This window comes from Desulfosporosinus fructosivorans (assembly GCF_004766045.1).
In the GTDB taxonomy this organism is placed as follows: Bacteria; Bacillota; Desulfitobacteriia; order Desulfitobacteriales; family Desulfitobacteriaceae; genus Desulfosporosinus; species Desulfosporosinus fructosivorans.
The window spans coordinates 461,372-861,625 of record NZ_SPQQ01000001.1 but is presented as its reverse complement, the minus strand read 5'-3'; the positions used below and the strand labels follow the sequence as shown (position 1 = coordinate 861,625).

Genomic DNA, 400,254 nt, shown 5'->3' with positions numbered 1-400,254 from the left:
AGAGCGCGCTATGCATAATATTCTTCGAGGTGACAACACCCCAGGCTGCTGCAATCGCCAAGATTGCAAAAATGAAGAAAACTACTGTGCTCACACTTACCCCACCTTTCCTTTTTGCTCAGCTCGTTTAAGCATATCCCATTTCATGTCTTCGGGTTCAAAGATTGCATTTTCGTAATCCTGAGTCACTGTCAGAGCCTTGGTCGGACATGCTTCCACGCACAAACCACAGAATAAGCAACGTCCAACGTCCATTTGGTAGCTAGTGAGCTTCTTTTTGTTGTTTTCATCTTTTTCACTGGTTAATTTTATGACCGTATTAGGACAGGCCATCGCACACATGTTGCAAGAAATACACTTGTCCCGTTGAAGTCCCATAGAACTACGCACCCGAGTCGGAAGATTCGGCTTCTCCTCTGGGTAAAACTCGGTGATATTAGGACCGACCATGCGTTTGAACGTGATGCCTAGACCCTGTAGTAGACCTTTACCAAACACTGTGTCACCCCCCTATCACGAGTCGGTAAATGTATATTCCCAGACCCGTTAACAAAATGTTTAAAATTGAAAGTGGTAATAACACTTTCCACGCCAAGTGCATTAAATGATCAATACGAATTCTTGGAAAGGTCCAACGAACCCACATCATAAAGAAGATGAGAATTCCGATTTTCATAAATAACCAAACATAACCAGGTAAGAACCCTGGCCCTTGCCAACCACCTAAAAACACGGTTGCCCCAAGTGCGGCCATAGCCGTCATGTTTCCGTATTCACCAAGGAAAAACAATCCCCAGCGGAGTCCCGTATACTCAGTAAACGGTCCAGCAACAACTTCCTGATCCGCTTCAACCAGGTCAAACGGCGCGCGGTTGAGCTCCGCCAAACCAGCAATCATGAAGATCCCAAACGCCAGAGGTTGAAGAACAATAAAGGGAATGTTCGGTTGTGACTCAACAATGACACCTAAATTAAAGGACTGAGTGATCATGACCACTCCAAGCAAAGAAAAGAGCAAAGGAATTTCGTAACTGACCATTTGGGCAACAGCCCGCATTGCTCCAAGTAACGAGTACTTATTATTTGAGCCCCATCCAGCCATAAGAAAAGCCAGTGTTGAAATAGAGGAGATAGCTACAAAGTAAAAAATACCTAAATCGAGATCAATGGGTGCCATGCCATTTCCATACGGTATGACCGCTAACGTCATCATTGGTAGAGAGAAGATAATCATTGGTGCAATTTTAAAGATAAATTTATCAGCACCGGCTGGAGTAACATCTTCTTTCCCCATAAGTTTTAAGGCATCTGCTATTGTCTGAAACCATCCGCGCGGACCAAGACGATTGGGGCCTGTCCTCTGTGAAGTCCAACCTGCAATTTTACGTTCAAGCAAAATCAAGATCAAAGCAGCCAGGACAACAATGATAACCACGATAATAAAATTAATGATATCCATGGTTAAATTAGCCCAAACCGAGTGGGGATCCGCAAAAAGACTACGGATGGCATACGCAATAATCAAAAACAGATTATCTAAAGTCTGCAACAGATTATTAATAGTCTCCATCTTATTCTCCCCTCATTGGAATTTACTATTTGTCGACTTCACCCAATACCGCATCTAAGGTCGCAAAGATTGCGACAACGTCTTGGATTTTCCAACCTAAAGCTACAATTGGAAGCATTTGTAGGTTGATAAATGTCGCTGGTCGGATACGCACTCTTGCTGGTTTGGTGGTTCCATCGCTGACAATATAAAATCCGAGTTCCCCTTTGGGATTCTCCACACGATGATAAACTTCACCAACCGGAGGTTTAATAACCTTCGGTACTTTGGCCATAATCGGACCTTCTGGGATATCACGCACCGCTTGCTTAATGATTTTGATACTTTCCACAATTTCATCCATGCGAATTAGAGTACGGTCATAGCTGTCGCACCCCGTTCGAACTGGAACGTTGAAATCAAATCGATCGTAAATACTGTACGGTTCTGCTTTACGCACGTCGTAGTCAACGCCAGAGGCCCGTAATACCGGACCGGTAATCGAGAGGTTTTCAGCAAGTTCCTTCGATAAGATACCGACATTTTTCAAACGGCCCTGAGCAATCTCATTTCCGAAAAAGATGCCGTAGTATTCTTCAAGCATTTCAGGAGTATCATCGAGGAACGATTTTAGAGCAGGCCAAAATTCTTCCGGTGGCTCTGCACTCATTCCTCCTATTCTCATAATGTTTACTGTCAAGCGGCTTCCTGCGGTCATCTCATACATATCACAGATCCGTTCCCGATCTCGGAACGCATAAGACCAAGCAGACCACCCCGCCATATCGAGAGCTGTGCTGGCGATCATAACCTGGTGGCTAGCAATCCGAGCAAGTTCACCAAAGATAACCCGGAGATATTCTGCCCGTTCAGGGATTTCTACCCCCATTAGCTTTTCTACAGTTTGGACGTAGGCCCAGTTGTTGTGCGGCGATGCAAGGTAATCCAGGCGATCCGTATAAGGGATAAACTGGGTATAGGTTCGGCTTTCCGCCAATTTTTCCATTCCCCGATGGAGATAACCTATTTTTGGTATGATTTTGGTGACAGTTTCGCCCTCTAGATGAACCACCATGCGGAATAAACCGTGCATACTCGGGTGCTGGGGGCCCATGTTTAAAATAAGTTCTTCTGTTTCATTAATATTCATGGTTTTTCCCCCTATTCCCCTTCTATCCGTGTACGCACAATGTTGCGAACCTCAATGGGCTCGGTCACATAGTCCTTGCGCAACGGGTAACCTTCAAAATCATCCCACATATAAATTCGTTTAAGATTGGGATGTCCTGTGAATATAATTCCGTACATATCATAAGCCTCACGCTCTAAGTAGTTTGCACCCTGCCAAATACGAGTCACAGAGTCAACCACCGGGTTTTCCCGACTCACCGCTGCTTTAACACGCAAGGTCTGAGGCCCGCGCAAGCTTGACAATTGATAAACTACCTCAAAATGATCCACTAAATCCATTCCGCATAGATCGTGCAGAAAATCACATGGCGAATTGGAGAACGCTTTGGCTGCTGTCAAAGTTTCGATAATATAAGGAGCATTGACCTTTAAAATAAGCACCCCAAAACTCTCTTCAACTTCACCATTAACCCGGGTAGCAAGTTCTTCAACTTGTCGTTTAAATTGTTCTTTATTTTCCATGTTTCATTAACCTCACCTTAGCGGGATTTGAAACTTTGTATTGAAGTTGCAAAAGCCCATATAACAAAGATTCTGGTCGTGGGGGACAACCAGGGATATAAACATCCACAGGGACAATCTTATCAACGCCTGCCATCATGGAATAAGAATCAACAAAGGGTCCTCCAGCGTTCGCACAACTCCCCATAGCGATCACCCATTTAGGTTCAGGCATTTGGTCATAGACACGACGTAACAACGGAGCCATCTTCCGAGTGCAGGTTCCCGCCACAATCATAACATCCGCTTGACGTGGAGAAGCACGAAAAACCTCCCAGCCAAATCGAGAAATGTCATAACGAGGTCCGCCAGTAGCCATCATCTCAATTGCACAGCAGGCTAAACCCAGCGTTACTGGCCAGAAGGAATGTCCTCGAGCCCAATTTAGAAGGCTATCTAAGTTCGTAACCAAAAAATTTTTGTCCATCAACGTTTCGTCATCGCGAAGTCGTTTTTCCAAGGTTACATCCACTCTAAAGCACCCTCCTTCCAAGCATACCAGAAACCAACTAAGAGAATGACAATGAAGATGAACATTTCCACAAAGGCAAATGTCCCTAGTTTTTGGAACGTTAAGGCCCAAGGATACAATAAGACTGTTTCAACACTAAAAACTGCAAAGACTAAGGCATACATGAAATAATTGCTCTTAAATCCGAGCCATGTCCGACCAATTGTCTCGTTCCCACACTCATACGTAGTTAATTTTTCTTTGTGTGGTTTGTTGGGTGCCAATAACTTTGGCATTATCATCATAATGATAGATACAGCTATAGCACCAACGAGAAAAACACCTACACCAGCAAAATTGTTGTCAGACATCCTCCTAACCTCCCTTCATATAGAATATTAGATACACTATGAGCCAAACTTATTGTGCCACATCAAGAAGGAGTGGTCAATAAATATTGTATTGTATAATGCGACGTCCTCTACTTATTATTTTAAATAGCAGACGACCCTCGTTTCACCGGAGCAAAACTTCTACGATGAAGAGGGCATGGTCCTAGTCGCCGCAAAACTTGCATATGTTCACTCGTACCATACCCTTTATTTCTGGAAAACATGTATTCTGGATAAAGGGTGTCGAGTTCGACCATCAAGCGGTCACGTGTCACCTTTGCCAAGATCGAGGCTGCCGCGATTGAGGCACTTATCAGATCTCCACCTATAAGGGGAAGCTGTGGCAACTTAACTGTAGGGAGGGTTAGTGCGTCAATCATCAAATAATGAGGACGAACTTTCAAGCCTTCAACCGCTCGCTTCATGGCTAATTTAGTAGCTTGCAAAATATTCAAAGAGTCGATTTCTGCCGGTTCAGCACTTCCAAGCGCATAATCAATCGCTTGTGCTTGAATCTGAGTGTATAGTTTTTCGCGTTTACTCTCAGTCAGCATTTTAGAATCATTGAGACCTGGCAAAACAAATCGTACTGGCAGAATACACGCTGCAGCAAAAACTGGGCCTGCTAGAGGTCCCCGTCCAGCTTCATCAATGCCTGCAAGTAGCAGAAATCCTTGTTGCCATAATTTTTTTTCTTCTACAAGCATTAGCTGAATACGGGCTTCTTCCACAGCTTGTGCTTGCTGGAACTTGAGTAAACGAACGGCAAGTTGCCTAACCCCTTGACGCGGATCCTTCTGACATGCGCAGATCATTCGAGGGGAAGGGTCTTTAAATAGTGCTTCTTCAACTTCCCGCACATTCATCTGGGATAACGGTTCCACACTTTTTTCCTCTTCTCTACCTAATATTCCTTTTCGCCAAGAAAACTCTATTTCCTTTATTTAGTGCGGAATATGCACTATTTAAAAACTGTATCACCAAGAAATTTATTCGGGAATATAATCCATTGTCACTGGTCCGAGTTGTCCCATTCTAAGTTCCCGCAGGAAGATTTGAGCGGCTTTTAACGTATCTACACGTCCACCGTGAATCAAACACCCACGTTTTCGACCGAGACTCTCTAAGGTAACCTCTACTACATCTTGAACCTGATAACGAAGTAAGGCCTTTGGCGAATACAATTTGAGCCAATCAATAATCCATCCAGATAATTCTTCAATGTCAAAAACGTCATCTTTTATAGCTCCGAGAGCAGCCAGCTTCCGCCCGACTTCTGGAACTTCAAACTTAGGCCACAACATCCCTGGGGTATCTAGAAGTTCAACTCGTTCATGAATCCGAACCCATTGATTTCCGCGGGTCACACCAGGTTTGTTACCGACCTTTGCTTGGGCTCCACCCGTCAATTGATTTATTAAGGATGACTTACCAATGTTGGGAATCCCCACAATCATGACTTTAATCGCCTGAGGGCGGATGCCCTTTGTAGCCTGTCTTGCTTGTTTAGCCATAACCATACGTTCCAATTCTGGTACAATTTGTTTGACCCCAAGCCCGGTAGTTGCGCTAACCGCATAAACAGGGCTTGAAGTTTTTAGGTAAGTAAGCCATTTTGCCGTCCAAATTGGATCTGCTAAATCCATTTTATTCAGTAGTAATAAGCGAGGTTTATTTCCAAGCAATTTATTGAGCATTGGATTACGACTACTGACTGGTATTCGAGCATCGGCAAGTTCTAAAACAACATCTACCCATTCAAGTTGCTCAATTAAAAGGCGTCTTGCTTTCGCCATGTGCCCCGGAAACCATTGAATACTCATGAATATAATCCCTCTTCATCCTTCTTAACAGAACCTTATTCTTTTAATTCAGCACTCAGATTGTAAAAAACCTAAACCGCTGAAAAGGGTAGTATACCAACAAAGCCTTTCCCAAGAGATATTCTCTAGGGAGAAGACCCCATTCTCGAGAGTCTTCACTCTCACGACGGTTATCCCCTAAGACAAACACCTTCCCTGCTGGTACCACTTCTGGACCATAAGGAGGATAATCGCCAGGCTTAACGTAGGGTTCCTCAATAACGTCTCCATTTACAAAAACTTTATTGTCGCGAAGTTCCACCGTTTCACCCTCGGCCGCAATCACTCGTTTAACGAAAGTTCGCTTTAAGTCCTTCGGAAACGCAAACACAACAACGTCCCCTCTAGTGGGATCCCACCCGCGATACGCAAGACGATTAACGACTATGCGATCTCCCGAAGCAAGCCCAGGTTCCATGGAAGGTTGGCGAATCAGATAGGGTTGCAATACTCCCCAACGAAGAAATCCACCGATCAGTATAACCACACCGATAATTCCCAAAATCCATTTTCGTTTTGATTTCTGACGTTCCATCGTCTCGCTCCCCTCTTGCACTACTCTTTTAGTATGAACAAGAATCTCTGGAGCATACGCCACAAAAACAATTTATTGGCTCAATATTATTATTTTCCATCTCATATCAGGCAACAACGTGCCAATAGTATATAGAAAACTGGCTAGCGCCAAGCACGGTCATGAATGGCCGAGAGTCCCTGTAGCCATTGATTGGCAAGGAAGGGACACATTATGCGCTAGCGGTAGCCATAGTTGCACTTATAACGCTGTAGCCTTGACTCAACAGGACGTTTGAGGTTATTAGAGCCGTCAAGGACAGCAAGCCGTGATAACGAGAAGGTACACAACGAGAAATTATATCCCAATAAGTTATAACTTCTCGTTGTGTAAAAAAAAAGAGCCAGATTGCTCCAGCCCATTTTCAACCTTATACGATACGACGATCTCGAATCCGTGCTGCTTTACCTGAAAGTGCACGTAAGTAGTAAAGCTTAGCCCTACGAACGACACCTCGACGCGCCACCTCAATCTTATCCAAACGAGGTGAGTGCAAAGGAAAAGTACGTTCTGCTCCGACGCCTGCGACGACACGACGAACAGTAAAAGTCTCTCTGATGCCGCCACCTTTCATTGCGATGACAAGCCCTTCAAAAACCTGAATACGTTCACGAGTTCCCTCAACGATACGCACATGTACACGTACTGTATCCCCTGGACGGAAGTCAGGAAGATCCTTTTTCATTTGTTCTTCTTCAATCATGCGAATATAATCCATTATAAATTCCCTCCTTCCTTGTCTAGATGTTCATACACTGATTCTCAGCGAGCGGACCACCTATTATCAGACCAACTTATTTTATCACAACTCATTTATCTATGCAATAGATTTCAAGCTAATCTCGTACTAGTTAGATACTATCAACAACGTTTATATACTTTCTAGAAGCATAGGGTGCAACTCAGGCTACCATTAGACGCCTGATGGCTTGATGTTTCCAGTTTTTTCTATATCTTCAGTGTCCGCGTAAGCGATCCAAAATAATAGCAACAGCCGAACGCACGGATAGATGATTATAATCCGTGGGGCCATAGATTGGTTCTAGGATTCGATCCATCTGTTCGACATCTTCTTTAAGTAGTCCCCAACCCGTACCAAACAGTAATAGAATCGGCGCTTCCTTAGTTTCTATGTCCTCACGAAGCTGTGCATAGGTGACTGTATTAGCATATTTCCGAGCATCCGTCGCCACTTTAACAGGTGCTACCCCATGTTCTGCTTCAATTTCTGTATATACCTCATTCAAATTATTCGCGATTTTTACCCGTGCAAACGCTTCTTGGCGATCAGGATTATAATTTGCTCCATACCCTTCTTGCCAAAAACCCATAATACGTTTAGCCAACTGGCGTTGTGCTTCAGCGGGATGAACCACATAATAGCGTTTAATGCCATAAGTTGTTGCGCAACGCGCAATATCATGAAGATCCAAGTTTGTGATTGAAGTTGCTACCGTTTCCATATTCTTATTGTACACAGGAGCATGGATTAAAGCTAAGTATATGTCTGCCATGGAGTTCCTCCCAACGCACTACTAAAACCCAGATGTCTGAGTCAATTATCAATATTCACGTATCTATTTTCAAAGCTTCCATTTCTCTCAATGGGAGTCCTCGCTTAGCTTGCTCGCGGGATTATGAGAGGACTTCCGTCGCCGTTTAGGCCGCGGGCAGAGATGTTTCCCCAAATCTTGCCAGGCTGCAATCTCCTCGTGTTCAAGGATGAGTTCCTCTAATATTGAATAATCCTCAGGTCCAAAAGTAACGGCATTAATTAAATCCGGACGACGCAAAAAAGTGCGTCTTAGCGATTCTTTTCTTCTCCACCGCTTAATAAACGCGTGATGGCCAGATAACAAAATTTCAGGAACCTGCCGCCCCTCGAAATCAGCCGGACGCGTATACTGAGGATATTCCAAGAGTGAGATGCTGTGTGAATCCTCTTCGGCAGAGGCATCTTCTCCAAGCACGCCAGGAACAAGGCGCGCAACTGCATCAATCATGACCATTGCGGCAAGCTCTCCGCCTGTCAACACATAGTCTCCGATGGACATCTCTTCGTCCGCCAACTCACGGATTCGCTCATCAAACCCCTCGTAATGCCCACATATGAAAACCAGTTCCCCTTCTTCTGCCCACTCCTTAGCCTTCTCTTGACGAAAGACTTCACCTTGTGGAGACATTAGAATAACCTTTCGTCTCCCACAAGGCTTAGGCAAATCTCGTATTGCTGCAAAAATAGGTTCAGGCTTTAAGAGCATGCCTGCCCCCCCACCATAGGGAACATCATCCACATTTTTATGTTTGCTAATTGCATAATCTCTGAAGTTCACAAACTGTATTTTAACCAATTTCGCTTCTTGTGCGCGTTTGAGGATGCTTTCTTGTAAAGGCGCAAACATTTCTGGAAATAACGTCAAAACGGTAAATTTTATCATCCGATATTTAACCCTCCAACAGCCCCGGAGGAAGTGTGACATCCATTCGTCGACCCTCAACATCCACATGCAAGACAACACTCTTTAGTGCTGGGACACATATTTCACCTTTGGGTCCCTTGACCAAATAGACGTCATTTGCTCCAGTTTCCAAGACTGAAGACAAAGTGCCTAACAAGACATCCCCGTCATACACTTGCATTCCTTCAAGCTCAAAGTAATACCAGCCCTCTTTCAAAGGAGGGACTTCTGAGCGGTCGATCAGAACCTCCCAGCCACGATACTTTTCTGCTTGGTCTATACCTTCAATTCCTTCCACAATGAGAAAGACTAAATCCATCTGTACTCGGGCTGAAATAATTTTGAAGGGTCTTTCGTGCATTCCACACCTCAAGATTATTTCCTTAAGTTTGAGAAATCGCGCAGGGTCAGTCGTTAACGGGTAAATCTTCAGCTCTCCGCTAAAACCATGCGGACGCAACACTTCTCCGATCAGCACTTCATCCATTGTTTTCCCTCCCTAACGCAGATAGTTTTAAACGTTGAGAAGGGCACTAGGCCCTCCTCAACGTTATTGATCAATGTCCATATGAACCCGGCGACCATCTTTGACAGCTGCCGCTTTAACCAGCGTACGAATAGCGTTTGCGATCTTTCCCTGTTTCCCAATAACCTTACCCATATCTTCAGGTGCAACAGTCAGTTGCAGATGAACGCTCTTATCTGTCTCAGACTGGGTAACGTTGACTTGGTTAGTATGATCGACAAGTGCTTTCGCGAGGATTTCGACAAGTTCCTTCACAGGAACCCCCCCTCTCACTTACACTTAGTTCTTGGACTCGTGGAATTTGGCTATGATACCAGCCTGACTCAGCAAAGACTTAGCAGTATTCGAAGGCTGTGCTCCTGTTGAGAGCCATTTTAAAGCCTTTTCCTCATCGATGTTCAAAATTGCAGGGCTTTTTGCCGGATCATAATAACCTATTTGTTCAATGAACCGTCCATCACGAGGAGCTCTAGCGTCTGCAATAACCATACGATAGATAGGATTCTTTTTCGCACCGATGCGGCATAAACGAATTTTAGTAGCCATTTTTTCACCTCCTTAAAATACTGTTGCACATTTAGCCATAGATTAGTTAAACTAAACTTAAAACTTCGTTTAAAGCAAGTTTATTATATAAACAACGCTATAGTATAGCGTGTGTCCATCAAAGCGTCGGAAAGCGCATTCCTGCCTTTTTCCCTTTTTTCCCTTTTTTGCCCATTCCGAGCATTCCCATGCCACCCGGGTTGGCAAATTGCTTCATCATTTTTTGCATTTGTTCAAACTGTTTTAGGAGACGGCCTACGTCTTGTACCGATGTTCCGCTTCCTTTAGCAATTCTCTTTTTTCGAGAATCTTTAATAACAATCGGTTTGCGGCGCTCTTCCATCGTCATTGAACGAATGATGGCCTCAAGATGAGCCGTGTCCTTTTCGTCGATTTGAACATCTTTTAATTGCTTACCCATACCACCTGGAAGCATTTCCAAAATTGAGGAAATCGGGCCCATTTTCTTCATCTGCTGCATCTGATCCAGGAAATCATCGAGAGTGAATTCCTGCTTACGAAGCTTCTGTTCCATTTCTTTCGCTTTTTTCTCATCGAAAGATTCTTGAGCTTTCTCGATCAGAGTCAGCACATCGCCCATCCCCAAAATTCGAGAAGCCATACGGTCTGGATGGAAAGGTTCTAGCGCATCCATTTTTTCGCCCGTCCCGGCAAACTTAATGGTACACCCGGTCACTGCTTTAATAGAAAGAGCAGCCCCGCCGCGCGTATCTCCATCCAGCTTTGTGAGAATGACACCATCAAGACCCAAGTCTTTATGAAACGATTCCGCAACATTAACAGCGTCCTGACCCGTCATTGCGTCGACTACTAATAAAATCTCATGTGGTTTCACAGACGCTTTAATATCCCGTAGTTCAGACATCAACTCTTCATTGATATGCAAACGTCCAGCCGTATCTATAATTACCACATCTTGCCCATTCGAATTAGCGTGCTTGATGCTCGCCCTAGCTATATCTACAGGAGCGTCTTGGCCCATAGAAAAAACAGGCACTTCCAGTTGATCACCCAAGACCTGCAACTGCTTGATAGCAGCAGGACGATAAATATCGCACGCAACTAACAGCGGATGCTTACCTTGTTTTTTTAGCATATTGGCTAATTTTGCGGCATGGGTTGTTTTCCCTGCACCTTGAAGGCCTATTAGTAAGATCACTGTGGGTGGTTTTGGTGCAATCAAGATTTTACCTGTTGCGCCACCCATAAGTTCAATCATTTCTTCATGCACAATCTTAATGACAAATTGTGCGGGTGAAAGGGATTCTAAAACTTCCTGTCCAATCGAACGTTCCTTAACCTTGGCTACAAAGTCTTTGACCACTTTAAAGTTAACATCTGCCTCCAATAAAGCAACGCGAACCTCTCGCATAGCCTCATTGACATCCGCTTCCTTTAATCGGCCCTTTCCTTTGAGCCGTTTAAATGTTTCTTGGAGTTTTTCGCTTAGTCCTTGAAACATGCCTGTCCCCGCTTTCGATTTGATCCACTCTTAAGACTCTAACTTCCGGCTTCTGGCCCTTAACTCTGATTTCACTCATCTGACATATTAACATAAACTTCATCAATTATGGCGCGTATTCGTTGATGGCGCTTCCATGCTGACGAGCTGGTAAAATCCTGCTCCACTAATTCCTGTGACAACTCTTTTATTTCCATTAATTTCTCACGTTCCGCCCAGAACCTCTGAACAAGCCCTAATTTCTCCTCGTACTCTGCAAGGATCCGCTCTGTGCGTTTGAGTAGATCATGAATAGCCTGACGGCTGATATGTTCTAACTCAGCGATTTCAGCTAAAGAAAGATCCTGTTGGTAATGAAGGTCCCATACGTTACGTTGCTTTTCAGTAAGAAGTGGGCCATAGAAATCTGCTAAGAGAGCCATTTTGGCGAGTTTTTCCATCCCAACCCCCTTGTAAAGCAATTTTACTTTACAACGAATTTTAGACGATATTGAACGGTTTGTCAAGACAGAATTTTAATAGGGATACATAAACTCCCCCTACAAAATCCAGTTCCTCTTTGTAGCGCAATTCACGAATGCCCCTTAGGATTTACGAGCTTACGGTATTGGCGTGATTACCCGTTCAACTCCCCATTAATCCGTTTCGCGCGGGTTTCCGCTTCTTGGCAAACCTTGCCCACATCCATTGTCAAAAGCTTGCGTTCTTCCATGAGTAGTTTGCCATCTACCATCACCGTGCGCACATCCCCTGCATGAGCAACATAGACCAGATGTGCTGGAATGGAGAAGCGAGGATAGAAATGCGGTTGATCCATGTCTATGGAGATAATATCTGCTTTAAAGCCTGGTGCGAGCATCCCCACATCTTCAAGACCGAGCGTTTGAGCCCCACCAAGCGTCGCCATTTCTAAGACTTCATACGCTGGGAGTGCAGTTGAATTTACCTTTAGCTTTTGTTGGAGTGCCGCAGAGCGCATCTCTCCAAAAAGATCAAGATTGTTATTACTTGATGCGCTGTCAGTTCCTAGTCCTAGGATAACGCCTTTAGCGCGCAACTCCGTTATTGGAGCAGTGCCACTACTTAGCTTCATGTTACTTTCCGCATTATGGGCAACACAAACGCGCTTACTAGCGAGGATGTCCATATCTTCCGGTGTCAGATGAACACAGTGCGCTGCCACGACATGCCCTCCGAAAAGCCCTAGCTCATCGAGCCACTGCACAGGGGTTTTTCCGTATTGCTCCTGAATAATCTTAATTTCATCTTCAGTTTCTGCCACATGAATATGAATCCCCACGCCCAGTCGATCAGCCTCAACTTTCACGCTGCGCAGATACTCCGCAGAGCAAGTGTAGGGAGCGTGTGGACCAAACATGATACTGATTCGTCCTGCCCCAGCTCCGTGATAACGCTGAACCAATTCAATATTTTCTTCTAAAGCCCGCTTGCCGTTTGGACCGTTTCCTATAAGTCCTCGGGAAAGGACAGCACGAGTCCCGGCCATGAGCACAGCTTCTGCAACTTGATCCATTGAAGCATACATATCAAGCATGGTCGTCGTTCCAGAACGGATCATTTCACAAAGCGCCAAGGCCGTCCCCCAATAAATGTCCTCTTCTGTTAATTTTTCTTCGAAGGGCCACACCTTCTCCTTGAGCCAAGGCATAAGGGGCAGGTCATCTGCATAGCTCCTAAGTAACGTCATAGCGGCATGGGTATGAGTGTTAATTAAACCCGGCATAACCACGTCATTAGGCAATTCCAGAATACGGTCGGGTATAAATCCTGTCGGAACTGAGCCATATGCCCCTACCGAAACAATCCGATCGTTCTCTATCGCAATTTCCCCTTGGGGATAAAATGAATCTGGACCTGTCATTGGTAATACCATGGCACGTATTAGAACTTTTGACATACTTTTCATTCTCCTCACCACCCGTCGACAAGGGATCTCTTCAACTTACGAAGATCTCTTTCTCAGAAGATTACGATCGTACCATCAATTTAAGGAGGTTGACTGAATATGGTGGGGCTACAATCCCTTTTTCCGTGATAATCCCAGTGATATATTTCGCTGGGGTGACATCAAAAGCTGGATTATAAACATTAACCTCCGAAGGCGCAACTTGTAGCCCAAAGCACTCACGCATTTCTTTGTCAGGGCGTACTTCAATTGGAATTTCTTGGCCAGTGGCTACCTTCAAATCAATAGTTGAGGTCGGAGCTGCTACATAAAAAGGAATGCCATGCGCATGCGCCAAGACCGCTACGGAGTAAGTCCCGATTTTATTCGCTGTATCTCCGTTGGCCGCGATCCGGTCCGCTCCAACAATCACTAGGTCCACTTTGCCTTGTTGCATTAGGTAACCGGCCATATTGTCTGCAATTAGGGTCACTGGAATCTTATCTTTCATGAGTTCCAAGGCTGTAAGGCGTGCACCTTGTAACAAGGGTCGTGTTTCATCCGCATAAACATGAATATTTTTACCTGCTTCATGGGCCTTTCGAATTACGCCTAGAGCAGTACCGTACTCTACAGTGGCTAAAGCCCCCGCGTTACAATGGGTTAGAATATTGGCCTTCTCAGGGACAATCTCGTTTCCATGTTGCCCAATAAGGCGATTCATTTTGCAATCATCCTCGGCAATGCGATTCGCTTCCTCAATGAGAATCCGCCTTACCTCATCTAAATCTTCGACTTCCCAACATTCACGCAAGCGATCTTCCATGCGTCGCAGTGCCCAAAATAAGTTGACCGCAGTGGGTCGAGTTGCCTCGAGTCTATCCTGTACCTCTTCCATGAAACTGGGAAGCCCTTCTCGATCACCCTGGTATTCTATCGCTCCTAACGCATATCCATAAGCAACTGCTGCTCCAATGGCAGGCGCTCCACGTACTTCCATGTGTTCGATCGCCTCTGCCACTTCCTTATAGGACAAAGCATTCCGATATACAGTTTCAACTGGAAGCTTGCTCTGGTCTAATATTCGCAAGGAATTTCCTAGCCATTCAATCGATTTCATCGTCCCACTGCCTTTCTAAAACTTACCAACTTCTTCATTCGCTGAGGCACATAGACAATTCTGACCAGTAGCCCATAACTCGAAGGTCTCTTGAATGAGCTGTGCGACCTTTACCCCTGGTATCTTCATACTCTCCGTTACTTCTGCGTGGGTTAAAGGATGCGTTGCAATCCCAGCCGCTTCGTTCGTTACCATCCCAATAGAAGCGTAACACATCCCAAGCTCCCGAGCCAGAACAACTTCTGGAACACTCGTCATTCCGACAAGGTCAGCACCAAGGCGTTGAAACATCCGAATCTCTGCAGGGGTTTCAAACCGTGGACCTTCTGTACAGACATAACAAGCCCCATTCTTAACTGCAAAACCAAGATGCTCTGAAGCGTCCATAATAACCTGCCGCACAGCGGAACAGTAGGGTTCTGTCATATCCACATGGAGTACGCCCTGTTTACCACCTTCGTAGAACGTCTGCGGTCGGCTTTTAGTAAAATCAAGGAACTGATCTAGAAGCACCAACTCACCTAAGCGAAAACTCGGAGACAAAGAACCAACAGCTGCTGTGGCAATAATTTTTTGCACTCCTAGTTTTCGTAGCGCCCAAATATTAGCCCTGTAATTCACGAGGTGAGGAGGTGTGGCGTGATCACGTCCATGGCGACTCATAAAAACAAGTTCACGATTCGCAAGATTACCAACAACGGGTTCAACCGTTCCATAAGGTGTTTCCACCGTAATAACGCGCTGTTCTGTCAGTGTAAAATGCTCAACACCTGTTCCCCCAATTAGTGCATAAGGTATCAGATTTCTCCCTCCTCGTCAGACCGATTAAAAAGCGCTGCTGCGAAATCCTGAGGCACAAACGGACGCAAATCTTCGATTCCTTCTCCTATCCCAATCCATTTCACAGGAATCTGAGTTTCTCCTCGGATCCCTAATACCACGCCCCCTTTAGCCGTCCCATCTAATTTCGTTAGGACAATTCCAGTTACTCCTGCTACTTCTTGAAAAAGCTTGGCTTGTTGTAGCGCATTCTGTCCCGTAGTAGCATCCAACACGAGTAACACTTCATGAGGGGCCCCCGGAATTTCACGCTCAATCACACGCTTGACCTTACGTAATTCTTCCATTAAGTTTACTTTATTGTGGAGGCGACCAGCGGTATCCACAATAACAACGTCTATATTACGAGACTTTGCCGCTTGTACCGCATCATAGGCAACAGCGGCAGGATCTGAACCTTCCCGATGCTTAATAACTTCTATCCCAGATCTTTCTCCCCAAACCTCAAGTTGATCAATAGCAGCCGCCCGAAAAGTATCCCCTGCTGCCATGATAACCCTCTTCCCATCCTTTTTCAACCGGTTCGCAAGCTTACCAATCGTTGTTGTTTTGCCAACCCCATTTACTCCAACCACGAGAATAACGCTAGGACCTTGCTCTGCGAAATTAAGCGTTTCCTCTTCCCCCAATAACTCCGCGATCAATTCTTGGAGGACCTCATTAAGCTCACTGGGCTGTGAGATTTTCCGTTTCTTAACTTCTTTACGCAACCGTTCTACCAATTCAAGCGAGGAGTGAACACCGACATCTGAACCAATCAAGGCCTCTTCCAATTCATCATATAACTCTTCATCAATTTTCTTACGACCAGTAAAAACCTCTTCAATCTTTCCCACAAAATTTTCGCGGGTTTTAGTAAGACCTTCTTTAAGCTTAGCGAAAAATCCTGCCACTATTTTAACATCCTCTCAAAAATCGTGGTTCGAAGTTCGGATTCCTAGTTAACATACAAGACTAGAATATCATAATGCATCAGGCATTGCACACAGTCCACATGAAATGTGCATTTTTTTCCCATATCGCCTCCGAATACAAGTTCAAGAACCGTCCCGAACTTGTATTCACAAGCGAGATAGAAATCCCGTGAAAGCGACCCCCAAAGACCCCAAAGCTAAGACGGCGCACATGAAATGTGCCGTCTCCCATAAGTCCTCCCCAAATGCAAGCTCAAGAACCGTCCCCGAACTTCCACACCCTCTCCGTCCTCGTCCCTTCGGTCCCCCGGTCTAAGCCTGGGACGCAGTGTGACACAGCGAGAGGTCTTTACGTAAGCAGTCTAGCAAACTCCGTGAAAGCGACCCCAGATACGGGGAAGCGAACAGGGATGTTCGGCCCTCATTGCGCCAAGGACGGCGCATTTGGCGAAACACTCACTCGTGTTTCGCCCCGCTCCCGCTTTAGGAGCTTGAACGGCTAGTTTGCTCTGCGTCGTAAGTACTGAGCGCTGTGTCACACAAGTCCCCTACAAGGGCCTTATGCCGAATACAACGTATCCTCTCTCTTATCAAGTTGGACAGAAAGCAACTTAGAAACACCGCTCTCCTCCATGGTAATTCCATACAAAACATCAGCTGATTCCATGGTTCCTTTGCGATGGGAGATAACGACAAACTGGGTTGAGTCCGAGAGTCGGTGGATATATTGGGCAAATCTCTGAACGTTAGCATCATCCAAAGATGCTTCAATCTCATCTAAAATACAGAACGGACTTGGTTTAACCCGAAGTAGGGCAAACAAAATGGCTATTGCTGTTAAAGCTCGTTCTCCACCGGACAAGAGAGAAAGGAGCTGTGGTTTTTTACCAGGGGGCTGAGCAATAATCTCGACACCTGTTTCTAACAAGTGCTCTGGATCTACTAAGTGAAGCTCAGCATTTCCGCCACAAAATAGCTCTTTAAAGACTTCTTGAAATGCTCCATTCACCGCATGGAAGCTTTCAATAAACCGTTCACTCATGGTCTTGTCCAGTTCGGAAATCACTTGGCGCAAGGTCTGATCTGCTTCGACTAAATCGTCCTGCTGTGCCAACATAAAAACCTTCCGGGCCAGCATTTTGGGGTATTCTTCGATCGCGGCTTGGTTGATAGGGCCTAAATCGTCAATCTTTTGTTTAAGGGCTTGCACCCTTCGCCATAAAACTGACCTTTCCTCCTCGGTCTGATAAGGTATTGCCTCCTCCCAAGTTAGAGAAAATTCCTCAACTAAACGAGTTTCTCCTGCTTGGCACTCCGTCTCGTAACGGACAACGCGAAGTTCATTGGCATGGAGGCGTTGTTCCAGCGCATGCTCTAGCTGGCGCTTAGAAAGTATCTCCTGTTCCAGTTTAAGTAACCCTGCCGCTAAACCCTCTCGCTCTTGTCTCCGTTGCATTAGTGAGTATTGTTGTGCCTCTTGGGCAAGTGAATGTTTCTCCAATTGCTGGTTCAACGCTCCTTGCTCCGCTTCAACCGTTTGACAGTTTTCTTGAAAACCAACCTGTTTCAGTTTTTTGAGTTGAAGACTGGATTCATTTTCACGAATGATGGATCGTTCGTGTCCAAGTTGCTCTGTGCATTGATTTAATTCTTGCTCCCACTTGGCTAAGCGAATTTTTTCCTGGGTCAGTTGCTCCCCATGTGATTCTATCTCACCAGTTGCGACTTTAGCTTCCTGCTCCCGCCGATTGTACTCTTCACGCAGATTAACCGACGTTCTTTCAGCTATATCCAAACGTTCGGTTAGACTTGTCAAACGAAGGCAAAGTGCGTCTTTTTGGGCCATATTGTCCTGGTTCCGCAGATTTAACCCCATTAAGTCGCTCTCTAACCGACCCAACTGGTTCAGCACATTTTCGTGTACTGTCTTAAGCATGACCTGATGTTCTTTATCTTCACGTTGCTTAAGACTTAAATTATCCATATTTTCCTGAATAGCCCTCAGTCGAAGATCATTCTCGGAGTATTCCTGTTCTTTATCAGACAAGTCTTTTTCTAACCGCACCAAAGCGACATGCAAGGAATCAATTTCACGGGAGCGAGCAAGCAAATTTCCACCTTTGCGCTGAACGCTCCCGCCACTCAGAGAACCTCCTGGATGAACTTGGTCCCCCTCTAACGTCACAATGCGCAGCCTATACCCAGATGCTTTGGCGATCCGAGTCGCGGCATTCATATCCGAGACCACGACGATGCGACCGAGCAGAAACTCCATTGCCGGTTTGTATACTAAGTCGTATGTAACAAGATCTACCGCAACCCCGATATACCCTGGATCTCTCTCTACTACCTGGCTCACGGACATCCGGTTCCCTTGAATTATATCAAGTGGCAGGAAGGTTACTCGTCCAAATTGATGAACCTTTAAATATGAAATAGCTGCTTTGGCACCTTTTTCATTCTCTGCCACAACATTTTGCAACCCAGCACCAAGGGCGGTCTCCAAAGCCAGTTCATATTTTTCCTGCACCGTGATCAGTTCAGCTACCGTCCCGCAGAGGCCAATACAATCTTTGATCCCTTTTTTCTTGGCTAGCATCACCTCGCGTACCCCACGCTGATACCCCTCTAAGGAATTTTCTAAAGACCGCAAAGCGTGCATCCTTGCTCTAGATTGTTCTGTAAGAGTTTTATGCTTCTGAAGTCCCGCATTATTTTCTTGTTGAAGTCCTTTTAACTGATCCCGCTCTGTCCGTAGACTTAACATTTCTTCTTCTCTAGCTATGGCTTGCCTTTCAATCTGACGCAATTCTTTTTCCTGCGCTTCAGAAGTCTCACTCAAGGTTTGACGCTCCGCTACTTTGATCCCTTGCTCCTGCACTATTTGAAGAACTTGTTGTTCTAGCGATGCCAGAGTATGCTGAGCCCCAGTCAATTCATTAGCACAATTGGCCTGCTCTGACAGGGCTTGAAAAAGGTCAGCTTTAATTCGTTCAATTACTTCTGCCAGGTTTCTTTCTCGGACAACATTGAGCTTCTCTTCTTGTTCTAAGACCTTGCGTTGTGATTCTTCAACCGTATGCTTTAAAACCGCTTGCTTTGCCGCAAGGGTACTAATCCGTTGGTTCAAATTCCTTATTTTTTCCTCATCTACCTGGATTTCATCGGTCAACCAAGCAATTTGCTCCTCAAGATACTTGGAACGCTCAGCGCGAATGCTCATCTCATGTTTTAAAGCATCTAGTGCCTGCTCCGCCTGAAAACCTTCTCCTTGCATCCGTTGTAGGTCATCCTCTATTTCTTTTAACAGGACCTTATCTTCTATATTTTTACTCTCTTCAAGCCTCAATAATGCTTGAGCTTCTACTAAGCTGGATTGCAGTGTTTCTGAATCCTTAGAAGCTAAAGACAATTTTTGCTTCCCTTCAGAGATGTCTAGAACGGTCAATTGGATTTCTAGACGTCTTTGTTCAGTAGAGAGCGCAAGGCTTTGTTCGGCCACTTGGGCTTGGGCAGCCAGAGGAGTCAGTTGCGCCTCAATTTCTCGCACGATATCATCAAGCCGCTGGAGATTTGATATTGTTGCATCAAGACGCTTTAAGGCTTCGCGCTTTCTGTAACGAAACTTGGTAATTCCAGCCGCTTCTTCGATCAGCGATCGACGTTCTTCCGATTTTAGGTTTAAGATTTCCTCAATCCGCCCCTGCCCAATGATCGAGAATCCTTCTTTTCCGGCTCCTGTATCCATAAATAGTTCCTGAATATCTCTGAGTCGGCAGGATGCATTGTTAATCAAATATTGCCCATCACCATCGCGATAAACCCGTCGAGTTATCGTGATTTCTCGAAAATCTAATGGGAAAATTCCAGTTGTGTTATCAAAGATTAGAGAAACCTCTGCCATGCCGACAGGGCGTCGTTGTGTGCTCCCAGAAAAAATCACATCTTCCATTTTAACCCCACGGAGGCTCTTAGCGCTTTGTTCTCCCAGCACCCAACGCACTGCATCGGCGACATTACTTTTACCGCTCCCATTTGGACCGACAATTACGCTTAGTCCATGGCCTAATTCTAATTTGACACGATCAGCGAACGACTTAAATCCCTGAATATGAATTCCCTTTAAGAAAACCGGGAAATCCTCAGGTTTAGCCATCGTTCTCCCTCCCCCAATGTTCTAGAACCTGCTTTGCGGCATGTTGCTCTGCTTCTTTTTTGGTACGTCCCATACCTTTGCCCATTAACTCCCCTTGAAGAAAGACACCCGCCGTAAAGCATTTATTGTGATCAGGTCCTTCTTCTACTAATATCTGATAGTTTACTTCTTTTTCTTCTCGTTGCGCCTTTTCCTGCAACACAGTTTTGTAGTCTCCATAATTCCCTTCGGCGACTTCGTCGATAGACGGTTTGAGCAACTCCAAAATGATCCTGCGTGCCTCTTGTAATCCATATTGCAAGTAAATTGCTCCAATAACGGCTTCCCAAGCATCTGCCAAGATGGAGGGACGTTCCCGACCACCAGATACCTGCTCCCCTTTACCGAGTAATAGCTCTTGCCCCAACTCAATTTCATGCGCTTTGTGAGCAAGTATGGTTTCATTCACAACCGCGGCTCGCATTTTCGTGAGTTCCCCTTCTGGCCGATCTGGATAACTCAGATACAGATATTCCGCAACAACAAAGTCCAAAATCGCATCGCCCAAAAACTCTAGACGTTGGTTATTTTCTTTGCCGAACTGTGGATTTTCAAAAACATACGAAGGATGGGTCAAGGCCGTGCTAAACAAGCGATTAGGCGGGGTCTCCAAGCCCAATCGCTTTGCCAATTTAAGTCCAGGCTCTTGCTTCTGAGAAGTTAAGGCATATTTCTTTCGCCCGTTCCTTCCCTCTGTCTTCAAGTAATTCGTACTCACCTTAGGGCTCTTTTCGACCATTAGTTTAGATCTCCTTACCTTTAGTCAAATTTTTTCAATATGATGGTAGCATTATGCCCTCCAAAACCTAAGGAATTGGACAGAGCCACATTCACGACTTTTTTGCGTGCTAGATTAGGGACATAATCGAGATCGCATTCTGGGTCCGGCTCACCATAATTTGTCGTCGGCGGGATCATTCCTCGCTCAATGCTAAGCGCACAAATAATCGCTTCAATGGCTCCCGCAGCTCCCATTAAATGCCCGGTCATTGATTTAGTAGAACTAATCGCCAGCTTCGACGCATGATCTTCAAACACAGTTTTTATGGCAGCTGTTTCCGCGGCATCGTTAGGACCTGTGCTAGTTCCATGCGCATTGATATAGCTAACATCCTCGCCACTTACCCCTGCATCCTTTAAAGCTAAGCGCATTGCACGGACTGCACCAGCACCGCCAGGTGCCGGGCTCGTAATATGATAGGCATCCGATGTGCTACCATAGCCCGCCAGTTCGGCATAAATGTGGGCACCACGAGCCTTTGCGTGTTCAGCGGATTCTAAAACCAAAACCCCTGCCCCTTCGCCCATGACAAAGCCACTTCGTCGTTTATCAAAAGGTCGGCTGGCTTGCTCTGGATTTTCCTTCTCAGTGGACATCGTCTTAGCTGCGCAAAAGCCAGCAAAAGCCAAACTTGTTATCGGCGCCTCAGTCCCTCCGCAAAGCACGACATCTGCTTCTCCACGTTGAATAATCCGTAACGCTTCCCCAATAGCGTTGGTGGCCGAAGCACAGGCAGTAACAATCGTCATACTAGATCCCAGCAATCCAAACTCAATGGATATATGTCCAGCTGCCATGTTACTAATCAGCATTGGGACAAAAAATGGAGTAATCCGACCGCTCCCCTTTTTCATGAGCACTTCTTTTTGTTCTTCAAACGTTATAACGCCACCAATTCCACATCCCATAACAGTACCGGCACGTTCCATGTCTACTTTCTCGAAATCCAACCCAGAGTCTTGCACCGCCAACTTCGCTGCTGCGATGGCAAATTGAGCAAAGCGGTCCATGTGGCGACTTTCTTTTTTGCTAATCCATTCCGTTGGTTCGAAGTTTTTGACCTCTGCTGCAACCTTAGTCGGCAAATCTGATGTATCAAAACGGGTTAACAGTCCAACTCCAGACTTCCCCGCGATCAAATTATCCCAAAATTCATCAAGATGGTTTCCTACGGGAGAGATAACACCCATTCCCGTAATCACTGCTCGGTGTTTCAACACTCTTCCTCCTTTAAGCTGAGTATACCGTTTTTTATATCCTTAAAAATTTCATGCACAGACAATATCTCTTTAATCTTATGAACATTTGCCCCTGAAAATATAAGACCCTCTCCGACATCGCCCTGTTGGGCCTTAATTAAGCGACTCATTATACAAAAGTTTCTCTCACACCGTTTGAGACAATGGTTACATTCCGTTGGTCTGACGTCGACCTTGTCCTCAAGCGCCTGGGTAAAGGGATTCCTAATTCCCCGCCCAGGTAACCCAACTGGACTATGAACCATAACGATGTCCTCTTCAGTAGCCTTTAACATTTCCATTTTCCAAGCGAGAGCCGCACCGCTCTCTTCGCTTAGTGCAAACCGAGTTCCCATTTGTACCCCATCTGCGCCAAGTTTCAGTGTCCTAGCAACGTCTTCTCCATTAACGAAACCTCCCGCACCTATGACCGGGATACTGACTGCTTCTATTACTTCTGGTAGGATCTCGTGTATAGAACGATCTGTCCCAAGATGACCACCAGCCTCTAACCCTTCCACAACCACAGCGGCTGCTCCAAGCTTCTCAGATAATCTAGCAAGTTTAGCTGATGAAACAATAGGTACAACCGGAACGTTCTTTTCTTTTCCCCAGGTGAACATATCCCTTGAAAAGCCAGCTCCTGAAATTAGAAGGTCAATTTTCTCATCAAACGCAGCGTGAACCAACTGAGCGAATTCATTGACAGCAAACATAATATTTACCCCGATTATGCCTTTGGTTAGTCGACGCGCTTCGCGAATTTCCGAGATCAGTTCCTCCACAGACAAACCACTGCCTGCAATTATTCCAATGCCTCCCTCTTCCGCAACAGCTGCGGCGAGAGGGGCCATGGATATCCTAACAGCCATCCCTCCTTGAATAACAGGAATTTTGGCCACTAAATTAGCAATACGAAGTTCGGGTATTTTCACAGTTGTTCCTCCTGTCAGAGTTCTACCTATTATCGTCAGGTATGAGTTACAATCCTCTAGATATCTATCTGAACTCTCTCCAACTATACTCAGGGGAGAGAGACCATCTCTTGAAAGAAAGTCCCGCAACTGAGTACGGGACTTTTTTAGGTTATTTGTTTCCCTGAATGTAGCTAACGGCATCTCCGACTGTCCGAATTTTTTCGGCTTCCTCATCTGGAATATCCAAATCGAATGCCTCTTCTAGAGCCATAATTAGTTCTACAATATCCAAAGAATCTGCATCTAGCTCTTCAAAGGAGGTCTCCTGGGTAACATTAACTTCGTCTACCCCAAGTTGTTCGACGACGATGGCTTTCACTTTTTCGAAAACTTCCATGCTGCTTCTTCACCTCCTTTCAAAGATGACTAAAAACTATATTTCCATACCCCCGTCAACACTCAATGTCTGTCCTGTTATATAAGCTGCCTCCGGGGACACAAGGAATCGAACCACTTTCGCAACGTCCTCGGGCTCTCCTAGCCGACCGAGTGGGATTGCACGCAAAACTTCCGAGTGCATTGCTTCTCCTAATGTTTCCGTCATATCTGTCGAAATATAACCTGGAGCAACAACATTAACCCGAATTCCCCGCGATGCAAACTCCTTAGCAATGGATTTAGAAAAACCGATAATACCAGCTTTTGCTGCCGCATAATTAGCTTGTCCAGCATTACCCGAAAGACCTACGACGGACGAAATATTGACTATAACACCTGATCGTTGTTTAAGCATTCCTTTGCTGACCGCTTTAGTACAGAGGAAAACACCTTTGAGATTAGTAGCTAAGACCGCATCCCAATCGACCTCTTTCATACGGAGCAACAAAGAATCCCTTGTAATTCCAGCATTGTTGACCAAAATATCAATCTTACCAAAATGATCTAATGCAGTTTTTATTAAACGATCAACATCAGCAGTTTGGCTGACATCCCCTTGAACGGCTATACATTCTCCGCCAGCATCACGAATCAATTGGAGTGTTTCCTCAGCCTTATCGACACGTCCAGCATAATTGACAACAACTTTCGCACCCACTTCTGCTAACTCCAGAGCAATGGCACGTCCAATCCCCCGTCCACTTCCAGTGACTATGGCCACGCAATCATTCAGCATCATTTTAACGACTCTCCTTCAAATATGCAAGTGACTTTTTCAAGGACGCCATATCCTCTACGCGGAGAAGATTGACATCAGGGGCAATTTTCTTTACTAAACCTGTCAGAACTTTACCAGGACCGCACTCGACAAAGGTATCGACTCCTAAATCTAAAAGATGACGAACAGATTGCTCCCAGCGAACAGCACCACTAACTTGCTCGACCAACGTGCTCACCGTACGTGTTGGAGAGTTGACTTCCGTCGCATCGATATTCGCAATAACTGAGCAACGTGGAGTTTTCCAGGGCACACTCTCCAAAACCAGCCTTAGTTTTTCCCCCGCTGCTTCCATTAAACAAGAGTGAAATGGCCCACTCACTACGAGCGGAATCGCACGCTTTGCCCCCAACTCCTTCGCGACCTCGCTCGCATAGGCTACTGCCAAAACGTCTCCGGAAATAACCACTTGTCCCGGACAGTTGTAATTTGCGGGTGCGACCACGCCCTGCCCCCTTGCTCGAAGGCAGGCTGCTTCCACCAGCTCACTACTGAGCCCCAGGATGGCAGCCATCCCCCCGCCACTCGGAACGGCCGCTTGCATTAGTTCTCCGCGTTTTCTAACCACACGCAGTGCTTCCACCAAGTCCAGACTCCCCGCTGCTACATGCGCCGAATACTCGCCGAGGCTGTGCCCCGCAACATAATCCGGTTCAATTCCAGCCTCGGCTAGAAGCTGGAATGCCGCAACACTTACCAGTAAGATCGCCGGTTGAGTGTTAGCCGTCTGTTGAAGTTCTTCTTCTGGCCCCTCTGACAACAATGTTATAAATTCTCTACCTAAAATATCGCAGGCCGACTGCTGCACTCTTTCCCCGCTCGGCGTTAGAAATAATTCTTTTCCCATACCGACATACTGTGATCCTTGTCCGGGGAAAATAAAGGCTAGTTTACCCAAGTTCTAGCTCCTCCTCTCCCCGAATCGGGCCGAAAGCCGCATAAATTCTCGTTCTGCTGATTCCATAATATCCTGAACAATATTGGCGACAGGTTCAATTCTGTTAACCGCTCCAGCAATTTGGCCGGCCATAATGGAGCCGTTCTGAACATCTCCATCCACCATGGCTAAACGTAACCGACCGACACCCAGTTCAGAGATCTCATCAGGCGACATGCCTTCCCGCTCATATTGATCAACCTCACGGGTAAAGTGATTATCCAAGCAACGAACCGGATGACCCGTTGAACGTCCGGTAATAACCGTAGAACGGTCCTTAGCTTTAATAATTTTATCTTTGATAAGCGGAGAAATAGTACATTCCTCTGCACACATAAAACGAGTCCCCATTTGCACCCCTTCAGCTCCTAATGCTAAAGCAGCAATTAAGCCTCGGCCATCTGCAATACCGCCTGCTGCAATGACCGGAATCTTCACAGCATCAACCACCTGAGGAACTAGAGGAAACGTTCCAATTTCTCCGATATGTCCCCCGGACTCCATCCCTTCAGCAATGAGTGCATCAACTCCTGCCTTCTCTAAACGTTTAGCCAGCGCGACGGAGGCAACAACCGGGATTATCTTTGTTCCGATTTCTTTCAGCATTGGCACATACTTTCCAGGATTCCCTGCGCCAGTTGTAATTACTGGGACACGCTCTTCCAAAATCACCTGCATGACTTCGTCCACAAACGGAGACATAAGCATTACATTAACTCCATACGGTTTTTTCGTAATGGCTTTCACTTTTCGAATTTCCGCGCGCAACCAGTCCGCAGGTGCCTGTCCAGAACCAATAATACCCAATCCACCACTTTCTGAAACAGCAGCGGCTAACTCTCCAGTTGCAACCCACGCCATGCCACCTTGAAAAATCGGATATTCAATCCCAATTAGGTCACAAATTCTTGTTTTAATCATTCTTTTAACCCTACTTTCCTCCATCTCAATACACAAGCCCCCCAAGTTAAGCCTGTACCAAATCCAACCATAACAACGGTATCCCCCTCGACAAGGCGTCCTTCTTTAGAGGATTCATCTAACGCCACCGGAATAGAAGCGGCGGACATATTACCATATTTATCTAAATTAATGACCACTTTATTCGGGGAAATCCCCAGCCGCTTAACTGCTGCATCTATAATTCGAATATTGGCTTGATGAGGGATCAGCAAATCCACATCCTCATGCGTTAAACCAGCCTTCTCAAGGACTTTCCCCACAACGTCGCCCATAATTCGAACTCCGAATTTGTAGACCTCGCTGCCCGCCATTTGAAGAGTATGCAGCTTTTTCTGAACGGTCTCTAAACTTGTCGGATGCATAGACCCCCCAGCTGGTTGACTGAGTAATTTGCCACCAGAACCGTCAGAACCTAATTCGAAACCTAAAAAACCATATCCCTCTTCAACTGGCTGCAAAACCGCTGCCCCTGCACCATCACCAAAGAGGATACACGTCGCACGATCTTCCCAGTTAAGGATTTTGCTCATTGTCTCGCCTCCGATGACAAGCACAGTTTTGTACATTCCAGTGGCAACGAACTGGCTACCTGTCACCACTCCATAGATAAAGCCAGTACATCCTGCTTCTAAATCAAAAGCTGCCGCTTTCTTGGCCCCTAACCGATCTGCTACAAGACAGGCTGTAGCCGGAAATGCATAGTCAGGTGTAATCGTCGCTACAATGATGAGATCAACGTCCTCAGGTGCTAACTTTGCATCCTCCAAAGCCCGCAATCCCGCTATATAACACAATTCTGAAACTGGCATATCCTCAGCAGCAAAATGGCGTTTCCGTATACCTGTGCGTGAGGTAATCCATTCGTCGTTAGTATCCATCATTTTTTCCAAATCCACGTTGGTTACAATATTTTCAGGAACATATGACCCCGTCCCTACAATTCCAACACTAAACATAGTCATGTCCTCTTTTCTCTTTAGTGAGACTGCCACTTCTCCAAGTGAGAATGATACCCTCAATGTTTAACTTTAGTTGAACGCATCTCACGATTTAGGAATACCTTCTCGGATCTGTTCAATCAAACGCACATCAATACATTCTTGGGCCACTCGAATGGCATTAAAGATTGCCTTTGTTTTCGAGCTCCCATGGCAAATTATACTAATTCCATTAACGCCCAGCAAAGGAGCTCCGCCATACTCAGCATAGTCCATCATCCGAGCGATCTCTTTTAAACCTGGTTTCACCGCTAGAGCACCCAACTTGCGAATTAAATTCGAAGTAATTTTCTCCTTAATCAACTGAAACAGTACTCCAGCTAATCCTTCAGCCGTTTTAAGCAAAACATTACCGACAAACCCTTCACAAACGACCACGTCAGCACGCCCATAAGGTACATCCCGGCCCTCAACATTCCCAATGAAATTAAGGGGAGCAACTTTAAGCAAAGAATACGCTTTCTGAGTCAGTTCGTTTCCTTTCCCTTCTTCACTTCCTATGTTCAGCAAGCCAACGCGCGGATTTGGAATTTTTAAAATTTTTTCCGCGTAAATGCTACCCATCAGTGCATACTGACAAAGTTGTTCAGGTGACGCATCCAAGTTAGCTCCTACATCGAGAATAAGTTTTCCTCCCTCCGCAGTTGGCAGGACTGTCCCAATGGCCGGTCGTTCGATTCCCTTGATACGTCCTAAACCTAATAGTGCAGCAGCCATCTGTGCTCCAGTGCTACCTGCACTCACAACAGCATCAGCCTCGCCAAGTTTAACCAATCGGCTCGCAACCACGATTGAGGCATCCTTCTTCTTGCGAACAGCATTTGCTGGATGTTCATCCATCCCTATCACTTCAGACGCTTCTACGAGGGATATATTAGCGGGTTTGGCGCCTACGAAAAATGGTAGGATCCGCTCTTGTTGGCCCACTAGGATAAGCTGCACATTAGGCCATTTTTCAGCGGCCATCAGCGTTCCTTTTATTATCTCCTCCGGGGCATAATCTCCACCCATGGCATCCACTGCAATTCTCACTATTCCACCTCCATTTCCCGTACATCCGAACCATTTAATGCAAAGAGTACCCAATCTCCTTGAAGCACTTCCTCTGTACCAACATGTACAGATACTTGGACCCAATATTTGTTCTGCTTTCGTTTTAGAACCTTTCCGACAGCCACGACGACCTCACCTAACTGAACTGGCCGTAAGAACTTTAACTTGACGCTGCCAGTCAAAGCCATAGGTGCATCAACTAAGGCAATGGCCAGGGAATTAGCTTGGGCAAATAAATAATGCCCACGTGCAACTCGAGCCTTGGTCAAAACCATACTCTCATCAATCACTAGCTCTGAACAAGCTCTCTCACCAATAACAAGTTCTAGCAAGTCCCCGATCAGTTCCTGGTAATCTAACGACTGTAACGTTGAGTACGCTTCCTGGGCAACTGCCCGGGTTCGTTTACGTAGTTCAGGAATTCCTAGTTCTCCACGATCTAAACGAATGGTCGAGACACTTACTTTATACTTTTCCGCAAGTTCATCATCTGTAAAGAACGGATGTTTAGAGAGCTCTTCCCCTAATATTTTGCGGCGTTCCTCTTTACTCCTACGGCCCATCTATATCACCATTTCTTATCCTAATTACAGTTTCTTGATTAACATTGTAAATACTAAATCATGTTTCGAAGTCCTAAATTCAGGTGTCAAACCATGAAATGTATAACTAACAATCGAATTTCAAAATTATGACCTGGTCACAATTATAAACTATGTCGGTACACTTTTCAAGAAATAACCCTGTCGATTGCTGATGGAATATTAGAGCATTCCTGTATTATATTCTCTTAGGACACAAGACGCGTTGCACTGTATCCTAAAAAAAACAAAGAACTCTTTTGAAAAGAGTTCTTTGTTTTTGCGTACTAAACCTTATTCCCCGACAGCAATAACTACCTTAGAATTATAATACCCACAGCTAGGGCAGATATAATGAGGCATTTTTGGTTTATGGCATTGGGGGCATTCGATGTGGTTTGGTGCAGTTAGTTTCCACATAGCCCGACGTTTACGTACTCTGGATTTTGATTGGCGATGTTGCGGAACACCCATAAATTACACCCCCTTTAAGTTCTCAAAAATTAATTAGTCATTGGATTGCCACTTACCTAGTGCTGCAAAGCGAGGGTTAAGGTTATCCTCTCCACAATGACACGGAGTCAGATTGCGATTCGCACCACAGGTTGGGCATAGCCCCTGACACTCTGCTGAACAAATGAACTTCATAGGTAAAGCTAACACAATTTGTTCAAAGATGCGCTCTTTGATATCGACCTCATCTTTGTCCAATAGGAGTGCTGATTCTAACAGATCTTCGGTTGCCTGCGCCCGAAAAACCCATTCGTCTTGGAAGGAGAGACTCAATGGATATACGTACGTTTCCAGACAGCGCCCACAAGTCGCTTTAAGTTCCGTTTGAATGTTTCCATAAACCAGCATCGCTTTGTTGGTGTTGTTCACCTGAAGTTGAACATGTACAGGTGCGTGAAACGAGAGGGCTTCAGTTCCCAAATCAAAGGAAGAAAAATCCTCCATTAGCTCAAAATGGACACTTTCACCTTCGCTGTATCGAACCTCGGCTACATTCACTTTCATATTAACCACCCCAATACACATTCATTATTATAGTTGGCACATTTTTCTTTGTCAAGGGAAACTCTTTACTAGGCCAAGAACAATCGTAGAGACAATACACTGAGCCCTAACTATTTAGTTAATTCAAGTGTTTCTAAAGCAATCATCAGTTCTTCATTTGTCGGGATTACAAGAACCCGACAGCGAGAGTTTGTTTTGGCAACGTCCACTTCTTCGCCCCGGACCTTGTTTTTCTCCAAATCAAGGTCTATGCCGAAGAATTCCATATTCTTGCAAATAGATGCTCGTGTATTTGGGGCATTTTCGCCAACCCCTGCCGTAAATATAAGGGCATCCACCCCACCCATTGCAGCGGCATAAGCGCCAATGTATTGCTTGACGTCATAATCAAAAATATCTAACGCCAGCTGGGCACGATTATTTCCTTGTTTAGCTGCCACTTCGATGTCCCTGAAATCACTGCTGATCCCTGAAACCCCTAAAGCGCCACATTTATTATTCAGAAAGTCATTCATCTGATCAACAGTAAAGTTCTCTCGACACATAATGTAAGTAACGATTGCCGGATCTAAGGCGCCTGAGCGTGTCCCCATCATAAGTCCATCTAGAGGAGTAAAGCCCATTGACGTATCTACGGATCTCCCTCCTCGGATAGCCGCAATCGAGGCACCATTACCTAGGTGACAACTAATGATTTTCAACTCTTCAATTGGTTTTTTGAGAAGGATTGCAGCACGTTGACTGACATACTTATGGGATGTCCCGTGGAAGCCATATTTTCTTATCCCGTATTTCTCATAAAACTCATAAGGTAATCCGTAGATATAACTAGAAGGACTAATCGTTTGATGGAAAGCCGTATCAAAAACAGCCACTTGAGGAGTTTCAGGCATCATTTTCTGACATGCTTTAATTCCAGCGATATTGGGAGGATTGTGAAGCGGAGCAAGCTCGATACAGTCTTTGAGAGCTTTCATGACCGTTGGATTGATTATTACAGATTTTGCGAATGTCTCGCCCCCGTGGACCACACGATGACCTACAGCATAGATCTCCTTTAGATCTTTAAGGGCCCCATACTCGGGATCTACCAATTGCTTGAGTACAAGCTCGATTGCTTTAGTATGGTTCTTAATCTCTGTCTTAATAACCTCTTTTTTCCGCGCTAAGGCACTATGCGTAAGAACTGAACCCTCAAGCCCAATACGCTCTACCAATCCTTTAGCAATCGGATTCCTAGTGTCCATATCAATGACTTGATATTTAAGTGAAGAGCTTCCACAGTTAAGAACAAGAATTTTCATTTATTTAGCCCCTTTATATTTTTACCCCAATTCACAGAATTCTAAGTATTAATAACCATAGTGTTCCCGAAAACATCTATTTCTCGCTTTTTATTGCTTCCATTTTTGCCCAGTACAGATGCTTTATTATGTCGCCTTAAGTGTAGCACAAAATTCCACGTTTTTTCAACCCTTACGTCGTTAATCTCTTTATTTCAGAAGATTTCGCCAATGCTATGCACCGTCCAAGACGAATTGCCTCTTCAGCACGGTCGAACTGAAAACTGCCAATGTGTCCGATATCTGGTTGAATCAGCAACTCAACATCTTGGCGCTGCGCACGTAACAAATCATCTTCGAGAATTTCAATGGACTGGAGCAAAATATCCATGGCACTAGAAGGATTAGTCATTAGCCCTTTTTTAACATCAACGGCTAGTATTTTCTCCGCCCCCATATTCCGTGCAACCTTTACTGGTAAACGGGTTTTAACCGCACCGTCAACGAGCAGACGACCTTGATAACGATAAGGCTTGATAAACCCAGGAATAGAAATGCTTGCCCGAACAGCCTGTGCCACACTTCCCTCATTAAAAATTACAAGTTCTCCTGTTTCAATATCTGTCGCTATAACAGCTAAGGGAATCAATAAATCTGCAAACGACATATCCTTAGTCAGTAAACGAATCAATTCAAGAATTTTATCCCCTTTTATCAAACCTTCTCTGGAAACAGTAGGGTCAATCAACTTTTTGGCAAATCCAGGATAAGTAAAAAGCCGTTCAATACGATACAGATCCGATCCAGCGCACCATAACGCTCCAAATATCGCTCCTGCACTACATCCCACCACCAAGTCAATCTCTATCTTTTGTTCATTGAGTACTTGTAATATTCCCAGATGGGCAAAGCCCCGAGCCCCTCCGGAACCTAAAACAAGACCTCTCTTGAGGCTCATTATATTTTCCTCCCTACTACAACTTCTAGGTCCAAGCATTCTTCCATATAAATTATGAAGGAAGGTGTAGGAAGGTGATAAGTAATGTCCACCGTTGCTCGAGTCTTTGCCTTAGGTCTCCTAGCCCTAGGCATGTTTATCTATCCCCAAGAAGTTATTAGCTCTGCAGGTGAAGGGTTGGTTTTATGGTGGCGGTTTGTCCTCCCTGCTTTGCTCCCCTTTTTTATTCTTTCCGAACTCCTCATGTCGGCTGGATTTGTCCATTTCCTCGGAGTTCTTCTGGAATCCTTCATGCGTCCTGTTTTTCGCCTGCCTGGCAAGGCGGCCTTTGTAGTGGCTATGGGTTACACGTCCGGCTTTCCTATGGGCGCAGTACTAACCGCCCGGCTTCGTAAAGCTGGAGAGATTACACGCGTAGAAGGAGAACGTCTCTTGGCATTCACTAATAACCCCAGTCCCGGCTTTATGCTAGGTGCCGTTGCCTCTGGCATGTTAGGTAAACCCGCACTCGGAATAATCCTTTCAAGTTCTATTTATCTCGCCAATTTGTTGGTCGGTTTCCTCTTCCGTTATTACCGTGTTACCACTGGTCCGCGACAATCGAGCCGTTTACCTTCGTTCAGACGAGCTTGGCAAGAGATGAAAGAAGCTCAATTCAAAGACAACCGTGCCTTCGGACAAATCCTTAGTGAAGCCATCAAGCAAAGTATAACCACTGTACTGATGGTCGCAGGATTTATGGCCTTTTTTTCAGTGATCCTCCGCCTCTTAAATGTCTGGCATGTCATCACATTTCTAGCGACCCTAAGCCATGTGTTTATCGAGGCAATCCCAATTCCTATTCTGCAAGCTTTTTTCAATGGTCTTTTTGAGATGACGTTAGGCTGTCAAGGGACAATTCAAGCTGTTACTGAGCTTAATCATCAAGTTGCACTCCTAGCACTTCTTATGGGTTGGAGCGGCCTTTCAGTATTTGCCCAAGTTGCTGGATTTATTAGCGAAACTGATTTGCGTTTCTTTCCATTCGTAGTTGCTCGAACACTTCAAGGAATCATTGCACTAGGACTAAGCCAAGTCTTTCTCACTTTTGTGGAGATACCCACTTCTACTATCGCTATTCAATTTCCTAGTACATCCGTTGTTTTCTGGAATACTTGGCAAGCAAGTTCTGTAATGTTTATGGGTATCATGACTCTTCTATTCATTCTCGTCTTGGTACGACAACCCAGATAATCTAGGAACGTGTTTAGGGCGGTCCTCTTAACACACTTTAAAGTATGTTAAAAGGACCGCCCCCACAACTCGTTCAAAAAGAAGTTACTCGTCCTTCTCTTTTTCAGGCTTACCTGTTTTATCACGGTCTTCTTTGGCTAACCCCTTTAGTTCCTCTCGATTATTCCGAAGGGACTGAAGCGTTTCGTACAAACTCTTCTCAACATGTTGGAGCATTTCATCAGCATATTGAACGGCACCACTTTTTACATCATGGGCAAATGTTTGCGCCTGCCTAACGATGTCTACTCCGTAGATCTGCGCCTGCTTAACCACTTCATTTTCAATAGCCATCTTATCAACGTATGTTTTTCCTTGTTCCATTAGTTTCTGCGCTTCCACTTGTGCTTCATCTAAGATTCGTTGCCGTTCCTTTAAGACCCATTTAGCATTAGTTATCTCCTCAGGCATGGCTGCACGTACGCGATCCAGTAATTCGAAGATCACAGTATCATCAACTAAAACTTTCCCAGTCATCGGGATCTTAGTCCCATGATCAATAATTTCTTCCACTTCATTGAGCAAACTCATGATATCGTTTTCCACTTGTATCCTCCCTCTCGTCATACATCCATCCTCTGTAAGTACCATACCTTAGTATCACCATATTTCCCTGTTTTGCGAATTTCGAACGGATAGATATCACCATCTAGTTCCTCGTCCTTAGCTGTCTCAGCAATGATTACACCGTCTGCTGCTAAACAAGGGTGTTCCTTTAAAGTCGATATAACCTTTAAAACAAGTCCCTCCCGATAAGGGGGATCTAGGAAAATAAGGTCGAAAACCTCATCAGGGTATCTATCTATGTACTTAAAAGCATCCAACAGCAAAAGTTTGGCTTTATGGCCAACTCCCATTTGTTCAATATTTTTCCGTATTACCTGATGTGCGTCACGACTCTTTTCGACCAGCACCGCATCACGTGAGCCTCGAGAAAGTGCTTCGATCGCCAAGTTTCCGGTTCCAGCAAAAAGGTCTAAGACACGCGCATCCAAGACTTTATTCCCTAAACTATTAAAAATTGCGCCCTTAACTTTATCCGAGGTCGGGCGTGTCTGCATTCCTTCTACCGTCTTAAGTAGACGGCCACGCATCTCACCAGCAATAATCCGCATAAACCCTCCAGATTACATTATAGCAGAGCTTAATATTCTTTACAGCACAATTGTTGAATAATTGACATCTAATCTCATAAGTATACCACAGCCGTTAAAGATTAAATAATCCCTAGATTTTCCTGTATATCATTATCTTTTTAAGCTAATACTAATTTTGCAAGCGATGAACATAACATGAATCATCGAGTGCCCTTCCCCCATCCAACTCTTCCTTTCGTTTTTCCTCTCTGATCACTGGAGCTCTTTAGCCCCAGTGACTTTTTTAAATGCATTTAAAGGAGTCAAGAAGATGAAAAAATCAGAACTATATCGCCACCTCAATGTACAACTCGATTTAGCAGTTGAGGCCCACCAGCTCTTACGAGGAGAAAGTGGTGTAGAAATCCCTGGCGTCTTAATGGATGAACAAGAATTTGAACATGCTAAAGTCACTACTATTACCGTCCAGACCGACGAAGGAGCCGAAGCGATCAGTAAACCTAAAGGACACTACATTACCATAGATGCTCCAGAAATCCGAACAAATAATTATATCATCCATGAAGACATTACTCATGTACTAGCAGACAAATTAATTGAACTAATGAATCTTAAAGAAGATGCCAGCATTTTAATAATCGGATTAGGTAACTGGAATGCTACACCCGATGCTCTGGGTCCTCAAGTCATTAATAAGACTATGGTTACCCGTCATCTATTTCAACTCACTCCAGACGAATTAAAAGGTCATATGCGCAAAGTGAGCGCCCTTGCCCCAGGCGTTTTAGGGATTACAGGAATTGAAACCGCTGAAATTATCCGTGGCATCGTTGAACACGTCAAGCCAGATTTGGTGATTGCCATCGATGCCCTTGCAGCCGGCTCACTGGAACGTGTTGGGACAAGTATTCAGCTGGCTGATACTGGCATTCATCCTGGTTCAGGCGTTGGAAATCCACGGGCTGGCATTAATGAAGAAACAGTGGGCTGTAAAGTAATTGCCATTGGACTCCCTACAGTCGTTAATGCATTTGTGATTGCCCATGACGCAGTTGAAGGAGTTTTTGAGCAATTCGTAAGCACACCATCCGTATATAAGCTTTATAAGGGTATTAAACCTGAAACATTCAGCAAAATTATTGATAATGTGCTTTCCCCATTCCAAGGAAACCTGATGGTTACCCCAAAAGAAATTGATGAGCTTATAAAAATAACTGCTAAAATTATTGCAGGTGCTTTGGCGATCAGTTTGCACCCTGGAATTGATCGTGCAGACTACGAGCGTTATTTACAATAGAGATGAATTGGCTTGGCCTTAGCACAGCTTAGACAACTTAGCTTGGATAGGACGCGGTAGAACCTTGAAGACTGCACAGGAAGTGTAGTCTTCAATAGAAATAGGTCAGGTTGGTTTTAACCAACCTGACCCATTTCTACTTTAAATTATTTTTGTGGCGTATTGGGAAAACTTTTGTGCTTTCGATTAGCAATCCCAATCTCTTGAGCAACCTCATACTTAAATTTTTCTAATTCTGGTGTGAGTTGGATCATTGGTTTCGATGTCTTAGCCAAAGCTTCCACCTCCTCAGATATTATTTGTAAAGGCAGCAGACCTACTTCGCTGCTGCCGAGCAAAAAAATTCTTTGCTTCAATCTGGTTATATTATTTGATTGTTTTGAGACAAGCATACCCGGCAAATCTTGCCAAGGATTCAAATCTCATTCCATGAGAATATCTAACATCTTCTGGGTATTGTTGATAAATGCTCGCATTATCTGATAATGTTCAGTTTCTTCATATTTTACTACTTCAAAGCCCTCTTGAATTTGATATATACGTGCGTGGGGGTAAGCCATTATGATTGGAGAATGGGTTGCTATGATAAACTGCGACCCTTGTTGAACCAACTCATGGATTCTCGTAATCATTGACATTTGCCGTGAGGGCGATAGAGCTGCTTCAGGTTCATCTAGAATATATATGCCATTACCTCGAAATTTGTTTTGAAAAACTGCAAAGAATGACTCTCCATGTGATTGTCCATGGAGAGACCGCCCTCCATAAAAGTTGATTAAAGGTGGTCCAAAGGAAGGTTCTGCGTCCAATTGATCGATATTCGTCGCCAAATTATAAAAGCTTTCCGCTCGCAGAAAAAAACCATCTTCTGGTCTTTTCAATCCTTTGACAAGTCTAATATATTTATTCAAGTCCGAATGAGTAGCTCTCGATGAAAAATTGAAATTCTTAGTTCCTCCTTCGGCATTAAAGCCATAGGAAACCGCTATTGATTCCAATATAGTTGACTTCCCAGAACCATTTTCTCCGACAATAAATGTTACCTTCGGATGAAATGATAGTGTTTCTAAATTCCTAATTGCCGCTAAATTGAAAGGATATTCGGTAAACGATGGAACTTCCGCTCGATTTAATTCAATAGATCTTATGTACTGTTGCAATCGTCTTGATTCCATCTCTAATGACCTCCATCTGTGAATGAGCGACCCTCCCACGACAATCGCATGGCCGAGGTGGTGTGACGCGGAACTAATGCACTCCAATTTCCTCTAAAGGAAACGTCCTCCGCACTTCCTGAAAAAGCAGCTCATACTTTTCCGGGTCTTGCAGTGCTTTCTGTGCCATCTGGTAGGCCTTCTCGACAAGATGACCATCCTGTGAGAGATCAGCCAGCCGTAACTCAGCTAAACCATGCTGTCGTGTCCCTAATAATTCCCCCGTTCCACGCAAGCGCATATCTTCTTCAGCAATCTTAAACCCATCCTCTGTTTGACAGAGAATGTCTAAACGACGACTATCTTTGTTTCCTGACAACAAAAAGCAGTATGACTGTTCTTTCCCTCGTCCTACCCTTCCCCTAAGCTGATGCAATTGCGCGAGACCGAACCGTTCAGCAGATTCAATCACCATTACCGTAGCATTCGGGACATTGACCCCGACTTCGACGACGGTCGTAGCAACCAAGATATCAATCTCACCGGCGTGAAACGCCGTCATAATCGTTTCTTTTTCTATTCCCTTCATTCTACCGTGCAAAAGGGCGACGCGACGGTTGGGAAACCTATCTTGTAGGTCTGTGGCACGTTGCGTCGCCGAAATAAGGTCGAGCGTCTCTGATTCCTCTACTAACGGACAAACAACATAAATTTGCCTCCCAGAGTTAATCTGCTCATCTAAAAATTTTTCCATTTTAGGGCGGGCACGTTCCGCCAATTTGCGAGTTATTATTGCCTTTCGCCCAACCGGCATCTCATCGAGCACAGAGAGTTGCAAATCGCCGTATAGCGTCAAGGCCAACGTCCGCGGAATTGGCGTAGCTGTAAGGACTAATACGTGAGGACTTTCCCCTTTACTTTGAAGAAGCGAACGCTGCCGTACTCCAAAGCGATGCTGTTCATCAGTAACAGCAAGACCTAACGCTTTAAATATGACCGTTTCTTGAATTAGAGCATGAGTTCCTACCACGACTTGTGCCTCACCATTCGCAATCTTTGCTAATGTTTCCTCCCGTACACTTTTACTCTGACTACCCAGTAAACAGACAACAGAAATCCCTATTGAGGTGAATATTTTCTCAAGCGATTGGTAATGTTGGACCGCTAATATTTCTGTCGGAGCCATCATAGCACCTTGATACCCTGACCCTACCGCGCGCAGTAGCGCCGCCATAGCAACCGCTGTTTTTCCAGAACCAACATCTCCTTGGACCAATCGAGCCATTCCTTGTGGCCTAGCTAAATCTTGAAATATCTCTTGGATCACTCTTTGTTGAGCCTTCGTCAGTTTAAAGGGCAAGGCCTCATAAAAACTTTGGATCTTCTCTTCTCCCCCCAATAATGGAGGACTGTCAAGTCGTTCCATGCCCTTGTGTAGTCCGGCGACCGCTAATTGTAAAAAGAGAATTTCTTCCCAGACTAGGCGCTCCCTTGCATGGGCCAAACTTGTATAATTCTCCGGAAAGTGTATTTCTCGATAAGCAAGGGATCTCTCCATCCATTCCAACTGGTCTTCATGGGGCAGTATCTCTCGAAAACCTGTGTCAACTTGCTCCAAGACACCTTGAATTATGTTACGTATTACTTTAGAGGATAAACGTGCCGTTTCTGAATAAACCGGTAAAATCGTTTGAGACCCCAGATCAGGGCCATTCACTGGAACACTTACATTAACTTTTTCGATATCTGTCGCCATTACTTCTGGTACCTGCTGTTTCCAACGAACTTTTCCCGTTACCACAACTTCTGTTCCTGCAGGGAATTGTTTGAGAATATGAATTTGGTTAAACCATGTCGCTTGGAACAAACGCCCTTGTTGCTCAATACTTAATTTAACCACTTTCATCTTGCCACTTGTTATATTTCCCGCTACCACTTTCCCCGCAATTGTTGCCATTTCGCCCTCTTGCAACTCCGCAATTAGTTGCTTGCGGCGATCTTCATACCGTCGAGGAAAATATTGCAACAAATTTAGGATATTATGTATGCCAAGCCTTTCAAGCTGCTTAGCCCTTTCTGGTCCCACTCCTTTTAAGTATTGTAAAGGCTTTGATTGCAAAGAAACCAAGTTAGATCCCTTCATAGCTCTTTCGAGAGGGATTTCTTGACTCTTTATTAAGCCCACAGAATGAGCTTTGTCGTTATTCTTTTCTACTTCTTGTTTTTCTAGTGGTTTTTGATCTTCCTGTTTATCCGATATATGTTTCCCCGGTACATCTCTTATCTCCTCTAAATCTTGTTTCCCCTGAAGTTTTAAATCTACATTCGATGGCTCACTCTGCACCAAGCGCCCTTGAGCCTCCAAGGAAATTTCTTGCATAAACCGGCGGAGTTCCGAAAAAGCCTCTCTTCGTCTGAGTGGACTCCAGCTCGGGTATTGCATAGCCAAGCTTCTCAGCAAATCCATGTCATATCCCGGAAATATCTGCTCAAGTCGAGGCAATATCCCCCGCATAAAAACGTTAAATCCTCCTAATACTCCAGTGTTCGTGAATCCCTGTTTCTCCTCAGCCAAAAGTGCCCGCTGCAAATTATTTAAGACGAGTTGGACCTGAGTACTTTTCATAGAAAATCAGCCTGAATTCGTCGTCCCGTCGGCGTCATCGCAAGCCCGCCTTGCGCCGTTTCTTTCAAAGCACAGGGCATTTGTTTACCTATCTCGCCCATAGCATCAATAACCTCATCAATAGGAATCGCGCTCTTCACACCCGAAAGTGCCATTTCAGCCGCAGCCATAGCGATCATTGCCCCCGTTGCATTTCGTTTGACGCAGGGGACCTCCACAAACCCACCCACAGGGTCGCAAACTAAACCCAGCATTGATTTCATGGCAATTGCCGCAGCGTCCGCAGTCTGCCGAGGGGTGCCTCCGGCTAATTCTACTGCAGCAGCTGCCGCCATAGCTGCTGCAGACCCTATTTCAGCCTGACACCCACCCTCTGCACCAGAAACGTTCGCTCGTTCTGCAATAATCATCCCTAACCCAGCTGCAGTGAAAAGGGCGAGTAAAAGTTCCTGCTCTGAGACTTGAAGGGTTTCCTCAACCGTTAGTAGGACCGCAGGAATTACTCCGCAGGAACCCGCGGTCGGCGCTGCAACGATTTTCCCCATACAAGCATTAACTTCGGCCACAGCAAGGGCTTTGGCAATCACACCGCTTAGTTGTTTTCCAACCAAGCTCTCTCCTGTTTTCCGCCTGCCCTCTACTTTGACTGCATCTCCCCCTACTAAACCAGATATAGAACGACCTTCACTACTCAGACCTACTGCAACAGATTCTCTCATTACCTTTAAATTTTTACGCATGCGTTGAAAAAGTGCTTGCTCCGATTGTTGCAAATCTTCCATCTCATTTTGATATACGACTTCGCTAATTTTTAGCCCTCTGTTTTCAGCCTCAATAACCAAATCTTCGTAAGCACGCATGATAGTTTCACTCCTATTCTAACGGTTCAATTGCCAATACCTGATAAATTTTCGGTAGTCTCCGCATTAAAACCAGAACAGCATCGTCGACCAACTCATCGGTTTCCAATACCATTAAGGCTTGAGCTCCCCTTTTTTCTCGGGAAACTAGCATCCGGGCAATGTTGGTCTGGGCAGTTGCCAAGAGAAGTGCCACCTGTGCCACAAGCCCCGGGAGATCCTGGTGTAGAATAACTAATGTGGGATAATCGCCCCTAATTTCCACCTTAAAATCATTAATCTCTCGAATGACAATAGTTCCTCCACCAATGGACGACCCGACAACTTGAGCATGGCATCCAGTCTTTCCAAGCAGTTCAAACTTAACCGTGTTCGGATGAACATCTCCGAGGTCTGCAATTTTAAAGCCAAAGTTCAGACCGAGATCTTTTGCTATGTTAATTGCCTCTGGAATCCGTTCATCATCTGGGGCCATCCCCAAAAGACCCGCGATCAACGCCAAGTTTGTTCCATGTCCCTTCCCTGTTTTTGCAAATGATCCATGGAGACTAAGCGTCCCTTCTACAGGTTCTTCACCCAATATCTTTCTGGCCATCGCCCCCAGCCGCACTGCACCTGCAGTGTGCGAACTCGACGGTCCAACCATAATCGGTCCAAGAAGATCAAATACATTACTCCTACCCACATCGCATCCTCCTCCGAGTATCCCTAGCCGTGATGGCGAGAAGGGACCTTCCAGATATATAACTGTAAGTTATACTTCTGACTAGTAAAAAAAATCCTCCGGAAAAATTCCGGAGGGTAACCTATTCCACACCAAAAATATAATAGTAGAGCGGTTGCCTACCGGGATGAACCTCTACTTCGACATTCGGATTTTCTTCCTTAAGCCAATTTCCGAGACGTTCAACCTCATCTTGTTTTGTTTCTTCTCCATAGAATATGGTAACCAAATCATGTGTTTTCCAATCCATTTTTTCCAACGTTGCCTGTGCTACCTCCAATAATGATTGGCCAGAACTGACAATCGCATCTTCTACTAGTCCTAAAATATCTCCAGACGAGATATTTATAGTCCCAAACTGTGAATCGCGAACCGCATAAGTCACTTCTCCTGAAACGACATTACCTAGCGCACGTTCCATATTCTTAACATTAGCCTCTGCTTCCCCTTCTGCATTAAAACTCAATAGAGCGGAAATTCCTTGGGAAATTGATTTACTAGAAATTACAGAAACTCCACGATCTTGTATGATATCGCCTACTTGACGTGCTGCCATAATGATATTCCCATTATTAGGCAGAATGAAAACATGGCGTGCCGAAATCTTGCGCACGGCCTCCGCCAAGTCTTCCGTGCTCGGATTCATGGTTTGACCGCCATACACCACTTCATCGACACCCAAACTTTTATAGACATCAGCTATTCCTTGCCCCATCACTACGGCAACCAAGCCGAACTCTTTCATTGGTTGAGTCTCGCTGAAAGTGCTGGTTTCCTCAAACACTGCCTCTGTTAATTCAGTTGGCTCAGTTTTCATCGCGTGGGCCATGTTCTCGTTTTGTTCGAGCATATTGTGAATTTGAACTTGGTGAAGTGAACCCCACTGTATAGCATATTCTAAGATTTTCCCTGGGTTTTTTACGTGCACATGAATCTTTATAACTTCAGGTGTTCCGACAACCAGTAAACTGTCCCCACGATCCTTCAGATCCTGACGTATTCGTTCAACACGCAAATCGGTCCCTTTAATCAGAAATTCAGTGCAATAGGGATAATCAAGATCTTCAATCCGCATAAATTCCCGCTGTATGTCATGAGTATCTTGACTGCTTGGCGCAGTCTTTTGTCCGACTTCGTAGCGACTATCTGGAGTAACCGTTTCACCCTTTAGGACAGCGATCCAGCCACCTAAAATAATGAGGAACCCTTGTCCTCCAGCATCCACTACCCCCGCTTGTTTTAGCACTGGCAACATATCTGGTGTTTTTGCTAAGCATTCCATACCCTTATTGTGAGCATCCTGAAGGGTCTCGAGAAGTGACCCTCCCCCCTTAGCCTTAGTGAGAGCGGCCTTCGCTGTTTCCTTAGAAACCGTCAAAATCGTGCCCTCGACAGGCTTCATAACCGCTTTATATGCCGTATCCACTCCGGCTTGCAAAGCTTGAGCCACTTGCAGAGGATTTGCCGTTAGCAACCCTTCGAACCCTTTGGCAATCCCTCGTAGAAGTTGAGAGAGAATGACCCCAGAATTTCCGCGGGCGCCCATCAAGGATCCCATCGAAGCCGCTGCTGCCACATCGCTGATAGCCTGACTAGTTACTTTTTCCGAGTCCCTTGCTGCCGATTGGATCGTTAAAAACATGTTCGTGCCTGTATCCCCATCTGGCACAGGGAAAACGTTCAAGGCATCCACATCGTGTTTCTTAAGTTCTAAAGCCTTAGCTCCTGCAACCATCATTTGTTTCCAAAGTTGTCCGTCTGCTCCACTTTTTGTCTTAGTCGTTGCTCCCAAAACCGTATCCCCCTACTCTTTTGCACTACTCCAAAATGCGAACACCTTGAACGTTCACATTCACTTGGGACACGTTTAATCCCGTGAGCTTCTCGGTAGTATAACGGACTCGTTCCATAACACTAGCCGCAACCTCAGAAATCTTAACACCATACCCGACAACGATATAGAGATCGATAACCACTTCATTGTCTTTAATAGAAACTACCACGCCACGAGCCAAGTTTTCGCGTCCTAGTAAATCCACAAACCCATCTGTGATTTTGCGTGAGGCCATGCCCACTAAGCCGTAGCACTCAACAGCGGTAGCACCTGCTATCGTGGATATCACTTCTTCAGAAATATCAATCTTACCTAAAGTGTTAATAATCTCTTTTCCCATAAACAGGACCCTCCCTTTTCGGTATCGTCCACGTTGCTCTTATTCTACCAAGTAAATCAAAAATGTTCAAAGAAAAATTTTCATTGAGAAATTTTTCCGCGACACCTTGCCAACCCGCAAGAGTTTTGATAATATATATAAGTGTCATTTCGGTTGCAAAGGAGGTTTTAGAGCATGGCTAATGTTTGTGCAGTTTGCGCCAAAGGAGTAACCACTGGATTTCAAGTCAGCCACTCTCATATACGGACAAAGCGAACTTGGAAACCAAACTTGCAAAGCGTTCGTGCGATTGTGAACGGTACTCCCACCCGACTTAAAGTTTGCACCAGATGCTTACGTTCAGGAAAAGTTCAGCGCGCTAGCTAATGAATCAAAAGCCCGATATTATATCGGGCTTTTTTCATTTCCCGGTAACTTCCAGCCTCAAAATGAGAAACCCAACAAGGCGCTGTTGAGAACGAAGGCGCTGTGGTGCGGTATCAATTTCACACCACTTCCATTAACACCTTCCCGAGATCTGTTGAAGTTCTTCTAGCGTAAATTGATAATGTTCGTTGCAAAAATGGCAGACCATCTCGGCTTTTTGATCCGTGATTAGGTCTGCTATTCCTTCTTTACCAATTGAGACCAAGGTATCACTCAAGCGGTCTTTTGTACATGTACAAGAAAATTCTACCTCACGACGCTCCAAGACATGAAAGGCAAGTTGTCCCATCAACCGCTCCAACATTTCGTCCATAGATTGGCTCTGAGCTACCAGTTCGCTTATTCCCGTGTCTAATTGCCCCAGTTGGCTTTCAATGGCTTGAATATCCTCTTCTGTCGCTCCAGGCAGCGGTTGAATTAATAGCCCCCCTGCTCCAGCCACATGATAATCTTTTTCTACCAGCACACCCAGCAGCATAGCCGACGAAATCTGTTCCGACGTCAACAAATAATGCACAAGATCTTCTGCAATTTCTCCGCTAACCATAGGAACCATGCCAGTATAAACCTCACCATTTTGCAAACTTCGGCTAACAGCCAACTCGCCACGTCCGACCGCCGCCCCCACGTCAAGTTTGCCAGAATCCTTTAACGGCAAATCCACCAATGGCTCCTGAACATAACCCCGCACCTCACCTTGCGCATTTCCCACAGCAACAACCCCCTTCAAAGGGCCGTCTCCCAATAATCGCAAAGTAATACTCTCGTCTCCTTTAAGAGAACTAGCCAAAATAAGAGTCCCCGTCATCAACCTACCCAAAGCCGCCGTAGCAACCGGCGACATCCCATGTCTCCTACGAGCCTCTTCAACCGTATCCGTCGTCCTAACCGCGACCCACCGAGCCCTACCCTCAAGCATCGTACCAATTAATAATTCATCATGTTGCATTTATCGTCTTCCTTTTCTGATCATTTAATACCAAAGCGTTACCAAAAGCGCCATCAGCGCTGTTGAGAGCGCAGCAATTCAACCGTTCCTATCCACGTCGTTCTAAGTTCGTTCCTTGGTCGTTCCTTGGTCGTTCCTTGGTCGTTCCTTGGTCGTTTCGTCCCTTTTCGTCCCAAGCCCGGAGGGCGTGATGTTGCGGAGCGAACCCATTCAGCAGAGTCGCGTCAATCGCGCTTACATTACGAAGCTGTAGCGTGGCAAGGTTCACATGCAGAAAAGCCCAGAGGTTTTGCCTAAGCTCGCTTCGTAATTAAGCGTGATAGCGACGGCGCTGTGGGTGAGCGCAGCAACATCACGACCTCCCCACATGCAGAAAAGCCCAGAGGTTTTGCCTAAGCTCGCTTCGTAATTAAGCGCGATAGCGACGGCGCTGTGGGTGAGTGCAGCAACATCACGACCTCCCGGCTACAAAGCCCTATTTGGGCAAAACCACGAGCACCCACCCTGAGTGCACCTCAACCACAACCTCTACACCAAGAAACACATTGCTGATACCACGCGGAGAATCCTGTAATAACACTCCCCGTGTGAGAGGGTAATGCAGCCCTTCTGTTGTAACCACAGCCTTTTCAGACAAAGAGATCAAGGAAAGTTCTTGTCCAGGCAACTGCCGAATACATTCGCGACCTAGCAGAATCCAGATCTCATGTTCGGGATCGACCAAGTGAATCCGGTACCCTCTTCTGGCATAGGCGAGCATCAAAGCCATATTACCCATTAGATGATCGATTCGCCCTCCAGTCGCCCCATATAGCCAAATATCCCGTTCACTAACAAGACGGGCCTGCTCCTCAGCATTAATTAATGCCAATTCGAGATCCGTCTCATCCTTTTCGCAGGGAAATCGTTCAATAACGCATTCCGCATTTTCACATTGTGTTAAGACCTCTGGCTTAATCGAATCTAAATCCCCGATTAAAAGATTAGGTATCCGTCCCGAAAGGGCGGCATGGTTAGCCCCCCCATCCGCGCATATTAAATAATCCACTTCTTTTAGGACTTGACTTCCCCATTCGGAATCCCAAGTACCATTAGCTAAGACCGCAATTTTCATTACTCACTTATCCCAGAGTGTGCTGCTTGACGAAGTTTTTCCACAGCTTGTTTGGGATCAGGTTGTGCGAAAATAGCAGCCCCTGCCACCAAAATATTAGCCCCCGCTTTTACCGCTACAGGTGCCGTTTCCAGATTAATTCCTCCATCGACTTCGATCAGACAAGAGGACCCAGTTTGTTTAAGATGGCGATGGAGAACTTGGATTTTCGGAATAACGTTCGCTATGAATTTTTGCCCCCCAAATCCAGGGTTGACCGTCATTAATAGCACCATATCTAAGTCTTGCAAAATATACTTAATACCATCTAATGGTGTCGCAGGGTTGAGTGAGACTCCAGCCGTCATCCCATGTTCTTTGATCTGTTGAATCACTCGGTGTAGGTGGCTTGCGGCCTCTAAGTGAACAGTGATGTGATCGGCACCAGCCGCAGCGAAGTCTGAAATAAAAAGTTCCGGGGCTTCCACCATTAGGTGAACATCAAAGCGCATACTAGAATGGGCCCTCAGTGATTTTACAAGAGCCGGTCCAAAGGTAAGATTCGGTACAAAGTGCCCGTCCATCACATCAATGTGTAAGACTTCCGCGCCAGCATCCTCAACCAAACGCACCTGTTCTCCTAGTCGAGAGAAATCGGCGGATAAAATGGAAGGAGCAAGTTGAATCATATTAATATCTCCTCTCTGCTGCAATTACTTCTTGCAAGAATATTAAGTAGTGTTCATATCGAGAAGAAGCGATTTCTCCGTTTTCGAGGGCTTCTTTTATAGCACAATTTGGTTCTTTATCATGGATGCAGCTACTAAACCGACATTGGCTGCGACGCTGGGCAAATTCTGGAAAGCACTCTGCTAACTCTAATCGGTTCATATCCGGTAAAAAGAGAGCAGAAAATCCAGGTGTATCGGCAACAAGTCCACCAGCACAAACCATTAATTCGACGTGACGTGTGGTGTGCCGTCCACGTTTAGACTTCAGGCTTAATTCCCCTGTCTTTAATTTCTTGCCGGTCGATAATGCATTAAAGAGACTTGATTTTCCAGCGCCAGAAGGTCCGGCAAGTACACTGATTTTATTCTTTAAGCCGGCACCGACCGCCTCTATCCCCTGGCCCGTTTCATTGGAAACTTCAAACACAGTGTATCCGATTTTGCGGTATACATCCATAATTGTAAGTTCCTCAGAGCCAGTCTTTAAATCCTCTTCATATTTATCTAATTTGGTAAAAACTAGGATGGGATCAATCTCCGCGTCCGTCACCTGGACCAACAAGCGATCCATAAGATTTAGATCCGGCTTAGGGGATGTCATCGCAAAGACCAAAATCGCCTGGTCCACGTTGGCAATTGTCGGACGAATCAAAGCATTTCGCCGTGGCTCAACAGCCTCAATCGTCGCCTTATTCTCCTCGTCTGGTAGAATTTTCACCCGATCTCCCGGCAAAAAGTCTTGATCTTTTACACGAAAGCGACCGCGCAGAGAACATTCCCATACTCGGTCCTCCGCATAGACATAATAAAATCCGCCGTACCCTTTGAGTAAAACTCCTTCGATCATAAATACTCCTTATTTATCATTTTATCCAATCGTGAGGCTCGCTCGCTCTTCTACTAAATTAACGGTTACTGTGGAATTTTTTTACCGTTTTATTGATACAGATCCGATGATCTGGGCTAGAGCCGCCACAGGATCAATTCCTTGGGCAAGTGGTCCAGGTCCAATCGAGACAACCATCGTAACCTCAGATCCCTGCACAATGGATTCTCCAGGCTTAGGAGTCGTACTTATCACCACATCTTTGGCATAAGCAGTAGTGGTCTGGGATTCTATTAGCACAATCAGGTCATTCTTTTCAAGTAGAGCTTTGGCTTCTACGGAGGTCATGCCAAGCACATAGGGCATATTAATCGTTTCCTTTAGCGCACCATCGCTGATCGTCAATTTAAATGGCGCGGTTTTCGCCCAAGTAGCACCTGGCATAACACTCTGGGCGAGCACAAAACCTTTAGGTACAGTCGCATCAGGTTGAGCTTCAAAGGTTATTTCCCCAGTAAACCCCTCATTCTCAATTTGGATTATGGCATTTGCTTTAGACGTCTTTACGGTCGTTACATCTGGAAATATCGCCGTTTCCGGGCCTTTGCTGACTGTGACTTTAATGGCCCTGCCAAGTTTAACGGATGTCCCAGCTTTCGGTTCCTGATCAATGATGAGATCTTTAGCAATCGTATCACTGAACCCTTCTATGACGTTCGGGTCAAGAGTTAGTCCTTCCGCTTTCAGAAATTGCTCCGCCACAGGGCTTGCTTTCCCGACAACATCAGGGACCTTTGTTTCTCCTGTTGTAAGGTTTTTGGCTATCAACCATATGGCTAACAAGAGGAAGAGAAGTACGAGCCCCCCCACAATCCACTTCCGGCGTTTTTTATTATCTTTCTTTTCTGTCTTGGCTGGGGAGGTTTTCCCCCCGACCGGCGAATCATTTGGCTGGATAGGTGCTAAAATCTTGCCCATTCCCTTGTGAGTCTGGGTTGCTTCTGAGTCATCAGTAAGAGGGATCGCCACGCTCGAAATCGGCCGGCCAGCCTGAATATGGTTCAGATCAGTTAAAAGATCCTTGGCCGATAAATACCTTTGTTCGGGCGACTTTGCGATTGCTCGCATGATAACAGCTTCGAATTCCTTTTCGATCCGAGGATTTATCTTACTTGGCAATACAGCCTGCTCCTGGAGATGTTTTAGGGCAATGGTAATCGGGGTTTCACCATCATACGGAACTTTACCTGTGATCAACTCATAAAGAACGATCCCTAAGGAGTATATGTCTGATTGCTCGTTACTCTGCAACCCTTTAGCCTGTTCTGGCGACAAGTAATGAACCGAACCAATGATATCTCCAGTATGGGTCACGGTTGCCGAAGATACGGCCCGTGCAATCCCGAAGTCCGTGACCTTAACCTGTCCGTCCTCCGTCACCAGGATGTTGTGCGGTTTAATATCCCTATGAATAATATGGTGCTCATGAGCATTTTGTATGGCCTCAGTAATTTGCCGCCCCAGGTTAATCGATTGATCTGTAGACAGTGGAGCGTACTCTCGAATAATTTCTTTGAGATTACGACCCTCCACGTATTCCATGACAATATACTCAGTATCCTCTTCTTTACCCACATCATAAACTGATACTATATTGGGATGGGACAAACTCGCTGCAGATTGCGCTTCCCTCCGAAAACGACGAATAAAGTCTTCATCTGTGACAAACTGCTCCCGAAGTACCTTTATCGTTACAACACGGTTCAGTAGTATATCCTTGGCCTTGTAGACAATCGCCATACCGCCGGCACCTATTCGCTCCAAGACCTCATATCGTCCCCCAAAGATTTTACTCACAATTTGTCACCTACTTTCTGGCTCAATGCTTCTTGCATGATTTGTCTTGCAATTGGAGCAGCCGCCCCTCCACCCGTTCCACCATTTTCCACCATAACCGCTACTGCGATCCGTGGAGCCTCCGCTGGCGCAAAAGCAATATACCAACCATGCGTCGGGACATCTCCTCCAGGTTCTGCTGAACCAGTCTTACCCGCAACCTGAACATTAGGCAAGGCCCCCGGTGCAGCTGTTCCATCGGTCACTGCAGTCACCATCGCGCTCGTAATTTTATCGGCTTCTTCTTTAGAAAGTGCAGTTAACCAAGGCTGGGGTTTAGGTTCAAATATAACAGTTTGAGTAGGGTCTAAGACACGTTCAACTAGATGCGGGGTCATAATAACCCCATGGTTTGCGATACCGGCTGCTATTAACGCCATATGAAAGGGTGTTACTAGTACTTCCCCTTGACCAAACGTACTGGCAGCGAGAAGGTTTGTCGTCAACTTCGCAGGAAGTTTGTCTGCTTTCGTAATAGAACTCATTCGAACATCAAGTTCAAAAGGAATTTTTTGTCCAAAACCGAAGCCTTTGACCGCGGAAAGGAAATTCTTATCTCCCGCCTGTACTCCAAATGTTGCGAAGTACGCGTTACTGGAGTTGGCTAATGCCATATTATAGTTAACCCAGCCAAATGCCTTGCCGTTTTGCTCGTTAATTGTTTGCCCATTAATAATCGCCGAGCCCGTACTTTCGTACAGATCAGTGGTATTAATCCCACTTCGGAATAAGGCTGCAGACGTAACCACCTTCATGACTGATCCAGGTGGGAAGAGGGAAAAAGCACGGTTTTCAAACGGTCTTTCCTGTACCCGACTATTAATGTTAGCCCAATTCTCTTCGAGGCTTGTGGGATCAAAACTGGGCTGACTTACCATTGCCAAGACTTTTCCAGTCTGAGGATCGATAGCCACAGCTGCCCCCATTTTCCCTTTGAGCGCGTTATAGGCAATGGTCTGCAGCCGTGAATCCAACGTAAGTACCACGTCATTTCCTTGGCGGGGAAGGGCGAAGAGCTGTTGAACGGTTTGGGTAGGCGTTGCATTCCTGACTCCCAGCAACCAATCTGCCGTGCTTCCTTCGAGACCGGAGGAACCATATTTTACTGACGAATAACCGAGTAGTGGCTCATACATTTCCCCTTTGGGATATACCCGAACCTTTTTACCGTTGGAAGTCTGGTTTTGTGCTAGTATTTCGCCATTACGATCGAAAATTCCTCCCCGGTTCACGCGATTTTCCATAAGTATCAGGCGACGATTCGCGGGATTTTCCAGCAACGTATCCGCCTGAACAACCTGCCAATAGACCAAGCCCAGACTTAGCATAAAGAAACTAAAGGCCATACCAAGCGCTACACGACGTACTCCTCTCATCATGTTGCATACTCCCTTCCCTTATTCTTTGTGCTGTGGGAAGCTACTGCGGTGGCGTTTGAGATATTCAGTAAAAGTCCTAGCAAAATAAAGTGAACAATGAGGGAACTACCCCCATAACTTACCCAGGGAAGTGGTATACCTGTCAAGGGCAGTAGTTTAGTGACCCCCGCGAGAATAATCAACGTTTCTGTTCCGAGGAGAATTCCGATCCCAGCAGCTAGGATTTGTCCAAACCGATCCTTGGCCCTTAAGCTAACCGCAAAAGCCCTCATAACAACAATGAGAAACATGACTAGTACAGCCATGGCCCCGGCAAAACCAAGTTCTTCCGCAATGACGGAAAAGACGAAATCACTAATGGCTACTGGTACGGTCGTAGCTCCTATGCCGTTTCCTAACCCAGTTCCTAGAATCTTACCACCACTAATAGCAAACAAAGATTGGGCAATTTGGTACCCCCCACCTGAGGGATCTAGCCAAGGATTCATCCACACTGCCACTCTGACACGCACATGTCTAAAGAGCATATAGCCTACGGTTCCTGTGAGCAGAAGAATCGGAAAGGATATTCCTAAATAAAGGGCCCGCTCGGTCACAACATAAAGCATAAGCACAAAGAGCATATAGAACACCAAAGCTGTCCCTAAGCTTTTTTGAGCAGCCAAAATTCCAAGGATAAAAGCTACCATGATCATAAACGGACCTAAAGTCCGCCAGTCAGGTAAAGAGAATCTCCCCCACTGCACAGTACCTACCCGCAACAACTCCTCATTTTCTTCCAAATACGTTGCCATGAATAAAAGCAAAGCTAGTTTGACAAATTCCTCTGGTTGAATCCCAACTCCCAAGAATTTGAATGAGCTTGTTGCACCGCCTTCCTCGGCACCAAACAGTAACGTCGCCAACAACAAGGCAACTGCTAAAAGTCCCCAGAGATATCTAAACCTTCCTAACTTTCGATAATCGTGCATTGCCCATAAAACTATGTAGAAGAGCACCTGCCCAATGTTCGCCCACCAGAATTGGTGCAGGGCAACATTTGGATTAATTCGCACTACAAACACAAGCCCTAAAGCCATTATTGCCTGGACCACTGGTAAGATATAGGGATCCCCTTGATAATTGAAAATTTGTTCCATCAAGCATCCCAGAATAACTATGGCCGAGAAAATCAGCGTTTGTGTAAAGAGTTGAGTACTCAGGCTCTCCCACTTAAGAAGGCTAAGTCCTAGCCACATCATTCCTAAAATGACAATGCGCGTGGTTAAACGATGAATCATCGGCCTTACTCCAATATACAGCACAAGGCTGTGAAATTATCGGGTGCACCTCGTTCTAAGGTAAGCTTTCGTAAGTTCTCAAACCGTCCCTCCCATGAGCTCGGTTCTTGAAATTCTTCTGCAAGTTCTTGATCACTGATTAGATTAGAAAAACCGTCAGTGCATAAAAGAAAGACATCCCCGGTCTGAATGTTTATACTACGGCAATCCACCTTAATCTCTTGGTCTGCACCTATCGCACGCATTAGTACATGCCGTTGAGGGTGTTTTTCCGCTTCTTCAGGTGTGATCTGTCCTAAACGCACAAGTTCCCCAACTAACGAATGGTCTACCGTCAAGGAGGTCAGCGCCTCATCTCTCCACAAATAAGCCCGACTGTCCCCGACATGGGCTATAACAGCAGTGTTACTGCGCACCAGCAAAACTGTCATAGTCGTTCCCATCCCGGCATTTTCCGGTTTATTCGTTGATGCATCATTGACGACTCTATTGGCATGCATAAAGGCTTCAGTCAACCCATTTTCCAAAGCCTGCCCCTCAAACTCAAGCAATTGTGGAACCAATTTTTCTAATTCTTGTAATGCTGTTGAAGAAGCTACTTCTCCCGCGCGATGTCCCCCCATCCCATCGGCCACTGCATAGAAACCTTGCTGGGATAACACCAGAAAAGAATCCTCATTATTTTTACGAATACATCCTTTTTCACTAAAGCTTAGAACTCTCATTTTGCCACCTCGAGTATTGGAAGGTAATACTTCCAATTTTCACATAGTCCCCAGGAACCATTTGCACTGGAGAATGAATTTGTTCTCCATTGACCCAGGTTCCATTTGTACTTCCTAGGTCTTCCACAATAGTCAATCCTTTTTTCAACCTAAAAACAGCATGGTCAATGGAAGCAAAATGATCTGGTAAAACAATATCATTATGCTTACCACGCCCTAAACGTAGCCCTTTTCCATCCACCCGGAAAACACTCCCTTTTGAAAGCGCTTCTGCCCCAGTCAGTACCTCTAACCGTCCATATTCACTATTTGGGCGCTGAAAAATCCCCTTAATTTGGAGATCTGCCATAAGCGCCGTAAAAATACGGAATATGAATAGATAGATAAGAGCTACAAAAGCTAACCGTCCAATGACTACTATAAATTGCATACAACCCTCCTAGTCGAAAATTGGAAGCAAGAAGCCAGAAGTCCGAAACTTAAACTCACAAGCTTTCCAGTTTAAATTCACCCCAGAGGCGCTCTTTGTATCACCAGTACACTTTGTCCAATTTGAATCCGGTCTCCAGGAGCAACAGTATGCTGCGTAATTCTTTGTCCATTAACAAATGAACCATTAGTACTTCCTAAATCGTCCAACCACCAACCGTTCTCCCCTGTCGAAAGCTTCAGATGCCGCCGCGAAACCTCAGGATCATGGAGTACCAACTCACATTGTCCATGGCGACCTATGAAAACCTCCTCATCCTTCAGCAAAAACTTCTGACCAATATCTGGTCCTTCTTTAATTTCGATAAAGTACTCTGGATTCCTTCCTTCAAGACCCTGATCTGATAATTTTGGCTTAACACTTTCTTTAAAGATGGTTGTACTCTCCCGCCAATCAGGTTCATCCACGGTCTCCGCTTCTTCCTCATCACCCCAGTGTACGTCAATAGAGTCATCAAAATCAACTTCAACAACCATTTCTCGGGGATTAACCGTCTCATCCGAATGCAATTCAATGGCCGGTTTGCTTAAAAACGTATATCCATTCCGAGTCGCTTCCGCAAATAAATACTTCGAAAGTTCTATAAGAAACACATCCCCAAAACTAGCCAAAGGCCCCCAATCACTAGAATGGAGATAAACCCGATAAATATTCGGTACATAAACCTGCGAAATGCTGACCTGCTTATTTTTAAGCATCGCCTTCACAAGTTCTTTAGCAATTTCCACAGGTTGAAGGCGGGCAGCGCCTTTTTTGAAAGCTCCGGTAAAGAGAAATTCGGCCATTCCTTCAAATCGGGCCAATAGGCTCATTATTACTCACCCCTCCCACTGTCGGCGAAGTTGACCGCACGCTGCGTCAATATCCGCTCCCCGTTCTTCACGTGATGAAACAGAAATTCCAGCATCTTCTAACACCTGGGCAAACCTTCTTATGAGCTCTGGCTTGGGTCGCTCCATTCCAGTTCCCGCCACAGGATTCACTGGGATTAAATTTACATATCCAAACTGTCCTTTAAGTAACTTGGCAAGGGCCTCAGCTTCCTCACGTTTCGCATTCTCAGCCGTCAAAGCTACCTCGAACGTAATGCGACGATGCGTGATTTGTGTGTACTCTTGGCAGGCCTCCATAAGCTGGGTAAGTGGATAGCGGCGGTTCATCGGGATCAACTTATTCCTCACTTCGTCCTGAGATGCATGAAGAGAGACCGCAAGACCCACTTGGGGGTTATCTTTAGCCAGTTGAATAATCTGAGGCACGACCCCACAGGTTGAAATAGTCATCCGCCTCATGCCAATATTTAGCCCCTGTGCTTGGTTCAAAAGTTGAATTGCCTGCAGCACCTGATCATAATTCAGAAGGGGTTCCCCCATACCCATAAAGACAATGTTGGTCACCTGGAAATCTGGATCTTCCTGACGGACAAGATGAGTGATATCCAACACTTGACCGACAATTTCTCCGACACTGAGGTTTCTCCGAAACCCTTCTAAACCTGTAGCACAAAAGGCGCACCCCACCGCACATCCGACTTGAGTAGAGACACAAACTGTATGACGGTCCCTCGAGCTAGTCCGCGCATAATCCATTAACACACACTCAATCGTTTCACTGTCTTCAAGGCGGAATAGATACTTGCGAGTGCCGTCCTTGGAACGTTGTTCTCGAACCTTTTCTAACGGATAAAGACTTAAGCGAGAACGCAAAGTTTGCCGATCACGCTCTCCAATATTTTTCATTTCCTCCCAAGTACGCACCGCCTTTTGTTGTACCCATTGAAATAATTGGATTGCACGAAACCTTTTTAACCCAATTTCCTTACAAATTTTGATTAATTCATCCTCTGAACACCCACGAAGCTCAATATTTACCATAATACTTATTATTCACCCAATTCATTCCAGTTAAACTTCCTTATGAAGAAAACTTGCTTAGCGTCCAAGCCTTCAGGCGCCGGCAGTCTCCTAGTTGCACTTATGCACTGTCCACGGAGGGACAAATATCCCTGTAAATGTCCCTGTAAGCATGACTCAAATAGAACGTTTGATGTTAGTAGCACCGCCATGAACGACTTGTACGCCGTGATTGCGAGAAAAGATCCTTCAGAAAGTATACAACTGCAAGTTATACTTTACTGACTGGTACGACGAAATTTTGCTAAGAAAAATCCGTCCATGTTATGGCGATGTGGTAAAAGTTGAAGCATGCCTTTACTCGCTTGTTGAATATCTCTCGGATCCTCAAGGTCAAAGGGCAAGTCTTCCACCAAGTTAACCGGTTCGAACTCTGGATGAGTTGAGCGAAATGTCTTTACCAATTCAAAATTCTCTTCGGGTTCGATTGTACAGGTCGAGTAAATTAAATCTCCCCCCACTTCAACGCAAGACGCAGCCCGTTCCAAGATGGCAAGCTGAAGTAAAGGCAAACCTTTAAGGTCTTTCTCCTCTTTCTGCCAACGCAGATCCGCTCTCCGTCGAAGAACGCCCAATCCAGAACAAGGAGCATCAACCAATACACGCTGCTGAGAGCCGAGTTTTACTCCAGGCAAATCCCGAGCATCTCCCAATTGAGGGTGGATAATCGTAATCCCTAGTCTTTGGGCTGACTGATTAATTAGTTCGAGTTTTTGCTCATGAATGTCAAATGCCTGGATTTCTCCCTCATCCTGCATCATCTGAGCCAGATGCGTCGTTTTCCCGCCAGGAGCACTGCAAGCATCCAGGACACGTTGTCCTGGTTTAGGCGCTACTATATGGGCAACAAGTTGTGAGCTTTCATCTTGAACTGTAAACAGTCCTTCTTGAAAACTCCCCAACCGATCGATAGCTCCAAAATGTTGAATCCTCATGCTTTCCGGAATCCGGGTTCCTGGTTCAACTGTAACGCCTTCCTGAGTTAGACGATCCATTAATTCTTCGCGTGAGATCTTTAAGGTATTCGTACGAATCCACGTGTGAGCGGGCTCGTCATTGGCTCGGCACAAAGCCCCCGTTTCCTCCACGCCCCATCGTTTAAGCCAGCGTTGAATCATCCATTCGGGGTGAGAATAGCGCACAGAAAGATAGCGCACGGTTTCACGTTTCACATCCGGCCAAGGAAAATCCCACGCCTTATCCATAACCTTGCGCAAGACGCCGTTTACTAGTCCCGTAAATTTGGGGTATGCTTTTGCCAATTCCACACTTTCATTGACCGCAACTGCGGAAGGTACTTTATCAACATAAAGCAATTGAAAAGCGCCGATACGCAATATAGCCCGCACTTCGTGGGGAAGCGAAGACATTGGTTTACTTAAGTGCAACCGTAATGCGTAATCGAGAGTTAACCGGTGTTTGAGCGTACCATTCACCAACAACGTCACAAATTGACGATCTCTAGAATCCGTTAATCTGATAATATTTTTCTGGAGCAAAAGATTCGCGTAAGCTCCTTGTGTCTCAACGCGCGTCAGCATATGAACCGCCATTCCTCGGGCTGTCTCTTTAATCATTGCTTCTACCTCGAGAAATCAAGATAAAGCGTGCTAATGTAAGTACCGCAGCTAACGCCGCTGCCACATAGGTTAAAGCTGCTGCGTTTAGCACAGAGCGTGCCCCTCTTATTTCTTCACTTCCCAGCATATTACCCTCCTGTAAAAGCACTAATGCTCTGTTACTTGCGTTGTATTCCACAGGAAGCGTAATAATTTGAAAGAGTACAGCAAACGAAAAGGCTAAAATACCGAACTCAAGAAGCCACCCATAACTCGGAATGAACAACCCCAGCATGATCAAGATCGGGCCAGCCCCGCTACCGAGGTTCGCAACTGGGACAAAGGACGACCTCAGTGTCATTGGAACATACCCTGAAGCGTGTTGAAGTGCATGCCCCGTTTCATGGGCAGCTACTGCCAAAGAAGAAAGCGAGCTTCCCTGATAGACGTCTTGACTAAGGCTAATGATCCGGGTATGCGGATCGTAATGATCGGAAAGCCTTCCTCCAATCTGTTCGACCCGAACATCGTATAGCCCGTTTCTATTCAAGAGCGCTCGTGCAGCCTGTGCTCCCGAAAGCCCTGACTGTGAACGGATTTTAGAATAACGTTTATAAGACGAGGAGATTTTGAACTGTGCATACATAGAAAGTAATATAGCTGGAATTAAAAGAACCATTGTGTTGTCCCAAAAAATCATAATATGACCTCCGTTTCCGTTTCAGCAAATAAATAAGACTCAAACTCAAAGCAGTGAGGTTTAAGTCGAACTCGAGGCGAACGTATACTCGCCGTTCCGGTTTTGCCTCCAAATGACAATCCTTGTAGGGCATTTCATGAATTGCCTACTTATTGCCTCGAGCATCGCGCCTTACCCTAACTTTTCTCCTACCTGACCATGTCTGCCATTGAAGAAATCCCTGGCAGGCATGGCACGTTTCCCCGCTGGTTGGACTTCCAGAATCCGAAGGACTCCATCCCCTGTCTGAACTACTAAACTATCCTCAAGCACCTGTAGAATCTGACCTGGATCAGGTGCCAGCTTCTTCGAAAACAGTTCCGTCTCTAAGTCCTTGTCTGATAGTACGTAAGGAGTGCTCCGCCAGATTTTAAGGTTTTCTCCCCGAAAGGTCGCAAACGCTCCTGGCCAAGGGTTTAACCCCCGAATTTGATCATGCAATTCAGCCGCCTTACCTGACCAATCTATATGTTCATGTTCACGTTTCAGAAGGGGAGCATAATTTGATGTTCCAGTTTGTGGCGTTGCCTTTAAGCTCCCCATTTCCAACTCCTTTAACGTGACTATGAGGAGTTCTCCACCTACCGAAGCTAACTCATCATGGATCTCTCCCGTAGTTGCTTCCTTAGAAATTAGCACTTCACGTTTCAGCAACATGTCACCTGTATCCAAACCTTCATCCATCAACATGGTGGTCACTCCAGTGCGGGTTTCCCCCCTCATAACAGCCCAATGAATAGGCGCTGCCCCACGGTATGAAGGAAGCAAAGAAGCATGTACATTGATACACCCTTTTGAAGGCAACTGCAAAATTTCCCGTGATAAAATTTGTCCGTAAGCAACAACAATTATGCACTCCGGGGCTAAGGACCTGAGCTGTTCGATTCCTTCTGGTGTTTTTATCCTTTCAGGTTGAAAAACAGCTAAGCCAAGTTCCTCTGCAGCTATTTTAACGGGACTTGGTTTTAACTTTTTCCCTCTACCAGCCGGTCTATCCGGTTGAGTAAAGACCCCAACCACATCATAACCACCCTCAACCAAAGCCCGTAAAGAAGGCACAGCAAAATCCGGCGTACCCATAAAAACTAAACGCATACTTAACCCCCCTCTCTGCTCGCAATTCAGTCTTACTATCGTTCTATCGTTCTATCGTTCTATCCGTTCTATCCGTTCTATCCGTTCTATCCGTTCTATCCGTTCTATCCGTTCTATCCGTTCTATCCGTTCTCCGTTCTTCGTAACCCGTAACCCCAGCCCGAGGAGCGCTTTTCTGCTAAGCGGATGCGTAAGTGGAGCCGCGGTCCAGACAAGCGCCGACAGTTCGCGCCCCGTAGCGCGCCAATGGTTCACATGCATTCTGTCCAGAGGTTTTGGCGCGCTCGCGAACTGTCTAGCTTGTCAGCGGCGCAACTCGCAGACGCGTGCAGAACAGCGCTCCTCCCCAGAGGTTTTGGCGTGCTTGCGAACCGTCTAGCTTGTCAGCGGCGTAACTCGCAGACGTGTGCAGAACAGCGCTCCTCCCAGCGATCCGACCTGCACCCCAACTTAACTTCGATATGTTTTCTTGGCCACATCGACAAATAGTATCCCCTCTAGGTGATCAATTTCATGTTGCAATGCACGAGCCAACAATTTATCTGCTTGAATGTCCAACAGTTCCCCTTGGCGATTTAACCCCTGAACACGTACTTTAGCGGCCCGCAGCACATCCCCTGTAACATTTGGAATGCTAAGGCACCCTTCTTCAGCACTGTTCTCTCCCTCTTTTTCCACAATAACCGGATTGATGAGCTCTACCAGCACATCGCTCACCTTTACGATGACAACTCGCTTGGAGACCCCAATTTGAGGAGCAGCTAACCCCACACCATCGGCGACATCCAATGTATCTATCATGTTATCTAAGAGTTTTATAATGGTCGAATTAACCTCTTTTACCTCTTTTGCCTTTTCACGTAATACCTCTGCACCGATTTCTACAATCTTATATACAGCCATTGCCTTTTACTCCCTTCAAATTAAACTCGAAGCCCGATACTCGAACATGAAGTCCTTGTCTCTGTTTCGAATATCGCGTATCGTGCTTGAATATTATTGTATCCTATGACTAGCCCCTACGTCGAGGACACATACAGCTCAAGATTTCCAAAATTTCTTACTTAAAAACGATCTTTAGCTCGAAAGTGGATCAACTTCGATGTTCAAGACAACTCCACTACTAGCTGGACCCTTACTAAAATGTTGGACCCCCTGATGTAAAAACGCCCTGAGTATATCAAGACGCCTCCCTTTGACAGATATTTGCCAGCGCCATTGATTCTTAAGTTTGGTTAATACAGCTGGTGCCGGCCCCAGAATATCTATTTCATTATTTCCATATTTTAGGTCCTTCATTCCTTGAATTAGACAAGCCCCCAATTCGTTGGCTCCTTTTATGACTCGGTCCTCTTTCTCATGAAGCAACAAGACACGAACAATATGGGTATACGGTGGATATTTTCGTTCTTTTCGATAGCGTATTTCTTCCCAGAAAAAACCCAGGAAATCATGCTGAGCAGCCCGCATAATTGCACCATCTGATGGAGAATAGGTCTGAATTACAACCTCACCCGGTTTTGTGCTCCGCCCCGCTCGACCTGCGACCTGAGTTAATAGTTGAAACGTTCGTTCTCTAGCCCTAAAATCCGGCATATTGAGTGTCTGATCTGCAGCAATGACTCCAACCAATGTGACATTTGGAAAATCAAGTCCTTTGGCCATCATCTGAGTTCCTACCAAGATAGACGCTTCTTGACGACGAAAGCTTTCCAAGATGGTGCGATGAGCGTCTCCCGAGCGGGTGGTATCAAAGTCCAATCGTAATATGGACGCCTCTGGAAGTAAGCCCTGCAATTCTTCTTCTACTCGCTGTGTGCCCTGACCAAAAAATCGAATATATCGGCTAGCACATTTCGGACAAGTAAGAGGAGGAAGTTCTTTGTGGTTACAATAATGACAGCGCATAGCCTGTCCTTGGCTATGATATGTCAGGGTTATATCGCAATTAGGGCAGCTGACCACATAACCACATTCTCGACAAGCAACAAATGTAGAATACCCTCTGCGATTCAAAAAAAGCATAGATTGCTCGCCTCGCTCTATCCTTTCCCTCAGCTTTTGTTGCAACAGAAGAGAAAACATACTGCGGTTCCCTTGTATAAGTTCTTCTCGCATATCCACAATCTCAACTGGGGGCAGGGTGCTTTCTCCTATCCGCTTAGTCATCGTGAGCAGCCTAATTTTACCCGATTGTGCTGCAGCATAGGCCTCCAAGGATGGCGTCGCACTCCCCAGCAAGACAACGCCCTTTAACTGTTCCATACGTTTGCGAGCGACATCTCTCGCATGGTATTTAGGGTTCTCATCTTGTTTATACGCGCCATCATGTTCCTCATCTAATATGATGAGGCGCAAATTCAATAGAGGTGCAAATACTGCGGAACGGGCCCCAATGACGATCCGCTTATGACCTGCCAGAATATCCTCCCAGGCTTTCATTTTTTCCCTCGGTCGTAAGCCAGAGTGCAAAACAATTACCTGGTCACCAAATTGTGTTTCAAAATACTGGGCGACTTGAGATGTCAGGGAAATTTCTGGTACGAGAAGAATTGCATCTCCGCCTTGATCCAGTACATGCGCTATCAACTCACGATAAACATCCGTTTTTCCGCTCCCCGTCACACCATGCAACAAAATAGTTTGGGACGAACCTTCCTCTAGCGCAACCGACACGCTATTCACCACAATCGTTTGCTCCCCGGTTAATTCGTAGGTTCTACCAGTTAAAATCTTAGGCTTTAAAGGTCTACCGCCTAGGGATTCTTTCTTCACAGACCCTTCCCCTAGCGATACAAATCTTGTTTCCTTTTTCGCCCACCCTTGTTGGATAAGCTTCTCGATCGTCGTCCCCGAAATATCCGCTCGTTTGATAAAAGTATTAAGCGAAATCCCCTTACTTCGTGCTCGGTTAAGTACACTAATCGCCCGGAAGGCATCCGGATCAAGCCACTGTAAGGTCTGAACATCCGAGTCTTTAAGGGATGCCAGAGGAATAACCCACTCTTCCACTTTTCCCTTGAAAAGTGGCCAAACCGTATGTAAGCTTTGAGCAATTGAACAGATGGTCGTTTGCGCTAACCAATGGGCGAGCTCAATCAGATCGGGAGGAACAAGGCTATCCTTGCCCACCCTCTCTAATACCGGTTTGATATTCACAGACGCCAGTTCCTCTGGTAAATCATTCGTCAAGTTCACAACAAGCCCCTGAACCTTGCGGCTCTGAAGGGTAACAAGAACCCGCATCCCTATCTTCAAGTCAAGATTTTCTGGAATAAGATAATGATAACTTTGATCAAGGCGCCGATTTGCTACATCAATCAGTACTTCAGCATAACGAAACATACGACGCCTCCTTACAGCGAAAATTTCCTAATTAAAGTAAATAAAGTGATTATATAGGTCACTCATCAGTATATCAAAACCATGCTCGCATTATATTTTATCACATTACTTCTATCATAAATAATCAAAGTCGAAATTGTTGCGAGCAAGAGGCCTTTTAGCCTTTCTTATATAACCCCTTGTCAAAATAGAATGAATTATGATATGATCTACAAAGTTAAATCCTTGAACCTTTAAATTAGTCCCGTGAGACTAAGAAGGGAATGGCGACCATGATTTCAACATGGACACCTCTTTCTTGCTTGCGGGCAGGGAAGAGGTTTTTTGTATAAAAGAGGAGGAATACCATGTCAACTGAAGTTCAAATTCACGAAAGACTTCCCTTAACCCAAGCGATCCCTCTCGGTTTGCAGCACGTCTTTGCCATGTTTGGCGCAACAGTTCTTGTTCCTTTTTTAACGGGGCTCAGCCCATCAGTCGCACTACTTTCTTCAGGGATTGGCACGATAATATTCCTTTTACTAACTAAAAGTCGTGTTCCTGCTTATCTCGGTTCATCGTTTGCCTACATCGCTGCCTTAACCACCTTTGTTCAGACAAATAATAATCATTCTGGAGCTATGGGTGGAGTTTTAGCTGTCGGTGTCGTGTATATCATACTCTATCTTCTCATGGCTGTCTTTGGGACCAACTGGATTCACAAAATAGTGCCGCCCATCGTTGCCGGTCCAGTCGTTGCTATCATAGGTTTAAGCTTAACCCCAGTGGCAATTAGTATGGCCTCAGGAAACTGGCCGATTGCCGCTTTTACATTAGCCGTTGCAGCTTTACTATCGGTGTATGCTAAAGGCTTTCTCAAGATCATCCCCATTCTAATAGCTATCATTGCCGGGTATATCGTCGCAACTGTCATGGGCATTGTCGATCTAAAGGCATTTTATGCCTCCTTCGATCAGCTGTTTGTCTTTCCAGTCGTACTAGGAAGCGGTTTTCAACTTCCTAGCCTCGATAAAGTAGCGATTTTAGTAATGGCTCCACTTGCCTTGGTTACCATCATCGAAGATTTAGGACATATGATTGTCTTAGGAAATATTACCCATTCCGATCCAATTAAAAACCCAGGCTTTCATAGAGTCCTCCTCGGCAATGGTCTGGCCACAGCCGTAGCCAGTTTCCTAGGAGGACCTCCTGTTACTACCTACGGTGAGAACATAGGGGTACTTGCCGTAACAAAAGTATATAGCACCTTCAACATATGGGTTGCTGCAATTCTTGCAATTATCTTTAGTATGATTAACCCTTTACAAGCCGCGATCATGTCCATTCCCACTGCGGTTATGGGTGGGGTCACCATCCTCCTCTTCGGGATGATTGGTACGACAGGTTTACGCACTCTGATCGAAGCTAAAGTAGATTTCTCAGATACCAAAAACCTCATCATTGCTTCCGTCATTTTCGCCCTAGGTATTGGTTTGCCTGAACACGGAGTAGCCTGGGCAACCATCGTCGGGATTACCTTGAACCTTGTACTCAAAGGACAACCTGAGCCCGTCAATAATTTAAGTGTAGGGAAACAAAATAATAATAAGTAAAAGAAAACTAATACCGTCTTTTTGCACTTCGAAGATGGAATTATGAAGTCTAATTTGCAAAAGAGCCTTTCGTCACTAAACGAAAGGCTCTTTTGCATTCCAATTAATAATTGTCCGGGCATTCTGCCACTTGCAACAAGGGTCTATAGCCCTAGTTTTGAACGACGAACGCATGACCGTGAACGTATGTCGAGAACCCGCCCCTACTTTAAGGGCAAATTAATCTCTTTCATCGCCTTCTCCATAATAGCTTTGTCCTGAACTCTAAGGACAACCTGGGCCTGTTGATTCTCTTTCTCTACAAAAGCATACATATACTCCACGACAACATCCTTTTTGACGAGTTGGTTGAGTACTTCTGCTAGTCCTCCAGCGCGATCTGGAACCTTAAGTACCCATACAGGAGTTAAGGAGACTACAACTTTTCGTTCACGTAATTTCTCTGTAGTTACTTCAGGTTCATCCACAATTATTCGTAATACCCCATAATCCTTGGTATCCGCCAATGATAGGGCCCGCAAATTCACATTAAGTTCGGCGAGAAGACTTATCACCTCAGCCAATCGTCCTTTTGCATTTTCCAGAAAGATTGATAATTGTAACATTTTAATACCCTCCCCTAGCGGCGTTTATCAATGACCCGAACGGCCTTGCCTTCACTTCGTGGTATACTTTTTGGTTCTACCAGACGAATACGAACGGAGATGCCTAGAATATCTTCAATACTTTTCTTGAGACGTTCTTGACGTCCTTCCAATTCTCGTACTTCATCAAAGAAACTAGTTTCATTGACTTCCACTTGAACTTCTAGTTGATCCAAGCTACCCTCACGGTAAACGACTAGCAGATAATGTGGTTCAAAACCACCCAAAGACAGAATCGCCTCTTCAACTTGACTCGGAAAGACATTAACCCCTCGAATGATTAACATATCATCTACCCTAGCCGAGACGCGTTCCATGGTCCAGCCGACATGTCCGCAGGAACACGTACCATATTGTAAGGAGGTCAGGTCTTTAGTTCGGTAGCGCAAAACTGGGAAGCCCTCTTTGTCCAAACTAGTGATCACTAACTCTCCTCGTTCGCCAACAGGTAAAGGATTTCCTTCTGCGTCCAAAATTTCCGGATAAAAATGATCGTCAATATGTAATCCCTGTTGAGCCAGACACTCTAAGGCAACCCCCGGTCCCATAGTTTCGCTAAGCCCATAAATATCAAACGCTTTAATACCAAGACGAGCTTCGATTTGTTCCCTCATGCCATCTGACCAAGGTTCTGCACCGAAAATCCCAAACTTTAACTTTAGTTCGTCTCGTGATATTCCTGATTCTTCAAGACTTTCTGCTAGGTATAAGGCATAGGAGGGCGTACACGCCAACACAGTCGTACCAAAATCTCGCATCAGCATCAATTGTCGCGCAGTATTTCCTCCAGATATGGGAACGACTATGGCACCAAGCTCTTCACAGCCATAGTGTAGCCCCATCCCCCCTGTAAACAAACCATATCCGTAAGCGATTTGAACAACGTCCTTCTTGGTTACACCTAATCGCTCAAGCTCCTTGGCTACGATCTTTGCCCAGAGCTCAATATCGTTACTTGTATAGCCTACGACAGTTGGCTTACCCGTTGTTCCTGAGGATGCATGAAGACGAACAATGTTTTCCATAGGTTCGGCAAAAAGCCCAAACGGATAATTCTTACGTAAATCCTCTTTTGTCGTTAAGGGAATCCGCTGGAAGTCTTGAAGAGATTGAACATCTTCAGCTTGGCTTATTCCTACTGCTCCGAAACGTTCTCGATAGTAGGGAATTGGCAAGACACGCTCTACCGTTTCGCGAAGACCCTTCAACCATTCTTGTTCTGTACGATAAGTTCCTACTGGTACTTTATCTGTTATGCCCATTACCTATCCCCTACTTTTACAAAAAATTTGTCTAGAGATTAATAACTATTCCTATAACACATTACATCAATGCCGTAATTATATGATCTAATATACTACAGTTTTGTATATCATACCACTACTTTGTCTACTTTGGCAGGACACTTTTGAGGGAACATCCGCTCAAAGGGCGAACAAAACTTAATATTGTTGCAAGATGGAGACGAAATCTCTAAAAAGACTATTCAACTAGGAGTAGAAATAACCTTCAAATATCAAATGAACTCGTTTAACTGAGATGAAATTTACGAACAGAAAGGGGCTTGTAACAAACTGAGAAACGAGTTTTGTTACAAGCCCCTTTTTAACGCTCTAATTACTATATTTACAGTCCTGCAAGTTTACGCAAGCCCTCTGCTTTATCAGTTTTTTCCCAGGGCAGATTAAGGTCGGTTCTTCCGAAATGCCCATAAGTCGCTGTTTGCCGGTAAATCGGTCGACGAAGGTCCAAAGCCTTAATGATGCCTGCTGGACGAAGATCAAACGATTGCAAGATAAATTCAGTGATCTTATCATCGGCAATCTTTCCCGTTCCGAAAGTCTCAATTGAAACGGATACCGGGCGGGCTACCCCAATGGCATAAGCTATTTGAATCTCGCAACGGTCTGCTAACCCCGCAGCAACAACATTTTTAGCAACATAACGTGCCGCATAAGCACCTGAACGGTCAACTTTTGTGGGGTCCTTGCCTGAGAATGCACCGCCGCCATGGCGAGCCATCCCGCCATATGTGTCTACTATAATTTTGCGTCCCGTAAGACCGCAATCTCCCTGGGGGCCACCGATGACAAAACGGCCCGTTGGATTAATGAAATACTTAGTATCTTCATCTAAAAGTTCTCTGGGAATGGTTGGATACACTACATACTGAAGTAAATCACGTCGGATTTGGTCCTGAGTAACATCTGGATGATGCTGTGTAGAGATAACCACTGTATCCACTCGAATTGGTTTATTATCCTCATATTCCACGGTAACCTGAGTTTTACCATCTGGACGCAGGTAGCTTAAAAAATCCGATTTACGCATTTCACTGAGTTTACGTGCCAAGCGGTGTGCTAAATCAATGGGAGTCGGCATGTAGCTTTCGCTTTCATTCGTTGCATAGCCGAACATCATACCTTGGTCACCGGCCCCGATCGCTTCAATGTCACTATCGGTCATTTCGCCAGTTTTTGATTCTAACGCCCGATTCACACCCAACGCGATATCTGCAGATTGTTCTCCAATCGAGGTTAAAACTGCGCACGTATCGGCGTCAAAGCCATATTTGGCCCGTGTATACCCAACTGAACGGACGGTCTCCCGCACAACATGAGGAATATCCACATAGCACGTGGTCGTGATCTCACCGCTGACTAGGACCAAGCCAGTCGTTACGGTCGTTTCACAGGCCACTCGAGCATTCGGATCTAACTCATAAATTGCATCCAAAATTGCGTCTGAGATTTGATCACAGATCTTATCCGGATGCCCTTCGGTCACAGACTCAGATGTAAATAACTTTTTACCCATTTAGTTCACTCCTTTGTTTGAATACCGAGGAGCTTAGCAATCTCACGAACGAGATGCCGTGCGACCTCAAGTTTGCTCATCTGAGGGAGATCTATTCTTCTTCCGTCAGGGAAGAGAAAACTAACAATGTTGGTTGGGCAGCCAAAACCAGCACCTGGTTTGGTAACATCATTGGCTACTAGTAGATTTACGTTCTTCTTCTGCATTTTATGCTGGGCGTTTTCCATGAGGTTCTCCGTCTCAGCTGCAAACCCAATAAGAACCTGGGACGTTTTCATTCGCCCAAGCTCAGCTAATATATCTGGATTCGGGACCAACTCAAGTGTACGACTTGTCCCGGTTTTTTTAATCTTTTGTTCTGCCTCAACCGCAGGGCGATAGTCCGCAACCGCTGCCGCCTTAATGACAACATCTATTTCTGGAAATAACCCCAAGACTACATCGTACATCTCGAGGGCGGTCTGCACTGATATCTTGGTCACTCCATGCGGAGTTGGTAAATCCGTTGGGGCACTGACTAGAATGGTTTCTGCACCAGCTTCCTGCAGCGCTTGTGCAATAGCATACCCCATCCGACCAGAACTCCTGTTACCGAGATAACGAACTGGATCAAGCGGTTCTTGGGTTCCCCCTGCAGTCACTAGGGCTTTTTTTCCTTGTAGCCAATTCAAGCCAGCAAAAGACCGAGCCACAGATTCAACGATCTCCACTGGTTCGCTCATACGACCGTCCCCCTTGGTTCCACACGCTTGAAAGCCTGTGTCAGGGCCGATGACGTGGATCCCGCGATCCTTGAGGAGTGCTAAATTGGCTTGTGTCGCAGGATGATGATACATCGCATGATTCATGGCCGGTGCCACAAAAATCGGTGCACGAGTCGCTAAAAGAACCGTCGAAAGAAAATCATCCGCTAACCCCATCGCCATTTTTGCCAATATATTGGCCGTAGCAGGAGCCAAAATGACAGCATCAACGTGCTCCGCCAAGGCGATATGCTCTACATTCCAAAGTTTAGGCTCTTCAAAGAGATCTACATACACTGGGTTCGACGAAAGACTCTGCAGGGTAAGTGGCGTAATAAATTCGGTTGCAGACTTTGTCATAGCGACATGTACTTCTGCATGCAGCTTACGTAGCTGCCTAACAACTTCAGCTGCTTTATAAGCTGCAATTCCACCAGTAACTCCAACGAGGATTTTTCGTTCTGTTAACATTACTCAATTTCTTCCGGGGTACATTCATAGGTGAATTTGGAATGAGAAATCTCCTCAAGAGAAATACTGACTGGTTTCACACCCTTAGCTAAATCCTCGTGCTTTGCTTCTTCCATGATTGTTCGAGCCCGCTTGGCTACAACTACGACCAATGTGTACTTACTATCCACTTTACGCATTAGCAAATCAAGTGAAGGTTGTTTCATTAATAAACTCCCCCTTAAAAACAAACGGTTTTCGTTTAACCCGACATCTTTCGGCTACTAAGATACTCTTTAGTTTATCGACAGCCACTGGAACTTCATCATTAACAACTACGTAATCATACTCACTCACATATTCCAGTTCTTGAACAGCCTTAGCTAAGCGTTTCTGAATGACTTCCTCAGTCTCAGTTCCTCGTTTGTGAATACGTTCGGAGAGCACATCCAAGGAAGGAGGTACAATAAAGGTAAAAACCCCTTGAGGGAATCGCTTTTTGATTTGTAACGCCCCTTGAATTTCAATCTCAAGGATAACGTCAAGTCCTGCCTGTATCGCTTGCTCAACAGCAAATCGTGGTGTTCCATAATAATTATCACAAAACTCCGCCCACTCTAACAATTCGTCACTGGCGAGCATGGCCTCAAATTCTTGCCGCGGACGAAAATGATAATGGACTCCATCCACTTCACCTGGACGTGGACACCTCGTCGTTGATGAGACGGAATATCTCAGGTTGGGCATTTGGCGTAAAAGTTCTTGACAAATCGTCCCTTTACCTGCACCAGAAGGACCAGATAAAACAATTAACAGTCCATGATTTATTTCCACACTACACCCCTAGTCTGCCGGATCTTCTACGTGGTTATTGGACTCTTTTGTTGAAAGTCGATTAGCCACTGTTTCAGGTTGGACTGCAGATAGAATCACATGATGGCTATCACAGATAATCACGGCGCGTGTCCGTCGGCCATAAGTCGCATCGATGAGCATACCCGCATCCCGCGCTTCTTGAATGATACGTTTAATCGGAGCTGATTCAGGGCTCACGATCGATATAATTCGGTTGGCAGATACGATATTGCCAAAGCCGATGTTAATGAGCTTAATGTCCAAGATGAATCCTCCATTACTCTAGATTCTGGATTTGCTCGCGCACTTTTTCCAATTCGCTTTTCACACTAACTACCTGTTGCCCAATTGTTAAATCATTAGCTTTTGAACCGATGGTATTAATTTCTCGGTTCATCTCCTGAACCAAAAAATCAAGTCTGCGTCCCACCGAGTCGTTGCTCCTCAACGCATCACGCCCTTGAGCTAAATGGCTGTCAAAGCGAACTAACTCTTCCGCAATCGATGCGCGATCCGCAAAATAAGCCACTTCGTTCACCAGTCGAGTCTCATCCAATTCCACCTCGCCCATAAGCGTCTGAATGCGTTCCTGCAAACGTTCTTGATAATCTGTCACAACAGAGGGCGCGCGCTCAGCGATCAGTGCAAGATACTTCGTAATGAGATCAAGTCTAAGTAGTAGATCGGTTGTTAGTTTTTCTCCTTCAATACTGCGCATCTGCCCAAAACTATCGGTAGCCCTACTAAGGGCCTCAGCGCACGCTCCCCATAAAGTATCAAGAGCAAGCTCAGGATCCTCAACCGAAAGAACGTCCGGAAAAGCGACTAAATGGTAAATATCCGTTTCATACGCTGTATTTAGGGTTAGAGCGAGATCCTTCAATGTCTTATCATACGACAGTGCTAAATCTTTGTCAACCTTCACCAATCTCGTCATTCCTTCAGTTTCCACCACATTAACATGTACTTCAATCCGACCACGTTGGAATCTCCCTTGTAATGATTTACGTATTTGTTCCTCAAAACCAATTAAATGACGAGGGGCTCTTACTATAATCTCTAGGAACCTATGGTTAACAGATTTCAGCTCAATAGAAAACTGATAACCACCTACGCTTGCTTCACCCCGCCCAAATCCAGTCATGCTATTTGCCATATGCCACCTAGCGAATCAATCAGCCAGGCTATTCACCTCCTATTTGATAAATCACACTATCTTTTATACGCAGTTAAGAAACTTCTTCCTAATATATTATACCAAATTAGAAATATTAGCTAAAACCTAGTTAGGTATATTCCTATTGAAATGCTTATCAACCGTTTGCGACGGCGGCGGAAGGAAGAAATCTGTTCCAGACACAGGGACGGTTCTTCCTTCTCTCAGACATGGGGACGGTTCTCCTGTCTAACATAAAATTAGACAACAGAACCGTCCCCGTGTCTGGAACCGAACCGCCCACGTCTGAAAACACCCGAGCGCACACCGTCCCTGGGTCGAACACACAGAGCCTTTAATTCTCTAGCCATTCGCCCTTAAACACATACATGGCTGGGCCAGTCATATAGACGTGATTATCTAATCCCCATTCAATAAATAAATCTCCACCTGGTAAATGAATAGTCACTGTGCGTTCTGTTTTTTCATTGAGCACAGCAGCGACCGCAGAGGCACAAGCACCTGTTCCACAGGCTAGAGTTGGTCCAGCGCCCCGTTCCCAAACCTTCATGGTCATCTCTTGAACAGAATTAATTTCTATAAACTCGACATTAGTCTTCCGTGGAAATAACGAATGTTTTTCAATCGCCGGACCAAGACGCTCAAAATCCAGTGTGGCAAGATCTTTCACAAAGATAATGCAGTGCGGATTCCCCATAGACACGGCAGTATATTGGAACGTTTCCCCGAGCACTTCAAGGGTCTTACCCACCACAGGCTCCCCTTGTCCCAAAACTGGAATGAGGTCTGCCCGCAAAATGGGTTCTCCCATATCTACCCGCACCCCTTGAACCTGGGCCTCTTTAATAGTTAGTTGAATTGTCATAACACCAGCGAGAGTCTCCACACGCATTGGGTTCTGCGTTACAATTCCTTGATCATAAACATATCTCGCGAAACATCGGATGCCATTACCACACATTTCAGGTTCAGATCCGTCTGAATTAATGATACGCATCCGGGCATCCGCGACTTGCGAAGGCAGAATTACGATTATTCCGTCCCCACCTATACCAAATTGTCGATGGCAAAGCTTCTTGGCTAACTCTGGGTAATCCTCGTCAGCCGCAATAGAAAAATGGTCCAGGAAAACAAAGTCATTCCCTAGACCATGCATTTTAATGAATTTCATTGTGCTTCCCCCCCTCGTATCTCCATCATACGCATTACTTTCTAAAAGAATACTACGCTAAATGAAGTGGGTCAACCATTTTTAACCAAGTATACACGAGGAAGGACAGAGATATACATTATACGTCACAAAACTGATCAACTAAGCCTTTCAGCTCGCTCATATTTTGAGACAATTCTTTTCTTAAAAAATCGAATCATTTTTGAGTTATATATCAGTTGTTTTGAGGCGCAAAAGAAAGTTGTTAGTTTTTTATTAGGGAATTCTTAAATGGCAGGGTTCAGCTAGTCGATGTCGAACTTTCTTAATTGGTTGCACTCTAAAGGAGATGAATATAATTGGACTCTCTCAGTAAGAAACCCATTGACGTTAACACTCAACAAAATGATCGGCAACAGAAGGCCCTCATTACTGGTAGACTAGCTCACCTTATTCATGACGGCTTTACCGATATGCTCTATGTATTCTTTCCTATCTGGCAAGGAGTATTTGGTTTGAGCTTTGCTGAAGTGGGATTTCTTAAAACGCTTTTCTCTGGTACTATGGCTCTTTTTCAAATACCAGCTGGAATGCTCGCGAATCGGGTAGGAGAATTTAAGCTACTATTGATTGGAACGGTCATGACAAGTTTTGCAGTCATATTCTATGGATTGGGGACAACCCCCATACTCCTTGGTTGCCTATTGGTGATTGGGGGCTTTGGGTCAAGCGTTCAACACCCATTATCATCTTCACTTATCTCCAGTGCCTACCAAGAAAATAGAAAACGGAGGATAGCGCTCAGTACCTACAATGTTAGTGGTGACTTTGGCAAACTGCTTCTTCCTAGCGCAGCGGCATTCCTAATTACGCAATTTGATTGGCAGACTGCTTGCCACATACTTGGCATTTTCGGAGTAATTATTACCATTTTTCTCTATTTTACTTCGAAAACTCATTATCTTGGAAAGCTTAGTACCACAGGAGAGGATACCGAAGTTTCGCCAAAGGGCGGCCAGTTTATAGGTTGGAATGGAAATCAGCTCTTTTGGGTGCTTTCGACAATTGGCGTGTTTGATAGTGCAACCCGGATGGGGTTTCTGATGTTTTTCCCTTTTCTCCTACAAGGCAAAGGCGCTGATATAACCTTAGTGGGCTTAGCTCTCACTCTGGTTTTTGCGGGGGGCGCTACAGGTAAATTTGTTTGCGGCGTTCTTGCTACTCGTCTGGGAGCCTTGCGAACTATCATCACAACGGAGTCCCTGACAGCATTATGCATCTACGGTATAATTATTCTTCCTCTCTATGGTGCGCTAGTACTTGCTCCCCTTCTAGGATTGGCTCTAAATGGTACATCATCGGTACTATACGGCAGTGTTCCAGAATTAGTTTCAGTTAACCACCAAAAACAGGCTTTTGCCATATTCTACACTGCAACAATCGGCGCGGGTTCAATATCTCCATTTCTATATGGAATAATTAGTGATGCGATTGGTTTAAAGGCCACAGTCATGATCATAGCAGTCGTCGTTTTGCTTACGATTCCCTTAACCCTGCCGCTTAGAAAAAAGCTAGCCGATTAGCTAGCTGTGAACATTTCACCAGCGTGATAATATCAATACACCTTTCCCTTGGCTATGACTGTTTTACCTTGCCAGCTGTTCTTCATAAGTCGCCCAAATCCTATTAGTACAGAAGGTCCACCCGCTATGCACAGGATGAGTATCCATTGCCAACTAACTAAGGGCACAGTCTTAAAGATAGTCTGTAACGGAGGAAGATATATGACGCTGAGTTGCATAATCGTGGAAATCAGCACCGCGCCTACTAGGTAAGGATTCGTGAATAGACCCACTTCGAAGATCCCTCGTTCTTCAGACCGGCAATCGAAGACATGAAACAACTGCGAAAACACCAGAGTCGTAAAAGCCATTGTGCGCGCTCCTAACATGTTCACCCCCATAAAGAGGCCAGCTACGAACACAAAAAGTGTTCCAAGTCCGATCATCGTCCCCCGAATCCCAATTTTGCTGGCCAACCCTCGCGCGAAAATACTCTCTCCCGGAGCCCTAGGCGAACGATTCATGATGCCCGGTTCCGCTCCGTCTACCCCTAAAGCCATCGCCGGCAGGCCGTCTGTGACAAGATTAACCCAGAGGATTTGAATAGGGAGCAACGGAAGTGGTAGACCCACTAGTGTCGCCAAAAACATAGTTAGAACTTCTCCTAAATTACAGGAAAGCAAGTAACGAATAAACTTCCGGATGTTGTCGTAAATTCCACGTCCTTCTTCCACGGCGGCCACGATCGTTGCAAAATTATCATCGCCCAAAACCATAGCAGAAGCTTCTTTCGTTACATCCGTTCCAGTTAAGCCCATAGCCACGCCAATATCAGCTTCCTTGACAGCAGGAGCATCGTTCACTCCGTCCCCTGTCATAGCAACCACTTGCCCATGTTTTTTAAAGGCCCGCACAATTCTTAGTTTATCTTTTGGTGTCACGCGAGCATAAACGGAAATATCCATAACCCGCTCATCTAAATCCCTTTCAGACATCGTCTCAAGTTCTTCACCTGTAACAACTCCGCTCTTTGATCCACGAAACATTCCCAACTCATGAGCAACGGCTTCGGCGGTTAAGCGATGATCCCCCGTAATCATGACAGGTTTGATACCGGCCTGCCGACAAATTTTTATCGCTTTGATAGCACTGGGTCGCGGAGGATCAATCATCCCTAACAATCCGACAAACGTCAACCCTTCTTCGACATGCTCATCCAATGGTTCTGATTCTGACAACGGTTTCTCAGCAACTGCCAGGATACGGAGAGCATGCCGCGCCATTTCATCATTAGCTCGCAGGATGTGTCGCCGACGTTCATCTGACAGCTCCACGATCCCTTTCGCTGTCAACTCCTGTCGACAAAGCTTCAGCACCATATCCGGTGCCCCTTTGACATAGGCCATACGCCCTTGCTTAGTCTTATAGACTACACTCATTCGCTTCCGGTCCGAATCAAAGGGTAACTCTCCGATACGCTCTTGTTTGCGTTCCAGAACCTCTCGCCATATCCCTGCTTTAGCGGCAGCCACCAGAATAGCCCCTTCAGTTGGGTCCCCCTCAACGCCCCAAGGGGCATCATTCCCCTTAGATCTAAAGAGACCTGCAACTTGAACCCCTTTCTTAGTCAACTTGGAATTGTTGCAAAGTGCTGCAATCTTCAACGCTGCATTAAGAGGATCCCGTTCTTTCTCCGGTTCAGCGCCATGAAACTCCCCTTTGGGATCATACCCTTGCCCGGAAACGCTGATTCTTCGTCCATCTGAGTATATTTGGCGCACTGTCATTTCATTCTGAGTCAGTGTCCCCGTCTTGTCAGAACAGATCACCGTCGCGCACCCCAAGGTTTCAACGGCAGGAAGTTTTCTTATGATGGCCTTCCTTTTAACCATTCGTTGTACCCCCACCGCCAAGGCCACAGTGACAATCGCTGGTAAGCCTTCCGGAATTGCCGCCACTGCCAACGACACACCGGTGAAGAACATCTTATAGAAGCCCTCTCCTCTTAAAACTCCCGTGACCACCACCGCAGTGCAGACGATAAAGCTGATCAGAACCAACCATTTACCAAGTTCAGCTAAACGCTTTTGCAAAGGTGTTTCTTCATCTTCCACACTTTGGATCATCCCGGCAATGACACCCATTTCCGTTTCCATCCCGGTCGCTACAACAACGCCAGCTCCCCTACCATTGACTACGGAGGTTCCCATATACCCCATGTTCCTTCGATCTGCCATGGGCGTGAGTTCTTCTTGTAGTGGCAAGATACTTTTATTAACGGGATGAGATTCTCCAGTGAGGGCAGACTCTTCCACTTGCATATTAACTGCCTGAATCCACCTTACATCAGCCGGAATACGATCCCCTGCTTCCAGAAGCACAATATCCCCAGGCACAACCTCGGCAGCTGGAATTCTTTGCTCTAAGCCCTCTCTTAAGACCCGCGCTTCTGGCGCTGTGAGGGAGCGGAGAGATTCCATGGAACGCTCCGCACGATACTCCTGGACAAAACCAAGAATCGCGTTAATAATCAAAATAGCCAGAATCGTGACTGCATCCGCTATCTCGCCCAGAAGCCCCGATACAACTGTGGCTGCCAGTAAGACCAATACCATAAAATCTTTAAATTGTCCTAGGAACAGAAAAACAGGGTGAACTCCCTTTTTAACGACTAGGACATTTTTCCCGACCTCTAATAACCGACGATGAACCTCTTTAACGCTCAACCCTTTCCCCGGATGTACATCCAAGACCTTGGCCACATCAAGCCAAGGCAATACATGCCATGCCTGTTGCCGCATGCTTTTTTCCCCCTTTTCGTGCATCGCGCATAAGCGCAATTGGCTTTGTCCCTTTAGTAGTACATGCTTATTCCTAAAGGCGTTGAAAAATGCCTCGTCCGACCAAGTGTGTTATACTAAAAAGATACTTAAACAACGAAAGGAGTTCCTCCATGGCCTTAGACGGTGTTACCCTCGCCTATCTAGTTAACGAGCTAGCTCCACAACTTATTGGAGCACGTATCGATAAAATCTTTCAGCCTGAAAAGGATGAAATTCATTTCTTATTAAGGCAACAGGGATCTAGGCGCCTGCTGCTCAGTACCAGTGCAACCTCCCCCCGCTTCCACTTCACCCAAGAAAACAAAAAAAACCCGTCCTCCCCGCCAATGTTTTGTATGATTCTACGCAAACATCTTGAGGGTGGAAAACTTATCAGCCTGCATCAAAGTGAGCTTGAACGAGTCATAACCTTTGACATTCAGAATTACAACGAACGTGGTGATTTGGTCACCCTGCATCTACACTTGGAAATCATGGGAAAACACAGCAATCTCATCCTTGTTGAGCCAACCACTGGCGTGATTCTGGACGGTCTTAAACGATACTCTCACGCCCTCAGTCGCTACCGGGAAGTATTACCTGGGCGGATTTATCTCGCACCGCCCTCACAAGGAAAACGACCTCCCATGGAGGACGAAGAACTTTGGCGAAAGGCACTTTATGAGGAAGACCTTGATCAACCCATAACGAACGTCCTTCTCGCTCGCTTTGCAGGTATTAGCCCAGAATTGGCTCGAGAAATCGTCATTCAAGCCGGATTAGTGCTGGATATTAGCCTCCATCAATGTGGGGATATTGATTTTTCACGACTTTTTCAGGCATATCGTAGATTAAGCAACCCTGAGGGCGTTCTCGACATTCACCCCTGTCTATATTACAAAACAGAACTCCACTCCCGTCCAGTCGCATTCACCTTTACCCCCTTTCAACAATACCAAGAATTGAGAATGGAAAATGTGCCATCGTTGAATGACGCGATCACGGGCTTTTATCAGTCAAAATCCAGCAATAATACCCTTGAGTCAAAACGCGGTTCACTACGCAAAATCGTTCAAGAACAGCATGCCCATTTCAGCAAGAAGCTTAAAATATATAAGGAAGCCGAAATAAGTGCTCAATCCGGTCTTGCGTATCAAAAATGGGGAGAACTTCTGACTGCAAACCTCCATAATATTTCGCTAGGATTGACTGAAGTGACTGTGGAAGATTATTATGACCCCTCCCTCTCTTCCTTAACGATTCCTCTCAATCCTCACATAAGCGCTATTGACAACGCCCAGCGCTATTACAAACGCTACAACAAAGCGAAGGCCACACTGCGCCAAACAAAACCTCTCAAAGAAGCTGCATTCGAGGAAGTTAAATACCTAGAATCACTACAGGTTAGTTTGGACCAAGCGTCCACCCTAACAGAGCTTGATGAAATCCACGTCGAGCTAGTCGACCAAGGGTATGTTGCTGGAAAACACGTAAAAAAGCAGTTTTCTAAACCAAAAAAGGGTTACCTTAATACAAAGTCAAAAGCAAAAGTGAAAGCTCCGAAGGAGGTTCCTCACCCAAGAGTCTATCGATCAAGCCAAGGCCGAGTCATCTATGTCGGAAAAAACAATGCTCAAAATGATTGGTTGACTATGCGCAAAGGAAAACCGACGGATCTTTGGCTCCACGTCAAAATCATTCCAGGTTCTCACGTTCTAATCCCTCTCGAAGATGGGGAAGAATTCCCAGATGACACCACCTTAGAGGAAGCAGCTGCTCTCGCGATCTATTACAGCCAAGCGCGCGGTTCCTCTCAAGTTCCCGTAGATTATACACATGTCAAACAGATTAAAAAACCTAATTCCGCTAAGCCCGGAATGGTGATATACGACCAAAATTGGACATTATATCTTACGCCTAAGACGGAGACTCTAGAGCGGTTGCTGGCAAGCGAAGAACTTCCAGAGTAAAGAAAACTAAGGCTAGCGCCAAGCCTTCAGGCGCCGACGATCGCCTTAGTTGCACTTATGCTAGGTCAGAAAGTATGTAACTGAAAGTTATACTTTCTAACTAGTATAAATAAAACGAGCAGAAACGCGAAAGCGATTTTTGCTCGTTTTATTTACTACACTCGGATTTACCGTTACTATCGAAATAGAGCGGATAAGTTTGGAGTGGCATTCTAATTCTACGTAATTATGCACCCTCGATGTAGTGGGGGATAAACGAAAACCGCACACCCATAACAACAAAAAAGAATCCTGCTTTCTAGAAATGGAATAGAAAGCAGGATTCTTTATACCGATATTGAAAGCAAAGTTAAAAGGTTGAACCTTAAGTCAATCCCACGTTCGTGGTTATCATCGCGGCATAGAAGATGTATCTTCCAATAAATTGACCGCAAATTAAGGTAGCAACCGCTACGTAAATCATACCTGATACAGATTTTGTCTCAGTTGTTATGGCTTCCTGGGTTACCGGCCACATAAGGAACCCGGCTCCACCTAGAATAAGCAACCATTTAAGACCGATGACAACACTCATTCCTTTGAGTATTTCAGCGCTGGCTTGGGCGGCCATACCATTTAGACCCAAGCCCATAGCGTAAGGAACTGCCACGGATGCTTGGATGATTACTACAACCAAAACAATAGCCCCAAAGATTCTTTTATTGACATTTTGTAACTCTAACAGGCTAGTAGCTAAAAAGATTAAAGTCCCTACAGCAATAGTCGTAGCATAAAAATCCACGAAAGTGTTAACTCCATGCCAGACAGGAACAGCAGTAGCTGTATAGAGTTTGGCCATAGAGAAAACAGTGATCAAACCAACCACGCTTCCAGTCCATCTTAAAACAGTGTTAAGACTTTGATTATCTGATTTGAAATATTGGAGTAGAGCATTCAACACAGCAATTCCCATAAAAATTCCGCTGAACAGCACTTCTCTGCTTAACCAGGAGCTTCCAAGATTAGAGAGAGAGTTCAAAGCAGAAAGAGGCTGGCCTAAGTGAGCTAAAGAAGCTAAAACACTGATGACACTTAAGGCAGCAGAGGTTAGCGCAGCCCTTTTAAATTGTTTGTCTTTGGAAAGCTGTTTTCCAAGAGTGATGCATAACATTATCCCGATAGCAGCCTGCATGCAAAATGAAAAAATGATTAAAGCAGTTTCGTTCATTTTCTAGACCTCCTTTTTCCTAAAATCTTTAAGAAGGGCACCAGCTTTAGGTTTGATAACCAATGAAGGGTTGGTGACAGAGGAATGAGGCAGAATAGGTAAATCACTGGTAGTGTTGCTGCCATATTTAACTTTTAATTCTTCAATATCTCCCCATTCTATTGCGCGCATGGGACAGGCATCCACGCAAACTGGGGTTTCATTTTTATCTCTTAAATCCTTACACCCATCGCATTTACCTACTTTGCCTAAATCTTGTATGAACTGAGGAACCCCGTAAGGACAAGCCCAAGTACAATAACGACAGCCGATACACTTATCCTTATCATGTTGCACCGTACCATCTGCATCAACATGCATAGCGCCAGTAGGACATCCTTCTACGCATTTAGGGTTAGCACAATGATTACAGGTACTGGAATAGTGGTACACACCGGGAGTCGGATAAACACCGATTTCAAATGTTCTTGTTTGCCTAAATATTGTACCTACTTTTAAATCGTTTTTATCTTTACAGGCTATCTGGCAAGTTCGGCAACCAATACACGAAGTCATATCAAAATAGAATCCTTTGCGACCCACTATTGCTCACTCTCCCCTCTAGAAAATAATTCTTTGTGATTTATTGACATCTGGCGTTAATGGCGCATCGGAATATTTTTCAATATTAACCACGCAGCTATTCCATCCTGAAACCCCTTGACCCGACGTTAACGGGCCATTAAGAATGTTATCCGCACCACCAGTATCAATCCCTGTTTTTTCATCCATATCAACCCAAGAACCATGAAGTAAACCAACAATACCGGGCATAAAACGTTCGGTAACCAGAGCTGTACGCAGAGTCTTGCCATGCTTACTCGTCAATAAGACGGTATTGCCATCGACTATACCTTTTTCTTGAGCATCTTTTGCACTAATGAACACTGGATTTGGCCACGTTTCTCTGAGCCACTGTACATTATCAAAAACAGAATGAGAACGACGCAAATAATGAGGATTAATCACTTGATAAGGATAATCGCCCTTCACTTTCCCTTTCCAATCTTTAAAGGTTTCTTCATAACCTTCCACGGGCGGAATATGTGTAGGGACAGCTTTGATCTTACTATAACCCATATTATTTATTGTGTTTGCTAGTACTTGGGAATATATCTCCATCTTGCCACTAGCCGAGTTTTTGCGTGGCTTCGCCACGGGGTCATCTCTAAAATCTTTGAAAGCAATAAAGCCGTAGTTATCCCCGACTTTTCTTTCAATTTGGTAAATACCTTTTTCTTGAAATTCTTTCAAACCAATTCGACCTTGTTGCGGTTTACCTTTTACCTTCCACTCTGCAATATCTGCTGCTGTAATTGTAACCAAAGGCTCTTTTGTGACCCCATCTTCGTTGGTTGTGGTCGCACCCGCAATTTGATTGAAAAATTGTTGTGTATAGTCAATAGGAAAAGCCTTTGTTGGATCTACACCAAGACGTTTTGCCAATTCTTTTGCAATCCATTGATCATCCTGACATTCATACATTGGCTTCGTAATTTGAGAATACATGATTAAGATTTCTCGATTGCCCGTTAAGAGCCCTCCTGGTTTTTCCCACTCTGTAGTCACAGGAAGCACAAAATCAGCGTATTTGGAGTTAGTAGTCAAAAATTGAGAATGACTAACCACTAAATCGACCTTACGATGCGCTTCAATTCCTTTGGTCATCCCAGCCCTAGTTTGTAGTTTTGAACTCAATTCGTGATAAATCAAACCAATATCGATCTTTCTCGTTTCACTTTTAAGATATTTTTGCTGTCCCGTGAAATTGTATTGACCATCAACAATGGCTTTCCACATTTCCGTATCATTGAAGCTATCATCGACCGGATTCTTCACCGCTGGTAAACCATTAGAACCAGGTGCCACCAACATTGCTCCACCATTACCAGCGCGGCTATGACAACTAATTCCACACATATGACCAGATTTCCCCATATGGCCAGTCATTGCCCCGATTGTCATAAATAGTTGTGGCAGATTATCCGTATTATGCGTTCTAGCGGATGCCCAGCCAGTTAATATAGCCACTTTCTTATTTTTATTCAACGCCCTGGCCAGATAACGGATACGATTCGGCTCAACCCCTGTACTTTCAGAAGCCCATTCCGCGGTCTTAGGAATGCCATCATAGGTTCCCAGAACATAGTCTTTGAAGTTTTCTTTAGAATCGCTTCCCTCTGGCATGCTTTCCGCGTCGAAGCCAATCGTATTCTTCTTTAAAAACTCCCAGTCGATCAAAGGATTTGTCGTTGGATTATCTTCCTGCAATAAAGTATGAGCAATGCCTAGTAATAAAGCCGTGTCTGTAACAGGACGACAAGGAATCCACTCCGCATCCAATAGGGCATAAGTATCATTATAGTAGGGGTCAACCGCAATAAATTCTGCCCCAGCATTTTTCACCTGCATAAAATTATACGCAGGATTTCCTGCAGAACTCCAAGCCGGGTTCATACCGAACATAATAACTGTATCACAGTTACGCATATCCAATCTGTCATTGATCCCTGAATTAGACTCTGGACTGTAGCCTATTACATCTGGAGTATAGGTCCAATTTCCACGAGATGTTGTACCCCAATGGGAAACACAACCACCATATAGAGATAAAACTTTAGATACGTTAGCGGAATCCGCAAATAATGCTCGATTTCCCTTTTCTTCTTTGATACGTTTAATTTCACCACTAATTGCATCTAACGCTTCATCCCAAGAAATCCTTACCCATTCATCGTTTCCGCGAAGCTCTTTCTTCCCGCCACCCGGCGCCCAATTTTTCCTTCTCATTGGATACTTCAAACGGTCAGCGCCAAAAACCTGTTGCCGTTGAGAGCGTCCACGGATACATGCCCTTTGTTGTGGATAATTAGGGCTATCGGGGTGTGTGTCGTCGCCTTTCTGACGAAGGACAACACCGTCCACTACTAAAGCCTTGTTGAGGCAGCGACCACCACAGTTATGCCAGCAGGCAGCGGTAATCCACCGCTCTTCCATCGTGGCAATATTATCGGCACTCGTTCTCATTAAAGTGTTCCCACAACCCGCCAAAGGTAAAATGGCAGCAGCGGCCGTACTTGCTTTAATAAAGTTTCTTCTGCTCAGGTTCAAATTACTAATTTTGTCAATGAAATTAGTCATATGGGTCATTAACCTCCTTTAAACATATTTGAAGTAAAAAGATTACCTACAGGGGTCTGTCTCCCCCCTTTTCAGCCATTGGATTGAATTAGTTGAAGTTCCTACCCTTGTGTATCAAATACAAAGATAAATATTTTGTCTTGTTTTGTTTGTTATTCTATCTTTGTATTAGCGATTGTCACATGGGTTGAATTGAACCATAGCCATAGCCTTTTACCATAACTGCAAGAGACTATAGGTCATCATTCATCTAATTATCTCGGGTTAGAGCAAGGAAATAAGTTCATCGAGAGCGGCAGCATCTATTTTCAAAACCTGCTCAGTTAATGACGCCATCTGCGGATATAGGTGATGCGTTTTTGAAAGTTGTATTTGTTCGGCAAAATCGCCAATCCAAACCAGCAAATGTTCCTCTAAAAACGCCTTCTGGTCGGACAACAGCCTCTTTACTTCTTCAATGTTCTCTTCCTCGAAGGCTTCTTGCGTGAGCTTCGCCAAATGTGTCAAGAAGTCCAACTCCAAAGCAATATGGTCATCCGCTTCATGAGGATAATTCGCTGGCAAGAACTGATATTCTAGATAAGTACGTCGCACCCTTAAAGTGTTTTCCTGAAAGATCATCCGCTCGTCAGTCAGATATACAGATTCCCAAGGAGGAGCAGGCAACTTATTCGGCCCCAGCATTAAATAAGTGTATTCGCTTTTCAGCTTATCCAGAGTATCATCTGCGCCAGTAGAAATGGCCTGCTTCAATTCCTCCAATACGGCCAAACAGTCGTTAAGTTTATGCTCATCTTCATCCAGTAATAGCTTCAGGGCTTTTTTTGTATGCTCGCTTACGATAACTTCTATCAATTCGATGCTCGGCTCATGGCCGAATATGTGCTGCAATAATCCATAGAGGTAATGACGATTGGCGAGAAATATGGCAATACCGTCGTTTTGCTTAGTCATATAATGGAACCTCCTTTCTATTAGTTATGTAGTATCAAGGTGTGATTAGTTTAAATAGATTTGCTAAACAAGCACGATTACGCAAATGGAAAGGTTGCGCTGAAAAAAAATCCATTTGTTGTGTAGTTTAGCATAGAGATATTAACCATTTATAACAAGATATTAACAAAATATTAATATCTTGTTATTTTTATTTAACCCCTTGAAGGGAACTTTACTTCAAGGGAATGTGTGGCTATTAAAATGGCCTTACAAAACACGAAGGAATATGATAAACTTTTTTAAGTTCTCCATCACAATACTTCGGGAAAATAATCACAAGAATAAAAAGGCGTTGAGTTATGAAAGACTTAGGAGAGAAATTAAAAACCACAGATAATTTAACCTTTCGTTTTATGTTAGCAACTGTCATTGTCATTATCACCGTGATGAGTTTTAAGTTTTTCTGGGATTTTAACGAAGAGAAAAAACAAGCAGTACGTGCGATGACAGAGAAAGCCCAGATTATCTCTGAGCAGCAGAAAGCCTTGTGGGAATTCATGGCCATTAATCAACATAAGATCAATTATAATTTTGCAGGAAACTTAGAGTTTAAGCATTTAAGCTGTTCTACCGTAGCTATGGGTGTAGGAGCAATGCTAGCTTCAGAAACTGAATATAACATAAAACCAACAAATACTGTTTGTAGAAATGTATTGAATACCCCTGATGATTTTGAGATAGGAGGTATTACCTACTTTAAAGAGAATCCCTCTACGATGGAATATTGGTCTATTGAAACAGTAAATGGAACACATGTGTTCCGCTATATGACCCCTTTAAGTATCGATAAAAATTGTCTGGACTGTCATGGCAAACCTAAAGGAGAAATAGATATATCAGGATTTGCCAAAGATGGCCTGGAGATTGGAGATTTTGCGGGTGCTCTTTCTTTAACAATGCCCATGGATATTTACTATGAAAATATCAGAGAGAGTCAATTAAGCAATGGATTCTTTTCTGTTATCCTGATTTTAGTTTGTGTCATTTGTATTTATTTCTTAGTGACCGGAATGGTGACCAGTTCTCTTGGTGAACTGGAAAAAGTCGTGGCTCAGGTAGGCGCAGGTAAATGGGATGTGAACCTAAGTCATTTGAAAGCCAAAGGAGAAATAAAGAGGCTGACTAATCATTTTCAGAATATGACGGAGCAGTTGAAGGATTTGTATAGTAATTTAGAGTTGAAAGTTGAACAGCGAACATCTGAACTGGAAAAAGCCAATTTGATATTAAAAAAGCATAAACAAGAATTAGAACAAGTTAATCTTAGATTAGAAGAGACAAATGTTTACAAATCTGAATTCTTAGCTGTCATGAGTCATGAGTTAAGAACTCCTCTTACATCGATTATGGCATTTGCCGAGCTTATGTTGGTTGACATTCCCCCGGAGGAAAAGAAACAACAACACTATCTCGAAGAAGTGCTCCTAAACAGCCAAATCTTATTAAGACTTATCAATAACATTCTAGATCTGGCCAAAATTGAAGCAGGGAAAGGTCAGCTTGCTTTAGAAGTGGTGGATATGACCGATATAATAGCTTCAGTGGAGAGTGTCATTGCTCCTCTTGCAAAAAACAAAGAATTGGAATTTCATGTTCAGGTTACACCGGAGGTTCCGCTGACCAAAGCCGATCCCGAGAAGCTACGGAGAGTTGTGGAAAATCTGGCGGGAAATGCTGTGAAGTTCACAGAAAAAGGAGGAACTGTTGAGATCCTGGTTCAATTTAATGATCATAGGAAAGAGATCATTATCATAGTAAATGACAATGGGATAGGGATTAACGAAGAATACCAAAAGTATATTTTTGAGAAATTCACGCAGGCTGATAGTTCGCCATCTCGAAAATATGGAGGTACCGGGCTAGGACTAGCCTTAGCAAAGGAATTAGTAGAACTTCATAGAGGATGGATTAAAGTAGAAAGTAAATGTGGCGGTGGCAGTAGTTTTATTGTAGGTCTTCCTATCCAGGATATTGAGTAAAGTGAAAAGAAGGTAAACAATGGTGGAACGCTTAAAAGTGATGTTGGTCGATGACGAAGACAGTATTCGTAAAATAATAGAACATCTTATTCAAAAAGAAGGTTATGACTTTTGCTATGCTGCTGACGGAGAAAAAGCTTTGCAAATGTTTACCCGTGAAAATCCAGATCTAATCATTCTAGATGTCATGCTTCCAGAAATCGATGGATTTGAAGTCTGTCGGAGAATTCGTCTAGATAGCGTGGTTCCGATTATCTTACTTTCGGCCAAAGGAGATATCGTCGATAAGAGTGTGGGTTTCAATATGGGAGCAGATGACTATATAACCAAGCCTTTCAGCCCTGTAGAGCTAGCTTTGCGGATGAAAGCCATGTTTCGACGGGTGGCCTTTAAAAAAGAATCTGAGAGTTCTCAGGAAAATAAAGATTGCATTGTAGTTAAAGAGTTGGAAATCAACAATAAGAGTTTTGAAGTCAATGTACGAGGAGAAAAAGTGGACCTAACCCCTAAAGAATTCGAACTCCTATCATTTATGGCAAATCACCCAGGACAGGTATTTACGAGAAAGCAACTTTTTGATAATCTGTGGGAGGGGAAATATTTAGGGGATTCGGGAACCATTACGGTTTTCATCAGAAAAATTAGAGAAAAAATTGAGCCCACCCCTGGCCACCCAGAATATATACTTACTGTATGGGGTGTAGGCTACAAATTTTGCTGCTAGAAAGACCCGTTTGCAATAATTCACTGCAAACGGGTCTTTCACACGCGCTTTAGTCTAGAATATTGTTTTATTTAACTTCTTCAATGAGAGCCTTAAAGTACGGCAATGCTTTCTCAATTTTATAATAAGCCACACAATAGGCAATTCGAACATAACCGGGGCAGCCAAATACAGTGCCAGGAACAAGAAGAATGTTCTTCTTCTTTGCCAGGTTACAGAATTCAACATCATTCTCAATAGGAGTTTTAACAAACATGTAAAATGCACCTTCAGGTTTAATGCATTCGTAGCCGTATGATGAAAGCCCTTTATAAAGGAGTTCACGATTTCTGTTATAGGTACGAATATCCACCTTTGCGTCTAAGCACTTTGCAATGACGCGCTGGAATAATGACGGAGCATTAACAAAACCTAAAATGCGATTAGCAATATTTGCTGCTGAAACGATATTTTGGTAATCAGCCACCTGATCCGGAATCACTAAATAGCCTATTCTTTCGCCGGGTAACGAAAGAGATTTGCTGAAGGAGTACCCGATTATCGTGTTCTCATAATATTTTGAAAGGTAAGGCACTTCAGCATTATCATAAGCAAGTTCTCGATACGGTTCATCAGAGACAAGATAAATATCTGTGCCAAATTCTTTTTGCTTCTCATTCAGTATTTCTGAGAGCTTGATAATGGTTGCTTCCGAATAGATAACCCCTGTTGGATTATTAGGGGAATTGATGATAACCGCTTTAGTTCTAGGGGTTATTTTCTCTTTGAATTCTTCAAGATTCGGCTGAAAATCAATCGTATTAGGGGATACTATAACTAATTCGCCCTCAAAGTTTTTCACATAGTTTCTGTATTCTCCAAAAAATGGTGCGAACGTAATGACCTCATCCCCTGGGTTAAGTAGTGTTTTAAAAATGACATTTAACCCACCTGCTGCGCCAACAGTCATAATAATGTTATTTTGTGTAAAAGCGGTGGAGAATTTATCATTGATTGACTTGGCAATTGCAGCTCTTACATCTTCATAACCGGAGTTATTCATATACCCATGAATGCCCATAGAATTCCCAGTATTTATAACCTCTAAAATTGCGTTCTTTACTTCCTTCGGTGGTTCAACATTGGGGTTCCCTAGGCTAAAATCAAAGACATTTTCCACTCCGTGAATCCCTGCCAGTCTTTTTCCTTCCTCAAACATGGCCCGGATAACAGAACTGTTCTTTACCTGTTCTTGCATTGTATTAGAAATCATAGCGTTCAACCTTTCTTTTATTAAACATACTATTTAAATCTAAGTTTAATATTTTCTCAACATATGTCAACTCTTTAAAGACACTTCGCATTTTTCTACATACTGCTGAATCATTCTTTCCACTACCGACATGTCAAGCTTGCCATGCATACTAGGAGTTTCGAGGAAGCGTTTTGGTAATTTCACCTGCCGCGGGTCGAACCCTAGTTTTTCTTTATGCGTTGTTTAGACTCGAAGATCCGTTTTCCGATGGTTGTTAGATCGTCGTCTGTCAGTGTATAGCCGACTGCCCTTAGTGGTTCAGGACTATTTCCCGGTTATACAGCTTTCGAGCGAAGAGACAGATTACTAGGGAGTTGAGGACACAACGCTCTAGCTCCTTTTGAAAGAGAGCATAGGTATCCTATTCACCAGAGCCCCTTCCGGTTTCACCCGAATGTTTTATGAAACAACGCCAGGCACTTAATTAATGGAATTAAGTGCCTGGTGCCTTTGATATTGTTTAATGTATAAGCAGGTCTAGGAGTTGCCTTTTTAAACCTATGGCAACATTAGAAAGCAACAACTCATCCGGATCACGCGGGTGGGGAAATGGGATTTTAAACTCTTGGATAATCCGCGTAGGACGTCGACTTAGAACAACAACTCTATCGGAAAGAAGAATAGCCTCATCAATATCGTGAGTGATCAATAAAACGGTGTGCCTTGTTCGATTCCAAATGCTTAAAAGCCAACGTTGCATTTCTCGTCGGGTCAAAGCATCCAGAGCACCGAAGGGCTCGTCTAGAAGCAATGTTTTTTTGCCAAAGAGAATCGTCCGCAGTAAAGCTCCGCGTTGTCTCATCCCCCCTGATAACTGGTGCGGGTAATGCTCAGAAAATGGAGAGAGCCCGAACTGATTTAACCATTCTTTAGCCTCTACCCGTGCTTCGAGTCTGTCCTTATGCATAATCTCACAACCCAAAAGTACGTTTTCTAACAGAGTACGCCAGGGTAGCAGTAAATCTTTTTGGGGCATATAACCAACGTTTCCTAGAGTCCCCTGGATCGCTCGACCATCCAAAAATATTTTCCCTGTATCTGGACTCTCAATTCCAGCCACAAGATTGCAAATCGTACTCTTGCCACAACCTGACGGTCCGATCAAGGAAACAAAGGAACCCGTCTCAACCTCTAAATCTAGAGGTTGCAAAACCTCCATGGATAAGTTTTTTTGTGGACTAGAATAAGATTTGGAAAGACCTCTAAGAGATAGTCCCATTTTACTCCTCCTTAGGATTTAAATATATGAAAGAAAAACAAGTCAAGATGCCATGGATATTTTGTGTCTGACAAGGAGGTATGTTCACCTCATAGCGGGTTATAGGGTGAACATACCGACGCAGTATTACGCGAAATAGACTGGCAGATTGACTGATTACTTTTAGGAATTTGCCTCAGGTAAGAACTCGTTCGTGTAGGCCTTGGAGGGATCAATCATCTTCGGCAACAGGTTGCGTTCGACAAGCCATTTCGCATAGCGCTCCCAAACCTCTGACTTCTGTATTCCCCACTGGGCTGCATCTGCTTGATACCTGGGACTGAGCCAAGCCTGACTGCTTCGGATTAAGTCTGGATTTGCTTCGGGCGCATTCTTTATCAAGATCTCTGCCGCTTCCGTCGGATTCTTGATCGCATATTGATAGCCTTCACTAACCGCTTGCATAAACTGACGGGTTAGTTCTGGTTGAGATTGTATCATTTTCTCGTTGGTAATCACGACGGGAGTATAAAAGTCGAGAGCTGGGTCAACGTCTTTTAACCACATCATATTTAACGTCTGATTTCGCAATTCTGCTTCTTTGCCGGTCCAACCATAAAAGATCCAGGTTAAATCAATATCTTTGGTTAAAGACGTAAGTTGATCAGACTCTCCAATATTGATCATTTTAAGCTTCGAGAAATCAGCATTTTCCTTTTGCATGAGTGCTTTGAGAATCGCATCTTCTGAGGGTAGCCCCCATCCCCCGTAAGTCTTCCCTTCGAAGTCTTTGGCTCTTAAAATATTCTTAGAGGTTGGAGAAACAAATCCTGAAGTGTTGTGTTGAATGATAGCGGCTAGGGAGAGAATCGGCACATCGTTGGCGCGTGCAGTGGTTACCTGTTCTTGATGACTCACTCCAAAGTCAGCTTTTCCGACCGCCACAAGCTGTTCAACATTTCCGGAACTAGAAGGCTGGATGAATTTAACCTCTAAACCCTCCCTAGCGAAATACCCCTTTTCTTGGGCAACAAAAAGACCCGTGTGATTTGTATTAGGCGTCCAGTCTAGCATTAAGTTTACGACGGTAGGTGGTTTAGTTGTCGCTGGAGTGGGTGAAGTAGATCCGGTTCCGCACCCAGACAGCAATAGCAAGGAAATGGTAAATATTGCAAGCAACTTTTTCATACGATAATCTCCCCTATGATTTATTTACATCCGTTTCTTGAAAAAAACTAAATAGAGGATCGAAGGCCAAACAACCAGACGGTAATTTTTTAATGGGAATCATGATTCTTGCTTTGGATCCAGGGTAAGGCGAGTCGCGCAAGGATGGAGATAAGGGCATAGTAAAGGAAACTCAAGGCGGTGATCGCAAAAATAGCGGCAAAAACACGGTCTGTCAAAAAAGAGTGGGATGAACGCGTTAGATAAACGCCCAACCCCGAGCTAGCCCCCAACCATTCTCCGATCACGGCCCCCATTACACTATAGGTTGCGGCGATTTTCAGTCCTGCAAAAAGTAAGGGTAAGGCATGAGGCCAGCGAACAATATGAAAAATTTGCCAACGGGAAGCTCCCATGCTTCTTAATAAATTAAGATAGTCAGGGTCAGGTAATTCAAGTCCCTCGATTAAGCTGATGGTAATCGGAAAATAACAAATAATCATAACGATCATAATTTTAGGCAGTAGTCCATAACCCAACCAAAGGATCAAAAGAGGTGCAACTGCAATCAGTGGAACTGTCTGAGAAATTATTAGAAACGGATATATTAGGCGTTTTATCCAAGGGGATAGAACCATCACGCCCGCCGAGATCAGACTAAAGACAACGGCAAGCGCAAAACCAACTGTTGTTTCAGCAACAGTTGTCAGGGTATGACTCCAGATAAGCTGGCGAGTCTCCCATAAAGCTTGGGCGATTCGAGTAGGAGTTGGGAGAAGCCATAGGGGTACATGAAACGACGTAATCACAATTTGCCATGCCCCAAGCAAAAAGAGAAAGAACACTAGGGATGGGATCCACTTCCACTTTAACCAGCCCATTATTTGTTTCGATATTTGTCAATTTTTTCACCGATCGTGGAGCCTGTTGGAACATAATCCATCTTAATATAGGCCATTACTCTAGAGGCTCCAGCGCGAATGCAAGCTTCCTGAGCTTCTTTAATGATTTCCCAAAGCTGATCTGGTTCGCCCTCCATTGTTGTCTCCATGGGCCCCACTTCATAGGGAACTCCACTGGCTGCTATGACTTTGATCGCCTCATCCACGACCTCATAAATACGAGATTCTTCAACTTTAGGAACCACCTGTAAAGCCATAATAATTTTTGCCATTGCTATTTCCTCCTTAAAACTAGTTTATACTTTCTGCCGAGTACAAAAAAAGACACCGCATGTAATGCGGCGTCCCAATTTTCAAATTTTCCCTACGCTGGCATTACCCAGATCAGGTTAAGGGTCGGGCCGTTGCCCCTCTCAGCCAGAACGTTCTAGCTCCCCTGTAACTATTAATTTTATATTATTTTAACATAAGAAGTGTTCTCGTGCAATCTTTGAATACGAGAACACTCCTAGCGAATAGCATTAAGAAACTGTTTGATCACATCTGCTCCCCCAATTAGGGTACCAAAGGTGCTTCCTAGATTAGACAGCACAACTAGCAAGAGAATATGGGTAACTTTATTACGCCAAAAACCCTTAATAGTCCAAATCTCTTCCGAAAGATTTTCAAAATCTTGAACGGTCGGTTTCCTTATAAAAGCCTCTGTGAGACCTACAAACCATCCCACAGCCAAAAGGGGGCTTAAAGAACTAATGGGTGCGACCAAAAATGCTACCAAGATAGAAAGCGGGTGACCGAAAGCAATCATTGCTCCTATAGCCGAAAGAGAGCCGTTCCATAGAATCCAACTAACAATCTGATCAATCCCCGTAGTCTTATCAAGCGAAAGCGTAGAAATAATTATGCCTAGAATAAGAACAGGTATAGTCCACCCAATTATCTGTGAAGTCTTTGAAGTAGCGCGAACCTTGGACAGTTCGTCTAAGTTGTTATCATTAGCAAGTTGCATTTTTATGCCCGGAATATGGGCTGCACCTAAGATAGCGATCACCTTATCTCCTGAGGTTTCTTTAATTCTCTGAGCTAGGTACTTGTCTCTTTCATCGATAATAACCGACTTTAGTGAAGGGAAAGACTGAGATAATTCATTTAAGACTGATGTTAACATATCCTCGCTCTTCATCTTCTCCAGTTCATCTTCACTGATTTCTTCGTCGACGACTAAGCTTAAGATAAGCTGATAAAACAATTTGGCTTTTCCCCAAAAACCTAACCCGCGCCATAGCCGTCGCATGGTAACCTGAATATCGCGATCCGCTAAACAAATGATAGCGCCATGCTCATTAGCTGATTCGATACCTTGGATCATCTCTTGTCCAGGATTGATCCCAAACTGCTTAGCTAATCGTTTCTGGTAAGAAGACATGATTAAGTTAACCAATAACAGCATTGATTTGCCTTCTTTAATAATTTTGACGATATCGGTATTTTTCCATCGTTCAGCATCCATAATTGCTTGATAACGAGACTCACACAACTCTACACATACTGTATCTGGTTTTTCTTCTTCAATTAATTCTTTAACTTCTTCAGCGCTTTTTTTAGAGACATGAGCAGTTCCAATTAGGATTATCTGCCTACCGTCCATTTCTATCCGATGAACATTTTCGTTGGACAAAAAATCACTTCCTAAATTACTAATTTTTAAACAATCATAATAATATCATACTTAACAGCTATATGTTATTTTGCAATATTGACTTAATAATAACTGGATAGTTTTTAAGCTGAAGTTGCTAAGATTGCCGAAAGCCCAAGCCCCCAACCTTGACGATAAACAAACCGGAGTCCTCGCGAACGTCTAATCTACCAGCGGTCAGCAACCTGAATCAAAAATGGAGCGAGATAACAGGACTTTAGTTGATAGCTAGTTTGTATAGCCCCTACATGCAAAGAAGACACCAAGTAATAAGCTTGGTATCTTCTTTGCATGCACGGGTGGTCTCCCCCAATTTCAACTTAGTTGAACGATTTTACTTAATTAAATATATTATAGAAACAATGATAGATATACTCATCATTAATACTGCAGCAATTTTTGCCCTGAGTGGGATTGTTCGGTTTTCTTGCCAATCTTTTATAATGGTACCGAAATATTTACTATTAATAAGGTAATCATGGAATGCTGTAGAGCTTTTAGCAAATGATGCTGCTGCAAGCAAAACGAACGGAGTCGTAGGCAGTAGAGGAAGAACAATCCCGATAATCCCAATTATTAAAGATAACATTCCACATATTAGCCAAAATATCTTAAACAAGTCTTCCTCCTCATGGGGTTATTTCTAAGCTATATTTCGCAGATGATAATCATTCCCATCCCTATAATATAGCTTGATTACTAGAAGGTCAACAGTTACGAGCATCTTGGCATCATGTGCCCGTGCAAAGATGCTTCCACTCTATAGTCCAAAATGCCCTAAAATCATTGGAAACAAATCAATAATCCTCGGATTATTCAACTTAGCTTGCATACCAGCAACGATCATTGGAACCGTCGAATCTTCTTCGTCAAGAGATCCGTGGCTTCCTCCGCCAGAGTGAATCGGTCCCCCGACTGCTAAATACTCGTACCCTGAAGCCGCTGAAACGACCACCCGACTTCCCTTCCTTACCTCGAGAGCTGAAATCAGTCGACTCAGAGCATCGGGGTACTTTCCGAATTCAATTTTTTGCTCTCCCGTCACCTGGGCATCGACCACGGATAAATCTCCTTCACAGGACCAGCTCTGACCATAAACATCCTGATACGGACCAACGCGAGAAAAGAATAGTTGTTTCTCCGTTCCGCCTTGAAGGACACAATACTTATTTTCAGAGATTTTCCAAGCAATCTGAGCATTACGCCGTTCTTTGCACAAAACGCCCACGACATCTGGTAATATCTCGTTTTTTCGCTTAAGAATATAAATAAAGGCCATCCGTTCATTCGGGCAGATGGCAATTTCCTTGTCGTTGTCCTCAGTTGCCTCTTCTGTAGACTTTAACCGTTTAAAAGACTTTAACGCACGATCTAAATCAATAAGGTATTCTTTCCCTAAACCAACCGTCGACTGGGCATGGTCTCCCGTAACAATAATTACGTTTTCCTCAAGGGCTCTCTCCCATGAACCACACTCATCAAGGACTGAAGCCACAAGGGAATCCGCACGTTCAATTGATACTCCTGTGCGCAGAGGGCCATAATTGTGAGAATACTTATCATTATCTGGGAAATAAACGGCCATAAAATCTGGCTGTTTACCCTCACGGATTAGTTGAGCAGAAATTTTCCCAGAAAAGACGTCATTAAAACCAAAACGATTAAGAACTCCTCTTGGATAGCTATTAAGCGAATCTGTGAAAGGTGGATGGATGAGCTGGCCTAATGTTAAGTGGGAAGGACCCGATACCTCTGCTTGGGTGAGGTGAAAACCAGTCGCCAAAGTGAGTAAAAGAGGGACTTTTGCTTGATAAAGGTGTGTGGCCCGATGCATAAAAAAATTGACGTTCCCTGTACTATATCCGCTAGCTTCTAGTCTTTCATATAGGGTCGGTGTCTTTGGATTAAGATGTTCTTCATTAAGCTTTATCAATAAGTTGCGGAGGACCTTTTCAGTCCCAATTTTTAAAACACTATAAGGTGTTGCCCCATAATCCACGATTTTTCGGTTCTCGTCGTTAAACCAGATAAACCCAGGAACCCCATGTCGATCAGGCCAAGTTCCTGTGATCATGGAACTTGTAGCAACTGGCGTCATAGTTGGAAAAGAGGAAATGACACGATCAAAGTAAGTTCCATGTTCAGCTAAAAAACGGAGAGCTGGGGCGTGCCCTTGCGCAAGGATTCTCCTCAAGACCACAGGATGAAGAGAGTCTATCACGAATAGGATTACCTTTTTCATGATCGACCTCCTTTCCATAAATAACCTATTTATAGATTATATCCAAATCATTGACATGTTGTCACTAATTGTTTAAACAACCTTACAACTCCACAGAAATATCATCTTGGTTCACTGAGTCATTCTTTGAGCGTAGATACAGAACAAGGCTAAGAGCAAAAAGCTTTCAGCCTTGTTTGAACACCAACTACCTATTAATAGTTAATAATCACTTAGCAATAAGAACAGAACACTTTGCTCCGTGGAGAACGCGCTGACTGACACTACCTAATAGGGCACCAGTGATCGCCCCGTAACCATGACTTCCCATAACAACCAAATCGATATTTTCAGTTTCAATCTCTTGTAAGATCATGTTTGCTGGGTTTCCTTGCACAATTTTCTTGATTAAGGGGACGTCCGAAATATCGATTCCTTCAAGAGTGGCTTGTATCGCCAACTCCCCCCCCTGTTCAATTTGTTCCAGCCAATTGACATGCTCATCGAGCAGATTCACAGCATACCCTCGCGGCTTGTCTATAACGATTAGAAGCACGATTTCCGAGTGAAATTTCCTAGCGAGTTCCAAAGCCCTTTGCAACGCTTGGCGTGAATACTCTGAAGCATCAGTGGCCACTAATATTTTCTTCAAAATAAACCTCCCCTCCTAATTCATCTCCCTGCCCTTGACGTCCTATGAGGCATACATTCCACACTATTGAATTATATCCCTTCCTCATTAACGATCATTATGATTTCTTATTATGACAGACTTATCCTAGTGTATTAGATAGTGAACTCGTTCAACTAAATTTGAACAGCAAGACTTCGGCGATAGTCTCCAGTTGAGACTATCGCCGAAGCCGCTATCCCCAAGGAGTATCAAACGGCAAAGGATTAATATCGCAGGGTACGGGTTTACCACCCCACTGGTAGAAGTGGGAGTCTCACTATTGGATCAACGACAGTTACATTAACGAGAAGATTGGGTCATTTTACTTTTTAGATTTTGCGACTCCCTGGCTTAATAGCAGGGATCTCCTGAGCACAAAGTGGGCATTCCTGAGCTTCAAAAGCCTGGATGTGTAGTTGAATGAGAGAAGCCATCGGCAGTCCAAAATCCACAGTCCCCCCTGTTCGGTCAACAAGAATACCGACACCTACTGGAATCGCTTCGAATTCTCGGACCACAGCTAAAACCTCACGAACAGATCCACCTGTTGTGATCACATCCTCAACGACCAAGACGCGTTCTCCCGGGGAAAGTGTGAATCCTCTGCGCAAACGCATTATCCCGTTTTCACGCTCTGTAAATAGCGCTCGCGTTCCTAAAGCCCTGGCGACTTCATGGGCCACTAGTATCCCTCCCGTGGCCGGTCCAATGACAGTTTGTATTCCCTGGTCACGAAACGACGCGGCAAGTCCCTCCGCAAGTATGGCAGCCCTCTCCGGATATTGTAGAACCTGAGCACACTGCATATATTGAGCACTATGTTTACCTGAGGTTAACAGAAAATGTCCGTCCAATAAAGCTTTACTTTTTCTAAACAAATCAAGGTATTCCTCTGGGGTGAGCCGGGTTTCTTTTGCATTCGTATGTTTTTCCATTATCGTTATTTCTCTCCTTTTTAGGCATATGAAGTAAAATCACAAGTCAAAGATGCCATGGATATTTTGCGTCAGACAAGGAGGAATGTTACCTCATAGTGGGCTATTAGATGAACATTCCGACGCAGTATGACACAAAATAGGCTGACATACTGACTTGATATTTTTTTGAATGTGCCTTACCGTACCCAAAGTCGTTCCAAGGCTTGTCGAGGATCCTCTGCACGGGTAATCGGTCTTCCGACCACGAGATATGAACTACCAGCCTCTAAAGCCTCATGGGGGGTGAGGACTCGCATTTGGTCGTTTGCTTCGCTCCATGCCGGGCGAATCCCTGGCGTAACAATCAAAAAACCGGGGTTAGTGTTTCGCCGTAGCTCACTGGCCTCCATAGCTGAAGCAACAACCCCGTCTAGTCCTGCCTTTTCTGCAAGTTTGGCGAGCTCCACCACATGCTCTGGAAGTTTCCGTTGTACTCCCATCTCTCGTTTAAATTGATTTTCTGACATACTTGTTAGGACCGTAACTCCAATTACTTTAGGAACACTTTTCAGCTTAAGACCTGCTTCCCTAACAGCGTTGGCCGACCTGGCCATCATCTCATATCCTCCACTACAATGAACATTGATCATATCCGCACCACACTGAACATAACCGCGAATCGCCCGTTCTACCGTCGTGGGAATGTCATGAAGCTTCAAGTCCAGAAAAATAGGAAATCCCATCTCCTTCAGTTCCCGGATTATTGCCGGGCCAGTATACGCATACAGTTCCATTCCCACTTTAAGCCAACATCCGCTTCCTTGGAGAGCCTTAGCTAAGACTAAAGCTTCGTCACGTCCTTGAACATCAAGTGCCACCATTATTCGTTTATTTAATGTTGCATCCATTGACTTATTCCTCCGTTTCTAACTGCGCAGGACTATGTGCCTTCCCTTTTCCTTGTAGGGCAATTCATGCATTGTTCCTTTATGAGCTAAGCTTTGTGTGCCAAGCCGACTAAATCATGCACGGAAGTCATTCCACATTTTTCGCAATAATTCTTGATCCCCTGTAGAATGTCCAGTGGAGCCTGAGGATTGACGAAATTCCCAGTTCCAATACTTATGGCAGTTGCTCCTGCTAAGAGAAATTCCACAGCATCCTGCCAAGTGGTGATACCCCCCATACCTATGATTGGTAAATCGATGGCTTCAGCCACTTGCCATACCATACGGACAGCAACCGGTCGAATAGCCGGCCCAGAAAGCCCTCCAAATGTATTGGCTAACAAAGGCCGTTGTTGTTCTATGTCAATACTCATCCCTAACAGCGTATTAATGAGGGATAGGGCGTCCGCCCCCCCACGCTGAGCTGCACGGGCCATTCCCACGATATCGGTAACATTGGGAGAAAGCTTAGCGATAATTGGGAGATCCGTTGCTGCCTTAACCGCCGCAATCACCTCTTCAGCACTCCTTGGGTCTGTTCCAAAATGCATCCCACCATGTTTGACATTTGGGCAGGAAATGTTAACTTCCAGAGCGGCTAACCCGGAATCTGCTTGTAATGCACGAGCCATACGTTCATAATCCTCTAGTGAAAAACCAGAAATATTGGCGATCACCGCTGTAGGCATTCTTCGAACCTTTGGCAGATAAGATACTAGAAATTCCTCGAGTCCCGGGTTTTCCAACCCGACCGCATTGAGTAACCCTGCCGGTGTTTCTGCCAACCGAGGCACTGAATTTCCTAACCGTGGCAGAGGGGTAATCCCCTTCAGGGTTATTCCCCCTAAGGCTTCCAGCGGACAATAATCGGCATATTCTTCCCCAAACCCATAGGTCCCTGAACTGGTAAGGACAGGATTCCTTAGAGAGATTCCTGCTAGCTCGGTAGTTAGATCAACATGACTCATCCCAGACAACCTCCTCACCCCGAAAAACCGGACCATCCTGACATACTTTTTTATGGATTAAAGTGCCTGTTTCATCAACGAGGGTACATACACATCCTAAGCAAGCGCCCACTGCGCAGCCCATGCGCTCTTCCAGAGAAACCTGCACTGGGACAGCAAAGTTCATGCATAGTTCCGTAACTACCTGCATCATCTTTTTCGGGCCACAAGTGGCTACAGTAATTTGCTCAGAAATTGAATGCTGTGCATTGTTCGCTTGGTTCTCTATGTTGATCAGTTTCGTCTGCCCAAACAACTGAAACGACTGAAATAATCGACCTTGAAGTTGCTCAGTCACAAAACCCTTATCCCCTAACGTTCCATCCAAAGTACAGAGGTGAATCGGAATCCCTAGTGCTTGCCAATCGTTCAGTCCTGCACTTCTTAGAAATGACTGGTTTTCTCCCCCCCAAAACAAGCGAACGCTCAAACCCTGAGCGAGTGCGCTTTGAGCGAGAGCATAAAGCGGAAATATGCCAATCCCACCTGCAACTAGCCATAATTCCCCTACTTCTGGCAAGGAAAAGCCGTTGCCTAACGGCCCCATAACACTGAGCCGCTCTCCACACCGCGCTCTTGCTAAGATTTCGGTTCCCCGCCCTTGAATCCGATAGAGCAAGGTGATTTCGTTTTGATCTGGAGAAACCTCGGCTAAGCTGATCGGACGCCGCAACAACGGGTCAAAGGAGGAGATCGAGGAGTCTTGAACTTGGACAGCTACAAACTGTCCAGCCTTCGCAGTCTTAGCAATTGGTCCGCTTAAAACCAAACGCCTCAGCATTTGATCTGCCTCTCCCAAGCATTCATGAACGACCACTAGTCCTTCTGTGAGCATCGCACCCACCTCTTTCTATCGTAGTTCGTAGTTAATGTTCGTAATGAGTAATGCGTAGTTATAATTCTCAAATGAAGTCACTTTACAGTACTCGATACCGCAAAAGTAACTCGTAATTCGTATTTCTCATTCCTAGTTTCACGGCATCTCGTGTTCGTCGTTCCTAATTCGCTTCACACCTCGTCGTTCGTGATTCGAACCACGAATATCGAACTGCGAATATCGCTATAGCGGCAAGAGACCCGGAGAAATACTCTCAAGCACCTGGAGCAAAGCCGCAGCAGTGTCCAAGCTAGTGAAGCAAGGAATTCCATGTTCCACTGCCGCTCTACGGATCGCAAATCCATCACTTTCTTGTACTCGACCATGAGTTGTAGTATTGACGACATATTGAATTTGATTCTTTCGTATTCCGTCAATTATTTCATTCGATCCATCATGCAACTTAGCGATCTGTTCCACTCTCAGTCCCTCGCCTTGTAAGTAGCGCGCAGTCCCCTTAGTCGCTAAGATTCGAAACCCAATATCCGCGAACCGTCGGGCAAGAGCAACTCCTTCCGCTTTATCACGATCTGCCAAGGTTACGAACACCGAACCGTACGTCGTGAAGGTCAGGCCTGCCCCAAGGAGTGCTTTGTAAAGGGCTTTCTCATAGGTCTTATCGATTCCCATGACCTCGCCAGTGGATTTCATCTCTGGACCTAAAGACGGTTCGACCCGTTGTAACTTGGAGAAGGAGAACACGGGCGCTTTGACTGCTACCCGATCACCCGTAGGCCAGAGGCCGAGCGGAATCTTGATTTCTTCCCAAGTTCTCCCTAAAATTATCTGAGTGGCCCAGTCTACAATCGGAACTCCCGTGACTTTACTAAGGAAGGGCACTGTACGACTTGAGCGAGGATTGACTTCAAGAACAAAGAGCTCTTGATGATAAATCACATATTGAATGTTCAGTAAGCCTTTAATTCTCAAAGATCGAGCTAACGATTCCGTTAAAGCTATGATTCGCTCTTGCATACCTAACTCCAAGGTTTGAGGAGGATAGACCGCAATGGAGTCTCCAGAATGGACGCCTGCCCGTTCCAGATGCTCCATAATCCCAGGAATAAAGACGTTCTCCCCGTCTGAGATCGCATCGACCTCCACCTCTGTCCCGAGTAGATATTGATCCATCCAAATCTCTTGATCCGAGGAGGCAGAAAGAGCACGCTTTACGACAGCCTCTAATTCCTTAGCTTCATAGACAATGTCCATAGCCCGTCCACCCAACACATACGACGGACGAACCACCAAAGGAAATCCAATCTCTTCAGCTACACGTTGTACTTGCTCCATGTTCGTTGCCCCACCACCGCGTGGACGTTTTGCGCCAAGCTCTTGAAGAACACGATCAAAGGTTCCCCGCTCCTCCGCCCGGTCAATGTCTTCAACCGTCGTACCCAAGACCTTGTATCCACGCCCCGCTAAGCCACTAGCTAAGCCAATAGCCGTTTGTCCACCGAACTGGACAATCACGCCGTCTGGCTGTTCCTTGTCCAGAATCGCCGAGACATCTTCTAAGGTCAGGGGTTCGAAATACAGGCGGTCAGCCGTGTCGAAGTCCGTCGAAACCGTTTCAGGATTGTTATTAATAATTATACTTTCAAATCCGGCTTTGCGCAGTGCCAAAACTGCATGAACGGAACAATAATCAAATTCAATGCCTTGTCCAATCCGGATCGGACCCGACCCTAAGACAACCACTTTGGGTCGCTTATGAACATCTCCTTCATTTTCTACATCATAGCTAGAATAAAAATAGGGCGTTGTGGCCTCAAACTCTCCGGCACAGGTATCCACCATTTTGAAAACGGGTCGAATACCCTGTTCAAGCCTAAACCGATAAACTTCATCTTCCGTACTCTTCCATAGGTCGGCTATTTCCTGATCCGCGAAACCAAGCCGTTTGGCGCGGAGTAACATCTCCTTATCCCACGGCGCTTGTTCTAATAAAGCAGTATTCTCTACAAGACGCTTGAGTATACCTAGGTAATAACGATTCCAGCCCGTCTCTTCAGCCAACCAATCGACAGTCCAACCGCGCTTCAGAGCTTCTGCAAAAACGAACAACTGTCGATCATCCGGTTCAAGGCATAATCTTTTTAATTCAGCATCCGAGAGTCCCTCAAGTTCAAACAATCGGATCCCGTAAACTTTTATATCCAGAGAACGGATGGCTTTTAGAAGGGCGGTTTCCAAGTTGCGACCAATACCCATCACTTCTCCAGTCGCCTTCATCTGGGTACCCAAGCGTCTATCTGCCTCCGTAAATTTATCAAAGGGCCAGCGAGGGATTTTAACAACCACATAGTCTAAGGCCGGCTCAAAACAGGCCGAAGTTTTCTCTGTAACAGCATTCTTGATTTCTGTCAGTGCATAACCCAAAGCAATTTTAGCTGCCACCTTGGCAATTGGATATCCGGTGGCCTTGGAAGCGAGGGCACTTGAACGGCTTAGACGGGGATTGACCTCGATCACTACGTATTCATTACGTGAAGGGTGCAGAGCAAACTGTACATTGCATCCTCCTTCAATCTTCAGTCCGTTCACAATTCGGCGAGACGCAGTGCGTAAGGTTTGAACCTCCCGATCAGTCAAGGTTAGACAAGGTGCAACCACAATACTATCCCCAGTATGTACTCCGACCGGGTCCATGTTTTCCATATGACAAATCGTGATGCAGTTTCCGATTCCATCGCGTAGGACTTCAAACTCAACTTCCTTCCAACCAGCCACACTTCGCTCTATAAGGATCTGATCAATTAGGCTAGCTTGTAAACCACTTTCTGCAATCTGCTCTAGTTCTTCAGCACTTTGCACAATCCCTCCCCCGGTTCCTCCCAAGGTAAAGGCAGGTCGCACAATCAGTGGGTATCCTATTTTAGCCGCAAACTCAATAGCATCTTCAACCCGAGATACAATCTTACTTTCTGGAATGGGTTCTCCGAGCTCTTGCATCAAAGCCCGAAAGCTTTCCCGATCTTCCGCTTGATCAATGCTTTTAAGGGAGGTTCCCATCAGCGTAACCCCGCAGCGATCCAAGACCCCCCGTTTAGCCAACTGATAAGCCAAATTCAGGCCGGTTTGACCGCCCATTGTAGGAATTAATCCATCCGGTCGCTCTCGCTCAATAATTCGTTCTACGGATTCGACCGTCAAAGGTTCAATATAAACCCGGTCTGCAGTTTCCCGGTCCGTCATAATCGTTGCTGGGTTAGAATTTACAAGAATGACTTCTACTCCTTCTTCACGCAGTGCCCGACAGGCCTGCGTACCGGCGTAGTCAAATTCAGCCGCCTGCCCAATGATAATGGGGCCTGATCCGATCACCAGAACCTTTTTCCACTCTTTCTTGGGCATTATTATGTTCTCCCCTTTCTTGTTAGATTTTTCTCTACTAATTTCTTGAATTGATCAAATATCTCGGAGTTCTCCTCAGGTCCTGGAGCGCCTTCTGGATGAAATTGTACAGATAAGATTGGGTAGGTATGATGCTCCATTCCTTCGACAGTTCCATCATTGAGATTGCGCAACGTCACTTGAAAACCAGAGCCCGCTAAAGATTCTTCTTGGACAGCGTACCCGTGGTTCTGTGCCGTCATAGTTGCTTTTCCTGAACGTATATCAATCACCGGATGATTTCCGCCGCGATGCCCATAAGGAAGTTTGTAAGTTTCCCCACCTGCGGCTAAGGCTAACAATTGATGTCCGAGGCAAATTCCTAATACTGGTAACTTATCATACAAACTTCGAACCGTAGCCACGCATTCCGTTAACTCTTCGGGATCACCTGGCCCATTGCTTAAAACAACTCCGCTGGGATGATGTCTTAGAATTTCTTCAGGAGATGATCCCGCCGGGAACACCATTATCCTGAACCCTCTCTGCTGAAGGTTACGAATAATATTTCGTTTGGCTCCGAAGTCGAGTACAGCGAGTAAAGGCCCTGATCCTGGAATTTCGTAGGCTTCTTTGACCGTTGACCGATACACCCAGTGTTCATCTTTTTCCTTTATTTCATGACTATCTCGAGAGTTCACCCAGAACGCCAGTCCGACATCTCGAGTTTCAACCATCACGCCAGGTAATGTGCCAAACTCACGCAGATACCTTGTTAACGCCCGAGTATCGACACCTCTTAACCCCTGCACATTGTGTTTTAGACAATAGTCTTCCAAGGATCCTTCAGCATGCAAACTGCCCTCTCCTTGGGAAAGCTCGCGAACAATCAGTCCCTGCAGACGAGTTTTATCCGCTTCATTTTCTTCATGGTGCCACCCATAGTTACCAATTTGAGGTTGAGTCAGGACGAGGATCTGCCCTGCATAGGACAAATCTGTGACCATTTCCTGATAACCGCTCATAGAAGTGTTGAAGACCACTTCACGTTCAGCCACCGTGGGATTACTCTTCATCCAATCTCCAAAAGCTTCCCCCTCAAAGGTTGTCCCATCTTCGAAAACAAGATAAGCCACGTTCGACACTTCCTCTCTGCCCGATATTGCCCCTCTTATACTGAGTGACTTTCAATCATTTTCTGATTTTCTGCAAAAAATAATTTATGCAATGCACAATCGATCCTATAGAACTGTACGGTTTTTCTGGACCAGTCGGCCTTCCACCCACACCATTACCGGACATCCTTGTAAAGTTTTATTCAAAAATGGGGTATTACGAGCTTTTGAAACCAACGTTGCCGGCTCAATCACCTCTGAAAATTCAGGATCAAAGAGCACCATGTCCGCAGGAGACCCAGGAACTAACGATCCCCCCTGCAAACCAAACCTCTGGGCCGGAGAGAAGCTCCAAGCCTCGATCACTCGATCCATGGAAATTCGTCCGGGTACCACTAAATGCTGCCACACCGCACTCAAAGCTGTTTCTAGACTCGCGATCCCAAAGGGGGCCTCTGCAAAGGGTCTGGTTTTTTCTGCTTGGGTATGTGGTGCGTGATCAGTCGCGATCATGTCTAAAGTCCCATCACGAAGTCCTTCGATTAGTGCCTCTCTATCCACTCGAGAACCCAATGGAGGATTCACTTTAAAGAATGTATCTGTAATACCCATCTCTTCATCGCAAAAGATCAGATGATGAGGATTGACTTCTGCCGTGACATCGACCCCACGTTCTTTGGCCCGCCTAATTAGTTCGACACTCTCTACCGTGGAGATATGGGCCAAATGAAGCCTTCCACCAGTTTCCTCAGCGAGTTGTAGATCTCTAGCGACGATCACGCTTTCCGCACTGGCTGGAATCCCTTTCAAGCCCATCCGTGCAGACGCCACTCCACGGCGCATTTGTCCGTCCCCAGCGAGGTCTTTATCTTCGCAATGACTGATAATGAGGAGCCCAGTCAATTTAGCATATTCTAAGGCTAGCCGCATCACTTCTGCATTGTGAATATTTTTACCGTCATCGGAAAAAGCGACAGCTCCGCCCTCTTTCATATTTGACATTTCAACCAGTTCTGCCCCTTGCATTCCTTTAGTGACTGCCCCAATCGGATGTATATGAGCATAGCCAGCACGTTCTCCCTGCATCCTCACGAATTCGACGAGAGCCCTATTATCGATCACTGGTTGAGTGTTTGCCATGGCCAGAATCGTTGTAAATCCACCGCGAACTGCAGCACGCGAACCACTCAGAATATCCTCTTTGTCCTCTTGTCCAGGTTCTCGCAGGTGAGTGTGTACATCAATAAGTCCTGGGAAAACAAACTTCCCCTTACCATCTATCGTGTCCACCGACTCGCCCTGCGCTTTTGTCCGCACCCCTTCTTCTGTCAGCGAGGAAGAGATTTCTAACACCTGTCCATCTTTAACGAGAACATCTCGAGGGGCTGAAAGCTTTTGACTCGGATCAATTACCCATACATCTTTAAGCCACCACATTGCTGGACCCTCCTATCAGTAAATAAATTAAGGCCATGCGAATAGCCACACCATTCGTAACCTGTTTTTCAATTAAGGCTTGTACCCCATCTGCAACATCATCTGAAATTTCCACGCCTCGGTTCATGGGACCGGGGTGTAACACAATACTTTCTTTTCCCGTTTTCTTCAAACGGTCAGTCGTCAATCCATACAGCTGGCTATACTCACGAAGACTAGGAAATAGACCACTTTTCTGGCGTTCAAGTTGAAGGCGTAAGGCCATCACCACATCTGCCCCTGGTAAAGCACCGTTAAGATCATGAGTCATTTTAACGCCCAACCCCTCCATTTCAACTGGCAACAAGGTTGGAGGACCCACTAAGGTAACATTTACGCCAAGTTTCTGAAGCCCCCAAGCGTTGCTCCGGGCAACCCTAGAATGCAAAACATCTCCAACAATGACTACGTTCTTTCCGTCGAGGGCTCCCAATTTTTCTTCCATCGTGAAAATATCTAGCAACGCTTGGGTCGGATGCTCATGCTGACCGTCTCCCGCATTAATAACCCCAGGATCAAGGATATCTGCTAAGAATTTTGCCGAGCCTGAACTAGGATGGCGTAGGATCACCAGATCCGCTCGCATGGCCTGAATCGTCTTAGCGGTATCATATAAGCTCTCCCCTTTGCTCACACTGCTTTGGGCAATTGCGATGCTGGTTGTATCTGCCCCCAACACTTTGGCAGCCATTTCAAAGGAGGTTCGAGTCCGGGTACTTGCCTCATAAAAAACATTAACTACCGATTTACCTTTTAATGTGGGCAATTTCTTAATCGGGCGCATCAGAATCTCTTTCATCACTTTTGCTGTATGCAGGATATGCCTTATATCATCCACGCTCATATCTTCTAACCCCAGTATGTCTTTACGCTGCCATTTCATATTAACCCTCCCTAACTTCTTCCCCCATACAAGTTGTGCAAGTTGGGGGACAGTTCTTTGACTTGCATTCTTCCTTACGTATTCAACGAACCACCACTCGTAGTAATTCACTTATCCCGGAAAACGTTCTCTAATTTAAATAGTTTCCCCTTCCACTCACTTCCTATTAAAAAAATCCTCTTCCCAAGAGGGAGAGGATTTAAGATAGGCATAACCTATTTCCCACTCGCCCCTTGACTATCTCTCAGGATAGCATTTAAAGGGTAAAGTCTCATTTAATTCATATCTTCATGTTCCAGTAAAAGTACATCTTCTTCCGCATCAACTTCCTGTAAACGCACCGCCACGATTTCCCGCCGTGATGTAGGTAGGTTCTTGCCTACATAATCTGCACGAATGGGTAGCTCTCGATGTCCACGATCTACGAGCACAGCCAATTGGATGCGTTCTGGCCTTCCCAAATCCATTGTTGCATCTAAAGCCGCGCGGGCCGTTCGCCCTGTATAAAGTACATCATCGATAAGAACCACCGTTTTTCCCTCTATACTTACTGGAATGTCCGTCTCATGGACAACTGGGTGTATGTCAATCGTACTTAAGTCATCGCGATAAAGGGTGATATCCAGAATTCCCAGTGGAACCTTTACTCCTTCAAACTCCTCAATGTACTGCTGAATTCGTTCCGCCAATGGCACGCCCCTACGACGAATGCCGACCAAAACAAGTTTATCAGTGCCTTTGTTCTTTTCAACAATTTCGTGAGCAATACGAGTAATCGCCCGACGAATTCCATCAGCATCTAAGATTTTGCTTTTAAACGCGCCTACTTCCACAGCTTACTAACTCCTTTCACTCTAGGGTTAATACTTGGCTCTGAAGATTTGATAGAAGGGTATAAAAAAAACCGTCTGAATCAGCAGACAGTCCTCCCACGCTTCCGTCTGCCTTCCCAAGCCTCTCGGGACTTCATTAAAGGCTATAACACTTGTACATTAGTTTACTTCACGATCGACTGAAAGTCAATGAAAGGGATGAATAGTGAATGAAATTTAAATATACGTCCAGCAAAGCTTCAGGATGCAATTATTTGTAGTTGATATGATAGTTCTCTTTATAGGTGCTCTTACCAATTATAGAGAATAAGGCTATGCCGGAGAGCAACCTGAGCGCCTAAATTGGGTTCTGCCACAATGAGAATTGGGGAGCAACAATGTTCCCTTTCTTATTTTCTTTGCGGCAGAACACTAAAGCGTTAAACTCTGGGGCTCAGCCCCAAAAAGCTATATAGGCCTAAAATTAATCCAACTACACCAAGCAATTCACTCATTACCCGTAAAAACCGAGGATATTTGCATTCATCCTTATTCCGTGCGTAATTTCTCAACAAGTCCTGCAAACACCTTAGGTAAAGGGGCATCAAACTCCATCCATTTCCCACTGCGCGGATGCTCAAATCCTAAATGTGCGGCATGTAGCATTTGGCCGTGTAGTCCAAAGGGATTTTTCCTTGTTCCATACACGGGGTCCCCTAAAACTGGATGCTTAATATAAAGCATATGGACACGGATCTGATGCGTCCGACCTGTTTCTAAACGCACCTCAAGATATGTAGTATCCTGAAACCGTTCCAATACCGTATAATGCGTGACCGCTGGTTTCGAGTGATGCATTACCACAGCCATTCTCTTTCGGTTAGAAGGATCACGCCCAATGGGGGCATCAACCGTGCCAGAAGGTTCTAATACTACCCCGTGAACAAGCGCTCGATACTTCCTAGCCATCGTATGTGCTTTAAGCTGAGTGGCCAGTCCTTGATGAGCAATATCATTCTTAGCCACCACCAAAATTCCCGATGTGTCTTTGTCAATCCGATGCACGATTCCTGGACGTAATACCCCGTTGATACCTGAAAGATTGTGACAGTGGTATAACAGAGCATTGACCAGAGTTCCCGTCCATGCCCCGGGAGCTGGATGGACTACCATTCCCTGACGCTTATTCACAACCAAAACATCCTCGTCCTCATAGAGGATTTCGAGTGGAATATTTTCTGGTTCAGCAGTAGACTCACGTAAAGTGGGAATCTCCACTTCAATTTTATCCCCCTGACGAACCTTATAATTCGCTTTTTTGGGGATACCGTTTACTCTAATGCACTCTTGCACAATGAGTCCTTGAACGAAAGACCTGCTCTTTCCCAAAATATCAGTTACACCAACATCAAGGCGAACACCTACTTCAAGTTCAAAGGTTTCCAAGTCAGCAGATTGGTTAGCGCTCAACAGGTTTTCCTCGTTTGATAGTTCTTCATCCAATTCAAAATCTTCCATACCAGCTTCACTTAACACTTTTTCCACACTTATAACCCCATTAATTTTAATTATCATTTGATGAATGCTTGACTACACATTCTAGCAAATTTTCAGGAGACTTGTCCATCACTTAAACAGGCCGTTTGAAGGTTAGAACGCTGGACCTGAATGAGATTCACTCATTGCCTTGTTTACGAGGAGTAGTGGGCGGCTCTTCTATCTTTTCTGATATGCCTCGGGCCTTCTCTTCGTTATATATAAGGAACATGAGTAACCCCACCGATGAAACAATCATACTATCCGCAAAATTGAAAACGTATGGCCAGATTTGGAAATCCAAATAATCTACTACTCGGCCGATTACAAGACGGTCATACAAGTTTCCAAGTGCTCCGCCACCGATCATCCCAATCGCTATACGCGTGAGCCTCTCTCTTGGAGGAATACGAAACTGGCCATAAATCACTCCACCTATAACTACAAACGCTGTAACGATAAAAATCCAAGTCTGACCGGCCATCAGGCCAAATGCAGCGCCTGGATTTAAAACAAACGTTAAATGAAATACTTTGGGGATGACTATCAACGTTTCACCAGGACTAAAGTTCGTTTGAATTAACACCTTTAGAAAACGATCAATGATCCATACCCCAATAATTGTAAGCCAAACCAGCAACCTTCTTACCCCCACCGTTTTCCCTCATCTTAACACAGGGCTTCAACCAGGGCAAACTATTCATGGGTGAATAAAATGTATTATACATTCACCAAAGCTCTGGAGCGCCTCGCTTCTTGGCGAAGCTAATGCGACCAATGTGCGTCTTCACGCTTCGCCAACTGCACTCGACTCGCTCCATCGCTTGATGGTTCTCTTTACAATTTAATTTCAGGCGAACTTGCCAATAAACTTCCTCTCTACGTCAAACCATGTTCCTTACTATAGTGAATTTTGTTTCCCCTCCCTTTCGGCTCTCTTTCCGTTTCAATTGTCTCAATGTACTGAACAGCACCAATCACTTCATCCGAATCTTCATATAGGTCATTTGGATCCGAGATATCTCGATTTGTACCTAAATCCTGAAGAGAATCTGAAGTGCCATAGCGAGCAACTGCTTGCCAAGAGTCTTCGCCATCAAACTCTACTCGATCCGTTCCGTCATTAAAGGTCCGTGAAAATGGGCGATTCAAAAGCTCATTCTCGACTGGATCGCGATGTAAAGAGTGTTGCTCCTCCAGCTCCTCCCCACGGCTACATTCTGTGCATACTGTAGTGTAGGGCAGAACCTCAAGTCGTTCTACCGGGATTTCATGACCACAGTGTTCGCAGATGCCATATTTCCCTTCGTCAAACCGAGCTAAAGCAACGTCAATTGCTTCAACCTTGTGGATCAGACGATCATGTTGGGCAACATCTCGTGAGCGTTCATAAACCTCAGTGCCAATATCTGCCGGATGATTATCTATGAGCGACAATTCGCCCAAGGACTCTCTCATATCTCCATTAAAAAGTTCTGTCGCGGTTTCCATTGAATATTTCCGCTCTTCGCGGAGCTTTTCGATTAATTTGGTATAACGCGTTTGTTCTTTCATACTCTCGTCCCCTATCATATCTAAGGTTGATTCACATATTTACTTAGTTCTGCAATAAGCCCTCCAATAACCGGCAAGTTAAGGACAACAATACGTTTTAACAAGAAATAAGCAATTCCTGCGAGGAGTCCAGCTCCCAATGCTGTTCCCAAGCCCCGCACAAGACCAACCAAGAAATTGAACCAAAGAAGGCGTCCCGGACGATTTAGATACGCGATGTATTCAGCCAATCTCATCTTTTCCAAAGTCTCCGCCAATAATGTAACCTGACGCCTTAACCCGGCCAACTCCTGAACGTTTACAGGATTCGCTGAGAGTAACACTGTCGATTCACTTTCTTCATCCGAATCGGTCAAAATATTCCACCTCACGTTAAAACATCAAATTTAGTGTTCCCATGTCAATAAAATTTACACCGTCATCTAAGCATATACAAGACTAAGCAGATATCATTTAGAGAGGTATGCAAAAATAGAGCTTTCACCCCAATACCTTTCTTTCCAGAAAATAGCATAAATATACTTGGTAATCGCCAAGCTCTCAGGCGCGGCGATTGCCTTAGTTGCAATAATGCGCTGGCATGAATAGCCCAGAATCCCCGTAACCATAGCTGAGGAAAAGGGATCCTCCAGAAAGTACATAACTGAAAGTTATACTTTTTAAATAGTACAAAAAAACCAGAAACAAGTTTCTGGTTTTTTTGTTATTAAGATAGTTCAAATAAGCTCACCTTAATTAAATTAGATCTAAACCCATAAATCAAGCAAGACATCCAGTTGCTGACCATTAAATAGACCAAATGCATTTCCTTCGTCAGTATCAACATGCAAATCCAAAGCGTATTCGGGATTAACACGGACGAGAACTTGTTCTAAAACTCCGCCTCGGGGACCGGGAACTACGACGCGAACATGATCTCCGTCTTTTAATGAATACTTCGTAGCATCTTGCGGAGTCATGTGAATATGACGAGCTGCAACAATCACTCCTTGATCCATGTGAACGCGCCCATTTGGACCTTCGACATCAATACCAGGTGTATCATCAAGCTTACCTGAATCTCTAACTGGGGGTTTTACACCTATCTTAAACGTATCCGTCCCAGTTAGCTCCACTTGAGATGCTTTCCTGGCTGGCCCCAGAACACGAACTCCCGGAAGCGATCCTTTCGGTCCAATTAGGGTAACGGTCTCCTCAGACGCAAATTGGCCAGGCTGGCTCAGGTCCTTCATTTTAGTCAAAGTGTAACCTGCACCAAAAAGAATTTCAATATGTTCTTGGGACAAATGAATGTGACGGTTTGAAATGCCAACAGGGACTTTAAAACTTGCCATTTTATCATCAGCCTCCTTCTACAATAATATGTCCCCCTCATTATACCCTATTATATCTCGTAAAAAAATTTACTGTTTCTTCACATTATTTAAACATTCGTTCTCCGAGCATTTCCGCTACTCCTCCGTCAACCACACAATTTCTCCCTCATCAAAGACTGGGATAATCGGCAAAACATTGGGCGTGGAACAATAAACGACGTCACGTTCAAACCCTAAAGATATAAGCCTTTTTCCGTGAACCGAATCGCTGATCTTTTCTACAAGATTATGCTCTGAACTGCGATATAACATGCGTGCGGCTTCGCCCAAATCATTGAGAGTTACAGTTGATCCCAACCCATCAATCAGCATTCCAGCACATAGCGTATCCGGAAGATCAAAACGCTCTTCTGTACCCGCGCAAAACACCACAACCCCTTGAAGCTTGTCGTTATTTTCGAATTGTCGTAAAACAGCCAAGACAATGCTATGCATATTTAGAAATGAAGCCATCCAGATCTTAGGAGCTGCGCTTGCATCTCGTATTGCCCTTGTGCCATTTGTCGTGGTAATAATGACTCTTTTACCTCCGACCTTTTCTGGAACATAATCAAAGGGTGAATTGCCTAGATCAAACCCGTCAATCGGTAGCGCATCGCGCTCCCCACCTAATAAAGATCCGGGGAGTGTTAAACGCCTTTCAATAGCATCTTCAGGCGAAAGCACCGGTATAATGGACTGACATCCATTGGCCAAAGCAGTTACCATGGTGCTTGTAGCTCTTAAAACGTCAATCACGATGACTAATTTATCTTCTAGGTAGGGTAAAAGCGGTGAACCCGCGTTCGGCAATACTTCAACCTGCATTTTAGCGCCCCCATCTCTGGTGTATCAAAGCAATTACCCTATAATGTCTGCCAAAGAGAGTTGCCTTTACTTTTAGAAAGATTCAACTTTTTTATCCAAAGTCCTGCAAAATTGTGTAGAAGTTTAATTTTCACTTTATTATCGCTTTTTTGTCCACCCCTCAGAATGATATTTAAGAAGCACATCTTCCATCAAGGCCTTCTCTGGCTCTGTCAATCGGCTACGAATTAACTCGATTTCCATGATATCGCAGAATCCGGAACATAGTTGGCGTTCCAGTTCCTCTCTCTCAATTGGCTGTGTCCATACTTCATCCAGTGCGCAGGCTTTGTCCTTAAATCCTGTCAATAATCGTTGCCGGATCTTCTGATTGGGAAACTTAAGCAGCCGAAAGAGCAGTTCTGCGTCAAAATGAAGAAGGATAGACCCGTGTTGTAAGAGCATCCCCTCTTTTCGTACCTGAGCACTCCCTACAAGTTTGCGACCGTTGACCACTAATTCATACCAAGACGGCGCATCAAAACAGGCGGACGAACTAGCTTCATGGAGTCCACCGCACGCAACCATCTCTGCGGGAACCCCTAAAGCTATTAAACCCTTTAATAAGGCCTGACTAATTTTCAAATAGGATTCTATCACCGTTCCAGCAACATGCGGATCATGTTCAGGTGCAATGATGCTATAAGTCAGTTCGAATTGGTGCAAAACCGCTCTTCCACCCGTTGGTCGGCGAACTATGTCAATCCCTTCAGCAAAACAGGCTTCTTCATCGACCTCTTTATGATAACTCTGGGCATACCCTAAGGAAAGAGTCGCAGGACTCCACCCATAAAATCGCAGCACGGGTTGGGGATCTGCCGTTTGAGCCATCGTCAGTAAGAGAGCCTCATCAATAGCCATATTTTCTGCTCCGGAATAAACCGCATAAGGTAAATAACGCCAGATTGTCATACTCCTTCTCATACTCCTTCCCACTTATCCCTTGATCCGATCACGGGACTCCCGCTTCTCTAAGCGGTACCCCGTACTCTACGAATATGCGACCATGCCACCTCAACTTCTTCACTCGTTAAGGACTTGGGATAATTGTAAAGTTCTTCTCCAGGAGTTTCATTATAGTACGGACGGTTACATCCCAAACAACCGGAGGTTTGAAACGGCTCCCCGCCCCTTCTCTCTTGGAGCTCGTCCACGGGAATCCCAAAGTCTGTTATCTGGCCATCTCGAAATCTAAAATTTTCTACACGCAAACCTGTCCGTATCAGATCATGGGCAACCTGAACCCGCCGATATTGAGACATATCTGGTTGTTTTATCCCTTCCATACGCGTCCCTTTGATCGGAGTGAACGCAAATAGTGCTACGGATATTCCCTTGTCATACATTGTCTGGAGGAGTCTGATCATTTCCTCTTCAGTTTCTCCCAGTCCCACAATCAAGTGCGTAGTCATATGACCAGGAAATTTTTTGGCCGACTGATTTAATAACTCAAAGCGTTTTGTCCACGATCCGTCTTTACTTTGCTCATAGATTTCAGGAGTTGCTGCGTCCAAAGCAATGCTGACATGTTCAACCCCAAGGTCAAGAAGCTCTTTGACTTCCTCAAGCGTTCGAGGACCTGCTGAAACGCAAATCGGAAGATTGGTTTTGTCTTTTACGGATTTGACCCATTCCTTGGTCTCCTCTAACGCCCCCTTGTCTTGGACGACTTGAAAACAAATTCGTTGCAGTACCGCCTGGGCATCCGGATGGACTAATCCCTGAAGAAACGATTCCCGCTGGAATTTTGGCCAACTGACCCGAGAAAGGAGGTCAGCTCTTGAGCTACTCTCCCGAGCTTGCGCACAAAAAGCGCAATTAAAATGGCAACGTTCCCCGACCATAAGATAAGCGGTTGTAGGCAAGGCGTCCACTTTAACTTTTTTTAAACCTAATACTTTTGCAGTACCAATTGAACAGCGGATCATAGCGCACAACACTCCTCTCCTTTAATCACACGTAACCCCAACTCACCTGCTAGCCGGCGCGCTCCCGGGGTCGGCATGACAAGCCGATTTAATCCCAAGGCAACCGCCGCCTCATCTAAAGCCTGGCGATATCTGCCCTTCGGCCGCATACATCCCAAGGCTAAAGATAGGTCTGGAAAACGCATTCTTGCTCCTGCTAAAAAGCGAATCACCTCTTCCACAGGAAGCGGCTTCTTTTGCGCATAACGTGTCCCCGGCGTTGGAATAAAGACGTTAAAGATCAAGCCATCTAGCCCTAGTTCCTCGAGCGCATCCAAGGCCCTTTCTTCTCCACCCCATTGCCCCCCTCTCAGTCCAAGGGTTAAATGAGGCATCACCGGCACCACCTCTCTGAGTGCCTGATAAACACGACTGTAATCTTCCAATCCCTTCATTAACCCGTAGACCTCTTGAATAGTTTCTGGATCTGCAACGAAATCAAAGGAAACAACATTTGCTAAATCTTTCAGCAACCTAATTTCATCTCCATCCAGCAACCCGACATGAAAATTCAAGCGCACATCTTTTTTTAGATTGCTCAGAAAATCCAGATGTTGGGTAAATGGAACTTTGCCATCTATGGTACACCCTCCGCTGATTAATGCACTGTGAAAGGCATAGTTTGTTGAATTTAGAGATCCTTGGGCTTTAATCTCCGTAACGTCGCGCATTCCCATAAGGTAATGCCCTCCACAGTGTGCACAGTTAAGAGCACAGGACTTACCTGTAAGAGAAATGCTCTCCGTCAACGACGGAAAGTCAAAATATATTTCGTCCGCAAAGTGCGCGCGTCGCACTTCCCATGCATCTTTAACTAACGCGTCTAATTGTTCCATCTTTATCCTCACCTACTTAGCACTACAACGTAGTGTTCACTTCAATATATATCTTAGTATAGCAAAAAAACCTTGCACATTTTTGCAATTTCGAGTTCGATTAATGGGTAAAGCGCTAGCTATTTATCAAAAACCCCCTCAAATCCTTTATTGAGTAGGAATTGAGGGGGTTTTGCAATGGCTCGTACAGTTACACTACTCTTTCCGCCAACGCAGATTTGGCTTCCGCGCGGCAGCAACTTCATCAAAGCGCGACACTACGGTAGTATGCGGTGCATTCTTGACAAGATCTGTTTCAGTACGTGCTTCCTCCGCGATCTTTATTAAGACCTTTGTAAAGCCATCAAGGGTTTCGATACTTTCAGTTTCGGTTGGTTCAATCATCATGGCTTCTTCGACGATCATCGGGAAATAAATCGTCGGTGGGTGATAGCCATAGTCTAATAAGCGCTTAGCAATATCTAAGGTATGCACCCCAGTAGATTTTAGATTTTTAGGGGTAATGACAAACTCATGTTTGCACACACGATCAAAGGGCAGGAAATAATGTTCTTTGAGAATACTCATTAAATAGTTGGCATTCAGCACTGCATTCTCCGAGGCCGCTCTTAATCCTGGTCCACCAAGGCTTCGAATATAACAATAGGCTTTAACCAGAACATTAAAGTTCGCATAAAACGATCGTACTCGGCCGATGGATAATGGTAAGTTTTCCTCAAGCCCATAAGTCCCATCCTCACGCCGAACCACTATAGGCTTTGGAAGGAACGGCGCCAAAAATTCTTTGACTCCGACTGGGCCAGATCCTGGACCGCCGCCCCCGTGAGGAGTGGCGAACGTCTTGTGTAAATTCAGATGTACAACGTCAAAGCCCATGTCTCCAGGGCGAGCGATACCCATAATCGCGTTGGTATTCGCTCCGTCGTAGTACAATAACCCACCTGCATCATGGATCAGCTTAGTGATTTCAACGATATTCTCTTCAAAGAGTCCCACCGTGTTGGGATTTGTCAGCATGAGTGCGGCGACTTCGTCATTGACAACTTTTTTTAGTTCCTCAACATCAACTCCGCCACGATCATTGGAAGGAACCACGATAATTTCATAACCTGCCATCGCCGCCGTGGCAGGATTGGTACCATGGGCAGCATCCGGGACAATCACTTTCGTGCGTTTTTTATCTCCACGGTGCTGATGATAGGCCCTGATGAGTAACATCCCAGTCAGTTCTCCATGTGAACCAGCGGCAGGTTGGAGAGTGAATCCATCCATTCCCGTCAATTCACAGAGATCTTCTTGAAGTTCAGCCATGAGCTGCAAAGCCCCTTGAGTCATGGACTCAGGCTGGTAAGGGTGTAAGGCTGTAAAGCCAGGCAGGCGAGCCAGCCTTTCATTGACTTTCGGGTTATATTTCATAGTACACGACCCTAGCGGATAAAACCCAGTATCCAAACCATAATTCAAAGTGGAAAGACGGGTAAAGTGACGAACGACATCTACTTCAGAAAGTTCTGGGAGTTGCGATTCCACCTGCGTAAGAAATTCTCCAGGAATAAGCATTTCAACCGGAACTTCTGGTACATCACAAGTAGGTAAGCTAAACGCAGTTCGCCCGCTGGCACTAAGTTCAAACATTAGCGGTTCCGATGTTATCATTGGATTTCCCCCAATCTGGCCACTAGCCGATCAATATCCTCTTTACACTTCGTCTCGGTCACACAGAAGAGGAGGTGATGATCTAGTTCCGGGTAGAAGCGAGCAAGATCTAATCCACCAATAATCTTATTCTCCAGGAGCCAAGCATTGACCATCGCTGGTTCAGCCTTCGTCTTAACCACGAATTCATGGAAGAACGGTCCTGAGAAAGCCAAACTCATCCCTGGAATCTTTCCAATCTCCTGTGCGGCATAATGAGCGTTTTGCAAGTTTAGATATGCTAATTCTTTGATCCCTGTTTTGCCGAGTGCACTCAAATGCATAGTAAACGCTAGCGCACAGAGCGCTTCATTAGAGCAAATGTTGGATGAAGCTTTTTCCCGCCGGATATGTTGCTCACGGGCCTGAAGCGTCAATACGTATCCCGTTTTTCCGTTTTTGTCCTTGGCTAAACCAACAATCCGCCCGGGCATACGCCGGACAAATTTATCCCGAGTGGCCAAAAATCCCAGATAAGGACCTCCAAAATTTAACGGGTTACCAAAGGCCTGTCCTTCTCCAACAACAATATCCGCACCGCATTCTCCTGGAGACTTTAGTAATCCTAAAGAGACGGGATTAACTGCCATAACCACAAGGGCCCCTTTGGCGTGCGCAAGCTGTACAATTTGCTCAGCTTTTTCAACACTACCAAAGAAATTAGGATTTTGGAGAATTACACCGGCAACATCCTCTTGGAGCGCAGCCTCAAAGACGGAAAAATCTGTCACTCCATCCTGATAGGGAATTTCAATAATCTCCACGCCCCGCGGAGGCAGATAAGTCTTCAATACCTCACGATATTCCGGATGCACCGTTTGTAAGACAAGCACTTTTTCCCGTCGTGTAGCATCCCCTGTCATAAGGGCTGCTTCCGCTAGGGCCGAAGCCCCATCATACATCGAGGCATTGGCCGCATCCATCCCTGTTAACTCACAGACTAAAGTCTGATATTCATAAATTGCTTGAAGTGTCCCCTGACTAATCTCTGGTTGGTATGGTGTATATGCTGTATAAAATTCAGAGCGTAGCAACAATTGATCCACAAAACTCGGAATGAAATGTTCATAAGCACCGGCTCCCAGGTATGAACTATACTCTTCAACCGTTTTATTAGCATTAGCCAACCCTTGAACCTGTTTAACCAATTCCTGCTCTGACATTCCTCCACGAATATTGAGAGAGCGTTTTAGGCGGATTTCCTGAGGTATATCCTCAAAGAGATCCTCAACAGACTTAACCCCAATACGGGCTAAGAGCTGCTCCTTTTGGCTGTCCGTATTCGGTACAAAATTCATTCTAATGTTCCTCCTCAGCTACAAACGCTTCATATTCGGCAGCCGTCATCATTGTCTCTAGCGAAGATAAGTCATCTGCTTCAACCTTAATTAACCAGCCTTCCCCATAGGGATCACTGTTTAGTAAATCTGGTGCATCCAAGACTAGCGTATTTACTTCAACGACCTTCCCACTAATTGAAGCCGTAATATCAGAGACTGCTTTCACGGATTCCACTGTACCGTAGGATTTTCCGACTGTCACAGACGAACCTTCATCTGGAAGCTCTACGAACACAACGTCCCCGAGGCTTTCCTGTGCATGATTAGTAATCCCAAACGTTACAATGTTACCACTCACCCTTGCATACTCATGGTCTTTGTTATACTTCAATTCTACAGGATTCAATATAATCATCCTCCTAATATTTTTGTTATCTTACCCTTATTATGGGTCAACCACACTACCAGAAACAGTTATCAATTAAGCTGAGACTCGCAATTCACGTTGGAATTTAGCCGCGTTTATAAAACAAGGAAGGGATAATTTTAGCTTGCACAGGTTTCTCGCGAATCAACACGTCCAGAACCTCACCTTGAACAGCCAAATCCGCGCGAATTAGCCCTAAAGCAATGTTTTTATTCAGGGTCGGAGAGAAAGAGCCTGAAGTGATAAATCCAATCTCTTCACCATTTTTTTGTAGAGGATAATGAGAGCGGGCTATGCCGCGTCCGATCATTTCTAGACCGACCAATTTACGGGGTACTCCTTGCTCCTTTTGGGTTTGGAGAGCAGCCTTCCCGACAAAATCATCTTTGTCAAATTTAACAAAAAAACCAATCCCTGCTTCTAGCGGAGTAATTTCCTTACCTAATTCATTGCCGTACAAAGGAAGGCGAGCTTCAAATCTTAATGTGTCACGAGCGCCCAAGCCAATCGGTTGTACACCATCCTTGGCACCGATTTCTAAGATCTTCCGCCATATTTGCCGACCAAACTCAGGTGAACAATAAATCTCGAACCCATCTTCTCCAGTATAGCCAGTACGGGAGATAAGGCATGGCACGCCATCAATTTCGCCGTGTGTAAATGTGTAATATATTATCTTGGACAGATCAACATTTGATATACGTTGCAAAATTGTTTCTGCGAGCGGGCCCTGCAACGCGAGTTGCACATATTTGTCAGAAACATTGTCGACACTCACCTCAAAGTCTTGAACCTGCTCAAGCATCCAATCGTAATCCTTATCAGTATTAGATGCATTGACAACGATAAAGAAGTGTTCTAAATCATAGCGATAAACGAGCAAATCATCAACTATACCGCCGCTAGGGTAACACATGGGAGAATATAGAATTTTCCCATCCTTAAGTACACTCGCATCATTGGTAATCAACATCTGGACATAGGCTAGTGCGTCTTTACCGCGAACATCAATTTCTCCCATATGAGAAGTATCAAAAAGCCCTGCCTGTTTCCGCACTGCATGGTGTTCTGTAATTACACCAGCATATTGTACTGGCATTTCCCACCCGCCAAAGTCAATTAATTTGGCCTTACCCGCCAGATGTTCTTCATAAAGCGGCGTTCGTTTTGGTCCAACCATATCGCAACCTCCTCATTTTTTGTCACGTAAATAGTATCCCTAATTAAGCGCTGTCCATGACTCAAACAGGCCATTTTAGATTAGATCGCCGTCTAAGGATGGACAATTGTCCCTATAGCCATGGACTCGAACAGGACGTTCGAGACTTAAGCGCTGCCATGGACGACTGAGTGTCCCTGAGCAAAACATGCGCCTTGGATTGGCTAGATGCCTTATGGCGAGAAGGGAAACCTTAGTTCCTACAAGCAACATAAAAAAGGACAGAGGAAATGCACATCGCACTTCCTCTGTCCTTGAACCTGAGAGATTCGCCGTTTAGGCATCCCCTTTGGTGTTCTCTGTTACAAGAAACTCTCCAGAGTCCCGTCTACTAGCAGTACTCTTTGCCTGAGAGTTTCCCCCCTGAAAGCGATTCAGGGATTTTCTCCTTCGGCGTCTGGATATCCCAGATCTCTCCCGCTAGTATCATTCGGTATCCTATATTTATTATTGTGTATATAATATACTGTCTTATACATTTAATCAACTGGTATTTTATTGAATATTTAGGTTTTTCACCACTGCACTGCAACGCGGGCAAATTGTCGGATGTTCTTGGTTCTTTCCGACATCTTCATGGAACATCCAGCAACGCTCGCACTTTGCTCCTTTGGCAGGCTGCACAAGAATTCCTAAGCCCTCGTGAACTTCGGCAAGATGTACGCCTTCAGGTCTTTCTTCGCTGGGTTTATGCACGTTTAAGTCAGAGACAATAAAGATTTCTGCGAGATTAGGCACTTTTTGCAAAAACTCATACTGAGCTTCCGTTGGATAAAGATCAACGTGAGCGGTTAACGGATGATTAATCAATTTTTCCTGGCGAGCTTTCTCCAACACTCTAGCAACATCCGTCCGTAGCTCTAATATCTGATCCCATTCAGTGGCAAACTTCTCATCCATCCATTCGGAATTCACTTTCGGCATTTCTGCCATTTGAACATTTTCCGCGTTCTTTTCTCCATGGATATATGGCCAAATTTCTTCCGTCATGAACGTCAAGACTGGCGCTATAAGACGAACCAAGGCATCTAGGACTTCATATAGAACCGTTTGGGCAGAACGACGGCTGAGGGATGTTTTCCCTTCCACATAGAGCCGGTCCTTGACAATATCTAGATAAATGGCACTCAACTCAACCGTACAGAAATTATGAATTGTGTGGTATACCCAGTGAAATTCATAAGTCTCATATCCAAGAAGCACACGTTCAACCACTTTTGAGAGTTTAAGCAAGGCCCACCGGTCAATCTTCTGGAGATCTTGATAAACAACTTTATCCTTTGCTGGATCAAAATCATTGAGGTTACTCAGCAGGAAACGAAGGGTGTTTCTAATTTTTCGATAAGCTTCCGACATTTGCTTCATAATGCGAGGGGAAGCAGCGACATCATTCTTATAATCTACCGAGCTAACCCATAGACGTAAAATATCAGCGCCCAGTTCTTGGACAACCTTGAGTGGATCAACTCCATTACCCAACGATTTAGACATCTTACGCCCTTGTTCATCAACTACAAAGCCGTGGGTCAATACATTACGATAAGGCGCTTGACCAAACGCGGCCACCGATGTGGACAAAGAGGAATTGAACCACCCTCTGTGCTGATCAGACCCTTCTAAGTAGAGATCTGCCGGCCAGGACAACTCACTCCGTTGCTTCAATACGCCAGCGTGGCTGGTACCAGAATCAAACCAGACGTCCATGATATCCGTCTCTTTACGGAATTTTGTCCCGCCACAGGTGCATGTGATTCCATCTGGTAAAAGTTCTTCAGCAGGATGAGCAAACCAGGCATCGGAACCTTCTTGGCGGAAGATTTCCTGGACCTTTGAAATTGTTTGCTTATTTACCAATACTTTCTCACAATCCAGACAGTAAAAGATAGGGATCGGGACTCCCCAGGTCCTTTGCCGAGAAATACACCAATCTCCACGATCTGCAATCATGTTAAAGATCCGGTCTCTCCCCCATGCAGGAATCCAACGAACCTTCTCTATCTCATCCAGCGCTGCCTGACGAAATCCACTAATGGAGGCAAACCATTGTTCAGTCGCTCGGTAAATGATCGGACTCTTACAACGCCAGCAATGAGGATAACTATGTTGGATTGTTTCCTCAAGTACCAGATCTCCAGTTTTCTTTAAATCTTCTACGATCACAGGATTCGCTTTTCCAGTTTTTAGACCGGCGTATACCCCGCCCTCTGCCGTGAATTTTCCTTGGTGATCAACAGGACATAAAACAGGTAGTCCATATTTTTTCCCGATCAGGAAGTCATCTTCTCCATGACCTGGTGCCGTGTGAACGCATCCGGTACCAGCTTCTAAGGTGACATGTTCCCCACAGATCAGCACGGAATCACGGTCCACCAGTGGGTTCCTGCAAATTACTCCTTCTAGCTCTTTTCCAGAGAGGGTCATTTCAACCGGAAGTTCTAGATCCCACAGCGAACGCAACGACTCAAGCATCCCCTCCGCAACAACCCAGTGTTCTTGATGGGCGGTGACCACAGCATACGTTAACTCTGGATGTACACTAATCGCCAGATTTGCTGGAAGAGTCCAAGGCGTGGTCGTCCAAATGACTAGAAAAGTGTTCTCTTTTCCAAGCACTTTCAAACCATCTCGCACGGCAAATTTCACGTAAATAGCCGAGGCAGGTTTATCCGCATATTCAATCTCCGCCTCTGCAAGTGCGGTTTCACAGGAAGGGCACCAGTATACAGGCTTTAACCCTTTATAAATATACCCTTTATTAGTCATGTCTCCAAAAACCCCGATTTGAGCTGCCTCATATTCTTTTTGCAAGGTCAGGTAAGGATGGTCCCAATCCCCCCGAATTCCCAGGCGCTTAAATTGTTCTCGCTGAATCCCGACATATTTTTCGGCATAGTCTTTACATTGCTCACGGAATTCCAAGGTAGATACAGCATGTCGATTTACACCCAACTTCTTGATCACTTGTATTTCAATGGGAAGTCCATGTGTGTCCCACCCAGGAACATATGGAGCATCAAAACCCATCATAGTCTTATATTTGACCACAACATCCTTCAACACCTTGTTGATAGCATGCCCAAGATGAATATCCCCGTTAGCATAAGGCGGGCCATCGTGAAGGATAAACTTTGGTTGTCCAGCACGCGCATTTTGCACCTTTTTGTAGATATCGTCTTCTCCCCATGTCTTAAGGATTTCTGGTTCCTTTTTGGGAAGATTCCCACGCATTGGAAAATCAGTTTCAGGTAGGTTAAGAGTATCACGATAGTCCATTGATATTTCCTCCTTAAATTACGCAAGGCATTCACAAATCCTTATAGGGAATAAGGGATACGTAGTGGGTAATTCATGAATTACCCCTACAGATAACAGGTGTAGGGGGCAATTCGTGAATTGCCCTGCAGTATAACAGGTTCATTTGGAGGATTAGATAAAAACAGTAATCTCGTCCCTTCAAAAAGGGACGAGATTACTCGCCGCACCATCCTTGTCGTCCTTAGCCCTCATCGATGTGTTCATGTGCATATTATTTATCGTTTGATTTTTCCTTCGAGAGAACTTTCCGCAAGATGCTGACAAGTTTTGCTTGTCCTTCCGACTCAATAGGATCCACCATCCATAGACACAGAAAGGAAATCTTCCTACTCCTCCACTTCTGCACGAAGGGATCCATCTGTTCCTTAGCTAAGTATAAATGCGTCGGATCTTGAGGGGATGCCAAACTGACAACCACTCCACGTTGCTCAAGCTCATCCATAGCCTGAAACGCACGATCGAGTAGATCATCACTCCCGGTCATCAACACATCCCCTGGTCGGAAATTTTGACTCGCTTCAGTGAATCCGACACTCAAGATTTTTATATCTGTTTGATCTGATTGCAAATCATCAATGGAAGATAAGAGCTGGATTTCTTGTCCCCCAACTTTTCCAACGTAGCACTGATTCTCATCCTGATGCAACCCAAACCCTTGAATGAGAAAGTCAGGAGCTAACTCACTAATTAATAAATAATTCATCGATTCCAATCCTTCTCCTTCAAAGTTGTCTAATGACTATTTTATCACGAAATAAGGCTTGTCCGCAACCTCAAGCAGCCTGAGGATTTTTATGCAATGTCATCATTTCGTTCCTGCAACTTTTCTAAATCAAGATGGGCAAGCAAAAATGACCTAAGTTGTGTCCGCAATAGATCACGTTTCCTTGAAAGTCCCTGAATTTCTTCTTTGATATCTTCCAATATTAATTGAGTTTCAGAAACTTTACTTAACTTCTCAAGTTCAGCCTCTCTCAGCATAAGAGCGGCCTCATGCTGTGCAGTTTTTTTAACCTCTTCAGCAGTTTGTTGAGCCAAAATTAACGTCTGTTGTAAGGTAGTCTCAATTTGGCGATAGTGGCTAATTTCCGCTTCCAGCCCTTTCGTCTTTTCGCGCAGTTCGAAGTTCTCAGTATACGCGGATTCAAATTCCTGACTTACGGTTTCGAGAAACTTTTCTACTTCTCCGCAAAGATATCCCCGAATTCCTTTGCTGAATGTTTTATTTCCTATATCAAGAGGAGTCATCTGCATATTAATATTTCCCCCTAATGCCTTTGTGATCGGAAAAGCACGATTTGCCAAGCTACCCGTTCCTTGCGAGTCTGGGTACATTTCAGAAGTTTAATCCGCCCCTGTCCCCGGCAAGAGATCATCTCGTCAGCTTGAACTTCTTCATCTGCTTTACTTACCACTAGGCCATCTCTCCTCAACTTACCTTGAGTGATCCATTCCTGCGCGATTGTCCTCGAAACCCCAAAAGCATTGGCGATCACCGCATCTATGCGTGAAGAGTTAACTGTAATTCGGCGTTCTTCACCTAAATCAGGACACACATCCGGTTTATCCTCATAGAGCGAAACATTAATTTTTTCTCGCCCTGCTTGGGTCCAATGATCTAATAAATAAGGGGTGATTTCTGATGCAGTCGCGATATACTGACCCTTCTGTCCAGTCTGAATATCTCCCAAAACTTCTCGCCTCAAGCCCAAGCCTATGAGGGATCCCAAGATCTGGCGGTGTTCAAGCTGAGCACGCGGGTCCTTTGCCCGCACCCAAAGCAACGATATATTGGCATCTAACGAATCCAAGGTTTCACCCCAAGGAGCGATTATAATTCGAATACGCTCTGCCTCCTGGAATCCTCCCTCTTCCCTAAGCTCCAAGTGTTCCTTGCGTAGAATGGCTTCCGCCCACTCCCGCATGGCAAAGCTCAAAAAGGGCGTTACTTGCTTAGACTCCTCATTTCGCACTGCATCCACAAGGTCTAAGATATGAGCTGCTTCCAACCGGGCTTCTTTTCCACTCCAAAATCTAAGTCCACTTCGATCTGTCGAATAGTTCATTTCAGAAGATAAATTGTCTAACGATCACAGATTGAATCAGATTCAGCACAATGATTGCTACGATCGGGGAAAAATCGATTGCACCTGCTGCACTGCCGATTTGAAAACGCTTAAACGGCTTAAGGAGTGGATCTGTCACATCAGTAAGAAGGGCACTAAATTTATGGGACTGGTATTTAGGAAAATAGGACAGAATCGTTCGAATCACGATCGCGAAAATGAGAATGGTGATCACCTTGTCAGCAACTTGAGCGATTAGTGAAATCAACGTAAAACCTCCCTATTTTTGCCAGAATAATCCCTTGTCTTTAAGTTCATCGCGCATCTCTCCCGAAATATCAACGTTCGTAGGCACGAATAAGAAAATTCCATTTCCAACTTTTTGCATGTTGCCATTTAACGCATAGGTTGTCCCACTGATAAAATCCACGATACGTTTAGCTAACATTTTTTCAGTGTTTTCCAGATTAACAATAACTGGTCGGCGCGATTTTAGTTGATCAGCAATATTTTGAGCTTCTTCAAAAGAACTTGGTTCCATCACAACCACGCGCATTTGCTTTTGAGAATGGATACTTACTACCTGAGCATTTTTACGACTTGAGCGCACCTCTTCTTGTGAGTTCTTTTCCCTATCATTCTCTTCAAAAATATCATCCTCTGGCTCCTCATCTGAAAATCCCATAATTCCGATCACTTTGTCAATTAATTTCGCCATTTATCCTATCTCCTTCACTAAGTTTATTCACTTCCAAGACTAAGTCCTCTGACCTCAGTCTATCCTCGTTCTCCAAAAATCAGACGTCCGACGCGAACAAGAGTTGCCCCTTCCTCGATAGCCATTTCGAAGTCTCCACTCATCCCCATCGAAAGCTCACGTAAATCTACGCCCGACATTTTTGCAGTTTGCAGCGTATCCCTTAGTACCCGTAGCTGACGAAAAAATCCTTTCGTTTCAGCCGCACTAGCTTCCAATGCCCCTATAGTCATTAATCCTTGAACTCGGACATGGGGATAATCCCCAATTAACTTTAGAAAGTCTGGTACTTCCTCTGGCATAAATCCCGCCTTTGCAGGGTCCCTAGCGATATTGACTTGAACGAGTGTTGTCCAGATTATACCACATCGTTCCCCTTGTGCGTTAAGAGTCTTTAATAACGAAGATCGATCAAGTGAATGAATCATAGAAACAGATTGATCTAAGTACTTTACTTTGTTAGTCTGAAGACTTCCCACCAGGTGCCACTCGCAATCATTTTCTAGAGAAGGGGCTTTCTCCAACCATTCTTGAACACGATTTTCCGCAAAACTACGTTGTCCAACACGATAAGCCTCCTCTAAGGCTGAAACTGGCTGGGTCTTAGATACTGCCAATAATCGAACACTTCCCGGGTCCCGATTACTCCGGGCTACAGCTCGGTCTATCCGTTGACGAACCTCGACTAAGCGTTGCTCAATACCTGAACTTGTCAACATTAGAATATCCCCTTCGCAATAAATTCTACGCCCTTTCGTCGTTTCCTGCTTATAAAGCTCTAACCTAAATATTTTTTATACTAGTCAGAAAGTATAAACTTACGTTTATATACTTTCTGGAAGCATAAGTGCAACTAAGGCTATCGCCAGCGCCTGAGGGCTTGTGGCTCTAGCCAAGATTACTTTACATCAGCCGCTAACCCTTCCAGTCCGTCACGAGGGGTTATCACGATGGGAATACCACTCGTCAGATTTTCAATGCAGGCTTGACTCTCATCTTGATCAAGGACTTTAACCTTCTTAAAATGCACAACTCCCTCACTCCAGAGAAAAACTCCGAGTTCCTCTCCCTGCGTCCACAGAGCACTTATGGGAACGAGAACCCCACTAGTCGGTGATTGGTAGCTCCAGGTCACTTCTTGACGTCGCTTGGTCGCTGATCCATCGATATAATAAGGAAACATTACGACCACTCCCATAGGTTTCTCAGATTTACGCAAAATTTTTGCACTGGCTGTTTGCTCTCCTATCGTTAATCTTATCGTCTTCCCGATAGTAAGGCCCTCGATACTTGAAAGTTCGAGGAAGGCCTGAGTGGGAATGAGGTTATTCACTATTTTGCCGACATACTCCCCTTGTTGAACGTTAGTTGTTGGAATTTTAACGTTAGCTGCCTGGGCCAATAATCTATCCAAATCCATAGAAATTAAGTTTTCAGAAGTTATGATAGCTTCTAATCCATCAGTTTGACGGAAAAATAACCCTCCCATTGTTGCTGGAATCGTTTGGTTAATAGCATTTTCTTGTTTGGTTCCAGGGGTAGCTCCTTCAGGTAGAAGGGTTGCCACGCCCTCTCCTCGCCTGAATCGCTGTCCATCTTCACCAATATATTGAACATTACCAGAGACAGGAGCAGCAATTGGTAGCTCCTGATTCGCATAGGTTGCTGTAACTTTACGTTCATGAGTAATCGTTCCGATTTGGGCCACAGCAAATTTAATAGTCCTCGTATCGAAATTTGAGCGATAGAACCAGAAGATCCCTCCGGCTAAGGCGATCATCAGAACACCCCAAAACAGATAGATTGTTTTTTTTCCTTTTCCCGCCATGGCTCCCTCCAGTTCGTAGTTCGTAGTTCGATATTCGTGGTTTGACACAGTCCACATACTCTATGTTCGATATTCAGATTTTCATTTCGTTTTCGTTTTCGGTTTCGTCATTCAGTTTCGTCCGTACTACATACACGCCACGTATCACGTATCACGTACTGCAGCGAATCCACGATTAAGCTCGGGGCAAATCAACCGTAAAGATAGTCCCCACCCCTAGCTGAGAAGTTACACTAATTTTGCCACCCATGCCTTCCAGCAAATGTTTAACAATACTAAGACCTAGACCCGTTCCCCCTTGTTCTCGTGAACGGGCCTTATCCACCCGATAGAAACGCTCGAAAATCCGTGGCAGCATCTCTTCTGGGATGCCACAGCCCGTATCTCCGAATTCTAAGTGAATGTAATCCGGTCCCACACGTGCCTGCAGCCAAACACGCCCCTCTGTTGTATATTTGACCGCATTTTCTAGCAGGTTTAGAAGAAGTTGACTCAGGAGATTTTCCCCTATTAATAACGGTGGCATAGTTTCCGGAAGATCCACCTCTACTTTAATTCCTTTAGCCTGAGCAAAACTCAGAATTACTGGTTTTATGGTTTCATAAGCCTTCTGAACATAACTCGCGTTATCTGAAGTCACTTCAGGGCGATTATCCCGTCCTTCAAAATGGGCTAAAGAAAGCAGGTCATCGATCAGGCGTTGCAGGCGTAAGGTTTCCGCTTGGATAATCTTGAGAAATCGATCACGTAAGGAGGGGTCTTCGGCCGCTCCATCCAGAAGGGTTTCAACAAATCCTTTAATAGAAGTCAGTGGAGTCCGTAATTCATGAGAAACATTCGCTACAAATTCTGTCCGCATTTGTTCCAGACGCCGTAGTTCCGTAACATCATGAATCACGATGACCGCACCTCTTATCTGACCCTGTCCACTTAGAATCGGGTTGATCTGACTTTGAACCTTCCTTTGGGCTATATAGGTTTCTCGCGTCGCTGAAAGTTGTTGCCCCGAAAGCACCTTACGGATTAAGTGCTCCAATTCCGAATCATAAGTCAACTCCAACAGATATTTCAATTCTCGATTCGTTCCTTGTCTTTCAAAGATCCTTTCAGCTGCCGAGTTAACCAAAACAACCCGCCCAACGTGGTCCACTGCCACTACGCCTTCTTGCATTCCCGCCAAAATAGTCTCCATCTTGTATGCTTCCTGGGTTCCATTTTGAACAATCAGCTCAACGTGACGGGAAAGACTATTTAATTCTGTTGTAAATTGCCCAAGTTCATCTGTCGAATCGGTTAAATGAATATGTTCAAAATCTCCTCTAGCAATCCTTTGAGTCGCAAAATGAAGTTTCTCCATCCGCCGAGATAATTGGCTGGCATAGATGTAAACTACCCCTGCGGGTAGACCCACTGCTAATAATATAACTCCGAAATCAATTCGTTGCACATTAGAGGCTATCCTCACACTCTCTCCGACCCAGAATAAAAGAAGAGAAAGCCCCGTCATCGCCATAAAAAGTCCTGTTAATCGCCATTTTATACTCATCACGTTATCCTTTAAAGCGGTAACCAATCCCGCGTAGAGTCTCAATATATTCAGGATTAGAAGGATCTCTTTCCACTTTTAGTCGCAGGTGACGCACATGAACATCGACAGTTCGAGTATCCCCATCATATTCATATCCCCAAATCCGTTCCAACAGCTCGTCCCGCGAATATACCTTCCCCGGGTGAGCAACCAAAACGCGTAGAAGTTCAAATTCTTTGGGAGTTAGCTCAGTTTCTTCTCCCCTCACATGAACACGAAATCCTGTTACATCAACCCGCAACTCACCCCGAATAATAACCTTAGCATCCGTATCCTCCTCCTGAGAATTCGGACGGCGCAAACGAGCTTTAATACGGGCCAACAATTCACGCGGACTGAACGGTTTGGTCATATAATCATCTGCACCTAACTCGAGTCCTAAAACTTTATCAAATTCCTCACCCTTGGCAGTTAACATAATGATGGGAATTTGTTGGAATTTAGGATTAGATCGAAGTTTTCGGCAAACCTCTAATCCATCCATACCCGGGAGCATCAGATCAAGCACAAGGAGGTCAGGTTGGTCATTTTCCACATGCTGTAAGGCTTCTTGACCATCCTTCGCTACACTAACAAGGTACCCTTCCTTTTCTAAATTGAATCTGAGAAGTTCCAGAATTGGTTCCTCGTCATCAACTACTAATATCTTTGCCACCTATATCCCCCCTATTGATGCGTGATGCTCGAGGTGCGATTTTGATTATCCACCACTCGTGCAACGAGCCTCACTCATCTGCTTCGCACTTTCAGTCGTGCCTCGAACTTCGCATATTGATCCACCCTGCCATTCGTCCTGTGCACGCTCCATCCCGTCGATGGGAAAAGAACCATTCAGGATTATCCGCAGTGCAGGTAGCTGCCACGTCAATATTTTCCGGTCTAACGCCTTTTTCCAAAAGCGTAGTCTTGTTAGCCTCCCATAAATCTAGAAGATAATGTCCATCCTCTTGCCTAGACAAAAATGGTGTCTCTGCAAAATTTGCACGAAACTGGGTTGCTACGGTTTCATCCACGAAGTAACAACATGGGCCAATGCTTGGACCTATTGCTACCCAAGCCTTTTCCGATCGTCCTCCAGCTTTTTCAAAACACTCCAAGACCTTTTGCCCCATCTTTTGGGCAGTTCCTCTCCAACCAGCGTGCGCGATTCCAACAGCCTGAATATCTGGAAAATAAAAGAACATAGGAACACAATCTGCAAAATAGCTCATCAATCCAATGGCACTCTGCGTCACTAATCCGTCCACAGCTGGGATTGCAGTCTCCAATTCAAGAACCCCACGGCCCCCATCTTTCTCATCCACCCATAAAACATTCGTGCCATGAACCTGTTCGCCCACCGCCACCCTCGAGCAGGGAAACTCCCAGTGATCTAACCAACGCTTTCGGTTTTCCAAAACCGCACTGGGGTCATCACCTACATGAAGTCCTAAATTGAACGTATCGTAGGGAACCGCGCTTACTCCCCCAACCCGAGTCGAGAATCCCACGTCAACCCCTTCAGCTTGCCATTTGGGAAGAGTTAGGTAGTTCAAGCTTCCTCTTTTTTGCCATTTCCAGCGCATTCCTCTTACTCCTTCAATTTCCTTTAAATATACCATTTTATAACCCAGAGGACAAACCTGCCATTAGTCCTAGTAGAGACGAGCCAAGTGATGGAATTATAAAGAAAACTTGGCTAGCGCCAGGCCATCGGGCGCAGGCGGTCGCCTTAGTTGCACTTATACTAGTCAGAAAGTATATAATTAATCGTTATACTTTCTGACTAGTATAAAAAAAGCATAAGCCCTTATCCTGTAGCGGGTTTATGCTTGTCAAATATTTTTGTAAATTATCAATGATCATAGGTCTGTGTTAAATTCAGGCAAATCCTTGGCATCTACTAAGATGACGTCAACTCCTATTTTCTTCACACGGTCCCATGGGATAATATAATCATCCGACTTACCATTACCAAAAAGCCCCCAACTCCGCGTGGGCCCTGGCACAATAATTCCTTTGACGACGCCACGTTCTAGATCCAAATCTAGGTCTTTGATAGGACCTAACCTTCGTCCATCCTTAACATTGACAACATCCAATAATCGCAATTCCGAGATTCGCATTGTTAAGCCCCCCCTTAAACGAGGCTCGATCGCGTGAGGTGAGAGGTTCGAATATTACACACAAGCACCTCTCGTACATCGCGCATAAGTGTATCGCGCTTCGTGCCTTATATATCATCATATGAAGGGGGGACTCAAAATAGCCTAGTCTCTACACATATTAACGTATTTTGCCTAATCAAGGCCCGATGTTCGAGGTCCATAGCCTAAATATCGCGCTATGTACCTTAAACCTCGTGCCACACACCTCACTAAACATACTTGCGCATGTGTTGCATGGCGGCTTTCTCAAGTCGGGATACCTGCGCCTGGGAAATCCCGATCTCATCCGCAACCTCCATTTGAGTCTTGCCGTTGAAGAACCGCAAGGATAAAATAAGCTTTTCTCGTTCACTGAGACGTCGTAATGCTTCCCGCACAGCAAGCCCCTCAATCCAACCAGTGTCAGATTGCTTATCATCCCCTATTTGATCCATTACAAAGATTGGATCCCCTCCATCATGGTAGATTGGTTCAAACAAAGAAATCGGTTCTTGAATAGCATCCAAGGCAAAAATAACTTCTTCTCGTGGTAGACAAAGTTTAGTAGCTATCTCCGTTACTGTTGGTTCACGTGAACATTCACAAACCAATTGATCTCTCACCTGAAGCGCCTTGTATGCGATATCTCGCAGGGATCGGCTTACCCGTATCGGATTGTTATCTCGCAAATAACGTCGGATTTCCCCAATGATCATGGGGACGGCATAAGTAGAAAACTTAACGTTTTGTCCAAGATCAAAATTGTCGATCGCTTTCATCAAGCCAATGCAACCGACTTGAAAAAGATCATCCACGTATTCTCCGCGATTTGTAAACCTCTGAATCACACTGAGAACAAGACGTAGATTTCCATGAATAAGTTTGTCCCGTGCGCTGCGATCTCCAGCTTGGTAAATTACAAACAACTCTTTCATTTTAACGCTGGATAAAACAGGCAATTTCGAGGTGTTCACTCCACAAATCTCAACTTTATTTAATGCCAAATTCCGAGCACCTCCCCAGCCAACAATTCTGTTGGGAAGTATGCCCTAACAAAGTTTAGGTTATTCCAATCGACAAAATTCTTTCCGTAATCTGCGAATAATCCTTTTCTCGAGACGAGATATATAAGACTGTGAGATACCCAGTCGATCAGCTACTTCTTTTTGTGTTTTCTCAACGCCATTATCCAAGCCAAATCTTAGTTCCATAATTACCTTTTCTCTATTCGTTAACCTCCCCATCGCCAAATGTAGTAACTGCCGGTCTACCTGTTCTTCAATAGGCTTCGAGATAATGTCATTTTCTGTACCCAAAACATCTGATAAGAGTAATTCGTTCCCATCCCAATCAATATTTAAGGGTTCATCAAACGATACTTCTGAGCGGGTCTTATTGTTTCGTCTAAGATACATTAAAATTTCATTTTCAATACACCTGGATGCATAGGTGGCCAGTTTTATTTTCTTTTGAGGATCAAAGGTGTTGACCGCTTTAATTAACCCAATAGTTCCTATGGAAACCAGGTCTTCAATCCCTATCCCAGTATTTTCGAATTTCCGAGCAATATACACCACTAAGCGCAAGTTGCGTTCGATTAAAATATCCCGAATGGAACCGTCACCTAATTCCAACCGTTCCAAGAGGACCCCTTCTTCATCAGAGTTGAGTGGTGGCGGAAGGGCTTCACTGCTTCCAACATAATAGATTCCACTGACTCCAAAGATTTTCTGACGTAGCATGAACCAGAAGCGTCTGGCCCTATCTTGAACATTCCTCCACCACATCACTTATTCATCTCCACCTTTCTGCACATGTTCAGGGTGTATTAAAGCTTGGTATTCACCCTCTGAACTTAACACTTGTTTGACGAGTGCCACCGTTGCCTTGATCTGCCGGGATCCCTTTTTGTCAAAACACGTCACGCGCTCAGGTCTTATCCCCATAAGCCAGCTCTGACGATCAATTGCCTGAAAAGGAATGAATACTAGGCGTTTCACTAGACTGGGATTAAGCTTCCATAACAATGGCCAAGGGTCAGCGTAGTCATTCCAAGGGATATTTAGAAAGGATCTCACATTATCTGGCAAAGACGCAACGGCAACCTCCTCTTCCAGCAGAATAACAGGTAACCCATTCAAGGGATCACGCAAATGATTCCCAGTGTCCAACAACGCTTTAATGCAGACTACCCCACGTCCCTCACCACCAAAATCAATTTCCAAATCGTAAATCACTTGCTCCAAAACCGCATTTCTTTCTTGCCACCGTAGCCAAAGACGCTGCAAAAACCACCACATTAATGCCCCCAACGGAAGGACCCAAAGATTTTTTAGGGCCAGCGAAAAGAGCTCGCTACCTAATCCGTTATCAAATTGCACCCATCCCCATACTGCATACACAAAACCGCCGAGTCCTGCTGAAAGAAGCCAAAACCCAACCATTGCTTTGAAAAAAGTGTACGGTCTCCGTGCAGTGAAAGTGACTCCAACCATTAGAAACGGAATAACCCATTTGCTTAACGTTGTCCACGGAGAAGCGGAATAACAAGCTAGAAGCACTGGAATTTCTCCGAGAAGGACTCCAGCCAAGATTCGGCTGGGTCGGACTGGGAGACGAATGAGTCGACTGGTGAGAGTGAGAATAAGGGCGTCCATCCCTCCATTAATGAGAATATCCAGGTCGAGATAAGTCTCTGCTACGCCCATCTAGTGCACCCTTTCCATACGCTTCTCACAAAATTATACCTAAAGACAGTAGTAAAACCTGTCGCTTTTCGTGGGTTAGAATGGAATTTTTTAGGAGAACAAATGCATGTCGCGTATGAATTCTTTAAGGTATTCTATATGTCGACAGAATGTGCCAACTTATCGGGTGAGATAGCCTAGCAGTGAGCATATGTGAGCAAATATAAAAAGCCTGTCTGAAATAGAAATTTATCTATTTCAGACAGGCTTTGCTATTCACCCAGCCTTGAGGGGCTGGCCTTAGGTGGTCGTGTCCTGTAGGCAAGTATGCTTGAACTAACGACGACGTCTCAGAAATTCTGGAATGTCAACGTCTCCTTCTTTCGATACAGGTTTGATAATATTTTCCTGCGCTTTCCCCGGTGCAAGACCAAAACCAGCCCACTGCTGATCAAAGCCAGTTGCGATGACGGTGACTCTAATCTCTTCCTTGAGGTTCTCGTCAATGACCGCACCAAAGATAATATTTGCTTCAGGGTCTGCGGCTTCCGCAATAATTCCTGCAGCTTCGTTCACTTCAAAGAGAGTTAAATTAATCCCTCCGGTAATATTGAGAAGGACTCCTTTGGCTCCTTCAATCGAAGTTTCCAGCAGCGGACTAGAAATTGCTTTACGAGCTGCGTCAGCGGCACGGTTTTCCCCAGTTGCCTGACCAATACCCATAAGAGCAGAACCCGTATTCGACATAATAGTCTTAACATCGGCGAAGTCCAAATTTATCAGACCTGGGACCGCAATTAAATCCGAAATCCCTTGAACCCCTTGGCGTAGAACATCATCTGCAATGCGAAAAGCTTCATGGATCGTAGTATGCTTGTCCACTACTTGCAACAAACGATCATTAGGGATAGTAATTAGAGTATCTACTTTGCTTTTTAGCTCTGCGATTCCCTTTTCTGCCTGCATAGCCCGTTTTCGGCCTTCGAAGGTGAATGGACGTGTAACTACGCCTACCGTCAGTGCTCCCATTTCCTTGGCCACTTCTGCAACGATAGGTGCTCCTCCAGTTCCCGTTCCACCGCCCATTCCCGCAGTAACGAAGACCATATCTGCGCCCTTTAATACCCTTGTAAGTTCTTCACGGCTCTCTTCAGCCGCTTTAGCCCCTATTTCTGGATTTGCGCCTGCTCCAAGTCCTTTGGTCAACTTTATCCCTATTTGCACTTTCTGACCTGCACGGGATAGCTGTAAGGCCTGGGAGTCAGTATTTACTGTGACAAAATCTACTCCTTGTAAACCAGCGGTAATCATACGATTAACCGCATTGTTTCCACCGCCACCGACACCAATCACTTTAATCTCTGCACATTGCATCAAGTCAGTATCAAATTCTAGCATCTAAGCTTTAACCCCCTCGCTTTATTCATGTTCGCGGCACCCACTTCTATAAGTAGGTTTTCCATGTTCTGCTTCTGGTGGGTAGAGTCCCCCACCGAAGTCCGCTGTTCAGCTTTGGCTGAACGTGTTCAATCTGGTTCTATGCTTTGGATAAGTACACGTTAAACTAAATTATTCAACTGCGCCGTCCAAACACTCGCTTGTATTCACTAAAATGAGTTGACACATGCCCACTAAAGTGAGAAATTATCCTTCCAACACTTTAAAGCACACAACATAACGAATTCGATATGTTTATGCTTTAACCCTTTTTTTTGAAATAAAAACTTTTTTTACAGTTTATGAATCGGCACGCGCTTAAACTACGGGCACGATGCCTCGTGTCCTTACTCATGCCTTTATCCACTCACGAGACACCCACTTCTACAAGTGGGTGCGGTCCCTCGTACCCTAATTTACTTTTTTATCAGATGACGTCGAATGCTTCCTAGATTTTGGAATAACCGCACACCAAATGCTACAACAGCAGCCAAATAGAGATCCACTCCAATACGATCACCGACGTACGCCAAAAAAGCTGCTAAAAGCATGTTACTAAAAAAGCCAGACAAAAACACCGCGCTATCGAAATGTTCTTCCTGCGCTGAGCGGATCCCACCTAAGACGGAATCTAGTGCTGCTAATATTCCAACGGATAAGTATTTGGCATATTCGATTGGGACAGAAAACGGGCTTACATACCCAATAGCCAATCCTAATACTAATCCTAATAACGGTAACCACATGTTCATTCTTCCTCCCTGACCTAGCGACCAATTACAGGTTTTGCCGCCGTGAAATCAATATATCTTACCCCTTGCTGAAATGACTTATACTCATTATCGCTGACCAGTTGAAAAAGCGCATTTAATTTTAGTTTCCAGTCGTTAGCTTGTCCCAGTCGAACTTCAACCCCACTTCGTAAGTACATCGTCATTTGCTGAGAAGGATCTACGTGCAGTTCTCCAATCTGAGAAAGCAACTCTGGTGGGGCTTGTCCCAGCAAGTTGAGCGCGGCCATAAGGGATGGGTTTGCTAAGTTTTGTCCCGGTCCCACTGTATCCTTAAGATCAATTCCAGTAAGCACCGGATGATCATTTTTAGGCCAACTCTCTAAACGGCGTAAAAAAGTCCCCTGCCCGTCCACCTCTAAGACCCCTTTTGGTACAACGACCAAGGCAACAGGAGTCCGTTCAGTAACCTTAATGACAAGCGTCTGAGGAAGCTTCCGCTGAAACTGAACACTTTGAACAAGCGGATGTAATGTAATTTTATGACTGAGTGCCTCTTGATCAAATAAAAATAGATTTTGCCCCTGTACCCCGCTGGTTAGTTTTAAGATTTCACCTTCCGGACTCAAGTTAAGACCTTGTACTATTATTTTTTGTACTGTAAAAGTACTAGACCGAAAGAAAAGAGCCAAACCCATAGCAAGCAATATCGTCAAGACTGCAACATATAAGTAGGACGTATTCATTTTCTTGGGTTTCATTTCTCAATTCCTCCTTTTCCCAGTATAACGAATACAGTCCTATTTTGTCATGTTTTTTATAAAAAAAATTGAAAATAAGCTTATATTACTCCTGTTAAAATCCAAGTCCTAAGTCTAAAAGGTTTGTGGTTCGAATATCAAATATCGGACATCGAACCACGAATTTTATCCTTCTTGATAAATTCTCAGCAACTTTGCTCCTAACTGACGATATTTCTCTTCTAAATCTTCGTACCCTCGATCAATGAAGTCCACCTTTTCGAGTACAGTTACTTCCTCAGCAGCTAAGGCTGCAAGGAAGAGCGCGGCCCCTGCCCGAAGGTCTGTAGCCTCCACAAAGGCCCCTTCAAGCGTCTCAATCCCGCGAATAATAGATGTTCTTCCCTCAACCGTTATTTGTGCTCCCATACGACGTAACTCATCTACATGCTGGAAGCGGTTTTCGAAGATTGTTTCCGTTATGATGCTCGTTCCTTCCGCACACGTGAGCATGGCCATAAACTGCGGTTGCATATCTGTAGGAAATCCCGGGTATGGCATTGTCTTAAGGTCCACGCCCCTAATTTTCCCCCGATGCTGAACACGAATCGAATCATCTAAAAGGGTTACGCTTGCTCCAGCCTGACGTATTTTAGCAATAACAGGTTCCAAGTGTTCAGGTACAACATTCTCAATCAGTACATCCCCTTTAGTCATAACCGCAGCAATCATATGCGTGCCGGCTTCTATTCGATCGGGTATGACTGTATGTTCAGCGGGCTGGAGCTTTTCTACCCCGTCAATCCTAAGAACATCCATACCTGCGCCACGTACTTTTGCTCCCATCTTGTTCAAGAGATTTTGTAAATCCACAATTTCAGGTTCGCGGGCCGCATTGCGAATCACTGTGATCCCTTTAGCTAAGACAGCTGCCATCATAATATTTTCAGTAGCCCCAACACTTGGGACATCCAAGTACACATCGGCACCTAGTAACTGATCTGTCCATGCTTCAATGAAGCCATGTTTTTCTTTAACCTTGACTCCTAGCTGTTGAAGCCCCTTAATATGTTGATCCATTGGACGCGAACCAATAGCGCACCCTCCCGGTCTAGATATCTTCACCCGTCCGTACCGGGCTAATAACGGGCCTAAAATGAGATTAGAAGCGCGCATTTGCCGCATAAGCCCTTCATCAACCTCACAGGACTCTAACCCACCCGCATTGATATACATCGCCTTATTTTGGCGCACAACCCCACATCCCAGGTGCTCAAGTACTTCGATCATATGCCTAATATCAGCTAACTCCGGGATTTCTAACAAGGTGGATGTCCCTTCAGCTAGTATGGTTGCAGCTAATAGAGGAAGGGAAGAGTTCTTCGCCCCGCTCACCCGGATTTTCCCTTCTAATCGCTGTTTCCCAGTGATGACATAGCGATCCATCGCCATGATATTACCCCCTTTTCGTCTGTGTAGATCTGTTTCGAGGCTTGTTGATTTGTAAATTCAATTCCGCGAATCGTACAAATTAAGCTTTTTGGTATTAGTTGTTCTCCAAACTTTGTTCGCCTTTAATTCGTGCATCGCTCCTCGTGTATTGTGTATCGTTTAAGTAAGCTACTTCCGTTTGCAAGATAACTCCAAATTCCAACTCTACACTTTTCTGGATCTTCTCGATCAAAGTGAGAACATCGATAGCCTTGGCATTACCCGTATTCACAATAAAGTTCGAGTGTTTAGTAGAAACCTGAGCTCCTCCCACGCCTCTCCCTTTCCAACCAGCGGCTTCAATTAGTCGCCCGGCCGAATCACCCGGAGGATTTTGAAAAACACTTCCCGCACTTGGCTTCTCAAGAGGTTGATTGAGAGCTCTCTTCGTTAAGTTTTCTTTCATCTCCTGCAAAATCGTTTCACGATCCCCTGGAGCAAACATAAGTTCAACCTCCAGTACCCACGCGTGGCCGCGCAAGGAACAGGACCGATAAGCAAATTCGAGTTCAGCTTTTCCTACCTTCTTAACCGTACCATCCGGCCAAAGTGCAGTAACAGCAGCTATGTGAGGAGCCATTGCTCCTCCATGAGCACCAGCATTCATCATAACTGCGCCGCCAACAGATCCGGGAATTCCCCGAGCAAAGGCTAAGCCGCTAAAGCCACGTTCCCCCGCTTCTTGGGCTAAACGGGCTAACGGGTACCCCGCTTCAACCTGAACTGTGTAATTACCCCACTCTATCGCTCGCAGTGATGTGGTCACCAATGTAACCCCAGGAAGCCCTGAATCCGGAACCAGTAGATTTGAACCCTGCCCGATTAACCAAACAGGGACATCTGCCTTCTGAGCACGTTGCCACACCGTCGCCAGGTCCTCCTTTGTTTGGGGCCAATACACAGCCTCAGCGGGCCCACCAATCTTCCACGTGGTCAATTGGTGCAGAGGGTAATTCTTCTCCACCCGTCCAGCCATTCCATCCAATATCATTAATGTTCCACCTCAAGTTATCCGTCATTATTATATTCTGCCAAAAAGAACTAAGAGCCAACCGAATATCCAGCCAAGAAACTCCTAATTCAATGCACCTTGCGATTGTTTCAGCAGCTACATGCTCTTCCATTAGTTCAGGCCACCTTGGAACTTGGCCAACGAATTTCAGACCATCTTGCCCTTGATAAAAATCGATCCTATCTGCGCGGACTTCCCAAGTCACTTTTTCTTCGGCTCCGACATTCGGGGAAGGAACTAAGTTCGTGGCTCGGCGCGCTTCGTAAGAGCCCACCATCCACGACTCAGGTATGACCCAATGGTTGCCTTGTTTTCTTTCGCATTGCCAATCCCCGTCTGTCGTCGGCCAGAGTATAGTTGGTTCAAATCCAGCCTCATGCAAAACATGCCCTAACAAGGGTCGCCCTTCTATTAAAATCGTCGGTTCAGAAACTCTTAAAATTTCATAATCCTCTAAAATATTATGTATGAATGATTCAATCGATTGCTGGTTCAAGCCTTCTGAGAAGGCATTTTCTCGCCCCTCAGACCAGAATAAGATGTCCGTCACAGGCCCTGCCCCCTCGGTCGCAGCCTTTTGATCAAATGGCTTCTCCCACCAATTTTCTATGATCCCTCCGCTTAAATCCTCCGCCTCGAAAAATTCAAGCTTCATCCCCTTCAACACGGCCCTAACTCCGTTAATTCCTGGAGCCGCAGAAGAGGCAACCAATTGTATCTTTCTCTTTGGCCACACCACGCTCACTCCTTTCGTTTGTATACTGCCATATGCTATGCATTGGAGTAAAAAGGTGTGAACGTAATCGTGGTTAGATATTCTTGGTTCGTGGTTAGAACGGCATACATGTGGTTGAATATTATATTTGTGGTTCGAACCACAAACTTAATCTTCAAATCCGTTGTTCTCCGTTCGAACCACGAATATCGAACCACAAACCACGAGCTAGTGCCAAGCAGTGGACTTACAAAGGTCCACGATCTTATCCAAAGCGTGTGGCTGAGCCAGTGTCTTAGCCGCAGCACCCATTTCAGTAAGGAGCGAAGGTTGAGTAATCAGCCCCTCCAATTCTTTCCACAATCGTTGACCGTCTAATTCAGAGTCTAGAATAATTTTAGAAGCGCCCACCTGTGCTAGTGCCTGGGCATTATATTCTTGATGATTTTCAGCTGCAAAAGGGTAGGGAATTAACAGACTGGGAATACCCGCAACCATCAACTCAGCCAGAGAAGTTGCCCCTGCCCGTCCCACAAAAATGTCTGTACAGGCGAGAGCCTCGGGCATATCTTTCAAATACTCTAGGACGCGCCACTGAGGACGATCCCAGAAAATCCCCCGTTTCTTTAACCCCTCAACAGTTTCCGTATACGTCGTTTTTCCGGTTGCCCAGATCACCTGAATATCCGAGTGTTGGGCAAGCTGCGACAAGACCTCGATCATAGCCTGATTTAACATTCGAGCACCTCTGCTCCCGCCTGTCACCAGCAAAGTTAATCGATCCGGTCGCAACTTAAATTTTGCTGCCCCTGCCTCTCGAGACACATGTCCAATTTCGGGGCGGACCGGTAGTCCAACAAGATCTAGCTTCTTCTTAACACCAAAACGTTCCATACTCTCTGGGAAAGTTACCATGACACGGCGTACTACCCGGGCCAAAACTCGATTGGTAATTCCAGGCAAAGCATTTTGTTCATGAAGCAACGTTGGAATATTAAAAAGGGCAGCCGTCAAAACAACAGGGCCTGACACATATCCCCCTGTTCCTATCACCAGATCGGGATGAAACTGATGCAATATTTTCTTCGTCTCCCAGAGGGCCTTGAAACTTGTACCGATAACCTTTATCGTATCCAGACTTAATCTACGTGGAAGTCCCTTTCCTGAGATCCCCGCAAACTTTATGCCCGCCTCCGGCACCAAGCGCGCCTCCATTCCATCCTTTATTCCCACATAGAGAATTTTGGTTTCAGGATCACGCGCCAACAAACCTTTGGCAATAGCTAACGCTGGATAAATATGCCCACCTGTTCCACCACCAGTCAAGATTACACGCACCTTGGTTACCCCTTTCCTACACTACCTGACTTCCCTGGAAATATTCAACAGAACACCAACCCCTAGCATAGTAAAGACAAGCGATGTACCCCCATAACTTATAAATGGTAAGGTAATCCCGGTGACCGGCAATACCCCGCTAACTACGCCCATATTAATCATCGCCTGTATGGATACCATAGCCGTTAATCCAACCGCGAGAAAACCCGTAAATTCATCCGGGGCCCTCATTGCCACCCTAAATCCTCGCCAAGCGAAGAAGAAGAAGAGCAAAATTACCAAGGAAGCACCGATAAAACCCAGTTCCTCCCCAATCATAGCAAAGATGAAATCAGTATGATTCTCCGGCAAATAAAGAAACTTCTGTCGACTTTGCCCTAAGCCCAAACCAAACAGTCCACCTGGACCTAACGCCAAAAGTGCTTGAATCGTCTGATACCCTTTTCCTAAAGGATCGGCCCAAGGATCCAAAAAAGCAAAGATACGCCGCATTCTATATGGGGCAGCTGCAATCGCTGCAACCACTAACCCAAGCCCCATCCCCGCTAATGAAACAATATGGCTTACCCGCGCGCCAGCTGCTATTAACATAAAAAATGTCGTAGCCGCTATAACCAAGGTCGTTCCCAGATCAGGTTGCAGCATAATAAGCCCTGCTATCACCCCAAGCAACCCAAGAATAGGCAAAACCCCTTTGCGAAACGATTGAATCTTATGTGGGTCAAGTGCTAATACATGAGCCATTACCAACACCATAGAAAGTTTAATAACCTCAGAAGGCTGAATCGACAACGGGCCCAGCCCAATCCAACGATCCGCTCCATTAACCCTGCGCCCAATTCCTGGTATTTTCACTGCAATTAGTAAGGCAATCGCTATAATGAGGGCTGGCTTAGCAAATCTGCGCAACATTTTCAGATCCACCCACATGCCTATGACCATTGCACTGAGCCCCATTAGAGCCCATATGACCTCCATCTTGAGAAAGTGATAGGGATCATCAAATTGTATGTACCCTCTGACTGCACTTGAGCTGTACACCATAATAAAGCCTATCCCTAACAGAGCCAGAATCGCTCCAAGCAAGACCATATCCGGTCGATGCCTTCGCATGTGCATATATAGTTCCCCCTTTAATCTTAAATGGGTTTACTATAATGCCTACGCACTAACTCCTTAAACAATTCCCCTCTTTCTTCATAACTCTTAAACATATCCCAACTTGTACAAGCAGGGGATAATAAAACCACATCCCCAGGTATGGCCTCACCTATCGCCTTCTCTACCCCATCCTCAAATGTGGTAGCCCTAATAATCGTCTGTACCCCTTCATCTCGAGCCGCCTTTTCCATCTCATCAGCCGCTAAGCCCAATAAAATTAGACTTTTAACCTTTACTCGAACAACCTTCATGAAATCATGAAAATCAAGTCCTTTGTTTTTCCCCCCCGCAATCAGAACTAAAGGTTCCTCAAACGCCAACAGAGCCTTAGTTGCTGCATCTGTGTTAGTCCCTTTAGAATCATTGACAAAAAGAATCCCCTCAAAACTCCCTACAATTTCTTCTCGATGCTCCACCCCTTTGAACTCAGAGAGTCCTTCAGCAATCTCAGTCCAAGAAAGGCCAAACGCTCTCGCTGTCGCTGCTGCTGCCATAACATTTTCCAAATTATGAGCACCCCGAAGATGGAGATCCTTGCGCGGAATAATGGGAATCATAGTCCTCTTTTCTTTTTCCGAATATACGATCTCATCGTGCCACAGACTAATTCCGTCCTGCAAAAAAGAGGTTGGACTAAAATACAAGACCCGACTTTTCAACTTCGGTCCCAAATCCCGAACTAATGGATCATCCCAATTCAAAATTGCCAAATCTGTAGCTGTTTGGTTCTCAAAAACTCGTGCTTTGACCCTAAGATACTCTTCTAACGTACCGTGCCTGTCCAAATGATCTGGGGTGATATTCAGTAAAATAGCCACGTGGACACGCAGTTTATCAATAAACTCTAGTTGAAAGCTCGAAAGTTCAGCCACAACTATACTATCTTCTCCCAAGCCCTTCACTTGCCCGCTTAAAGCCACCCCAATATTTCCAGCGACAACCGTAGGCCGACCCGTTCTCTTCGCTAATTCGCCGATCAAAGTAGTTGTCGTTGTTTTCCCATTGGTACCAGTTATCCCAACACATAGACCAGGACAATCAACCATAGCAAGCTCAACTTCACTCCACACAGTAACATTTTGAGAAATAGCCTCCTGTACCAAGGAAAGTTTAGGAGATACCCCTGGGGATAATACCAAAAGTACCGGCTTAATCCCTATTAATTCAGGTACACTGCCAAGAAGCAAATGTGCCTGATCAAGTCCTAATTCCTCAACACCAGCGAGCTGCTCCAGCGTCTTACTATCTGTCAAGAAAACCTCCGCACCTAAACGCTGCAGCTTCTGCACGGCCGCTTGACCACTCAAGCCTGCACCAATAACCAAGACTCGTTTATTCATCCAATTCACACTAAAATCCTCCGTTCTTCTGCAAGTATAGGGACGGATCTCTAACTTGCATTCCGAGCTATGCATATGCGAGCCCCTTGCCATACGGGCATCTTTGCCTACTTAGTGATGGTTCCTTCTCGTTACCCATTGGCTACAAAAACACTCGACCATTCATCTATTGTAATGATGAATGAGTTCAATTACTTTTGCAAATTCATCTCAAACCTCTCAAAATAACCTATCAAATCTCCAAGATCATCTCTGACCGGAACAATGTAAATTCTTTCATTTCGTCCATTAACCATCAAAAACACTTCATTTGCATGTTTTTTAAGTTTTTCAACACATGATTTTATCATTTCTTCTGATTTCGGATTCTGATGACAATCAAACAACGACTTGCCAATCAACTCACGATAACCTCGCTCTTGGTAATAATGGTATTCTGCCCTTTTGTTCATGTATCTTATAATGTGTTCACAATCAACAAATACAATCGGATAAGGGTAAGAATCTAAAATATAAGAAAGCATCTTTTCTCTATCCATAAAAATCCCTCCTTCATGCAAGTTGGGTCGAGTAGGTACAAGTTGGGGGACAGTTCTTATACTTGCATTCTTTTTAGGTTTTTTCCTAGTTCTAACGATGCATAAGAATCCTTGGAAAGCATTTTATTACCACAATATTTAATAATTGTATCGAACCCTAATTTAGTCCAAAAATATATACCTAACCAATTTCTAAGTGAAACTCCAAGCCTAGCTTGATGGAATCCTAATCCATGTGCCTGTTTACATAATTTATTTATGACTTCCTGACCATAGCGATTGTTTCTGTAATCATCACACAGCAAAAGTGTAGCAATATACAATACCTCTTTGACAGGATAGCCATGATAAAATTCTATAAATCCAATGATTTCAAATGAATTTTTATGGATAATTACTTGAATTTTATAGAACTCTTTCATTCCATTAGGCGGTAAATGACCCTTGACTACACCATTAAGTACATAGTCGGGTGTCAATTCATCATCCCTAGTCCATCCTTCCGTACTTCGAGACTGCGTATATATTTCTTGTAATCTGTCCACATCCTGTAAATTTGCATCCCTAATAATCATTCTTTCAGTTTCCCATAATTCCGACATCAGATATTGGTCTGCTAACTCACTTCTCAGCACAAATATCCCCCCTATTTTACGTTGAAACATATTATCTTGTGATTCTAGATAAATCAAAACGGAGCGGCGAGGAGAATGTCCCTAAGTGATTTGCAGCCAAATTTCCAAAATAGCGACGAATCTACAAATATTTACTTGCTTCACGAACACTGAGAGTGTTCAGTGTATTACACTCTAAAAACGATTTTACCCACTCTTTATCAGTCTTCGAGTACTCTCTCAATGCCCAGCCAATAGCTTTATTAATAAAAAATTCTTTATTATTACTGTTCCTAGTAATAATAAACTTCAGTAATTCTGCATCTGTATTTTCCTTATATTTTAGTTGGAATAAAATTGAAACTCGGGCAAGCCATATATTATCACTTTCAGCCCAACTTAATATATGACTTTGGACAATTTCTTGATGTTTGGCACATAAATTTCCGGTAATATTTGAAGCAAGGATGTCCACGCTGTCCCACCACGATTTATTAATAATTAACAACTTAATTCTATCCATATCAGCTTTCTGCAGACCATTCTTCAATGCAAGAATATAATCCAACGCCAAATACTGAAATTCACGTTCTGGTAAATCCCAAAGCATAAAAATAAAATCCCAGTCAATTCTTTTCTGTTTCTTTACTTGTTTGAAGAACTCCTTTTGTAATTCTGTCCTCTGTGGTTTCTGTATCCCTAAATATTGAAAGTGATCTTTCATATACGCCGACATTTTTGTGCCTTGGTCTTGATTTCTATGATCATAAAACGATTTAATAAGCTGATTATCCAAAGTAGTGACCTCCTATAGAGAAAAGTGTCTTAGCCTGTTCACACACGTTCCATCGAGCGTCAGTATCTCGCCGTTCGCAGATCTTGCGGCGATAAGGCTCGTTGTAGCGTCCGCGCCTTCACGACAGTCTATCCTAATGCAAGCTTAACAAGCTTAAGAACCGTCCCCCTACTTGCATAGAGGGTCCGTGATCACACGCTCCGACGCCTTTGCGGTCGTCGTAGCCAAACTCGGCTTTAAGCCGCTTTCATCGGCAGGGCGTGAAACAGGACGTTTCCCGCCGGCAACGGCCAAGGATGGCCGATTTGCCGGGAACCCTGCCCCTCTTGCATCAAGGATTAAAGCCCTAGTTTGGCTCGAAGAACGCATGGCCGAGGAGGTGTGACGCGGACCCTCCCTATCCAAGCGTAGGCAAATAAGCAGCGATCCCAAGGATCGCACAAATTAGCGCCCCAGACCAAAAAACTAGAACCACTTTCCATTCGCCCCAGCCCCCGAGTTCAAAGTGATGGTGGATTGGGGTCATACGAAAGATCCGCTTCCCCGTAGTTTGAAACGAAATAACCTGAATAATAACGGAAACTGCCTCAATAGCGAATAATCCGCCTATAATTATAAGAACCAATTCGCTCTTCGTGAGAACTGCTAAACTAACTAAGGCTCCACCCAAGGCCAAAGATCCAGTATCCCCCATGAAGACTCGGGCCGGATAGGTATTAAAACGCAAAAAACCAAGAGTTCCACCCACCAAGGCCGCTGCAAAGACAGCCATATCTGTCTCGTGCGCTAAAACCGCTACCCCACCTCCTTGGTTGGCTGCCAGAAGAGCAATCACAAGATAGCCGATACCTGTAAACATGGTACTTCCCGCCGCTAAGCCGTCCAAGCCATCTGTAAGATTAACCGCATTTGTCATTACTACGATCACCAAGGAGATTAAAATATAGTAAAACCAACCCAGATCCAAATGTATAGCCGTGAATGGGATAGCAACATCCGTACCCCTCCCCAGCCAATGCACGGATACCCACATTAGAATAAAAGCCAAGGCAAACTGTCCAATAAGTTTTTGGTAGGCTCGAAGGCCTAACGAACGATGCATGACTACTTTGATAAAGTCATCAATAAATCCAATTAAGCCATATCCCAAGGTTATACCCACCATTGTTACCATTTCTAGAGAAGTAGGTTTTTCTGCCGTCATCAAAGCACTGATAATAATACCGACGAGAAAAATCATCCCCCCCATTGTTGGGGTTCCGCCCTTTTTCAAATGTCTTTGGGGTCCATCGTCGCGTATAGTTTGACCAAACTTCAGACTCCTTAAGACTGGTATTAACAAAGGTCCCAGAACTAACGTAATGATAAGGGCTAATCCTGCCGCCATGACTAAACGCTCAGACATGTATATTTCCACCCTTTACTCCGATTCTTCTAATTGCACAGTGATCTCTTCCATTTTCATTCCTCGTGACCCTTTGATCAGAACCCATATCCCCGGACCATGCAGATTGAGGAGATCCTTTGCTTTCGCAACTGCTTCCTCGCGTATAGACGTCACCGTAATATGTTCTTCTGAGAATCCTGCCAAACGCGCTCCCTGTGCAATCTCTTCTGCCAATTTGCCCACGGTAATTAATTCACTAACTCCTAACTTGGCAAGTGTCTCTCCAACTTCACGATGCCCTGATTCGGCTGAGGTTCCAAGTTCATACATTTCGCCCAAAATAGCCAGAGTCTTGTTTCCACCTGCTCGCTCCTTAAGAACCTGCAACGAAGCCTGCATCGAAATTGGATTTGCATTATAGACATCGTTAATCAGAGTGGTTCCGAAGATCCCGTACCGTACCTCTAAGCGCATCTTAGACAATTCCAGCTTAGCCAATCCCGCACACCCTTCCGCCAACGAAACCCCCAGGACCTTACCTACAGTTAGCGCAGCAAGGGCATCTAAGACATTGTGTTTACCAGGTAGCGGCAGATTAGCCGTTGATTTTTCGCCCATATAACTTACGTCAAACGTCGTCCCCAGAGCTCCCCATGGCCTCAGTTTAGCTCCTTTAGTGTTTGGCTCTACTAAATTACCCTCAACACCATAGAATTGAATCGAATGCACGTCTTTTTTCGCCTTTTGTACAGAGAAGAAATCCTCAGCGTTTATTATAGCAATACCATCTTCCGGCAAGGCCTCAACTAGCTCCCACTTCGCTTGGGCAATTCGTTCCTGCGACTTTAATAGTTCTAAGTGTGTTGTGCCAATATTCGTTATCACTCCGACATCTGGTTTCGCGATGTCACATAAGGCCCTAATCTCACCCAAACCGCGCATTCCCATCTCAAGTACCAAGATCTCAGTACCTAGTGGCGCATTGAGTATGGTTAAAGGAAGTCCTAATTCATTATTATGATTTTCCTTATTGTGGTACACTTGAAAACGCTGAGACAGGACTACGGCGATCATATCCTTCGTAGTAGTTTTTCCATTGCTCCCAGTGATTCCAACCACCTTGGCACCAAGCTCCAAACGCCATGCTTGGGCTAATTTCTGTAGGGTTGCAAACACAGACTTTACGAGAAGTAGAGCCTTCCCATCAGGAACGAAAGGGGTCTTCTCTGGCCCTTGAAAACGGGCTTCCTCTGCAATCACTAAAATTGCCCCTTTTTTCCAGACGGCTTCCATATAATCGTGTCCGTCGACGCGTTCCCCTACTAGAGCAAAAAACATTTCCCCGCCCTGAGCTTGACGACTATCGATAATGCACCCTGCAACCTCTAAATCTGAGTTTCCGATCAAGTTCCCTTGCGCATTTCGAGCGACTTCCTCAACAGTCCACTTGCCCATATCCCAGCCCCCTCAATGCTTCACGCGCTACTTCCCTGTCATCAAACGGATGGATTTCTGTCCCGAAGATCTGATAAGTTTCATGCCCTTTGCCAGCGATCAAAATAGTATCTCCCGCCTTTGCCATGCGACAAGCGCTCCAAATAGCTTCCCTTCTATCGCGCAAGGCAACATAATCCACCCCAGAAATCCCGAGGAGCACCTCTTTAATAATTTGATCAGGTTCTTCAGTGCGAGGATTATCCGATGTCACAATGAGGAAATTACTCCCCATTGAGGCAGCCTCACCCATGATTGGCCGTTTTCCTTTATCCCTATCTCCACCACACCCAAAGACTGTGATAAGTCTTCCTTTGGTAAAACCCCGAGCGGTTCGTACAACGTTTTCTAACCCGTCAGGCGTGTGAGCGTAATCCACAATGACCTGGAATGGTTGTCCAAGACGGATACTTTCAAAGCGTCCTGGCACCCCTGGAATTTCCGCTAAAGCTTCAGCAACGGTTGCTGAGTCAAATCCCCGTTCAACGCCCCAAACAAAAGCAGCCAAGGCGTTATAAACACTAAAAACTCCAGGAGTAGAATACCGTATCTCTTGTATACCCTCATGAAAGCGTACCACAAAGCGCACCCCTTCCGAGGTGACTTCTACATCCTCTGCCCGATAATCTACCTCATTGTGAATTCCATAACTAACAACCGGAGCTGACGACGCTTGGCTTAGTTTAGAGTAGGAGGAATCATCCCCATTTAATATGCTGACCTTGGGCTGTTTCTTCCCTTCAAGACCGGAAAAAAGCCTACTTTTAGCGGCTAGATAATCCTCCATTGTCTTATGATAATCCAAATGATCCTGGGTTAAATTAGTAAAGATCCCCGCATCGAATTCACAGCCCGACACGCGTCCGAGGTCCATGGCATGCGAGGAAACTTCCATCACAGCCAAACTTACCCCAACTGCCACCATGTCCCCAAGCAGTTTTTGAACTTCAATAGCTTCTGGGGTTGTCCTTTCTCCTGGAATCTCCCGCCCATCTATCCGAGCACCGAGTGTACCAATTAAACCAACTTTCTTGCCATGCTTTGTCCCGATTTTCTCAATCAGATATGTAATCGTTGTTTTCCCATTTGTCCCAGTTACCCCGACTAATTCCAGCTGTTCGCTGGGATGGTCATACACAGTTGCAGCCAACTGCCCCAGGACCTGACGCACATTGGAAACCTTTACTTGAGGAACATCAATTGGCAAAAAATGATCAACGACTAAGGCCACAGCCCCTGTAGCGATAGCCTTCACCGCGAAGTCATGGCCGTCCACCTTAAATCCAGGCACGCAGGCATACAGATCACCAGGCTGAACTTGCCGAGAATCCATAGAGATTCCACTAACAATGATTTGACTATCCCCAGATGAAGCCATGACCTCAATTACTTTAATTATCTCCGCCAGTGATTTTGCTGTGGGCATTCCTCATCATTCCTCTCCAAGTTCTAACGTTAACAGCTCCTCAGCATCCTCATTAACGCATTCTATATTATAGACAATTCTCCACTTCAGTAGACCTAGGACAAATGATTACTGTCCAAGAGGACTGATCTCAATTGGAACCCGTCCCGTTAGACTGTAGATTGCTGCGATATCTTCATCTCCCTCTTCCCACCAATGAGCAAGCGTAGGAGCGGATGCATCCGCACCTAAATAAAGGAGTATATTGGACCCCGCTTCTACTTGTGTATCTCCATGCGGTATTTGGTCAAGAACCGTTTCGCCCTGTCCTTCCGTCATTCCCGTAAAACCAGCTTGGGTCAATACTTTTTGCGCCTCGCTTATCGGGAGTCCCAGGACAGAAGGAACAGTTGCCGCCTTCTTAATTGGCGGAAATTCAAGTCCTGGCATAGGTTTTCCAGGCGTAAGGGGTGCCTGGGCATCCGGCTTAATGCCGAGATATCTCAAGGAATCAAGCATGACAGTCTGGAGCACAGGAGCTGCGACAACTCCTCCGTAAAACGGAGTACCGTCGATCACGGCCAACATCGCTAGCTTTGGATTATCTGCAGGGGCAAATGCCACAAACGAAGCAACATATTCTCCTTGAATATATCCTCCGTTAGCCACTTTTTGAGCTGTTCCCGTTTTACCCGCCACACGATATCCGGGAAGAAAAGATCGACGCCCGGTGCCATTGGTCACGACAGATTCCAAGACCTCGCGTTCTAGTTTTGAAGTATCCTCACTAATAACACGTCGAATCTCATTTTTTTCAAAAGGGGTGATAACCCTTCCACTGGGACCGACAATTTCTTTCACCAGTTGTGGTTTCATTAACGTTCCGCCGTTAGCCACGGCTGACACAGCCGTCAATAGTTGAATCGGTGTGACGTTATTTGTTTGTCCAATGGACATGGTTGCCAAATCCAACGCCGTCGCTTTTTTCTTATTAGCAAGAATTCCAAGTGCTTCTCCAGACATTTCTATCCCTGTTTTCTGGCCAAAACCGAAGTCTCGAAGATATTTATAAAATTTATCCATCCCTAACCGTTGACCCATCTCGATAAAACCCGGGTTACAGGAATTCTCGGCTACTTGCATATATGTTTGGTCACCATGCCCTCCAGCCTTCCAACAACGTACGTTTTTACCTAGAACTGTATAAGACCCTTTATCGAAGTAGTGCTCTTGCAACTTAATTTTCTTTTCTTCAAGGGCCGCTGCTAAGGTAATAATCTTAAAAGTAGACCCAGGTTCATATCCGTTCTGAATCGCAATATTTCGCCTAGTGCTGGGATCCGATTCTTGATAACGATTGGGATCAAAGGTCGGTGCTGAAGCCAAAGCTAGTATTTCTCCCGTGCTCGGATCCATGGCCAAAATTGAAGCACTCTTAGGTACTTGTCCGTTCATGTTGATACCTTGGCCAGACATCAGCTTCTGTAACTCTCGTTCCGCAAACAACTGGATATTTTTATCAATCGTTAAGCGCACGGTATTTCCCTGTTTGGGAGCCAAGTACTGGTGCTCCGCCTGGGGTAGAGGAATACCATTTGCCCCAAATTCTTGCAAAATACTGCCTGCAATCCCCTTGAGCTCCGATTCTCTGGTTAACTCTATCCCTTCAAGCCCTTGATTGTCAATCCCGGCAAATCCGATAATATGAGACGCTAGTGTCGCAAATGGATAATACCGTTGGCTATCCTCCGTGGTTCCAATCCCCGGGAGCGCTAACGCCCGTATCTGTGCTGCAACCTCTGGTTTGATCTGCTTTTGAATGTATTCTAACGCTGTGCGTTTCGTAATATGCTGTTCAATTTCTGATGCTGATTTCCCTAAAAGCGGAGCTAAAGTCTGAGCCATTTCTTTGGCCCTGCCAGATTGTCGAACCTCTGCTGGTATGGCATAAACTGTTTCGCTACTAACACTCATAGCTAGAACATTTCCTTGCCGGTCCTCAATATTCCCGCGTTTAGGGGCGACTGGCACACCCCGAAAGTGAGAATCGTCTGCCTTTTTCCGTAAATCAGCTCCCTGACTAAGTTGCACATACCCAAGTCGAATGACTAGAATACCAAAAAAAATAGTCGCACATAAAAAAAGAAAAGCGATTCGTTTACGCATGACAACAAAAGGACTCATTAGTCCTCACCCCCCAATTTATCGGGGTCTCCGCGTACCCAAAGCGCCTTTTATCTTAACGTTGTGTTGAAGCAAAAAAACTCGTAAATATCTTTGAAAATTGCTGTAGTGCTGTGAGTTTAACCTCAATTGGTTGTGTTGCCGCTTGGGTCGACGGAGCCACCTTTTGATTCTTAAGCGTAGGCATTGTACCGGCCACATATACTATCCCTGCAGGTTTTTCCATGCCCATAGCTAGGGCTGCACTTTCAATCCGACCTACCGCACGAAGTTTGTCAGCCTCCATCTGAAGAAGATCTTTCCGAGCCTTAATCGTGGAGATCTCATTTTCTAAGGTCCGTACTTCTGCCCCCTGGACGACTGTTAGTTGAATCGTTGTCGCCCCAATGGCACCAGTCAGCCCAACAATTAAGGCCAATCCTAAAATACTTTTTACTTTAGCGAACTTACCCCCTTTTCGCGTGCGTCGTGGGTTTCTCTCGTTAGATTTCTGCGTTAAGGGCTCCTGCCACTCAATTTTCTCCTGCGCTACTACCATTGGTATTCCTCCTTCTTTTCCTTTAGACCGTTATATCTTTTCGGCGACCCGTAATTTAGCACTTCGGGAACGTGGATTTTGCGCTACTTCCTCCTCAGAGGGAAGAATGGGTTTTCGAGTTAACACCTTAGCCAATGTTACTGGATTACACCGACATATCGGTAATTCTGGCGGACACGTGCAACGTCCCAGCCAAGATTTCATTCTATCTTTTACGATACGATCCTCGAGTGAGTGAAAGGTTATCACAGCGATTCTGCCTCCATGATCCAAGCAACTCAACGCCTGATCCAACACTCGATCTAAGACCCCAAGTTCATCATTAACAACAATTCGAATTGCCTGAAAGGTACGCTTAGCTGGATGAGGCCCACTTCTTCGAACAGCTGCAGGCACTGCCGCTTTAATCGCCTGAACTAGGTCACCCGTTGTTTCAAGCTCCCTCTCTTGGCGAGCTTGAACGATGAACTGAGCTATCCGTTTGGACCATTTTTCTTCCCCATATTTCCAAATAAGCTGTGCTAAGTTCTCTTCGGTCCATTTATTCACAATTTCTCTAGCCGTCAAGGGACTCGAAGGATCCATGCGCATATCCAAGGGCGCATCCTGCATATAACTAAAACCGCGTTCAGCTTCATCTAGTTGAGGAGACGAGACCCCTAAGTCAAATAATATTCCGTTCACCGGAAGTAACTCTAATTCTTTTAAGGTCTCTTCCAGAGATTCAAAGTTTCGGTTGATTAAAGTGACCCTTTCATCCTCGCCAAATAAATCTTCCGCGTGACGAATCGCCAACTCATCTTGATCGAAACAGATCAGGTTTCCTGATGTATCGAGCTTAGTTAAGACCCTTTTGCTATGTCCAGCCCCACCTAGCGTACAATCAACATATTTACCAGAGGGATTTAAAACAACCGCATTAACTGTCTCCTCTAACAAAACAGTGACATGATGAAAATCCAAGTAAATCCGTTCCTTTCTATATCCCCAGCTGTACTAAGGATTCTGCAGCACTGGCATAAGCGTTTTCCGCTTGCCGACTGTATTCTGTCCAAAGAGTCTCGCTCCAAATCTCAACACGGCTTGACACTCCGACCAGAACCAGATTCTTCTCCAATTGCGCATAATCACGCAAATTAGCCGGCAATAGGATTCTTCCCTGCTTGTCCAGTTCGCATTCCGTCGCCCCAGAAAAAAAGAAACGGACAAAGGCACGAACATCGGGTTGGGTAAATGGTAAAGCACGCAGCTTCTCTTCTAAGGTATTCCACTCTGCGGGAGGGTAAACAAACAAACAGTGATCTAAGCCCTTGGTCACAATAAATTGTTCTCCCAAAGCCTCACGGAATTTTGCCGGAATAATCAACCGGCCTTTTCCATCGATCGTATGAATGTACTCACCCATAAACATGCTCTTCACCCCACCGTTGTGGTCAACCGCCCCACTTTACCCCACTCTACACCACTAATTGCACTAATTCTACCTTCTTAACGATTATCCTGCAACCCTAAATCTCAATTCTTTTTTGTAAATATTAAAAATAAGGAAGAAGGTCCTACTCCAAGTAGCCAAAAATCATCAAATCCTGTCGATTAAAATACCTTAAACAAAAATTCAGAGAATTTTATTCAGAAATTAGGTTTCAAAACCGACAAAACAAGCACCACTTGAAAGACAAGGAAAGGAAAGACAGGGGGACGGTTCTTCTGTCTTTTCGAAGAACCGTCCCCCATATCTTTCCTCTATTGTCGAGTCTTCTTGACTTTAGGATAAAACTACGCTAGATGAAGTGGCTTGCCATCAATCCCGTGCGCTGCCTCCATAACTGCCTCCGGCAATGTCGGATGCGCATGAACTGTACGAGCAACATCCTCGGCTCGAAGTCTTTTTTCTATAGCTAGTACTAATTCTGAAATCAAACTACTAGCCTGGGGACCCATGATACTCGCCCCTACAATAACTCCCTCATGATCTGCCAATATTTTAACCAATCCAATGCTTTCCCCCAAGGCCAGAGCCTTACCATTTGCAGAAAACGGGAATTTGCTCACACGATAAATATTCCCTGAAGCCTTTAGTTCCTGTTCAGTGTACCCCACCGTTGCAATCTCCGGATGCGTAAAAATGGCACTTGGTATAGCATCATACTTCATCTCGACTGAACGCCCTGCAATATGCTCTACTGCTACGATCCCTTCTGCAGAAGCTACATGAGCTAACATGATTCCCCCGATTAAATCTCCAATTGCATATACGTGGGGAAGGTTCGTTTGCATCTGCGCGTTCACCTTAATGACCCCTTTATCAGTCTCTAAACCTAGTTTCTGAACATCGATCCCCCTCAAGCTAGGCCTTCGTCCAGTGGAAAGAAGGACGCGATCGGCAGGGATATCTCGTATCCCTTTCCCATCTTCGACTTGGACAATGAGGGTCTCCCCCTCTTGGCGAATCTCTTTAACCGCCGTCTTTGTAAAAATCTCGATCCCACTGCGCTTTAATAATGGGGTTAACCGCTTAGGGATTTCCTCATCAATGGTCGGTAACAAAGTCGGAAGCATCTCCACGACGCTAACCTGAACACCAAATGCTTTATAAATCGAAGCAAATTCCAACCCTATAACGCCACCTCCTATGACAACAAGGCGTTTTGGGAGTTCTGTTTCTTCGAGGAATTCATCACTAGTTCCTACTCCTGGGAGATCTGCCCCCGGAATCGGAATCCGTATTGGTACAGAACCAGTCGCCAATATGACATTCTCTACTTGAATTAGTTCAACACCGTTTTCCGTTGTCACTGAAATCTGACCAACTTCTTTAAATTCGCCCCAGCCTTTGATCACACGTATGTTCGCCGCTTTCATCAACTTTTCCACACCGCCAACAAGCGCATTGACTATGTTATCCTTTCGGGCGACAACAGCACCATAATTCACTCTTTTTTCACCTATAAATAAGCCAAATTCTTCAGCATGTTCCATTTCGCGATATAAATCAGCGCTTTTTACTAATGCTTTAGTAGGAATGCACCCCCGGTTTAGACAGGTACCTCCCAGCCGCCCCCCTTCAATAAGAACGACTGATAAACCCAATTGAGCAGCTCTTAACGCACAAACATATCCTCCAGGTCCCCCGCCAAGAATACCGACCTGATAATCCATTGTTAGTCTCTCCTTCCATACCCTTTCTTCAATATTTCGACTCTCTTTAACATTTTTCCTTCTTAGTTACCCGCTGATGTTTATATTGTTATAAATCCTTAAACAATATGTCCAACCCTATCCATTCATATGCATGAGCAGTCCCACGACCTACAAAGCACGTAAAACATCTCTTCATCAATAACGCTAAGAAAGCATTCTGCCCTTACATCACACCTAACAGGCAAAACCTGAACCCCGGGTCTAACCTCAGGGTTCAGGCTGTTCTTCGATTAGTTATACTTGTATCGCTTCAATGGCTACTATTAGCCGTAAAATTCCCCTGTAGAGACTATTGGTATTAATAAGACTTGCCCTGGATAGATAAGATTTGGATTGTGCAAGTTGTTTGCTGCGATAATGGCTTCCATCGTTGTCCCGAAGCGTTTTGCGATTTTATAAACTGTATCCCCTTTTTTTACTACATAGACTTTAGTGGACGGTGTAGGAGTTGGCATAGGCATAGGCGTAGGCAACGGACATGGTTGATGGTGGTGCTGCATCATAGGTGTTTCACACGGAGAGCAGTGCATCGGGCCACCAACATCATAACTAACACAACCAGGATCCATATCTACATCAAGATTCACAAAACCACCAGGTGGATACATCCCAGGGGCCATTTGCATTCCATGTTGCATCCCAGGCATACAATGCATCATTTCAGGCATTCCTTGCATTCCTTGCATTCCCTCCATACCTTGCATTCCTTCCATACCTTGCATTCCCCCCATTCCTTGCATTCCAGCCATTCCTTGCATTCCAGCCATTCCTTGCATTCCAGCCATTCCTTGCATTCCAGGTTGAGTAGGATTATAAGCAACGGAACGTAATTCCATATTGATTTCCTCCTTTAATTACATCAACTATTGATGTTGTCTTTATGCGGTTTGCATTCTTCTCTTTAACTAATAACAATATATGGTAAGTATGGAATAGTGTGTTTGTACCTAGAAACTTTTTAATTAAAAAAGAACTAGCCCTAATTAGGCCAGTTCTTCTTGCATAAGTATACCGTGAAATTTAAACTACTACGATAGCTTTGTTTAACTTTGCCACAAGTTCATCAGGATTTTGTCCATGAGTTAAAGCAGCACCTTCAATACTTTCCATTGTAGAAGAAGGACATCCTAAACAATGCATTCCAAGCTCCAGAAAAACTTGTACCGTTTGAGGATATAATTTCAACACTTGGCCAACTGTCATCTCTTTTGTTAACATTTATTGTTCCTCCTTTGGATTCCTTAGTAAAATGCTTGGTTTTATTATAAAGCAATGTTATTCGATTAGCAAACACTCACTCGAAGTTCAATGTTCGTGATACGTGGTTCGAAATCTATGGTTCAAATGGTGTATCGTATCGCATAAACAAGACGGTGCACATGGCCCCTCATACAAAAGTGAATCTTCTTTGATAGCGCAGAAATCAAACTTGACTTAAGAGCACTTTAATACAGCGGGGCCGTATACAAGGACGTACACGTCAGGCAACCGGACATAGATGTCCGATTTGCCGAAACACATGTGTTTCGCCCCGCCCTCTCACGGAGCAAGCTCTTAAGTCTTAGTTTGATCTGCGAGAGCAAGCAAGTGAACGTCGTATTGCAAGTTCCCTAGTTTGCTACTGTGTCGTATAAGCACCGAGAGTTTTGTCACCTAAGTCCTTTAATAACCCATAAACATGTTCTGTCAAATCCCTTGGAAGTGTTCCCGTTCCACAGCTCGGTGTTAACATGCTTTGTTGGCGAAGAAGGGATTCATCAACGCCACGTTTTACGAGTTCCCGTATATTATTATCCAAATTACTCTTTAGGCTTTGAGAAGTTTCTTCCCAAGCAATCGGATTCGTAGGAACAATTCCCCAAGAAAGAATTCCTCCACGTGTTAAAAATTCATTTAGCGGTTCCGCTAAAGCCATCATGCTCTGCATATAATCGTAGGCATCAAAATTTACCACCTGAACCTTAGAATCAAAAAGAAGGGTCCAATCCATCCCTGCGCAGACATGCACCCCGGCAATTCCACCTTGGCGCAAGATCCCCTCAACAATTGAATTCAGCTCATCAATTAGTTGTTCTCGTTTCAACGTAATATGACTTGAGGCACCAAAGCCATAAAGTCCTGGATCGTCAATCATCATCAGCACAGGTAGGCCAAACTGACTGAGCCGTTTTGTCTGCCACTCAGCATGCAAGGCAAGGCTTTTTACCAACATATCCCGGAGAGTATCATCATAATAACTCGACCGTCTATTTTTATCTGTGATCTGCATTCCCAAGGTCAACGAGCCACTGAGTTGCCCCTTTAGAATTACAGCATCCCTTGTTCCGAACTGTTCAAGATTATGACAAAAGGCTTCAAACCCTTCACCACCCTGAGCGCTGAATCCAAAACGCTCTAGCGCTTTTTGGTCGCCCTCAAGTGCCTCTAAATACAGCGTATAAAAAATCGTCATCCGTTCTACCCAATCCGGCGCATCGACTTGAAATTTCGGAACTTCAACATCTCCTATGACCCCAGTTTCAATCAGGGCGTTAAGATATTGCCCAACAAAAGAGCTTTCTGCTCCAAGACGCGGAAGCTGAGGCCAATGTGGCGCCAATGGTACACTTTTCCAAATCAATTCTAAAGCATCTTGGCCATTAGTTAGAGGTATACTTCCAACTCCCGTTGTTATGAAATTTGGTTTAAAGTTATTTATTTGCATATCTTAAACACTTCCAATTCTTGAATATGATGAATGCAAATGAAATTGCATCCATTTCTTCGCTACGACGAAGGCCTACGGGGCTACGGGGCTAACTACTTGGAAGGAAGACCACCGTTTCTTATCATAATATCATGCTAAGCGCATTTGCGTCCATAAACGCAAACAATCATCAATATAGCGCGTTTAGTTAGGCGTTTAGAAGAAACTGGCTTGTTCATGAATGGACTTATGTTGCAGTGCGAGTGATGATAAAACAACACACTTGAAAGCCCAGAGGGTTACCGTAACCCTTGGCAACAAGCAAAGCGACGGCACACGATCGTCTTCGGTGCAGACAAAAGAACCGTCCCCCTGTCTCATTCTCTTGTCTCAAAACTTCTGCTTAAAGACACTAAAACATTGATCCTCGAACCATGTGCCACAGATAAATCCAATCTACGTAATGCAACGAAGCCCAAATAAAGAAGGCAGCAGAGATCATTCCAGGGACCCATAGAAACGTTCGGTAACGCCCACCGATACGTCGGATATCATGGATACGTATCGGCAAGAAAAGGAACACAAGGACAATGTAACCAAGCATTGGCATATAGAATGGGACCCCCCATGGGAGTAAGGCCCAGCCAATTGAGACAAAAACAGCAAAGTAGTATCGTCGTTCGAGCCAATAAACAAGAGCTAATGAGTGGGGAGCATCAGGCAAATGCGGCGCAACCACACCAACCTGAATTAATCGAATAAGCATGAACAACACGCTTAACAACACCCATATTAGCCATGGAGACTGAGCCTGAATCAAATTGATACCTGACCATAAATGTGATAACCACGGATTCGAATGGATCGGGATACGAAATATTGCCGAAGTAACTAACCCAGCCAGCATCCCTTCACGAGCTAAAACGAACAATCCATTCCAAAACCAAGCATTGCGCAAACGGCGTTTGGGTTTTCGTTCTGAGATTTGTTTATAGCGCCAGGTTACCGACCGGATGTTCATCCAAGCCAGAAAAATCATCATTAGGGACCAAGTTCCTGCAACTAAAGGTTCCTTAGCCCATTGAACACTTGAGGTCGAAGCAGTTTCAACCGTAACTTCTCCCCATACACCCTGAAGCTTGTTTCCCTGAACATAAAGTGCCTGCTCCTCTGGTAGTCCCGTAAGAACTCCAGAATCCTTCCTAATTGCAAAAGCCAAATTAGGCTGAACCTCTTTTACAGCCTCACGGCAATAGGTTTGGGCCAAGGCGTCCGAATCTAACCCTTTTCCTATAGTCCACGCCCATAAGGACGGATGAATCATTTTGTCTGAAACGGCTTTTCTAAAAACCTTTGGTTCAGGTAACCGACTCGAGGGGATTAATTCTACGGGTAATTCGGCCCACACCCCCATACCCACTTGATCAGCCCCTTGTAACCAGAGTTCATCTGGCAATTGTCCAATAAAATAGATGAGGTTTATCCCATTTTGTTGTTTTGTTTTTAACCAAGACTCCACCTCTCCAGCATGTCTTAGACGAGACTCCTCCTGAATCGTTAAGGCCTCTCCCTTAATTACGATCGCCTGATCATTTAATACCCAATTACCAGAAGATAAAGCGATCGAACGTAGGCCTACAGGCACTGCCAAATCATCAGAGTCTCCCTTGTTGTTCGTAACGGTTAAATACAGCTGATAAAGAAACGGTACTTCCAATGTCCAACGCCTTGCATTCGGTACAGTAAAGGTCATCGTTACTGATTGATTATCTGTACCTTCCTGGGGGTCCACTGAAAGTGTCTGCTCTGCAATGCCGGATGAGCCATCCGAAAGCACACCGTGGATCGTCCAAGGCCCTTCTTGCGAAAAGCCATGATGTTGCAAATTTGTCTTTACTGTTATTTGCGCTGTAGTTTCTAGCCAAGTGACATTGACCTCTGGTGACATGAGGGTAGTTTCTACCGCAGCGTCTAACCGAATGTTACCGGTAATTTTTCCGGATTTCGGCCAATTGGAACCTAAGAACATGGTGCGTTGCCCGATGCTTCCAACAAGTTCAACCACCAGAATATTATCTTCTCCATAGCGAAACGCTTTGGCTGGGATCTCGAATCCGTCCGTACCGCCACTTCCTTCAAATTCTCCAACTTTCTGGCTACTAGTGATCCCATTTAAGTAAACGTTTGCATGTCCCTGGACACCATTAAACGTAAGCTGCATGGTCCGGGAACTCCATTCTCCTGGGATTCGAAAACGTTTAGCTACGACAGAAATTCTCTCACTTGAAGGTAACGTTACAGGCGGCCCTGCAGTCAAGAATGACTTATCTTGAGGTTCGGATTCCGTAGTCCAAGCCTGACGCAACGAAGAGAACTGATCCCAACTCCCGTTTAAATCTTGCGAATACCTCACAGTGCTTAGTGAGCCTTGCCCCGTTTGAAGAGATTCTCCTATTGGGCTTTGCCACGACCACCATAGTGTTCCTAATGTTAATGCCAGTAAAGCAATAAAAGTCATTAATCGACGATTAAACATAACATGACCCCTCATTATTTATCTCATTGTTAACATATTCGTGCAAGCTTTCGAAAACCCCTGCCTTATAAAAATAAACCCCCTTAAAAACCTGGCTCTTAGAGCCAATTTTTAAGGAGGTTCAAGAAAAACTATTTATTTTCGGACTAATTAAGTTTCTCATTGGCGCGACACTCTGGGCAAATTCCGTAAAACTCCATACGGTGCCCCATAATTAGGAAACCAGAGTTATCCATAACCTCCTGATCAATATCAATTAACGGACGATGGAAATCGGCCACAGTGCCACACTTCGAACAAACAATATGATAATGGTTCTTTGGGTTACCATCAAAACGACTTGACATATCACCGTAAGACAACTCCAATAGATGCCCATGCTCTTTAAGCATGTTCAGTGTATTATAAATCGTGCCCAAACTGACTCCTGGAAATTTAGCCTTAACATGATGATATATTTCATCCGCTGTGGGATGAGAGACCGTTTCAAGCAGAAACTCCAAAATTGCTTGCCTCTGCGGTGTAAAACGGACGCCTTTATCCTTTAATTGTTTAAGAATCTCGATTGCATCCATGAATGGCATCTCCTTTCATTGTCTTTTACTTTATAGTAATTTCTAATTTGATTTTAAAGTAATATAGGAAATTTGTCAATAAAAAAGAAGAGTTAAAACTCTCCTTTTTTAAATAGTATTTTTTTAGGATTTATTCAGCTGGATTTGGTGCTTCAACTGGACAAACAGTAGCGCAAGCACCACAGTCGATGCAGAGTTCTGCATCAATGACGAATTTATCGTCGCCTTCACTAATTGCGGAAACTGTGCATTCTCCTTCGCAAGCTCCACAACTAATGCATTCAGAATTAATAACGTATGCCATTAATAACATCCCCTTTTTCCTTAACTCCGAATTTAATATACCAAAGCTAAGGAAAAAAGGCAAGCATAAAACATTATTATTCCCATTAACTAAGAACTTATTCGCAATTAAAGATCGCGCTCAGGCCTATACGGCACTTGGTAAAGTCGACGGAGACAATGTGAACAATAAGGTAAAACTCGATTACTCACATGATTCCGTCGAAAAAGAATATGCCCTAAATCCTCATGTTCAAAACCACAGGCACGACATTTTTCCAACATTTATTTAACCCCCCTAGACATTGTGTGTTTCTGTACAAATAGTTTACCTTCTTAGTATGCTCCATTTGTCCGGAAAATAAACACCAGTCGGGTCTAGATTTGTTTGCTTAAAATCTGGGTTAAGTGACCAAGCGTAAAGCATTCATACATTTGGCAGGAAGGGAGAAATGCTTTCACATGAGGGGTCTCTAGCCAGCGTCGTTCAGGGAGCGTATTCAGCCATAATACCTGGCGAACCTGACGCTGAATTTTCTCCAGTAAGGCTGCAGCTTTTTCTGCTTCTAAAGTTTGAGCATCACTTACGATCAGTAGTAACGTTTGCTTGGAAAGAAAGGACGGAAATTTTTTCTGCAAGGTTTCTAGGGCTTTCGCTAAATTAGTCCCGCCCCCCCATTCTTTTCCTGACACAACGAGGGATTCCTTGACCATTGCTTCAAAGGTTTGTCCTTTACGGAATTTCCCTGTTAAGGGAATTAGCGTTTCTCCAAAGGCGAAGGTTTTAATCCCGCTAACAGCGGAGGCAAGTCCGTATACAAATTGCCAAATAAACTCCGAATATTTGAGCATAGACCCAGAAATATCACAAAGTAAGATAATTTTAAGCCGCCCCTTACGCCGACTGCGATAGCTTCGCTCAACTAAGACCCCACCATAGCGTAAATTTCTTCTAAGGGTTGAGCGCATATCTAAACCGCCTCGTCGTCGTGCTGCTCGGTAGCGACGAGTTACCTGACTAGCCAATCGCTGACTAAGACGGCGAATTAAACGAATCACCTCCGGCCATTCTTCAGGAGGAATTTTCTTTAGATCCCGACTTAAGACTTCAAACTCTTGTTCTCGAAGCGCGCGCTCCACTTCAGAGAGAACGCCATCTGTAGAGCCCGGAGAAAGAATCGGCTCATCTTCTTCATTTAACTTCTTGCGCCAATACTCAAGCGACCCACGAAGGACCCGCTCCACCATAGGCTGATAAGAATGATCCACTGGGATTCCACTTCTCGTACCCTTCGATGATTTCTCTAAAAAATCACGCAGGCGTTGTTTATCCTGCTCTGGGAGACTGGCATAAACAGCCCTCTGTTCATCCGTAATATCTAATTCATTTTCCTGAAAACGCAAATCCTTCCGGGTACTCTCAATCTTCTCATCCCATTGGGTTGCTTTCTGGGCTACATCCTTTTTCCACGCCTCAATTTGTACAGGACTTGCAAAGTAGGCCCGAAAGGCTTCTTTGAAAGCAGAAATATGCCCAATATCTTTAACGAGAGTTGCTTGCAACACAGTCTCTACCCTATCTCTATCCACTAAGCCAATATGAGTTAGTCCTTCTGAAGCATCCGATATTTCTGAAGGACTGACCTTAAGCCCAACCGCCCTTAGCAATTGGGCAAATCCCACTAAGTGTCGATCCAATTCACTGACTCTAGTTTGATCCATGTTGCCTTTCTCCCTGCACCACTTTGCTCGACTCAAATAGGAGGCGTTCTGCTCCCATCTCGCTATAGAAAAGTTCTACATCGTCCTTGCTCTTAAGCAGCAAGGTCAGCGTCGCATCGACCCAGGCCGGATCGAGGCCCGTCTTTCCCATTACCAGCAACGCCTTGGCCCAGTCCATTGTTTCAGAAACAGAGGGTATCTTATTGAGAGAGAGTCGTTCCCGAAGTACGTTCACAGCCCTGGCCACTTCTACAGCCAAGCGTTCTGGCAAATCAGGGATTTTGGCACGAAGAATTCGAACCTCTTTATTAACTGAAGGGGGCTCCACATGAAGGAAAATACAACGCCTTTTTAATCCATCGGAAAGCTCCCGTTCTCCATTTGACGTTAAGACAACAATGGGTCGTTCTTTGGCCTTAATTGTCCCCATCTCAGGAATTGTGACTTGAAACTCCCCTAAAAGTTCAAAGAGAAAAGCCTCGAATTCCGAGTCTGTCTTATCAATTTCATCAATTAACAACACAGTTCGCTCCTCACTCAAAAGTGCTTGGAGCAAAGGACGCGGGAGTAAATACTCAGTAGAAAAAAGATCTGACTCCTGCAAATTCTCCCGTCCCATTTGAATCTTCAAGAGTTGCCTCTGATAGTTCCATTCATAGAGCGCTTTCGTCTCATCCAACCCTTCATAACACTGCAGGCGGATAAGAGGCGCTTCAAAAATCTGACTTAAGACTTTGGCTATTTCCGTCTTGCCTACTCCTGCAGGTCCAGAGACCAAGAGTGGCTTACCTAACTCGGTCGCTAAAAATGCCGTCAGCGCGATCCGGTCATCTCTTTCGCTGATATAGCCGGCTGATTCTAAAGCCTTTTCAAACTGATCTAGCGTCATCTTGTTAGACATCAAATCTCCCCTTACTAGATGCTCGATGCGATTCGAATATTTACTCAGTTTAACGAACCTCGAACTACTAACTTAAACTAGGCTAAGAACAAAGAACAAAGAACTACTTTTTTTGAACCAGAGCTACGAACTGCATAAACCACGAATGAACTACGAACTACGAATAGCGCTCTCATAAACTGCCTCATAACTTTCCACCGCACGTTCCACTGGAAATGTTTCTCGTGCCCAAGTTACAGCCTGTTCGGAAAAGGTCTTGTATAGTACTTCATTGGTTAACAATTTAAGTACGCCCTCACTCATCCCTTGAATGTCCCCGACTTCGGCGAGATAGCCTGTTTTTCCGTGTTGCACAACCTCAGGTAGTCCTCCTACCCTGCTGGCAACAACTGGAACCCCACATGCCATCGCCTCTAGAGCCACTAGCCCAAAGCTTTCCTTTTCTGATGGAAGTATAAAAACATCGACCATCTGTAATATCTCCTGAACACTTTCTTGCTTTCCTAGAAACTGAACTTTTTTCTCCAGCCCAAGCCTTATGACCTCCCGACCAACCCGTGCCATCTCCGGTCCATCTCCGACGAGTAAGAGACAACAAGGAATGACTTTCTCCACCTGAGCGAATATCTTAACAACATCCACAACTCTTTTAACTTCCCGAAAATTCGAGATGTGAGCCAAAACTTTTTCTCCACAGGGGGTAAAATGTTCTCGACATCTTTCCATCAATCCCTCTTTAGGTAAGTATATTTTAGGATCGATGAAATTTGGAATAACGTTGATACCTTGCTCTACAGTCCCAAAAGCATCCTCCGTTTCCCTTGCTAACGCAGCTGAAACTGCTGTAACTCGGTCGCTTGCCCGCAGTGCCAATCGTGTTAACAGATTAAATTCTTCAAAAGCACCAACCAACGTGATATCCGTACCATGCAACGTAGTCACCAGCGGTAGTGATCTAGTCATCATCTGTTTGGCCAAATAGGCACTAATACTGTGAGGAATCGCATAGTGGGCATGAATCACATCGAGTCCCACAAAATTGGCTACTTCGACAATTTTATTGGCAAGTAATAATGTATACGGCGGAAATTTAAACAACGGATAATTTACATCCGTCACCTCATGGAAAAACAACTTTTCATGGAATCGATGTAAACGAAACGGCCGAGCAGATGAAATAAAATGAACTTCATGTCCTTTCTCGCCCAGAGCATACCCTAGCTCAGTCGCTACAACGCCGCTCCCTCCATAACTTGGGTAACAAACCATCCCAATTTTCATTCCTAGCACCCTCTTTTAATTAAAGCATATTTCTTAGATCGTAAATACTCAGAGGCTCTCTCTGATAAAAGCCCTCAGCCCACGGGGCTCCTATCTGACTCCCTGCGTAACGATCACGCCACTCTAAACGTTGCAGGAGTCCGTGCAAACGAGTGGGCACAGTGCCCTCCCCCGCCTGAAACTGAGAGAGATAACATCGCAAGGCCTTTTGTTTCTGTACCCCGTCTTCTTCGCCCACCCGTAATAACAGGGGATTAGGCGACATTTCATGAATAAAATACTCCCAGACCCGCTCTACTGCCCAGGGCTTTGAGGATCCATACTTTCTCAAACGAGCATTTAACGCCGCAGCCCTGACGAGATTAGTGGCCTGAACATGATCCAAGTGATCATCTCCATGCCAAGGGGTAAATACCATACGTGGACGATATTCCCGAATCATCCAAACTATTTCTGAGACTTGATCATCACACTCATGCATTCCCCGGTCCGGTAATCCTAAACACACCCGTTCAGAAACCCCCAACACCTCTGCTGAAGCTAGAGCTTCCGCTCGTCTCTGAGCCACGTTGCCATTACTACCCATTTCCCCCGCCGTTAAATCACAAATCAGAACTTTACGACCCAAGCGAATTTCCTGCGCGATCATTCCACCAGCGCCGATTTCTGCATCATCTGGATGAGCACCAAAGACAATAGCATCATAGCTCCAACTCTGCATTTATTCACCTCCATAGAAAACTTGACTGACGGCGAGAAGGGACCCAACCAAAAGGCTATTGTTCAGAGAGTAAGCTCATCAAAACCTATCGGCATCGCGTCTTGAATAGCCTCTCCAATTATTTTCTGAATATCATTGACCATGCGTGATACTTCAAACTCCGCTTCCAAATACTCACGTGCCGTCGGGTTTAAGCTCACCAAACTATATAAACGTTCTAACTCTTGTTGCTTCTCCTCGCTGATTTCAGCCTCCAACATTTGAGCATCGCGAATCTCCCATTGTCTCAATTGGAACTCACGGATCATCTTGTGATTATTAATATCACTCATAACCTTTTCTTTAGATTTAAGAAACTGCTTGAATTCATCAGATTCCTTCAATGTACGCGCCAATTCATGAGCCAAATCATTTGCTGCCATATTGTCCACTTCTCTCAGTCCCCAATCTATATCTAATTATTGACTCATTATATAGAACTTTAAGACATGAAACAAATAATCTCTTTCCCAATCATACACATGCTCTGACAAGAACAGGATGTGAGATTAAGAACTAACCTTCCTCACAATTATTAACGAGACCTTCCAACAAGTCAAAAGCCTGTAACCTGCTAAAAGACAATAAATCATCCCATTGCTCACGAGTAATAATCCAAGGGCAATGAACAGCCATCCGACTAGCAAACCCCAACGGAGTTCCCCCGTACATTTTTTCTAAGCGACGTTGAGCTAAACTTGCTAACCCAGGCGCATGAGAGTTACACATAATTGGTTCTAGACATAGTACTGCCTTCCCGTCATAAGTCACAAGCAAACTAAATTTTGCGAGCCGTTTTATAGCCACTTTCTCGCGAAGGATAGATTCTTTCAACGGAACCGGATCTGGTTGTATAACTCCACCTAGTTTCCTCCAGAAACCCTTTTCAGTGGAACTAGCATTAGAGACGCAAACCCCAACCGCACCCATTTGACGGGCGAAACGTACCACAAAACGGGCAAAATCGCACTCTACATTTCCTTTTAGCGATAATCCATCCAAAATGACGAGCCGCTCCGAGCCACTTAAAGTAAGTTCTCCAATTCCCTCTTCCCCTAATTGCAATATATTATACCCCGGCAACATCCTGATCATGGGATTTAAACCAGTGCCCCTTTCCGTCAAAAAGGCCCCTAGGGCTAGTGTCCAATCATCAAGACCATCTTCATTCCACTCTACTCGGGGAGAAAGCTCGATTTCAATCCAAGGCATTTACACGTCTCCTTCACATACCAGCTTACACATATCTTTAGTGTTTCACCGAAATGTGAAGTCTATTCCCTAAGGGTATAGACATAGAAACTATTTAACTCAATCGTTTTAAGAGTGTCCAACGCCGCTCCAAGAAATCATAGAACAACAACCAAATTACCTTGAAATCCGAAGTAGGTACATACAATGATTCTTGATTTATACTCATCAAAATTCAACATGTGAAATAATGGGGAAACTACTCGTATCAATAGGGCTAAAGGATACTCGTGATCGTATCCCTTAGCCTTTTCGCTCTTCTGTTGCAACAAAGCGTTGAGACGTTGAATATATTCCTCAATGTATTCTGGAGGATGAACATATTTCTGAGATCGTCCCAGAATGAATCGTGCCTCGTCTGCATCATAGAAAAGGTGCGTAACCTCGACACCCAGTCGGGTACCATCAAATTCATTCTCAATGACAATATCCGGCCGATCTGCATGTTTAAATATTTGATACTTCACGCCTGTTTGAAGATTTAATATTTCCACCAACGCCAGTGCCGCACTTTCTTCAATGAGCCATTTTTCATCGAACAACTCGGCCAAAGTATGTCCCTCCTAGCCCAGTTTGTAGCTTATTTTAGCCATGTTTGCGAACCCAACAACGGAATGGACCCCAATTTGAGTGAGCATCTGACTTGCTTCCTCAAGGTCCCGACCAACTACCTTTGCACAGTGAGCATCTGACCCTAAAGTAAACTCGATCCCCCGTCTCATTATTTCCTCAACTAGGCGTCTCTCGGGGTAGAATTCTGCGACTGGCTTATACCGACCGTTCGTGTTCACTTCCAGGACTAAACCATGCTCAGCAACCGCCGTTAGTGCTTCATCCGCCAGCGTTAAAATATCCTTCCCGGGTCTAACTCCAAATAACTTGATCAGATCTAAATGTCCAATCGTCGTAAATAGTCCACTTTTAGCTGCTAGCGTCACAACTTCAAAATAACGGCCGTAAATCTCATCCGCATTTTTCTTATGATGAATGGCTTCCGCTTCTGGCATATCAAAAATCCAGCCGTCAAACTCGTGGACTGACCCTATCACAAAATCGAAAGGAAACTGTTCCAGCAGCTGTTTAATTCTTCCTTCTTCGTGAGGACGGTATTCGGCCTCCAAGCCGATACGAACGGCTAAGTCAGGAAACTCTTCCGCCACTTCTCGAATCATTGGGAAGTTCATCTGATTCCAGAAATAATCATGATCGGCAAACCCAATTTCTTTTAAGCCGCGGATGGACGCTTCCTCCAAATACTCCCGAATAATTTCTCGGTTTACTTCTCGTGGATCATCGTGCCCGATAAGATGAACATGCATATCTAACATCTCTAAATAGTCCTCCCCAATCCCTAAAGAGTTTGTACTCCAGTCATGATCATAAGATAAGGATGTGCGTCAAGATTTGACTGGGCTGTCTTAGTTGTTGGTGCCGCCAAATCTGCCAAGAAATTACCCGTTAGCTTAACATCAGTTTTTCCGACGATCTGACCCTTTAGGATACGCAAGCTGTGAGGCGCACTAAGCGAGTACGACCCCGAAACTGCCTCCTGAGTATGCAAGCCAAGCACAGATAAAACCAACACGCCATCCTCCACGGTCTGTAAAGCCTCTGCCCACGGAACTTCTGCCTTATGGGTAAGATAAAGCCCTGCCGTCCCTTGAGGAATAGCCGTCGGTTTTGCACCCCATCTCACTGAATCTTTAACCCGGAGAAAGGGGGTCTGAAGTTTTCCGTCCCGAACCAACACAGTACGTTCTGCGGGTACTCCTTCAGCCGTAACCAGATAAGAGCCTAATTCCAGCGGACGGAGAGGGTCAATGATCAATGAAAAGTGCGGATGAAAAAGAAGTTTATTTTCAAGAAAACTCTCCTTAGGAAATGCACCCTGTCCCTCAATCACTCGGTCTCCTGAAAAATTGGGCAGTATAAACTGACCCAGCATACTCTCAGTCATAGAAGGGGCTAGAATCACTTGCGTCTGGGGCCCAACAGGCGGAGCATCTAAATGCATTGCCTCATACAGATTCACCGTCTGAGACCATAACTCCTCCTGTTCCTCTGGTCGAGATAGCCGGCGCTTAGCAAACCCTCCTCCGATCAAGCTGTCAAAGGAAAACCAAGCTACAAATTGTGATTGTTGATATGTAACGGCAAGACCAGTCGAAGTGCGAACATGACGGTAACCCCAGGCCGCTTGTATACTTCCCTGCATCTCGGCTTTCAAGGGTTTGTCCATTAGCCAACGACTGGCTTGATCAAATAAGATCTGATCATCACCCGATCCAGCAAAAATCGTTTGTATTGCCCGGTCCTCAACTGCCACAAGCGGCAAAGGTCCCGGAGCTGGGATATGCGTCGCATCAGGGTCGTCATACGAAGCCTGTCTCCATTGTTCTAATTCTTGTTGCCAATGCGCCTGGTCTTCGTGCGACCCCAGCTGAACCATAGCTTGACTGCATTTCCCATCTGCCCAGACCAAAAAAACTTCACCACTCTCGCCCTGACGATAACTTGGTGGCGTATAGACACTCCCCGGAGAATTATCTTTAATACCTAAGGACACTGCTTCCGATTCATTAATCAAAATGCGCCAATCCGCTAAGCGTAGTTCCTCATTCTTTGGAGCATGCTGAGCCTGATAAAGAAGATCCTCTAATTGTGCAACTAGTTTCATCCGTGTTCCCCTCCCAAACTTACCTGTTGGTCGGCATCCATGAGCAGATAACGATGGCTACCTCCACTCGAGGCAACAGATTGTCCACCCTTTCCGCAAGTTCCGATCGCGTCATAGCACCCTTCACCAAGCCCTCCTCGAATCGCTTCCAAGGCAGATAGAATTTTCCCACTAAAAATTGAGGGTTGATAAATTGGCAGTTTGGGGTCAGACACATCAATAATTCCGTCACATTGAAAGACAAAATCCCCAGTTTTAGGATTGACCTGGCCACCACGATACCCCAAGAGAAGTAGGTTTTTCTCCCCTTCGACCAGCTCTTCATGTTGTAGGAGAGTTTCTCGCACGGCCTTTACCTCATCCATCAAGTGCTCTACTGGGTTTAATGGAAGCATGCGATCAACTAACAACCTAATATTACTCATTCGAGGCAGTGGGACATGTCCATAGTTCTCCGCCCTACCCGCTCCGGTTACGGGCATACCTGCTTCTTCAGCTGAGAAAATATCCCCGAGCCCAGCTTCCAGAACCCCGTCCCGTACAATCGTCACAGTTTGCCGGACCAGCCCATTAGCGGAATACGGCTGATACGCCCAATCCCCAGGGAGTGGACCATCAATAATACTTACACCTGGTCTAGCTACCCTTAGACCCTTTCGGAGTTTTCCAGCTTCGCCCAGTACAGACTCCTTCATATGATCTGACTCCACGGCATGCCCAAAGGCCTCGTGTGCCAAACCCTTTGCTAGCCCAAAATCAATAATCAGAGGATAATGACCGCTCGGCAGCTGGGGCGCACCACATACCGCTCTGGCAAATTCAGCCCGGTCCAAGGCCTTTCCTTCTAGAACATGATCCGCTAATTCCTCAAAGAGCACACTTGCGTCCATCCCACTGCGGTGAACCAGAGTACTCTGAGCCTTGTCCTGCTCCCGCACCGTTCCTTGATGCATCAGGACCGCTCTAGGGATAACAAACGACACGTTGGTCCCATCCGTACGCCCAATACACCAGACCTCTTCTACCTGACGATAACTCGTTTGCCAAACTCCCTCAGGGAAAACACTTCGTAGCCGGGTGTGCAAAGTCATCACCATTTCCTCAAGTTGAACCAAAGGAATTTCTCCAAAAACCTTTTTGGCAGGATTTTTTTCCTCAGCCAGAACCTGTGGGGCATCCCAGATCGCGCGATTAAGCTTCGTCCCGATTGCTTCATTTCTCCGGGCTAACTGAATAGCCTTTTCTACCAGTTTTTGACCGACTCCTTCCGCTAAAACGTCTGACGTAGCAAAGCCCGATGCCCCATCCTTCGTAAACGCCTGAACCCCAAAGCCACTATCCGCGCCAGTCGATACCCGTTCAAACTGCCCATTACTTAAGCGCATGCTCCATTCCCTACGCGACTGTGCCCGAACAATGACATACCCATCAAATTCCCGAGTCTCCGCCAGTACAGAGAGAACTAACGCCTTAATTTCCTTCTGTTCCACAATTACCCTCCTAATAGTCACCTTTCAATTCAATAGGGATATTATACCACGGAAGAAAAAACCTATCACGAAAATACGCGCAAACGTCTACATGGTTCTTCTTGTACTTGCATTAAGCAACAGCCCTCTCGTTCAATTCGAAACGAGAGGGCCACCGAAATCTTAAGATCAATTCCACATTAAAGAATGAAAGAAAGGCCCGTTACCTATACGTCGGAGCTTTTGCTAGGAGGTCTTAAGTATTTTATCCGCCAAGGATTCCAAGTCGTGCGAGAAGAGATCAAAAATATATCCCGGGGCCTGTATAATTCATGCAGCCTCGGGACACAATCTAATTAGACTCACATTTTCTTTTTTTATCCCCACTCCTCTCTTTTACTTCACTTGCGGCGAATACTTCGTCGCAAGCTTTTTTTTACCCTTTCTCCACTCGTTTGACCATAAGCTTTCTCTCCTCGGCAAAACCGAACTGTTCATAAAGATAAAGTGCTCTCACATTATGACTGCTGACAGCAAGGCCTAGGTATGGAATCCCTTGCTCACTACAGTAATCTTCAGCCGCTTCCAGCAACGCCCTACCCACTCCTTTTCCTCTCCACTCTGGAAGGACCGCAAAATCCATGATCCAGCCTTGCGAAACACCCGTTAACTCTTCCCTAGCAGAAGTCTGTAAGACCAAATAACCGATCGGGTGGGTCTTTCCACTTTCCGAACCAGATTTACCCTCCTCAGAAGAATCCTCTGAAATAAATACGACAGAGCCAGACTGCTGAATCCAATTCCAAAACCCTCTGAGAATACTTTCTCGATATTTAAGTGTCTCCTCCATTGGCTGTTCACGCCATGGAGAAATACTATGAGCAATCCCTTGTTTTCCAAGTGCATACATAAACGGCCAATCACGAACATTCCCAAAACGAACTCGCATATTACCACCTCTTAAGGTAACTTATGCAGATATCCCCTGTCACGTTTTTAGGTTAATAAAAAATATATAAGGACACTGAGTTAAGTGTCCTTTTGTTATGCGCATATTAAAGCCAATCTCAGTAATTTTTCCCTCTAGTTCTTGATGAAATACTAGCTCAATACAATTAACTAGTACGCCTTAGCGACGAGCGAATAACAATGGAATACAATATCTCCAGTTTAGACAGAAGAACCGTCCCCTTGTCTCACTCCTACTTCCTCCCGAAAGGAGCTGGCCCGACTGTATTTACTAACCCTTGTTCTTGGCCTCTGTCTTCTGCTTTGGGGGATGCACATTTTGCGTCACGGTCTGCAGTCGTTTGCAGGGCTTCGCCTCCACCAGGTACTCTATTGGATGACCGCCACTCCATGGCGTGGCTTCTGGAGTGGTTCAGTTTCAACCGCCCTGCTCCAATCAAGCACTGCTTTGACAGTCATGGCCGTGACTTTTGTCGATGCTGAGCTGCTGCCCTTTGAAAATGCCCTAGCACTGATCTTAGGAAGTAATATTGGAAGCACGCTAACCAACCAGTTACTCGCTTTTCCTTTGGAGCGCATAACTCCCTACATAATGATTCTCGGTGCCTTAGGATACCTTTTTATACAGAATCGATGGCGCTTTCTTACTTTATCCATCTTCGGACTCGGCGTTCTCTTTTTCGCATTAAGTTTACTCGAAGCAGGTATGGCTCCACTCGCAGACCGTCCAGCGATCCAACTTTTTCTCCAACAACTAGGCGACAACCATCTCCAAGGGGTCCTCGCCGGTACTATGCTCTCTGCCCTACTTCATTCCTCTAGTGCCACGACAGGCATTGTCATGCTCCTCACCGAGGACGGCTGGATAACCCTACCTACCGCGCTCGCCTTCATCTTTGGCGCTAACATTGGCACTTGTTTCACAGCGGTATTAGCGGCGCTAGCCACCTCGCGTGCAGCTCAACGGGTAGCCTTATTTCATGTTTTACTAAACGTATTTGGAGTCTTAATCTTCTTACCCTTTGTAGGGCCATTAGCATCTGGACTCACCCTGATGGGAGGAAGCCTCTCTAGGCAAGTAGCTAACGCCCACACCCTCTTCAATCTTCTCTCCTCAGTTTTGGCCTTCCCTCTCTTGCCTTGGGCAACTCGGTTTCTTAAGAGAGTTCTCCCCTGAAGCCGAATACCTCCTCGATCAAATCACAAATCCCCGCAGCATCATCCAACCCAAAGCAGGGAATCCCGTTATCAAACGAGATATCACTTGCTATAGCAATAAGTTCTTCAGGTTTGGAGAAAAGTTCCTGATGCACAGCCGAACGAAACACCTCGATCTTCGGCTTGTTGCCGCTCTTGTATCCCTCAGTGAAAATCACATCTACCCCCTGAATTCGGGCAATGACCTCATCGAGGGGCTGATCTTCGGAGACACTCTCCAAAATGGCAATTTTATGGGGTGAACTTATGGCGACAATATCCGCACCTGCTTGGGCATGGCGCCAAGTATCTTTGCCCGGTTGATCCATCTCGAACCCATGGACATCATGTTTCAGAGTGGCTACCTTCCACCCACGACCTTTTGCTTCACGGATAAGCTTCTCTAAAAGCGTCGTCTTCCCTGAATTTGACTTTCCACCCACAATCGAAATGACAGGAATTTGAGGACGAACACTGGTTGAACGACAATGCATCTTAAGCCTCCCAATCCGCAATCCAGCTCGCCATCAAGAGTTCCCCAGGTTCTACTGAACCATGGTTTTCTGGCACATCCACTAACAAATGGCTGCCAATCATGGAACGAAGAATTCCTGATCCTTGTGCTGGAGCCAGATCAGCCCAGATTTCTCCATTTTTAAACACCGCTTGAGCACGTAGAAAACGTCGTTGTTTCCCCGTTTTTCCAAAGTCACTTGCCATTTTAACCAGAAATCTACCCTCTTCTGCAGTCGTTCGTCCTGCTAATTTGCGAATTGCCGGCCGAACTAAAAGTTCGAACGTCACCATAGCAGCTGCGGGATTTCCTGAAAGAGAGAAAAAGAGTTGCTTTTCTTTTTGCCCGACAGACACTGGAGTTCCCGGCTTGAGATTCAGCTTCCAAAACAACATTTCACACCCAAACTGGGCAAGTGCATGGCGCATTATATCATAATCACCTACAGAGGCTCCGCCAGTCGCAATGACCATATCGGTGTCTGCAAGCATTTGCAAAACTTTGATGGTCTCATCAATTTCATCGGAAACGATAGGAATCACTGAAACCTCGCAACCGGCTTCTTGCAGCATACCGCGCAAAGTATAGCTGTTACTGTTATAAATCTTAGCTGGACGCAACGATTGCCCTACCTCCATAAGTTCCGCCCCAGTGGAGAGCAATCCCACACGGGGTCGACGGTAAACGGTAACTTGATCCAGGCCAACTGCCGCAAGTAAACCAATTGCCGGTGGCGTTAAAAAGAAACCCTGTTTAAGGAGCAAATCCCCCTCTTTGATCTCTTCCCCTCTCGGTATAATATTAGAACCAGGTAATACTGGTTGTAATATGGTCACATCATCACCGACTTGCTTAGTGTCTTCCATCCTCACTACACAGTTTGCGCCCGTCGGAATAGGTGCGCCCGTGAATATCTTTGCTGCCTCACCTGGCGAGATAACTCGTTCTGGGAAAGTACCAGCCGGAATTTCACTCACCACGTTAAGCTGGAGTGGTAGAGGATCGCCCGCCGTGGCTAGATAAGCATACCCATCCAGAGGTGAACGTTCAAACGGTGGCATGGCAATTTGGGATGTCACATCCATAGCTAATACACGCTTATAGGCATTTCTAATTGAAACACGCTCTGTTTCAACCCGCCTAATGCGAGTAAGAACCAATTCCAAAGCTTCTTCTAATTCAATCATAATCTTCATGCGGATCTTTCCTTCCCCTGTAAGTCTCAACGAACTTCGACCCGTTTTGTGTTAGTATATCATAATCCACCGTCCACGGATGGACAAGTGTCCGGTAAGCATGATTCGAAAGACCTCCGAGATTAGATCCCCGCCATGGAAGGCAAGGCGCTGTGAGGCCCATAAGGGACCCTATTGTTATTGCAAAAAGAACCTGCCGATTCGGCAGGTTCTTTGATCAGGAAGCTAAAGGGGGGTCCCCCTAATCTTTTCAACTTGAACACGACCATTCTCTCGGTATATCTCCAAGTTCCGACAGGCTTCTTCAATATTAACAATTTCCTTCCCCACGCAGATGATGGCATTGGGATGGCAATAATTTACATAAAGACGACTTTTAGCACTGATTTGCACAAAGGTTGAACTCACCCCAGAACCCCCAAGTTCACGAATCTTCACGTTCCCTCCAGCAGTGATTCTCCCTCCCCGGCATACACCTTCAATCGAAACGTCTCCTTCGACCCGAATATCAGAATTATAGACCCCCTTCTGACACTCAAATGATCCAGCGCATTCAACGGTTGCCCCTTGAACATAACTTACCACGAAGCTGAGTTTTTCCGGAATCTCAAGAGTTATGTTTTCAATATATTGATTAAGAGTTTCCTCAACCCGTTGCAAAGAAGATAAAGATTGAGGCTCTAAGGGTCCTAGCCCAACTAGAAAGCGTTTTGCTGTCTGGACAGTTACAATTAAGTCTTCCGTAACTATTTCGTCATTTTTATGATCTATTACAAACTTTTCCACCCGATTAGACAGTTTGGGAAGCTCGGAAAATTGCCTCTCCATCACCAGTTTCAAGCATTGTCCTGGTTTAAAACTGCTAGCTCCTGGCGCCTTAATCAACTCAGTCGTACTTTGTAAACAAACGCTCAGTTGGTCTCGCAACTCAGACATGCCGCTGAGGAGTTCAGAACGAACCACAAACTTTTCCCCAACAACAATCTTCCCACCCAAAAGATTTTGATATATCCGGGCCCCTTTTTCTGCCTTAATCTCTGCATGAGAGACAGATCCCTTAATCTCGAGCCTTCCTCCAGCGATAATTCGAAGCCCGTCCTGAACACTTCCCTGTATTAAAACATCTCCTGGAAACTCGATACTTCCAGTTGCCAGATCAACATCCTGATTATGAACAAAGACATTCTCAACCGAATATGTCCTTTCATCAATACGAACAGGCTGTCCCGCACAGGCAGCCACCACTTCTAGTCCATCCTCTGAGAGATAGACATTCTTCTTCAAACGAAATTGGAAATCCTTCACTGCCGCAACAGGAAATACTTTACCTAACACGTCTTGTCCTTGGATCCCAATCATGCCTGGAAGTTTGCGAGCAAGGATAGTCCCTTCATTGACTAATTGCACTTTGGAAGCGAAAAAGTCGATGTTTTTCTCCCCGGTCTCCGACAGAGGAGTCATTCCCACAAAGTCTTCTAACTTAGCATTTACGGACGGTATAACAGGTGTTGAAGCAGCGATAACAACCTCACCAGCGCCCCGAACAGCCATTATCTCCGACCAAGCCTCAGGGCGACGTCCATGGACTACTTTTAATTGATTCAGGTCTGCATTAAGCCTTGTCTCATCCCAAACCTCTCCAGTGGCCGGTAAGCTCTCCCAGGTCGCAACCTGAGCCAAATTGATCTCTTCCAGAGCAGGAAGGTCTTTAGGAAGGATATAACGCCCTGGTAGTTCATGCCGAACTTTCGCTACGGCCGACAATCCATGAAACCGGACTTGCATATCCCAGGTCAATGTCCCTTCATAGACACAGGGATGGTACTCCACCTGATCTCCAGGACATATTCGAAAGGGCCTGTCCTGCAACTTGCCATTCATCCAAACTTCTCCAGCCTTCATGAAAGGAAGCAATAGTTTGCAACCTTCACCAGGGGTAATGATGTACTTGGTTCCGTCCCAGATGGCTTGACTAGAAGTCAAAAGAGGGGCCTGAAGTATTTGATCCGCCCAAATAAGGCGAACTTTCCACTGCCGGGAAAAAAATCCAGGCTTATCTATCACTTCTAGGGTAATGTCTTCTGGTGAAAAATTGAGCTTAAGCGCCCATTCTTCTCGGATTTCTTCCAGGGAATGTCCCCGAACTATTTCTTCTGGCACGTTAATCGCCCCACTTTATCCGAATTTTCATATAGTTATATTTTACTATAATTTAGCACTATCCCCATAGGCCCTTAGCCCTATTAAGGATAGGGCTAAGGGCCTAAAAAATTACAATAAAGCTCTATTTTCTCTCACCCGTGAGAAAGGATAACTTATTTGATAAATATGGCTACCTTTTTGACCATTATTTCACGGTTTGGTCACTTGATGGCCCGTAGAATTCTGCCCGTTTGGATCCTGACTATTACCAGGAACTTTAGGCAACGGCTTAATGGGGGTCACTATGACAGGTTTTAGCAAATCCACAGTTTGTTGGTCAATCACTTTAGTGGTAGTAATCCCCATGAATAAATTCTTCACTACTTTCTTGACTTCAACCGGATCGACCTTCCAGTAACTTACCCCATCTATATCCTGAAACGCTCCAGGTAACGTCTGAGAAACTACATTCGCACTATCAAACGCAACAGCCACTTTAGCTAACGCAAACATATCCTTGCCCGACAAATTGGTGTTTACCGCCTCCATCAATTGCGGAATGAGGAATGGAAGCTTTGGCAGAGTACTTAATCGAAACATCTCCTTGGCAACCGCTTTCAGAACGATCTGCTGCCTTGCCGTACGTGAAATATCCCCTAAGGCATCGTGACGAAAACGAGCATATTGAAGCGCCTGCGAACCATCTAAGCGCTGAACACCTTTATCTAAGTTAATATAGCCATCTTCATCATCACCCGTCTCATAGTACATATCCTTCTCTACATCGACCGTAATTCCACCTAATGTGTCAATTATCTTCTTAAATCCCGCAAAGTTGGTTTGAACATATCCTGCGAGCGGTTGGCCCGTCAGTTGTCCAACGTTTTTTTGTAGTGTTGGCAAATCTGTTAAGGCTGCGACCTCATTAATTTTGAGGTGACCATGCCCAGAAAGGGCAACACGCGTATCGCGTGGAATTGAAAGCAGGCTAACTTGCTTTGTTTTGGGATCCACACTGGCAAGAATCAGTGAATCTGTATTAAACTTTATCTGTTCAGGACGCTGATCTGCCCCTATAAGTAAGATACTCACTCGATCTCGAAGTTCATTTTCCGAATCAAATATATCATCCTCGCCGAGCGTCTTCCCACCTCCAATAAACCCGTTATACCAGAGAAACCCAGCGGCTGATATTCCCATTAGGAAGATAAGCATTAGAATCACCAGAATCGATCTTATTTTACGCCTCACATCACCATCTCCATTGTTTTACTTCTTGTACCATTATACCCAAGATTAAATGTTATGAAAGAGAATTCATAGAAATAATATAGTTTGGACACGATGTCTCGTGTCCAAAGCTCTTGGGATCGTCTTCTTTATTACTTAATTAATTATAAGAGGTAGGGGCACGCTGTGTTCGTGCCCCTACCTCTTATAAAAGTACTTGATGTTCTGAGAAATCACCGGTCATTGGAAGTTCTGCAATCCGGTCCACAAAGCTAAGCCCATAACGAGCAACAAAACTCAAGGGATTCAAAACACGTTCCTGTCTAGAATGATTTGGAGCAATCCCATCCTGGAGTTCTTGCAAACGAATCAGTTCCTCACGGCATCGTTTTCTCTGCGCCTGCCAGACCTTTTTCTTTAAGTAATCCACTTGAAAGTTAACCTTCGCTTCATTACGAATCAACCAGTCCTCTACATTAACATGAATCTCCTTTAAAGGGGCAAGCTCTGCGTACGCCTTTTCAACTTGCAAGCGTAAACGATCTATGCGTTCGTCAATATGTTGATCATCGCGTTCTCTCACACAGCGTTCTTGATGTTTTTCCAACCCACCATAAACATCATCAAGGGTCAAAGCTTCCTTGTTTAAGGATTTTTGCCAATAAGCAGTTAATAAAACAACCGACACCCGTGGATAAAGAATCGGCATTATAAATCCGAATGTCTCAAAAACCTTCCCTAACTGTGCCCAGTAATTCAATTCTCCAGGCCCTGGGACATAGGCTAAGGTCGGGAAAAGGTATTCCTGAACAACTGGACGCGTCACCACATTGGGAGAAAATCGTTCTGGCGCTTGTGCTAATAATTCGTTAAGGGCATCCAGATCCCAAGGTTCCTCTTGACCCTTTAAATAGAATGTTTGATCAATATATTGGATCAACTTTCGCTCTGGTAAGGACAAAAATAAATTAACGTCAATGCCAGTTTGCTGGATTTGGGCTTCAAACCCCAGTTTCACCCATTCCTCCGTCCGCTTAGCCAAGGCATCTCGAACATCGGTGTGCATCTTCAAAATCCGCTCAAACATCGGGGCAGCGAGGCGCTTGAATTCCGGCAACAAAGGATCAAAGAATACAAGTCCCCACTTACTGACAAGCCACTGTAGTGTTAGAGCAAACCACTGTGTCAAATTCTCCGCTTGCTCTAAGAACTGTTTGCATTGTTTTAAGACGGTAGATCGGAATTCACTGTCTGGCAATGCCCCAGTAAGTTGAGCTTCAATCGTTTCCCAAGAAGGAACCTGTTGATTTCCGACAGATTGCCCTCCCCCATCGCCAGGGAGACGACAAGAGGATAACTTTCCTTCTGAATTCAAAATAAAAGTCTCACGAATCTCTAACCAATCATGATCATCACCTGCAATCCAGAAAACCGGTACTACCGGACGACCAAGTTTTTCTCGTTGCTCTTTGGCGAGTCGAATGGTTGTCATAGCCTTATATAAAGTATACAACGGGCCGGTCAAGATTCCCGCCTGCTGACCAGTAATAACAACAAGCGTTTCCTTTAGCCTCAGTTCTTCAATCATCTGCTGAGTTTCCGTACTTGTCCCTAAATTCTTATGAAAGGCTTTTAAAGCATCCGCCAAACTCTCTCGAGAATAAACTCTTGTATCTAAATAAGCCGCACGCCGCTCGAAGTTTTCTTGAATCTTGGGATTCCCGCTCGGAAAGAATAAAGCCACTTGTTCAAAACAAGTAGCCATAGTTTTCATTGGATTTCTCATTTCTTTCATATCTATCCCCCCGCTACCTTTTTGACCACGTGGGTATTTTATCATACTAGGCAGAAAGTACAAACTTACGTTTATTTACTTTCTGGAAGCAGAAGTGCAACTAAGGCTACCGCTGGCACCTGAAGGCTTGGCGCTAGCCTTAGTTTTCTTTATCCACGGCCAGAAACCGCAATTTTTCCAGGTTCACCTTTTTGAATACGTCCAACAATAGCTGCAGCAGGGGTCTTATTCGTCTTTAACTGTTTAATTAGTGAATCAACGCGTTCCTCTGGCACGGCCATCAGTAATCCTCCTGAAGTAATTGCATCAAAGAGCACGATCTGTACTTCCTCAGAGACCTCTTGAGCAAAGTCCACCTTGCCTTCAAGGTGACGTCGATTGGCTTGTGTCCCCCCAGGTATAGCCTTCTGTTTTATACAATCCCAAACACTATCCAAAACTGGCACAGCATAAGCATATACTTCCGCACTACAGCCACTAGCTTGTAGCATTTCATGCAGATGACCAAGAAAGCCAAAGCCTGTTACATCCGTAACGGCATGGACTCCAACTTCAATAGCAGCTTCGGCCGCACCCTTGTTCAAGGTCGCCATCACCTCAATAACTTCTGCTTCTGCTTCTGGCGCTACAATCCCACGCTTAATCCCAGTCGTGATGATCCCTACCCCGAGCGGTTTAGTAAGAACTAAAACATCCCCTGGCTCAGCCTTCGCATTCGAGAGAACATGGTCTGGATGGACGATACCCGTGACTGAGAGTCCATATTTCGGCTCTGCATCATCGATGGAGTGTCCTCCGACAAGAACTGCGCCTGCTTCCCGAATCTTCTCACTCCCACCTTGTAGGATCTTGGCTAGAATATCCATCTTCAGCTTCCCTACTGGAAAGGAGACCAAATTCATTGCCGTCAGCGGTTTACCTCCCATTGCGTAAATATCACTTAAAGCATTAGCTGCAGCAATCTGCCCGAACGCATAAGGATCATCCACCACAGGGGTAAAAAAATCAACACTTTGCACAATAGCCTGGTCATCATTTAAGCGGTAGACCCCAGCATCATCCGAAGTCTCCATACCTACTAATAAGTTGGCATCCTCTATATTGGGAGGCAAGTAGCGCAAAACTTGCGCCAGGTCCGCAGGACCTATCTTGCATCCTCAGCCAGCCTTAGTCGAAAACTGGGTCAACCGGACTTTATCTTGAATTGTAAGATCCATCACCGACACCTCCATATCTCAATCATCCATTACAACTATGTCAACTTAATGTATCACTCTTTAATTATATCCTTATTGGGGATGAAAGCAAATAGGAGGAAGTGTCTGTCTTGGCATGCGTACGGCAAGACACTTCTAAACCAACTCGCCAAGCCGCCGCACAATATCCTCCCGATCCCCAACCAAGATCGTTCTTACATCGATGTGAACCCAATCCTTATGTATTCGAGCTAATATCGCGATTGGCCCCAAGCGCAGGAACTTTTCTAACTCGATAGCACTTCTAGTCTTCAATCGGATGGCACACACCCAAGTTGGAAGATCAACCGTAGGCCATGCTCCACCGCCGACCTGCGAGACATCCTCTTTTAATTCGACTGAGATAGCGGGATTTGACTGAAGTGCCTCTCTAAGCGCTGACGCTGCTGCTTTCAAGGTATCCATAGGAAGAGAGAGCATCTTCCAGACGGGGATATCCTCTAATCCCCCATTTTTATATAAAAGGAGGGTTCCTTCGAGGGCTGCTAAGGTCAATTTATCGACCCTCAATGCCCTGGTCAACTGATTCGCCCTCAAACGTTTGATAAAATCTTGCTTTCCTACAATGATTCCTGCCTGAGGGCCGCCCAGCAATTTGTCGCCACTGAAGGAAACAAGGGAAAGCCCTGCTTTTACAGTTTGCTGGATGGTTGGTTCGAGAGGAAAACCAAGGGTTGTCCCATCAAAAAAGCTTCCGCTCCCTAAGTCTTCCATCACAGGCAAATTTCGCATTGCCCCGAGTTCCACTAACTCAGCCCCTGAAACGTTATGGGTGAATCCTTCAACCCGGTAATTACTCGTATGTACTTTTAACAACACGGCCGTTTCCGGTCCGATAGCTGACTCATAGTCTCTGAGCCAGGTTTTATTGGTGGTTCCAACTTCAACGAGTTTGGCTCCTCCAGCTTTCAAAACTTCTGGAATTCGAAAGGACCCACCAACCTCCACCAGTTCTCCGCGGGACACAATAACGTCTTTCCCTTGGGCAAACGTATTCATCATCAAAAGTACTGCAGCAGCATTATTATTAACTACCATAGCTGCTTCTGCCCCAGTCAGATGACAAAGGAGCTCTTCAACATGGACATAGCGTGACCCCCGCTCCCCAGTCTCAATATTCAGTTCAAGATTGCTATACCTCTCAGCTTGTTCTGCAACAAAACGAGCGACCTCTGGCGCCAGCAAAGCTCTTCCACAATTAGTATGTAAGACAACACCGGTCCCATTGATGACCCGCCTCAAACTAGTTTCAGGGTGTGTCAGTTCTTGCAGAAGTTGAGTTTTCAGCCAAGACCAAAGAGAGACTTCAAACTCAGCAAGTGAACTCGTCCAACTAGAGTTGGCTGAATCTGTAAAATTCCGATTGACATTTTCCCGCGCCTTTTGTAAAACCTGTCGAACTCCCTGCGTTAAACGAGGTAACTGCTTTTCATTCGCCAAAAACGGACTGAATTCTTCGTCATGCTCCAGCCGAGAAATCACTTCGTGAACAGCCGGAAGGGACCTCAGGCGCCTTTGTTTCTCTTGATCCACTCGATTATCACTCCTTAGTAGCCACCCCTAATATCGACCAATTAAGCTGAAACAAGCCCGCACACTTTTTAGGATTTCGACAGCCCGATTGGCATATGATAAAGGAAACTTACATCCGAGGAGTTTTAAACCTCCATCTGATGTTTTGCTGAACTTTCCACAGGCAGCTCAGACTTACTTTTTCTTGAAGTATTCGTCATCTGCCTTCAGCTTCTGACTTCCAACTTCTGACTTCGAGGAGGTAGATCCATGTCCATTAGCAGCTCAACTCTGCCACTAAACCAGCCAACTCACCTAGCTGTCATTATCCCATTCAAAAGGCCAGCCCGCACAAATGAACAGTTCCAATCCTGTATTTTTTGTGGTAAAACAATGAAGATCCAAAACTTTAAAGGCAAGACCGTTTGCATACAATGTCTGCTTCGAATTCCAGATATCTTTTCCTGTAGATAGACATTAAGCGCCATTGGCGAGAAGGTAGGAGTAAGAAAAGGGAAGCATTCGCTTCCCTTTTCTTACTCCTACCTTCTTCATTCTACTTTATGAAGGCTTTTTAAAAGAAGCATTAAGTGTTTGCACAGCCTTTAACGGAATGATTACCTTTCCATGTTCGGATAGAAAAACACCAGTTGTAGCCACGATTTCCCCGTATTCATCCAAGATAGCCTCAGTTAACAGTCTCTTTTTGCCAGTTCCCATACGATTCAAGACAAGGTAATATTCACTTTCGAATAAAAAGAGTCCTGAACGCAACTGATTAAATTCGGGCAAACGTCCAACTGCACCTAAAACATCTTCGAAGTCGGTGAACACATAAACTAATTCTGTCACTCGCCCCTTATTGGACTTACGCGCCACTTTCTCCTTATTAGAACCCTCGTTTTGCTCTTCTTGCTTCATAATTGTAATTACAAACTCGTCATTCGAGGCCACAGTCGCCTGAATCCAGAAGGGCTGATCTAAATTAAACTCAACTTCTTCTCTTGCCTGTGCAATGAGTTCCCAAAACAATTGTTCCGTCTTCGCTGATCGTTGAAATAGATCGGCCATCGTAATATCCCTGTCAGTTAGTTCTGTCAAGGAGATAAAAATGCGGATGGTATGCTCGTTAACTTTTTGAACACGCATAACCCCACTCTCCTTTCCGCATTCAAGCTCATACCCTATCTTATTCCCATTATAGCATATTACGCCATCACTTTTTCTGTGAAATATTAGAATTTATACCATGTTTCTCATACTATTTTTTTATCCGATCCGAATTAATTCATACTCCCTGCTTCCTAAACCAATCGTTTCACCATAGGAAAGCTGGATAGTCCAGTCTACATTCGGAAATAGAACCCGAAATTTATCATGTTCTTCATGGCGTTCCCCCAACTCAGAGAGCGGGTTTCCGTACGCTTGGTTAATAAGATCCACCGCAGCCTGATCAATGGCAATCGGATCTTTAGACGCGAGAATTCCAATATCGCCAACAATAGGCACATCATTCCAGCCACAACAGTCACACAACGGGGAAACATTTGTCACAAAAGTAATAAACCCAGTTTTCTCGTCTTTACCTTTAAGCACACCCGCGGTGTACTCAGCAATCTTTTCCTGAATAGTGTCGGCTTCCGTTTTCCAGTTAATCTCAATGGCGCGTACTGGACAGGTAACTGTACATTCACCGCACCCAATGCATTTGTCTTGTGAAATTTTCGCCTTGCTTTCCACGACAATAGCGTCTGCCGGACACCATTTAGCACATTTACCGCAGGCTATGCAGATTTTTTCATTGACCAGCGGCAACAAATCCGAGTGTTGTTGCTGTTTACCAGCGCGACTACCCAGACCCATTCCCAGATTTTTCAAAGTTCCTCCAAACCCTGTCGCCTCATGCCCTTTTAAATGAGTAACTGCCAATAACACATCAGCCTGAACTGCAGCACTCCCGATCTTCACCTCTTTAAAGTGTTTAAGATTGACTGGCACTGAAACATAGTCTTTCCCATTTAGACCGTCGGCAATCACCAAAGGAGCCCCCACGACGGAGTAATCAAAACCATTCTCAATCGCCGTCTCTAAATGGTCAACTGCATTCGAACGAGAACCAGCATAAAGCGTATTGGAATCCGTGAGGAAAGGGCGTCCCCCTTTTGATTTAACCTGCTCCACGAGACGACGCACATATTGAGGACGAACATAAGCAAGGTTTCCGCGTTCTCCAAAATGCAGTTTGATCGCTACGAGGTCATTAGGTGAAATCGTTTCAAGTAATCCTGCACGCACAATTAAGTGCTCAAGTTTTGTTAAAAGGCTTTCTCCTCTTTTTGTTTTCATGCTGGTGAAATAAACTTTAGAACTCAATATAAGCACTCCTTCTTTAAGGAACAAGCTCTTTTTTCCCTATCTTATTAGACTATTCATTTTTAAGCAAACTTCCCACTAATTCACAACGCACAACCTCCCGTCGTACCGGGAGATAAGTCAGTCTCACTTGGTCATCTATGTTAACATTCATATAGACGTAATTATCGACATAGAACTGGTTTTGTATTGAGCCAGAACGGACGTCTAATGTGTAGGTGCTAGAGCCAGGATCATAGGTTTTCCCTTCAACCACCCCAAGAATATTACCCGGTTGAGAAAACCAATCTGACTGGGAATATAGTAGTAATTTTGTATAAACCACTAAAACTCCAATCCAGATTAAAGCTTTGCCCGCCAGCAGTAAGAAGCCCCATGCATCACGAGCATAGCGCCACGTGACCACAAATTTCCAAACAAATCGCGAAAGGACAACCACCCATATCAAAAAGAGTACCAGCAAATACGGCCAGGTCGTACTCCAGAGATAGACATAATAGTCTGCCATCACTTACCCCTTTACAACGCAGTCCTGGAACTACTTTTAGAGGCATAGCTTTCACTGGATTCAAATTGACAACCGTTTCCGCCACTTGCTTTCATACTATAAAGCAAGTGGTCCACGCGGTCGAAAAACTCGATCAGTGCCTCTTCACGATAATTGGCCACGCCCATACTCAAGGTCACCACCTCACGATTCGGAAGGCTTTCAAACGAATGTCGAATCCTCTTTATGATGTATCGTGCTTGTTCAATATCCGTATCTGGCAAAACAATAGCAAATTCATCCCCACCAAAACGGTAAACCCCATCGATGGAACGAACGGCTCCCCGGAAAATCTGCCCTGCTGAATTTAATAACTCATTGCCTAAGCGATGTCCATGGGAATCATTATAGTTTTTAAAATGATCTAAATCAATTAGAATCAAGGTAAGAGGATCATGTCTACGCCGTGCACGCTGCGTCTCGAGTCGCATCCGCTCCTGATAAGCCCTGAAATTTCCAAGTCCAGTCAACTCATCAAGAGTTACGAGACTCAACAGCCCTCTGTTTTCATCGGCAAGTTTTTTAATTACCAGAAAAAGAGCAATTGAAATCAAAGTCACTGCCAGTGTTCTCAGCCAGAAATTAGTAATCCCCTGAATGAGAATTAAAACCACAGTAACAATTATTCCTGAAAGCCAAGGCCGAATTTTAAACCGCTCCTTAAGCGTTGATTTATCAAACATGTGTTATCGTCTCCAAGCGATACTGACAGACACCAGCCTGTCTATTTAAAGCATACTAGCGATCATCTGGCTCCTCTATAATAGGTCCTCTATAATAGGTATTGTGTTATTCTGCTAAGGGCTCTTAATTTCCTTCTTTTTATAAATTTAATTTTTGTCTTTCTAAATTACTCTGCTTTAACAATTTGTTCCTTGCCAGCACCACAGCTCGGACAAACCTTAGGGCGGCAACGACCTTCAGATGTTGCACTGCATTGAGAACATTTCCAAAGCGCCATAACAATCCCCTCCAAGCTTAATAATAATTCTAATGTTGCTTATATTCTATATATGTTCCATATTATTGTCAATATTTCAGCTGTTAGCTCATAATAGCTACAGCAATATTACTCTTTAATTCACTAAAAACAGATGGAGCCTTTCGCCTTAAGACGAAAAACTCCTTCCATTGATTTGAAGTGTAAAGTGTTAATTACAACTTGACAAAAACATAGTTGTTTGCTATTACTTCACTTCTTTATTAAAACTATGATGTATTCTGTAAATAAATACGGTATCTATAACTTGGAAATAATACTAGTACTTTTTCCTGTCGATACTACTCAGCCAAATAAGTCTGCTCGGTTCTTGAGGACTCTAGCTTTCCCGAGCTTGTTACAGTTACCCAAACCGTGCCTGCACCCGAACCCAGTTGTCGAATAGTCACCTCTGCCTGAGTTTCACCACTTGCTACTGTAGCTTTACCCCATAAGATCCCCCCTGTAGAAGTCTTGTAAACTTTTACAATATCACCAACAGCCAGACCTGCTACCGTTACCTTATCATTTGCTGTTAAACTGTTAGCGATAGAAATGTCACTGAGGTTCGGGGAAGATGACTGATCCTCTTCATCATACCCTTTCGCGACCGGATCGCTCTCTCTCATTCCTATGCTTGTTACTGATACTTTAACTGTCCCAATTGCGGTTCCCAATTGGGATATGCTAATAACTGCTTCTGTTTTATCTTTGGCAACCGTAGCCTTACCCAATAGTTTGGTTCCGGCGGCGTCGTAAACTTTGACAATATCGCCAACCTCTAGCCCTGTAACTGTCACCTTATCGGCAGTTCCCGAATTGTTTATTACGTTGATTTGACCTACTTCCAAAGGCTCTGTTTGTTCCTCTTTAAGATACCCTTTTTCGTAAGTTTCGGACTCTCTTTCCCCAGGACTTGTTACGGTCACACTTACGTTGCCAGAAGCGATTCCCAATTGCTTTATACTCGCGACAGCTTCGGTTTTGCCCTTTGCTACCGTAGCCTTACCCAATAATATGGTTTTTGCTGGAGAATCATAAACTTTGACAATATCGCCTGACGTCAGATCAGTAACCGTTACCGTATCGGCAACCCCTGCATTGTTCTTGATGTCGATATTGTGATCTGCCAATTCATACGTTTGGGGTTCCGCAATATAGTCTGTTTTAAGTCGAGTGGTTGCCTCATTTTCTCCGACTTTTTTTAAGCTTACATAAATTGAGCCCGCTTCAGGTCCCAATTGCTTTATGCTCACAACTGCCACGTCTTTAGCTTTAGCTACTGTAGCAGTACCTAATACTTGTCCTTCTGTAGAAGCATCGTAAACTTTGACGACATCGCCAGCTGACAGTCCAGTAACTGTCACCGTATCGGAAACACCAGCATTGTTTACCGCAATGCTGCTCCCTATTATCAGAGCATCCGTTACAAGTTCTTCATCATAGTTTATTGCTGAACGTTCGGACTCAGTACTTCCAAGTGTTTTTAAGCTTACATAAATAGAGCCTGCTGTAGTTCCCAATTGCTTTATGCTCACGACTGCTACGTCTTTAGCTTTAGCTACTGTAGCAGTACCTAATACTTGTCCTTCTGTAAGAGCATCGTAAACTTTGACGATATCGCCAACAGACACTCCAGTGACTGTCACCGTATCGGAAATACCTGCATTGTTTTTAACTACTGTGTTAAGATCAGTCAGCTTCGTACTTTGACCGATTGAAATTTCGCTTCGGACACTTTCCAAAGTAACGGATACATACACATTACTGCTCAGACTTGATAAGCTTACAGTTGCACTAGTTCCTGTTTTTACAGTCGAGCTTCCAAGTAACTTCCCACCTGAGGATTGGTCATACACCTTTACAATTGCACCCACTGGGAGATTGTCAACTTTTATAGATGCTTTACCTCCAACAGTAGTTATATTTCCTATACTAATGGGAGTACTATAAGCAGTTTCTGCAGTATAACCAGTAAATGTTATCTCTGCAGCCTGCACGAAACTTACTGGTACAAGAGCAAATATAAGTCCTAATAATAGTGCTAATCCAAAATTTCCTTTTTTGTTTCTTAACAAATCAATCTCTCCTCTTTATATTTAATTTTTTCATAATTTAGCTGATACTAATAAAGAGTAGCTAGCGTACCACTTACAGACTATGTACCTGCATAAAGTCTAAATTATTTCACCTCACTTTTAGCTATACTCCTACGCGGAATCGCGGAATCTCTCATAATTTCCTGATCTATGTGCACTATATCTTCCAGTGAAATTATAAAAAAATATAACTAATCCTCCTATTTTCAAAAGACCTACTACTTATATCGGTTATTCCAAGTGCAAACTTTAGCTCTTGTCATAGGACTAAAGTCCTATTCGCTCAGATTGACCCGCTAGTTTCTCCTTGCCTCTGAAACAAAAAAAAGATGCCCCAGATCCTTTTTCTAGATCTGAGTCATCTTAATATACTAAGCTTGCCAATTCTTCTGGTTCAATCCCACCATAATCTTTTGCACATAGCCCTGAGTTTCCTTATACGGTGGTATCCCATTGTATTTATCAACAGCCCCTGGCCCGGCATTATATGCAGCTAAACTCAGCGGAACATTTCCCTGAAAACGATCGAGCAAATCCTTTAAGAAATGTGTTCCACCATCCAGATTTTGGGTGGCATCATAGGGATTTTTCACCCCATAAGAAGCAGCAGTCCCTGGCATTAACTGCATTAAACCCATGGCTCCAGCAGGAGACGTCGCCTTGGAATTGTAGCCTGATTCTGCTTTGACAACTTGATGAATCAAATCTGGATTAACTCCGTATTTTTGGGCCATAGAATAAATAACACTCTCAAGCGAACCAACGTTTCCACTCTTCGCTAGGGGAGCAGAAGCAAACTTATCACCATTGACTTGTGCTGTATAAGGCAGGTCCTTCAATTGGCTCGTCAATCCTTGGGAAGCAGTCGATCCTCCCCCAAGAGCCGCCTGAAATAAGGCTGCAAAAAGTTGGGATTGTGAATCCATGCCTCCAAATTCAGACGACCCAGACTGACCAGATTGAGCAGTCTTCCAAGACGAATTCATCTGTTGAAGCTGAAACATAAGAAACATCTGGGCGACATCCATGCAAATAAGCCTCCTTCCACTACCCTACATTAGAAAAACTATTATTATTAACCTTGACTACTCTACGAAGTTAACTGACTCAGCCCCACAACCTCGTTGCTCTGCAAAATCTGCTCTGGAATGAGTTGTATGATAATGCGATCCGGAAGATTTACAATACCGCCGATAAATGGAGCCGTGACCAACGGTGGCGGGGGATCAATATTTTCTAAAATTCGAACCTCTCGGACTTCGTCCACAGCAAAAGCTACATAATCTCCATGAACCTCGGTGATTAAAGCAAAAGTATTCCGCTCTGCCGATTGATCCGAACTATCCGCAGGTACGTTTGCATCACCAATACCAAACCTTACATGCAAATCGATGATAGGGATGGCCTTGTCTCTCAGATTAATTAGGCCACGTACATAAGGAGGAGCTTGTGGAATACCACGCACCTCTCCCAAGCGGGTGATCTCGCGGACCACTGCGATTGGCATTGCATACTCTTCTTCGCCCAGGGTAAAAACGACCACTTGAACTGCCATCCTGCCACATCCTCTACAACTATATCTTCCCGACCTCGTTAACTGCCTTCCCCAACATTTCATCTTGGGTCTGGACTACTTTTTGATTGGCTTCATACGCTTTCATGACCGACATCATTTGAACCATTTGTCCTGAGAGATCGACATTGGATGTTTCAATCGCGCCCTGTCGAATTTGTGCCCCAGCTGAAACTTGAACTGGTTGAGCCGAATTGTATAAGGATTGGCCTTCACGTTGTAAAGCCTCTGCTGGTATCTCTACCACACGTAGACGGCCGGCGTTTTGTCCTTGATCTATAATTGTGCCATCTGCATTAACTCTAAATTCAGAACTTATTGGGCCTATTGGCCCGCCTTCTCCCTGAAGGGCATAACCATCCGCAGTTCGCAGCATTCCAGCACCGTCTACCTGGAAATGTCCATTGCGGGTATACCGTTCTCCAGCCGGCGTCTGAACTACAAAGTATCCTGGTGACGTTAAAGCCAAGTCCATATTAACATCCGTGGTCTCTATCGACCCTTGAACATTTGACAGAGTAAGGCGATCGACACCTAACCCCGTCCCCATCCCGCCGACTGCTACAGAATCCTGGCTTCCGCTCATGCGCTCAATCAGCATCGATGGGAACGAAATATTACTAGCCAGTTCTTCTTTGTAGCCCGGGGTCTTCATATTGACGAGGTTATCCCCAATAACTTCACTCTGCGTTTGCGCAGCTAACATACCTGTAGCTGAAGAATACAATCCTCGTATCATTTTACCCCGCCTTTACTAGTTACTAAGAAGTATCTAATTTGAGCGATTCATGAATCCCCTAATTGTTCCGACCCAAATTGGGCAATTCATGAATTGCTCCTACTTGAGAACTGTACGCAGCAAACCTAGTTGAGAAGAGATAGCATTAGTAAGGGAGTTATAATACAGTCCATTTTCCGCGACATAAGCCATCTCTCGATCTACATCCACGTTATTTCCATCATTGCGCAATGAAGTTGACTGATCCGTCACAACCCCCGAACCATCGCCTGCTGCAAGACTCCTCATGTGCTTCGGAGACGTCAGCTTCAACGGAAGAACTCCACCTTTTTCCCCTAAAACAGCGCCGAGGACCGCTTGGAAATCAACATCTGAACGTTTAAACTTTGGAGTGTCAATATTCGCTACGTTATTAGACAAGATCTGTTGCCTCATACCTGAAGCATCAAGTCCCTTTTGCAAGACATTTAAAACAGGTCCATCCAACCAACCGGCCATTCTGTTACCTCCTCATTGAATTGGCAATTCCCCACATCTGATCTCCGTCCTGAACCAGCCTAGCATTCACTTGATATGCTCTCTGGACCTGGATGAGATCCGTCATAGAGGTAGCCAAGTCCACATTTGATTGCTCCAGAGACTGACTACGAATTGTTCCTAACACCTGATTACCCGCTAGGACACTACCTGGTTGTCCGACCTGTGGTTCGCCTGAATTAACAGAAGGCATAAAAAGATTATTTTCGTTTCTTTGTAACCCTTTAGGATTCTGAAAGGCTGCCAGAACAAGCTGTCCAAATTCCATACGTTCTCCATCGCTAACCCCAGTTATCCTGCCATTAGAAGCAATAGACAAGTCTGTCGCACCGGAGGGAATCGAGATACTCGGTTGTACAATATTTCCTTGCATATCGGCAAGTTGCCCTGCCTCATCCACTTGGAAAGCCCCTGCACGGGTATAGCTCGTCTGCCCATCCGGTGTTATAACTTGAAAGTACCCCGATCCATCAATTCCTAAATCTAACGGACGATCAGTCTGCCCCAGATTACCTTGTTGAAGATTAGTCCCACTGGCACTAAAGAGCACTCCAGCTCCAACATCAACGGTAACCTCTGCATTCCCTTCAGTTGCTGTATTTCCAGAACGTATTTCTGTTGACAAAGCCTCAGCAAAAACCACCTGATTCGCTTTAAATCCCGGCGTATTGACATTCGCCAAGTTATTGCCTATGATGTCTATCGCTATCTGCTGCGCACGGATTCCCGACGCAGCAGTTCCTACTAGGCGCATGAGGCAGCCCTCCGTTTTCTCCAAATGAGTTCAACACTCATACTATTAGCGTTTGAGATTAATAAGTTCTTCTAAGAGTGTATCTGATACCGTGATTACCCGCGAATTCGCTTGGAAACCACGCTGAGCCGTAATCATATCTGTAAATTCGGTTGAAAGGTCAACATTAGACATTTCCACAGCACTAACTATTAGTTTTGTTCCTGCAAGATAAGGACCCTCAGTAGCACCATCGCCATATACTATAGCCGGCCCAGAATTGTTAGATACCTGGTAGAAACTACCTCCCAAGCTTGTCAGACCAGCATCATTTGAAAACTTCGCAATTGCAATTCCCGTATTAGTATCAATTGGTTCTCCTTCACCCGTATCTATTCGAATACCTGTTATAACACCTGTTCCATCGATGCTATAGCTACTATACGTATCAAAATCAATGTGAATGGCTTCATCATTTGTGTCTAATACCTGCGCGCCTGATCCCGGATCAACTAAATACCCTTCACCATCTAACGTAAAAGCTCCTGAGCGAGTATAAACTCGATCAGTCCCATCGGTTGTTAAAACAAAGTAACCAGATCCTTCTATCATCATATCCGTGGGATTCCCCGTCGACTGTGAACTCCCTTGAGTCATAATCTGATCGATGGACCCCAGCGAAACCCCCAAGCCAATCTGAACAGGATTAGTACCTCCACTAGGGGGAGTATCCGTGTTATGAGGCGTCGAAGCCCCTTTCAAGGTTTGGCTTAGCATTGTCGAAAACGTCACCCTACTCCGTTTAAATCCCGTGGTATTGACATTAGCAACATTGTTCCCGATAACATCCATTTTGACTTGGTGATTTTTTAACCCCGAAACTGCTGCATATAGCGAACGCATCATAGTCCATATTCCTCCTCTTTATTTACTCAGTCACTGTTGTATCAGTAGTTGTATCAGGCTTTTGTTCCTTAACCAATGTAATTAGACCCATTTCTAAATCCACCAGCGTTCCATCTTCTTTGCGAATCTGCAACTTAGGATCCCCATCAAGCCACTTCACTGTTTCGACGGTTCCTTCAATAATAGTCTCACCATCAGTATCGACTCCGCTCACCCATTTGCCGATCATGGCTGCTCCTTGCATAAGTGAAGATTGTTGGGAGAATAGGGACATAGTACTGTCCAAGGCGTCCATGGATGCAGCGATATTGTTCATCTGCTCCAAAGAGCTGAATGTAGCTAATTGCGCGATTGAATCTTTGTTATCCGTAGGATTCAGGGGGTCTTGATTTTGCATCTCCGCAATAAGTAACTTGAGAAAATCATCTTTTCCCAGTGAATCATTGGTTACGATATCTTGGCTTCCGTTCGTATTGTTAGTTGTATTTGTTCTTAAAGTTGTATCAATGGTGTTACTCATAGCTACCTCCTATGCCGTGACATTAATCCGATTGAGTCCATTTTGTCCTAGAGAAAGGGGATTGATTGGAATCAAATCCTCGTCTTCATTAGGGAGTGAGTCACTTTGCTGGAGCGCCCTTTGGGACTCATCACTCTGAGACTGTTGTTGCCGTTCTCCGCCTTGTCCCATTTGCAACGAGCCACAGTTCACACCCTGGTTCATTAAGTTTTGGCGCAAATCCGAGAGCTGATTCTGAAGGAGTTGTCCTGTCGCCGCTTCAGAGGCTTGCACCTGCATATGGACCTGTCCACTCTCCCAACGCAAAGAAATCTGAATTTTCCCCAAGTCCGCTGGATGAAGCTGAATATCTAATTGCTTTAACACCTGTTGCTTGAGCATCACTTGCTCACGCACTACAGTAGAAATCTGTTCCCATACAGGAATCGCGACTACTTTTCCGTCGGAAAGGGTTAGCGGTACCACGTTAACCACAACTCCAACCTCTGAACTGGAAGACTGAGTTAGAGCATCTTTTGGGCCAAATAGTTCTACGGATTTCATAGAGTTAGCCTTGTTAGCTTCACTAAAAATATCTTGAAAGTTTTTTGTGTTTTTGCTTTCTTGAAGACCCATTCCTTCGGATTTCTGCAAAACGTTCGTCAGAGTATCTTTCGAAGCGGTCGCTATAGAATCTAAGTCAATCCCACTGCCTTTTAGCTGATCGATAAGTGCTTCTCTTACGCCTTGAGGTACTTTTTCCCCTCCCGTCCCTTCTACAAAGAGAGGGTAAAGAGCGGCCAGGATATTAGCTGCCTTCGTGCTCAACTCAGGATTAGCATTCCCTAACGCAGAACCCTCAACTGAGCGTTGAAGTCCGTTTTGAGCATTAGTACTAAGTTCAGCCTTAATAGCCTCATCCGTCATGGTCATCCAGCCTTGTGTGATCCTCGCCAATTCTTGACGAAGATCCTTTGCCCCCATGCTATCTGCTCTTTCGAGGTCCACCTCTGGAGTAGAATCAGTAATCACTCCTGAAAGCTCCACTAAAAGCTTGTTTATCACCTGTCTATATTTATCCAATTCCGTGATTCCGAGGTTATCCTCTTGAGGATTCATTATCGTCATCCCTGTCGACCCTGAACCCTCCTCTGAGCCTTGAGAAATTAGATTCAACAGTGGGGCAAGATTCTTGCCTCCTGTCGAATTTTCAATCCTCTGACTCATACTTTCTCCGGAATTGGCCTCCTTGCCTGCCGGAAGCATCACCTGCGAAATAAGAGGAAGTACAATATTACCGTACGCTAGACTTTCCAATCCATCTGGGCTCTGGCCACTTGGCAATGGACTAGTATTAGTCTTTTCCTCCACATCTTGGTCTGCTTTAGAGGAGCTTTGCCCTTTCGAATTTAAGTATGATTTTAATTTGCCAGTAAGCATAGTAGCAAAATCAGATGCTCCATTTCCAGAGCTGCCTGACGTCTTTCTTCCCATGGAGGAAGACATGTTCTCTACTTTATTGCCACCCTTTGGGATATTCGAAAGGACATCTATACCTGCCATTTACCATCACCTCCTAAATAAGTCTTCTTTAGCTATATCGGCAAACTCCCAATAAAACATTAGGATGTTTATTTCTTAAAATAAATTCTTCTTTTGTCGACTGAGCCTTCCTCGCAAGCGTAAGATTGCTTGGGAATGAAGTTGGGAAATTCTAGATTCAGAAAGCTTCATGACTGCGGCAATCTCTTTTAACGTTAATTCTTCTTGATAATAAAGCCCCACTACCAATTTTTCTTTGTCTGGTAATTTTTCCACAGCTATAGCAAGGATCTGTTTTTGTTCCTCTTTTTCTATCACAGAATATGCCTCTTGGGCATCTGTATCCATCAGCAAATTAAGGGGTGTGCCACTACTATCCCCTTCATTATCGACAGTGGTTTCATCAAATGAGGTGAGCGTTAAAATTTGTGCCTGGGCTAAAACTCCTTCTATATCCCGAACCTCAGCTTTTAGTAACTCTGCAACTTCACCTACCGTAGCAGCCCTTCCCAGTCGATATTCCAACTCAACAAAGCCCTCTTGAACCCGTTTCACTTTTTGTCTCGCCGAATGTGGGACCCAATCCATAGTTCGGAGTCCGTCGATCATCGCTCCGCGAATACGGATCGAGGCATAGGTTTCGAATTTCCACCCCCGGGCTGCTTCAAATCGTTCCAAGGCATCGAGTAACCCAAAGACACCATAACCAATGATATCATCCTCGTCGACATGGGGAGGCAACGAAATTGCTAAACGGCCAGCAATACGTTTAACCAATGGCAAGTATTGTTCGATATGCTCTTGTTTCCAAGATCCGCGTGAGGCGGCTTCATAGGCTTTCGGTACCAAGTTTACTCACCTCCGAATTCAATTTTCGTGACAATACCTCTATACTGATTCTCTTAATTATCTATCATCATTTATTTATCTAATTTTTTAAACGTTTCTTTATCCCAACCCATACTGCGGACAATATCTGCTTGTCGCTCACTACTGGGTAGCCCTGAACTTAAATCACGATCGACCTGTCCGGCAATTCTCTCTTCTTGTACCTCTGAGGCAAGAGGCTGATCGTCTCCAACTGAGAAGTCAATATTACCACCATAGACAGCAGCCGAGTCGAGCGGGCTATCCTGCGGTTCTTGGAGCGCAGTCCTTTCAAACAGGCTTAAACTTCCCGCCATCAAGATATACATAACCCCAAAAGAAACCCCGGCCCGAACTATTAATTCGAATGTTTTCACCGCATTGATCCAACTAAGAAACACGACAATAATCGCAGTAACTAGTGACAGGATTAAAACCCATTTCTGATACACTTCTTTTTTAAAAGTCATCAAACCACCTTTTCCCCTTGATTAATCGTCCGGATGCGCAATGCTCCCGTTCCAACATCAAAATGAATTGTGCGTCCAAAACTTCCGCCGACATCAGCTACCAGGAGAGGAATTCCATATTTTTTCAGTTCCTTCTCTACTGCTTCGGCATTACGGTCCCCAATTTTGAGAACGGGAGGTTTTCCAGGAAATGAAAACATCTGAGCACCACCTGCCATCTTAGCCCTGAGGCGAGATTTATTAGCACCCATACCCGCAATATCCCGTAGCAGTAATTCCATTGCTGTATCCGCGTATTTCGCTAGATTTCCCCCAAGGCTTCCATTAGCCGTTGGTAGCATTATATGAGCCATCCCGCCCACCTTCAGAAACGGATCATGGATGCAAATTCCGATACAGGATCCTAGTCCAGCGGTTAGCAAAAGATCGGGCGCTCTCGCAATCTTATAATCTGCCATTCCCACACTAATAACGACACTCATAATCCCATGGCCCCCAACAATTTTTTAAGTGAACCCGCATCCGGCAGAAAGATAAATTGCCCTTCAATTTTAGGTGTTCCGGAAAGTTGTGTATCAATAAACAATACAGTTTCATCCAGTACACCCTCTTCCAGGAAAATAGCATCTAAAATAGCTCCAATCATATCCACTGCTAAAGCAGGCACAGAAGGTTGAAGGGGAATCCCCGAAAACTGTGTCAAGGCCATAATGAATGAACTCACCAAGATATTTCCTACTTCTTTCAAGGCCGATTGGGCCATCTCACTTGTGTAAAGGTCCATCTGTTCACTCGTCCCAAACAGAGCTTGAACCACGATTTCGGCACTTTCTACAGGAAAGAAAAAAACTGCTTTCCCTGAGGCCTCCCCCTCAACTTTCACATAGATGACAGCCTGAGGCGTGTCAAGTTGACCAATAATCTCAGAAACCTGTTCGAACGGAATTGCCCAAACCTTCGGAACAGACATATCAATCCGCCGTTGTAAAAGGACAGACAATGCTGTTGCGGCATGTCCCGACCCAATGTTTCCTATTTCTCGCAAAGCATCAAGTTGGAACTGCGTAATCTTCATTTCTTATTCCAGTCCTTTCTTACGCATAGCCCTCTGTATCTCAAAGACGCAAGAGATAATTCGATCTCGGTCTCGTTCAGAGATGTCATGGAATTCTACTGAAACCCTATAGTGTTTCCTATCATCGATAGCTTCCACACGACAAACACGGACCGGCGTCTTCATCTCTCCACTCGGCAAAGATAAGAAGACATAAAGTAACGAATCGTTTTCTACCCGCTCCTTCGTCAAAAAACGCATCCCACCACCACTCAGGTCAAGCATCGTTCCGTGCTGAATCTCGCTCAGACCTTGCCTAGTCACTGATAGAAACGATATCGGGTATAGGGCAGTAACTCGAACATAGTTGCGACGTTGGACTTTATCTATAGACTCTGGCAGCTCTAAAATAAGCATTGGAATCGGGACCGCGATTCTTTGCATTATTTTACCCTGAAACGAGTAGACTGCCGCTTCGTCCCAAAATATCAATTTCACCTTTGTTCCTTCGCGCAAAGGCACCACTTCGCCATGATCAATTGGTGCCCCAACCGCGAGGATCTTTTCTCCCACATCTTCAATACGCGTTCGATATCTTCCCTCATAATTCCCTTCAGATACGACAAGTTCCACTACCTGCCCAAGAATAAGTTTCTTCTTGTGCAACAAATTCTCACCCCCCCTCCCGTAGTTCGTGGTTCGACTATTAATTACCCCTCAACTGGACCGAAATAAGTACCTATAGGCCAATAATTCCACACTACAACGAGCGTAGCAACTTGCTCAGAAAATTCCTCACACCGCCAGCCTGACGTGGCGGCCGTTGATAAATCCCAGCTACCGTACCGGCAATCCACTGAATACATTTATAGGCTGGACTTGTGGGAAAGCTAATACCTAAAGGCTCTTGCTGCATGACAGATCGTCCAACATTCGGATCATCATAGATCCATCCCATAAAATCAAGCGAGCCATCCAGAAATTTGTGGACAGCCGTCTCCAACCTTTTAAACGTCGCTAGAGCGTCTGCTTCTGTCCGCACCCGATTAGTAACCACATGGATCGGTACTTCGATAGCTTCACTCTTCAACGCTTTGAGCAAACCATACGCATCAATTAACGCTGTAGGCTCCGGCGTTGTCACGAGAATAATATCGTCAGCTGCCCGCAAAAAATTCGTTACTGTATGCCCGAGCCCCGCTCCTGTATCAATTATCAGTATGTCGGTCATATCTTCCAACCGACCGAGATTAGTTAAAACATTGGTTAATTTATCCCGATCTACATTGGCAAGGGCTTGGACTCCGGACCCCCCCGGTATGATCCCTATCCCCCGAGGACCTGTTAAGAGAATCTGTTCGATCGTTTTTTCTCCAGATATTATATGCTCAATCGTATACCTAGCGGTAAGACCGAAGGCAATATCCACATTTGCTAGACCTAGATCTCCATCGAGAATAATGATGCGTTTTCCAGTTTCAGCAAGGGCTAAGGCTAAATTAACCGTAAAATTAGTTTTACCCACCCCCCCTTTGCCGCTGGTCACTGCAATTACTCTCATCTTATTTTGCTTGCGATTTTTACTGGAGACCAACTCGCGTAAGACGCTCGCCTGATCATGCACTGGGCATCTCCTCCCCTAGTACATATCTTGCTAAACGGTTCGGCGTAGCCGCCACAATGTCATTCGGGACATTTTGACCGTTCGTCAGATAGGCTGTGGGGAGCGTAGTCTGACCCAAAAGATTTAGAATAGCCCCTGCACTCTCTGTCTCATCTAACTTTGTAAAGATCAAATGTGTCGACAGAGCTTCAAATCGTTGATAGATCCGAAGCTGATCCGCCGGTTGCGTAGTCGCACTCATGACTAGCATTGAGAAATCCGGTTTCGCTTTATTTAAAAATGCTCGGAGTTCAGACATATGTAAGTCATGGTGCGGACTTCGTCCTGCCGTATCTATAAAAATCAGTTCTTTATCCATATGAAGACTTAAGGCCTTATGAAGTTCACTCGGAGTCATGACTACTTCAACGGGAACGCCGATAATTTCACCAAACGTCTTGATTTGCTCCACAGCCGCTACACGATAGGTGTCTGCCGTGATCAATGCAATTTTCCGCTTATCTACCACACTAAAACTTGCCGCAAGTTTACCGATAGTTGTTGTTTTACCCACGCCGGTCGGCCCAATTAGGGCGATAATTATAGGTTTGTCCTGCTTAGATTGTATAGGGCCTGTCAGTCCGCAAATTTCTATAATATTAGCTTCAATTCGGGAGCATACCTGCGAATCATTACCCCATTCATCTTCCAACAAAGTATGTTGTACGTCAGTTATTAAGCGCTTAACTAGGGTTCCGCTTATTCCCCTGTTCTGTAAATGATCCGCCCATCTTTGGAGCAACGGAGGCCAAACACTTTTTATTTCACCAAGCCCCTCCATTTGCTTATTCATTTTCTCAAGCATTAGGTGCATAGACTTCATCTCCATCTGGAGGGCTCCGGGTTGATCCTTAGAATCAGACACTGGTCTAGCAGGCTGTATTACTTCCGGGGTATCATACACATAATTCGAAGTAGGCTTTATCTGCTCATTGACCGGTTTTTCTTCAATGGCAGCCGTGATTTCTACCTTCAACGTGCCAAATAAGCCTAGGAAACCACCCTCACGAAATTCACGTGTCTGAAGAATGACGGCTTCATACCCAAGTTCTCGTTTTACTTTTCCCATGGTTTCTGACACATTATCTCCAACAAAACGCCTAACTCGCACGATCCATCCCCACCATTCCTACAGCTTGTACTTGTACACCTTGAACTAATTCATTATATGAAAGCACCATTAGTTGTGGCATTTGGCGCTCCGTCACACGTTTCAAATTGATTCTCACCAGTGGAGCGCAAATAACCACTGGCGTTAACCCTTTAAGCATGACCTTCTCTACCTCTTTCGAAAGGTTTATGATGAGCACTTGTAAGATTTTCGGATCAAGTGCCAAATACGTACCATAATCGGAAGGTTGAATACTGTCGAGAATACTCTGTTCAATCTTCGGATCTAGCGTGATCACTTGAAGAGTTTTATCTTTACCGACGAGGGGCTGTAATATCTGTCGAGCCAGAGCCTGCCGAACATGTTCAGTCAAGCGGTCCAGATCTTTTGTGACCTGTGCCTGGTCTGCAAGAGTTTCAAGAATAGATACCATATCCCGAATCGAGACCCTTTCGCGCAGCAAGTTCGCCAAAACCTTCTGCACTTGCCCTAGGCTAAGTATATCTGGAATTAACTCATCCACAACAGTAGGAGCTTGCTCCTTGGCATGATCTACGAGAGTTTTTACATCTTGACGATTGAGGATTTCCCACGCTTGTGTCTTAATCACTTCTGTAATATGAGTCGCCAGTACGGTCGGAGCATCTACTACCATCCAACCGCTAAGTTCCGCTTCTTCCCGGTACATGGCATTTATCCACTTGGCATCAAGTCCGAAAGCCGGTTCTTTAGTTGGAGTACCTGGGATGGCATCGTCATCAAACCCACTACTCATAGCCATATAATGGTCTGCCAAAATATCACCCGTGGCAATTTCTGCTCCTCGGATTTTGATGACATATTGATTAGGTTGCAAATTCATATTGTCTCGAACCCGTATCACCGGAACAATAAATCCCAGTTCGCTGGCGATTTGGCGCCGAATCAGGACAATTCGGTCAAGCAAATCTCCTCCTTGCTGAACATCGACTAAAGCGATCAGAGCATAACCTAGTTCAAGTTCCATGTGGTCAATGTTTAAAAGGTTTAGGACATTTTCCGATTTTTTGCTCTCTTCAATCTCCGACTCCCTAGCCGCGGCTGTTTCCTCAACGACCAACACCTTAGAGTTCTTCCGAAGCATCACGCCTGCTCCGATTAAAGCGATAGCCACGATTATCATCGGGAATGGAGGCAACCCAAGAATGGCCAACATGATCAACACACCAGCGGTGATGAACAATGCCTTCGGATTTCGAAAGAGTTGTTTGGCTAAATCATTACCTAAATTAGATTCTGAAGCTGCCCTGGTGACAACGAGACCTGTTGCTGTTGAGATTAAAAGCGCAGGGATCTGGGAAACGAGCCCCTCCCCGATAGTTAGCAAAGTATATTTGTGGAGTGCCTCAAGTAAAGGCATCCCCTGCATGGCGACCCCCATAATAAATCCGCCAATAATATTTATGAATAAAATGATAATAGCAGCAATGGCATCTCCCTTGACAAACTTGGTAGAACCATCCATTGCGCCGTAGAAATCAGCTTCTTGCTGAATTGCTTTACGACGATCACGAGCCTGAGTATCGCTAATCATTCCCGCATTAAGATCCGCATCGATAGACATTTGTTTTCCTGGCATAGCATCCAAGGTAAACCGCGCAGCCACTTCGGAAACACGCTCTGCACCTTTGGTGATCACGATAAATTGAACAAGTACTAAGATAATAAAGATAATAAAACCTACGACCGGATTTCCACGAATGACAAATTCTCCAAACTGCTGAATGACATCTCCAGCTTGGCCGTCGAGGAGAATAAGACGAGTAGCCGAAATGTTCAAGGACAGACGAAACAATGTCAACGTTAGCAAGAGTGAAGGTAGGGCAGAAAACTCCAACGGGTCTTTGGCAAAAACCGCCAGCATCATAGTTAGAACCGAGGCCGTGATATTAATGGTAATGAGTATATCTAACAGTCCCGCAGGCAACGGAACAACCATCATGACCACGATGCCCACCATTCCTATGGCTGCTAAAACATCTGTATTATCCATTAATCTCCGTTTAATTGAAGTGGCCATGAGTGTTCCTCCTTTCTTTTAGCATTCATCTAACCCGCAGACTTCTTTTTCTTTAGCCTATATACAAATGCCAAAACCTCGGCAACCGCTTTATAAAGATCCGCTGGAATTCCTTGCCCGATTTCCACCTGAGCATATAGGGCTCGTGCCAGCGGCTTATTTTCCATAATCACGAGGTCATATTCTTTGGCCAATTCACGCATGCGCAGGGCGATTTGATCTTGTCCCTTGGCAACGACGTAGGGCGCTTTCTGAACTTTCAAGTCATAACGAAGGGCTACTGCGTAGTGGGTTGGGTTAGTGACGACCACATCCGCCTGTTTCATGTCCTGCATCATCCGACTCATGGCCATGGCCCTTTGGCGTTTCTTAATCTCACTTTTAAGTTCTGGACTTCCTTCTGATTGCTTGTATTCTTGTTTTAATTCTTCATGGGACATTCGTAAGTTTTTTTCATATTCCCACCTCTGATAGAGATAATCCAAAGCAGCTAAACCTAGAAAAGAAAGCGAGATCTTCCAGGCAAGTTCCATCAATGCTTGACCTAGAAAGACAGCTCCTTGCCTGACATCGAGTTGCTGCAAAGCGGGATAGAGATCAATACGGTCTCGGAAACTCGCATACAAGAAATATCCGATTAAAATCACTTTGGCCAAGGATTTCGTCATTTCGACCCAGGCCTTAACTCCAAACATCCGTTTCGCACCACTGATTAGACTAACTCGGGAAAGTTGGGGTTTCATAGACTCCCCCGTAAAAAGGACCCCCACTTGCATGTAATTTGCAATTAAAGCAACCATTAGGCCTGTGGCAAAAATGGGTGCCATGATCTGAATTCCTAGCCAAAGTATGTTCACCATTAAGCTGGCCACTGAACGTTCGGTCCAGTCTGAGGAAATTCCAAAGATATATAGGAAAAGCTTTTCCATGCGCAGTAACATACTCGGGATCCAGTATTTGAGAACGCTAACAAGACCCATGAGCATTAACGCCGATATTGCTTCCTGACTTTTAAAGACCTGGCCCTTTTTGCGCGCGTCTGCCTTGCGCTTGGGCGTGGCTGGGTGTTTTTTCTCGCCACTCACTGCTTCCACCCCTGATACAGTTTTAAAATCCAAGACATGTTCGTATTAAAGAGATGAGTTACAGATTCTCCAAAAAAGGGAATCGCCAGGAACAAAATGATAAATCCAAAAATAATTTTAACTGGGAAAACGATTGAGAAAATATTAAGTTGGGGCACCGTCCTAGCCAAAAGTCCCACACCGATATCCGAAACTAAAAGCGCTCCAAAAATAGGCATTGCCAATTGAATCGATAAAGTAAATACATTCGAGACTAGCTGGGCGTAATACAGATAGTTGCTGGGCAGGTTAGATGGGTTAATGGGAATATATGCATAACTCTTGAGCATGGCGGCTATAAGAAAGTGATGAGAATTAGTTGCCAATAAAAGCATCGTAGCCAAAATCACCTGGAAATTACCCATCATAGGGCTTTGAACTCCGTAAACAGGGTCAATTGCAGCGCCCATTGTAAAACCCATTTGAAAATCAATCAGTTGCCCTGCCCCTTGTAAAATGGCCGTCAACGTATAAATCAAAAATCCAATGACCAGCCCCACCAAAACCTCCTTAATCACCACCGCGATGTAAGGCAATAATTCAATAGGAATCGATGGCTTAGCTGCAGATATCAATGGGTAGACAATCACAGTAATACTTGCCGCCAATCCAAGCCTTACTAACGCTGGGACTCCCCTAGCACCAAATACCGGGGCTAACATAATCATGCCCGCCCAACGGGATAGGATTAGTATAAATAAAGAAATGTTCCACTGGAGCAGGTCTGACAGGCCCATATTTCTCTCCCCCGGTCGTGGTTCGTAGTTCCTGATTGTGGTCCGAAGACCAAGGTCCAAATTTCGTGATTCGAAATATCGAACTTAGAATATCAAACCACGACTACAGTCCTCCAAACGTCGCCAATTGTTTCAACAAATTCGAAGTGTATGCGGTTAGAACCGACAGCATCCACGGACCTAGTACCAGAAGGACAGTAATCACAGCGATAACTTTAGGAATAAAGGTAAGCGTCTGCTCTTGGATTTGCGTCATTGCCTGAAAGATGCTGACCATAAGTCCAACCAACAAAGCCACCCCGAGAATCGGTCCTCCCACAAGAAGCACAGCACCAACAGCTTCTTTTGCCATATAAAGCACCATGCTCTGATCCAAGTCGCCTCCCCCTCTCTCTCTAATTCCAGTAAAGTTATGCAACAGGTCACGCCAAAACACCATTTATCGTTTCCCAACCTAAGAGCGTCGTAGCCAAGCCTCGAGTGCGTAACTAATCCACTCCAAACGTTCAACTTTCAATTACTTAAAACTTGTCACCAGCGATTCAACCACTAGATGCCATCCGTCGACAAGGACAAACAAAAGCAATTTAAACGGTAGTGAAACCATCATGGGGGGCAGCATCATCATTCCGATCGACATCAGGGTGCTCGCGACAATCATATCAATAACAATAAAGGGAATAAATATCGCAAATCCCATTTGAAAAGCCGTTTTTAACTCACTGATAACAAAGGCCGGAATAAGAACATGCGTGGGAACATCCCGATAGGTTTTGGGCCGCTCCATTTTAGATAACCCTACAAAAAGCTCCAAATCTTTCTCTCGGGTTTGCCTAAACATAAAATTTCTTAATGGCTCCTCCGCTTTGGCTAAGGCCTCTGTCTGAGTGATTTCATTCTTCAGAAAGGGCTGAAGTGCATTCGTATTAATCTGGGTCCAAGTCGGCATCATCACAAAGAAAGAAAGAAATAAGGCCAATCCCACCATAACCTGGTTTGGGGGAAGTTGTTGAGTTCCCAGTGCATTTCGCACAAAGGACAAGACGATAATAATACGAGTAAAGGATGTCATCATCATGAGAATAGCTGGAGCCAAGGATAAGACCGTTAACATCATCAAGATTTGTAAAGACGTTCCCGTTTGTTGAGCTGCCGTAGTTCCTAAATCCAAACTTATCTCAGCTGCAAAGGCCATTCTGGGATTTGCCAACATCCCTAATCCCAGCGCGATACCAAAAGGCACACAACCTTTTAAAAATCTCCTTAACCTACTTGAAGAAGATATCATTTTTTCACCTCATCGAGCAGGCGTTCCAATTCATTAGAAAAAGATTCTTTCTTTTGGAACAGTTTCGGCCAAAGCTTCTGAAGGCTTTTAGTCAAATTATCAACCCTTTCAATAGGGCGCGTTGCTATTTCCTCCAGAATTTCGGCAGCTATTTCGGGATCATTGATCTCACTGACTTTCAATAAGTGATGATCCGATCCCCCTAAAACCTGTAACTGCCCTGCAATCTCTACTAGGTAAAGACTCTGCTGTCCACCTAAAATTTGTCGGTCGAGGACCCTTGCCCATGGCACATTCATGTTTCGAACGTTTGCCCGATTAAGACGACGGATGACCCAGAGAGACACGAGTAGAATCAGGAGGAAAACCAACAGTGTTCCCATCAGCCCCCACCAAGAAAATACAGACTCGGGAACCGCCGGAACGGCCCCCTTAGGAGGGAATTCCAGGTCTTCTAGGTTCATACTACTTCAACGCCTTCGTGACAGCCTCAACCACTCGGTCCGCTTGGAAGGGTTTTACGATAAAGTCCTTGGCCCCGGACTGAATCGCTTCAATCACCATAGATTGCTGGCCCATAGCACTGCACATGATTACTCTGGCCTTAGGATCTCGTTTGCAGATTTCCTTGACCGCTTGAAGTCCATCCATTTCCGGCATAGTAATGTCCATGACCGTCAAGTCCGGTTGCAATTCCAAATACTTATCCACGGCTACAGCTCCATTTTCCGCTTCACCAATGACCGTAAACCCATTCTTAGTCAAAATATCCTTTAACATCATACGCATAAACGCGGCGTCATCAACAATCATAATTGTACCACTCACTCGGTTTTCCTCCTTTATTTAAGCGAATTCATTCGTTCTAGGGGATGAACAATATCGGTAATTCGAATTCCAAACAACTCATTAATAACAATGACCTCACATTTAGCGATCAACTTGCCATTCACAATCATATCCACCGATTCTCCAGCCAAGCGATCTAGTTCGATGACTGAACCCGGGCCCATCTCCAGGATTTCCTTAATCGTTTTTTTCGATCGACCCAACTCCACGCTAATTTGCAAGGGCACATCCAAAATCAAAGCTAAATTGTCTGGCTGGGCCATCTGTTGAGTCGGTTGAAGCGGAGCAAACTGGGCCGGTTGGACGGGTGTCTGCATTCTAGGCTGAGTATTACCTTGTTCCATCCCATAGGGAGGTGGATAGCCGACTGGTGCCGTTGAATAAGACGATGTATCATACGCTGGTGGTGGAGATGGCTGCGAAGTTTGATAAGACAAAGGCGCAGATTGTGTTTGGGTAGTGGCTTGTGCTGCTGGAGCAGCTTCTTTTGCAGAGGAACCACCTCCCATCCCGCTCATTAACTTATCGACCATCCCTGTTGCCACACTGAGTGGGATGACTTGTATCAATACACTGTCGATAACATCTTCAACAACCATCCGGAAGGAGATGCGCACCAGCGGTTCATCGGGATGTAGGAAAGTCTTAATTATATCTTCCTCCATCGACAAATCAGTAAGCACTAAATTGGGAGGAGTAATATCCACCATAGAATGAAACATGGTGGACATGGAGGTAGCCGCTGACCCCATCATTTGGTTCATCGCCTCGGAAATACCACTAATTTGAAGCTCCGAGAGTTCAGGAGTCGGATTATTACCGTCCCCCCCCATCATCAAGTCCACGATGACCGAACCATCTTTCTGGGAAAGAATCAAAAGGTTCGAGCCCTCAATTCCAGCTTTGTATTTTACATCACAAATCACGGAGGGAACAGGATAATCCTTTTGAATCTGTTCGGAGTTCGTTATATCAACGACAGGCGTAGTGATGTCTACCTTTTTGCCTAAAAGTTGAGATAATGTTGTAGCCGCAGTACCCATTGAAATATTCGCTATTTCTCCAAGGGTATCTTTTTCCATTTCAGTAAGCAAGACTAGTGTAGTCGGTGTCTCTATCTCAGTCTCCGAGTCTATTTCCGTTGTACCTCGAAGCAACGCGTCAATCTCTTCCTGTGAGAGCATCCCATTACCCATCTTCTTCCCCTCCTTCCTTAATAATCTCTGTAATCTGAACCGCAAGATGTTCACCATTTAGTCCAGGAATAGACTTAAACTTCATGAATTCCCCGACATATATTGGCAGGGGCTCATTGACGGATTGGTCCAGCGCAATAACATCTCCCTGTGCAAGATTGAGGAGGTCCCGGACAAGAATTTCCGAATTGCCTAAAAAGGCTATCAAATCTACCTTCGCCCATTCGATCTTCCTGCGAATTGCTTGAACTTGCTCTGGAGAACTGACCTTCGTGTGAGTAGAAAAGAGGAAAAAAGTACTTAATTTATCCAAGATAGGTTCGAGCACGAGGTAGGGCATACATATATTGATCATCCCCACCTCTTCCCCAATCTTGACTTCAATAGTTATTAGAACGACCATTTCATTCGGAGCCACAATTTGCGTAAACTGAGGATTTGTTTCCATCGCCACGAAATGAGGTTTAAACTCATAAATCTCAGTCCAAGCCTCTTCCTCAAGTAAAATGATTTGGGATAATCTGTTTTCGATAATCGTTTTTTCAATCTCGGTCAAATCTCGGTTCTTTTCTGCACCCTCCCCTTGACCTCCTAGAAGCCGATCCACTACATTGAAGGCAAGTGAAGGGCTCACCTCAATTAAAACTGTCCCCTCCAAAGGATCCATAGAGTAGAGGCCGAGCACGGTAGGGTTTGGCAGAGATCGGATGAATTCATCATAGGTGATTTGTTCTATTGAAAGAACGGAGCTTTCAACAACTGCGTGTAAGTTTCCAGAAAAATAAGTGGTGAGTGCTCTACAAAAATTCTCGTGAATGTTCTGGAGAGAGCGAATCTGATCCTTGGAGAACTTATTTGGACGTTTAAAATCGTACACTCTAATTCGTTTTTGGCTCTTGGTTGTCCGCATTTCTTCCACGTCGACTTGCCCATCGGACAGCGCACTCAACAGTGCATCAATTTCAGTTTGGGACAAGATGTCTCCCATCAAACCCCCCCTCTCTTGTCGAAATCGATGTTCGTGGTTAGTTGCTTGAGTTAAAAACCACACTCTCGATAATCGTTATTAGATGTTCGTGGCTCATACCACGAACTACACTTCATTATGCGTTATCCTAACGCCCTGAAACTCAGGCCTCTCAGATTCTGACCTCCGGCATCTGACCTCTGACCTCTGACCACCGGTCCTACTGGTATACCAAGGACAGGAACAACACATCGTTGATTTTATTTCCCCCTACTTCATTCAGTTTGTTGATTAATTCTTCTCTCAGTTTCTCGCGTGCAGCAAGGGTTTGTACATCGGCAAGGGATTTGTTCGCCAAAACCGAATTTACCCGGTCTTTCAAAAAAGCATCCTTTTCCTTCAAAATAGCTTCAGCCTTCGCGTCTTCCACTTCAACGGTAATCGTCGTCTTTAGAAAAGCTCCCCCTTGCAAATTCACTGTGAATTCGCCGATCGGTAGTAACACTCCTGTATTTTTCGATACACCCCTACTCGCTGAACTTTGTGCTGGAGGTTCAAAAATGTACTTTTGTGCCCCAACAGTCCCCGCTACACCCAGTCCCACACCCAACACCACTGCCAGGATCATGAAAATCAGAGATTTTCCTTTCATATATTTAATCTCTCCTCCAATTTTATAATCGGGTGACAGCGCCGACGAAACTCAATAATCCTCTCGACAAGAACTTCGACTGACTCTAACACCACGAATTTATTTCCACCCGTCAAGGTAATGACCGTATCCGGGGTTTCTTCCATCATTTCAATCAAATCGGAATTAACGGTAAATATCTTGTGATTTAAGCGAGTTACATTAATCATGAGTTCGTTCGTCCTTCCTTCATGTGGTATTAACTATTTGCCGACGCCAGTGAAGAACCTGACCAGTTTCATCCAATATCTTTTGTTCCTTTTGCAACTCTGCCAACAAAAAAGCTTTGGATTGCTTTTCCTTCAGACGCTCTAACTTCTCCACTTCACGGTGAGCCTCCAATACAATGTGACGTGCGTTTTCCATAATGTGTTCTTGATTCCTCAGCTCTGCGTTACATTGGTACAACCGAAGCTGTTGTTCTGAAGCAAAGAGTTGGCAAATTCCTAATTCACTGGGCCGGTGTCGCCCCGCATCTCGTTGGACCTCTTGCGCTACATTACATTGCACTTGCTGAATATCGTTAGCTTCGAGCAAACCCTTCCAGATCTTCACTTCTTGAGCAAACTCTCGTTGTGCCCTTTCCAAAGCCTGTTCCGCTATACGGAGGCTTGCTTCCAAGCGAAAGCGAAATCTTGCCATAACGCCACCCCCTTCAGCACTCAACTTTTCATAGAAAACGGTAGCTAGTGTTAAGTGCTGGACCTAATAATCCTCTTTAGTTGCGTAAGCATTTCTACAAAACTGGTGTGATCGTCCACTCCTTGCCGAGTGAAAGTAAGGATATTGTCCATATGCGCGATGGCGGCGTCAATCTTAGGATTACTACCAGGCGTATATGCCCCGATATCAATCAAATCTTTGGCATCCCGATATACTGATATGTGTTCACGCACAATACCTGCCAATTCCTTGTGTTCCTCACTGATCACGTCGTTCATTACCCGACTAACAGATTGTAAAATATCGATAGCTGGAAAATTATTTTGCATGGCTAGTTCCCTGGTTAAGACGATATGCCCATCGAGGATTCCGCGAACAGAATCCGCAATTGGCTCATTGTGGTCGTCCCCATCCACTAACACCGTATAGATCCCAGTAATACTTCCGGTCTCCGCCATACCCGACCTTTCCAATAACTTTGGTAATAAGGCAAAGACGGAAGGAGGATATCCCCTAGTTGCTGGAGGTTCACCTACCGTCAAGCCCACTTCCCGCTGGGCCATAGCAAAGCGGGTTACAGAGTCCATCATCAGGAGCACATTCTCCCCACGATCCCGAAAATACTCGGCAATGGCTGTCGCTGTAAAAGCTGCCTTTAAACGCACTAAGGCTGGTTGATCGGAAGTCGCCACAATGATCACAGAGCGGGCTAATCCCTCCGGGCCTAAATCCTTCTCAATAAAGTCGCGCAGTTCTCGTCCCCGTTCCCCCACCAAGGCAATGACGTTGACATCCGCCACCGTGTTTCTAGCCATCATACCTAGCAAGGTGCTCTTGCCCACCCCAGAACCCGCGAAGATACCCATCCGTTGCCCGCGACCAATCGTAAGTATCCCATCGATAGCTCTAACTCCGACACTGAGCACATCTCGAATACGAGGACGTAATAAGGCATTTGGTGGTTTGTTTTGGAGAGGGTACGCTGTTTCGGTGAGAAGCGGGCGCCCATCCATAGGATGTCCCAGTCCATCGAGGATTCGTCCGAGAAGACCAGGACCCACAGACACAGTCAGCTTCTGACATTGCGGAAGCACGCGATCTCCTGGAGCGATTCCTTCAAGCTCACCTAAAGGCATAAGTAGAGTCGTTGAATCCCGAAAGCCAACCACTTCAGCTGGAAGCGCTCGTCCGTTACGCGTAATAATATGGCAATACTCCCCCACGCTAGCACGTGGGCCAGCTGCTTCAACCATTAGTCCGACGATCTTAGAAACTCGCCCCTGGGCTGAAATCGGTTCAGTCTGTTCCACCGTCTGAATCAATTGCTTCCACGCTCCCATGTTCGAGCTCCTCCCGTAAAGTGTGTTCTAATTTATCAAGTTGGGCTTCAAGTCGGGCATCAAAAATCCCTTCTTGGCACTCTAGAAAACAATCTCCTGGGTTAAGAGTCTCATCTATAACCCAAGGACAGAGTGACTGGTCTTCTACCCAACGTATATCATCTGAAGCTACATGAAGCATCCATCCATGGCGTTCCTGGGGTAATAAAGTCAAAGCCTTGATGATTGTCGCCAATCGTTGGGGTTGCACAGCCAAGCTTGAGCGAACTAAGCGTTCAGCGATTTTTATCACCAGAAGCAGTAAATCCTCTTGAACTTTGGCATATTCCTCTTGAACAGCATGTTGAGCCAAGTGGAAGAGTTGATTTGCCTTATCAACCAAGAGCTTAGCTTCTGCTTCTCCCGTCTGAAATCCAGCTTGATAACCTTCTGCCTGCGCTGCCGGATAAACCTCTGCCTGTGCAGTTTCTACAACCTCTTGGCGCAAACGATCAAAGTCCGCTCTAGCCTCTTCAAGAATTGCCTGAGCCCCGTTTTCAGCCTCCGCAAGGATCATGGAGGCTTCCTCTTGGGCTTCCGCAAGGACCATGGCAGCTTTCTCATTTTCCTCGGCCTCGGCTGAGTCGGCCAGGGGGTCCGATTGTTCCAAGTCTTTCGAGTCAGTAGGCTTTTGGCTCTCTTCTCGAATACTAATCGCCGTCAAATACAGATCCAACTGCTGAAACCCCGCGTTACATTCCACCATTCGTGGTGAGGATACCGCCACATTACAACTTTTAACGACGCGTCTGTTAATAGATGATTTCATCACTACCCCCTCTTGAAATGACTACAGCGCCACTTTCTTCGAGCTTGCGAATCACCTTTACAATGCGTTGTTGAGCCTCTTCGACATCTCTCAAGCGCACTGGTCCCATAAATTCCATATCGTCTTTGAGCATTTGACCGGCCCGTGACGACATATTTGCCAGAATCTTTTGGGCGACTTCGGGATTGGACCCTTTCAGAGCAATGCCTAAATCCTTGGTTTCAACCTCACGCAAGACCAATTGAATCCCGCGATCATCAAGAATAACGATGTCCTCAAAGACAAACATCTGGCGTTTAATCTGTTCTGCTAAATCAGGATCCTCCATCTCCAAGGCATCCATAACCACTTTAACGGTTCCTGGATCCGCCCTGTTGAGGACATCCACAATGCTTTGAATCCCACCCGAGGCCGAATAGTCTGTAGGGGCTAAACTTGAAATCTTGCGTTCTAATACTTTCTCGATCTCTTTAAGCACTTCTGGACTCGTTCTTCCCATTGTCGCTACACGTTTAGCCACATCAGCCTGTCGATCCATGGGGAGACTGGAGAGTAAGGTCGCTGCTTTATCGACAGGAAGGTGCGTCATAATCAGCGCAATTGTCTGAGGATGTTCTCCTTGAATAAAGGAAAAAAGCTGCTTGGGATCAGTCCGACGCACGAGATCAAAGGGCCTCATCTTCAAGGAGGTGGATAAGCGGCTGATGATATCAAACGCTCGTGATTGCCCAAGAGCCCTTTCCAAGACTTCACGGGCGTACTCTATCCCCCCTTGGGTAATATAGTCATTGGCAAGACACATTTGATGAAACTCTTCTACTACATAATCTCGTGTTTCCGGAGAAACTTTACCTACACTGGCCATCTCTAATGTCAATTGCTCTATTTCTACATCTCCGAGATGTTTTACTATCTCAGACGAGCTCTCTGAGCCCAAGGAAATCATGAGAATCGCGGCTTTTTGAATTCCTGTTAACGTTTGAGCCATCTAACTCTCCTCCGATAGCCAAGTTTTCATTAGACGGGCAACTTCATCCGGATTATTGCGCGAATAAAGCTCGACAGACTCTTTAGTTTTTTGCTTCTGGATTTCCTCGACAGTCTTCGCCTTTCCCTGGGCGAATTTTAACTGAGCTTCTTCCTCAGCCAACTGCTGGGCCATCAGAAGTTCCGCCTCCGCAAGTGAGACAGGCTGCGCATCAGCTAATCCCATCATTTTCTCAGCACGAGCTTTCTTCACTCGTGACCTCATATACATCACCATTAAGAATAGGGCAAACAGTACAACAGCCCCAATCCCAATGTAAGTAACCAGTTGTTGCCGTTTCTGAGCTTCCTCCATAGCGAGTCTTTCTTGCTGCAGATCTGTCTTATTAAAGGCAATGGCCGCGACTTGAATATCATCTCCACGGACTGCCTGAATTCCTGCCGCAGAAGCCACAATCGTTTTGATTTGATCAAGTTGATCCTGATTAATGCTATCCGCATCCGCCATCACGGACACGGAAAGACGTTTCACTGCACCAGGGCTTACCACTTGTTCTTCTTGCGTTGTGTCCACTTGATAGTTTTTGGTAGCAGTGGATTTTGAGGAGATGACATCCCCCCCGGGAGTTACAGCTTGATACGTTGGGGCCCCATTGGCATCCAAACCTGGTGTCCCACCGACGGCTGTACCATTTATAGAGGATTCGATAGAGCTTTGCTCACTCACTAAAGCACCAGGACCATTTGTCTGTTTTACACGTTTTATTTGATCAAAGTCCAAGCTCGCATTGATTCGTACAACAGTCTTCCCTTGACCCAACACTCGATCTAACATACTCTGGATCGATTTTCGAGTATCCTCTTCGACCGTTTGCTTTAGTTGATATTGAGTTCCTGTGAGACTGTTGGGATCTTGGTCTTTACTTAGAACATCCGACAAAACGTTTCCGTTAGTATCAACAATCGTCACATTCTCCGTTTGCAGTCCTTCAACCGAACCTGCTAATAGATTAGCGACAGCACGTATCTGAACATCTCCGAGTTTCGTTCCCGGAACGAGTTTTAAGGTAACCGCCGCCGTTGCCGCTTTTTGACTATCCACAAAGAGGGACTCTTCTGGCATCACAAGATGCACACGTGCATCTTGTACACCATTCAAGGTTTTTAGAGTATTTTCTAGTTCGTTCTGCAACCCGAGAACATAACGTAATTTTCGATCCGCATCCGTTTCCCCCAGATGCATTGAATCCAAGTTACTAAAGCTAAATTTACTTTGTTCCGGAAGCCCGGCACTAGCAAGCTGGAGGCGGAGATCCGCAGCCGCCTGTTGAGTGACCATTATCGTTGATCCATTGTCTGCTAACTTATAATCTGCTTTCAGATCTTTAAGTTTGGTGGTAATTGCCCCGGCATCTGCGTCACTAAGCTTCGTAAAAATGGCCACATACTGCGGGCGACCAGCCCAAGTAATCAAACTTATGAGAGCAACTGCCACCGCAAGAGGAGCAAGCACCGTTAAAATTTTCTGTGGGCTAGAAAGCCTGTTCCAAAAGGTTGTTGCCGATTGCTTGATTCCGGCCCAAGAAAAATCCATCCTTCGCTCCTCCTTTCATAAATAAACTTTATCACTTGGTATCTGTACCCCCTAAAAAACAAAACTCGAAACGTACTACAAATGACAGCACTTATATTTGCATCCGCATGATCTGATTATAGGCATCTAACACTTTATCTCGCGTTGCCACAGTGAGGGATAACGATAAGCTAGCCTTTTCTAGCGCGACCATCACCGACGAAAGATCATCGACCTGACCCGTTGCTAACTGCAGACTGGCTGTATCCGCATTCTTTTGCAGAGCATTGACTTGGCCTAATGCATCCGTTAAGAACTTAGAAAAATCCGGACCCGCTTTTTGGGCGCTGCCATCAAGGCTTATATTCAGCGAATTCTCAGCACTTATCGGAGTGAGGGGGCTTAACAGTGGTATGATTGGTGCAATAGGAGAAATACTCATTTATTACTTACCCCTTTCCAATCTCTAGCGCTCTAGTTGCCATTTGCTTACTGACATTGAGGGCAGTCACATTCGCTTCATACGCTCTAGATGCGGAAATCATATCGACCATTTCCGTCACAATATTCACATTCGGTTGACGAACGTACCCAACGGGTAAGCCAGGTTCGGCCACTTTCGCTGCATCCGGGGAAGAGGGGTTATACTCTAAGCGAAAAGGTTCCTGTACGTCGCGATCAATCCTAGCCACCTGCACTCCATTGCCCAGATTTCTACTCCCTATAGTTCCTCCTAATACACTTGCAAATGGGGTTTCCGGGGAACGCGGGACAAACGTAGCGACTTGCCTACTATAAGGTATGGAGTTTCCCGCCGCAGTTAGTTCTCCCGTCCGCGTTGTATTAATATTAGCAATGTTGTTAGCAATGAGATCTGTTCTTAGACGCTGGGCGGTTAAACCCGAAGCACTAATCTCAATCGCTCCAAAAAGACTCATGGATTCATCTCCTCCTCATAACGCATTCTACAATCGTTGTCCCAATCTCCCCCAGTGGTACAACTCGGTCAGCCAGACCTGCATCCACTATCGACCTAGGCATTCCATAGACCACACAGGTCTCCTCAGACTCGGCAATCGCAAACCCTTCTAACGCTTTGATTTCCTTCATGCCCTTCGTACCGTCACTTCCCATCCCAGTCATGATCACTCCGAGGGTTCCTTTACCCACCGCCTTCGCTAAGGAAAGCAACATAACATCCACTGATGGATGATAAAGCGTGGGTATAGGTGCCTCATCTCCAATATGCAGCGTCAGTTGCCCAGACTTACGTAGCACCTGCATCTGCTTACCAGCAGGCGCTACGTACACGGTTCCAGCTTTCAATACTTCACCATGTATCCCTTCCCGTACATTCAACGGGCACAGTCCGTTTAAGCGCTGAGCGAGCGGTCCAGTAAAGCCAGGGGGCATATGTTGAGCAACAAGCACAGGAACCGGAAAATTCCCAGGTAGCGTAGGGAGAACAGCTTGTAAAGCAGATGGTCCTCCTGTCGATGTACCAATGGCTACAATTTCTACCGCATGCTTAGGAGTCCGACCAGTCTTCCCCTGGCTTACAAGAGGCTGAACAAGGTGTGTAGTATCACCGCCTACTCCGATAGGTGATCCTGCCCGTGGTGGAACCGCTTGAACTGCAGCACTCAACGGTAAATCCTTCCGCCCAAGGCGAGCAAGATTTACCCCAGCCGCGGCTTTGACTTTTTCCACTAAATCGCGAGAAAATGCTTGCAGATCCGCTCCAGGGCTTCCGGACGGTTTAGCCACGACATCACACGCCCCAAGATCAAGGGCCTTTAACGTTGCTTGAGTCCCTTCCTTCGTGACTGCACTCAAGATGATCACTGGCGTTGGGCGCCACCGCATAATTTCTTCTAACGCCTGAAGCCCGTTCATAACCGGCATCTCAACATCCATCGTCACGACCTGAGGCCGAAGAGCTTGCAGCTTTACAATTCCTTCCCGCCCATCCCGAGCGGTGTCCAAAACCTTAATACCAGAGTCTTGATTGAGGATCTTTTGAAGGGTCAAACGCATAAAGGGCGAATCATCGACTATTAGAACCCCGATTGGCTGTTTAGGCGTTAAACTCATATCTTACTCTCCGCCCATTATTTGATCGAGTTCCAAGAGGATAAGTAATCGTTCCCCGATTTTCCCCACTCCGCGTATAAACTGGGAGTCCATTCCTAAAGAAATGGGTGGCGGTGGCTCAATAGCTTCACTGTCTAAGCGCAGAACTTCTGTTACCGCATCAACTCGGATTCCGAAAACTTTCGTTTGAACTTGCAGGACGATGATTCTGCTGAGGTCAGTTTCTTCCACGCGGGTCATGCCAAAACGTGTGCGCAAACTAACCACCGGGATCACATTCCCTCGTAGATTAATGACACCCTCCACATAGTTCGGTGCCTTTGGCACACGTGTTATTGGTGGAATACGGATAATCTCCTGGACCCGCATGATATCGACCCCGAATTCCTCAGCGCCTAAGCTAAAGGTTACTAATTGTTCTTCCGCCATTGGTTTTCTCCCCCTCTAATCGTTGTTCGTGGTTCGAACTGGAATAAATATGTCAAATTTCAGAATACATTAAAGTTAAATTTTATCTTATTAGTCGAAATTCTTATTCGAACCACGAATATCGAATATCGCCTAGCGTGTGACTAAGACGTCCTGGATTAGGGATCCGATGTCGAGAATCAAGGTGACTTTACCATCCCCAAGAATGGTTGCTCCCGCAATTCCAGGTAAATTGTTGAGAAATTCACCCAAAGATTTTATGACCACTTCTTGCTGTCCACGTAATTCATCCACTATGAGGCCTAGTGCTTTATCTCCTAAGCCTACAACCACAACAAAAACCTCACTGCTAGCAGTTTCTGGAGTGGGAAGACCGAATTTTTCTTGTAAGGAAATCAGTGGCAACGTGTTTCCACGCAATTGAACCATGGGCAACCCACCGACAGTCTTTATATCGACCCGATCGACGAGAAGGGTCTCTAATACCGATGATAGCGGTACCGCGTAAATCTCTTCCCCTACTTCTACAAGAAGGGCTTGAATAATAGCCAACGTCAACGGCAAGCGAATGGTAAAGGTGGTTCCCTGCCCTTTACGGGTCGTGATATCCACTATTCCGCCAAGATTATTCAAGGCTTTCTTCACCACATCCATCCCTACACCCCGACCAGAAATATCTGTCACCTTGTCTGCAGTGCTAAAGCCAGGCAAGAAGATAAGATTCGCAATATCGCGTTCAGAGAGTTCCTCCTTCTCTCCGACCAAGCCTTTAGAGACCGCAATGTTTCGAATTTTATCGAGATCCAACCCTGCCCCATTATCAGAAATCACAATTGCAATATGATTTCCTTCATGATAGGCATCCAGTGTAATCGTACCAAGATCCGTTTTACCTGAGGCCCGGCGCGCTTCTGGAGATTCGATCCCATGATCCACAGAGTTCCGAATCAGGTGCATCAAAGGGTCCCCGATAACTTCAACGACCGTCTTATCCAGTTCTGTATCTTCACCTTTTAGAACTAGGTCTATCTCTTTGCCCGTTTTCTTGGCAAGATCACGGACTAAGCGAGGAAAACGACTAAAGACTGTCCCGATAGCCACCATGCGCAAGCGCATAACACTCTCTTGCAGGTCATTCATCAAACGTCCCAAATAAACGTTGGCCTCGTTCAAATTATTCACCATATTATCAGAACTGTATTGAGCCTTCAGATCCAAACCGATTTGAACCAAACGGGTCCGGGTGATAACCATTTCTCCCACTAAATTAATGAGGTTATCCATCCTGACAGTATCTACGCGAATAGTATGTACTTGTGTATTGCCTTCCCCACTTGCGACTTCGGTGGTCGTTGTCGTAGTGGCTGTACTTGGCTTCTTAGTTTCAGTCACAGCGTTGATGTTACCATTTGTCGGAATCCCAGGTTGTTCTATTAAAGGAGCAACGACACCCTCTGTTCCGCCCTTAGTAATTCCCTCAGAAGCCCATCCTTCAGCCAAGTATGGGTGTAGAGTCACCTCTACCAACTCTGAAATCTCTAATACTTCCCTCCGGATCTCTTCTCCGGGTTCATCACTAAGTAATAGTAGAGAAAAACTCTCTGCATCTCCTGCTTCTAACTCTTCAAGGCTAGGAAGGACCTTAACTACCGAACCCATTCCCTCAAGCCGCTGGGTGGTCATAACAGCACGAACAGCCTTCATGAGAGTACCAGACTCAAGTTTCACATCTACTTGATAGATACCGTGTCCCATCATATGAGCATCGTTCACTTTTTCACATTCGGTCTCAGTCAGTGAAAAGTTCAACTGGACAAATGGCGCTATCTCTGGCTCTTCGCTCTGGACAGATTGAGAATTATCCAGAACAACGGGTTTATCTCCATTGATCAACCCTTTCAAAGAGATAACTAAGTCTTCGTATCCTAGAGAGATTTCCTGACGTTGCTCCACTTGAGATAGCATCGCTTTGACTCGGTCCGTCACTGCTAATAGAATGTCAATCATTTCAAGAGAGACATCAATTTTCCCCTGACGCAAACGATCCAACAAGTCTTCCGCAGCATGGGTCATCGCCACAATCGGCGTGAAGCCCATTGTTCCAGAAGCCCCCTTTAAACTGTGAGCCGAGCGGAATAGATCGTTGATCAGTCCGATATTTCCTCCCTCTTTCTCCAGTTGCAAAAGTCCTGCTCCAAGCCTTTCAATCTGTTCTGAGGAATCCAATAAGTAAAATTCTAGAAATTCTCCTAAATCGATTCCCATATTATTGTCGTCATCTTGTTTCATGCTTTGCCACCCCTATCTTATTGCATACTCCCTCTAAAGGACCTATTTATAATACACCATTTAACGACAATATTTGTATAAATTTTAAAACTATTTGCGTAATGATCGAGGTAATACCAAGCTTAATTTCCCTAACATTCGTCATTTCTCTCTGAAATCACCTTCATAAAACTGATAATTCGTCTCCATAAATATTATTTTATTATTTTATTGTCTAATGATAGCATCTATTTATCAAAAATTATACAGTTTATTCATTAAATCCTATAGGACCTTTGGGCATAAATAAAACAGGATGCTTGTCTGCATCCTGTTTTTTCTCATGACTATTTATATAGTGTGATTGTCCCGTTTTCCTTCCCACGCAACTCACCTTTGTAATGAGTTAGACTCTCTTGTCGAAAAACAATCCAGCCATTTGACTAAAGGAGCTTAAAATATCCATAACCCGTTGAGGAGGAATCTCATCCATTACGTCGCCACTTTGTTGATCTACAATCTTAACAATTACTCCATCCGATTCATCATGAACCGTAAATTCTAAGCGTTTATCAATAATTCCCATCAGTCGATTGAGCTTTTCCGCCGCCTTTTCCACTTGTTCACGCGGAATTTCTTCACGCGCAGAGGGAACTTCACCCTTCCGGTCAACCACCTTAAGTGGATTATCTTGGGACCGTTCCAGCTTTTGCCCTGGAAATGCATCGACAGGAATCATAGTCGACTGAGTGTTCGGTTGAATAGGATTGATCATCACATATTCCTCCTACTTGAAACAAATTAACGTTTCCATTTCATTTGACTGACGGCTGTAGTGCTCGCCACATTGTAGGCTTCTGAAACCTGATGGTGACGCTTGGTGCTGCTCATTCGAAGCTGCATCCCCTGAGTGATCGCTTGGCTATCTCGCTGAATTTCGTTAATCAAGCTTTGGCCAAGAGGGGAGTCCTTGAAACCATCATCGACCGTTTGGTCGATGATGGCCTGTAGCTTCTCGCGCTGATTCAGCAAGTCATAGAAGATGTCCATATCCTGCTTAGTCAAAAACTTCATTATTTCTTTCGTCAAAAATCGATAATCCTGCCACAAAGCTTGAACTGTCTTAACGCCCGCCATCACTTGCCGACTGCTCGTGCCACATGAGTTTGTTGCATGGCACCTACCCAAGCATCACGTAATTCCTGTAACACATCTTTTGCTTGCTTTAGCAGTGCCACATCGTTCTTAATATTACCTTGGATAAGGCAGTGCTCCGCATATTCATAAAGTTGCGCCCAGGTTATTGATAGTTCATAACTCATATCCAACGTCAGTACAAATTCACGCACGATGTTCTGAACACGTATATTCGCATTGTGAGACTTTTGTAAATCCCCCTGTTCCATTGCTAGCATACTTTCCGTCAGAAATCGCAACGCTCCGTTATAGAGCAACAAAGTTAATTGTTCAGGTGAAGATGTCATAACTTGCTGATTTTTATAGGCATTCGCCATTTTCTGATTCACCAAAATAACCCCTCCTATATGATCTGCTGTGTTCTCCATTGCTACGAAGTAGTCCCATACGACTCTAGCCAACTACTCTGCGAACTTAATTGCTGTAAGGCAACTTCCATAGCATTATACTTTGTATAGTAGGCGGCTTCCATCGCATCGAATCTGTCCTCCGCGCTAAGAATCTGCTTACTGGTTAAGAGAATTCTTTTGGCGTAATCGCTCTCTGTATCGTATTGGGCATTAGCCGTTGTACCAGCGATTTGGTCTAATTCCTTTTTGGAACTCTCAATGGTATCATACAGGCGCCCTACGATCCCCTGGGTTTTGGTATCAACAGTTCCATCTGACTTCGTTGTCCCTGCAGCGCCGAACAGTTCCTTCAGCACATCAGAATTGTTAGCCAGAGCCGCCTTTAACTTATCGGTATCAAGTTCTAACTTTCCACCCTCGGAATAGTTGCCAGTGGTAATACCAATCGAGGAAGCAGTATTATAGGTTATATTTTTGCCAGTAACAGTATCATAGGTTGCGGAAATTCCCGTCACAGGGTTAGAGAAGGCATTCCTCATACTGTTAATCAGGCTTGTCAAGGTATTATCATTGTGGAGCATCCCACTCTTAGCCTTGGTCTCCCAAGCAGTAATATCGGAATCCGACATTGCTTCCTTCTGAGCATCCGTAAGGGGCGTATAATCCTTATAACGGGTTTCATCCACCAGGCCATTAAGCTTTGCCAAAATTTTGTTATAGGCGTCGACCAAGGTTTGGACATTGGCTACTGCCGCGTCGACATCATAGGACACGCTCAGGTTGGTTGTATTCGACGATCCCCAAACGGGATTGTTACTAACATCCATGCTGGCACCCGTCGAAACGCCGGTCAGATTATACTTCACGCCGGAAATAGTGAACGTATTGCTGGCCTGAGTCAATTCCACCCCATCGAGTTGAAACACAGCATCTTTGCCTGTTGCACTAGTATATGTCGCGGTGTTAGTCGTATTTGTACCGTCAGTACTAGTAGTAGTGCTAGGGGTACTAGTGAAAAGCTTTAACCCGTCAACAAAAGCTTTGCCATCATCAGTACCTGTGGTATTAGTGCTGGACGTGGTAATCTCAATCCCCGCAGAAGATCCCATATTAGACGTCGATAGGAAAAAGCGATCCAGCGTACTATCGTAACTGGCCTTCACATTGGCGCCAGCTTTATTAATGGCACTTACTACATCATTAATACTATCGGTTGGATTAACAGTTAAAGTCTTACTCGTTGTACCGTCTCCAATGGTAAGAGAAAATGAATTTGTGATTCCCATATGAGTAGCAAGAGAGGTCTTAACTGCTCCCGTGGTAGAACTGATGCTATCACTACTCGTTAGATTTACACCGCTGGCTAGCTGCGCAACCACCAAGGAATGAGTCACATCCGCTGCATCAGCATTGGCTGTGACAGTAGCTACCGACGTGTTACTGGAAGTAACTTTATGTGGGCTTAAAGTTGCGTCGAGCTTATAATTAAAGACCGAATCTCTAAAGCTACTGATATCATCATAAACAGTATTGTAGGCGGTCTTTTGCCATTCCTGTACCGTTTTCTTTTGTAGTAAAGCATCTGCTTTCGCTTGTTGGCCAGCCATTAAATTTTTAACAAGTGTGTCAATATCCATCCCTGAACCAGACAGGCCATAAGTGCCTCCGACCGAACTAACTGACATACCTAAAACCTCCTTTTAAAATTTTACCGTTATATTTTTTTATCCAACAGTATCCCGACATAATCGCGAATCGCTGCTATAGTATCCAGAAATTCACTAGGTGGAAACTCCTTTAGTACTTTATTACTGTCTTGGTCAATCACTTGAACTATCAGTTGGTCAGTTCCCTCGTGGAGCATAAAGTGTATATTGGTATCAATCGCTTTTACAAATTTATTCATTGCTTCCGTCATTTGGGTTACTTCTTGAAGATTTGTCGGTCTTTTATCGATTTTTCCGTCGGTTTGAACAGTTATTGACTTATCAGCAACGTTCCCCATCTTATCGGTTAGCCCACTATCAACAGCTTGCGTAAGGGGATTTGTCTGAGCCACCTGGCGAGAAATATCAAAATCTACGGGATTCTTTACTGCACCAATATCCAAATCGCACACCTCTACTTGATTTTTATATCTAGTATAGATATCGGCAGAAGTTCTGCTAACCTTTAGGGGTAAAATACTAAACTCGGACTATTTTGCCAGGTATTCTATCATTTAGTTTCTATGAGTATCTGTTATTAATAACAGCGCAAGCTCAATAGGAACGGAACGTGCCATTCCGGGAGTTTTTTTAAATTAATTTTTTAATAAAATTACTAAAGGGCATCTCGGTAAATTGAAAAGCATGTACCATTTCATGAGCCAGCAGAGTATCTAGGATACCCTCTGAGCGAAGATTGCCCGATCCATCAAACACCTGAGCCGTATTAACTCTCAGTGTTAGAGTAACTCCACCATCATATGTACCCATGGAAGCCGCCGTTGTAGCAACTCCATCATAGTAATACTCAACGTTCATCTGACGGTTTCCAACAGGATATGCAATCCCCATTTGAGTATTAATTGCCTGCATACCATCATTCAGCCAACCCGGTAGCCTAGACGTCATTTGGTCTAGCGCCGCCTGAGAGATGCCAGGAAACTGTGACATTCCGTTGCTACTTTGGTTAAGAAGCTTTTTAGTATTATATTCAGAATTATTGGCTGTCGTATTAATATTGGTTAGTATTTGGCCCAACTCATCCTGCAATTGGCCTCGATCCTGATCAGTGAGCGTTCCATTGGCAGCCTGTACTGCCAACTCCCGACCTCTTTGCAACATATCATGGATTGAACCAGCAGCCCCTTCCGCCGTTTGAATCAAGGATATCGCATCCTGAACGTTCCTGGTAGCTTGTCCTAAGCCACGAATCTGTCCACGCATTTTTTCCGAGATGGCGAGACCTGCAGCATCATCAGCAGCTTGGTTAATACGTAGTCCTGAGGAAAGCCGTCTTAAAGATTTTCCTATTGCAGCCTCATTTATAGCCAGAGCATGAAATGTGTTGAGAGCAGAGATATTATTGTTTATTCGCACTCGATTCACCTCATTTTCAATGGATTGAAAGCGTCAATCTGTCAAGTTGAGCGTTAATCTCAAGCCTATGTAGATAATTCGAGTGAATAGTCTTTTATATCAAACATAGGTTTACAAGGATATACATACATACTGGACGACTTATAAGCCTCGAGAGACGTTCTATTGTAAAACGTTAATCACCCTTCCAACCAGGTCCGCAACCTGCTTGTATCCGAGAGAGAACCCCCAGAATGGTAGCACTAAGCAGTTCCTGAAGATCGAACTCTTAAAGACCTATTCTAACAATGAATTTTTGTCCAAATTAATTGATCAACAAATAGGCATTGATCTAAACTTACTACAATAAGTTTTTAAGTCAATCCTAACCCCAACTTTAGTGTTAAGTTCCCTCTATACGATTATGGCAAATTGCAATAATATTACTTGCCCGTTTATCTATTCCTTCGCGCACCTCTAACCCGACAACAGAATGATACTCAATGTTTCTGAAAAATACGCTAAGTATATTGTTGATTTCTACAAAGGTATATTCGCGAATGTGGTATGGGTTATTGATGTGCATCCGCATCTCTCTGTTGGGAGTAGAAACAATAAATAAACCGTTAGGCTTTATCACCTTTAAAACTTCTTCGAGATAAAGGCTAACGTCACTATCTAATAGATGCTCAATTGTTTCAAATGAAATATAGGTATCAAATAAGTCCTCAGGGAACGGCAAAGATGTCACGTTCCCCTCCATAAATGATAAGTTATCTCTAACGAATGAATTATTAGCAAATTTAATATTATCCAAGGCAATATCTAAGCCGTAGATTCTCTTACAATAATCACTCAAAAAAGCCGTGCCATAGCCATATCCAGCAGCAGCATCTAAAACTACATCTTTTGGATTCAGATACCTTTTAATAAATCTATAACGATTGGCAATCTGATAATATCCTATCAAGGGCATAAATTGAGTTGCGGGTATAGCTCTTTCCCACAAATATGCTAACTGATTGTGCTGGATATCCTGGGCTAAAGCCCGGTCAAACACAAAACCAGCAATGTTATTGTTATAAACAATGTCTTTATAATTCAACATCTGTTCGGCGAAATATCTAATTTTTTCAAGATACAAGGAAGCGTCTACAATATTTGGAAAACTCCACTCTTTGGTCGAGTGACTGTATATGATCCCTGTTAAGATTAAGTTCTTTTTCTTTGAATTGATAAGAATGTACTCAAATAGTTCTTTCCCGCCCTGCATCCTCTCCCGCTTTCCGATCTGAATCTTCGCCTTCTTCCAATCATATTCCATCAATTCTTGAGGAGAATGAAGGAAAAAGTCCTGGGTCGCAGAGATCACTGTATCCAAATTGTTCATTGTACGACTATTACTTCCGACATGCCCTAGTATTTCTTTAATTGCATCAATCTGCCTAGTTAGAGAATAGTTTTCTTCTATATACTGTCGATACATTTCCGATTGATAAGAATCGGCCGTAATCATCTCAATTGCTTCTTGAGCAGTGTTAAATAAATATTGCTCATGCCAAATTTCCTTTGCGTACGGGAAATTATGAATAATGGGTTTTATTCCTCGCGCCATAGCCTCGGCGATGCCATATCCAAAGCTTTCATGGATACTAGTTGAAATCACATATTCTTTATCCTTCAACCATTCACCAACATCGTCTTGCCAACCGTCAAAGAGAATGTTTTTTTGCAGCTCAAGTTCTTGCACCTGATAATTCCAATATATTCGGGTAAGATCATCTTGGAAAACGCCAGCAACATGGAGCTTATAAAGTGGATTAAGGTTTACTAACATCTTCATAATTTGTAATAAGAGGATAGGGTTTTTCCGCAAATGGAGATATCCGATATAAGCTATATTAAAACCAGATTTACGCTCACAGAACGGGAATTCTTCCAAGTTAACTCCGTTATTAACGGTTACGACCGTAACACGCTCACATATATCTGGTATCGACATTTTCAGCAATTGTACTAAGTGACTTGTGACGACAATCAATTTGTTTACATTATGCCAGCTCACTTGGCTTGGATATATCGTAAAAACTTCATAGCGATGAAGTCGGCAGATAATATATTTTGTTGCTGCCAGCGGGGACTTGCTCCCATGTACAATGAGCTCATCGCACCACTCAAACCAACATATATCCGCCCATTCCATCCCCTCGTCTACTTGTTTTGTGTTAGTTACAATTATTTTCTTGATAACATATTCGGATGATAGCGACTTTATAATGTCACCTAGAAAACTGTCTAGACCTTGTTTTACAAATACTGCCAACTTCTTTTGATTTCCCGCTTTAAAGTGGGTTGCATTGTTTCCTAATCTAATCAAGGCTTCCGCCAATAACGTTTCATGCTCTGGCTTTGATAAGCTCTGTGCTTCCCGGTACCATTTCAACGCTTCCTGGTTTCGCCCTGATTGTTCGGTTATAAACCCCAGATTATATAAGAGGTCGAAATTGAACGGATATTTACCTACGACAGAATCCAGCAACGCAATGGCTTCATCAACTTTACTCTCTGATAATAAAATTGATGCCCTCAAACTATAAATATCCGCATCTTCAGGATTAATTCCTTCATATTCACAGAGAATTGCTTCTGCAGCTTCCGTTTTTCCTTGTTCAATCAATTTCTGAATATTTTCTTTTATAGCACTGTACTGCTGACAATTATTACTCATTCGAGTTACTCCTCTGCACAATTCTAGAGAAAATCAGTGTTAACCTAATGCAACATCGCTTGAGACTTAAGCGTCAATGAATCAGCATCTGCTCCACAGATTTGTTCGTATTCCTCTAATATATTTTTTGCTGAAGCATATTCGCCGGTGTCAAGCAATGTCTGAATATGTTGGATCAATTCTCCTCTCAAATCAGTCATTTCTTTCGCCGCGTTATTTGCTGGTTCTTCAATCTCTTGAAGCAGCAGTTTGATTCCTTTATTCATTTCAGGGAAGATAGTGACAGCTTTCTTTAGATACTGGACGTAGCCGCTTTCACCATGCTTGTATGACCTAGCATTTAGCATATATAGCAAAAATGCTTCTTCTACAGATTTCACATCATGAATCAGTTCCTGATCTAATACAAGTGGAGTATAAATTTTTTGCATATAGGTGGTTCCACTCGTCAAATACTTTTGGAAAGTCGAAAGATAGCTTTCATCAGAACATTCCTCCGAAAAGAGCACGTATTTCAGTAACATTTTTTTACTGCGCAACTTCTTAAAATCACTTTCTAAATCCTCTCCGCAATAAAGAAGAATTGCATCATTAACTGTTGCGCCATATTCATCAGATAAGTATTTTAAATATCTTACGGCATTTAGTTCTGTTAGATTCCCCAACACCTCTTCAGGTCTTCCTAGTCTAATCAAATTATATATCAGGTCTCCGTAATAGTCTGGTAAAGAGTTAAAATCATTTGCGTTGCTAAATTTAGAAATCGCATCAGCTAATTCAGTATCTCCAGTGTTGTTCATTATGCGTATTTTATTTAATATCCCATATTTGTCCCCAAAACTTGCAAACACTTGGAAGAAATTCTTCTCCACTATTTTGTCTAATTTCTTTCGGTCTTGTTCGATTCGCTGCAAAGCTTGTTCAACAAGTGTCAACCCTCTAGCTTGTAAATCCCCTAATAGTATATCCCTTAATCGAATGAAATTTTGTGTTGTGAAACATGCATCTACAAGTATGGGAATTGCTCGCACAATCAAATTTACATCCGAATCATTATCCTTAATTAGCTCTTCAACATTATTTAAGGCCTGCTCAAATCGGTCTGTTTTAAACAGCATTACCGATACGTTGTATAATGCCTCATCCATGTGAGGCAAGGTATAGTGATTAATTACGGGATTTAACTTGATCGCCAAATTATCAAAATTCTCGACGAGTTTCATATATTGGCTGTAATTTTCTATTGCCTGCTCATATTTTTCATGAGTTCCTTGTGCCTGCGCCATATAAAAATACAAATCAATGTATTCTTCTTCGATCGCTATGCCTTCTAGGCAAGTTTCTTCAACCTTTTGATATTGGCTCATCTTCATATAGGATCTTGCAAGCTGACAATATACATAAAGATGTTTCTTCTTGTCACTAGCTTTTTTCATCAGTCGATAAGCCTTTTCAATTTCCTCAAGAGCATGATTATTCTCTTTATGCATCATATATGTAACGGATAGTTGAAACCTATAGTAGATATTATCCGGATTTTTCGCTAGTTCACGTTTGAGAATGGTACTTGTTCTAACAAATTTTTGTTCCATCAGCTCCTGATCCGTAGAGTCATACCCATAATGATTTATGCTTGCTTGAATCTCGAGAATTTGACCGTTGATGATCGGCATATTGTGAACAGAACCCTCATAATGAAAGGCACCATCATTTCTAAATACTCTAGATGAGTTTAATACGACCACATTTTTGTTCACTTTATTTCCGGTTAAATTTTTTACAAGCAGAGCTCCTCCCGCGATGGATTTAGGATATGACTTCTTAAAAAACTGTATAAGTTTTTCCGCTGCCACCAACTCCTCATCAGCATCGATAATGAATAACCATTCTCCAGATGCATAGCTAATGCTGATATTGCGCATTTCCGAGAAGTTATTATTCCACGGGTGATGGTAGACTTTATCTGTATATCGTTTGGCAATGCTTACCGTATTGTCTTCAGAACCAGTATCCACGATGATCAGTTCGCATGGAAGTTTCATCCTTAACTCACGTAAGCTCTCCAAGCAACGTTCCAAGTTTTTATCCTCATTTTTGACCATCATGCAGATACTTAATATTTTACTCACGATATATACGCTCCCCTTAAATCGTTTTTGCGCACTAGCTTCATGAAATGTTTTATTATGCCTTTTGTAAAAAAGAGACCGACATGAAGTCGGTCTCTTTTTTACAATACGGGTAGTTCGAAGGATCCTTCTGTTACTGAAGTAACTGAAGAACACCTTGAGGTTGTTGGTTGGCTTGAGCCAGCATCGCTGTAGCAGCTTGAGAGAGGATGTTGTTCTTTTGGAAGTTCATCATTTCTTTGGCCATGTCTACGTCGCGGATACGGGATTCGGCAGCAGTTAAGTTTTCTGAAGAAGCACCTAGGTTATTGATAGTGTGTTCTAACCGATTCTGCATAGCACCCAACGCACTTCTCTGAGAAGAAACCTTCTCGAGGGCGTTGTTAACTGTCTCAATTGCAGTTTGAGCGCCGAATTTAGTAGAAATATCAACATCTTTTACGCCGATAGCCTCAGCTCTCATGTCTTTGACGGAGATAAATGCAGTTTGGCCTGCGTTTGCACCGACTTGAGTCATAATGGCGCCGCCAAGGGTAGAGCTTGCATCTTCTTGCTCACCAAATACTAAGGTGATGCTCTCTCCGACTTTCATATCTTTGAAGTTCGACGCAGAAAGTGTAATAGCAGTTGCTGCTCCTACAACAGCAGTTGTAAGGCTAATATTGATGCTGCTTGCAACAGAGATATCTGTGTTGCCAGTTTTGCCGTCAGGACCAATAATTTCATAATCGTTTATATTAAATGTAGTCGCAGTTGCCTCAGCTATTTTAACGATCATGTATGCGCCATTCTTTACTGCTCCTGTTGCTGCAGCACTAACAGCGGCGGCCATTGAAGCGGAATTAATGGTCATTGAAGAGTTATTATTCACTCTCACGGAACCTGCTACTTCTTCTGTCACGCCTACTGCAGAACCATCAAGAAGTTTCTTGCTATTGAACTCGGTTGTATTACCAATACGATCCAATTCAGCGATAAGCTGCGTGGTTTCGTTTTGAAGTTCTTTACGATCGGAGTCAGTGTTGGTATCATTCGAAGATTGAACTGCAATCTCACGCATCCGTTGGAGAATAGAGTGCGACTCAGTCAATGCACCTTCTGCAGTTTGAATTAAGGAAATGCTATCTTGAGCGTTACGACCAGCTTGATCCAAACCACGGATTTGACCACGCATTTTTTCAGAAATTGCAAGACCAGCGGCATCGTCACCAGCGCGGTTGATGCGTAGACCTGAAGACAGTTTTTCCAAAGATTTAGAAGACGCAGCATTATTGGCACTTAACCTGTTATAAGTGTTGAGGGAAGCCATGTTGTGATTAATAATCATTATTTTTTCCTCCTTGATTTTGATGCCAGGCATCCTTGCCCGTGCATTTAATTTTTGCTGGTAACAGGACACTCTACCCTCCGGCCGGTTGAGCTGAAGAATATTCTGCTACACTTGCATACTTATATATCGCAGGTTTTCTATATTCCCCTTAGGACAATTAACGTATGATTATGACGTCTATTGCCCTGTTTTGTCGCTTATACTCCGGATTACTGCGATTTACACCTTATTTTCGAAAAACAAATAAATATTAGTCAAAGTAAAGCAACAGTGTGCCAAGTCGGACAGAAATTAAGAAGAAGTAAGGTGCACTACGTAGCTTACTTCTTCTTAATTTGTAATACCTTAAGCATATCCCACTCCGATATATCACTGGGAACCGCAGCTTGTTTGTTTTCTGCTGCTATGGCATCGAAGATCTCACCACGATAAATCTTGATCTCTTTCGGTGCCTCTATAGAGATACGGATGTTATCTCCTTTGATACTCACTACCGTTACTATAATGTCGTCCCCGATGACGATTCGCTCGCCGACTTTGCGGGTAAGCGCCAACATATTACGTTCCCCCTTTGCCAGCTTCTTTCGGCAAGCCGTCAGGAAATAGTGGTTGCCGGATAGAATACTCCGGTTTATCTAGGATGACCTGCCTACCAGTGTGTTTGAGCCCATTCATCACTAAGGGTGCCATCATGTTTACCGTCATTTCTGCCAGTTTTCCTTTTACTGTAGCGATCAAAAACACCTGGGGCGGGTTTTCTTGGGAAAGGTCCAATTCCTGTGCAACTTCATCTTCCAAAACAAATTCATAGTCCTCAAAAAACGCAAAAGGATTCGCCAACAAGAAGGTTAAATTTGCTTCTGTTGTGGACTGGAGATAAGAAAAAGGACTTTCCTCAGCAAACGGTATAAAGACGAAAGTCTTCATGTCAGGGAAACCAGGGATTCCTTGGGGGAAGTTGTATAGTTGCTCATCCTCCACTTCCAGTTCGCCGAATCTGGTTGACTTTATTTTCATAGTATTGCCTCCTATTGGGGGAGTTATTATACCGCCTAGGCGAAGTCCTTCAAACCTTGACATCCACGGTCGATATCTCAATACTCGGGTATTGAGTGACCTGAATATCGACGCTCCCACGCCGGTAATCTTGTCGGACGGTGCCACGGTGTAGGTTTAAATCTACATTCCCGTCTATGGGATTGAATTGAACCGGATTAGCTTGATAACTAATGTCAGGCAAAGGGATATGTGCATAAATAACTTCGACATCTGCGGAAACGGTGGAGTTGGCAGCAATATTAGCAAGCACATGCGAGCTAGTCCCAGCCATTTGGTCCCCTTCTTGGGCAATTCGGCCGATAGTCTCCATCACAGTTTGCCGCCCCTCAGCAGCCACATCCCGGGCAAAATCAGCGATATTCTTGAATCCGATTGCGTAACGGCAGGCAGTCTGGTCGATCGTCAGTTCCCCACGTGGTTGACTGATCTCAACGATCGCCGGCGTCCTCTCTAACTGGATCTTTGGTTGAGTGCTGTGCAGATTCATCTGGGCATTATTGATAGAATAATCCAGACGAATAGGCTGAGTGGAGATGTTGATTTGGCGCATAGAAATAACTCCCTTCCGCTATGCACTATTATCTATAGAAAATCTACTAAAGACATCGGCATAATCCTTGCCCCGATTTGAAGTGCTGTCTTGTAGACATTCTCAGCGTTTTTATAATCCACAATACCTTTCGCTGCATCAATAGAATCATTGGTTGCTTGATCCCCTTCAATAATTGTATTGCTATTATCCAGCATAGTTTTAGCCATCTCATACATCGCCATACGAGTCCCTAACTTCGTGTGAGACTCCAGCATCTTGTCATGGTCAGCCTCTAGATACTCTAGGCCCGTAGTCGAAAGCCATTCCTGATCGTCCGTGGTTCCAGACTTGAGCTTTTCTTTTATTTCGATGAGGTGGGTTAATATTTCCAAGTCCTCGCCGAAAACATCCTCTCCCGTCAAATTCACACTATCCTGACTTGGCGTTGCCTCCCCTGGGTGGATCGGCATGGAAATCTTAAGATCATTACCATTATAAGTGATAGTGTCACCATCACGGACAAATGGGGCCGTCTTGTCATTCTGTCCCGCGAAAATATAGCGGCCCCCCAGTTGAGAGTTACCAATATTAATCATCTGATTGATCAGATTATCAACAGATTCCCCGATCGTTTGCACGGCAGATTCAGGATTAGTCCCGTTACTGGCCTGGATAACCTGTTCCTTGATACTAATCATAATCGCGCTCAGGTCTTGCATATTATCGTCTGTCGAATCCATCCAACTAATTGCATCTTGGGCATTCTGAGTATACTGATTGTTCAACTCCATACTAGAACTCAAACGCAAACTCCGCACAACTTTAATCGGATCATCCGAAGGGGCATGGAGGGCCTTGCCGTCCGCTAGTTGTGTCTGGATATGATTTGCCTTTTCTAGGGATTTATTAAGGCTACTCAGAAAGTTGTAACTCATAGTACTATTAGTGATTCTCATAACAGATCTCCTCCTATCGTCCTACTGTTCCGGTACTGTTGATTAATTTGTCTAGCATTTCATCCATAGCCGTCAAGACTCTCGCTGAGGCATTATAGCCTTTTTGAAATCGAATCATATCAGTCATTTCTTCATCCAAGCTTACCCCCGAGACAGATGCTCTGAGATTGCTGAGCTGATCAATCACGGTTTGCTGATTGGTATTCAGTCGTATAGCATCTTGGGATTGTACGCCTAAAGTACCAATCATCGCCGAGTAAAACGAATCCAACGAAATATCGCCCAAAATGGTCGATTTATCAGTTTTTAAACAATTCCCTAGTAAAATGGCATTATCACCGCTAGCGTTGTTGTCGGAGCCTGCCTCCGTTTTTGCCGCTATCAAAGCCAGTCCCGCAGTCGAATCCGTAATATCAGAGTTAACTACTAAGGCGTCAATCCAACCACCATCTGAATAATCCACACCGCCATCCATTACGAAGAAGTCAACCCCTGTATCATCGTTCGTACCATAGCCAGCATTATGCACCGCATTAAAATCTTCCAATAAGAAATGGCTAATCGCTTCTAGGTTCGTCATATAAGCAGCAATACCGCTTTTATCTGAATCCCGGGAATCGATCAAAGCACTTACTTCTCCGTTCGTAAAATTCACTTCTGAAGAATCTCCAGCCACAATCACTTGGGTGACTTCATAACCAAACGCCGTGCCAGTTGTTGTCACATCCAACTCGGTATAACCATCGGGATCCACTAAGGTCAATGTGTTATCTTCTCCAGATAAAATGGTATATTTTCCATCGCTATCTTCCTGCACTGAAATATTGACAAGCTTCGATAATTGATCGACAAGCAAATCCCTTGAGTCACGCAAATCATTGGCGTGGTCCTTCCCCCCCACTTCCGTGAAGGCAATTTGCTTATTCAATGTATCTATGCTTGAAGTAATCTGATTAATATTCTTAACATCTAAGGCAATTGAGGAGTTAATATTCTCGACTGTATCCTTAAGTTGCTGGCCTGCATGCTGAATGGCATTTACGACCGCTACTCCCCTTTGCGCTACTGCCGTACGCGCTCCAGAATCAGAAGCGTTAGTCGCTAGTGTTGACCAAGCCGTCCAGAATTGGTTGAGCACGGTCTGAACTCCAGTATCTGAAGGCTCACTAAACACTCCTTCTATTCGGCTCAGCGCCTCACTGCTTGTTTCACTATAGCCTAGAGTGGCTGATTCTTTCCACAATTGTCGATCCGTAAAGGTATCCCTAGCTCTGGTGATTGAAGCCACCGTAACCCCACTTCCCGAATGATTTGCAGTTCGACCATAAACCTCCCCCGCTGGAGTAGCAACTACCAGATTGACCCTCTGCCGAGAGTAGCCGTCGGTGCCGGCATTGGCAATATTATGCCCTACCGTATCGAGCGAAGCCTGCTGAGCAGATAAACTTCGGGATAATATATTTAAACCTCCAAAGGTGGAACTCATATCTTAAATCCTCCAATCCATAAGCTGCCGTTTTTTATTCTCTTCTTTCTCTCTCTTGCCTGGATACGTATAAGTATTACTCTCTTGGTGCGTCAGCAGTCCTACAGTATAATCCACAATTTTCATGGCCTGCTGGAGAAGTTGAGAGTTAGTCTCATGAATTGCTCGCAGCTGGGCGACAACTCTGTCCAAGTCAAGGCGAACTTCCTCTAAAGCCGGATAATGTGCCTCCATTTCAGCCAGAGTAAGGTCTTCTGGTGATTTCCCGAGTTCACGTCCGATTTGTTCCGCCCACAAAAGGCGTTCTTTCTCTAGGCGATTAACCTTTATTATGAACGATTCTTCCTTACCTGTGATCGATTCAATCTCGTGAAGATCGTTCTGAATCAATGCTTTTTGTTTGTGCCCTTCTAAGGTCAGGAGTTCATTATATAGTTCAACTTGTCTTCTTAAGTTTTCATTGACGTTTTGAAATGCTTCAGACACGAAAATCTCCCCCTCTGAGATGTATGGTGATCACAAAGACTGAAACAAGTGTTAATCTTCCTGACATGCTTCCAGTACCTTATCGGCTATCTTTTGTCCGTCCACTTTAAATTCTCCCCGTTCAATCTGTTCAGTGAGGGCTTGTACACGTGCCTCACGGACAGCAGGAATCTCTTTAGTCTTCTGAAGTAAGGCCTGATAAACTTGTGCCTTATCCGAAACCGCTATTTTATCTGCTTCGGAGACTGTCGTTTTCTTTTCAACTTGTTTCACACGATTAGTTGCTTGAACGCTCCCAACGGGAGACGTGGATGTCCCGTCTATTTTCATTTCGCTCACTCCAAAATACATATTCTTACTCTCTATATCGAAGATGGCTCGGTAAAACTAAAGAGAAATTTTTATTTTATCTTGGAATATTTTCAGGGGAAAGCATGAATTATGACTATTGCTCTGTTTTTCCTGTATAATAAGTGTAAAATAAAGGGCCTAAAGTTCAGCATCAGATTTGACGATACAATATAGTAGGACGCTTAGTTAGCTTAGTTATATTACTCTTAAACACCTACATAAAAAGCAAGGGAGGTACGTCGCAACCCCTTATATAAAGCAATATTCTTGTTAACGTATTCGGGGCACGGCAACACAAAATGGATTTATCAACAGTATTAGGTATTCTCGCTGGATTTAGCGCCATGATTATCGGGTATATTTTAGAAGGAGGAACTGTCGGCTCGCTTGGCGGAGAATCCGCAGCTATTATCGTTTTTGGGGGAACCGCCGGGGCCGTTTTAACCAGTTTTCCGCTCTCCGACCTTAAAAACCTTCCGACTTGGTTCAAAATTGCGTTTACCGCCCAGTCGTTTGGCACCGTTGAGGCTTACTCAACGCTGGTGCGCTTTGCTGAAAAAGCACGGCGTGAAGGATTACTTAGCCTTGAGCAAGAACTTGAAACTGTAACAGATCGCTATACTCGCCAAGGCATGCAGCTCGTCATTGACGGAACAGACCCCGAAATTACCCGTGAGATCCTAGAATCAAATATCGCCGTCCTTGAGAAACGCCATAAAGTAGGGATTGCCGTATTCGAAGCCGCTGGCGGCTATGCTCCAACCATGGGAATTATCGGGACGGTTATGGGCCTTGTCATGGTGTTGGGCAATCTTTCTGATCCTGAAGCACTTTCCCATTCTATCGCCGCTGCCTTTCTAGCTACCCTTTATGGGGTCGCCTCTGCCAACCTTATCTATTTTCCCCTTGCCTCAAAGCTCAAAATGAAAGACAAAGCAGAAGTATCCGCCATGGAGATGGTTTTGGACGGAATTCTCTCGATTCAAGCGGGCGAAAATCCTTCAATTCTAAAAGAGAAATTAAAAACCCACGTTGGCTCTATTCTTCCCTCCGAGGAAAATAGTTCAGAAGGTGTATCCGGTAAGACAGCGGTCAGTGAAGGCCGATGAGTAGAAAACGCGAACATGAACCAGAAAAAGAAAATGGCGAACGTTGGATGCTTACGTATCTGGACCTAATTACCCTCCTTATGATTTTCTTTGTCGTCCTTTATTCGATGAGTAAAGTCGATACTCAGAAATTCCAAGCAGTAGCTGAGTCCTTAAACAAAGCTCTCAGCGGAAGTACTCCAGCTAAGATTGAGATTTCTACGAACCCAGTCGGACCATCTCTCATTCAGACCGGGTCCCCTCCAGAAAAAACTCCTAACACCAATACCCCGCCTGACGCAAACGTAAACGCCGGCCAGACAAATGGCAACGTAGAAAGGATGAGTCTTGAGGCGATCAAGGCCAAACTTGATAAATTTGCGGCGGACAACGGTATCCAGACGACATTGGTAACCTCGATTGAAGAACGTGGTCTTGTTGTTAGCATTCAGGAAACGTTACTTTTCGAAAGCGGCTCAGCCGATATTACCGCACGAGCACGGGATATTCTCGAGAAGGTCTCCACGGTCCTCGCGGCAGCACCCAACCAAATTAAGGTTGAAGGACATACGGATAATTTACCGATCCGCACACCACAGTTCCCCAGCAACTGGGAACTATCCGTGATTCGTTCCACAAATGTTGTGCAAATCCTGCAGCGTGATGGGATCCCCCCCAGCCGACTTTCTGCAACGGGGTACGGAGAATATCGCCCGATTTCCTCGAATGATACCGACGCCGGTCGTGGTAAAAACCGCCGGATTGACCTAATTATACTTCATACCAAATATGAGGTCACCGAACCTCAATAACCCTAGAAGGCTAAAATGTGAACTGCCCGGTACACAATCTCCGCTGCTAATCGAATCTGTTCTGGCTTCAACAGGGCGATATTGTCTTCTGGTGTATGATTCTTATAGAGCCAATCTCGTGCCATGAGAGTCACAGCTGGTATACCCACAGAGGCGAAACTGATGGAATCACTGTTATGGGCGGCCTGAGATACTTTTTGGGCACTGGCGCCCGCTTCGGCTGAGGCTTGACGGATAGCCTTGAAAGCTGGGTTATCCCCATCCGCCCAAAGCGCAAAATCTCCGATCATCCCATTTCCAACCGTATCGACGTTCAGTACTGCCTGGATCTGGTGCAGGGGAAACGTCCCTGAGCGTACAAAGGCCTGAGATCCCACAAACCCCATCTCTTCGGCACCCCAGAAGGCTAGAACGATCGTACGTTTTGGAGTCTTTCCTTCACGAAGGATTCGCCGCAGGACATCTAGAACACACCCTACGCCAGAGGCATTGTCATTGGCCCCAGGATAAACTTGCTCTTCAAAAGTCCCCAAGTGATCGTAATGGGCAGATAGCAAGATAATTTCCTCCGTGTTTTCTCCTATCAGAGCACCTAAGAGATTGACACTCGGGGTTCGTAAGAGCTTGTTTTCCCCAGCTTTAAAGGTTAATCGACCATTAACCCTAGTTTCCAAAACTGGAGGAATCGTAAACACATGGGTAAACCCTATTTGGTGATCGCCCATAGGCTTTAATCCGAGCATGCTTAATTGGGAGGATAAATACTCTACAGCTTTGACTTCTCCTACGGACCCCGCTTTACGACCTTGCATCTCAGGCCCAGTTAAAGCGAAAATATCGTCCATTTCGATGCGACTTAAACTCTCTGCTTTGAAATCCTTATTCACTTTAGTTTTAGGTGGTAATAACAATGCTACGGGTGGCAGCCCTAGCCTCGTCTTTAAAGCCTCTGCAACGCGGGTTGGTAAAAGACTCCAAGGTAAGACGATTGCACCAAGTGCCAGTAACACTTTTAAAAATACTCTACGCGTCTGCATTTTAATCCTTTCTAAGAGGAGACTGACTTATGTCTATACGTATCGATGCCCAACATCAAATACCAACACCCAATCTCGATTCTCAAAGCTCCCCAGAGCGAAGCGGTGAGTTTAGCGGAATCTTATCTCGAACCCAAAAAATCCAAGGAATTGAACTACAGTCCTTTCTCGACCGCCTTAAAACTCAGGGAACGAAGCTATCTGAAACTCTTTCGCTCCGTGATCTTAAAGATTTCCGTGATATGGTTAAATCCTTTCTTCGCTCAACCTTTGGACAAAGCCGAAAAATGCAGGATGAGTCATCTTGGGATTCGCAAGGGCGGCCAAAGATCATGGCGAGAGTCGCTAAAATCGATCACGCCTTAGATGAGCTAGGGAAGCAACTCCTTGATCAGCAAGCCAAACCCCTAGAAATCCTCACCAAGATCGATGAAATTCGCGGTTTGATCGTCGACCTCTTCGCTTAAGCGACTATGGCTCTTAAACGTATTCGCTAAGGAACCATAGATATCTTCTATTTTGAGTACCTACACTAATATTTTTAACAGAAGGAAGGTTTAACCCTTTGTCATACGCATCCGTGCTCAATACCTATGAAGACTTTGTTAAGGCGTTTCATCCCAAGAGTGGACTCGATCTTAAATTTTATAAGCAAAACCAAATGCAACGGCGTATCCTAAGCTTTATGAACTCCCACGGACACTCAAGCTATGGGCCATTCCTCACTGCCCTAAGCGCCGATCCCACCTTATATGACGCTTTCTTCAAACATTTGACCATTAATGTTTCCCAATTCTTCCGAGACGCGGCCCAATGGAAAACACTTAGAGAAACAATTCTCCCCCTGCTCCTTCAGAACAAAACTCCATTGAAACTCTGGAGTGCAGGCTGTTCAGGCGGCCAAGAGCCTTACTCCTTAGCCATGACAATGATGGACTATTTTTCTACCGCCAAGTTTACTGTCTTAGGTTCGGATATTGATGTCAATGTCCTCAAACAAGCCAAAGATGGACTCTATAAACAAAATGATTTTGCGAGCACACCACCCGAAGTTCTACAAAAGTATTTTACCCTAATAGACAATGGCTATCAAATTAAAGACTCAGTTAAACGGCAGGTTAGCTTTCAGCACCAGAATTTACTGACAGATCGCTTCCAATCTGGCTATGATTTTATCGCATGCCGTAATGTTGTTATTTACTTTACAGATGAAGCCAAAGAAATCCTCTACAAAAAATTCACAGACTCCTTACGCCCAGGCGGAATCCTCTTTACCGGCAGCACAGAACATCTCTTTGGCATGAACCAACTCGGCCTTAAATCGATCTCATCTTTCTTTTATCAAAAGCAATAAATCCTCCTTGTATTCTTCTATAAAAAGATGGCGAACAATTCGCCATCTTTTTTTGCCCATCGAATAAGATCCCAGCTACTCTTCTCTAAACCTACCAAAAAGATCTCCCACTCCTCTGAATGAGAGATCTTTTCAACCCAGTGCCAGAATTAGCCTCCCCGTCTAGGAGTGGGAGACTAACTCTGCGTAATTCGCAACACAAATCTATGATCAAGCTGTCGGACATATTGTTTCATACTGTCGGATAAACTCTTCCAACGGATAAGTAACCCCTTTACCTCCAACCTCCAACGATACCTGTTGAGCCTTTGGATTATAACCGATAAACTTCATTCCGAGTAGTTTGGCCATTTTAGATAATTCAATCCGCGCGCCTCGCCCGAAGTCCTTCAATTGCATCCAACACACGCCCCTTTTTACTTTTCTTTATCCCTAATAAAAAGATATTGAGCGATATTCAGTTGTATCTGCAGGTGTACAAATCATTAAGAATCACTAGCGATTCTTACTTTAGATTATCATATCTTATTCAAAGAAGCGTTGCAACTCTACTATAAAATTTAGTGATTCTCTCAATTTCCTCCCTTAAGATCGTCCCCACAATCCCAAAACGCTTATTCCTGCTAAGATCAGTACACTCCCCACGATTTTAGGTAAAGTGAGAGTTTCACGGAGTAAAAGCGTTCCATAAAGAATTGCTAACACATATCCCAGCGCAACAAGCGGATAGGCATAGCTAAGTTCCCAGCGTGAAATTACAACAAGCCAAAGAATGGAACTAATCCCAAAGCATGAAAAACCAAGGAAAATCGCTGGGGTAAAAATGATTGCTCCGAGTTGTCCCCAAATCCCCGTTACCGTAACTTTGCCATAATGTAGCATTCCCAATCGAAATAAGAATTGCCCTGTGGCACCTAAGATGATGGAAAATAAGGCGACGATTAAAGGACGCGCTTCGGTTAATAAATTCATAGAATCAGAACTCCTTGAAATAGGCTCTTCAACTAGTACCCCCTATTGTTTTGATGACGCTTTAGTTTTCTCTCGTGATTGTCTATTTATACTCATCCGCCCGCAATCTTTCCGCCCCCTGCTTTAGTCAGAATGTATTCCAGACCTTGGCTCCAAAGTTCCCTCTAAAATATATTTCCACATTGTTCCACCTATACTACATTTTGCATATTGTGTATCATCACTTACAAAGGGGGAAACAAAGATGGCGTTGGGTGTTGTTGATGGAGATGTTTGTTGTGAAACTGGCCATGGGTTTGGTGCTGGAATCGCTGTCGTTGTTGTAATCATTCTTCTGTTGATTGCAATGGGAATCGTATTCTAAGTTTGAAGGAGGAAATAATAATGTACGGAATGGGTTATGGTGGATTCGGTGGTGGAGCATGTTGTCCTGCTCCAGTCGCACCTGTTGCTCCTTATGCAGGCGCAGGTATTGGAGTCGGAATTATCGCAATTGCCATTTTAATTCTTATTGCTTTAGGCGTTATTTTCTAAAACTAATCTCAAATCAATTATATAACCGTAAAGCAAACGACTACAACCTGTATACTAGGGTTGTAGTCGTTTGTCGAACCCAATTAGGAAATGTTTTGAGCTATACTCAAATCATTTCCTAACTTGCTGCTGAGGAGTGAGTAAAGGTTTGTACCAATCTTTTTGTGAAGCCAAGTCTGACAACTGGTGGTGCTGTTCCACTGCTGTCAACAGGTTGCTTAATATTAGCCCCTTGAGCTGAGGATTCGTTGCCTCAGTTACAGCTCTGCCCAATGAAATCAGAGAAAATCTGGAGTCTTTAAGCATGTCTGAGGCTATTTCCTGGTCGCCAAGGCTAATATAATCAACGAATACCTCCAGCAAGAGCGAACCTAACTCATCTACAGCTACAAGATTTCTTCCTGCAGGCTATTTTAAATTCTAACAGAAGACCTGGCTATGGCAGAGTCCCAAATCAGAATTATTCGTTTTTATCATTTGCAATTTTTCATTGTGTATAAGGTCATCTAAAAAGTCCGCCTGTGCTATTACTTCAAAATCGCCACCCAACCGATGATAATCATTTTTTAATATTTTCAAACAGATTGGGCAGGTTGTAATAATTTTCTTAATCCCAGCATTTTCAAAGCAGCGAATGTTTCTTATGGCTAGCATTTTAAACAGAGTTTCATCCCCCATCTTCCGTGATTTTTCCCCACAGCACCACTCTTCCTCAATAACAGCAAAATTTACTCCTAAATAATTCAGAATACTCATAAAGCCAATTGCCGATCTATGAGCGGCTTCGTCAAAACGTGATTTGCAGCCCATAAAATAGCAATACTCCGCTTTAGGTTTTTCTTTAAAAGTTGGAATCTGCATTTCCTCTGCAAAGTTTATTCCCATATTCCGGTTACACCTCTTTTCTGATAATCGTTTTTTTGAAAAAAGTGTAACTCCAATGAAATACAGAATGATAAAAGTGTTAATGAAATGACTTCGCTAATATAACATAGAGCCGTTACCAAATAGTTATCTGACAAGTGAATCCACTCCTTTTCGAACGTGAAGGCATACCCGTTTCCGGGAACACCCTGAGGGCTTAAAGCCCTGGCCAGTGACCATAGATTTCCTCTTTAGGTCATTCTGGCTCGGAGATTTATTATTCAATTTTCCTAGATTTCGAAATATAGATGACCGGCTATTCACGCATTACTACCTGCTTAACTTTCTTTCGTTTGAAGTACAGGTTCATTTACTGAGCTATATTGAGCTTCCTAATTACCTCGCCTCTTAGCTGAAAATGAAATATTTTGGCATTCTACCACCTCTTTAAACATAAGAAATTGTTGTTCCATAATGATGCAGCTCTCTTCCGTGTAGAACGTCTCTAATTAGTGTTACTATCCCGCGTCTTATTCCTTTTAGTTATGAAACAAAAAGGACTTTACAGGATCTCCTTTTTTTAAGGTTCCGCCCTGAACTACCTTGCAGAAAAGTCCTTCATAGGGTAAAAGGGTTATTCCCAGAGTTCGAGTCACAACGCTAGGGTGATCTTCCTTCCCGATCTGATAAACTTCTAAAATAACGTCATCACCCATTTTCAAGCGATCACCAACAACCATGTGAGACAAGTCTAGTCCTTCAATTAAAATGTTCTCAGCAAATTCGCCCGGCCCGACTTGAAGATTATTCTCCATATTGGCTTTTAAAACGCTACCCCAGTTGAGGCATGTTATCTGCCGTCCCCATTCTCCAGCATGCCCATCATTTTCAATCCCATATTGGGTAACAACGGCTTCCACTACCTCTTTTTTCAGTTGCCCTCTCTCAGGACTAATACATATTGAATAAATACTGCCTTTGGCCATGAATATAACATCCCTTCTCAAAGTATTAGAGGGATTATATGGATTTCCTATGAGTTTTCGCCCCTCAATACATGTCCGCTTTTTCCACCGTTCTTTTCCAACAACTTGATTTCAACAATTTCCATCCATCTGTCCACGGCTTTACACATATCATAGATTGTGAGCAAAGCAATGCTTACTGCTGTAATTGCCTCCATTTCTATACCTGTTTTCCCGGTCGTTTTGGCCCAGGATTTCACGATTACCTCCGAGTTCTCTTGGTTAAAACTAAAGTTTATATCAACTGAAGTTAGATTTAGTGGATGACACATTGGGATCAGAGTGGCAGTATGCTTGGCACCCATGATTCCCGCCACCTGAGCAACCGCCAAGACATCGCCTTTTTTAATCACGCCGTTTTGTATGGCTTGCAGGGTTGCCGGCTGCATACGTATTTTCCCTTGAGCTACAGCCACCCTGTTTGTATCGTTCTTCTGAGTTATATCTACCATACGGGCGCGTCCTTCTTCATTCAGGTGTGTAAAGTCCATATTCATCCCCCTATCTGGAACATTTTACGACGATTTTCAGTTCCCCAGCCTTCTTGCATCTGGTGTCTACCTGGTTTCGTCTCTATGGCCTTAGTAAATAATTTAAGTAACTGTTCATCATTACTGCAATTTAGCAGGGCCAACTTTAAATCAATCTCCTTACTATCATAAAGACAGCTTCTTAATCTACCGTCGGCTGTCAAACGAATTCGGTTACATTTATCGCAAAAATGGTGGCTGATAGGGCTTATTAAACCTACTGAGCCTTGTCCACCAACAATATTATAATATTTGGCTGGCCCAGAACCCATAATATCTTTACCTTTTAATAATTCATATTTTTGCTCTATTTTAGCTCGTATCTCGTCGATGCTGATAAATTTCTCTGGACTGTAAAACGATAAATCGCCTATAGGCATAAACTCAATAAAACGCACATGCAACGGATAGGCATATGCCAGTTGGGCAATATCAAGGATTTCATCATCATTAAACCCTCTAATTGCTACTACATTTAACTTCACGGGGTGCATTTCAAGTTCCAAGGCTTTGAAAATAGCACGCTGCACATCAGCCAATTGGCCCCCGCGGGTAATATAGCTAACTTTTTCACTTACTAGCGAATCAAGGCTAAAATTAACCCGCTTTAGCCCTGCACTTTTTAAGTCTTCTGCCATATCCGCAAATAATATTCCATTGGTAGTAATAGAGATGTTGTCAATTTCAGGCAACCCGGCAATATCTGCGATGAGTTTCACAATATTCTTCCTGACAAGGGGTTCTCCCCCGGTCAATCTCACTTTATGAAAGCCCACTTGAGTTGCTGCCCTTACCAAACGAAAAATTTGTTCCAGCGTTAATACTCGGTTATGCCCCACATCCTCGACACCTTCTTCAGGCATACAGTACCTGCAGCGCAAATTGCACCGTTCAGTAAGCGAAATGCGTAAATAGTCTATTTTTCTGCTGTGACTGTCAATCATCATGTCATCCCCTTAACTAAAACTTAGCTCTTCACGCTTAGGTTCTTCCTCATAAACTTCAACAGGTTCCTGATGATAACCATCACTAATATTTCCCACAATATGACCAGAAACTCTTTGTCCAAATATTACGGGACCGCTACCAGCAGGGATATCTACCAGAACATTACAGCCAATCATAGACATTAATATCCCACTAGCCTGAGCCCCTGTGAGCTTCAGGCAATCAACGCCATCTTTTCTCTCCAATTTCGCTCGCAGGAACCTTCTTTGCGGACTCGCTTTTAAGAAGTTATCAGCAAATACCCCCTGGATTTTATCAGGCAGCGGATTATTCTTTCCCATCAACCTCTTTATTAGGGGGGTCAAAATCATATCAAAAGTCACCATAGCCGCGGCCGGATTTCCCGAGAGACCAATAATGAGTTTTTTGTCCTTAACTGCTGCTATGATTGGTGATCCAGGCTTCATCGCAACTTTCCAAAAAATAATCTCTGCACCTGCACCTACCATAGCATCCTTCATGACATCATAGTCCCCAACCGAAACGCCTCCAGTGCTTACTACAATATCTGCCTCCTCCAGACCTCTTGATATCCGAGCAGTGGTGGCGGCTATTTCATCAGGAACAATCCCCAAATCTAAAGGATGACCTCCCATCTCACAGCATCGTGCCATCAATCCATAAAGACTACTGTTATATATTTTTCCCGGTTGTAGTGTTTCTGATGGATCCAGCAGTTCATCTCCGGTACTCATAAATGCAATTTTGGCTTTAGCGTACACTGGCACTTGGCTGATACCTAGTCCTGCCAGTAAGGCGACCAGAGGCGGCGTAATCAAACTACCTTTCTGGGCGACCACCTTACCTTGTTCAATGTCTTCTCCGGCCTTTATTACATTGTCTTGGGCTTTTATAGTTCGAAAAATCGATACATAATCTCCGTTTCTAACCACTTCCTCATGTTTTATAAGTGTGTTAGCTCCGTTAGGAATGGGAGAACCCGTCATCACTTTAATAGTGGTACCGGACACGACCTTTTCCTGAGCAATAAAACCAGCCCTAGTTTCCTCTATTACCCTAAGTTGAACTGGCGCAGAAGAATCTGCTTGACGAGTGTCACTAGCGATCAAAGCATAACCGTCTAATGCTGATTTACTGAATGGAGGAATGTTAGTGCTTGCTTTTATATCTTGACTCAAAACCCTTCCAGATGACTCCAACAACGATACAAGGCATTTTCCAACTGGTATTATCCTATTTAATAATAAGCTTTGGGCTTCTTCCAACTGGATGTTATTCTTCATCCTTCCTTATACCTCCTATTTCTACTAAGCGCCGGTGCCGAATGTACAGACAGGGTAACTGCAGACCTTACAATTCAAGCAAAGCCCTCCCAAGCCGAGCTTGGCTACCATGGCTTTATCAATCCGCTCGCCCACCAGAACCAATGGAATCATTAGGTCAAATATAGTGGTCTTGTGATACATGACGCATCCAGGTAGTCCTAGGATAGTAACGTCTTCCAGGTAAGCCACCATCAACATAGCTCCCGGCAATACGGGCGCTCCATAGGTGACAATTTCAGCTCCAGCTTCTCGAACAGAGCGGGGCGTAACATCGTCTGGGTCTACCGACATCCCCCCAGTAGTCAAAATCAACTCCGCTCCCTCTGCCTTTAAGCTGTGAATCGCTGCGGAAATCTGTTCCACATCATCAGGAACAATAATTTGTTTAAAAACTTCGCACCCATAGGATTCTATTTTTTCCTTTACAACCGGTCCAAATTTATCTTCTATACGACCAGAGTACACCTCGCTGCCGGTGGTGATAATCCCCACCTTGAGCGAATGAAAGGGTTTTACTCTGATCGTCTCCTGTTCCTTACTCAAGTGCTCCACCATTTGAAGCTTATTTTCATCGATCACCAACGGCACCACTCTAATGCCCGCAATTATATCCCCTTTTATTACCGGTCTTCGATTGCTTCGGGTAGCGACCACCATATCTTCAATCATATTTACCTGTACCAGTAAATCTTCGTTGATCGTACACATACCATTAAAATCTGCAATCAAGCTCACTTTTCCTTCCTTGGGTTCAGTAAAGCTGATGCCTTGGCCGCCTAAGGCTCGACTGAGCCGAATGGCAGCATCATCTTCATGCACCTGGTCCTTTTTCACTTCCCAGACATAAATATGGGATTTTCCCATATTAAGAAGCTCTGGAATGTCTTTTTCAGTTATTACCTGGCCCTTTTTAAAGGCAGGTCCCTTAGTTTTCCCCGGAACGATCTTGGTGAGATCGTGACACAAAACGGTTCCAACTGCATCTTCTACTCTTATTGTTTGCAATATAAGCACTTCCTTCCCTATTGTTTCATCGAAATTGTTAGATTTGCTAAATTTCATATCGATAGATATAAATTAAATGCTTCTGTTTTCATAGAAATACAGAAGCATACTGAGTTGATTCTATGCTCTCCTTTCCATGAATGGAGGCTGCAAGATTTTTCCTACAACCCTGTGGGCTAGAAGCCCAGGCCGCACTACCATAGTCTTCCCTTAGGTAATCGGGCTCGGAGTTATATAATTGTCTGAATAACTTAGTTTTAAAATCTCACCTCCACTGTGAGTAAACTAGAAGCTCTCTGGCTCCCTGCAACTAGTTAATATGCAATAAACATGCCAGAGAATAAAAATGACTCCCAAATAACAAAAAGCCCAATTTAGTGGACTTTTGGAGACTAAACAATGCCCTTAATTTATATAATTCGGTTTTATAATGATACTATCATTATCATATTGGGATTTTTCTGCCACCCTCTATTACATCAACTGATAAAGCAAAACCTTTTTTATTTGGCTAATCTAGCTCAGCAACTGTACATTTTATTTTCGTCAGACCTGAAAATGTCAAACAGGGGTATCTCTCCCCTGTTTGTTCCTAACCATTATTAGATATGCCCAGTGTTTTGCCAAATACCTATCAACTCTCTCAAAGCATCGTAATAACCGCATGCTTCAGCAAATATTGGGCTACCTTATCTGCTTTTAAATCAAATAACACTTTCCCCAATAATGGACCAAGGTTCTCTCTTGCATTTTCTTTATCCATCCCGAGACTCGTGGCGAAGGCCTCAATGCCACTATTTTCTTCCTCGTCACTCACCTCAAATCCCTTTTCTTGAATGATCTTATCCAAGATATAGGTTGATTTCGTAACATTTTTAGCATCTTCCCATATTTGCTTTTTAAGGGTCTGAACGTTACTATTTATCATCTGCAGATACCCTTCAATGGTTCCCCCCTGGGATTTCAATTGATTTGAAAACTGTTCTAGCATCGCCTGGGCTTGTTCCATTACTACGGATTCAGGAACGGAAAATTCGTACATATCCGTTAATGCTTTAACGACAGCTTGTTTCTCTGTATTTGAATAACGCAGGGAAGCCATTTCAAGCAACTTCTTCTTAGCCTCTAAACGCAATTCTTGCAGTGTATTCACGTTTGCTATTTCCTGAGCAAATTGATCATTAAGTTCTCTGAGTTGAATGTTTTCTACATTTTTTACAGTTACCCTGAATTGAGCATTTTTACCGGCCAATTGAGCCGCCACGTGCTCTTTGGGGAAGGTGATTTCAACATTCAACTTGTCACCTTTCTTTACACCCACCAATTTATCCTCGAAACCAGGAAAAAACGCGTCTGATCCAAGAATCAGTTTGAAATCTTCTTGCCCATCAAAGGAATCGTCTTCTATTGTAGATTTATAATCAAAGGTTACTGTATCTCCAAGAGCCGCAGGTTCCTTCGATTTATCGATTATAATTTTATTTTGAGACTGCAAGTCTTTCAAATACTTATCAATATCTATTTCAGTCACTTCATCAGCCTTTGGCACTTTGATTTCCAATCCTTCAAGCTTTGCAAGGGTAAACTCAGGCTTAACTGGCACACGTACCTTAACACTAATCGGTTCTCCCTTTTTAATATATCTCACTTCAATATCAGGTTCACCAAAAGTTTTTAGTTCCAACTCCTTAATGGCAGCATAATATTCATCAGGCACTACAAGATCAAGGGCATCTTGAAAAAGGACTTCTGGCCCATATTTCGCTTCAATAATTGTTCGGGGTGCACTCCCATTCCGAAAACCAGGAATGTTATAATTCTTAACATTCTTTTTATATGATTCTTCAAGGCCTTCCTCAAATTTCCCTACTTCAATTACAATCTCAAAGAAAGCTTCACTGTTTTCTACTTTTTCTAAGGTTACATTCATAAGTTCATACTCCTTCTAAATTAATGCCACAATTAGTAGATTTAGACCTAAAATTTCCTTCAATGATTTGGCCAGTTGTTCTTTACCCATCTTAGCTATTTCCTTTATCTGTTCGGTCTGTCGTTGTCATTTCCTAATTTAATATTTCATCCTGATCTGAAAACATTTGTGCTGCCTTATTTTTCGTTTCCGTGTAGTCTTCATCATAGTCTAGAAGAAGATTCAAGGCATGTCGAATCGAAAGCTGAGACGGCTTGCGGGCAAAGTTTAATACACAGCTGAGACAGCTACTAGCGAGAATTACAGCACCTGAACCGCTCGCTTCATTTAATCTGCTCTCGACTAGGTTGCAGGCCAGTTCAGGACGAAAATGAGATATCTGCCCTCCGCTCCCACAACATAGTGTATTTTCCCGGTTATTAGCCATCTCCACCAACTCATATCCAAAAGTTTCGAGGGCACCACGGACTTGCTGCGCAAATATTCCTTCACCCCGGTCAGGACATGGATCATGGACTGTACACTGAGGTAAACTCTCTGGCGAACCGTTCTTGAAATCCAGCATCTCATAAACCGTGAGAATTTCAACTCCTGTCCCCTTTATCAAATCTCGAAGCAAATAGTAGCAACTTGGGCAACTTACCACGAGCCTTTGTATTCCTCTTTGTTTTACTTCATTAATAATCGTTTCTGAATATTTTTCAGCTCTGTCTATTAGCCCCATTTGGTACAAGGGTTTACCGCAACAGCTCGTGAGCATCCCCTGACACCCATATTTCAATTGTATCTGACTATAAATCCTCTTAGTCAGTCCTGGAGAGTAAGTCATCAAAGTACAACCAGGGAAAAAGCCGGTTTTAGAATCTAAATCAATGGTTATATCGCTATAGTCAACTTCATAATAACTGCGATACAGCTTCATTACGTTTTCTTCCTCGTCTGGTAAAAGATAGTTGAAATCGTTCGGGTCAAGTTCTTCATTTCTTACTGCTTCAACTCGCCGGTCAACAAACATCTGCATGGGATTGAGATGAAGCGGGCATACGACTTCACACAAACCACACTGCGCGCAACCGTACGCTTCCTCAAACGTTATCCCTCTACTGGCCATCTCGAGCGGTGATACTCCCGTTTGGGCTAAGAAATTGCAAGCACTTGAACATAAACCGCATTCCGCACATTCCGCAATTATTTCTTGTGTAGATGTTTCCAAATTTAGTTGCATAATATTTTTCTCCTTATAGCCCTAACTATTGACTTACCTAACGGTGAATATCTCTTTTACTCCTACTTTTTGGTGCTTTTGTAAAAACAACGATAGCATTCTGCATATTGTTTACTCCTCTCCAGCTTTAGTCGACAAGCCCTAGTTCTTTAATCCATTCACAGATTTTTCAATAAACATTCTTAGGTTAGGATTCGGAATGTACTAACGAAAGATAGATACAATGCTAATAGACATTTCAAAAAGCATACCAAGTATTAGTTTTTGTCCGGGTGAATAAGCCCAGTGATTGTTCGCTAGGAAGAACTACACTGGGTATTGAACCAATCTTGTTCATAACGGGGTGGAGATAGATTTTCTCACGCTTCATCGGCTGATATAAATACCTTTAGGCATACCTCCAACAAATTCCATAGGAACTGGTGCGCAGTCCTCTTTATCCGGACAATCACTACATTGTTCTCTAAATAATTTTGGTAACCTAAGGAAATTGCAAGACTTAAACCCTATAGCTTTGTAGAAATTTACTGCATATCCTCTAGCCACGGTCATAATGATATAAGATCCCTTCGGTACAAATTCTGATAGAGGATTTTTACAACACTTCCATGGATTCTGGACGATTTCTTTCATGAGGAGCCGACCTATCCCTTGACAGAGTTTATCTTGCTTAACCCCTAGCACCTCCAAGAAAAAGTGTTTATCTTCATACTCAACAATCTTGGCCCCTGCTACTACTCTTTCATTTTCTTTGACGATGAGCTGCTCTTCAATCTCTCCAGGAATACCCATTCCATACTCCAAGAGAATTTCACTTAATTCATTCTTATCCTGCACTTCAGCAAAAAGTATTTCGGCTACCATAATTCACATCCTAAGCTCCTTTCACACCACTATCACTTTGTTACTTTGCGAAACAATCAAGTCTGATCGTAAGATCTGTATGTATCATGTTATACAGCAAGAATCATGCCAATTTAAAAACCGGCATAAACCTCGCTATAATCACTAATTTACGTTATTTCCTCGTCTTACCATAACTAAATTGTTTTTCATTTTGGGATAATTTTTTCATTTTGACACTATTTCATTTTTCATTATCAAGAGATATGACTTTGTTTTTATTTTGACATAGTCTCATGTGTTTTTAATTAACAAAAAATAAGCATGCCTACCGATAAAGGGAAGCATGCATGACTCTAGTTTCTTCAGGCTTAGGAATTATAAACAGAAGAATTAATCTGTTCCTCGGCAAGCTGATCCAGGGATTTTCCTTTAGTTTCACTTTTTACAAACATAAGAGCTGCAATTGTACCGATTATCGCCGGAATAACATAAAAGAGAAAGGACATTGAATACCCAAGTTTCATTTGTATGACTATTCCGGCAACAATTGGAGCAGCTGCGCCCCCTACTCGCCCAAATGCATGACACCATGCTACTCCTGTATTTCGGAATTCAGTTCGGTATGATTCTACAATCAGTGGCTGTATAGCAGTAATTGCATAATTAACAGCAAAACCCAGGAAGATATTCGCAGCTAAGATTGCTCCAAAATTATTGCCAACAGATGCCATAATGACAATGGCAACGGCAGCGACAATAAAGCTCATAACAATATTTTTTTTGCGGCCCAGTATTTCTGAGGTGAAGCCAGTTGAACAATTGGCAATAATTGCGGCACAGTTCTGCGCAATTGCCAAGCCATATGCGGAAGACAGTTTTAGACCTTTCTCTAACATCAATGAAGGTAACCACGCATTTATGCCATAAACAATGAAGCAGCCCATAAAGTACATGATCCAAATACCGGCAGTTATTGTTCTATATTCTTTGGAAAAAAGGGCCTTGACTCCGACTACTTTTGGGGGTGTTGGAACAATTAATCCTGCAGAGTCCCAATCAGTACATCTACCAGTAGCAATTTTTTCAGCATTTTGAAGAGCTTTAACAGCTTCCTCTTTACGTCCTTTACTCGCTAACCAATGGATTGACTCTGGCATTTTAAAATATAAGAAAACCGCATACAGTAGAGGTATGCCACCCAACAGGTAACAAAATCTCCACCCCAATCTTGGTACAAGAAAGGTGGCCACAACACCAGCCAGTACCCAACCAACGATCATCCATGCCATACCAAACGTAATAAAAACAGCTCGTCGTTTGGTTGGTACAAATTCGGATAATGTAGTTGCGACAACAGGGATGCAAGCACCCAGGCCCACTCCGGTTAATATACGGAAAAACGCAAATGCCTCGAAGCTGTGTACAAAGAAGATAGGTACGGTTAGTATGGAATACGCGGCAATAGAGTAAATCAGAGTTTTCCTTCTACCAATTTTATCAGAGACGATGCCAGCAATTGCGCCGCCAAAGATCAAACCTATGAGGCTCCAAGAGGACAGACTACCTTTTTGAACTGCGGTTAAACCCCATTCAATAGCTATTTGCGGCATGGTGTAGGAAACGATCATGTAATCAAAGCCATCAAACACCATAGCTAAGCCGATGAGGAAAAATATATGCCAAGTAAACCGGTTTACACCGAGGGAATCTATTACTTCAGATATATTAAATTTTTTCATCTTTTCATTCTCCCTTTGTAACTACATTAGTGTTTATGCAAGGTGCTACTTGCTGTAAACATGCGAGAACATTGAGTGAATTAAGCTATCAACTTCGAATGATGTAAAAGAATAATATCATCCCGGAAATAGTCTGAACGGATCCTGTATGTGTATCTGGAGACCCGTTCTCTATAGAACAGGCCCCCGCTACAATGACTCCACTGCTTCTTGTATAGCAAATAAGTTAACTAGAGTGATAACACGAACCTTATTTCTCATCTTTCCCAGTATTGTTTGCAGGAGGAATTTCAGTCTTACAAAAAGGACACTTCTTTTGTTGAACTCCTCCTATGGCAGCGAGCTTCTTTTTGCAATTTGGACATTCAACGGGCTTTGATACGCCTGCAGGTCTAAAACACATTATTAAAATACCTCCTTTTTTCTTGTATTGGGAATATTATTGCCGCTGTTCCCTTTCACGCTTCTTACACCTCTTACACCTCTTACACCTCTTACACCTCCTTAGGTATACATGTTTTAAATGCAAAAACTGTGCCAACCTGTTAATCATCAGTATGATTGGCTGTATGCCTGATAATTAAGGGTTCTTGCTCCACTAAATGCATAATCATTTGATCTTCTTTTGCTTCCTAAACCAAGTCTCAATGCTCATAAACCCAGTTAAATCAATGAAAACTGACTAATCCTTTTTTGGGATTAAGTATCATTTTAGAATTTTCAAACCACTGTTTAAGTGGATCGCAAAATATACACGAATAAAAGCCACTGTAGCTAATGATCGAGAGACTCCAGTGTAGAGTGCGCTAGATGGATGGTGTATGATTTTAGGAGGTGGAAACCCTCCAGGGGGCTGAGAGCCAGTATGAGACACAATGATACACACAAAGGGAATTGGCAACCGTTGACGGCCCCAATTCCCTTATACACATTCCTTTATTCACAACCCAATCCTATTTATTTGGGCATCTTTGAAGGAGTTTTTGCAGTAGTATTATCAATATTATAATCTTTCAATTTTCGATAGAGTGTCGAACGGCTAATTCCTAGGATCTCTGCGGCAACAGGTAAATAATTGTTGGCAAGTAGTAAAGACTTCTCTATCGCGACTTTTTCCAGATTCTCAAGGCGTAGCATTTTGTTATCCGTTATTTCATTAAATTTTATAGGACTGCTGTCTAGAAGAATATAATTGGGCAGGTTCTCAGGTTTAATTAGGTTATCCTGAGCAGTATTCACTGCATAAATCATAGCATTTTCCAATTGTCTTACATTACCGGGCCATTCATATTCATTAATTATTTTTTGTACCGCAGGACTGATTTGCTGAATTTTCCGTCCTTGTTTTTTACAGTAATTTTCTATAAACAATTTACTAAGAATTTCGATGTCATTACCTCGTTTACGCAAAGGTGGAATATTAATCGTCAATACTGACATGCGGAAGTACAAATCTTCACGATATTGATTTTCTTTCACCATTTTATAGAGATCTTTATTTGTAGCGGCAACTAGCCTAAAATCTACCTTCTTATAGCGTCGACCCCCTATACGCATAACTTGCCTATCTTCTAAAGTTCGAAGTAAAACAGCCTGAATCTCAAGAGGCATGTCCCCAATTTCGTCAAGGAAGAGTGTCCCTCCGTGGGCCAGCTCAATTTTTCCAGGTCTTCCATTGCGTTCAGCGCCAGTGAAACTGCCTCCTTCGTAACCAAACAGTTCGCTCTCTATTAATTCCCGAGGCATTGCTGCACAATTTACTGCCATAAACGTTCCTTGAGGGCGATATGTATTGTGGATAGCCTGAGCAAAAAGTTCTTTTCCTGTACCGCTTTCCCCAATCATGAGAATATTTTCCGGCAAGCTAGCAAAGCGTTCTGCTATGGCTATACTCTTCTTGAATTCTTTGTTCTCACCAAGGATATCTTTAAAGCTATAAGTGGCAATGCTTCCTGATCTATTAACTGCCAAGGCATTAATCTTTTCAATCTGAGTAAGTTTTAAAACTGCAGATACAACTTGGTTAGTTTTCAAGTTTACAATCGGCCGAATATTGACCAAATAAGTCTGTTCATCATCAGCTATACAAATGGATTCTTCAACATCAACATTGTTACCTTTTATTACTAAATCCATGATGCGAGAGTGACTACATAGAAATCTTTTTATATTTATCGTTCCAATTTCATCCGAAATAAGCTTCAACATCCGGGTACCTTCCTTATTGATATGAATAATCACCCCTGTTCGATCAATGCTTATAATCCCCTCATCAATAAAGGCAAATGTGGTTTCTAATGTACCATGCGTAGTGATCAATTTATCATTAACAATTCTTAAATTGACATTGCTCTCGTTTAGCTCTTCGTTATTTATATGCAATTTTATCTGTAACTCAACTGCTGTGGCCAAGGAAGTTATTAGGCCTAGAGTATGCGAACGAAGATTATGAAAACTTTCTAGCCAAGGTCTCTCTATCAAAGGTTGACTCAAAATCAGAGTGGCGATTACTTCCCCAGAATTATCCAGTATAGGCGCAGCTGAAGCCATAATATTTTCTAAAGCTACGCAATAATGTTCAGGACCCATTAACTGAACAGGTCGCTTGAGACGTACACATAAAGAATGAACGTTGGTACCTATGGTATATTCGTTCCAAATTAAGTTCTCCGTAGGCACTCTCATCATATCGCCTTCCTGTAATAAAAACGCTCCATTTTTATCGCATAAGTATAATATATAACCTGAAGTCAAAATTGTCATTTCTTTAAAAGTATCAATCATTGGCTTCGCAATTTCTATAATTAAACTGTTTTTGTCCATTGTTTCCTGATATTGACTGGAGCTCAAATGTGACTTGCTAACTTCCATGTAGGGGTTGATTCCCAATTCTCGAGATCTCAACCAGGAGGCACTGACTTCTTTGTTCATGTGCTCATTATCACAAATGTCTGTATCAATATTTTGCAAAAAATTCTTTTTGCAGGATAGTAACACTCTCCAATTTTTTTCGAATACATTGTCATTAACTTCATCAGATAAATGCTCGTGCAAATTCGGAGTATCAAAACCTAGGTTTTTATTAGTCACCTGATTTACCTCCTTAATTACATGGATATTCTGTTTTTATGGAAGGTTTCCGCCTAGGCGTCCTACGAACTTCATATATCACTATAGTTTATACTAATACCGGATATCAATATATTATATCCAGTATTAGTATGGGTCAAGTCGATATTGCAGATTATTCATAAATATTCGACTTTTAAGGTTAAACCGTCCATTATCTACATTAATTGAATTATCCGTTGGGCAAAGTTTTGTTGCCCTTAGCACATTGCCCATTCCGTTGCTTCTAGAGGTGAGGTCTTTCTCTTTGCTTCTCTTCACCGTGTATCAGCCATTACAGCTGACCGTTAGGCTACTGTTGAGTCTCTCTGTCATATGCGGTGCTATTTCACCACCAAGTTAATCGCCATGCGTGGCGCATTTAGAAAATAAGATCAGGAATCATTATCCTGATCTTATCAAATCCAAAAAATAAATCTTTTCATCATACCCGCAAAGAAAAGAACCGCCATCAGTGGAGCCTGTACCAACAGATCTAATCTTGGTCCAAAGACAATTATGCAGCAGCTTTGTTTCTTAGGCTTGGTAACGCTAATGCGATCAAAGCAGCTATAAGCATCATTGCACCTGCGAACCCAAAAACTGAACTAACTTTACCTGTAGCGTCTGCTACTATTCCGGCTACCATAGGTCCAAAGAAACGTCCAACTGTGGCAAAAGTTGATATAACACCGGCACCAGTTCCTCGAACTTCCATAGGAAAATAGTCAGTAAAGGAAGCCAACAATACAGGGACCATCCCCATACCAACCCCCATCAAACCCACGACAATATACATATTGCTAAGTCCACTTCCGAAGACAAAAATGTATCCCATCGCGAATACTGCCCACCAGATACCGGCAATTCCTATAACGAATTTTCTCTCTATGCGATCGGACAACGGACCCCATATTTGTTGACCCACTAGTTGGCATAAACTATAGATTGTGACTGCAAGGCCAGCTTGCACAGCGGTAAATCCAGCACCTCTAACAGAAACAGCTAGGAAAACAGTAATCGTCATAAAGGCAAGTTGCCAGAAGATGTACATTATTCCCAGCTGCCATGTTATCCTCATTTTGAGGACCTCGCCGAATCCTCCTTCTTTTGCTGCTGGAACTGAATCAACTATTACATCCAATGGTGACCCTATAGGTGTCAAACCCTTATCTGCAGCTCTATTCCTTACGATAACGTATATTAGAATTGTGCATACAAGGGCAACAGCTCCCAAAATAACAAAGGTGCTTTGCCAACCGAAAGCTTTTGACAGCTTAGGTGCCACAATTCCTAACACTGCAGCCGTGAGAACACCACCGGGGGTGATGAGGCTCATGGCCCTGCCTCGTTTACTCGGGTGAAACCACGCTCCAATGAGCTTAGGTATTGTAGCGCTATAAATTCCCGCAGCTCCGAAGCCAACCAAAGCAAATATAATGAGGGCTTTGGTAAATGAGTCGCCAACAAAGCCAAATAATATGACCATCAAGGCAGAAATTATACCTGCTGCTGTTACTGCAAATCGCGCACCAAATCGATCAGCAATGTAGCCCCAGATAAATGAACACCCAGCATAGGTCAAACCAAAAACTGACATGATCGTTCCTGCTGATGCATTGGTTAAGTTAAGGCCTATTTTTACTTCAGCCATGATAATCGGCAGAGTCTGTAGGCTGATCATCAGGATTATCTGAGTAAGGAATCCTCCAAATACAACCATCCAGCCATAATGTATTCCATTATTAGTATTGGTATTTCTTTGAATCACGCTTACACTCTCCTTGCAAACTACTAATTCGAATAACATTTTGGCATTTAATCAGATACGATATCCTGATGATAAATTACTTTTCGCGTTGTAACCCTTGAAACTTTTCCTCAACCTTTGGAGTTGCGTATCCCTTGAAAGGTTTCCTCATGATTTTACCTTTTATATAATAAAAGCCTTGTTTCTTCTCTAATTCGACTTTACTCATACCTATACTTTCTAATAATTGACTAAATTCTTTTCCTTCCGCTAGTTCCGAACTTAGAAACTTATATGCAGAATCGGTGTCAAGTTTTAAATAATCTTCTTTATTCATGATTAATAATACCCCCTATAATTGTATATTTCTTGGATATTGATGCTCGGGAAACCCCTTCTATGAAGGGGCCCCGACTAGCATTTTCTTAAGGGATAAACATTACCATTTTCTTACCTTTAGCAGCCATCTTTTTCGCCAGTTCTTCCACCGGCCCGTATTCCATGCACTTAGCAAGGCAGTGATGAACACAAGTCGGTAGCTCTCCCTTGCCCACCCTTGATTCGCACAAATCGCAGAGCGAGGTAGGAACAGGGATATAGTTCCACTCGAACTTGTCATCAGTCAACTTAAAGGGACCAACCTCAGTAAGTTTAATGCCCCATTTGCCAAGAGGAATCCCATGCTCGTTCTTGCAAGCAACTTCACAACTATGGCAACCTGTGCAATATTCATAATCAATCAATAAACCATTACTTGACATATATTTTTCCTCCATTCCCGATAATTGTGTATTAGTCTGGTTCAACGATGAAATCTTATGCTTCCCTTCTGGAAGCCTTGCAAATCATTTGCTTGAATGGAGCGCCAAAACCGAGTTTCCCAATGTGTTTATGAGGTACCAATTTGTTAATATTCGAGTCCCATACGCCATACAGACTAGGCTCTTCAGCAGGTTTCTCTGGGAACCACCAACCGTGCACTGCATGAACGACCCTAGGATGAATGCATGGTGTTAGATGGGCCTTCATCTTACACTTACCAAACATGTTCTCAAGGTCAACCCAATCGCCTTCATTAATACCAAGATTCTGAGCAGTCTCCGGATGTAATTCACAAACTGGATCTGGAGTAATCTCACGTAAGGTTGAAATTTGTCTATGCTCCGAATGGAATGAGGTGAAAGTCCTAGCACCAGTTGTAAGAATCAACGGATACTCATTAAATAACTCTGGAGTACTTACTGGGCTATAAGGAGGCTCCTTGTAATACGGCAGAGCATCATCGCCCCACGTTTCGAAAAGTGTCGATGTCAGCTCAACCATACCTGTTACTGTGTTGAAACCTGGTTCACCATCTGGCCGTAAGAGGCCCTTTTCGTGTTTCCCATACGTGTATTTAGGCTGATAGACGCCAAGTTCTCTTAGATCATTAAAATCTATGCCTAGTTCAGGTTTCAATTGCTTGCTAAAGAAATCCGGAACGTCATCAAACTCCCACATATCCGGATGGAGCTTTTTACCCAGTTCTATGCAAACTTCGATGTCAGACTTGCAGTCACCGACAGTAAAGGCCTTATTCATCGCTCCTAAAAATACGGGATTTCGACCAAAGTGAGTAATAACTATGCCATCGTGCTCAGCAAACGTGGGTAGCGGCAAGAAAATATCGGCGAAAGCCATCGCTGTCGGGGTCATGAAACAGTCTTGCACTACGTTGAACTCCAAGGATTTAAGAGCCCTGTACCATCTGTCAGGTTGAGCAGAACAAGTAGCGGTAATGAAGTTACTACTGTTGAACCAGCCCATTCTAAGTTTGTATGGTTTGCCTGTTTCCAAAGTATCCAGTGTTTCGTCTGGATGAGTTGTAGCCAAGGCATTAGCCAGCGCCGGCCATTCTTTGGCTCCGATTCTCTTATCCCAAAGTTCTTCTGATATATTGGACCGGGTATCCATACGCCATTTTCCGAGGAGTGCAGCGGGTGCCCCTAAGGTTATGCCTCCTGGCACGTCGAGATTGCCAGTAATCGCACCGAGAGAGAGTATCGCGTGTCCGAGTTGCACACCGTTTGGATTTTCATCCACAGCCAAACCCCATTGGATAGCAGTAGGCTTGTTCATCGCGATAATTCTAGCAACTTCAATGATCGTTTGTTTCGGCACCCAAGTTATTTCCGCAACCTTCTCGGGCGAGTATTCCTGAACGCGTTCTTTAAGTTCGTCGAAGCCGTAACACCATTTATCCACAAACTCGTGGTCATAGAGGTCTTCGTTGATAATGACATTGAGGAATGCCATTGCGAGGGCAGTATCTGTGCCAGGACGCAATTGACATACATACTCCGACCGAGTGCCGAGCCAAGTGATCCTCGGATCTATTGAAATGATTTTGGTTCCTCGCTTCATCATATCGATGAGGGAATGTCCATAAAAGCCATCCGGATTGGACATCAGAGGATTCTTACCCCACTCCACAATATATTTTGGCAACGTAAATGCAGGGTTATCATAGCGATCTGGGAAGGTACCAGCAAAGTCGATCTCAGGATACCCCGCGCCTAGGATATAGTCCGTGATCGCGCATCTTGGTCCGTAGCAAGACCAACCACTGAGCGGATAGCACACATTTGGAGTACCAATTGAGGCAAAACCAAGTGGATAGTAGTATAGGCATGCTTCTCGTCCAGTTCCACCGAACACGACTATCGACTCAGCACCATGATCTTTCTTAAGTTGTAAAATCTTAGGAACAATAATATCCCAAGCTTCTTCCCAGGATATTTTTGACCATTTCTCTTTTCCTCGATCTTCAATTGACCGTTTCATTGGAGAAATAATGCGTGTAGGATGATGTACATATTCAGCTAGTGCTAGACATCTAACACACAACCTGCCTTGACTAATGGGATGTTCTGCATCCCCCTCAACCTTTACAAGTTTACCGCCTTTAACAGTCAATTTCATGCCGCATCCTACTGGATGGTCCCCTGGCGGCGACCAGCCGCAGGTCCTGACTGTATACGAACCATCTTCGTTGTCATGCTTCCATTCTTTATTCATTTTCTCACAGTCCTTTCAAAAACTTGTATTTCTAGACTTTTAGGATCAGATTATTACTAGGCACCATTCCAAACAACAAACCTTCGTTTTCTTCATACCACCACCTTTAATCTTATCTACTCGACCAAATTACCCCTTTGCAAGTATTACTTTATATTGATATTTGCAATAATCGTGCCAACTTGGTTAAAACATAGGAAGATGGCTTGGTACCAGCATTGTTACGGTTTTATCATTCAACTACCTTAAGATGCTTTATGTCTTTTTGAGATGCGTAAGCTGTTGTTTATTAGGTTACAAAGCAGGTGAATCGCTGAATAAATAGCTAATCCTTTTTTGCAATCACAGTATCATTTTAGGAAAAATTATTTCACGCTAGACCACGTAACAGGGCATCAGGTTACAACGTTATGTCAGTTGGATTTCTACTAAAGTCGATTACTTAGGACAATGTGATTTTCAGCTGATTGCATAATCTAATCACCTACTCAAATCCTACATTGCGATATCCCCTCGGTTTTAGGATCTTTCTGAACATAAAAAAGCCCCTTAAGGGGCTCAACGTACATCTTTTAGTAGTTAGTTTTTTCATTAGTTCTCTAAACAGTGGTTTAGAAATTCTAAAATGATACTTAATCCCAAAAAAAGATTAGGTAGTTTTCTTTGGTTTAACTGGGTTTGTGAACATTGAGGCTTGGTTAAGGATGCAAAAAGAGATCAAAATATTATGCATTTAGTGGAACAAGAACCCTTAATTACCCGTACACAGCCCAATTGTGCCCACTTTATTACAGGTTGGCACAGTTTTTGCATTAGTTTATCTAGGAGGTGTATAGAGAAGTAAGCGGGAACAACTCGACGCACTTCTCTAGTGTAATACTCATCTTAACAATTAAAGGAGGTACTAATAATGGCATTTACATTAATAGATGCGGCAACGTTGTGGGATAAACTTCAACAGAACCGTCCTTCAACAACTCCGCTATCGGTACTCAAAAATGATATGGCAATGGCTCTAGAAGACTATAAGCCCAATGATGTCTTAGAACAAACGCTACGGGACATCTTTGAACGTGCTGGTATGGCCTATCCTGAGAAGGTGCATGTATTTCACATTAAGACAACGCTTATAACCGCCCTTAGCCAACTTGCTGGTCAGTAGGATTTAAAAAAGCAACTCATTGCATAAGAAAAATGGCTACTGCAGCATATAGCAAGTAGCCATTTTGTTTACACCAAGGAGGCAATATCATGTGTTGGTCTTGTAATCCCTATTGCGGAAATTGTAAACCACCTAAAGAAAAACCAAAAAAATGTCCGGTCTGCAGCGGCTATACTTTTCCCGAATTTAAAAACTGCAGAAAATGTGGCGCAGTTTTGCCTGAATCAGTTGAACGTCCCGCCGTCATGTGCTATAACATCGAAAAGATGTGCGCGAATCCTTGCGGTAAACATAAATCACTTCCTAAAGATGGCGTCGTACAACAGTCCTGCAGGTGGCATACACCACCGAAAGATGAGGTTACTTGAGTGGCAATGTTGCTACTATCTAAGTAGGCCCATCCTAATTGGATAGGCCTACTTTTTGTTGTTATATTTCTATCACCATTCCATCATGAGCAACTAAAACATTAGGATATCGGGAAACTGCGCTCTTAAGCGCCTCTGTAGTAACTGCCTGGCTGTAATGCATGGACAGATGAGTTAAAATTGTTTCCTTGGCTTTAACTTGTCTACCCAGTTCGACAGCCTGCTCTACTGACATATGAGAATGAGGATACCAATTCTTACCATAAAACGTGGCGTCACAGATTAGCCAGTCAGCTCCACTCACAAATTTCTCCGTTTCCTCAGGTAGACCGGAAGTATCCGTAAAATAAGCTAGTCTTTTCTCATTAGATTCTATTAATAATCCTGCGGTTTCAATGCTGTGATTAGCCACTAAAGGCGTCAAACACACTTCCCCGAATTGATATCGTTGTCCGAATTGCCACGGTATGATGTTGAAAATGTCCAGTAGATTAGGAAAGGCGCTTTCAAATTGAGCCACGGCGCTAGGAGGTAAATACAGGGGCAATTTCTCGATTCGGTCTAATTTTACATAATACTCAAGCTCTCCTAGACCACTAAAGTGATCATAGTGCCAATGTGAAAGAAAAACACTGTCGATCTTAGTTATATTATTCTTGACGAGTTGACTTCTCAAATCCGGTGAAGCATCGATCAGAACCATTGTATTATTCGTTAACACCGATGCTCCACTTCGAGTACGAGTATACTCTGGGTTTTCTCTGGCTTCCTGACACGCAGGACAACTACAAAAGAAGGAAGGTACTCCCGTACCAGCCCCTGAACCCAATATCCTAAACTGTGGCATTGTTACTACCTCCCTTTGTCGCCTATACCCAGGAAATTGAAATATCATAGGGACGGGTTGACAATTTTCCCGATCAGAGCACGCATCACATTGTTCGACATACTGAGAAGAAAGTTGGGAAAAGCCACAAACTTCAAAACCATGTTTTTTATAAAAGAGACCTGTGTCATTCATTGGCACGGTTGTCACCTCATAAGGTCCTCTTGCCGACGATATAATGGATCGACAATAATTCCACGGCCAACTTGTTAATGCCGAAAGTAGAAAACCGCCTAGGCCAGTCCTACATTGATCGTTTCTTACGCCTAACACTTCTAAATGAAATTAGTTAGGGCTAGTCTGAAATAGCTTTCCGACTGCCCCGACCTTTCCTTCTACCCTCAACAACACATGATCTTCAATATCCCCGGATATCCCCAATCCATCCTCCCAGAGCAGTTGCTGAACGTCTTCTTTATCCTTCTTTTCTGCAAATGAAATCATAGGTTCCATACTTGTTCATCCTACTTTTGTTCGGTGTTTCAACTGAATAGCCTTTTGAGGACACTGTCCGACACAGGTATAACAGGAACTACAATTTTCAATGGCTATGACGCTGGATTTCTTTTTCCCATCAATTTCGACCATCTCTAAAACTGACCCTGGGCAAAACGCTGCGCATAGCTCACATCCAATACAACGATCGGTATCGATCAAGATCTCAACACTACCATCTTCTTGAACCCCAGGTATACCAACATTATCCATAATGGGAGGCATATAGATCTTATTTCGTTCTTCCGGAATACTCTTGACTGATAACTTCTGGAGCGCATCTGTCACATCCTGCAATTGCCCATACGGTATCGAAACATAGAGTTCAAAGTCATCAATCTCACTAGAAGCTCGCCCACCATAACAGCCAAAAGAAATATTCATTTCTCCACTTTTGATGACTTGGACGGTGAGGTCAGCACAAGAAGAGTTGTAACCTGAGGTTATAAAATTCTGCCGTTCTCCGCTGGAATAGGTTTTAGCACAACAAAGCCACATCGCTTGTTCCGGCCACAGCGTAAAGATAACAACATCCGGTACAAATGTCGCCTTTTCAAGGGGCGCCAGTACTGTTGCTGTATGGCTCCCAGTTTCAAATTCTGGCCTGCTGGCAATCATTTTTTGAGCGCACTCAATATTTGGTAATTTCTTAAAAAGCAAATATAATGCTCCAGATCTCAACTTCTCAGACATTTCCACCATTCCAAGAATACCCGACCCGTCTGGGCAGGCGTGCTTGCGAGGTGGCATATACAGGCAGTTTCCTCTGCGAGCTGCAATAATGGACTGACAATATCGAAGTGGCATAGGGGGTTCCATCAGTCCTTTGGGTATTTCTTCCCCCGGTTTCATGAGCTTAACGGCTACCGGTGACCACCGTAGCCCTAAAATTTCCTTTAACGATTTGGCCAGTTGTTCCTTACCCATCTTAGCTATCTCCTTTACCTGCCATCATCATTTCCTAATCCTGCACTTCATCCTGTTCTGCAAACATTTGTGCTGCCTTATTTTTCGTTTCCGTATAGTCTTCGTCACATTCCAGAAGAAGGTTCAAGGCATGTCGGATAGACAGATTACTTAACTAACGTTGTGGGGGCATGGCCGAAGACTCAAGACCCATTTCGTCGATTAGAAATTTTATCGTTCTATTAGGTAACTCAATCGTCGCATCATATTTCCCTGCTAACTGTAGAGCCTTTAAGACAGGAATTTGGCTCGCCAGATCCAGTGGAATGTCGACATCTGGTACTGCTTCAACTAACCCAAATGGGATATTATGTGAAGATGTTTTCTGTACTAGAACATCAAGTGCAGTTATTCCTTCCTTGTTATAAAAAACCCCCTCGAACTCAAATGGCGTGGTGCACGTGTAACCTATCATTGAAAATCCGCCTTCTTGACAGGCAGATGCGACCATGGCCGCCCCTACTGACGATTCTATGTCTTCAGAGTGCATTGCAACCGCTAGACCTTGGTTGGTAGAAGCAAGCTTCTTCATTTTGCTCACAGCATCTTTAATATTTAATGGCTGCAAACACGGTAAATCTCCTCCTACGATTAAAACACTGTCCGCTAACCTTCCAGCTTGGCCCTTTTTCAGTATATAATCAGCTGCATACTGCATACACTGATCGAAATTACCTTCCACGTCGGAGAATATCTCTTTTATTGCTTGTGGATTTGAGATATTTGCAAGAAATTGTTTCAGATAATCTCGGTCCCCACGATTATCCTGACAAATGTATACATCCCCACTATTAGCAGATACACAGTGATCAATAACGTCTAGCAGGCACGCTTCGTAAAAATCTTTTGCTTCCTCAGGCGTAAACAAGCCCCCCCGGGCAGTGGTAAGCCGAGTCTTGCTTACTCCTACTTTTGGCACTTTAGTAAAAACAACGATAGCATTTTGCATATTGTTTACTCCTCTCCAACTTTAGTCGCCAAACCCTAGTTCTTAATTGTTTCACAAGTATGAGTTTAGGAAATCTTCTCTTCAGATAGTTTTAAACCGAGGGCGTAGGCTTCTCCCAAATACTGACCAAGCGCGTAATATTTTCTATCCGAAGCACTACAGATGATTGGATTCACCTTTTCGATGGCTGGTACACCCTTTTCTCCAAGAACCCCCTCATCAGCCTTCACATCAACGATTTCGCCGATGAACTGAGTGTGTAAGCCAATGTCAACCGTCTGCAAGAGGGTGCATTCTATCACTATGGGGAATTCTTTAACATAAGGTGCATTAACGACGTCGCTCTTCACAGGAGTAAGTCCAGTCACAGAAAATTTATCAGTGTTTTTTCCCGAAACGATACCAATGTAGTCCGCTTCCATTGCATATAGCTTTGACGGAATGCTAATTGTAAAAGCATTATGTTCAAGAATATTTGCATAGGTTAAGCGCGACTTCTGCAGGGATATCGCGATGCAAGGTGGGGACGAACAGCATATCCCTCCCCAGGCCGCAGTCATAATATTGGGCTCACCCTTGTTATCGTAGCTCCCCACGACCCAAACAGGTGAAGGCATTGCATGAATGGTTGCACCCAAAGATTTTTTTATAGTTCATCACTCCTTCCCGAACATTGTTGTTTTAGGGTTGATTTACCAAGATAACCCTAAATATTGGGGCTGGGCCTGTTACCCATGTATGTATTCACAATGCAATAACCGTGCCAGAACTAAAAAGGAATTTTTTTAAAAAAATAGGCCCAAAATAACGTGTTGATATTGCTATCACTTAGATAATTCAACAGTGTATTTAGTGCCTAAATGACATCCACCTGGGCAAGCATTCCATATTTCAGTGATTATGAGGACGTTCATAGTCCCTTATCCTTTAATTAAAAACCATGATAATAGTTGAGGGGTAGAATTCGCTAATACGAAGAAATTTTCTAAAATCAGGATTTTTTTCAGATTGGGAATATTAATACTAAAATGACACAAAAATAATTTCGACTGTGCCAAGGCTAATAAGAAAAAACCATTCTAGTGAAGTATTGAGGTGATAAGACATAAATCCAGATATTGGTCAGAAAAGGCGAAATTCAAAGACTCGAACGGTAAGACTATCAGCTTAAGGAGGGTGTTCTATGTCGGCAGACCTTGGATCGCTGGCGATGAGATTCTACGGCTCTATTGAATCTTCTTTAAAAAATCAGGTTCCAGGTATTGTTCAATCTTGGTGAAAGTATCTTGATTGCTTAAAGGACGACCTGGCTTGATGTATTCTGTCCAGGCCATCGCACACCAGGATACTGCTCGCAATAAATTAAAAAATTTAAACATTTCCACCCGCTCCCGCAATGTTATAGCCTGGGGACAAGGCGAAAGGTCATTTAGGTAGGCGCTGATAAACAAATCTTCTTCCTCATAGCTAAGGGCATAATCTCTTTTCCACAAAGTAGTGGTTGGGATGAGAAAATGGCTTATATCCTGGGCGGGTTCGCCATAGATCGGTTTTTCCCAATCTATCAAAAAACAAGTCTCTGCCTGCTCATTCACGATGAAGTTACTAGAATTGATTTCCGTATTGATAACCCGCAGCCATGGATCCGCCATAAGATATTGTTCCGCTTTTTTTCGTTCCTCCGCTCGGGCCATGATCTTTTCGAACAGCCTAACTGCTTGAGGATTTGCCTGCGGACAGGCATAGTATTTTTCCAGCAGTCGGCTCGCTTCATGATAAATAGCGGTAAAGGGTTCGGACTCTTTGACCAAAAATTCTACTTCATCGGCTGTAAACTCTAAACCATGTACACTGGCTAACGTTCGCGCGGCCTTTACCAGGTCACAGCGGTAATCTAATGATACTCCGGGAAGATATTCCATCATCAGTATCCCATAGGGTATCTCTTGTTTAGTGTCGTCAAGATAATATGTCCGGGGAGTGACTCGCGATCTACTTAATAAGTGTAAAGCTTTATACTCATAAGCAATCTGATTGTCTAAGTCCATCTGGCTGCCGGTATTAATTCTGAAAACATATTTTTGCGCACCTGATTGCAACAAGTAGTTCAGGTTATATTCACCCTGGGCAAGAAAACTTACAGCTACCTCTTGGTCAAAATCAAATACTGAAGTAAAACAGTTTTGCAAAACATAGTCCTTTACTTGATCTAATAATTTTTCAGCCAGCAAATTGTAACACCTTCTTAAATTTTTACCGAATAATAACTTTTAGTATTCCAACACCTTTTTCATAATACCGAAATATCAACGTCTAACCATGACTTATAAACCTCCTTCGTGAATGAACCAAGATCACGGATCTCCGGCAGATTAACCCTACTATCGCCATTTTCCTGACTTGTGATATTTAATAAACCCTTTTGCAATTTTTGCACGTCAGATTTTAGATATTGGAAGTTATTATTGAATAAAGCTGGTTCGGCGATATAAGTTGCCGCTACCACGTCCCAGTTATGGAAACCGACAATTTCAAACCTTCTGATCATATTTTCAAACCAGCCTATGCATTTTTGAAAAATGTACTGAGCTATCGGTTTATTATTTGACTCTAATCTTTGGCGAAATTCCTGCTCCGTGAAATAAGCCACGAGGCAATTATTTCCAGTAATAGATGAAACATTTTTGCCTTTCTGGAGGACGCAATTTGCCGCATCAGGATCACAAAAAAAGTTAAGTTCATCAAGAATTTGGCCGTTAATATTTAGTTCCTGGATGATACCACCCATGAGCACAATCTCAGCTACATTTTCGAAGAATTCATTATCTAGTTTATAGGCTGAATATAAATTGGTGAGCGACCCTGTAGCCAGAATTGAGATTTCGCCCTTATTGGCCTTTACGGTTTCGACCAAGAACTCCGTTGCTTCACTTAGCGAAGAATATTTGTCAGCACAACCTTTGACCAGTGGAATATCCGTGCGACCTAGTTCTTTCAGCATGGTAGCCGTATTCGCGTAGACTGTTTCAATATCACTATTGCCATATGTTGAAGTTATCCCACATAATTCGATATTTTTTTTACCCAGTAGATATATTAAAGCCAAGCCATCATCGACATCGCAATCCAAAATGCCTAGTGTGTTATCACAGTCGTGAATTACTTTTTTCATATCATCACACTCCTTCACTAAATTGCATTACTTATAATTGTTCTGCCAGCTGACCTAACGCTTTGTTATTCGTGAAAATAAAACGTTAACCTAATTCTTTCTTATATAATATTCCCTTTGGATAATCTACATTGATATTCACTGATTCCCCGACATGAATATCAATGTTTGAAGCTGTGACGACAACTAAATCTAAAACGTTGTCTGTGATCCGAATATTGTATTTATCTCCAAGATAGCTGATTGCTTTTATTATCCAGGCCCCAGGCTCTTTGACCAGTTTGATATGGCTGGGTTTAAGCATTAATGAATAGCTTCCATCCTCCAGTGAGGTTTTGCAACCACCAATGGAACTATCACAGAAGCTTTGAAAAAATCCGTTTTCCACAAATCCTTCAATACTATTCATTTCACCGAAATAATTTGCAACCTCTGGGGTAGCGGGATTTTCGTACACAGACTTAGGCGTATCATATTGTAATATTTGTCCTTTAAACATAATGGCGATACGATCGGACATAACCAAGGCTTCCTCTTGATCATGGGTAACCAAAATCGTCGTTAAATTTAGTTCCCTGTGAAGCTTAATGACCAGTTCTCTCATTTTTTGGCGCAGATTTTCATCAAGACTGGAAAAAGGCTCATCCAGTAGAAGCACTTGCGGCTCTGCCGCTAAGGCTCTGGCCAATGCTACTCTTTGCTGTTGCCCTCCGGAAAGTTCAAAAACTTTAAATTTTTCATAACCGTCTAAACCTACTTTCTCCATAATATTAATCACATTTTTGCGTATGATTTCCTTATGGACACCTTTCATTTTTAGGCCAAATCCGATGTTTTGGCCGACATCCATGTGCGGGAATAATCTTAAATCTTGAAACACAATAACTGTTCCACGTTCTTCGGGTGCCAGTCTGTTTACCTGCTGGCCGCCAATATAGACCTCTCCTTCACTAGGCTCAATTAGCCCTGCTATTGTTTTCAGCAATGTACTTTTACCACAACCTGAAGGCCCTAGTAATGAAACTATCTCACCTTTTTTAACCTTAAAATTAATTCCCTTTAAAATCTTATTACCACCCAGACTAACATGTAGATTGCTTAACGATAAATTATCCATAACTAACCTCTCACACAGTAGCTTCGCGATATGAAAATTAATTTTCGATTCAACTAAAAAAGAAAACATCCTCAATGTTATAATACCGCTTAACCGTTTTATCTAAAATCATAAATACTATAAGCGTGGACAGAAGGAACAAAACGCTATACGCCGAAGCGATTGTCCTATCTCCGCTTTGGATATAAGGAAACATAAACATTGCATACGTTACAACTGTTCCGCCACCAATGAGGAGTGTTATAAAATACTGACTAGACGATACGATAAAAGCCATACAGATAGAGGATATTATGCCTGGAAAAGCGATGGGAAGAGTAATGTTTGTAAAAGTTTTAATTGGAGAAGCGCCCAGAACTCTGGCCTGTATCTCCAGCTTATCCCCAGTTGCTTCAGTTACCTCCGTCATTATTCTTAGCGTGTATGGCAAACACAGAATAATATGAACTAAGATAACGCCCAGTACATTATCACTTAAGCCTATTTTCATAAAGAGTACATCTATCCCCATGGCAAACGCTGTAACAGGCACGATTACAGGCATTAGTATGATGAATTTCAGAAGATCCCTGCCCCAAAAGTCTAATAAGACAATAGCTCTAGCCGCTGGTATACTTACGGCAATCGCTAACAGTGACACTATAGTTGAGAGAAATATACTGGAGATAAGTATTTTAATCGCCCCAGAATACCCCCCAAACAATTCACCTAGAGCTCTGAGGGAAAACGTTTCCGGAACTAGATGGGGCCAAGGCCATATTCCGGTAAAACTCCAGACTATTAATATAAGTATGGGAAACAAAACCATGAAATAGCTTAAATATATTAAGGATCGCATTATTAGTTTATTATTTTTTCTAGTCATTTTGAGTACCCAATTTCACAAAATTCTTCGATAATATCTTATAATAAATATAAGTAACAACCATAGTGAAGATGATCATGATACTATTTAGCACCATAGCGTAGGGCCTGTGGGCAATATCTGGATGGACGTATTCTACAAAGGCCCGGACTGGCAGTGCTTTAGGATGGGTTGCTCCTAACAGGTAAGGTATTTCAAAGGCTCCAAAGGAATAAGCAAAAATAATAATAAAGGATGTCGTTATAGCAGGGAGGCAAAGCGGAAGAGTGATATGCTTAAAGACCTTCCACTTTGACGCCCCAAGGTTTACCGCCGCTTCCCCTAAAGAAGCATTAATATTAGCCATGATGGTTACAACAACCATGATAACAAACGGTATTTCCTTCCACGAGTATGTTAGTATTAATCCTAGTGAACTTTCATCAAACATTATTGATAAAAAACCCTCCTGCCCCTGAATAAGATGCATTTGATAAGCCATTCTTGCGATGATACCACTTTGTGAAAACAAGTTCAGCATGAGTAACGCAGATACCGCATGTGGAATAATCACGGGTATTTTGAGAATCTGAAAGAATTTGCTCTTAACCAGCCCGGATGCGGTAGCCGCCACACTGACTAATACACCCATTACAACAGCAATCAATGATGATGCTACTGAAATATACACGCTGAGCCATAGTGAAGCGGTAAGATCGCCATTATTAAGGACTTCTCGATAATAAGAAAGAGTAAATTTGGTCAACCCAGCTGCAGGGATAATTCCGAAACTTTGCAACACGCCATTAATCAGACCAATGATGAAAATGGCCATCAGCAAAGCCACCGGAAGAATCATAATATAAGGCTTGAATTTTGAATAACTCATCAACTAATCCTTTATTTGTTAGGAATTTCAGATTGCCATATTTCCTCAATAAGAGGCACCATATTGGCCGGCAATTCTGGAAGTCTCTTACTTAGCAGTATTGCTTGCGGAATCACCCCTTTGCCTAGTGGGATCTTGTTGAATAATTCTTGCTCAGTGCTACTGAGTTTGGTATTATCCAAAACAGGCAAATCTCCCCAATTGGCATAGTCATATTTGGAGGCTTGAATCTCCGGACTAAGGACGGCATTAATGACAGCCATGGCTCCATCTTTGTTTCCCGCGTTATTTGGTATTGCCAAAAAATGCGTATTACCAATCATCCCTTTATCAAAGATAAAATTTCTGGCTGTATCTTTTATTTTGCCTTTGCTAATCATACTGGAAACGGCATTGGGATCGTAGGAGATGTCTAATACGGCTTCCCCGTCAGCAAACATATTATGTAGTTGACCGATAGAAGCGGGATAGGTTTTCCCCTCTTTCCACAAATATGGTTTCAACTCTTTTAAATAATCTATTGCGGGCTGAATCGCCTCTTTGAGTTTTTGCTTGTCTGTGCCAGCAGCCTTGACTTTTTCATAACCAACAACATCGTAAATGACATTACGTAAGAACGCACTTCCCGTAAAATCAGGCGACGCTGGATAGGTAACCTTCCCTTTGTATTTCATAGCAAAACCCAAAAGTTCTTGGGTATTTTTGGGAGTTTCAGGAGTAACGGCTGCGTCGTTAATCAGTACCAATTCCGCTTTTCCATAGGGAGATTCCAATCCGTCAACGCTATTGCCGAAATCATATTTGACATCATCGGACGTCTGATCGACATATTTCATATAATTCGGCAAACTTTGTGTAAATGGGCCATATAACAAATTGTTTTTCTTCGCTGTATAGAAATTCTCTCCATTCACCCAAATTAAATCAATCGAGCCTTTCTGAACCCCGGCCTGTTTTGCATCTGCAAGCTTTGAGATAACTGTTTGTATATCGTCAACTGGTATACGTTTTAAGGTGAGATCATAGTCGTCTTTGACTTTCTTAGCTAGTACATTATCAACCCATTTGTTAATCTTTTCATCACCGCCCCATCCGTAAAAATTAACTGTTGTCCCTTTAGCATTTTTTATTACTGTCTCAAAAATACTGTTGTCTGTTGTGGCAGCACCCTGCGGCGCTGCTTCTTTACCACAACCTGCCGTTAATAAGATAAGCGCCATAAAGAGTATGCATGTACAATTAATAAGCCTTTTCACTATCTTCTCTCCTTTATGTATCATTTAATTAATTGGGTTGGAACATTTGTGAATCCATCCCAACTTATCTAGTTCTGATCCTGGCATATGAGATTATTGAGTTACTAACTTACTTTATCTGTGTTCTTGAAACTTCTACATAAGGTTATTCTGGAATCAAATATTTTAGCGGTTACCTTTCTAGGGTGATCGGTGTTCCCATAAGTTGAGAATACCGCATAAGAATCCATGACTAGTTCTATTTGGGTTCTAACGACCGTTGCCAATAGATCTGCATTTTCCTCATAGATTCTTTCGTCTAATCCCCGTTTAATTAAATACCTGATAGTATCCGATATGGATTCACCTCTTTTTTCCGCGATCATCTTGATTTGTTCGAACATGGCTTGATGGAACTTCACCGTAACCGATCTAAGGGCTGTTGACACAAAACACCTTCCTTTGGTCGACGGTCTTACCGTTCGACTCCTTATTTTCCGCGGTTTCTGATCAATATTGAGCTTGATGTCTTATCAACCAGTTAATATGCAAATACTGTGCCAATAAGTTTAGATTCCTCAATGCCTCGTTAGAATGGGCTTTTTCTGATTTAGCATTGGTACAGTCAAATTACTTTTGTATCATTTTAAAATTAATTTTCCCAATATGAAAATGTTCTTGCTTTGAGTAGATTTTTTTCTTCTATTAGTGAATTCTTAGCTTTCCTAATCTGTATGACATTTTTTTACACTATTCAGTCAAGAAATATGCCATGTTTTATTGCATGACTTCAAGGAAATCAGGCCACTATTGCTCAAATAAAAAAAAGCGCCCGTTGAAGATCTCAACGAGTACGCATAAGAAGTTTATTATTTCGCTAGAGTTAATTATTTTAGCCTTAGAATTTTTCTCTCTATTTTATCATTTCAACTAACAGGACATAGGACATAGGACATAGGTCATACCCTTCCCTCCCCGCTGCATATACAGGGAATCCAGTTTCCTCCGGGAAAAACACACCTTCAGTGGCAATGGTATATATTTGTGTAGATTATTGTTTCTGTGTTTCAGTTTCAACAACTCGACAGGGTATACCATTATATGTCCATGTTCCAAGTAATTTATCAGATTTGTCAAAATCCGCATTGGTTAGAATGTTGGCGTTAGAAATCCAAAGTCCTCCCAAGGAAGGTTCAGCTGCTTCCATTTCAGGATACCACCAACCATATTCCACACTCACTACTTCGGGGCACATGTCAGCATATTTTAATGTGAACAATGCCCTCCCCCGCTCCGTCTCAACCCATACCTTACTTCCTTCTTTGAGACCCAACTGATCTGCTGTCTTAGGATTGATTTTGGCCAATGGCTCGGGATGTAGTTTTCGCAATCGATCAAACTGACGAAAGCTGGATGCATTATAAGGTTGTACCCTCGAACCAGTAATTAGTTGCAATGGATATTTAGTATTTGAAGATAAGGGTAATATAGGTTCCGGCAAAGGTTCATACCCTATTTCCAGAAGGATTTCACTATATAACTCGACCTTTCCACTAATGGTTGCGAACCCAGCTGGTTGTCTATCTTGAAGCTCTGTCATATTGTGCTTTTGATAAGTGTTTTGTTTCGTATATAATCCTTCATTACAAAACTCATCCCAACTCATATTCGCAGGGGACAGACATTCTCTTAGATTGTCTTGCATCGTTTCTTCTACCCAGTATTCAGTTTGTCCAAGCCTTTTTCCTAGCTCTCTCCAGAAATAAAAGTCAGGTTTTCGGTCAAAGTATGGTTCAAGGGCCTGCTCTCCTCCGTAAGCTAGATTAGCTGTTCCTGCTTTAGTCTCAAACAAGGGTCGTTCGAAAGCACCTGCACTGGGAAGAACGTAATCGGAAAGCATAGCGGTCGGTGTGTTAAACAATTCTAAGGCCACGAGTAGATCGAGACTTTTTAGAGCTTTGTAGATCAATTGCGTATCTGCCTGTGTCAGCAAAGGGTTCGTCGCCATGACAATCAACGACCTGATCGGGTATGGCTCCCCAGACAGCATAGCCTTCCACACTAAATTGGGATGAGCGGAAGTGAGGTAGCGCATGGGCAAGCGCTTGCCTTGGCGCATCGTAAGCTCCCGCACTCGTTTATAACCGGGATAGGATTGAAGTAACAGCTGATCCTTTCCCAGTTGTTTTTCATGAAAAGCGTCCGGAACGATTTCACTTAACTCCTGATCAAGCTCTGGCACAAAGTCTGGCATAACACTTAAATGTGATGCTCCGGCAACATCTAAGTTCCCTGTAATTGCCCGCATGATAGCCAAAGCACGGTGAATTGCAATGCTATTTGAGCCAAGTTGATCTATTCCTCGCCCGCTACACAAAGACGCTGGCTTGCTTTTAGCATATAAGTGTGCCGCTTTAATGATGTCTTCCTCTTTGATTCCAGTAATACCCTCCACATAATTTGGGTGAAAGCGAAGGACATGTTCCTTGAGACGATCAAACCCATGGCACCATTTTTCTACAAATTTATGGTCGTACAGGCCTTCATCAATAATTACATGCAACATACCCAACGCCAAAAATCCATCTGTTCCTGGTTTTATCTGAAGCCAAAGTGTAGCCCGTTCAGCTGTCTTTGTGTTGCAAGGATCAACCACTATCAAAGGTTTCCCAGTACGACTGAAATCTAAAACAGTCCTCCAAAACAGAGAGTTATCAGATTCTCTGGGGTTTGTTGCCCAAAGCAAAGCACATTCAGTATTATTAAGGTCAATTTCATTGTCAATGGTCCAACCGTATGTCAATGTATTGACCCAAGTAGCAGGATTCCAACAAATTTGTCCAATCCCCATATTGTTCGGACTACCAAAGAGATTCATGAAACGATGAAGGGGCCAATAGCTGGTATTCGGACCACCAATCGCCGATGAAAGCATTTCTGGTCCGTGTTGATCCTTCAAGCTTTGTAATTTCTCTGCGATCTCATCCAAAGCTTGTTCCCAACTGATTTCCTGCCATTGCCCACTGCCCCGCTCTCCAATTCTTTTACGCGGATAGTTCACCCGTTGTGGATGCTCTAAATATTCCTGTGCTAACCGCCAGCGCTGGCAACCTTTTAAAATACTGTTATCGCAGGGGAATCGAGTGTTATCCGGGGCAATATCTATTAATCGCCCCTCACTTACAGTGGCTGTATGTCCGCACAAATATCCACAAAAACGGCAATTTGTTCTTACCTGTCTTTCTTCCTTCATTATAACCTCACTTTTCCATCTAAGGGACTCCGTTAATATGAATACTGTACCTCCCGGTCCTAAAACCAAAGACAGCACAGTACTCCGTTTTTTCTAAGGTTCTATTCTGAAACCGCTGATCATTGCCTATCTAGCAACGCCTGATTAACACAGAAAGAAGAATTCCCCATTATTATTTCCAAGCTTTCAAAAATGCTTCGTCACCAATAGGGAGTCTGGACCGATATTTTTGTTCACCTGGCAGCCAAGTCCGATCTTGACCACTGTATACTACCAGTAAACGCATGACGACTCCACCCACTAAGACTAGTAAGGTGCCAAACACTTGAATTAGATTAATGGGTACCAGGATTAGTACGATCGGTAGTAAGGTTCCTATAAAGAGGAACCCTCCTTTAAAGTGCATAGCGTAATTTCCACTGATCCATCGATCAGCTGCATTCGCTTCACGCTCAGTAGTCCCGGTCTTTTTGATCCAGATGTATCCTATCCAAAGAATGAACTGTAACACCAATAATGCGACAGTCAAATAAGGTAATCCATCCAACACAACTGAAGAAGACGCATCAACAATTTGCCATGACGTAACGATTGAAGCGAGTGCGTCAAATACGAACTGACTTACAATGTGCGCAGCGGCACCCGTAACCAACGAAGAGATCACGAACAAACTCATGATTCCTGCTCCAGTCCAAAACGGACGAGATTTATGTCGTGCCAGCAAGATTCCAGGGTAAGTTGCCACAATCAAACCAAAGATTACACTGACTACTGCAAAAACTTTACGAGCCAGGATTGCGTCGCTCCAAGGTAGGGATCCAATTCCAAAGGAAGCGAAGATAATGCCAGCTCCCATTGCCAACACCATACTCCAAGCACCTATTGTTAAGATGGCTTTCGGATTCATAAACACTCGCCAAGACTGAAAAGGTCGACCAAGCTCTAGGACCAATAAGCATGCTCCCAGCCCTATACACAACGCACCCAAAAGATTACCCAAGACCGAAGTCATTCCGGTCCCTAAAAACAAATCAGCGATTCCGGCAATAACAAGCATTGCGCCGCCCATACCGGCAAAAAAGAAATCAACGGCTAACATCCAACCCCAAGAATCATGTTTGTGGCTCATCGGATCTGTCCCTCCAATCCGTAAATGTAGAAAACGTAAGGCTCAGTACCAAGCTCATCAAGCAAGCGTACTGCATGCTCTCCGTTCACCAGTTTAAAGACATCGCTAGTTTCATCCTCCAGATCGCCAAAAATACGAGCCTTTTGATGACAACTTTGCACACAACGAGGAACGTTCCCTTTATCTACGCGATCAAAACAAAAATCGCATTTCTGGACAGTTCCCTTTTCATGATTTGAAACGCGAGCTCCATAAGGACAAGCCATCACACAAGACTTGCATCCAACACACTTGGATTCATCTACCCATACGATCCCATCGTCGCGGCGCTGAGATGCCCCCGTCGGACAGGCATTTACACAGGGCGCATTTTCACAATGCATACATAACAGAGGAATATGAGCCATGTGCAAATTAGGATATACTCCGGTAGGACCCACTGTCGTCACCGGATTGTAGATCATATCGACTGGAAGGTTATTATGAACTTTACAAGCAACTGTACAGGATTGGCAGCCAATACAACTACGTGTATCTATAACCATTGCGTAACGCATGTTAGTTTCCCCCCCTTCCATCGGTTGCTTTAACTTTATAGACTTTACATAATAAGCCTCTATTAGCCCACGTTCCGCTCATCGGGTCGCAATCTTCATCTCGGGTACTCGTTAAGACATTGGTATTGGATTCTAAGCAACCACCCAAATCCGGTTCAACTACTTCTCTTTCGGGGAACCACCAACCACGCTGGGTCACAATGACCCTTGGTGCAACAGCTTGGGTTATGTCAGCTTTTTGTTTCATTCGTCCACGCTGCGTCTCAATCCAAACCCAATCATCTTCTTTAATAGAATACTCTGCAGCCGTCTCTGGGTTTATCTGGAAATAGGGTTCATGTCTTAAGTAACGAAGTTCTTGGATCTGGAACTGCTCCGAATGGTGGAAGGGCATAAACCCATTGCCAGTCGTTAAAACCAGCGGGTATTCTTTGGCCAATTCTGGATGATCTATCTCATTTTCTACGGGACCGACGTATTCCGGTAGCGGAGAATAACCGAGGTCTTTTAAAACACTGGAATAAAGTTCAATTTTTCCTGAAGGTGTGGCAAAACCTTGCCTCTGAGATTTGTTGTATTCTCTTTCAGGAAAGTGGAATCGATAAAATTCTACAAACTCGTCATAGGTGTCGAGACCATACCCCAATGGTTCTAATTTGAAATGGTAAGCATCTTCAACCGTTTCCCAAGGCCACATCTCTTTTTGTCCTAAGCGCTCCCCCAGTTCTTTCCAGAAATTGTAATCATTTCGTCTTTCATACATGGGCTGTATGGCGCGTTGGGATGCAAGAATAAAGTCAGCACACCCATAGACAGCAGTCATGGTCGGGCGTTCAAGGGCTCCGGCTATCGGCAGGACATAATCGGAAAGAGCCGCTGTCGGGGTCATCCAGTAATCACAGGTTACCATGAATTCTACTTTTCTTAAGGCCTCTAAAACCATTTTGCTATTTCCATAGGAGTTAACGGGGTTGGTTGCTGAGACCAGCAATGCTCTCACCGGATAAGGCTTACCCGTAAGAATTGCATTAAAGACTGAGGGGGGGTGAGCTTCACACATCCATTCCGCGGTGGGTGCTTTACCCCAAACTTTCCTTGTATTTTCAGCAATTTTGCTATATCCCGGCCAGGTCATAAGCTTAAAGCGATCTGAGCCGATCTGCTTAGCTTTTTGTTCGTCTGTTAGATACTCATTGCATTCCATCTCTTCTTCCGTAATAGAGTCTAAACTAGGACCCGTCAAGAGATCTGATCCGATGGCATCTAGGTTACCAGTTAGTGCTCTTAATAAGGCACGTGCATGAATGGCTCCTCCAGCTGTTCTACCCTGCTGATCCAGCGCAGTCCCCCATTGGATATTGCCTGGTTTGTTTGTAGCATAGATCGTGGCGACTTCTCTGATTTGTTCTGGGCTAAGCCAGGTAAGCGGAGCCGCCCATTCCGGGGTAAAGTCTTCAACATGTGCTACCAGTTCCTCATAACCTACGCAATTCTCTGCAATAAATTCATCGTCGGCTAGCCCTTCATAAATGATAACGTGCAACATAGCCAAAGCCAGAGCTAGGTCTGAACCAGGTCGAAGAGGCAGCCACAGATCCGCTTTAGACGCTGTTTCGGTAAAACGCGGGTCAATAACGATCAGTTTGAGTCCTTTTCTCTGTAACTCTGTAAGATGGTGCATTGCTGGCATGCCAGAAGCTCCAGGATTCTGTCCCCATAAAATGATACAGCGACTGTTACCCATGTCCAAGTCAAAAGGACTCCAACCACAAATTGCCGTTTCTATCATGAAGGTTGGCATCCAGCAGAGATGAGCGTTGTGAAATCCATTTGGGCTACCGAAAAGATTCATAAACCTACGACGTGCCCAGTCATCCGTACGTGCTGTACCACCAGCTGTGGCCACAGCTTCGGCCCCAGATTCATCTTTGATTTGGGTGAGTTTAGCGGCAATTTCACTAAGAGCTTGATCCCAGGAAATAGTTTCCCATTTTCCTTCGCCCTTTTTGCCAACCCGTTTTTGTGGATAATTGATCCGTGCAGGATGATCAATGTGTTTTAATGCAATATTTCCTCGACAGCACAATCCCCCCGTATTCGTCGGAAATTCGGGATCACCTTCGATTGCTATTACTTTGCCATCTTTCACGTAGGCTAAAACGCCGCAGTTTTCGTGACAAAAATAGCAACATGACTTTTTAATTTCTATACCTTCTTGTTCCAAATCCACATTCCTGTTCATCTACTACCTCCAACATTAAATTTTTAATATTTCAGGCTAAATCTCAAGAATTTCTTTTATTCTTGTCCGACTAACGGATTCAGTTGATATGAACAGAATGGAACCAAACTGCCGTCAGGTTTTGATACAACCATGCTACATTCTTTTAGGCGTTTCAGATCCATAGTCATGGCATCCATAAAATTCATGATTATTATTGAAAGTCCCTTGTGTGAATCAGGAAACATTTTGCCTGCAATATCAGTAAATACTGATCCTTGAGGACTATCGGGATCGAAGTAGCGTGCGTATTCTTGCGGGGTTATCTGCCGAGTGATCGGTTGATATTCACCTTCCTGCTCTAACAGGTAGGTACCAGTATCACATAGCGGATGTGCGCAACCCAACGGCCACAAGTCATAGGGTTGAATTAGTCCCTTGCTCTGTTCAGCAAGCATAAAAATTACATCTCCCATCGACAGACGACGACCCGCTGTGACCTCAAAACGTCCTGAGATGAAGGCCGGTTGAAGAGCGACTCCAGCAACAATATCATTATTTTTTAGAGCAAAATCCAGGACATCGCCCATTCGGTCATGATTGATTCCATAAATCACAGTCATAGCCAGGACAACTTGTAGTCCTGCCATTCGACAATTTTCAATGGCCTGTAATTTTGTCTTAAGCAGGTCTTTCCCACGAGTTTTTTCGAATATGGAGCCTTCCAAACCGTCAAATTGCAGATATATACCGCTTACACCAGCATCTGCTAACTCCATTAAATAATCGAGGTCATTGGCAATTACAATTCCGTTGCTATTAATCTCAATGGCCTCGAAGCCTACTTTTCTACCCAATCGTACGATTTCCGCTAAATCTCTGCGTGTACTCGGTTCTCCTCCAGTAAGCTGAATACTGGTTAACGGGCTGGTTTTATTCATAATCTGCCTATATTGTTTTTCAAGCTGTTCAAGATTTGGCACGATTGCAGGTCTTACCGATGTATCCGCTGACATGAAACAAACTGGGCATCTAAGATTACAATTATCTGTTACCTCAATTTCGACTAACGTAGAATGTCGAAGGTGGCTCGAGCAGAGACCACAATCGTGGGGACAACCTTTCTTGGAGAGTTGCCCTGATTTTAATTGGTTGAAAGGAAAACGGAACGACTTCAGCCAATTATAATGTTTGGCATCTGGCCAAATACAGACAGAAAATGGTCCATGCTTAGGACATTCTTTTTCAAGATAAACGAGGTTATCTTTACTAACAATCTTTGCATCTATAGTTTGTAGACAAACTGGACAAACACTTTCTGTATAATCAGTAACTGTAATGTCATCTAATAATTGCATTTAAGATACTCTCCTCGCTTTAGCATTCGAAATATTGAGAAGAACAGGGTTCTTTTCAATATTTCGAATGCTCCCATGCTTTGAAAGCCGGAGCATTTTGGGCAATTCACTTCTCTTCTCTCCTTCCTGTACCCAGTAGATCTTGCCGATCCGTGAATGTAATTGAACATATGAGTAGTAGCTAAAGCGTTTTTTACATATATGTGCATTGGTTCCTGTCATGTTTTCATTATTACACCAATAATTAATGCAAAAGCTATGCCAAGTTGATTGTTATTTGGATAGCCTTATAGAAACCCGTTTTTAAGGGTTTTGAATTCTTGACAATGCAACTCAATTTCTATGATTCAGTATTAAAATGAAAAAAACTTTGTCATATTGAGATTTTTATGCCTTATTTGCCTTGGCTCGCTATCTTAATTTCACAGAGATTTCTAGAGTCCTCGAGGATATTATGTTGTAAGAAAATGGACCTCAATATTAAGTTTATAGTAAGCCTAATATGCGTTCCCTGAGAGGTCTTCCCGTTCTCCACGCGACCCTTGTCACTAGCCGTATGACCCCTACTCGAAGCATTAAGCCATCACCTCAATGCTGTCCCCAGAACGAACCACTCCGCCTTCCAACAAGCGAATAAAAATTCCCTCTTTCGGCATGACACACTCCCCAAGTTGTTTGAAAATTGCACATTTCGTGTGGCATTCTTTACCGATTTGAGTGACTTCTCCGATACTGGTTTCCCCTATCTTCAGTTTTGTTCCAATGGGAAGGGTGAAGAGTTCCAGTCCTTCCGTTGTCAAATTCTCAGCAAAGTCCCCTGGTCCAACATCCGCCCCTTTGTCCGACATCTTTTTGATACTTTCCATCCCCAGCAAGCTGATCATACGATGCCAATCTCCACCATGCGCATCTCCTTCAAGACCAAAGCCGATTTTCAAAATTCCTTCGCCCACATTTTTTTTGCGCATTCCTTTTTTTTGACTCGCGCAAACAGCAATTATTTTACCCATTATAAAGTTCCTTCCTTCATCTCATCCTATTTTTAACTAGAACGAACTACGGGCTGATATCCCTTCATATAGCATCATACTATCCTTCCTCGCAGATCATAAAAATTGTCTAATATCCTGTGCCAATCTCAACGCTGTTCGCAAATAGATTGCAACCCGAGGTCCCGTAGCACTGCTATGGTTCGCACCGGAGCGGTGATTCTGGAATCATAGCTTGTACCCTGTTCCAATACATTCAGAATTGGAATCATGCTTGCGAGATCTACGGGAAGGTCGATATCAAACACAATATCTAGTGGCAGAATGGGAATGTGCTCCTCTCTGGCTTTTTCTGCCAGCGCCTCTAGCGCTGTGATTCCCTCCATGTTATAAAACACCGTTCGAAAATCAAAGGGGGTATTACAGGTATAACCCGCAATGTTAAACCCACCCTCTTGATCCGCGCTCACAACCATTGCTGCTCCAATATCTGAATGAGAATTATTATTATGAGTCGCAGCTTGTTGTCCAGCCGGGCTACTACTTAGTATTTCTAGCTTCTCTAATGCATCAATCAGTGTGTGCTTTTGCAAGCCCACCACATCGCCGCCTACAATCAGCATGCTCTCCGCCAGCTTTTCCTTCTGGCCAGGCTTTAGCAGACACTCAACCGCATGCTGCATGCATTCATCAAAGCAACCACCCTGGTCTGCAAATATTCCTGCAATTTTATCCAGACGCTTTAATTGAGTGAGTACCATACCTAGATGGTTTCTGTCTCCGTTAGCGTTATAACAAATCCAAACCTTGGCGTTTTCTACCGATGTACAAACATCAATCACATCCAGCAGGCAAGCCTCATAGACATATTCCGCTTCTTCCTGAGTCAGAATTCCACCACGTTCTTGAGTCAACCTAGTTTTGACGTTTCCTGCTTCGGGTACCTTAGTGAAAACAATAATTGCGTTTTTCAAACTCTCTCACCTCCCATAATAACCACTAGTACGGGTTGACACTTTTGTCTCCAATAGGTATTCACGTGGAATAATCTCATTTTGAAACATTATTTTAAAATGATTTGAGATTTTTTCTTAACACTTAGCAATATAATTTTTAATTTCCTTTACAACACCGTCAACATCGTCAACATGATAGCAGGGAACACCAATATCCCATGGAATATCGCTAGCAATTGCAAGACGTTGAACAGCTTCACCTAAGAGCTCCCGATGCACCGCAGATCTGAATACTTCTATTGAAGGTTTGCCACCCTTCTTGAAGCCTTCGGTCAAAATAAGGTCCACACCAGATATCCTTTCAATAATTTCATCAAGAGTCTTTTCCTCAACCTTTTCAATTATTGCTAGTTTTTTTGGAGACGAAATGGCAACAATATTGGCCCCCGCCTCAGCCAATCTCCAGGTATCTTTACCCGGTTTATCCATATCAAAGCTATGGGCATCGTGTTTTATGGTAGCAATTTTTAATCCCTCTGCCCTCAACTCCCTGATGACCTTCACCATCAGAGTAGTTTTTCCTGAACCTGATTTGGCGGCAACAAAAGATATTACCGGAATACTTGAGTTCTGCACCATTCATAGACCTCCCTGTAACTTTCCTACTTGCTTGTAATACCATAATGACCGTGATTTCTTCATTTCTTCTACCTTGGTCTTGGCCCGTTACCTTATGTTCCGATTTCTCTCAATTACTTATATGCAATAAACGTGCCAATCAATCGAAATCTCGCAAAGCCCCATGAGAAAAGGATCTTGCCGATCCTCGTACATCTTTCAAAGAATTACTTCGTCGTCTTTTGAGTAAATATATTCATTATGAAACGGAAAAGCGTTAAGCCCCCACCTTGAGGCGGGGACTTAACGCTTTATTAAAAACTCTGCGGCTAATGGGCAGTAATTAAAGGTATAATTTGTTCTTCATCAAAGGCGGCATATGTTCTCCCTTTTTGTAACTGAATAATCCGGGGCGAAATGAGCGTGCGACACGTTTCTAGGTCAATAAATGCCTAAACATCAGTATTAATACTTATAGAACTAACATCTTGAAAAGTCGAATGAAAGCCAAGGATTGTGCCCGACCTTGAGCCCCCAAATTGGTAAGCTTTCCAATAACAAACCTTGTAAGTAGATTATTCACAATACAAGTTCACTCCTCTAGTAAATTTCCTTCCTGTTTTGGCGATCTGATTTTACTTTGGTCTAAAAATTGGTAGCTATCGTGTAAAACGAACGACTTACAGTTCAATGACTTCTAAGTCATTCGGTACAAAAATATTCCCTTTATAATACATTTCCCCCTCATCAGAATATAGCTGCTTGCGGTGTTCAATATTTTTGTCCTCAGTATGCCACAAAACGAGGTTATCAACGTTCAATCGTGTGGCGAGTTCACAGGCTTCTTTTACAGTGCTGTGGTTTTTTTCATAGGGTTTGAAGATTTCACGCTCACTATAAAGACAAAATGCCTCACTTAATAACCAGTCACTATTTTCTACGTATTCCTCGCATAACGAATTATAAGGTTCATCTCCCAGAAAGGTGAGAGTTTTGCCGTTATTTAACTTAGTAGTAAAGCCAAATTGTTTTTCCTTCTTTGAATGAATATCAAAAAATGTAAACTCGTACCCGGCTAGGATTTCCTTCTGTCCATCTGCTACAGGAACTAAGATGATTCTCCTTCCGATTAAATCTGTAATTACCTTATCCAGTGTCGCATCAGTAACCGATAGTATATTATCAACTAGCTCTCTATGGCAGTAAATATTTAAGTTGCCATCATATCGTTCTGTAAGCATTAGGGATGCTATACTACGTATAACCCATACCATACCCAATAAATGGTCTGTATGCCGATGTGTAACGAAGGCATTATGTATACCAGCAAAGGGAATCTGAGCTTTTTCCAGAACTCCAAGAATCCCATTGCCACCCCCAGCATCCACCAAAATGTATTCCTTCCCCTTAGTTATTGCAAAACAGGTGTTGTAGCATTTTGTCACAAAGGCATGACCAGTTCCTAAAACTATAAGTTTTTCCAATTCGATTTCACTCCAATACACGAGTTGTGACCTGTGCGTTCCAGCATGCGTTTTGGATTTATTCGATTCTGAGACATAATTGCATTAAGAGATTGGGGGAATGCCCCAATCTCTTGTGTACTCTGAATATTTATAAATCGAAAGCCCTTGATATTAAAGCTCAACGCCTACAAACAGATACTGAAAAGTTGTGTTTTATTAAAATGGAGAGAATTCATCATCGTCATCTTCTTCAGCAGGTTTAGTTGTTGCAGCAGGATCTACTTCATCTAGGGTAGATACACATTGCTCAACTTTCTTCGGCCAACCCATTGATCCTTCTACACCTGATACATTGTTTAATTGACCCTCTGCAGCACCCGGTACTCGGAAAGTATTGATATTTAACTTCTCTACAGCTATTTCTACTGGTACTGGGATTTGCGGCACATAACTGTAAGGATACCTGTAAGCTCTGTATACGAAATTCATTATTGTTTCGAATGGTTGAAGATATTCCCAAACAATTTCTTTTTCGTTAGTCACTTCAATTAGCCTGCCTCCAACCCCTTCGGTAATCAATGTATTGCCATTGGGCAGGCGTTGAGCTGAAGAGACTAATGGGCTATAGAATCGATAGTTGCCAATTACATCTACGCCAGGGTATAAGTCTTTGCCGTTTACTTCCCAAATAATCTTCATTGTTACCGGATCAATTTCTAACACTCTGGAACAATCACGAATATCCGCTTTGCTACCATCTTTTGACGTTCTCGTGGGATCTCCATAACCACCCCAACCGCCATTATCGAAAATAAGGATATTACCCTCACCGGGCAAACCTCTGGGAATCATGTGCACATGATGCTGTCCAATGATTTGGCCGATCTTTCTTAATTCCTTGGTCTCTCTAAAATCCGGTCCCATTTTCCAGACGACTTTTCCTGTTTCCTTGGATATGATCGCAGAAATATTCGATTCACGGGCATCCCAAATGATGTTGTCCGGATGGAAACGCCCATCCCCTGCATCGTACCATTTGTTAGGTCCTAAGAGACTCATGGAGTTGATATGCATCCAGTCACCCATACCCCCACCATTCTTATGCATATTGGGATTTCTGGATAAGGCGTTTTTCGCCGCCTCAGAAAAGCCAAATTCCTTAAAATGTTCGTTAGCTCGCCACTCCCAAACAATATTCCCCTCAAAATCAACTTCGATAAAGCAGTCATCTAACAACCGTTTATCGGAGATTTTTTTGTTGTATACGGTTTCATGGCAAAGCAAAATTGTGTTACCACTGTCTGTTTTTGATTCCATACCCGGTACAAAGTATCCAACGGAGTTGCCTTCTCTTTGGTAATCATGATGCACCCGCGCCATCCATTGTGGCTCATTGCCAGGATCTTCGATATATTCTTTTTGATTAAATTTCCAAACCACTTTGCCATCCCAGTCCACTTGGACAAGATCGGTTTGATCCTGATAACCATGAGCGGTATCACGGACCCCGAGGTGTCCAAAGACTTGACCACCCGGCAATAATTTGTTGGGGAATCCTTGCAAATCTTTCCACTGCTTTACCACATTGCCGTTCATATCTATCAAAACGGCTCCTACCCCCATGATTGGCATAATAGTATAACCGCTCCAGGCTTTTTCGGGATTGTAAATTGTGACCCCTGTAGGATGAATTGTGGGTTGACCCATAATAAAAACTCCTCTCTTTTAAAATGTAGCAATACAATCTTGCAATTGAGTATAAAACCTTTCAGGATCCATCGCACAATTTAATTGTTTTATTAATTACTAAAGTTTTTAATCTCGCCCTCGCACCGTAAATAGCAGCAGTTAAGCCTGCTGGTCCCCCGCCGCTGATTACGATATCATAATTGTTCATCCTGCACCTCTTATATTAACTCCTCAATTTTTTCTGCCATATCCTCTTCCTCAACATCGCCTGCTAACTTTCCATAGAACTCCCCGCCTTTAAAAAACAACAGCTGAGGAACACCTTTGAGGGAAAAATTTTTAAACAAAGCCTTATCATGCTCGACATCCATAGCGTAAAATGATAATTTGCCTTGATAATTTGCCTTGATACTTTTCCGCAACTTCTTCTAACCTGGGGACAACTTCTTTACATACATGACAATCATGCCTTGTAAATGTAACAACGCAGGCCTCATGCTTATCATAAATTGCTTTATTAAAAAGTTCAGCATTAATTACCTTGAGTTTCATTTTTAAATCTCCTATTTACAGACCATCAAGGTTCTACCGTGATATGCATCACGGTAGAACTTCCCAGTTATACAGGCATACGAATACAGCAGTATTATAGCTTTAATGATGTTTTTATATCGTACTTCAGGTTATCGATATTCAAATACATATCAAATTCGCCTGACAGACCTTCCCTGTTCACATAGTACTGCACATCATTTTCCTTTTGTTCTTCAAACGATACACAGGCGGCTGTGATATCATGCACCTCGGTGGGTACTGAGTAAAACTTTGAACCCTCCGCACCTTTTAATTCCAGCAGGACCTGGGAACCTTCCGCAAATGTGCCGCGCAGCGCCAAACGATCTTCCTCAAGCACAAAGGAGAGGGCATATTGTTTCGGCAACTCCACACCTGCCTCTTTAAACTTAACTTTCAGGCCAAACTCAAGGTTAACTCCAAAACCACCTAAAAATTTACCTTTACCCAGCCCATAGTTAGTTTTTTCATCATATAAGGCAAGTCTTCTGGCTCTGTAGTAGTTGCCGCCTTTGACTTTTAATTCATACTTAACTTCATTGTTGAGCACTTCTACAGTGATTATTTCCAAGGTCAAGTGGATATGTTCTTCTCGATGCTTATTTATCTGCAAAGCCCCTAATTCGTCGGTATGCTTCCCCTTGAAAGTTGAGATACCGCCTGAGTGTACCATGTAATGTCCTTCACCGTAGTAATCCACATTGCAGATATAAGGGGAATAGAATTCCGCTCCTCGTTCTTTGCCATACTGCCAGACTTGTTCTATTTCCATTTTGTCAGTATCTATTCTGTAAATAACCCCTCTAGAGAAGTTATCCTCAGGCGGCACCCTGTTTTCCGTGGTTTTGGATCTATAGGTTCCGTTATCAAAGAGGAAGACATCGCCGTTAGGTAAAATTCTGGCCGCATGTTGCTCGTACTGCCAGTCAAAGTCACCTTTAGTTACATTTTTGAAGAAATATTGTTGCCACTCTTCTCCCCAGCCTTCAGGGTCACCAATAATCCAGTTTAACTTGCCTGTATCATAATTAAAGTTAATTACAGCATCCTGGTGCCGTCCGGACATGGTAATGGAATTGGTGGGTAAGTCATACCAAACAGCGTTATTGTGGAACCAGTCATGGTGATTCCAGTCTCCTGCTTTACCTTGTTCTCGAGGCAATATCTTGAGCAGATCCCAGGACTTAACGATTGCGCCAGTTTCTCTATCAACTTCGACAACATAATCTTCCACAGATTCATCAAAATTGTTATCCGTTGCAGCTAATAAGTTGCCGTTTTCTAATTCTATTGCATCATGGTGATATCCACCCGGCAGCCTATGTTCGACGTAGATTTTACCACAAAAGCCTATTTCCATAAGTCCAACAGTATAATATGGCTTTTGCATAGAGCGGTAAGAAGATACTAATAGTCTTCCGTTAGCTAATTGCTTAATATCCCAGCTTGCCTTTTCTGTCATCACCCATCTTAAATCACCTGCATAGTCAAAACCGCAAGTTCTGGCAGAATCAATCAAAGGAGTTGCCGTTGATATAATCATAATATCTTTGCCAAAGTAATCATATGTCGTATCACAAGAGAATGCCTTGTTAATATTTAATTCTTCCACTTCAATTTTAACCTCGGCTGTCTTACCATCTTCTAGGGTTAAAACAACGGTATTTACATAGGCATCATATAAGCCATAAATAGGCAACACGTGCTCCCTGGCGGCAGCAAAAGTATGGTCTAAATCCCCTTCTACTGCTTTGCCTTTTACCGTTACTTTTACAGCAACATCTTCTTCGGTATTAAAACAAATCACTGCGGCCAGGGGGTTAATTAGATAAGGGTTTTTGACTACATATGGATTCTCTATAGTATATTTCCCTGTTCTAAATTCAGATAAAAACTTTTCCTCGGATTCATGTTGTAAAGTAATTAAATGTTTTTGAGTTTCTAGATATTGTCTCATGAAATTCTCCCTCTTTTCATTTATTTAATTTGCGTTGCGGACCATAAGCTTCCTTTACGAAATCCGCAATCACAAATCACTTCTTTTTAATAAAGCTTTTCTATCTCAGTTAACACCTGATAAGCTCTCGCTGCGGTCCTGTAGGGAAAGAGCGAAACAAGGGGTTCTATCGACTTTAAACGCTCGTCCTTTGCTTCTGCTGGTCTAAACATTCGAATTAGATAGGGATTATTCTTGCTTCCCGTTCCCTCTTCTATAAGCTTAGCAGTTTCACCAATTTCCGCCGGGGTCAGATAACTGATCTCGGAAACATCACCTTCTTGACGAATGATTGGAGCAATTGTGGTCTGAAATTGATAGCATGGAAACTGAGCTACTAATGGGATACTTTTTAGGATATCACTCTCAACCAGTGGCTTTCTTAAGATCTTACTATAAAGTACCGTCGGTCCCACAACATTCATGACGACCTTATCAGCCAGCCCCTCTTCGAGGATATGTTTGAGAATATCACTATTTATGCCAGTCGTCTCAACCTGCAACTTCATCGCATTCTTTTTCAAAAATCGCAGCACTTCAAGAAGCTCAGCAGCATTTTCAGGATTTCCGGAACAAGGGTGAATCCCATCTACCCACTCCTTGTGAAGAGTCCCGACACAAAAGAATCCATCTAACCTTTTCCCAGCACTGAGATAAGCAATCGAGGCCCCAATTCCCTGGCGAATCACTTCCCCATCCGTAAGAATCGGAAATTCCACTCCATCTTTGCCCCGCGTTATAAGGCCTCGATTAGCTGAGTAAAACTTCTTGAAGTCTTCCTTGCCGTCTGTTTTCATGTCCTTCTCTTCAAATGGAATGCCTTTGTTAACCATGAAACTTTTCACAATCTTACAGCGAGTACACCCAGTAGCCGTAAAGAGTACGCAACTCATAAATCCGCCTTCTTTTCCATAAAAGCTCTTACTGCTTAAACTTAGTAATCCTCAAGTGGTCTTTTAGTATTTATTGCCTGCACTATATATGCACTATATAATTTGTTCTACAATTAGAGTTATAATATGGTGTACAACTAGAACTTTTGATACATAAAGCTCGACAATGTAAATAGAGGAAGGTGTTTAACCATGCGTATAGAGCATCTCTATTATTTAGTTGATATAGCTAAAACAAAATCTATTACACTTTCTTCAGAGCATCTCTTCATCTCTCAGCAGGGCTTAAGTCAAGCTATTCAAAAGCTCGAGGCAGACTTAAATGTTTCTTTGTTTCGACGCTGTCGTCAGGGAGTAGCTCTGACGGATGCAGGTATCCTCGCCGTAGAAAAAGCAAAAGAGGTTATAACTAAATACGAGGTATTACTGCGTAGTATGGAGCCCTATTTCAATGCTGACAATTCAAATTCAAACGATAAATTAACCCTTGGAGCGACTCCTTACATGAGCAATTACCTACCTCAGATCTTAGATCTATTTCGGAAAAAGCACCCCAATATCAACATTTGCATCGAAGAACAAAAACCTAATGAGATTGTAACCAAGCTTACTGAAGGGTGTACTGATATAGGACTTGTTAATTTACCGGATTTTTATGACTATGAACACCTCAAAAACAGCAACGTTCTTTTTGAAAAAATACGTGGTTTCGAATTCATGGTTTGTGTGGCTAAATCATCTCCCTTATCTAAGAGAATAATATTCAAGAAATCTGAGATAAAGGATCACCCTATTGTGGTCTACAAGCATGAACCCTATTTAGAAATCCTTACTCACATGTTTGGCGACTTGAGTAAACTAAATATCATTGTGAAAACGAACAGTCGAGAAATCTATTTGAGGACAATAATCCACAGTAAAGCCATTGGTATTACGACACTCACGGATTTTAGCCTATTTCGCGAAAAATCAATGGTCGCGATACCAATTAAAGATAGTCTTAACCTAGATTTCGGGTACCTTATTTCTACGCAACAACCTGTATCATCGGCAGGCCTAGATTTTCTTGAGATTTATAAAACCTATATAATGACTAAGCTGTCATTGTAACTCCCCGACCAACGTTTCATGATTGACAGATTTCTATCTCAAAGTATATTTATTTGCAATAATTATCACAAACAAAGATTCCATGTGTCTTGTCACAAGTAATCTTTGTAAACCACTATCAGCGTCTACTAACAAATATAAAGAGAGTAGGGAATTAGCTATTAGGCCAAATTCCCTACTCTCTTTGCGCCTCATCAAGAACGCTTATTGCGATGGCGCGTCTAATGTTACGCCGTTCACGACAGGTTGGATCGTATTTCTAATATCTAAATAACAATTATTACTACAATAAATACTTGATACCTAGCTCAATAAAACGTTGTTGGTCTTAAGACTTTAGACAATCTACAATGTGCTTAAAATAACCTTCACAATCTAAAGGAAAAGTTCATTTTATTCAACGCGGGAAGGGAGGAGCATCCTGATTATAGCAATACACAATTCTATAAATGTAGGAGGTTAATGCATGTCAGTTCAAACAGTAAAACAACCTATGAGTATGAAAAATTCAGTGATTATGCTAATGACATTTCTTCTGCCACTAGCAATTCTGCTTATTCCGACCAATGAACTGTTTACCCCCCAAATTAGAATGTATTTAACAATTACACTTTTTGCAATTCTAACCTTTATTTTTGGTAATATAAATCAGACTGCGATTTCAATCTTATTACCGATTGGCTATGTAGTTTTAGCAAAAGCACCTGCTGCAGCTGTTTTTGCCCCATGGTCACTCTACATTCCATGGTTTATCATTGGCGGACTATTTCTGGCCAATGTTATGGAACGCACCAACCTGCTCAAACGAATTGCCTATAACTCAATTTTGCTGACCGGGGCAAGTTATAACGGCATTATTTGGGGATTATCTTTAGCCGGGGTAGCGCTCTTTCTCTTAATTCCCGGAAATACTGTTTTCCCTTTGGCAGCTTTAGCTTATGGTCTTTGTAAAGCCTTAGAACTTGAAATCGGCAAAGAAACAGCTGGCATCACCATGGCTGCTGCCATTTCCTCGCTCCTTCCCGGATGGTTCATCTTCAACGCGAACTGGGGTTTGCTTACAGGACTAGGCAAAGGTGTAGCCGGTCAAGTCGATTTAACCTGGATTCAGTACCTTATGTACAATAGTATTTCTATTGTTTTCTACGCATTTATGTTTTGGGTCATCACCAAAATGTTTAAACCCGCTGTACCTATCAATGCTAAAGAATATTTCAAAGATGAATTAGTAAAATTAGGGAAAATGTCTTTTGATGAGAAAAAAGTTCTCATTATGTGTGGTATGCTTTTTGTTTTCCTCTTAACCACTCAATACCATAAGATAGAAGCGGGCTGGGGTTTTGTAGTTTTCCCGATGTTGCTCTACTTCCCCGGATTCAACGTAGCCACCAATGAAGACATAAAAAATGTCAATTATGGAATGGCAATATTTACAGCCGCTTGTATGGGTATTGGAACAACTGCTGGAGTCTTAGGCTTAGGAAAAGTTGTAGCCACTGTCATGCTTCCGATGCTCGCTGGTAAAGGGGTTATGTTCATTTTTGGGGTTGTCTATTCAATGATCTTTTCTTTAAACTTTTTAATGACTCCGTTGGCAATTATGTCGGCATTCACCTTACCGCTTACTGAAATTGCTATGAGCTTTGGCATTAACCCCGCTGCTTGGTATATGTTCATCCAAATAGCAATCGACGCGATTATCTTGCCCTATGAATATGTCCTATATTTGATCTTCTTCTCTTTTGGGATTGTTAAGTTGTCAGACTTTGTCAAGTTCCAAGCAATGAAAACCTTACTAACTATAGTTTTTGTGTTCGTGATACTCATTCCATTCTGGAGACTGATTGGGTTCTTAATGATGTAGCTACAGTCAAAGAGTCCCCCAGTGACATAACACTAATTTTACCAGTCACAATTTATAGAAACCGGTGACCCTTCGAGGCGCCACTGCCAAAGAAATCGCCGGAGGCCTAAAATCAAAAAAAGAAGTATCCGCTACGTACTATCACAGCGAATATTGGGGACAAATTAACATTACGGAGTTTAACCTCAACAATTTAATGGCTAAAGAGCCTAGGAGCGTTCCTATAACCTCAAGTAATGGGATTTACCCTAATAACAAGAGGCAACCTCACAGTTGCCTCTTGTCACGTATTCTAGATTAATTAATATGCGGTTAAACGATGTCATTTGAGCCGAAGGGTTTGTATAGTAAATAGGCCCATTGTTTCTGATAACCCAGAATATAATGCGAAGTCAATCTATAAGCCGAGTTCTGTCCCTCCGTATGGAGGTGATGATCATCTATCTCGAACCGCCGTTACCGACGGCCTCTAGCGACCTTACCCGGGAACAAAAACGGGCCGTTCATAGTTCCCCTATTCAGTCTTGCTCCAGGTGGGGTTTACATGGCCAGCCAGTCACCTGGCTGCCGGTGAGCTCTTACCTCGCCTTTCCACCCTTACCTAGTCTTCAGCACGCTGAGGACCAGGCGGTATCTCTCTGTTGCACTATCCTTGGGGTTCCCCCCACTGGGTGTTACCCAGCACCTCGCCCTGTGGAGCTCGGACTTTCCTCAGAGGCGACCTTTCGGTCCTTACCTCCGCGATCATCTGATTGGCTTCGCTACGCTATCTTACTAGAAAAATCAGCTTTGGTCAAATGGAGAGTTTTACCTAATTAGTTTTTCTGCTTAATCTCTGTCATTTGTTCCATCTCATCGTCAATGTCCATTAGCGCGGTTAACCATTTCGCTCGGTTACCTTTATTTTCCGCTAAATTTACTAAGACCTTCTCTCGTTCTTTTTGTAGAACTTCTATTCGATTCATAAACATAATCGCATCGGACTCCTTTCTTAATTGGTTCTAAGCAAATCAAGGATGATAATTCTTCTAAATAGGCTTTATGCACTTCCGTGAAAAGAATCTATTTTCAGACTATTGCTTGAACTTAATAGTACAATATCCTTCAATCTATGTCAAGTGGTAATATTTACTTTCACAAAGTACCCTTATTCTATCTTTCTATACCTCCCATATGCGGAATTTATAGACACATACATAGAGATAAAGGGCGAGCGAGCTAACTCACTATCTGATGAGAAAGTTTCGTTCGCCCTTAATCAACCTTATGAATTCCAAGGCGAGCAATTGATTGAACTCACCTTAATTTCGACACCCTGCAGGGCTTTCTCAGCGCTAAGATAGTCATAAAGTGCTTGAAGCATGGGGGCCTCACTCAGGAAATGCCCGAGATCCCCGACAGCCATTCCACCTTCAAGGGCGTCTAGGACAGCATGATGGTCAACGTCACCCGTAATAAAAAGATCCGCGCCTTTAAACAACGCTTTCGGTACAAAGCTAGCTCCGCTCCCATTGACGATTACCACTTTTCGCACAGTCTTCTCTAACGATCCAGCTAAGCGAACTCCTGCCAAATCATAGGGATGTGCATACAATCCTGACTGACTTAAGAGACCCAAAAAGCGTTTCCAGACCTCTCCTAACTTTTCTGGCCTCGGTAGGTACCCACTCACCCCATACCCTCGCTTCTCTCCAAGATCAAGCAAAGGATTGAGATCAGACACTGATTCTTCCAGGATTTTTATTTTTGTTAACCCAAGGACCCCAGCAAGTGCTCGGCTCGAAGAAAAAATGGACTGGTCTAAATTCGTATGGGCTGCGTAATAGCCAATCTGATGTTGCAAAAGTCGAAGAGGGACCTGAGCTGCGGCGTTATCTGCTCTTAAATTTTTCAGGGGTCGAAAAATTATCGGGTGATGCGCCACGATAAGCTGCGCACCATAGGCTTTTGCTTCTTCGACGACCTCCAGCGTTCCATCTAAGGTGATTAGGATACGCTCGATAGGGGTAGATCCGCACCCGACAAGCAACCCGACGTTATCCCACACCTCAGCCCATGATTTGGGCGCTATTTTTTCTATGACCTGAGCCACTAATTCTGTTGTTACTGCCATCTCCGCAATCCCTCCAACAACGCCAATTCCTCAGATACCTCTCTGATTTTGACCATAATCTCAGTGTTGTTTGACTTTTTCATTTGCTCCATTCGCTTTGTAAGCATACTCCAGTATTCGCTCATATATTGGTTCAAGTGGTCCGTCCGTTCTTCCAAGACTAGCGGCCCAAAATGCCAAACCAGCTTCTGTACAAGGCGTTGAAATTCCGGAGCTGAGATACCCTCGTTTTCAAAGACGGTGTGTAAACGTTCACTCCACTTGTGTTCAAATCTTTGAAGTTCGGCGCTGTTCCAGCCATCGTCCTTAGAGTATGCCATAACGACATAGATTCGGCCGTCTTCCTCAACTAACCTTTCCGTTTTCAGCCGCCACCCCTCCTTTAACAATGCCAAACGGAGCGCGCTCTCAGACCCTTGAGGTTGCAAGATAAGGTCGTGCACTGACTCTAAAACATCCGGTCGAGCAGCGAGGATATCTAGCATGGTCCTTCCACCCATTCCGGCAAGCGTCAAGACATTGACTTCCTCCTTCTTAAGGGGCATTAGCCCATCCCCAAACCGCACATCTATGACTGTTTCTAGGTGCCGAGCTTTGACGGCCGCTAAGGCCGATTGATACGGACCTTCATGAACGTCAATGGCAACTGCTTTTGAAATTCTCTGAGTCTCAAAAAGGGCTATCGGTAAATAAGCATGATCCGTCCCTATGTCCCCAAGATTTGCACCATTTGGGACAAACGAAGCGACCATTTGCAGGCGGGGACCTATTGTAACTGATAAAGACATAGTTCACCTCATCCAATCGTGAGACTCCCACTTCTACAAGTGGGAGTAGTACTCCGTAGTCTCAATGTTCAACTTTAGTTAGAGTTAACAAGTTCACGTTCCCTAATAAGTAATACCTTATTCACTATTATGTCCAAAAAACTCTATCAATGGAACCTCAACATATTTTGGAAACACAAAATGGACCCAGCAAGTTGCTACAGTCCATTATCTACATCTTAGGTGAGCGATCAAGTCTCACTTTATTGGTGGGCGATACTGGTCTCGAACCAGTGGCCTCATCCGTGTGAAGGATGCGCTCTACCGCTGAGCTAATCGCCCCTGTTTCAATGTTCGAGTATGTATAATACTTTGGCTTCTGGCCACTAACTTCAGACTTGTTGTATTCCCTAAGGAATACCCACCTTTTCTCGTCTCTGGCCTCTGGTTTCTGACCACTTGACCTATGAAATGGTGGGCCCACTTGGATTCGAACCAAGGACCAACCCGTTATGAGCGGGGGGCTCTACCGCTGAGCTATGGGCCCGTATTTAGTATCAAAGGAAAATGGCTCCCCGAGTAGGACTCGAACCTACAACCTACCGGTTAACAGCCGGTTGCTCCACCATTGAGCTATCGAGGAATGTCCTTTGCACGGGTTATTATACGTAATTCAGGGCTCATAGTCAAGTATAATCTGAAATTTAATTAATTCGCACCCCGAACGACCTTCAATATCCGGAGAATTAACGGCACACCCGAAGTTCGATTTTCGAACATCGAACTTCGCCTTCTGGGTTTATTCCAAGTAGTCTTTCAGTTTTTTACTTCGGCTTGGATGGCGCAATTTCCGTAAAGCTTTGGCTTCAATCTGCCGAATTCGTTCTCGAGTAACTCCAAATTCTTGGCCAACTTCTTCCAATGTCCGGGTCCGTCCATCATCCAGTCCAAAGCGCAACCTCAGCACTTTTTCTTCCCGGGGGGTTAACGTTTCTAGAACTTCTTCCAACTGCTCTTTTAAGAGGATGAATGAAGCAGCCTCCGCTGGCGCTGGAGCATCTTCGTCAGGGATAAAGTCTCCCAAATGGGAGTCTTCTTCTTCCCCGATGGGGGTCTCAAGCGAAACAGGTTCTTGAGCAATCTTCATGATTTCCCGTACCCGTTCAACAGGGATATCCATCACTTTGGCGATTTCTTCAGGAGCGGGTTCCCTCCCCAATTCCTGCAAGAGTTGCCGTGAAACGCGGATCAACTTGTTGATCGTTTCTACCATATGCACTGGAATTCGGATCGTCCGAGCCTGGTCAGCAATAGCACGAGTAATGGCTTGACGAATCCACCAAGTGGCATACGTGCTAAATTTAAATCCTTTGATATAGTCAAATTTTTCGACTGCCTTAATCAGTCCCAAGTTACCCTCTTGAATCAGATCAAGGAAAAGCATCCCCCGTCCAACATATCGTTTCGCGATACTGACTACGAGTCGCAAATTCGCTTCCGCTAGTCGGCGCTTCGCTTCCTCGTCGCCTTCTTCCATTCGTTTCGCCAATTGTATTTCTTCCTCGGCGGAAAGCAAAGGGACTCGTCCAATTTCTTTGAGATACATGCGGACCGGATCATCAATCCCCACGCCTTCAGGGACGCTAAGGTCAACCTCCGCTTCTACCTCTTCATCGTCTTCCGACTCCTCTGCGATATCCTCCTCGTCATCCTTGACCTTTTTTAAAATCTCCAGGTCAACTTCACCAGGTTCAGGCACCACATCTATTCCCATACGGCCAAATTGTTGGTAGACATCGTCAATTTGATCCGCGGAAAGATCAATCCCTTGGAGAGCATCCATAATCTCTCGGAATGTTATGGATCCTTTCTTTTTACCTTTCTGAATGAGGGCTTGGACGCTATCCATTTTTTGCTGTTCGTTCATCTGACCCCCACCTTCCCTCAGATCATTCTTTTGCGAGTCTTTAACCTTACTATTCGCCACGTTTTAACCGCTCTCCTATCTCTTTCAACAGAGCCATGGCACCTGCCATGTCACCGGATTTTTCTAAAATCGCCATACGCTCTTGGAGATCTTCCACTCTTTCCTCAGCCTGAGTCGAAAGAATTTCCTTGATGCAATCCTCTAAAAGGCGCTCAGTTTGGGATATATCTAACTCTTCCAGGAGCAAACTTGCCAATCGGCTTTGAACTGTTTCATCACAGTGTGCCGGCAATACACCATCCTGATCGAGATAATTAAATATTTTCTGATGTACAGGGACTTTCCAAAAAGATCCTCCTAGCATTGCCTTGATTTTAGGCAAGTGTGCAAGATCTTCTAAAAGCATGCGCAGAAGCAAGAGCTCTGCTCGATATGCCCCTAAATATACAGTCGGTAGAGGGGGGGCACTATTGTCCTTACTTATAATGGCATCAGTAATATTATCTCTACTTTTTATAGAACTAACCTGATTTTGTTGAGAATATTCCTCTAGGCGCTCTTTTTTCGGTTTTTTTGCTTCCTGGCTCGCAATCTCGCGTTGTACAGCCTCTAATGTAAGGCCGAGTTCCAAACTCAAAAAGCGTTCATACCCTTCCCGTTCCACTGGGCTGGTAACTTTCAAGATGTCTGGCGCAAGTTTAATCACGAGTTCTGCCTTTTCTGGAATGTTCCCGGGTGGCTTTTCGCGAACTAATGTTCGATACTTAAACTCTACAAAGGTCAAAACCTTGCTCAGAGCTTTGTTAAATTCTTCCACACCGTAACTTTTCAAGAACTCATCTGGATCCTTGGCCCCAGTTAAGGTTAAGACGTCCACCCGAACCCCAGCGTCACGCAGGATTTCTCCCCCTCGAAATGCAGCCTGTATTCCTGCCCCATCAGAATCATAGAGCAGAACGACTCGTAAAGTGTACCGTCTCAAAAGCTTTGCCTGATCCTTTGTTAACGCTGTTCCCAAGGACGCTACCGCATTTGGAAACCCAGCATTTTGTAAAGCAATGACATCCATATAACCCTCGACCAACAGAGCATAGCCTTCTTCACGAATACCTTGATGCGCTCGATGCATTCCATAGAGGTGATGCCCCTTATTAAAGAAAGCATTCTCCGGAGAATTCAAATACTTAGGAAGTGAATTATCCAACACTCGGCCACCAAAGGCGATTGGCTGTTTGCGCCGGTCAAGTATACTAAATAGGACGCGGTTTCGAAAACGATCGTAATATTGTTGCCCCTCTTTGTTTTGCGTCTCCTTTTCGACAGCTAGGCCGGCCTCAGCTAATTCTTGAGGCCGAACACCTCGTTCCTGCATGTAACTCAATAATCCATCCCAGCGGTCTGGCGCATACCCTAACCGAAAACTCTTCATAGTATCTTGGTCAACCCCGCGCTGAGCAAAGTAGACCCGTCCAGGTTCTCCTAAAGGTAATCTCAATAGCACATCATGAAAGTAGCTTGCTGCCCATTCGTTAATTTCTTCAAAACGTCGGCGTAGTCGGTTGTCTTCCCGTTCACGAGGAGATAGTTCCTTTTCAGGAAGAGACACACCGTATCGACTTGCCAAATTTTTAACGCTTTCAACAAAAGACCAATTTTCTTTCTTCATGACAAAAGAAAAAATGTTTCCTCCAACATTACAGCCAAAACAATAAAACATTTGTTTTTCAGGGGTCACAGTAAAACTTGGTGTCTTTTCCGAATGGAAAGGACAAAGGCCCCAATAGTTTTTCCCCTTACGCTGCAAGCTGACGTATTCAGATATAACCTCAACGATATCGGCTCGCGAACGCACTTCGTCAATAGTCGCTTCCGGAATTAACTCGTCATGAATCCTATTTTCCACGTTCTTACGCCCTTCGGTGTTTACCCACATTTTATTTACTTTGTCAACCCTTCGCTCATACAATTCTTCGCCGAAAATTCACGGAATCCTCTTTTTTTGTCTTCTTCTTCATAATTACTTTTATAAAGGATTCAAATATTTTTCCAGAAACTATTTTATTCTCCTTTTTACATGATAATCCCTCCTTTCTTCGACATTTATTTATCCAAAGTAGCTGATGCGTTCACATTACCAATTAAACCCTTTCCCCTACTTGAAAATCGTGTTAATATATAAACAGCATTAGTATCATTCTGAAAAGAACAGATTGATACAAATATAGTACCCTATGAGGAAGGTGGATATATTATGTCCAGACATACATTAAAAACTCTTTTTTTTACGATCATAACAATGCTACTTGTTGGAATCTTTCTGACAGGATGTACTTCGACCAAAACATCCACCGACAAACCCGGTGATACTACTACTAAATCCCCCGAAAATTCTCAAACTCCTCCTACCTCAGTCACCCCCACAGAGACCCAAGATTCCGTAAAGTTAACCCTCTACTTTCCCAACGCCGATGCTAGTGGACTAATTGCCACGGAGAGAACAGTGATCGTCAAGAATCAAGAAACGATCAAAGCGATGTTTACAGAACTGGCAACTCCCCCTAATGGATTGGAAAAACCACTTCCTATAGGGACTACTTTACTCGGTGCGACAGTTAGCAAAGACGGCGTAGCCACTATTGATCTCTCCTCAGACTTCAAAAAGAACTTTGGCGGAGGTTCTGCTGGTGAACAAATGACAATGTATAGTATCATAAATACGTTAACCACTCTTCCGAGCATCACCAGTGTGCAATTTCTCTTGGATGGGAAAAAGCTTGATGGGATACTCGGGAACTTAGATACCAGTACTCCGCTTAAGAGAAATGAAAGCTTAATTGCTAAATAGAGAGTCGTGTCTTAGCACGGTCAAGTGCAAGTTCGGGGACGGTTCTCGGACTTGCATACCCAAGCCAACTGATGTTCCATTGCTTGGGTATACGGCGTGAGGCTTACGTCAAAATAACATGAGATAAAGGTGGTTGAGAGTTTAGGCTCTCAACCACCTTTATCTCATTAACTTATCCTAAAGGTTCGAGCTAAGATTTTACTGGGTGTTGAGTTTTCTTACTCAACCATATGTCGGTAGATATATGCATGTATAATACGCAAACGTCTCTGCGTCAACAAACGCAGACAGTGCCACGCTAATCCCCAAGCTACCCAGTAGAGGAAGTATCATATCACTTCCATTCCTTTGGCCGGAACTCTCACTCAGGTTCCGCTGGTGCTCTTGCATCACGGCAAACCCTACTCAAACTAATGCATGGTCGAAGAACGTGTCTTGCGGACCCTCCCTAGCGCGGGATAAACAATCTTCCAAACAAATCAATGGCGTAATTATCCGTCAGCCCTGATATATAGTCGACGACTGCTTGAGTTTCGTCCCCGCCTGCCCATGTCAAAAAACTCTCGGGGAGTTTAGAGGTATCTTTATAATAATACTCAAAAAGGGCCTGAATAATGTATTGCCCTTTACGACGCTCCTCGCGTAAGGTTGAGCTGTTGTAAACCCTGTCAAACATGAATTGCCGGAATTCCTGCATTGCTCCTTGGACCTTGGGCGACTGGTAAATGCCACTTCTCTCCACAGAGGCCTCAATCATGTCAACCACCATCGTCGTAATCATATCGCTTGGCTTTTCTCCAAGCGTCTGCTTAACCTTTTTAGGCAAGTCACTTTGGATAAGCAAACCCGCTCGCAGGGCATCATCATAATCATGACAAAGATAGGCAATCCGATCTCCTGTTTTCACGATCTGTCCCTCGAGTGTTATTGGGATGATTTCACCAGTGTGATGTAAAATCCCATCGAGAACAGACTCTGTGAGATTTAATCCCTGGCCCTCACGGGCTAGGACCTTTAAAATACGTATTGACTGCTCATTATGTTCAAAGTGTGTGATGATGTGCCGTAAGGCCTCCTCTCCCACATGTCCAAAGGGAGTATGACCCACATCATGTCCTAAAGCAATCGCTTCGATGAGATCCTCATTCAATTGTAGCCCCCGAGCAATCGTGCGACATATTTGGGAAACTTCCAAACTATGCGTCATACGAGTTCGGTAATGATCCCCTGAAGGGGCAATATAAACCTGTGTCTTATGTTTAAGACGGCGAAACGGTTTACTGTGCAAAATCCTATCACGGTCTCGTTGAAATTTTGTACGGATCGGGCACTCTTCTTCCAATCGCTCGCGCCTAGCATCCCTACTTTTAGTAGCATATCGTGAAAGGCGTTCTTCTTCTTCCTTCTCAGTACGCTCACGAATTTTTTGACCCACACTCATCATAATCCCCTCCGAGCGATTCATTTCTACTTTATTCTAACATACTGCCCAGACATTTACGTGTAGGGATGCCACTGCATAACGAAAACTTAACTAGTGCCAAGCCTTCAGGCACCGGAAATAGGCTTAGCCACACTTGTACTTTCAGAAGTATATAAATGTAAGGTTATACCCTCGGAATATTCCATGCTAAAGGCAAGAGCGCAGCGCATAAACGTTGGCCCTTGCCTTTTAGCATGGAATATTATACCGATTCTTAATCGTTCCTCTTTCGGACATTCTTTGTACCTCAAAACTCATTGTTATTATTTAACAATGAGTACAGCACAAGGAGCTAGGTTGGCTACCTTAAAGGCTACGCTCCCCATAAGTAAAGCCTGGATATTGGACAATCCCCTATGTCCAAGAACCACCAAGTCATGGGGATGACTATTAAGATAGTCTACAATAACCGGCCCTGGATGCCCACTTAAGGTTAAAGTTTTGGCTTCCACGCCATTGTTGGCAGCATAATCCTGAGCCTTCTGTAAAAAAGGATATTTCATCTTTGTAGCTTCGGCACGGGATAAGCCGATCATCTCCGCTGATCCCATATCTGTCACTGGAATCACGTTTAAGATGGTGAGAACTGCCTCTTCTACCTTGGCCTGCTCTACAGCAGTTTTTAGGGCTTTATCCGCCAGGACAGACCCATCAGTTGCGACCATGATTTTCTTAAACATTCGTCGATCCTCTCCTTTCCCTATTTACCAGCAAACTCTTTGGAGAATTTTATCTAAATTTCCGCGAGCTCAGGACTACTGGTGGCAACCTTAGTTTTCTTTTCATCATGCAAGAATAAAGCTATTATAAATGCCACACCGCACAACACAGCACCTATAATGAAACAGTCGGATATAGCCATCACCATTGATTGCTGGGCTACATACTTGTATAGCACAGACATACTTAGGATCTGCCCTCCTTGTGCCCCCAGACCAGCATTTAACCCTATCCCCTGCAAAGCTGATAGCATATTCAAACTGTCCGGTTTATCCAAAACTACATTCTGTGCTAAATTAGCATAATGGAAGGCATTACGCGATTGCATAAAATTCGTGATGAGAGTAATTCCAAAAGTGCTTATCACACTCCGTATGACATTTCCTAGGGAAGAACCGGTACCAGTAGACTCTTTCGGAAGACTTACCATCCCAGCATTAATGGCCGGTGATAACGCCAGCCCTATTCCTATTCCGCGAATCGATAACCAAAACATCATGGTGGTAAACGATGTAGACCCGTTAAAGTCCTTCATGGCGTAAGATGAACCAGCCATAATTACCATGCCGATAAGGACCAGGTTCCGAGCCCCATACTTATCGAATAGCTTACCGCTGATAGGCATACATATGGCCGTGACCAACGCAGGCGGCAGCAAGACCAAGCCGGTTTGCATTGCGGTCTGCCCGAGTACGCTTTGCATAAAAACAGGAAATAGATACACTACCACTACCATAGCCACTTGAATGACAGAAGAAGCAATAGTAGACAAGGTGAAAAGCTTGTTTTTAAACAATCGTATATCGAGAACCGGTTCTGGGCATCGAAGTTCGTGAACTACCATCACCAACAGGCTAACAATTCCAACTAACAACATTATGACAATCACGGGATCTCCCCAACCCATCTGATTGCCCTTGCTTAAGGCAAATATTAGACAAAACAAACCAATGCAGATGGTTGCAATACCTATCGTATCTAATGTCGAGGTTGCTTTTTTCTCCATTTCCGGCAGCCATGCAATTCCCATAAAGACGGCTATCAAACCAATCGGTACATTTATATAAAAAAGCATTCGCCAGCTAGCTACCTCAATAATATACCCTCCCAAAGAGGGCCCAATAGCCATGGTTGCCATTCCGGCGATCCCCCATACTCCAAGCACCATGCCAATTTTGGAGATGGGGGTAATTCTGAAACAAATCGCCATGCCTAAAGGCATAATGATCCCCGCTCCGATCCCCTGCAGCACCCTGCTTATAACCATCATACTAAAACCCACTGATGAGCCACATAAGAACGAACCTGAAGTAAACAGGATTAGAGCAAAAACAAAGGTTTTTTTATAGCCAAATTTATCCCCTAAATACCCTGCCAGGGCGATTACGATTCCCTGAGTCATCATGTAGGCTGTGAGTATCCACGTAATGTCGTTGGCATTCGTACCTAAGACAGCCGTTAGTTTGGGTATCGCCACATTAACGATATTCCCGGTTAGGGCTTGTAAAAAGGTTCCCATTATTATAACACTGATTGCTGGCCAGTTAACTTTTTCCTGTAATTCAACATTATTCATTGTTATTTCCCCGCTGAATTGGTCTTAATGGTAACTCCAGCAGACATACCTGGCTTGAGCTTGTCATCCTGCTGGCTAACGCCTATTTTTATAGATATGCGCTGGGCCACTTTCGTATAGTTGCCGGATGCGTTCTCGGTTGGTAAGATCGAAAAACTTGACTGAGTAGCTCCAGAGATTTCTTCAACCTGACCGTTGAAAACAGTATTAGGGTAGGCATCGACGACAATGTTAACCTGATCTCCAGTATGTATCCGCTCTACTTTTTTTTCTTCTATGTTGGCTAATACCCAGACCTGCTCAGGCTCGACGATGGTACATATTGAGGTGCCAACGCTAACGTTTTGCCCTTTTAAGGCCCCAAGTTTTACTAAGCTTCCATTAATGGGGGCTTTTATCGTTGTATGCGCTAAAGCCAGTTCGGCATTATTATAAGCTGCCTGCGCCGACTCAATCTGGCTTTTATAAATATTGGCCTGTGAACCGTTCAAAGCGTTCAACTTGGCTTGGGCGTCGCTCACCCCCGCCTCGCTTGATTGTAAACTGGCTTGGGCAGAAATTAAGCCGGCCTGCGCTGCGTCTGAAGCAGCCTGGGCCACAGTCAAACCGGCCTGAGCCTTATCGAAACTGGACTGGGCCGTATATAAACTCTCTTGTGCCACCGAAGCCGCTTCGAAGAGAGCTTTGGTATTAGTTAGCTGCCGCTCAGCATCTGCCAGGGTTATCTGGGCCGAATTATACTGAGCTTGGGTTGATTCACACTGAGCTTGAGCTGACTGAACTTGGGCAGTTGCTGCCACAACTGCGGTTTGAGCCTTTTGGATATTGGCGTTGGCTGACTTGATGTCATCAGGGAGTTTAACGTAGTTGGCGTTGGCCAGATCTAGGGCTCCTTTGGCCTGCTGCAGGTTAATAAGATATTGGGAATCATCTACCTTAGCCAACAGCTGCCCTACTTTCACACTGTCCCCTTCTCGAACATAGACCTCGGTAAGCTTACCAGCAACCTCAGCACTGATACTAACCAAATCTGCAGACACTTTCGCATTATCCGTTGTGACCGTGGTACTTAGCTGAATATACCAGCGAGCACCTAGAATAGCCACCGCAATTATGGCTAATATCAAGATACCAATCCTAACGATCTTGGATATCGGTTTTTTCTTTGAATTCTCGATAGGATTATTAACTTCAATTGGATTCATTACTGCTCCCCCTAGTCATTCCTTTAATAATTGTTGAGACAAGTATTTCGATTACTGGACTTTGTAAATCAGCAGATATATGAGTAGCTAAGTAATTCGCAAATCCTGCACTTACACCGAGAATCATATTGGTCAAAACAACTAGATCGGACACAATAAATGATCCTTCGATTTGGCCTCGTTCGATGATACTTGTAATGAGAATTTTCTTCTTATTGTATAGTTCGATTAAACGGTTTTCTGCATTAAAGCCGATAAATGGAATAGTTGCCGAGACCTTCGGCATCCATGGATTTAGGTGAATAAAGTCAAATTCAAGCAATATATAGTTCCTCATCGCTTGGACAGGATCCCTTTGCGATATACATTTATCTTCGATCAGATAGCATTGCATCTCCAAGGACTTTGAAAAAACTTCAGACATTAATTCATCCTTGTTTTTGAAATACTGATAAATAGATGCTTTAGCAAAATCAGATTTCAGGGCTATATCATCCATGGTAATTGACTCAAATGTCTTCTCGTTTAGAAGTTGCTGGGTAGCCACAATAATACTTTCCCGCCTAGATTCCCGTTCTCGTTTTTGCCTGACTCTCAACTCATCACTTCCTATACTTTAGTTCATCAAATTCTCTGCTATTTATAATTATGAATGCCGTTCATGATTCCGTCAATGATTATTTTCCAAGATTTATACGATTTTTCTCATCAACGAGATTTCTAAGGAGAGTTTAAGCCAATTATCCGCATGTATCATCCGATAAATAAAATAGAGAATGGGTATTGTCTCTTAAAATCACTAAGGGACAATACCCATTCTCTATTCTGCACCTATATTTACTAATCCTTAATGAGTATTCTTTTTATTAGAGAGGTCGGAGTGTTATAATAAAGCTACCGAAAGAAAAAAGCATCAAAGTATTTGACAATTTCCCATAATGTTGTGATATTTGTGCGGCATTGCTCCTTTAAAGTAGAAGCTACAGCAGGGAGGCCTGACTGAAAAGACTTAAAGGAGTGGTCAAGTTGAATAAGTTGTCAAAGTTGATTGCCGCAAGCGCCTTTGTTATGGTGGTGGGCTTAAGTATTTCGGGTGCATCTCTTCAGGCGAAGGCAAGCGATCTTGTAAACGGGGAAGTAGGATTAACTATACCCAAGCTTGTCGGAGTGCAACACATAATGAATCATGGAGAATATCTTAACTCTGACGTTCACCAACAGAAGTACTTAACCTACCTCGTAAATGAGTATCTTCCAGAGAGCCTAGGTGATTGGCAGGCGGCGTTTGCTGAGCGAAATAAAGTAGCAGCGACAATGCCAAAACCGGATAAAGTTGAAGCTGTTTCGGGTGTTAGCTATCAAATCGGGCATGCCGAACAAATAGATATTACTCAAGACATGGACGACGCCTTCGCTGGGCCAAGCAAGACGATCATGATCAAACTTCCGGACGGGACGACCTTAACTGAGCCTGGCGAGGGAAAATTCATAAAAGCGGTTCCCATGGATCAGGAGACTCAAGATAAGATGGAAGCTGAGATGACAGCAGCAATACAATTGAAGGCAGATTTCGAGCAGGCTGTGGCTTCTAACAGTGCGAGTGCATTTAAAGAGGTGCTTCCGAGGGTCCTAGCCGATTACCAGAAGATGACCCAGCAGATGGCGGAATTTAGTGAACAACTTAAATCGGATACGAAGGAATAACAAGTAGGTTATCGATGGATTCAAGCGGTCTTCACTTTGCTAAAAGACGAAAGGGTGTGCTATAAAGTCACACCCTTTCTTGTACTATCTAAATGGTGGGAGAGGGTATAGTGGAATATCGAATATTTCTTGTGGAAGATGAAGACAATCTCAACAAGGTGCTTTCTTCGTACCTGCTAGAGGAGGGCTGGCAGGTACGCTCCTTTTTCGACGGACAAGTTGCCCAAGCAGCCATTCTAGAGCGACCTCACCTCTGGATCCTGGACATAACGCTCCCGGGAATTGATGGGTATCGCTTGATTCGGGAGATCAAGGCGGATTCTCCTCAGCTCCCGGTTATCTTTATTTCCGCTCGTGATGCTGATATTGACAAGATCGTCGGGCTGGAAATGGGCAGTGACGACTATATGGCTAAACCTTTTCTGCCACGGGAATTGGTGATTCGGGCGCGTCGAGTACTGGAAAGAGTCTATCCTCAAACAGCTCTCGACCCTACGGCTAAACCTTTTATTCACATAGCCTCTTACAAAATAGAGGAACAGGCGAGGCTTATCCTTGATGGTAACGAACCTGTCGAGCTGACCGCCAAGGAATTTGACCTCATGATTTGCCTGGTCAAACATCAGGGGCAGTCAATGAGTCGTGAACAAGTGCTCCAAAAAGTGTGGGGGGCGGATTATTTTGGAACCGATCGGGTGGTTGATGACTTAATGCGCCGACTACGCAAAAAATTGCCGGACTTACGGTTGGAGACGATCTATGGGTACGGGTATAGGCTGGTAAGATCATGAAAAATCGTCCATTAGTAGTACAGATCTGGCTGGTATGCACAGGTATCACACTGAGTGTTTGTGGCCTGGTGGCGATTTTTCTGCCTTGGACACTGCAGAGCTTCTTCACCCAGCAGACCTACGACATTTTGCAGGATTCTCAAAAGAACCTCTCGATAGTAAGCGCCAAAACGGGGGCTGCTTCCGCTTTGCCTGATGCATTACTATATTCCAAGGTGCTCACGATGCAGGAGGGCTCTGTCAATATTCTGGCAGAAGAACCTGTCCCTGCGATCGGAGCCTTTGTGTCGCCTGAACAAACAATTATTTTGGAGGTTCCTCGCCAGACAAAGCCGACATCTGATTTCTTGGGGATGAACATAAAAGGTGTCCCGGGTGTACTAAAAATGCCCGATGTAGGGCATATCGTTATCTCAGATGCTATTCCTCTATCTTCGTCTCTACCGCTGCCCGATAAATTCCTCCAAGCCGTGCAAGAAGATGCCCAAAAACAACAGGTAAATGTTCTTCAGTACTCCCACCAAATTGACGACAAGACTCTTTTTTATGTGATTCGTAAAGATGAAATTATGCAGCAACCGCGCTATATTGTATCCTTTGCCTGGGGTAATTACCCCAATAACCTTGCAATGTCCTTGTTCTGGCGATTGTTGTTGCTAATGCTGATCTCATTACTGCTAAGTTGGCCTGTTTCTTTATTTCTAGCACGCTATATCTCCAGGCCACTTGTCTTGATGGAGACTCAGGCAGCTCGCATAGCCGAGCGTGATTGGTTCGAGCCGTTTGTTCTGGATCGGCGTGACGAGATCGGCAAGCTAGGCCGTGCGTTTGAAAACATGCGCCAACGTCTGGTTAAACAGGATAAGACTCAGCAGTCTTTTCTTCAGAACATTTCACATGAATTGAAAACTCCGGTGATGGTTATCCGTAGCTATGCCCAGTCGATGCTGGATGGCATCTATCCAAAAGGAACGCTAGACGAAAGCATTCTAGTTATCAATGGCGAGGCGGAGCGACTGGAAAAACGTATTCGCGACCTGCTATATTTGACCAAGCTTAATTATTTGTCAACAAAGGAGCAAAAACGGGAATCGTTTAACCTGACTGAATTACTGGAACAGCGCTTGGAGAGGTTTCAATGTCGTCGGCCAGAATTAATATGGACTGTAAAATTAGTGTCTTTCTGTACCACGGGCGACCGTGAACAGTGGGGAGTAGCTATTGACAACCTGCTTGATAACCAGATACGCTATGCCGTAAAACGGATTGTCTTGTCGCTGGATGCACTAGCGGATACAACAGAGAAGGTTCTGTTACGTATCTGGAACGATGGAAATAGTATTGAAAATGAATTGATTGACTCACTGTTTGAGCCGTACCAAATCGGCCAGGATGGTGAGTTCGGGCTGGGATTGGCTATAGTTAAGCAGATCACAGAATTTCACGGAGCCAAAATATGGGCTAGTAATGAAGTGGATAACGGGGAAGAAGGTGTAGCCTTTTACATTAAGCTGTGTTCGCCCCTTTCCGCCCCCCCATCTCCAATGTAGTGCTTCTGATTATCCGGTTCTTCATAAACAAACTACCGCTGGTGATAGGCTCCTGTGCTATCTTGTCCTTTAAAGTCCAATGCACAAGCTATACACAATGGTGGCTCTAAGCTATCAAACACTTGCTTGCCACACCGAGAGCAAAACTGTCTTTTTCCTTGGTGCAAAAGAACTTTACCTGCTAGTAAGCGATAAGATAACGATTTAATTTCCATACTTAAAGCTTTCGAGTGGCATATACTGACACATCTTTGACAGCGGACACATTTTATTGGTTCATAAATCAAGGCCAACTGTTCCTTATTTTCCTTTTTCGTCAAGGCTCCTTGCGGACAAATCACTGAACATTCACCGCAATTTGTACAACTTTCGCTCACAGTTAAGGCCGGTATTGGGAGTACCTCAAACCCGGATTTTCGGGATTTCCAGGTTTCCCCCAAGAACTGCCGAGTCTTCGGAATCAGATACGTTTCGCCGGAAGTGATCCCTGGCAACATTGCCTCGAATTTCTCACGACCGATGTCCCTCCATCCCTTTCTCTCGTTCTGGGTTTGTTCTGACATCGTTTCCCTGATCGCTGATTCACAGTTCCCATCATCAGATGCAACTTTAATCCATATCGGCGGATGATCTTTCCAGGTGTCATGCACTTCCTTAAAAATCTGCACACTCGTTCCACAAGCTTTTTTATCCGGACACTCTGCACACACTCCGGTGAATATCGTCAATTCCTTCTCCCGGGCATATAACATGAGAGTCATCCATAAATCCCGGTCCAGAATCCCAAGACAAGGAATTTCATGGCCCGCCGGAATTGCTTGTGGGCAACTCAAAACGATTTTCTCTGAATTCTTGATATAATCATAGAGCTTATCGGAATTGCGATAGACAAATCCATCGCTGGGACAAACAGCCATGCAAATCCCGCATTCTGTGCAGCGTTTGGCATCGAGTTCACGATATACGGAAATGGCTTGATGGGGACAGAAGTTGATACATAACCGGCAAAGATTAACAAATGCTTTTTTGCTATTGAGGCAATTATCGTGATTATATACAATTTGACAATTATAAATCATTAAGACCCCTCTTTTGTGCAAGCCGTTATATGTTCCTAGCTTTAGGGGCTGTTCAGCACCCCTAAGTAAAAACAGTTCTACTTCCTTAACACCCGTACTATCAATGGTTTGACTTTTGTAGAGGCTAAAGTGCTTACTTCGCGGTGGAAGCGTAATCACAATCCTCAGTCATTACTTCTTCGACAGGTTCTGATTCTTGATGACCCATAATATTGAAATTTTCTGCTATGAATAGGTATGCTAAACAAGCTATTGATACTAAACCTAAGCTGACTATAATCTCTGTCCAAGCAGGGAAATAATGTCCGCCGTATTGGTTCAGATAGTTTCCCATTCCTGTGAACACTACATCAAACCTGTTCAGAATTACTCCACCTACATTAAGTATTCCAAACCAGATCAAGCCTTTACGAGTGCTGGACAAGGAACTGAATGCTATGATTATGGGTATTATTACACCAAAAACTAGTTCGCTCAGGAACATGACACTGGGTAGATCAAAGGCAAAAACATTGGCAAAGGTTCCTTGTAATGCCACATCTACGATCTTTAAGATCAAATACAAGATCATTGCTCCACCAGATATTTTGGCCAACCCTCTTAAGACAGAGATATCTACTTTATGATCTAATGCCTTCCCGGCTAAGCTGCTTTCTATAATAATCATGCCTGCCCCGACAAAAAATGATGATAGCAGGAAGAACGGCGGCAAAAATGCCGACCACCAAAGCGGGTTCACTTTGCCTACCATTAGATAAAACAATTGGCCCAGTGATGATTGGTGCAGGGTTGGCAGGGTAATACCGATGACCAGCAATACAGGCATTGCTTTCTTAAGGTATTTATGTAACCCTTTAAACACTTTCTCTGTTGCTACTTCAAAGAATTCCAATACTTGAATCAATGTATAACATGATATGCACCAGAAAACTTCAAACAATACGCTGGCATGTCCCCATGATACATAGGGTCTCCAGAAGTTAAACCATTGTCCTACCTCAATCAATAAGCCGAGTACGACAACAATATAACCTAATAATGATGTCAGCATTGCACTTCTTGCTATTGGATAAAACTTATCTCGGCGTAGTACGTATATTATAAGGGCTGTTCCATATCCGCCTCCTGCCAGGGCTACCCCTAACAGTACGTCAAATGAAATCCACAATCCCCATGGCCACTGGTCGTTTAGGTTGGTTGTCGCTCCCAAGCCTAATACAAAACGCACCAGGATTACTGCTATGGCTACGGCTGCTATGGACATAAACACCAATCTCATGGGGGTTATTCTAAACCTCCATCTCACGCTGTTCAATTTCGCTCCTGCACGGTTAACGAATGTAGTAACAAGTTCCATAAATTTCTCTCCATCCTGTTTTTTGCTGTCTTAATCTAGAGGTTCCTTGTTTTTATTGTTAAATATATACAATCCGGCTAATATGGCCGCCCAGCCGACCCCTACAAATGGTGTAGCTTTCATATATCCTTCTGTGTAAGAAGGTAACGGCTTGGTTGTTACATCCGTTCTGAATCTCATCTGTTCAAATGGCGTATCCGAGATATAAAGCCAGGATGTTCCCCCTGCTTCTTTCTCTCCAAATACTCTGTCTACATAACCGTTTTCTCTGATTCTCTTTTTTGCTTCTGCCAACAATTGGTCTCTGTCCCCAAAGGTAATTGCTCCTGTCGGGCACACCGAGGTACATGCCGTTTCCATGTTATTGGCGACTCTTGTCGGGCACATCTGGCATTTCCTTACTCCAGGAATGGCTTTCTTCCATTCGTATCTCAGTATGTCAAATGGACATGCCATCATGCAGTAGCGGCAACCTACGCACAGCTTCTGATCATAGATGACCGGCCCCTCGGGAAGCTTCTGGAATGCCTTGGAGAAACATGATGACACACAGGCAGGATCTTCACAGTGAAAACATTGGGTTTTGACATATCTCCCGACTGATGAGCCGTCCTTCTGGAGGTCATAACGATTGATTGATGTCCATTCTTCAGGCCATAAGCCGTTATTGGGTTCCTTTGCTCTGTCTGTAGCAGTCTTGCTCTTTTCCTGCGGATCCCATTCAAGTTCATTCCACAATTTACAGGCTACCGAACAGCTTTCACACCCTATACATTTCGGTATATCTACGAGCACTCCCTTTGCCATGTTTTTCCACCTCCTAATACTTAGTATAATTTGTTTTCTTCGGACTTTTTAGCAACAAACTCTTCAGCCCTGGAAACATAAGTTGTATGCAGAAGTTCTTCTGCTTTTTCGCTCATCGGAGCGGTTAAGAAATCGGCATAGACTTGTTTGATCTGGGGATTATCATAACTGTTGCGAAGTTTTGCCTTAGCATCAATATTATATAAAGATGCAGCACGCCTATTACGATCTTCATCTGACGGAGGAGAAGACGCACGGGGTTGTCCGCCACCATATTGGCAACCTCCAGGACAGGCCATCACTTCCATGAAAACCCAAGGAGCATTACCTGCTCTAACCTGATCCATAACCTTTCTGGCATTGGCCAGGCCGGAAATTACAGCAACTTTAAGATTACCAACACCGGGAATATCAACTGCTGCTTCTTTAACACCCTGCATTCCTCTTACAGGTGTTAAATTCCAAAGCGCGGCAGGTGGCTGTTGTCCAGTTATCAGATAATAGGCAGAACGAGCTGCAGCTTCCATAACACCACCGGTGGTACCGAAAATTGCTCCTGCCCCTGTTCCAGAACCCATCAGCTGATCATACTCCTCTTCAGGAAGAGCAGGAAAATCGATACCAGCTCTCTTGATCATTCTGGCAAGTTCTCTCGTGGTAAGAACAACATCCACATCCGCTGAAACATTACTGTCTTTTAATTCATTTCTGGCTGAAGCCATTTCAGGACGTTGACATTCAAATTTCTTTGCTGTACAAGGCATGATGGCTACTGAAAAGATTTTTTTGGGATCGACATCCTTCTTTTCAGCAAAATAGGTTTTTATTAAAGTACCTTCCATCTGCTGAGGAGACTTCGCTGATGATAAATTAGGAATAAGATCAGGATAAAAATATTCAATAAACTTAACCCAACCCGGGCAACAGGAAGTGAACTGTGGAATAGGCTTTTTCAATTCCCCATTAACACGTTTAACAAGTTCTGTGCCTTCTTCCATAATTGTCAGGTCAGCTGTGAAGTTAGTATCAAAAATTACGTCGAACCCTAATTTTCTCAAGGCTGCAACTTGTTTGCCCTGAACATTAGTTCCGACAGGCAGGCCAAATTCTTCGCCAAGACCAATACGTGTTGCTGGCGCAGTCTGCACTACAACTGTGATGTTTGGATCTGTGATAGCTTTGAGTACTTTATCAATATCATTCCGTTCTGAAATTGCTCCAGAAGGACACCATTGAATACACTGTCCACAATTTACACAAACAAATTCTTTTTTAATCGGCAGTTCGTAATTTCCAAACACCGATTGAATCTTCTCACAAACTTCAATGCATTGACCGCAAAGAATACACTTTTGGTCATCTCTAATAATAGAAGGGTTTAGTGGATCAATTGGAACGCGTCCGCGAACGTTGGTTGGCCAGCTACCTGGTGTATTGTATTGGGTTGGCATCCAACCGTTTCCACCAATAGCTTTATCGACTGTTATTGGTTCACCACAACCAGCCAAGTTTAGCGAGACACCGGCTAAACTTGCACCTCCAACAAACTTAAGAAAAGAACGTCTGGACAAATTTTTTACTTGTCCTGCTTTGCTTGCCATGTGTTTTACCACCTTTTTCAGTAAACTCTATTTGCAAAATTGCTATTGAACTCTCAACTGAAACTGTTTTATTGTTTTCTACCCATTAAGTGATAACATTATTAAAGAATTTTAGAATTGTGTAACAAGTGAAAATTTTCACTTGTTTTTGTGAACTTTACACTTATCTGCGCAATCATTAAGAGTTTAGTAAAATTTAGTCGTGGGGTATTAGGAGTTTTCCTCTCAAGGAAAAACGCATTTATTCACAGAGTTGAACAAAATAAAAATGATTTTTAAAACTAATGTCTTAATGGGTAAACCTTTCTTTAATCATATGATCAGGAATCTTAGATACAATTTTTGAGGACTTAAAGATTGATGCTCCTTTCTTATAAATGTTTATTGAGCGAACTAGCAACCCTTTAAGTTTAATATCTGAATTTCATCTGTCACGTTTATGTTACTAAAAAAAGTCTTTTGTTGATAAAGAAAATATTTAGAAGGTTTTGAAACTGTTAAACAAATTTCTAATTGTAATAAGAAAAACCAAGGCTGCGCCTCGGTCCTTTATCGTATATCCGTTATTCAGTATTCATACCCATGGCCTGTTTATAAGTTCTTAACTTTAACCCCTTTGACGCTGTCTTTAGCAGTTCATACCAGATATCGCCTTTAAGTTAAGGGTAGCTTCACTTCTATCGTAGTGCCCTTTTCGACCTCGCTCTGTACTGAAACTTTAGCATTGTGAAGCTCCATCAGATGATTGGCAATAGCAAGGCCCAGCCCGGTACTATTACCTTTTCGAGATTTATCGACTTTATAAAAGCGATCCCAGATATGTGTTAGTTCATCCGCAGAAATGCCATACCCCTGATCGCGAATTATGACTGACAGAACATTATTCTCAACAACTCTTGTTTCAACGGACACCTTCGTGTTATTTGGAGAATATTTAATGGCATTGTCTAAGAATATTACAAACAGTTGACGTAAACGATCATAATCGCCGAGCACGGGAGGAACGTTTTGCTCAGATAAATATTCGATTTCAATGTCCTTCTTCTCTGCGATTGTCTGAAGACTCTTTACCGTATCTGCCAGAAGGCTGGAGATATGAATAGTTTCCTTATGCATTGTGATTTTACCGGATTGAAGCCGGGAAAGCTCTAAGAGATCTCCTACCAAACGTTCCATGCCACGGGTTTCTAAAAGCATCCTTTGGTGATAACGCGTAATATCCTCGCTCTTTTCAACGGTACCATCCACCAATGCTTCGAGGGAGCCACGGATGACTGTCAGTGGGGTACGGAATTCATGAGACACATTAGCAACAAAATCCCGACGTAGTTGCTCAAGCCGCTCGCTTTCGCTGATATCATGAACTAACGCAACGCTCCCTGTCACCTTTCCATTATTATCCACAATGGGTGAAAAGATAAGCATAAGCTTTTTACCCGACCAATCTTTTAGAACTTGCGATGACTTTTTTTCGTCCATAACTTTTGTAAGCTGAACTTCAATTTCTAAATTACTGAGGTCTTTTTCCATGTCTTCCTTCAAATATGGCTGAGGTCTATTCATAATTTCTGCGAGAGCATAATTGAAGCTCACCGGTTTTAGGCTCGTATCAAAGGCGACGATTCCTTCTGAGATACTCGCTATTATGTCTTTGAGCTTTCCTTTCTCCTGAAAAAGTTGATTGATCGTAGAACCCAGCTCTGACGCCAAAGTGTCAAGTGAATTTCCAAGCTGTCCCAATTCATCCTTGCGCTCAACACCTGTTCTGGCTGAATAATTTCCCCGCGTTATTTCAAGCGCGGTTCGATTCATAGCTTTCAAGGGACGAGTAAAGAGAAGAGAATAGAAAATGCCCAAACCTACAGCAAGAATCAAGGCTGCCAGAAGGCTGACTACCAATATACTCACAGCTTTGTATAGCGTTTCTGTTACTCCAGTTACCGGAGAATGAAGAAGCACCGAGCCAATGACTGCATGGTTGGTATCAACGATTGGGACACCCACGGTTAGAGTCGCTTCGTTATAGACGCTGCTAAAACTTTCGCTGACGGATTCCTTACCTGAAAGAACCTCTTGAATTACGTTTTCAGCCTCCTTCGGGAGAGGCCCTGAGTTATTTAAGTTACCCTGTTGTCCTAGGCCGGCCCCCATACCTCGGCCTTGACCTTGACCTCGCCCCATGCCTTGCCCCATGCCTGACATTATGGTGAGGTCCCCTTTACTGTCAGTAATCCAAACTTTCGACTCTGTTAGTGTATCAAGAGAACGCATATACCCTCCGAAGCCCGGCATCTGACTATTAGTTTGTAGGGAGTCAGCCACCGCCAGCGATATGCTGCGTGCACTTGCTAGCATAGTCTTTTCCCGGCTATCAAAGGCATATTGCCTAAACATTTGAATGAAAAATATTCCGATAGCTAGCATTGATATAAGCACGATGACTACAAAGCCCGACGTTAGTTTGACGGCTATTTTATTCTTGAACATGCTTTACCTCAAATTTATACCCAATGCCCCAGATGGTTTTTATATCCCAGCTAAAGGTTTCAGGAATATTTATTTTAGACCTTAGTCTTTTGATATGGGTATCTACCGTGCGAGCATCGCCAAAATACTCATAACCCCATACGCTGTTTAAAAGATTATCCCGTGTGAAAACCTTTCCCGGGTTAGATGCCAAAAGCCATAAAATCTCAATTTCCTTCTTTGTAAGGCTGACAGGCTGATCATCGATCATCACTTCATAGTCCGTGATATTAATTTTTAGACCAGGATGGCAGACAACTTCTTCGCTTTGCTCCTCTGAAATATCGAGGCGCCTTAAAACAGCACGGATACGGGCCATGACTTCCCCCGGGCTGAAGGGTTTCACAATATAATCATCCGCACCGATATCAAGTCCCATGATGCGATCTATATCTTCTCCTTTAGCAGTAATCATTATGATGGGTACATTGGAACTTTGACGAATTTCCCTACATACCGCAAAGCCGTCTTTTTTAGGCATCATAACGTCCAGTAGTAAAAGCAGTGGCTTATATTTAATAAACATTTCTATTGCCTCTTCCCCATCATGCGCAATAATCGGGAGAAACCCTTCTTTAGTGACATAGGTCTTTAATATATCGAGAATGCCATCATTGTCATCTGCAATTAGTAGATACTTGTTCATTTTCGCACCGTCCTTGCATCCTATATTTTATCATTAATCCGAATATTATTTGTGACATATTTATGGCATGTTTCAAACTTATGTCAAACTTATGTCAAACTTTTGACACAATTTCCCGACATAATAAAGTCGTAAGGTTGAAACAAAGCAAAACGACCTAAATCAAAAAGGAGCGTGTATTTTATGAAAAACTTCAAGAAACTTATAGCTGTGGCCACAATCATTGGTAGTTTAGGGGTAGTCGGGGTAGCGGGTGCTTCCTATGCTACTGGCACAACGACACCGGCGGGTATAGCGGCTGGTTTAACAGGAAAGTCAGTAGAAGATGTTACTGCACAAAGAGCAGCCGGAACTACCTATGGAGCCATTGCCCAAGAAGCTGGAAAGTTAGATGAATTTAAGGCTCAATCACTTGAGCAGAAAAAACTTGTTCTTGACCAAAGAGTTGCGGACGGCAATTTAACTCAGGCCCAGGCGGATGATATCTATAATTCCATAAAGACGAACCAGGCAACCTGCGACGGAACTGGCAGTGCTGGCATTGGTAAAGCCAATGGCGTAGGTTTTGGACAAGGAATAGGAACAGGTAGAGGTTCAGGACAACGTAATGGTGGCGGCATGGGCCGTGGCATGGGGAATGGTTTGAACAACCAATAGAAACCATTCTAATGTATTTTCAGCTGGGAAACACAGAATGTTTTCCGGCTGAAACTTTTTCTAAAGAGATTTTTTTAGTGATAGGAGACGTTTGTATGAGGTATGGTCACTCTATTGGAACAGATTTTATTTATTCACCATTCTTTACGGTAGGACTCCTTGTTCTTGCTATTATTGCTTTCTTCATAGTATTTATGGCACCAACCAGAACTAAACCTGAACATGAACGAATCTTAGATATTTTAAATGTTCGATATGCAAAAAACGAAATAGATGATGATAAATACTATGAAGTTAAGTCAATTTTGCAAGACGAAGATTCCGATAGTTCAGCGATCATATTACTCAAGGAGAGATATGCCTGTGGAAACTTAAGTTCGATTGAGTTTGTAAAAATGCGTGACACTATAAAGACGAGAAAGACAGCCCTTGCATAATCTCTTATGGCCTCAAGTTAAACTTTTAATATATAAGAATTTAAGGGGGACATTAATTGAAGAACAATAAGTTGGTAAAATATCTGAGATGGGCTCTATTGGCATTATTCGTTGTGCTTGTTAGCTACGCAGCCTATCTCCATCAGGTATTAGGAGGCACAAAGGCCCCCTCAATTCATGCACTCTGTCCTTTTGGCGGGCTAGAGAGCCTCTATCAGATCTTCACAACAGGAAGCTTCATCGCCAAAATATTTGCAGGAACAATGACCCTGTTTGTAATCACTCTAGTTGTTGCGATTCTTTTCAGACGAAGTTTTTGCGGATTGATTTGTCCCTTTGGCGCAATTCAAGAATTCTTTGCAAAACTTGGTCAGAAGATTTTCAAGCGAAAGTGGATTATGCCTGCTACCATCGATAAGCCTTTAAGATATTTGAAATACGTAGTGCTTGTTGTTACAGTAATTTATGCTTGGAAGACTGCGGGATTATGGATGGCACCCTATGATCCATGGGCAACCTATGCACATCTTCCCGAGGGATTAGAAAGTGTGTGGTCCGAATCGGCAGTAGGTTTAATAATTCTGGTTATTACTGTTCTTGGTTCACTGATTTATGACCGATTTTTTTGCAAATACCTTTGTCCTATGGGGGTACTTTACGGAATCGTAGGTAAAATAAGCCCCTTTAAAGTGGTCAGGAACGAAAGTATATGTATCGATTGTGGAATATGTACTAAGGGCTGTCCGATGAATATTGATGTCCAGCACAGTTTTAAGGTTACGACGGCAGAGTGTATGAATTGTCAGACCTGTGTCTTAAACTGCCCCAAGGCAGGGGCTCTTGATCACCAGATGGGCAATAAGATTATAAAGCCATTGCCTATAATTGCTCTGGTGATGGTGGTGTTCTTTGGCTCAATATTTGCTTCACAGGCCGCTGGACTATATCAACTCACTCCAACCCCACTAAAAGCGGGAGAATCCCTTAATTATGACGAAGTCAAAGGGTATATGAGTATCAAAGAAGCAGCAGAGTCCACCAAAACAGACCTGAAAGTATTTTATGTTAAATTCAAGATTCCTGAAAACGTTCCTGCAGAAACAAAGATGAAAGAAATATCCGAAATAGCCGAAGGCTATGATTTCGATCAGGCAAAGGAATCTATGCGAACTAAATAGACGCACTTTACCTCGGGATCATTGTGACGGAGGAGCTAAATATGGGTCTTTAGGAGTTGCTACTATTTTGCATTCAATCTAATAATAAAACTTTATAGCCGAGTGAACTGTCCATTACTTCATATATTTTGAATTTTGTTATGTGAGAAATTATCTAAATCTTTTAATAGGCAGTTTTTTATTAGGTCGTTTATCATTAAAAATCTGTATTGTCATAAAAAGCTCTTACAATTTTTCCGCGTAGACCATTCGTTCGATCGGTGTTGAGGCTAGTAGCCGACCAGTAGGTTTAACATATTTCTCGGCCATTTCATCGTAACCCATGTCCTTGATTACCTGCCAACCGTACTCTTTTAGAAAGTTCGGCCATGCTTCGGGATCCATCCCAAAAATCCAAATCTTACTTGTCACAAACCTTTTGTAGCCCTTCTCCCAGCCATACATAACTCGCCCTTCAAGAAAGTCCTTGCGAACATATGTGAAAGCAAGACGGCTACCACGCGCGGCCTTAGCCAGAAAATCAAAGGTTGTCCTAAGGCCTTTTTCTGTTAGATATTGAGTAACAGCTTCCCATATGAAAAATGTCCGCTTGTCCGCAGAGTAACCGTGCGATCCCAGTACGGTACCTAGATCTTCACGGTCGAAGTCTATTGCAACTAGTTCAACATGTGAAGGAGTTGTTCCAAACACCTTACGAAGTCTGATCTGCTTTTGGTTGATGTTTTCAGGTTGATCGAGCTCCCAAACAGGTATGTCAGAAAGAGCAGGCAACCGATATGCCCGAGTATCAAATCCTGTACCCAGATTCACTACCGCGTCAATCTGATTGAGAGAATCGATTAGTTTTTCATCAATGTACCTTTTTCTGCACATCATACCCCCCCACATGCCGGGAAAGTCTTTCTCAGTTGCTCTAACCATCCAAGCCCTGATCGAATTAGACCGTAGCAGCCATAAAAAGGCACGACCGGACGGCAGTATCAGATGGGCCAAGTCATCCTCGATGATGCGCTTCTTCTTAGGATAGTATTGCTCAATAGCGACTAGCGTTGTTGGAGCAACTCCTGTTTTAGCGGCTTCTTTTGCCATAATTTTCTCCTCCTTGTAAGTTAATCCATACAATATTTAGGCATCGGATCATTGATGATTGGTTATTTTTCTGTAATTTTATCTAAGGGTAAAACTATTGCTGTTTTTGATACATCGGTTAATCTGCTTGAATTCCATTCTGATCAACAAATTGTTGCTAAGCTGATAAATGCTATTAATGAGACCAATGAGTTTGTAAAGAATGTTGATTTTGGAGATAACTATTGGGGTCTTATGTCGGAACTTTATTTGTCAAACCCTGCATATATAGAAGTGACCGATAATTTGTTTTGATCATTTATCGGTTACTGTGAACCCTTTTACACTTTCAAACATCATGAAATCGCTATTAGTAATACGCCTACCTAACTCCAAATAAACAAACACTGAACTAAAAAAGTCCAGTGCTTAATCCAATAATTCTATTATTTTAGTTTTAAGTTGAGGCAACTCGTTCTGTACCACATTCCAAACAATTTTCAAACTAATTCCCATGTAATCATGTATTAACACATCGCGTAGTCCGGCCATTTGTCTCCATGGAATTTCTTGGTGTTGTTCTTTGGTTCCTTGTGATACTCTCTTTGTAGCTTCTCCGACTATTTCGAGATTCCGAATAACCGCATCCTGAATGAGGTCTGAACTCATGAATTTTTGTTTACCAGAGTTAGTATATGTTTCAATCTTCACGATGCACTCAAGGATGTTTTGAAGAAATACCTTGTCATCTTTCATATGGGTCTAGCCTCCTGTGCTATCTTGTCCTTTAACGTCCAATGCACAGAATCCGAAGTGACCACATCAATCTTTCTACCTAAAATTTCTTCTAAATCATATTTCAGTGAGATAAGGTCAAACAGAGAACAATCATCTCCACAATCAACCAAAAAGTCTATGTCACTTTCCGCGTTTTCCTCTTCTCTAAGTACAGAGCCAAATAGTTTAACATTAAACATTTTGTAATGTGACGCAATACTAATAATCTGATCACGTTTACTAATGATATCTTTAATAGCCTGCATTCAAATCACCTCAGAAATATTATACCGTATTTTTCCATAATAATAAATACCTTCTAGGCTGTCGTCTAACTCCTGAATCCAACGCCCATCTCAAAGACAATTGTTATCTCGTCTGTGAATGATAATGTAATAAAAGTGTACCACTTCAGCACCTTTTGACAGTGAGTTAGTTTACCCTGTAGAATAATATCAAATATTGCGTACAGCAATTAGAAGTCTTAAAGCAGAAAGAACAGTCCCACCACAGAACAGTGTTCCTCTTCCTTATGCAGTGCAAATCGACTGGGGTGAAGCTACCATATATATTGATGGACACAAGACATATTTGTTTAAAGTTGCAGATTTAAGCAAAAATAACTTTATACTTAACAATAGAGGAGAACCATATGAAAAAAAGCGAAAAAGAGAAAATGTTATCAGACGATTACTATAATGCTGGTGATGAAGAGTTAGTAAGAGAAAGAAATTATGCAAGGAATCTGACTTTCGAATTTAACCACACAAGACCAAATGAAAAAGAAAAAAGACAGCAAATTCTAAAGCAACTGTTTAATTCTAAAGGTTCGTTTCATATCGAAGCACCATTTAATTGTGACTATGGTTATAATATAGAAATTGGCGAAAATTTTTATGCCAACTATGGATGTATTATACTCGATGTTAATAAGGTTAAAATCGGAGATAATGTACTTTTAGCACCAAATGTTCAAATCTATACAGCGGCACATCCTATTGACCCTACAGAAAGACTTACTGGCAAAGAATACGCTAAACCAATTGTGATAGGAAATAATGTTTGGAGTGGTGGAACAATAATATGCCCAGGAGTAAAAATTGGAGATAACGTAACTATAGGTGCAGGAAGTGTCGTGACTAAGGATATACCTGACCATGTAATCGCTGTAGGTAACCCATGCAGAGTTATTAAAAGCATTTAATGCTACGAATTATTCTTAAATCCAGTTGTATAAATGCCGTCCAACCTCTATGTAGTTGGACAATTTGTTAGAACCCTCTTTGAAGAAGGATCTTTACTTAAGTCAGATGTAAGCTCTGCCACTTTTCCGGTAAAGATTACGGTTTTACTTGTCGACTTCCCCCAATACAGCATCAAGCGTCGCAAAAATCATGATAACGTCTTGTATTTTCCATCCTAAAGCCACTATTGGGAGCATTTGCAAGTTGATGAAGGTGGCCGGTCGGATACGTACTCGTGCTGGTTTCGTCGTTCCATCACTGACGATATAGAAGCCCAATTCCCCTTTGGGATTCTCAACGCGGTGATAAACTTCACCAGCCGGAGGTTTGATAACTTTAGGCACCTTGGCCATAATCAAGCCTTCCGGAATATCACGGACCGCTTGTTTAATGATCTTGATACTTTCCACGATCTCATCCATCCGGATTATCGTACGGTCATAACAATCGCACCCTGTTCGAACGGGTACCTTGAAGTCAAATCGATCGTAGATACTGTACGGTTCTGTTTTACGAACGTCGTAATTAACTCCGGAAGCACGTAATACTGGTCCAGTTATAGAAAGGTTTTCCGCAAGTTCCTTCGGTAAGATACCCACGTTCTTCATGCGTCCTTGGGCGATCTCATTTCCGAAAAAAATGTTGTAATATTCTTCAAGCATCTCTGGAGAATCATCAAGGAATGATTGAAGAGCAGGCCAAAATTCTGCAGGTGGTTCTGTACTTATTCCCCCTATGCGCATGATATTGACGGTCAAGCGGCTTCCAGCGCTCATCTCATACATATCTAAGATCCGTTCGCGATCACGGAATATATACATCCAGGCCGTATACCCTGCCATATCAAGAGCCGTGCTGGCAATCATAACCTGGTGACTGGCAATCCGGGAAAGTTCACCGAAAATAACCCGGAGGTATTCCGCCCGTTCGGGAATTTCAACACCCATAAGTTTTTCTACGGTTTGGACATAGGCCCAGTTATTATGCGGAGCTGCCAGGTAATCCAACCGGTCCGTATAGGGGATGAACTGGGCATAGGTTCGACCTTCAGCAAGTTTCTCCATCCCGCGATGAAGATATCCAAGTTTAGGTTCAATTTTGGTAATTGTTTCCCCCTCTAAATGGACCACCATGCGAAATAACCCATGCATACTCGGGTGCTGAGGACCCATGTTTAAAATAAGTTTTTCTGTTTCTTCTATACTCACTTCGTTTATCATTCCTTTCTGCCTGAATTTTGTTATCTTGGATTAGTCATGCAGAACAATTTTTCCTTCGTCACCGTCGACCTCTATCGTCTGACCCTCGCTAATTGATTTCATTACTCCGAGGACGTTCACTACCGCTGGAATGCCGTACTCCCGGGCTACAATAGCGCCATGGGATATAACTCCCCCTGTTTCCATTACTACTGCAGACGCTCTCAAAAACAGTGGCGTCCAGGCAGGGTCAGTAGATGGAGCCACTAAGACATCTCCGTATTCCAAACTTCCTCCTTCGTTGGGATGGTAAATTAGTCTAGCACGACCAACAGCTCTTCCTGAAGCTACCCCAAATCCTGTCAAGGAACTGCCCGCACTCAATTTTACCGGCTCTACATGTTTAGAAACTTCCCCAGTTATTAGGACTGGCAAGGACCTCTCCTCCATTTTACGTCTTCTGTCCTTGCGCTCAGCCACCAGCTCTGTTAATCCTTTACCGTCCCATTCCTTGCGTAAAATCGAAAAGATTTCTGACCAAGCACAGTGAAAAATGTCATTCTGCTGCTGAATAATTCCTCGTTCCTCAAAACGCTGACCCAACTCCAGCGCCAATATTCGAAACGATCCAAAGACCCTAACTAAGATTGACTTAGACATTTCTCGCATCTCTGCGCCTTTAATCCCTCGCTTGAGCCAATACTTGAGGATAGGTCGTCGATAAACAGGAACCTTTTGCTGGACCTCTTGTAATGCCCGTTGATGTATTTCCTTTTGTCGAGTCTTCAATTTACTGACGTCAGCTGTATTTATGCTGTTTCTGATCGTTTGCGAGAGGTAAGCAGGACTTTCTCCCCAACGAGGATTGATGATGTCAAGTTCGTCAGTCCCCCGATGCCCGAATTCCGTTAAAAAAACGCGGAAGGCTTGTTTGAACGGGGAATCGTCCTTCAGTTCCTTTTCCCATGACAAAGAATCATCCTCTGAGGATAGGAACCTTTGTGCCTCTTGATCATGACTCGCCAGCTCAGCCAGTTCCATCAGGCGATAACCGTGTTCAGCACTGGTAATTTGCGCTTCTCCAGCCATTAGGCCATTAATGATGCCATTTTCTCTGCCTGGTAAATACTTATGTAACGCTTTAGTTAATACTATATGTGGGTAAATAGCAGCAGCCATCATTGCGTAAAAGACCAAAGTTACTTCTTTCAGCATACTGGTTAAATCGTTATATAAGTCAATACACGCCAGATCTAGTACGTCACCGAAACCGCTCTCTTGCCAACTTTCTGTAGTACGTTTAACTCGAGAATAAAATTGCCGTTCATGACGCCAAATCCTAAGATTCTTCAAGAGGATTTTTGTTAATCGCCTTAGTCTCTTCATCCCGACAATCCCATGATAAGGGCTTTTATCCCTTATTTTTATTACGACAGGATACCCAAACGACGATTGATAATCGGCCGGATTTAAACCCACTGAGTCATAGTCCAGCCATTGAAAGGCGGTAATATTCAAATAGACCCGTCCCTCAAACAGTCTAATATACTGGACACCCGGAACCAGCGGATAGCCAGTGGATCGAATCGGTTCAATCGTATGTGTATTTAAATGTAGTTCAACTAACCTCCAATTGAGGGTGGACTGGACCATGGCATTTGAATCTCGCAAACCGGAACTAGACCAAATATCTGGTTGATCCTTGATTTCGGCATACGTATACCTCGGCAAAACGGTCACAGGACGAGCTTGAACTATAACAAAACCTTGCCCATCAAAGACCCACTCCACATCTTGATGTTGCTCCCCTTGTCCCAAAGCTTCATAAACTCTCAACATGAGCAAGCCTAATTGCGTGATTTGACCGTCCTCTAGCACCTGGTTTCTTTCGGGTTTATCCGAAGGAACAATTTCAGTGCCTCCACCTTCTTTAACGACAACTTGACTCTTCTTTGTCCCAATTTTTTTTGCTATTACCGTTGGCAAGGAGGGCGTGGGATCTAAGTGATATTCGTCCGGTTCTACCATTCCACTAACCACCGATTCTCCCAAACCATAATTAGCGTTAATCAACAAGATATCCTGCCGCCCCGTGCGGGGATCGCAGGTGAAACCAACCCCTGCAGCTTTAGCCTCTACCATTTCCATAATCACCACTGCCGCTTGAACCTCATCATCTTTGATGTTCATCTTTCGTCGGTAAGCCACTGCCCTCGTGGTCCACAGAGAGGCGAAACATCCTTTTATAGCAGACGGGAGGTCTTCTGGCCCGTGTACGTTTAAGAAAGACTCGTGCATGCCTGCGAAAGAGGCTCTCGCTGAGTCTTCAGCCGTAGCCGATGAGCGAACGGCTAGCGGTCTTTCTAATACGCCCGTTTCTTTTAAGCACATGAATAACTGCTCCTGAATATCTGCAGGGATAAAACCAGAATTGATTCTATCCCTAATATCTGTGAGTTGGGCTAAGACTTCTTCTTCACAGATATTAGTCATTGTGATCGATTGCGCAAGCTCCTGCACACTTGACTTTAATCCGTTTGCTTCAAGATAATTCCCGTAAACAGCTGCAGACAAAACTCCACCCCGAGGGATCTCAAACCCGTACCTATCAAGCCTTGCCAAGTTCCAACCCTTTCCCCCAACCGTCTCTGTACTCATGAGAAAAGCTTCGGACCAACTGAAAAAGCAACCTTCCTTTTTTTCCATTCTCTTACTCCTTCTCTTACTCCTTCTCTTACTCCTTCTCTTACTCCTTCTCTTACTCCTTCTCTTACTCCCTCTACTCCTTTTACTCCTTTTACTCCTTTTAAATACACCTCTTCACGAGCTAAGATGTGACCTTCGAAATTAATTACTGAACATGTTTCTCGCTCCATTGAGAAAATAATTGATGTTCTTGGCAATGCTTTCTTCTGACTGAACTTTCTCATGGTTGCTTAACATACTGACCATAACTATCGTTATTAGGTAATTAGTTAACTCCTTTTCATTGATATCTGATCTAAGTTCTCCGCTTCTCTGGCCTAACTTAATGATATAGCAATAAATGTCACTCAGACCAGTCCTTATACTCTGATCGCTCAGCGACTGAATTAATGTACGCAGGCGGTACTCTGAGTAAGCAGTCGCAACATCTTCAGGAATCTCCATTCTCGACCATTCTTCACCTTTAGACATTATGGCAACCAATCTAGAGCTAGTATCTGGTAAGTCATCGAGTAACTGTAGGTAATGTTGCAAATGTACCTTTAGGTATTTCTTCATATATTCACCGACAATAGCCTCCTTATTAGAGAAATAGTTGTAAAGGGTTTTGCGAGAAATATCGACTTCGTCAGCAATCTGTTCCATAGTTGTCGCTTTAATACCCTGGGCCCTATATAGACCCATTGCTATTGAGACTATCTTTTTTTGGGTCTCCTCCTTTTTTCGTTCTGTTCTAGTTTTAATGTCGTTAATCATATCCTGAATTCTGCCTTTCTCTATACACGAGTAATATTACACATGTGTAATTATATTAATTTTATACTAATCCTCATTTTTGTCAACACTGGCATTGACCCAAGGTTTCTCGTAATGAGTTAATCTTTCAAGATATTTCGCATCGTACTTACCATAGACAGACCAGACCAAATCTAGTATATTTAGTTCTTCTTGTTCGAATACACTTGCATCAAACGAATAAACTTTTGGAATATTCTCAGAACCAAATTCTCTAAAGTGTCTAATAATCTGGTCGCACCAGCTCAAAAAAATAAATAAAATCACAAACCCCTGTATTCTCAGCATTCGAGAATACAGGGGTTTGAAGTATTATTTCGTAACTATGAGCGAAAGTACGTTCCTTGAAAAACTTACATTTTTAGCTATGATCTAGCCCCTTGTTGCTTATCGCCGCTTGGGCGGCTGCAATCAAAAAGGGGTAATCGCATTTTTTAGCATTATGGAACACTTTTATCATCTGTTGCATAAATTGTTTGTTACTATTCCTTAAAGTCCAATCCATTGACGGATAAGGTATCCAGTATCTGATAAAAAGAGACCAAATGTATATTTTTTTGAGTGATTGATTATTTGTTTGTCTCTTCTCCTAACCCTCTTCAGGGTGGATATTATTTTGTGACAAAGCCAGTATTCTCCTGTAATGATTATGAACATCTCTCAGGTGAAAATAGCCACCCATCCAAGTTCGAGCCACGTCTTAAAGCAAATTCCGCTTTGGTATTATATGCTACATATTACTTTAATATATCCTTAACTACTTCATCAGGAATCACAAACTCAGGGCTTCCGGATGATCCAGGAGCAACCTCATATTTATCAAAGCAGATTACTATCATGCCGTTATTATTGATATAAAAATTCTGGTTTTCTTTAATACCTTTAAATGGTCCGAATGTTGGATCATCTACCCAATAGGTATTTTCACCTTTCTCATTCTGTCTTTTCATTTCGGCTGTAATATACTCGCTAAGCTTTTTAATATAATCAGAATCCTTCTTAAAGAGCGATGGTAATGTAAGCAAAGTTTTTGTTTTCTTATCTAAGCTATAGAACTTATGTGTTGTCGATGATGAACCAACGGTATTTGCCATATAGACATCAATTGCAAGAATGTTTTCATTATCCGTTTTAACGATATATCCAGAGTCAATGCCTAAATGAACTTCTTCTCCCGGAAATTGTTTTTTAAGCTCCTTCATATCGCTTTCGAAGGCTAAAATGAGGGCATTTGAGTTATCCTTGAAATCCTTATTGAGTTTATCCTGAAGCTCTTTATCTAATAGACCTTCGATCTTTGGTGTTTCTATAGAAGCTTGATATCCTCCATCCTTCACTACATATCTTCCGAATGTTAACGCTTTTACCATTTCGCTCATTCCCGGTATATCAGCTACTGTAGCTGCAAAGACCGGACTTAGATTAAGAGATAAACTAAAGGCAATAATGAGACAAGCAACTAAGCCTGTTATTTTTTTCCAAGTATTAGTGTTATTTCTTTTACTCGCTTTCATGGTCATATCAATCCTTGCTTTCAATGTGTCAGACGCCTTAATCTGCATATACTCTTCTTTTATTTTTTCTAGTTTTTCGTTCATAACGCTCCCTCCATTTCGATTCTAAGTATTTTAAGTGCTTTGTACAGCCTTGTTTTGACCGTATTCAAATTTTCATCGAGAATAAGCGCTATATCTTCAAGAGGCATTCTCTCGAAGAATCTTAAAACCACGATACTTTTATACTTTGGTTCCAGAACGCCTATCATTTGCTCAAAAGAAATATCGGAAAAGTCATCACCATCATCTTGAACATCCGCCATGTCTATAGGATCCATGTACACTATTTTTTTATTTTTTTTAATATTAGTAAGTGCTGTGTTTGCTACAATTCTGTACAACCATGTCCCTATTTGATCAGGATTTCTTAATGAGTTTATTGATTTTAATGCTTTAAGAACGCTTTCATTAACTACATCTTCAGCGTCTTCTTGATTTGTGGTGTATGTATAAGCAAACCGATAGATGCTATTTATATGTTGGAAAATATAGGTTTCAAACAGCTGTTTATTTGTCATCTCATTGCCTCCTTCTGACTGTTAGACTATTGAAATCATTAAAAAGTTTTCAGTATAGCAAATTTTATGTGTCTTTTTTCGGTAAACAGCAACTGCGACGTGTGTCACCTACTTGCACCAATATTCCGAGTGTAGCGAGCGGATATGAGTATTATTTGAAAGCCTTATAACTTATCATTTCTACCGCTCCTCTTAGCGTACCTTAATTTAGAAGAAAGTTAAAATTTCTTCTAAGAGACGAAGAGGCTGGTTGTGTTCAAATTACACAACCAGCCTCTATCTATACAACCGAATTCAACTTGATTCTTAAAATAGAACAGCTTGAAAATTGGGTACTGTCTCTTAAAATCACTAAAAGACAATACCCATTCTCTATTCTGTACGTATACTTTTTAACCTTGGTGTATAATGATTAGAAAGCAATGTCTATACTATTTTCCTTGATTTTTTATGACAGCTTGGGCTGCTGCCAAACGTGCAATAGGTACGCGAAATGGAGAGCAAGAAACATAATCGAGGCCAACTATGTGGCAGAATTCTACGGAGTTAGGTTCTCCGCCGTGCTCGCCACAGATTCCTAAGGTAAGATCCGGATTCGTGCTCCGCCCCAGCTTCACACCCATATCAATGAGCTTGCCTACCCCTGCTCGATCGAGCACAACAAAGGGATCTGTTTTCATGAGTTTCTTTTCCAGATAGACTGGCAGGAACTTGCCTTGGGCATCGTCACGAGACAAGCCCATCGTCATCTGCGTGAGATCATTCGTTCCGAAGGAGAAAAAGTCTGCGACTGAACCGATCTCATCCGCGAGGAGAGCCGCGCGTGGTACTTCAATCATAGTCCCCACTTTATAGTGAATATGGACATCTTGTTCTTGCATGACTAATTTCGCAGTATCATCCACAAGCTCACGCATCATCAGAAATTCTTCTTTCCCCATGATCAGTGGAATCATCACTTCCGGATGGATATCAAACCCTTCTTTTATCAAACGTGCACTGGCTTGGAAAATAGCCCGAGCTTGCATAACCGTAATTTCAGGATAAGACACACCCAAACGACAACCACGGTGACCAAGCATCGGGTTAAGCTCAGATAATGCCCGAACTTTGCTGAGCAAAATCTCTTTCTTAAATAAGGCTTCGGAATCGTTTTTATTAATTCTGAGTTTCGTGATCTCCACAACCAACTCCTCAGAATGCGGTAAAAACTCGTGAAGCGGAGGATCCAAGAGGCGAATGGTCACAGGAAGTCCCTGCATCGCCTTTAAAATACCGTAGAAATCTTCCTCCTGCATAGGCAAGAGCTTAGTCAAGGCGTCTTCACGTTCTTCGAGGGTTTGCGCAAGAATCATTTCTTGAACGATCGGAATCCGTTCAGGATCCATAAACATATGCTCAGTCCGAGTCAACCCAATCCCGACCGCTCCGAAATCTCGGGCGTTTAGCGCTTCTGTCGGACTATCGGCATTAGCCATCACTTTAAGTCGAGAAATTTCATCTGCCCAGTCCAAGAACTCTTTAAAACCTTCGCTCAGTTCCGGATCGACCATCGAAACTTCTCCCTTAATAACCCGCCCAGTAGATCCGTCAATAGACAGGATAGTTCCTTGGAGATACTCAACCCCATCAATAGCCAATAAACCTTTAGCATAGTCAATCTTTAAGGCATCACACCCACATACGGCTGGTTTGCCCATATGACGAGAGACGACAGCTGCATGACTCGTCATACCGCCTCGACTCGTTAAAATTCCCTGAGCTGCTAAAATACCGCGAATATCATCAGGTGTCGTTTCAGTGCGGACCAGAATTACTTTCTCTCCGACATTCCCTAATCGTTCTGCTTCTTCCGCACTAAAGACAATTCGTCCAGAGGCGGCGCCTGGCGACGCAGGAAGCCCTTTCGCCAAAACCTGGAGCGTAGCATCCGTATCCATGCGGCGATGTAATAAATGGTCTAATTGATCCGGTTCAATCCTCATGACAGCTTCTTCTTTGGTAATTACGCCTTCATGGAAAAGCTCAACAGCCACACGGATGGAGGCTGAGGCGGTACGTTTGCCATTTCGAGTTTGGAGAATGTATAGTTTTCCACGCTCGATTGTAAATTCAATATCCTGCATATCTCGATAATGGGTCTCTAAACGCTTGGAAATATCCACAAATTGCTTGTAGATCTCCGAGTTTTCCTTTGCCAAAGTTGCGATCGGATTTGGTGTCCGGATACCAGCCACCACATCTTCCCCTTGGGCATTCATTAGATATTCCCCGTAGAGAGCACTTTCCCCTGTCGATGGGTTGCGGGTAAAGGCCACACCAGTTCCTGAGTCGGTACCCATATTGCCAAAGACCATGGACTGAACATTTACAGCCGTGCCGATGTCATGGGGAATATTATTAATTCTGCGATAAAAAGTAGCTCGGTCAATGTTCCACGAACGGAATACAGCCACAACCGCTAGCTTGAGCTGTTCTCTAGGATCCATGGGAAACGGTTTGCCGGTGTGCCGTACAATCTTCTTCTTATACTCACTGACCATCCATTTAAGGCTCTCTGGAGAGAGTTCGGAGTCATATTGCACCCCTTGTTTTTCCTTAGCGATTTCTAAAATATGTTCAAAGACGTAATGTTCCACTTCTAAGACGACATCTCCGAACATTTGAATGAAGCGGCGGTAACAGTCCCAGGCAAAACGCTCGTTTTGCGTATTCGCAGCCAAGGCCTCAACGGTATCGTCATTTAAGCCCAAGTTAAGAACCGTGTCCATCATGCCGGGCATCGAAAACTTAGCCCCAGACCGAACAGAAACGAGCAGCGGATTCACTTTATCCCCAAAGAGCTTACCCGTGGAAGCCTCAATCTCGGCCAAGGCCGGCCAGACTTGTTCCCAGGTCCCTTCTGGGACGTTTTCGCCGTTGGTGTAATACTCATTGCACGCTTCCGTAGTAATAGTAAATCCCGGAGGCACTGGCAAACCAATATTGGTCATTTCGCACAAATTGGCACCTTTTCCACCCAATAAGTCACGCATAGAAGCTTTTCCTTCTTGGAATAAGTATACATATTTCTTACTCATTTCTGTCCTCCTTAAATAATAATTCTAACACTATGCTTGCAGTCTCTTCCACCGCTTTGCCAGTGGCATCGATGACTGGACAACCAACGCGTTTCATAACACTTCGTCCATACTCTAGCTCATGCATAATGCGATCTAGGTTAGCATAATCCGAGCCAGCGCGTAACCCTAAGGTTTTTAAACGCTCTGTCCGAATTGAGTTAAGTAATTCAGGTCGTAATGTTAACCCGATTACTTTTCTAGGAGAAATATTAAACAGCTCTTCCGGAGGATTTACTTCTGGCACCAGCGGAATATTAGCAGCTTTGAGTCCTTTGTGAGCCAAGTACATACTGAGGGGAGTTTTCGAAGTCCGTGAGACTCCAATGAGTACAACGTCAGCATATAGAACCCCTCGAGGGTCTTTGCCGTCGTCATATTTGACAGCAAACTCGACCGCCTCCACCTTACGAAAATACTGTTCATCTAGACGATGAATAATGTTGGGAATATGTGTGGGCTCCAAGCCTGTTTGGCTGGCTAAGGCTCCAATCAGAGGGCCTAATATATCGACTGTTCTAAGCCCTTTCTCGATCGCTTTTTTCTCTAAATAATCACGCAGTTCTTTAAGTACTAAGGTATAAACTAAAATTGCTCTTTCGGCCACAGCCTCTTCCATAATATCTTCCAGATGCAATTCATCCCGCACGTAGGGAACTCGACGAATCCGAGTCTTCACACCAAGAAATTGTGCCGCAGCCGCCCGGCTTACAAACTCAGCCGTCTCTCCAAGTGCATCTGAAATGACATAGATCACTGTATTTTGGGTCGTCACGCGTTCACACCTCCGAATTTATCCGAAGTCTAACCAGACTCCACTCTCCGACTTCCATATTATCTATACTTGTTATCTTTGGTCTCTGTCCTCTAGGTTCCAGTCACCTGAGTCTAGCCGCGAACTTCGAACTTCGAGTTAACACTTTTCTAATTTCGAACCTCAAGTTACGACTTATTGCCGTAAAGCTCCTAGTTTTAACTATAGGGATATAAGGAAATTCAGAAAACACTCGTTCTCTGCATCAAGCTTACAACCTTGCTTCCGCTATCTCCACAAAGAGCTTTGTGACATTCGTCTTAGTAAACCGACCTACGACCTCATAACACTCATCCCCGTTCTCGTCTACATACCCTTCTACCACTGGTAAACTGTCAACCTGATGTTGTACAAGCTTTTTGGCCGCACTATAGACTGGCTCATCTGGTGTCGTCATATAGATATTGGGCATGCGCGTCATAATAACACCGACGGGAACTTGTTGAAGGTCGATTTTCCCTAAGGATGCTTTCATAATATCTTTGCGTGAGATCATTCCAACAAGGAGTCGATCTAGCCCAACAACCGTTAAGCTTCCTACGTTTTGGGTAAACATCGCAACCGTCGCTTCATAAATACTCGCGCTTTCTAGTATGGTAACTGGCATCGACTTATACGAGCAAACTCGAAGCTGAAGCAAGCGTTCCATAATTGGAGAAGGTCTGGTATTCTCTCGATAAGAATACCCAACGCGTGGCCTGGCCTCCAGAACCCCGAACATCGTCAAAATAGTTAAATCTGGGCGAAGAGTGGCCCGAGTCAAATCCAGCTTTGCCGCAATCTTTTCACCAGTGATGGAACCTGAGTCTTTCACGATTTCCACTATTCGCTGTTGACGATCCGTCCATTCCAACCCTTTTCACCTCTTATGTTTCTCTACGCCCTAATGTGACATACTAATGAGCGTTTACACGATGCTATTATATCATAATATGATTCATTTACTAGATAGTGTGCATATTATTTCGTTAATTTCGTTAATTACCTAATTACCACGATTCCAGGAGTGAACTCGTTCAACTAAAGATGAACGAGCTTAATCGGGAACGCAATTTTTGCATCTGATGACTACTTGCCACAATGTTTGGGGCTCGAAGATCACATGAGCGAACTTCGAGCCCCAAACTTTTCTTATGCTAAAACGTTTAAATCTCCTAAACAGCCCAGCATTTCCACGCACTCTCTCAGTAACGCTAAACGGTTCCGTTTCAAAGCCTCATCATCTACCATAATCATTACCGCTTGAAAGAGGGCCTCGATGTGGGGCACTAGTTCCTCTGCTAGACTATAAGCCATCACATAATTACCCCTCTCCAGGGTTTGATCAAAGCGCGCTCTACGCAAGGATATTGCATTTTCAAGGGCTATTTCCGTCGCATCGACCAGCAAGGCTGGATTTAAGACTTGAGGGGTTTCCTTTTTGGTTAGATTAAAGCAACGTGTATAGGCTTGGACATAAGGAATGAAGGGTTCTTCATTCCTTTTTTCAGAAAGTACCCGGGCTCGTTTCACCGCGCGATTAATCTCATCGCTTCCGATTGCCAATGCCGCTTCCACAGTATCATAGCGTAGCCCTTGTTCCTGAAGCACAAACCGTAGCCGTTGTTGAAAGAAATCTTGTAAAAGGGGCAATATCTCCTCCAGTGGCAAAGGGGAAGTTCCCTGCACTTCGAAAGCTCGGTAGGACTCTTGTAAAAGCTCGGTTAAGGAAACGTTCCACTTAGAGTCTAAGAGAATTGCTACAATCCCTTGTGCTTGCCGTCTTAAGGCATAAGGGTCCTGGGACCCCGTAGGCTGAATCCCAATACTAAACGCCCCGACAATAGCATCCAGCTTATCTGAGAAACTAACCACACGCCCAGCGTCAGACACCGGCAACTCATCCCCTGTAAAACGAGGTTGATAATGTTCAAGGATTCCCTGACAGACCTCTGGTTTTTCTCCACTGGCTCTGGCGTAGTCCGCCCCCATGATCCCTTGCAGCTCTGGAAAATCGCTGACCATCAGAGTTACAAGATCCGCTTTTGCTAAGAGCGCAGTTCGGTCAATCACTTCTAGTTGAGCACCCCCAAATTCAAGCTTATTCGCCATGAACCGAGATAGACCACGCAAACGCTCTACTCGTTGTTCTACCGTCCCCAATTTTTCGTGATACACGATCTTCCCCAACTTGGATACCAACTCTGCCAACGGAGTCTTTTGATCTTCCCTATAATAAAAGGCCGCATCTTCCAAACGAGCTTTCAAGACTTTTTCATTGCCTGCCTTCACCGTGTCTAGTGCAAAAGTATCACCGTTACGTACCGTGATAAAATAGGGCAGAAGTTTTCCGTTCAAGGCCCGAACTGGGAAATACCGCTGATGCTCACGCATTGGGGTTGTAATTACTGGCTCGGGCAAGTCCATATACCGGGGGGCCACTTCACCCAATAAGGCCGTCGGATATTCGACAAGATGGATCACTTCACTCAGAAGTTCATCATCTTCAGGTACTTCGCCTCCAACACTTTCTGCGAGGACTTGAATCTGTGCTTGGATCTCAGCCTTACGTTCCACAGGATCGACAATGACAAAGACCCTGCGTAAAGCTTCTTGATAATCGGATGGTTGCCCGAACGACACAACATCTGTTGCCAGTGTACGATGCCCACGGGAAATGCGTCCGGACTTTAGCCCGACGAACTCAAATGGCACCACCTCGGTACCATAAAGCGAGGCGATCCAGCGAATCGGTCGAGCAAAATGGAAATCAAGATCTGCCCAGCGCATAGGCTTGGGGAAATGCAGGGAATTAATCAGATCCTTTGCTAACTGAGGCAACAACGCCTTGGTCTCCAGCCCAATTTCTGATTTACAGGCGAATACATACGGTACTCTGTTGAGTTCTTGGACAAAAAGGTCTTCTACCGACACCCCCTGACCCTTGGCAAAGCCTTGGGCCGCTTTCGTTGGCGCTCCACTTGCGTCATAGGCGGCTTTCACAGCAGGTCCCTTGACCTCCATCGATAAATCAACTTGCCTTTCCTCAAGACCCCTGACAATAAGGGCCAGACGACGAGGAGTCGCGAAGATTTTCAATTCCGTAAAGGGTAAACGCAATTCAGCTAATCGTTTGAGCGCTTGTTCCTCCAGTTGGGTCATAGCCCCTGGGGAGAATTTAGCTGGGATTTCTTCTGTTCCTATTTCAAGCAAAAAATCATTAGCCATCTTACTCCACCTCTTTCCCTGAATTAGTCTTTAATAAGGGGAATCCAAGCCGCTCGCGCTGCTCCACATAAGCCTGAGCACACAGACGAGCCAGCACACGCACCCTGGCAATATAACTTGTTCTTTCCGTGACACTGATCGCCCCGCGAGCATCCAGAAGGTTAAAGGTATGAGAGCACTTCAACACGTAGTCATAGGCCGGAAGCACCAATCCTTTTTCCACGACTCGCTTCGCCTCACGCTCATACATGTCGAACCAAATTTGCAAGGCTTCAATATCCGCCACTTCAAAATTGTAAGTCGAGTAATCGACTTCATTTTGCAGATAAATATCACCATACGTGATGTCTCCGACCCACTCAATATCATACACGCTGTCTTTATTTTGGATATACGTGGCAAGTCGCTCTAGTCCATAGGTAATTTCTGAACAAACCGGTTTACAGTCAATACCCCCGCACTGTTGAAAATACGTAAACTGGCTCACTTCCATGCCATCTAACCAGACTTCCCAGCCGAGTCCCCACGCGCCCAAAGTTGGAGCCTCCCAGTTGTCCTCGACGAAACGAATATCATGCTCTCGCGGATTAATCCCAATTTGCTCCAAGCTCTGAAGGTATAGTTCTTGGATATTGTCAGGCGAGGGCTTCATAATAACTTGATATTGAAAATAGTGCTGTAAGCGATTGGGGTTTTCCCCATACCGTCCATCAGCTGGCCGGCGAGACGGCTCGACATAGGCCACATTCCACGGTTCCGGTCCAAGCGCGCGCAGAAATGTCGCAGGATTCATCGTTCCGGCTCCTTTTTCCACGTCATAAGGTTGGGCAATAATACACCCTTGTTCTCCCCAAAACTTGTTCAGGGTAAGGATAATGTCTTGGAACTTCATTTCAGCAACCTCCTAATTTAGTATTCTACAGTTCGTGCACAAATTGAGGGACGGAGATCAATCTCTCCTTCGCCGCTAAGTGTCTCTTTTAGGATAGACGGCCGTCGAAATTATCTGCCGCAGGTTTCGCCACCGAAGTCTCGATGTTCAAACTTTAGTTGAACAATTGTCTGACCAGTTAGATAAAAGAAGATATAAAAAAGCACTCACCCCCGTAGCATTTAAGCTACAGGGACGAGAGCTTGTTCCCGCGGTTCCACCCTGTTTGACCCCTAAGGGTCCACTTCGTTACGTATGCTCAAAGCTACCCCATCCGCAGACTCCCATTCGGCTTCCACCCACCCGAACTCGCTAAAAGAGAGGATTCACGGACTTCTTTCTCATCATTGCATGTCAGTTTTCAATTAAATTAATTATATGCGGAGGAAGAAGTAGTGTCAATATAATTTCCTTAATATTCCTTATCCGTCTCAAAATTAAATGCATCATCTTCATAAGAAGTCTCATCCTTGGTAGCCACTTCCAGCTCAAAATTGTTCACGGCTGCGCCTACCGCACCAACAAGTGCTAGCATTCTTAAGCCTGGCTTCCGCCAAATCGTATACGCCAGTGCCAAACCCAATGGAGCAGAAAGACTTACAATCGTGTTTTCATGTCTTTTAAGACTGATTGTGCTGTGCGCAAATGCCGACATAGTCGATTTAACATTGTCCCATATCCCTTGCCCTTGATCGGCAAAGTCAAAACCTAGCTCTTCTCCCGCTTGAGCCTTCTCAAGATCATCCAATGCCTTTACCATATCACCCTGAGCCAGGTTCAAGGCTGTACGGGCCTCTTCATAACCGATACCCATACGTTCACGCAACACATCCAACTTTTCGAGTTCAGTCCATAAAGCTTCCGTCATTTTCTTTTCCTTCCCTTCATCTATTATGTCGTCCCGCATCATCAGTACCTAGACTCCCCATCCGCCATGATTTGAGTGGTCGCTTAAATTTATGCTCCACGAAAAGTCGCAAAGTCTCCAGAATATCTACCGTTTCTTTTACTATTCTTTGTAATCTGTAATCCCAGTATACATCTAAACTCTACTCTTGGACACTCGTCACTAGCCCAGACTTTAGGATGAGAGGCCGATATATAATAATGTGGCTATTTCCTAGATATCCAATGCTTTTGGGTTGCACTACAAGACAAAATATGGTAGAGTGTTGCAGGCAACTTGTTATTGTAAAATAGGTTGTTGGTTGCTGTGTATTAATATATGTATAGGGGATTTTAAATTAAAGAGGAGGTGTTAAAATGATACGGTTTAATAAAGTATCCAAAGGCTAAAACTGATCTTGAAGTCGAAACTAAACCTTGGCTCGGAGGAACAATGGTTGCCTCGAAAGCATTAGATGCCGGAGATATTGACATCTATGCTGAATATACAGGGACGGCTTTGACGGTTCAACTTGAACAAGCGGTCATAACTGACCCAGATGAAGCTTATGCTAAGGTAAGCAAAATGTACAAAGAAAAGAAAGACATTACTTGGCTCAAGCCTTTTGGGTTTAATAATACCTATACGCTGACCATGCGAAAAGCAGATGCAGAAAAGTTAGGTGTTAAAACCTTCAGTGATCTGATTAAGGATGCACCTAGTTTAGTAATGGTGTCTGAGCCAGAATTCCTTGAGCGTGATGACGGATATAAGGGTATTCAAAAATTGTACGGCATAAACTTCAAGGACGTTAAAGCAATGGATGCAGGCCTTATGTACGGCGCCCTCAAAGACGGTAAAGCGGACGTGTGTCCTGCCTATGCTACAGACGGAAGAATTATTGCCTTTGACCTGTTAGTGCTAAAGGATGACAAGAAATTCTTTCCCCCCTATTACGCTGCTCCAATTATCCGTAATGATACGTTAGCCAAACACCCAGAGCTTGCTGATGCTCTTAACTCACTGGCAGGCAAGCTGGACGATACAACAATGCAGAAACTAAACGCTCAGGTTGATCTAGATAAGAAAGCATCTAAAGATGTTGCCAACGAGTGGCTTAAGGCTCAAGGCTTAATCTAAATCTAAAAGGATTAAAGACATTCTTCTGAGAAAAGGGAACAGTAATAAACAAATAGATCCTGCCTTCGATAAACCGAAGGCAGGATCTATTACTTTTTCTCAGTCATTTTCTTTTCCTTCCCTTCTGCTATTGTGTCGTCCCGCATCATCAGTACCTAGACTCCCCATCCGCCATGATTTGAGTGGTCGCTCAAATTTATGCTCCACAAAAAGCCGTAAAGTCTCCAGAATCTCTTCTTGCATCCAGGCATTCCAACGCAAGCGGTCAATTTTTGTGATATCTACCTTGATTAATTGACGCATAAAAGCAACACTACCAGCCCGAATCCATCGTCCAGAATAAGTCTGTCTACAGTTTCCACAAAGCGTACCACCAGCATCCGAACTAAAAAACAAACGCTCACCGCTTATACTAACTCCACATTCAGCACATTCCCCTAAACGTGGACGATATCCTAACAACGTCATCGAGCGCAAGGTGTAAGCACTGAGCACTAGGGCAGGGTCAAACTGTTCAATAAGAAATAAGCACGTCAAAGTAAGTCCAAAAAGTTCCTGATTAGGTTGAGCCGGAAGCGTCGAAATATCTAAGAGTTCTGCAATACCCGTCGCCGCAAAAGACCGATCAAGATCATACCAAAGATGCGAGAAACTTTCCCTAGGGCTGCACTGACTAACAGTATCCAAAGTCTTACCCCGATGAATTAGAAAATCTGCATACGTAAACAGCTGAGCCCCAGCCCTTTGACGACTTTTAGGTTTACGCACCCCTTTCGCCACAGCCTGTATCTTCCCCATCTCACGCGAAAAAAGAGTGAGCACCCGATCCGACTCTCCAAATTCCCGGCTACGGATCACTAACGCGTCCGCATGATAAACGGCCACGCTCTCACCCTTTCTCATACTATTCTTTGTAATCTATAATCCGAGTATACATGTGAACGCCAGAACAATCATTTTCTGCCCCATACCCAAACCAACGGCACAAGAACGCATCACCCGCCCCTAAGCCTGTTAGACAGGCCTTTACGGCGCTCTCAAAACTATTCTCAAATGTCCCCTGACCCATCACAAGACGGTGCGCATGAAATGCGCCGTCTCCCAAGAAACTCACTCATCACCCTAAACGTCCTGGTTTCTCTGGTTCCAAGCCCGGGACGCAGTGTCACACAGCGCGACGTCTTTTACGTAAGCAGACAGCAGACTTCCGTTCAAGCTCCCGACCCCAAATACGGGGCTGAGCATAGGACGTGCGAAGCCGGCAACTGAGCCAAGGATGGCGAATTTGCCGGGAACCCCGTTCCCCACAGCAGGAGCTTGAACGGTTAGTTTGCTCTGCGTCGTAGGATCCGAGCGCTGTGTCACACAAGTACAGCACTAGTCCCCAGTCGTTCCGCTCCCGCTTGAACCAGCTCAATTGCACACTCCCTAGTCCTGATTCCACCGGACGCTTTAACCTTAACGCCCTCCCCAACCCACGCTTTAAGATTACGCACGTCTTCTACACTTGCTCCACCCCCGGCAAAACCAGTCGAGGTCTTTATGTAATCTGCTCCGGCACGTTTGACAATCTCTGCAACCGTCTTTTTCTCATCTTCCGTAAGCAAACAAGTTTCAATAATTACTTTTATTAATAACCCGCAGCCATGGGCCGTTTCAACCACTCGAACAATATCTTGCTCTACGGCTTCCCAATGTCCGGATTTTGCCCAACCAATATTCATCACCATGTCCACTTCTTTACCACCATGCGCCTTAACCATGAAGACCTCTTGAACCTTAGCTTCAGTAAAGGTCGCCCCTAACGGAAAACCTACTACCGCCGCAACACCAATTCCTGTGCCATGTAATAGCTTCGCTGCCGTTTGCACATACGTCGGATTAACGCAAACAGTCGCAAACTTATGCTGTTGAGCCTCATGACAAAGTGTTACGATGTCCTTTTCTGTGGCTTGAGGTTTTAATAACGTATGATCAGTCATTCCTGCAAGATTCATCTTACTCCCGTTCCTTTCCATACCCGTAATTACGTAAACTATCCATGCGATTACGCCAATCTTTTTTAACTTTAACCCAAACCTCCAAAAACACCTTGCTCCCTAACAACGCCTCAATGTCCATGCGAGCCAAGGTGCTAATCTCTTTGAGCTGTTTACCACCTGCCCCGATAACAATCCCTTTTTGAGATTCACGCTCAACTACAATCAAGGCCCTCACTTTAACAAGGGTCTTCTTTTCTTCTACTTCTTCGATTACGACGGCAATCGAATGAGGAATTTCATCGTGAGTCAGCTGAAGCACTTTTTCGCGCACCAGTTCCGCCATGATAAACCGTTCCGGCTGATCAGTTACTTCGTCTTCTGGATAATACATAGGTCCATTAGAAAGCTGAGCAAAAATTTCATCTAATAGGGCATCCGTATTTTCCCCTGTTTTTGCAGAAATAGGAACAACGGCCTTAAAATCGACGAGCGCAGAATATTTCTGAATTTTATGCATCAACATTTCTTTCGAAACTAGTAAATCAACCTTATTGAAGACTAGTATACATGGGCTTTTTGATTGCTTAAGCATCTCGATAATATACTCTTCACCCGGACCATATTCAGCAGTAAGATCCACCAAATAAAGGATAACGTCGACATCGCGCATAGATTCCTTGGCTTTGCCGACCATATATTCCCCTAACTTATGTTTGGGTTTATGAATTCCTGGAGTATCCAAAAAGACGATTTGTCCCCGTTCTTCAGTCAGAATGCACTGAATGCGATTTCGGGTGGTCTGGGGCTTATCTGACATGATCAATACTTTTTGTCCAAGTAGATGGTTAAGTAAAGTCGATTTCCCGGCATTAGGCCTTCCAATAACGGATACAAAACCTGAACGAAATTCTTTTTTTGATGTTGTTGAAACCAACGGTGAAGTCACTTCCCTATCTTATTACTTTATTTATCTTCTATCTTATCCTATCTATCATCATTACCATAACCTTAAGCTATTAAATCTATCCAGCGTGGCTTTTTTTAACCACAGCGCAAAGCGTGACAGAGGACAAAGTCTAATTAACCAAAACGAACTCACTGCCATCCCCGTGTCACCGTAAGACAGTACACATAGAAGAATGACCCATTCTCCCACCGTCCCTGTGCTTCACGAACCTTGCATTCCCTCAACCTTCCATTCCCTCAAATCAAGACGGTGCACATGAAATGTGCCGTCTACCAAGATCAGTCCCTCTTCTCCCGCCCGTCCACTCGTTCCCAGCCCGGGACGCAGTGTCACACAGCGCGACGTCTTTTACGTAAGCAGAACAGCAAACTCCGTGAAAGCGACCCCAGATACGGGGCTGAGCACAGGACGTGCGAAGCCGCCAACTGAGCCAAGGATGGCGAATTTGGCGGGTACCCCGCTCCCCAGAGACAAGAGCTTGAACGGCTAGTTTGCTCTGCGTCGTAAGCACCGAGCGCTGTGTAACACAAGGCCTTATAGAAACTCAGGCCCAAACGAATCCGGTAATAACTTCTTCAAACTTGTCAGACGTGTCAGGCCTGAGCCATTTATCAAAATAACGGGACAATCCATGGCAAACTCTCGAATTACTTGCCGACATGCGCCACAAGGGGAGGGAAACGCTTCCGTCGGTACAGCAATAGCAATTCCTTTCAAGTCCCGTTCTCCCTGAGCTATCGCTTGGAAAATAGCATTTCTCTCCGCACAAACAGTTAAACCGTAACTTGCATTCTCGACGTTACACCCGCTATAAATCTTTCCAGAGGAAAAAAGAACGGCTGATCCAACGGGATAATGGGAATACGGTACATAAGCTTGTTGATAAGCTGATTGAGCTTGATTAATTAGTTCTAGCCTTAATTTTGGTTCAAGGTCTTTAAATACTCCGATCGTTGGGGATTGATCCATCTTCAAGTAAAAAACTCCTGTCTCTTCGATACTTACGCCTTGAAATAGGAGAGCTTTCATAGAAGCATCTTAAAAGATCTTACTCGCCAAGAGAAAAAAACGTGGAAAAAAGACAATCAACCCAATCGCGATAGCTTGGATCGTAGTCACCAAAACGGCACCTGCAGCCACGTCCTTAGCCATTCCCGCTAGAGGGTGAAAGTCTGGTTGAACCATATCCACCACAATTTCAAGCGCACTATTCATCACTTCCGAACCAATAACACAGCCTATCGCAGCAATGAGAATCAGCCATTCAAAGCGTGAAACCTGCCACCACCAAGCAGAGAACAAGACGCCAATTCCTGCACCGACATGAAACTTCATGTGTCCCTGCGTTCTCCAAGTATGTAGTAATCCTCGCCAAGCCTGATTGAGGCTGCGCCAAAACCCTTGTTTCTGATATTCCCCCATGAATCCTCCGTATGGTTAACTGCGTGAGCTTGTTAACCAATATTCAAGTTCTCTCTAAATTAAGTAGCGCCATCACTTCTTCTTCTTTATGTCGCATCTCTAGTTTATCTGGCTCTTCTTCATGATCATACCCCAATAAATGGAGCGTCCCATGTACAGCAAGGTAAACCAGTTCCCGCTCGAAGGAATGACCATATTCCTCTGCTTGAGCTCTTGCCCGAGGAACAGAAATCACGATATCCCCAAGCATTTCGTCTTCAAACTCAGAATCTGGTTCCTCCTCTGTTTCCTCCTGTAAAGCAAACGAAAGAACATCCGTCGGACGATCCACCCCTCGATACTCCAAATTCAGGGCATGGATGCGCTGATCATCTACCAGCATCAAACTAACTTCCGCCTCATCTGACCCTTTGGAAAGACGGATCCCCGCTTCAATAGCCCGATTTAACATTGCGACGAGCGGTTCTCGCTGTTCAAGCAAAATTGACTCTTCTTCCCAAGCAATATCCAAGATCACGTTTTTCTTTCCTCCCTTCAACCATCAAAGTTCACTAAGACTCATCATTAACAGGAGACGACGACTCAACTTGAGGAATTTCAGTCTTTGAAGCAACACCATCTTCAAGTACCTTCACTGCCTCCCCACTCAATTTACTAGTTTGTTTACTGGCCTCTTCCAGGAGTTTCTTCTGTGTACCGCTACCATCCCGAGCTGCCGGCAACTCCGGATATTCAACGCGGGAGTGGAAAATCCCACTCAAGACTCGCACAAAGGCCATCGCAATTCGGTCTAAGTCCTGAAACGTTAAATCACATTGATCTAACTGACCATCATTAAGCTTATCCTTAATAATTTTCCGAACAAGCCCTTCGACTCGTCCAGGCGTGTGTTGTTTCATTGACCGTACCGCCGCTTCCACATTGTCCGCCAAAGAAACAAGGGCTGCCTCTTTAGTCTGGGGTTTCGGCCCTTCATAATGGAAAGCTTCCTCAGGAACCTCCTCATTTTCCTCAAGGGCCTTGTGATAAAAGAAGCTGACTAATCCGTCTCCATGGTGCTGAGCGATAATATCTTGAAGTTGCTGTGGAAGTTTATTTTCCTTCGCCAATTCCAACCCATCTTTAACGTGAGAGGTGATAATCAGTGAGCTTAAGGTCGGGGCGATTTTATCATGAGGGTTATCTTGGGTAAATTGGTTCTCAATAAAAAAGTAAGGTCGTTTTAATTTTCCAATATCATGATACATAGAGCCTACTCTTACCAACGTAGCATCTGCATGCACTGCCTCAGCGGCGGCCTCGGCCAGATTACCAACTAAGATGCTATGGTGGTAGGTCCCTGGTGCCTCCATCAATAGACGCTTCAGCAATGGGCGATTAGGATTGGATAGTTCCAAAAGCCGCACAGAGGAGGTAATCCGAAATCCTGACTCAAACCAATGCAAGGCCCCCACCGTCAAAAAGGAAGACGCCACACCATTTACAGTTCCTAAGAGCAATCCTACCAACCACACCGACACACGCATTCCTGTAGTCAAGGCTATCGCACTGACCATCAATACATTGACCGCGGACACAAATAGGCCTGCACGCGCCAAATCCGAACGCTGACTTAAATGGGACACGCTATACACCCCGACAAACCCTCCAAAAAGAGCCACTATGCCAGTTTGAAGGCCTAAGGCGGTCGAGAGTGTAGGGTCTACCAAAATTGCCACGAAAATTGCCAAGACAACTGCCACTAGCAAAGCGACATCCACACCGATTAAAATGGCAATCGTCATGGTCGCCCAAGCAACTGGAATGAGCGCACCTGACAAGGAGTTAAATTCCGTTCCACCTAAATTTAAGGAAATCACTCCACGACCAATAGCCAAAACCAAAACCATCGTCAGTCCAACCAGCACAATTCGGTTGAACACAGCCAAGATATCCCTTTTATATTGAAGTAAGTAAATCCATATTGTACCTATGCCAATAAGAACAATCAGACCGATTCCAGACGCCGATTTCCAGGTGTTACTACTATTGATCAGACCATAGGCAACTAACACTTGGAAAACACTTTCGTCAACAATATCGCCTGCACCGACAATCTTTTGATTCGCCTTATAGTGCAGCACATCTTTTTTCATAACCGTTCGAGCCACAGCACGTAATTTTTCTGTGGTTTCTTCATCTACAGTCAAGGTCGGCCGCGTCACTTTTTGATCCACAAAGGCCCCAAAGAATACTTTAGCATCATCCTGCAGCTCTGACTTATGAATATCCGCTTTTATAGCCTCACGGAGTGGCTCCACATCCGAGTCCGTCCGCGCCCCAGTATCAGCGTTACGCGCTCTATTCAAGATAATAGTACTACCGATTTGCTCAGCAGCAGTTAAAGCATCTGGAGAAGTCTTCATCAATGAAACTAAGATCCCCTTTGCTAAACCCGTGAACGGCTGGCTTTGCTGTAGCTTAGTGACACGTATACTCTCCTCCTCAGTGAGGGCAGCGGCTTCCCGCACAGCATCAAACGCTTCTTCAAGGTCCGTAGTCAGCTGATTCATATACCCATCGTCCAGCTTGTACACCGCTTGAACGGCTTTCGCAGCGGCGTCCTGGTCTTGAGTATACTTTACGACATCATCAATATCCTTGTTCCATGGCGCTATAATGAGCTGAGGACTTGGCTCTCCTACTACCAAATGGAGTTTTGTGACAAACAAGCTTGACGATAACAGAACCGTAAACAAGAGAAAATACATCACCCCAACAATGGCGCGTAGCCAAATGGTGTGATGTCTAAGCCAATCCATACGGCTGGATAGCATCCCCAAGACCTTTCTAACCCAAATAATCTTCAATACCATCATCCTTACTTACGAGCGCCTTGGTTCTATAGACACATTTCAAAGGCCGAAGGAAATTTTCCATTCCTTAAGGATTAGCATATACCGCCAAATCCTCGTATGTTTCCACCTCTACCCTAACCCGTTCGGCACCTGAAGTGTTCGGAAGAACCTTCACGTTTTCCACCACAACCAAAACTCCAGGCGTCATTTTCTTCTGAACTTCAGTTCGAGCGGCATCTTCTGCCAATTTCCGTGCTTCGGCAATAGAACGTTCAAAGTGCACCTTATGGAGTTCTTTGTAGTTCACTCTTATAACTTCGACAGGAAAACGCCAATTCCTCCAGGGTTTGAGGGAATGACTCGTGACTTCTTTATTATCTTGCTCAAATGGCGAATCCTGCATTGTTACCATTATGACGCGGGAACCAAATTTTATACCCCATCCAACAGCAACCTCTCCACTTTCTTCCACTTTATCTTCCACCAGGGGGGTTTGTTTTTCAGCACTATACCATACTCTTGCACGGACAAACCCTCTAGCCATAGAGGCTGGGGGACTCGGTTTAGACGTGTTGAGATTATTGACCGCAGCATTGGGTGCAGCACTTGGAAGGCTAGGGTTTAATGCCTGTGTGATCAGTACTTGCCCCGCCCGGACGGTTTCACCTTCATGTACCTGAGGGGTTCCTTGAATTACCATAATTTCTTTAACAATGCCGGCATGCTTAGCAACAAGATTCCCTGCTTCCTCAGGTATGGAGGGACGGGTTTTCTCTGAAATTTTTATTAACACGCCAGTCCCATTCTGCTCCACACCAATCCAGGCAGCGTCAGGTAACTGTTCCTGAAGTGCCTTTGCAATCTGGTTTAAATCCAAGTCCTTTGATTTGGTCCAAGTTTTGAGACCTAACTTCTCGGCCCGCTCCAAGATATCCGCGGTTAAAACGTTGTGATTGCCCGTCACGGAGATCGACAACACAAGCTGTGATAAAATCGTTAACACCAAGGCTATGATAGCAATCCCGGTTAAAAGACCTTTCCTCCGCCACCAACGCGCCGCAATAAATGGCCAACCGTATTTAGCCATAATATGCACCCGAGTATGAGTTTGGCGAGCTGCCCGCCGCAAGCGCCGAAAATCTGCTAACTTAATCTGCGCCCGCATTCCTCGTTCAGACTTTTGCGTATGGAAAACAATCACACCGTCTTTCAAAATCTGATTTAGAAAACGTGCTAACTGCTCTCCTCTCGCGAGAAAGAAGATCCTCCCTTGCCAAAAAGCCCGCAATCGTTCAAACATTATTTCATCTCCCTCCCCTATATAGAAAACTTGACCAGCGCCAAGCTCTGGCTATGGATGGGCCGAGTGTCCCTGTAGCCAAGAATGGCGAGAAGGGACACTCCAGGCGCCGGCGATTGCCTTAGTTGCTCTTATACTTTCTGACTAGTAAAAGATAAGGAAGAAAGTTCCCCTTCAATTCGAAGTTCTGTCGATAATATGACCTTGAGCGCTAGCCCCTTGCCTTCAAAACAGACATCTCCTTCCGCAGTTTCCAACCGAATTTCCTCCTCAGAAAAATTTACAATGCTCAGATAGTTTTCCACCAGAATTTGCCGCCGTCCGATTATAGTAATTTTAGGACCTTCTCCCGCTACATCTGGTGGAAAATCCAAAACATCTCCGACGCTCGTCTGTATTTTCTTGAACATAAAAAGCCCCTCCCTTCTGTATGATAGTTATGAAGGGAGGAGCAAGATTAGTCCAAGCTTTTTATCTAATTGTTATTGCATTTCTCATAGGAAAAGGCCCAGTTGCGTTGCAACTGGGCCTTTTCCTTAGCAATTAATTACTTGTCCAATGATTGAGGTTCGTAGTTCAACTATCGAAAATCGAACTGCGAATATCGATTATGTCCCAAGAATTTCCCGTACAATCAGATTGACGAGTTTGCCATCTGCACGACCTTTCGTCTTAGGGGATAACGCACCCATGACTTTCCCAAGGTCTTTAGGACCCTGGGCCCCTACAACGGTGATGGTCTCCTGGACGAGCTGACGAATTTCCCCTTCGGAAAGCTGCTGAGGAAGGTAATCCATTAAAACGGATATTTCCACTTCCAGAGCTTGAACCGTTTCGGGGCGATCTGCATTTTCATATACTTCAAGCGAATCCCGACGTAGTTTCAATTCACGTGCTAATACTTCGATGACTTGAGCATCGGTAAATTCAATTTTCTTGTCAATCTCTGCATTTTTTATAGCAGCCCTGACCATTCGGATGACGGAAAGTCTTACCTTCCCCTCCTCTTTGGCCTTCATGGCAACCTTCATATCCTCAACGAGGCGATCTTTCAGGGTCAATTCGAGACACTCCTTACTTGAACTTGCGTTTACGTGCAGCTTCAGACTTTTTCTTTTTCTTCACGCTTGGTTTTTCATATGCCTCGTGCTTGCGAGCTTCTGCACTAACCCCTGCCTTTTGACAAGTACGCTTGAACCGGCGGAGTGCGGCATCCAGGGATTCGTTTTTACCAACTTTGACTTCACTCATTGTCTTATCCCTCCCTCCACTGGATCATCAGAAATATACCTTTTCATTATACTGGATGAAGTAGTTTGCGTCAAGTATGGGGAATCCATGAATTACCCTTACAGGGTATGACACGAATTTTTTTCGCGTAAATTATCCAATTTTCGCGTTTAGCGCCTGTCCTCCGAGCAAATGAAAATGCAGGTGTCCGACAACTTGACCTCCATCTGTCCCAGTATTCGTCACCACTCTATAACCCGACTCGACCACTCCGAACTCCTCAGCTAAACGACGGATTACGCCAAAAATATGACCGATTAACAATTCGTGTGCAGACGTGACATCATTAAGACTTCCCAAATGAATTTTCGGGATTATGACCAAATGCACAGGTGCTAACGGTTGAATATCCTTAAACGCAATCATCTCATCATCCTCATAGGCAATCTCACTTGGAATATCTCGACGGGCGATTTTGCAAAATAAACAATCCTCTACTTGCATATTTCAGTTCCCCCTTTATCTTATTAAACTAACTATCTATTTGTTCATATGATCTTTTTCTAAAACAACCGTTACAAATTGCCGAGAAACCCAAGGCGATACACCCTCACTGGCCGGCAATTGAACTTGAATATAATGAGGAGTATGCCCTATCGCCCGACCTTGTGAATCAATCCATTCGATCAGCACTTCCGCAGGTTTTCCGAGAAAATGACTAACAAACTCTTCCTGACTATCGTGAGCTACCAACAACAACTCCTTGACCCGCCGTTCCTTAATTTGCTTCGAAACTTGATCAGGATAGTCAGCCGCAGGAGTTCCTTTCCGCTTCGAATAGGGAAATACATTAATTCCGGAAAATCCACAGGACTTCACAAACTCTAAAGTAGAAGCGTGATCGTCTTCAGTTTCTCCTGGAAAACCAGCAATGATGTCCGTGGTAACGGCAAGATTTGGAACTCGCTGTCGAAGTCTTTCTAGCAGGCTTCGGTATTCGTTCAAATTATAGGGACGGTTCATTCGGGTCAGTATCCGGTCGCTTCCACTCTGTAAAGGCATATGTAAGTGGGGGCAGACCTTATCTGATGAGACAATACTCTCTATTAACGCAGGGGTATATTCCATCGGTTCTATTGAACTCAAGCGCAGACGACTTAGCCCAGGTATTTCAACCAATTTCCTTACTAAACGAGCTAAATCCCACTTCCCCTCCAGACCGTCCTCTAAATCTTGTCCATAATATCCAGTGTGAATTCCAGTCAAGACGATCTCGGGATATCCCGCCTCAACAAGCCGGCGAGCCTCAGCTAGAGCATTCTCAGGGATACGGCTCCGTAAAGGGCCACGTGCATAAGGAATAATACAATAGGTGCAGAATTGATTACACCCTTCCTGTATTTTGAGAAGTGCTCTTGCCCTGTGCTCTTCGCTGAGTTGGGGAAGTTCTTCAAACTCCTCTGCATTCCAAATCTCGTGCACAGCATTCTGAGGTTTTTGCTCAGTTTTCACTTGCTTAATCAGGTCTAACATCTTCATTCGATCCTGCGTCCCGACTACAAGATCAACGCCCTCAATACCCAAGACCTCACCCGGAGCAGTCTGCGCATAACACCCCATAACCACAACAACACTTTCGGGATGTTCCCTAATCATACGGCGAATAACTCGACGTGATTTACTATCCCCCATATTCGTCACAGTACAAGTATTAACGACAACAACATCAACAGCCACTTCCTCTGAGGCCTCGACCACCTTATACTCTGCCTCTCGAAAAAGTTGAGCCACCGCCTCGCTCTCAGTCTGATTCACCTTGCAGCCAAGCGTAACGAAACAAACAGCCGGATGCGTTTTACTATGTTCACCTTCTAAAGGCATAAATATTCCACCTTTTGTTACAAAACAATTAACAGGGTCACTCTTTAAACAGCGTTTCAGCTTTCAGTATAACTTCCTGCATTATTTCCACTGGCATTATACCCACAAATTGTGCTGATCGACTTATCCAATCAAGACTTTTAATTTGATCAGCCAGAATAACCCCCCCTACAGGCAGTCCTTCCGGTAATCTCACTTCAAATGGATAACCCTTAATCTTGCTTGTTATCGGACAGAATAAAGCCAATCCTGTTTTTTGATTATATTCTTTTGGAGATAATACTACAGCGGGTCGTTTTCCAGCTTGCTCAGAACCAGCCTGCGGATTGAATTGGAGCCAAACAACATCTCCCCGGTCTGGAAAATAATTATTCACCATTCTTCATTCCCGATCCGTTCACCTGCGTGAATCTCTCCATGAAGGTTCTCCGGAGTTACCTGATCTAAAAGTTCTTTTAAAGAATAAATTCTGGGTTTAACTACAATTGATCCGTCAACAATATTTATATCGACTGGAGTTCCATTTTTAATTCCGATTTCCTTTGCCACGTATTGAGGAATATGAAGACCTAAACCATTTCCCCATTTCGTAATTATCGCAACCATCAGAAAGCCTCCTCTCGTATATACATAGTATATACAAAAAAGCATTTCTTAGCTATTAATATTTGCAACCCCGCCAAAAATGATTCAATACTGAATGCAAGTCAATAACCATTTCCACACCCTACACGCAAAGACAAGACGGCGCACATGAAATGTGCCGTCTCGACAGCCCCCATCCGCCCCGTCTCCGTCCCCGTCCCAAGCCCGGGGCGCAGTGTCACACAGCGCGACGTCTTTTACGCAAGCAGACCAGCAAACTTCCGTTCAATCTCCCAACCCCAGATACGGGGCTGAGCACAGGACGTGCGAAGCCGCCAACTGAGCCACGGATGGCGAATTTGCCACGATAGTCTCCATTGGAGATTATCGCCGTAGGCGTGTTCTTTAAAAGAATACTATCGCCGAAGGATGTACCCCGCTCCCCTGAGACAGGAGCTTGAACGGTTAGTTTGCTCTGCGTCGTAAGCACCGAGCGCTGTGTCTCACAAGGCCCCGAGATCCCCGAAATGCGCCAAAACCATTACAAGCGTCGCTAAAGCAGCCGTCTCAGCCCTTAAAATCCTAGGCCCTAGCGTCACACTCTTCGCCCCAAGTTTTTCTTGGGCAAAAGCCACCTCGGTCTCGTCAAAACCACCCTCAGGTCCAATAAGAATAGCAATAGGACGTTCAGCGTCCATCGTTTTAAGAACAGAAACCAAAGTCTGGGTTTTTTCCTCTTCATAGGGAATGATCCACTGAGTATCGGGCGGCACCGCCTCCGCCAAGTCCTTCCAATCGCAGACCTCAGATATTAAGGGTTCCTGAACTCTATGGGACTGTTTCGCCGCTTCTGAAGTGATTCTTTGCCAGCGAACGACCCTTTCCTGAGCCCTACTTCCCTCAAGTTGCATGACTGACCGTTTAGCTCTCAAGGGTATTAGACTCTTCATGCCCAGTTCGGTGCCTTTTTGAATCACCCATTCCATTTTTTCCCCCTTGGAGAGCCCTGCCACCAGATACACAGCGGTATGGGCTTCCACATCCGGATGATCCGAACTGAGAATTCGACAGGTTACGCTATTGTCCTCAATCTTATTGATGACACTAGTATACTCCATCCCAGTATTATCAAATCCAACCACCAAATCTCCGGGTTTTAGTCTGAGCACTCGGACTAGGTGATCACGTTCAGCATCTCGCAACCAAAATACCTCGTCGCCTAACTCCGTAATCTTAAACCGATTCATAATTAGCCCACCTCGCTCGAAATAATATCCACCCGGAATCTTCAAGGCGTTCCACAATCTCTAATCCGGCTTCCTTCAATCCTTCTTCCACATCGTCCGCTCTATTTTCAATAATACCAGAAGCCAGAAATTCACCGTCCGCACGCAATATGCGTTTCAAATCCGGGAGTAAGATTAAAATAACATCTGCAATAATGTTAGCAATCACGACATCCGCCTGCCCCGTGAGCACGGTCCCTAAATCCCCACGTACAACTCGGACCTGATCGTTCACATGATTTAAATCAACATTTTCCTGAGCCACCCTAATCGCCACGGAATCGAGATCGACCGCATCCACCTTTGCTCCGAGCTTTGCAGCTGCGATTGCTAAAATACCAGAGCCTGTCCCAAGGTCAAACACTCGTTGTCCGGGTTTAACAACGTCTTCCAAGGCTCTTAAACACAACGTTGTCGTGGCATGAGTTCCTGTTCCGAAGGCCATGCCAGGATCAAGCTCCAAGACGATATCCCCTTCACGAGGATCGACTGCCTCCCAGGTCGGTTTAATTAGAAAATGTTTCCCAATATGTATCGGCTTAAAATAAGCTTTCCACGCAGTTTCCCAATCTATTTCCTTTAACGAAATCCCCTTAGCCTGTATTAGCCAATCTGGAGAGCGCTGTAGTAGTTCACGAATTCCTAGATCCAGCTTCTCAAGTTTATCTGCCAGCTCGTCATCCTCAGGGAAATAGCCCTTTACTACAGAAGTACCTGTGAGTTCCACTTCTCCAAAATCATGGTAATCCCAATTTCCGGATTCTATGTAACTGCGTAGAAGTTCCGGATCTTCCACACTAACACCAAGACACCCTAACTGATAAAAAAGATCGGCAACAGCTTCCTCTCCTACAGATGAAACTGTTACCGCTACTTCACGCCAATTCATTGTTTATGCTCCTTTTTACCCCATCGCATCCTTGAGGTTTTCTTTGAACTTTTCGAACAATGATTTCTTACCCATTTGTTGCTGTTCAGTCGTCACTTCACCAAATTCACGCAAAAGTTTCTTTTGCTTTTCGTTTAGCTTAGTTGGAGTTGTTAAAACAGCTCGAACATGCTGATCTCCACGACCGCTCCCACGGCGATGGGGTACTCCGTGCGCCTTAAGACGAAAAACCGTGGACGTTTGAGTTCCTTCGGGGATTTTCATCTTAACCACCCCATCTAGCGTTGGAACATCAATTTCTGCGCCCAGAGCTGCCTGAATAAAGGTAATTGGGACCTCACAATAAATGTCATTTCCTTCACGTTCAAAGAACTTGTGTTGTTTGACCTGCAAAACGATATAAAGATCTCCCGAGGGACCTCCTTTGGCACCAGCCTCACCATCTCCACTGAGCCTTAGGTTTAAGCCGTCCTCAGAACCTTGAGGAATGCTAATTTTAATCGTTTTAACCTTTCGGACTTTCCCTTGTCCGCTACATATTGAGCAAGGACTACTTATCGTGCGTCCTTCCCCATGACATGTCGGACACGTTCGAGCCGTCTGGATTTGGCCAAAAGGCGTGCGTTGCAGTACTTTCACTTGTCCGCTGCCATGACACTGGGAACACGTTGTTGGATTTGTTCCTGGAGCTGCCCCAGAGCCCTGACAATCCACGCAAGTTTCATCCCTCGGAATCTGGATTTCCTTCTCGACGCCAAACACCGCTTCTTCAAAAGTCAAGGTCATCGCATAGCGCAAATCAGCTCCCCGTTGCGGACCACCGCGCCGCCCGCCGCCGCCACCGCCGCCAAAAAACATATCGAAAATGTCTCCGAAGCCTCCAGCATCGCCAAATCCACCACCTTGGTTGGGATCTGTACCGGCATGACCAAATTGGTCATAACGCGCTCTCTTCTCTGAATCACTCAAAACATCGTAGGCATCCGTAACTTCCTTAAACTTTTCTTCCGCTCCTTTATCACCCTGGTTAACATCAGGATGGTATTGGCGGGCTAACTTCCTATACGCTTTTTTGATTTCTTGTTCGCTTGCTGACCGCTCGACCCCGAGCACTTCATAGTTATCGCGTTTCATGTCTTCCCTCCACACTCCTGCTTGCCTATCCGCTACAAGGCTATAAGTCCTATAGTATTATATGACCCTTAGACTATAAGCACAAGGAATTCTCCAATTAAATGGAAATAATATTATTAATCTGCAAACAAATGCGGGCGCAAAGGCTTAAACACCTTTGCACCCAAAATCACCTAATACGTATCCTAGCCATATTTAGCCAGTTCTAACCGGTGCTACAGCCATCGAAATTAGTCTTTCTTAACCTCAGTAAATTCAGCATCTACAACGTCGTCATCCTTCTTGGGCTCCTCAGCTCCAGGTTCTGCCCCAGCATTCGGGTCTTGAGCAGCTTGTTGTTGATACATCTTTTCAACATAAGGATGGAGCACTTTGTTCAAGGCCTCTGTTTTCGCATTGATATCCTCTACGCTTTCAGCTGCCGCAACTTTTCTCAAGTCTTCAAGGGCTGTTTTGATGCTTTCAACTTCAGCAGCATCTCCCTTACCCTCGAAGTCTTTCAAAGTCTTCTCTGTTTGATATGCTAGCGAATCAGCTTGGTTCTTAGCGTCGATCAGTTCTCTGAGTTTCTTGTCTTCCTCAGCATGAACTTCGGCGTCTTGTTTCATTTTTTCAATATCATCTTTAGAGAGACCAGTAGAAGAAGTAATAGTCACTTTTTGTTCATTCCCTGTGGCCATATCTTTTGCGGAGACGTGGACAATTCCATTGGCATCAATATCGAATTTAACTTCGATCTGTGGAATTCCTCGTGGCGCAGACGGTAATCCAGTAAGTTGGAAACGTCCAAGAGTCTTATTATAACTCGCCATTTCACGTTCCCCTTGAAGAACATGAATATCGACTGAGGTTTGATTGTCTGCAGCCGTTGAGAACGTCTGAGATTTAGTGGTAGGAATAGTAGAGTTACGGTCTATGATTCGGGTAAATACTCCGCCAAGAGTTTCAATTCCTAAGGAAAGCGGGGTAACATCCAACAAGATCATGTCTTTTACTTCTCCACTGAGAACACCACCCTGAATGGCCGCACCCATGGCGACTACTTCATCTGGGTTAACCCCTTTGTGTGGTTCTTTACCGCTTAATTTCTTAATTGCTTCTACTACTGATGGGATACGAGTAGATCCACCTACTAAAATGATCTGATCAATTTTGTCCCAAGAAAGTTTAGCGTCTTCAATTGCTTGACGTGTGGGTCCAATTGTAGATTCCACGAGATCTGAGATAATGTCTTCAAACTTGGCACGGGAAATATTCATGTCCAAATGTTGTGGTCCTTGTTCTGTCATGGTGATGAACGGCAGATTGACATTTGAATTTGTAACACCAGAAAGCTCAATCTTGGCTTTTTCAGCTGCTTCTTTTAAACGTTGCAGAGCAACACGATCTTTTGAGAGATCTGCGCCATTACTTTTCTTGTATTCAGCCACCATATAGTCGATCAAACGTTGATCAAAATCGTCGCCACCCAGATTGTTATTACCACTCGTTGCTTTCACTTCAACCATGCCTTGGCTTAATTCGAGGATTGAAACATCAAAGGTTCCGCCCCCTAGGTCAAACACCAAAACAGTTGAATCATCTTTTTTGTCGAGACCATAGGCCAGCGCTGCAGCTGTAGGCTCATTGATAATCCGAAGTACTTCAAGTCCGGAAATTGCTCCCGCATCTTTAGTCGCTTGACGCTGAGCATCTGTGAAATAGGCTGGCACAGTAATAACCGCTTGAGTGACTGATTGACCGAGATAAGCTTCCGCATCCGTTTTAAGTTTTTGAAGAATCATCGCGGAGATTTCTTGTGGGCTATAAGGTTTATCGTCGATTTTCACTTTAAAATCCGAACCCATATGCCGTTTAATAGAACTAACTGTTTTGTCAGGATTGGAAACTGATTGTCGCTTAGCCACTTGTCCAACTAAACGCTCACCAGTTTTCGAAAAACCTACTACCGATGGAGTTGTGCGATTTCCCTCCGCGTTAGGGATAACTACCGCTTCCCCACCTTCCATAACTGCTACGCAGGAGTTTGTTGTACCTAAGTCAATACCAATAATTTTTCCCATTTTATTTCTTCCCCCTTAAATTACTTAAATTAATTAGAAACTTTAACCATACAAGGACGTAACACTTTTTCTTTGAGATAATACCCTTTTTGTAGTTCTTCTACGACAGTATTTTCAGGATGCTCTTCTGAAGCCACTCGGAGCACTGCTTCATGAAGATTCGGGTCAAAAGGTTGACCAACAGCATCCATCGCCTTTAAACCTTCCTTGCTTAGTGCGGTTTGCATTTGGCGAAGAATCATCTCCACTCCTTGCGAAAAAGATGTAAAATCCGGATTATCTTTGGCCGCACTAACCGCGCGATCAAAATTGTCCAGGACAGGAAGCAAATCTACCACAAGGCGTTCAGACGCATATTTTATGAGTTCAGTTTTTTCCTTTTGAGTCCGTTTTCGATAATTATCAAAATCGGCCTGCAGACGTTGCAACTGACCATAATAGTCTTCTGCTTTAGATCTGGCCTTAACAAGCTCCGCTCCTAAGGTCAGCTCCTTTTCTAGAGGGTTCATATCCTCGTCATCCAAGCATCCTTCATCCAGGATGGATTTTTCGGAATCAAGCCCGTTGTCCGTCATGTTATCCTCGTCCTTACCCAACTCTTGGTCTTTGAGAGCTTCATCTCTCCTTCGAACCATCCACAATCACCTCTCGCGCTTAATAAAATCGACTTAATCTATGATTTAAGGACCCTCCACAACTAAGTAGTTTCAAGCCCAAAGTTAGTGTAAATAACTTGCGTTCCCACATGCAGAAAGCCCAGAGGTTTTGCCGCGCTCGCCTCGTAATAAGCGTTCACAACATCCCTTTTCTGCCCGTCAAAATTCCCGTCAAGCTGCGCGTCATAAATTCTACAATAGCTATCACTTTAGCGTAATCCATACGAGTCGGTCCAAGAACACCTACCGCCCCAATAGTTATCCCGTTAACTTTATATGTTGCAGAAATCACGCTACAATCTCGAAATTCCTTTAACATATTTTCCCCACCAATGGTGACATTTAACCCCTCATTGTATGGATGCAGCAGTTTTCTCAGAGATTCATTCTCTTCAAACACTCTGAATAGAGTTTTTACTTTAGATAAATCCTTAAATTCAGGTTGATTCAGCATATTGAGAGTTCCACCAAGATAAATGCGTTCTTCTCCCTCGTGATCGTCCAAAATAGTCCTTAGCATATCCATGGTATTGTCAATCAGAAGCCTCTGTCGGGACAACTCACTATAAATTTCATGCAACAAGCTGCTTTTAACCTGCCCTAAGGAATACCCTCGCATTTTTTGATTAAAAACCCCAGCCACATGTTGAAGCTCTTCAGCCGTGAGATTCTCTCCAACATCAACAATATGGTTCTCTACCACACCGTTTTCCTTCACGATCACCATAATAACCTGACCGGGTTGATACGGCAGAAAATGCATTCTCCCAAACGTGCTTTTCCCTTTTTGTGGCCCAAGTACTATACTCGTTAAGTTTGTAAGTTCTGACAACAACTTACTTGTATGGGAAATAACTTCTTGAATCTCATGGATTCGTTTCGTACTTTCCCGTTCAATAGTTTCCTGATCCTCTTCACTAAGAGTTTGAGGATCCATTAGGCAGTCCACAAAATACCGATACCCCGCATCCGAAGGAATTCGCCCAGCTGAAGTATATGGTTGTTCAATGAATCCTAAATCTTCTAAGTCAGCCATCTCATTGCGAATCGTTGCAGGAGATACCCCAAGATCAAACTTACGTGCAATCGTTCGTGAACCAATCGGTTCAGCGGTAGCAATATAATCCAGTACAATCGCCCTTAGTATCTTGCGTTTGCGTTCATCCATTTGCATAATGCTTTTCCGCCTTTCCGAAGATTGCCCCTCTCCGCTTAAGTATTTAACGTTCTTATCGTTTTTTCATTTCACTTGTTAGCACTCTCTCTCGATGAGTGCTAACAGCTTATGTGTTCACCTTACCACTCAGCTTTCACTTTGTCAAGAATCATTTCAAAATAAATTATTTTAAGTAGAACGACTACACTTCTGCCAAGTTTCTCCAAAACAAGGCGACAAACATGAAATCTGCCATCTCCGAAGATAGGACAGCGCATTTGGCGTAACCCCCCCCCCGCACCTCGCAGTCTAAAGTTATGCGATTTTATGCAAGGTAGTGCAAGTTTGGGGACGGTTCTCAGACTTGCATTCTTCCCCATCTTTTCTAATTGGAAGCAGGACGCTTCACATGAACTAAATATGTAGAACAATTGAAGCACATCACTTTTTGTCTATTACTGCTATTAAACCGTAGCAACTGTTACATATCTTAATCTTTTCTCTATCAGGATGATCTGGATCTAGCCAGTCATTGGCGTGTTTTGCCAGCATTTCAGTGTCGCATCTTTCACAGTTAAATGCTTCTATCTTTTCTGCCTTATCGAATCTTACCGATCCATTCGGGTTAATAACCATTACTTAAACCTCCTTCTCCCCAAAGCAAGACGGCGCACATGAAATGTACCGTCAAGATAGCCCCACCGTCCCTTGTGTCCTACCCCGACAATTTAAGCACACTCGCTATACACGCTGGGTAGCGCAATGCAATTTCAAGTACCGTCCCCAGAACCCACAAAGCAAGACGATGCACATGAAATGTGCCGTCCCCTTAAACGCCGCTCCGTCCTCCGTTCCCCGTCCTCCGTTTGTTTCTAGCCCCGGGACGCAGTGTGACACAGCGCGACGTCTTTACGTAAGCAGCCCAGCAAACTTCCGTTCAAGCTCCCGACCCCAAATACGGGGCTGAGCACAGGACGTGCGAAGCCGGCAACTGAGCCAAGGATGGCGAATTTGCCACGATAGTCTCCAGTGGAGATTATCGCCGTAGGCGTGTTCTTTAAAAGAATACTAGCGCCGAAGGATGTACCCCGTTCCCCACAGCAGGAGCTTGAACGGCTAGTTTGCTCTGCGTCGTAGGATCCGAGCGCTGTGTCTCACAAGACCCTCTCTGCGTCGTATGACCGAGCGCTATGTCACACAAGTCCCACGAACTCTTGTAGAATCGAATTCGCAACAAACGAATACTTCGGATTCAATCGCAAATAATCACCTTGAAATATCAGAACATCCTTATTCTTATATCGTTCCAACACGTCCCTATAAATATCCCTAAGATCAACTCCAAAATCATTTCTAAACAATGTTAAATTAACGCCTTCCTCGAGGCGTAACCCCAGAATCATACGTTCCGCCATGCACTCTTGCAATGATAATGCTTCCTGACCTGATTCATCCATGGGATCTTGCCCATTATCAAGACGGCTTTGATAAGTGCGTACTTCTTCGATATTTTTCCAACGCACCCGGTTTAAACATGACACCCCACCGGGGCCTAACCCTAAATAATCTTCTCCCCTCCAATAGCCTAAATTATGCCGACATTCATAGTCAGGGAGAGCGAAATTGGACGTTTCATAATTAGTATACCCCGCCTGTTTTAGCCGCTTAACTGCCCAATCATGCATCTCAGCTTGTAGATCATCATCTGGAAGCGTTTCACACCCTACATTTTCTGCGGGACCACATCGTGATTCAAGTTTTTGCTCCTTATCTACCTCATCTGTCTCGTCTGTCTCGTCGATCGCTCCTACTTTATACCGACTATGCAGTGGGGTCCCTTCTTCTAACATTAATCCATAGAGGGATAAATGTTCTGGCGAGTAAGACAGGGCTTCCTCTACGGTCGCTTGCCACGTCCCCATATCCTGCGAAGGCAGGCCAAACATCAAATCCAAATTTAAGTTATTAAATCCTGTCGCTCTCAAACGCCCAATCGCATCACGAGCTTCTTGGGCGGTATGCATACGTCCCACAGCGCTTAGCAATTTGTCATCAAAGGTCTGAACACCGAGGGAAAAACGGTTGATCCCGTATCTTCGCAAGATATTTAGCTTTGATGTTGTGATAGTCCCTGGATTTCCTTCCATGGTTTGCTCTGCCTCCGGGTCCAAGCGAAAATGTCTTTGAATCAGATCCATCAAGCATTCTAGATCCGAATCCTTCAGCGCCGTCGGTGTCCCTCCTCCGATAAATAGAGAAGATACCCCCTGAGGGGCATCTTTTTGTCGCTTAACCATTTCGACTTCTAAACCCTCTAGATATACAGATATAAGATCCTTAGGGGAGTTAACCAATGAATGAGAATAAAACGCACAGTAATCGCATTTTCGAATACAAAACGGGACGTGTATGTATAAGGAAGGCATACGCATGCACAACCCTCTTCCTTTTAAATTAATGTAGGGGCACGCTACGTGCCCCTGTACATGATTTAATCTTCGATTTTTAATACCGCCATAAAAGCATCCTGAGGTATTGCCACACTGCCAACTTGCTTCATACGCTTTTTACCCACTTTTTGCTTCTCAAGTAGTTTGCGTTTCCGGGAAATATCTCCGCCATAGCATTTGGACAAAACATCTTTCCGCATAGCGCTGACAGTCTCACGAGCAATGACTTTGTTCCCGATCACAGACTGGATCGGAATTTCAAACATCTGCCTCGGAATAATTCCCCGAAGTTTTTCCACAAGTTTCCGTCCCCGATTATAAGACTTCGCTCTGTGAACGATGAACGACAGGGCATCCACCATTTCTCCGTTTAGCAAGACATCAATTTTAACTAAATCTGTCTCTTGGTAACCACATAGCTCATAATCCAGCGACGCATAGCCTTTGGTACGTGATTTCAATTGATCGAAGTAATCGAAAACAATTTCGCTGAGGGGGAGTTCATAGATCAGTTTCACCCGACTCTTAGACACATAGTCCATCGTCAAATACGTTCCGCGCTTCTCTTGATTGAGTTCCATGATCGCTCCAACATATTCCGCCGGAACCAAGATCGTTGCTTTCACAATCGGTTCTTCGATACTCACAATTGACTCGAGAGGGGGAAGATTAGACGGATTATCAATCTTTACAACGTCCCCTTTCAAGGTGTTGACGTTATAGATCACGCTTGGTGCTGTCGTGATCAGGTTAAGATCGTATTCCCGCTCCAAACGTTCCTGAACGATCTCCATGTGGAGTAAACCGAGAAATCCACACCGAAAACCAAAACCCAGGGCGACTGAAGTCTCTGGTTCAAAGACTAAGCTGGCATCATTAAGATGGAGCTTTTCCAAAGAATCGCGCATTCGGTTATAATCGCTAGCATCAACTGGGTAGAGTCCACAAAACACCATTGGAGTGGCCTGCCTGTACCCTGGAAGTGCTTCAGTGGCTGGGTTTTCCGCATCTGTAATCGTGTCCCCGACCTGCGTATCCTTGACATTCTTAATGCTGGCAGCAATAAACCCAACTTGTCCGGCTTTCAGTTCATCAACGATACGTATTGCCGGCAGAAACACGCCCACTTCCGTCACTTCAAAGACCTTTCCGGTGGCCATCATTTTCATCTTCGTGCCTTTGGCAATCCGACCCTCGACAATTCGGACGTAGGAAATAGCCCCTTTATAAGCGTCGAATTTGGAGTCGAAAATCAAAGCCTTCAAAGGAGCCTGATCTTCTCCTTGCGGAGGTGGAACCATCTTCACAACCCGTTCCAAGATCTCCTCTATCCCAATTCCAGTCTTTGCCGAAGCAAGGATTGCCTCACTGGCGTCGAGCCCAATCACTTCTTCAATCTCTTCCTTAACACGCTCCGGCTCCGCACTAGGTAGATCAATTTTATTAATCACTGAAATGATTTCCAGATTATTCTCTAAGGCTAGGTAAACATTAGCCAAGGTTTGAGCCTCAATCCCCTGAACCGCATCGACTACTAACAAGGCACCTTCACAAGCCGCCAAACTGCGGGATACCTCGTAGGTGAAGTCTACATGACCCGGTGTATCAATGAGATTTAGTTCGTAAACCTCGCCGTCATGCGCTTTATAAGTTAACTGCACAGTTTGCAGCTTAATGGTAATACCACGCTCTCGCTCTAGATCCATGTTATCTAGAACTTGCTCTTCCATTTCCCGTTTGCTCAAAGCACCCGTATATTCAATTAGTCGGTCAGCTAACGTAGACTTGCCATGATCGATATGGGCAATAATAGAAAAATTCCGGATACGTTGTGAAGCCTGTGCCAAGGTATTTCCTCATTTCTATAATTCAAAAGTAACAAATTTTATTTTATAATGCAAATAGGACATTCTAATCAGTAATTATATCAGATTCAGTGTGAATTTCGCAAGGAACGCTAAATTATTCCAAAGTTGAAACATGCATTGGATTGCAGTGCCCACAAAAAATTGAAAGCTTAAAGAAATTATAGATTTAGTAGCATTATATGAGTATAATATAGTTACAATATTACTATGAGGAGTTGCTACTATGCAGATTAAACCGTCCGCAAGCATCCGGCAAAATTACAACGAAATCGCAGATTTATGCAGATCTACCGGAGAACCTGTGTATCTCACGAAAAACGGCGAGGGTGATCTTGTGGTCATGGATATCGGGACGTTTGTCCGCCGTGAGAAAATGCTAAAGTTGCGCGAAGAACTGCTGGCCGTTGAAGAAGATCGTCTGGCCGGACGCGCCGGAACTACGCCGGATGAACTGGACAGCTATCTAGAAAGCATTATTAATGAGGTGGAGCATGGAAAAAAAGCCTCAATATAGAGTCATTATCTCCGATCGCTCCCGTCAGATGCTGGCCGTCCATGTTCGGTTTTTGGCACAAAAGAATCCCTCTGCCGCCCGCAAGGTAAAGAATGAATTGATAAACGCTATCCGTTCTCTTTCGACAATGCCGGAACGATTTCCGTTCCTCAGTGCCGAATTTATACCGTTCAATAAGTATCATAAAATGTTCGTAGAACAATGGTATCTGATTTTGTATCAAATCAAGGATCAAACGGTGTACGTTGACTATATCGTGGATTGCAGACAGGATTATGAGTGGTTAGTGCGATAGTATTGCACACATGACAACATCAATCATTATAGATAGTTCTTAGGCTTTAATCAGTGCTTTTTTTGATTGCTTCAAACTCTATAATTATCCCAGTGCAGAAGTTAAGACAAACCAGAAAACACCTCGCCACGTTGCTCGTGAGAGGTGTTTTCTGGTTTAAACATTTCTTCACCTAAACATTAGGCTCGATCCCCGTCACCCTCGCCTGCTTCGCAAACGGTTTTGCATGACGGCGACCTCGATGATGGAAGCCAGCTGACGTCCGGGCCGCACCGGAATCGTCACCATGGGGACGGGAATCCCTAAAATCACAAAAGTTTCCGGAGGGTCGAGGCCTAGGCGGTCGTAATACTTGCCTTCTTCCCATTCCTCTAATTTTATGAGCAGGTGCAGTTCTTTTTCCTCCCGCACTGCCCCAGCCCCAAACAGCTGAGTGACATCCATGATACCCAAGCCGCGCACTTCTAGGAGATGTCGAATAGTCTGAGGTGCTCTGCCGCGCAGATTCTCCTCGTCTACCCGCTGTACTTCTACAGCATCATCCGCCACTAGCAAATGCCCTCCCCGTATCAATTCCAAGGCTGTTTCACTCTTCCCGATGCCACTTTCTCCAGTGATCAGCACGCCCACTCCATAAACATCCACAAGAACCCCGTGCACTAAAGTAGTAGGTGCTAGACGATTGGCCAAATAGCGAATGAGCAGATAATAGAGTTGAGTCGTAGAGCGTTGGGTCGTCAGCAAAGGGATACTCCGTTCCTCTGCGAGTTGAATAAACTCTGAGGGAATCGACAAACCGCGCGTAACAACGATACAGGGGACCTCTGACAACATAACCCTGGAAAGATTGTCGTAACGAATTTCATCTGCGAGTTGTTGCAGGAGACCCAGTTCCGTTCGACCATAGATCTGGATTCTCTGCGGAGTTAGATAGGTCAGATAGCCAACCAGTTCAGCACTAGGTCGCTTGAGGCTAAAATCTGTAATCTCCCTGTCCAATCCTGCTTGCCCTGCGATCACTTTAAACCCAAACTCCTCGACTAACTCGCTAATTGTCAGCATTCCATCCCACCTACTTATTTTTATCCAATCGTGGTACTCCCACTTCTACTAGCGGAGTGGCATCCCGAACTTTGCTTCAGTAACGATAGTCTCCGGTACGATAGCCTCCGGTACGATAGTCTCCGGTGGAGAGTATCGCCGAAGCCGCTATCCCTAAAGAAAAACTTACCGGCGAAGGATAGAGCATCGCCGAGCTACTTTCGAGGTTCAACTCTAGTTGAACGAGTTCACTATGACTTAGACGAAAACCTTTGTAGCACGTCTTTAACCTCTGAGGCAGTAGCACATGCCAAGACAGCATCTACCAAGCTTCTTTTTTCTTCAGTCGACAACTCCAAGTTCGCCAAGACGCGCCGCACTTTAGGCAGGGACCCGGCTGCCATACTGAGTTCTTTAATGCCAACGGCTGCAAAGAAAGGTGCTAACAGCGCATCTCCACCAGCCTCGCCACACACTCCCGTCCAGATCCCAGCTCGGAGACCAGCCTCACTGACTCGGGCGATCATGCCCAAGACAGCCGGATGATTCGGCTGATAGAGGTCAGACAGGTCATTATTTTCCCGGTCCACAGCGAGCATATATTGAGTCAAATCATTGGTCCCGATCGAGAAAAAATCCACTTCAGCAGCGAACTTATCAGCCATCCAAGCAGCTGATGGAATCTCGATCATCATCCCGACCTGGAGTTCTCCAACCGGATAGCCTGCTTGGATAACCTCATCACGGGACACCCTAAGCATTTCCTTGGCCTGAAAGAGTTCTTCCATAGTTGCTATCATCGGAAACATAACCGCCGTTGGCCCAGAAGCCGCAGCGCGCCAGATAGCCCGTAGCTGTTGACGGAAGAGCTCCGGACGTCGCAAGGTGAGGCGCAGTGCCCTAACTCCCAAAAAGGGATTTTTCTCCTCAGGAAGTTGCAAAGCAGGCGCTTTTTTATCCCCACCGATGTCTAAGGTTCTGATCACGGTCAGGTGGGGCGCACAGGCAGAGATCACCTGCTGGTAGGCTGCCATTTGTTCCTCCTCAGCAGGGAGTTTTTCACCCATAAATAGAAATTCGGTGCGATACAACCCGACCCCTTGAGCTTTGAACTTCTGCACAAGCGCTAAATCGCCCGGACTCCCGACATTAGCTGCCAAAACCATGCCTTTAAGAAGTCCACTATCCAAAAGGCTTTCTTCCTCCAGAAAATCTCTAGCGGCAGACGTTGTTTGCCCTTCGGGAGATCGTCGGATCCAACCTTCTTCCCCGTCCATCTCCACCCATAACTGAAGCTTCAATTCCTCCCAGCCGTCTGCAACTCCGGCCAAGGCCGGAATTCCATAGGTACGAGCCAAAATCGCAGCATGCGAAGTTTTACCCCCCTTGCGTACTACAAAGCCCAAGACTCGCTCCTTCGGCAAAGCAATCGTTTGAGCAGGAGTCAATTCATCAGCCAAAACCACATATTGGCCGTCTTCCGGAAACAAATCAGAGCTACTGCCCTGGGAGTCTTGAAGATTCTGAAGCAATTGCCCCAAGACATCCTGCACATCCACAGCGCGCTCTTGAAAATAGGGATCTTCTAGACTGCGCAACATCTGTACTGCTTCGCCCGCCACTTCCTGCAGGGCACTCTCAGCAATTAAGTGCCCCTTTTGCAAACGCTGTTGGGCTTCCCCGATAAAAGCAGGATCACTCAGCAAGAGTTTGTGTGCCCCAAAGATTTGGGCTAGTTCCTCTCCCTGTTCCTCTTTCACCTGGGCTTCCAAGCGTGTTAGGTTCTGTTCAGTGAGAACAACCGCTTGCTGTAAACGAGCCATCTCCTCCTCAACAGAAATGTCTTGCCGGTTTTCCACTTGAACATCCGCTTCAAATCCTCTCAGGTACCAAGTCTTACCAGCCGCCCGCCCAGCTGAGACTCCAAGTCCCCGCCAAATCCTCTCTTCCATACAAACCTCCATTCCGCCGTGGCTTACCTAGCTATCTTGGTTTTCCAAATCGAGCATTAATTTTTCCAGAGCTGATACCGCTTCCGCTTCATCGTCTCCCTCGGCTAGAAGTTCAAAAACACTGCCCGCAGCTAAGCCCAAGGAGAGAATTCCTAAGATGCTTTTGCCGTCGACCACCGAGTCCCCCCGCTTGATTTTAATTTTACTTTGAAAGCGACTGGCAGCCTGAACCCACAAAGACGCAGGACGGGCATGGAGCCCAGATTTGTTATTAATGGTTAGTTCTCGCGTAATCATAGCAGCTTATACCTCCCAATCCTTGAGTAGATAACTTTCTGCCTCGGCACACCATAACCCCTTATTTCTTTGGACAATTTCTGCCAAGCGCGCAAAATGCGGTTGAGTGAGACCCTTCTCAGCAAATTCATCGATTGCTGTTAGCTCCATCGCAATATGAGTGTAGATCAGTTTTTTCCCGCCAGGAATATGAGGGAGATTCAAAACCGTCTCGGCTACCGCATCCAACCCACCAATATGCGTGACCATCACCGCAGGGTTAATTATTTTCTCTTCGGTCAGTTTCAGGGATTCGAGTAGATCCGAGGTATTACCACCGGTTGTTCCCATGACATGGGTCGAGCCATAGTGGACATTATACAAATTCATTTCCGCTCCAAAGCTGGGATCTGTGGGACCGGCAAAAAAGTTAAGACAACCGTCGCGGCCTAGAATCTTGTCTCCTTGTTCAGCCACTTGTTTAATAGGCGTAAAGACGAAGACATCATCAAAACCCGTGTTTCCAGTTAACGCTCGCAGATGAGCCGGAACATCCTCGATCCCTTGTGTGTTGACAAAGACCAGTTCCACTCCGCATTCCTTAGCTTCCTCTGCGGTAAAAATCATATCCGCTCGAGCAATTTTCTCAGCATCAACATCAGTGACCACGAGCAGAGCAGGTCGACGGTCCGAATGGAGGGCATAATCAATCGCCCCTAAGCCCATCGGTCCAGCCGCCGCCAATAGGGCCATTTTACCCCCTTCCACGATGCCCATGCGATGCTCATAGCTCCCCATACTCGTATGATAACTAGCGTGAAAAGCACCGATAATGCAGGACATTGGCTCCGCCAAAGAAGCTTCATAATAGGTTTCCCCTTGATAATTGAGGAAACAGCCCAATTCCATAACTTCCCGAGGGATCACATTATAGGTGGCATCCCCGCCAAAATATTGATAGGAATAGCCAGGAGACCACATGCTGCCCTTATAATTCAAGGCCGGCTGCAGGGCAAACTTGTTTCCTTCCTTGAACTGATCTTTCAATTTTGCTCCAACTTGCACAATGTTTCCGGAAAACTCATGCCCAATAATAATCGGATGGACATCCACATCTTGGGGTACCCTCTTATGCTTCTTGCCTAAAATGACGGTCTTATAGGTGGACATGCAGACACTGTCTGAAATAACCTCGACCAAAATTTCTTCATCCGTGATTTCCGGCAGTTCAAACTCTTCCAAGCGAAGGTCATTTTCTTTATATAAACGCACTGCTTTGGTTTTCATGTTCATTACCTCCCAAGTATCTTTATAAATTATTTGTTTCATAGAGTGATACATCTATTTCTAAAATTTGGAATGTTACACGGTACTCAGCGTAGGTAGGGTGACTCCCCTTGCAGCAAAGTTTCTTTTTGATAGGGGGCAAGTCTCGATGTTCTACTTAAATTAAACAAGTCCCCTTGAGAAAAATTTAATTACCCAATTAAGCAAGAACCCGATAACGCACTTGATCAAGGTAGGATAACACCTGGCTGAACTCTGGCGGCTGGCTCCCCGTGGTGGCGACTTGGGCTGCGCTCGTGGCCAGTGACCAGCGCACGGCCCTCTCCAAATAATCCTCCCCTGCTGGCACAAGGGTTAAAGCCGCCATCATGGCATCCCCCGCTCCTACCGTACTTTTGACCTCGATCGACAATCCCTCGGCATGAATGACCTTATCTTGATAAGCAAAAAGCGCACCCTCGGCACCCAGCGAAACCACGACCACTTCCAGCCCTTGTTTCAGCAGATTTCTGGCAGCAACCGCCACATCTTCGAGGCGAGAAAGCTCGTGGTCCACCAGGCGTTCTAATTCATGAAGATTAGGCTTAGCGAGATAAGGTTTAGCTTTGAGTCCTTCGCGAAGTAATTCACCGTCGGCGTCCAGAAACGTTTTCACGCCCAGCCCCTTGGCCTTTTCTATCCAGTGCCGATAAATCGTGACCGGCACTGAACTTGGGATACTACCGGACAAGACTAAGCTTGAGTCCGAACCAAGCTCCTTGAAGATCTTTCCTTCCAGTTGCACTAGCTCCTGATCCGTAACCAGAGTCCCCGCTTCATTGATGTCCGTAAAGGTTGAATTCAGAGGATCAACAACTTTTAAATTGATACGGGTCTCCCCATCAACAAAGAGGAAATCGTGGACTATACCCCTGCGCTCGATTTCTGCTCGGATATATTCCCCGTTACGTCCCGCCAAGACCCCCACAGCGATACTTTTCCCGTTCAAAGCGTGAATGACCTTGGAGACATTGATGCCTTTTCCACCCGCATCTAATTGTAGCTTAGTTATCCGGTTGACAGCCCCTACTCGAAAATCTTGGACTTCAACCGTTTTATCGATTGCCGCATTTAACGTCACAGTTTTAATCATCTATTCATCACCGCTGGCAAGAATTCCCAGGACTTCTTGCTTACTGGTGGCCAGTTTTAGTCGAGTCACATTCTCTTCATCCTGACAAACCAAGGCAATGGTGGAAAGAAGCTCGAGGTGTTCATCATTCTTGCCCGCAATCCCGATTAATACATAGGCTATATTACCTCCTCCGAAATCGACCCCTTCAGGATATTGGAGCAGGACAAGCCCAGACTTGAGAATAAACGGTATATATTCTGGTAAACCATGCGGAATTGCCACGCCATTTCCGACATAGGTCGTCATGCTCTGTTCGCGTTTTTCCATACCTTCTATATATTCTGCTTGGACATACCCATTCTTTTGGAGGAGTGCGCCCGCTCTTTGGATGGCAGCATTTTTAGCTTCGCGAGCGACATTAAGTTCAATATTGTTTTCATTAAATATTTCTAAATTCACTGCTCTTCCTCCTTATTTAGTATCTCTACAAGCTCGTTGCGTATATCTTTCAGATCTCCGAAACGTAAAGCCTCGGTCAAGGAATCTTCTTCCAGCAAAGCAACACTAATTTTCCCCAGCAGTTCGAGAATGTAATTGCGTTCATTCTTGCGAGCTATCATCACGAGGAAAGTGTCCACTCTTTCGAGGATATACCCAACCCCTTTAGTTTCGATATATTCCGGTAGTCGGAATACTCCCACAAACGGTACAGAAATCTCTTCCGTACGAAAGTGAATGAGTGCAATATGCTGACCCGGGATAATAACATTCCCTTTCTCTTCGCGTTTGGCAATGAGACGTCGGATGCTCTTCTTGTCAGAAATCAAGTCTAAAGCGTGTATTTCATCCACAATTTCCGTAATGGTTTCGGGGTATGTTTGGGCTAATAAATTTTTAAGGTGAAAATTTTTGAGCATTGTATTGGCTACGTCAAAATCTAAGCCCACTTCATCCGGTTCACTTACCGGCAAGGGTGTCGTTTTTTTCTCAAGTACTCTGTCTTTCCGTAACTGGTTGATCATCGTCTCAATTTTCTCGATGTCTGCTTTCAGTAAAAACGGAGATATCATGGTTGGCGCCGGCTCAATTTTACTATCTAATTTGACTGTTGACACCACCATAGCATAGTCGTTTTTGATTTTGTCCTGCATATGACGCAAAGAACACGTTTCAATTGTTTTAAGATCCGGAAATTCCTTGCTTATTTTATGCTGTAGCATTTTGGCGGTACTAATCCCATTCGGACAAATAATCAGCAAACTGAGTTCTTTCTCTTGCCTTTGTTGGCGCTCAAGGGCTGCTCCGATGTGCATGGTTATATAGCCAACCTCATTGGTCGGTATCACTAAGTTGTACTTGGAGAAAACATGCCGGCAGGCATAGGCTACCACGCCAAAGAGGTGTTCATAATAATGCCGGATCTCCTTAATAATTGGATTTCTGACTTCCAGACCCATCGACAAGCGATAGAGCGCTGGGTTAATATGCTGGATCAAGCCGTTAATCAGGTCCTCATCACAAATAATCTTCAAGTTGAGTCTTTTTCCAGTGAGATAGACCACTTCCCGAATCAAGTCTTCGAGTTCAAAGTCAAGTCCCTTAGCCTCATTGTCAGCCTGAAATAGGTTTTTACCACCGTTCAAGTGCAAGGCCAAATAAGCGAGTTCACCATCTGACAGATTAATTTGATGCTTATGCAAAATTTCCTGAACCCCTGTCATAAAGCCATACTCCTCAGAGGAGAGGATTTCCTGCACGAGTTGGGCGGGCATTTCGATGGGAACCTCGCTCTCCGTGCGCTTGATGACCAGCAATAAATGCATATACGCACTGAAATACCCAATGTCATTGATTTGGGGAATATTCGCATAGATCTCTTCAATCAGTTGTTTGGTCAAAGCCGTTAACTTTTCCCCAAAAGTCACCTTGAAAAAGGCCATTAGTAAATAATCCTTGCTGTCATCATATAGAAACGTCAGCAATTCGCTAAGAGGTTGGTAACTATAAATGAGATCTACAAAGGCATTGCGTTTATGCCAGTCAGACCCTTTAATCTCCAGACCATACCCTCTTTTGCGAACCATAGTAAGATTCTTTTCTTGCAACCAATTATTAATTTTGTCCAGATAAAAGCCAATAGTCCCTTCGACAACATTAAATTGATGGCTGAAGTAAGCCGATTTAATGGGCTCATCCGCCAGCAAGAGTTGGGCGGTAATCAGAACCTGACGTTGCTCCTGGTTTAGCATCCAGAGATGAGGAATTTCTTTCAGGGATTCCCTTGCCTTGGCCAAATCCCGTTCTACCCCATCAATATGAAGCAACCCGCCGCTTTCTGAGATGCGAACCTTGTGTTGCTTGAGCCAGTCATTCAAGGCAGATGTCTCTCGCAGAATGGTCCGCTCACTGACATCGATCTGTTGAGAAAGGCCCCGAATAGTCAGGGGACCTTTCTCCATGAGGTTGTTCATGATGAACTTTTGCCGAACCGTTAATTGCTCCACATTACTCATACCTCACAACCTTATTTCTTCAAGCTGTTGGCATACGCTTCATAGGTTGATTTGTCTAAGAAGTTCTTAATGGTTACAATTTCCGCTTTAGGAACGACTTGGGCCGCCCGCCCTGCCAAACCTTCCTGAGTAAAAACGACATCAACGTTTGTAGGAATTTCGTTGACAGCAGAATGGCGCACTTCGATGTTCAAACCCGCATCCTTGAGGATCTTTTTGAGGATAGATTCTCCCATTGCTGACGACCCCATACCAGCTTCACAAGCAAAGATGATCAGTTTAGGCATTTGATTTGATTTTTGGCCTTTGCTCTCAGCCTTCATTTGAGAAATCTTTTGTTGGGCCCCAGCAAGATCTTCAGTGTCTACGATTGTTTTATCCCGTTTCAGAATAACGGAGGCGATCAAAAAAGAAACCACAGCACCAACCAAGATACCTAACATAACCGACAGAAATCCACCTTTAGGAGCCATAGCCATTTCGGCAAAGATACTGCCCGGAGAAGGAGATGCTACCAAACCGGCCTTGGTTAAAACAAAAGTAAAATCCGCTGTAATTCCTCCTCCGATCACAGCCAAGAGAAGGGATGGCTTCATCAGAATATAAGGGAAATAGACTTCATGAATTCCGCCCAAGAACTGAATGATAATAGCACCTGGAGCCGATTGCTTGACCATTCCTTTGCCATATACCCAGAAAGCAAGCAAGATTCCTAGGCCAGGCCCAGGATTTGATTCGAGAAGGAAGAAAATGGACTTGCCTGTTTCAGCAACTTGCTGAATTCCTAAGGGGGTGAGAACACCGTGATTAATAGCGTTATTTAAAAATAATATCTTACCGGGTTCAATAAAGATAGCGATTAAAGGCAAGAGCCCAGCATTGGTGACTGACACGGCTAAACTTCCCAACATGTTCGAAAACCCTTGTACTACGGGTTCGATAACAGTATAGGCGAGGATTGCCAGCAGAGCGCCTAAAATTCCAGAAGAAAAGTTACTGACTAACATTTCAAAGCCTGTGGGTACTTTATCTTCGGTCAGCTGGTCAAATTTCTTGATCACCCAACCGCCGAGGGGCCCCATGATCATGCCACCCAACATCATAGGAATTGAGGCTCCCACGATAACTCCCGCTGTAGCAATGGCACCGACAACTCCACCCCGTTGTTTGTAGACCAGACTACCGCCCGCATAACCGATCAGAAGTGGGATTAGATAGGTAATCATCGGCCCGACCAATTTGGCCAAATAAGCATTGGGCTTCCAGCCAGTGGGAATAACAAACATGGTGATCAAGCCCCAAGCAAGAATCGCACCGATGTTAGGGATGACCATCCCCGCCATGAAACCTCCGAACTTCTGGATCTTGGCTTTTGTTGTGCCGCCTCCGGCAAGAGGAAGTGGATTCAGATTTGCCGACATATGCATACCTCCTTCTTTCTTAATTTCATATTATTCCTGTCCTCTTAGTTTTACAATTTAAAGAAAACCAATCCTGACACCACTTTTTACTGACAATTTTGACAACTCTTTTTTGTTAATGGCTCATTTAAAGTTCACTGTTGATTTTCTGTATGATAATGAGGGGTACGCTATGACCCGACCCACTTCTCTTCAAAGGAGTAAATTCAAGAGAGACATTAAACAGTGTGCCAATTGTATTGCCAATTAGCACACTGCTTAATGTCTTTATGTGTTTTTTTAAGTAATTGGCATGTAAATGGCAGAGAAACTGCCACATATTTAGAAGTGGAAATACGCAATAACGTCTTAAAAAGCAATCCCAACTCCTTGCCAAATGGAGGTTGATACAGAACCTGCCAGAATTATTTTTCTATCTCTTCTTTATCCTCTTCAGAGTCATTTGTGCAAACATGTTCTAATATATCACCTGGCTGGCAGTTAAGGGCTGTACAAATTGCATCAAGTGTTGAAAATCTAATAGCCCTTACTTTACCTGTTTTTAAGTTTGAAAGATTTACATTAGAAATCCCAATTGTTTCAGCTAATTCAATAAGTTTTATTTTTTTCTCGACTAGAATTCTATCTAATCTTATGATAATAGCCACTGATTAGCACATCCTTATAATGTCGTGTCGAATTCTTTTTGAAGAAAAACTCCATATTTAAAAATATCAGCCATAAAAAAAATAAGCATTCCAGTTAATACTCCACTTAAATGAAAACTGGAAAAAGATATATACATTTTGGTTACAAAAACTAAGAATAAAAGGTTTGTTAGAAAGTTTACCGTAACCGAATAGATGATTACTGTATAAGCAATATTTTCAAGACTTTTCACATTATCCATAATGAATGGGGTTATATCATGAGCAGTAGACTTGAAAATATTTGATACCTGCATTATTCCATACATAATAAAAGATATGCTAATAGAAATTGAAAGCAAGGAGGCGATAGCCGCATATTTAGCACTAAACCTACTATCAGAGAGTTGTATGATTTTATAAGGAACATCAATAAAGAAGGTAGAGCCATTATTTAGGGTATAGTGTATAGACCAGTCCATGCTTCCTTGAACTGCATTAAATTTGTCAGGTGAAGCAAAAAACAATACAGCAGCAACTATTAAAGTAGCAATTAGAAGTATTACACCAATAATAAAAATGAATTGTACCACTTTCTGAATAATACCTGCTCTCTTTTTTATGGTCCTTATATTGGCTTGGTCTTGATTCATAATATCTCCTCCTCAAATTTAATTCAATTATATAGCAGTTATATTCGTAAATCAATAATATATTAACGATAATCATTAATATATAATTATGTAACCAAAAAAATGTTTAATAATTCAGATAAATCAAAATTATTTGAGAGATAACTTGTATAAAAAGCCTTCTTCTTAAGTTATGTTTTTTGATCATAAAAAAAGCTCACTAAAATAGTGAACCAAAAGCATTGTGACATTGCCTTCGCAAGAAGGGCAATCTTCTTTCACCAAAAAAAGACGATGCACATGAATGCACCTCCTCGTACTTCCAAAACTTTGCATGGGATTTCCCAAGTAAAATCAAAACGGTGCACATAAAATGTGCCGTCCCTAAGATGCCTTTTCGCTCTTCGTCCCCCGTCCATCCTCCGTTACCCAGCCCCGGGACGCCGTGTGACACAGCGCGACGTCTTTACGTAAGCAGACCAGCAAACTTCCGTTCAAGCTCCCTACCCCAAATACGGGGCAGCGAACAAGGATGTGAGCTGCCGCCATTGCGCCAAGGACGGCGCATTTGGCGGGAACCCCGCTCCCCAGAGACAGGAGCTTGAACGGTTAGTTTGCTCTGCGTCGTAGGATCGAGCGCTGTGTCTCACAAGTTCCCTCCGTTACCCAGCCCGGGACGCAGTGTGACACAGCGCGACGTCTTTACGTAAGCAGACCAGCAAACTTCCGTTCAAGCTCCCGACCCCAGACACGGGGCTGAGCACAGGACGTGCGAAGCCGGCAACTGAGCCAAGGATGGCGAATTTGCCGGGAACCCCGCTCCCCAGAGACAGGAGCTTGAACGGTTAGTTTGCTCTGCGTCGTAGGATCGAGCGCTGTGTCTCACAAGGCCCTCTCCGCGTCGTAAGCACCGAGCGCTGTGTCACACAAGTCCCCCTATTTTTTCGTTCGGAAGTAATCACTTCGAATAATTTCATCGGCAATTCCCACCCCAAGCATAGCCTCTGCTCGAGCTTTATCACTAGGAAAGGTCCCTACTGTTTGTCCATCTGATAAAACGACAAAATCCCGATTAGTATTCAGGAGATTTCGGCCCATTGCTGTGCCCTCATATTCTTTACGATCTATCCCCATTAGAGAGGCCAACGTGGGTAGAATATCAATGTGCCCACCAGTCGTCTTTATTTCCTCGCCAGTCATCCCCTTAGAAAAAATAATAAGTGGTATTTGGTTGTGCCCCTCAAGCCACCAACTTTCCGGGTTCTTCAGTTGCTTTATCTCGTCATCATAAAACTTATGCACCCCAGTGTGATCGCCGTACAGTGCAATAACTGTATTATCAAGTAACCCGTCCTTATCCAATTTATCGATAAACGCCCCAATTTGCTGATCCGTGTAATTTATGCTCTGAAAATACCCACCCAACTTAGATTCATCTAAAACAGGGTCTAATTTCAATTTGCGGTATTGAACCGGTAAATCAAATGGCGAATGACTGGTAAGTGTGACAAGAAACGAATAGAAAGGCTGTTTTTCCGCCTTGAGCACCGGCCCAACCTGCCTAAGGTAAGTCCCGTCACTAAGTCCAAAGCCAATTCGTTCGTCCATTTGAAAATAACCTTCGTCAATCGTTCTTTGAAATCCGATGGCCGTGAGCGCTTGACGCCAGTTCCAGTACCCCCCCTTATCGGGATGAATAGCTAACGTACCATAACCATGGCTTTCCAAAATTTTAGGTAGTGAATTGTAGGTATTACCGGGGAATCGGAAGAAAGTAGACCCCTGACGCACAGGATATACCGAAGTGTTAGTCATTAAGTCAGAATCTGAACTTGTACCATTCCACACTTGCTCATAGAAATTAGGGAAATACAGACTATTATTCAACAGTCTATTTAAGTTAGGCGTAATCTCCTGGCCATTAACACTCTTCCCAATCACAAATTTTTCAAGGGATTCTACTTGTAAAACTATTAGGTTTTTTCCTTGAAACTTGCTTGAATAGCTGTTCTCTGGGAGGTTCTCTATTTTAGCTGAAAACCAAGCCTCTACATGTTTTTTCTCCTCAGCGCTTAACGCAAACGGCTTACTATCTTCCCAATACTTATAAGTATCAAAGAGATGGTAACCGAGAGGTGAAAGGTTTGACATGGTTTGGTTCTGTGACCATGAGCACCTAAACAAGAATTTCTGATCGTTTTTACCAAAGACGTCGACCACAAGATAATTAACAAAGATATAACTAGACGAAACAAGCATCAACATTAAGAAAATTGGGAAACTGCGCCTAACGGCTTTAAAACGTGGCGCTAATTTATATCCAGCTATCATTAGCAAAATTATATCGAACCAAAACACTAGATCGACCGTTCGCAACATAGAAATAATACTCCCAAACAGATTGTCTAGATTAGACGTTTGAGATAGCGTATAAACAGAAAGGAAATTACCAAATGCCCTAAAATTCATCAAGTCCACGAGCATTGAAAATGATAACAGAATATTAATGATCACCAACGCCCAATAATGAAGCTTACCTTTGAACAAAAAAGCAACGCTAAGAAAGGCAATTTCAAAAGAAATATAGATTAAAGCAAATGGCTGATTGGTAAACATTTCAAACGCTTTAGATGAGTTAAAGTGAACCCCATCATTATTTACTAAGCCTAGAAAGAATATTGATTTGAGCAGTAACGCAATCCAAGTATAGTGAAACAGCTTTTCCTGGAGTAGAATACGACGCAAAGTCGCTTGCAGAGATTGCCTTGAAAGCGCAGGGTAACCCTCTTGCGTGTTGATTGTCGTTTTTTCTACTTGGTACAATACACTCAATTCCTTTACATTAGATTTTTTGAAAACAAGCCTTGCCCCAAGCTTTAATAATAAATGCCTATTCACTTTGCTTGGCTACCTTCAGAATTATAGCACAATCAATCAAAAAAAGGTGCTCAATATCGTATAAAACGACAAAAACCTTCTTGCAAGCTGATGGGCTCGCAGAAGGTTTTTAGTTGTAAAGCTATTACGCATTATAATATTAAAGACTGAACTGCTATCCTCATCTAAGTCCAACATTAACTTGAGTCCCTTTAATAAGGCACGATTATGGTTCTTCTACCTCAAGATAACAAATCACCTAATGAGTGCACACGTTGCAAAAAACCATTTCCCAAGGGCCTCTGAGGTAGTTGTTGTCACTCAACATCTACGAGAGTAGTCTATTTCTTTTGTAAACTTATTAACTGGGTAGACTTCCAATCCATCTTTTTGTAGAACTCCAATGCCGGGGTGTTTTTTTGATCAGCTAATAACTGTAGACGCTTAACCCCTCGTGCAATCGCCCACCCTTCAATGGCCACTAGCAGATCTCGCCCTATACCTTCACCTCTACAGGTGTCTTCGACAACCAGATCTTCCACTAAGGCAACTATTCCACCCTCGGCAGTGGAAACCAGAATCTGCGCTGTGCACATTCCTACGATCTGTTGCTTCTGTTCTGCTACCAAAATGCACCGTGTGGTGACATCATCGAGCATCATTTCCAAACCACTCTGTTGGGTTCCCTCCTCGAAAGAAAAATCCGTTTCAATGGAAAACAAGATTCTTAACAGTCTAATCATGCCACTGATATCCGAGTATCTAGCTCTTCTAATAACATGGTTCATTACCTGATCCTTCACTATCCTGCCCCCTAATATTCTAGATTTCCAGAATGCATTTTAAGACGTTAAGCACGATGCATCGTGCCCAAACAGCCCAAACAGCCCACACAGTACATATCATTTCGTTGGGGCACGAAGAATCGTGTCCTACACCGCCGTATTGGTCATTTCGTTGCACGATAATCGCGCCCTATAAAGCCAAAAACCTCCTTTTAGTAAGATCACGTTGCATCGTGCCCTATTAAAAGAAGGTTTTTGGCTTTTCTCTTTTTTTGTTCTAGCATGCGCTAACCACAATCCCCATGATATCGTCTTCTTCTAAGGGCCTTTTGAGCTTATGAGTTTGCTGTAATATTTTGATTAAGAGTTCATCAATCGTTTCTTGATCCAGATCAATCCCTTTTGCTTTCAATAACCGCAAAATAGTCTTACGACCAGAGTATTTGCCAATGGAAGTTGAGTGCCCCCTTCCTACGCTTTCAGGTGGATAGGTTTGGTAGTTCGCAAAATCTTTTTGTATACCGTCGATGTGAATAGAGGATGTATGGGTGAAGACGTCTTCCCCAATAATTGGTTTGGCCCGAGGAATTTTACGATTTGATGCCAAGCTTACCGTTAAACCGATTGAATTTAAACGTTTCAGGTCAAGTTGAACCTTCTCCTGAAGAGTATATTTCAGCGCCACAGCAACTTCTTCGAGGGAAGCATTGCCAGCCCTCTCACCCAGTCCTCCGACCGTTACACTTACAGCTTTAAAACCCGCTTGAACAGCAGCCAGGGAATTGGCCGTCGCCATTCCTAAGTCATTATGCGCATGAAACTCTAACGGGACTCTAGAGATTTTCACTAATTCCTGCAGAGTAAAGAAAATTTTAAGAGGTTCAAGAATTCCCACAGTATCCGCAAACCGGACCCGGTCAACCCCTAACTTCTGGGCCTCTGCTAGTATCTCTGCCAGAAATGTAAAATCCGCTCTACTGGCATCTTCCAGACCGAGAACAACATAACCCACTTCTTTTTTGGCATTAAGGACACATTGTCCCATTTGATCAAGTACCCAAGCCCGATCTTTTCTCAATTTGTTCTTGATTTGTTGATCCGAGGTGGGAATGGAAATGGCGACACCCTCGACCCCCGTCTTATAGCTCGCTTGAAGATCTGACAAAACAGCGCGATTCCAAGTGATCAGACGAACTGGTAACTGAAGGGTCACTAATTGGGAAATGGTTTTGATTTCTCCATCACCCATAGCGGGCACGCCCACTTCCAGTTCATCGATCCCTGCATCCGATAAGGCCCTGGCGATCATTTCTTTTTCCGGCAAACCGAATGCTACACCAGGTGCTTGCTCACCATCCCTTAAGGTAGTATCACATAACAAAATCCTTTGCTCCATCTTTAATTAGCTCCCTTTCTATTCATCAGAGCAAGCCAATCGCATCTGCCCGACATTGTTGACAATGCTTCATCTGAGGAAGGATTTCACCACAAATTTCCCGGCGATCTGATATTAATTCAGGAGTCGGTGCCGCAATATGAGCCAGTTTTCCTTGGGGAATGACGGGCATGATATTGTGAATGTTCGCACCTCTTTTTTTGATCTCTAAACCTAAGCTATATAAAAGGTGATCGTTGATACCCGGCATAAGCACTGTGTTAATTTTTATGGTCATTCCAGCCTTAGAAGCCAAGGAAAGTCCTTCTAATTGCTTGCTAATTAGCACCCTTGAGGCATCAGGCCCGATTAAAGTTTTGCCTTCCCAATGAACGTAACTGTAGATTTTGGCACCCACTTGCTCGTCTAAAGTATTAATCGTCACTGTAACGTGAGACACCCCAATCTCAACCAACTCATCGATCTTTTCTGGCAAGAGAAGTCCATTGGTACTTAAACAAAGAGTCATCTCCGGAAATTCTCTTTTTACCGCTCTAAGGGTTTCATACGTTGCTTTGTTTGCCAAAGGTTCTCCTGGTCCTGCAATTCCTACGACGATAAGTTGGGGTCCAATAGCGGAGGCTTTGGCTTGCCTGACAGTTTCAAGCGCTTCTACTGGGTTCTGAACCCTACTAGTTACACCCGGACGGGATTCATTAGCACAATCGAATTTACGCACGCAATAATTACAAGAAATATTGCACCCGGGAGCTACGGCTAAGTGGATTCGACCGGTTTTCCCATGCCCTTTAGTTGAGAAGCAGGGATGGCCAAGATTCAGGTTTGGGGTATTCATATTACCTTGAGTACATTCTTTATGCATCATAATCCCTCCAGTCGTTTTGTTATTTGTTATCTACTTCCAAGCTCTACTTTGATTTATGCTGCTAAAGCGGCTATACAGAAACTCGACCTTCACGCCTCACAAGCGTTAAGCTAATTGTTCCTTGAACGTATGGCAGTGGCGTATACAGATGCTGCCACAAGCCTGGCAACCGATGCATTGTTCTTTATTCGCAATTGTTGCTACGTGTCGCTCTGTCCCTTCATCATCCTCGAAGCTTTCCAGACCTAAGCATTTTTGAACACATAATTTTACACATCGCCCACATCCAAGACACACCGCGGTATCGATCGCTTCCACAAACTTTGGAGTCCAGGGTAATCCGCCAAAGGTTTTGTAAATTAGCACTTCACTCACTATTTGTCCCTCCCTCCTCAGTCCTAAGATCATTTCTCATTTCCTCTTAATATTCGTTCTTAGCCTTCCTCTCTTGTAATGAAGGCTTTATGCTTCTACCGCATCCACTTTCTTTTTTAACCAAGGTGGAAGTTTCTTGGAAAGCAACAATTTGTTCATTCTGTTAAGCTCGTCAACGATCAACGTCCCTTCTGGCACTTTCAACGGATGAATACCACATTGCACTAAACGTGCTGCCGCAGGACCGCCTATCTGAGTGCAATAGACAATGGCACAGAGTTTGAGCATATTGATCCGTGCATTAACTCTATCTTCGGATTCTGCCATGTCTTCAGCAACAAGAGTTGTATGGATAATGCCCAGCTTCTCTCCTGTAAACTTATACATTTCAAACTTAGGAGCGGAGGCAAAATGCGAGTCAATGGTTAATCCATCGCCGCTGGCAAAGGCTATAAGCATACCTGTACCCTCCCTAACTTAGTGAATTTAACATGTCAAACAGAAATTGTTGAGTGCCTTCATACCCAATCCAACGTTTTTGCGGATAACCGACACGGTCAAAGACAGGCAATCCTGCTCGTAAATGAGGGATTTTAAGCAACCCTGCAGCCTGGCGACCGTTTGAATTGGCGATGATTAGATTACTATGGGCCGCTCGTTCCTCGAGTGTTTCGAGGTCTCCCACTTCGATTGGGATCGGTAGGGATAACTTGTGGATGCCCCCTTGGGATGCCGCCAAAGCCACAGAAATCTCCGAGCCTACCTCAACCAGACAAGAAGCTAAACTATACAGAAGGTCCATTTCTAAAGCGATTGCGATCTTTTGACCACCAAGTTGATCATGATAATCGGCCAACGTATCCAGCAATCGGCTTCTTTGCCGGAGCAATTTCTCCGGTACAGCCTTACCCGATATTTTCGCAAGCGTTAAGATGAACGCATCGGTGGCCTTCAGGCCAGTTAATGACGGAAAGTTATAACAGGGAATTCCATACGCTTCCTTCAGGATTTCTCCCGCTTTCTCCATACTCAGACCAAAGGATAAACAGGCACTGCATTTTGCCAAACGCTGAAAATCCTCCAGTAAAGTTCCTCCCTGAACCACCGGGGCGGCTTCCAGTTCAGCGTGCCCATCCAGAGAAATTGAAAGATCCGGAACTGTAATCGGCCTAAATCCAAATTCCATAACGATTTCTTTTAGTTCATCGACGTCGCCCGGAGTTAAATGACACCCCGGCAATAGAGCAACATACAGCGCAGGATCTTCGTTAGAGTTAGAGTTCGAGGCAGTGCCCGAAACTGACGGTTCCTTCGTCTGGCTAGAATGCCCAGCCAAGGTCGTAAGCAGAGCCTCTACCGTCCGCTGATAACCTTCTTGCATCGAACCGATATAATCCGGCGTACTAGCCAGTACCACAGGCATATCGTCTAAATCGGGTCTTTCTTGGCGTAGACTGGCGAGTGCACTAACCATGTCGTCGCCAAAAGTTTCGGTTAACCCAGTACTCATCACGCCAATAATTTGTGGCTTATATTTATCGGCTGCCACGGCAATCCCTTTTTTAAGATGTTCCCAGCCCCCAAAAATGACTGAGTCTTCTAATAGGGCCGTTGAATTAAGGGGAATCGGTTCCTTATAGTGCCTTGAGAGCTGTAAGCGAATGAACGAAGAACACCCCTGAGAACCATGGAGTAAGGCTAAAAGTCCATTGACGCCGAGGTAGGCTAGAGTCGCCCCAAGAGCTGGGCTGTTTTTCTGCGGATTTCCTTGATAATGTCTCGTATTTGTCGTAATCATTGTATTAGCCTTATCAGCCATCTTGTTCACCCTCCTTCGGCGGGAATTCTTGTTTCAAAAGCCCCCAAATAGGACTCAGCACTGTGCGCGTTAAAGTCTCTGCAAACGTAACCATTCCCTCATAGCCAGCATAGGGTAGTTTGCGACCGTGATTAATATCCAGAAAAGGGGTTCTCGTTTTATGGGCCAAATATTTTGTCTTGCCTCCGGCAACGATGAGGTCCGGTTTTTTCTCCGCAATAATCTTTAAAAAGCCCGCTGAACTTGTATCCTCAATAATTTGGGCTGAGGGATCCATCAGTTCTTTCATGCGCTGAAAATCTTCTGGGGTGGAGTTTTGCGTTCCTCCAGCTAAAATATTAATTCCTAATTCCGCCAAGGTAGACACCATAGACCAGGTTTTAACCCCCCCCGTAAACAAAATGGCCTGTTTATTCTCCAGTAGCTTTTTATACCCTGCAATGGTCTTTCGAGTTTCGTCCTCCCTCTTTTGAACATAGACAAGGGTTCTCTCCAGCAAGTCAGGATCCTTAAGTGCTTTGGCAATATTGATCAGCGTTTCAGAGGTGTCATGAATCCCGTAAAATGACCCTTCCATAAAGGGAATTCCATAGCGAATTTCCATCTTCCTGACTAGATTGGTCAAACTTTTAGAACAAATTAGCACATTGAGGCTCGCTCGGTGAGCTGAACGCAAGTCGTCGAATTTGGCATCCCCGGTAATAGCGGTTTGCAGTGTGATTCCTAAGTTTTTCAAATCGGGTAAGATTCCCCAAATATCTCCGGCGATGTTATACTCCCCGATTAGGTTAATGGAAAGAGGAATTTTCTCGTCAGAACCCTCCCCTGAGCCTATAACCCGATCGAATAATACTTCGCCTGCAATACGGTTTCCAATATTTTTGTCCCCCAAAAAGCCTGGGCAATTCACGGCAATCACTGGAATGGTCAGCACAGCTTCCGCTTCTTTACAAATCTTGTCGATGTCATCTCCGATTAAGGAGGAGACACAGGTTGCGTAGACAAAGATGGCTTTAGGATTATGTCGGAGGGCGATTTCTAGGATTGATTCTTTCAGCTTTTGCTCTCCGCCGTAGATGACATCATTTTCCATAATGTCCGTGGTCAGCCCTCGTCGGAAAAGCTGGGAACCTGAGGAGCGAGCTCCTCGGTTATCCCAAGAGTTTCCAGCACAAGCAATCGGTCCATGAACAAGGTGAGCAACATCCGTAATGGGCATTAGCACAACTCGTGCTCCGTCATAGGCGCAACTTCTCTCTGCGCCTTCACCGGGCAGGGCCTTCATGCATAATTTAGGCGAACCAGCATCTGACATGCATTTTTTATCTTTAAGATCTAACTTGGTGAGATTGGTGAACATGAAGCAACCCTCCTTCTGGTGGGGACATTCCTCTGAGCCACTTATCATTACTTCTCTTTGAGGAGGTGTGTCCCCTGACCTCTTATCGCATCATTTCAAAGTGTGCCTCTGTAGAGTTCCTGTCGACTTCGTCCAAAAACGTATTGACGATCATAGTAATTAGGTTAATCACTCCGGAATACCCAATGATAGGAGAGCGGTGGATATTCACCCGATCCGTGATAGGGAAACCAATTCTGACAAGAGGAATATTAGCGTCTCGTGCAGCCCACTTACCATGAGAGTCACCGAGTAACATATCAACAGGTTCTGTAACCAGAAGGGACCTAAGATGCCAAAGGTCTTTGCCAGCATAGAGTGTAGCTTCTTGACCGTAAGGGCTCGACGCTAGTAGACTCTCCATGGCTTTTTTAAAGGTTGGGGTAGAATTTGTGCAAACGATATGGACCGGCAGTCCTCCCATTTCCAGCAGGAACGTGACAAGCCCTATCAGAAGATCCGGGTCGCCAAACAACGCAAATTTCTTGCCATGAATATATTGATGGGAATCTGTCATGGCATCGATGGCCAATCCCCGTTCAAAGGTTATTTCCTCTGGAACGCCTTCGCCTGTGAATTTAGCCACGGACTCAACGAATTTATCCATGCCTGCGATCCCCATAGGCATTGAAATTGTTTCAACCGGAACATCCAGACTGGCTAGATATTTACTAGTCGTCGGTGATGAGAAAGTTTGGAGGAACAAATACTGTGCAGCGTTTAAAGCATCATTCATTTCTGTAAGGGGTGTTCCACCAGGATACAATTGGTAGGTTCCCAAATTTGGTGCATCAAAAACATCACTATTGTCGGGTAAAAGTGTAAAGGGAGCCTTCATCAATTTGAGGATACGTTTATATTCCCGAAGATTGGCAGTATAAGTGTCAAAACCCGGCACAACATACAACCTATCGTTGATTTTATCCGCCTGCCGTGGTGTCGCTAAGCATTCGATGAGACCTTTGAGCATCGTGTCGTACCCGGTTATATGAGATCCCTTGAAGCTTGGAGTATTAGCCAAAGCGACTGGAAACTCTTGAGGAATTGCGTCTGCTTGCTTGGCATTTCCTAAATAAGCCTTAATATCGTCTCCAATAACTTCCGCCATACAGCTCGTATACACTGCAATCACCTTTGGTTTGTAAAGCGCATGGGCATTTTTTAATCCTTCGATAAGATTCGTCTGTCCACCAAAGACCGCTGAATCTTCGGTCATAGAATCCGAGACGGATGCTACAGGTTCTCTGAAATGGCGAGATAACGTGCTGCGGAAATAGGCAGTACAGCCTTGTGAACCGTGCGTGAACGGTAAGCATCCTTCGACCCCTAAGGCACAAAGCAAGGCACCAAGTGGTTGGCATGCTTTGGCCGGGTTGATGACCAATTTTTCACGGGCAAAATTCAATTCTTTGTATTCTTCAGTATTCAGCCAAGCTGTTGTTGCCTTAGTACAAGATTTCATGAGTAACATCCTTTCTGCCCGATTTATTTAGCCCAGGGGGCTTTGATTAATTTCCAAGTAGGGCTATTGATAGCCATATCCATATCCCGAGCAAAAATCGGGAATCCTTCGTAGCCTTGATACGGGCCGGAATAATCCCATGAATGCATTTGACGGAAGGGTAGACCCATTTTCTCAAAGACATACTTTTCCTTGATACCAGATCCTACTAAATCGGGTTTTAGTTTCTGTACAAACTCTTCAAGCTCATAAGCATTCACATCGTCATAAATCAAGGTTCCTTCTTTTAAATCTGGAACGGTTACCTCATAATCTTCTTTATGAGCAAATTCGTAACCCGTACCAATGACTTCCATGCCCAAATCTTCATACGCTCCGATCATATGTCTCGGACGAAGACCACCAATATACAGCATCACGCTTTTTCCGGACAGGCGCGAACGATAAGACTCAATCACTTTCGCCATCTCAGCTTCATATTTTTCGATAACCTTTAAAGTTTTGTCCATGATAGTTTGGTCAAATTTCTCTGCAATCTTAAGAAGGGATTCTTTGACTTTTGTCGGTCCGAAGAAGTTGAATTCCAGCCAGGGGGTTCCGTAAGTGTCCTCCATGTGTTTGACGATGTAATTCATGCTTCTTGTACAGTGGATTAAATTAAGTTTGACCAGATGCCCATTCTGCAACATTTCCATCGTAGAGTCACCCGTCCAAATATTGACCACGTTTAAACCAATTTCTTCGAGGAGTTTTTTACTGGCCCAGGCGTCGCCACCAATATTATAATCACCGATAATTCCAATGTCGTACGGTCCTACTTCGCGACCGGGTCCCTTACCCAAGAGGTGATCCCGAATAGCATCATTGGCGATATGATGACCAAGGGACTGGCTTATGCCCCTAAACCCTTCACACCGGACTGGGATGACTGGAATTTCGTACTCCAAACTCGTGCGTCGAGCGACACTTTCAATGTCGTCTCCAATCAGTCCGACAGGACATTCTGAAAGAACAGAAATCCCTTTGGCGTTCGGGAAAAGCCCAACAGCCTCGCCAATTATTTTCTCCAGCTTTTTATCCCCACCATAGATGATATCGCTTTCCTGGAAGTCCGAGGTGAAAAGAAACGGCACAAAGTTGTCAACCCCGATTTCACCGTCAGCCAAGTTTCTGCGATTGCCCCAAGAATAAAAACCACACCCGACTGGCCCGTGTGAAATATGCACCACATCCTTGACCGGACCCCAGACAACCCCTTTGGCTCCTGCGTAGGCACACCCCCGGGCAGTCATCACTCCTGGAACTGTTTTCGAATTTGATTTAACTGCACATCCTTCACAGGCATCATCTTTGACTGCAAGATGTTTATTCCGATCCTTTTTGGCCTTTTCCGGATAAATCTCCAGGACTTCTTCCACAACTTGTTTGGTAAACTCCTTAGTCTGATTTATGCTCATAACGCTGACCTCCCTAATTTCTCAATAGCTGATGGATACTACATATCCAGGATACCGAATTCCATCATTAACTCTTCTAATTCATCCATCGAAAGCGGCGTGGGGATGGTCATCATGGTGTTATTCTCAATTTTTTTGGCTAATGCTCGATACTCATCTGCCTGAGGATGGGTAGAGTTATATTCGATAACGGTCATTTTACGGACTTCAGCGCGTTGTACCTCGTTATCCCGGGGCATGAAGTGAATCATTTGGGTATTTAAGGATTTGGCCAAGGCCTCGATTAATTCGTTTTCTTTGTCAGTTTGACGACTGTTACAGATCAAACCTCCCAGACGAACGGTCCCAGTTTGCGCGTACTTTAAAATCCCTTTTGAAATATTGTTGGCAGCATACATGGCCATCATTTCGCCAGAAGTTACAATATAGATTTCCTTAGCTTTATTCTCGCGAATCGGCATCGCAAACCCACCGCATACAACGTCACCTAAAACATCGTAGAAGACATAATCTGTATCTGCCGTATACGCTCCATTTTCCTCCAAGAAGTTAATCGCCGTAATTACCCCCCGACCAGCACACCCGACCCCTGGTTCTGGCCCCCCCGATTCTGCACAACGAACCCCCAAATACCCTTCCACCAAAACCTCATTCAGCTCTAAATCTTCGACAGTCCCTCGTTCGCGGGCTAAGTCCATAACCGTCGTTTGCGCTTTACTGTGTAAAATCAAGCGCGTGGAGTCTGCTTTAGGGTCACAGCCAACAATCGTGACCTTTCTCCCCATTTCAGCTAGAGCGACGACCGTGTTTTGGGTTGTCGTCGATTTTCCGATTCCACCTTTGCCATAAATTGCGATTTGCCTCATGTAAATACACTCCTTTATATCAAACTAGTTAAGACTATGGTCTTATCTCCATCGTCCTGTTAAATAACTGCTTCGCTCCCGATTTCCCCCGTGCGAACACGAATAACTTCTTTTAAGGGGAGAACAAATATTTTACCGTCCCCCATGTGCCCTGTTTGATTCGCTTTGATAATCACATCGACCACTTCTTCGACTTGGTCATCCTGCACCACAATCGTTAACATCCGTTTAGGAATCCAGTTGAATTTGGTATCATCCGCCATCTCTTTACTCAACATGTAATTTAATTCAGGGTCGATTTCAGCTGCCCAGCCACCGATTCCCCCTTGCTTCCCACGGCCCTCTACACTTTGAATCGTCAGAGCAGGAAAACCAGCATCTTCAAAAGCCTTCTTTGTAGCGGGTACCTGATGGCGTCGAATTAAAGTCATTATTTCCTTCATTTCTACAACCCCTTTGTCCCTTTACTTACGGTATACGCTTCTTCAACCTCAGTCACAAAGATCTTGCCATCGCCCATAGTTCCAGTCTTGGCGCTTTCGATAATAATAGAAATGGCGTTGTCTAACTTGTCATCTTCAATGACTAAGAGAAGAAGAGTCTTTGGAAACTCATCGTAAACCACATCTCCAATTCGGATCCCCTTAGTCCTGCCACGGCCAAAGACGTGCATTTTTGTCAGCGATGGCATTCCCGCCTGTGCTAAGGCCTCAGCCACAATCTCCGTTTTATCAGGTCTAACAATTGCTCTAATCATTTTCATAGAATTCATCCTCCTTAAAATTTAAATCATTTCATCCAATCGTGAATCTCACTTCTCCATATGGGAGCGGTAGTTCGGACTCTGTTTCGGTGACGTAAGTCACTGGCAATGTAAGTCTCCAGTGCGAGACTATCGCCGCTTTCCCAATAGGAACACCTTGAGTGGCGAAGGAGCTAGACTCCGCCATCGCATCACCTCCCTCAATCGAAATTTCCATACCTCAAATTGCGTCGCACCAACTTAAGAATCTGACTGTATTAAAGAAAAAGACAAAGAGAGCCCTTAATTTTGTATAATTAAGGGCTCTCTAAAACACTTTTCCGCTCCAAATCATCAATCGATTTGGTGCCCGGTTATGAAATTGTACAATCAACAGATCTCTTGGTACTCTATCACTCTATCGCTCTAGCTACTCTTATCCTATGATAACTCTATGACAATCTAGATGGCTCTAATAACAATGAACACATTTATCGAAGTAGGGTTTATACTTTGTACCTAATTACACTAATCACTCAACACTCTTATCCTAGTTCTAATTAAAGATGCATAAATCCCAAGCCTACACGAGCATGTTCTAATAAAGGATGAAGAGATGAACGGCCATAAATTGCTACCGCGATCCATTCTGTGTCCGTCGTCAAACCAATTTTCAGAACATAACTGGCGTTGCTATTGTTATGAATGAAAATGCTATTACTGGCTTCCAAGGTCGCATGGATCAATGCGTGAATTTTTCGAGCATCCTTTGGGATAACACCGGTGTTAAAGGCTGCTGCCAGAACTGAATTCGTTAGTTTTCCAGTATGTTGAAGATTTGTTTCAGTCCCTCCGAGTTCAGTCACACCACTACGCATATTGTACGCTTCAAGCAGGAATTTCTTGAGCTTATCCTCTTCCTCTCTTGTCTCTGTCAGGGCTAAACGTATTGCGGACCGCTCCAAGGAAGGTCGATTCTTATTAACCCTTGTCGGCTCTTGCAAAGCATCCCCTCCCTCTAAATAGAAAACAGAAAAAGCCGCCAGATGTTGTGAAACATCTTGACGGCTTCATTGCCGAATGTTTAATCACTAAGTGATATTCACAATAGTACCCGATAACCCACCCGTTGTCAACGCCAAAAAATCAGCATAACTGTTTAATACATTATACATAAGTCATACATCAGATTGTTGCCCTGTTAACTTTATACTTTCATCCACGAGCGTATTTATCTCGTTCCAATCTTCCGGTAAACCAAACCCATTGCCTGCTCGAATTCTCCCATTCTCAGGATTTTCGCCATCCCAGCAAAAGCAAGAGCCCCAATCACCGTTCCAGTAATCAAGACGACCAGCGAACCCAACGTACGAATGCCGATCAATGGGGTAAGCCATTCACTCCACACCCAGATAACACCCGCCATGAAAAGCGAAGCGATTAAAGATTTTACACTTGTCCAGAACATAGCCCAGCCGTCCATTTGCCCCAAACGTCGACGCAGCATATAAAACAACAAAACCATGTTCACCACAGCCGCAATGCTCGTGGCAAAAGCCAGCCCCCCGTGAGCTAGTGGTCCAATCAATAATACCATAGCAATGACATTAACCACCATGGCAATAATCCCTAAAATCACCGGTGTCCAAGTATCCTGAAGGGCATAAAAAGCACGCGGGAGAATCTGAATCACGGACTGTGAAGAAATCCCAATGGCAAAATAAAACAGTGGGATCGCGGTAGTAAAGGTGTCGTTAGCCGAAAACTGTCCATGTTGAAACAAGACTCGAATCAAGGGATAGCGCAAAACAATCATTCCGACTGAAATTGGCACCGTGATAAAAACGACCATGCGAATAGCGCCAGATATGGTTTGGCGCAGTTTATCCCATTGTTTTAAAGCTGCTTGTTCTGTCATTGTCGGAAAGGTAGCCACAGCAATCGCTAACGCAAAAATACCTACAGGCAGCTGAAAAAGACGATAAGAATACCAAACTGCAGTAATGCTTCCCGGAGGCAGTGTCGATCCGAAGTTATTATTAACCACCACTTGAATTTGATTTAAGGAATAGCTGATGATAATAGGCAAGGCAAGCGCCCCAATCCGACGCACACCAGGATTGTGCCAGTCAATAATTGGGTAGTAACGCACTCCAACTTTCCGTAAAGAAGGTATTTGAACAGCAAAACTTGCGACAGCACCCACAACCACCCCAACCGCAAACCCAGAAATACTCTCAGGTTTAGCGGGGTTTGCTAGAATCGTCCCAAAAAAGATAATGCAGGCGTTATAAAGAACCGTCCCCAAAGCAGAAGGCCAGAAAATTTTGTAAGAATTCAAGACTCCCATAATTAATCCGCTTATAGCCATAAACAAAGGCTGTATCAAGAGAATACGAGTCAAATTAACGGTCAAATGGATATTTCCAATTTTTTCAAATCCCGGAACCATCAAACGGAGAAATTGGGGAGTGAAAAGGAGCCCAATAAAAATGAGTAATCCTAACGTAAGAAAGATTAAATTCACAACCGAGCTGACTACTTTCCAGCCTTCATCAACTTTCTCTTTAGCTATGTATTCCGAAAATACCGGAATGAAAGCAGCACTTAGAACTCCACCGACAAGTAACCAATATAATAAATCCGGAAGAATAAAAGCAGCATTATAAGCATCAGTGGTACTGCCTTGGCCATAAAATCCAGCAATCAGTGTTTCGCGTAAAAACCCTAACAGCCGAGAAATCAATTGAGCAGCCATTAAAAATCCGGCAGCTTTCACGAGTGTACGGTTGGTTGATGACATATCGAGCTGACCCCTTCTCCCCATTCGTGCTAATCCACCATTCAAATTATAGCATTTTTCGCGCGTTCGTAACAAGGATGAATTCAAATGAGATAAATTGAACAGGAGAAAAGAAGCGACAAGGGACGGTTCTGCTGTCTGACTTGGAGAAAGATAGGGGGACGGTTCTCCCGTCTGGAGAAAGACAAAAGAACCGTCCCCCTGTCTGAAAGCGAACTTCGCTATTAGCTTAAGACACTTTCTTTAAATAATCAGCCAAAATCTCCGCCACGGCTTCAGCTGCACCATTTGATTCCTCTGTCGAATTTAACTGAGACCCAAATTCTAACAATAACGCGCCGTCAGAAAGATGTTGATTATACCGCGCATTAGCTGCATAACTAATGTTTGCTTTAAACAGCCCAGGATATTTCTTTTCCCCTATGGCCATGAGTTCTTTTGCTAAAGCTTCATTCTTTTCCCAGTGCGGATTCTGCTTTCCTATCACCACCATCACCCTACTCACACTTTTCCCCTTTACCATGATCGTTGACTTTGGAACCCCAAGAGGGAATCCATCTCTATGAACGTCAATTAATACCTTCATGGAAGGATAATCTTTGGTCATTTTGGTTGCAGTAACAACCGATTTGCTATACGCTTTCATGAAATCCAGCGCATCATGTATTTCCAAGGAGTGAGCAGCACTAATTCCGTTTTGTCCAAGAGCTTTCTTAAGTGTTTCTCCCACCGTTACGACTTCCCCATTTTTGCCAAACTCATGTTCCAATCCTCCGTCTCCTGCATAACTCTCACTGTTGTGCGTATTATATATTCCTACCAAAACTTCTTTCGCCCCTGGCACTGGCTCTGGCGCTGGCGCTGGCGGATTTGGATCCGTGTTTCCATCAGGCTTTTGAGGTTCGATCGGTTCAAGAATTGGACCTTCAAACTCTGGATCATTAGGATTATAAGCCCACCCTAACCACACAGGCCCTTGAGGTGGGGGAGATAAATAGCCCAGAAAAAATGTCCGGGGATCTGCAATATTCACACCTGTTAATAAAAACATACCGACCGCCGCCCCTTGATTCCTTACAAGATCTAAGCGAGCGCGCTCAGGCTGAGAATAACCAGGAACCCCTTCCATTAAAATTGCTTCAAAGGGAAACGACTGTTGAGCTAGAAATCCAATTATTTGACGAGAACTCCCACTCTTGAGGGCATAAGCCAGTCCCATGATAACTAGAATGCTTACCAAGACTAAAAGGAATCCTCGCGCCCATTCTCTCACTCTCCATATTCGGTAATGTTTTTTTTGCCGATGAAAAAAATCTTCCCGTAACAAAGGACTTGTCCCCCTTCCTCTTTTATAGAAGAATTATGAGGGACAAGTCCAAGGTAGAACATTATCAAGAAGATTTTTAGTTGAATAGGTACTTGATCCTTTTAGTTCTCAACTAACGAAGCGTCGTTGGAACAAAGCTATCGACAATTCCAATAACGAGTGAGGACAATAAAGCGCCGATAATTGAAACAGTAATATAGCCGGGAACAATAAACTGACTAAAGTAAATGACGACAGCCGCCGTAATAAACCCAACCGCCCCCCGACCCGTCCGTGTAATTTTGTCACCGAATAACTTTTCAATAGCATAGCCCAGTACAGCGATCACTACTGCTGCGATCAAAGCTCCGGTAAAACCATTCACTTTGAGTCCTGGGACAATGTAACTTACCAAGAGTAAAACTAGAGCTGAAACAACAAACCGTACGATCATTCCTAACATTATTTGTACCCTCCATTCATTTGTTTTGGATTTACTTTATTTCTTAAACCCTTTCCTACTGACTTAGTTTAAACAATAATAACAAAATTTATTAATAAATCATTTATTAATTGATTTTCCTTGATAAATTCCCAGCCTGATGTTAAAATATAGTTTGTGTAACAAGCAAGGAGTATCAATAACCAAAGGGGGTGACTATTAGTGCCAAACATTAAATCCGCCATCAAAAGAGTTGAGTTAGGAAAAGCCCGCATGATTAAGAATGCTGCTGCGAAATCTTTCTTACGGACGACTATTCGTCGTTTTGAAGAATCAATCACAACGGATTCCGAAACTGCAGCACTCGCTTTGAAAAAGGCTATGTGTGCTTTGGATAAAGCCTCCTCCAAGGGTTTGATTCATAAGAACCTGTCAGCTCGCAAGAAATCCCGTCTTACGAGTAGATTCGTTAAAGCTTTTGCCAAAGTAGGGTAGGACATAACGGACTAAAAAGTAAGCGACAAATTAAATTGTTGCTTACTTTTTTTGTTTGCTTTTTTAAGCGAGCTCTGCAAGACACTCCCTCTCCGTCCCCAAGACTTGCACGAGACACGTCCCGCCTTTTCCGTAGAGCGGAAACAGGCCGTCCCCAGTTCCTACCCGGCGCCTCAGCTCGGAGGGTCCGCGATCACACGCTCCGACGCCTATTCCCTTGTCGTAACCAAACTCGCACACTTATTCCTATAACGCACACAAAGTGTCTCTGCGTCAATAAACGCAGACAACGCCACGGGCCACTCCGTCGTTCCTAATCTCCGTCGACCCCAGACCAAAGGGTCCGTGATCACACGCTCCGACGCCTTCGTGTTCGTCGTAGCCAAACTCGGCTTTAATCCTCTTACCTAAAGCAGGACGGGAAACAAGGATGTTTCCCGCCGGCCCTGCGACAAGGATGCATTGGCCGGGAATCCTGCCCGCTTGCATCAAGGACTAACGCCCTAGTTTGGCACGACGACCGCGCATGGCCGAGGACGTGTCTCACGGACCCTCACAAAATTTAATAAGCATTATTTCCAGCAATAATCCCGGATCACCGCCCCCAGTTTTCATAGCTAAGTCTGTATTTAAACACTCTGACAACGCCTTGGAAAGCTGCCCCGTCGATAACCTAACAGATTGTTGCCAGATTTTTTGAGCTTCATAAGGCGAAATTCCTAATACGGAGGGAGCTTCAGCAACATTTCCCCCGCGCTTACGCAAAGCGTCACACCCCAGTAGTAGTCGGACTTGTCGAACCAGCAACGCTAAGACCTTTAAGGCAGGTTCTTTACGCAACACGTCTCTTAAGGCTTGGAGAGCCTTTGCAGAGGACCGACTGGCTACTGCGTCCAAAAGATCAAAGATACTTGTTTCAATTGATTGAGGAGTAATCGCTTTAATATCTTCCGACGTGATCTTCTGGCGTTCTCCCACAAATACGATAAGTTTATCTAACTCTTGAGACAAAACGCCAGTATGGTGTCCCGTCCATTCAATAAATTGAGATGCGACTTGAGTATTCATCGATTTTCCACGTACTTTTAATTCCGACTGAACCCAAGTAAGCCATTCCTGCGGTCGTTTCGGTGCGCAGAATTCCATAATCTCCCCGGTTTTATCTAAAGCCTTGTAAAACTTTCTTCCTCTATGCACACTCTCAGCGATAAACAAAAGGCACGTCCTGGGATTGGGGTTAGCAAAGTAGTCCAAAAACGGCTCCAAATCTGCCGTCTGCCCATCTTGAAAATAATTCACATCTTCAACGATCAGCAGGCGATTGGCAAAAAAAGACATTGTATTTGCCCGCTCTACAATGACAGCTGGTGACAACTCTTTAGCAGAAACTACTTCCATTCCACTTCCAGACGGATCCGTCATGAAATGGAACGACTTAAGGACCTTCAATCCCTCTTGAATTAGAAAACGATCTTCCCCATACCACAAATAAACGGTTGCAACCTTCCCGCTCGCTACACTTTCCTTAATTCGTTCAATCTCACGCATTTTTGCCACCCCCTTTGCCTATTTTAATTGAGACCACCAAAAAAAGCCAGATAAAGAGCTAATTATAACTCTTTCCATAACGAAAACTTGGCTAGCGCCGAGCGCTGCTCATGGATGGCTGCAGCCAAGACTCGAACAGGAACGTAACACCTCCCCACGGGCGGTGTTACAGTCAAACTCTGGTACTTCTAAGCCACATTTTCGGAGTTGATTAATGTCTATTTTCATTTTCACTATATTGGTCATACCAGGACCGCTTATGGGTTCGATACACTTCCACTAGCCTTGGCTACAGGTCTTTGTACCTATCTTACAAAATGGAGTAGTCCAGAAACACTTGAGAGTGGCGCAATGAATGGGGCTGTGCTAGAAAATTATGTGGTCAGTGAAATATTTAAAAGCTACAATAACTCAGCAAAAACACCCTTCATATATTATTATCGTGATAAAGATATGAAGAAGATCGATTTGATAATTGAAGCTGATGGAAAGCTATCCCCCATTGAAATTAAGAAAACTGCATCACCTGCATCACAATTAACTCATGTATTTAATACACTAGATAGAGCAAATATAGACCGCGGAAATGGGGCCGTGCTTTGCATGAAGGAAGAACTAATGGCATTTGATAGTAAAAATTATATCATTCCAATTAGACTCATATGATTGTATAAAGTACAGAAAGTTTGAATAGGAACCCTTTAATTTTGAAGGGACCTATAATGACAATTGCCTAACTTTGGGTGTCGCCAACTTTACGACAAATAATACACTTGACAATAGCAAAAAGTAGTGTAGAATGTTAAAAATGCTAAAATGACGATGAGAGGAAATAGTACAGCCCTGTTTCCATTCTAGAGAACTGCCGTTTGGTGAAAGGCAGTAATGGAAACGACTTGGAACTCTTCCTCGAGTAGCCGACCGAAATTTATTAGAGTAGGCTCGGACGGAGCTTCCACCGTTAAAAGGAAGGAGATATCGGATAGTCGAAATTAACAAACAACGAACCACGAATCTCGATTAACTCCCGTATCTGCAGAGAAGACGGCAATTTGCTGTCAACTTGAGTGGTACCGCGAACTAACCCTTCGTCTCAATCAGAGACGAAGGGTTTATTTTTATTTTAAAGGAGGAAAAGACGATGCGCAAATTATATGTCTTTGATACTACCCTCAGAGATGGAGAGCAGTCCCTGGGTATAACCCTGAATGTCAAAGAGAAATTAGAGATTAGCCACCAGTTAGTGAGGCTCGGCGTAGATATTATTGAAGCTGGTTTCCCAGCTTCTTCGCCAGGTGACATGGAATCTGTCAAAACCATTGCTAAGGAAGTTAAAGGAGTCATCATTTGTGGTTTGACAAGGGCTGCTGTCCAAGATATCGATCTTTGTGCTGAAGCGTTACACAACGCGGAATACCCTCGAATCCACACGGGCATAGGGGTATCTCCAGTTCACATGGAAAAGAAATTGAAGCTTACCCCCGACCAAGTCGTGGAGCAGGCGGTTGCTGCCGTAAAGTATGCCAAGAAATACGTGAGCGATGTTGAGTTTTACGCTGAAGATGCTTTCCGTAGTAGCCCAACGTTCTTGGCTAGAGTGATCGAGAATGTGATTTCTGCTGGAGCTACGGTAGTTAATATCCCAGATACAGTCGGCTATGCTAACCCCTGGGAATACGGAGAACTGATTAATTATGTTATCAATAACGTGAAGAATATTGATAGAGCCATCGTCAGTGTTCATTGCCATAATGATTTAGGAATGGCAACGGCAAATTCCCTTGCCGGTATCAAAGCGGGAGCGAGCCAATTGGAAGGAACCATTAACGGTATCGGAGAGCGGGCAGGGAATACTTCCTTAGAAGAGGTCATCATGTCCATATATACCCGGCGTGACGGGTACGGAGTAGAGAGCAAAATAAACACCCGTGAAATTTCTGCCACCAGCAGACTTGTTTCTCGGATAACCGGAGTGACTGTACCGGATCATAAAGCGATTGTTGGAGCCAATGCCTTCAATCATGCCTCAGGCATTCACCAAGATGGGGTTTTAAAAGATAGGAAAACCTATGAGATCATCCAACCAGAAACCATCGGCGTACCTCAAAATATCATCAGCCTTACCGCAAGATCTGGAAGACATGCACTCCAACATTGTCTGATGGAATTAGGGTATACCATAGAAGGTGCTCAGTTGGATGACGTATATCAAAGGTTCTTACAATTGGCGGATCAGAAGAAAGAAGTGTTTGATCAAGATCTCTATGTCCTAATGGGGGATTCTGGAGGTATTGAAAGCAGTATTGTGCTACAAAGTATGTCTATCGCGACAAATGGGGTTGAGATGGCGACAGCTACCGTAATCCTAGAAATAGCGGGCAAAACGATCACAGATGCCGCATGCGGTAACGGTCCAGTTAATGCTCTATTCAACACTATTGATAGGATAACAGGCAATACTGCCATCCTAGAAGATTATACCCTAAAGTCTGTGACTCGGAGTAGCGAGGCTCTAGGAGAGGCCACTGTAAAATTGCGCAATAATGATGGTCGTCTTGTAGTAGGAAAGGGGTTTTCAACAGATATTATTGAAGCCAGTGCCAAAGCTTATATTAACGCCTTAGATAAGAGAAACTTGCATACCGAGTTAGTAACAGAGTCTTAGTGTGATTCGCCATAGGGCCCGTCTCAACCACAATATTATCAATTTGCTCCGGTGTTAAGTTGTGTTTTTGCACCAGGTCGAGAACTATATCAATAGCATGGTGCGTGTGTCGGCAAGAAGCATTAATTTTTACAGAATTTTATAGCCGTGCCCTAATCATATATTGATATGGCCTTCCAGAAAGTTATCATTTCTATTTGGTACCATCAACTTATACTTTCTGCCCTGAAAAAAAAGCCCCCCACGGATCGTGGAGGGGCAAAAGAAAGAGGAGGAGAAAAGAGATGTTCCTTGCTATTCTTACCCAGTATTTCCTTTTTATACATTCCAAGAATATTTTATCTTAAATTTTTCAAAAGACACAAGCATAAGGCATTTACTTTCTCCTAAGGATGGTTAAAGTTAACGACCTGGCAGTATATCAACTCCGCGTTCACCTATCCTAAATTGGATAGTCCCATGTTCATCCGTCCGATAAACTGGAATGTGGCGCTCTTCCCAATAGTTTAGAACTTCTGGTGAGGGATGCCCAAACGTATTCTTCCCCACCGAAATACAAACAGCCTGAGGATGAATCCCGTCCAACCAAGGGTGATACAAGGAAAACCGGCTTCCATGAT

The 400,254-nt window shown here is 44.1% G+C and carries 397 protein-coding genes, 3 tRNA genes, 1 other RNA gene, 2 pseudogenes, 4 riboswitches and 1 other annotated feature (1 of these 408 running past the window's edge); of the genes and pseudogenes, 34 read left to right on the top strand and 369 right to left on the bottom strand.

The genetic code is table 11. The annotated features are described in order from the left end of the window. The 38 genes and pseudogenes from E4K67_RS30460 to E4K67_RS04015 all read right to left on the bottom strand — a co-directional run. A pseudogene (locus tag E4K67_RS30460) lies at positions 1-94 on the bottom strand (NADH-quinone oxidoreductase subunit J family protein); the annotation flags it as partial. A gap of 2 nt (positions 95-96) precedes the next feature. Continuing rightward, complete coding sequence (locus tag E4K67_RS04190; RefSeq protein ID WP_135545114.1) at positions 97-498, bottom strand: NuoI/complex I 23 kDa subunit family protein; 402 nt, start codon at positions 496-498, stop codon at positions 97-99. A gap of 4 nt (positions 499-502) precedes the next feature. Then, positions 503-1,570: an NADH-quinone oxidoreductase subunit NuoH gene (gene nuoH, locus E4K67_RS04185; RefSeq protein ID WP_135545113.1), complete on the bottom strand. Its 1,068-nt coding sequence runs from the start codon at positions 1,568-1,570 to the stop codon at positions 503-505. A gap of 25 nt (positions 1,571-1,595) precedes the next feature. Then, complete coding sequence (locus E4K67_RS04180) at positions 1,596-2,699, bottom strand: NADH-quinone oxidoreductase subunit D (RefSeq protein WP_135545112.1); 1,104 nt, start codon at positions 2,697-2,699, stop codon at positions 1,596-1,598. An 11-nt stretch (positions 2,700-2,710) separates the two neighbouring features. Next, a complete protein-coding gene (locus E4K67_RS04175) occupies positions 2,711-3,202 on the bottom strand; it encodes an NADH-quinone oxidoreductase subunit C (RefSeq protein WP_135545111.1) in 492 nt (163 codons plus the stop codon). Beyond that, entirely contained in the window at positions 3,192-3,713 is a 522-nt protein-coding gene (locus tag E4K67_RS04170) for an NADH-quinone oxidoreductase subunit B (RefSeq protein ID WP_135545110.1), read from the bottom strand. The genes E4K67_RS04175 and E4K67_RS04170 overlap by 11 nt, the downstream gene beginning before the upstream one ends. After that, a complete protein-coding gene (locus tag E4K67_RS04165) occupies positions 3,704-4,063 on the bottom strand; it encodes an NADH-quinone oxidoreductase subunit A (protein WP_135545109.1) in 360 nt (119 codons plus the stop codon). The genes E4K67_RS04170 and E4K67_RS04165 overlap by 10 nt, the downstream gene beginning before the upstream one ends. A gap of 122 nt (positions 4,064-4,185) precedes the next feature. Continuing rightward, entirely contained in the window at positions 4,186-4,968 is a 783-nt protein-coding gene (locus tag E4K67_RS04160; protein ID WP_199242451.1) for a ribonuclease HII, read from the bottom strand. Between the two features lie 105 nt (positions 4,969-5,073). After that, the gene (ylqF, locus tag E4K67_RS04155; protein ID WP_135545108.1) at positions 5,074-5,907 is read right to left on the bottom strand and encodes a ribosome biogenesis GTPase YlqF; all 834 of its coding nucleotides are present in this window, start codon (positions 5,905-5,907) and stop codon (positions 5,074-5,076) included. Between the two features lie 55 nt (positions 5,908-5,962). Further along, positions 5,963-6,481, bottom strand: a complete 519-nt coding sequence (gene lepB / locus E4K67_RS04150) for a signal peptidase I (RefSeq protein WP_135545107.1) — start codon at positions 6,479-6,481, stop codon at positions 5,963-5,965. Between the two features lie 409 nt (positions 6,482-6,890). Further along, positions 6,891-7,238, bottom strand: coding sequence for a 50S ribosomal protein L19 (gene rplS, locus E4K67_RS04145; RefSeq protein ID WP_135545106.1), 348 nt, complete (start codon positions 7,236-7,238; stop codon positions 6,891-6,893). A 238-nt stretch (positions 7,239-7,476) separates the two neighbouring features. Then, positions 7,477-8,034, bottom strand: coding sequence for an RNA methyltransferase (locus E4K67_RS04140; RefSeq protein WP_135545105.1), 558 nt, complete (start codon positions 8,032-8,034; stop codon positions 7,477-7,479). Positions 8,035-8,121: 87 nt separating this feature from the next. After that, on the bottom strand, positions 8,122-8,958 hold the full coding sequence (trmD, locus tag E4K67_RS04135; RefSeq protein WP_135545104.1) for a tRNA (guanosine(37)-N1)-methyltransferase TrmD: 837 nt from the start codon (positions 8,956-8,958) through the stop codon (positions 8,122-8,124). A gap of 7 nt (positions 8,959-8,965) precedes the next feature. Continuing rightward, positions 8,966-9,466 carry a ribosome maturation factor RimM gene (gene rimM / locus E4K67_RS04130; protein WP_135545103.1) on the bottom strand — a complete coding sequence of 167 codons (501 nt, stop codon included), beginning with the start codon at positions 9,464-9,466 and terminating at the stop codon, positions 8,966-8,968. Between the two features lie 63 nt (positions 9,467-9,529). Further along, on the bottom strand, positions 9,530-9,760 hold the full coding sequence (locus E4K67_RS04125) for a KH domain-containing protein (protein ID WP_135545102.1): 231 nt from the start codon (positions 9,758-9,760) through the stop codon (positions 9,530-9,532). A 24-nt stretch (positions 9,761-9,784) separates the two neighbouring features. Continuing rightward, positions 9,785-10,051, bottom strand: a complete 267-nt coding sequence (rpsP, locus tag E4K67_RS04120) for a 30S ribosomal protein S16 (protein ID WP_135545101.1) — start codon at positions 10,049-10,051, stop codon at positions 9,785-9,787. A 118-nt stretch (positions 10,052-10,169) separates the two neighbouring features. After that, on the bottom strand, positions 10,170-11,534 hold the full coding sequence (gene ffh, locus E4K67_RS04115; RefSeq protein ID WP_135545100.1) for a signal recognition particle protein: 1,365 nt from the start codon (positions 11,532-11,534) through the stop codon (positions 10,170-10,172). Between the two features lie 71 nt (positions 11,535-11,605). Beyond that, positions 11,606-11,974, bottom strand: a complete 369-nt coding sequence (locus E4K67_RS04110) for a putative DNA-binding protein (protein WP_135545099.1) — start codon at positions 11,972-11,974, stop codon at positions 11,606-11,608. Positions 11,975-12,150: 176 nt separating this feature from the next. Further along, entirely contained in the window at positions 12,151-13,452 is a 1,302-nt protein-coding gene (locus tag E4K67_RS04105) for an amidohydrolase (RefSeq protein ID WP_135545098.1), read from the bottom strand. A 70-nt stretch (positions 13,453-13,522) separates the two neighbouring features. Continuing rightward, positions 13,523-14,560 (bottom strand): S-methyl-5-thioribose-1-phosphate isomerase, encoded by a 1,038-nt coding sequence (mtnA, locus tag E4K67_RS04100; protein WP_135545097.1) that lies wholly within the window; start codon positions 14,558-14,560, stop codon positions 13,523-13,525. Positions 14,561-14,575: 15 nt separating this feature from the next. Further along, positions 14,576-15,358, bottom strand: a complete 783-nt coding sequence (gene mtnP, locus E4K67_RS04095; RefSeq protein ID WP_135545096.1) for an S-methyl-5'-thioadenosine phosphorylase — start codon at positions 15,356-15,358, stop codon at positions 14,576-14,578. Further along, on the bottom strand, positions 15,358-16,293 hold the full coding sequence (ftsY, locus tag E4K67_RS04090; RefSeq protein WP_135545095.1) for a signal recognition particle-docking protein FtsY: 936 nt from the start codon (positions 16,291-16,293) through the stop codon (positions 15,358-15,360). The genes mtnP and ftsY overlap by 1 nt, the downstream gene beginning before the upstream one ends. Positions 16,294-16,676: 383 nt before the next feature. Further along, complete coding sequence (locus E4K67_RS29645) at positions 16,677-16,853, bottom strand: hypothetical protein (RefSeq protein WP_158408389.1); 177 nt, start codon at positions 16,851-16,853, stop codon at positions 16,677-16,679. A gap of 20 nt (positions 16,854-16,873) precedes the next feature. Further along, positions 16,874-20,470 (bottom strand): chromosome segregation protein SMC, encoded by a 3,597-nt coding sequence (smc, locus tag E4K67_RS04085; protein WP_135545094.1) that lies wholly within the window; start codon positions 20,468-20,470, stop codon positions 16,874-16,876. Next, the gene (rnc, locus tag E4K67_RS04080; protein ID WP_135545093.1) at positions 20,463-21,248 is read right to left on the bottom strand and encodes a ribonuclease III; all 786 of its coding nucleotides are present in this window, start codon (positions 21,246-21,248) and stop codon (positions 20,463-20,465) included. The genes smc and rnc overlap by 8 nt, the downstream gene beginning before the upstream one ends. Before the next feature lie 20 nt (positions 21,249-21,268). Next, a complete protein-coding gene (gene fabF / locus E4K67_RS04075; protein ID WP_135545092.1) occupies positions 21,269-22,510 on the bottom strand; it encodes a beta-ketoacyl-ACP synthase II in 1,242 nt (413 codons plus the stop codon). Beyond that, positions 22,504-23,463: an NAD(P)H-dependent flavin oxidoreductase gene (locus tag E4K67_RS04070; protein WP_135545091.1), complete on the bottom strand. Its 960-nt coding sequence runs from the start codon at positions 23,461-23,463 to the stop codon at positions 22,504-22,506. Before E4K67_RS04070 ends, fabF begins: the two co-directional genes overlap by 7 nt. A gap of 151 nt (positions 23,464-23,614) precedes the next feature. After that, a complete protein-coding gene (acpP, locus tag E4K67_RS04065; protein ID WP_135545090.1) occupies positions 23,615-23,842 on the bottom strand; it encodes an acyl carrier protein in 228 nt (75 codons plus the stop codon). Between the two features lie 36 nt (positions 23,843-23,878). Continuing rightward, the gene (gene fabG / locus E4K67_RS04060) at positions 23,879-24,622 is read right to left on the bottom strand and encodes a 3-oxoacyl-[acyl-carrier-protein] reductase (RefSeq protein ID WP_135545089.1); all 744 of its coding nucleotides are present in this window, start codon (positions 24,620-24,622) and stop codon (positions 23,879-23,881) included. A 1-nt stretch (position 24,623) separates the two neighbouring features. Further along, a complete protein-coding gene (fabD, locus tag E4K67_RS04055) occupies positions 24,624-25,559 on the bottom strand; it encodes an ACP S-malonyltransferase (protein ID WP_135545088.1) in 936 nt (311 codons plus the stop codon). A gap of 3 nt (positions 25,560-25,562) precedes the next feature. Beyond that, positions 25,563-26,519, bottom strand: a complete 957-nt coding sequence (gene fabK, locus E4K67_RS04050) for an enoyl-[acyl-carrier-protein] reductase FabK (RefSeq protein ID WP_135545087.1) — start codon at positions 26,517-26,519, stop codon at positions 25,563-25,565. After that, a complete protein-coding gene (locus tag E4K67_RS04045) occupies positions 26,516-27,517 on the bottom strand; it encodes a beta-ketoacyl-ACP synthase III (protein ID WP_135545086.1) in 1,002 nt (333 codons plus the stop codon). The genes fabK and E4K67_RS04045 overlap by 4 nt, the downstream gene beginning before the upstream one ends. A gap of 87 nt (positions 27,518-27,604) precedes the next feature. Continuing rightward, a complete protein-coding gene (gene plsX, locus E4K67_RS04040) occupies positions 27,605-28,591 on the bottom strand; it encodes a phosphate acyltransferase PlsX (RefSeq protein WP_135545085.1) in 987 nt (328 codons plus the stop codon). Further along, a complete protein-coding gene (fapR, locus tag E4K67_RS04035) occupies positions 28,591-29,175 on the bottom strand; it encodes a transcription factor FapR (protein WP_135545084.1) in 585 nt (194 codons plus the stop codon). The genes plsX and fapR overlap by 1 nt, the downstream gene beginning before the upstream one ends. A gap of 312 nt (positions 29,176-29,487) precedes the next feature. Then, positions 29,488-29,667 carry a 50S ribosomal protein L32 gene (gene rpmF / locus E4K67_RS04030; RefSeq protein WP_135545083.1) on the bottom strand — a complete coding sequence of 60 codons (180 nt, stop codon included), beginning with the start codon at positions 29,665-29,667 and terminating at the stop codon, positions 29,488-29,490. Positions 29,668-29,700: 33 nt separating this feature from the next. Then, positions 29,701-30,210 (bottom strand): YceD family protein, encoded by a 510-nt coding sequence (locus E4K67_RS04025; protein WP_135545082.1) that lies wholly within the window; start codon positions 30,208-30,210, stop codon positions 29,701-29,703. A 110-nt stretch (positions 30,211-30,320) separates the two neighbouring features. Further along, entirely contained in the window at positions 30,321-31,514 is a 1,194-nt protein-coding gene (locus tag E4K67_RS04020) for an acetate/propionate family kinase (RefSeq protein ID WP_135545081.1), read from the bottom strand. Between the two features lie 172 nt (positions 31,515-31,686). After that, the gene (locus E4K67_RS04015) at positions 31,687-32,451 is read right to left on the bottom strand and encodes a patatin-like phospholipase family protein (RefSeq protein WP_135545080.1); all 765 of its coding nucleotides are present in this window, start codon (positions 32,449-32,451) and stop codon (positions 31,687-31,689) included. A gap of 84 nt (positions 32,452-32,535) precedes the next feature. Between E4K67_RS04015 and ylbJ the strand changes: the two genes are divergently transcribed. Further along, positions 32,536-33,684, top strand: a complete 1,149-nt coding sequence (ylbJ, locus tag E4K67_RS04010) for a sporulation integral membrane protein YlbJ (protein WP_135545079.1) — start codon at positions 32,536-32,538, stop codon at positions 33,682-33,684. Between the two features lie 84 nt (positions 33,685-33,768). On the opposite strand, the gene E4K67_RS04005 is transcribed toward ylbJ, so the two are convergent. Both E4K67_RS04005 and rsmD read right to left on the bottom strand, forming a co-directional pair. Next, a complete protein-coding gene (locus E4K67_RS04005; RefSeq protein WP_199242450.1) occupies positions 33,769-34,269 on the bottom strand; it encodes an ATPase in 501 nt (166 codons plus the stop codon). A gap of 17 nt (positions 34,270-34,286) precedes the next feature. Beyond that, on the bottom strand, positions 34,287-34,838 hold the full coding sequence (rsmD, locus tag E4K67_RS04000) for a 16S rRNA (guanine(966)-N(2))-methyltransferase RsmD (RefSeq protein WP_135545077.1): 552 nt from the start codon (positions 34,836-34,838) through the stop codon (positions 34,287-34,289). Positions 34,839-35,130: 292 nt separating this feature from the next. Between rsmD and gpr the strand changes: the two genes are divergently transcribed. Then, entirely contained in the window at positions 35,131-36,117 is a 987-nt protein-coding gene (gpr, locus tag E4K67_RS03995) for a GPR endopeptidase (protein ID WP_135545076.1), read from the top strand. Positions 36,118-36,263: 146 nt separating this feature from the next. Here gpr and E4K67_RS03990 read toward each other — a convergent pair whose 3' ends face one another. The 7 genes from E4K67_RS03990 to E4K67_RS03960 all read right to left on the bottom strand — a co-directional run bounded on the left by E4K67_RS03990 (position 36,264) and on the right by E4K67_RS03960 (position 43,655). After that, entirely contained in the window at positions 36,264-36,536 is a 273-nt protein-coding gene (locus E4K67_RS03990) for a small, acid-soluble spore protein, alpha/beta type (RefSeq protein ID WP_135545075.1), read from the bottom strand. 3 nt (positions 36,537-36,539) lie between these two features. After that, positions 36,540-37,292, bottom strand: coding sequence for an AAA family ATPase (locus tag E4K67_RS03985; RefSeq protein WP_135545074.1), 753 nt, complete (start codon positions 37,290-37,292; stop codon positions 36,540-36,542). Between the two features lie 73 nt (positions 37,293-37,365). Continuing rightward, positions 37,366-39,897, bottom strand: a complete 2,532-nt coding sequence (recG, locus tag E4K67_RS03980; RefSeq protein WP_135545073.1) for an ATP-dependent DNA helicase RecG — start codon at positions 39,895-39,897, stop codon at positions 37,366-37,368. Continuing rightward, positions 39,894-40,757, bottom strand: coding sequence for an L-serine ammonia-lyase, iron-sulfur-dependent, subunit alpha (sdaAA, locus tag E4K67_RS03975; RefSeq protein WP_135545072.1), 864 nt, complete (start codon positions 40,755-40,757; stop codon positions 39,894-39,896). Before sdaAA ends, recG begins: the two co-directional genes overlap by 4 nt. A gap of 13 nt (positions 40,758-40,770) precedes the next feature. After that, complete coding sequence (gene sdaAB / locus E4K67_RS03970) at positions 40,771-41,442, bottom strand: L-serine ammonia-lyase, iron-sulfur-dependent subunit beta (protein ID WP_135545071.1); 672 nt, start codon at positions 41,440-41,442, stop codon at positions 40,771-40,773. Positions 41,443-41,563: 121 nt separating this feature from the next. Then, positions 41,564-43,219 carry a DAK2 domain-containing protein gene (locus tag E4K67_RS03965; RefSeq protein ID WP_135545188.1) on the bottom strand — a complete coding sequence of 552 codons (1,656 nt, stop codon included), beginning with the start codon at positions 43,217-43,219 and terminating at the stop codon, positions 41,564-41,566. Positions 43,220-43,298: 79 nt separating this feature from the next. Beyond that, a complete protein-coding gene (locus tag E4K67_RS03960) occupies positions 43,299-43,655 on the bottom strand; it encodes an Asp23/Gls24 family envelope stress response protein (RefSeq protein WP_135545070.1) in 357 nt (118 codons plus the stop codon). Positions 43,656-43,829: 174 nt separating this feature from the next. Between E4K67_RS03960 and rpmB the strand changes: the two genes are divergently transcribed. Continuing rightward, complete coding sequence (rpmB, locus tag E4K67_RS03955) at positions 43,830-44,021, top strand: 50S ribosomal protein L28 (protein WP_135545069.1); 192 nt, start codon at positions 43,830-43,832, stop codon at positions 44,019-44,021. A gap of 133 nt (positions 44,022-44,154) precedes the next feature. Here rpmB and hslO read toward each other — a convergent pair whose 3' ends face one another. The 18 genes from hslO to priA all read right to left on the bottom strand — a co-directional run bounded on the left by hslO (position 44,155) and on the right by priA (position 62,101). Further along, complete coding sequence (hslO, locus tag E4K67_RS03950; RefSeq protein ID WP_135545068.1) at positions 44,155-45,030, bottom strand: Hsp33 family molecular chaperone HslO; 876 nt, start codon at positions 45,028-45,030, stop codon at positions 44,155-44,157. Between the two features lie 88 nt (positions 45,031-45,118). Further along, positions 45,119-45,298: a hypothetical protein gene (locus E4K67_RS03945; protein ID WP_135545067.1), complete on the bottom strand. Its 180-nt coding sequence runs from the start codon at positions 45,296-45,298 to the stop codon at positions 45,119-45,121. A 207-nt stretch (positions 45,299-45,505) separates the two neighbouring features. Continuing rightward, a complete protein-coding gene (locus E4K67_RS03940) occupies positions 45,506-46,144 on the bottom strand; it encodes a thiamine diphosphokinase (RefSeq protein ID WP_135545066.1) in 639 nt (212 codons plus the stop codon). After that, entirely contained in the window at positions 46,144-46,812 is a 669-nt protein-coding gene (rpe, locus tag E4K67_RS03935; RefSeq protein ID WP_135545065.1) for a ribulose-phosphate 3-epimerase, read from the bottom strand. The genes E4K67_RS03940 and rpe overlap by 1 nt, the downstream gene beginning before the upstream one ends. Position 46,813: 1 nt before the next feature. Then, positions 46,814-47,701: a ribosome small subunit-dependent GTPase A gene (gene rsgA / locus E4K67_RS03930; protein WP_135545064.1), complete on the bottom strand. Its 888-nt coding sequence runs from the start codon at positions 47,699-47,701 to the stop codon at positions 46,814-46,816. Positions 47,702-47,782: 81 nt separating this feature from the next. Further along, on the bottom strand, positions 47,783-49,537 hold the full coding sequence (gene pknB, locus E4K67_RS03925) for a Stk1 family PASTA domain-containing Ser/Thr kinase (protein WP_135545063.1): 1,755 nt from the start codon (positions 49,535-49,537) through the stop codon (positions 47,783-47,785). Next, positions 49,534-50,955: a peptidoglycan D,D-transpeptidase FtsI family protein gene (locus E4K67_RS03920; protein ID WP_199242449.1), complete on the bottom strand. Its 1,422-nt coding sequence runs from the start codon at positions 50,953-50,955 to the stop codon at positions 49,534-49,536. The genes pknB and E4K67_RS03920 overlap by 4 nt, the downstream gene beginning before the upstream one ends. Continuing rightward, positions 50,952-52,235 carry an FtsW/RodA/SpoVE family cell cycle protein gene (locus tag E4K67_RS03915; protein WP_135545062.1) on the bottom strand — a complete coding sequence of 428 codons (1,284 nt, stop codon included), beginning with the start codon at positions 52,233-52,235 and terminating at the stop codon, positions 50,952-50,954. Before E4K67_RS03915 ends, E4K67_RS03920 begins: the two co-directional genes overlap by 4 nt. Positions 52,236-52,240: 5 nt before the next feature. Continuing rightward, a complete protein-coding gene (locus tag E4K67_RS03910; protein ID WP_135545061.1) occupies positions 52,241-52,960 on the bottom strand; it encodes a Stp1/IreP family PP2C-type Ser/Thr phosphatase in 720 nt (239 codons plus the stop codon). Then, on the bottom strand, positions 52,941-53,390 hold the full coding sequence (locus E4K67_RS03905; protein WP_135545060.1) for an FHA domain-containing protein: 450 nt from the start codon (positions 53,388-53,390) through the stop codon (positions 52,941-52,943). Before E4K67_RS03905 ends, E4K67_RS03910 begins: the two co-directional genes overlap by 20 nt. Positions 53,391-53,467: 77 nt before the next feature. After that, complete coding sequence (locus E4K67_RS03900) at positions 53,468-54,262, bottom strand: FhaA domain-containing protein (RefSeq protein ID WP_135545059.1); 795 nt, start codon at positions 54,260-54,262, stop codon at positions 53,468-53,470. Between the two features lie 6 nt (positions 54,263-54,268). Next, positions 54,269-55,333 carry a dual-specificity RNA methyltransferase RlmN gene (gene rlmN / locus E4K67_RS03895; protein WP_135545058.1) on the bottom strand — a complete coding sequence of 355 codons (1,065 nt, stop codon included), beginning with the start codon at positions 55,331-55,333 and terminating at the stop codon, positions 54,269-54,271. A 248-nt stretch (positions 55,334-55,581) separates the two neighbouring features. Continuing rightward, the gene (rsmB, locus tag E4K67_RS03890; RefSeq protein ID WP_135545057.1) at positions 55,582-56,940 is read right to left on the bottom strand and encodes a 16S rRNA (cytosine(967)-C(5))-methyltransferase RsmB; all 1,359 of its coding nucleotides are present in this window, start codon (positions 56,938-56,940) and stop codon (positions 55,582-55,584) included. Next, a complete protein-coding gene (locus E4K67_RS03885) occupies positions 56,933-57,622 on the bottom strand; it encodes a zinc metallopeptidase (RefSeq protein WP_135545056.1) in 690 nt (229 codons plus the stop codon). Before E4K67_RS03885 ends, rsmB begins: the two co-directional genes overlap by 8 nt. Positions 57,623-57,793: 171 nt before the next feature. Beyond that, positions 57,794-58,756 (bottom strand): methionyl-tRNA formyltransferase, encoded by a 963-nt coding sequence (fmt, locus tag E4K67_RS03880; RefSeq protein WP_135545055.1) that lies wholly within the window; start codon positions 58,754-58,756, stop codon positions 57,794-57,796. A 51-nt stretch (positions 58,757-58,807) separates the two neighbouring features. Next, positions 58,808-59,011 carry a hypothetical protein gene (locus E4K67_RS03875; protein WP_135545054.1) on the bottom strand — a complete coding sequence of 68 codons (204 nt, stop codon included), beginning with the start codon at positions 59,009-59,011 and terminating at the stop codon, positions 58,808-58,810. A 195-nt stretch (positions 59,012-59,206) separates the two neighbouring features. Further along, complete coding sequence (def, locus tag E4K67_RS03870) at positions 59,207-59,659, bottom strand: peptide deformylase (RefSeq protein ID WP_135545053.1); 453 nt, start codon at positions 59,657-59,659, stop codon at positions 59,207-59,209. A gap of 174 nt (positions 59,660-59,833) precedes the next feature. After that, positions 59,834-62,101 carry a replication restart helicase PriA gene (priA, locus tag E4K67_RS03865; RefSeq protein ID WP_135545052.1) on the bottom strand — a complete coding sequence of 756 codons (2,268 nt, stop codon included), beginning with the start codon at positions 62,099-62,101 and terminating at the stop codon, positions 59,834-59,836. A 347-nt stretch (positions 62,102-62,448) separates the two neighbouring features. Between priA and E4K67_RS03860 the strand changes: the two genes are divergently transcribed. Continuing rightward, the gene (locus tag E4K67_RS03860) at positions 62,449-63,693 is read left to right on the top strand and encodes a solute carrier family 23 protein (protein ID WP_135545051.1); all 1,245 of its coding nucleotides are present in this window, start codon (positions 62,449-62,451) and stop codon (positions 63,691-63,693) included. 203 nt (positions 63,694-63,896) lie between these two features. Here the strand turns inward: E4K67_RS03860 and E4K67_RS03855 are convergent, their stop codons facing one another. The 9 genes from E4K67_RS03855 to dapF all read right to left on the bottom strand — a co-directional run bounded on the left by E4K67_RS03855 (position 63,897) and on the right by dapF (position 71,550). Beyond that, positions 63,897-64,298: an ACT domain-containing protein gene (locus tag E4K67_RS03855; protein ID WP_135545050.1), complete on the bottom strand. Its 402-nt coding sequence runs from the start codon at positions 64,296-64,298 to the stop codon at positions 63,897-63,899. Between the two features lie 14 nt (positions 64,299-64,312). Next, the gene (locus tag E4K67_RS03850) at positions 64,313-65,599 is read right to left on the bottom strand and encodes a phenylacetate--CoA ligase family protein (RefSeq protein ID WP_135545049.1); all 1,287 of its coding nucleotides are present in this window, start codon (positions 65,597-65,599) and stop codon (positions 64,313-64,315) included. Positions 65,600-65,963: 364 nt separating this feature from the next. Next, positions 65,964-67,154, bottom strand: a complete 1,191-nt coding sequence (metK, locus tag E4K67_RS03845) for a methionine adenosyltransferase (RefSeq protein WP_135545048.1) — start codon at positions 67,152-67,154, stop codon at positions 65,964-65,966. Between the two features lie 5 nt (positions 67,155-67,159). Beyond that, positions 67,160-68,368 carry a bifunctional phosphopantothenoylcysteine decarboxylase/phosphopantothenate--cysteine ligase CoaBC gene (gene coaBC / locus E4K67_RS03840; protein ID WP_135545047.1) on the bottom strand — a complete coding sequence of 403 codons (1,209 nt, stop codon included), beginning with the start codon at positions 68,366-68,368 and terminating at the stop codon, positions 67,160-67,162. Then, entirely contained in the window at positions 68,368-68,574 is a 207-nt protein-coding gene (gene rpoZ / locus E4K67_RS03835; protein WP_135545046.1) for a DNA-directed RNA polymerase subunit omega, read from the bottom strand. Before rpoZ ends, coaBC begins: the two co-directional genes overlap by 1 nt. Beyond that, positions 68,555-69,181, bottom strand: coding sequence for a guanylate kinase (gene gmk / locus E4K67_RS03830; protein ID WP_135545045.1), 627 nt, complete (start codon positions 69,179-69,181; stop codon positions 68,555-68,557). The genes rpoZ and gmk overlap by 20 nt, the downstream gene beginning before the upstream one ends. 9 nt (positions 69,182-69,190) lie before the next feature. Next, a complete protein-coding gene (gene remA, locus E4K67_RS03825) occupies positions 69,191-69,466 on the bottom strand; it encodes an extracellular matrix/biofilm regulator RemA (RefSeq protein WP_135545044.1) in 276 nt (91 codons plus the stop codon). A 13-nt stretch (positions 69,467-69,479) separates the two neighbouring features. After that, positions 69,480-70,358 (bottom strand): YicC/YloC family endoribonuclease, encoded by an 879-nt coding sequence (locus E4K67_RS03820; protein ID WP_135545043.1) that lies wholly within the window; start codon positions 70,356-70,358, stop codon positions 69,480-69,482. 355 nt (positions 70,359-70,713) lie between these two features. Then, on the bottom strand, positions 70,714-71,550 hold the full coding sequence (gene dapF, locus E4K67_RS03815) for a diaminopimelate epimerase (protein ID WP_135545042.1): 837 nt from the start codon (positions 71,548-71,550) through the stop codon (positions 70,714-70,716). A gap of 338 nt (positions 71,551-71,888) precedes the next feature. On the opposite strand from dapF, the gene E4K67_RS03810 reads away from it, so the two are divergent. Beyond that, positions 71,889-73,112, top strand: coding sequence for an MFS transporter (locus E4K67_RS03810; RefSeq protein ID WP_199242448.1), 1,224 nt, complete (start codon positions 71,889-71,891; stop codon positions 73,110-73,112). A 32-nt stretch (positions 73,113-73,144) separates the two neighbouring features. Here the strand turns inward: E4K67_RS03810 and E4K67_RS03805 are convergent, their stop codons facing one another. Further along, a complete protein-coding gene (locus E4K67_RS03805; RefSeq protein WP_135545041.1) occupies positions 73,145-75,892 on the bottom strand; it encodes a calcium-transporting P-type ATPase, PMR1-type in 2,748 nt (915 codons plus the stop codon). 152 nt (positions 75,893-76,044) lie between these two features. Between E4K67_RS03805 and E4K67_RS03800 the strand changes: the two genes are divergently transcribed. Continuing rightward, entirely contained in the window at positions 76,045-77,883 is a 1,839-nt protein-coding gene (locus tag E4K67_RS03800) for an Rqc2 family fibronectin-binding protein (protein ID WP_135545040.1), read from the top strand. A 364-nt stretch (positions 77,884-78,247) separates the two neighbouring features. On the opposite strand, the gene E4K67_RS03795 is transcribed toward E4K67_RS03800, so the two are convergent. The 4 genes from E4K67_RS03795 to E4K67_RS03780 all read right to left on the bottom strand — a co-directional run bounded on the left by E4K67_RS03795 (position 78,248) and on the right by E4K67_RS03780 (position 83,224). Continuing rightward, positions 78,248-79,090, bottom strand: coding sequence for a dimethyl sulfoxide reductase anchor subunit family protein (locus tag E4K67_RS03795; RefSeq protein WP_135545039.1), 843 nt, complete (start codon positions 79,088-79,090; stop codon positions 78,248-78,250). A gap of 3 nt (positions 79,091-79,093) precedes the next feature. Next, positions 79,094-79,672 (bottom strand): 4Fe-4S dicluster domain-containing protein, encoded by a 579-nt coding sequence (locus E4K67_RS03790; protein ID WP_135545038.1) that lies wholly within the window; start codon positions 79,670-79,672, stop codon positions 79,094-79,096. Between the two features lie 18 nt (positions 79,673-79,690). After that, the gene (locus E4K67_RS03785) at positions 79,691-82,270 is read right to left on the bottom strand and encodes a molybdopterin-dependent oxidoreductase (RefSeq protein WP_135545037.1); all 2,580 of its coding nucleotides are present in this window, start codon (positions 82,268-82,270) and stop codon (positions 79,691-79,693) included. A 264-nt stretch (positions 82,271-82,534) separates the two neighbouring features. Further along, positions 82,535-83,224, bottom strand: a complete 690-nt coding sequence (locus E4K67_RS03780) for a TorD/DmsD family molecular chaperone (RefSeq protein WP_135545036.1) — start codon at positions 83,222-83,224, stop codon at positions 82,535-82,537. A gap of 341 nt (positions 83,225-83,565) precedes the next feature. On the opposite strand from E4K67_RS03780, the gene E4K67_RS03775 reads away from it, so the two are divergent. Together E4K67_RS03775 and E4K67_RS03770 are read left to right on the top strand one after the other, a co-directional pair. Next, positions 83,566-85,245, top strand: a complete 1,680-nt coding sequence (locus tag E4K67_RS03775) for an ATP-binding protein (RefSeq protein WP_135545035.1) — start codon at positions 83,566-83,568, stop codon at positions 85,243-85,245. A 19-nt stretch (positions 85,246-85,264) separates the two neighbouring features. Beyond that, entirely contained in the window at positions 85,265-85,969 is a 705-nt protein-coding gene (locus tag E4K67_RS03770; RefSeq protein ID WP_135545034.1) for a response regulator transcription factor, read from the top strand. A gap of 67 nt (positions 85,970-86,036) precedes the next feature. On the opposite strand, the gene E4K67_RS03765 is transcribed toward E4K67_RS03770, so the two are convergent. The 58 genes from E4K67_RS03765 to E4K67_RS03470 all read right to left on the bottom strand — a co-directional run bounded on the left by E4K67_RS03765 (position 86,037) and on the right by E4K67_RS03470 (position 145,510). Continuing rightward, a complete protein-coding gene (locus tag E4K67_RS03765) occupies positions 86,037-87,221 on the bottom strand; it encodes a pyridoxal phosphate-dependent aminotransferase (RefSeq protein WP_135545033.1) in 1,185 nt (394 codons plus the stop codon). Positions 87,222-87,723: 502 nt separating this feature from the next. Then, positions 87,724-88,482 (bottom strand): ABC transporter ATP-binding protein, encoded by a 759-nt coding sequence (locus tag E4K67_RS03755; protein WP_135545032.1) that lies wholly within the window; start codon positions 88,480-88,482, stop codon positions 87,724-87,726. A gap of 162 nt (positions 88,483-88,644) precedes the next feature. Further along, entirely contained in the window at positions 88,645-89,649 is a 1,005-nt protein-coding gene (locus E4K67_RS03750) for an ABC transporter substrate-binding protein (RefSeq protein ID WP_135545031.1), read from the bottom strand. Between the two features lie 89 nt (positions 89,650-89,738). After that, entirely contained in the window at positions 89,739-90,509 is a 771-nt protein-coding gene (locus E4K67_RS03745; protein WP_135545030.1) for an ABC transporter permease, read from the bottom strand. After that, entirely contained in the window at positions 90,509-90,802 is a 294-nt protein-coding gene (locus E4K67_RS03740) for a thiamine-binding protein (protein ID WP_135545029.1), read from the bottom strand. Before E4K67_RS03740 ends, E4K67_RS03745 begins: the two co-directional genes overlap by 1 nt. 72 nt (positions 90,803-90,874) lie before the next feature. Continuing rightward, positions 90,875-90,978: riboswitch (TPP riboswitch) on the bottom strand. Between the two features lie 60 nt (positions 90,979-91,038). Further along, complete coding sequence (locus tag E4K67_RS03735; RefSeq protein WP_274594827.1) at positions 91,039-92,208, bottom strand: TraB/GumN family protein; 1,170 nt, start codon at positions 92,206-92,208, stop codon at positions 91,039-91,041. Positions 92,209-92,563: 355 nt separating this feature from the next. Then, on the bottom strand, positions 92,564-92,848 hold the full coding sequence (locus E4K67_RS03730) for a YbaN family protein (protein WP_135545028.1): 285 nt from the start codon (positions 92,846-92,848) through the stop codon (positions 92,564-92,566). 141 nt (positions 92,849-92,989) lie between these two features. Next, the gene (locus E4K67_RS03725; RefSeq protein WP_135545027.1) at positions 92,990-94,471 is read right to left on the bottom strand and encodes an alkaline phosphatase family protein; all 1,482 of its coding nucleotides are present in this window, start codon (positions 94,469-94,471) and stop codon (positions 92,990-92,992) included. Positions 94,472-94,679: 208 nt separating this feature from the next. After that, entirely contained in the window at positions 94,680-95,105 is a 426-nt protein-coding gene (locus E4K67_RS03720) for a universal stress protein (RefSeq protein WP_135545026.1), read from the bottom strand. A gap of 347 nt (positions 95,106-95,452) precedes the next feature. Further along, on the bottom strand, positions 95,453-96,058 hold the full coding sequence (gene pyrE / locus E4K67_RS03715; protein WP_135545025.1) for an orotate phosphoribosyltransferase: 606 nt from the start codon (positions 96,056-96,058) through the stop codon (positions 95,453-95,455). Positions 96,059-96,237: 179 nt separating this feature from the next. Then, positions 96,238-96,948 (bottom strand): orotidine-5'-phosphate decarboxylase, encoded by a 711-nt coding sequence (gene pyrF / locus E4K67_RS03710; protein ID WP_135545024.1) that lies wholly within the window; start codon positions 96,946-96,948, stop codon positions 96,238-96,240. Positions 96,949-97,034: 86 nt separating this feature from the next. After that, positions 97,035-97,955 (bottom strand): dihydroorotate dehydrogenase, encoded by a 921-nt coding sequence (locus E4K67_RS03705; protein WP_135545023.1) that lies wholly within the window; start codon positions 97,953-97,955, stop codon positions 97,035-97,037. Then, complete coding sequence (locus E4K67_RS03700; protein ID WP_135545022.1) at positions 97,942-98,829, bottom strand: dihydroorotate dehydrogenase electron transfer subunit; 888 nt, start codon at positions 98,827-98,829, stop codon at positions 97,942-97,944. The genes E4K67_RS03705 and E4K67_RS03700 overlap by 14 nt, the downstream gene beginning before the upstream one ends. 225 nt (positions 98,830-99,054) lie before the next feature. Next, positions 99,055-102,228: a carbamoyl-phosphate synthase large subunit gene (gene carB, locus E4K67_RS03695; RefSeq protein WP_135545021.1), complete on the bottom strand. Its 3,174-nt coding sequence runs from the start codon at positions 102,226-102,228 to the stop codon at positions 99,055-99,057. Between the two features lie 2 nt (positions 102,229-102,230). Beyond that, on the bottom strand, positions 102,231-103,343 hold the full coding sequence (gene carA / locus E4K67_RS03690; RefSeq protein ID WP_135545020.1) for a glutamine-hydrolyzing carbamoyl-phosphate synthase small subunit: 1,113 nt from the start codon (positions 103,341-103,343) through the stop codon (positions 102,231-102,233). A 105-nt stretch (positions 103,344-103,448) separates the two neighbouring features. Further along, entirely contained in the window at positions 103,449-104,759 is a 1,311-nt protein-coding gene (locus E4K67_RS03685) for a dihydroorotase (protein ID WP_135545019.1), read from the bottom strand. Then, positions 104,746-105,681, bottom strand: coding sequence for an aspartate carbamoyltransferase catalytic subunit (locus tag E4K67_RS03680; RefSeq protein WP_135545018.1), 936 nt, complete (start codon positions 105,679-105,681; stop codon positions 104,746-104,748). Before E4K67_RS03680 ends, E4K67_RS03685 begins: the two co-directional genes overlap by 14 nt. A gap of 275 nt (positions 105,682-105,956) precedes the next feature. Beyond that, positions 105,957-106,514, bottom strand: coding sequence for a bifunctional pyr operon transcriptional regulator/uracil phosphoribosyltransferase PyrR (pyrR, locus tag E4K67_RS03675; RefSeq protein ID WP_135545017.1), 558 nt, complete (start codon positions 106,512-106,514; stop codon positions 105,957-105,959). 528 nt (positions 106,515-107,042) lie between these two features. Beyond that, a complete protein-coding gene (locus E4K67_RS03670; protein WP_135545184.1) occupies positions 107,043-108,011 on the bottom strand; it encodes an RluA family pseudouridine synthase in 969 nt (322 codons plus the stop codon). Positions 108,012-108,168: 157 nt separating this feature from the next. Next, positions 108,169-108,669 carry a signal peptidase II gene (gene lspA / locus E4K67_RS03665; RefSeq protein WP_135545016.1) on the bottom strand — a complete coding sequence of 167 codons (501 nt, stop codon included), beginning with the start codon at positions 108,667-108,669 and terminating at the stop codon, positions 108,169-108,171. 239 nt (positions 108,670-108,908) lie between these two features. Then, positions 108,909-109,583 carry a TraR/DksA C4-type zinc finger protein gene (locus E4K67_RS03660; protein WP_135545015.1) on the bottom strand — a complete coding sequence of 225 codons (675 nt, stop codon included), beginning with the start codon at positions 109,581-109,583 and terminating at the stop codon, positions 108,909-108,911. Positions 109,584-109,603: 20 nt separating this feature from the next. Continuing rightward, a complete protein-coding gene (locus E4K67_RS03655; RefSeq protein ID WP_199242447.1) occupies positions 109,604-109,939 on the bottom strand; it encodes a DUF5665 domain-containing protein in 336 nt (111 codons plus the stop codon). Positions 109,940-110,329: 390 nt separating this feature from the next. Then, positions 110,330-110,917, bottom strand: a complete 588-nt coding sequence (pduL, locus tag E4K67_RS03645; RefSeq protein WP_135545013.1) for a phosphate propanoyltransferase — start codon at positions 110,915-110,917, stop codon at positions 110,330-110,332. 117 nt (positions 110,918-111,034) lie between these two features. Next, on the bottom strand, positions 111,035-111,766 hold the full coding sequence (locus E4K67_RS03640; protein ID WP_135545012.1) for a 2-phosphosulfolactate phosphatase: 732 nt from the start codon (positions 111,764-111,766) through the stop codon (positions 111,035-111,037). 138 nt (positions 111,767-111,904) lie between these two features. Next, positions 111,905-112,717: a lipoate--protein ligase family protein gene (locus E4K67_RS03635; protein ID WP_135545011.1), complete on the bottom strand. Its 813-nt coding sequence runs from the start codon at positions 112,715-112,717 to the stop codon at positions 111,905-111,907. A gap of 59 nt (positions 112,718-112,776) precedes the next feature. Next, complete coding sequence (locus tag E4K67_RS03630) at positions 112,777-113,733, bottom strand: LipS2 family lipoyl synthase (protein WP_135545010.1); 957 nt, start codon at positions 113,731-113,733, stop codon at positions 112,777-112,779. Continuing rightward, a complete protein-coding gene (locus tag E4K67_RS03625) occupies positions 113,730-114,608 on the bottom strand; it encodes a LipS1 family lipoyl synthase (RefSeq protein WP_135545009.1) in 879 nt (292 codons plus the stop codon). Before E4K67_RS03625 ends, E4K67_RS03630 begins: the two co-directional genes overlap by 4 nt. Before the next feature lie 195 nt (positions 114,609-114,803). Beyond that, positions 114,804-116,264 carry an aminomethyl-transferring glycine dehydrogenase subunit GcvPB gene (gene gcvPB, locus E4K67_RS03620; RefSeq protein WP_135545008.1) on the bottom strand — a complete coding sequence of 487 codons (1,461 nt, stop codon included), beginning with the start codon at positions 116,262-116,264 and terminating at the stop codon, positions 114,804-114,806. After that, positions 116,261-117,601: an aminomethyl-transferring glycine dehydrogenase subunit GcvPA gene (gene gcvPA, locus E4K67_RS03615; RefSeq protein WP_135545007.1), complete on the bottom strand. Its 1,341-nt coding sequence runs from the start codon at positions 117,599-117,601 to the stop codon at positions 116,261-116,263. Before gcvPA ends, gcvPB begins: the two co-directional genes overlap by 4 nt. A gap of 1 nt (position 117,602) precedes the next feature. Then, the gene (gene gcvH, locus E4K67_RS03610) at positions 117,603-117,989 is read right to left on the bottom strand and encodes a glycine cleavage system protein GcvH (protein ID WP_135545006.1); all 387 of its coding nucleotides are present in this window, start codon (positions 117,987-117,989) and stop codon (positions 117,603-117,605) included. A gap of 106 nt (positions 117,990-118,095) precedes the next feature. Next, entirely contained in the window at positions 118,096-119,190 is a 1,095-nt protein-coding gene (gene gcvT, locus E4K67_RS03605) for a glycine cleavage system aminomethyltransferase GcvT (protein WP_135545005.1), read from the bottom strand. Positions 119,191-119,554: 364 nt separating this feature from the next. Further along, positions 119,555-119,659, bottom strand: a riboswitch (glycine riboswitch). Between the two features lie 65 nt (positions 119,660-119,724). Further along, a complete protein-coding gene (gene ileS, locus E4K67_RS03600; RefSeq protein WP_135545004.1) occupies positions 119,725-122,502 on the bottom strand; it encodes an isoleucine--tRNA ligase in 2,778 nt (925 codons plus the stop codon). Between the two features lie 253 nt (positions 122,503-122,755). Beyond that, positions 122,756-123,247, bottom strand: coding sequence for a hypothetical protein (locus E4K67_RS03595; RefSeq protein ID WP_135545003.1), 492 nt, complete (start codon positions 123,245-123,247; stop codon positions 122,756-122,758). Positions 123,248-123,336: 89 nt separating this feature from the next. Next, the gene (locus tag E4K67_RS03590; protein WP_135545002.1) at positions 123,337-123,798 is read right to left on the bottom strand and encodes a DivIVA domain-containing protein; all 462 of its coding nucleotides are present in this window, start codon (positions 123,796-123,798) and stop codon (positions 123,337-123,339) included. A gap of 14 nt (positions 123,799-123,812) precedes the next feature. Next, positions 123,813-124,553, bottom strand: a complete 741-nt coding sequence (locus tag E4K67_RS03585) for a YlmH family RNA-binding protein (RefSeq protein ID WP_243454322.1) — start codon at positions 124,551-124,553, stop codon at positions 123,813-123,815. A 58-nt stretch (positions 124,554-124,611) separates the two neighbouring features. Further along, positions 124,612-124,878, bottom strand: a complete 267-nt coding sequence (locus E4K67_RS03580; protein WP_243454321.1) for a YggT family protein — start codon at positions 124,876-124,878, stop codon at positions 124,612-124,614. A gap of 12 nt (positions 124,879-124,890) precedes the next feature. After that, on the bottom strand, positions 124,891-125,328 hold the full coding sequence (locus E4K67_RS03575) for a cell division protein SepF (RefSeq protein ID WP_135545000.1): 438 nt from the start codon (positions 125,326-125,328) through the stop codon (positions 124,891-124,893). 59 nt (positions 125,329-125,387) lie between these two features. Continuing rightward, positions 125,388-126,086: a YggS family pyridoxal phosphate-dependent enzyme gene (locus E4K67_RS03570; RefSeq protein WP_135544999.1), complete on the bottom strand. Its 699-nt coding sequence runs from the start codon at positions 126,084-126,086 to the stop codon at positions 125,388-125,390. A 179-nt stretch (positions 126,087-126,265) separates the two neighbouring features. Further along, positions 126,266-127,195 carry a biotin/lipoyl attachment domain-containing protein gene (locus E4K67_RS03565; protein WP_135545181.1) on the bottom strand — a complete coding sequence of 310 codons (930 nt, stop codon included), beginning with the start codon at positions 127,193-127,195 and terminating at the stop codon, positions 126,266-126,268. Between the two features lie 175 nt (positions 127,196-127,370). After that, positions 127,371-128,741: a HAMP domain-containing sensor histidine kinase gene (locus E4K67_RS03560; RefSeq protein ID WP_135544998.1), complete on the bottom strand. Its 1,371-nt coding sequence runs from the start codon at positions 128,739-128,741 to the stop codon at positions 127,371-127,373. Positions 128,742-128,745: 4 nt separating this feature from the next. Further along, positions 128,746-129,438, bottom strand: a complete 693-nt coding sequence (locus E4K67_RS03555) for a response regulator transcription factor (protein ID WP_135544997.1) — start codon at positions 129,436-129,438, stop codon at positions 128,746-128,748. 91 nt (positions 129,439-129,529) lie between these two features. Further along, positions 129,530-130,348, bottom strand: a complete 819-nt coding sequence (gene pgeF, locus E4K67_RS03550; RefSeq protein ID WP_135544996.1) for a peptidoglycan editing factor PgeF — start codon at positions 130,346-130,348, stop codon at positions 129,530-129,532. A gap of 276 nt (positions 130,349-130,624) precedes the next feature. Continuing rightward, positions 130,625-130,888 carry a YlmC/YmxH family sporulation protein gene (locus E4K67_RS03545; protein ID WP_135544995.1) on the bottom strand — a complete coding sequence of 88 codons (264 nt, stop codon included), beginning with the start codon at positions 130,886-130,888 and terminating at the stop codon, positions 130,625-130,627. Positions 130,889-131,139: 251 nt separating this feature from the next. Next, positions 131,140-131,913 carry an RNA polymerase sporulation sigma factor SigG gene (gene sigG / locus E4K67_RS03540; RefSeq protein ID WP_135544994.1) on the bottom strand — a complete coding sequence of 258 codons (774 nt, stop codon included), beginning with the start codon at positions 131,911-131,913 and terminating at the stop codon, positions 131,140-131,142. Between the two features lie 60 nt (positions 131,914-131,973). Further along, positions 131,974-132,651: an RNA polymerase sporulation sigma factor SigE gene (gene sigE, locus E4K67_RS03535; RefSeq protein WP_243454328.1), complete on the bottom strand. Its 678-nt coding sequence runs from the start codon at positions 132,649-132,651 to the stop codon at positions 131,974-131,976. Between the two features lie 48 nt (positions 132,652-132,699). Then, complete coding sequence (locus tag E4K67_RS03530; RefSeq protein WP_135544992.1) at positions 132,700-133,617, bottom strand: sigma-E processing peptidase SpoIIGA; 918 nt, start codon at positions 133,615-133,617, stop codon at positions 132,700-132,702. Positions 133,618-133,932: 315 nt separating this feature from the next. Next, on the bottom strand, positions 133,933-134,994 hold the full coding sequence (gene ftsZ / locus E4K67_RS03525) for a cell division protein FtsZ (protein ID WP_135544991.1): 1,062 nt from the start codon (positions 134,992-134,994) through the stop codon (positions 133,933-133,935). A 455-nt stretch (positions 134,995-135,449) separates the two neighbouring features. Further along, positions 135,450-135,779, bottom strand: coding sequence for a small basic family protein (locus E4K67_RS03520; protein ID WP_135544990.1), 330 nt, complete (start codon positions 135,777-135,779; stop codon positions 135,450-135,452). Positions 135,780-135,799: 20 nt separating this feature from the next. Further along, the gene (locus tag E4K67_RS03515; protein WP_135544989.1) at positions 135,800-136,525 is read right to left on the bottom strand and encodes a cell division protein FtsQ/DivIB; all 726 of its coding nucleotides are present in this window, start codon (positions 136,523-136,525) and stop codon (positions 135,800-135,802) included. 165 nt (positions 136,526-136,690) lie between these two features. Continuing rightward, on the bottom strand, positions 136,691-137,956 hold the full coding sequence (murA, locus tag E4K67_RS03510; protein ID WP_135544988.1) for a UDP-N-acetylglucosamine 1-carboxyvinyltransferase: 1,266 nt from the start codon (positions 137,954-137,956) through the stop codon (positions 136,691-136,693). Between the two features lie 94 nt (positions 137,957-138,050). Then, positions 138,051-138,986 carry a UDP-N-acetylmuramate dehydrogenase gene (gene murB, locus E4K67_RS03505; protein ID WP_199242446.1) on the bottom strand — a complete coding sequence of 312 codons (936 nt, stop codon included), beginning with the start codon at positions 138,984-138,986 and terminating at the stop codon, positions 138,051-138,053. After that, positions 138,901-139,743, bottom strand: a complete 843-nt coding sequence (locus tag E4K67_RS03500; RefSeq protein WP_243454320.1) for a hypothetical protein — start codon at positions 139,741-139,743, stop codon at positions 138,901-138,903. Before E4K67_RS03500 ends, murB begins: the two co-directional genes overlap by 86 nt. 207 nt (positions 139,744-139,950) lie before the next feature. Further along, positions 139,951-141,060: an undecaprenyldiphospho-muramoylpentapeptide beta-N-acetylglucosaminyltransferase gene (murG, locus tag E4K67_RS03495; RefSeq protein ID WP_135544986.1), complete on the bottom strand. Its 1,110-nt coding sequence runs from the start codon at positions 141,058-141,060 to the stop codon at positions 139,951-139,953. 21 nt (positions 141,061-141,081) lie between these two features. Continuing rightward, positions 141,082-142,179 (bottom strand): stage V sporulation protein E, encoded by a 1,098-nt coding sequence (gene spoVE / locus E4K67_RS03490; protein ID WP_420841517.1) that lies wholly within the window; start codon positions 142,177-142,179, stop codon positions 141,082-141,084. Between the two features lie 20 nt (positions 142,180-142,199). Next, entirely contained in the window at positions 142,200-143,570 is a 1,371-nt protein-coding gene (murD, locus tag E4K67_RS03485) for a UDP-N-acetylmuramoyl-L-alanine--D-glutamate ligase (RefSeq protein WP_135544985.1), read from the bottom strand. A 182-nt stretch (positions 143,571-143,752) separates the two neighbouring features. Beyond that, positions 143,753-144,100 carry a PAS domain-containing protein gene (locus E4K67_RS03480; protein ID WP_135544984.1) on the bottom strand — a complete coding sequence of 116 codons (348 nt, stop codon included), beginning with the start codon at positions 144,098-144,100 and terminating at the stop codon, positions 143,753-143,755. A 56-nt stretch (positions 144,101-144,156) separates the two neighbouring features. After that, a complete protein-coding gene (locus E4K67_RS03475; protein WP_158408387.1) occupies positions 144,157-144,735 on the bottom strand; it encodes a GNAT family N-acetyltransferase in 579 nt (192 codons plus the stop codon). A 121-nt stretch (positions 144,736-144,856) separates the two neighbouring features. Further along, entirely contained in the window at positions 144,857-145,510 is a 654-nt protein-coding gene (locus tag E4K67_RS03470; protein ID WP_243454319.1) for a DNA alkylation repair protein, read from the bottom strand. A gap of 172 nt (positions 145,511-145,682) precedes the next feature. Here E4K67_RS03470 and E4K67_RS29640 point away from each other — a divergent pair, with 172 nt between their 5' ends. Further along, positions 145,683-145,895 (top strand): hypothetical protein, encoded by a 213-nt coding sequence (locus tag E4K67_RS29640; protein ID WP_158408386.1) that lies wholly within the window; start codon positions 145,683-145,685, stop codon positions 145,893-145,895. 12 nt (positions 145,896-145,907) lie between these two features. Here E4K67_RS29640 and mraY read toward each other — a convergent pair whose 3' ends face one another. The 25 genes from mraY to E4K67_RS03340 form a co-directional block, all read right to left on the bottom strand. Continuing rightward, entirely contained in the window at positions 145,908-146,915 is a 1,008-nt protein-coding gene (mraY, locus tag E4K67_RS03460; RefSeq protein ID WP_135544981.1) for a phospho-N-acetylmuramoyl-pentapeptide-transferase, read from the bottom strand. A gap of 15 nt (positions 146,916-146,930) precedes the next feature. Then, a complete protein-coding gene (locus E4K67_RS03455) occupies positions 146,931-148,352 on the bottom strand; it encodes a UDP-N-acetylmuramoyl-tripeptide--D-alanyl-D-alanine ligase (RefSeq protein WP_135544980.1) in 1,422 nt (473 codons plus the stop codon). Next, positions 148,333-149,817 (bottom strand): UDP-N-acetylmuramoyl-L-alanyl-D-glutamate--2,6-diaminopimelate ligase, encoded by a 1,485-nt coding sequence (locus tag E4K67_RS03450; RefSeq protein ID WP_135544979.1) that lies wholly within the window; start codon positions 149,815-149,817, stop codon positions 148,333-148,335. Before E4K67_RS03450 ends, E4K67_RS03455 begins: the two co-directional genes overlap by 20 nt. 108 nt (positions 149,818-149,925) lie before the next feature. Beyond that, on the bottom strand, positions 149,926-151,980 hold the full coding sequence (locus E4K67_RS03445; protein WP_135544978.1) for a penicillin-binding transpeptidase domain-containing protein: 2,055 nt from the start codon (positions 151,978-151,980) through the stop codon (positions 149,926-149,928). A 55-nt stretch (positions 151,981-152,035) separates the two neighbouring features. Then, positions 152,036-152,518 (bottom strand): septum formation initiator, encoded by a 483-nt coding sequence (locus E4K67_RS03440; RefSeq protein WP_135544977.1) that lies wholly within the window; start codon positions 152,516-152,518, stop codon positions 152,036-152,038. 30 nt (positions 152,519-152,548) lie between these two features. Then, complete coding sequence (gene rsmH, locus E4K67_RS03435; RefSeq protein WP_135544976.1) at positions 152,549-153,481, bottom strand: 16S rRNA (cytosine(1402)-N(4))-methyltransferase RsmH; 933 nt, start codon at positions 153,479-153,481, stop codon at positions 152,549-152,551. Positions 153,482-153,497: 16 nt separating this feature from the next. Then, on the bottom strand, positions 153,498-153,929 hold the full coding sequence (gene mraZ / locus E4K67_RS03430) for a division/cell wall cluster transcriptional repressor MraZ (RefSeq protein ID WP_199242445.1): 432 nt from the start codon (positions 153,927-153,929) through the stop codon (positions 153,498-153,500). A gap of 365 nt (positions 153,930-154,294) precedes the next feature. Next, a complete protein-coding gene (gene lpdA / locus E4K67_RS03425) occupies positions 154,295-155,677 on the bottom strand; it encodes a dihydrolipoyl dehydrogenase (RefSeq protein ID WP_135544975.1) in 1,383 nt (460 codons plus the stop codon). A 305-nt stretch (positions 155,678-155,982) separates the two neighbouring features. Further along, positions 155,983-156,555 (bottom strand): LysM peptidoglycan-binding domain-containing protein, encoded by a 573-nt coding sequence (locus E4K67_RS03420; RefSeq protein WP_135544974.1) that lies wholly within the window; start codon positions 156,553-156,555, stop codon positions 155,983-155,985. 184 nt (positions 156,556-156,739) lie between these two features. Beyond that, positions 156,740-156,937 (bottom strand): DUF1858 domain-containing protein, encoded by a 198-nt coding sequence (locus tag E4K67_RS03415; RefSeq protein ID WP_135544973.1) that lies wholly within the window; start codon positions 156,935-156,937, stop codon positions 156,740-156,742. Between the two features lie 400 nt (positions 156,938-157,337). Continuing rightward, positions 157,338-158,423: a methionine synthase gene (locus tag E4K67_RS03410; protein ID WP_135544972.1), complete on the bottom strand. Its 1,086-nt coding sequence runs from the start codon at positions 158,421-158,423 to the stop codon at positions 157,338-157,340. Between the two features lie 394 nt (positions 158,424-158,817). After that, on the bottom strand, positions 158,818-160,941 hold the full coding sequence (locus tag E4K67_RS03405) for a glycosyl hydrolase (protein ID WP_135544971.1): 2,124 nt from the start codon (positions 160,939-160,941) through the stop codon (positions 158,818-158,820). A 146-nt stretch (positions 160,942-161,087) separates the two neighbouring features. Continuing rightward, entirely contained in the window at positions 161,088-161,516 is a 429-nt protein-coding gene (locus tag E4K67_RS03400) for a Fur family transcriptional regulator (RefSeq protein ID WP_135544970.1), read from the bottom strand. Between the two features lie 130 nt (positions 161,517-161,646). Beyond that, the gene (locus E4K67_RS03395) at positions 161,647-161,820 is read right to left on the bottom strand and encodes a DUF362 domain-containing protein (RefSeq protein ID WP_135544969.1); all 174 of its coding nucleotides are present in this window, start codon (positions 161,818-161,820) and stop codon (positions 161,647-161,649) included. Positions 161,821-162,176: 356 nt separating this feature from the next. Then, positions 162,177-163,520 (bottom strand): vWA domain-containing protein, encoded by a 1,344-nt coding sequence (locus tag E4K67_RS03390; RefSeq protein WP_135544968.1) that lies wholly within the window; start codon positions 163,518-163,520, stop codon positions 162,177-162,179. Beyond that, the gene (locus E4K67_RS03385) at positions 163,507-164,421 is read right to left on the bottom strand and encodes an AAA family ATPase (RefSeq protein WP_135544967.1); all 915 of its coding nucleotides are present in this window, start codon (positions 164,419-164,421) and stop codon (positions 163,507-163,509) included. The genes E4K67_RS03390 and E4K67_RS03385 overlap by 14 nt, the downstream gene beginning before the upstream one ends. A 150-nt stretch (positions 164,422-164,571) precedes the next feature. Further along, the gene (gene bshA, locus E4K67_RS03380) at positions 164,572-165,702 is read right to left on the bottom strand and encodes an N-acetyl-alpha-D-glucosaminyl L-malate synthase BshA (RefSeq protein ID WP_135544966.1); all 1,131 of its coding nucleotides are present in this window, start codon (positions 165,700-165,702) and stop codon (positions 164,572-164,574) included. A 19-nt stretch (positions 165,703-165,721) separates the two neighbouring features. After that, positions 165,722-166,423 (bottom strand): bacillithiol biosynthesis deacetylase BshB1, encoded by a 702-nt coding sequence (gene bshB1 / locus E4K67_RS03375; protein WP_135544965.1) that lies wholly within the window; start codon positions 166,421-166,423, stop codon positions 165,722-165,724. Between the two features lie 62 nt (positions 166,424-166,485). Further along, the gene (locus E4K67_RS03370; RefSeq protein WP_135544964.1) at positions 166,486-166,845 is read right to left on the bottom strand and encodes a YlbF/YmcA family competence regulator; all 360 of its coding nucleotides are present in this window, start codon (positions 166,843-166,845) and stop codon (positions 166,486-166,488) included. Between the two features lie 133 nt (positions 166,846-166,978). Next, positions 166,979-167,674 carry a hypothetical protein gene (locus E4K67_RS03365; RefSeq protein WP_135544963.1) on the bottom strand — a complete coding sequence of 232 codons (696 nt, stop codon included), beginning with the start codon at positions 167,672-167,674 and terminating at the stop codon, positions 166,979-166,981. Between the two features lie 137 nt (positions 167,675-167,811). Continuing rightward, positions 167,812-168,264: a hypothetical protein gene (locus tag E4K67_RS03360; protein WP_243454318.1), complete on the bottom strand. Its 453-nt coding sequence runs from the start codon at positions 168,262-168,264 to the stop codon at positions 167,812-167,814. Positions 168,265-168,276: 12 nt separating this feature from the next. Then, on the bottom strand, positions 168,277-169,041 hold the full coding sequence (locus E4K67_RS03355) for a histidinol-phosphatase HisJ family protein (protein WP_135544962.1): 765 nt from the start codon (positions 169,039-169,041) through the stop codon (positions 168,277-168,279). 23 nt (positions 169,042-169,064) lie between these two features. Continuing rightward, positions 169,065-170,390: a metallopeptidase TldD-related protein gene (locus tag E4K67_RS03350; protein ID WP_135544961.1), complete on the bottom strand. Its 1,326-nt coding sequence runs from the start codon at positions 170,388-170,390 to the stop codon at positions 169,065-169,067. Beyond that, the gene (locus tag E4K67_RS03345; RefSeq protein ID WP_135544960.1) at positions 170,387-171,880 is read right to left on the bottom strand and encodes a TldD/PmbA family protein; all 1,494 of its coding nucleotides are present in this window, start codon (positions 171,878-171,880) and stop codon (positions 170,387-170,389) included. Before E4K67_RS03345 ends, E4K67_RS03350 begins: the two co-directional genes overlap by 4 nt. 415 nt (positions 171,881-172,295) lie before the next feature. Continuing rightward, positions 172,296-172,808 (bottom strand): GNAT family N-acetyltransferase, encoded by a 513-nt coding sequence (locus E4K67_RS03340; protein WP_135544959.1) that lies wholly within the window; start codon positions 172,806-172,808, stop codon positions 172,296-172,298. Positions 172,809-173,090: 282 nt separating this feature from the next. On the opposite strand from E4K67_RS03340, the gene E4K67_RS03335 reads away from it, so the two are divergent. Further along, positions 173,091-174,005: a Na/Pi cotransporter family protein gene (locus tag E4K67_RS03335; protein ID WP_274594833.1), complete on the top strand. Its 915-nt coding sequence runs from the start codon at positions 173,091-173,093 to the stop codon at positions 174,003-174,005. Here the strand turns inward: E4K67_RS03335 and mobB (E4K67_RS03330) are convergent. From mobB (E4K67_RS03330) to flgM, 65 genes are all read right to left on the bottom strand, one after another. Beyond that, entirely contained in the window at positions 173,986-174,519 is a 534-nt protein-coding gene (mobB, locus tag E4K67_RS03330) for a molybdopterin-guanine dinucleotide biosynthesis protein B (RefSeq protein WP_135544957.1), read from the bottom strand. The two genes, E4K67_RS03335 and mobB (E4K67_RS03330), sit on opposite strands and share 20 nt — an antisense overlap. A gap of 1 nt (position 174,520) precedes the next feature. Beyond that, positions 174,521-175,735 (bottom strand): molybdopterin molybdotransferase MoeA, encoded by a 1,215-nt coding sequence (locus E4K67_RS03325; protein ID WP_135544956.1) that lies wholly within the window; start codon positions 175,733-175,735, stop codon positions 174,521-174,523. Between the two features lie 225 nt (positions 175,736-175,960). Beyond that, positions 175,961-177,895 (bottom strand): FapA family protein, encoded by a 1,935-nt coding sequence (locus E4K67_RS03320; protein WP_135544955.1) that lies wholly within the window; start codon positions 177,893-177,895, stop codon positions 175,961-175,963. A gap of 192 nt (positions 177,896-178,087) precedes the next feature. Further along, a complete protein-coding gene (locus E4K67_RS03315) occupies positions 178,088-179,128 on the bottom strand; it encodes an LCP family protein (RefSeq protein WP_243454316.1) in 1,041 nt (346 codons plus the stop codon). A gap of 184 nt (positions 179,129-179,312) precedes the next feature. Further along, positions 179,313-180,902 (bottom strand): bacillithiol biosynthesis cysteine-adding enzyme BshC, encoded by a 1,590-nt coding sequence (gene bshC / locus E4K67_RS03310; protein ID WP_243454315.1) that lies wholly within the window; start codon positions 180,900-180,902, stop codon positions 179,313-179,315. 149 nt (positions 180,903-181,051) lie between these two features. Continuing rightward, the gene (gene selD / locus E4K67_RS03305; RefSeq protein WP_135544954.1) at positions 181,052-182,119 is read right to left on the bottom strand and encodes a selenide, water dikinase SelD; all 1,068 of its coding nucleotides are present in this window, start codon (positions 182,117-182,119) and stop codon (positions 181,052-181,054) included. Positions 182,120-182,254: 135 nt separating this feature from the next. Beyond that, positions 182,255-183,691, bottom strand: a complete 1,437-nt coding sequence (gene selA / locus E4K67_RS03300) for an L-seryl-tRNA(Sec) selenium transferase (protein WP_135544953.1) — start codon at positions 183,689-183,691, stop codon at positions 182,255-182,257. Positions 183,692-184,231: 540 nt separating this feature from the next. Continuing rightward, a complete protein-coding gene (locus E4K67_RS03290; protein WP_135544951.1) occupies positions 184,232-184,819 on the bottom strand; it encodes an adaptor protein MecA in 588 nt (195 codons plus the stop codon). Positions 184,820-184,939: 120 nt separating this feature from the next. Further along, positions 184,940-186,043 carry a DUF362 domain-containing protein gene (locus tag E4K67_RS03285; protein ID WP_135544950.1) on the bottom strand — a complete coding sequence of 368 codons (1,104 nt, stop codon included), beginning with the start codon at positions 186,041-186,043 and terminating at the stop codon, positions 184,940-184,942. Positions 186,044-186,095: 52 nt separating this feature from the next. Next, positions 186,096-186,551, bottom strand: a complete 456-nt coding sequence (locus tag E4K67_RS03280) for a hypothetical protein (protein WP_135544949.1) — start codon at positions 186,549-186,551, stop codon at positions 186,096-186,098. An 11-nt stretch (positions 186,552-186,562) separates the two neighbouring features. Continuing rightward, on the bottom strand, positions 186,563-187,273 hold the full coding sequence (locus E4K67_RS03275) for a GGDEF domain-containing protein (RefSeq protein WP_135544948.1): 711 nt from the start codon (positions 187,271-187,273) through the stop codon (positions 186,563-186,565). A 167-nt stretch (positions 187,274-187,440) separates the two neighbouring features. Then, a complete protein-coding gene (locus tag E4K67_RS03270) occupies positions 187,441-187,551 on the bottom strand; it encodes an RCKP-type rubredoxin-like domain-containing protein (RefSeq protein WP_135544947.1) in 111 nt (36 codons plus the stop codon). Positions 187,552-187,871: 320 nt separating this feature from the next. Beyond that, a complete protein-coding gene (locus E4K67_RS03265; RefSeq protein ID WP_135544946.1) occupies positions 187,872-189,647 on the bottom strand; it encodes a hypothetical protein in 1,776 nt (591 codons plus the stop codon). Positions 189,648-190,039: 392 nt separating this feature from the next. Then, positions 190,040-190,696: a lytic transglycosylase domain-containing protein gene (locus E4K67_RS03260; protein ID WP_135544945.1), complete on the bottom strand. Its 657-nt coding sequence runs from the start codon at positions 190,694-190,696 to the stop codon at positions 190,040-190,042. 62 nt (positions 190,697-190,758) lie between these two features. Beyond that, positions 190,759-191,223 carry a chemotaxis protein CheW gene (locus E4K67_RS03255; protein WP_135544944.1) on the bottom strand — a complete coding sequence of 155 codons (465 nt, stop codon included), beginning with the start codon at positions 191,221-191,223 and terminating at the stop codon, positions 190,759-190,761. A 19-nt stretch (positions 191,224-191,242) separates the two neighbouring features. Then, a complete protein-coding gene (locus tag E4K67_RS03250) occupies positions 191,243-191,980 on the bottom strand; it encodes a flagellar hook-basal body protein (RefSeq protein WP_135544943.1) in 738 nt (245 codons plus the stop codon). A 99-nt stretch (positions 191,981-192,079) separates the two neighbouring features. Beyond that, a complete protein-coding gene (gene flgB, locus E4K67_RS03245; protein WP_135544942.1) occupies positions 192,080-192,478 on the bottom strand; it encodes a flagellar basal body rod protein FlgB in 399 nt (132 codons plus the stop codon). 4 nt (positions 192,479-192,482) lie between these two features. After that, on the bottom strand, positions 192,483-193,271 hold the full coding sequence (locus tag E4K67_RS03240) for a flagellar hook-basal body protein (protein WP_135544941.1): 789 nt from the start codon (positions 193,269-193,271) through the stop codon (positions 192,483-192,485). Positions 193,272-193,316: 45 nt separating this feature from the next. After that, positions 193,317-194,156, bottom strand: coding sequence for a flagellar hook-basal body complex protein (locus tag E4K67_RS03235; protein ID WP_135544940.1), 840 nt, complete (start codon positions 194,154-194,156; stop codon positions 193,317-193,319). Positions 194,157-194,178: 22 nt separating this feature from the next. Continuing rightward, a complete protein-coding gene (locus tag E4K67_RS03230) occupies positions 194,179-194,676 on the bottom strand; it encodes a flagellar hook capping FlgD N-terminal domain-containing protein (RefSeq protein ID WP_135544939.1) in 498 nt (165 codons plus the stop codon). A gap of 9 nt (positions 194,677-194,685) precedes the next feature. After that, complete coding sequence (locus tag E4K67_RS03225; RefSeq protein ID WP_135544938.1) at positions 194,686-196,218, bottom strand: flagellar hook-length control protein FliK; 1,533 nt, start codon at positions 196,216-196,218, stop codon at positions 194,686-194,688. A 75-nt stretch (positions 196,219-196,293) separates the two neighbouring features. Further along, complete coding sequence (locus E4K67_RS03220) at positions 196,294-197,046, bottom strand: FliA/WhiG family RNA polymerase sigma factor (RefSeq protein WP_135544937.1); 753 nt, start codon at positions 197,044-197,046, stop codon at positions 196,294-196,296. A gap of 71 nt (positions 197,047-197,117) precedes the next feature. Further along, positions 197,118-197,534: a hypothetical protein gene (locus E4K67_RS03215; RefSeq protein ID WP_135545174.1), complete on the bottom strand. Its 417-nt coding sequence runs from the start codon at positions 197,532-197,534 to the stop codon at positions 197,118-197,120. Further along, the gene (locus tag E4K67_RS03210) at positions 197,534-198,016 is read right to left on the bottom strand and encodes a chemotaxis protein CheD (protein ID WP_135544936.1); all 483 of its coding nucleotides are present in this window, start codon (positions 198,014-198,016) and stop codon (positions 197,534-197,536) included. The genes E4K67_RS03215 and E4K67_RS03210 overlap by 1 nt, the downstream gene beginning before the upstream one ends. Next, the gene (locus E4K67_RS03205) at positions 198,013-198,609 is read right to left on the bottom strand and encodes a chemotaxis protein CheC (RefSeq protein ID WP_135544935.1); all 597 of its coding nucleotides are present in this window, start codon (positions 198,607-198,609) and stop codon (positions 198,013-198,015) included. The genes E4K67_RS03210 and E4K67_RS03205 overlap by 4 nt, the downstream gene beginning before the upstream one ends. Before the next feature lie 3 nt (positions 198,610-198,612). After that, on the bottom strand, positions 198,613-199,257 hold the full coding sequence (locus E4K67_RS03200) for a flagellar brake protein (protein ID WP_135544934.1): 645 nt from the start codon (positions 199,255-199,257) through the stop codon (positions 198,613-198,615). A 91-nt stretch (positions 199,258-199,348) separates the two neighbouring features. Beyond that, on the bottom strand, positions 199,349-200,212 hold the full coding sequence (locus E4K67_RS03195; protein ID WP_199242444.1) for a MinD/ParA family protein: 864 nt from the start codon (positions 200,210-200,212) through the stop codon (positions 199,349-199,351). Next, positions 200,205-201,362, bottom strand: a complete 1,158-nt coding sequence (gene flhF / locus E4K67_RS03190; RefSeq protein WP_135544933.1) for a flagellar biosynthesis GTPase FlhF — start codon at positions 201,360-201,362, stop codon at positions 200,205-200,207. Before flhF ends, E4K67_RS03195 begins: the two co-directional genes overlap by 8 nt. Then, entirely contained in the window at positions 201,352-203,421 is a 2,070-nt protein-coding gene (gene flhA / locus E4K67_RS03185) for a flagellar biosynthesis protein FlhA (RefSeq protein WP_135544932.1), read from the bottom strand. Before flhA ends, flhF begins: the two co-directional genes overlap by 11 nt. A gap of 29 nt (positions 203,422-203,450) precedes the next feature. Continuing rightward, a complete protein-coding gene (gene flhB / locus E4K67_RS03180; protein ID WP_420841522.1) occupies positions 203,451-204,515 on the bottom strand; it encodes a flagellar biosynthesis protein FlhB in 1,065 nt (354 codons plus the stop codon). Continuing rightward, positions 204,503-205,282, bottom strand: coding sequence for a flagellar biosynthetic protein FliR (gene fliR, locus E4K67_RS03175; protein ID WP_135544930.1), 780 nt, complete (start codon positions 205,280-205,282; stop codon positions 204,503-204,505). The genes flhB and fliR overlap by 13 nt, the downstream gene beginning before the upstream one ends. Before the next feature lie 103 nt (positions 205,283-205,385). Further along, positions 205,386-205,658, bottom strand: a complete 273-nt coding sequence (gene fliQ / locus E4K67_RS03170) for a flagellar biosynthesis protein FliQ (RefSeq protein WP_135544929.1) — start codon at positions 205,656-205,658, stop codon at positions 205,386-205,388. Positions 205,659-205,799: 141 nt separating this feature from the next. Further along, entirely contained in the window at positions 205,800-206,570 is a 771-nt protein-coding gene (gene fliP, locus E4K67_RS03165) for a flagellar type III secretion system pore protein FliP (RefSeq protein WP_135544928.1), read from the bottom strand. Then, positions 206,567-207,034 carry a flagellar biosynthetic protein FliO gene (locus tag E4K67_RS03160; RefSeq protein WP_135544927.1) on the bottom strand — a complete coding sequence of 156 codons (468 nt, stop codon included), beginning with the start codon at positions 207,032-207,034 and terminating at the stop codon, positions 206,567-206,569. The genes fliP and E4K67_RS03160 overlap by 4 nt, the downstream gene beginning before the upstream one ends. Before the next feature lies 1 nt (position 207,035). Beyond that, positions 207,036-207,383, bottom strand: coding sequence for a response regulator (locus E4K67_RS03155; RefSeq protein WP_420841521.1), 348 nt, complete (start codon positions 207,381-207,383; stop codon positions 207,036-207,038). A 29-nt stretch (positions 207,384-207,412) separates the two neighbouring features. After that, positions 207,413-208,615: a flagellar motor switch phosphatase FliY gene (gene fliY / locus E4K67_RS03150; protein ID WP_135544925.1), complete on the bottom strand. Its 1,203-nt coding sequence runs from the start codon at positions 208,613-208,615 to the stop codon at positions 207,413-207,415. Next, positions 208,608-209,603 (bottom strand): flagellar motor switch protein FliM, encoded by a 996-nt coding sequence (gene fliM, locus E4K67_RS03145; protein ID WP_135544924.1) that lies wholly within the window; start codon positions 209,601-209,603, stop codon positions 208,608-208,610. The genes fliY and fliM overlap by 8 nt, the downstream gene beginning before the upstream one ends. Before the next feature lie 199 nt (positions 209,604-209,802). Beyond that, positions 209,803-210,234, bottom strand: coding sequence for a flagellar basal body-associated FliL family protein (locus tag E4K67_RS03140; RefSeq protein ID WP_135544923.1), 432 nt, complete (start codon positions 210,232-210,234; stop codon positions 209,803-209,805). Continuing rightward, positions 210,231-210,443: a flagellar FlbD family protein gene (locus E4K67_RS03135; protein ID WP_135544922.1), complete on the bottom strand. Its 213-nt coding sequence runs from the start codon at positions 210,441-210,443 to the stop codon at positions 210,231-210,233. The genes E4K67_RS03140 and E4K67_RS03135 overlap by 4 nt, the downstream gene beginning before the upstream one ends. A 19-nt stretch (positions 210,444-210,462) precedes the next feature. Further along, positions 210,463-210,915, bottom strand: a complete 453-nt coding sequence (locus E4K67_RS03130) for a flagellar FliJ family protein (RefSeq protein WP_135544921.1) — start codon at positions 210,913-210,915, stop codon at positions 210,463-210,465. A gap of 50 nt (positions 210,916-210,965) precedes the next feature. Beyond that, complete coding sequence (gene fliI / locus E4K67_RS03125; protein ID WP_135544920.1) at positions 210,966-212,276, bottom strand: flagellar protein export ATPase FliI; 1,311 nt, start codon at positions 212,274-212,276, stop codon at positions 210,966-210,968. Continuing rightward, a complete protein-coding gene (locus tag E4K67_RS03120; RefSeq protein ID WP_135544919.1) occupies positions 212,233-213,084 on the bottom strand; it encodes a FliH/SctL family protein in 852 nt (283 codons plus the stop codon). The genes fliI and E4K67_RS03120 overlap by 44 nt, the downstream gene beginning before the upstream one ends. Next, entirely contained in the window at positions 213,068-214,072 is a 1,005-nt protein-coding gene (gene fliG / locus E4K67_RS03115; RefSeq protein ID WP_135544918.1) for a flagellar motor switch protein FliG, read from the bottom strand. The genes E4K67_RS03120 and fliG overlap by 17 nt, the downstream gene beginning before the upstream one ends. Beyond that, positions 214,073-215,665 carry a flagellar basal-body MS-ring/collar protein FliF gene (gene fliF / locus E4K67_RS03110; RefSeq protein WP_135544917.1) on the bottom strand — a complete coding sequence of 531 codons (1,593 nt, stop codon included), beginning with the start codon at positions 215,663-215,665 and terminating at the stop codon, positions 214,073-214,075. It abuts the gene before it with no gap. Positions 215,666-215,756: 91 nt separating this feature from the next. Continuing rightward, a complete protein-coding gene (gene fliE, locus E4K67_RS03105) occupies positions 215,757-216,086 on the bottom strand; it encodes a flagellar hook-basal body complex protein FliE (RefSeq protein ID WP_135544916.1) in 330 nt (109 codons plus the stop codon). A gap of 7 nt (positions 216,087-216,093) precedes the next feature. Beyond that, positions 216,094-216,582 (bottom strand): flagellar basal body rod protein FlgC, encoded by a 489-nt coding sequence (gene flgC / locus E4K67_RS03100; protein WP_135544915.1) that lies wholly within the window; start codon positions 216,580-216,582, stop codon positions 216,094-216,096. Between the two features lie 4 nt (positions 216,583-216,586). Continuing rightward, entirely contained in the window at positions 216,587-217,738 is a 1,152-nt protein-coding gene (locus E4K67_RS03095) for a protein-glutamate methylesterase/protein-glutamine glutaminase (protein ID WP_135544914.1), read from the bottom strand. A 3-nt stretch (positions 217,739-217,741) separates the two neighbouring features. Then, positions 217,742-218,167 carry a chemotaxis protein CheW gene (locus E4K67_RS03090; RefSeq protein ID WP_135544913.1) on the bottom strand — a complete coding sequence of 142 codons (426 nt, stop codon included), beginning with the start codon at positions 218,165-218,167 and terminating at the stop codon, positions 217,742-217,744. 132 nt (positions 218,168-218,299) lie between these two features. Next, entirely contained in the window at positions 218,300-220,456 is a 2,157-nt protein-coding gene (locus tag E4K67_RS03085; protein ID WP_135544912.1) for a chemotaxis protein CheA, read from the bottom strand. 385 nt (positions 220,457-220,841) lie between these two features. Beyond that, complete coding sequence (locus E4K67_RS03080; RefSeq protein ID WP_135544911.1) at positions 220,842-221,210, bottom strand: flagellar protein FlaG; 369 nt, start codon at positions 221,208-221,210, stop codon at positions 220,842-220,844. Between the two features lie 26 nt (positions 221,211-221,236). Then, a complete protein-coding gene (locus E4K67_RS03075) occupies positions 221,237-221,572 on the bottom strand; it encodes a hypothetical protein (protein WP_135545172.1) in 336 nt (111 codons plus the stop codon). Continuing rightward, the gene (gene fliS, locus E4K67_RS03070) at positions 221,572-221,964 is read right to left on the bottom strand and encodes a flagellar export chaperone FliS (protein WP_135545171.1); all 393 of its coding nucleotides are present in this window, start codon (positions 221,962-221,964) and stop codon (positions 221,572-221,574) included. The genes E4K67_RS03075 and fliS overlap by 1 nt, the downstream gene beginning before the upstream one ends. A 38-nt stretch (positions 221,965-222,002) precedes the next feature. Beyond that, positions 222,003-223,667, bottom strand: a complete 1,665-nt coding sequence (gene fliD, locus E4K67_RS03065) for a flagellar filament capping protein FliD (protein WP_135544910.1) — start codon at positions 223,665-223,667, stop codon at positions 222,003-222,005. Between the two features lie 29 nt (positions 223,668-223,696). Beyond that, a complete protein-coding gene (locus tag E4K67_RS03060; RefSeq protein ID WP_243454314.1) occupies positions 223,697-224,101 on the bottom strand; it encodes a flagellar protein FlaG in 405 nt (134 codons plus the stop codon). Between the two features lie 178 nt (positions 224,102-224,279). After that, positions 224,280-225,065 (bottom strand): flagellin N-terminal helical domain-containing protein, encoded by a 786-nt coding sequence (locus E4K67_RS31295; RefSeq protein ID WP_135544908.1) that lies wholly within the window; start codon positions 225,063-225,065, stop codon positions 224,280-224,282. Between the two features lie 382 nt (positions 225,066-225,447). After that, on the bottom strand, positions 225,448-227,772 hold the full coding sequence (locus E4K67_RS03050) for a methyltransferase domain-containing protein (protein ID WP_135544907.1): 2,325 nt from the start codon (positions 227,770-227,772) through the stop codon (positions 225,448-225,450). A 44-nt stretch (positions 227,773-227,816) separates the two neighbouring features. Continuing rightward, the gene (locus E4K67_RS03045) at positions 227,817-229,901 is read right to left on the bottom strand and encodes a glycosyltransferase (protein WP_135544906.1); all 2,085 of its coding nucleotides are present in this window, start codon (positions 229,899-229,901) and stop codon (positions 227,817-227,819) included. Between the two features lie 133 nt (positions 229,902-230,034). Continuing rightward, complete coding sequence (locus E4K67_RS03040) at positions 230,035-231,228, bottom strand: flagellin N-terminal helical domain-containing protein (RefSeq protein ID WP_135544905.1); 1,194 nt, start codon at positions 231,226-231,228, stop codon at positions 230,035-230,037. Between the two features lie 323 nt (positions 231,229-231,551). Next, complete coding sequence (gene csrA, locus E4K67_RS03035; protein ID WP_135544904.1) at positions 231,552-231,788, bottom strand: carbon storage regulator CsrA; 237 nt, start codon at positions 231,786-231,788, stop codon at positions 231,552-231,554. Between the two features lies 1 nt (position 231,789). Further along, complete coding sequence (fliW, locus tag E4K67_RS03030) at positions 231,790-232,248, bottom strand: flagellar assembly protein FliW (protein WP_135544903.1); 459 nt, start codon at positions 232,246-232,248, stop codon at positions 231,790-231,792. A 49-nt stretch (positions 232,249-232,297) separates the two neighbouring features. Continuing rightward, positions 232,298-232,840 (bottom strand): DUF6470 family protein, encoded by a 543-nt coding sequence (locus tag E4K67_RS03025; RefSeq protein WP_135544902.1) that lies wholly within the window; start codon positions 232,838-232,840, stop codon positions 232,298-232,300. Positions 232,841-232,872: 32 nt separating this feature from the next. Continuing rightward, entirely contained in the window at positions 232,873-233,778 is a 906-nt protein-coding gene (flgL, locus tag E4K67_RS03020; protein ID WP_135544901.1) for a flagellar hook-associated protein FlgL, read from the bottom strand. A gap of 13 nt (positions 233,779-233,791) precedes the next feature. Then, positions 233,792-235,264 carry a flagellar hook-associated protein FlgK gene (gene flgK, locus E4K67_RS03015; protein ID WP_135544900.1) on the bottom strand — a complete coding sequence of 491 codons (1,473 nt, stop codon included), beginning with the start codon at positions 235,262-235,264 and terminating at the stop codon, positions 233,792-233,794. Between the two features lie 3 nt (positions 235,265-235,267). Further along, positions 235,268-235,750 (bottom strand): flagellar protein FlgN, encoded by a 483-nt coding sequence (locus E4K67_RS03010; RefSeq protein WP_135544899.1) that lies wholly within the window; start codon positions 235,748-235,750, stop codon positions 235,268-235,270. A 51-nt stretch (positions 235,751-235,801) separates the two neighbouring features. Beyond that, positions 235,802-236,080, bottom strand: a complete 279-nt coding sequence (gene flgM / locus E4K67_RS03005) for a flagellar biosynthesis anti-sigma factor FlgM (RefSeq protein ID WP_135544898.1) — start codon at positions 236,078-236,080, stop codon at positions 235,802-235,804. A gap of 320 nt (positions 236,081-236,400) precedes the next feature. Between flgM and E4K67_RS03000 the strand changes: the two genes are divergently transcribed. After that, a complete protein-coding gene (locus tag E4K67_RS03000) occupies positions 236,401-237,210 on the top strand; it encodes a flagellar motor protein (protein ID WP_135544897.1) in 810 nt (269 codons plus the stop codon). Continuing rightward, complete coding sequence (locus E4K67_RS02995; protein ID WP_135544896.1) at positions 237,207-238,001, top strand: flagellar motor protein MotB; 795 nt, start codon at positions 237,207-237,209, stop codon at positions 237,999-238,001. Before E4K67_RS03000 ends, E4K67_RS02995 begins: the two co-directional genes overlap by 4 nt. Positions 238,002-238,003: 2 nt before the next feature. Here E4K67_RS02995 and E4K67_RS02990 read toward each other — a convergent pair whose 3' ends face one another. Next, positions 238,004-239,038, bottom strand: coding sequence for a M28 family metallopeptidase (locus E4K67_RS02990; protein ID WP_135544895.1), 1,035 nt, complete (start codon positions 239,036-239,038; stop codon positions 238,004-238,006). A 29-nt stretch (positions 239,039-239,067) separates the two neighbouring features. Here E4K67_RS02990 and E4K67_RS02985 point away from each other — a divergent pair, with 29 nt between their 5' ends. Together E4K67_RS02985 and E4K67_RS02980 are read left to right on the top strand one after the other, a co-directional pair. Continuing rightward, complete coding sequence (locus tag E4K67_RS02985) at positions 239,068-239,505, top strand: YaaR family protein (RefSeq protein ID WP_135544894.1); 438 nt, start codon at positions 239,068-239,070, stop codon at positions 239,503-239,505. 98 nt (positions 239,506-239,603) lie between these two features. Beyond that, positions 239,604-240,392, top strand: coding sequence for a CheR family methyltransferase (locus tag E4K67_RS02980; RefSeq protein ID WP_135544893.1), 789 nt, complete (start codon positions 239,604-239,606; stop codon positions 240,390-240,392). Between the two features lie 210 nt (positions 240,393-240,602). Here the strand turns inward: E4K67_RS02980 and E4K67_RS02975 are convergent, their stop codons facing one another. Together E4K67_RS02975 and E4K67_RS02970 are read right to left on the bottom strand one after the other, a co-directional pair. Then, positions 240,603-240,791, bottom strand: a complete 189-nt coding sequence (locus tag E4K67_RS02975) for a hypothetical protein (protein ID WP_135544892.1) — start codon at positions 240,789-240,791, stop codon at positions 240,603-240,605. Positions 240,792-240,977: 186 nt separating this feature from the next. Next, positions 240,978-241,364, bottom strand: a complete 387-nt coding sequence (locus E4K67_RS02970) for an EamA family transporter (protein ID WP_135544891.1) — start codon at positions 241,362-241,364, stop codon at positions 240,978-240,980. A gap of 384 nt (positions 241,365-241,748) precedes the next feature. Between E4K67_RS02970 and E4K67_RS30050 the strand changes: the two genes are divergently transcribed. Beyond that, on the top strand, positions 241,749-241,898 hold the full coding sequence (locus tag E4K67_RS30050; protein WP_199242443.1) for a hypothetical protein: 150 nt from the start codon (positions 241,749-241,751) through the stop codon (positions 241,896-241,898). A 111-nt stretch (positions 241,899-242,009) separates the two neighbouring features. Here the strand turns inward: E4K67_RS30050 and E4K67_RS31450 are convergent, their stop codons facing one another. The 17 genes from E4K67_RS31450 to E4K67_RS02890 form a co-directional block, all read right to left on the bottom strand. Beyond that, positions 242,010-242,261, bottom strand: a complete 252-nt coding sequence (locus E4K67_RS31450; RefSeq protein WP_135544890.1) for a spore coat protein — start codon at positions 242,259-242,261, stop codon at positions 242,010-242,012. Between the two features lie 57 nt (positions 242,262-242,318). Beyond that, a complete protein-coding gene (locus tag E4K67_RS02960) occupies positions 242,319-242,783 on the bottom strand; it encodes a heterodisulfide reductase-related iron-sulfur binding cluster (protein ID WP_135544889.1) in 465 nt (154 codons plus the stop codon). Between the two features lie 130 nt (positions 242,784-242,913). Next, positions 242,914-243,046: riboswitch (molybdenum cofactor riboswitch) on the bottom strand. 255 nt (positions 243,047-243,301) lie between these two features. Next, positions 243,302-243,748 carry an MOSC domain-containing protein gene (locus E4K67_RS02955; protein WP_135544888.1) on the bottom strand — a complete coding sequence of 149 codons (447 nt, stop codon included), beginning with the start codon at positions 243,746-243,748 and terminating at the stop codon, positions 243,302-243,304. 47 nt (positions 243,749-243,795) lie between these two features. Then, complete coding sequence (moaC, locus tag E4K67_RS02950; protein WP_199242442.1) at positions 243,796-244,284, bottom strand: cyclic pyranopterin monophosphate synthase MoaC; 489 nt, start codon at positions 244,282-244,284, stop codon at positions 243,796-243,798. Next, positions 244,281-245,264: a GTP 3',8-cyclase MoaA gene (moaA, locus tag E4K67_RS02945; RefSeq protein ID WP_338031836.1), complete on the bottom strand. Its 984-nt coding sequence runs from the start codon at positions 245,262-245,264 to the stop codon at positions 244,281-244,283. Before moaA ends, moaC begins: the two co-directional genes overlap by 4 nt. A gap of 9 nt (positions 245,265-245,273) precedes the next feature. Further along, the gene (locus E4K67_RS02940) at positions 245,274-246,569 is read right to left on the bottom strand and encodes a molybdopterin molybdotransferase MoeA (protein WP_135544886.1); all 1,296 of its coding nucleotides are present in this window, start codon (positions 246,567-246,569) and stop codon (positions 245,274-245,276) included. A gap of 24 nt (positions 246,570-246,593) precedes the next feature. Next, positions 246,594-247,616, bottom strand: coding sequence for a molybdopterin-binding protein (locus tag E4K67_RS02935; RefSeq protein ID WP_135544885.1), 1,023 nt, complete (start codon positions 247,614-247,616; stop codon positions 246,594-246,596). A 111-nt stretch (positions 247,617-247,727) separates the two neighbouring features. Next, positions 247,728-247,858, bottom strand: a riboswitch (molybdenum cofactor riboswitch). 401 nt (positions 247,859-248,259) lie between these two features. Further along, the gene (gene tig / locus E4K67_RS02930; RefSeq protein WP_135544884.1) at positions 248,260-249,546 is read right to left on the bottom strand and encodes a trigger factor; all 1,287 of its coding nucleotides are present in this window, start codon (positions 249,544-249,546) and stop codon (positions 248,260-248,262) included. 133 nt (positions 249,547-249,679) lie between these two features. Beyond that, positions 249,680-250,771: a (Fe-S)-binding protein gene (locus E4K67_RS02925; RefSeq protein WP_135544883.1), complete on the bottom strand. Its 1,092-nt coding sequence runs from the start codon at positions 250,769-250,771 to the stop codon at positions 249,680-249,682. 366 nt (positions 250,772-251,137) lie between these two features. Next, positions 251,138-251,635, bottom strand: a complete 498-nt coding sequence (locus E4K67_RS02920) for a GNAT family N-acetyltransferase (RefSeq protein ID WP_135544882.1) — start codon at positions 251,633-251,635, stop codon at positions 251,138-251,140. Positions 251,636-251,985: 350 nt separating this feature from the next. Next, a complete protein-coding gene (locus tag E4K67_RS02915; RefSeq protein WP_135544881.1) occupies positions 251,986-253,356 on the bottom strand; it encodes an MFS transporter in 1,371 nt (456 codons plus the stop codon). A 250-nt stretch (positions 253,357-253,606) separates the two neighbouring features. Then, on the bottom strand, positions 253,607-253,759 hold the full coding sequence (locus E4K67_RS30045; protein WP_199242441.1) for a hypothetical protein: 153 nt from the start codon (positions 253,757-253,759) through the stop codon (positions 253,607-253,609). Positions 253,760-254,313: 554 nt separating this feature from the next. Next, positions 254,314-256,446 carry a sigma-54 interaction domain-containing protein gene (locus E4K67_RS02910; RefSeq protein ID WP_243454313.1) on the bottom strand — a complete coding sequence of 711 codons (2,133 nt, stop codon included), beginning with the start codon at positions 256,444-256,446 and terminating at the stop codon, positions 254,314-254,316. A 535-nt stretch (positions 256,447-256,981) separates the two neighbouring features. Continuing rightward, entirely contained in the window at positions 256,982-258,235 is a 1,254-nt protein-coding gene (locus E4K67_RS02905) for an MFS transporter (RefSeq protein WP_243454312.1), read from the bottom strand. Between the two features lie 76 nt (positions 258,236-258,311). Next, a complete protein-coding gene (locus E4K67_RS02900) occupies positions 258,312-258,551 on the bottom strand; it encodes a hypothetical protein (protein WP_135544879.1) in 240 nt (79 codons plus the stop codon). A gap of 88 nt (positions 258,552-258,639) precedes the next feature. Further along, positions 258,640-258,975 carry a 4Fe-4S dicluster domain-containing protein gene (locus tag E4K67_RS02895; protein WP_135544878.1) on the bottom strand — a complete coding sequence of 112 codons (336 nt, stop codon included), beginning with the start codon at positions 258,973-258,975 and terminating at the stop codon, positions 258,640-258,642. Positions 258,976-259,030: 55 nt separating this feature from the next. Next, on the bottom strand, positions 259,031-261,271 hold the full coding sequence (locus E4K67_RS02890) for a molybdopterin-dependent oxidoreductase (RefSeq protein WP_135544877.1): 2,241 nt from the start codon (positions 261,269-261,271) through the stop codon (positions 259,031-259,033). Between the two features lie 910 nt (positions 261,272-262,181). On the opposite strand from E4K67_RS02890, the gene E4K67_RS02885 reads away from it, so the two are divergent. Together E4K67_RS02885 and E4K67_RS02880 are read left to right on the top strand one after the other, a co-directional pair. Continuing rightward, on the top strand, positions 262,182-262,433 hold the full coding sequence (locus E4K67_RS02885) for a hypothetical protein (RefSeq protein ID WP_135544876.1): 252 nt from the start codon (positions 262,182-262,184) through the stop codon (positions 262,431-262,433). 89 nt (positions 262,434-262,522) lie between these two features. Further along, entirely contained in the window at positions 262,523-262,801 is a 279-nt protein-coding gene (locus E4K67_RS02880; RefSeq protein WP_135544875.1) for a hypothetical protein, read from the top strand. A gap of 61 nt (positions 262,802-262,862) precedes the next feature. Here the strand turns inward: E4K67_RS02880 and E4K67_RS02875 are convergent, their stop codons facing one another. The 27 genes and pseudogenes from E4K67_RS02875 to E4K67_RS02755 form a co-directional block, all read right to left on the bottom strand. Next, on the bottom strand, positions 262,863-263,648 hold the full coding sequence (locus E4K67_RS02875) for an MBL fold metallo-hydrolase (protein WP_135544874.1): 786 nt from the start codon (positions 263,646-263,648) through the stop codon (positions 262,863-262,865). A gap of 324 nt (positions 263,649-263,972) precedes the next feature. Next, positions 263,973-264,140, bottom strand: coding sequence for a hypothetical protein (locus E4K67_RS29635; RefSeq protein ID WP_158408385.1), 168 nt, complete (start codon positions 264,138-264,140; stop codon positions 263,973-263,975). Between the two features lie 6 nt (positions 264,141-264,146). Continuing rightward, positions 264,147-265,109, bottom strand: coding sequence for a DUF169 domain-containing protein (locus tag E4K67_RS02870; RefSeq protein ID WP_135544873.1), 963 nt, complete (start codon positions 265,107-265,109; stop codon positions 264,147-264,149). 154 nt (positions 265,110-265,263) lie between these two features. Continuing rightward, positions 265,264-266,097, bottom strand: a complete 834-nt coding sequence (locus tag E4K67_RS02865) for a TIGR04282 family arsenosugar biosynthesis glycosyltransferase (RefSeq protein WP_135544872.1) — start codon at positions 266,095-266,097, stop codon at positions 265,264-265,266. Positions 266,098-266,162: 65 nt separating this feature from the next. Next, positions 266,163-266,714 carry a flavin reductase family protein gene (locus E4K67_RS02860; RefSeq protein WP_274594825.1) on the bottom strand — a complete coding sequence of 184 codons (552 nt, stop codon included), beginning with the start codon at positions 266,712-266,714 and terminating at the stop codon, positions 266,163-266,165. 609 nt (positions 266,715-267,323) lie between these two features. Then, on the bottom strand, positions 267,324-268,328 hold the full coding sequence (locus E4K67_RS02855; protein WP_135544870.1) for an aminoglycoside phosphotransferase family protein: 1,005 nt from the start codon (positions 268,326-268,328) through the stop codon (positions 267,324-267,326). A 59-nt stretch (positions 268,329-268,387) separates the two neighbouring features. Next, a complete protein-coding gene (locus E4K67_RS02850) occupies positions 268,388-269,269 on the bottom strand; it encodes a nucleoside hydrolase (RefSeq protein ID WP_135544869.1) in 882 nt (293 codons plus the stop codon). An 85-nt stretch (positions 269,270-269,354) separates the two neighbouring features. Further along, entirely contained in the window at positions 269,355-270,455 is a 1,101-nt protein-coding gene (locus E4K67_RS02845) for an ABC transporter ATP-binding protein (RefSeq protein ID WP_243454310.1), read from the bottom strand. Further along, on the bottom strand, positions 270,436-271,251 hold the full coding sequence (locus tag E4K67_RS02840) for an ABC transporter permease (RefSeq protein WP_135544868.1): 816 nt from the start codon (positions 271,249-271,251) through the stop codon (positions 270,436-270,438). Before E4K67_RS02840 ends, E4K67_RS02845 begins: the two co-directional genes overlap by 20 nt. Further along, complete coding sequence (locus tag E4K67_RS02835) at positions 271,244-272,119, bottom strand: ABC transporter permease (RefSeq protein ID WP_135544867.1); 876 nt, start codon at positions 272,117-272,119, stop codon at positions 271,244-271,246. The genes E4K67_RS02840 and E4K67_RS02835 overlap by 8 nt, the downstream gene beginning before the upstream one ends. Before the next feature lie 11 nt (positions 272,120-272,130). Continuing rightward, positions 272,131-273,375 carry an ABC transporter substrate-binding protein gene (locus E4K67_RS02830; protein WP_199242440.1) on the bottom strand — a complete coding sequence of 415 codons (1,245 nt, stop codon included), beginning with the start codon at positions 273,373-273,375 and terminating at the stop codon, positions 272,131-272,133. Between the two features lie 104 nt (positions 273,376-273,479). Continuing rightward, positions 273,480-273,803: a hypothetical protein gene (locus tag E4K67_RS02825; RefSeq protein ID WP_135544865.1), complete on the bottom strand. Its 324-nt coding sequence runs from the start codon at positions 273,801-273,803 to the stop codon at positions 273,480-273,482. 602 nt (positions 273,804-274,405) lie between these two features. Further along, positions 274,406-276,607, bottom strand: coding sequence for a molybdopterin-containing oxidoreductase family protein (locus E4K67_RS02820; RefSeq protein WP_135544864.1), 2,202 nt, complete (start codon positions 276,605-276,607; stop codon positions 274,406-274,408). A 172-nt stretch (positions 276,608-276,779) separates the two neighbouring features. Then, positions 276,780-277,736 (bottom strand): NrfD/PsrC family molybdoenzyme membrane anchor subunit, encoded by a 957-nt coding sequence (gene nrfD, locus E4K67_RS02815; protein ID WP_199242439.1) that lies wholly within the window; start codon positions 277,734-277,736, stop codon positions 276,780-276,782. Continuing rightward, on the bottom strand, positions 277,733-278,293 hold the full coding sequence (locus E4K67_RS02810) for a 4Fe-4S dicluster domain-containing protein (RefSeq protein ID WP_135544862.1): 561 nt from the start codon (positions 278,291-278,293) through the stop codon (positions 277,733-277,735). The genes nrfD (E4K67_RS02815) and E4K67_RS02810 overlap by 4 nt, the downstream gene beginning before the upstream one ends. A 1-nt stretch (position 278,294) precedes the next feature. Continuing rightward, on the bottom strand, positions 278,295-280,535 hold the full coding sequence (locus E4K67_RS02805; RefSeq protein WP_135544861.1) for a molybdopterin-containing oxidoreductase family protein: 2,241 nt from the start codon (positions 280,533-280,535) through the stop codon (positions 278,295-278,297). 56 nt (positions 280,536-280,591) lie between these two features. After that, positions 280,592-281,872, bottom strand: a complete 1,281-nt coding sequence (locus E4K67_RS02800; protein ID WP_135544860.1) for a radical SAM protein — start codon at positions 281,870-281,872, stop codon at positions 280,592-280,594. 575 nt (positions 281,873-282,447) lie between these two features. Continuing rightward, positions 282,448-282,882, bottom strand: coding sequence for an MOSC domain-containing protein (locus tag E4K67_RS02795; RefSeq protein ID WP_135544859.1), 435 nt, complete (start codon positions 282,880-282,882; stop codon positions 282,448-282,450). 128 nt (positions 282,883-283,010) lie between these two features. Continuing rightward, positions 283,011-283,835 carry a TIGR04282 family arsenosugar biosynthesis glycosyltransferase gene (locus E4K67_RS02790; protein WP_135544858.1) on the bottom strand — a complete coding sequence of 275 codons (825 nt, stop codon included), beginning with the start codon at positions 283,833-283,835 and terminating at the stop codon, positions 283,011-283,013. Positions 283,836-283,952: 117 nt separating this feature from the next. Further along, positions 283,953-284,456 (bottom strand): molybdopterin-guanine dinucleotide biosynthesis protein B, encoded by a 504-nt coding sequence (mobB, locus tag E4K67_RS02785; RefSeq protein WP_135544857.1) that lies wholly within the window; start codon positions 284,454-284,456, stop codon positions 283,953-283,955. A 659-nt stretch (positions 284,457-285,115) separates the two neighbouring features. Next, the gene (locus tag E4K67_RS02780; RefSeq protein WP_135544856.1) at positions 285,116-285,919 is read right to left on the bottom strand and encodes an MBL fold metallo-hydrolase; all 804 of its coding nucleotides are present in this window, start codon (positions 285,917-285,919) and stop codon (positions 285,116-285,118) included. Between the two features lie 198 nt (positions 285,920-286,117). Continuing rightward, positions 286,118-287,608, bottom strand: coding sequence for an aryl-sulfate sulfotransferase (locus E4K67_RS02775; RefSeq protein ID WP_135544855.1), 1,491 nt, complete (start codon positions 287,606-287,608; stop codon positions 286,118-286,120). An 82-nt stretch (positions 287,609-287,690) separates the two neighbouring features. Continuing rightward, positions 287,691-287,798, bottom strand: a pseudogene (locus E4K67_RS02770) (FAD-binding protein); the annotation flags it as partial. Between the two features lie 10 nt (positions 287,799-287,808). Next, entirely contained in the window at positions 287,809-287,961 is a 153-nt protein-coding gene (locus tag E4K67_RS31445) for a YbbN family protein (RefSeq protein WP_420841516.1), read from the bottom strand. Next, complete coding sequence (locus E4K67_RS31440; protein WP_420841515.1) at positions 287,945-288,142, bottom strand: thioredoxin domain-containing protein; 198 nt, start codon at positions 288,140-288,142, stop codon at positions 287,945-287,947. The genes E4K67_RS31445 and E4K67_RS31440 overlap by 17 nt, the downstream gene beginning before the upstream one ends. A gap of 94 nt (positions 288,143-288,236) precedes the next feature. Beyond that, positions 288,237-290,120, bottom strand: a complete 1,884-nt coding sequence (locus E4K67_RS02760) for an aryl-sulfate sulfotransferase (protein ID WP_135544854.1) — start codon at positions 290,118-290,120, stop codon at positions 288,237-288,239. An 86-nt stretch (positions 290,121-290,206) separates the two neighbouring features. Beyond that, the gene (locus tag E4K67_RS02755; RefSeq protein ID WP_135544853.1) at positions 290,207-291,052 is read right to left on the bottom strand and encodes a glutaredoxin family protein; all 846 of its coding nucleotides are present in this window, start codon (positions 291,050-291,052) and stop codon (positions 290,207-290,209) included. A gap of 192 nt (positions 291,053-291,244) precedes the next feature. On the opposite strand from E4K67_RS02755, the gene E4K67_RS02750 reads away from it, so the two are divergent. Then, a complete protein-coding gene (locus E4K67_RS02750) occupies positions 291,245-292,162 on the top strand; it encodes a LysR family transcriptional regulator (RefSeq protein WP_135544852.1) in 918 nt (305 codons plus the stop codon). Between the two features lie 466 nt (positions 292,163-292,628). Continuing rightward, on the top strand, positions 292,629-294,026 hold the full coding sequence (locus E4K67_RS02745; protein ID WP_135544851.1) for an SLC13 family permease: 1,398 nt from the start codon (positions 292,629-292,631) through the stop codon (positions 294,024-294,026). A 384-nt stretch (positions 294,027-294,410) separates the two neighbouring features. Here the strand turns inward: E4K67_RS02745 and rnpB are convergent. The 9 genes from rnpB to dnaG all read right to left on the bottom strand — a co-directional run bounded on the left by rnpB (position 294,411) and on the right by dnaG (position 300,766). Beyond that, positions 294,411-294,786: RNase P RNA component class A (gene rnpB / locus E4K67_RS02740), an RNA gene on the bottom strand. A gap of 55 nt (positions 294,787-294,841) precedes the next feature. After that, the gene (locus tag E4K67_RS29630; RefSeq protein WP_158408384.1) at positions 294,842-294,997 is read right to left on the bottom strand and encodes a hypothetical protein; all 156 of its coding nucleotides are present in this window, start codon (positions 294,995-294,997) and stop codon (positions 294,842-294,844) included. 293 nt (positions 294,998-295,290) lie between these two features. After that, complete coding sequence (locus tag E4K67_RS02735; protein WP_135544850.1) at positions 295,291-296,139, bottom strand: Nif3-like dinuclear metal center hexameric protein; 849 nt, start codon at positions 296,137-296,139, stop codon at positions 295,291-295,293. Beyond that, the gene (locus tag E4K67_RS02730) at positions 296,130-296,927 is read right to left on the bottom strand and encodes a tRNA (adenine(22)-N(1))-methyltransferase (RefSeq protein ID WP_135544849.1); all 798 of its coding nucleotides are present in this window, start codon (positions 296,925-296,927) and stop codon (positions 296,130-296,132) included. Before E4K67_RS02730 ends, E4K67_RS02735 begins: the two co-directional genes overlap by 10 nt. 246 nt (positions 296,928-297,173) lie before the next feature. After that, positions 297,174-297,248 (bottom strand) — tRNA-Val (locus E4K67_RS02725). 130 nt (positions 297,249-297,378) lie between these two features. Beyond that, positions 297,379-297,453: transfer RNA gene (locus tag E4K67_RS02720), tRNA-Ile, on the bottom strand. Positions 297,454-297,474: 21 nt separating this feature from the next. After that, positions 297,475-297,549 (bottom strand) — tRNA-Asn (locus tag E4K67_RS02715). Positions 297,550-297,705: 156 nt separating this feature from the next. After that, a complete protein-coding gene (rpoD, locus tag E4K67_RS02710; RefSeq protein ID WP_135544848.1) occupies positions 297,706-298,893 on the bottom strand; it encodes an RNA polymerase sigma factor RpoD in 1,188 nt (395 codons plus the stop codon). After that, positions 298,883-300,766 (bottom strand): DNA primase, encoded by a 1,884-nt coding sequence (gene dnaG / locus E4K67_RS02705; RefSeq protein WP_135545167.1) that lies wholly within the window; start codon positions 300,764-300,766, stop codon positions 298,883-298,885. The genes rpoD and dnaG overlap by 11 nt, the downstream gene beginning before the upstream one ends. Positions 300,767-301,084: 318 nt before the next feature. Between dnaG and E4K67_RS02700 the strand changes: the two genes are divergently transcribed. After that, on the top strand, positions 301,085-301,678 hold the full coding sequence (locus E4K67_RS02700) for a GerMN domain-containing protein (protein WP_135544847.1): 594 nt from the start codon (positions 301,085-301,087) through the stop codon (positions 301,676-301,678). Between the two features lie 448 nt (positions 301,679-302,126). Here E4K67_RS02700 and E4K67_RS02695 read toward each other — a convergent pair whose 3' ends face one another. The 5 genes from E4K67_RS02695 to E4K67_RS02675 form a co-directional block, all read right to left on the bottom strand. Next, entirely contained in the window at positions 302,127-303,119 is a 993-nt protein-coding gene (locus E4K67_RS02695; RefSeq protein ID WP_420841520.1) for a deoxyguanosinetriphosphate triphosphohydrolase, read from the bottom strand. A gap of 305 nt (positions 303,120-303,424) precedes the next feature. Further along, the gene (locus E4K67_RS02690) at positions 303,425-303,841 is read right to left on the bottom strand and encodes a universal stress protein (protein ID WP_135544846.1); all 417 of its coding nucleotides are present in this window, start codon (positions 303,839-303,841) and stop codon (positions 303,425-303,427) included. A gap of 53 nt (positions 303,842-303,894) precedes the next feature. Next, positions 303,895-305,457, bottom strand: a complete 1,563-nt coding sequence (locus E4K67_RS02685) for a DHA2 family efflux MFS transporter permease subunit (protein ID WP_135544845.1) — start codon at positions 305,455-305,457, stop codon at positions 303,895-303,897. Between the two features lie 2 nt (positions 305,458-305,459). Further along, positions 305,460-306,662, bottom strand: coding sequence for an HlyD family secretion protein (locus E4K67_RS02680; RefSeq protein WP_135544844.1), 1,203 nt, complete (start codon positions 306,660-306,662; stop codon positions 305,460-305,462). Beyond that, positions 306,649-307,260: a TetR/AcrR family transcriptional regulator gene (locus E4K67_RS02675; protein ID WP_158408383.1), complete on the bottom strand. Its 612-nt coding sequence runs from the start codon at positions 307,258-307,260 to the stop codon at positions 306,649-306,651. The genes E4K67_RS02680 and E4K67_RS02675 overlap by 14 nt, the downstream gene beginning before the upstream one ends. A 428-nt stretch (positions 307,261-307,688) precedes the next feature. Here E4K67_RS02675 and E4K67_RS02670 point away from each other — a divergent pair, with 428 nt between their 5' ends. From E4K67_RS02670 to E4K67_RS02660, 3 genes are all read left to right on the top strand, one after another. Beyond that, on the top strand, positions 307,689-308,366 hold the full coding sequence (locus tag E4K67_RS02670) for a hypothetical protein (protein WP_135544842.1): 678 nt from the start codon (positions 307,689-307,691) through the stop codon (positions 308,364-308,366). Positions 308,367-308,458: 92 nt separating this feature from the next. Beyond that, a complete protein-coding gene (locus E4K67_RS02665; RefSeq protein WP_135544841.1) occupies positions 308,459-309,157 on the top strand; it encodes a response regulator transcription factor in 699 nt (232 codons plus the stop codon). Between the two features lie 188 nt (positions 309,158-309,345). Then, positions 309,346-310,707, top strand: coding sequence for a sensor histidine kinase (locus E4K67_RS02660; protein WP_206752176.1), 1,362 nt, complete (start codon positions 309,346-309,348; stop codon positions 310,705-310,707). Positions 310,708-310,739: 32 nt separating this feature from the next. Here E4K67_RS02660 and E4K67_RS02655 read toward each other — a convergent pair whose 3' ends face one another. The 6 genes from E4K67_RS02655 to E4K67_RS02630 form a co-directional block, all read right to left on the bottom strand. Then, on the bottom strand, positions 310,740-311,786 hold the full coding sequence (locus E4K67_RS02655; RefSeq protein ID WP_199242437.1) for a 4Fe-4S dicluster domain-containing protein: 1,047 nt from the start codon (positions 311,784-311,786) through the stop codon (positions 310,740-310,742). Between the two features lie 133 nt (positions 311,787-311,919). Next, positions 311,920-313,143 carry an NrfD/PsrC family molybdoenzyme membrane anchor subunit gene (gene nrfD, locus E4K67_RS02650; RefSeq protein WP_135544839.1) on the bottom strand — a complete coding sequence of 408 codons (1,224 nt, stop codon included), beginning with the start codon at positions 313,141-313,143 and terminating at the stop codon, positions 311,920-311,922. A gap of 30 nt (positions 313,144-313,173) precedes the next feature. Beyond that, complete coding sequence (locus E4K67_RS02645) at positions 313,174-313,950, bottom strand: 4Fe-4S dicluster domain-containing protein (protein ID WP_135544838.1); 777 nt, start codon at positions 313,948-313,950, stop codon at positions 313,174-313,176. 20 nt (positions 313,951-313,970) lie between these two features. Continuing rightward, positions 313,971-315,551, bottom strand: a complete 1,581-nt coding sequence (locus tag E4K67_RS02640) for a [FeFe] hydrogenase, group A (RefSeq protein WP_135544837.1) — start codon at positions 315,549-315,551, stop codon at positions 313,971-313,973. Between the two features lie 654 nt (positions 315,552-316,205). Further along, entirely contained in the window at positions 316,206-318,038 is a 1,833-nt protein-coding gene (locus tag E4K67_RS02635) for a sensor histidine kinase (RefSeq protein ID WP_135544836.1), read from the bottom strand. Then, on the bottom strand, positions 318,025-318,723 hold the full coding sequence (locus E4K67_RS02630) for a response regulator transcription factor (RefSeq protein WP_135544835.1): 699 nt from the start codon (positions 318,721-318,723) through the stop codon (positions 318,025-318,027). Before E4K67_RS02630 ends, E4K67_RS02635 begins: the two co-directional genes overlap by 14 nt. Positions 318,724-318,906: 183 nt before the next feature. Here E4K67_RS02630 and E4K67_RS02625 point away from each other — a divergent pair, with 183 nt between their 5' ends. The 3 genes from E4K67_RS02625 (at position 318,907) to E4K67_RS02615 (ending at position 320,995) form a co-directional block, all read left to right on the top strand. Further along, entirely contained in the window at positions 318,907-319,380 is a 474-nt protein-coding gene (locus E4K67_RS02625) for a hypothetical protein (protein ID WP_135544834.1), read from the top strand. Between the two features lie 95 nt (positions 319,381-319,475). Next, the gene (locus E4K67_RS02620) at positions 319,476-319,817 is read left to right on the top strand and encodes an SHOCT domain-containing protein (RefSeq protein WP_135544833.1); all 342 of its coding nucleotides are present in this window, start codon (positions 319,476-319,478) and stop codon (positions 319,815-319,817) included. A gap of 56 nt (positions 319,818-319,873) precedes the next feature. Then, a complete protein-coding gene (locus E4K67_RS02615; RefSeq protein WP_135544832.1) occupies positions 319,874-320,995 on the top strand; it encodes a 4Fe-4S binding protein in 1,122 nt (373 codons plus the stop codon). 225 nt (positions 320,996-321,220) lie between these two features. Here E4K67_RS02615 and E4K67_RS02610 read toward each other — a convergent pair whose 3' ends face one another. Further along, complete coding sequence (locus E4K67_RS02610) at positions 321,221-322,084, bottom strand: SAM-dependent methyltransferase (protein ID WP_135544831.1); 864 nt, start codon at positions 322,082-322,084, stop codon at positions 321,221-321,223. 51 nt (positions 322,085-322,135) lie between these two features. Between E4K67_RS02610 and E4K67_RS02605 the strand changes: the two genes are divergently transcribed. Beyond that, positions 322,136-322,378 carry a hypothetical protein gene (locus E4K67_RS02605; RefSeq protein ID WP_135544830.1) on the top strand — a complete coding sequence of 81 codons (243 nt, stop codon included), beginning with the start codon at positions 322,136-322,138 and terminating at the stop codon, positions 322,376-322,378. A 114-nt stretch (positions 322,379-322,492) separates the two neighbouring features. Here E4K67_RS02605 and E4K67_RS02600 read toward each other — a convergent pair whose 3' ends face one another. After that, a complete protein-coding gene (locus E4K67_RS02600) occupies positions 322,493-322,819 on the bottom strand; it encodes a HepT-like ribonuclease domain-containing protein (protein ID WP_135544829.1) in 327 nt (108 codons plus the stop codon). Further along, positions 322,816-323,106, bottom strand: coding sequence for a nucleotidyltransferase family protein (locus E4K67_RS02595; RefSeq protein WP_135544828.1), 291 nt, complete (start codon positions 323,104-323,106; stop codon positions 322,816-322,818). Before E4K67_RS02595 ends, E4K67_RS02600 begins: the two co-directional genes overlap by 4 nt. A 386-nt stretch (positions 323,107-323,492) precedes the next feature. Here E4K67_RS02595 and E4K67_RS02590 point away from each other — a divergent pair, with 386 nt between their 5' ends. Then, positions 323,493-324,044, top strand: a complete 552-nt coding sequence (locus E4K67_RS02590; RefSeq protein ID WP_135544827.1) for a sugar O-acetyltransferase — start codon at positions 323,493-323,495, stop codon at positions 324,042-324,044. A 144-nt stretch (positions 324,045-324,188) separates the two neighbouring features. Here E4K67_RS02590 and E4K67_RS02585 read toward each other — a convergent pair whose 3' ends face one another. The 13 genes from E4K67_RS02585 to E4K67_RS02525 all read right to left on the bottom strand — a co-directional run bounded on the left by E4K67_RS02585 (position 324,189) and on the right by E4K67_RS02525 (position 339,839). Then, positions 324,189-325,304 carry an NADH-quinone oxidoreductase subunit D gene (locus E4K67_RS02585; RefSeq protein ID WP_420841514.1) on the bottom strand — a complete coding sequence of 372 codons (1,116 nt, stop codon included), beginning with the start codon at positions 325,302-325,304 and terminating at the stop codon, positions 324,189-324,191. 30 nt (positions 325,305-325,334) lie between these two features. Next, a complete protein-coding gene (locus E4K67_RS02580; protein WP_135544826.1) occupies positions 325,335-327,989 on the bottom strand; it encodes a PEP/pyruvate-binding domain-containing protein in 2,655 nt (884 codons plus the stop codon). Beyond that, a complete protein-coding gene (locus E4K67_RS29625; RefSeq protein ID WP_206752175.1) occupies positions 327,938-328,186 on the bottom strand; it encodes a hypothetical protein in 249 nt (82 codons plus the stop codon). Before E4K67_RS29625 ends, E4K67_RS02580 begins: the two co-directional genes overlap by 52 nt. Next, complete coding sequence (locus E4K67_RS02570) at positions 328,131-328,745, bottom strand: TetR/AcrR family transcriptional regulator (RefSeq protein ID WP_135544824.1); 615 nt, start codon at positions 328,743-328,745, stop codon at positions 328,131-328,133. Before E4K67_RS02570 ends, E4K67_RS29625 begins: the two co-directional genes overlap by 56 nt. 66 nt (positions 328,746-328,811) lie before the next feature. Further along, complete coding sequence (locus E4K67_RS02565; protein ID WP_206752174.1) at positions 328,812-329,051, bottom strand: Panacea domain-containing protein; 240 nt, start codon at positions 329,049-329,051, stop codon at positions 328,812-328,814. A 470-nt stretch (positions 329,052-329,521) separates the two neighbouring features. Then, positions 329,522-330,382, bottom strand: a complete 861-nt coding sequence (gene rsiV / locus E4K67_RS02560) for an anti-sigma-V factor RsiV (RefSeq protein WP_135544822.1) — start codon at positions 330,380-330,382, stop codon at positions 329,522-329,524. Then, a complete protein-coding gene (locus tag E4K67_RS02555) occupies positions 330,379-330,858 on the bottom strand; it encodes an RNA polymerase sigma factor (RefSeq protein ID WP_135544821.1) in 480 nt (159 codons plus the stop codon). Before E4K67_RS02555 ends, rsiV begins: the two co-directional genes overlap by 4 nt. Positions 330,859-331,289: 431 nt before the next feature. Beyond that, positions 331,290-333,938: a pyruvate, phosphate dikinase gene (gene ppdK, locus E4K67_RS02550; protein ID WP_135544820.1), complete on the bottom strand. Its 2,649-nt coding sequence runs from the start codon at positions 333,936-333,938 to the stop codon at positions 331,290-331,292. Further along, positions 333,931-334,752, bottom strand: coding sequence for a pyruvate, water dikinase regulatory protein (locus E4K67_RS02545; RefSeq protein ID WP_135544819.1), 822 nt, complete (start codon positions 334,750-334,752; stop codon positions 333,931-333,933). Before E4K67_RS02545 ends, ppdK begins: the two co-directional genes overlap by 8 nt. A gap of 250 nt (positions 334,753-335,002) precedes the next feature. After that, the gene (gene ccpN / locus E4K67_RS02540; RefSeq protein ID WP_135544818.1) at positions 335,003-335,644 is read right to left on the bottom strand and encodes a transcriptional regulator CcpN; all 642 of its coding nucleotides are present in this window, start codon (positions 335,642-335,644) and stop codon (positions 335,003-335,005) included. Between the two features lie 278 nt (positions 335,645-335,922). Then, complete coding sequence (glyS, locus tag E4K67_RS02535; protein ID WP_135544817.1) at positions 335,923-337,998, bottom strand: glycine--tRNA ligase subunit beta; 2,076 nt, start codon at positions 337,996-337,998, stop codon at positions 335,923-335,925. Between the two features lies 1 nt (position 337,999). Further along, positions 338,000-338,890, bottom strand: a complete 891-nt coding sequence (gene glyQ, locus E4K67_RS02530) for a glycine--tRNA ligase subunit alpha (RefSeq protein WP_135544816.1) — start codon at positions 338,888-338,890, stop codon at positions 338,000-338,002. A gap of 451 nt (positions 338,891-339,341) precedes the next feature. Continuing rightward, the gene (locus tag E4K67_RS02525) at positions 339,342-339,839 is read right to left on the bottom strand and encodes a DUF4342 domain-containing protein (RefSeq protein WP_243454309.1); all 498 of its coding nucleotides are present in this window, start codon (positions 339,837-339,839) and stop codon (positions 339,342-339,344) included. A 366-nt stretch (positions 339,840-340,205) separates the two neighbouring features. Here E4K67_RS02525 and E4K67_RS02515 point away from each other — a divergent pair, with 366 nt between their 5' ends. After that, positions 340,206-340,955: a glycine betaine ABC transporter substrate-binding protein gene (locus E4K67_RS02515; RefSeq protein ID WP_274594832.1), complete on the top strand. Its 750-nt coding sequence runs from the start codon at positions 340,206-340,208 to the stop codon at positions 340,953-340,955. A gap of 99 nt (positions 340,956-341,054) precedes the next feature. Here E4K67_RS02515 and recO read toward each other — a convergent pair whose 3' ends face one another. The 27 genes from recO to lepA form a co-directional block, all read right to left on the bottom strand. Continuing rightward, positions 341,055-341,840 (bottom strand): DNA repair protein RecO, encoded by a 786-nt coding sequence (recO, locus tag E4K67_RS02510; RefSeq protein WP_135545162.1) that lies wholly within the window; start codon positions 341,838-341,840, stop codon positions 341,055-341,057. Positions 341,841-341,859: 19 nt separating this feature from the next. Continuing rightward, entirely contained in the window at positions 341,860-342,069 is a 210-nt protein-coding gene (locus E4K67_RS02505) for a hypothetical protein (RefSeq protein ID WP_135544814.1), read from the bottom strand. Positions 342,070-342,316: 247 nt separating this feature from the next. Continuing rightward, entirely contained in the window at positions 342,317-342,952 is a 636-nt protein-coding gene (gene deoC / locus E4K67_RS02495) for a deoxyribose-phosphate aldolase (protein WP_135545161.1), read from the bottom strand. Position 342,953: 1 nt separating this feature from the next. After that, positions 342,954-343,871, bottom strand: a complete 918-nt coding sequence (gene era, locus E4K67_RS02490) for a GTPase Era (RefSeq protein WP_135544812.1) — start codon at positions 343,869-343,871, stop codon at positions 342,954-342,956. Positions 343,872-344,105: 234 nt separating this feature from the next. After that, positions 344,106-344,237, bottom strand: coding sequence for a hypothetical protein (locus tag E4K67_RS31010; RefSeq protein ID WP_274594823.1), 132 nt, complete (start codon positions 344,235-344,237; stop codon positions 344,106-344,108). Positions 344,238-344,438: 201 nt separating this feature from the next. Beyond that, entirely contained in the window at positions 344,439-344,873 is a 435-nt protein-coding gene (gene cdd, locus E4K67_RS02485) for a cytidine deaminase (RefSeq protein WP_135545160.1), read from the bottom strand. 69 nt (positions 344,874-344,942) lie between these two features. Then, positions 344,943-345,326 carry a diacylglycerol kinase family protein gene (locus E4K67_RS02480; protein WP_135544811.1) on the bottom strand — a complete coding sequence of 128 codons (384 nt, stop codon included), beginning with the start codon at positions 345,324-345,326 and terminating at the stop codon, positions 344,943-344,945. Between the two features lie 43 nt (positions 345,327-345,369). After that, the gene (gene ybeY, locus E4K67_RS02475; RefSeq protein WP_135544810.1) at positions 345,370-345,843 is read right to left on the bottom strand and encodes an rRNA maturation RNase YbeY; all 474 of its coding nucleotides are present in this window, start codon (positions 345,841-345,843) and stop codon (positions 345,370-345,372) included. 34 nt (positions 345,844-345,877) lie between these two features. Continuing rightward, positions 345,878-348,142: an HD family phosphohydrolase gene (locus tag E4K67_RS02470; protein ID WP_420841519.1), complete on the bottom strand. Its 2,265-nt coding sequence runs from the start codon at positions 348,140-348,142 to the stop codon at positions 345,878-345,880. A gap of 106 nt (positions 348,143-348,248) precedes the next feature. Beyond that, entirely contained in the window at positions 348,249-349,463 is a 1,215-nt protein-coding gene (gene yqfD, locus E4K67_RS02465; protein WP_135544808.1) for a sporulation protein YqfD, read from the bottom strand. A 131-nt stretch (positions 349,464-349,594) separates the two neighbouring features. Next, positions 349,595-349,873: a YabP/YqfC family sporulation protein gene (locus tag E4K67_RS02460; protein ID WP_135544807.1), complete on the bottom strand. Its 279-nt coding sequence runs from the start codon at positions 349,871-349,873 to the stop codon at positions 349,595-349,597. A 198-nt stretch (positions 349,874-350,071) separates the two neighbouring features. Continuing rightward, complete coding sequence (locus tag E4K67_RS02455) at positions 350,072-350,524, bottom strand: GatB/YqeY domain-containing protein (protein ID WP_135544806.1); 453 nt, start codon at positions 350,522-350,524, stop codon at positions 350,072-350,074. A 13-nt stretch (positions 350,525-350,537) separates the two neighbouring features. After that, entirely contained in the window at positions 350,538-350,714 is a 177-nt protein-coding gene (gene rpsU / locus E4K67_RS02450; protein ID WP_106798030.1) for a 30S ribosomal protein S21, read from the bottom strand. A gap of 132 nt (positions 350,715-350,846) precedes the next feature. Then, positions 350,847-351,197 carry a histidine triad nucleotide-binding protein gene (locus tag E4K67_RS02445; protein WP_135544805.1) on the bottom strand — a complete coding sequence of 117 codons (351 nt, stop codon included), beginning with the start codon at positions 351,195-351,197 and terminating at the stop codon, positions 350,847-350,849. A gap of 36 nt (positions 351,198-351,233) precedes the next feature. After that, entirely contained in the window at positions 351,234-352,574 is a 1,341-nt protein-coding gene (gene mtaB, locus E4K67_RS02440) for a tRNA (N(6)-L-threonylcarbamoyladenosine(37)-C(2))-methylthiotransferase MtaB (protein ID WP_135544804.1), read from the bottom strand. A gap of 37 nt (positions 352,575-352,611) precedes the next feature. Continuing rightward, positions 352,612-352,953 carry an endoribonuclease MazF gene (mazF, locus tag E4K67_RS02435; RefSeq protein WP_135544803.1) on the bottom strand — a complete coding sequence of 114 codons (342 nt, stop codon included), beginning with the start codon at positions 352,951-352,953 and terminating at the stop codon, positions 352,612-352,614. Beyond that, the gene (locus tag E4K67_RS02430) at positions 352,947-353,180 is read right to left on the bottom strand and encodes an AbrB/MazE/SpoVT family DNA-binding domain-containing protein (protein WP_135544802.1); all 234 of its coding nucleotides are present in this window, start codon (positions 353,178-353,180) and stop codon (positions 352,947-352,949) included. The genes mazF and E4K67_RS02430 overlap by 7 nt, the downstream gene beginning before the upstream one ends. Positions 353,181-353,397: 217 nt before the next feature. Continuing rightward, complete coding sequence (locus E4K67_RS02425; RefSeq protein WP_135544801.1) at positions 353,398-353,649, bottom strand: hypothetical protein; 252 nt, start codon at positions 353,647-353,649, stop codon at positions 353,398-353,400. A gap of 13 nt (positions 353,650-353,662) precedes the next feature. Next, entirely contained in the window at positions 353,663-354,406 is a 744-nt protein-coding gene (locus E4K67_RS02420; RefSeq protein WP_135544800.1) for a 16S rRNA (uracil(1498)-N(3))-methyltransferase, read from the bottom strand. Next, positions 354,393-355,334 (bottom strand): 50S ribosomal protein L11 methyltransferase, encoded by a 942-nt coding sequence (gene prmA, locus E4K67_RS02415; protein WP_135544799.1) that lies wholly within the window; start codon positions 355,332-355,334, stop codon positions 354,393-354,395. The genes E4K67_RS02420 and prmA overlap by 14 nt, the downstream gene beginning before the upstream one ends. 15 nt (positions 355,335-355,349) lie before the next feature. Then, positions 355,350-356,468 (bottom strand): molecular chaperone DnaJ, encoded by a 1,119-nt coding sequence (gene dnaJ, locus E4K67_RS02410; RefSeq protein ID WP_135544798.1) that lies wholly within the window; start codon positions 356,466-356,468, stop codon positions 355,350-355,352. 230 nt (positions 356,469-356,698) lie between these two features. After that, positions 356,699-358,531, bottom strand: a complete 1,833-nt coding sequence (gene dnaK / locus E4K67_RS02405; RefSeq protein WP_135544797.1) for a molecular chaperone DnaK — start codon at positions 358,529-358,531, stop codon at positions 356,699-356,701. A 29-nt stretch (positions 358,532-358,560) separates the two neighbouring features. After that, the gene (grpE, locus tag E4K67_RS02400) at positions 358,561-359,166 is read right to left on the bottom strand and encodes a nucleotide exchange factor GrpE (RefSeq protein WP_135544796.1); all 606 of its coding nucleotides are present in this window, start codon (positions 359,164-359,166) and stop codon (positions 358,561-358,563) included. Between the two features lie 157 nt (positions 359,167-359,323). Continuing rightward, positions 359,324-360,361, bottom strand: coding sequence for a heat-inducible transcriptional repressor HrcA (gene hrcA, locus E4K67_RS02395; RefSeq protein ID WP_135544795.1), 1,038 nt, complete (start codon positions 360,359-360,361; stop codon positions 359,324-359,326). 423 nt (positions 360,362-360,784) lie between these two features. Continuing rightward, positions 360,785-360,979: a hypothetical protein gene (locus E4K67_RS02390; RefSeq protein WP_135544794.1), complete on the bottom strand. Its 195-nt coding sequence runs from the start codon at positions 360,977-360,979 to the stop codon at positions 360,785-360,787. Between the two features lie 557 nt (positions 360,980-361,536). Further along, the gene (gene hemW / locus E4K67_RS02385; protein ID WP_135545159.1) at positions 361,537-362,769 is read right to left on the bottom strand and encodes a radical SAM family heme chaperone HemW; all 1,233 of its coding nucleotides are present in this window, start codon (positions 362,767-362,769) and stop codon (positions 361,537-361,539) included. Positions 362,770-362,834: 65 nt separating this feature from the next. Then, on the bottom strand, positions 362,835-364,640 hold the full coding sequence (lepA, locus tag E4K67_RS02380; protein ID WP_135544793.1) for a translation elongation factor 4: 1,806 nt from the start codon (positions 364,638-364,640) through the stop codon (positions 362,835-362,837). Positions 364,641-364,884: 244 nt separating this feature from the next. On the opposite strand from lepA, the gene E4K67_RS02375 reads away from it, so the two are divergent. Then, on the top strand, positions 364,885-365,175 hold the full coding sequence (locus tag E4K67_RS02375; protein WP_135544792.1) for a type II toxin-antitoxin system Phd/YefM family antitoxin: 291 nt from the start codon (positions 364,885-364,887) through the stop codon (positions 365,173-365,175). Next, a complete protein-coding gene (locus E4K67_RS02370) occupies positions 365,153-365,470 on the top strand; it encodes a type II toxin-antitoxin system RelE/ParE family toxin (protein ID WP_135544791.1) in 318 nt (105 codons plus the stop codon). Before E4K67_RS02375 ends, E4K67_RS02370 begins: the two co-directional genes overlap by 23 nt. A 195-nt stretch (positions 365,471-365,665) precedes the next feature. Here E4K67_RS02370 and hprK read toward each other — a convergent pair whose 3' ends face one another. The 28 genes from hprK to E4K67_RS02235 form a co-directional block, all read right to left on the bottom strand. Next, positions 365,666-366,532, bottom strand: coding sequence for an HPr(Ser) kinase/phosphatase (gene hprK, locus E4K67_RS02365; RefSeq protein WP_135544790.1), 867 nt, complete (start codon positions 366,530-366,532; stop codon positions 365,666-365,668). Between the two features lie 230 nt (positions 366,533-366,762). After that, on the bottom strand, positions 366,763-368,463 hold the full coding sequence (gene ptsP, locus E4K67_RS02360) for a phosphoenolpyruvate--protein phosphotransferase (RefSeq protein ID WP_135544789.1): 1,701 nt from the start codon (positions 368,461-368,463) through the stop codon (positions 366,763-366,765). Positions 368,464-368,490: 27 nt separating this feature from the next. Next, the gene (locus E4K67_RS02355) at positions 368,491-368,760 is read right to left on the bottom strand and encodes an HPr family phosphocarrier protein (RefSeq protein WP_135544788.1); all 270 of its coding nucleotides are present in this window, start codon (positions 368,758-368,760) and stop codon (positions 368,491-368,493) included. Between the two features lie 6 nt (positions 368,761-368,766). Next, positions 368,767-370,026, bottom strand: coding sequence for a zinc-binding dehydrogenase (locus E4K67_RS02350; RefSeq protein ID WP_135544787.1), 1,260 nt, complete (start codon positions 370,024-370,026; stop codon positions 368,767-368,769). 199 nt (positions 370,027-370,225) lie between these two features. After that, positions 370,226-371,158 carry a 1-phosphofructokinase gene (pfkB, locus tag E4K67_RS02345; RefSeq protein ID WP_135544786.1) on the bottom strand — a complete coding sequence of 311 codons (933 nt, stop codon included), beginning with the start codon at positions 371,156-371,158 and terminating at the stop codon, positions 370,226-370,228. Next, the gene (locus E4K67_RS02340; RefSeq protein ID WP_135544785.1) at positions 371,159-371,599 is read right to left on the bottom strand and encodes a PTS mannitol transporter subunit IIA; all 441 of its coding nucleotides are present in this window, start codon (positions 371,597-371,599) and stop codon (positions 371,159-371,161) included. After that, positions 371,596-373,653: a BglG family transcription antiterminator gene (locus tag E4K67_RS02335; RefSeq protein ID WP_135544784.1), complete on the bottom strand. Its 2,058-nt coding sequence runs from the start codon at positions 373,651-373,653 to the stop codon at positions 371,596-371,598. The genes E4K67_RS02340 and E4K67_RS02335 overlap by 4 nt, the downstream gene beginning before the upstream one ends. Before the next feature lie 11 nt (positions 373,654-373,664). After that, the gene (locus tag E4K67_RS02330; protein WP_135544783.1) at positions 373,665-375,074 is read right to left on the bottom strand and encodes a PTS mannitol transporter subunit IIBC; all 1,410 of its coding nucleotides are present in this window, start codon (positions 375,072-375,074) and stop codon (positions 373,665-373,667) included. Positions 375,075-375,478: 404 nt separating this feature from the next. Beyond that, positions 375,479-375,721 carry a helix-turn-helix domain-containing protein gene (locus E4K67_RS02325; RefSeq protein WP_135544782.1) on the bottom strand — a complete coding sequence of 81 codons (243 nt, stop codon included), beginning with the start codon at positions 375,719-375,721 and terminating at the stop codon, positions 375,479-375,481. A 14-nt stretch (positions 375,722-375,735) separates the two neighbouring features. Further along, complete coding sequence (locus E4K67_RS02320; protein WP_135544781.1) at positions 375,736-376,353, bottom strand: DUF2975 domain-containing protein; 618 nt, start codon at positions 376,351-376,353, stop codon at positions 375,736-375,738. A gap of 915 nt (positions 376,354-377,268) precedes the next feature. Then, on the bottom strand, positions 377,269-379,230 hold the full coding sequence (locus tag E4K67_RS02315; protein ID WP_243454308.1) for an LTA synthase family protein: 1,962 nt from the start codon (positions 379,228-379,230) through the stop codon (positions 377,269-377,271). 320 nt (positions 379,231-379,550) lie between these two features. Next, entirely contained in the window at positions 379,551-379,997 is a 447-nt protein-coding gene (locus E4K67_RS02310; protein WP_135545157.1) for a GNAT family N-acetyltransferase, read from the bottom strand. A gap of 274 nt (positions 379,998-380,271) precedes the next feature. Next, on the bottom strand, positions 380,272-381,390 hold the full coding sequence (locus tag E4K67_RS02305; protein WP_135544780.1) for a homocitrate synthase/isopropylmalate synthase family protein: 1,119 nt from the start codon (positions 381,388-381,390) through the stop codon (positions 380,272-380,274). 25 nt (positions 381,391-381,415) lie between these two features. Further along, complete coding sequence (locus E4K67_RS02300; RefSeq protein ID WP_135545156.1) at positions 381,416-382,252, bottom strand: radical SAM protein; 837 nt, start codon at positions 382,250-382,252, stop codon at positions 381,416-381,418. 108 nt (positions 382,253-382,360) lie between these two features. Then, positions 382,361-382,630 carry a ferredoxin family protein gene (locus E4K67_RS02295; protein ID WP_199242436.1) on the bottom strand — a complete coding sequence of 90 codons (270 nt, stop codon included), beginning with the start codon at positions 382,628-382,630 and terminating at the stop codon, positions 382,361-382,363. A gap of 87 nt (positions 382,631-382,717) precedes the next feature. After that, positions 382,718-383,089: a NifB/NifX family molybdenum-iron cluster-binding protein gene (locus E4K67_RS02290; RefSeq protein WP_135544778.1), complete on the bottom strand. Its 372-nt coding sequence runs from the start codon at positions 383,087-383,089 to the stop codon at positions 382,718-382,720. 13 nt (positions 383,090-383,102) lie between these two features. Beyond that, complete coding sequence (gene nifN, locus E4K67_RS02285; protein ID WP_243454307.1) at positions 383,103-384,449, bottom strand: nitrogenase iron-molybdenum cofactor biosynthesis protein NifN; 1,347 nt, start codon at positions 384,447-384,449, stop codon at positions 383,103-383,105. After that, positions 384,442-385,809 (bottom strand): nitrogenase iron-molybdenum cofactor biosynthesis protein NifE, encoded by a 1,368-nt coding sequence (gene nifE / locus E4K67_RS02280; protein ID WP_135544777.1) that lies wholly within the window; start codon positions 385,807-385,809, stop codon positions 384,442-384,444. The genes nifN and nifE overlap by 8 nt, the downstream gene beginning before the upstream one ends. An 82-nt stretch (positions 385,810-385,891) precedes the next feature. Further along, complete coding sequence (gene nifK, locus E4K67_RS02275) at positions 385,892-387,319, bottom strand: nitrogenase molybdenum-iron protein subunit beta (protein ID WP_135544776.1); 1,428 nt, start codon at positions 387,317-387,319, stop codon at positions 385,892-385,894. A 14-nt stretch (positions 387,320-387,333) separates the two neighbouring features. Continuing rightward, the gene (nifD, locus tag E4K67_RS02270; protein ID WP_135544775.1) at positions 387,334-388,767 is read right to left on the bottom strand and encodes a nitrogenase molybdenum-iron protein alpha chain; all 1,434 of its coding nucleotides are present in this window, start codon (positions 388,765-388,767) and stop codon (positions 387,334-387,336) included. Between the two features lie 38 nt (positions 388,768-388,805). Beyond that, entirely contained in the window at positions 388,806-389,633 is an 828-nt protein-coding gene (gene nifH / locus E4K67_RS02265) for a nitrogenase iron protein (RefSeq protein WP_135544774.1), read from the bottom strand. A gap of 59 nt (positions 389,634-389,692) precedes the next feature. After that, the gene (locus E4K67_RS02260; protein ID WP_135544773.1) at positions 389,693-390,076 is read right to left on the bottom strand and encodes a P-II family nitrogen regulator; all 384 of its coding nucleotides are present in this window, start codon (positions 390,074-390,076) and stop codon (positions 389,693-389,695) included. A gap of 2 nt (positions 390,077-390,078) precedes the next feature. Then, positions 390,079-390,396: a P-II family nitrogen regulator gene (locus tag E4K67_RS02255; RefSeq protein WP_135544772.1), complete on the bottom strand. Its 318-nt coding sequence runs from the start codon at positions 390,394-390,396 to the stop codon at positions 390,079-390,081. Between the two features lie 31 nt (positions 390,397-390,427). After that, positions 390,428-390,583, bottom strand: a complete 156-nt coding sequence (locus E4K67_RS29610) for a hypothetical protein (protein ID WP_158408374.1) — start codon at positions 390,581-390,583, stop codon at positions 390,428-390,430. 352 nt (positions 390,584-390,935) lie between these two features. Continuing rightward, the gene (locus E4K67_RS02250; protein ID WP_135544771.1) at positions 390,936-391,379 is read right to left on the bottom strand and encodes a HutP family protein; all 444 of its coding nucleotides are present in this window, start codon (positions 391,377-391,379) and stop codon (positions 390,936-390,938) included. Between the two features lie 227 nt (positions 391,380-391,606). Further along, entirely contained in the window at positions 391,607-393,178 is a 1,572-nt protein-coding gene (gene murJ, locus E4K67_RS02245) for a murein biosynthesis integral membrane protein MurJ (RefSeq protein WP_135544770.1), read from the bottom strand. 229 nt (positions 393,179-393,407) lie between these two features. After that, positions 393,408-394,505, bottom strand: a complete 1,098-nt coding sequence (spoIIP, locus tag E4K67_RS02240) for a stage II sporulation protein P (protein WP_135544769.1) — start codon at positions 394,503-394,505, stop codon at positions 393,408-393,410. Between the two features lie 112 nt (positions 394,506-394,617). Beyond that, positions 394,618-394,947: a phage holin family protein gene (locus E4K67_RS02235; RefSeq protein ID WP_135544768.1), complete on the bottom strand. Its 330-nt coding sequence runs from the start codon at positions 394,945-394,947 to the stop codon at positions 394,618-394,620. A gap of 201 nt (positions 394,948-395,148) precedes the next feature. Here E4K67_RS02235 and rpsT point away from each other — a divergent pair, with 201 nt between their 5' ends. Further along, the gene (gene rpsT / locus E4K67_RS02230; RefSeq protein ID WP_135544767.1) at positions 395,149-395,421 is read left to right on the top strand and encodes a 30S ribosomal protein S20; all 273 of its coding nucleotides are present in this window, start codon (positions 395,149-395,151) and stop codon (positions 395,419-395,421) included. Positions 395,422-395,694: 273 nt separating this feature from the next. On the opposite strand, the gene E4K67_RS02225 is transcribed toward rpsT, so the two are convergent. After that, on the bottom strand, positions 395,695-395,913 hold the full coding sequence (locus tag E4K67_RS02225; protein ID WP_135544766.1) for a hypothetical protein: 219 nt from the start codon (positions 395,911-395,913) through the stop codon (positions 395,695-395,697). A 51-nt stretch (positions 395,914-395,964) separates the two neighbouring features. Next, the gene (holA, locus tag E4K67_RS02220; RefSeq protein WP_135544765.1) at positions 395,965-396,969 is read right to left on the bottom strand and encodes a DNA polymerase III subunit delta; all 1,005 of its coding nucleotides are present in this window, start codon (positions 396,967-396,969) and stop codon (positions 395,965-395,967) included. A 207-nt stretch (positions 396,970-397,176) separates the two neighbouring features. Between holA and E4K67_RS02215 the strand changes: the two genes are divergently transcribed. Then, positions 397,177-397,635, top strand: coding sequence for a DUF4143 domain-containing protein (locus E4K67_RS02215; protein WP_135544764.1), 459 nt, complete (start codon positions 397,177-397,179; stop codon positions 397,633-397,635). Between the two features lie 147 nt (positions 397,636-397,782). Beyond that, positions 397,783-398,068: a binding site (T-box leader), on the top strand. Positions 398,069-398,110: 42 nt separating this feature from the next. Further along, on the top strand, positions 398,111-399,634 hold the full coding sequence (locus tag E4K67_RS02210) for a 2-isopropylmalate synthase (RefSeq protein WP_135544763.1): 1,524 nt from the start codon (positions 398,111-398,113) through the stop codon (positions 399,632-399,634). Here E4K67_RS02210 and E4K67_RS31435 read toward each other — a convergent pair. Next, positions 399,582-399,761, bottom strand: a complete 180-nt coding sequence (locus E4K67_RS31435) for an MmgE/PrpD family protein (protein WP_135545154.1) — start codon at positions 399,759-399,761, stop codon at positions 399,582-399,584. The two genes, E4K67_RS02210 and E4K67_RS31435, sit on opposite strands and share 53 nt — an antisense overlap. 275 nt (positions 399,762-400,036) lie before the next feature. Then, positions 400,037-400,254, bottom strand: the final stretch of a protein-coding gene (locus E4K67_RS02200) for a DNA internalization-related competence protein ComEC/Rec2 (RefSeq protein WP_135544762.1). 2,311 nt of this gene lie beyond the right edge of the window; 218 of the gene's 2,529 nt are visible here — the last part of the coding sequence; the start codon falls outside the window, past its right edge; it ends in the stop codon at positions 400,037-400,039.

Bases quoted from the DNA above. Each gene is read 5' to 3' on its own strand.
- nuoH (WP_135545113.1), bottom strand. From the start codon at position 1,570: ATGGAGACTATTAATAATCTGTTGCAGACTTTAGATAATCTGTTTTTG.
- E4K67_RS04180 (WP_135545112.1), bottom strand. From the start codon at position 2,699: ATGAATATTAATGAAACAGAAGAACTTATTTTAAACATGGGCCCCCAG.
- E4K67_RS04175 (WP_135545111.1), bottom strand. From the start codon at position 3,202: ATGGAAAATAAAGAACAATTTAAACGACAAGTTGAAGAACTTGCTACC.
- E4K67_RS04165 (WP_135545109.1), bottom strand. From the start codon at position 4,063: ATGTCTGACAACAATTTTGCTGGTGTAGGTGTTTTTCTCGTTGGTGCT.
- ylqF (WP_135545108.1), bottom strand. From the start codon at position 5,907: ATGAGTATTCAATGGTTTCCGGGGCACATGGCGAAAGCAAGACGCCTT.
- lepB (WP_135545107.1), bottom strand. From the start codon at position 6,481: ATGGAACGTCAGAAATCAAAACGAAAATGGATTTTGGGAATTATCGGT.
- rplS (WP_135545106.1), bottom strand. From the start codon at position 7,238: ATGGATTATATTCGCATGATTGAAGAAGAACAAATGAAAAAGGATCTT.
- E4K67_RS04140 (WP_135545105.1), bottom strand. From the start codon at position 8,034: ATGGCAGACATATACTTAGCTTTAATCCATGCTCCTGTGTACAATAAG.
- trmD (WP_135545104.1), bottom strand. From the start codon at position 8,958: ATGATAAAATTTACCGTTTTGACGTTATTTCCAGAAATGTTTGCGCCT.
- rimM (WP_135545103.1), bottom strand. From the start codon at position 9,466: ATGGATGAAGTGCTGATCGGAGAAGTGTTGCGTCCGCATGGTTTTAGC.
- rpsP (WP_135545101.1), bottom strand. From the start codon at position 10,051: ATGGCTACTAAAATTCGTTTATGCCGCATCGGTGCGAAAAAGAATCCT.
- ffh (WP_135545100.1), bottom strand. From the start codon at position 11,534: ATGTTTCAAGGACTAAGCGAAAAACTCCAAGAAACATTTAAACGGCTC.
- E4K67_RS04110 (WP_135545099.1), bottom strand. From the start codon at position 11,974: ATGGAAAAACTCGCCAAAATGGCTCTCTTAGCAGATTTCTATGGCCCA.
- E4K67_RS04105 (WP_135545098.1), bottom strand. From the start codon at position 13,452: ATGTCAAAAGTTCTAATACGTGCCATGGTATTACCAATGACAGGTCCA.
- mtnA (WP_135545097.1), bottom strand. From the start codon at position 14,560: ATGAAATCGATTGAATGGCTAGGAAATTCCTTGCGAATATTAGACCAG.
- smc (WP_135545094.1), bottom strand. From the start codon at position 20,470: ATGGCTAAACCTGAGGATTTCCCGGTTTTCTTAAAGGGAATTCATATT.
- rnc (WP_135545093.1), bottom strand. From the start codon at position 21,248: ATGGTCGAAAAGAGCCCTAAGGTGAGTACGAATTACTTGAAGACAGAG.
- acpP (WP_135545090.1), bottom strand. From the start codon at position 23,842: ATGGAAGTTTTCGAAAAAGTGAAAGCCATCGTCGTCGAACAACTTGGG.
- fabG (WP_135545089.1), bottom strand. From the start codon at position 24,622: ATGATGCTGAATGATTGCGTGGCCATAGTCACTGGAAGTGGACGGGGG.
- fabK (WP_135545087.1), bottom strand. From the start codon at position 26,519: ATGATTAAAACAAGAATTTGTGACCTAATTGGGATTGAATATCCGATT.
- E4K67_RS04045 (WP_135545086.1), bottom strand. From the start codon at position 27,517: ATGTTTAGTGTTGGAATTGTAGGGACGGGGTCATATGTTCCTGAAAAT.
- fapR (WP_135545084.1), bottom strand. From the start codon at position 29,175: ATGGGCCGTAGGAGTAAAGAGGAACGCCGCAAAATATTAGGGGAAGAG.
- rpmF (WP_135545083.1), bottom strand. From the start codon at position 29,667: ATGGGTGTTCCGCAACATCGCCAATCAAAATCCAGAGTACGTAAACGT.
- E4K67_RS04025 (WP_135545082.1), bottom strand. From the start codon at position 30,210: ATGAAAGTGAATGTAGCCGAGGTTCGATACAGCGAAGGTGAAAGTGTC.
- E4K67_RS04020 (WP_135545081.1), bottom strand. From the start codon at position 31,514: ATGAAAATTCTTGTTCTTAACTGTGGAAGCTCTTCACTTAAATATCAA.
- E4K67_RS04015 (WP_135545080.1), bottom strand. From the start codon at position 32,451: ATGAGCCTCAAGAGAGGTCTTGTTTTAGGTTCCGGAGGGGCTCGGGGC.
- ylbJ (WP_135545079.1), top strand. From the start codon at position 32,536: ATGTCCACCGTTGCTCGAGTCTTTGCCTTAGGTCTCCTAGCCCTAGGC.
- rsmD (WP_135545077.1), bottom strand. From the start codon at position 34,838: ATGCGGATTATTGCTGGTGAGATGCGTGGCCGTCTACTTAAGACGGTA.
- gpr (WP_135545076.1), top strand. From the start codon at position 35,131: ATGAAAAAATCAGAACTATATCGCCACCTCAATGTACAACTCGATTTA.
- E4K67_RS03985 (WP_135545074.1), bottom strand. From the start codon at position 37,292: ATGGAATCAAGACGATTGCAACAGTACATAAGATCTATTGAATTAAAT.
- recG (WP_135545073.1), bottom strand. From the start codon at position 39,897: ATGAAAAGTACTCAGGTCCAACTCGTCTTAAATAATTTGCAGCGGGCA.
- sdaAA (WP_135545072.1), bottom strand. From the start codon at position 40,757: ATGCGTGCTTACGAAGATTTGGTTATTGAGGCTGAAAACAGAGGGCTA.
- E4K67_RS03965 (WP_135545188.1), bottom strand. From the start codon at position 43,219: ATGATGGTTGCAGGAGCTAAGGCTTTAGAACTTAAGAAACACGATGTG.
- E4K67_RS03960 (WP_135545070.1), bottom strand. From the start codon at position 43,655: ATGGGAAAAGAGATTATTAACACTTTAGGTAAGATTGATATTTCTGAA.
- rpmB (WP_135545069.1), top strand. From the start codon at position 43,830: ATGGCTAATGTTTGTGCAGTTTGCGCCAAAGGAGTAACCACTGGATTT.
- hslO (WP_135545068.1), bottom strand. From the start codon at position 45,030: ATGCAACATGATGAATTATTAATTGGTACGATGCTTGAGGGTAGGGCT.
- E4K67_RS03940 (WP_135545066.1), bottom strand. From the start codon at position 46,144: ATGAAAATTGCGGTCTTAGCTAATGGTACTTGGGATTCCGAATGGGGA.
- rpe (WP_135545065.1), bottom strand. From the start codon at position 46,812: ATGATTCAACTTGCTCCTTCCATTTTATCCGCCGATTTCTCTCGACTA.
- rsgA (WP_135545064.1), bottom strand. From the start codon at position 47,701: ATGATCGAAGGAGTTTTACTCAAAGGGTACGGCGGATTTTATTATGTC.
- E4K67_RS03920 (WP_199242449.1), bottom strand. From the start codon at position 50,955: ATGATGAGAGGAGTACGTCGTGTAGCGCTTGGTATGGCCTTTAGTTTC.
- E4K67_RS03915 (WP_135545062.1), bottom strand. From the start codon at position 52,235: ATGATTCATCGTTTAACCACGCGCATTGTCATTTTAGGAATGATGTGG.
- E4K67_RS03910 (WP_135545061.1), bottom strand. From the start codon at position 52,960: ATGAGAGTTCTAAGCTTTAGTGAAAAAGGATGTATTCGTAAAAATAAT.
- E4K67_RS03905 (WP_135545060.1), bottom strand. From the start codon at position 53,390: ATGCAATTTATAGTAGTCATTGGACGGTTAGCTTTTGTAGCTCTTATC.
- E4K67_RS03900 (WP_135545059.1), bottom strand. From the start codon at position 54,262: ATGAGCCTATTGGCCCGATTTGAAGGAATGGCCGAATTTCTCTTTACC.
- rsmB (WP_135545057.1), bottom strand. From the start codon at position 56,940: ATGATTAAAGAGACAGCCCGAGGAATGGCGGTTCATATGCTGACGCGC.
- E4K67_RS03885 (WP_135545056.1), bottom strand. From the start codon at position 57,622: ATGATTTTTTGGGACAACACAATGGTTCTTTTAATTCCAGCTATATTA.
- fmt (WP_135545055.1), bottom strand. From the start codon at position 58,756: ATGCGTTTAGTTTTTATGGGTACGCCGGATTTTGCTGTGCCTTCTTTA.
- def (WP_135545053.1), bottom strand. From the start codon at position 59,659: ATGGCTGTATATAAGATTGTAGAAATCGGTGCAGAGGTATTACGTGAA.
- priA (WP_135545052.1), bottom strand. From the start codon at position 62,101: ATGTTTCGTTATGCTGAAGTACTGATTGATGTAGCAAATCGGCGCCTT.
- E4K67_RS03860 (WP_135545051.1), top strand. From the start codon at position 62,449: ATGTCAACTGAAGTTCAAATTCACGAAAGACTTCCCTTAACCCAAGCG.
- E4K67_RS03855 (WP_135545050.1), bottom strand. From the start codon at position 64,298: ATGTTACAATTATCAATCTTTCTGGAAAATGCAAAAGGACGATTGGCT.
- E4K67_RS03850 (WP_135545049.1), bottom strand. From the start codon at position 65,599: ATGGGCATAACAGATAAAGTACCAGTAGGAACTTATCGTACAGAACAA.
- metK (WP_135545048.1), bottom strand. From the start codon at position 67,154: ATGGGTAAAAAGTTATTTACATCTGAGTCTGTGACCGAAGGGCATCCG.
- coaBC (WP_135545047.1), bottom strand. From the start codon at position 68,368: ATGTTAACAGAACGAAAAATCCTCGTTGGAGTTACTGGTGGAATTGCA.
- rpoZ (WP_135545046.1), bottom strand. From the start codon at position 68,574: ATGAAACAACCTTCACTTGATTTGCTAATGCGTAAAGTGGATAGTAAG.
- E4K67_RS03820 (WP_135545043.1), bottom strand. From the start codon at position 70,358: ATGGCAAATAGCATGACTGGATTTGGGCGGGGTGAAGCAAGCGTAGGT.
- dapF (WP_135545042.1), bottom strand. From the start codon at position 71,550: ATGAAATTCATTAAAATGCATGGTCTAGGGAATGACTTTGTTTTCCTG.
- E4K67_RS03805 (WP_135545041.1), bottom strand. From the start codon at position 75,892: ATGCGGCAACAGGCATGGCATGTATTGCCTTGGCTTGATGTGGCCAAG.
- E4K67_RS03800 (WP_135545040.1), top strand. From the start codon at position 76,045: ATGGCCTTAGACGGTGTTACCCTCGCCTATCTAGTTAACGAGCTAGCT.
- E4K67_RS03795 (WP_135545039.1), bottom strand. From the start codon at position 79,090: ATGAACGAAACTGCTTTAATCATTTTTTCATTTTGCATGCAGGCTGCT.
- E4K67_RS03785 (WP_135545037.1), bottom strand. From the start codon at position 82,270: ATGACTAATTTCATTGACAAAATTAGTAATTTGAACCTGAGCAGAAGA.
- E4K67_RS03780 (WP_135545036.1), bottom strand. From the start codon at position 83,224: ATGACTAAGCAAAACGACGGTATTGCCATATTTCTCGCCAATCGTCAT.
- E4K67_RS03775 (WP_135545035.1), top strand. From the start codon at position 83,566: ATGAAAGACTTAGGAGAGAAATTAAAAACCACAGATAATTTAACCTTT.
- E4K67_RS03770 (WP_135545034.1), top strand. From the start codon at position 85,265: ATGGTGGAACGCTTAAAAGTGATGTTGGTCGATGACGAAGACAGTATT.
- E4K67_RS03765 (WP_135545033.1), bottom strand. From the start codon at position 87,221: ATGATTTCTAATACAATGCAAGAACAGGTAAAGAACAGTTCTGTTATC.
- E4K67_RS03755 (WP_135545032.1), bottom strand. From the start codon at position 88,482: ATGGGACTATCTCTTAGAGGTCTTTCCAAATCTTATTCTAGTCCACAA.
- E4K67_RS03750 (WP_135545031.1), bottom strand. From the start codon at position 89,649: ATGAAAAAGTTGCTTGCAATATTTACCATTTCCTTGCTATTGCTGTCT.
- E4K67_RS03745 (WP_135545030.1), bottom strand. From the start codon at position 90,509: ATGGGCTGGTTAAAGTGGAAGTGGATCCCATCCCTAGTGTTCTTTCTC.
- E4K67_RS03740 (WP_135545029.1), bottom strand. From the start codon at position 90,802: ATGGCAAAAATTATTATGGCTTTACAGGTGGTTCCTAAAGTTGAAGAA.
- E4K67_RS03725 (WP_135545027.1), bottom strand. From the start codon at position 94,471: ATGAAAAAGGTAATCCTATTCGTGATAGACTCTCTTCATCCTGTGGTC.
- pyrE (WP_135545025.1), bottom strand. From the start codon at position 96,058: ATGGAAAAACATACGAATGCAAAAGAAACCCGGCTCACCCCAGAGGAA.
- pyrF (WP_135545024.1), bottom strand. From the start codon at position 96,948: ATGGATGCAACATTAAATAAACGAATAATGGTGGCACTTGATGTTCAA.
- E4K67_RS03705 (WP_135545023.1), bottom strand. From the start codon at position 97,955: ATGAGTCATGTTGATCTAACTACCGAGCTAGCAGGAATCTCTCTAAGG.
- E4K67_RS03700 (WP_135545022.1), bottom strand. From the start codon at position 98,829: ATGCTCACAGAAGGACTAGTGGTCGTTCATGAATGCTTGGGAGAGGCA.
- carB (WP_135545021.1), bottom strand. From the start codon at position 102,228: ATGCCCAAGAAAGAGTGGAAAAAGGTTCTGGTGATCGGATCAGGCCCC.
- E4K67_RS03685 (WP_135545019.1), bottom strand. From the start codon at position 104,759: ATGTGGTGGCTTAAAGATGTATGGGTAATTGATCCGAGTCAAAAGCTT.
- E4K67_RS03680 (WP_135545018.1), bottom strand. From the start codon at position 105,681: ATGAAATGGCAGCGTAAAGACATACTGGGGTTAGAAGATATGAGCGTG.
- E4K67_RS03670 (WP_135545184.1), bottom strand. From the start codon at position 108,011: ATGGAAGATTTTGAATTGGATGAAGAACTATCAAACGAGGAAAACCTG.
- E4K67_RS03660 (WP_135545015.1), bottom strand. From the start codon at position 109,583: ATGAAAGAACAAACGCGTTATACCAAATTAATCGAAAAGCTCCGCGAA.
- pduL (WP_135545013.1), bottom strand. From the start codon at position 110,917: ATGGCAAGTTTTAAAGTCCCTGTTGGCATTTCAAACCGTCACATTCAT.
- E4K67_RS03640 (WP_135545012.1), bottom strand. From the start codon at position 111,766: ATGCAGGTTGAAGTATTGCCGAACGCGGGTTCACCGCTTTTACCCTAC.
- E4K67_RS03635 (WP_135545011.1), bottom strand. From the start codon at position 112,717: ATGACAATCTGGCGTTATTTACCTTATGCGGTTTATTCCGGAGCAGAA.
- E4K67_RS03630 (WP_135545010.1), bottom strand. From the start codon at position 113,733: ATGATCCGCTGTTCAATTGGTACTGCAAAAGTATTAGGTTTAAAAAAA.
- E4K67_RS03625 (WP_135545009.1), bottom strand. From the start codon at position 114,608: ATGGAACAATTAGACGCGTTAGTTAAAGATGCATGGGAAGTGCGACGC.
- gcvPB (WP_135545008.1), bottom strand. From the start codon at position 116,264: ATGATAACATCGGAACCGCTAATGTTTGAACTTAGTGCCAGCGGGCGA.
- gcvPA (WP_135545007.1), bottom strand. From the start codon at position 117,601: ATGAATTTTGTACCGAATACGGACAGCCAAAAGGAGCAGCTCTTAGCC.
- gcvT (WP_135545005.1), bottom strand. From the start codon at position 119,190: ATGGTTGGACCAAAACGAACGCCGCTTTATGAAGAACATCTGGCGGGT.
- ileS (WP_135545004.1), bottom strand. From the start codon at position 122,502: ATGGACTATCGTGATACTCTTAACCTACCTGAAACTGATTTTCCAATG.
- E4K67_RS03595 (WP_135545003.1), bottom strand. From the start codon at position 123,247: ATGAATTATTTATTAATTAGTGAGTTAGCTCCTGACTTTCTCATTCAA.
- E4K67_RS03590 (WP_135545002.1), bottom strand. From the start codon at position 123,798: ATGCAGATGACTCCTCTTGATATAGGAAATAAAACATTCAGCAAAGGA.
- E4K67_RS03575 (WP_135545000.1), bottom strand. From the start codon at position 125,328: ATGGCGAAATTAATTGACAAAGTGATCGGAATTATGGGATTTTCAGAT.
- E4K67_RS03570 (WP_135544999.1), bottom strand. From the start codon at position 126,086: ATGTTGACAAGTTCAGGTATTGAGCAACGCTTAGTCGAGGTTCGTCAA.
- E4K67_RS03565 (WP_135545181.1), bottom strand. From the start codon at position 127,195: ATGGCGGGAAAAGGAAAAAAAACAATCTATCTGTTTTGGGGTGTTCTG.
- E4K67_RS03560 (WP_135544998.1), bottom strand. From the start codon at position 128,741: ATGAGTATAAAATGGCGATTAACAGGACTTTTTATGGCGATGACGGGG.
- pgeF (WP_135544996.1), bottom strand. From the start codon at position 130,348: ATGCGCTGGAAATGGCAAAAAAGAGGAAGCTTGAACTACCTAACTCTT.
- E4K67_RS03545 (WP_135544995.1), bottom strand. From the start codon at position 130,888: ATGCGAATCTCGGAATTGCGATTATTGGATGTTGTCAATGTTAAGGAT.
- sigE (WP_243454328.1), bottom strand. From the start codon at position 132,651: ATGCTACGTCAGAAAATCTTTGGAGTCAGTGGAATCTATTATGTTGGA.
- E4K67_RS03530 (WP_135544992.1), bottom strand. From the start codon at position 133,617: ATGGGCGTAGCAGAGACTTATCTCGACCTGGATATTCTCATTAATGGA.
- ftsZ (WP_135544991.1), bottom strand. From the start codon at position 134,994: ATGCTAGAATTTGATACTGACTTGATGCAATGTGCAGAGATTAAAGTG.
- E4K67_RS03520 (WP_135544990.1), bottom strand. From the start codon at position 135,779: ATGTGGTTACCGTTATTAGGATTAGTATTAGGATTGGCTATTGGGTAT.
- E4K67_RS03515 (WP_135544989.1), bottom strand. From the start codon at position 136,525: ATGAAACCCAAGAAAATGAATACGTCCTACTTATATGTTGCAGTCTTG.
- murA (WP_135544988.1), bottom strand. From the start codon at position 137,956: ATGGCGATGGATCGCTATGTCATCACTGGGAAACAGCGATTAGAAGGG.
- murB (WP_199242446.1), bottom strand. From the start codon at position 138,986: ATGATATTGGATGGAATGGCTGGACGGGTGGAGAAGAATTACCCTCTG.
- spoVE (WP_420841517.1), bottom strand. From the start codon at position 142,179: ATGCACATGCGAAGGCATCGACCGGATATGGTCTTGCTTGGAGCGATT.
- E4K67_RS03480 (WP_135544984.1), bottom strand. From the start codon at position 144,100: ATGGATAGAGAAAAGATGCTTTCTTATATTTTAGATTCTTACCCTTAT.
- mraY (WP_135544981.1), bottom strand. From the start codon at position 146,915: ATGTCTGAGCGTTTAGTCATGGCGGCAGGATTAGCCCTTATCATTACG.
- E4K67_RS03455 (WP_135544980.1), bottom strand. From the start codon at position 148,352: ATGGGCAAGTGGACTGTTGAGGAAGTCGCTCGAAATGCGCAAGGGAAC.
- E4K67_RS03450 (WP_135544979.1), bottom strand. From the start codon at position 149,817: ATGCCCACAGCAAAATCACTGGCGGAGATAATTAAAGTAATTGAGGTC.
- E4K67_RS03445 (WP_135544978.1), bottom strand. From the start codon at position 151,980: ATGAGTCCTTTTGTTGTCATGCGTAAACGAATCGCTTTTCTTTTTTTA.
- E4K67_RS03440 (WP_135544977.1), bottom strand. From the start codon at position 152,518: ATGGTAGTAGCGCAGGAGAAAATTGAGTGGCAGGAGCCCTTAACGCAG.
- mraZ (WP_199242445.1), bottom strand. From the start codon at position 153,929: ATGTTTATGGGTGAGTACATTCATACGATCGATGGAAAAGGCCGGTTG.
- lpdA (WP_135544975.1), bottom strand. From the start codon at position 155,677: ATGGATTATCAGGTCGGTATTCTTGGCGGGGGACCTGGAGGATATGTT.
- E4K67_RS03420 (WP_135544974.1), bottom strand. From the start codon at position 156,555: ATGGAATTACGTTCCGTTGCTTATAATCCTACTCAACCTGGAATGCAA.
- E4K67_RS03415 (WP_135544973.1), bottom strand. From the start codon at position 156,937: ATGTTAACAAAAGAGATGACAGTTGGCCAAGTGTTGAAATTATATCCT.
- E4K67_RS03410 (WP_135544972.1), bottom strand. From the start codon at position 158,423: ATGCAAATAAATAACTTTAAACCAAATTTCATAACAACGGGAGTTGGA.
- E4K67_RS03405 (WP_135544971.1), bottom strand. From the start codon at position 160,941: ATGTTTAATCGTCGATTAATGACTTTTATTGCTTTACTGGCATTAACA.
- E4K67_RS03400 (WP_135544970.1), bottom strand. From the start codon at position 161,516: ATGGATGCAATCGAGATTCTTAAACAATTAAAGGATAAAGGCGTCCGT.
- E4K67_RS03395 (WP_135544969.1), bottom strand. From the start codon at position 161,820: ATGGCATACGTTATTAATTCTGAATGCATTAGTTGTGGAGCTTGCGAA.
- E4K67_RS03390 (WP_135544968.1), bottom strand. From the start codon at position 163,520: ATGGATCAAACTAGAGTCAGTGAATTGGATCGACACTTAGTGGGATTT.
- E4K67_RS03385 (WP_135544967.1), bottom strand. From the start codon at position 164,421: ATGTCTAACAAGATGACGCTAGATCAGTTTGAAAAGGCTTTAGAATCA.
- bshA (WP_135544966.1), bottom strand. From the start codon at position 165,702: ATGAAAATTGGGATGGTTTGTTACCCAAGTTATGGAGGGAGCGGCGTT.
- bshB1 (WP_135544965.1), bottom strand. From the start codon at position 166,423: ATGCAGAGTTGGAGCTATGATGCTATTGTCTTTGGTGCTCATCCAGAT.
- E4K67_RS03370 (WP_135544964.1), bottom strand. From the start codon at position 166,845: ATGGCAGCAAATGATTTGGCTCATGAATTGGCGCGTACATTGAAGGAA.
- E4K67_RS03365 (WP_135544963.1), bottom strand. From the start codon at position 167,674: ATGCCTTGGATTGAAATCGAGCTTTCTCCCCGAGTAGAGTGGAATGAA.
- E4K67_RS03355 (WP_135544962.1), bottom strand. From the start codon at position 169,041: ATGTTAGATATGCATGTTCATCTTATCGGGCACGATGATCCACGAGAA.
- E4K67_RS03350 (WP_135544961.1), bottom strand. From the start codon at position 170,390: ATGAAACTAGTTGCACAATTAGAGGATCTTCTTTATCAGGCTCAGCAT.
- E4K67_RS03340 (WP_135544959.1), bottom strand. From the start codon at position 172,808: ATGCGAGTTCGTTTTGGGAATGTTCGTGATTGGCCGTTTATGTATGCA.
- mobB (WP_135544957.1), bottom strand. From the start codon at position 174,519: ATGCATTGTCGTTCAACCAGTGTTCGTCCTCAAATTCCTGTCATTTCG.
- E4K67_RS03325 (WP_135544956.1), bottom strand. From the start codon at position 175,735: ATGAAGATTATGATTGAATTAGAAGAAGCTTTGGAATTGGTTCTTACT.
- bshC (WP_243454315.1), bottom strand. From the start codon at position 180,902: ATGAAAGAAATGAGAAATCCAATGAAAACTATGGCTACTTGTTTTGAA.
- E4K67_RS03290 (WP_135544951.1), bottom strand. From the start codon at position 184,819: ATGCGTGTTCAAAAAGTTAACGAGCATACCATCCGCATTTTTATCTCC.
- E4K67_RS03280 (WP_135544949.1), bottom strand. From the start codon at position 186,551: ATGGCAGACTATTATGTCTATCTCTGGAGTACGACCTGGCCGTATTTG.
- E4K67_RS03275 (WP_135544948.1), bottom strand. From the start codon at position 187,273: ATGTTTGATAAATCAACGCTTAAGGAGCGGTTTAAAATTCGGCCTTGG.
- E4K67_RS03270 (WP_135544947.1), bottom strand. From the start codon at position 187,551: ATGGCGCTTTGGAAATGTTCTCAATGCAGTGCAACATCTGAAGGTCGT.
- E4K67_RS03260 (WP_135544945.1), bottom strand. From the start codon at position 190,696: ATGGATGTCGCCCAGATGTTTCTTATGTTTCAGCTTCAACAGATGAAT.
- E4K67_RS03255 (WP_135544944.1), bottom strand. From the start codon at position 191,223: ATGGCAGTTCAAGTGGTCGTTTTTACCCTGGGCGAAGAAGAGTATGCA.
- E4K67_RS03250 (WP_135544943.1), bottom strand. From the start codon at position 191,980: ATGATACGAGGATTGTATTCTTCAGCTACAGGTATGTTAGCTGCGCAA.
- flgB (WP_135544942.1), bottom strand. From the start codon at position 192,478: ATGGCCGGTTGGTTGGATGGACCTGTTTTAAATGTCTTGCAAAAGGGA.
- E4K67_RS03240 (WP_135544941.1), bottom strand. From the start codon at position 193,271: ATGCGCCTAGTAGGAACTGCTGCGTCGGGAATCCGTGCGCAGCAGATA.
- E4K67_RS03235 (WP_135544940.1), bottom strand. From the start codon at position 194,156: ATGATGCGTTCGCTATATGCAGCAGTTTCGGGGTTAAAAAATCACCAA.
- E4K67_RS03230 (WP_135544939.1), bottom strand. From the start codon at position 194,676: ATGAGTAACACCATTGATACAACTTTAAGAACAAATACAACTAACAAT.
- E4K67_RS03225 (WP_135544938.1), bottom strand. From the start codon at position 196,218: ATGGCAGGTATAGATGTCCTTTCGAATATCCCAAAGGGTGGCAATAAA.
- E4K67_RS03215 (WP_135545174.1), bottom strand. From the start codon at position 197,534: ATGACTTTTAAAAAAGAAGTGTATCAGAAATGGGTTTTAATCCTGTCA.
- E4K67_RS03210 (WP_135544936.1), bottom strand. From the start codon at position 198,016: ATGAGTGTCGTTATTAGTGTGGGAATGGCAGATTATAAGATTGCGAGA.
- E4K67_RS03205 (WP_135544935.1), bottom strand. From the start codon at position 198,609: ATGAAGATTACGCAGTTCCAACTTGATGCTTTGCGAGAAATAGGAAAC.
- flhA (WP_135544932.1), bottom strand. From the start codon at position 203,421: ATGGCCACTTCAATTAAACGGAGATTAATGGATAATACAGATGTTTTA.
- fliR (WP_135544930.1), bottom strand. From the start codon at position 205,282: ATGGGCCTGTCAGACCTGCTCCAGTGGAACATTTCTTTATTTATACTA.
- fliP (WP_135544928.1), bottom strand. From the start codon at position 206,570: ATGATATCTTCTTCAAGTAGGTTAAGGAGATTTTTAAAAGGTTGTGTG.
- E4K67_RS03160 (WP_135544927.1), bottom strand. From the start codon at position 207,034: ATGAACCTAGAAGACCTGGAATTCCCTCCTAAGGGGGCCGTTCCGGCG.
- E4K67_RS03155 (WP_420841521.1), bottom strand. From the start codon at position 207,383: ATGATTGTTGATGACGCCGCGTTTATGCGTATGATGTTAAAGGATATT.
- fliY (WP_135544925.1), bottom strand. From the start codon at position 208,615: ATGGGTAATGGGATGCTCTCACAGGAAGAGATTGACGCGTTGCTTCGA.
- fliM (WP_135544924.1), bottom strand. From the start codon at position 209,603: ATGGGAGACATCTTGTCCCAAACTGAAATTGATGCACTGTTGAGTGCG.
- E4K67_RS03140 (WP_135544923.1), bottom strand. From the start codon at position 210,234: ATGAAAGGAAAATCTCTGATTTTCATGATCCTGGCAGTGGTGTTGGGT.
- E4K67_RS03135 (WP_135544922.1), bottom strand. From the start codon at position 210,443: ATGATTAATGTAACTCGCTTAAATCACAAGATATTTACCGTTAATTCC.
- E4K67_RS03130 (WP_135544921.1), bottom strand. From the start codon at position 210,915: ATGGCAAGATTTCGCTTTCGCTTGGAAGCAAGCCTCCGTATAGCGGAA.
- fliI (WP_135544920.1), bottom strand. From the start codon at position 212,276: ATGGGAGCGTGGAAGCAATTGATTCAGACGGTGGAACAGACTGAACCG.
- E4K67_RS03120 (WP_135544919.1), bottom strand. From the start codon at position 213,084: ATGAAATCATCTATTAACAGACGCGTCGTTAAAAGTTGTAATGTGGCG.
- fliG (WP_135544918.1), bottom strand. From the start codon at position 214,072: ATGGCTCAAACGTTAACAGGAATTCAAAAAGCCGCGATTCTCATGATT.
- fliF (WP_135544917.1), bottom strand. From the start codon at position 215,665: ATGGATTTTTCTTGGGCCGGAATCAAGCAATCGGCAACAACCTTTTGG.
- fliE (WP_135544916.1), bottom strand. From the start codon at position 216,086: ATGAGTATTTCTCCTATTGCACCAATCATACCACTGTTAAGCCCCCTC.
- flgC (WP_135544915.1), bottom strand. From the start codon at position 216,582: ATGAGTCTTTTTGGAGCGATTGAGATTAGTGCTTCGGGTTTAACCGCC.
- E4K67_RS03095 (WP_135544914.1), bottom strand. From the start codon at position 217,738: ATGAGTTTAACGCCTAAACAGCCAATCGGGGTTCTAATAGTCGATGAT.
- E4K67_RS03090 (WP_135544913.1), bottom strand. From the start codon at position 218,167: ATGGCGGAAGAACAATTAGTAACCTTTAGCTTAGGCGCTGAGGAATTC.
- E4K67_RS03085 (WP_135544912.1), bottom strand. From the start codon at position 220,456: ATGAAACAAGATGACGACAATAATATGGGAATCGATTTAGGAGAATTT.
- E4K67_RS03080 (WP_135544911.1), bottom strand. From the start codon at position 221,210: ATGATCAATCCTATTCAACCGAACACTCAGTCGACTATGATTCCTGTC.
- E4K67_RS03075 (WP_135545172.1), bottom strand. From the start codon at position 221,572: ATGGCGGGCGTTAAGACAGTTCAAGCTTTGTGGCAGGATTATCGATTT.
- fliD (WP_135544910.1), bottom strand. From the start codon at position 223,667: ATGTCAGTTAGTTCGGTCGGAGGCACTTATGGCCTGTCTGGTTCAGGG.
- E4K67_RS03050 (WP_135544907.1), bottom strand. From the start codon at position 227,772: ATGAGTAATAATTGTCAGCAGTACAGTGCTATAAAAGAAAATATTCAG.
- E4K67_RS03040 (WP_135544905.1), bottom strand. From the start codon at position 231,228: ATGATTATTAATCACAACATGGCTTCCCTCAACACTTATAACAGGTTA.
- csrA (WP_135544904.1), bottom strand. From the start codon at position 231,788: ATGTTGGCGCTTACCCGCAAAGTCGGCGAGCGAATCGTCATCGGGGAC.
- fliW (WP_135544903.1), bottom strand. From the start codon at position 232,248: ATGAAAATAAAGTCAACCAGATTCGGCGAACTGGAAGTGGAGGATGAG.
- E4K67_RS03025 (WP_135544902.1), bottom strand. From the start codon at position 232,840: ATGCGCCAAATCAACATCTCCACTCAGCCTATTCGTCTGGATTATTCT.
- flgL (WP_135544901.1), bottom strand. From the start codon at position 233,778: ATGAGAATCACTAATAGTACTATGAGTTACAACTTTCTGAGTAGCCTT.
- flgK (WP_135544900.1), bottom strand. From the start codon at position 235,264: ATGAGTTCCACCTTTGGAGGTTTAAATATATTATCCCGAAGTTTATCT.
- flgM (WP_135544898.1), bottom strand. From the start codon at position 236,080: ATGAAAATAGACGGGACATCCACGTCTCCCGTTGGGAGCGTTCAAGCA.
- E4K67_RS03000 (WP_135544897.1), top strand. From the start codon at position 236,401: ATGGATTTATCAACAGTATTAGGTATTCTCGCTGGATTTAGCGCCATG.
- E4K67_RS02995 (WP_135544896.1), top strand. From the start codon at position 237,207: ATGAGTAGAAAACGCGAACATGAACCAGAAAAAGAAAATGGCGAACGT.
- E4K67_RS02990 (WP_135544895.1), bottom strand. From the start codon at position 239,038: ATGCAGACGCGTAGAGTATTTTTAAAAGTGTTACTGGCACTTGGTGCA.
- E4K67_RS02985 (WP_135544894.1), top strand. From the start codon at position 239,068: ATGTCTATACGTATCGATGCCCAACATCAAATACCAACACCCAATCTC.
- E4K67_RS02975 (WP_135544892.1), bottom strand. From the start codon at position 240,791: ATGCAATTGAAGGACTTCGGGCGAGGCGCGCGGATTGAATTATCTAAA.
- E4K67_RS02970 (WP_135544891.1), bottom strand. From the start codon at position 241,364: ATGAATTTATTAACCGAAGCGCGTCCTTTAATCGTCGCCTTATTTTCC.
- E4K67_RS30050 (WP_199242443.1), top strand. From the start codon at position 241,749: ATGTACGGAATGGGTTATGGTGGATTCGGTGGTGGAGCATGTTGTCCT.
- E4K67_RS02960 (WP_135544889.1), bottom strand. From the start codon at position 242,783: ATGGGAATAAACTTTGCAGAGGAAATGCAGATTCCAACTTTTAAAGAA.
- E4K67_RS02955 (WP_135544888.1), bottom strand. From the start codon at position 243,748: ATGGCCAAAGGCAGTATTTATTCAATATGTATTAGTCCTGAGAGAGGG.
- moaC (WP_199242442.1), bottom strand. From the start codon at position 244,284: ATGAATATGGACTTTACACACCTGAATGAAGAAGGACGCGCCCGTATG.
- moaA (WP_338031836.1), bottom strand. From the start codon at position 245,264: ATGATGATTGACAGTCACAGCAGAAAAATAGACTATTTACGCATTTCG.
- E4K67_RS02940 (WP_135544886.1), bottom strand. From the start codon at position 246,569: ATGAAGAATAACATCCAGTTGGAAGAAGCCCAAAGCTTATTATTAAAT.
- tig (WP_135544884.1), bottom strand. From the start codon at position 249,546: ATGAATGTAACCTTAGAAAAAGTAGAAAACAGTGAAGCTTTCTTTGAG.
- E4K67_RS02925 (WP_135544883.1), bottom strand. From the start codon at position 250,771: ATGCAACTAAATTTGGAAACATCTACACAAGAAATAATTGCGGAATGT.
- E4K67_RS02920 (WP_135544882.1), bottom strand. From the start codon at position 251,635: ATGGTAGCCGAAATACTTTTTGCTGAAGTGCAGGATAAGAATGAATTA.
- E4K67_RS02915 (WP_135544881.1), bottom strand. From the start codon at position 253,356: ATGAAAAAATTTAATATATCTGAAGTAATAGATTCCCTCGGTGTAAAC.
- E4K67_RS30045 (WP_199242441.1), bottom strand. From the start codon at position 253,759: ATGTGTTTTAGACCTGCAGGCGTATCAAAGCCCGTTGAATGTCCAAAT.
- E4K67_RS02900 (WP_135544879.1), bottom strand. From the start codon at position 258,551: ATGAATAAAGAAGATTATTTAAAACTTGACACCGATTCTGCATATAAG.
- E4K67_RS02895 (WP_135544878.1), bottom strand. From the start codon at position 258,975: ATGTCAAGTAATGGTTTATTGATTGATTATGAATATTGCACAGGTTGC.
- E4K67_RS02890 (WP_135544877.1), bottom strand. From the start codon at position 261,271: ATGAATAAAGAATGGAAGCATGACAACGAAGATGGTTCGTATACAGTC.
- E4K67_RS02885 (WP_135544876.1), top strand. From the start codon at position 262,182: ATGGCATTTACATTAATAGATGCGGCAACGTTGTGGGATAAACTTCAA.
- E4K67_RS02880 (WP_135544875.1), top strand. From the start codon at position 262,523: ATGTGTTGGTCTTGTAATCCCTATTGCGGAAATTGTAAACCACCTAAA.
- E4K67_RS02875 (WP_135544874.1), bottom strand. From the start codon at position 263,648: ATGCCACAGTTTAGGATATTGGGTTCAGGGGCTGGTACGGGAGTACCT.
- E4K67_RS29635 (WP_158408385.1), bottom strand. From the start codon at position 264,140: ATGGAACCTATGATTTCATTTGCAGAAAAGAAGGATAAAGAAGACGTT.
- E4K67_RS02870 (WP_135544873.1), bottom strand. From the start codon at position 265,109: ATGGGTAAGGAACAACTGGCCAAATCGTTAAAGGAAATTTTAGGGCTA.
- E4K67_RS02865 (WP_135544872.1), bottom strand. From the start codon at position 266,097: ATGCAAAATGCTATCGTTGTTTTTACTAAAGTGCCAAAAGTAGGAGTA.
- E4K67_RS02860 (WP_274594825.1), bottom strand. From the start codon at position 266,714: ATGCCTTCACCTGTTTGGGTCGTGGGGAGCTACGATAACAAGGGTGAG.
- E4K67_RS02850 (WP_135544869.1), bottom strand. From the start codon at position 269,269: ATGAAAAAAGTAATTCACGACTGTGATAACACACTAGGCATTTTGGAT.
- E4K67_RS02845 (WP_243454310.1), bottom strand. From the start codon at position 270,455: ATGTTTTCTTTTTTAGTTGAATCGAAAATTAATTTTCATATCGCGAAG.
- E4K67_RS02840 (WP_135544868.1), bottom strand. From the start codon at position 271,251: ATGACTAGAAAAAATAATAAACTAATAATGCGATCCTTAATATATTTA.
- E4K67_RS02835 (WP_135544867.1), bottom strand. From the start codon at position 272,119: ATGAGTTATTCAAAATTCAAGCCTTATATTATGATTCTTCCGGTGGCT.
- E4K67_RS02820 (WP_135544864.1), bottom strand. From the start codon at position 276,607: ATGAAGGAAGAAAGACAGGTAAGAACAAATTGCCGTTTTTGTGGATAT.
- nrfD (WP_199242439.1), bottom strand. From the start codon at position 277,736: ATGAGCCACAAACATGATTCTTGGGGTTGGATGTTAGCCGTTGATTTC.
- E4K67_RS02810 (WP_135544862.1), bottom strand. From the start codon at position 278,293: ATGCGTTACGCAATGGTTATAGATACACGTAGTTGTATTGGCTGCCAA.
- E4K67_RS02805 (WP_135544861.1), bottom strand. From the start codon at position 280,535: ATGAACAGGAATGTGGATTTGGAACAAGAAGGTATAGAAATTAAAAAG.
- E4K67_RS02800 (WP_135544860.1), bottom strand. From the start codon at position 281,872: ATGCAATTATTAGATGACATTACAGTTACTGATTATACAGAAAGTGTT.
- E4K67_RS02795 (WP_135544859.1), bottom strand. From the start codon at position 282,882: ATGGGTAAAATAATTGCTGTTTGCGCGAGTCAAAAAAAAGGAATGCGC.
- mobB (WP_135544857.1), bottom strand. From the start codon at position 284,456: ATGGTGCAGAACTCAAGTATTCCGGTAATATCTTTTGTTGCCGCCAAA.
- E4K67_RS02775 (WP_135544855.1), bottom strand. From the start codon at position 287,608: ATGGGTCAACCCACAATTCATCCTACAGGGGTCACAATTTACAATCCC.
- E4K67_RS31445 (WP_420841516.1), bottom strand. From the start codon at position 287,961: ATGGATGTCGAGCATGATAAGGCTTTGTTTAAAAATTTTTCCCTCAAA.
- E4K67_RS31440 (WP_420841515.1), bottom strand. From the start codon at position 288,142: ATGAAACTCAAGGTAATTAATGCTGAACTTTTTAATAAAGCAATTTAT.
- E4K67_RS02760 (WP_135544854.1), bottom strand. From the start codon at position 290,120: ATGAGACAATATCTAGAAACTCAAAAACATTTAATTACTTTACAACAT.
- E4K67_RS02755 (WP_135544853.1), bottom strand. From the start codon at position 291,052: ATGAGTTGCGTACTCTTTACGGCTACTGGGTGTACTCGCTGTAAGATT.
- E4K67_RS02750 (WP_135544852.1), top strand. From the start codon at position 291,245: ATGCGTATAGAGCATCTCTATTATTTAGTTGATATAGCTAAAACAAAA.
- E4K67_RS02745 (WP_135544851.1), top strand. From the start codon at position 292,629: ATGTCAGTTCAAACAGTAAAACAACCTATGAGTATGAAAAATTCAGTG.
- E4K67_RS29630 (WP_158408384.1), bottom strand. From the start codon at position 294,997: ATGTTTATGAATCGAATAGAAGTTCTACAAAAAGAACGAGAGAAGGTC.
- E4K67_RS02735 (WP_135544850.1), bottom strand. From the start codon at position 296,139: ATGGCAGTAACAACAGAATTAGTGGCTCAGGTCATAGAAAAAATAGCG.
- E4K67_RS02730 (WP_135544849.1), bottom strand. From the start codon at position 296,927: ATGTCTTTATCAGTTACAATAGGTCCCCGCCTGCAAATGGTCGCTTCG.
- dnaG (WP_135545167.1), bottom strand. From the start codon at position 300,766: ATGTGGGTAAACACCGAAGGGCGTAAGAACGTGGAAAATAGGATTCAT.
- E4K67_RS02700 (WP_135544847.1), top strand. From the start codon at position 301,085: ATGTCCAGACATACATTAAAAACTCTTTTTTTTACGATCATAACAATG.
- E4K67_RS02695 (WP_420841520.1), bottom strand. From the start codon at position 303,119: ATGAGTGTGGGTCAAAAAATTCGTGAGCGTACTGAGAAGGAAGAAGAA.
- E4K67_RS02690 (WP_135544846.1), bottom strand. From the start codon at position 303,841: ATGTTTAAGAAAATCATGGTCGCAACTGATGGGTCTGTCCTGGCGGAT.
- E4K67_RS02685 (WP_135544845.1), bottom strand. From the start codon at position 305,457: ATGAATAATGTTGAATTACAGGAAAAAGTTAACTGGCCAGCAATCAGT.
- E4K67_RS02680 (WP_135544844.1), bottom strand. From the start codon at position 306,662: ATGAATCCAATTGAAGTTAATAATCCTATCGAGAATTCAAAGAAAAAA.
- E4K67_RS02665 (WP_135544841.1), top strand. From the start codon at position 308,459: ATGGTGGGAGAGGGTATAGTGGAATATCGAATATTTCTTGTGGAAGAT.
- E4K67_RS02655 (WP_199242437.1), bottom strand. From the start codon at position 311,786: ATGATTTATAATTGTCAAATTGTATATAATCACGATAATTGCCTCAAT.
- nrfD (WP_135544839.1), bottom strand. From the start codon at position 313,143: ATGGAACTTGTTACTACATTCGTTAACCGTGCAGGAGCGAAATTGAAC.
- E4K67_RS02645 (WP_135544838.1), bottom strand. From the start codon at position 313,950: ATGGCAAAGGGAGTGCTCGTAGATATACCGAAATGTATAGGGTGTGAA.
- E4K67_RS02640 (WP_135544837.1), bottom strand. From the start codon at position 315,551: ATGGCAAGCAAAGCAGGACAAGTAAAAAATTTGTCCAGACGTTCTTTT.
- E4K67_RS02635 (WP_135544836.1), bottom strand. From the start codon at position 318,038: ATGTTCAAGAATAAAATAGCCGTCAAACTAACGTCGGGCTTTGTAGTC.
- E4K67_RS02630 (WP_135544835.1), bottom strand. From the start codon at position 318,723: ATGAACAAGTATCTACTAATTGCAGATGACAATGATGGCATTCTCGAT.
- E4K67_RS02625 (WP_135544834.1), top strand. From the start codon at position 318,907: ATGAAAAACTTCAAGAAACTTATAGCTGTGGCCACAATCATTGGTAGT.
- E4K67_RS02620 (WP_135544833.1), top strand. From the start codon at position 319,476: ATGAGGTATGGTCACTCTATTGGAACAGATTTTATTTATTCACCATTC.
- E4K67_RS02610 (WP_135544831.1), bottom strand. From the start codon at position 322,084: ATGGCAAAAGAAGCCGCTAAAACAGGAGTTGCTCCAACAACGCTAGTC.
- E4K67_RS02600 (WP_135544829.1), bottom strand. From the start codon at position 322,819: ATGAAAGATGACAAGGTATTTCTTCAAAACATCCTTGAGTGCATCGTG.
- E4K67_RS02595 (WP_135544828.1), bottom strand. From the start codon at position 323,106: ATGCAGGCTATTAAAGATATCATTAGTAAACGTGATCAGATTATTAGT.
- E4K67_RS02590 (WP_135544827.1), top strand. From the start codon at position 323,493: ATGAAAAAAAGCGAAAAAGAGAAAATGTTATCAGACGATTACTATAAT.
- E4K67_RS02585 (WP_420841514.1), bottom strand. From the start codon at position 325,304: ATGATAAACGAAGTGAGTATAGAAGAAACAGAAAAACTTATTTTAAAC.
- E4K67_RS02580 (WP_135544826.1), bottom strand. From the start codon at position 327,989: ATGGAAAAAAAGGAAGGTTGCTTTTTCAGTTGGTCCGAAGCTTTTCTC.
- E4K67_RS02570 (WP_135544824.1), bottom strand. From the start codon at position 328,745: ATGATTAACGACATTAAAACTAGAACAGAACGAAAAAAGGAGGAGACC.
- rsiV (WP_135544822.1), bottom strand. From the start codon at position 330,382: ATGAACGAAAAACTAGAAAAAATAAAAGAAGAGTATATGCAGATTAAG.
- E4K67_RS02555 (WP_135544821.1), bottom strand. From the start codon at position 330,858: ATGACAAATAAACAGCTGTTTGAAACCTATATTTTCCAACATATAAAT.
- ppdK (WP_135544820.1), bottom strand. From the start codon at position 333,938: ATGAGTAAGAAATATGTATACTTATTCCAAGAAGGAAAAGCTTCTATG.
- glyS (WP_135544817.1), bottom strand. From the start codon at position 337,998: ATGGCTAATGATTTTTTGCTTGAAATAGGAACAGAAGAAATCCCAGCT.
- glyQ (WP_135544816.1), bottom strand. From the start codon at position 338,890: ATGAAGTTCCAAGACATTATCCTTACCCTGAACAAGTTTTGGGGAGAA.
- E4K67_RS02525 (WP_243454309.1), bottom strand. From the start codon at position 339,839: ATGATGCGGGACGACATAATAGATGAAGGGAAGGAAAAGAAAATGACG.
- deoC (WP_135545161.1), bottom strand. From the start codon at position 342,952: ATGAATCTTGCAGGAATGACTGATCATACGTTATTAAAACCTCAAGCC.
- cdd (WP_135545160.1), bottom strand. From the start codon at position 344,873: ATGGATCAATCCCCAACGATCGGAGTATTTAAAGACCTTGAACCAAAA.
- E4K67_RS02480 (WP_135544811.1), bottom strand. From the start codon at position 345,326: ATGGGGGAATATCAGAAACAAGGGTTTTGGCGCAGCCTCAATCAGGCT.
- E4K67_RS02470 (WP_420841519.1), bottom strand. From the start codon at position 348,142: ATGCTATCCAGCCGTATGGATTGGCTTAGACATCACACCATTTGGCTA.
- yqfD (WP_135544808.1), bottom strand. From the start codon at position 349,463: ATGTTTGAACGATTGCGGGCTTTTTGGCAAGGGAGGATCTTCTTTCTC.
- E4K67_RS02460 (WP_135544807.1), bottom strand. From the start codon at position 349,873: ATGTTCAAGAAAATACAGACGAGCGTCGGAGATGTTTTGGATTTTCCA.
- rpsU (WP_106798030.1), bottom strand. From the start codon at position 350,714: ATGAGTGAAGTCAAAGTTGGTAAAAACGAATCCCTGGATGCCGCACTC.
- E4K67_RS02445 (WP_135544805.1), bottom strand. From the start codon at position 351,197: ATGCAAGTAGAGGATTGTTTATTTTGCAAAATCGCCCGTCGAGATATT.
- mtaB (WP_135544804.1), bottom strand. From the start codon at position 352,574: ATGCCTTTAGAAGGTGAACATAGTAAAACGCATCCGGCTGTTTGTTTC.
- mazF (WP_135544803.1), bottom strand. From the start codon at position 352,953: ATGGTGAATAATTATTTTCCAGACCGGGGAGATGTTGTTTGGCTCCAA.
- E4K67_RS02430 (WP_135544802.1), bottom strand. From the start codon at position 353,180: ATGGTTGCGATAATTACGAAATGGGGAAATGGTTTAGGTCTTCATATT.
- E4K67_RS02420 (WP_135544800.1), bottom strand. From the start codon at position 354,406: ATGAATCGGTTTAAGATTACGGAGTTAGGCGACGAGGTATTTTGGTTG.
- prmA (WP_135544799.1), bottom strand. From the start codon at position 355,334: ATGAATTGGCGTGAAGTAGCGGTAACAGTTTCATCTGTAGGAGAGGAA.
- dnaJ (WP_135544798.1), bottom strand. From the start codon at position 356,468: ATGAAACGCGATAACTATGAAGTGCTCGGGGTCGAGCGGTCAGCAAGC.
- dnaK (WP_135544797.1), bottom strand. From the start codon at position 358,531: ATGGGAAAAATTATTGGTATTGACTTAGGTACAACAAACTCCTGCGTA.
- grpE (WP_135544796.1), bottom strand. From the start codon at position 359,166: ATGGTTCGAAGGAGAGATGAAGCTCTCAAAGACCAAGAGTTGGGTAAG.
- hrcA (WP_135544795.1), bottom strand. From the start codon at position 360,361: ATGCAAATGGATGAACGCAAACGCAAGATACTAAGGGCGATTGTACTG.
- E4K67_RS02390 (WP_135544794.1), bottom strand. From the start codon at position 360,979: ATGGTTATTAACCCGAATGGATCGGTAAGATTCGATAAGGCAGAAAAG.
- hemW (WP_135545159.1), bottom strand. From the start codon at position 362,769: ATGCCTTCCTTATACATACACGTCCCGTTTTGTATTCGAAAATGCGAT.
- E4K67_RS02375 (WP_135544792.1), top strand. From the start codon at position 364,885: ATGCAGATTAAACCGTCCGCAAGCATCCGGCAAAATTACAACGAAATC.
- E4K67_RS02370 (WP_135544791.1), top strand. From the start codon at position 365,153: ATGGAAAAAAAGCCTCAATATAGAGTCATTATCTCCGATCGCTCCCGT.
- hprK (WP_135544790.1), bottom strand. From the start codon at position 366,532: ATGCTGACAATTAGCGAGTTAGTCGAGGAGTTTGGGTTTAAAGTGATC.
- ptsP (WP_135544789.1), bottom strand. From the start codon at position 368,463: ATGGAAGAGAGGATTTGGCGGGGACTTGGAGTCTCAGCTGGGCGGGCG.
- E4K67_RS02355 (WP_135544788.1), bottom strand. From the start codon at position 368,760: ATGATTACGCGAGAACTAACCATTAATAACAAATCTGGGCTCCATGCC.
- E4K67_RS02350 (WP_135544787.1), bottom strand. From the start codon at position 370,026: ATGAAAACCAAAGCAGTGCGTTTATATAAAGAAAATGACCTTCGCTTG.
- pfkB (WP_135544786.1), bottom strand. From the start codon at position 371,158: ATGATTAAAACTGTGACGTTAAATGCGGCAATCGATAAAACGGTTGAA.
- E4K67_RS02335 (WP_135544784.1), bottom strand. From the start codon at position 373,653: ATGAGTAATGTGGAGCAATTAACGGTTCGGCAAAAGTTCATCATGAAC.
- E4K67_RS02330 (WP_135544783.1), bottom strand. From the start codon at position 375,074: ATGTCGGCAAATCTGAATCCACTTCCTCTTGCCGGAGGCGGCACAACA.
- E4K67_RS02320 (WP_135544781.1), bottom strand. From the start codon at position 376,353: ATGAATCAAGACCAAGCCAATATAAGGACCATAAAAAAGAGAGCAGGT.
- E4K67_RS02310 (WP_135545157.1), bottom strand. From the start codon at position 379,997: ATGAACCATGTTATTAGAAGAGCTAGATACTCGGATATCAGTGGCATG.
- E4K67_RS02305 (WP_135544780.1), bottom strand. From the start codon at position 381,390: ATGGAGCAAAGGATTTTGTTATGTGATACTACCTTAAGGGATGGTGAG.
- E4K67_RS02300 (WP_135545156.1), bottom strand. From the start codon at position 382,252: ATGCATAAAGAATGTACTCAAGGTAATATGAATACCCCAAACCTGAAT.
- E4K67_RS02290 (WP_135544778.1), bottom strand. From the start codon at position 383,089: ATGCTTATAGCCTTTGCCAGCGGCGATGGATTAACCATTGACTCGCAT.
- nifN (WP_243454307.1), bottom strand. From the start codon at position 384,449: ATGGCTGATAAGGCTAATACAATGATTACGACAAATACGAGACATTAT.
- nifE (WP_135544777.1), bottom strand. From the start codon at position 385,809: ATGTTCACCAATCTCACCAAGTTAGATCTTAAAGATAAAAAATGCATG.
- nifK (WP_135544776.1), bottom strand. From the start codon at position 387,319: ATGTTACTCATGAAATCTTGTACTAAGGCAACAACAGCTTGGCTGAAT.
- nifD (WP_135544775.1), bottom strand. From the start codon at position 388,767: ATGAGCATAAATCAGACTAAGGAGTTTACCAAACAAGTTGTGGAAGAA.
- nifH (WP_135544774.1), bottom strand. From the start codon at position 389,633: ATGAGGCAAATCGCAATTTATGGCAAAGGTGGAATCGGAAAATCGACG.
- E4K67_RS02260 (WP_135544773.1), bottom strand. From the start codon at position 390,076: ATGAAGGAAATAATGACTTTAATTCGACGCCATCAGGTACCCGCTACA.
- E4K67_RS02255 (WP_135544772.1), bottom strand. From the start codon at position 390,396: ATGAAAATGATTAGAGCAATTGTTAGACCTGATAAAACGGAGATTGTG.
- E4K67_RS29610 (WP_158408374.1), bottom strand. From the start codon at position 390,583: ATGGCGGAGTCTAGCTCCTTCGCCACTCAAGGTGTTCCTATTGGGAAA.
- murJ (WP_135544770.1), bottom strand. From the start codon at position 393,178: ATGTCATCAACCAACCGTACACTCGTGAAAGCTGCCGGATTTTTAATG.
- E4K67_RS02235 (WP_135544768.1), bottom strand. From the start codon at position 394,947: ATGTTAGGAATGATCGTACGGTTTGTTGTTTCAGCTCTAGTTTTACTC.
- holA (WP_135544765.1), bottom strand. From the start codon at position 396,969: ATGCGTGAGATTGAACGAATTAAGGAAAGTGTAGCGAGCGGGAAGGTT.
- E4K67_RS02210 (WP_135544763.1), top strand. From the start codon at position 398,111: ATGCGCAAATTATATGTCTTTGATACTACCCTCAGAGATGGAGAGCAG.